Origin of the sequence: Paenibacillus sp. PSB04 (genome assembly GCF_025809195.1) — a bacterium.
GTDB classification, from domain to species: Bacteria; Bacillota; Bacilli; order Paenibacillales; family Paenibacillaceae; genus Paenibacillus_AQ; species Paenibacillus_AQ favisporus.
This window is the reverse complement of the sequence record NZ_CP081301.1, coordinates 5,668,311-6,129,683: the sequence shown is the minus strand read 5'-3', so window position 1 is coordinate 6,129,683 and position 461,373 is coordinate 5,668,311. Positions and strand designations below refer to the sequence as shown.

The 461,373-nt window shown below is 53.6% G+C and carries 415 protein-coding genes, 4 pseudogenes and 4 riboswitches (1 of these 423 cut by a window edge); of the genes and pseudogenes, 315 read left to right on the top strand and 104 right to left on the bottom strand.

Annotated features, from left to right (window positions below):
• The first annotated feature begins 84 nt into the window (after window positions 1-84).
• From K2F33_RS28170 to K2F33_RS28145, 5 genes are all read left to right on the top strand, one after another.
• Window positions 85-486, top strand: a complete 402-nt coding sequence (locus K2F33_RS28170; RefSeq protein ID WP_212983265.1) for an RDD family protein — start codon at window positions 85-87, stop codon at window positions 484-486.
• A gap of 276 nt (window positions 487-762) precedes the next feature.
• Window positions 763-3,942, top strand: coding sequence for a bifunctional cytochrome P450/NADPH--P450 reductase (locus tag K2F33_RS28165; protein WP_263880210.1), 3,180 nt, complete (start codon window positions 763-765; stop codon window positions 3,940-3,942).
• A gap of 111 nt (window positions 3,943-4,053) precedes the next feature.
• The gene (locus tag K2F33_RS33670) at window positions 4,054-4,872 is read left to right on the top strand and encodes a GNAT family N-acetyltransferase (protein ID WP_306433649.1); all 819 of its coding nucleotides are present in this window, start codon (window positions 4,054-4,056) and stop codon (window positions 4,870-4,872) included.
• A gap of 57 nt (window positions 4,873-4,929) precedes the next feature.
• Entirely contained in the window at window positions 4,930-5,400 is a 471-nt protein-coding gene (locus tag K2F33_RS28150; RefSeq protein ID WP_373309541.1) for a GNAT family N-acetyltransferase, read from the top strand.
• Window positions 5,401-5,433: 33 nt separating this feature from the next.
• Window positions 5,434-6,207, top strand: coding sequence for a class I SAM-dependent methyltransferase (locus tag K2F33_RS28145; protein WP_212983267.1), 774 nt, complete (start codon window positions 5,434-5,436; stop codon window positions 6,205-6,207).
• 16 nt (window positions 6,208-6,223) lie between these two features.
• Here K2F33_RS28145 and K2F33_RS28140 read toward each other — a convergent pair whose 3' ends face one another.
• The 3 genes from K2F33_RS28140 to K2F33_RS28130 are packed head-to-tail and all read right to left on the bottom strand — an operon-like array spanning window position 6,224 to window position 9,983.
• Window positions 6,224-7,309: a GerAB/ArcD/ProY family transporter gene (locus K2F33_RS28140; protein ID WP_212983268.1), complete on the bottom strand. Its 1,086-nt coding sequence runs from the start codon at window positions 7,307-7,309 to the stop codon at window positions 6,224-6,226.
• 44 nt (window positions 7,310-7,353) lie between these two features.
• On the bottom strand, window positions 7,354-8,490 hold the full coding sequence (locus tag K2F33_RS28135) for a Ger(x)C family spore germination protein (RefSeq protein WP_212983269.1): 1,137 nt from the start codon (window positions 8,488-8,490) through the stop codon (window positions 7,354-7,356).
• Between the two features lie 26 nt (window positions 8,491-8,516).
• Window positions 8,517-9,983 (bottom strand): spore germination protein, encoded by a 1,467-nt coding sequence (locus K2F33_RS28130; protein WP_263880209.1) that lies wholly within the window; start codon window positions 9,981-9,983, stop codon window positions 8,517-8,519.
• Between the two features lie 153 nt (window positions 9,984-10,136).
• Here K2F33_RS28130 and K2F33_RS28125 point away from each other — a divergent pair, with 153 nt between their 5' ends.
• From K2F33_RS28125 to K2F33_RS28115, 3 genes are all read left to right on the top strand, one after another.
• Window positions 10,137-11,009 (top strand): CAP domain-containing protein, encoded by an 873-nt coding sequence (locus K2F33_RS28125; RefSeq protein ID WP_263880208.1) that lies wholly within the window; start codon window positions 10,137-10,139, stop codon window positions 11,007-11,009.
• Window positions 11,010-11,183: 174 nt separating this feature from the next.
• On the top strand, window positions 11,184-11,780 hold the full coding sequence (locus K2F33_RS28120; protein WP_263880207.1) for an AAA family ATPase: 597 nt from the start codon (window positions 11,184-11,186) through the stop codon (window positions 11,778-11,780).
• Window positions 11,781-11,794: 14 nt separating this feature from the next.
• Window positions 11,795-12,481 (top strand): HAD family hydrolase, encoded by a 687-nt coding sequence (locus tag K2F33_RS28115; protein WP_263880206.1) that lies wholly within the window; start codon window positions 11,795-11,797, stop codon window positions 12,479-12,481.
• A 52-nt stretch (window positions 12,482-12,533) separates the two neighbouring features.
• On the opposite strand, the gene K2F33_RS28110 is transcribed toward K2F33_RS28115, so the two are convergent.
• The gene (locus tag K2F33_RS28110; RefSeq protein ID WP_263882474.1) at window positions 12,534-13,940 is read right to left on the bottom strand and encodes an MFS transporter; all 1,407 of its coding nucleotides are present in this window, start codon (window positions 13,938-13,940) and stop codon (window positions 12,534-12,536) included.
• Window positions 13,941-13,965: 25 nt separating this feature from the next.
• Between K2F33_RS28110 and K2F33_RS28105 the strand changes: the two genes are divergently transcribed.
• From K2F33_RS28105 to K2F33_RS28080, 6 genes and pseudogenes are all read left to right on the top strand, one after another.
• On the top strand, window positions 13,966-14,427 hold the full coding sequence (locus tag K2F33_RS28105; RefSeq protein ID WP_263880205.1) for a GNAT family N-acetyltransferase: 462 nt from the start codon (window positions 13,966-13,968) through the stop codon (window positions 14,425-14,427).
• 147 nt (window positions 14,428-14,574) lie between these two features.
• Window positions 14,575-14,862, top strand: coding sequence for a hypothetical protein (locus K2F33_RS28100; protein WP_076167812.1), 288 nt, complete (start codon window positions 14,575-14,577; stop codon window positions 14,860-14,862).
• 204 nt (window positions 14,863-15,066) lie between these two features.
• Window positions 15,067-15,828, top strand: a complete 762-nt coding sequence (locus tag K2F33_RS28095) for a DUF3891 family protein (RefSeq protein WP_263880204.1) — start codon at window positions 15,067-15,069, stop codon at window positions 15,826-15,828.
• An 11-nt stretch (window positions 15,829-15,839) separates the two neighbouring features.
• A pseudogene (locus K2F33_RS28090) lies at window positions 15,840-16,070 on the top strand (hypothetical protein); the annotation flags it as partial.
• Complete coding sequence (locus K2F33_RS28085; RefSeq protein ID WP_263880203.1) at window positions 16,052-16,498, top strand: GNAT family N-acetyltransferase; 447 nt, start codon at window positions 16,052-16,054, stop codon at window positions 16,496-16,498. The pseudogene K2F33_RS28090 and the gene K2F33_RS28085, both read left to right, overlap by 19 nt.
• 51 nt (window positions 16,499-16,549) lie before the next feature.
• Complete coding sequence (locus K2F33_RS28080) at window positions 16,550-16,855, top strand: antibiotic biosynthesis monooxygenase family protein (RefSeq protein ID WP_263880202.1); 306 nt, start codon at window positions 16,550-16,552, stop codon at window positions 16,853-16,855.
• Between the two features lie 69 nt (window positions 16,856-16,924).
• Here the strand turns inward: K2F33_RS28080 and K2F33_RS28075 are convergent, their stop codons facing one another.
• On the bottom strand, window positions 16,925-17,395 hold the full coding sequence (locus tag K2F33_RS28075; protein ID WP_263880201.1) for a DinB family protein: 471 nt from the start codon (window positions 17,393-17,395) through the stop codon (window positions 16,925-16,927).
• A 193-nt stretch (window positions 17,396-17,588) separates the two neighbouring features.
• Here K2F33_RS28075 and K2F33_RS28070 point away from each other — a divergent pair, with 193 nt between their 5' ends.
• From K2F33_RS28070 to K2F33_RS28035, 8 genes are all read left to right on the top strand, one after another.
• Window positions 17,589-18,095: a GNAT family N-acetyltransferase gene (locus tag K2F33_RS28070; protein ID WP_263880200.1), complete on the top strand. Its 507-nt coding sequence runs from the start codon at window positions 17,589-17,591 to the stop codon at window positions 18,093-18,095.
• Window positions 18,096-18,138: 43 nt separating this feature from the next.
• A complete protein-coding gene (locus K2F33_RS28065) occupies window positions 18,139-18,954 on the top strand; it encodes a class I SAM-dependent methyltransferase (protein ID WP_263880199.1) in 816 nt (271 codons plus the stop codon).
• Window positions 18,955-19,083: 129 nt separating this feature from the next.
• Complete coding sequence (locus K2F33_RS28060) at window positions 19,084-19,842, top strand: threonine/serine exporter family protein (protein ID WP_263880198.1); 759 nt, start codon at window positions 19,084-19,086, stop codon at window positions 19,840-19,842.
• A gap of 12 nt (window positions 19,843-19,854) precedes the next feature.
• Complete coding sequence (locus K2F33_RS28055; protein ID WP_076167793.1) at window positions 19,855-20,283, top strand: threonine/serine exporter family protein; 429 nt, start codon at window positions 19,855-19,857, stop codon at window positions 20,281-20,283.
• A 49-nt stretch (window positions 20,284-20,332) separates the two neighbouring features.
• Window positions 20,333-21,028: a response regulator transcription factor gene (locus tag K2F33_RS28050; protein WP_280518751.1), complete on the top strand. Its 696-nt coding sequence runs from the start codon at window positions 20,333-20,335 to the stop codon at window positions 21,026-21,028.
• Between the two features lie 2 nt (window positions 21,029-21,030).
• The gene (locus K2F33_RS28045; protein WP_263880197.1) at window positions 21,031-21,966 is read left to right on the top strand and encodes a sensor histidine kinase; all 936 of its coding nucleotides are present in this window, start codon (window positions 21,031-21,033) and stop codon (window positions 21,964-21,966) included.
• Between the two features lie 146 nt (window positions 21,967-22,112).
• Window positions 22,113-23,036, top strand: a complete 924-nt coding sequence (locus K2F33_RS28040) for an ABC transporter ATP-binding protein (RefSeq protein ID WP_212983280.1) — start codon at window positions 22,113-22,115, stop codon at window positions 23,034-23,036.
• Window positions 23,029-23,727: an ABC transporter permease gene (locus tag K2F33_RS28035; protein WP_263880196.1), complete on the top strand. Its 699-nt coding sequence runs from the start codon at window positions 23,029-23,031 to the stop codon at window positions 23,725-23,727. The genes K2F33_RS28040 and K2F33_RS28035 overlap by 8 nt, the downstream gene beginning before the upstream one ends.
• Before the next feature lie 135 nt (window positions 23,728-23,862).
• Here the strand turns inward: K2F33_RS28035 and K2F33_RS28030 are convergent, their stop codons facing one another.
• Both K2F33_RS28030 and pepT read right to left on the bottom strand, forming a co-directional pair.
• Window positions 23,863-24,690 (bottom strand): class I SAM-dependent methyltransferase, encoded by an 828-nt coding sequence (locus K2F33_RS28030; RefSeq protein ID WP_263882473.1) that lies wholly within the window; start codon window positions 24,688-24,690, stop codon window positions 23,863-23,865.
• A 2-nt stretch (window positions 24,691-24,692) separates the two neighbouring features.
• On the bottom strand, window positions 24,693-25,931 hold the full coding sequence (pepT, locus tag K2F33_RS28025) for a peptidase T (protein ID WP_076169509.1): 1,239 nt from the start codon (window positions 25,929-25,931) through the stop codon (window positions 24,693-24,695).
• Between the two features lie 163 nt (window positions 25,932-26,094).
• Between pepT and K2F33_RS28020 the strand changes: the two genes are divergently transcribed.
• The 6 genes from K2F33_RS28020 to murI all read left to right on the top strand — a co-directional run bounded on the left by K2F33_RS28020 (window position 26,095) and on the right by murI (window position 29,378).
• Window positions 26,095-26,292 (top strand): hypothetical protein, encoded by a 198-nt coding sequence (locus K2F33_RS28020; protein WP_076167781.1) that lies wholly within the window; start codon window positions 26,095-26,097, stop codon window positions 26,290-26,292.
• On the top strand, window positions 26,289-26,924 hold the full coding sequence (locus K2F33_RS28015; protein WP_263880195.1) for a pyridoxamine 5'-phosphate oxidase family protein: 636 nt from the start codon (window positions 26,289-26,291) through the stop codon (window positions 26,922-26,924). The genes K2F33_RS28020 and K2F33_RS28015 overlap by 4 nt, the downstream gene beginning before the upstream one ends.
• 36 nt (window positions 26,925-26,960) lie before the next feature.
• Entirely contained in the window at window positions 26,961-27,371 is a 411-nt protein-coding gene (locus K2F33_RS28010; RefSeq protein ID WP_084203757.1) for a VOC family protein, read from the top strand.
• A gap of 99 nt (window positions 27,372-27,470) precedes the next feature.
• Window positions 27,471-27,938, top strand: a complete 468-nt coding sequence (locus K2F33_RS28005) for a DinB family protein (protein ID WP_076167774.1) — start codon at window positions 27,471-27,473, stop codon at window positions 27,936-27,938.
• Between the two features lie 26 nt (window positions 27,939-27,964).
• On the top strand, window positions 27,965-28,474 hold the full coding sequence (locus K2F33_RS28000) for a GNAT family N-acetyltransferase (RefSeq protein WP_212983282.1): 510 nt from the start codon (window positions 27,965-27,967) through the stop codon (window positions 28,472-28,474).
• Window positions 28,475-28,571: 97 nt separating this feature from the next.
• Window positions 28,572-29,378 (top strand): glutamate racemase, encoded by an 807-nt coding sequence (gene murI / locus K2F33_RS27995; RefSeq protein WP_263880194.1) that lies wholly within the window; start codon window positions 28,572-28,574, stop codon window positions 29,376-29,378.
• On the opposite strand, the gene K2F33_RS27990 is transcribed toward murI, so the two are convergent.
• On the bottom strand, window positions 29,375-30,145 hold the full coding sequence (locus tag K2F33_RS27990; RefSeq protein WP_263880193.1) for an MBL fold metallo-hydrolase: 771 nt from the start codon (window positions 30,143-30,145) through the stop codon (window positions 29,375-29,377). The two genes, murI and K2F33_RS27990, sit on opposite strands and share 4 nt — an antisense overlap.
• A 195-nt stretch (window positions 30,146-30,340) precedes the next feature.
• On the opposite strand from K2F33_RS27990, the gene K2F33_RS33665 reads away from it, so the two are divergent.
• Genes K2F33_RS33665 through K2F33_RS27970 form a run of 3 tightly spaced genes read left to right on the top strand, consistent with a single transcriptional unit; the run spans window position 30,341 to window position 32,408 of the window.
• Window positions 30,341-31,330, top strand: coding sequence for a tetratricopeptide repeat protein (locus tag K2F33_RS33665; RefSeq protein ID WP_318671421.1), 990 nt, complete (start codon window positions 30,341-30,343; stop codon window positions 31,328-31,330).
• A gap of 59 nt (window positions 31,331-31,389) precedes the next feature.
• A complete protein-coding gene (fosB, locus tag K2F33_RS27975; protein ID WP_089546629.1) occupies window positions 31,390-31,827 on the top strand; it encodes a metallothiol transferase FosB in 438 nt (145 codons plus the stop codon).
• Window positions 31,824-32,408 (top strand): histidine phosphatase family protein, encoded by a 585-nt coding sequence (locus tag K2F33_RS27970; protein WP_076167761.1) that lies wholly within the window; start codon window positions 31,824-31,826, stop codon window positions 32,406-32,408. Before fosB ends, K2F33_RS27970 begins: the two co-directional genes overlap by 4 nt.
• A 26-nt stretch (window positions 32,409-32,434) precedes the next feature.
• On the opposite strand, the gene K2F33_RS27965 is transcribed toward K2F33_RS27970, so the two are convergent.
• Complete coding sequence (locus tag K2F33_RS27965; protein WP_076167758.1) at window positions 32,435-32,767, bottom strand: DUF3889 domain-containing protein; 333 nt, start codon at window positions 32,765-32,767, stop codon at window positions 32,435-32,437.
• 313 nt (window positions 32,768-33,080) lie between these two features.
• On the opposite strand from K2F33_RS27965, the gene pfkB reads away from it, so the two are divergent.
• The 10 genes from pfkB (at window position 33,081) to K2F33_RS27915 (ending at window position 45,374) form a co-directional block, all read left to right on the top strand.
• Window positions 33,081-34,013, top strand: coding sequence for a 1-phosphofructokinase (gene pfkB, locus K2F33_RS27960; protein WP_076167753.1), 933 nt, complete (start codon window positions 33,081-33,083; stop codon window positions 34,011-34,013).
• A 160-nt stretch (window positions 34,014-34,173) separates the two neighbouring features.
• The gene (locus tag K2F33_RS27955; protein WP_263880192.1) at window positions 34,174-34,833 is read left to right on the top strand and encodes an HAD family hydrolase; all 660 of its coding nucleotides are present in this window, start codon (window positions 34,174-34,176) and stop codon (window positions 34,831-34,833) included.
• Between the two features lie 235 nt (window positions 34,834-35,068).
• A complete protein-coding gene (locus K2F33_RS27950; protein ID WP_263880191.1) occupies window positions 35,069-36,127 on the top strand; it encodes an ABC transporter substrate-binding protein in 1,059 nt (352 codons plus the stop codon).
• Between the two features lie 63 nt (window positions 36,128-36,190).
• Window positions 36,191-37,114, top strand: coding sequence for an ABC transporter permease (locus tag K2F33_RS27945; protein WP_076167748.1), 924 nt, complete (start codon window positions 36,191-36,193; stop codon window positions 37,112-37,114).
• Window positions 37,114-37,908, top strand: coding sequence for an ABC transporter ATP-binding protein (locus K2F33_RS27940; protein ID WP_263880190.1), 795 nt, complete (start codon window positions 37,114-37,116; stop codon window positions 37,906-37,908). Before K2F33_RS27945 ends, K2F33_RS27940 begins: the two co-directional genes overlap by 1 nt.
• 359 nt (window positions 37,909-38,267) lie before the next feature.
• Window positions 38,268-41,042: a CHASE3 domain-containing protein gene (locus K2F33_RS27935; protein ID WP_263880189.1), complete on the top strand. Its 2,775-nt coding sequence runs from the start codon at window positions 38,268-38,270 to the stop codon at window positions 41,040-41,042.
• Between the two features lie 134 nt (window positions 41,043-41,176).
• A complete protein-coding gene (locus K2F33_RS27930; protein ID WP_089546633.1) occupies window positions 41,177-42,250 on the top strand; it encodes a LacI family DNA-binding transcriptional regulator in 1,074 nt (357 codons plus the stop codon).
• A 49-nt stretch (window positions 42,251-42,299) separates the two neighbouring features.
• On the top strand, window positions 42,300-43,463 hold the full coding sequence (locus K2F33_RS27925) for a Gfo/Idh/MocA family protein (RefSeq protein ID WP_263882471.1): 1,164 nt from the start codon (window positions 42,300-42,302) through the stop codon (window positions 43,461-43,463).
• A gap of 67 nt (window positions 43,464-43,530) precedes the next feature.
• The gene (locus tag K2F33_RS27920) at window positions 43,531-44,253 is read left to right on the top strand and encodes a ThuA domain-containing protein (protein ID WP_076167741.1); all 723 of its coding nucleotides are present in this window, start codon (window positions 43,531-43,533) and stop codon (window positions 44,251-44,253) included.
• 14 nt (window positions 44,254-44,267) lie between these two features.
• Window positions 44,268-45,374, top strand: a complete 1,107-nt coding sequence (locus K2F33_RS27915) for a Gfo/Idh/MocA family protein (protein ID WP_263880188.1) — start codon at window positions 44,268-44,270, stop codon at window positions 45,372-45,374.
• Window positions 45,375-45,457: 83 nt separating this feature from the next.
• Here K2F33_RS27915 and K2F33_RS27910 read toward each other — a convergent pair whose 3' ends face one another.
• From K2F33_RS27910 to K2F33_RS27900, 3 genes are all read right to left on the bottom strand, one after another.
• On the bottom strand, window positions 45,458-47,611 hold the full coding sequence (locus K2F33_RS27910) for a YhgE/Pip domain-containing protein (protein WP_263880187.1): 2,154 nt from the start codon (window positions 47,609-47,611) through the stop codon (window positions 45,458-45,460).
• 82 nt (window positions 47,612-47,693) lie between these two features.
• On the bottom strand, window positions 47,694-48,221 hold the full coding sequence (locus K2F33_RS27905; RefSeq protein WP_263880186.1) for a YfiT family bacillithiol transferase: 528 nt from the start codon (window positions 48,219-48,221) through the stop codon (window positions 47,694-47,696).
• A 122-nt stretch (window positions 48,222-48,343) separates the two neighbouring features.
• Window positions 48,344-48,607 (bottom strand): YolD-like family protein, encoded by a 264-nt coding sequence (locus K2F33_RS27900; RefSeq protein WP_084203754.1) that lies wholly within the window; start codon window positions 48,605-48,607, stop codon window positions 48,344-48,346.
• 104 nt (window positions 48,608-48,711) lie between these two features.
• Here K2F33_RS27900 and K2F33_RS27895 point away from each other — a divergent pair, with 104 nt between their 5' ends.
• The gene (locus K2F33_RS27895) at window positions 48,712-49,380 is read left to right on the top strand and encodes an HD domain-containing protein (protein ID WP_263880185.1); all 669 of its coding nucleotides are present in this window, start codon (window positions 48,712-48,714) and stop codon (window positions 49,378-49,380) included.
• Window positions 49,381-49,387: 7 nt separating this feature from the next.
• Here K2F33_RS27895 and K2F33_RS27890 read toward each other — a convergent pair whose 3' ends face one another.
• Entirely contained in the window at window positions 49,388-50,125 is a 738-nt protein-coding gene (locus tag K2F33_RS27890; RefSeq protein WP_089546638.1) for a polysaccharide deacetylase family protein, read from the bottom strand.
• Between the two features lie 172 nt (window positions 50,126-50,297).
• Between K2F33_RS27890 and K2F33_RS27885 the strand changes: the two genes are divergently transcribed.
• The 8 genes from K2F33_RS27885 to nagE all read left to right on the top strand — a co-directional run bounded on the left by K2F33_RS27885 (window position 50,298) and on the right by nagE (window position 58,880).
• Window positions 50,298-51,134: a sensor histidine kinase gene (locus tag K2F33_RS27885; RefSeq protein ID WP_076169499.1), complete on the top strand. Its 837-nt coding sequence runs from the start codon at window positions 50,298-50,300 to the stop codon at window positions 51,132-51,134.
• The gene (locus K2F33_RS27880) at window positions 51,131-51,808 is read left to right on the top strand and encodes a response regulator (protein ID WP_263880184.1); all 678 of its coding nucleotides are present in this window, start codon (window positions 51,131-51,133) and stop codon (window positions 51,806-51,808) included. Before K2F33_RS27885 ends, K2F33_RS27880 begins: the two co-directional genes overlap by 4 nt.
• A gap of 127 nt (window positions 51,809-51,935) precedes the next feature.
• Entirely contained in the window at window positions 51,936-53,729 is a 1,794-nt protein-coding gene (locus K2F33_RS27875) for a spore germination protein (RefSeq protein WP_263880183.1), read from the top strand.
• 64 nt (window positions 53,730-53,793) lie between these two features.
• Complete coding sequence (locus tag K2F33_RS27870; RefSeq protein ID WP_263880182.1) at window positions 53,794-55,011, top strand: Ger(x)C family spore germination protein; 1,218 nt, start codon at window positions 53,794-53,796, stop codon at window positions 55,009-55,011.
• A 10-nt stretch (window positions 55,012-55,021) separates the two neighbouring features.
• Complete coding sequence (locus tag K2F33_RS27865) at window positions 55,022-55,276, top strand: hypothetical protein (RefSeq protein WP_076167713.1); 255 nt, start codon at window positions 55,022-55,024, stop codon at window positions 55,274-55,276.
• Window positions 55,269-56,480 carry a GerAB/ArcD/ProY family transporter gene (locus K2F33_RS27860; RefSeq protein WP_263880181.1) on the top strand — a complete coding sequence of 404 codons (1,212 nt, stop codon included), beginning with the start codon at window positions 55,269-55,271 and terminating at the stop codon, window positions 56,478-56,480. Before K2F33_RS27865 ends, K2F33_RS27860 begins: the two co-directional genes overlap by 8 nt.
• A 406-nt stretch (window positions 56,481-56,886) precedes the next feature.
• Window positions 56,887-57,381 carry a PTS sugar transporter subunit IIA gene (locus K2F33_RS27855; protein WP_263880180.1) on the top strand — a complete coding sequence of 165 codons (495 nt, stop codon included), beginning with the start codon at window positions 56,887-56,889 and terminating at the stop codon, window positions 57,379-57,381.
• A 32-nt stretch (window positions 57,382-57,413) separates the two neighbouring features.
• Entirely contained in the window at window positions 57,414-58,880 is a 1,467-nt protein-coding gene (gene nagE / locus K2F33_RS27850) for an N-acetylglucosamine-specific PTS transporter subunit IIBC (RefSeq protein WP_089546643.1), read from the top strand.
• A gap of 66 nt (window positions 58,881-58,946) precedes the next feature.
• Here the strand turns inward: nagE and K2F33_RS27845 are convergent, their stop codons facing one another.
• Genes K2F33_RS27845 through K2F33_RS27835 form a run of 3 tightly spaced genes read right to left on the bottom strand, consistent with a single transcriptional unit; the run spans window position 58,947 to window position 61,835 of the window.
• A complete protein-coding gene (locus K2F33_RS27845; protein ID WP_212983292.1) occupies window positions 58,947-59,372 on the bottom strand; it encodes a cytidine deaminase in 426 nt (141 codons plus the stop codon).
• Between the two features lie 59 nt (window positions 59,373-59,431).
• Window positions 59,432-60,793: a TrkH family potassium uptake protein gene (locus K2F33_RS27840; RefSeq protein WP_263882470.1), complete on the bottom strand. Its 1,362-nt coding sequence runs from the start codon at window positions 60,791-60,793 to the stop codon at window positions 59,432-59,434.
• Between the two features lie 37 nt (window positions 60,794-60,830).
• Window positions 60,831-61,835: a LacI family DNA-binding transcriptional regulator gene (locus K2F33_RS27835; RefSeq protein WP_076167698.1), complete on the bottom strand. Its 1,005-nt coding sequence runs from the start codon at window positions 61,833-61,835 to the stop codon at window positions 60,831-60,833.
• Window positions 61,836-62,336: 501 nt separating this feature from the next.
• On the opposite strand from K2F33_RS27835, the gene K2F33_RS27830 reads away from it, so the two are divergent.
• The 5 genes from K2F33_RS27830 (at window position 62,337) to K2F33_RS27810 (ending at window position 69,295) form a co-directional block, all read left to right on the top strand.
• Window positions 62,337-64,127: an L-fucose isomerase gene (locus K2F33_RS27830; RefSeq protein ID WP_263880179.1), complete on the top strand. Its 1,791-nt coding sequence runs from the start codon at window positions 62,337-62,339 to the stop codon at window positions 64,125-64,127.
• A 27-nt stretch (window positions 64,128-64,154) separates the two neighbouring features.
• Window positions 64,155-65,651 (top strand): rhamnulokinase, encoded by a 1,497-nt coding sequence (locus K2F33_RS27825; RefSeq protein WP_263880178.1) that lies wholly within the window; start codon window positions 64,155-64,157, stop codon window positions 65,649-65,651.
• A 200-nt stretch (window positions 65,652-65,851) separates the two neighbouring features.
• On the top strand, window positions 65,852-66,520 hold the full coding sequence (locus tag K2F33_RS27820; protein WP_076167690.1) for a class II aldolase/adducin family protein: 669 nt from the start codon (window positions 65,852-65,854) through the stop codon (window positions 66,518-66,520).
• Between the two features lie 407 nt (window positions 66,521-66,927).
• Window positions 66,928-68,652, top strand: coding sequence for a proline--tRNA ligase (locus K2F33_RS27815; protein WP_263882468.1), 1,725 nt, complete (start codon window positions 66,928-66,930; stop codon window positions 68,650-68,652).
• Window positions 68,653-68,731: 79 nt separating this feature from the next.
• A complete protein-coding gene (locus tag K2F33_RS27810) occupies window positions 68,732-69,295 on the top strand; it encodes a GNAT family N-acetyltransferase (RefSeq protein WP_263880177.1) in 564 nt (187 codons plus the stop codon).
• Window positions 69,296-69,385: 90 nt separating this feature from the next.
• On the opposite strand, the gene K2F33_RS27805 is transcribed toward K2F33_RS27810, so the two are convergent.
• Window positions 69,386-70,132 carry a hypothetical protein gene (locus K2F33_RS27805; RefSeq protein ID WP_263880176.1) on the bottom strand — a complete coding sequence of 249 codons (747 nt, stop codon included), beginning with the start codon at window positions 70,130-70,132 and terminating at the stop codon, window positions 69,386-69,388.
• Window positions 70,133-70,329: 197 nt separating this feature from the next.
• Window positions 70,330-70,899 carry a GNAT family N-acetyltransferase gene (locus K2F33_RS27800; RefSeq protein WP_163872903.1) on the bottom strand — a complete coding sequence of 190 codons (570 nt, stop codon included), beginning with the start codon at window positions 70,897-70,899 and terminating at the stop codon, window positions 70,330-70,332.
• A 287-nt stretch (window positions 70,900-71,186) separates the two neighbouring features.
• Here K2F33_RS27800 and K2F33_RS27795 point away from each other — a divergent pair, with 287 nt between their 5' ends.
• The 16 genes from K2F33_RS27795 to K2F33_RS27720 all read left to right on the top strand — a co-directional run bounded on the left by K2F33_RS27795 (window position 71,187) and on the right by K2F33_RS27720 (window position 88,183).
• Complete coding sequence (locus K2F33_RS27795) at window positions 71,187-72,788, top strand: S-layer homology domain-containing protein (protein ID WP_263880175.1); 1,602 nt, start codon at window positions 71,187-71,189, stop codon at window positions 72,786-72,788.
• A 198-nt stretch (window positions 72,789-72,986) separates the two neighbouring features.
• Window positions 72,987-74,039, top strand: coding sequence for an ArsR/SmtB family transcription factor (locus tag K2F33_RS27790; protein WP_263880174.1), 1,053 nt, complete (start codon window positions 72,987-72,989; stop codon window positions 74,037-74,039).
• The gene (locus tag K2F33_RS27785) at window positions 74,029-75,315 is read left to right on the top strand and encodes an MFS transporter (RefSeq protein ID WP_263880173.1); all 1,287 of its coding nucleotides are present in this window, start codon (window positions 74,029-74,031) and stop codon (window positions 75,313-75,315) included. Before K2F33_RS27790 ends, K2F33_RS27785 begins: the two co-directional genes overlap by 11 nt.
• Before the next feature lie 45 nt (window positions 75,316-75,360).
• A complete protein-coding gene (locus K2F33_RS27780) occupies window positions 75,361-76,230 on the top strand; it encodes an MBL fold metallo-hydrolase (protein ID WP_263880172.1) in 870 nt (289 codons plus the stop codon).
• A 102-nt stretch (window positions 76,231-76,332) separates the two neighbouring features.
• Entirely contained in the window at window positions 76,333-76,815 is a 483-nt protein-coding gene (locus tag K2F33_RS27775; protein ID WP_263880171.1) for a hypothetical protein, read from the top strand.
• A gap of 80 nt (window positions 76,816-76,895) precedes the next feature.
• On the top strand, window positions 76,896-77,822 hold the full coding sequence (locus K2F33_RS27770) for a DMT family transporter (RefSeq protein WP_263880170.1): 927 nt from the start codon (window positions 76,896-76,898) through the stop codon (window positions 77,820-77,822).
• A gap of 386 nt (window positions 77,823-78,208) precedes the next feature.
• Complete coding sequence (locus K2F33_RS27765; RefSeq protein WP_076169492.1) at window positions 78,209-78,916, top strand: metal ABC transporter ATP-binding protein; 708 nt, start codon at window positions 78,209-78,211, stop codon at window positions 78,914-78,916.
• Window positions 78,853-79,755: a metal ABC transporter permease gene (locus K2F33_RS27760; RefSeq protein ID WP_076167668.1), complete on the top strand. Its 903-nt coding sequence runs from the start codon at window positions 78,853-78,855 to the stop codon at window positions 79,753-79,755. The genes K2F33_RS27765 and K2F33_RS27760 overlap by 64 nt, the downstream gene beginning before the upstream one ends.
• The gene (locus tag K2F33_RS27755) at window positions 79,752-80,807 is read left to right on the top strand and encodes a metal ABC transporter solute-binding protein, Zn/Mn family (protein ID WP_263880169.1); all 1,056 of its coding nucleotides are present in this window, start codon (window positions 79,752-79,754) and stop codon (window positions 80,805-80,807) included. Before K2F33_RS27760 ends, K2F33_RS27755 begins: the two co-directional genes overlap by 4 nt.
• Window positions 80,808-80,832: 25 nt before the next feature.
• On the top strand, window positions 80,833-82,029 hold the full coding sequence (locus K2F33_RS27750) for a GTP-binding protein (protein ID WP_263880168.1): 1,197 nt from the start codon (window positions 80,833-80,835) through the stop codon (window positions 82,027-82,029).
• 234 nt (window positions 82,030-82,263) lie between these two features.
• Window positions 82,264-83,400, top strand: coding sequence for a zinc-dependent alcohol dehydrogenase (locus K2F33_RS27745; protein ID WP_263880167.1), 1,137 nt, complete (start codon window positions 82,264-82,266; stop codon window positions 83,398-83,400).
• 240 nt (window positions 83,401-83,640) lie between these two features.
• Window positions 83,641-84,378, top strand: a complete 738-nt coding sequence (locus K2F33_RS27740; protein ID WP_263882467.1) for an ABC transporter ATP-binding protein — start codon at window positions 83,641-83,643, stop codon at window positions 84,376-84,378.
• A complete protein-coding gene (locus tag K2F33_RS27735; RefSeq protein ID WP_263880166.1) occupies window positions 84,375-85,220 on the top strand; it encodes an ABC transporter permease in 846 nt (281 codons plus the stop codon). Before K2F33_RS27740 ends, K2F33_RS27735 begins: the two co-directional genes overlap by 4 nt.
• 9 nt (window positions 85,221-85,229) lie before the next feature.
• Window positions 85,230-86,003, top strand: a complete 774-nt coding sequence (locus K2F33_RS27730) for an ABC transporter permease (protein WP_263880165.1) — start codon at window positions 85,230-85,232, stop codon at window positions 86,001-86,003.
• A gap of 24 nt (window positions 86,004-86,027) precedes the next feature.
• On the top strand, window positions 86,028-86,723 hold the full coding sequence (locus tag K2F33_RS27725) for a response regulator transcription factor (RefSeq protein ID WP_076167651.1): 696 nt from the start codon (window positions 86,028-86,030) through the stop codon (window positions 86,721-86,723).
• On the top strand, window positions 86,702-88,183 hold the full coding sequence (locus K2F33_RS27720) for a sensor histidine kinase (protein ID WP_263880163.1): 1,482 nt from the start codon (window positions 86,702-86,704) through the stop codon (window positions 88,181-88,183). Before K2F33_RS27725 ends, K2F33_RS27720 begins: the two co-directional genes overlap by 22 nt.
• A 114-nt stretch (window positions 88,184-88,297) precedes the next feature.
• Here K2F33_RS27720 and K2F33_RS27715 read toward each other — a convergent pair whose 3' ends face one another.
• Window positions 88,298-88,498, bottom strand: a complete 201-nt coding sequence (locus tag K2F33_RS27715) for a hypothetical protein (RefSeq protein WP_105443499.1) — start codon at window positions 88,496-88,498, stop codon at window positions 88,298-88,300.
• A 155-nt stretch (window positions 88,499-88,653) separates the two neighbouring features.
• On the opposite strand from K2F33_RS27715, the gene K2F33_RS27710 reads away from it, so the two are divergent.
• Entirely contained in the window at window positions 88,654-90,423 is a 1,770-nt protein-coding gene (locus tag K2F33_RS27710) for an SgrR family transcriptional regulator (RefSeq protein ID WP_263880158.1), read from the top strand.
• 138 nt (window positions 90,424-90,561) lie between these two features.
• Here the strand turns inward: K2F33_RS27710 and K2F33_RS27705 are convergent, their stop codons facing one another.
• Entirely contained in the window at window positions 90,562-91,812 is a 1,251-nt protein-coding gene (locus K2F33_RS27705) for a methyl-accepting chemotaxis protein (protein WP_263880156.1), read from the bottom strand.
• A 160-nt stretch (window positions 91,813-91,972) separates the two neighbouring features.
• On the opposite strand from K2F33_RS27705, the gene K2F33_RS27700 reads away from it, so the two are divergent.
• Window positions 91,973-92,461, top strand: coding sequence for a DUF1259 domain-containing protein (locus tag K2F33_RS27700; protein WP_263880153.1), 489 nt, complete (start codon window positions 91,973-91,975; stop codon window positions 92,459-92,461).
• A 10-nt stretch (window positions 92,462-92,471) separates the two neighbouring features.
• Here K2F33_RS27700 and K2F33_RS27695 read toward each other — a convergent pair whose 3' ends face one another.
• The 5 genes from K2F33_RS27695 to K2F33_RS27675 all read right to left on the bottom strand — a co-directional run bounded on the left by K2F33_RS27695 (window position 92,472) and on the right by K2F33_RS27675 (window position 98,165).
• Window positions 92,472-93,371, bottom strand: a complete 900-nt coding sequence (locus K2F33_RS27695) for a hypothetical protein (RefSeq protein WP_263880151.1) — start codon at window positions 93,369-93,371, stop codon at window positions 92,472-92,474.
• Window positions 93,372-93,540: 169 nt separating this feature from the next.
• Window positions 93,541-94,053: a TetR/AcrR family transcriptional regulator gene (locus K2F33_RS27690; protein WP_076167639.1), complete on the bottom strand. Its 513-nt coding sequence runs from the start codon at window positions 94,051-94,053 to the stop codon at window positions 93,541-93,543.
• 247 nt (window positions 94,054-94,300) lie between these two features.
• On the bottom strand, window positions 94,301-95,635 hold the full coding sequence (locus K2F33_RS27685) for a uracil-xanthine permease family protein (RefSeq protein ID WP_263882466.1): 1,335 nt from the start codon (window positions 95,633-95,635) through the stop codon (window positions 94,301-94,303).
• A gap of 126 nt (window positions 95,636-95,761) precedes the next feature.
• The gene (gene guaD / locus K2F33_RS27680; protein ID WP_263880148.1) at window positions 95,762-97,126 is read right to left on the bottom strand and encodes a guanine deaminase; all 1,365 of its coding nucleotides are present in this window, start codon (window positions 97,124-97,126) and stop codon (window positions 95,762-95,764) included.
• A gap of 208 nt (window positions 97,127-97,334) precedes the next feature.
• On the bottom strand, window positions 97,335-98,165 hold the full coding sequence (locus tag K2F33_RS27675; RefSeq protein WP_244169191.1) for a protein-glutamine gamma-glutamyltransferase: 831 nt from the start codon (window positions 98,163-98,165) through the stop codon (window positions 97,335-97,337).
• A 216-nt stretch (window positions 98,166-98,381) separates the two neighbouring features.
• On the opposite strand from K2F33_RS27675, the gene K2F33_RS27670 reads away from it, so the two are divergent.
• From K2F33_RS27670 to K2F33_RS27655, 4 genes are all read left to right on the top strand, one after another.
• Window positions 98,382-99,329 carry a radical SAM/SPASM domain-containing protein gene (locus K2F33_RS27670; RefSeq protein ID WP_263880145.1) on the top strand — a complete coding sequence of 316 codons (948 nt, stop codon included), beginning with the start codon at window positions 98,382-98,384 and terminating at the stop codon, window positions 99,327-99,329.
• Window positions 99,326-99,775 (top strand): OsmC family protein, encoded by a 450-nt coding sequence (locus K2F33_RS27665; protein WP_263880143.1) that lies wholly within the window; start codon window positions 99,326-99,328, stop codon window positions 99,773-99,775. Before K2F33_RS27670 ends, K2F33_RS27665 begins: the two co-directional genes overlap by 4 nt.
• A 316-nt stretch (window positions 99,776-100,091) precedes the next feature.
• Window positions 100,092-101,549: a MocR-like pyridoxine biosynthesis transcription factor PdxR gene (locus K2F33_RS27660; protein WP_263880142.1), complete on the top strand. Its 1,458-nt coding sequence runs from the start codon at window positions 100,092-100,094 to the stop codon at window positions 101,547-101,549.
• The gene (locus tag K2F33_RS27655; RefSeq protein ID WP_263880141.1) at window positions 101,543-102,469 is read left to right on the top strand and encodes a D-alanine--D-alanine ligase; all 927 of its coding nucleotides are present in this window, start codon (window positions 101,543-101,545) and stop codon (window positions 102,467-102,469) included. The genes K2F33_RS27660 and K2F33_RS27655 overlap by 7 nt, the downstream gene beginning before the upstream one ends.
• A gap of 151 nt (window positions 102,470-102,620) precedes the next feature.
• On the opposite strand, the gene K2F33_RS27650 is transcribed toward K2F33_RS27655, so the two are convergent.
• Window positions 102,621-103,547, bottom strand: coding sequence for an aldo/keto reductase (locus K2F33_RS27650; protein ID WP_263880139.1), 927 nt, complete (start codon window positions 103,545-103,547; stop codon window positions 102,621-102,623).
• Between the two features lie 268 nt (window positions 103,548-103,815).
• Window positions 103,816-105,924: an acyltransferase family protein gene (locus tag K2F33_RS27645; RefSeq protein WP_263880137.1), complete on the bottom strand. Its 2,109-nt coding sequence runs from the start codon at window positions 105,922-105,924 to the stop codon at window positions 103,816-103,818.
• Window positions 105,925-106,242: 318 nt separating this feature from the next.
• Between K2F33_RS27645 and K2F33_RS27640 the strand changes: the two genes are divergently transcribed.
• The 7 genes from K2F33_RS27640 (at window position 106,243) to K2F33_RS27610 (ending at window position 116,225) form a co-directional block, all read left to right on the top strand.
• Window positions 106,243-107,133 carry a GNAT family N-acetyltransferase gene (locus K2F33_RS27640; RefSeq protein ID WP_263880136.1) on the top strand — a complete coding sequence of 297 codons (891 nt, stop codon included), beginning with the start codon at window positions 106,243-106,245 and terminating at the stop codon, window positions 107,131-107,133.
• A gap of 290 nt (window positions 107,134-107,423) precedes the next feature.
• Window positions 107,424-108,827, top strand: coding sequence for an NAD-dependent malic enzyme (locus K2F33_RS27635; RefSeq protein ID WP_076167619.1), 1,404 nt, complete (start codon window positions 107,424-107,426; stop codon window positions 108,825-108,827).
• A gap of 211 nt (window positions 108,828-109,038) precedes the next feature.
• Window positions 109,039-111,276: a helix-turn-helix domain-containing protein gene (locus K2F33_RS27630; protein ID WP_263880133.1), complete on the top strand. Its 2,238-nt coding sequence runs from the start codon at window positions 109,039-109,041 to the stop codon at window positions 111,274-111,276.
• A gap of 141 nt (window positions 111,277-111,417) precedes the next feature.
• Window positions 111,418-112,359, top strand: a complete 942-nt coding sequence (locus tag K2F33_RS27625; protein ID WP_263880131.1) for an ABC transporter permease — start codon at window positions 111,418-111,420, stop codon at window positions 112,357-112,359.
• A gap of 12 nt (window positions 112,360-112,371) precedes the next feature.
• Window positions 112,372-113,235 carry a carbohydrate ABC transporter permease gene (locus tag K2F33_RS27620; RefSeq protein ID WP_263880128.1) on the top strand — a complete coding sequence of 288 codons (864 nt, stop codon included), beginning with the start codon at window positions 112,372-112,374 and terminating at the stop codon, window positions 113,233-113,235.
• Between the two features lie 40 nt (window positions 113,236-113,275).
• Entirely contained in the window at window positions 113,276-114,823 is a 1,548-nt protein-coding gene (locus K2F33_RS27615; protein WP_263880125.1) for an extracellular solute-binding protein, read from the top strand.
• 52 nt (window positions 114,824-114,875) lie between these two features.
• Window positions 114,876-116,225, top strand: coding sequence for a sulfatase family protein (locus K2F33_RS27610; RefSeq protein WP_263880122.1), 1,350 nt, complete (start codon window positions 114,876-114,878; stop codon window positions 116,223-116,225).
• Between the two features lie 176 nt (window positions 116,226-116,401).
• Here K2F33_RS27610 and K2F33_RS27605 read toward each other — a convergent pair whose 3' ends face one another.
• From K2F33_RS27605 to K2F33_RS27585, 5 genes are all read right to left on the bottom strand, one after another.
• Window positions 116,402-117,238, bottom strand: coding sequence for a 1,4-dihydroxy-6-naphtoate synthase (locus K2F33_RS27605; RefSeq protein ID WP_089546679.1), 837 nt, complete (start codon window positions 117,236-117,238; stop codon window positions 116,402-116,404).
• Entirely contained in the window at window positions 117,235-117,903 is a 669-nt protein-coding gene (locus K2F33_RS27600) for a futalosine hydrolase (RefSeq protein ID WP_076167599.1), read from the bottom strand. The genes K2F33_RS27605 and K2F33_RS27600 overlap by 4 nt, the downstream gene beginning before the upstream one ends.
• Window positions 117,904-118,080: 177 nt before the next feature.
• On the bottom strand, window positions 118,081-119,223 hold the full coding sequence (locus tag K2F33_RS27595) for a Ger(x)C family spore germination protein (RefSeq protein ID WP_263880115.1): 1,143 nt from the start codon (window positions 119,221-119,223) through the stop codon (window positions 118,081-118,083).
• 3 nt (window positions 119,224-119,226) lie between these two features.
• Window positions 119,227-120,711 (bottom strand): spore germination protein, encoded by a 1,485-nt coding sequence (locus tag K2F33_RS27590; protein WP_076167591.1) that lies wholly within the window; start codon window positions 120,709-120,711, stop codon window positions 119,227-119,229.
• The gene (locus K2F33_RS27585) at window positions 120,701-121,798 is read right to left on the bottom strand and encodes a GerAB/ArcD/ProY family transporter (protein ID WP_263880110.1); all 1,098 of its coding nucleotides are present in this window, start codon (window positions 121,796-121,798) and stop codon (window positions 120,701-120,703) included. The genes K2F33_RS27590 and K2F33_RS27585 overlap by 11 nt, the downstream gene beginning before the upstream one ends.
• A 211-nt stretch (window positions 121,799-122,009) precedes the next feature.
• Between K2F33_RS27585 and K2F33_RS27580 the strand changes: the two genes are divergently transcribed.
• Window positions 122,010-123,032, top strand: a complete 1,023-nt coding sequence (locus K2F33_RS27580) for a UDP-N-acetylmuramate dehydrogenase (protein WP_263880107.1) — start codon at window positions 122,010-122,012, stop codon at window positions 123,030-123,032.
• A 196-nt stretch (window positions 123,033-123,228) separates the two neighbouring features.
• Window positions 123,229-123,828: a nitroreductase family protein gene (locus K2F33_RS27575; RefSeq protein WP_076167585.1), complete on the top strand. Its 600-nt coding sequence runs from the start codon at window positions 123,229-123,231 to the stop codon at window positions 123,826-123,828.
• A gap of 77 nt (window positions 123,829-123,905) precedes the next feature.
• Here the strand turns inward: K2F33_RS27575 and K2F33_RS27570 are convergent, their stop codons facing one another.
• Entirely contained in the window at window positions 123,906-124,343 is a 438-nt protein-coding gene (locus K2F33_RS27570; RefSeq protein WP_412974023.1) for a MarR family winged helix-turn-helix transcriptional regulator, read from the bottom strand.
• A gap of 173 nt (window positions 124,344-124,516) precedes the next feature.
• Here K2F33_RS27570 and K2F33_RS27565 point away from each other — a divergent pair, with 173 nt between their 5' ends.
• Entirely contained in the window at window positions 124,517-126,061 is a 1,545-nt protein-coding gene (locus K2F33_RS27565) for an MDR family MFS transporter (protein WP_263880101.1), read from the top strand.
• Between the two features lie 124 nt (window positions 126,062-126,185).
• Here K2F33_RS27565 and K2F33_RS27560 read toward each other — a convergent pair whose 3' ends face one another.
• A complete protein-coding gene (locus K2F33_RS27560; RefSeq protein ID WP_263880099.1) occupies window positions 126,186-127,304 on the bottom strand; it encodes a sensor histidine kinase in 1,119 nt (372 codons plus the stop codon).
• The gene (locus K2F33_RS27555) at window positions 127,301-127,987 is read right to left on the bottom strand and encodes a response regulator transcription factor (RefSeq protein WP_076167574.1); all 687 of its coding nucleotides are present in this window, start codon (window positions 127,985-127,987) and stop codon (window positions 127,301-127,303) included. The genes K2F33_RS27560 and K2F33_RS27555 overlap by 4 nt, the downstream gene beginning before the upstream one ends.
• 366 nt (window positions 127,988-128,353) lie before the next feature.
• On the opposite strand from K2F33_RS27555, the gene K2F33_RS27550 reads away from it, so the two are divergent.
• From K2F33_RS27550 to K2F33_RS27535, 4 genes are all read left to right on the top strand, one after another.
• Window positions 128,354-128,761, top strand: coding sequence for a DUF6223 family protein (locus K2F33_RS27550; RefSeq protein ID WP_263880096.1), 408 nt, complete (start codon window positions 128,354-128,356; stop codon window positions 128,759-128,761).
• Between the two features lie 417 nt (window positions 128,762-129,178).
• Window positions 129,179-129,928 carry an SDR family NAD(P)-dependent oxidoreductase gene (locus K2F33_RS27545; protein WP_263880095.1) on the top strand — a complete coding sequence of 250 codons (750 nt, stop codon included), beginning with the start codon at window positions 129,179-129,181 and terminating at the stop codon, window positions 129,926-129,928.
• A 96-nt stretch (window positions 129,929-130,024) separates the two neighbouring features.
• Entirely contained in the window at window positions 130,025-132,118 is a 2,094-nt protein-coding gene (locus K2F33_RS27540; RefSeq protein WP_263880093.1) for a multicopper oxidase domain-containing protein, read from the top strand.
• A gap of 24 nt (window positions 132,119-132,142) precedes the next feature.
• Window positions 132,143-132,568, top strand: a complete 426-nt coding sequence (locus tag K2F33_RS27535; protein ID WP_263880090.1) for an SgcJ/EcaC family oxidoreductase — start codon at window positions 132,143-132,145, stop codon at window positions 132,566-132,568.
• Between the two features lie 116 nt (window positions 132,569-132,684).
• Here K2F33_RS27535 and K2F33_RS27530 read toward each other — a convergent pair whose 3' ends face one another.
• Window positions 132,685-133,470 (bottom strand): alpha/beta hydrolase, encoded by a 786-nt coding sequence (locus K2F33_RS27530; RefSeq protein WP_263880088.1) that lies wholly within the window; start codon window positions 133,468-133,470, stop codon window positions 132,685-132,687.
• A gap of 237 nt (window positions 133,471-133,707) precedes the next feature.
• Between K2F33_RS27530 and K2F33_RS27525 the strand changes: the two genes are divergently transcribed.
• From K2F33_RS27525 to map, 6 genes are all read left to right on the top strand, one after another.
• On the top strand, window positions 133,708-134,685 hold the full coding sequence (locus K2F33_RS27525) for a helix-turn-helix transcriptional regulator (protein ID WP_318671401.1): 978 nt from the start codon (window positions 133,708-133,710) through the stop codon (window positions 134,683-134,685).
• A 278-nt stretch (window positions 134,686-134,963) separates the two neighbouring features.
• The gene (locus tag K2F33_RS27520; protein ID WP_263880086.1) at window positions 134,964-140,429 is read left to right on the top strand and encodes a HAMP domain-containing protein; all 5,466 of its coding nucleotides are present in this window, start codon (window positions 134,964-134,966) and stop codon (window positions 140,427-140,429) included.
• A gap of 256 nt (window positions 140,430-140,685) precedes the next feature.
• A complete protein-coding gene (locus K2F33_RS27515) occupies window positions 140,686-141,024 on the top strand; it encodes a protein YmzB (RefSeq protein ID WP_145134607.1) in 339 nt (112 codons plus the stop codon).
• Window positions 141,025-141,146: 122 nt separating this feature from the next.
• Window positions 141,147-141,728: a TetR/AcrR family transcriptional regulator gene (locus tag K2F33_RS27510; RefSeq protein ID WP_263882464.1), complete on the top strand. Its 582-nt coding sequence runs from the start codon at window positions 141,147-141,149 to the stop codon at window positions 141,726-141,728.
• A 226-nt stretch (window positions 141,729-141,954) separates the two neighbouring features.
• The gene (locus K2F33_RS27505) at window positions 141,955-144,219 is read left to right on the top strand and encodes a YhgE/Pip family protein (protein ID WP_263880082.1); all 2,265 of its coding nucleotides are present in this window, start codon (window positions 141,955-141,957) and stop codon (window positions 144,217-144,219) included.
• Between the two features lie 166 nt (window positions 144,220-144,385).
• Window positions 144,386-145,132 (top strand): type I methionyl aminopeptidase, encoded by a 747-nt coding sequence (map, locus tag K2F33_RS27500; protein ID WP_263880080.1) that lies wholly within the window; start codon window positions 144,386-144,388, stop codon window positions 145,130-145,132.
• Window positions 145,133-145,213: 81 nt separating this feature from the next.
• On the opposite strand, the gene K2F33_RS27495 is transcribed toward map, so the two are convergent.
• From K2F33_RS27495 to fabV, 6 genes are all read right to left on the bottom strand, one after another.
• Window positions 145,214-145,414, bottom strand: coding sequence for a hypothetical protein (locus tag K2F33_RS27495; protein WP_089546697.1), 201 nt, complete (start codon window positions 145,412-145,414; stop codon window positions 145,214-145,216).
• A 78-nt stretch (window positions 145,415-145,492) separates the two neighbouring features.
• On the bottom strand, window positions 145,493-146,638 hold the full coding sequence (locus tag K2F33_RS27490; protein WP_263880077.1) for a Ger(x)C family spore germination protein: 1,146 nt from the start codon (window positions 146,636-146,638) through the stop codon (window positions 145,493-145,495).
• Entirely contained in the window at window positions 146,635-148,485 is a 1,851-nt protein-coding gene (locus tag K2F33_RS27485; protein ID WP_263880075.1) for a spore germination protein, read from the bottom strand. Before K2F33_RS27485 ends, K2F33_RS27490 begins: the two co-directional genes overlap by 4 nt.
• Window positions 148,482-149,555: an endospore germination permease gene (locus tag K2F33_RS27480; RefSeq protein WP_263880073.1), complete on the bottom strand. Its 1,074-nt coding sequence runs from the start codon at window positions 149,553-149,555 to the stop codon at window positions 148,482-148,484. Before K2F33_RS27480 ends, K2F33_RS27485 begins: the two co-directional genes overlap by 4 nt.
• Before the next feature lie 284 nt (window positions 149,556-149,839).
• The gene (aspA, locus tag K2F33_RS27475) at window positions 149,840-151,249 is read right to left on the bottom strand and encodes an aspartate ammonia-lyase (RefSeq protein WP_076167538.1); all 1,410 of its coding nucleotides are present in this window, start codon (window positions 151,247-151,249) and stop codon (window positions 149,840-149,842) included.
• A 541-nt stretch (window positions 151,250-151,790) separates the two neighbouring features.
• On the bottom strand, window positions 151,791-152,981 hold the full coding sequence (gene fabV / locus K2F33_RS27470) for an enoyl-ACP reductase FabV (RefSeq protein ID WP_263880071.1): 1,191 nt from the start codon (window positions 152,979-152,981) through the stop codon (window positions 151,791-151,793).
• 294 nt (window positions 152,982-153,275) lie between these two features.
• On the opposite strand from fabV, the gene K2F33_RS27465 reads away from it, so the two are divergent.
• Window positions 153,276-153,611 carry an antibiotic biosynthesis monooxygenase gene (locus K2F33_RS27465; protein WP_076167530.1) on the top strand — a complete coding sequence of 112 codons (336 nt, stop codon included), beginning with the start codon at window positions 153,276-153,278 and terminating at the stop codon, window positions 153,609-153,611.
• 55 nt (window positions 153,612-153,666) lie between these two features.
• On the opposite strand, the gene K2F33_RS27460 is transcribed toward K2F33_RS27465, so the two are convergent.
• On the bottom strand, window positions 153,667-154,851 hold the full coding sequence (locus K2F33_RS27460; RefSeq protein ID WP_263880068.1) for an MFS transporter: 1,185 nt from the start codon (window positions 154,849-154,851) through the stop codon (window positions 153,667-153,669).
• Window positions 154,852-155,013: 162 nt separating this feature from the next.
• On the opposite strand from K2F33_RS27460, the gene K2F33_RS27455 reads away from it, so the two are divergent.
• The 3 genes from K2F33_RS27455 to K2F33_RS27445 all read left to right on the top strand — a co-directional run bounded on the left by K2F33_RS27455 (window position 155,014) and on the right by K2F33_RS27445 (window position 157,499).
• Window positions 155,014-155,778, top strand: coding sequence for an exodeoxyribonuclease III (locus tag K2F33_RS27455; protein ID WP_263882463.1), 765 nt, complete (start codon window positions 155,014-155,016; stop codon window positions 155,776-155,778).
• A gap of 202 nt (window positions 155,779-155,980) precedes the next feature.
• Window positions 155,981-156,259, top strand: coding sequence for an ArsR/SmtB family transcription factor (locus tag K2F33_RS27450; protein WP_076167525.1), 279 nt, complete (start codon window positions 155,981-155,983; stop codon window positions 156,257-156,259).
• A 70-nt stretch (window positions 156,260-156,329) separates the two neighbouring features.
• The gene (locus K2F33_RS27445) at window positions 156,330-157,499 is read left to right on the top strand and encodes an MFS transporter (protein WP_263880065.1); all 1,170 of its coding nucleotides are present in this window, start codon (window positions 156,330-156,332) and stop codon (window positions 157,497-157,499) included.
• Between the two features lie 98 nt (window positions 157,500-157,597).
• On the opposite strand, the gene K2F33_RS27440 is transcribed toward K2F33_RS27445, so the two are convergent.
• Window positions 157,598-158,827, bottom strand: a complete 1,230-nt coding sequence (locus tag K2F33_RS27440) for an aminopeptidase (protein WP_263880064.1) — start codon at window positions 158,825-158,827, stop codon at window positions 157,598-157,600.
• Between the two features lie 209 nt (window positions 158,828-159,036).
• Between K2F33_RS27440 and K2F33_RS27435 the strand changes: the two genes are divergently transcribed.
• The 3 genes from K2F33_RS27435 to K2F33_RS27425 are packed head-to-tail and all read left to right on the top strand — an operon-like array spanning window position 159,037 to window position 162,538.
• Window positions 159,037-160,620 (top strand): efflux RND transporter periplasmic adaptor subunit, encoded by a 1,584-nt coding sequence (locus tag K2F33_RS27435; protein WP_263880062.1) that lies wholly within the window; start codon window positions 159,037-159,039, stop codon window positions 160,618-160,620.
• On the top strand, window positions 160,617-161,309 hold the full coding sequence (locus K2F33_RS27430; protein WP_318671394.1) for an ABC transporter ATP-binding protein: 693 nt from the start codon (window positions 160,617-160,619) through the stop codon (window positions 161,307-161,309). Before K2F33_RS27435 ends, K2F33_RS27430 begins: the two co-directional genes overlap by 4 nt.
• Window positions 161,306-162,538, top strand: a complete 1,233-nt coding sequence (locus K2F33_RS27425; protein WP_076167513.1) for an ABC transporter permease — start codon at window positions 161,306-161,308, stop codon at window positions 162,536-162,538. Before K2F33_RS27430 ends, K2F33_RS27425 begins: the two co-directional genes overlap by 4 nt.
• Window positions 162,539-162,748: 210 nt before the next feature.
• Here the strand turns inward: K2F33_RS27425 and K2F33_RS27420 are convergent, their stop codons facing one another.
• Both K2F33_RS27420 and K2F33_RS27415 read right to left on the bottom strand, forming a co-directional pair.
• A complete protein-coding gene (locus K2F33_RS27420) occupies window positions 162,749-163,594 on the bottom strand; it encodes a bifunctional 5,10-methylenetetrahydrofolate dehydrogenase/5,10-methenyltetrahydrofolate cyclohydrolase (protein ID WP_089546707.1) in 846 nt (281 codons plus the stop codon).
• Between the two features lie 67 nt (window positions 163,595-163,661).
• Window positions 163,662-163,745: riboswitch (ZMP/ZTP riboswitch) on the bottom strand.
• Between the two features lie 61 nt (window positions 163,746-163,806).
• Window positions 163,807-164,415: a TetR/AcrR family transcriptional regulator gene (locus K2F33_RS27415; RefSeq protein ID WP_076167508.1), complete on the bottom strand. Its 609-nt coding sequence runs from the start codon at window positions 164,413-164,415 to the stop codon at window positions 163,807-163,809.
• 273 nt (window positions 164,416-164,688) lie between these two features.
• Here K2F33_RS27415 and K2F33_RS27410 point away from each other — a divergent pair, with 273 nt between their 5' ends.
• Both K2F33_RS27410 and K2F33_RS27405 read left to right on the top strand, forming a co-directional pair.
• On the top strand, window positions 164,689-165,456 hold the full coding sequence (locus K2F33_RS27410; RefSeq protein ID WP_076167506.1) for an SDR family NAD(P)-dependent oxidoreductase: 768 nt from the start codon (window positions 164,689-164,691) through the stop codon (window positions 165,454-165,456).
• Between the two features lie 204 nt (window positions 165,457-165,660).
• Window positions 165,661-166,452: a hypothetical protein gene (locus K2F33_RS27405; protein ID WP_116231042.1), complete on the top strand. Its 792-nt coding sequence runs from the start codon at window positions 165,661-165,663 to the stop codon at window positions 166,450-166,452.
• Between the two features lie 47 nt (window positions 166,453-166,499).
• Here the strand turns inward: K2F33_RS27405 and K2F33_RS27400 are convergent, their stop codons facing one another.
• Window positions 166,500-167,615, bottom strand: a complete 1,116-nt coding sequence (locus tag K2F33_RS27400) for a VanZ family protein (RefSeq protein ID WP_163873040.1) — start codon at window positions 167,613-167,615, stop codon at window positions 166,500-166,502.
• Between the two features lie 238 nt (window positions 167,616-167,853).
• On the opposite strand from K2F33_RS27400, the gene K2F33_RS27395 reads away from it, so the two are divergent.
• Complete coding sequence (locus tag K2F33_RS27395; protein ID WP_116231040.1) at window positions 167,854-169,209, top strand: amino acid permease; 1,356 nt, start codon at window positions 167,854-167,856, stop codon at window positions 169,207-169,209.
• A gap of 154 nt (window positions 169,210-169,363) precedes the next feature.
• Window positions 169,364-170,341 carry a hypothetical protein gene (locus K2F33_RS27390; RefSeq protein ID WP_116231039.1) on the top strand — a complete coding sequence of 326 codons (978 nt, stop codon included), beginning with the start codon at window positions 169,364-169,366 and terminating at the stop codon, window positions 170,339-170,341.
• Between the two features lie 83 nt (window positions 170,342-170,424).
• On the opposite strand, the gene K2F33_RS27385 is transcribed toward K2F33_RS27390, so the two are convergent.
• The gene (locus K2F33_RS27385) at window positions 170,425-171,090 is read right to left on the bottom strand and encodes a DUF2306 domain-containing protein (RefSeq protein ID WP_163873046.1); all 666 of its coding nucleotides are present in this window, start codon (window positions 171,088-171,090) and stop codon (window positions 170,425-170,427) included.
• Window positions 171,091-171,323: 233 nt separating this feature from the next.
• Between K2F33_RS27385 and K2F33_RS27380 the strand changes: the two genes are divergently transcribed.
• The 4 genes from K2F33_RS27380 (at window position 171,324) to K2F33_RS27365 (ending at window position 174,689) form a co-directional block, all read left to right on the top strand.
• The gene (locus tag K2F33_RS27380) at window positions 171,324-171,911 is read left to right on the top strand and encodes a TetR/AcrR family transcriptional regulator (RefSeq protein ID WP_116231037.1); all 588 of its coding nucleotides are present in this window, start codon (window positions 171,324-171,326) and stop codon (window positions 171,909-171,911) included.
• Between the two features lie 440 nt (window positions 171,912-172,351).
• Entirely contained in the window at window positions 172,352-173,536 is a 1,185-nt protein-coding gene (locus tag K2F33_RS27375) for an MFS transporter (RefSeq protein WP_163873049.1), read from the top strand.
• Window positions 173,537-173,702: 166 nt separating this feature from the next.
• On the top strand, window positions 173,703-173,915 hold the full coding sequence (locus tag K2F33_RS27370; RefSeq protein WP_076167490.1) for a hypothetical protein: 213 nt from the start codon (window positions 173,703-173,705) through the stop codon (window positions 173,913-173,915).
• A 225-nt stretch (window positions 173,916-174,140) separates the two neighbouring features.
• Window positions 174,141-174,689: an NADPH-dependent FMN reductase gene (locus K2F33_RS27365; protein WP_163873052.1), complete on the top strand. Its 549-nt coding sequence runs from the start codon at window positions 174,141-174,143 to the stop codon at window positions 174,687-174,689.
• 201 nt (window positions 174,690-174,890) lie between these two features.
• Here the strand turns inward: K2F33_RS27365 and K2F33_RS27360 are convergent, their stop codons facing one another.
• A complete protein-coding gene (locus tag K2F33_RS27360) occupies window positions 174,891-175,766 on the bottom strand; it encodes a LysR family transcriptional regulator (protein ID WP_263880049.1) in 876 nt (291 codons plus the stop codon).
• A gap of 117 nt (window positions 175,767-175,883) precedes the next feature.
• On the opposite strand from K2F33_RS27360, the gene dapA reads away from it, so the two are divergent.
• Window positions 175,884-176,783, top strand: a complete 900-nt coding sequence (gene dapA / locus K2F33_RS27355; RefSeq protein ID WP_263880047.1) for a 4-hydroxy-tetrahydrodipicolinate synthase — start codon at window positions 175,884-175,886, stop codon at window positions 176,781-176,783.
• A 74-nt stretch (window positions 176,784-176,857) separates the two neighbouring features.
• Here dapA and K2F33_RS27350 read toward each other — a convergent pair whose 3' ends face one another.
• Window positions 176,858-177,391: a GNAT family N-acetyltransferase gene (locus K2F33_RS27350; RefSeq protein WP_163873061.1), complete on the bottom strand. Its 534-nt coding sequence runs from the start codon at window positions 177,389-177,391 to the stop codon at window positions 176,858-176,860.
• Between the two features lie 459 nt (window positions 177,392-177,850).
• Here K2F33_RS27350 and K2F33_RS27345 point away from each other — a divergent pair, with 459 nt between their 5' ends.
• The 4 genes from K2F33_RS27345 to K2F33_RS27330 all read left to right on the top strand — a co-directional run bounded on the left by K2F33_RS27345 (window position 177,851) and on the right by K2F33_RS27330 (window position 181,856).
• On the top strand, window positions 177,851-178,810 hold the full coding sequence (locus tag K2F33_RS27345) for an AAA family ATPase (RefSeq protein WP_263880044.1): 960 nt from the start codon (window positions 177,851-177,853) through the stop codon (window positions 178,808-178,810).
• Window positions 178,811-178,822: 12 nt separating this feature from the next.
• Window positions 178,823-179,455 (top strand): RNA ligase family protein, encoded by a 633-nt coding sequence (locus tag K2F33_RS27340; protein ID WP_089546717.1) that lies wholly within the window; start codon window positions 178,823-178,825, stop codon window positions 179,453-179,455.
• A 295-nt stretch (window positions 179,456-179,750) separates the two neighbouring features.
• A complete protein-coding gene (locus tag K2F33_RS27335; RefSeq protein WP_263880041.1) occupies window positions 179,751-180,557 on the top strand; it encodes a hypothetical protein in 807 nt (268 codons plus the stop codon).
• 48 nt (window positions 180,558-180,605) lie between these two features.
• Window positions 180,606-181,856: an MFS transporter gene (locus K2F33_RS27330; RefSeq protein ID WP_263880039.1), complete on the top strand. Its 1,251-nt coding sequence runs from the start codon at window positions 180,606-180,608 to the stop codon at window positions 181,854-181,856.
• Between the two features lie 209 nt (window positions 181,857-182,065).
• On the opposite strand, the gene K2F33_RS27325 is transcribed toward K2F33_RS27330, so the two are convergent.
• Window positions 182,066-183,124 carry a 2,3-butanediol dehydrogenase gene (locus K2F33_RS27325; RefSeq protein ID WP_263880037.1) on the bottom strand — a complete coding sequence of 353 codons (1,059 nt, stop codon included), beginning with the start codon at window positions 183,122-183,124 and terminating at the stop codon, window positions 182,066-182,068.
• Window positions 183,125-183,448: 324 nt separating this feature from the next.
• Between K2F33_RS27325 and K2F33_RS27320 the strand changes: the two genes are divergently transcribed.
• The 6 genes and pseudogenes from K2F33_RS27320 to K2F33_RS27295 all read left to right on the top strand — a co-directional run bounded on the left by K2F33_RS27320 (window position 183,449) and on the right by K2F33_RS27295 (window position 189,217).
• Window positions 183,449-184,474 carry a LacI family DNA-binding transcriptional regulator gene (locus K2F33_RS27320; RefSeq protein WP_076167468.1) on the top strand — a complete coding sequence of 342 codons (1,026 nt, stop codon included), beginning with the start codon at window positions 183,449-183,451 and terminating at the stop codon, window positions 184,472-184,474.
• 44 nt (window positions 184,475-184,518) lie between these two features.
• Window positions 184,519-185,580 (top strand): suppressor of fused domain protein, encoded by a 1,062-nt coding sequence (locus K2F33_RS27315; protein ID WP_263882461.1) that lies wholly within the window; start codon window positions 184,519-184,521, stop codon window positions 185,578-185,580.
• Window positions 185,581-185,644: 64 nt separating this feature from the next.
• Window positions 185,645-187,315 (top strand): DUF6138 family protein, encoded by a 1,671-nt coding sequence (locus tag K2F33_RS27310; protein ID WP_263880035.1) that lies wholly within the window; start codon window positions 185,645-185,647, stop codon window positions 187,313-187,315.
• 34 nt (window positions 187,316-187,349) lie between these two features.
• Complete coding sequence (locus tag K2F33_RS27305) at window positions 187,350-188,054, top strand: DUF4274 domain-containing protein (RefSeq protein WP_263880034.1); 705 nt, start codon at window positions 187,350-187,352, stop codon at window positions 188,052-188,054.
• A 111-nt stretch (window positions 188,055-188,165) separates the two neighbouring features.
• Window positions 188,166-188,384 (top strand): annotated as a pseudogene (locus K2F33_RS27300) (DUF2625 family protein); the annotation flags it as partial.
• Window positions 188,385-188,416: 32 nt separating this feature from the next.
• A complete protein-coding gene (locus K2F33_RS27295) occupies window positions 188,417-189,217 on the top strand; it encodes a hypothetical protein (RefSeq protein WP_263880031.1) in 801 nt (266 codons plus the stop codon).
• A 51-nt stretch (window positions 189,218-189,268) separates the two neighbouring features.
• Here the strand turns inward: K2F33_RS27295 and K2F33_RS27290 are convergent, their stop codons facing one another.
• The 7 genes from K2F33_RS27290 to K2F33_RS27260 all read right to left on the bottom strand — a co-directional run bounded on the left by K2F33_RS27290 (window position 189,269) and on the right by K2F33_RS27260 (window position 193,867).
• Window positions 189,269-189,808: a hypothetical protein gene (locus tag K2F33_RS27290; protein WP_263880029.1), complete on the bottom strand. Its 540-nt coding sequence runs from the start codon at window positions 189,806-189,808 to the stop codon at window positions 189,269-189,271.
• A 70-nt stretch (window positions 189,809-189,878) separates the two neighbouring features.
• Complete coding sequence (locus K2F33_RS27285; RefSeq protein ID WP_263880027.1) at window positions 189,879-190,610, bottom strand: MORN repeat-containing protein; 732 nt, start codon at window positions 190,608-190,610, stop codon at window positions 189,879-189,881.
• Window positions 190,611-190,729: 119 nt separating this feature from the next.
• Complete coding sequence (locus K2F33_RS27280) at window positions 190,730-190,930, bottom strand: hypothetical protein (RefSeq protein WP_234489624.1); 201 nt, start codon at window positions 190,928-190,930, stop codon at window positions 190,730-190,732.
• A gap of 182 nt (window positions 190,931-191,112) precedes the next feature.
• The gene (locus tag K2F33_RS27275; protein ID WP_263880025.1) at window positions 191,113-191,613 is read right to left on the bottom strand and encodes a DinB family protein; all 501 of its coding nucleotides are present in this window, start codon (window positions 191,611-191,613) and stop codon (window positions 191,113-191,115) included.
• A gap of 11 nt (window positions 191,614-191,624) precedes the next feature.
• Window positions 191,625-192,401, bottom strand: coding sequence for an RNA polymerase sigma factor (locus K2F33_RS27270; protein WP_263880023.1), 777 nt, complete (start codon window positions 192,399-192,401; stop codon window positions 191,625-191,627).
• A complete protein-coding gene (locus tag K2F33_RS27265; RefSeq protein WP_116231020.1) occupies window positions 192,401-192,823 on the bottom strand; it encodes a VOC family protein in 423 nt (140 codons plus the stop codon). Before K2F33_RS27265 ends, K2F33_RS27270 begins: the two co-directional genes overlap by 1 nt.
• A 207-nt stretch (window positions 192,824-193,030) precedes the next feature.
• Window positions 193,031-193,867, bottom strand: a complete 837-nt coding sequence (locus K2F33_RS27260; RefSeq protein ID WP_145946384.1) for a sulfurtransferase — start codon at window positions 193,865-193,867, stop codon at window positions 193,031-193,033.
• A 514-nt stretch (window positions 193,868-194,381) separates the two neighbouring features.
• On the opposite strand from K2F33_RS27260, the gene K2F33_RS27255 reads away from it, so the two are divergent.
• The 3 genes from K2F33_RS27255 (at window position 194,382) to K2F33_RS27245 (ending at window position 197,226) form a co-directional block, all read left to right on the top strand.
• Window positions 194,382-195,188 carry a sulfite exporter TauE/SafE family protein gene (locus K2F33_RS27255; protein ID WP_263880018.1) on the top strand — a complete coding sequence of 269 codons (807 nt, stop codon included), beginning with the start codon at window positions 194,382-194,384 and terminating at the stop codon, window positions 195,186-195,188.
• A 42-nt stretch (window positions 195,189-195,230) separates the two neighbouring features.
• Window positions 195,231-196,673 carry a beta-N-acetylhexosaminidase gene (nagZ, locus tag K2F33_RS27250; protein ID WP_263880016.1) on the top strand — a complete coding sequence of 481 codons (1,443 nt, stop codon included), beginning with the start codon at window positions 195,231-195,233 and terminating at the stop codon, window positions 196,671-196,673.
• A 136-nt stretch (window positions 196,674-196,809) separates the two neighbouring features.
• On the top strand, window positions 196,810-197,226 hold the full coding sequence (locus tag K2F33_RS27245; protein ID WP_145134539.1) for a hypothetical protein: 417 nt from the start codon (window positions 196,810-196,812) through the stop codon (window positions 197,224-197,226).
• 214 nt (window positions 197,227-197,440) lie between these two features.
• Here K2F33_RS27245 and K2F33_RS27240 read toward each other — a convergent pair whose 3' ends face one another.
• Window positions 197,441-198,340, bottom strand: coding sequence for a DMT family transporter (locus tag K2F33_RS27240; protein ID WP_212968912.1), 900 nt, complete (start codon window positions 198,338-198,340; stop codon window positions 197,441-197,443).
• Between the two features lie 142 nt (window positions 198,341-198,482).
• Here K2F33_RS27240 and K2F33_RS27235 point away from each other — a divergent pair, with 142 nt between their 5' ends.
• The 8 genes and pseudogenes from K2F33_RS27235 (at window position 198,483) to K2F33_RS27200 (ending at window position 206,832) form a co-directional block, all read left to right on the top strand.
• Window positions 198,483-199,391, top strand: a complete 909-nt coding sequence (locus K2F33_RS27235) for a LysR family transcriptional regulator (protein WP_263882460.1) — start codon at window positions 198,483-198,485, stop codon at window positions 199,389-199,391.
• A 103-nt stretch (window positions 199,392-199,494) separates the two neighbouring features.
• Complete coding sequence (locus K2F33_RS27230; RefSeq protein ID WP_318671364.1) at window positions 199,495-201,351, top strand: ABC transporter ATP-binding protein; 1,857 nt, start codon at window positions 199,495-199,497, stop codon at window positions 201,349-201,351.
• A gap of 9 nt (window positions 201,352-201,360) precedes the next feature.
• Window positions 201,361-202,065 carry a response regulator transcription factor gene (locus K2F33_RS27225; protein ID WP_263880012.1) on the top strand — a complete coding sequence of 235 codons (705 nt, stop codon included), beginning with the start codon at window positions 201,361-201,363 and terminating at the stop codon, window positions 202,063-202,065.
• Window positions 202,062-203,069, top strand: a complete 1,008-nt coding sequence (locus K2F33_RS27220) for a sensor histidine kinase (protein WP_263880010.1) — start codon at window positions 202,062-202,064, stop codon at window positions 203,067-203,069. Before K2F33_RS27225 ends, K2F33_RS27220 begins: the two co-directional genes overlap by 4 nt.
• A 182-nt stretch (window positions 203,070-203,251) precedes the next feature.
• Window positions 203,252-204,025 (top strand): ABC transporter ATP-binding protein, encoded by a 774-nt coding sequence (locus K2F33_RS27215; protein ID WP_412973949.1) that lies wholly within the window; start codon window positions 203,252-203,254, stop codon window positions 204,023-204,025.
• Window positions 204,000-205,931, top strand: coding sequence for an FtsX-like permease family protein (locus K2F33_RS27210; RefSeq protein ID WP_263880006.1), 1,932 nt, complete (start codon window positions 204,000-204,002; stop codon window positions 205,929-205,931). Before K2F33_RS27215 ends, K2F33_RS27210 begins: the two co-directional genes overlap by 26 nt.
• Before the next feature lie 87 nt (window positions 205,932-206,018).
• Window positions 206,019-206,237, top strand: a pseudogene (locus K2F33_RS27205) (helix-turn-helix domain-containing protein); the annotation flags it as partial.
• Window positions 206,238-206,418: 181 nt separating this feature from the next.
• Complete coding sequence (locus tag K2F33_RS27200; protein ID WP_145134527.1) at window positions 206,419-206,832, top strand: rhodanese-like domain-containing protein; 414 nt, start codon at window positions 206,419-206,421, stop codon at window positions 206,830-206,832.
• A gap of 127 nt (window positions 206,833-206,959) precedes the next feature.
• Here the strand turns inward: K2F33_RS27200 and K2F33_RS27195 are convergent, their stop codons facing one another.
• Window positions 206,960-207,574 (bottom strand): flavin reductase family protein, encoded by a 615-nt coding sequence (locus K2F33_RS27195; protein WP_212968907.1) that lies wholly within the window; start codon window positions 207,572-207,574, stop codon window positions 206,960-206,962.
• A 96-nt stretch (window positions 207,575-207,670) separates the two neighbouring features.
• On the opposite strand from K2F33_RS27195, the gene K2F33_RS27190 reads away from it, so the two are divergent.
• The 8 genes from K2F33_RS27190 (at window position 207,671) to K2F33_RS27155 (ending at window position 220,293) form a co-directional block, all read left to right on the top strand.
• Window positions 207,671-208,360 carry an ArsR/SmtB family transcription factor gene (locus K2F33_RS27190; RefSeq protein WP_263880003.1) on the top strand — a complete coding sequence of 230 codons (690 nt, stop codon included), beginning with the start codon at window positions 207,671-207,673 and terminating at the stop codon, window positions 208,358-208,360.
• 302 nt (window positions 208,361-208,662) lie between these two features.
• Window positions 208,663-209,850, top strand: a complete 1,188-nt coding sequence (locus tag K2F33_RS27185) for a glycoside hydrolase family 88 protein (protein ID WP_263880001.1) — start codon at window positions 208,663-208,665, stop codon at window positions 209,848-209,850.
• A gap of 15 nt (window positions 209,851-209,865) precedes the next feature.
• Window positions 209,866-211,599: an alpha-L-fucosidase gene (locus K2F33_RS27180; RefSeq protein ID WP_263879999.1), complete on the top strand. Its 1,734-nt coding sequence runs from the start codon at window positions 209,866-209,868 to the stop codon at window positions 211,597-211,599.
• A 186-nt stretch (window positions 211,600-211,785) separates the two neighbouring features.
• Window positions 211,786-213,411 (top strand): type 2 periplasmic-binding domain-containing protein, encoded by a 1,626-nt coding sequence (locus tag K2F33_RS27175; protein ID WP_076167410.1) that lies wholly within the window; start codon window positions 211,786-211,788, stop codon window positions 213,409-213,411.
• A 128-nt stretch (window positions 213,412-213,539) separates the two neighbouring features.
• Window positions 213,540-214,484 (top strand): ABC transporter permease, encoded by a 945-nt coding sequence (locus tag K2F33_RS27170; RefSeq protein ID WP_089550160.1) that lies wholly within the window; start codon window positions 213,540-213,542, stop codon window positions 214,482-214,484.
• 13 nt (window positions 214,485-214,497) lie between these two features.
• Entirely contained in the window at window positions 214,498-215,376 is an 879-nt protein-coding gene (locus tag K2F33_RS27165) for a carbohydrate ABC transporter permease (protein ID WP_105443428.1), read from the top strand.
• A gap of 99 nt (window positions 215,377-215,475) precedes the next feature.
• On the top strand, window positions 215,476-217,866 hold the full coding sequence (locus K2F33_RS27160) for a helix-turn-helix domain-containing protein (RefSeq protein ID WP_263879995.1): 2,391 nt from the start codon (window positions 215,476-215,478) through the stop codon (window positions 217,864-217,866).
• 177 nt (window positions 217,867-218,043) lie between these two features.
• Window positions 218,044-220,293 carry a heavy metal translocating P-type ATPase gene (locus K2F33_RS27155; protein ID WP_263879993.1) on the top strand — a complete coding sequence of 750 codons (2,250 nt, stop codon included), beginning with the start codon at window positions 218,044-218,046 and terminating at the stop codon, window positions 220,291-220,293.
• 84 nt (window positions 220,294-220,377) lie between these two features.
• Here the strand turns inward: K2F33_RS27155 and K2F33_RS27150 are convergent, their stop codons facing one another.
• Together K2F33_RS27150 and K2F33_RS27145 are read right to left on the bottom strand one after the other, a co-directional pair.
• Window positions 220,378-221,253, bottom strand: a complete 876-nt coding sequence (locus K2F33_RS27150) for a hypothetical protein (protein ID WP_263879990.1) — start codon at window positions 221,251-221,253, stop codon at window positions 220,378-220,380.
• Between the two features lie 181 nt (window positions 221,254-221,434).
• Window positions 221,435-221,806, bottom strand: a complete 372-nt coding sequence (locus tag K2F33_RS27145; protein ID WP_076167400.1) for an ArsR/SmtB family transcription factor — start codon at window positions 221,804-221,806, stop codon at window positions 221,435-221,437.
• A gap of 227 nt (window positions 221,807-222,033) precedes the next feature.
• Between K2F33_RS27145 and K2F33_RS27140 the strand changes: the two genes are divergently transcribed.
• On the top strand, window positions 222,034-222,558 hold the full coding sequence (locus K2F33_RS27140) for a PCYCGC domain-containing protein (RefSeq protein WP_263879987.1): 525 nt from the start codon (window positions 222,034-222,036) through the stop codon (window positions 222,556-222,558).
• 189 nt (window positions 222,559-222,747) lie between these two features.
• Here K2F33_RS27140 and K2F33_RS27135 read toward each other — a convergent pair whose 3' ends face one another.
• On the bottom strand, window positions 222,748-223,737 hold the full coding sequence (locus K2F33_RS27135) for an aldo/keto reductase (RefSeq protein WP_263879985.1): 990 nt from the start codon (window positions 223,735-223,737) through the stop codon (window positions 222,748-222,750).
• A 161-nt stretch (window positions 223,738-223,898) separates the two neighbouring features.
• On the opposite strand from K2F33_RS27135, the gene K2F33_RS27130 reads away from it, so the two are divergent.
• Window positions 223,899-225,341: a serine hydrolase domain-containing protein gene (locus tag K2F33_RS27130; RefSeq protein WP_263879983.1), complete on the top strand. Its 1,443-nt coding sequence runs from the start codon at window positions 223,899-223,901 to the stop codon at window positions 225,339-225,341.
• Between the two features lie 50 nt (window positions 225,342-225,391).
• Here the strand turns inward: K2F33_RS27130 and K2F33_RS27125 are convergent, their stop codons facing one another.
• Complete coding sequence (locus K2F33_RS27125) at window positions 225,392-226,291, bottom strand: AraC family transcriptional regulator (RefSeq protein WP_263879981.1); 900 nt, start codon at window positions 226,289-226,291, stop codon at window positions 225,392-225,394.
• Between the two features lie 140 nt (window positions 226,292-226,431).
• Here K2F33_RS27125 and K2F33_RS27120 point away from each other — a divergent pair, with 140 nt between their 5' ends.
• From K2F33_RS27120 to K2F33_RS27005, 24 genes are all read left to right on the top strand, one after another.
• Window positions 226,432-227,208 carry a phytanoyl-CoA dioxygenase family protein gene (locus tag K2F33_RS27120; protein WP_263879979.1) on the top strand — a complete coding sequence of 259 codons (777 nt, stop codon included), beginning with the start codon at window positions 226,432-226,434 and terminating at the stop codon, window positions 227,206-227,208.
• Between the two features lie 240 nt (window positions 227,209-227,448).
• A complete protein-coding gene (locus K2F33_RS27115) occupies window positions 227,449-228,612 on the top strand; it encodes a GntR family transcriptional regulator (RefSeq protein WP_256992782.1) in 1,164 nt (387 codons plus the stop codon).
• Between the two features lie 287 nt (window positions 228,613-228,899).
• On the top strand, window positions 228,900-229,811 hold the full coding sequence (locus tag K2F33_RS27110) for an ABC transporter permease (protein ID WP_089546755.1): 912 nt from the start codon (window positions 228,900-228,902) through the stop codon (window positions 229,809-229,811).
• A 13-nt stretch (window positions 229,812-229,824) separates the two neighbouring features.
• Entirely contained in the window at window positions 229,825-230,721 is an 897-nt protein-coding gene (locus tag K2F33_RS27105; protein ID WP_076167385.1) for a carbohydrate ABC transporter permease, read from the top strand.
• A 61-nt stretch (window positions 230,722-230,782) separates the two neighbouring features.
• Window positions 230,783-232,441: an extracellular solute-binding protein gene (locus K2F33_RS27100; RefSeq protein WP_263879976.1), complete on the top strand. Its 1,659-nt coding sequence runs from the start codon at window positions 230,783-230,785 to the stop codon at window positions 232,439-232,441.
• A 14-nt stretch (window positions 232,442-232,455) separates the two neighbouring features.
• Complete coding sequence (locus K2F33_RS27095; protein ID WP_263879973.1) at window positions 232,456-234,654, top strand: hypothetical protein; 2,199 nt, start codon at window positions 232,456-232,458, stop codon at window positions 234,652-234,654.
• 283 nt (window positions 234,655-234,937) lie between these two features.
• Window positions 234,938-235,285, top strand: coding sequence for a hypothetical protein (locus K2F33_RS27090; RefSeq protein ID WP_143811838.1), 348 nt, complete (start codon window positions 234,938-234,940; stop codon window positions 235,283-235,285).
• Between the two features lie 539 nt (window positions 235,286-235,824).
• A complete protein-coding gene (locus K2F33_RS27085) occupies window positions 235,825-236,319 on the top strand; it encodes a cation:proton antiporter regulatory subunit (RefSeq protein WP_076167379.1) in 495 nt (164 codons plus the stop codon).
• A gap of 4 nt (window positions 236,320-236,323) precedes the next feature.
• Window positions 236,324-237,550, top strand: a complete 1,227-nt coding sequence (locus K2F33_RS27080; RefSeq protein ID WP_263879968.1) for a cation:proton antiporter — start codon at window positions 236,324-236,326, stop codon at window positions 237,548-237,550.
• Between the two features lie 163 nt (window positions 237,551-237,713).
• On the top strand, window positions 237,714-238,613 hold the full coding sequence (locus K2F33_RS27075) for a YitT family protein (protein ID WP_263879965.1): 900 nt from the start codon (window positions 237,714-237,716) through the stop codon (window positions 238,611-238,613).
• A 598-nt stretch (window positions 238,614-239,211) separates the two neighbouring features.
• Window positions 239,212-240,192 carry a LacI family DNA-binding transcriptional regulator gene (locus K2F33_RS27070; protein WP_116230997.1) on the top strand — a complete coding sequence of 327 codons (981 nt, stop codon included), beginning with the start codon at window positions 239,212-239,214 and terminating at the stop codon, window positions 240,190-240,192.
• A 1-nt stretch (window position 240,193) separates the two neighbouring features.
• Window positions 240,194-241,072 (top strand): ribokinase, encoded by an 879-nt coding sequence (gene rbsK / locus K2F33_RS27065; RefSeq protein WP_145134485.1) that lies wholly within the window; start codon window positions 240,194-240,196, stop codon window positions 241,070-241,072.
• On the top strand, window positions 241,072-241,470 hold the full coding sequence (gene rbsD / locus K2F33_RS27060; protein WP_263879958.1) for a D-ribose pyranase: 399 nt from the start codon (window positions 241,072-241,074) through the stop codon (window positions 241,468-241,470). The genes rbsK and rbsD overlap by 1 nt, the downstream gene beginning before the upstream one ends.
• Before the next feature lie 15 nt (window positions 241,471-241,485).
• Complete coding sequence (locus tag K2F33_RS27055; RefSeq protein ID WP_145134483.1) at window positions 241,486-242,967, top strand: sugar ABC transporter ATP-binding protein; 1,482 nt, start codon at window positions 241,486-241,488, stop codon at window positions 242,965-242,967.
• A gap of 1 nt (window position 242,968) precedes the next feature.
• On the top strand, window positions 242,969-243,937 hold the full coding sequence (gene rbsC / locus K2F33_RS27050; protein WP_076167363.1) for a ribose ABC transporter permease RbsC: 969 nt from the start codon (window positions 242,969-242,971) through the stop codon (window positions 243,935-243,937).
• Between the two features lie 16 nt (window positions 243,938-243,953).
• On the top strand, window positions 243,954-244,877 hold the full coding sequence (rbsB, locus tag K2F33_RS27045) for a ribose ABC transporter substrate-binding protein RbsB (RefSeq protein WP_089546759.1): 924 nt from the start codon (window positions 243,954-243,956) through the stop codon (window positions 244,875-244,877).
• 408 nt (window positions 244,878-245,285) lie between these two features.
• Window positions 245,286-246,554: a S8 family peptidase gene (locus tag K2F33_RS27040; protein ID WP_212968891.1), complete on the top strand. Its 1,269-nt coding sequence runs from the start codon at window positions 245,286-245,288 to the stop codon at window positions 246,552-246,554.
• Window positions 246,555-246,814: 260 nt separating this feature from the next.
• A complete protein-coding gene (locus tag K2F33_RS27035) occupies window positions 246,815-247,096 on the top strand; it encodes a hypothetical protein (protein WP_263879949.1) in 282 nt (93 codons plus the stop codon).
• 77 nt (window positions 247,097-247,173) lie between these two features.
• Complete coding sequence (locus K2F33_RS27030) at window positions 247,174-247,683, top strand: DUF4871 domain-containing protein (RefSeq protein ID WP_263879946.1); 510 nt, start codon at window positions 247,174-247,176, stop codon at window positions 247,681-247,683.
• A gap of 183 nt (window positions 247,684-247,866) precedes the next feature.
• On the top strand, window positions 247,867-248,349 hold the full coding sequence (locus K2F33_RS27025) for a DinB family protein (protein ID WP_263882458.1): 483 nt from the start codon (window positions 247,867-247,869) through the stop codon (window positions 248,347-248,349).
• Between the two features lie 80 nt (window positions 248,350-248,429).
• Window positions 248,430-248,735 (top strand): YciI family protein, encoded by a 306-nt coding sequence (locus K2F33_RS27020; protein ID WP_263879943.1) that lies wholly within the window; start codon window positions 248,430-248,432, stop codon window positions 248,733-248,735.
• Window positions 248,736-248,986: 251 nt separating this feature from the next.
• Complete coding sequence (locus K2F33_RS27015) at window positions 248,987-249,955, top strand: acetylxylan esterase (protein ID WP_263879941.1); 969 nt, start codon at window positions 248,987-248,989, stop codon at window positions 249,953-249,955.
• 108 nt (window positions 249,956-250,063) lie between these two features.
• Window positions 250,064-250,588 (top strand): cysteine hydrolase family protein, encoded by a 525-nt coding sequence (locus tag K2F33_RS27010; RefSeq protein WP_263879939.1) that lies wholly within the window; start codon window positions 250,064-250,066, stop codon window positions 250,586-250,588.
• Window positions 250,589-250,879: 291 nt separating this feature from the next.
• Window positions 250,880-251,698 carry a methyltransferase domain-containing protein gene (locus K2F33_RS27005; RefSeq protein ID WP_263879937.1) on the top strand — a complete coding sequence of 273 codons (819 nt, stop codon included), beginning with the start codon at window positions 250,880-250,882 and terminating at the stop codon, window positions 251,696-251,698.
• Here the strand turns inward: K2F33_RS27005 and K2F33_RS27000 are convergent.
• Window positions 251,688-252,308 carry a TetR/AcrR family transcriptional regulator gene (locus K2F33_RS27000; protein ID WP_076167339.1) on the bottom strand — a complete coding sequence of 207 codons (621 nt, stop codon included), beginning with the start codon at window positions 252,306-252,308 and terminating at the stop codon, window positions 251,688-251,690. The genes K2F33_RS27005 and K2F33_RS27000 overlap by 11 nt on opposite strands.
• Before the next feature lie 186 nt (window positions 252,309-252,494).
• Here K2F33_RS27000 and K2F33_RS26995 point away from each other — a divergent pair, with 186 nt between their 5' ends.
• From K2F33_RS26995 to K2F33_RS26975, 5 genes are all read left to right on the top strand, one after another.
• A complete protein-coding gene (locus K2F33_RS26995) occupies window positions 252,495-253,700 on the top strand; it encodes a YhgE/Pip domain-containing protein (RefSeq protein WP_116231729.1) in 1,206 nt (401 codons plus the stop codon).
• 138 nt (window positions 253,701-253,838) lie between these two features.
• Window positions 253,839-254,759, top strand: a complete 921-nt coding sequence (locus K2F33_RS26990) for a helix-turn-helix transcriptional regulator (RefSeq protein WP_116231728.1) — start codon at window positions 253,839-253,841, stop codon at window positions 254,757-254,759.
• A 142-nt stretch (window positions 254,760-254,901) separates the two neighbouring features.
• Entirely contained in the window at window positions 254,902-256,419 is a 1,518-nt protein-coding gene (locus tag K2F33_RS26985; RefSeq protein ID WP_244169231.1) for an MDR family MFS transporter, read from the top strand.
• Between the two features lie 175 nt (window positions 256,420-256,594).
• The gene (locus K2F33_RS26980; protein ID WP_263879932.1) at window positions 256,595-257,434 is read left to right on the top strand and encodes a MerR family transcriptional regulator; all 840 of its coding nucleotides are present in this window, start codon (window positions 256,595-256,597) and stop codon (window positions 257,432-257,434) included.
• Between the two features lie 112 nt (window positions 257,435-257,546).
• Complete coding sequence (locus K2F33_RS26975) at window positions 257,547-258,311, top strand: glucose 1-dehydrogenase (protein WP_076167334.1); 765 nt, start codon at window positions 257,547-257,549, stop codon at window positions 258,309-258,311.
• Between the two features lie 80 nt (window positions 258,312-258,391).
• Here the strand turns inward: K2F33_RS26975 and K2F33_RS26970 are convergent, their stop codons facing one another.
• From K2F33_RS26970 to K2F33_RS26960, 3 genes are all read right to left on the bottom strand, one after another.
• Entirely contained in the window at window positions 258,392-258,742 is a 351-nt protein-coding gene (locus K2F33_RS26970) for a luciferase domain-containing protein (RefSeq protein WP_412973948.1), read from the bottom strand.
• A 42-nt stretch (window positions 258,743-258,784) separates the two neighbouring features.
• The gene (locus K2F33_RS26965) at window positions 258,785-259,666 is read right to left on the bottom strand and encodes a haloalkane dehalogenase (RefSeq protein ID WP_145134462.1); all 882 of its coding nucleotides are present in this window, start codon (window positions 259,664-259,666) and stop codon (window positions 258,785-258,787) included.
• Between the two features lie 244 nt (window positions 259,667-259,910).
• Window positions 259,911-260,960: a permease gene (locus tag K2F33_RS26960; RefSeq protein ID WP_152403551.1), complete on the bottom strand. Its 1,050-nt coding sequence runs from the start codon at window positions 260,958-260,960 to the stop codon at window positions 259,911-259,913.
• A gap of 294 nt (window positions 260,961-261,254) precedes the next feature.
• Between K2F33_RS26960 and K2F33_RS26955 the strand changes: the two genes are divergently transcribed.
• From K2F33_RS26955 to K2F33_RS26910, 10 genes are all read left to right on the top strand, one after another.
• Window positions 261,255-262,988, top strand: a complete 1,734-nt coding sequence (locus tag K2F33_RS26955; protein WP_263879926.1) for a histidine kinase — start codon at window positions 261,255-261,257, stop codon at window positions 262,986-262,988.
• Between the two features lie 14 nt (window positions 262,989-263,002).
• The gene (locus K2F33_RS26950; protein ID WP_263879924.1) at window positions 263,003-264,337 is read left to right on the top strand and encodes a response regulator transcription factor; all 1,335 of its coding nucleotides are present in this window, start codon (window positions 263,003-263,005) and stop codon (window positions 264,335-264,337) included.
• A 119-nt stretch (window positions 264,338-264,456) separates the two neighbouring features.
• Window positions 264,457-266,187: an extracellular solute-binding protein gene (locus tag K2F33_RS26945; protein WP_263879922.1), complete on the top strand. Its 1,731-nt coding sequence runs from the start codon at window positions 264,457-264,459 to the stop codon at window positions 266,185-266,187.
• 110 nt (window positions 266,188-266,297) lie between these two features.
• Window positions 266,298-267,188, top strand: a complete 891-nt coding sequence (locus K2F33_RS26940; protein WP_084203737.1) for an ABC transporter permease — start codon at window positions 266,298-266,300, stop codon at window positions 267,186-267,188.
• A 15-nt stretch (window positions 267,189-267,203) separates the two neighbouring features.
• On the top strand, window positions 267,204-268,091 hold the full coding sequence (locus tag K2F33_RS26935) for a carbohydrate ABC transporter permease (RefSeq protein ID WP_263879919.1): 888 nt from the start codon (window positions 267,204-267,206) through the stop codon (window positions 268,089-268,091).
• Window positions 268,092-268,109: 18 nt separating this feature from the next.
• Window positions 268,110-269,387 carry a Gfo/Idh/MocA family protein gene (locus K2F33_RS26930; protein WP_263879917.1) on the top strand — a complete coding sequence of 426 codons (1,278 nt, stop codon included), beginning with the start codon at window positions 268,110-268,112 and terminating at the stop codon, window positions 269,385-269,387.
• Between the two features lie 35 nt (window positions 269,388-269,422).
• A complete protein-coding gene (locus K2F33_RS26925) occupies window positions 269,423-271,171 on the top strand; it encodes a glycoside hydrolase family 35 protein (RefSeq protein WP_263879916.1) in 1,749 nt (582 codons plus the stop codon).
• Between the two features lie 284 nt (window positions 271,172-271,455).
• Complete coding sequence (locus tag K2F33_RS26920; RefSeq protein ID WP_263879915.1) at window positions 271,456-272,205, top strand: hypothetical protein; 750 nt, start codon at window positions 271,456-271,458, stop codon at window positions 272,203-272,205.
• A gap of 84 nt (window positions 272,206-272,289) precedes the next feature.
• On the top strand, window positions 272,290-275,493 hold the full coding sequence (locus K2F33_RS26915; protein ID WP_263879913.1) for an Ig-like domain-containing protein: 3,204 nt from the start codon (window positions 272,290-272,292) through the stop codon (window positions 275,491-275,493).
• A gap of 14 nt (window positions 275,494-275,507) precedes the next feature.
• Complete coding sequence (locus tag K2F33_RS26910) at window positions 275,508-276,326, top strand: endonuclease/exonuclease/phosphatase family protein (RefSeq protein ID WP_263879911.1); 819 nt, start codon at window positions 275,508-275,510, stop codon at window positions 276,324-276,326.
• Between the two features lie 162 nt (window positions 276,327-276,488).
• Here the strand turns inward: K2F33_RS26910 and K2F33_RS26905 are convergent, their stop codons facing one another.
• Genes K2F33_RS26905 through K2F33_RS26895 form a run of 3 tightly spaced genes read right to left on the bottom strand, consistent with a single transcriptional unit; the run spans window position 276,489 to window position 279,586 of the window.
• Entirely contained in the window at window positions 276,489-277,313 is an 825-nt protein-coding gene (locus tag K2F33_RS26905) for a carbohydrate ABC transporter permease (protein WP_076167304.1), read from the bottom strand.
• A 14-nt stretch (window positions 277,314-277,327) separates the two neighbouring features.
• On the bottom strand, window positions 277,328-278,290 hold the full coding sequence (locus tag K2F33_RS26900) for a carbohydrate ABC transporter permease (RefSeq protein ID WP_373309549.1): 963 nt from the start codon (window positions 278,288-278,290) through the stop codon (window positions 277,328-277,330).
• A gap of 36 nt (window positions 278,291-278,326) precedes the next feature.
• The gene (locus K2F33_RS26895) at window positions 278,327-279,586 is read right to left on the bottom strand and encodes an ABC transporter substrate-binding protein (protein ID WP_089546841.1); all 1,260 of its coding nucleotides are present in this window, start codon (window positions 279,584-279,586) and stop codon (window positions 278,327-278,329) included.
• 370 nt (window positions 279,587-279,956) lie between these two features.
• Between K2F33_RS26895 and K2F33_RS26890 the strand changes: the two genes are divergently transcribed.
• Together K2F33_RS26890 and K2F33_RS26885 are read left to right on the top strand one after the other, a co-directional pair.
• Entirely contained in the window at window positions 279,957-280,688 is a 732-nt protein-coding gene (locus K2F33_RS26890) for a L,D-transpeptidase family protein (protein ID WP_412973947.1), read from the top strand.
• Between the two features lie 215 nt (window positions 280,689-280,903).
• Entirely contained in the window at window positions 280,904-281,443 is a 540-nt protein-coding gene (locus K2F33_RS26885; protein WP_212968879.1) for a GrpB family protein, read from the top strand.
• Window positions 281,444-281,452: 9 nt separating this feature from the next.
• Here K2F33_RS26885 and K2F33_RS26880 read toward each other — a convergent pair whose 3' ends face one another.
• The gene (locus K2F33_RS26880) at window positions 281,453-281,881 is read right to left on the bottom strand and encodes a TetR/AcrR family transcriptional regulator (protein ID WP_263879904.1); all 429 of its coding nucleotides are present in this window, start codon (window positions 281,879-281,881) and stop codon (window positions 281,453-281,455) included.
• A 145-nt stretch (window positions 281,882-282,026) separates the two neighbouring features.
• Window positions 282,027-283,439 (bottom strand): MFS transporter, encoded by a 1,413-nt coding sequence (locus tag K2F33_RS26875; RefSeq protein ID WP_263879902.1) that lies wholly within the window; start codon window positions 283,437-283,439, stop codon window positions 282,027-282,029.
• A gap of 158 nt (window positions 283,440-283,597) precedes the next feature.
• Here K2F33_RS26875 and K2F33_RS26870 point away from each other — a divergent pair, with 158 nt between their 5' ends.
• The 6 genes from K2F33_RS26870 (at window position 283,598) to K2F33_RS26845 (ending at window position 288,894) form a co-directional block, all read left to right on the top strand.
• Window positions 283,598-284,428 carry a helix-turn-helix transcriptional regulator gene (locus K2F33_RS26870; RefSeq protein ID WP_263879900.1) on the top strand — a complete coding sequence of 277 codons (831 nt, stop codon included), beginning with the start codon at window positions 283,598-283,600 and terminating at the stop codon, window positions 284,426-284,428.
• Between the two features lie 269 nt (window positions 284,429-284,697).
• Window positions 284,698-285,561 carry a glycosyltransferase family 4 protein gene (locus K2F33_RS26865; protein WP_263879898.1) on the top strand — a complete coding sequence of 288 codons (864 nt, stop codon included), beginning with the start codon at window positions 284,698-284,700 and terminating at the stop codon, window positions 285,559-285,561.
• 15 nt (window positions 285,562-285,576) lie between these two features.
• The gene (locus K2F33_RS26860; protein ID WP_263879896.1) at window positions 285,577-286,149 is read left to right on the top strand and encodes a class I SAM-dependent methyltransferase; all 573 of its coding nucleotides are present in this window, start codon (window positions 285,577-285,579) and stop codon (window positions 286,147-286,149) included.
• 48 nt (window positions 286,150-286,197) lie between these two features.
• Window positions 286,198-287,313: a class I SAM-dependent methyltransferase gene (locus K2F33_RS26855; RefSeq protein WP_263879894.1), complete on the top strand. Its 1,116-nt coding sequence runs from the start codon at window positions 286,198-286,200 to the stop codon at window positions 287,311-287,313.
• Window positions 287,314-287,357: 44 nt separating this feature from the next.
• Window positions 287,358-288,056, top strand: coding sequence for a galactosyltransferase-related protein (locus K2F33_RS26850; RefSeq protein ID WP_212968875.1), 699 nt, complete (start codon window positions 287,358-287,360; stop codon window positions 288,054-288,056).
• Between the two features lie 64 nt (window positions 288,057-288,120).
• Window positions 288,121-288,894: a glycosyltransferase gene (locus K2F33_RS26845; RefSeq protein ID WP_263879890.1), complete on the top strand. Its 774-nt coding sequence runs from the start codon at window positions 288,121-288,123 to the stop codon at window positions 288,892-288,894.
• Window positions 288,895-289,015: 121 nt separating this feature from the next.
• Here the strand turns inward: K2F33_RS26845 and K2F33_RS26840 are convergent, their stop codons facing one another.
• Window positions 289,016-291,409 carry a glycosyltransferase gene (locus K2F33_RS26840; RefSeq protein WP_263879888.1) on the bottom strand — a complete coding sequence of 798 codons (2,394 nt, stop codon included), beginning with the start codon at window positions 291,407-291,409 and terminating at the stop codon, window positions 289,016-289,018.
• Between the two features lie 444 nt (window positions 291,410-291,853).
• On the opposite strand from K2F33_RS26840, the gene K2F33_RS26835 reads away from it, so the two are divergent.
• Window positions 291,854-292,390, top strand: a complete 537-nt coding sequence (locus K2F33_RS26835) for a hypothetical protein (RefSeq protein WP_263879886.1) — start codon at window positions 291,854-291,856, stop codon at window positions 292,388-292,390.
• A gap of 27 nt (window positions 292,391-292,417) precedes the next feature.
• The gene (locus K2F33_RS26830; RefSeq protein ID WP_076167275.1) at window positions 292,418-292,621 is read left to right on the top strand and encodes a hypothetical protein; all 204 of its coding nucleotides are present in this window, start codon (window positions 292,418-292,420) and stop codon (window positions 292,619-292,621) included.
• 10 nt (window positions 292,622-292,631) lie between these two features.
• Here the strand turns inward: K2F33_RS26830 and K2F33_RS26825 are convergent, their stop codons facing one another.
• The 6 genes from K2F33_RS26825 to K2F33_RS26800 form a co-directional block, all read right to left on the bottom strand.
• A complete protein-coding gene (locus K2F33_RS26825) occupies window positions 292,632-293,930 on the bottom strand; it encodes a glycosyltransferase family 2 protein (RefSeq protein WP_263879883.1) in 1,299 nt (432 codons plus the stop codon).
• Between the two features lie 214 nt (window positions 293,931-294,144).
• Entirely contained in the window at window positions 294,145-294,642 is a 498-nt protein-coding gene (gene queF / locus K2F33_RS26820; protein ID WP_076167270.1) for a preQ(1) synthase, read from the bottom strand.
• Between the two features lie 100 nt (window positions 294,643-294,742).
• Entirely contained in the window at window positions 294,743-295,468 is a 726-nt protein-coding gene (queE, locus tag K2F33_RS26815; RefSeq protein WP_263879880.1) for a 7-carboxy-7-deazaguanine synthase QueE, read from the bottom strand.
• Window positions 295,465-295,950, bottom strand: a complete 486-nt coding sequence (gene queD / locus K2F33_RS26810; protein WP_076167265.1) for a 6-carboxytetrahydropterin synthase QueD — start codon at window positions 295,948-295,950, stop codon at window positions 295,465-295,467. The genes queE and queD overlap by 4 nt, the downstream gene beginning before the upstream one ends.
• A complete protein-coding gene (gene queC, locus K2F33_RS26805; protein ID WP_076167263.1) occupies window positions 295,947-296,615 on the bottom strand; it encodes a 7-cyano-7-deazaguanine synthase QueC in 669 nt (222 codons plus the stop codon). The genes queD and queC overlap by 4 nt, the downstream gene beginning before the upstream one ends.
• 126 nt (window positions 296,616-296,741) lie before the next feature.
• Window positions 296,742-296,785, bottom strand: a riboswitch (PreQ1 riboswitch).
• Between the two features lie 52 nt (window positions 296,786-296,837).
• Window positions 296,838-297,773, bottom strand: coding sequence for an AraC family transcriptional regulator (locus tag K2F33_RS26800; RefSeq protein ID WP_145946308.1), 936 nt, complete (start codon window positions 297,771-297,773; stop codon window positions 296,838-296,840).
• 126 nt (window positions 297,774-297,899) lie between these two features.
• Here K2F33_RS26800 and K2F33_RS26795 point away from each other — a divergent pair, with 126 nt between their 5' ends.
• The 10 genes from K2F33_RS26795 to K2F33_RS26750 all read left to right on the top strand — a co-directional run bounded on the left by K2F33_RS26795 (window position 297,900) and on the right by K2F33_RS26750 (window position 311,301).
• A complete protein-coding gene (locus tag K2F33_RS26795) occupies window positions 297,900-298,637 on the top strand; it encodes a sugar phosphate isomerase/epimerase family protein (RefSeq protein WP_163873271.1) in 738 nt (245 codons plus the stop codon).
• 43 nt (window positions 298,638-298,680) lie between these two features.
• Complete coding sequence (locus tag K2F33_RS26790) at window positions 298,681-299,802, top strand: Gfo/Idh/MocA family protein (protein WP_089546859.1); 1,122 nt, start codon at window positions 298,681-298,683, stop codon at window positions 299,800-299,802.
• Between the two features lie 460 nt (window positions 299,803-300,262).
• Window positions 300,263-300,958 (top strand): 4'-phosphopantetheinyl transferase family protein, encoded by a 696-nt coding sequence (locus tag K2F33_RS26785; protein ID WP_263879873.1) that lies wholly within the window; start codon window positions 300,263-300,265, stop codon window positions 300,956-300,958.
• Window positions 300,959-301,066: 108 nt separating this feature from the next.
• A riboswitch (cyclic di-GMP riboswitch) is annotated at window positions 301,067-301,153 on the top strand.
• A gap of 179 nt (window positions 301,154-301,332) precedes the next feature.
• Entirely contained in the window at window positions 301,333-303,105 is a 1,773-nt protein-coding gene (locus tag K2F33_RS26780; RefSeq protein ID WP_263879871.1) for a methyl-accepting chemotaxis protein, read from the top strand.
• A gap of 20 nt (window positions 303,106-303,125) precedes the next feature.
• Entirely contained in the window at window positions 303,126-306,833 is a 3,708-nt protein-coding gene (locus K2F33_RS26775; protein WP_263879869.1) for a non-ribosomal peptide synthetase family protein, read from the top strand.
• Between the two features lie 818 nt (window positions 306,834-307,651).
• On the top strand, window positions 307,652-308,173 hold the full coding sequence (locus K2F33_RS26770; RefSeq protein ID WP_263879868.1) for a MerR family transcriptional regulator: 522 nt from the start codon (window positions 307,652-307,654) through the stop codon (window positions 308,171-308,173).
• Window positions 308,166-308,606 carry an SRPBCC family protein gene (locus K2F33_RS26765; protein WP_145134404.1) on the top strand — a complete coding sequence of 147 codons (441 nt, stop codon included), beginning with the start codon at window positions 308,166-308,168 and terminating at the stop codon, window positions 308,604-308,606. The genes K2F33_RS26770 and K2F33_RS26765 overlap by 8 nt, the downstream gene beginning before the upstream one ends.
• Before the next feature lie 211 nt (window positions 308,607-308,817).
• Complete coding sequence (gene pxpB / locus K2F33_RS26760) at window positions 308,818-309,537, top strand: 5-oxoprolinase subunit PxpB (RefSeq protein WP_263879867.1); 720 nt, start codon at window positions 308,818-308,820, stop codon at window positions 309,535-309,537.
• The gene (locus tag K2F33_RS26755) at window positions 309,537-310,553 is read left to right on the top strand and encodes a 5-oxoprolinase subunit C family protein (RefSeq protein WP_263879866.1); all 1,017 of its coding nucleotides are present in this window, start codon (window positions 309,537-309,539) and stop codon (window positions 310,551-310,553) included. The genes pxpB and K2F33_RS26755 overlap by 1 nt, the downstream gene beginning before the upstream one ends.
• Complete coding sequence (locus tag K2F33_RS26750) at window positions 310,540-311,301, top strand: LamB/YcsF family protein (RefSeq protein ID WP_263882456.1); 762 nt, start codon at window positions 310,540-310,542, stop codon at window positions 311,299-311,301. Before K2F33_RS26755 ends, K2F33_RS26750 begins: the two co-directional genes overlap by 14 nt.
• A gap of 42 nt (window positions 311,302-311,343) precedes the next feature.
• Here the strand turns inward: K2F33_RS26750 and K2F33_RS26745 are convergent, their stop codons facing one another.
• Complete coding sequence (locus K2F33_RS26745; RefSeq protein WP_263879865.1) at window positions 311,344-312,267, bottom strand: TetR/AcrR family transcriptional regulator; 924 nt, start codon at window positions 312,265-312,267, stop codon at window positions 311,344-311,346.
• A gap of 156 nt (window positions 312,268-312,423) precedes the next feature.
• Between K2F33_RS26745 and K2F33_RS26740 the strand changes: the two genes are divergently transcribed.
• The 5 genes from K2F33_RS26740 (at window position 312,424) to K2F33_RS26720 (ending at window position 316,324) form a co-directional block, all read left to right on the top strand.
• Entirely contained in the window at window positions 312,424-313,152 is a 729-nt protein-coding gene (locus tag K2F33_RS26740) for an MBL fold metallo-hydrolase (protein ID WP_263879864.1), read from the top strand.
• Window positions 313,152-314,285, top strand: coding sequence for an AbrB family transcriptional regulator (locus K2F33_RS26735; protein WP_263879863.1), 1,134 nt, complete (start codon window positions 313,152-313,154; stop codon window positions 314,283-314,285). The genes K2F33_RS26740 and K2F33_RS26735 overlap by 1 nt, the downstream gene beginning before the upstream one ends.
• Window positions 314,286-314,491: 206 nt before the next feature.
• A complete protein-coding gene (locus K2F33_RS26730) occupies window positions 314,492-315,196 on the top strand; it encodes a Crp/Fnr family transcriptional regulator (protein WP_263879862.1) in 705 nt (234 codons plus the stop codon).
• A gap of 50 nt (window positions 315,197-315,246) precedes the next feature.
• Window positions 315,247-315,840: a peroxiredoxin family protein gene (locus K2F33_RS26725; protein ID WP_263879861.1), complete on the top strand. Its 594-nt coding sequence runs from the start codon at window positions 315,247-315,249 to the stop codon at window positions 315,838-315,840.
• A gap of 154 nt (window positions 315,841-315,994) precedes the next feature.
• Entirely contained in the window at window positions 315,995-316,324 is a 330-nt protein-coding gene (locus tag K2F33_RS26720) for an ArsR/SmtB family transcription factor (protein WP_076167219.1), read from the top strand.
• 82 nt (window positions 316,325-316,406) lie between these two features.
• On the opposite strand, the gene K2F33_RS26715 is transcribed toward K2F33_RS26720, so the two are convergent.
• Window positions 316,407-317,327: a LysR family transcriptional regulator gene (locus tag K2F33_RS26715; RefSeq protein WP_263879860.1), complete on the bottom strand. Its 921-nt coding sequence runs from the start codon at window positions 317,325-317,327 to the stop codon at window positions 316,407-316,409.
• A gap of 117 nt (window positions 317,328-317,444) precedes the next feature.
• On the opposite strand from K2F33_RS26715, the gene K2F33_RS26710 reads away from it, so the two are divergent.
• From K2F33_RS26710 to K2F33_RS26700, 3 genes are all read left to right on the top strand, one after another.
• On the top strand, window positions 317,445-318,200 hold the full coding sequence (locus K2F33_RS26710; RefSeq protein WP_263882455.1) for an SDR family NAD(P)-dependent oxidoreductase: 756 nt from the start codon (window positions 317,445-317,447) through the stop codon (window positions 318,198-318,200).
• Window positions 318,201-318,242: 42 nt separating this feature from the next.
• The gene (locus K2F33_RS26705; protein WP_089546875.1) at window positions 318,243-318,986 is read left to right on the top strand and encodes an SDR family NAD(P)-dependent oxidoreductase; all 744 of its coding nucleotides are present in this window, start codon (window positions 318,243-318,245) and stop codon (window positions 318,984-318,986) included.
• A gap of 238 nt (window positions 318,987-319,224) precedes the next feature.
• Window positions 319,225-320,010, top strand: a complete 786-nt coding sequence (locus K2F33_RS26700; RefSeq protein ID WP_263879859.1) for an arylamine N-acetyltransferase family protein — start codon at window positions 319,225-319,227, stop codon at window positions 320,008-320,010.
• A 109-nt stretch (window positions 320,011-320,119) separates the two neighbouring features.
• On the opposite strand, the gene K2F33_RS26695 is transcribed toward K2F33_RS26700, so the two are convergent.
• Window positions 320,120-320,914, bottom strand: coding sequence for an SDR family NAD(P)-dependent oxidoreductase (locus tag K2F33_RS26695; RefSeq protein WP_263879858.1), 795 nt, complete (start codon window positions 320,912-320,914; stop codon window positions 320,120-320,122).
• 338 nt (window positions 320,915-321,252) lie between these two features.
• Here K2F33_RS26695 and K2F33_RS26690 point away from each other — a divergent pair, with 338 nt between their 5' ends.
• From K2F33_RS26690 to K2F33_RS26680, 3 genes are all read left to right on the top strand, one after another.
• Window positions 321,253-322,167 (top strand): CPBP family intramembrane glutamic endopeptidase, encoded by a 915-nt coding sequence (locus K2F33_RS26690; protein WP_263879856.1) that lies wholly within the window; start codon window positions 321,253-321,255, stop codon window positions 322,165-322,167.
• A gap of 239 nt (window positions 322,168-322,406) precedes the next feature.
• Window positions 322,407-323,801 (top strand): MATE family efflux transporter, encoded by a 1,395-nt coding sequence (locus tag K2F33_RS26685; protein ID WP_145020909.1) that lies wholly within the window; start codon window positions 322,407-322,409, stop codon window positions 323,799-323,801.
• Between the two features lie 56 nt (window positions 323,802-323,857).
• Window positions 323,858-324,757, top strand: coding sequence for an NAD(P)/FAD-dependent oxidoreductase (locus K2F33_RS26680; RefSeq protein ID WP_263879853.1), 900 nt, complete (start codon window positions 323,858-323,860; stop codon window positions 324,755-324,757).
• 106 nt (window positions 324,758-324,863) lie between these two features.
• Here K2F33_RS26680 and K2F33_RS26675 read toward each other — a convergent pair whose 3' ends face one another.
• Entirely contained in the window at window positions 324,864-325,562 is a 699-nt protein-coding gene (locus K2F33_RS26675) for a hypothetical protein (protein WP_263879851.1), read from the bottom strand.
• Window positions 325,563-325,809: 247 nt separating this feature from the next.
• Between K2F33_RS26675 and K2F33_RS26670 the strand changes: the two genes are divergently transcribed.
• The 7 genes from K2F33_RS26670 (at window position 325,810) to cysI (ending at window position 339,885) form a co-directional block, all read left to right on the top strand.
• The gene (locus K2F33_RS26670; RefSeq protein WP_263879848.1) at window positions 325,810-328,341 is read left to right on the top strand and encodes a GH39 family glycosyl hydrolase; all 2,532 of its coding nucleotides are present in this window, start codon (window positions 325,810-325,812) and stop codon (window positions 328,339-328,341) included.
• 171 nt (window positions 328,342-328,512) lie between these two features.
• Window positions 328,513-329,811 carry an MFS transporter gene (locus K2F33_RS26665; RefSeq protein ID WP_263879847.1) on the top strand — a complete coding sequence of 433 codons (1,299 nt, stop codon included), beginning with the start codon at window positions 328,513-328,515 and terminating at the stop codon, window positions 329,809-329,811.
• A complete protein-coding gene (locus tag K2F33_RS26660; protein ID WP_263879845.1) occupies window positions 329,808-332,108 on the top strand; it encodes a beta-glucosidase in 2,301 nt (766 codons plus the stop codon). Before K2F33_RS26665 ends, K2F33_RS26660 begins: the two co-directional genes overlap by 4 nt.
• 29 nt (window positions 332,109-332,137) lie before the next feature.
• Complete coding sequence (locus tag K2F33_RS26655; protein ID WP_263879843.1) at window positions 332,138-334,408, top strand: glycoside hydrolase family 3 protein; 2,271 nt, start codon at window positions 332,138-332,140, stop codon at window positions 334,406-334,408.
• Between the two features lie 463 nt (window positions 334,409-334,871).
• On the top strand, window positions 334,872-336,026 hold the full coding sequence (locus tag K2F33_RS26650) for a serine hydrolase domain-containing protein (RefSeq protein ID WP_256992792.1): 1,155 nt from the start codon (window positions 334,872-334,874) through the stop codon (window positions 336,024-336,026).
• A gap of 240 nt (window positions 336,027-336,266) precedes the next feature.
• Complete coding sequence (locus K2F33_RS26645; RefSeq protein WP_263879840.1) at window positions 336,267-338,123, top strand: assimilatory sulfite reductase (NADPH) flavoprotein subunit; 1,857 nt, start codon at window positions 336,267-336,269, stop codon at window positions 338,121-338,123.
• Window positions 338,124-338,160: 37 nt separating this feature from the next.
• Window positions 338,161-339,885, top strand: coding sequence for an assimilatory sulfite reductase (NADPH) hemoprotein subunit (gene cysI, locus K2F33_RS26640; protein WP_076167181.1), 1,725 nt, complete (start codon window positions 338,161-338,163; stop codon window positions 339,883-339,885).
• A 110-nt stretch (window positions 339,886-339,995) separates the two neighbouring features.
• On the opposite strand, the gene K2F33_RS26635 is transcribed toward cysI, so the two are convergent.
• Together K2F33_RS26635 and K2F33_RS26630 are read right to left on the bottom strand one after the other, a co-directional pair.
• Entirely contained in the window at window positions 339,996-340,532 is a 537-nt protein-coding gene (locus K2F33_RS26635) for a phosphatase PAP2 family protein (protein ID WP_244169176.1), read from the bottom strand.
• A gap of 72 nt (window positions 340,533-340,604) precedes the next feature.
• The gene (locus K2F33_RS26630; protein ID WP_089546886.1) at window positions 340,605-341,222 is read right to left on the bottom strand and encodes a DedA family protein; all 618 of its coding nucleotides are present in this window, start codon (window positions 341,220-341,222) and stop codon (window positions 340,605-340,607) included.
• A gap of 323 nt (window positions 341,223-341,545) precedes the next feature.
• Here K2F33_RS26630 and K2F33_RS26625 point away from each other — a divergent pair, with 323 nt between their 5' ends.
• The 5 genes from K2F33_RS26625 to K2F33_RS26605 all read left to right on the top strand — a co-directional run bounded on the left by K2F33_RS26625 (window position 341,546) and on the right by K2F33_RS26605 (window position 346,900).
• Window positions 341,546-342,547, top strand: a complete 1,002-nt coding sequence (locus K2F33_RS26625) for a Gfo/Idh/MocA family protein (protein WP_263879837.1) — start codon at window positions 341,546-341,548, stop codon at window positions 342,545-342,547.
• 38 nt (window positions 342,548-342,585) lie between these two features.
• Window positions 342,586-343,533, top strand: coding sequence for a helix-turn-helix transcriptional regulator (locus K2F33_RS26620; protein ID WP_152403641.1), 948 nt, complete (start codon window positions 342,586-342,588; stop codon window positions 343,531-343,533).
• 15 nt (window positions 343,534-343,548) lie between these two features.
• On the top strand, window positions 343,549-344,637 hold the full coding sequence (locus tag K2F33_RS26615; RefSeq protein ID WP_076167171.1) for a Gfo/Idh/MocA family protein: 1,089 nt from the start codon (window positions 343,549-343,551) through the stop codon (window positions 344,635-344,637).
• Between the two features lie 186 nt (window positions 344,638-344,823).
• Complete coding sequence (locus K2F33_RS26610) at window positions 344,824-345,363, top strand: superoxide dismutase family protein (protein WP_076167168.1); 540 nt, start codon at window positions 344,824-344,826, stop codon at window positions 345,361-345,363.
• 271 nt (window positions 345,364-345,634) lie between these two features.
• Window positions 345,635-346,900: an MFS transporter gene (locus K2F33_RS26605; RefSeq protein WP_263879830.1), complete on the top strand. Its 1,266-nt coding sequence runs from the start codon at window positions 345,635-345,637 to the stop codon at window positions 346,898-346,900.
• 63 nt (window positions 346,901-346,963) lie between these two features.
• On the opposite strand, the gene K2F33_RS26600 is transcribed toward K2F33_RS26605, so the two are convergent.
• Both K2F33_RS26600 and K2F33_RS26595 read right to left on the bottom strand, forming a co-directional pair.
• The gene (locus K2F33_RS26600; RefSeq protein WP_263879827.1) at window positions 346,964-347,941 is read right to left on the bottom strand and encodes a metallophosphoesterase family protein; all 978 of its coding nucleotides are present in this window, start codon (window positions 347,939-347,941) and stop codon (window positions 346,964-346,966) included.
• 15 nt (window positions 347,942-347,956) lie between these two features.
• Window positions 347,957-348,808: an alkaline phosphatase family protein gene (locus K2F33_RS26595; protein WP_263879824.1), complete on the bottom strand. Its 852-nt coding sequence runs from the start codon at window positions 348,806-348,808 to the stop codon at window positions 347,957-347,959.
• A 327-nt stretch (window positions 348,809-349,135) separates the two neighbouring features.
• Between K2F33_RS26595 and K2F33_RS26590 the strand changes: the two genes are divergently transcribed.
• The 5 genes from K2F33_RS26590 (at window position 349,136) to K2F33_RS26570 (ending at window position 355,815) form a co-directional block, all read left to right on the top strand.
• The gene (locus tag K2F33_RS26590) at window positions 349,136-350,005 is read left to right on the top strand and encodes an ABC transporter permease (RefSeq protein ID WP_244867372.1); all 870 of its coding nucleotides are present in this window, start codon (window positions 349,136-349,138) and stop codon (window positions 350,003-350,005) included.
• 72 nt (window positions 350,006-350,077) lie between these two features.
• Window positions 350,078-350,977 (top strand): carbohydrate ABC transporter permease, encoded by a 900-nt coding sequence (locus K2F33_RS26585; RefSeq protein WP_076167155.1) that lies wholly within the window; start codon window positions 350,078-350,080, stop codon window positions 350,975-350,977.
• 39 nt (window positions 350,978-351,016) lie between these two features.
• Window positions 351,017-352,537: an ABC transporter substrate-binding protein gene (locus K2F33_RS26580; protein WP_089546894.1), complete on the top strand. Its 1,521-nt coding sequence runs from the start codon at window positions 351,017-351,019 to the stop codon at window positions 352,535-352,537.
• 111 nt (window positions 352,538-352,648) lie between these two features.
• A complete protein-coding gene (locus K2F33_RS26575; RefSeq protein WP_263879816.1) occupies window positions 352,649-354,391 on the top strand; it encodes a sensor histidine kinase in 1,743 nt (580 codons plus the stop codon).
• A gap of 26 nt (window positions 354,392-354,417) precedes the next feature.
• Complete coding sequence (locus K2F33_RS26570; protein WP_263879814.1) at window positions 354,418-355,815, top strand: response regulator; 1,398 nt, start codon at window positions 354,418-354,420, stop codon at window positions 355,813-355,815.
• A 30-nt stretch (window positions 355,816-355,845) separates the two neighbouring features.
• Here the strand turns inward: K2F33_RS26570 and K2F33_RS26565 are convergent, their stop codons facing one another.
• Window positions 355,846-356,742 (bottom strand): LysR family transcriptional regulator, encoded by an 897-nt coding sequence (locus K2F33_RS26565; RefSeq protein WP_263879811.1) that lies wholly within the window; start codon window positions 356,740-356,742, stop codon window positions 355,846-355,848.
• Between the two features lie 104 nt (window positions 356,743-356,846).
• Here K2F33_RS26565 and K2F33_RS26560 point away from each other — a divergent pair, with 104 nt between their 5' ends.
• From K2F33_RS26560 to K2F33_RS26540, 5 genes are all read left to right on the top strand, one after another.
• Window positions 356,847-357,767, top strand: a complete 921-nt coding sequence (locus K2F33_RS26560) for a DMT family transporter (RefSeq protein WP_263882454.1) — start codon at window positions 356,847-356,849, stop codon at window positions 357,765-357,767.
• Window positions 357,768-358,025: 258 nt separating this feature from the next.
• Window positions 358,026-358,442, top strand: coding sequence for a VOC family protein (locus K2F33_RS26555; protein WP_089546898.1), 417 nt, complete (start codon window positions 358,026-358,028; stop codon window positions 358,440-358,442).
• 240 nt (window positions 358,443-358,682) lie between these two features.
• The gene (locus K2F33_RS26550) at window positions 358,683-359,633 is read left to right on the top strand and encodes a glycoside hydrolase family 43 protein (protein ID WP_263879806.1); all 951 of its coding nucleotides are present in this window, start codon (window positions 358,683-358,685) and stop codon (window positions 359,631-359,633) included.
• 98 nt (window positions 359,634-359,731) lie between these two features.
• The gene (locus K2F33_RS26545) at window positions 359,732-360,451 is read left to right on the top strand and encodes a YebC/PmpR family DNA-binding transcriptional regulator (RefSeq protein ID WP_076167139.1); all 720 of its coding nucleotides are present in this window, start codon (window positions 359,732-359,734) and stop codon (window positions 360,449-360,451) included.
• An 83-nt stretch (window positions 360,452-360,534) separates the two neighbouring features.
• Window positions 360,535-361,278, top strand: coding sequence for a spermidine synthase (locus K2F33_RS26540; protein WP_263879802.1), 744 nt, complete (start codon window positions 360,535-360,537; stop codon window positions 361,276-361,278).
• 107 nt (window positions 361,279-361,385) lie between these two features.
• Here K2F33_RS26540 and K2F33_RS26535 read toward each other — a convergent pair whose 3' ends face one another.
• Both K2F33_RS26535 and K2F33_RS26530 read right to left on the bottom strand, forming a co-directional pair.
• Entirely contained in the window at window positions 361,386-362,228 is an 843-nt protein-coding gene (locus K2F33_RS26535) for an aldo/keto reductase (protein WP_212968846.1), read from the bottom strand.
• A 132-nt stretch (window positions 362,229-362,360) separates the two neighbouring features.
• Window positions 362,361-363,584, bottom strand: coding sequence for an MFS transporter (locus K2F33_RS26530; protein WP_145134346.1), 1,224 nt, complete (start codon window positions 363,582-363,584; stop codon window positions 362,361-362,363).
• Window positions 363,585-363,760: 176 nt separating this feature from the next.
• On the opposite strand from K2F33_RS26530, the pseudogene K2F33_RS26525 reads away from it, so the two are divergent.
• From K2F33_RS26525 to K2F33_RS26430, 20 genes and pseudogenes are all read left to right on the top strand, one after another.
• Window positions 363,761-364,191 (top strand): annotated as a pseudogene (locus tag K2F33_RS26525) (winged helix-turn-helix transcriptional regulator).
• Between the two features lie 123 nt (window positions 364,192-364,314).
• Entirely contained in the window at window positions 364,315-365,112 is a 798-nt protein-coding gene (locus K2F33_RS26520) for a helix-turn-helix transcriptional regulator (protein ID WP_145134342.1), read from the top strand.
• A gap of 235 nt (window positions 365,113-365,347) precedes the next feature.
• Entirely contained in the window at window positions 365,348-365,743 is a 396-nt protein-coding gene (locus K2F33_RS26515; RefSeq protein ID WP_076167127.1) for a VOC family protein, read from the top strand.
• A 320-nt stretch (window positions 365,744-366,063) separates the two neighbouring features.
• Entirely contained in the window at window positions 366,064-367,119 is a 1,056-nt protein-coding gene (locus K2F33_RS26510) for a LacI family DNA-binding transcriptional regulator (RefSeq protein ID WP_145020834.1), read from the top strand.
• A 112-nt stretch (window positions 367,120-367,231) separates the two neighbouring features.
• Window positions 367,232-368,455 (top strand): sugar ABC transporter substrate-binding protein, encoded by a 1,224-nt coding sequence (locus K2F33_RS26505; RefSeq protein ID WP_263879793.1) that lies wholly within the window; start codon window positions 367,232-367,234, stop codon window positions 368,453-368,455.
• A 24-nt stretch (window positions 368,456-368,479) separates the two neighbouring features.
• Entirely contained in the window at window positions 368,480-369,406 is a 927-nt protein-coding gene (locus K2F33_RS26500; RefSeq protein ID WP_145134338.1) for a carbohydrate ABC transporter permease, read from the top strand.
• Complete coding sequence (locus K2F33_RS26495) at window positions 369,403-370,242, top strand: carbohydrate ABC transporter permease (protein WP_244169174.1); 840 nt, start codon at window positions 369,403-369,405, stop codon at window positions 370,240-370,242. Before K2F33_RS26500 ends, K2F33_RS26495 begins: the two co-directional genes overlap by 4 nt.
• Window positions 370,243-370,282: 40 nt before the next feature.
• On the top strand, window positions 370,283-372,604 hold the full coding sequence (gene yicI, locus K2F33_RS26490) for an alpha-xylosidase (RefSeq protein ID WP_263879790.1): 2,322 nt from the start codon (window positions 370,283-370,285) through the stop codon (window positions 372,602-372,604).
• Window positions 372,605-373,297: 693 nt separating this feature from the next.
• Complete coding sequence (gene pyrH / locus K2F33_RS26485) at window positions 373,298-374,035, top strand: UMP kinase (protein WP_263879787.1); 738 nt, start codon at window positions 373,298-373,300, stop codon at window positions 374,033-374,035.
• Window positions 374,036-374,186: 151 nt separating this feature from the next.
• The gene (locus K2F33_RS26480; RefSeq protein WP_263879785.1) at window positions 374,187-375,647 is read left to right on the top strand and encodes an MDR family MFS transporter; all 1,461 of its coding nucleotides are present in this window, start codon (window positions 374,187-374,189) and stop codon (window positions 375,645-375,647) included.
• A 240-nt stretch (window positions 375,648-375,887) separates the two neighbouring features.
• On the top strand, window positions 375,888-376,964 hold the full coding sequence (locus tag K2F33_RS26475; protein ID WP_145134334.1) for an NAD(P)-dependent alcohol dehydrogenase: 1,077 nt from the start codon (window positions 375,888-375,890) through the stop codon (window positions 376,962-376,964).
• 152 nt (window positions 376,965-377,116) lie between these two features.
• The gene (locus K2F33_RS26470) at window positions 377,117-377,704 is read left to right on the top strand and encodes a TetR/AcrR family transcriptional regulator (RefSeq protein ID WP_263879783.1); all 588 of its coding nucleotides are present in this window, start codon (window positions 377,117-377,119) and stop codon (window positions 377,702-377,704) included.
• 75 nt (window positions 377,705-377,779) lie between these two features.
• Complete coding sequence (locus K2F33_RS26465) at window positions 377,780-378,610, top strand: SDR family NAD(P)-dependent oxidoreductase (RefSeq protein ID WP_263879781.1); 831 nt, start codon at window positions 377,780-377,782, stop codon at window positions 378,608-378,610.
• A 59-nt stretch (window positions 378,611-378,669) separates the two neighbouring features.
• On the top strand, window positions 378,670-379,044 hold the full coding sequence (locus K2F33_RS26460) for a DUF4180 domain-containing protein (RefSeq protein ID WP_163873403.1): 375 nt from the start codon (window positions 378,670-378,672) through the stop codon (window positions 379,042-379,044).
• Between the two features lie 188 nt (window positions 379,045-379,232).
• Window positions 379,233-379,763, top strand: a complete 531-nt coding sequence (locus tag K2F33_RS26455) for a GNAT family N-acetyltransferase (RefSeq protein ID WP_263879778.1) — start codon at window positions 379,233-379,235, stop codon at window positions 379,761-379,763.
• Window positions 379,760-380,506, top strand: a complete 747-nt coding sequence (locus K2F33_RS26450; RefSeq protein WP_263879776.1) for a WecB/TagA/CpsF family glycosyltransferase — start codon at window positions 379,760-379,762, stop codon at window positions 380,504-380,506. Before K2F33_RS26455 ends, K2F33_RS26450 begins: the two co-directional genes overlap by 4 nt.
• Before the next feature lie 118 nt (window positions 380,507-380,624).
• Window positions 380,625-381,476, top strand: a complete 852-nt coding sequence (locus tag K2F33_RS26445; protein ID WP_263879774.1) for an MBL fold metallo-hydrolase — start codon at window positions 380,625-380,627, stop codon at window positions 381,474-381,476.
• Between the two features lie 220 nt (window positions 381,477-381,696).
• Window positions 381,697-382,404, top strand: a complete 708-nt coding sequence (locus K2F33_RS26440) for a Crp/Fnr family transcriptional regulator (protein ID WP_263879772.1) — start codon at window positions 381,697-381,699, stop codon at window positions 382,402-382,404.
• A gap of 112 nt (window positions 382,405-382,516) precedes the next feature.
• The gene (locus K2F33_RS26435) at window positions 382,517-382,846 is read left to right on the top strand and encodes an antibiotic biosynthesis monooxygenase family protein (RefSeq protein WP_263879770.1); all 330 of its coding nucleotides are present in this window, start codon (window positions 382,517-382,519) and stop codon (window positions 382,844-382,846) included.
• 25 nt (window positions 382,847-382,871) lie between these two features.
• Window positions 382,872-383,618, top strand: coding sequence for an SDR family oxidoreductase (locus K2F33_RS26430; RefSeq protein WP_076167091.1), 747 nt, complete (start codon window positions 382,872-382,874; stop codon window positions 383,616-383,618).
• Between the two features lie 178 nt (window positions 383,619-383,796).
• Here the strand turns inward: K2F33_RS26430 and K2F33_RS26425 are convergent, their stop codons facing one another.
• Complete coding sequence (locus K2F33_RS26425) at window positions 383,797-384,408, bottom strand: hypothetical protein (RefSeq protein ID WP_263879766.1); 612 nt, start codon at window positions 384,406-384,408, stop codon at window positions 383,797-383,799.
• A gap of 62 nt (window positions 384,409-384,470) precedes the next feature.
• The gene (locus K2F33_RS26420) at window positions 384,471-385,325 is read right to left on the bottom strand and encodes an AraC family transcriptional regulator (protein ID WP_212968832.1); all 855 of its coding nucleotides are present in this window, start codon (window positions 385,323-385,325) and stop codon (window positions 384,471-384,473) included.
• A 201-nt stretch (window positions 385,326-385,526) separates the two neighbouring features.
• Between K2F33_RS26420 and K2F33_RS26415 the strand changes: the two genes are divergently transcribed.
• From K2F33_RS26415 to K2F33_RS26405, 3 genes are all read left to right on the top strand, one after another.
• A complete protein-coding gene (locus tag K2F33_RS26415) occupies window positions 385,527-387,140 on the top strand; it encodes an extracellular solute-binding protein (RefSeq protein WP_263879763.1) in 1,614 nt (537 codons plus the stop codon).
• Between the two features lie 195 nt (window positions 387,141-387,335).
• Window positions 387,336-388,193 carry an ABC transporter permease gene (locus K2F33_RS26410; RefSeq protein ID WP_412974022.1) on the top strand — a complete coding sequence of 286 codons (858 nt, stop codon included), beginning with the start codon at window positions 387,336-387,338 and terminating at the stop codon, window positions 388,191-388,193.
• A gap of 84 nt (window positions 388,194-388,277) precedes the next feature.
• Window positions 388,278-389,126: a carbohydrate ABC transporter permease gene (locus K2F33_RS26405; RefSeq protein WP_163873421.1), complete on the top strand. Its 849-nt coding sequence runs from the start codon at window positions 388,278-388,280 to the stop codon at window positions 389,124-389,126.
• Window positions 389,127-389,251: 125 nt separating this feature from the next.
• Here K2F33_RS26405 and K2F33_RS26400 read toward each other — a convergent pair whose 3' ends face one another.
• Complete coding sequence (locus tag K2F33_RS26400) at window positions 389,252-390,838, bottom strand: ATP-binding protein (protein WP_263879758.1); 1,587 nt, start codon at window positions 390,836-390,838, stop codon at window positions 389,252-389,254.
• A 238-nt stretch (window positions 390,839-391,076) separates the two neighbouring features.
• Between K2F33_RS26400 and K2F33_RS26395 the strand changes: the two genes are divergently transcribed.
• From K2F33_RS26395 to K2F33_RS26335, 13 genes are all read left to right on the top strand, one after another.
• A complete protein-coding gene (locus K2F33_RS26395) occupies window positions 391,077-391,361 on the top strand; it encodes a hypothetical protein (protein ID WP_089546919.1) in 285 nt (94 codons plus the stop codon).
• Window positions 391,362-391,604: 243 nt separating this feature from the next.
• Complete coding sequence (locus K2F33_RS26390; RefSeq protein WP_263879756.1) at window positions 391,605-392,471, top strand: class I SAM-dependent methyltransferase; 867 nt, start codon at window positions 391,605-391,607, stop codon at window positions 392,469-392,471.
• Window positions 392,472-392,670: 199 nt separating this feature from the next.
• A complete protein-coding gene (locus tag K2F33_RS26385) occupies window positions 392,671-393,657 on the top strand; it encodes an aminoglycoside phosphotransferase family protein (protein ID WP_263879754.1) in 987 nt (328 codons plus the stop codon).
• 93 nt (window positions 393,658-393,750) lie between these two features.
• Complete coding sequence (locus tag K2F33_RS26380) at window positions 393,751-393,996, top strand: spore gernimation protein GerQ (protein ID WP_163873428.1); 246 nt, start codon at window positions 393,751-393,753, stop codon at window positions 393,994-393,996.
• Between the two features lie 13 nt (window positions 393,997-394,009).
• Window positions 394,010-394,396 carry a spore coat protein gene (locus K2F33_RS26375; RefSeq protein ID WP_263879751.1) on the top strand — a complete coding sequence of 129 codons (387 nt, stop codon included), beginning with the start codon at window positions 394,010-394,012 and terminating at the stop codon, window positions 394,394-394,396.
• Window positions 394,396-395,532: a zinc-dependent alcohol dehydrogenase gene (locus tag K2F33_RS26370; protein WP_263882453.1), complete on the top strand. Its 1,137-nt coding sequence runs from the start codon at window positions 394,396-394,398 to the stop codon at window positions 395,530-395,532. The genes K2F33_RS26375 and K2F33_RS26370 overlap by 1 nt, the downstream gene beginning before the upstream one ends.
• Before the next feature lie 51 nt (window positions 395,533-395,583).
• Window positions 395,584-395,775 carry a hypothetical protein gene (locus tag K2F33_RS26365; protein WP_076169411.1) on the top strand — a complete coding sequence of 64 codons (192 nt, stop codon included), beginning with the start codon at window positions 395,584-395,586 and terminating at the stop codon, window positions 395,773-395,775.
• Entirely contained in the window at window positions 395,772-396,077 is a 306-nt protein-coding gene (locus tag K2F33_RS26360; protein ID WP_263879749.1) for a spore coat protein, read from the top strand. Before K2F33_RS26365 ends, K2F33_RS26360 begins: the two co-directional genes overlap by 4 nt.
• Before the next feature lie 191 nt (window positions 396,078-396,268).
• Window positions 396,269-398,275 carry a Na+/H+ antiporter gene (locus K2F33_RS26355; protein ID WP_263879747.1) on the top strand — a complete coding sequence of 669 codons (2,007 nt, stop codon included), beginning with the start codon at window positions 396,269-396,271 and terminating at the stop codon, window positions 398,273-398,275.
• 66 nt (window positions 398,276-398,341) lie between these two features.
• Window positions 398,342-399,130, top strand: a complete 789-nt coding sequence (locus K2F33_RS26350; RefSeq protein WP_263879744.1) for an alpha/beta fold hydrolase — start codon at window positions 398,342-398,344, stop codon at window positions 399,128-399,130.
• Between the two features lie 43 nt (window positions 399,131-399,173).
• Entirely contained in the window at window positions 399,174-399,932 is a 759-nt protein-coding gene (locus K2F33_RS26345) for a TrmB family transcriptional regulator (protein WP_263879742.1), read from the top strand.
• A 157-nt stretch (window positions 399,933-400,089) separates the two neighbouring features.
• Window positions 400,090-401,274, top strand: coding sequence for an MFS transporter (locus tag K2F33_RS26340; protein ID WP_263879740.1), 1,185 nt, complete (start codon window positions 400,090-400,092; stop codon window positions 401,272-401,274).
• Between the two features lie 33 nt (window positions 401,275-401,307).
• Complete coding sequence (locus K2F33_RS26335; protein WP_263879738.1) at window positions 401,308-401,712, top strand: hypothetical protein; 405 nt, start codon at window positions 401,308-401,310, stop codon at window positions 401,710-401,712.
• Window positions 401,713-401,788: 76 nt separating this feature from the next.
• Here the strand turns inward: K2F33_RS26335 and K2F33_RS26330 are convergent, their stop codons facing one another.
• Complete coding sequence (locus K2F33_RS26330) at window positions 401,789-402,166, bottom strand: winged helix-turn-helix transcriptional regulator (RefSeq protein WP_234489216.1); 378 nt, start codon at window positions 402,164-402,166, stop codon at window positions 401,789-401,791.
• A gap of 128 nt (window positions 402,167-402,294) precedes the next feature.
• Between K2F33_RS26330 and K2F33_RS26325 the strand changes: the two genes are divergently transcribed.
• The 7 genes from K2F33_RS26325 to K2F33_RS26295 all read left to right on the top strand — a co-directional run bounded on the left by K2F33_RS26325 (window position 402,295) and on the right by K2F33_RS26295 (window position 412,761).
• Window positions 402,295-403,722 (top strand): MFS transporter, encoded by a 1,428-nt coding sequence (locus K2F33_RS26325; RefSeq protein WP_263879735.1) that lies wholly within the window; start codon window positions 402,295-402,297, stop codon window positions 403,720-403,722.
• A gap of 623 nt (window positions 403,723-404,345) precedes the next feature.
• Entirely contained in the window at window positions 404,346-405,332 is a 987-nt protein-coding gene (locus tag K2F33_RS26320) for an iron-hydroxamate ABC transporter substrate-binding protein (protein ID WP_263879733.1), read from the top strand.
• Window positions 405,333-405,562: 230 nt separating this feature from the next.
• The gene (locus tag K2F33_RS26315) at window positions 405,563-406,528 is read left to right on the top strand and encodes an ABC transporter permease (protein ID WP_263879731.1); all 966 of its coding nucleotides are present in this window, start codon (window positions 405,563-405,565) and stop codon (window positions 406,526-406,528) included.
• A gap of 83 nt (window positions 406,529-406,611) precedes the next feature.
• Window positions 406,612-407,436: a carbohydrate ABC transporter permease gene (locus K2F33_RS26310; protein WP_234489283.1), complete on the top strand. Its 825-nt coding sequence runs from the start codon at window positions 406,612-406,614 to the stop codon at window positions 407,434-407,436.
• Between the two features lie 85 nt (window positions 407,437-407,521).
• Window positions 407,522-409,228, top strand: coding sequence for a type 2 periplasmic-binding domain-containing protein (locus tag K2F33_RS26305; RefSeq protein WP_263879728.1), 1,707 nt, complete (start codon window positions 407,522-407,524; stop codon window positions 409,226-409,228).
• Between the two features lie 91 nt (window positions 409,229-409,319).
• On the top strand, window positions 409,320-411,224 hold the full coding sequence (locus K2F33_RS26300; protein ID WP_263879727.1) for a cache domain-containing sensor histidine kinase: 1,905 nt from the start codon (window positions 409,320-409,322) through the stop codon (window positions 411,222-411,224).
• The gene (locus K2F33_RS26295) at window positions 411,202-412,761 is read left to right on the top strand and encodes a response regulator transcription factor (RefSeq protein ID WP_263879725.1); all 1,560 of its coding nucleotides are present in this window, start codon (window positions 411,202-411,204) and stop codon (window positions 412,759-412,761) included. Before K2F33_RS26300 ends, K2F33_RS26295 begins: the two co-directional genes overlap by 23 nt.
• Window positions 412,762-412,939: 178 nt before the next feature.
• On the opposite strand, the gene K2F33_RS26290 is transcribed toward K2F33_RS26295, so the two are convergent.
• Window positions 412,940-413,266, bottom strand: a complete 327-nt coding sequence (locus K2F33_RS26290) for a hypothetical protein (protein ID WP_263879723.1) — start codon at window positions 413,264-413,266, stop codon at window positions 412,940-412,942.
• Between the two features lie 149 nt (window positions 413,267-413,415).
• Here K2F33_RS26290 and K2F33_RS26285 point away from each other — a divergent pair, with 149 nt between their 5' ends.
• The 9 genes from K2F33_RS26285 to K2F33_RS26245 all read left to right on the top strand — a co-directional run bounded on the left by K2F33_RS26285 (window position 413,416) and on the right by K2F33_RS26245 (window position 421,984).
• Window positions 413,416-414,138, top strand: coding sequence for a class I SAM-dependent methyltransferase (locus K2F33_RS26285; protein WP_263879721.1), 723 nt, complete (start codon window positions 413,416-413,418; stop codon window positions 414,136-414,138).
• 105 nt (window positions 414,139-414,243) lie between these two features.
• Window positions 414,244-414,570 (top strand): YrdB family protein, encoded by a 327-nt coding sequence (locus K2F33_RS26280; protein ID WP_145134280.1) that lies wholly within the window; start codon window positions 414,244-414,246, stop codon window positions 414,568-414,570.
• 134 nt (window positions 414,571-414,704) lie between these two features.
• Window positions 414,705-414,809: riboswitch (TPP riboswitch) on the top strand.
• Window positions 414,810-414,948: 139 nt separating this feature from the next.
• On the top strand, window positions 414,949-415,647 hold the full coding sequence (tenA, locus tag K2F33_RS26275) for a thiaminase II (RefSeq protein WP_263879717.1): 699 nt from the start codon (window positions 414,949-414,951) through the stop codon (window positions 415,645-415,647).
• Window positions 415,644-416,492 carry a hydroxyethylthiazole kinase gene (gene thiM / locus K2F33_RS26270; protein WP_412973946.1) on the top strand — a complete coding sequence of 283 codons (849 nt, stop codon included), beginning with the start codon at window positions 415,644-415,646 and terminating at the stop codon, window positions 416,490-416,492. Before tenA ends, thiM begins: the two co-directional genes overlap by 4 nt.
• A complete protein-coding gene (gene thiD / locus K2F33_RS26265) occupies window positions 416,489-417,304 on the top strand; it encodes a bifunctional hydroxymethylpyrimidine kinase/phosphomethylpyrimidine kinase (protein WP_089546933.1) in 816 nt (271 codons plus the stop codon). The genes thiM and thiD overlap by 4 nt, the downstream gene beginning before the upstream one ends.
• Before the next feature lie 191 nt (window positions 417,305-417,495).
• Window positions 417,496-418,998, top strand: coding sequence for a carboxylesterase/lipase family protein (locus K2F33_RS26260; protein ID WP_263879715.1), 1,503 nt, complete (start codon window positions 417,496-417,498; stop codon window positions 418,996-418,998).
• A gap of 235 nt (window positions 418,999-419,233) precedes the next feature.
• Complete coding sequence (locus K2F33_RS26255; protein WP_263879714.1) at window positions 419,234-420,517, top strand: alpha-L-fucosidase; 1,284 nt, start codon at window positions 419,234-419,236, stop codon at window positions 420,515-420,517.
• Window positions 420,518-420,541: 24 nt separating this feature from the next.
• On the top strand, window positions 420,542-421,414 hold the full coding sequence (locus tag K2F33_RS26250) for a sugar phosphate isomerase/epimerase family protein (RefSeq protein WP_263879712.1): 873 nt from the start codon (window positions 420,542-420,544) through the stop codon (window positions 421,412-421,414).
• A gap of 87 nt (window positions 421,415-421,501) precedes the next feature.
• Complete coding sequence (locus K2F33_RS26245; protein WP_263879710.1) at window positions 421,502-421,984, top strand: NUDIX hydrolase; 483 nt, start codon at window positions 421,502-421,504, stop codon at window positions 421,982-421,984.
• Here K2F33_RS26245 and K2F33_RS26240 read toward each other — a convergent pair.
• Together K2F33_RS26240 and K2F33_RS26235 are read right to left on the bottom strand one after the other, a co-directional pair.
• Complete coding sequence (locus K2F33_RS26240) at window positions 421,981-422,352, bottom strand: hypothetical protein (RefSeq protein ID WP_263879708.1); 372 nt, start codon at window positions 422,350-422,352, stop codon at window positions 421,981-421,983. The genes K2F33_RS26245 and K2F33_RS26240 overlap by 4 nt on opposite strands.
• 69 nt (window positions 422,353-422,421) lie before the next feature.
• Window positions 422,422-422,856, bottom strand: a complete 435-nt coding sequence (locus K2F33_RS26235; protein ID WP_076166974.1) for an Lrp/AsnC family transcriptional regulator — start codon at window positions 422,854-422,856, stop codon at window positions 422,422-422,424.
• A 221-nt stretch (window positions 422,857-423,077) separates the two neighbouring features.
• Here K2F33_RS26235 and K2F33_RS26230 point away from each other — a divergent pair, with 221 nt between their 5' ends.
• From K2F33_RS26230 to K2F33_RS26210, 5 genes are all read left to right on the top strand, one after another.
• Window positions 423,078-424,088 carry an oxidoreductase gene (locus K2F33_RS26230; RefSeq protein WP_263879704.1) on the top strand — a complete coding sequence of 337 codons (1,011 nt, stop codon included), beginning with the start codon at window positions 423,078-423,080 and terminating at the stop codon, window positions 424,086-424,088.
• Window positions 424,089-424,169: 81 nt separating this feature from the next.
• A complete protein-coding gene (locus tag K2F33_RS26225; protein ID WP_263882451.1) occupies window positions 424,170-425,120 on the top strand; it encodes an AraC family transcriptional regulator in 951 nt (316 codons plus the stop codon).
• A 212-nt stretch (window positions 425,121-425,332) separates the two neighbouring features.
• Window positions 425,333-426,247, top strand: a complete 915-nt coding sequence (locus tag K2F33_RS26220) for an SDR family oxidoreductase (RefSeq protein ID WP_263879701.1) — start codon at window positions 425,333-425,335, stop codon at window positions 426,245-426,247.
• A 150-nt stretch (window positions 426,248-426,397) separates the two neighbouring features.
• Window positions 426,398-427,378 (top strand): aldo/keto reductase, encoded by a 981-nt coding sequence (locus tag K2F33_RS26215; protein WP_263879699.1) that lies wholly within the window; start codon window positions 426,398-426,400, stop codon window positions 427,376-427,378.
• A 178-nt stretch (window positions 427,379-427,556) separates the two neighbouring features.
• Window positions 427,557-429,365, top strand: coding sequence for an LTA synthase family protein (locus K2F33_RS26210; RefSeq protein ID WP_263879697.1), 1,809 nt, complete (start codon window positions 427,557-427,559; stop codon window positions 429,363-429,365).
• 76 nt (window positions 429,366-429,441) lie between these two features.
• Here K2F33_RS26210 and K2F33_RS26205 read toward each other — a convergent pair whose 3' ends face one another.
• Genes K2F33_RS26205 through K2F33_RS26195 form a run of 3 tightly spaced genes read right to left on the bottom strand, consistent with a single transcriptional unit; the run spans window position 429,442 to window position 432,912 of the window.
• Complete coding sequence (locus K2F33_RS26205) at window positions 429,442-431,373, bottom strand: ABC transporter permease (protein ID WP_263879695.1); 1,932 nt, start codon at window positions 431,371-431,373, stop codon at window positions 429,442-429,444.
• Window positions 431,360-432,127: an ABC transporter ATP-binding protein gene (locus K2F33_RS26200; protein WP_263879693.1), complete on the bottom strand. Its 768-nt coding sequence runs from the start codon at window positions 432,125-432,127 to the stop codon at window positions 431,360-431,362. The genes K2F33_RS26205 and K2F33_RS26200 overlap by 14 nt, the downstream gene beginning before the upstream one ends.
• 41 nt (window positions 432,128-432,168) lie before the next feature.
• Window positions 432,169-432,912: a hypothetical protein gene (locus K2F33_RS26195; protein WP_263879690.1), complete on the bottom strand. Its 744-nt coding sequence runs from the start codon at window positions 432,910-432,912 to the stop codon at window positions 432,169-432,171.
• A 198-nt stretch (window positions 432,913-433,110) separates the two neighbouring features.
• Between K2F33_RS26195 and K2F33_RS26190 the strand changes: the two genes are divergently transcribed.
• The 12 genes from K2F33_RS26190 to K2F33_RS26135 all read left to right on the top strand — a co-directional run bounded on the left by K2F33_RS26190 (window position 433,111) and on the right by K2F33_RS26135 (window position 444,684).
• A complete protein-coding gene (locus tag K2F33_RS26190; RefSeq protein WP_263879688.1) occupies window positions 433,111-433,782 on the top strand; it encodes a response regulator transcription factor in 672 nt (223 codons plus the stop codon).
• Window positions 433,779-434,795, top strand: a complete 1,017-nt coding sequence (locus K2F33_RS26185; protein WP_263879686.1) for a sensor histidine kinase — start codon at window positions 433,779-433,781, stop codon at window positions 434,793-434,795. The genes K2F33_RS26190 and K2F33_RS26185 overlap by 4 nt, the downstream gene beginning before the upstream one ends.
• Before the next feature lie 76 nt (window positions 434,796-434,871).
• Window positions 434,872-435,291 carry a MarR family winged helix-turn-helix transcriptional regulator gene (locus tag K2F33_RS26180; RefSeq protein WP_145946226.1) on the top strand — a complete coding sequence of 140 codons (420 nt, stop codon included), beginning with the start codon at window positions 434,872-434,874 and terminating at the stop codon, window positions 435,289-435,291.
• A 91-nt stretch (window positions 435,292-435,382) separates the two neighbouring features.
• A complete protein-coding gene (locus tag K2F33_RS26175) occupies window positions 435,383-436,216 on the top strand; it encodes an alpha/beta fold hydrolase (protein ID WP_263879682.1) in 834 nt (277 codons plus the stop codon).
• A gap of 245 nt (window positions 436,217-436,461) precedes the next feature.
• A complete protein-coding gene (locus K2F33_RS26170; RefSeq protein WP_076169394.1) occupies window positions 436,462-437,067 on the top strand; it encodes a DUF2087 domain-containing protein in 606 nt (201 codons plus the stop codon).
• 12 nt (window positions 437,068-437,079) lie between these two features.
• Window positions 437,080-437,739 (top strand): spermidine synthase, encoded by a 660-nt coding sequence (locus tag K2F33_RS26165; protein ID WP_263879680.1) that lies wholly within the window; start codon window positions 437,080-437,082, stop codon window positions 437,737-437,739.
• A 369-nt stretch (window positions 437,740-438,108) separates the two neighbouring features.
• Complete coding sequence (vat(I), locus tag K2F33_RS26160) at window positions 438,109-438,774, top strand: streptogramin A O-acetyltransferase Vat(I) (RefSeq protein WP_263879678.1); 666 nt, start codon at window positions 438,109-438,111, stop codon at window positions 438,772-438,774.
• Window positions 438,764-439,651 (top strand): Vgb family protein, encoded by an 888-nt coding sequence (locus tag K2F33_RS26155; RefSeq protein ID WP_263879676.1) that lies wholly within the window; start codon window positions 438,764-438,766, stop codon window positions 439,649-439,651. The genes vat(I) and K2F33_RS26155 overlap by 11 nt, the downstream gene beginning before the upstream one ends.
• A gap of 312 nt (window positions 439,652-439,963) precedes the next feature.
• Window positions 439,964-442,033, top strand: a complete 2,070-nt coding sequence (locus tag K2F33_RS26150) for a GxGYxYP domain-containing protein (protein ID WP_263879673.1) — start codon at window positions 439,964-439,966, stop codon at window positions 442,031-442,033.
• 172 nt (window positions 442,034-442,205) lie between these two features.
• Window positions 442,206-443,249, top strand: coding sequence for an alpha/beta fold hydrolase (locus tag K2F33_RS26145; RefSeq protein WP_263879671.1), 1,044 nt, complete (start codon window positions 442,206-442,208; stop codon window positions 443,247-443,249).
• A gap of 65 nt (window positions 443,250-443,314) precedes the next feature.
• Complete coding sequence (locus K2F33_RS26140) at window positions 443,315-443,905, top strand: TetR/AcrR family transcriptional regulator (protein ID WP_263879669.1); 591 nt, start codon at window positions 443,315-443,317, stop codon at window positions 443,903-443,905.
• 101 nt (window positions 443,906-444,006) lie between these two features.
• The gene (locus tag K2F33_RS26135) at window positions 444,007-444,684 is read left to right on the top strand and encodes a M14 family metallopeptidase (protein WP_263879667.1); all 678 of its coding nucleotides are present in this window, start codon (window positions 444,007-444,009) and stop codon (window positions 444,682-444,684) included.
• A 108-nt stretch (window positions 444,685-444,792) separates the two neighbouring features.
• On the opposite strand, the gene K2F33_RS26130 is transcribed toward K2F33_RS26135, so the two are convergent.
• Both K2F33_RS26130 and K2F33_RS26125 read right to left on the bottom strand, forming a co-directional pair.
• Window positions 444,793-446,040, bottom strand: coding sequence for a stalk domain-containing protein (locus K2F33_RS26130; protein ID WP_263879665.1), 1,248 nt, complete (start codon window positions 446,038-446,040; stop codon window positions 444,793-444,795).
• Window positions 446,041-446,298: 258 nt separating this feature from the next.
• A complete protein-coding gene (locus K2F33_RS26125) occupies window positions 446,299-447,231 on the bottom strand; it encodes a DMT family transporter (protein WP_263879662.1) in 933 nt (310 codons plus the stop codon).
• 129 nt (window positions 447,232-447,360) lie between these two features.
• Here K2F33_RS26125 and K2F33_RS26120 point away from each other — a divergent pair, with 129 nt between their 5' ends.
• From K2F33_RS26120 to K2F33_RS26080, 9 genes are all read left to right on the top strand, one after another.
• Window positions 447,361-448,785, top strand: coding sequence for an aminotransferase-like domain-containing protein (locus tag K2F33_RS26120; protein WP_263879660.1), 1,425 nt, complete (start codon window positions 447,361-447,363; stop codon window positions 448,783-448,785).
• Between the two features lie 172 nt (window positions 448,786-448,957).
• On the top strand, window positions 448,958-449,737 hold the full coding sequence (locus K2F33_RS26115) for an alpha/beta hydrolase (protein ID WP_076166906.1): 780 nt from the start codon (window positions 448,958-448,960) through the stop codon (window positions 449,735-449,737).
• Window positions 449,738-449,949: 212 nt separating this feature from the next.
• A complete protein-coding gene (locus tag K2F33_RS26110; protein ID WP_263879657.1) occupies window positions 449,950-451,665 on the top strand; it encodes an alpha-keto acid decarboxylase family protein in 1,716 nt (571 codons plus the stop codon).
• Window positions 451,666-451,853: 188 nt separating this feature from the next.
• Window positions 451,854-452,036: a hypothetical protein gene (locus K2F33_RS26105; protein WP_076166900.1), complete on the top strand. Its 183-nt coding sequence runs from the start codon at window positions 451,854-451,856 to the stop codon at window positions 452,034-452,036.
• A 101-nt stretch (window positions 452,037-452,137) separates the two neighbouring features.
• Entirely contained in the window at window positions 452,138-453,616 is a 1,479-nt protein-coding gene (locus K2F33_RS26100) for a polysaccharide deacetylase family protein (RefSeq protein ID WP_263879653.1), read from the top strand.
• 13 nt (window positions 453,617-453,629) lie between these two features.
• A complete protein-coding gene (locus tag K2F33_RS26095; RefSeq protein ID WP_263879649.1) occupies window positions 453,630-454,952 on the top strand; it encodes a nucleotide sugar dehydrogenase in 1,323 nt (440 codons plus the stop codon).
• A gap of 9 nt (window positions 454,953-454,961) precedes the next feature.
• Window positions 454,962-456,839, top strand: coding sequence for a glycosyltransferase family 2 protein (locus tag K2F33_RS26090; protein ID WP_263879646.1), 1,878 nt, complete (start codon window positions 454,962-454,964; stop codon window positions 456,837-456,839).
• Between the two features lie 36 nt (window positions 456,840-456,875).
• Entirely contained in the window at window positions 456,876-458,645 is a 1,770-nt protein-coding gene (locus K2F33_RS26085) for a polysaccharide deacetylase family protein (RefSeq protein WP_263879643.1), read from the top strand.
• Between the two features lie 48 nt (window positions 458,646-458,693).
• Window positions 458,694-459,767, top strand: coding sequence for a glycosyl hydrolase family 18 protein (locus K2F33_RS26080; RefSeq protein WP_263879639.1), 1,074 nt, complete (start codon window positions 458,694-458,696; stop codon window positions 459,765-459,767).
• A gap of 33 nt (window positions 459,768-459,800) precedes the next feature.
• On the opposite strand, the gene K2F33_RS26075 is transcribed toward K2F33_RS26080, so the two are convergent.
• Window positions 459,801-460,703 carry a helix-turn-helix transcriptional regulator gene (locus tag K2F33_RS26075; RefSeq protein WP_263879636.1) on the bottom strand — a complete coding sequence of 301 codons (903 nt, stop codon included), beginning with the start codon at window positions 460,701-460,703 and terminating at the stop codon, window positions 459,801-459,803.
• Window positions 460,704-460,905: 202 nt separating this feature from the next.
• Here K2F33_RS26075 and K2F33_RS26070 point away from each other — a divergent pair, with 202 nt between their 5' ends.
• Window positions 460,906-461,373: the 5' end (the start) of a glycoside hydrolase family 172 protein gene (locus tag K2F33_RS26070; protein ID WP_263879633.1), read on the top strand. It continues 615 nt past the right edge of the window; 468 of the gene's 1,083 nt are visible here — the first part of the coding sequence; the start codon lies at window positions 460,906-460,908; its stop codon lies off the right edge, out of view.

Sequence of the window (461,373 nt, the reverse complement as noted above, 5' to 3'; positions counted from 1 at the left end):
ATGCCGTCGCATAAGTAAAGAATGTACCGCCAAAGCGCCGAAGTACTATGAATAAAACTTGGGGTACGAGAAGGAGGAGGCGGAATGAATCGGAATGCGGGTTTTTGGATCAGGCTTGGGGCATCGCTGGTGGATGGGCTGCTCGTTGGCTTGCCGATCATGATTGTGGTGTGGATGATTACGGGAAAATGGGGAAACGAGGATTGGATTTCCGATACGATCAGCGGTTTGTATTCACTGCTCGTGCCTGTATTCTGGAACGGTTATACGGTGGGCAAAAGGATATGCAACATCCGGATCCGCAAGGTGAGCGATCACCAGCCCCCCGGAATCGGGACCATGCTGCTGCGGAACGTCGTCGCCGGCCTCGTGTATGGTCTAAGCTTAGGCATTTGCGCGATCGTCAGTGCTTTTATGGTGGGGCTGCGTGAAGATAAACGGTCGATTCATGACTTTATTGCCGGGACGGAAGTCGTATATGACTGAACAATGTCCTGGCTGAAAAGTAACAGGAAGCACGCCGCCTTGCCGGTGAATTCCGGACCTCTGGCTGATGTGCGGGACAATCATATCATGATAGGGTAAAAGGTAGGATAGGACAGCGTTGTCAGGCGTAAGCAGCCAGCAGCCGTCAAATCCTCCTTTTTTCTTATAAAATGACCGGATTACTATTTTGGTCAGTTGGTATTTTTTAGAGCGGTTACCGGTCCGCCGATCGGGCTGGATTAAAGAGAAAAAACAAGGATGATGGAGGGAATAACCATGACGCAAACCATTCAGGTGCCTCAACCTAAAACCTACGGACCTTTAGGCAATCTGCCTTTGCTGGATTCCGCCGCACCGGTGCAATCGTTGGTGAAGGTCGCCGCGGAGCTCGGGCCGATCTTTCAGTTCCAATATCCCGGGGGCCGCAGGGAGCTGTACGTGTCCGGCCATGAATATGTGAAGGACGCCTGCGACGAAAAGCGTTTTGACAAAAGGATCTGGGCTCCGCTGCAGAACGTGCGCGCATTTGCCGGTGACGGCCTCTTTACGAGCGCAACCCAGGAACCCAATTGGAAAAAAGCCCATAACATTCTGCTGTCCAGCTTCAGCCAGCGGGCCATGCAGGGTTATCATACGAAAATGCTGGATATCGCCATGCAGTTGATTCAAAAATGGGGAAGGCTGAACCCGGACGAAACGGTGGACGTTCCTGCCGATATGACCCGTCTGACGCTCGACACGATCGGGCTGTGCGGGTTTAGTTACCGTTTTAACAGCTTTTACCGGGAAAACAATCACCCCTTTATCGATGCCATGGTACGTGCGCTTGACGAAGGGATGAACCAGCTTCACCGGCTGGGCATCCAGGATATGTTTATGATCCGGAAGAAGCGGCAGTTTCAAGAGGATATTCAGACGATGTTTTCACTCGTCGATGAATTGATCCGGGAGCGTAAGGCGCATGGCGGGGATGAGGATGACCTGCTTGCACATATGCTGGACGGTGTTGATGCAAATACGGGGGAGCGGCTGGATCATGAAAATATCCGCTATCAGATGATCACGTTCCTGATCGCGGGGCATGAAACGACCAGCGGTTTGCTCTCCTTTGCGATCTATTTTCTGATGAAAAACCCCGATAAGCTGCGCAAGGCTGTGGAAGAAGTGGACCGGGTTTTGAAAGATCCCGTGCCGACGTATCAACAGGTAAGGGATCTGAAATATGTCCGGATGGTACTTAGCGAGTCCCTGCGTTTATGGCCGACAGCACCGGCTTTCTCGCTGTACGCTAAAGAAGATACGATGATTGGGGGAACCTATCCGATCCAGCAGGGCAACAGCGTGACGGTGCTCATTCCGGGACTTCACCGGGACGTGCGCGTCTGGGGCGATGACGTGGAGGTATTCAAACCCGAGCGGTTCGAGGATCCTAGCAAGGTTCCGCATGATGCGTATAAGCCGTTCGGCAACGGCCAGCGGGCGTGCATCGGCCAGCAGTTCGCCCTGCAGGAAGCCACGCTGGTGCTGGGGTTGGTGCTGAAGTATTTTGACCTGGCGGACGCCGGCCACTACGAACTCAAGGTTAAAGAGACGCTTACGCTAAAACCGGATGGATTCCGGATCCGTGTCCGCAGCCGCAAAGGCGCATTGATTCCAGTGGGTTACGGGAGCGCCGAGACCGTGGAAGCCGCTGTCAGCGAATCCACCAAGCCGGCATCCCTGGCTGCAAATGAACATCATACGCCGCTGCTTGTCCTGTACGGCTCTAATCTGGGCACCGCGGAAGGCATCGCCAGGGAGGTGGCTGACCGCGCGAGGTACCAGGGATTCGACAGCCAGGTCGGTCCCCTGGATGACTATGCCGGCGCGCTTCCGAAGGAGGGGGCGGTAATTATCGTAACGGCGTCCTATAACGGCCAGCCCCCTTCCAACGCCAAGTCGTTTATGGAATGGCTGGAAACCGCCGATCCTTCCGCCATCCGGGACGTCCGCTACGCCGTATTCGGCTGCGGGGATCACAATTGGGCCAGCACGTACCAGCGGATCCCGCGCCTGATTGATGAACAGCTGGCCGCCAAAGGGGGAAAGCGGCTCCTTCCGCGCGGGGAGAGCGATGCCAGCGGCGATTTTGAACGGGAAGTGGACGACTGGACGGAGCGCTTATGGCCGGATTTGATGCCAGCGCTGGGACTCCCGGTCTCGGACGTCCGCGACACCAAGCGGAGCACGCTGTCGCTGCGCTTTGTCCAGGGGGTGGCTGCCGTGCCTCTTGCGGAGACCTACCATGCCGTATCCGGTCGGATCGTGCGCAGCTGCAATCTTCAGCAAGCAGACAGCGGAAGAGTCACGCAGCACATTGAAATTGCGCTGCCGGAGGGTACGGCTTATCGCGAAGGGGATCATCTGGGCGTGCTCCCGGTCAATCCTGAGCCATTGGTGCGGCGGGTGCTCCGCCGATTCCAGCTGGACGGCTCGGCGCACCTGATTCTGACGGCAGACGGAAAACACAGCGCTCACCTGAAGACAGGAGTGCCGATCCGGCTGGACGAACTGCTGGCACGCAGCGTCGAGCTGCAGGAGCCGGCCACCCGTGCCCAAATTCGGGAGCTGGCATCGAACACGGTATGTCCGCCGCATGCCCGGGAACTGGAGGCCATGCTTGAGGAAGGCGCGTTCCAAACTAACATTCGGGCGAAACGGGTTACGATGCTTGACCTGCTTGAGCAGTACGAAGCTTGCGAGCTGCCGTTTGCGCGTTTTCTGGAGCTGCTGCCGGCGCTTAAGCCGAGATACTACTCCATCTCCAGCTCGCCCAAAGTCAGCCCAGGCACTGAGAGCATTACAGTCGGTGTCGTTCGGGGTGAGGCATGGAGCGGTAAGGGAGAGTACCTCGGTATCGCCTCCAACTACCTGGCCGAACAGGATCCTGGGGCCGAAGTGCTGATGTTCGTCCGATCTCCTGAATCCGGCTTTGTGCTGCCGGAGGATCCCGCCACACCGATGATCATGGTAGGGCCGGGCACAGGCGTGGCTCCATTCAGAGGCTTTATCCAGGCGAGACGGGCCCTGCAAACGGAAGGAAAGGTACTGGGCGAAGCTCATCTGTACTTTGGCTGCAGACATCCGGAGCATGATTACTTATACCGTGAGGAGTTTGAGCAGGCGGAAAAGGACGGCGTGGTGACGCTTCATACGGCTTTCTCCAGAGTGGAGGGCACGGATAAATGCTATGTCCAGCATCTGATGAAGCAGGACGGCGAGCTGCTGCTGAAGCTGCTCGAGGCCGGGGCTAAGCTGTACATTTGCGGCGACGGCTCCCGGATGGCACCCCAAGTAGAAGAGACGCTGATGGGCTCCTATCGGGACAAACACGGAGCGAGCCCTGAAGAAGCAGCCGGGTGGCTTGCCGGGCTCGAATCGGCAGGAAACTATGTGAAGGACGTATGGGCAGGTTGAACTCCCGGCGGTCGGATTTCGGGGCAAGCTTCATTTTACTGATTGCTTCCTTACCATGGGCAAATATATGATGGAAGCGAGGAACAGGACACTCAGGAAGGAGCAAACCAGGTGAATTATGAAATCAGAACCGCGAGCACGGATGAAATAGAGCTCGTTCACCAGACGATGATGCTGGCTTTTGATGAATATCGGGGCCGGCTCCATCCGCCCTCAGGCGCTCTGTCGGAAAATACCGAAACGATCCTGAGCAAAATCAGCGAACATGGGGGCGGAGCCCTCCTGGTTTGGTCCGGTAACAAGGCTGTAGGATCGGCGCAGTATTTCTTCCGTGAATCCTTTTTGTACGTCGGGAGGATATCCGTCATTCCTGAAGCCCGCGGCCGGGGATTGGGCAAGGCCATCATGAAGCATTTCGAGAAACTCGCTGCTCAGCTTCGTTATTCCGAGATTCGGCTGGGAGTCAGGTTGTCGCTTCCAGAAAACCTCCGGTTCTACCGGAAGCTGGGCTATGAAATCGCTGAGGAGCATGAATATCCTGAACGAACGGATGGCTGGTATATCATGAGCAAACAAATGCGGAGTCAACACGGTATGATCAGCAAAGACAACGCGGAGCATTATGTATGGGGGAACGATTGTGACGGATGGCGGCTGGTTGATGAAGAGACGGTAAGCATCATTCACGAGAGGATGCCGCCGGGGACAAGTGAGCAAAGGCATTATCACGCCAGAGCGGGGCAGTTTTTCTTCGTGTTGTTTGGCACACTCGATATTGAAGTCGAAGGTTCGGTGCATACGTTATCTGCCCATCAGGGAATGAGGATACAGCCGGGAGCGGTGCACCAGGTCATGAACCGGTCTGCGGAGCCGGTCGAATTTATGGTCTACTCCCAGCCTAATTCGCGGGGGGACCGGACGCTTGCTTAAGATTACGAATGGAATGGCCATACCACGTACAAGTAATACACGATGAGGAGGAAGCAGATGATGTTCCAAAGAAGCATTACGATCCGGGAGGCGGGACTCGAGGATCTGCACGAGCTTGCCGCCATTTTTGACTTATACCGGATATTTTATGGTCAGGAGACGGACGTTGAAGGGGCGGCCGCCTTCTTGTTCGAACGAATAGAACACCGGGAATCGGTCATCCTGATCGCCGAGGACGTGAAGCAGGGCCGGATCGCTGGGTTTACCCAGCTGTATCCGGTGTTTTCCTCCATCTCTATGAAACGGTCCTATATTTTGAACGATTTGTACATACGGGAGCAATACCGCAAGCAGGGAATCGCCCGTCTGCTGCTTGAAGCGGCCAAGCGGTACGCCAAGCTGGCCAGGGCGAAGGGGCTGTCCTTGTCCACGGCGGTAACAAATGTACGTGCCCAGCAGCTCTACGAACAAAGCGGATACGTTCGGGACGAACAGTTTATCCATTATGATTTAACAACGCTGGATTAGGATGAATCACGGGACAATAAGGAGGGATCATGAATGGGGCCGTCTACGCAGCATTTCTATGACGGTATGTCTGAATCATACCATTTGATTTACGAAGATTGGAAACATACGGTGTCCAGTCAGGGACAATTTTGGGACCGGTGGATCCGCTCCCGGTTGAATCGTCCAGGAAGCAGCAAGATTCGGCTGCTGGACGCCTCATGCGGCATCGGAACCCAAAGCTTAGGGTTAGCACGGCACGGATTCGATGTGACGGCAACCGACCTTAGTCCGGACTCCGTGGCGCGAGCGAAAAGGGAAGCGGAGACTATGGGAGTGTCGATCCAATTCGGAACAGCGGACTTCAGGACGCTCGATCAGGATGTCGCCGGTACCTTTGACGTCGTCTTCTCCGCCGACAATGCGGTGCCGCATTTGCTTACGGACGAAGACCTGCTGAACGCCTGCCGGCAATTTTACAATAAATGCGTGCCAGGCGGCATGGTCATTATTACGATCCGCGACTATGACAGCCTGATCCGCGAGCGGCCCCGTGCGACCCAGCCCAGAATTTTGGATCAAGGCAAGAGAATCGTGTTCCAGGTGTGGGATTGGTCGAAAGACGGATCGACATATACGACCCGGCAGTTTATACTGCAGGATCAATTAGAGTCTTGGAAGACGGAGAGCTATGCAGCCGTGTACCGGGCAGTTCAGCGAAGCGAGCTGAACAGCTTTTTGCAGCAGGCTGGATTCCAGCGTGTGGAGTGGGTCATGCCCGAGGAGTCCGGGTTTTACCAGCCGATCGTGACGGCAGCCAAGTCCTAGATGGAGCGAGCAGATTTCATTGTTTCGCGATTTTACGCTTCATGACTGTTATCATCCACAGAAAGAGCGGAATGGCGATCGCGCAGACCGGAATGATTATCCGCTCCCACAGCTTCTGAATCATGATAATGGTCTCTTCATTCGGAATCAGCAGCGCGATGATGAAGATGGCTGGTGCACAAAACCATATGAGTTTTTTCCAATTTTTCACTTGAAGCCACTGGGCCATCTCATAGCTCGTGATAAACAAGTAAAGGGAGATCTTGGCGAAGACGCCAAAAATCCAAATGAAAATCACGAGCACATCGACATTTTGAATAAAGTTCAGGATGTTGATGCTGCGTACCAGCATAAAGTAAGAGAACCTCAGCTCCATTCCAACGTAGGGGCCGAACACGAGCAGCACCATCACCGTGGCCAACGTGACCATGATGGCGGTGAACGCGATGCTCGACAGTGCTTTGATGATTATTTTTTTGTTGCTGGATATAAACGCGAGAAGGACCAGCAGCATAAACGATTCCCCCAAAAAAGAAGCGGGCGACAGCGATGCTTTGAACACCTCTTGCCAGCTTGTATCGCCGGCGACCGGCAGAATATGAAGAAGCTTCGTGTTCGTGATGTTCAGCAAAAAGGTGAGTACCAGCGCAATGAACGTCACGGGTCCGGCCAGTTCGCAAAACCGGCCGATGCCGGTAATCCCGCTGATGCCGGTCAGATAAACGGCCAAAGCCATAATCATGACCATGAGAATCCAGATGGGAGTCCGGTCCAGAATCGTCAGATGGATAAAATCCGTGAAGGATCGGAGCACATCCCCGGATAACAGGAGCCAAGCCACGAAATAGGGAAGGATCACGATTCTTCCGATCCAGCCGCCAAGCAGCTTACGGCTGAACTGCGTTAAGGTTTCTCCGGGATGGAGCAGGCTGACATGCATGACCAGATACGTGGTGGCAAGCCCGATCGCTCCCGCAATAATCATGGACATCCACGCGTCCTGCTTGGCTGTTTCGATAGCAGGCGACACTCTCAGCCAGACGGCCATGACGACTTCCACTGTGCTTAAGGTCCAAAAAATTTGCGATCCGGTCAGCTTCATCGCTTCTCCCCCTTTCCGATGTGATTCCCCTGATTATTGATGATCTACAGCGAAGAATTGGTTTGCCCCGGATCCCTGTACCGGAGATGAACCGATACAGTGATCGGCAGTTCGGGGAACGTTTCGTGCCAATGAGGCTTGAGCGTTTTCCATACCTCTGGATGCTGCCTGTGCACTTGTTCCCCGATTCCAAATATATCGATCTTATATTGGTGCTGCGCTTTATCCACCAGTTTGCGAACCTTCTCCTCCGCTTCCTGGCTCAGCCTGGTCTGAATTGTTTTGAAATCATCGTCCTTGGAAGGATCGAGTGGCGAATTGTTTTCAACTATGCTGCCGGTGCCGTGCAGCGATATGTAAATCTGCGGCTTGTTTTTAACCATTTTTATGTGTGTGCGGTGCTTTAGGGATTGAACTGCTAAGCTGATCGTCTTGTTCTCCTTTCCGATGAGAGTGGTGAACGTGAGGTTTTTTTGCTTACCCATCATCCAGTTATCGTACATCGACTCCTCCGGATCGAGGAAACCGACGAGCTTCAGACCATGATCTTTATTCAGGATGGCCGAACCAGTGTATACGTAACCTCTGGCAGGATCCGCTGTGATGGCAGGCACAATCGGCTGGGTTCCTTCGCTGTAGGCATCGCATAATAACATCCGGAAGTAGTAGGGCTTCATGCCAAGGGCATTTTGCTGACTGCCCAGTGTCGTACTGATGAATGGATCAAATGTAGGCTCGGCTTTGATCACTTCCTTCGCGGTTCCATCTTTAACAACGAGTACGACGGAACGGATTTCCGATTTTGGGTTGCGGACGACCATGTCGAGATACTTATCCACCCCCTCTTCGGCCATATGCTGACCGATCAGGATTGTTTGACGGTGAGCATAAAACAAGGAGCGCGACAGCTCAGCCTGCATATGCTGCCCGGCATCCATAAAATCCTTTCCCTTCGCACTCACGACCGTAAATGTGTTTTTCTTACCCGCACCCGTCACCTGGCTGCTGCCCAAACCCGCGGGTACGGCGATTTCGGAACTGATCTCCAACTCCTTGTCCTCAGTCATGTCCATTCCGACGCCGATAATAAAAGCACGTTGATTGGGCTCTTTCAGGTTCCAGCAGCCGGTCAACGAAGCTGACAGAAACAGTAAGCAGAAAAAAAGCAAATTTTTTTTCATTGTACCTTCCGCCTTATCCATCAAGTTCAAGATTTATCTGCACGTTGTCTCGGCCAACGTAAAAATACATTTTTCACCCTGCTCTTCCTGGTTGGGGCAACGGGCTGAAGATACGGCGTCCCTAACGGACTGAGGTGAATCAGATGGGACAAGATGGCGATCATGCCGATCGCCGTACCGAAAAGCCCGAAAATTCCGGATAGTACGAGCAGCGGGAAGCGCAGCATCCTCATCGGGTAGCCGAACCGGTAACGGGGGATCACAAACGACGATATGCCGGCAGCGGATACGACGATGACGATCGGCGCCGAGATGATCCCGGCCTGTACCGCAGCCTGTCCAATAACCAGGGCACCGACGATGCTGACGAGCGGGCCGATTTGCTGGGGTAACCGAATCCCGGCCTCCCGCAGCCCTTCAAACATAAATTCCATAATAAATACTTCGATGACGGTTGGAAATGGAGCCTGTTCCCTGAGTCCCGTAATGCTTAGCATCAGCTTGGGAGGGACCATTTCCGGATGAAAGGTGGTCAGTGCAATATAAACCGACGGAAACAGGATGGCGAACAGGGCAAACAAATATCGGATCCACCGATTCATAGTGACATACATAAACCGTTCGTAATAATCGTCAGGGGCTTGCAGGCCGTCCCAGAACGTCATCGGCACGATCAGAGCGATTGGCGACCCGCTCACCAGGATCCCCACCCGTCCTTCCAGCAGTCCGGAGGATACGACATCCGGCCGCTCGCTGCTCAGCATTTGCGGAAAAGGGGAGAAGTTGGTGTCCTCAATGGATTCTTCGATGTAGCCTGATTCCAGCACGCCTTGAAGATCGATCAGCTGAACCCTTGAGCGAATTTCATCCAGCATCGAAGCAGACACAATTCCTTCAATATAGGCAAGTACAACCTCGGTTTGGGTCAGTTTACCGATGTGAAAGGATTCCATCTTCAGGTTTGGCGTGACGATGATTCTGCGCAGCATCGTCGTGTTCGTCCGCAGCGTTTCGGTGAAGCTCTCCCGCGTTCCGCGCAGGGATGCTTCCGTAGACGGTTCCTCGATCGATCTTGCTTCAAATTGTGAGACATTTGTTAGAAGGACAGAAGCTTCCCCGTCCGCCAGAATGGCCAAGTTACCTTTTAAAATATCATCTGCCGCATCGTGGAACGTGTTGACCTTCTTCGTTTGCAGTACCGCGAACAGCTGCTGATCACACATTTGCGCAATGCTGTCAATGGGGCCGATCCCCTGAGGGATGCCTTCGTACATTAAAGGCTTAAGGATGACGGATTGGATGAAATCCTTGTCAATCAGGCCGTCCACGTAAATGAGCAGCAGCTTGGTATCTCCTTGCAGGGTAACATCACGGAATATGACGTCCGAGCAGCGCTCGAACATTGTTTTTAGCGTGTGTTCATTGTTGACCAAATGGGGGCTGAGCCGCAGATTCGGATCGATGCTGGTTGATCTCTGGCTGGTTGAATTCATGGCATGTTCTTCTCCGCTGGGATAATCACTAATTTTTAGATACTATACCCAAACACCCGATAAGCATACTTTGGCGGTATAAATCCCCCTTGTTGCGGAAAAATTAAGTCGGTATCTTACATTCCACCGTATTAGGGAGGCAGCACTCGTCATATGAAAAAAATCGTTATGATCGCCGTTCTGATATTGATTACAGGCTGCGCGGATCACGGCGCTTCAACGGCGCGCCAGCAGGTGACTACCAAGCAGACGAACCGTGCAAGCCATATCCATCAAGCGGCTCCGACCCGAAAAATCGTCACTTCAGCCTCATCAACGTCTACGGACAGAGCGGGTAAATCCCATTTGACGGTCAAACAAGTCAATCAAAATGACCTGACCTCGGATTTGCTTAATTTGATTCAGCAGCCAGGGGCGGTACCCGGAACTTCACCGCAGCAGCCTGCGGGAACGCCAGCCGGGACGCGGAGCGGAGCTCCAACCACCCCAGGGGGAACTCCAACGGGAACGCCAACCGGTACGCCAGCGGGAACACCAACGGGAACGCCGGCCAATCAGGCCCCTGCGGGTACCCCCAAAAACCAGGCTCCTTCCGCAGGAACCGGGAACCAGGCTCCTTCGGGTACAAACAATCAGCAGACCTCTGCGAGTGGCAATGCCTCAGCATATGCTCAACAAGTGCTCGATCTGGTGAATCAGGAACGCTCCAAAGCAGGTTTGGGTGCACTCAGCATGGATTCCAAACTGTCCAACATGGCAATGGCCAAAGCCAAAGACATGTATGACAACAAGTATTTTGACCATAACTCCCCGACTCACGGATCTCCCTTCGACATGATGAAGGAATACGGGATTACGTACAACTCGGCTGGAGAGAATATCGCCAACGGGCAGACCTCCCCTCAGCAGGTGATGCAGGACTGGATGAACAGCCCGGGACACAAAGCCAACATCCTGAACAAAAGCTACACCCATATCGGGATCGCCTTTTACAATAACGAGTGGGTGCAGGAATTTACAGGATGAACAGCGGAAGTGAAGCATAGTGCAGTGAACCACAGCTCTTCAGGATGATCCAGGGATGCTGTGGCATAGGGTTGGGGAAAAACCGGCGGGGCGCTCCGCCGGTTTTTTTGGTGTATAATGGAACGGATGCGAGAAGCAAATCTCCAAAATATCGTCAAAGTTGAGGGATGATGGATGATCCTATGGATAAACGGCGCGTTTGGTGCAGGAAAAACGCAGACCGCCTTCGAGCTTCACCGCCGGATACCGCATTCTTTCGTGTACGATCCAGAGAATGCAGGGTATTTTATCCGCAAAAATATTCCGCCCAGCATCAAGAAGCCCGATTTTCAGGAATATCCGTTATGGCGGGAATTCAACTATGCCATGCTGAAGCACATCGCATGTGACTACGACGGAGTCATCATCGCTCCAATGACCGTGGTCGATCCGGTATATTTTGAAGAAATCGTTGGCCGGCTGCGCACGGACGGCATGACCGTGAAGCATTTTGCGTTATGCGCTCCGCGCGAAGTCATCCTGCAGCGCTTGAAAAGCCGGGGGGAACGATCAAACTCATGGGGTGCTCAGCAGGCCGAACGCTGTATTGAAGGTCTTTCCCAAGACATATTCCGGGAGCATATCGATACCGTTGACCTGTCGGTAAGCCAGGTAGCGGAGCGGATTGCGGACATGGCCCATATTCCCCTGCTGCCCGATCACAGGGGTGCGGTGCGGAAGAAATTCGACCAAATCAAAACCCAGTTGGATCATTTCCGATTTTTTAACTAGGGGGAGAAGAGGGTATGGAAGCCGTGCTGTTCGACTTGGATAATACGCTGGTGGACCGTAAACAGGCGTTTGAGCAGTTTTCGCGAAAATTTATCGACAGGTTTGCCGCCGCGCACAATCCTGAGCATCGCCTGAGGCTGGTGGAACAGCTGCGTGCCGCAGACCGGAATGGCTATCGGGAAAAAAGGGAGCTGTATGAGGAAATGAGGCGGACACTGCCAATGAGGGAGGAGGCGACGACCGCCGAAGACCTGCTCGCTTATTGGTTCGCTGAGTTTCCCTCCTGCACCGTAGCGATGGATGGAGCGGAATTGGTGCTGCGGGAGCTGAAAAGCAGGGGAGTCCGTATCGGGTGCGTCACGAACGGCTCGGCCAGAACCCAGTATGCCAAGCTTGACCAGGTGCAGCTCAGAGGCTATTTCGATGCGGTTATCGTTTCGGAAGAGGCGGGGGTCAAGAAGCCGGACCGGCGAATATACGAAATGGCGCTGAGCAGGCTGCAGGCCCGTCCGGAGAACTGCTGGTTTGTGGGTGACCATCCCGAAAAGGACGCGCAGGGCGCCGCTGCAGCAGGTCTGCGTCCCGTACTGCTGCTCACTGCGCCTGCTGAATCGGGTCCGCTCCTGCCGGAAGGGACGCTGACGATAAACAAACTGCAGGAGCTCCTTCCGCTATGTACCGGCCCATTCTTGCGGTTTTGAGGGGGCGGTGATGGTAGCTGGAAGGCTCCTGCAGGCATCGTTGGATTGGCATTCAGGCCGGAGCGTTCTGGTTAGCCGCCTGCGGAGAAGCGGATTTCTGCTTACGCTCGTTAAACATAAAGTAATAGATGGCCGATGCGCTGATGTATAGGATTCCGGTCATGCTGAAAGTCAGCGCATAGCCCCAGTACGTCCCATATGCGGTAAGCAAATAGGATTGGACAGGTCCCATCGTAGCCCAGCCAAGCATAAACGCGGTCTGCGTCATCGAGTTGGCGATTCCTCTGCGGGCATCGGACACCCGGTCAACCGTGATCGAGGACTGGATGGGATTGGCCGCATTCATCAGTGCCTGCCTGAAGAGGAAACTGAAGCAAGCGACTGCGAACAGATTGGTGAAACCGGTCAGCAGCAAAAAAGGCAGGGACATCATCTGAAACAGCACCACGGCCTTGACCGGTCCGACGCGGCTTGCCAGCGACGGGCCGATCAGCATCGATACGATCGTCATGATCTGGCCGAGTGAAATCAGGATGCCGACGGCCGTAAGGGATACGGCAAAGCGGTTTGTAAAGTACAGATTGAGATAAGGCACGACCAGTCCCGAGCCAAGGCCGACAATCAGCTGGGCCAGCGTAAATTTGGCGATGGCGCTCCAGTCCTCCCGCGCTGAAGATGGGAGCGGTTGGGACAGGGCAGGCCCGGGCGGAGCGGCCGAAGCGTCTTTTTGGACAGCCGGCTTCTGCCGGACTAGCAGCAAGGGCACAAAGGCAAGCACGCTCGCCGCTCCTCCGGTGAACAGCACAGCCTGCAGGCTCTGGATTTTGCTCCAGCCGGCGGACTGGAGCATATCGGCCAGGTAACCGCCGCCGCTGCTGCCGATGACCTGGGCGGCCAGCACGAGGGAGAAGTGGTAGCTGAACAGCTTCAGCCGCTGCTTCTTGTCCGAATTCCCGGCCAGAAACGGGACGGCGATCACCTGGAAGAAGGCCGCAAAAAGGCCAGCTGCAGCGGACAGGACGATCAGGGCGGATTCACCGCTGGCCAGCGACCTGCCCATGAAGCTCAGACCTGTAAACAATGCGCCGGTCATTAAGAGCAGCTTATGGCTGGTACGGTCCCCCAGCAGTCCGATCGGTATGAAAATAAGCGCCGTTGCAAACGACTGAACGCTCACCAAGGTGCCGTTCATCGTATCGGGGTAACCCAGCGTTTGCACGTAAAGATTGTAAAGCACCGAGAACATGCCTGTCCCGATCTGATACAGCAAATTGGCAAGAAAAAAGAGCCGGATATTCCGGTTGAGGCGATTCCATTCTGACGAGACCTGATGCAGTAACCGCATGGTTTGATTAATCCTCCGTCCTGATGCATTAGCTTCTCTATTGTAGCAAGCGGCCCCCAGGGTGGAAAGGAAAACTTTACATATGGCATATGCCAAATCAGAAGCTTGGCTCATGAGAACGAAAGAGGTGATTTGCAAGATGGAAATAACCATTCAACCGTGGGGAATCGGCGAGGATATCCCCTATGACCTGCTGTTGCTTGCTGATCCATCCAAAGAGATGGTTGAGGATTACGTCGCCAGGGGCAGGGGGTATGGAGCTTACCTCAACGGCGAATTAGCGGGAGAGTATGTACTGATCGATACGCATCCGAAAACGGTTGAGATCGTCAATATTGCGGTACGGGAAGATCTGCAGGGCAAAGGGATCGGCAAAATGCTGATCGAAAACGCCGTCGAAGAAGCCAGGAGGCAGGGAGCGCATGCGGTGGAAATCGGCACAGCCAACTCCAGCTTTTCTCAATTGAAACTCTATCAACGCTGCGGTTTCCGGATCGTGGGCGTGGACCCGGGCTTTTTTATCCGACACTATGAGGAAGTATTCTATGAAGACGGAATCCAAGTGCAGGATATGGTCCGGCTCCGTCTGGATTTGATATAAAGAATAGATCTGCAGAAAGCGGTCAGAATCGTCACTGCAGGGCTGGGGCGTCTATTAAAATGTGTTTCAATCTAGCGGCAAGTAACGTTGCATTGATAGATTTCAGGCATAGGATAATCTATCAAATGGTAAAGGAGGTCATGTCACATGGCTATTTTGTTACCAGAGCAGTTCTACTCGCTAGCCGCTGGTGTCGGCAAGTCGTTCTATGAGAATCTTGCCGGCGGAATCAATGCTGCGGTCACGGTGAACAACACGTCGGCTTTTCCGGTTGACCTTGTCATCACCCGCGTCAACGCCCCTGTTGTCACTTATACGATCCCGGCGGCAAACAGCTTGACGCTCTCAGTGGAACGTCTGCTTGTCGCCGCACTGCTGGCTTCAGCTGCCGGTCCGGTGTTCGGTACGATTCAAATCGCTACCTCTGATTTCTAATTGGCAATACCAACATCAGCACCAGCTCTTCCCCTTCCCCATGTGATATTGAGCCTCCAGCCGGAATGTTCCGGTTGGAGGTTTTTTTCTGCTGGTGGTGCAAGGCCGGGGAAGGTTGTCGATCCACACGTGAATTTTTGCTGGGAAAATGGGTTGGAAAAAGTTAATATTAGGTAAAACATCAACCGATGGAGGGTGAATGTGATGATTGTCAGAGAACAACCGGAAGGCTTCGTTCTGATTCGCCAGCATGATCATGCCAAGTTATCGGGACAGATTGCAGAGCATTTATTGCCGGAGTGGATGCCGACAGGATCGGATCGTGAAGCTGCGGTGCTGGCCATTACCCAGCATGATCGCGGCTGGAGATATTTGGACGAGAATCCGCTATGGGATTCAGAAAGCAGCAGCCCGTTTTCCTTTATCAACTATCCGCTTAAGCCCAAGCTGTCTTCGTACCGAGCCGGCCTGGATGAGACGGAAGCGATGGATCCGTATGCAGGTCTGCTCTGCAGCAAGCATTATGCGTCGTTCCAGCAGATCCGTTATGCCGAAGACCCGGAAGCCGCCCGGTTTTACAAGGAAGAGCTCCTTCGGCAGGAACGGATTCAAAGTCAGCTCAGCGGATTGGACGCCAGCCGGGTGGAGCGCCATTTTAACCTGCTTAAGCTGTGCGACAGCCTGTCGCTGTACGTATGTCTCAATGAGCCAGGGGTGTCCGAAGATGAGGAGCATCCATGGTACCGTGAAGGGATCGACACGGAGATCGCCGGGCTCAAGCATTTGCAGGCCCGATGGGTGGACGAAGGCTGCGTGGCGGTCAGCCTGCCCTTGTTCCGATCGGAGTTTACCGGGTCGATTACGCTAAAGCGGGTATCGAGACAAGCTATTGAGGAAAAGGGATTGGGTGCAGCCTACGACATGGCCCCGGAAATCACGCAGGATGTTATATTTCGGAATAAATGAGGAAGAGAAGATACGAGGGAGAACTCCTCGCCGATCCGCCGGAAGGCGAGCTCCGTTGGGTAACGATCGAAGAAGCGCTGGAGCTGCCAATGCAGCCATGGTTCCGCAAGAGATTTCCGCTCTTCTTCGAGGAGGGAACCTTTGAAATCCATGATGTGTGGGATCAGGAAAAAAGATTACGATCGCGGAATCCGTCAAGAAGCTGTAGACAGGAGGTGGCTGTATGGATCCTGTATATTTAAAACCCGTTACCGACGATATCCGCCAGCAGTGCATCGAGCTTCGTCCCAGGGATGACCAGTTGAGATTTGTGGCTTCAAATCTAAATTCATTGCAAAAGGCGGCCGAGGAGAAAACCTGCTATCCCTACGCGATTTATGCAGATGATTTCATGGTAGGATTTGCGCTGTTCGATGAGGAGCCGTATCCGGAAGACGGCTGCTTCTGGATCGTCAGGTTCATGATCGACCGTAATTATCAAGGCAGAGGTTACGGCAAAGCGGGATTATCCGCCGTCCTTCGCAAGCAAAAAGAGCATCCGGCCTGTACTGTTATCAGAATCTCGCATGTTCCCGACAATACAGCCGCAAATCGGCTGTACAAAGGGTTGGGTTTTAAAGAGACCGGTCAATTCATAAATGGGGAGCTTGTGCTTGACCTCGAAGTATAGGCGCGGCTCAGGACGCGTGATAAAGTTGGCAAAGAGTCAGGAGGAAATGATATGATTTTGGAAGCCGCGATGCTGCAGGTGAAGCCGGGGCAGGGCGAACCATTTGAGCAAGCCTTCCGAGAGGCTTCGGGCATTATATCTTCCATGAAAGGGTACATCGGACATGAGCTTCAGCGCTGTATGGAGGTTCCAAACAAATACCTCCTCCTCGTGAAGTGGGAAACCCTTGAGGACCATACGGAAGGATTCAGGCAGTCCGAATCTTATGCTCGGTGGAAAGGGCTGCTGCATCACTATTACGACCCTTTCCCGGTCGTTGAACATTTTGAGAAAGTAAGCTTACCGGGCACATCTTGAAGGGATACTCCTAGAACGCAACGGGAGTGCCCCATGTTCCAACGCGGCAGCTGAACGAAAAGTTATGTATTACTCAAATAAAGAAACGCGCGGGTCATGTCCCAAATCATGCACGAGCATGGAATGAAGCTGACCCCGGTGATGGTATAAATGCGCCAAAATTTCCAGCAGCCAGCCGAACCGAGTATAGGATGCTCCCCAGTAGGAGGAAACCTCTTCCTGAAGCTGGGCTTCCGTCAGCGAGCCGTATTTTTGAACAAGGGATTCATAGTTATCTTGGAAGGCTTGGCGGATGCGCGCGCTCGTCGAATACGATGTCCTGCTGTAAAATGCAGCCATCTCTTCCTGTGAAGCACCGTCCGAGATGATCGAATCGGCGAGCGGCAGCATGGCGAGATGCTCCAGCAGCTCGCCTACGGAAAATTTGCCGGGGGTCGGCCGCTTTGGCAGATCGCATTCATCCAGACCGTCCATGATCTCGAGAACGGAACGGATTGCCACATTTATATGATGCAGCACGCTTTGGCAGCAGGGATTCATGGTTTTATCTCCTCCATTATTACAGGTAAGTAGTTACATAGCGATGATCGAAGAATTCCGAACAAGAACATTTGTTCTTGTTTTTTTTTATTATAATGGCAAGTCAGACGGTGATCAAGTTTTTTCGAGGCTGATCAACGCTAGTGCGAATGGATGCATTGGAATATGCACTATGCGAAAGGAGATTTTCCGTATGAGCATCAGACAGGCTGCTTATGATGATTACCCGGTGCTGGCCAGGGTCCACGTGGAAAGCTGGAAAACGACCTACAGAGGCATGATTGCAGACGCCTATCTGGATCAGTTGACGGTGGAGAGCCGGATGGAGCGGTGGAAGCAGCTACTAAGCCGGGAAGATAAGGACTTGTGGACATTCGTTTCCGAGGATGAAGCCGGACGGGTGTCCGGGTTTATACAAGGGGGAAAATGCCGGGAGGAAGAGGCCGGGTATGATGCGGAAATCTACGCCTTGTATTTACTTCAGGAACATCAGGGAAAGGGACATGGAAAATTGCTGGTGAACACGCTGATCCAAGCCTTCCGGGTGAACGGCTTCGGTTCCATGTACGTGTGGGTGCTCAAGGATAACCCGGCGCGTCAATTTTATATAAAAATGGGTGGAAGTCCTGTCTCTGAAAAAACGCTGGATATCGCCGGCCAGGCCGTTCTGGAAACCGGTTTGGCTTGGGATAAGCTCTGAAATATGAAGGACGGGAATCCGTCTATGGAAAGGAAGCGGAAAGATGGGCAGCATAATCGATTACTATAATCAGTTTGATGAATGGGGGAGACTGGAACGGGAGCCGGTCGAATTTATGGTCAACTTCCATTTCATCAAACAGTATTTGAAACCGGGAACACATGTCCTCGACAACGGGGCGGGGCCGGGCAAATATGCGGTTGCGCTGGCGCAGGAAGGCTATGACGTGACCTTGACCGATTTGTCTCCACGCCTCGTCGGCCTCGCGGCCGGCAAAGTGAAGGAATGCAAGCTGGAGGAACGGTTCCGGGGGATACACGTGGCCGATGCAAGAGATCTTGGAAGATTTGAAGACGGGCGGTTTGACGCCGTTATGATGCTTGGGCCGCTGTACCATCTCCAGCAGGAGGAAGACCGGAAGCAGGCGGCCCGGGAGCTCTTCCGGGTGGTCAAACCCGGCGGACATGTATTTGTCGCCTTTATGTCCCGGACGAGGCATTTAATAAATTCGCTGCTGCATCCGCAGTCCTGGAAGCCGAATGATACAATGGACGGCATTGATGAGTTTATGAGAACGGGTGTATTCAACCACAGCGATGATGGCCGGTTTACGGAAGCTTATTATTTTCCGATTGATGAGATCCGTCCCTTCATGGAGCAGCACGGCTTCGACAGCGTGAAGTTGATCGCATCCGGCAGCGTGGTGCAGTCTATGAACGAGGAACAGTGGGCATACTGGCGGGGCCGCGGTCCAGAGGAATATCAGCGGTTTCTGAACCGTATCATGGAGGCTGCAGAAGACCCATATATCCTAGGTGCTTCCTCTCATCTGCTGTATATCGGAGTCAAGCCACAATAACCGAAGGGTATTTCTTACTCCGGAGGATTCCGCTCTATTACGAGGAAGTGACGCTTGTAAGTGTTTTTGTCCGGCAAACCGATTATACTGTAACTAACATAGGGTTATGCGCATACGGGAGGAAGAGCTTTGGAAGACTTGGTGCAGAGGGAGCACGAAATCATGAAGGTATGCCTGCTGGCCGGGCAAATCATGCTGCAGAGCGGAGCGGAGACGTACCGGGTGGAAGATACCATGGTACGGATTGCCGCTTCTTTTGGCGTGGATAAAACGCATAGCTACATGACCCCTACGGGACTCATTTTTTCTATGGAGGATCCGCAGCCGATCACGAGGCTGAACCGGATTTCGGACCGGACGACGAATTTGCATAAAATCGACCGCGTGAACAGCGTATCCCGCCGCATCAGCAAAGGGGAGCTGACCATCACTGAAGCGCGCCGGGAACTGGAAAACATCCAGCGGACAGGCGATATTTACCCGCTGTGGCTGCGGTTGCTGATGGCGGCGCTGGCCAGCGGCTGTTTCCTGATCATGTTCCGCGGCATCTGGCCCGATTTCCTGCCCGCGGCTGTGGCCGGAGGTCTCGGATATTACTGCACGCTGATGCTGCAGCGGATGATTCCGGTCAAGTTCTTCGCCGAGTTTTCGGGAGCGCTGGCCATCGGCCTCTGCTCGATCCTGTTCGTCAAATTCGGCTTCGGGCAGGACCTGGACATTATCGTCATCAGCTCGGTCATGCCGCTCGTACCGGGGCTGCTGATTACTAATGCGATCCGCGATTTGATGGCAGGCCACCTGGTTTCCGGCTTGTCGAAGGGGGCCGAGGCGTTCATCACCTCTTTTGCGATCGGGGCGGGCATCGCATTTATGCTGTCATTTCAATGAGGAGGATGCCGTATGTACATTGAACAACTCGTCACGAGCTTCGTCGCATCGGCTGCGTTTGGCATGCTCTTCAACACCCCGAAAAAGGCGCTGCTGCAGTGCGGATTTGCCGGGATGGTCGGCTGGCTGCTGTATATATGGCTTCAGGATATGCACGTGCTGCGGATTACAGCCACCGTGGTCGCCAGTTACTGCGTCACGATGATCAGCCATTTGTTCGCCAAAAGGTACCGCACGCCGATCATCGTGTTCAGCGTATCGGGCATCATTCCGCTGGTCCCCGGCGGAACGGCTTATGACGCGATGCGCAACGCAGTTGAGAACCAGTATGACCAGGCCGTCCAGCTGGGAGCCGAAGCCTTTATGATTTCGGGGGCGATCGCCCTTGGCCTGCTGTTGTCGGAAGTGACCAATCAGCTCATCCGGAAGTGGAGAGTGTAGGTGTTGGAAATTTCACCGGTCAAAATATGAGGAGCTCGGGGGGATCTGCGTGCCAAAGCGCATTCTGCTAATCGAAGACGATAAGGAAATCAGCCAGCTGATTGAGAGTCATTTAAAACAGGAAAACTATGAAGTGTTTGTCGCGCTGGATGGGGAAGAAGCGGAATCATTTATTGATAAGGAGGAGTTTGATCTGGTTTTGCTGGATTTAATGCTTCCTAAAGTAAATGGCATGGATGTGCTCAAGCAGATCAGGGAAAGAAGCGTCGTTCCCGTCGTTATTATTTCCGCAAAAGGCAGCGACCTTGACAAGGCTCTAGGACTTGGTTTTGGAGCAGATGATTATCTAAGCAAGCCGTTCTCCATGATTGAGCTAACCGCCAGAGTGCAAGCTGCCATACGCAGGGCAACGCAATATATCCGGACGGATCATCAGCCGACGGAGGATCGGATTCATTATAAGGACCTCACTCTTGATTTAAGCACGTTTTCTGTGCAGGTCCGAGGTCAGAGTGTTACGCTCACCTCCAAGGAGTTTCATATTCTGAAATTATTCTTAACTTATCAGAGCAGGGTGTTCACCAAGGAGCAAATCTATCAATTCGTCTGGCAAGACGATTATTATGGGAATGAAAACGTGATTAACGTTCATATCCGCAGGCTTCGAGAAAAAATTGAGGAAGATCCTTCCAATCCCCAGTTTATTCGTACCGTTTGGGGCATCGGATATAAATTGGGAGGGTAGCCATGGTTATTTTTCTAAGCGCGGCCATTGCTGTTTTGCTCCTCATGAATATTTGGCAGTTTGTTTCACGCAGAACATGGAATCGGAATGTACAGGAAATATCGAATAAAATCATGGAGATCATCGAACATCAAACCGCCGAGAAGGTGCTTTTCCAAACCGACCAGCAAGCCGTGCAGCAGTTGCTGATCCAAATCAACCGTCTGCTGGATTACAACCAAAGAGTGATTGCGGATTATGCCAGAACCAAGGATAGTCTGAAGAAAATGATATCCAACATGTCCCACGATTTGAAAACGCCCCTGACGGTCATTCTGGGTTATGCCGAAAAGCTGAACCAGGAAGAATCGATTACCGAAGAAGAGAGGAAGCAGGTAATTCTGCGGCTAAACGATAAAGTGAACAGTCTGGTCGCATTGCTTAACCAGTTTTTTGATCTCGTTAAAATCGAGTCGGAAGACTACGAAATCCCGCTCAGCAAAATTTCCCTCAATGAGATTTGCCGCCAAAGCGTGCTTGAATTTTATGAGCTTCTGACATCCCGAGGTCTTCGGGTGGAGCTTGAAATTCCGGAGCGTCCCCTTTACATACTCGGTAATGAGCATGTGCTGCAACGAATATTAAACAATTTAATATCAAATTCAATCCGGTATGGAAGCGACGGAGGCGTGTTTGGTTTAACGCTTCGGGAAGAAGGCGAATCGGTTGCTGTCGACGTCTGGGATCGCGGAAAAGGCATTACGGAAGTCCACCAGGACCGCGTGTTTGAAAGACTTTACACATTAGATGACGCCCGAAACCCGCAATTTCAGGGTAGCGGACTAGGCCTTAGCATTTCGAAACGTTTAACGGAGGCGATGAAAGGATCGATTCGGCTTACGAGCACACCGTTTGAGAAAACGACGTTTACATGTATTTTTAAACAGGTGCCATATTAGATCTCCCGTAAGAGGTGTTCTGTCTGAACGCCTCTTTTTACGAACTTAAGAAACTTGTAAGGATTGAGTAAGAAAAATGATCCATTCCTTGCTTTACGATAGAAGTAATTCAAAGGATGAATATAGACGGGAGGATCATAACTCAAATGAGCGACGTCATTCGAACCTATGAGCTTACCAAAACGGTAAAAGGAAAAACGATTACTTCGAATGTTAATCTCACGGTAAAAAAAGGAGAAACTTACGGCTTGCTTGGACCGAACGGTGCCGGTAAAACGACGATCATGAAAATGCTCACGGGAATCATCATCCCCACATCGGGAGAAATCATGCTATTTGGCAAGAAGTTTACGGAATCTGCAAAAGACGGGTTAAAGCGAGTCGGGAGCATCATTGAATATCCGATATTTTTCGAACATCTAACAGCCATGGAGAACTTGCGGATTCACTGTGAATATCTGGGCTTTTATGACGGAAAGGCCATCACCCAAGCGCTGGATATGGTCAATTTGCATGGGATTGATGACAAGAAAGTGAAGGACTTCTCGCTTGGCATGAAACAGCGTCTGGGAATCGTCCGTGCCATGATTACGAAGCCTGAGCTGATTGTCCTGGATGAACCCACCAATGGGCTGGATCCCATCGGGATTAAAGATATGCGGGAATTAATCCGGATGTTAAACAAGGAATATGGCATAACGTTTCTCCTGTCTAGTCACATCCTGGGTGAAATCGAGCAGATGGCTGACCGAATCGGGATGATTCAGCACGGGAAACTGGTGAATGAAGTCGCACTGGCCGACATTCAGAAGTTGCGGACCGATTATATCGAACTGGTCACTTCGAATGTGCAGAAAACGGTCTATTTGCTTGAACATAAGCTCCAAATTTCCAACATCAAAATTGTGAAGGATACAAGGATTCGTGTATACGACACGGCCCGATCCACAAGTGATATTTCGAAAACATTGATATCGAACGATATTGAAATTGAGGAAATTCAGAAGCATACGAGTACGCTGGAAGACTATTTTTACCACCAAATCCAGGGGGGCGATAAGTTTGACTAAACTGATTGAGCTCGAGTGGAGAAAATTAGAGCAGAAAAAGGTTATCGGTGAAGTGATGATCTATTGGGTGATCCTTATGTTTCTTCCCGTTTTCTTTTTAAAAGTGGTCATGGCTGATTTAGCGTTCACGGATTTTGAGGAGAGTTATTCAAGCGCGATGGAGCTGATGTCGGCGATCCAAATGGGGTTTGTTCTGTTCGGCGCCTCCATGATTAATCACGTATTTATCGAGGAATATAAGAATAAAACGATGTCCCTTTCATTCGGATATCCCATTAGCCGCAAGAAACTGGTTATGGCCAAAGTTTGGTTTATCTTCCTGGCGGTTTTCCTGTGTACGCTTATATCTTTTGTACTATCCGGAATTACCACCTATGTGTTCGATTTGTTCATCGACGTCATTCACGGACTGCCAACCCTCGCGGACATCATTTCGTTTACGGTCAAGTCGATCGTTCATTCCGCGGTTGTCTCGGTGATCAGCTTTGTTCCGCTGTTTTTGTTCGGGATCTGGAAGAGGGCGGTCATTCCGACCGTGATTTGCTCTGTTTTTCTCATGCAGTTCCCGAATTTCGCAGGACTGCTTCATATTCCGTTGAACACGAACATGTTATACGTAGTGCTGGGCCTGATTGGCTTGGTCAGTGTCTACTTGTCAATTGCCAAAGTGAATCAAGTGGGGGATATTTAGCGATAAAGATTTATTTTTAAGGGGATCAGGGCTGAAAAAGCAGGCAAAAAAATCAGGCGTCAGCGATTCGATTTGCTTCTCCTTCACTGAGGAGGAATGTTGAATCGGCTGCTTGGCCTGATTTTTTTGTCATCTTCAGGTATTTCGTACGCCGAGCCTCATCCGGTAGCTGAACAAAACCTGCAGCGTCCTTTCCTGGAAAAAGTCATCGACGATCTGTTTGAAACGCTTAATGTCTTCATCCAGCTCTTCCGGGTTTAGCCTGAGGACCGTTTGAACTCCGCCCTGGCTCATTGCGATGCCGAAATACCTGTCAGCATCGCAATCCTCCGCATGATGGAACACAATTTCCTTGGCGAACCTGAAATGGCCGCTGTCCTTAATGGCCGCGAGATGCTTTTCCTTATCCCTTTTGACAGCCTGCTTCTCTTGGCTGAGCTGTTCGCGGATGATGCCGTCGGCCCGGTTGATCACTTCTTCGTAGGCTTGCTCCACCTGCCAATACAGCGTCGGCGGCCAGTCGCAATCGTAGACGGCGAAGATGCCGCCGGGCTTCAGCACCCGGGCAGCCTCCAGCAGCGTGCTTGCCGGCTCCATCCAGTGAAAAGACTGCGAGCACGTAATAATGTCGGCGGTTTCGCTGCCGACGGCAAGCTGGTTGGAGTAGCCTGCCATAAAGCGGATGTGGGCTGCATCCGTCATCTGCTCCAGCTTGGACTCCGCGACGCTGCGCATGTCGTCATTCGGCTCGATGCCGATAACCTGGTCCGCGTGCTTTTTCCAGACCAGCGTGGACAGCCCGGTGCCGCAGCCCAGATCGAGCACCAGTTCCGGCTTGCGCTGAAGGTACCCAGTCAGGAGGGACGTCACCAGGGGAGGCGCTGCGGGCCGGTAGCGGTCGTAGGTATCCCCGTATCCGGAGAAACGTTCGATATTGCGCTGATTGTTTCCCTCTGGAATGATGCTCATACGCCTCTTGCTTCAAAGCGCTTCAGAATTTCGATGATGACCTGTACCGACTTCAGCATATTGTCGACGGAAATGTATTCGAACTTGCCGTGGAAGTTTTCACCACCCGTAAAAATATTCGGCGTCGGCAGCCCCATATAGGAGAGCTGGGAACCGTCCGTTCCGCCGCGGATCGGCTTGACAATCGGCTTGATGCCCAGGCTTTCCATCGCTTCGTAGGCTACGTCGACGATCTCTTTTACCGGCTCGATTTTTTCCCTCATGTTGTAGTACTGATCGCGCATTTCCAGGATGACGCGCTCCTCGCCGTATTTTGCCTGAAGCTGCTTCACGACCTGGGTCAGATGCTCCTTCTTAGCGGCAAATTCCGTCCGGTCAAAATCGCGGATGATGTACTCCATTTTTGTGCGTTCGGTATCTCCGTTCTGCGAGAGCAGATGATAGAATCCTTCATAGCCTTCCGTATGCTCGGGCGCCTGCTCCGGTGGAAGCATGGAATTCAGCTCCATGGCGATTTTGATCGAGTTTACCATCTTGTTCTTCGCCGTGCCCGGATGAACGTTGGTGCCTTGGATCGTGATGCTTGCCTTGGCTGCGTTAAAGCTCTCGTATTCCAGCTCGCCAAGAGGTCCGCCGTCCACGGTGTAGGCAAAATCGGCGTTGAAAGCCGCAACATCGAATTTCTCGGGGCCGCGGCCGATTTCCTCGTCGGGGGTAAACGCGACTCTGACCGTCCCGTGCTTGATTTCCGGATGGCCGATCAGGTAAGCCATCGCCGTCATGATTTCGGCTATGCCGGCTTTGTTATCTGCGCCAAGCAGGGTCGTTCCGTCCGTCGTGATCAGCGTGTGCCCTTTGTACTGAGGCAGCTCAGGAAACAGCTTTGGGGAAAGGACGACGCCTAGTCCCGCGTTCAGAACGATATCGCCTCCGTCATAGTTGTCGACGATTTGCGGATTAACGCCTTTGCCGGTAAAATCCGTTGCGGTATCCACATGGGCGAGGAAGCCGATCGTCGGCACGCCATCCTTGTCCGTATTGGAAGGAAGCGTGGCCATGACATAGCCGTTCTCATCCATCGTGACGTCCTTCATGCCGATGGAATTCAGCTCTTCCACCAGCATGCGCGCAAGGGTGAGCTGTCCCGGAGTCGAAGGCGTGGTGCTGCTTTCTTCATTCGATTGGGTCTCCACCCTGGCGTAAGAGATTAACCGTTCCGTGAGTTCCTGTTTCAACATCCTTCATCTCCCTTTATGTAAATGGTGTACTACTTGATATGATATCATGGGCAAGGGGCAAAATCACAAGCTTGGTCCGAAAAGCCGAAGTGATTAGCGCCCGTCCGGCTGTCTTCCCTGTCCAAAACGATTATAATAGGTTCATGGAGGTGCGTTGGAAGTGTCGGTTAACGTGTTCAGCCTTGTATTTTCGCTTGTCGTGATCGGCTTGATCCTTTTGTTTTTCTTCGGCCTGTTCAAATACGTATCCAACGGCAGCAGGCATGTCAGAAATTCCGATGCCGCCTTGAGGAGAGTTGAGGAGAAGCTGGATTACATTATATACAAAATGAATGAGAAACAGGGGGATGAGCGATGACGGCAATTCCTTTTAAGGCAATCATTCAATCGGAGGAGGAGCTTCGATTACTGAGCAGTCCTCCCAGCGAACTGGTCAGGAACAAGGTTATCACGCGTTTGGATTCCCACTGCCGCGAATTTATTTCCAAGTCTCAGCTGCTGTTCCTGTCCACGAGTGACGCGGAGGGCAGCTGCGACGTATCACCCCGCGGCGATGCACCGGGCTTTGTATACATATTGGATGATACGCGGCTGGTCATTCCGGAAAGACCAGGTAACCGGAGGTATGATTCGCTGCTAAATATTTTGCAGAATCCGAGTGCCGGGCTGATCTTTATCATTCCAGGGCTGGAGGAGACGCTCCGGATTAACGGAAAGGCCTGCATTACTGCGGATCCTGAGCTGATGGAGAAACTGTCCGCCCAGGGGAAAATCCCGCAAATAGGCATCGGCGTGGAAGTCGAAGAGTGCTATATTCACTGCGCCAAAGCCTTCAAGCGCTCCAAGCTGTGGGATCCGGAACAATGGCCGAAGCGGGAGAATCTGCCAAATCCTGCCGCCATCATCGCGGATCATGTGCGCGGATTAAAGGTTACGGAGGAGCAGGTCGCACGGTCGCTGGCGGAAAGCTACGAAAAGCGATTATATTAATAGAACGGATATGATCATTAATAGGGGGGGCTGGCTTTGAGTATCATTCCGATGTTGGCCGTTCATGATGCTGCCGCTGCCATTTCTTTTTACCAATCGGTGTTTGGCGCGACGGAAGCGAACCGGATGGTTACGGAAGACGGGAAAACATCGCATGCTGAAATCCGGGTCGGTGATGCGCGGTTCATGGTCGCGGACGAATTTCCCGAGCATAATACCGCAGCGGAAACACTCGGTGGAACGCCGGTGATTTTGTATATCACCGTTGAGGATGCATTGGAAACAGTGAACAACGCCCTTGCGGCTGGAGCGGCCATGCTTAGGGAGGTTGCCGCACAGCCTCACGGGGACTTGGTTGGGAAGATCAAGGATCCGTTCGGCCATGTTTGGATGATTGCCGAGCCCTTGAAGACCGTACCGCAGAAAAAAATAATTCAAGGAAATTGAAACTGCCGAACAATTTTCCCGGGAGCCCGCCCGGTCGGGGCAAGCGTCGGGTTCATAACATGAACAATGAGCGCAGGAACACTGCGCCAGGAGGAAATGATGAAATCCCTTTTTCTATATAATTGGCAGGTACGCGATGAATGGTTTGATGTCTGCGCACAGTTGAGTCATGAAGAATTACTGAAGGAGCGAACGGGCGGAGTTGGCTCCATCCTGAAAACCTTGTTCCACATCGCTGACGTCGAGTACAGTTGGATGCTGGCTGCCGAAGGCAAGGAGGCTGCAGAACCAAAATTCGAGGATTTCGCGACCCTGAGTAAAGTCAGAGCCTTGTCCGACAGCTACGTGACAGAGCTTCGTCCGCTGATTCTGAGCCGGAGTCCTGAGCGGGACGGGGAAATCGTCAAGGCCGCCTGGCATGCCGAACCCTTGCGTTACGGAGAGGTCGCAAAGCACGTCATCGCCCATGAAATTCATCATATGGGCCAATTGTCCGTTTGGGCCAAAGAGCTTCATGTGCCAAGGGTTTCGGCCAATTTTATCGGCCGTGGACTTGGTGAGCAGTAAAACTTGAAGGAAGGTAACCATTAGGCATGGAAATACAGATTCAACCGATGACCCGGGAAGCTGCCGCCCGGATATCGACATGGCACTATCCGGCTCCGTATGACTTCTATAGTATGGCAGCAGATGAAGAAGATATATTGGAGCTGATGAACGGGGATTATGCAGCAGCGTCGGACTCCGCCGGAAATTTGGTCGGTTTTTACTGCACGGGCAATTCAGCCCGTGTTGCCGGAGGTTATGGGGCCGGTCTATACGAAGATGATACCTGCGTTGATTACGGATTGGGCATGAATCCCGAGCTGACGGGGCAGGGTGCAGGCCTGGATTTTGTAAAAGCAGGCATGGCTTATGTTTCCGATAAGTTTCCCGGGAAGGGAATCCGCCTAGCGGTGGCCAAATTCAATCAGCGTGCTGCAAAGGTATACAGCAGGGCAGGATTCAGGGAGACCTGCGAGTTCTCCTCGATGGTGGGGGGGCGGAACGTGCTCTTTATCGGCATGGTTTACAGATTTCCCGATGATGCCCGGACAACATGATATAATAACTCCGGGGCTGACGGCCCCGGATGGAACATCGCCGGGCAGCCATGGATATGCGCCCGGAGCAATTATTAAGAAAAATCAGGTGAACAACATGCGAATTGCGCTTTTTGATTCAGGCCTCGGCGGACTGACCGTGCTGTCTGAAGCCGTAAAGCAGCTGCCCAACGAAGACTTTTTATTTTTTGCAGACACGCTTCACGTTCCTTACGGAACCAAGACAAAGGATCAGGTTCTGGATTATGTCCGCCAGTCCGTGGACATGATTCTGCAGGACGAGATCAAAGCGCTTGTCATTGCCTGCAATACGGCGACGAGCGCCGCAGCGGAGGAGCTTCGCCGGGAATACGACATTCCGATCATCGGGATGGAGCCTGCGGTTAAGCCCGCAGTTGAAATGAACCGGCTGACCGGGAAAAGGGTGCTGGTGGCGGCAACCCCGCTGACCCTGCACCAGTCTAAATACACCCAGCTCGTTTCCAGGGTGGATGACCACAGCATCGTAGACTCCCTGCCGCTCCCCGAGCTGGTCGGATACTGCGAAGCGCTGGAGTTCGACCCGGACCGGATGACACGGTATTTTCTGGATAAATTTGCCGATTACCGGCTGGAGGAATACGGAACCCTGGTGCTCGGATGCACGCATTATCCCTTCTATACCCGGATCTTGAGGCAGATTCTGCCGCCGCATATTGAGATCATTGACGGGAGCGCCGGGACGGTGCGGAGGCTGGACTATATTCTTAAGAAAACGGGAACGTCCGGAATGCAGCGCGGAGGAGATATCCGTTTTGCCTGTTCCAGCGGGGATCCGGAATATATGGCAAAAATGCATAGAGCTTACGACTATTACAGCACTCAGGTCGCCGGCTTCGAACGGGCCGCTGATCCTTCTTTCTAAAGGGAACGCTGCGTTCCGCTTAGCTCCAGTAGCCGATGTACAACGGGTCCTTCAACTTTTCCGCCGTGGTAGCAAATAACGGATGATATGTCGTAGGCGGCCAGTTGGGCGATGGACTGCGTCGCAAGCGGCATATCGACGGTCGTGTCGGCATCCGGCCCATGCAGCTCTCCGTCAACGACACGGAGGGCGTCGGCCGCGATCAGCGTCCGGGTCGGCCGATGGTATAAACTGATATGCCCGGGAGTGTGCCCCGGTGTGCCAATCACGGCGATGCCGCCACAGATGGGGAGCTCTTCCCCTTCATGGATGATTGTGTCGACAGGTGACCGGGGTGGATTCTCCAGCGTAGAAATAAAGGCATTACGCCACTCAGCAGGTACTTCCGGAGGCAGAGACGCTTTGGCCCGTTCGATCGCCTCCGGGGTTACCTTGATCAAACGCTTTTCACCCTGAATATAGGGCCTTTCTTCTTGACTGGACATGACTTCGACCGGACGAGGGGCGTGCTGGCGTATGGCCGGCAGGCTGCCGATATGATCCAGATCCTGATGCGTAATGATGACATGGGTAATCGAATCGATCGATAGGCCATGGGACTTCATCGCTTCCCGCAAGAGGGGATACTGACCGGGGTAGCCGGTGTCAATCAGGAGCGTATCGTTTCCATCCGTAATGACCGCAGGGTGAACGGTGTTAACGCTGCCCATCATGACGGCGGATACGTCCAGCATTAACACGCTTGTGGCAGCTTGGTTCGTACTCATCCTTCGATTCCTCCCTAATTCCAACTCATGGATTTCAAGACAGAGTCTATATTACGGACAGGGAACTAAGTTGTCAAAATAAATATTTTATTATAACACAAAAACGTTGTTTTGTCAATATATATTTTTGGTGCTATATGCAATATGGTAATCCGGCGTTTTTTGCAAAAATTTCAACATGAAGGGGGCCCAGCGATGCGTGATGTACAGTACCCTATCCTGCATACGGAAAGGCTGAGGTTGAGGCCGCTTGAGCCGGAGGACCGGGAAGACGTCTTTCGGTTGTTCTCCAACCCGGAAGTCACCCGGTTCATGGATATTGAGCCTTTGGTGAGCCTGGAGGAAGCGGACGAAATTATTGCGCTCACCCGCAGTTCCGGCTGCAGGTATGCCATATTTGACCGTGAGAACGATACGTTTATGGGCACCTGCGGATTCCATTGTTGGGTCCAGGACGGCGAGAGAGAAAGGGCGGAAATGGGCTATGATCTGTCTCCGGAGTATTGGGGCAGCGGTTATATGCCTGAGGCGCTCGAAGAATTGATGAAGGCCGGCTTTGAAGTGATGAAGTTGGATGAGATCGAAGCCCATGTGGAGCAGGATCATCCTCGATCGCAAAAGGTTCTGAGAAGGCTCGGTTTTCGGGAGAACCACCTGCGGGACGGCCACTTGATCGTTTTCAGGGCCGGAAGAGAGGATTTTGCCGGGCGCCGCACCTTCAGGAACGCCGTAACGCTCCGGCAGTCAGGGAATGCCGAGCAGTCCAGGGAAATTTGGCTTTCCCTGCTGGCGGAACAGCCTGAGCATCCGGAGATCTTGTATCAGACCGCATGGACCCACGACGTGCTTGGCTTGGAGAAGGAAGCCGTGCCTTATTATGAAAAGGCGATTTCGCTCGGACTGCAGGACGAAGAGCTGGCGGGGGCGATGCTTGGGCTCGGCAGTACATACCGTACGCTGGGACGATATGAGGACGCAAAGTCGCTGTTGAAGCAGGCGATGGAGAAGTTTCCCGAACGCAGGGAGTTTTCTGTTTTTTACGCCATGGCTCTGTACAATTTAGGGGAGCATGCCGCTGCAATGGAGGTGCTCCTCGGGCAGCTTGCGGAAACCAGCGCGGACAACGGGATCCAAGCGTACCGGAAGGCGATTGCCTTTTATGCCGATAAGCTGGATCAGGTGTAGGATTAGCCTTGTTAACGGCCAGCTGTGTGGGTACGAAAAGGCTGAATGCAGGAGGAATCATGAACATACAGGGTGTGAATCATTTTTGTTTTTCCGTTTCGGATCTGGATCGGTCCATCGCTTTTTACAGGGACGTTCTGGGCGCCCAGCTGCTCGTGCAGGGCCGGAAGCTGGCTTACTTTGATCTAGCAGGACTCTGGATTGCGCTGAATCAGGAGGATGCGGAGCGGGGGGATACACCATCGACGTATACTCATATCGCCTTTACGGTGAAAGATCAGGATTTCGAAGCCTGGCTGTCCCGACTACAGAGTTACGGCGTTCGCGTACTTGAGGGCAGGCAGCGGGATGAACGGGACAAGCTCTCGGTATATTTCCTGGACCCGGACGGGCACCGGTTTGAGCTTCATACCGGCACGCTTGCGGATCGGCTCGCCTATTATCGGGAGACGAAGGGCCATATGAAGTTTTACGACAAGGAGGATGTTGGCAAATGACGACGATCGGATTTGTAAGGCACGGCATCACGGATTGGAACATCGAGCGCAGGGCGCAAGGCCAGACGGATATCCCTTTGAACGAAACCGGGCGGGCCCAGGCAAGAGCCTTGGCTGCACGGCTGAAGAAAGAGCGGTGGGACGCTGTCTATGCCAGCGATTTGTCGCGGGCGCGGGAAACCGCCGAAACGATTGCGGCCGCGCTGGGGCTCACCGTCCAGGTCGATCCGCGGCTGCGGGAAATCCACTGCGGTCAGATCGAAGGGACGGTCGAGGAAGACCGGGTGCTTCGATGGGGTTATGATTGGGCTTCGCTGGATCTCGGGATCGAGACCGACGACTCGATGATTGCCAGAGGAATGGAAGCGGTCATGGACATTTGCGCCAGCCATCCTGAAGATCGCGTCCTCGTGGTAAGTCATGGGGCGCTGATCGGCACGCTGCTTCCTGTTCTGATTCCGCACACGGACACGTCCGAGCATCTGCACAACACATCCATCACCGTCATCCGAAAGATCGAAGAGAGCTGGGAATGCGGGCTATTCAACTGCGTCAAGCATTTGGAGCAGCTGACGATCTGAACGAGCCTGCCTGTTAAGGATCGGTTTTAAGGCTGTGTATCTCTGAACTTAATGGATATCAGTCTTTCGGTCACCGTGTTAAACCGGACGGTAGCCAGCACAGCTGCCGGCATGCCCTGCCGGCTAAGGAGCAGCTTGAACGTTTCTTCCGCTTCCGTCGGCGACAGATTGATGCGTCCGATATGCAGGTAATCCGTAATTTCCGAGTTGTATTTTTTCTGGGCTTCCTTCACGGCGATCAGGCCCCACTTGGCGTAGGGAGGATCAACGGAAGGGTCCGGCTCGGCAACGAGCAGCGAGAGAGACAGCGCGAGGGACAAGGCGACGGATTTGACGAATACGGCGGACATCCACTTCATAGCTCTATTGCCTCCTGAGTATAAATCTGACCGTTCACCTGCAGCGTGAGGTGCCGGCATACATAGAATTCCCATGTTTTGCAGGTCTATGAGGAATGCAGCCATGGTTTATCCGCAATGAAATCGGCAGGGTCGTGCTATATAGAGGAATCGTGCTCGTGGTTTCGGGCTCGTCCGGAAGCCTGCATTCGTCACCCCAAGCTGGAACAAAACTTTCCAAACATTGCAACATGAAGGCAGATGGCACCACACGGCGGAGATACAGGCATCGGAGCTGCCTTGCGAAATCAAGCCATAGATGGGATGGGATCTTATGATAACGACCGTAACGATGAACGCAGCCATTGACAAAACATACTACTTGCCGGCATTTCCCCACGGGAAGGTATCCCGGGTCAGACAATATCTGGCAGCCCCCGGGGGGAAAGGCATTAATGTGGCGAAAGTCGCCGCACAGCTCGGGGCAGAGGTTACCGCTTCGGGCATCGTCGGCGGCATGAACGGGGAAATCATCAAGAAGCAGCTGGATGATATGAGCATTGCGCATCAATTTGTCGCCGTGGAAGGGGAGTCGAGACTATGCCTCAACATCATCGATGAAGAGACCGGGTCGTCGACAGAGCTTCTGGAGCCCGGTCCGGTGGTGGATAACCGGGCACTTGACGCGATGGTGCAGACGATGTCCGCACTGGCACGCACATCGAAAGTCGTCTGCATCAGCGGCAGCCTGCCGGCCGGGGCCCCGGCCGATTATTACATCCGTCTTGTCGGCGCGGCCAAGAAGGAAGGGGCATATGTGATTCTTGACGCCAGCGGTGACGCGCTCCGATTCGGACTGCAGGCAAATCCGGATATGATCAAGCCCAACGAAGAAGAGGTTGCTGCTCTGCTTGGCACGGGCATCCGGGATGAGCAGGAGCTGCTCCGGGCGATGGAAGACTTGCTCCGCGAGTACCGGATGGAGCGCGTCTGCGTGTCGCTCGGGGGTGCCGGATCGCTGACGGTCACTTCGCAGGGACGTTATCGTGCCGTGACCCCTCCGATTCAGGTGGTCAATACGGTAGGCTGCGGTGATTCTTTTGTGGCGGGCATGGCCGTGTCGCTGCTGAAGCAGCTCCCCGCCGAGGAGGGCATCGCTATGGCCGCTGCCGCGGGGACGGCGAACGCCTTATCGGCCATGGCCGGCAGCGTCGATCCGGACACCTTCCGCCGGCTGCTTGGCCAAGTGGAGATCAGCAGAATGTAAGCTCCGAATGACAGCTTTATATTTGTGCACAGGCTGCGGTTCCTGAATCGCGGCCTGTTTGACTACATGGTGATATCAGGGAGGAATAGCCCTGCCGCAAGGCGAATCTATTAATGCGGCTTTACAGCCCATCGACTAAGATAAAGAAGGGGTGAACGGCTTGATTCAAGCATTGATTTTTGATTTTGACGGTCTCATCGTCGATACCGAAACGCCGGCCTATCACGCTTTCTGTGAGATTTACCGGGAACATGGCACAGAGCTGCCGCTGGAGACGTACGCGAAGTGCGTCGGCACCAATTTCGACGTATTTAATCCGTATACGTATTTGTCCGAGTGTCTGGGCAGGGAAGTGGACCCGGCCCTCGTCAAGGAACAGGTCAATGTCATCTACCGGGAGCTGCTCAAGGATGTTGAAGTCAGACCGGGGGTTGAGGACTATTTGATGGAGGCCAAGCGGCTCGGGCTGAAGATCGCGCTGGCATCAAGCTCTTATTACAACTGGATTGAGCCATATTTCAACAAATTCGAACTGGAATCTTACTTCGACGTTATTTGTACTGCGGACCTCGTGTCCAAGGTCAAACCGGATCCAGAGCTGTACCTGCTGGCATTGCAGAAGCTGGAAGTAAACCCGGATCAGGCGGTGTCTTTTGAGGATTCGCTTAACGGCTTTATTGCAGCCAAAGGAGCAGGCGTACATACGGTGATCGTGCCTAATTCGATGACCCAGACCTTCCCTTTTGAAGGCTATGATGTGATGATTTCCAGCATGTCGGAGATGAAGCTGCAGGATCTTGTCCGGGAGCTGGAAGCGTAAGGCTGCAAAAGCCCGGAAAAACCTGTACTTTTTTGCAACTTATTGATTGACGTATATTGGCAGTGCCCCTTATGATAATGAATAATCCAGTGGTTATTTAATTCTATGAAAAATATCCGGGCAGGCAGTTCATGCACCCGTGTGCTCCGCTTGATACGGTATTTTTCGCACTTATTTACTTTAATGCTTTCGTATATGACAGCGTTAAAGAAGAGAATCGGAAGGGGTTATGAACATGAAAAAGAGAAATTTGCTATTATCCATCGTGATGTCCTCACTCCTCGTAACCATGGCGGCCGGCTGCGGAAACTCGGGCACCAAGTCCAGTGAAGCCGGGTCAGGTAGCGGGACCGGGACCGATGCAGGTAGCACAGACAAAAAGACCTACACCGTAGCCATTTCGCAAATCGTCGAGCATCCTTCCCTGGATGCCACGCGCGAGGGCTTCATCGCCGCATTGAAGGATGCGGGGATTACGGAAGGCGATAACCTGAAGATCGATTTCAACAACGCGCAGGGAGATCCGGCTAACAACCTTTCCATTGCCCAAAAGATCGCCTCCGGTAAAAATGATCTCGTTCTTGGCATTTCTACCGGTTCGGCGCAAGCCCTGGTACAGCAGGTCAAAGATACGCCGGTGCTGTTCGCGGCAGTTACCGACCCGCTGGATGCCAAGATCGTCTCGAATCTGGATCAGCCAGGGGGCAACGTAACCGGAGGCTCGGACACGAATCCGGAAGCGGTTCAACGGCTGATGGACTTCATCGCTGAGAGCTTCCCGAACGTGAAGAACGTCGGGATCGTCATTAACGAAGGCGAGCCTAACGCGATCGTGATGGCCAAAAATGCCGAGGAAACGCTGAAAAAGCATAACATCAAGCTGGTGCGCGCGGCAGTAACGAACACATCGGAAGTGAAGCAGGCTGCCGAGTCCTTGGTGGGACGGGTAGATGCGCTGTTCATTACGCTGGACAACACCGTCGTTGACGGCGTGGATTCCATTATCCAGCTGGCGAACGAGAAGCACATTCCGTTCTTCTCCAGCGACCGGGATACGGTCGAGAAGGGAGCCTTTGCTACGGTCGGTTTTAAATACTATGACCATGGCTACCAGGTAGGCCAGATGGCGGTCGATATTTTGAAGAACGGCAAGAAGCCGGGCGACATGAAGGTGACGATGCAGGAGAAGCTGGACCTGATTCTGAACCTGAAGGCGGCTGAAGCGCAAGGAATCACAGTAACCGACGCCATGAAAGACAAAGTAACGGACAAAGAAAACGATATTATTCAGTAATCGAGCGATGGGGAGTGGCCGGAATCTTCGTCCACTCCCTTCGTCATAAGGGAGGCTGACACCATGCTGGATTCACTACTGGGAGCACTTGAGCTCGGGCTGCTGTACTCGCTGATGGCGCTCGGCGTATATATCACTTATCGCATTCTTGATTTTCCGGATCTGACGGTGGATGGCAGCTTCACCACCGGCGGCGGAATCGCCGCCGTGATGATTACCCACGGCTACAATCCGTGGCTGGCAAGCCTGGCGGCGTTCGGCGGCGGGCTTCTCGCGGGAATTTGTACGGGACTTCTCCATACCAAGGGGAAAATCAATGCACTGTTATCCGGTATTATCATGATGATTGCGCTGTATTCGATCAACATGCGGATTATGGGAAAACCGAACACGTCCCTGCTTGGGGAAAGCACCGTTTTTTCATCAGTGAACGCTTTCATTACGATGCCGATCGCGGTGATCCTGATTTTGCTTCTGCTGAATCTGTTCCTGCGGACCGATTTGGGGCTTGCATTACGCGCAACGGGAGATAACGCACGGATGATCCGCAGTTTCGGCGCCAACACGGATACGACGACGGTTCTCGGCGTCAGTCTGGCCAATGGACTGGTCGCCCTCTCCGGCGCACTGGTTGCCCAGCAGTCAGGATTCGCGGATATTTCCATGGGGATCGGCATGATCGTCATCGGGCTGGCTTCCGTCATTATCGGTGAGGCGATATTCGGAGCGACGAATGTGATCCATACGACCATTTCCGTCGTGCTCGGGGCGATCGTGTACCGGATCGTCGTGGCGCTCGCGCTCCGGGTGGAATGGCTCGATACGTCCGACCTGAAGCTCATCACAGCCATCATCGTGATCATCGCTTTGGTGCTTCCAACCGCAAGGCGCGCTCTTCGTCAGAAGCAGCTGGCCAAGCGCCGAACCGAAGAGCTGTCCAGCCAGCTGGGCAGCAGAACAGGCCGGACGGTTGGAGGTGATTTCTGATGCTGGAGCTGAGCAGAGTATCGAAGCTGTTTAATCCGGGCACGCCGGATGAAAAAATTGCGCTGCACGACATTTCATTGAAGCTGAATCCCGGCGACTTCGTCACGGTGATCGGAAGTAACGGGGCGGGCAAGTCCACGCTCATGAACATCATTTCCGGCGTCATGAAGCCCGACGCAGGGGATGTGCGGATCGAGGGAGCGGTGATCAGCCAGCTTCCGGAATTCCGCCGGAGCCGCTGGATCGGCCGCGTATTCCAGGATCCGATGGCGGGCACCGCTCCCCACATGACGATCGAGGAAAACCTGGCAATGGCTTATACGAGAGGCAAGCAGAGAGGACTGGGGCTGAGCATCAAGTCCGGCCGGCGGGGGATGTTCAAGGAAGAGCTGTCCAAGCTCGGCATCGGCCTGGAAGGGCGGCTGCGGGCGAAGGTCGGTTTGCTGTCCGGAGGAGAGCGTCAGGCGCTCAGCTTGTTGATGGCCACGTTCACCAAGCCGCAAATTTTGCTGCTGGATGAGCATACCGCGGCGCTGGACCCTGCAAGGGCGGAGCTGATCACGCGGCTCACCGACCGGATTGTCCGGGAGCTGAACCTGACGACCCTGATGGTCACGCACAATATGGAGCAGGCGATCCGGCTCGGCAACCGTTTGATCATGATGGACAAAGGCAGAATCATTCTGGACATCAACGAACAGCGAAAAAAGACGCTGACCGTCGAAGAGCTGCTGGCTGAATTCGAGCAAATCAGCGGACATAAGCTGTCCGACGACAGGGTTGTCCTGGGATAATATCTTGAAGATGAAGGGAAGAGGGCCTTCGCGGTTAAAGCCGCGGAGGCCTCTTTTTTTGCTGAAGCAACGTGGGGAATCTATTGAATCCGAGCAGGAGAATCATCGATTAGATAATGGACACAGTTGTTATCCATACGTTTTCTATACAAATATACAAAGGACTGCCTTGGCGGATCCACTGAAAACCACCTGCAGCGGGCTTCAGCGATGCGGCCCGTCAACGGTTCATCCTGCCTCGAAGATAACTCTAGTTATTGATATTCGTTCCAACAAGTTCTAAAATACTATATTGAATGAACTGGTCACTCTATAGTTATTAGAAGAAAGAGAACACCCGTTGGATGGAGGTTTCGATTTTGTTAGGAAAGATGAGGCTCAGCATTCGGTCCAAGATTATTCTTGGATATATTTTTGTGCTCGTGTGCGTTGTGGTGTTCCTAGGAGTGATTTCGAGCCGGGTTGCTTCGCTGCAGCGGGAAACCGATTTTATCAGCCAGCATGACATCGAGGTCCATGACCTGGCCCACAACATTGAAAAGTCCTTGCTGGACATGGAGACAGGCCAGCGCGGATATATGATCACGGGAGACACGAGCTATCTGGAGCCGTACACGGCGGCCAGCTCGAAATGGGAGAGCGAGTACAACCAGCTGTATCGTTTGCTGGCGGACAACCCTGAGCAGCAGAAAAATCTGGAGGACATCAAGGCCAATATCGACCGATGGATTGAGATCGCAGGCAAGCCGTCCATTGAGATGAAGCGCAGCGGTCAGGATGCTGAAGTTCGGACATTTTTCCAACGTGACCCGGGCAAACCGGAAATGGATGCCATGCGGGAAAAATTAACGGCGTTTTTGGACACGGAGAAAGGGCTGACGAGCGAGCGGGTGCAGACGCTTGAGGACAATAACCGCAGACTGATCACGATCATCTATCTTCTTTGGATTGTGCTCGCGGCCATATCCATCTCAGCAGCCGTGCTGATCTCCAGAAATATCGTTACGACGATCAAGGAAGTTACGGGTACGATTCGTGACATCGCCTCAGGCGGCAATTTGAACAAGCGCATCCATACCCGCACGCGCGATGAAATCGCAGAACTCGGCAGTGCAACGAACGACCTGCTTCGGGAAGTGCAGCAGCAGAATGAAATGAAGGAGCAGATTGCCGCCACCGCTACACTGCTTCAGAACGAAGCGGGCCTGGCCAGTCTAAGCCGCGTGTTTGTCAATCGGCTCGCTTCGATTTTCCAGGTGCCTTATATCGTATTGTACGAAGCCAAGGAGGAGGAGCTGGTGCGGCTCGCTTCCTATGCAGGAGAACACGAGGGTGAGGCAGGCAAATCGGTCATCGCCTGGGGTCAGGGACTTGTCGGCCAGTGTGCCGCCGATCAGAGCATGATCACACTGGACCGGGTACCGAACAACTACATACACATCTCCTCGGGATTGGGGAGCGCCGTTCCGACCTATATTGCTGTTGCTCCGATCGTGTTCGAGGGCAGGACGCTGGCTGTGATCGAAATTGCCGCGCTGGTGACGTTCAGCAAGCACCAATTGGACATGCTACGGCAGCTCTTGGATACGGTTGGCGTCACGATGCACAGCGTGATCAACCGAGCGCAAATCCAGCGCTTGTATATGGAAGCCCAGACGATGAATGAAGAGCTCCAGGCCCAGTCTGAGGAGATGCAGGTGCAGACGGAAGAACTGCAGGTTCAGTCCGAAGAGCTGCAGATGCAAACCGACGAGCTCCAAAGCTTGAATGATAAACTGGAGTATCAGAAAGCTCAGGCGGAGGAAGCGGCGGCCGAGATGGAAAAATACGCGGAACAGGCGAAGCTCAGTTCCAATTATAAATCCGAGTTTTTGGCCAACATGTCGCACGAGTTGCGCACTCCGCTGAACAGCATGCTTATTCTGTCCCAGATTTTGTCGGAGAACAAGAACGGAACGCTGCAGGAGGAAGAGGTCAATTACGCCAACGTCATCCATTCCTCCGGTACGGACCTGTTGCGGCTGATCAACGATATTTTGGATTTGTCCAAGGTAGAATCGGGACAGATCCAGCTGGATATCAGCTCGATCAACGCGGGTGAACTGCCGGAGATCATGTACCGCTACTTTGCCAAAACGGCCGAGGCCAAGTCGCTGGACTTCAAAGTCGAAATCGCGCCGAACGTAGGCGACGTCTTTTTCAGCGACGAGTTAAGACTCCATCAAATATTGCGGAACCTGTTGTCCAATGCGTTCAAATTTACCGAACGCGGGGAAGTGTCTTTAAGCATATACAAGCTCGACTCGGTTTCGACCCCGCAGTTTTCCATGCCTTATGAGACATTGGCCTTCGCGGTTCGCGATACCGGAATCGGAATTACCGAGGAGCAGCAGCAGGTGATCTTCGAGGCCTTTAAACAGGCGGATGGAGCAACGGCGCGGAAATATGGGGGCACAGGACTCGGACTGTCCATCTCGCTTCAATTCGCCAAACTGCTGGGAGGAGAGCTGGTCGTGGAGAGCGAACCCGGCAAAGGAAGCACGTTCACCCTTTACCTCCCTTACCAGACCGAGTATGTCGATGAGTCGCCGATGCTGGTGATGCAAGCCGAGGCAGCGGCAGCCATCTCCGGTCCGTTAAGTACGGCTTCGGCGCAGGCTGCGCGTCCTGTGGGAAGTCGGATTTATGCGGAGGAGCCTGCCACCGATCCGCCGGCCGCAGAGGATATGTTCCTGGAAGACTCGGCCTTGTTCGATGGGAAGAAAATCCTCGTTGTTGACGACGACATTCGAAACGTATATGCGCTGGCCAATGCCTTGGAGAGATATAATATGCAGGTGCTCACCGCACAGAACGGATACGAGTGCCTGGACTTGCTTCAGGCCGAACCGGATATCGATATGATTCTGATGGACATTATGATGCCGGAAATGGACGGTTACCAGACGATGCGGAATATCCGCCAGACGCTGGAGATGACCGATCTGCCGATCCTTGCGTTGACCGCCAAGGCGATGAAAGAGGATCGGGATAAGTGCTTGGCGGCCGGCGCTTCCGACTATTTGAGCAAACCGCTGAACATCAATGAAGTGATTGCCAGAATTAAAGTTTGGCTGACGAGATCGGAAATTTAATATAGTAATCGATTCAATAAAAAGCGACCCAGCGGGAAGTCTCCGGTTCGGTCGCTTTTTATTTGGTTAAACCGCCGAAATCGGAGCGTTTTTTTGAAAAACTTACCTTGACAATAGGATGGTTAGGTGAGAAAATGTACGCGCGTACATCATTCGGAAAAGGGGGAGTTGCCATCGCATCCCGCAAAGAGGTGGCCGAGCTAGCCGGGGTATCGGAAGCGACGGTGTCGCGGGTGCTCAACGGAGTTGGCCCCATGAAAGAAGAAACGAGACAACGCGTCATGGAAGCTGCCAAGAAGCTGAATTACGTTCCCAGTGCACTGGCCCGTAATTTTGCGACCAGCCGCAGCGGCAACATTGGTGTCGTTCTTCCATATGTGCCGAAGGTGCATATGTTTTCGAGCTTTTTCTTCTCGGAAATTTTAAGCGGAATCGGCAGCAAAGCGAGGGAGCTGGGTCATGATATCCTGCTGCTGTTTCAGACGCCCGGCGAGTCCATGGATTATGTCCGCTGGTTTCATGCGCATAAAATCGATACATGCATCATCCTGGGGGCGAAGGATGATCCGGAAGAACTGCTGGCCCTTCGCCGTCTCGCAGAGGAAGGACTGCCTTTCTGCCTGATCAATCAGCACTTTGAAGGCGAGCCCTTCAGTGAGGTCGATGCAGACCATGTACAGGGCAGCTATATGGCGGTCCGCCATCTGATCGAACAGGGATATCGCCGGATCGCGTTCATGAATGGGCCGCTGACCTACTCCAACAGCCGGGATCGCCTTCAAGGCTGCGAGAAAGCGCTGGCCGAGGCGGGTTTGGTGCTGGAGGAGGAACGGATCTTCCGCGGAAACTTCAGCCGCAGCAGCGGCATCACCGCTGCTTCCGAATTAATGAAGGTCATCGATCAGGTGGATGCCGTCTTTGCCGCAAACGACCGGATGGCCATCGGCTTGATGCAGGGTCTCCGGGATCTTGGGCTGTCTGAAGAGCGTTTTCCGGCCATGTTCGGCTACGACAATTCGGATGCTTCACAGGTAACGACGCCTGAACTGAGCAGCGTAAAGGTTCCTTTTTATGAAATGGGGGAAATTGCGGTCGCTGAAGTGCTGAAGCGGCTGGAGCAGGGAGCATCGGCTTCGGGTGAACCCTTTCGGATCATGCTTCCGACGGAGCTGGTCATCCGGGCATCGTCCCAGAATCTGCGGCTCTAATGAGCCAGAAAGTCCAATATACCAAAGAGATGGAGGAATTCGGATGGAAATGAAAGCGCTGCGAATTGGCATGGTAGGCTACAAATTTATGGGGAAGGCCCACAGCAATGCGTACCGGGCGCTGCCCATGTTTTTCCCGGAGGCGCCGATTCAGCCGCAGATGGCGGCGATTTGCGGCCGTGATGCCGATGCGGTTCAGCAGGCGGCCGGGCAGTACGGCTGGGACGAAACGGAGACGGATTGGCGAAACCTGGTGGCGCGGGATGACATCGACCTGATCGACATCAACGCGCCGAGTGATGCGCATAAGGACATCGCGCTGGCTGCCGCCAAGGCAGGGAAGCATATTTTCTGCGAGAAGCCGCTGGCCCTGACGCTTGCCGACTCGCGTGAAATGCTGAAGGCTGCAGAGGAGGCGGGAGTGAAGCACATGGTCGGCTTTAACTACCGGTTCTCGCCTGCGGTCCGGCTGGCCAAAAATCTGATCGAAAGCGGCCGGCTGGGACAAATCTATCATTTCCGCGCCTGGTTTCTGCAGGACTGGATTCTGGACCCTGCCTTCCCGTTAGTATGGCGGCTGCAGAAAGATATCGCGGGTTCGGGCTCTCACGGCGATCTTGGGGCCCATCTGATCGATTTGGCCCACTACCTCGTCGGCGATATCCAGGAAGTCATCGGCATGAGCGAAACGTTTATCAAGGAGAGACCGCTCGCAGAAAATATGACCGGACTCAGCGCCAAAGGCAGTCTGGGCGGACCGATGGGCAAAGTGACCGTCGATGATGCAACCCTGTTTATGGCCCGGTTCACAGGAGGCGCGCTCGGTAGCTTTGAGGCGACCCGGTTTGCGGCGGGACACCGCAGCACGAACTCGTTCGAGATCAACGGCAGCAAAGGCAGTGTCAAGTTTGATTTTGAGCGGATGAACGAGCTGGAAGTGTACTTTACCGACGACCAGGAGGATGTGCAGGGCTTCCGCCGGGTGCTTGCGACCGACGCCGCTCACGCGTATTCGCATGCTTGGTGGCCTGCTGGACACACCATCGGCTTCGAGCACACGTTTACACATGAAATGCTGGAGCTGATGGAAGCGATTCACGAGGACAGACAGCCTTCCCCGAACTTCCACGACGGTGTGAAATGTCAGGCGGTGCTTGAGGCGGTGGAGCGTTCCGTCGAGGAGCGGCGCTGGGTGGAAATTTCGGAAATGTAAGCCAATCAGGCGGAGGTATTGAGTAACGAGTAGCGAGCATATCAAGCATAGACAAGGAGCGAGCCGCATGAAAAAAGCACTGATCGTATGGGGCGGATGGGATGGCCATGAGCCCAAGCAGGTGGCAGAGATTTTCAAAAACGTGCTGGAAGCCGAGCAGTTTGAAGTAGAAGTATCGGATACGCTGGAAGCGTTTGCCGACAAGGAGAAGCTCCTCGGTCTTGATCTGATCGTCCCTTGCTGGACGATGGGAGAAATCCGGAATGAGCTGGTGAGCAACGTGTCGGAGGCCGTGCAGAGCGGTGTGGGCCTTGCCGGCTGCCACGGCGGCATGTGCGACTCCTTCCGGACGCAGGTCGATTGGCAGTTCATGACTGGCGGACAGTGGGTCGCCCACCCGGGGAATGACGGGGTTCGATACATGGTTAACGTGACAGACGAAGAGGAAGGCTCCCTGCTGCAGGGGATCGCGGACTTCGAGGTCGCGAGCGAGCAGTATTACCTGCATGTGGATCCGGCGGTGGAAGTTCACGCCACAACCCGCTTTCCGGTCGTTCATGGCCCGCATTCGGCCAACAAACCGGTTGACATGCCTGTAGTCTGGACGAAATACTGGGGCGGTGGACGCGTCTTCTACAATTCGCTCGGGCACCATGCGGATATCGTCGACATGCCGCAGGTGAAGGAAATGATGAGACGCGGCTTCGTATGGGCCGCCGAAGGCAAAGAAGCCGGCTCCGACTGGAAGCCGGAGACAGCATATAACGGCATGGCAGACAGCCAATATTAAGGGGAGGGTTATTCTTGGAGCAGATCAAAGTAGGCATTATCGGCTGCGGGAAAATCAGCAGCATTTATATGGAAAACTGCCAAAAATTCGATGTGCTGGATTTGGTAGCTTGCGCTGACATCGATAAGGAGCGTGCCGCAGAAAAAGCAGCCGAATTCGGCATACCCAGAGTGTATTCCCCAGAAGAGCTGCTCGCGGATCCCGAAATTCAAATCGTGATCAACCTGACGATCCCTGCTGCGCACGCGTCGGTCTGCCTGCAGGCTCTAGAGGCTGGCAAGCATGTATACGTCGAAAAACCGCTGGCGGTCACCCGTGAAGATGGGCAGAAGGTGCTCCAGCTCGCCAAGGAAAAAGGCCTGCGCGTGGGCTGCGCGCCCGAAACGTTCTACGGCGCCGGAATTCAGACCTGCCTCAAAGTGATCCAGGATGGGCTGATCGGACGTCCGGTCGCTGCCACGGCATTTATGCTCGGCGGAGGTCACGAGACCTGGCATCCGGATCCCGAATTTTATTATCAGGCCGGCGGAGGACCGATGTTCGACATGGGGCCGTACTACCTGACCGCACTCGTGCAGCTGCTCGGTCCGATCAAGACCATCACGGGTATGACCGGCAAGGCGCTGGAAGAAAGAACGATCACCAGTTCCAAAAAATACGGTCAAAAAATACCGGTGGAAATCCCTACCCACGTCGCCGGGCTGATCCAGTTCGCCGAAGGTGCGATTGGAACGATCATTACCAGCTTTGACGTATTCGGCGGCAGCAATCTGCCGAACATCGAAATTTACGGTACGAAAGGAACGCTGCGTGTACCTGATCCGAACAACTTCGGCGGCAAGGTGCAGTACCGGATTGCCGGCGAAGCCGAGTGGGAGGAACAGCCCCTGCTGTTCGGCTACGCGGAGAATACCCGAGGTATCGCCGCAGCCGACATGGCGTACGCGCTGCAGAGCGGTCGTCCTCACCGGGCTTCCGGTGAGCTGGCGTACCATGTGCTGGAAGCCATGTGGGCGTTCCATGATGCTTCGGATGAGAAAAAGCATTACGAGATGCAAAGCACCTGCACGCCTCCTGCACCGATGCCTACCGGCCTTGCACCTTATACATTGGATCAATAATGGAATAGGCATGAATCATAAAGCCTCCCGTCAGCAGCTTGACTGCTGGGGAGGCTTGTTTGGTTTATACCTTTATACCGTGTTCAATGAATCAGTTTGCTTTCCTTCGCTTTCTTGACGAGGCCAGCGGCAAGCTGATTGATGATCCCTTTCAGCGCAAGACCGATCACGAGCGTGATCACGACATACACGCACATGATGAGCAGATCGCTGCGGACGACGCTCCAGATCATGCCTCCCACCGCTTCGCGCATCATGCTGATGCCGTAGGTGAACGGAAGGAACGGATGGATCGCCCGGAAGAACGGCGGTGTCGTCTGAATAGGAAAGGTTCCGCCCGATCCGGCAAGCTGCAGCACCAGCAGAACGATGGCAAGCGCCTTGCCGACATTGCCGAACACGGAAACGAGGGTGTAGACGATCAGCATAAAGACAGCGCTGTTGACCAATCCGAATAAGATGAACCAGCCTTTGTCCACCACATAGGTTCCCAAGAGGAAGATATCGCCTGCCGTGACAAGGACCGATTGCAGCAGCGCCAGCGTCAGGAAGGTCAGAAACCGCCCGAAATAAATCTGGATGCTGTTATAATCCGTTCCGGCTGCAGGCGAATGCACTTCCGTCGTCACCAGGGATACGAGCAGCGTCGCTCCGACCCAGAGGGCCAGCGTTGAGAAGAAGGGCGACATGGCGGATCCGTAATTCGGTATCGGAAACAGCTGATTCTCCTTCAGCACGACAGGCTCGGCGAAGAACTGTCCTTCCTGCTGGAAGTTGTTTTTCAGCAGGTCGATGACTTCCTGCAGGTTGCCCTCCGATTCGAATTTGCGCATCCGGTCCGCCAGTTCCTTGACTTTGGCTTCCACGCCCGGAAGCTCCTTCTGGATGACGGAAATGCCCTGCGTGCCGATCGCCAATCCCTTGGAAGCGTCGGACAGCACCTTCTTGACGTCCGGCAGGCTCTGAACGGCAGAATCCATCATCTTCTTCGCTTCGGCGGCGGACTTGACCGCCTTCTGCAGCCCGCTTTCGATCGCCGGCTGAATTTCGCTGTCATACCGCCCGAGGATGTCCCCTAATAGATCGGATACTTCGCCGGAGATTGTGTTCAGCTTATTCACCAGATCCATGGCCGGTTTCTCGCCTTTCTTTACCCCGCTGCGGATTTGATTGACAAGCGTCAGCTGAGACTGCATTTTGTCCCGGACCTGCTTCAGCTTGGAGCTGACGAAATCCAGTCGGCCGCCTGCGGTCTGGTTCAGCCGGTCGAACCAGCTGATCAGCGCTTCCTGCACTTCCAGGCCGGTAGTTAACCTGGAGGATATCCGGTCCAGCGCATCAAGCGCAGTCTTCGGATCGACGTCGGGATCCTTCAGCAGCGCGGTCAGCTGCTCCGTAGCCATGGAAGTCTGCTGCAGAAGCAGCAGATCCTGCTTTACGTTCGGCGCGATATCCTTGGCAGCCGTGGAAGCCTTGCCCATAAAATCGTCCAGACCCGCCGCCAACTGCTGCCCGTTCTTGGCCAGGTCGGTCACCATGGGCAGCGCCCCTTGAGCTTTTGATACCAGCTCGTTGGTCGTATGGATGTCCTGCGCCGCCGTGTTTACGGCTCGGTTGATTTCCGGGAAATTTTTCTCTAGCTCAAACACCAGCGAACGGACCTTCTCAATGGTCGGCAGCTGATTTTGCAGCTCGATGCCAAGCTCGTTGAAAATTTTAAAAATCGTGCCGTTGGCGGTTTTGACGAAATTTTTGCTGACTTCCTGGATGATGCCGCTGGCTCCGGAAGATGTAATCTTCGGGGATACCGCATTGATCTTTTCGTTCACATAATACAAAATTTCGGCGTGGGTCGGGTTGTCCGACAGCACCGTGGCAATCGAGGCCGAAAAATTGTCCGGGATGATGATGCTCGCATAGTAATCCCCGTGCCGGACGCCTCTCATGGCGTCCGCCTCGGAGACGAACCTCCAGCCCAGCTTATGATTGTCCTTCAGCGAGGCGACGACCTCCTTGCCGAGATTCAGCGACTGTCCCTTCATCGTCGTCCCTTTGTCGTTGTTCGCGACGGCAATCGCAATATCGCCGGTATTGCCGTAGGGATCCCAGGATGCCTTGATGTTGAACCAGGCGTACAGGGAAGGAAGCATAACAAGACCGGCGATGATGACGAGCGCGGCCCAGTTCGTGACAATGTTTTTCACATCTCTGCCGTAGATGGACAAGATTTTACTCATGAGAACACCTGCCTCAATCATACCATTTTGGTTAGTATTTCATTTGAGGAAGGGCGTCATACCGAAGAACCTGAATCCCGCCTTACCAGCCCATCCGTTCTTTGAGGGTCGTGATGTGCGCAAGATGGTGGTTGCCATGCCAAGCATACGCGCATAGATGCTCGTTCAAATTGGTTTCTCCGTTTGCCGGATGGTTGTATGTTCTGAGCCACTGGTCGCTGTTCAAGCTTTCCAGAACAAGCACAAACCGTTCATGCAGCGCCTCCAGCAGATTCAGGGAAATCTCCGGATCAGGCAACGCGGAATCCGCAAGTTCAGCCCATAATTGCTCCTCATAAGGTTTTATCACCGGATTATCCTCGGTTAAAGCAAGTTTAAGCCGAATCAGGCTGTTCATGTGGCTGTCTCCGACATGGTGCACGACTTGACGGACGGTCCAGCCGCCCGGCCGATAAGGCGTGTCCAGCTGCTTCTTGGATAATCCGCTGACGGCTTGCCGCAGTTTCGAAGGCAGGCTGCGGATTTCGCCGATTAATGCTGTACGCTCATCTCCACTCAGTTCTTTATTCGTTACGCAAAGTCCGATAGGATATTTCAAATCATCGGTCATAGCTAACTCCTCCGTTTGCTCAGTAATATGTGTACGGGAAACCATTGCATTCCAATATGATATAAGCCGGTTTCCCTTGTAACCTTTTCGCTAAGGGTTCCTTACGTTCCTTCAAGCCGGCTTTATGTATGCGCGGAAATGATCTCGCTGAATTTGATCCACAGCCATTCGTCTTCAGCTCTAAACTTGATCTCTTCCAGATAGGTGTTAATCACGGTGACGAAGCCCCGGATTTCTTGTTCGGGTCCAGCACCGGTAAGGTGCAGGGTTACTTTCAGGTGACGGCGGAGGGATTCCTCCAGCAAGCGGCTGGTCTGTGTCCAAGCAGCCTCTTTCATGGTAGAATTGAAACTCGCCGACGGTTCACAGGTTCGGTTAATCATCATTTCACCTCATTTATTAAAAGAGCTATGCATTGTATTATAGGCGAATATATGTTCGGATTCAACCGCGATTGTTCAGAAAAATAAAGCTGTTTGGAGGAAAGCATATGGAGACCGACCAAATGATTATGGAAGCAAGGGAATACGTGAAGGATCATTTAAAGTCTGAGCCGTCCGGCCACGACTGGTGGCATATTCACCGGGTGGCGGAGTGGTCGAAGAGGCTGGCTGAGCAGGAAGGGGCCGATCCGGTCGTCTGCGAGCTGGCGGCCCTTTTTCATGACCTGGCCGACGAGAAAATCGTAGCTTCGAAAGAGGAGGGCATGGCAGCTATTTCCTATTGGCTCACGGAACATGGGGCGGATGCGGCGCTCGTGGATCATGTGCTGGAGATCATCGGGACAATGTCTTATGGCGGCGGAGGCGGCAGGCCCATGTCGACTTTGGAGGGGCGGGTCGTGCAGGACGCAGACCGTCTGGACGCCATCGGAGCGATTGGTATTGCCCGCACGTTTGCCTTTGGCGGGTCACGGGGAAGACTCATGTATGACCCCACCGAGCCGCCGCGGAACAGTATGACCCAGGAGGAGTATCGCAGCCGGCAGGGGACGACGGTGAACCATTTTTACGAGAAGCTGCTGAAGCTGAAAGATCTGATGAATACGCCGGCGGCCCAGCGGGAGGCTGCTGCCCGCCACGCATTTATGGAGCAGTTTCTTGCGCAGTTCCACCGTGAATGGCCCGGGGAGGAAGCGCCAAAAAAGGGGCGCGATTAAACGCCCCTTAAGGAATGTTGTACTCTACCAGCTCCGATACGGTAACGAAGCGATATCCGCGCTTCTGCAGTTCAGGCAGGATTTGTTTTAACGCGTCGACCGTTTGGGACTTGCCCTCCACGTGGTCGTGCATCAGGACGATGTCGCCGTTGCGCGCGTTGTTCAGCACCTTGTTCACGATCTTGGCGACGCCCGGCCGGTTCCAGTCCCAGGTGTCCTGATGCCAGGACCACATAACGACGAGATAACCCTCCTTCTTGCAAATTTGGATCATACGGTCGTTATAATATCCTCCGGGTGGGCGAAACAGGTAGGTTTTTTTACCGGTAACCTGGTATATGGCTTCCTGGGTTTCCCGCAGCTCCCGCACGATGACCTCCGGTGAGCTCCGGCGGTTAAAATACATATGGTCGAAGGTGTGGTTGGCAAGCTCATGGCCTTCGGCCACCTGCCGCTTGGCCAGCTCCGGGTGCTCCTGAACCTGCTTGCCGACGACAAAAAACGTTGCCTTTGCGTGATACTGCTTCAGCAGGTCGAGAATCTGCGGCGTATCCTCAGGATCCGGTCCGTCATCGAAGGTCAGTGCTATAATCTTTTCCCGGTTCGGAATCTCCCAGATGACGTCTCCCCTTTGTTCATAGTACTCTCTGCCTTGGTTTACGGGAGAAGCCCCCGCTGCCGGAGCAGCCGTCACCGAAATCGTCAAAAGCAGCATGGATAGCGTTGCATAAAGCCTTGTGCGCATAAGGTCCTCCCGGTTGTTCGTTGTCGATGCTTCCATTCAGACGTCCAAACAAAGACAAGTTCGCTTCGTAGTATGTGACACGAACCGTTCTAACATACGCCGGGCAGGCCGTGATACAATAGAGACAAGTCTGAATATGCCGGGAGTGCCCGGGGAAGGTGCGGATCAAGGCATGTCCTATAAACAAATCAAATGGATGATATTGATTATTCCTACATTGGCCGTAGGGATATGGGAATATGCGAGGCATGCGTTTCTGATGCCTTATATATCGATGAAGGTGGGTAATTTTCTTACGCCGGTGTTTCTGTTCTTTATCAGCATGACCCTGCTCAGCATGCTGTTCCGGAGGCTGGAACAGGTGCAGGAGGAGCTGAACCGGGAGCGGGCGGAAAAAGCAGCCCTGGAAGAACGGGATCTTCTTGCCAGGGAACTGCATGACGGCATCGCGCAGTCCCTGTTTCTGCTGTCGGTCAAGATGGACCGGGCGGAGTCGCGCGGCCGGGGAGCCCGGGAATCGGCGGACTTCCAGGAGCTGCGCAAATCGGTTCATGAGGTGAACCGGTACGTGCGGCAGGCGATCGCCAATCTTCGCTATCCGGAATCGCCGGAGGAGCGGGAATATCAGGCTTCGATGCGTTCAAGGATCGAACATACAGCCAAGGAAACGCTGATCCAGCCCTGGATCGAATGGTCCATTCCGGATGCGGCCCTGAGCGCCAAGGAAAAAGTGGAGCTTCTGGCCTGCATCCGGGAAGCGCTGCTGAACATTCACAAACATGCCCATGCCACCAAGGTGACGATCAAAGGCACGCTGGACGGCCGGGGCTGGACGGTTTTCGTCGATGACAACGGCAGGGGGATCCATACGGATCCATTTCATTTGAAGGACCGGTACGGCCTTCGGATCATGAAGGAGCGCGCCGAGGAGCTTGGCTGGAAAATGCTGATTCTGCCGATGCAGCGGGGCAGCCGGGTGGAGATCAGAAAGGAGGCCCATAACCATTGAATACGTTCAGAGTGCTGGTTGCCGATGACTCCGCTCATGCGCGCGAAGCGGTGACCGAAATCCTGTCGGCTGACCCGGCGTTTGAAGTGATCGGCATGGCCCACACCGGCGAGGAAGCCGTAAGTATGACCGAGTTATTGATGCCCGACCTGATCCTGATGGACATCCAAATGCAGGGCATTGGCGGGTTGGAGGCGACAAGGCAGATCAAGCTGCAGTATCCTTACGTCAAAATCGTTATGATCACGGTGTCGGACGATGTGACGCATTTGTTCGAGGCGTTAAAGCAGGGAGCGCAGGGCTATCTGCTCAAAAATTTATCCCCGTCGACATGGCTTGAGTATTTACGGGGGATCATGAGCGACGAAGCGCCGCTCAGCCGGGAACTTGCCACGCAAATTTTAAGGGAATTTCCGCTTGCCCCCAAGAGTCCGGAGCATCATGAGACATTGACCGCGCGGGAGCGCGAAATTTTAAATTGGGTGGCTTCGGGGCTTACCAACAAGGAAATTGCCGCCGAGCTCAAAATTTCTGACCAGACGGTTAAAAACCACCTGAAAAACATATTGCAGAAGCTTCATTTGGAGAACCGGGTCCAGCTGACGCGTTATGCCTTGGAGAAAGGATTAGTAAGCCGGCGGCAAGGGTTATTCCAGAAATTGAAAAAAGAGTAGTTGCCGTTTTTAAGCAGCGCAGGGTGTAAACCCTGCGTTTTTTTGTGCTTGCATGGAAACCGACTTGGATGAAATTACCCTGAATTGGAAAGTATAAGCATCATAAATGGACAAGGTGGAGACCCGGATGGTTGGCAAAAAGAAATCCCGCAATGCTTCAACACAACAGCAGCCTTCAAACCGGGCTGGGAAGAACGGCGCACCGTATCAGGAATCCGTGGGGACGGATCCGGCAGAGCTGCACCCGGACAGGCTGTCCTCTGATATAAAAAGCAATCTGGATCGTTTGAAAAGGGACATGGGAGGAAGCGGTGATATAGTCATCCGTGAAATCCTTGCCCGGAACTTCGGCAGGAAAGTTGCTTTTGTATATGTTGACGGTCTGGTAGACCCGACATCGGTTTCGGAGTTTGCGATTGAAACTGTCTTGAACGAAATCAAGCAGTTCGCATCGGAAGCAGAGCTTGTAGAAGCATGGGAATTGGAGCGGGATGCGGAGGAAGGACGAAAAGAAGGCGAAGCCCGATTCGAGGCCGAAGACGAGCTCGGAGAAGATTCTCATGGAGGGTATAGAGGCATAACGTCAGAAGAAGACAGGAAATTTTTGCAGCAGTTCAAGGAAAAGGCGCTGGCCGCCGGTGAGATTTACCAGATCTCTGATTGGAGCAAGCTGTACCTGCATCTGCTGTCCGGAGATACGCTGCTTTTTATCGATCGGATTGGCAGTGCGGTTATCGCCAGCACCAAAGGCGGAGAACGGCGGAGCGTCACCGAGCCGGAGTCGCAGACGGTCATCCGAGGCCCGCGCGAAGGCTTTACGGAATCGCTTCGAACGAACACGGCGCTGCTCAGAAGGAAAATCAAAAGTCCCAATCTGTGGCTGGAAGAAATGCAGCTGGGGAGAGTGACGCAAACCGACGTAGGCATCATGTATATTCACGGCATCGTGGACGAAAAAAATGTGGACGAGGTCCGGAAACGTCTCTCGGTCATTGATATCGACGGCGTCCTGGAGTCGGGGTATATTGAGGAGCTTCTCGAAAATACGAATAAGACGATTTTTCCAACCATCTATCACAGCGAACGTCCTGACGTGATCGCCGCCAGCCTGCTGGAAGGCCGGATAGCGATCCTGGTTGACGGAACCCCGTTTGTTCTGCTGCTTCCTTCCACCTTTAATATGTTCTTTCAGGCGGCGGAAGACTATTACAACCGGTTTGATGTGGGGAGTTTAATTCGGTTTCTGCGATACTTCTCGTTTCTCATCGGCCTGCTGCTGCCTTCCTTTTATGTGGCCATCATCGGATTTCACCAAGAGATGATTCCGACTTCCTGGCTGCTGAAGCTGGCAGTGCAGCGGGAGGGGGTTCCTTTTCCCGCCTTTGTCGAGGCCTTTATCATGGAAACGGTTTTTGAAATTTTGCGGGAGGCCGGCGTGCGGATGCCCCGGTCCGTCGGGAACACCATTTCGATCGTGGGGGGCCTGGTACTGGGGCAGGCCGCAGTCGAAGCCGGGATCGTCTCCCCGGTCGTCGTTATCGTCGTATCGCTGACGGCCATTGCGAGTTTCGTGTCCCCGGCCTATAACATCGGGATTGCCGCACGGATGCTCCGTTTTGTCATGCTGATTGCGGCATCGATGTTTGGTATCTACGGGATTGCCTGTATGCTGCTGATCCTTGTTCTGCATCTATGCAGCCTTAAGTCTCTGAATGTTCCTTATATGGCTCCGTATGCGCCGATGATCTATCCGGATATGAAAGATTCAATGCTGCGCATGCCTCAGGATTATATGAAGAAGAGACCTAAGCTGATCAGCAGGAATAACCCGGTCCGGTTCCGGGAAGGCGCGATGGGCAATCAACAGGCGGACCGGGATGAGAATGAGCCGCATCAAACACAGGATCCGAGCGAAGTGTAACCGGATATGATGTGAATCGTCAAAATGTATTCGAGATTTAGCCATGAAGGGAGAGAGCGCTGATATGTTTCAACGGATCTGCCATATCACTATATGTCTGGTGCTCTTGCTGTCCCTGTCAGGCTGCTGGGATATTAAGTTTCTGGACCAGCTCTCCATCGTTTTGGGCATTGGACTGGACGAAGATCCCGACAATCCGGATAACATACTCGTGACTCTGCAGGTGGTGGTGCCCAGCCAGGCTTCGGAGAGCAGTCCGGGCGGAGGCGGTGGAACCAGCGGCATCCCGGTGACGAAATATATCGGAAGGGGAAAAACTATGCTGGACGCATTGCAGAATATGGACAACGTCGCACCGCGCCGCTTTTATTTCGCCCACAACCAAATGATGATTATCGGTGAAGATTTGGCCAAAAAAGGGGTTTTTGATTTATTCGATTTGATTGACCGGGACCCGGAAATCCGGATCGATTTTTCTATGCTTGTCGCGAAACACGGGACAGCGGCCCAAGTATTGGAAACTTTGACGAACATGGAGAAATTGCCGGTGAAGCAAATGTACAAAACGCTAGAAAGCTACAATAAGCGGGCCAGCGCAGCCTATCCCGTCAGTATGAAGGATTTTATTCTCACATTGGACAATCCCATGGCAATGGCCGTCACCGGCAGCGTTGAGTTTGTCGGTGATCCTGAAAAGGCGGGAACGAAGGAAAATGTAGAGAAGATTTCACCTGACGGCTATTTGAGAATCGGAAATATGGCTGTGTTCAAAAACGGAAAGCTGGTGGGTTATTTAAACCAAAGCGAATCCAAGGGGCTTGCCATCATCAAAAATAAAGTGCAGCGGCTTGTCGTGCCGATTCCCGTTGAGGACGGAAAGGTACATGTCGCGATCCTTCACAGCAAGGCCTCGGTGAAAGCCCGGTTCAGCCGGGGCAGGCCTGAAGTCGTCATCCATATCAAGCAGAAGGCGAATGTGTTTGATGTGAACAGCCACAAAGTCAAGGTGGATAAAAAGGAAACGATCAGCTGGCTGGAAAAAGAAGCCGAACAGCAGGTTATCAAGATGGTGAACGGCACCATTTCGACCCTTCAGCATGAACTGGACAGTGATGCTCTGGGATATGGGAACCTGGTATATAAGGCCAGCCCGTCATACTGGAAAGCCAATAAGAAAAAATGGGACACGCTGTTCCCCGAAATCCGGACGGTCGTAAGTGCCGATGTGGAGATCTATTCGACGGGAGTTCGCAATCAATCCTATCTGCAAAATATGAAGTGAGGTGTTTCTTGTGGGTCCCGATTATATCATTACCGCAGCAACCTTTGCAGCTGTGATCTTGAATTTTATTGCGCTCAGACGGAAGGCGTCAAAAAAGGAACTATGGATTTCAACGACGATCATGCTGTTCGGTGGGTTTTTGTATATCATGCTGATCATGGACATCCCGCTGCCGTCTTTTGTGATCGTGATGGGCCATGTTTTCGGACCTATCGCCAAGCCGGTCATGCAATGGGTGTCGGAGGGCAAGGTGATCCATGGATAAGGGCAAAATTTCGGCTCTGCAGTTTGCTTTGCTGATGTATTTGTATATTATCGGCACGGCCGCGCTCGTTCAGCCGCATACGCTTGTGTCCATTGCTGGACAAGACGCCTGGTTCAGCGTCATCATTGTTGGAATCATTCAGCTCGGTCTCATTACGCTCTATATAAAACTCGGTTTTCGGTATCCGAAACAGACGATTATCGAGTACGGCCGCGTACTGACTGGTAAATGGTTCGGTTCGGCCATAGCAGTCGTATATATGTTTTATTTTTTGATTTTGACTGCCTATGTGGCACGGAATATCGGCAATTTTATCGGTTCGGTCGTACTCCCTCAGACGCCGCTGGTTGTTAATATGGTGGTTATCTTGATCCCGGTGCTCTACGGCTGCTATTTGGGGATTGAAGTCATTGGAAGGACGGGGGAAATTTTGTATCCGTGGGCGATGGGCGTTTTTGTCATTACAGCGCTGCTCTTGATCCCTAAAATGCATCCGGGCGAGCTGTTTCCGATGTTTCCCGAAGGGGTAATGCCGGCGATTAAGGCGGGTTATCCACTGCTAGGTTTCCCTTCGCTGGAAATTTCCATCTGCCTCCTGCTCATCCCGTTTGTACAAAACCAGCAAAAAATAAAAAAATATTTTTATGTCACCAGCGTGGGGACCCTGATCTCCGGCGCACTGCTCAGCGTAATCACGATCATGGTGCTTGGCGTGGACATGACGGCCCGATCCCCTTATGCTGTCTATGACGTGGCACGCGAGATCCGGATTGAGCGGGTGTTGGAACGGGCAGAGGTCATTGTGGGCATTATCTGGCTGATTACATCGTTCATGAAGCTTCTGATTTGCTTCTATGGTACCGTGATTACAACCGTGCAGTGCTTTGACGTAATTAATTACAAGAGCTTGGTGATTCCCTTTTTCTTTTTGCTGCTGCCGTTGTCCCTTTGGGTTCTTCGGAATACGGCGGAGCTGGAATGGTCTGGAATTGTTTACCCGATGATGGCGGTGTTCCCCGGATTCGTTATACCGGCAGCGCTGCTGATCGTTGGGAATTTTCGCAGTCGGAATAAGCAAGGTTCGGAAGCGCAGACACCGCCGCAGTCACAGTCACAACCGCAATCACAACCGCAATCACAGTCGCAGTCGCAGCCTCAGCCACAGATGCAGGCGCAGTCGCAGCCGTATCCACAGCCTGAGTAACAATCCAGAATAAGGGCTTATCGACCAGGATACAAAATTGAATAGATTGGCTATTGACGTATCGCTGTATCTTGTTTTAATATAGGCACATAAGTGAATACTTGAAATTGGCGTGTTACCTTAACATTGGGCATGAGCCAAGAATCGATTCCTGCGTGGAGTCTATTCTTGGCTTTTTTTGTTGGTCTTTTGGGGAGGAGTGTGTGGCATTGAAGGGAGCTCCCAACGTTTTGAAATCGCTTCCGTTTCAAAGGTTATGTTCTCAGGCAGCTTCCAACCGCAAGCATATACCAGGTTCCACATAGTTCATCCGTTCCTGGACATAATGGAAAAGATCCTTTTTTCATAGCCCGGATGATGACAACCGATCGGAGATTCACGCAGATTTCGTCAAGGAGGAATATTCATGTTTTCAAAATGGAAATCCAAAAAGCAGCAAACGTTAGAGATTACGTCCCCGCTTACGGGTACGGCAGTACCGCTTGATCAGGTCCCGGATGAAGCTTTTGCAGGCGGACATATGGGCAAAGGGCTCGCCATTGAGCCTGCCGACGGCAAGCTGATCGCTCCGTTTGACGGCGTCGTGGCTCACGTGATCAAGTCCAAGCATGCGGTCATTGTAGAGCATGAGAACGGCCTGCAGTTTCTGTTTCATATCGGCATTAACACAGTAGGGCTGAAAGGCAGCGGATTTACAAGCCATGTCAACACGGGAGACAAGGTGAAGGCGGGGCAAGCGCTGATCGAATTCGACATCGAGGCAATTCGCACAGCCGGTCTGCCTACCGTAACGCCGATCATTATCACGAACAGCGAAGACAAAGTGGAGCAGATGGAAACGAAGCTGGGGGCGGTAACCGCCGGACAGACCGAAATCCTGAGTGTTACGCTTAAATCCTAAAGCTACTTTCGACGAGAAAGGGATGACAGAACATGCTAGCATTTCTGCAAAAAATCGGGAAATCGCTGATGCTTCCGGTGGCGACGCTGCCGGCGGCGGCGATTCTGATGCGTTTTGGCAACATCGACTATATTAAGGACTTCCACCTGGGCAACCAGGTGGGATGGTTCCTGAACCACTACATTGCACCATTTCTGGATGCCGGCGGATCGACGATTTTCGATAACCTGCCGCTCATCTTTGCCGTCGGGGTGGCTATCGGATTGACGGGTGACGCTGTCGCTGCGCTCTCTGCCGTCATCGGCCACATTATTCTCTTAAAGGTGCTGGTTAAGGTACCGCTTGCGTTTACGACAGTTATGGATAAAGGCGCGGAGCTTAACACAGGGGTTCTCGGAGGCATCATCGTCGGTCTGATTTCCGCCTTTTTATACAACCGTTTTCATAAAATCAAGCTGCCGGACTGGCTCGGATTTTTCGGCGGCAAACGCTTTGTGCCGATTATTACGTCTGTCACGATGGTATTCGTCGGCATCGTTCTCGGCCTCATCTGGGGGCCTATCCAGGACGTGCTGGATACGTTCGGCCGCTGGATCGTCAGCCTCGGAGGAATCGGCAGCGCGGTATATTTGATCGCAAACCGCCTGCTCGTTCCGTTCGGCCTGCACCATATTATCAACTCGATCGTTTGGTTCCAGATCGGGGATTATACCGATGCGGCAGGAAAAGTCGTTCACGGCGACCTGTACCGGTTCTTTGCGGGAGACAAATCCGCGGGCATGTTCATGACCGGCTTCTTCCCGATTATGATGTTCGGCCTGCCGGCAGCGGCACTAGCTATTATCCATACCGCCAAGAAGGAGAAGCGCAAGGCGGTGGCCTCGATCTTTATCGGTGCCGCAGTCGCTTCATTCCTGACAGGGATCACGGAACCGCTTGAATTTGCATTCATGTTCGTCGCTCCTGTACTATATGGTATACATGCAGTGCTGGCGGGGGTGGCCGGTTACGTGATGTATGCGCTGGGCGTGAAGCTCGGCTTCGGATTCTCGGCCGGATTTATCGACTATGCGCTGAACTATCCGCTGTCCACCAAGCCGCTGCTGCTCATTCCGGTAGGTCTGGTCTTCGCGGTCGTGTACTACGTCCTGTTCCGGGTGATGATCGTGAAGCTCAACCTGAAAACGCCGGGTCGGGAGGATGATGTTCAGGTGGCGGACGAAGCAATAGAAGGCGGCGCAGCAGATGCGGGCGTTGCGGCATCGGACAGCAAGGCAGCCAGAGTGCTCGCAAATATCGGGGGCACGGACAACATCGAGAGTATCGATGCATGCATTACCCGTCTGCGTCTTGTCGTCAAAGACGAGTCGGTCGTCAACGATCAAGGACTGAAGCAGCTCGGCGCTTCCGGCGTCATGCGGCTTGGCAAAGGCGCCGTCCAGGTGGTGTTCGGACCGCAGTCCGAGGTGCTGAAGGATGAAATTCAGAAGCTGATGTAATGAAGTCGGCGGTATGACAAAGAGGCTCCCCATGAAGGGGAGCCTCTTTTGGCATTCGGCAGTGCATCAGGACGTCGTCCATTTTTCTTTCAGATCGTCATAAGCAGTGCTCCAGTGATACGGCTGAATTTCCGCCAACGTTTTGAAGACGAGCTCGCCGCCCGGGACCGTGACGGCGCATTTCACGTCTGGACCCCAATAAAATAAACGTTCCTGGCACACCCCGCAAGGAGAGAGCACCTTGTACGGCGACATCTCGTCATCCCGTGCCAAGCAGATGGAATGCGTTACCTTCTTGTTCAGCTTGTGGGCTTCCAATATAGCCCCCGTCTCCATACATAGATGAGTGGAGTCGTTGATGACTTCGGGAGCCACGCTGGTGAGGATCGTTCCGTCTATAAGCCGGACGGCTGCAGCACCGCCCCAGCCTGTCGGATACCTTTTTCTGATAAGTTCAATAACTTCATCATACATTTGTTGCTCAATACTCATATCGACAGCCTCATTTCAAAAAATTGCAATCCCCGCATAAGTTGAGACCCGCAACGGGTTTAACCGATAATGATTTTCCCTTCCGGATGATTGTACGGCTCCTTCTTGTTGTCCCGGGTCAGCGCGTACGCAAGGGTAAGCGGACCCAATCGGCCCAGGTACATCAGGCAGATCACCCATACCTTGCCGAAGGGGCTGAGCTCGGTGGTCAGTCCCATGGAGATGCCTGTCGTGCCGAAGGCCGAAGCCGATTCAAACAGGATTGACATAAAATCATGGTCTTCCGTCACCGACAGCAGCATGGCAAACAGGATGATCAGCAGAATGGAAAGGAGCGTCAGCGTGATGGCTTTGTACACCACATCCTTGGCGATCCGTTTGCGGAACAGGACGACATCCTCCCGGCCGCGGATCATCGCATGCACGGCACCGAGGAGCAGCACAAACGTCGTAATTTTGATGCCGCCCCCGGTCGAGCCGGGTGCTGCGCCGATGAACATCAACAGGATCATGAAGAACTGCGTTGACTGGTGAAGGCCGCCGATATCGACCGTATTGACACCGCCGGAGCGGGTCGTCACCGATTGGAACAGCGAAGCCCAAATTTTGCCGCCTGTATTAAGCGGACCCAACGTTCGCGGATTGTTGACCTCCATCAGGAAAATGATGAGGCCGCCGACGAAGACAAGCACCGCGGTCGCGCTGAGCACAACCTTGCTGTGCAGTGAAATTTTGCGGACCTTCGGGTATTCCAGCAGGTCTGACAGCACGATAAAGCCGATCCCACCCAGAAAAATAAGTGCCATCAGGACGATATTCATAAACGGGTCGCTCACGAAGGAGGCCATACCGCTGAACGGTCCCTGCACGCTTCCCATCAAATCGAATCCGGCGTTGTTAAACAGCGAGATGCTGTGATAGACACCGAAATAGACGGCCTTGCCCAGCGGCAGAGAAAGGGAGAAGACATAATGGACCGCAAGCAGCAGTGCCCCCGCTACTTCGATCAGCAGGGAATACAGAATAACCTTCTTGACCAGCCGGACAACGCCGTCGATGGTGCCGTGGTTCAGCGCTTCCTGCAAAACCAGCCGCTCTCTCAGCGAAATCCGCTTGTTCAGCACGAGCGCGATCAGCGTTGCCATCGTCATGAAGCCGATGCCGCCGACTTGGACCAATAGCAGAATGACGGTTTGTCCGAACACGGAAAAAGCCGTTCCCGTGTCGACGACTGTAAGGCCGGTCACGCAGGCGGCTGAAGTTGCCGTGAACAGCGCGTTCAGGGGCCCGATCGAGATGCCGGTAGCCGAGGCTGCCGGCAGCGTCAGAAGCAGGGCCCCGGCAGCGATCATGATCAGAAACCCGAACACCAGAATTTTAGGGGGCGTGAGCAGCCGTTTGGACCAATGCCCCCGGGTCATGCTTTTTTGTAAAATGAAACTCACCTCTTGCTGTGACTTAGATAGGTTTGGCAGACGAGCGGATCACCAGCTCCGACGGCAAAATTACCTTGCGGGACTCCGGAACCGAGCTGCCCCGAATCCGCTCAACCAGCAGCTGGATGCCCATGGCGCCAAACTGGTAAGCCGGCTGTGCCGCCACCGTCAGAAACGGGTCCAGCGCCGACGAGAGATCGAGGTCATCAAAGCAAACGACGGAGATGTCCTCTGGCACCCGGATGCCGCGCTCACGCAGATCCCGGATTACACCGACCGCCAATACGTTGTTGGCCGCAAAAATCGCGGTCGGAGGGGAAGGCTGCTCGAGCAGCTGCTCCAGATGATCATCCGCATGGTAATCGCGGTAGTTCTGGTGGATGATGAGCGTCTCATCCAACGGGATGCCCTGAAGGGCCAACGCCTCCGCGTATCCCTCATAACGGAGCCGGGCCGTAGAGACGTCGAGGGAGCCGTTGACAAGCGCGATGCGGCGATGGCCCAGCCCGATCAGGTAATCGACAAGCTTCCGGGCGCCTTCCTTGCTGTCTCCGCAGATCATATCCGACTCGATTCCGGGCACCGCCCGGTCCATAATGACGAACGGGATGTTGTGAGCCCGCAGCTTCTCGAGATTTTTCAGCGACAGGTCCCCTGCAGGAGCAAACAGCACGCCATCGACCCGCGTGGACAGGATCATGTCGACATAATCCTTTTCCTTCGCGTAATCCTCGTCACTGTTGCCGAACAGAAGGCGGTAGCCGTACTGTTTGGCACCGTCTTCGGCACCGCGGGCCAGGCTCGTATAGAACGGGTTGGTGATGTCCGTGATGAGCAGGGACAGAATTTGGGTCTGCTGCAGGACAAGGCTCCGGGCATTTGAATTCGGTATGTAATTAAGCTCTTCCATCACTTTTTTGACTTTGCGGCGTGTCTCCTCACTGATCCGCCCGGTGTTGTTGATGACCTTGGAGACCGTCATGGCCGAGACGTTGGCCTTTTGCGCTATATCGTAAATTGTTACCAATGTAAACCCCTCTTTGCTGTATATTCTATCAGAACCGCCCGGATAAAAGAAAATACGGATTGACAGTAATCGCTTTCATTGTTATTTTAAAGTTACCGATAACTCATTATACATTTTTTTGAGCATTTGACCCAGCATCAATGCAGCAGATCCAATTCAAGCAATCATGCAAGGCGTTTTGTACCTGGAGCTTAGGACGATCTAAAGAGCGGACGAGGCAGCGGGACCGGTATGTTATATAGAGCAGCAGCGTTGAAATTTCAGGAAAGCAGTCTTCTTTTTTTGAAGAGATCAGCACGTGTTTCGGTTTAGTGACGGTGCTCCGATCGATCCATGTCGCTTTCCTTCAGGCTTGTTCTGTATTCCCAAAATGCATGCCGTTTGACGTTTTTCATAGGAACGACGGATTGGAAGGCTGTATATTTTTTTATTTTAGGGTTACCGGTAACCCCAATCGTAAGCAATGAAAAATCATAAGAAAAGCTGAGGAGGAAACAAACGATGTCCAACCAGAACGAAAGATGGAAGCACGGCTTCCCCAAGATCGGCATCCGGCCGACGATCGACGGCAGACGGAAGGGGGTTCGGGAGTCCCTGGAGGATATGACGATGAATCTGGCGAAGTCGGTCGCTGCTTTTCTGGGCGAACAGCTTCGCTACCCTGACGGTTCTCCGGTGGAATGCGTCATTGCGGACACCTGCATCGGAGGCGTGGCGGAAGCGGCGGCTTGCGCCGACAAATTCGCCAAAGCCGGCGTAGGCGTATCCATCACCGTGACGCCGTGCTGGTGCTACGGTACGGAAACGATGGACATGGATCCTTCGATTCCGAAGGCGGTATGGGGATTCAACGGTACGGAAAGACCGGGAGCGGTCTATTTGGCCGCCGTATTGTCTGCCCATGCGCAGAAGGGACTTCCGGCGTTCGGCATCTACGGGCGTGACGTGCAGGATCTGAACGATCCTTCGATTCCTGCCGACGTGCAGGAGAAGCTGCTGCGTTTTGCCAGAGCCGGTCTGGCTGCTGCAACGATGAAGGGCAAATCCTACCTGGCCATCGGCTCGGTATCGATGGGCATCGCCGGCTCGATGATCGATCCGGACTTCTTCCAGGAATATTTGGGCATGCGCAACGAGTACGTGGACATGTCGGAGATTACGCGGCGGATCGAAGAGGAGATTTACGATCCGGAAGAGTTCAAGCTGGCCATGGCTTGGGTGAAGGAGAACTGCAATGAGGGGCCTGACAACAATCCTGAAGCGATCCGGACTTCGCGCGAGAAGAAGGATAAGGACTGGGAGACGGTTGTCAAAATGACGCAGATCGTACGCGACCTGATGGTGGGCAATCCGCGTCTGGCTGAGCTTGGCTTTGAAGAAGAGGCCATGGGCCATCACGCGATCGTGTCCGGCTTCCAGGGACAGCGGCAGTGGACGGACCACTTCCCGAACGGTGACTTCCATGAAGCGATTCTGAATTCCTCGTTCGACTGGAACGGCATCCGGGCGCCTTATTTGGTGGCTACCGAAAATGACAGCTTGAACGGCGTATCTATGCTCTTCGGATACCTGCTGACGAATACCGCCCAAATCTTTGCCGACGTCCGTACATACTGGAGTCCCGACGCGGTGAAACGGGTGACCGGTCATGAGCTCGGCGGAGCCGCGGCGAACGGCCTCTTGCATTTGATTAACTCCGGACCGGCGGCGCTGGATGGTACCGGGGAGCAGATGAAGGACGGCAAGCCTGCCTTGAAGCCGTTCTGGGAAATTACGCAGGAGGACGCGGACAACTGCCTCAAGGCCACGTCCTGGCGCCCGGCGGCAGTGGAATATTTCCGCGGGGGCGGCTTCTCGTCCGACTTCCTGACGCGCGGCGGCATGCCGGTAACGATGTCCAGGCTGAACCTGGTCAAAGGGCTTGGTCCTGTCCTGCAAATTGCCGAAGGATATACGGTCGACCTTCCTGAGGAAGTGCATGACAAGCTGGATCAGCGGACCGACCCGACGTGGCCGACCACCTGGTTTGCCCCGAACCTGACGGGCGAGGGAGCGTTCAAAGACGTGTATTCCGTGATGGATCACTGGGGAGCCAACCACGGTGCGATCAGCTACGGACATATCGGCGCGGACCTGATCACACTGGCTTCGATCCTGCGCATTCCGGTGAGCATGCACAACGTTGCAGAGGAGCAGGTTTTCCGTCCGAGAGCCTGGGGGCTGTTCGGAACAAGCGATCCGGAGGGAGCGGACTTCCGGGCCTGCCAAAACTTCGGACCGCTGTACAAGTAAGCATTTTCTACGGGCGAGGTGAGGCTAATGGGTTCGCAATCCTTACACATGCTGGCGGTGGATTTCGGGGCAAGCAGCGGACGCGCCGTGACGGGTGCATTCAATGGCCGAACGCTGACCGTTAACGAGGTGCATCGTTTCAGTAACGAACCGGTTCGTCTCGGGGACCATTTCCACTGGGATTTTCTGCGGCTGTTCCATGAGCTGAAGCAGGGCATTCACGCTTCCCGGCGGATGGCGGGCGGTGCCCCGGTATCGGTGGCGGTGGACACCTGGGGCGTTGATTACGGCTTGGTGGATGCCAAGGGGAGACTGGCCGGCAACCCTTATCATTATCGGGACCTGCGGACAGAGCAGGTCATGCCGGAAGTGTTCTCGGCGATTTCGGAAAAAGAATTGTTCCGGATGACCGGCATCCGCTCCTCCTCGATCAATACGATTTATCAGCTGTATGCCGAGGAGAAGGTCCGCTCCGGCTATGGGGCGGACGGGTTAAAAATGCTGATGATGCCGGATCTGTTCCATTACTATTTGTCTGGCGTCATGGCCAATGAATATACGATTGCCAGCACGAGCGGACTGCTCGATCCGCGCAGCCGTACATGGCATAGCGGCATTCTGAACACGCTCTCCATTCCGGAATCGCTGTTCTCGGTGATCGTGATGCCGGGAACGATGCTGGGACAGCTGCGGCAGGACATCCGCGAGGAGCTGCAGGTGCCGGACATGGCGGTAATCGCCGCGGCGGGCCACGACACGGCGGCCGCGGTGGCGTCCGTTCCGGCGGGGGCTGCCCCGTATGCCTTCATCAGCTCCGGAACCTGGTCGCTGATGGGCATCGAGCTCGATCAGCCGGCGCTCAGCGATTACAGCCGGGACAGCCTCTTCAGCAATGAAGGGGGAGCGGGCGGCAAAATCCGGCTGCTCAAGAACATCATGGGGCTGTGGCTGCTGCAGGAGTGCCGTCGCACGTGGGCGCTGGAAGGCACGCCGCTCACGTACGACGAGCTGACCGAGCTGGCGCTGTCGGCGCCGGAGAACGGCAGCTATATCGACGCTGCCGACGCCGTCTTCCTGCCGCCGGGCGGCATGCCGCAGCGGATCCGCGAATACTGCCGGGACAGCGGGCAGAAGGTGCCGGAATCCCGCGCGGCCATCGTCCGCTGCATTGTCGAAAGTCTGGCGCTTCAATACCGCCAGACGCTGGACGAAATCGAGAAGCTCGCCGGAGAGCGGATGGAGCATATTCATATCGTCGGCGGCGGCATCCAGAACCGGCTGCTGTGCCAGCTGACGGCCAACGTTACCGGCCGTCCGGTGATTGCCGGGCCGGTGGAAGCCACGGCCATCGGCAATCTGATGATGCAGGCACTGGCGCACGGCGAAGTGAAGGACCTTGCCGAGATCCGGCAGGTCGTTCTTGAATCCTTTCCGCCGGAAACCTACCTGCCGGAGGATGCGGCGATGTGGGAGGAACGCTATCAGCAGTACGTGAAGCTTTTTAAACGTCAAGAGACGGTATAAGTGTGTGTTCAAAAAGGTCGGTTTTCAGCACCGAGAAGATTGGATGAAGCTAGGGACTGAGGAGCAGAGCGTACGTGTGGGTACGTGAGCACCGGAAGGCCCGGCTGAATTCAAGATTCGATGCCGAATCAGCTTCCCGATTTACTTCGTGATCAAAAGCGGACTTTTTGAACAACCTCTATAAAGGAGAGTGGAGAGAAATGACTGTGCAACTTGAACAGCAAGTCAGGGAAGAGTTGACCAAGTATGCCCGGAAAACCGTAGCCAAAGGGCTGGTAGTGGGGCCGGGCGGGAACATTAGCGCGAAAGCGGGTAACATCATGCTGCTGTCTCCGAGCGGGTTTGCACTCGAAGACATTGAGCCGGAGCAATGGATCCGGGTGGAGATCGACTCCGGCAACGTGCTGGATCAAGAGGTGCGGCCGTCATCAGAGGTTCTGATGCATCTGTTTGCCTACCGGGTCAATCCGGATATCCAGGCGATCGTGCATACCCATCCGGCCCACTGCATCGCGTTGACGCTGGTCTCGAAGGAGCTGCCGATGCTGTTCCCGGACCAGGCCGCACTTGTTGGCGACATCGCCTTTGTGCCCTACGTGCTGCCGACGACCGATCTGCTGGCCAATGCGGTCGCCGAGAAAGTCGGGGATCACAACTCGATTTTGCTCGAAAATCACGGACTCGTGACGACCGGGAAAAATCTGCGCGAAGCGTACTACCGGACCGAGGTGGTGGAGGAAAGCGCGAAGGTGTACCTCGCCGCCAAGGCGGTGGGCGAGCCGAAAGTGCTGACCGACGCCGAGTACAAAGAGATTCAGTCGCTCGAAAGCGAAGCCTACCGGGTGCAGCTCCTGCAGAAAATGAAGTGATAACCAGCTCTTGACATCGGTCTTGATCATCCTGTAAAGTATGGAAAAAACAAACCATGGTTTGTCAAATTTCCAAAGCGATAATCAAGAGTAACAGTTCATGAGGACCGGCGTGTTCCAGAGAAGAAACCCCTGGCTGAAAGGTTTCCGCACACGGACATGAGCTTCCCGTCTTGTAGCTGCCGTGATGAAAGAATCTGCAGGTTCGAGTACTCATGGCCGGGTGATCCCGTTATGTTGCCAATTAAGGACTGCCGTACTTGCGGCGGTTGAATACAGGGTGGTACCACGAACACATTCGTCCCTTCAGGACGGATGTGTTTTTTGTTGTTTGAGTTTGTGTTTGTCGCGAATATGTGCTGCATAAAAAGATACGAGGAGGCTGATCGGCGATGAGCCGTTATATTATCAAGCAAACGTCCCTGCTGATTCCAACGCTGCGCGAAGCTCCTGCCGAAGCGGAAGCGCGAAGCCACCAGCTGCTGCTCCGGGCGGGCTTTATCCGGCAGCTGGCTGCGGGAATTTACAGCTACCTGCCGCTTGGCTGGCGCGTGCTGCGCCGGATTCAGACAATCGTCCGCGAAGAAATGGACCAGGCCGGGTTCCAGGAGCTGCACCTGCCGGCGATGCAGCCGGCCGAGCTGTGGGAGCGCTCCGGACGGTACGGGGCCTACGGGGCGGAGCTGATCCGCCTGCAGGACAGGCATGAGCGCGAGTTTGTGCTCGGACCGACGCATGAGGAGGTCATCACGGCGCTTGCCGCGAGCGAGGTGAATACGTACCGCAAGCTCCCGCTTCGCCTGTACCAAATCCAGACGAAGTTCCGGGATGAGCGGCGTCCGCGCTTCGGATTGCTCCGGGGGCGCGAGTTCCTGATGAAGGATGCGTATTCGTTTGACCGCAGCTGGGAGGAGCTGGACCGGACCTATCAGGCGGTCCGGGATGCTTACCGCCGCATCTTCACCCGCTGCGGCCTGAATTTCAGCATGGTGGAAGCGGAGGCGGGAGCCATCGGCGGTGAAGGGGAAACGCACGAGTTCATGGCACCCGCGGAAATCGGTGAGGATACGATCGTCAGCTGCCTGGCCTGCGGGTATGCGGCCAATCTGGAGATGGCCGCTGCGGCTGCCGGAGAACGTGCGGCGGATGAAGCGGAACGCCAAGCTCCCGCCATCGAAAAAGTCGCCACGCCGAACACAAGGACGATCGAAGAAGTGAGCGCCTTCCTTGGGGTGCCTTCATCACATATTTTGAAGACGATGATTTATATGGCTGACGATAAGCCAGTCGCTGCCGTCGTACGGGGAGATCATGAAGTCAACGAGAATAAGCTTGCCGCAGCGATTGGGTGTGTGACGCTTGAACTCGCCGACCCGCAGGAGGTGCTGAAGGTGACGGGAGCGCCTCACGGTTATGCTGGACCTGTCGGCCTTGATATTCCTGTATATTTGGACTGCGATGCCGTGCTGCACGGCGGCGCGGTAGCCGGAGCGGGAGAGGAACATGCGCACGTGCGGAACGTCGTGCCGTTCCGGGATTTTCAGCCGGCGCATATCGGCGATTACCGCAGCGTGCAGGAGGGGGACCGCTGTCCGAACTGCGGGGAGACGCTGCATTTTGCCAAAGGCATCGAAGTAGGCCACGTCTTCAAGCTGGGCACCAAATACAGCAGCGTTCTCGATGCCGGATATACGGACGAAGCCGGCAGGGAGCAGACGATGATCATGGGCTGTTATGGCATCGGCGTTTCCCGCCTCCTTTCGGCAGTGGCCGAGCAATCGCCCGCGGAACAAGGGATGTGCTGGCCGCTCGGCATTGCCCCGTATTCTGTGCATCTGATTCCCGTCTCCGCCCAGGATCCGGATCAGGCGGCGGTTGTGGACCAGATTGCCAAGGAGTTTGCGCGGCAGGGCGTGGAATGCCTCGTCGATGACCGGGAGGAGCGGCCGGGTGTGAAGTTCAAGGATGCCGACTTGATCGGCCTGCCGCTTCGCATTGTCGTAGGCAAACGGGCCGGGGAAGGCGTCGTCGAGTGGACAGACCGCAGGGCCGGTGGACGGACTGAGGTAGCGTGGCAGGAGGCTGCGCGGCTGGCTGCTGAAATTTGTTCCGCGTCGTGGGAAACTCTATAATAGAAGGGATTGTGCCTGCACACGGGAATGAGATTCCCTGGGCAGACCAACGCAATGTAATGCTATGATGGAGGAAGCTATGACGATCAGACCCGCAAAACGAGAAGACGCGCATCATGCCGCCCGGCTGCTATACGATGCGCTGCACGATGTTGCGTATCAATTAACCGGAGAGGACAGCGAGGAGTCCGTGCTGGCCACGCTTGAAGCCTATTTTGCCGCCGAGGAAGGCCGCCTTGGCTACAAGCAGACGCTGGTAAAGGAACTGGATGAACGGCCAGTCGGCCTTGTGGTGGCATATGGAGGCGACCAGGCAGCGGAGCTGGACCGGCCCATCCTTGCGAGGCTGCGTACCATGAAGCAGAACCCGGATTTGCAGCTGGATAAGGAAGCGGACCTCGACGAATATTACATCGACACGCTTTCGGTCTCGCCGGAGTATGGCGGACGGGGGATCGGGACGTCCCTGATTCGGGCAGCCGAGGAACGGGCAAGTGCATACGGATACGCTAAAATCGCCATGGCGGTTGTCACGGATAACACGAAGGCCCATTCGCTGTACCTGAAGCTCGGATATCAGACCGATAAAAACATTATGATTAACGGCCATGTGTATTATCATATGGTTAAGCATTTGGGCTGAAGTCAGCCCGCGAAAAATGATCAGAAAAAGGACAGCCGGCGGGCTGTCCTTTGCTGCATTTATATACTGGCGGCGGTCATTTCTGGCGCATCAAGCCTTCGTTTCCCGGATCGGTTCAAAGATCGCCACCTGCCGCTTGCCGATTTTGAAATGCTGAAGCCGCTTATAACGGGCGTGCCCCAGCTTTTGGCTTTTGTCCGCGATCATCGCGACGACCGCACCTTCGCTGCTGAGCAGCGGATAGATATGCTCAAATAAAGCGGACACCGGGTCGGCGTCGCCGCTTTCCCAGCTAACGAGATCCCCGTAGGGAAGGTCGGTCAGCACGAGATGGATCGGCTGATCGACGTGATCCAGGTGATGCGGCTCCGTAATATTGTCCTGAAAAACGACGCTTGCGTCCAAAGTCAGGCCCGAGACTGCAGACTCAAGGCGGGCCAAGCTCTCCAGCGCTTCCTTATGCGAAGGTTTGCCGTAGTTTCCGTACAGCTCCCGCAGTTGGAGCTCCCGTTCGGTGAGCCCCTGCTTCGTCAGGAGCGCCAAATTTTTGCCCGCGACGGACAGGGCGTTCGGATCGACATCCGAGGCATACATCCGCCGGACCTTAGTTCCGTGAAGAAGACCGGTTATGGTCAGCAGGTAGGCTCCGCCGCAGCAGGGATCGTATAGGGTATAAGGGCCGGAAATTTCCCGATCCTCCAGGATGCCGAAGCAGCGCTGGACGATTTCGCTTCCGAGCCGCACCGGGAAGGAGGTCACGCCGGGGGCATTATAGAGTACCCTGCCGCTGGCGTAGTCCTCGTAGCTGTCCGCTTTTGTTTCATACAAGTATTCCATATCGTTTACCTTTCAGCCGTTGGTGTGTTTGCGTTTTTTAAGAAAGAAAGTATAGTAGTTTTTCATTCTATGTAACTGGTAACATTGTAGCACGGGAAGGGTCTCCGCCCAAATGCCGCACAAAAGAAACGCGAAAAAGCCTCACGAAGGACTCAAGATCGTCCGGCAAATCGCAAGCCTTCCTTCTAAGTTCTTCGCTATTCCGCCGCCTGCTCGAGGCCCGGCCATTCTTCCGCCGTCACGGCAAGCAGGACATGATCCTCCCACACGCCGTTGATTTGCAAATACCGCTCCGCAAGGCCTTCCCGGCGGAAGCCTGCTTTTTCCAGAACGCGCAGCGACCGCAGGTTCCGCGGCATGACGCCGGCCTGCACCCGGTGCAGCCCGAGGCTTCGAAACGCATGATCCACGCTCATGCGGACGGCCGCGGTCATATAACCTTTTCCGTTCTGATCTTGGGCCATAAAGTAGCCGATGTTGGCGTTTTGAAATACGCCCCGCGCAAATGCCGTCAAGGCAACCCGGCCGATCAGCCGATCCGATTCCTTTAAAAAGATGCCCAATACACAAGCCTGATCCAGCTCAGCGCCCGTGATGCCATTCCACACGTCCTTGACCTGTCCTTCCAGCGTCCAGAACGACTCGGGACGAATCGGTTCGAAGGGCTGAAGAAAGTCGCGGTTATTTCGGCGCAGCGTAAAAAGCGCCTCTGCATCCTCTTCCACCAGCTCTCTTAAATAAATGGCCTCATGCTGATCCAGCAGCATTATAATCCCTCCTTAAATATAATATCGGTCGATGGCATTCCAACTATATTTCCGGCCGCTTCATATCGGCAATCTGGATGCCTGCTTACAGTAATATAAGTCTAATTTCCAGGCCTGTCCATGGCAAATGCTGTCGTATCTTCCCGTTTTCATTCCACTTTACTGTGACAGTTTTTATACCATATCTACCAATATTTAGCGATCAAATCGTCCGCATCTTTTTGATAGGATAAGAGTAAGCATTCTATGAAAGAAAATCTATTCTATGAAAAGTGAGGCACCCTCCCTTGATTAAACCGCAAAAGTTAGTAACCTTATTTGCAGCATTCATGCTGGCCGCAAGTACTGGACCGGTATATGCCGCATCCGGCAGCTCGAGTCTGCCTTTTCATGACATTTCGGGGAGCTTCGCCCGGGATGAAATCGTCGACCTCGTTCACGAGGGCGTTGTTGAAGGGACGGGAGGGGGAGCGTTTGAACCGCGCAAAACGGTGACGCGTGCCGAGTTTACCGCCATGACGGACCGATTGCTTAAATTGAAGGAAGTGGACGGGGACATCCCGGCTTTTCGTGATGTTCCGCGCACATCCTGGTATTACGGCTGGGTACAGGCCGGACTGAACCTTGGCATTGTTCAGGGGAAAAGCGACAGCACCTTTGAGCCGAAGGCGAATATTACCCGGGAGGAAGCCGCAGTCCTGGTCGTTCGCGCGCTGAAAAAGGAACCGGCAGCGGTCAGCGCAGGGCAGCTGCCGTATCAGGATGCCGCGAGCATTTCCGCATGGGCGCGCCCTTATGTCAAAGCCGCGGCTTCACTAGACCTGATGGAAGGAGCGGACGGAAAATTCCGCCCCAAAGCTAACATGACCCGCGAAGAAACGGCGGCCGTGCTTGACCGCGTGCTGCAAATTTCGTCATGGGATCAGGCGATCCATTCCACGCCGGCGTCCTCTCTGCAGGTCGGATGGCAGAACGGATTGACCATCTCCCAGTTTATCGCCAAGGTGAAGGCATCCAACGTCAACACGATCGTACCCCGCTGGTTTTTCTTGGAGGAGGGGACCGGCTCCTTGTCCAACCACGTAGACGCCAGCCTGCTGAACTGGGCGAAGCAGAATCATAAAAAAGTGTGGGCGCTCCTCGGGAATCATTCGGATCCCGAGCTGACGGACGATATTTTGACCGATCCTGCGAAAAAAAGCAGCGTGATCAAACAGCTGACCGCTTATGTCAAATCGTACGGTCTGAACGGCATCAACGTCGATTTTGAAAATGTCAGCCCTCAGGACCGTGAAGCACTGACGGCGTTCGTGACGGAGCTGGACCAAAGTCTGCGTACCGTGGGCGGCGTCGTATCGATCGACGTGTCGCCGGACCTCGGAACCGACTGGACGGAAGCCTTCGATTACAAGGCGCTGGGACAGGCCGCGGATTATATCATTCTGATGGGTTACGATGAGCATTGGGGCGGCGACCCGATCGCCGGGTCCGTTTCTTCTTACCCTTGGGTAGAAAGCGCGCTGGATAAGCTTCTTCGCTCCGTACCATCGTCCAAGACGATCCTGGCCCTGCCATTCTATACCCGGGACTGGACGCTGAAAGAAGGAGGAGCCACTTCGGAAGAATTGAACCTGGCACAGCAGGGCGTCCGAACACGTTCTGTGGCCTATAACCGCACCTGGGACGACAACCTGGGGCAGTACGTTTTCAAATATCAAAAACAGGGATATACCCATAAAATATGGATTGAGGACAGCCGGTCCATCACGAAAAAATATGTTATGGCAGCCGACCGGGGAGTAGCCGGTTACGCTTTCTGGTATATGGGAGCGGAGACGCCTGACGTATGGACGGCGATGTCCAATGCGGAAAGGTATGCTTCCTACTAATCATGACCAGTAAGATTAGTGGAGTCTGATCTTTAAATAGATCAGGCTCTATTTTTATATTAAAGTTCAATAAAATTAGAATGTAATGTTCTATAGTTATTGAATATCTTAAACTGATCGATTAGAATAAAAACATATTAGTCCAGATTTTGGAATTCACCGGTATCGATACTATGGAATTTGGGAAGGAGAATGGGGATGAACTTGCTGGATCTTTCCTTTAAAAGAACGAGCTATGAGGCCAAAGTGTTGTCCTCCATCTGGTATGAGTGCGCGCTGGGAGCAGCCGTGCTGACCTATCCGAAGCTTCACGGGTCGCTAGACAAGCCCGGCGAATATTATGCCCAGCTGCGCCAAAGAGCCAGCAGCCGGCTCGAAGCCGAGCTTCAGTTCTGCCAGGAGCATAACACCTGGAAAATGCTGCTCCAGCTGCTGCATTCCTTGAACTGCGAGACGATTGAAAGCTTTGCAATGGAGGCTCATGCTCTAAGCAGGGAGGAGTTCCGCTTTCTTGTGCTCCCTTACCTGGAGACAGCTTTGGAGCCAGCCCGCAGACGGGCGGCGGAAGGAGACGCGGCTGGTGCGGAAGAGATGATGGATGCCTGCCGTGGACACCGTTTTTTTCCACAATTGATTCATGATGTGATGACGACGGATGCCGATACGCTAAGGGACCATCTGATTGCTCTGCTGCAGCTGTGGGACGCGGAGTTTATGGAACGCGAGCGGGAGATAACGGCGGCCGTGCTGAAGCGGGATGCGGAGGAGAAGGAGGCCTGGCTTCGGACGCTTTCACCTGAGGAGGCTGTCCTGAGGGCAACCGGTGTGGAGTATGCCCCCGAGCCGGGGGTTCAGCAGGTGCTGCTCATTCCTCATATCATTTATAGGCCGTTTACGGTGGAGGCTTCGCTGCCGCAAACGAAGGTATTCTATTATCCTGTCAGCGAGACCAGCCTGCCGGGGCTCCGGGATCCTTACGAGCCGCCGTCCAGGCTGGTGCAGATCTACAAGGCGCTGGGAGATGACAAAAGGCTCCGCGCCTTGAAGCTGATCGCCGGGAAGGACCGGACGCTGAAGGAGCTGACCGACGCCCTGGGGCTGGGGAAAACGACGGTGCATCATCATCTGGCCGTTCTGCGCGCAGCCGGGCTCATCCGGGTGAAGGGCGGCAGCTATGCCTGGAATCCGCAGTCACTTCACCATCATGAACGGGAGCTGAACGAATTTTTGACTGGCAGCCATGATCAATAGGCAGAACCCGGAACAAGCGGAGGGTGATTACGCACAGCTGAGGCGGTGGCCGCAAAATTTCGCATGGCTGTATGCGGACCAGCTGCTGTCCATGTTCGCCGGCACCTGCGGTACGTTTATCCTCTCCTGGCTGCTGTATGAGGTGACAGGCTCCACAGTGGCGATGGGAGGGCTGTGGCTGATCAGCTTCGCTTCCCAATGGGGCGTTCAGCTGCTTGCCGGTCCCCTGATCGACCGGTGGAAAAGAACGGTGGTCATGAAGCTGTCGGAAGCCGTCCGGGCTGCGGTTTATCTTGCCGCGGGCCTGATGTGGATAGCCGGGGAAAGACAGTCATATATATTGTATACGGCGTCTTGGATCAGCTCGTTTGTCATGTACGACCTTGCTTCCGGTGCCCTGCTTCCGAAGCTGGTAAGGCATGAGGAAGAATTGACCCGCAAAAATGCATGGATGTCGGGAAGCGTGCAGCTGATGCGGACCTTAGCCTTCCCGCTGGCGGGTCTTGGCGTACAGGTCCTTGAACCGGGAACGCTCCTTCTGATCCTGTCTTTGCTGTTTGCCGGCTCTTTCCTGTGCATCTGCTGCATTCGGGAGGGGCCACCTGCCTACGCTGCTTTTCCTGAACAAGGCCGGTCAGGCGCGGGAGCGGCTTGGTTCGGTCAGGTCCGGGCCGGATGGAAGGTATTTTCGGGCAACCGCCTGCTGGTTGCGCTCGCTTTGTTCGTCTCCGTTACCAGCTTTGGCGTAGCGGCTACGCAGGCGATGTATATCCCGTACGTCTCGGAGGTGCTTGGCGGTGGCGCGGCGGAATATGGCTGGTTTACGGCCGCATTTCCCTGCGGGTATGTGCTGGGCAGCTGGGCAGCCGGCAGAATAAGGGGAACCTCTCCGATGCTTGGCACCATGCTCACCGCTCTCCTGACCGGCGGGGCGACTTACGTCGGGCTGTCGCTCGTTCGCAGCCTGCCTGCTGCCTTGGTGATCGAGCTGGCTGCGGGGATCGCGATGCCGTTCTGGAATGTCTTCAGCAGTAATGCTTTCTACAGGCTGGTCCCTGAGCAGGTCCTTGGGCAGGTTTTATCGATGCGGCTGCTGCTCGTCAAATCTGCCGGACCGCTTGGTATCCTCTACGGCACTTTTTGCGCTGCGGCGTACGGAATTCCCCGGCTGTTCCTGACGGTCGGACTGCTCATTATGGCTGTGACGGGAATCGGTGTGGTCTGGACGATGATTTTCAGACATAATCCGGCAGGTGAATTGAGAAAATATCCATAGGAAAACAACCGTTTTACATACCACATGAAGGAAAAGAGGTTGACTATGGAGAAAGGTACCGATCAAGAGCTGTCTTACGGATCAGACTATCATTATATTCCCGCCACCTCGGCGGCCAGCGGTGAGGGCGTGGAGGTTCGCCCGGACGTATACAGCTACACGGTGCAAATCGTAAATATTGTGCTGGCCGGTGCCCCGCAGGCTGGATCGTTCGTATTGATCGATGCAGGTATGCCGGGTTCGGCGGATGACATCATCCGGACAGTGGAAGAGCGCTTCGGGTCTGGCCGCCGTCCGGAAGCGATTATATTGACCCATGCCCATTTTGACCACGTGGGCGCACTGATCGATTTAGTGAAGCACTGGGAAGTCCCGGTATATGCCCATAAGCTGGAGATGCCATACCTGACGGGACAGGAAAGCTATCCGAAGCCCGACCCGACCGTGGAAGGCGGAGTGCTCGCGAAGCTGTCCTTTGCGTTTCCGAATGAGCCGGTCAACGTGGGCACATGGGTCAAGCCGCTGCCGGATAACGGAAGCGTACCGGGCATGCCGGAATACAGGTGGATTCCTACGCCGGGACATTCGCCCGGGCATGTATCCCTGTTCCGGGAAAAGGACCGGACTTTGATTGCGGGGGACGCCTTTACGACCGTCCGCCAGGATGAGCTCTACAAAGTGCTGACCCAGAAGGTGGAAATTAGCGGACCGCCGCGGTATTTTACGCCGGATTGGTTTGCGGCCTGGCAGTCGGTCAAACGGTTGGAGGCTCTGCACCCGGATGCAGCTGTGACCGGGCACGGAGAGCCCGTAACCGGCGAGGAGCTGGCGGCGGGATTGAAGAGACTGGCGGAACAATTCGACAGCCTGGCCATTCCGGATCACGGGACCTACGTGAAACGGTACGAACATTAATCGCAGCTTAGAACGATCAGCCGTACAACGGGGGCCATACTCCTGGAATACGGCTTTTTTTATCAAAATACAACGTTTGTAGAAAGGAAGTGAACCGCACTCTTGTCCGTAAAATCGGTGAAATGGTATGCCGTGCTTGTGCTGCTGTGCGTACTCCTCGTGTATCTCGTCGACCTCACGACCTTCCGGTACCATGGAAGGGGGATATCCGGCAACGGCAATCCCGGACTGCTGTTTTTGTTTCCGGCCTGGACGGCCGCGCTGATGTTGATGATCGCGACCTTTATTATGGCTGTCAAATATTTTGACGACCTCAGCGACCATATCGTAAAGAAGGCTTACCGGATCTGGTTACCCCTTTTTTCCCTGCTCGCTCTTCTCCTGTCCGTTTATTTCCAATACCGCAAAATCATGCAGTGGGTGGATACTTACCGCCATATGACGGAGAAGGCCGGCTCGCCGCTTTTCCTAGGAGCACTAAATCCGTATAATAATTCACTCTATTACAATGCCCATATTTTGTTATTCTGTGTATCAGCGGCCATGCTATGCGGATGGTGGGTCGTATCCAGACGTCCGTACTAAACTTTCGGCATGACGGGGCGGATGAGGCGTGCTACAATAACATGTTGTAGCGCACCCTATGTCAGTTGAAAGGAACATTCATGAGAAAAACATCCGCACCCCTACCTACATTTATTCCATTACTGATCGGCATTACGGCGATATCGTTCTCTTCCATCTTCGTAAAATGGTCGTCCGCGCCTGCGTCGGTGCAGGGCATGTACCGTCTGTTGTTTACCGCGATTTTGATGCTTCCCTTCCTCAAGCCCCATTGGAAGGAATTACGGGCACTATCCATAAAAAATTGGCTGCTCCTCGGGACGTCCGGCTTTTTCCTCGCGCTTCACTTCCTGCTCTGGATGGGATCGCTCAAGCTGACAAGCGTCTCCAGCTCAACGATTATATTAGCGCTGGAGCCGGTTTTTATCGTCATCGGGGCGTTCTTCTTTTATAAGGAAAAAACGTCGGCTGCAGCCATTTCGGGCATGGTGGTCGCCATTGCCGGAGCCGTTCTGATCGGACTCGGCGATATCGGCGTATCCCGTGACAATCTGCTTGGCGATCTGCTGTCCGTCCTTGGCACGCTCGCGGTGTCCGTGCACATGCTGATCGGGCAAAAAATGGTCGCCCGCGTGCCATCCTTTGTGTACAGCTTTGTCGTGTTTCTTTCGGCCGCGGTCGTGTTTGCCGTATATAACGCGGCGGTCGGGGTGTCTTTTACGGCATACCCGGGACGGGACTGGGGAATATTTCTGCTGCTGGCCGTCGTCCCGACGGTATTTGGCCATCTGCTGTTTAACTGGCTGCTGCAGTACGTGCCCGCATCGACGATTTCGATGAGCATCCTGGGAGAACCGGTTGGCGCGAGCCTGCTCGCGTTCCTGATCCTTGGTGAAGCGATCACGCTGTTTCAGCTGGCGGGGGGACTGCTGGCGATTGCCGGCCTGATCGTATTTCTGAACGCCGGGAAGTTCAAAAGCCGGCCGAAAAGTGATATTCCCGTCGAGCCGGCCCATCCGGCGCCATGATTTGACCAACTACGAAGCGGCTCCGACCTATGGTCGGAGCCGCTTTTTTTTGCGATGAAACCCTTTATACAGAAAATTTAATAGTAATTATTACGATTTACTTGCCAGCTTGGATGTTTTATGGTTTAATCGTTAAAGCGTAATAATTACGATTAATAATCCATATAATGTACCGATTTGAATATTTGCCATCCTATTCCCCGAAAAAATCGGACTGAATGGATGATACGCGAGATTATAAGCAAGCCACAGGAACGGCAGTCGCTTTGAAACTCCATAAGCTGCAGAAAGGGCAAAAATTTTTTGTCTGGAATTAATCGTAATATTTACGAATAAATCCGAGAGGGAATGATTCATCCCTTGACGATGAGGAGGGTGAAAACGGGATGAATATCGCAGCAATGAACAACGTTGTATACGGTTATGATGGGGTCCCCGTCATACATAACGTCTCGCTTCGGATTGAATCCGGCGAGTTTATCGCGGTCAGCGGGCCGAATGGTGCAGCCAAGTCGACGCTGCTGAGACTGCTGCTCGGCTTGGTAAAGCCGTGGAGCGGCGAGGTCAGCTACGCCCCGGATTTTAACCGGAAGGCCATCGGGTATTTGCCGCAGCAGGCAGCCTCGTTCAACAGCGGATTTCCGAGCAAGGTGATCGAGCTGGTCCGTTCCGGCTGCTACCCGAAGCTTGGATTGTTCCGCCGCTTCGGCGCCGAGCAGCATGCGCTCGTGGAATGGAGCCTCCGGCGGGCGGGAATGTGGGAATACCGCACCAGAAAAATCGGCGGGTTATCCGGCGGCCAGAAGCAGAAGGCATGCATCGCCCGCGTCATGGCCCAGCAGCCCGATCTGGTTGTCCTGGACGAGCCGGTAACTGGCATGGATGCAGGCAGCAGGCTGCAATTTTACCAATGGATGAGGGACTATGTATCCGCGGATGCCAGACGCACGGTGCTCATGGTGACGCATGGACTGGATGAAGCCCGTCCCTATTTAGACCGGGTCATCCGGTTGGAAGGAAAGGAGGAGGACTGCCAATGCTTCACTTCGAATTCATGCAGCGCGCCTTTTGGGCAGGAGGTCTTATTGCATTAATCGCCCCGATCCTCGGCGTGTTTCTCGTCCTGCGGCGGCAGTCGCTGATGGCGGACACCCTGTCGCATGTATCTATGGCGGGCGTGGCGCTTGGGAGCGTCCTGCATATGAGCCCTGTACTGGCGGGATTCCTGTTCGCGGTGATCGGCGGGATTGCGATTGAACAGCTCAGGAGGTCCTACCGCGCATACAGCGAGGTTCCTGTTGCGATCATTATGACGTCCGGGCTGGCGCTGGCGATGGTGCTGATGAGCATGAAGAGCAGCCTGAGCAAAAGCTTCAGCAGCTACCTGTTCGGCTCCATCGTGGCCGTGAATCCGCTGCAGCTGATGATCATCGCCGCGGTGACAGCGGGTGGACTGATCTTCTTCGCCGTCCTTCGGCGCCACCTCTATACGCTGACATTCGATGAGGAGACGGCTGCCGTGGGCGGCGTACAGGTCAAGCTGCTGACGTTCGCATTCGCGGTCATGTCGGGACTGATCGTGGCTGCGGCGATGCCGATTGTCGGCGTCCTGCTGGTTTCGGCACTGATCGTGCTGCCTTCCGCATTTGCGCTGCGCTTTGCCGGCGGCTTTCTGCAGGCGTGCATCCTGGCGGTTTGTGCCGGTCTGACCGGCGTGTTCGGCGGCCTGACGGCTTCCTATTACACGGATACTCCGCCAGGCGGCACGATTGCGCTGACGCTGCTGCTGATCCTTCTTGCGGGCATTGCCGTCCAGAAGGTCGGCCAGCGCCGCAGACAGCGCCACTTGGGAGAAGCGGTCAGGGCCGTCCCGTCCGCATCCAGGCAGGTAATGAGCACATCATATCAAGAAGAGGAGACAAACGTATCATGAATAAAAGAACACCCTTTCTATCTGCACTTATCGTAAGTTCGATGATCCTGGTCCTGGCCGGATGCGGATCGGCAGCGAAGAATGATAGCGCTGAGCCGGCTGCGGCGACCGTGGCCGGCAAGGACAAACTCAAAATCGAAACGAGCTTCTACCCGATGTATGAATTTACCCGCCAGGTTGCCGGCGATTTGGCGGATGTGCATCTGCTCGTTCCTGCAGGCACCGAGCCCCACGACTGGGAACCGACGCCGAAGGATATGGCCGCGATCGAGCAGGCGGACATATTGGTCTATAACGGAGCCGGGTTGGAAAGCTGGGTGGATCAGGTGGTCTCCGGCTCGGACAGCAAGGGGATGACGGCGGTAGAAGCGAGCAAGGGCTTGGAGCTGATCCCGGGAACGGAAGAAGAAGACCACGATCATGACCATGACCATGACGCTGCAGATGGAGACGCGCATGCGGCTGAAGCGGAAACCGGACACGAAGAGGAGCATGCCCATGAGCATGAACACGAGCACGATCACGGCGCTTTCGATCCCCATGTTTGGCTGTCGCCGAAGCTTGCCATCGGAGAAGTCCGCACAATCGAAGCAGCGCTGTCCGCGAAGGCGCCGGAGCACAAGGCACAGTTTGAAAAAAATGCCGCTGCCTACATAGCCAAGCTGCAGCAGCTGGACGAGCAGTACACGAAAGAGCTGTCGGGCACAAAGCGAAAAGATTTTGTTACGCAGCATGCAGCTTTCGAATACCTGGCCCACACGTATGGACTGACGCAGGTACCGATTGCCGGTCTCTCTCCCGAACAGGAACCGTCGGCGCAGGCGATGGCGGAGGTCGTGAAGTTCGCCAAGGCTCATCAGGTGAAGACGATTTTCTTCGAGACGCTGGTATCCTCCAGTGTAGCGGATACGATCGCCAAAGAGGTCGGGGCGAAGTCGGCCGTGCTGAATCCGATCGAGGGGCTGACCGCAGAAGACGAAGCCAATAACCTCGACTATCTCCAGATTATGCAGGCAAACTTAACGGCGCTGGTGAAGGCGCTGAATGAATAATCCCATGACAGGAGGACTTGCTCTTATGAACCAATCATCCGTCATTCCGGTCACCGTCTTGAGCGGTTATCTCGGATCTGGCAAAACGACGGTTTTAAACCATGTGCTGAACAACCGCGAAGGCGTCAAGGTCGCCGTCATCGTGAACGATATGAGCGAAATTAACGTAGACGCGCGGCTCGTCCAATCTGAGACTTCCTTGTCGCGCACGGACGAGAAGCTGGTCGAAATGTCCAACGGCTGCATCTGCTGCACGCTGCGGGACGACCTGCTGCAGGAAGTCCGCAAGCTGGCGGAGGAGCGGAGATTTGACTACATTCTGATCGAATCGACAGGCATCTCCGAGCCGATCCCCGTTGCGCAAACGTTTCATTACCAGGACGAGGCCTCAGGGATCGATTTGACGAAATACGCCCGGCTGGACTGCATGGTTACCGTAGTCGATGCGTACCGTTTCTGGCATGATTTCGCCTCAGGGGAAACGCTGCTCGACCGGAAGGAAGGCGCCGGGGAGGAGGATGACCGCGATGTGGCCGATCTGCTCATCGATCAGATCGAAACCTGCGACGTGCTGCTCCTCAACAAATGCGATCTGGTGGAAGAAGAGGCGTTAAACCAGCTGGAGGGATTGATCCGGAAGCTGCAGCCCTCAGCCAAAATCGTCCGGACCGTGAACGGGGAGGTCGCACCGGGTGAAATCATGTATACAGGCCTGTTCGATTTTGATGCGGCGAGCCAGTCTTCCGGCTGGATTCAGGAGCTGCAGCGCGAACATCATACGCCCGAAACGGAGGAATACGGCATCGGCTCCTTCGTGTACCGCCGGCGGGTCCCGTTTCATCCGGAGCGGCTTGCCGCGCTGCTGTCGGACTGGCCGGAGGAGATCGTCCGCGCCAAGGGATTGGTCTGGCTGGCTGTCCGCGGCGATATGGCGGCGAGCATCAGCCAGGCGGGACCGTCGATCCAATTTGGCCCGGCAGGCTATTGGGTCGCTTCGCTTCCGGAGGCGGAGCAGCGGGAATGGCTGGCACAGGAGCCGGATCTCCGGCGCAGATGGGACGAAACCTGGGGTGACCGGATGAACGAGATTGTGCTGATCGGGATCGACATGGACCGGGAAGGCATCACCCGCCGCCTCGATGAGTGCCTGCTGACCAGCGGAGAGATGGAAATGAACTGGGCTGAGTTTCGAAATCCGCTGCCTTGGATCGAAATCCAGTAACATAGGTACTTACGTACAGAGCTTGGCCGTCCGAAAAAGGGTTCATTCGGGCGGCTTTTTTTCGTAAATCGCCAAGTTACGCCTTCCGAGGCTCTATGGAGCATCACAAGCCCGTCTCGCGTTTGAATTTGCCGGATTGCGTGTAAAGGATAAGGGACTTCACCCGCCGCCCATGCGTGAAAACGCAGGTTCGGGGAGACACTACGGTCAAATCCAAGGAGGGACGATGCTGGCATGAAAGCTGTAACCTATCAGGGCAAAAAGAAGGTGGAAGTGAAGGAGGTCGGCGACGCGAAACTTGTCAAGCGGGATGACATACTCGTCCGGGTGACAAGCACCGCGATCTGCGGTTCGGATCTTCACATTTACCACGGGCTGATTCCGGGGATGTACGACGATTATGTCATCGGTCATGAGCCAATGGGGATCGTCGAAGAGACCGGACCGGACGTTACCCGTGTCAAAAAAGGCGACAGGGTCATCATTCCGTTCAATGTTGCGTGCGGAGAGTGCTTTTTCTGCCAAAACCAGATGGAAAGCCAATGCGACAACGCCAATGACGCCAAGGATACGGGCGGTTATTTCGGCTACTCGGAGACGTACGGCGGTTACATGGGAGGGCAGGCGGAGCTTCTCCGGGTGCCCTTCGGCAATTTCGTGCCTTTCAAGGTACCGGAGGATGCCGAGGTGGAGGACGAGAAAATTCTGTTCCTCTCCGATATTCTTCCGACCGCCTATTGGGGCGTGGACAATGCCGGCGTGAAGCCCGGCGATACGGTCATTATCCTCGGCTGCGGCCCGGTCGGTTTGCTGGCGCAGAAATTCGCCTGGAAAAAAGGGGCCAAGCGCGTCATCGCGGTCGACCATGTGGACTATCGGCTGGAGCATGCCAAACGGACAAACAACGTGGAGACGTACAACTTCGAGAAGACTCATGACATCGACCAAACGCTGCTGGAGGCGACAAAGGGCGGCGCGGACGTTGTCATCGACTGTGTGGGACTGGATGCCAAACGGACCGCTATGGAGAAGGTCGAGACAGCCCTGATGCTGCAGGGAGGATCGCTTGGTGCCTTTAATACGGCCGCCAATGTCGTCCGCAAGTTCGGAACGATTCAGGTGATCGGGGTGTATGGACTGAAATACAACATGTTCCCGTTCGGCCATCTGTTTGAGCGCAACGTGCAGGTGAAAATGGGGCAGGCCCCCGTCATTCATTACATGCCCGAGCTGTTCCGGCAGATCCAAACCGGGAAAATCGACCCGACCGACATCATTACGCATCGGCTGCATATTAGCGATGCGCCGCGGGCTTACGAAATTTTCGATAACAAGGATGAGAGCTGCATCAAGGTCGTGCTGAAGCCCTAGAACGGTATTATGCGGGTTCAGAAGCTCATGCAGCGATATAAGCGAATCACTGAATCACAAACCCAAAAAGGAGTGGTGTGCAGGAATGATCCTGCCGCCCTCCTTTTTTTCGTATACCTGAACAGCTTCTGACTCTCGCAGTGAGGAAGCCCCCCTGCTTTCAAGGTTTTTTTGCCGACGTTATAAATTCTTTAGAATTGCCTCCTATACTTCTTGGCAGGAGGAGATCATATGAACGAAATGAACGAGACTAACGTACTGGAAGTATTGAACGTATCGAAAAAAGCGGGGGCGCGTACCTTGGTGGACCACGTGTCCTTTTCCATACAGGCGGGGGATGTATGCGGTTTTGTCGGTCCGAACGGTGCCGGGAAAACGACGCTGATCCGGATGATGACAGGACTGATCAAGCCGGGGGGCGGGAGCATCCGAATTGACGGAACCGATGTGGGGCACGAGCGGGTCAAGGCGCTGTCCCGGGTCGGGGCGATTGTGGAATCGCCGATCTTTTTTCCTTATATGTCAGGCAGGGACAACCTGCTGAACCTGGCAAGGCTGCATCCGAATGTGCCGGGGACAGAGCGGAAAGCACGTGTGGAGGAGGCTCTGTCGATTGTTGGGCTGAGCGAACGGGGCTCGGACAAAGTAAAAACCTACTCGCTCGGCATGAAGCAGCGGCTCGGCATCGCCCAGGCTTTGCTTGGGGATCCGCGGCTGATCATTCTGGACGAACCGGCGAACGGCCTTGACCCGATGGGCATCCGCGAGCTGCGCCAGCTGATCCAGCGGCTGAACCAGGAGCGCGGGATTACGTTTCTGGTTTCGAGCCACCTGCTGGACGAGCTGCAGCGGATTTGCAGCCGCTTTGTCATCATCAAGGAAGGCAAGCTGGTCTGGGAAGGCACAAGCCGCGAGTGGCAGGAGGCGGCCGGGGCGAAGGGGATCGAAGAGCACTTTGTGGAGATGATGACCTCATGAACAGCGCCTTGTTTCTAAGCGAGTGGGAACGGATGTGGAAGCGCAAAATCACCTGGCTGTTCCTGATCGCCATGCCTGCTGTCGTCGCGGCTACCGCCAAATATTATGCCGGCCACAATCGGGGAATTTCACCCGCGAGTGCGGAGTATACCTGGGCGGGCAATTTTCCGGTGATGGCCTTGATCGAGCAGCTGATCGTTGTGTTCAATGTGATGTCTCTGATCCTGCTCACGCTTTCCGTCACGGAGGAATACCGCAGCGGGCAGATCCGGATGGTCATGCTCCGTTCGTTCACGGCAGGGCAGCTGCTGCGCGCTAAATGGCTGGCCTATATGGCGGTGATGGCGCTGTATTTTACCGTATACCTGCTGTTGTCGATGGCCGCCGGCCTGCTGTTCTTCGAGCCTCACGAACACATTCAGCTGTTTTACCATGACCATACCGTCCCCTTAAAAGGGATGATCGGCTACACCTTGTTGTATTACGGACTTGCGTTTCTGAGCGTGCTGGCGATCGGGAGTGTCTTCATGGCGGCGGCCGTCATTTCGCGAACGACGACGGGCGCCGTCGGTTTGGGGCTCGGATTTCTGCTGTGCTCACTCGGATTTCCGCTGATTTATGAGCTGGCCAACCGGGTTGGCGGCCTGGGCCTGCCGGGGATGCTCAAGTATTTGTCGTTGACTGAAATCCAGTACAGCGGAATCGCGGTTATACTGGGTCAGGCCCAGGCGGTGAGTTCGGAAGCCGCAGCCCTGACCGCGCTGCTTGTGGGCTTAGGATATGCCGTGGTTTTCGGCGTGGGATCGCTGCTTGTATTTTCAAAATCGGACCGGTGGATGTAAGGGGGATAAATGATGCTTGCGATGATGTTAAGCGACTGGGAACGGATGTGGAGACGGAAAAAGACGCTCGTCAGTCTGCTGATTTTTGCCTTGATTATAGGATTGGATTGTCTTTTTTTAAGCATGCAGAATTTGGGGGCGTTCGATAATGTATCGACCGTTCCGCTTGTGTCGGAAAATTTCGCTTTGTTTTTGTTGAAAGAGGTGTCGTTCTTCCTCGTGCTCATTATCGGACCGATGCTGATCATCGACAGCATGAACGGGGAGTACACATCAGGACAGCTGCGGATGGTGCTGATTCGCCCGGTATCCTTCGCCAAGCTGTTCCTGGCTAAATGGATGAACTTGGCGGGAATGCTGCTGCTGTTCACGGCTGTAACGTTTGCCGTCGGCGAAGCCTTCGGCTATGTTTTTCTGCCCGGCGCGGATACCGTGGTGTTTTTGAATCCGGAACAGCAATACGGCCCGACTGGGGCGTTCTTCTACTGCTTGAAGTCTTACGGCCTTTTTTATCTGATCCTGCTGGCGCAGCTGAGTCTGACCAGCCTGATCTGCACGCTGCTGCCGGGCGTTGTGCTCAGTTATTTGGGGTGGATTGCGGTCGCAGCCGGGTCTTTGTATGTCTCTGATTCATTCGGGTTTCTTCTGATGGGAATGAGTACGATCTTTAAATTGACGGCGGGATTATACCATCATCCTTTTTATTTGCCGCTTCTGATGTGTCTTGGATTCGGTTTTGCCGTTACAATGGGATTATGGCAGCGGAGAGGCTGGACCAAATAGAGAGAGAAGAAAGAGGTACCTGGAATGAGCGACAAAATACTGATCGTGGATGACGAAGCCGAAATTGCCGCCCTGCTGGAGCAGGCGCTGACGATGGAGGGTTACGAGGTGATGACCGCCGCAGACGGGCGTGAGGCGCTGGAACGGATCCACGACCGGCCGGATTTGATTATTCTGGACGTCATGATGCCGCATGTCAACGGCTTTGAGCTGTGCCAAATGATCCGCGAGGAAGTAGGCTGCCCGATATTGTTCGTAAGCGCGAGGCAGGCCGAAGCAGACCGGATCCAGGGGTTGTCCATCGGCGGCGATGACTATATTACGAAGCCGTTCAGCATCCGGGAGCTGAAGGCCCGCGTCGCGGCCCATCTCCGGGGGAGCCGGCGGGCTGCCGGCCAGCAGGCGGAACGGTCCACCTTGCGGTACGGGCTGCTGCATATCGATCTGAAAGGGCGGAGCGTCGCCTACAAGCAGACCGAGATTCCGCTGACTGCGAAGGAATTCGACATTATCGAGCTGCTTGCGCTGCATCCCGGCCAGGTTTTTTCCAAGGAGCAGATCTATGACAAAGTGTGGGGGCTTGAGGCGATGGGCGATGCCAGCACGGTAACGGAGCATGTGAAGAAAATCCGGGCGAAGCTGACCGGTACAGATCCGGATACCCCATACATCACGACGGTTTGGGGGGTCGGGTATAAATGGGAAAAATCGGCTTTATAGAGCGGCTTTCCATAAAAAAGCAGCTGATCTCTACGTTCATCCTGATCATGCTGCTCAGTCTGGTGCTGACGGCGGTAACCTATATTGTTGGCTTCTGGTGGCTCACGAGCAGCAGCTGGTTCAATCCGGCCAATCACTACGAACAGAAGATTCCGGCGATTGCCGCGTACTCGCGCACTTTGGGAGAAGCGGTGCTGGATCCGGCCAGCCGGCCGAAACTGGAGGAGAAGATTCCCGGAGAAGGGATCAAGTATCAAGTGATGGACGCCGGGGGCAAGGCGTTATACGGAACACTGACCGGACCGGTTTTTAAACAAAAAGGGGATTTGGTCCAACGCTTAAATACCTCTTTTTCGCGGCAGCCCAGCATCGGGTTCGGCGGCGTCATTACGAAGATCGTCCCGGTGACGTCTTCCTCTGGAGAGCTGCGCGGCGCCATCGCGCTGGAGTACAAGCTTGAGGTGACTTACAACGGTGGCCCAGGGTCAGCGGATATTCTCAAGTTTGCCCTGAATATTTGTTTTCTTGCGGCGCCTTTTATTTACATTGCGCTCTTTACTTATATATTTGCAGCCCGGTTCGGAAGGCGGATCAGCCGTCCCGTTCATGAACTTATCGATGCATCCGAGCGGATCCGCAGGCAGGATCTTGATTTTACGATCACTTACAAGGCGGCCAATGAGCTGGGGCTGCTCACCGATTCTTTTGAAAAGATGCGGGCTGCTCTAAAAGACTCCCTGCTCCGGGAATGGAAGCTCGAGCAGGAGCGCCGGGATATGATGGATGCCATCGCCCACGACCTCCGGACACCGATGACGATTATTCAGGGCAATGTAGAAATGTTGACGGATACCGCGGGAGTGATTCCGCGTGACAAGCTCGAAGATCGTCTGCGCGTCGTGGAGGGCAACATTCAACGGGTCAACCGGCTGATTCAGGATATTCAGGTGGCTTCCGAGAAGGATATGGAATATTTCCCGCTGTATGTGAAGGAAACGGATGTCGCGGAGTTTGCAGGCGCCAAAGAACGGGAGATCCGCTATCTGTGCGCGGGCAAGCAGATCCGGCTGGAATATACGGTGACCGATGAGCGGCCGGAGCCGTATCCCGTCTATATGGACGTCCAGCGCGTCGGGCAGGTTCTGGATAACGTCATTACGAACAGCCTCCGGTATGTTCCGGAGAAGGGGAGCCTCAGCGTATCCCTCACCATTCGCGAGAAGGACATCCGGTACGAAATCTGTGATACGGGGCCTGGTTTCAACGAAGCGGACATTCCGAATCTGTTCCGAAAATTTTACAAAGGCGACAAGGGACAAACCGGGCTTGGCCTGTATACAGCCCGCGTCATTTGCGATAAGCATGGGGGAGGCATTCAGGCTTCCAACCGGCCGGAGGGCGGGGCCTGCATTACGTTTACGGTTCGGACGGACATGCATAACCGTGAAACGGGGCAATGAACGGAAAGCGTCTATAAAGGCACCGGCAAAGACAGGATGCGTTCATCCTGTCTTTTGTTTTGTCGGCGGCTGGATCTCACAACGAAACGGTGAAAGAGATCCCTTAACCGATGTTTATGCGAAAGGATGCTTCCCTTTTTTTCGTCTTAACAGGCTAGAAGTAATGGCGAGCATCCAACGCGTGTTTTTTTGGGATTTGACGGATTTATAACGATCAGCTGATTCCGTAGTTTCTGATACGCCGGCATGCTTGCGGTGATGCTCAGCTTGGCGGTATTCCATCAACTTTTCTTGCACATAATGATGTTCCAGCATGTGTTCTCCTCCTCGAATAAATGTTCCGGTATTGGATGAATCTGTCTTTTCTCTGTCTAATGCCATTATGATCTATTCAAAAGGGGATAAAAAGTGTATACTTGCGCAAAAGGATTTCCTCTTTTATTTGGGACGTCAGGCAAGGAGGGCTGAGTATGCTGTTGGATGAAAGGTATTTGCTGCTGCATGAGCGCTTTGGCGGCGGCACGGAGCTGGGGATACCTATCGAAGTGACGCTGGATGAGCTGGCCGATGCGCTGTATTGTACCAGCCGTAACGCCAAGCTGATTTTAAGAAAACTTGAAAGCGAGCATTTGATCGAGTGGCTGCCCGGGCTTGGCCGGGGGAACCGGTCGAGGATCGTGTTCAAAGCCGACAAGGAAGCCTATTTGATCGAGTATTCCCAGCATCTTGTGGAGAACGGCGATTACAAACGCGCCTTCGACCTGATCGGGGGATTTGGAAACGGAACGTACGCCAAGCCGAAATTTCTCGAATGGCTGGATAACCACTTCGGCTACAAAAAAGGGGAAGAAGGCGGCCCCGATGATACGCTGATCTTTCCCGTGCTGAAATCTCCGCATACGCTGGATCCTGCCGATTTGCTGTACGCGTTCGATTCGCATTTGATCCGGCAAATTTTTGACCGGCTGCTGAAGTTTGATGAACAGACCGGCACGATTGCGCCGATGATCGCTCATACCTGGTCATCGAACGACAGCGCCACGGAATGGACGTTTTATTTGCGCAAGGGGGTTCGCTTCCATAACGGGCAGGAGCTGACCTCACGCGATGTGCAGTTCACGCTTGAACGCCTTAAGGACGGGACGGCCAACGGATGGCTGATGCGAGGCGTGGAGCGTGTTGAGACGATCGGACCCCGGGTTCTGCGGGTCAAGCTGAACCGGCCTAACTGGATGTTTGACCGGTTCATGTGCTCGGCGGCGGCTTCGATTCTGCCCTTCGGCTTCGCAGGCATGGAAGAAGACAGCTATTGGAGCCATCCGCTCGGAACAGGCCCGTTCCGTCTGGTCACTTGGACCAGCGGCCGGATCGGGATGGCGGCGTTTGACGCCTATTTTCAGGGGAGGCCGTATCTGGACGGTGTCGACATCGTGATCATGCCGGAAGAATGCAGCACGGAAATGGACGGAATCGCCAAGGTTCACCACAGCCTGGATACGATGCGTATGGACCGGAGTACGCCGGAGGATACCTGGCAGGAGATCGAGAAACTGTGCCAGGGCTGTACGCTGCTTACCTGGAACGTGTCACGTGAAGGTGTGCAGCAGTCGGAGGCGTTCCGGCGGGCCGTGCGGATGATCCTGCATCCCGGTGATATGGTGGCGGAGCTGGGCGGCGAACGGGCGCTGCCGGCTTTTGGGTTCCGCCCTGACGCGAGCCGTTCCCACGCGGTGGAACCGTCGCGTCCCGATCGCGTCCGGAGGGCGCTGGAAGAATCGGGTTATAACGGAGAGGTCCTCCGCTTTGCATGCCACCAAAAATATGGGGAAGACGGCATGTGGGTCGTAAACCGGCTGGCTGCCTGGGGAATCCGAATCGAGACCCTGGATTATGACCAGTGGCCGGAATCGGATTTCGTCATCTCCGGCCTGGTATTTCCCGAAGACGAGGTATGCGAAATTGAAGCTTATCAACACCGGGATTGCGTCATGCAGGCTTATTTTGACCGTGAACGGAAGGAATGGATTACCGGCCGGATCGATGCGGCCGTGGCGGCCGAATCTACGGACCAGCGGCGGATGTTCTTGAAGGAGATCGAGGAACATCTCCGCGATGAGGCGACGGTCATTTTTCTGCACCACCGGAGGCTGAGCACCTTTTTGCATCCCTCGGTACGCGGTGTCAGCCTGAATCCCCTCGGGTGGATTGACTTTAAGGATGTATGGCTCGAACAGGCATGACGAAAGACTGCAAAAGCGAAGCTCGTGCTCAAGTATGAAACGTTTGTGAAGCGTAGGACTAATTTGTTGCTTAATCATAAAAGCAGGCATACCGCGGGATGAACCCCACTGTATGCCTGCTTTATTCATATATACCGATTAGAATTTAAAAATCTGGATCGTCTTCTGCAGCTGGAACACGGCCTGTCTCATCGCTTCGGTCTCATCGACGACCGCCTCGATCGACATCATCTGCTCGTTCATGGCGGCGGACACCTGCTCCGTACCGGCGGAGGACTGCTCGGTGATGGCCGAAATATTCTGGATGGCCGCCGATATTTTACGGGCACTGTCCAGCATCAGGTCACTTTCATTTGAGAATGAAGTGATTTGCTCGGTTATGTATTGTACGCTTTCGACGATGTGGGCAAAAATCTGCTCGGCCTCGCGGATCCGTTCATTTTGCTGCTGCACCACATCCTCGTTGATCTTGATGTTGTCAATCGCCTGGTGAATGCTCTGCTCAATGCTTTTAACGAGGCTGAACACTTCCTGTGTAGACGCAGTTGATTCCTCCGCAAGCTTGCGGACTTCCTGGGCAACCACGGCAAAGCCAAGCCCATGCTCGCCTGCCCGCGCCGCCTCGATCGAAGCGTTTAAGGACAAGAGATTGGTCTGTTCGGCAAGTTCGGAAATCGTCTTGGTGATCTTCGTGATGCCTTGGGCATTTTTGGACAGCGTGTCAATGGTCTTGGCCACATTCTCCGTTGCCTCGACGTTCTGTCGCATCCCTTCCGCCTGCTTCTCCACAGACTGCCGTCCTTTCTCTACGAGGCTGAAGGTAATTTCGGACTGCTCCTTCATTTCCTTGGTAGAGGCTGCATAGTTGCCGACTTTGAGCTCGATGGCCTGGATGGATTCGGTCATGCCGGCGACGTCCGAGGAAATTTCGTTTGCGCCGACGGCCAGCTCGTTGGCCGAAGTGGCGACTGTCGCCATGACGGTTTTAAGCTCCTGATTTTTATCTGCGATACCGCGGCTCGAATCCATCACCTGGCGGGTGATGCTTGACGCGTCGTTCAAAATTTTCTTCAGCTTGTCCACCATGCTGTTAAACGATCGGCTGACGTCGCCCATGGAACCCGATTCATCGACACGGTTTGTAAAATCGCCTTTGGCAATGCTGGCGGTGGCGTTAGCGATGCTGTCAAACGAAGATGTAAGCGTTTTCTCGATGTAGCGGGCTAAAGGGTAAGTTAGTGCGGCAAAGATGATGACGAACGCCGCGCCGATCAGGATTTCCCCGATCAGAATGAAAATAATCAGGGCTGGGAGTGCGAACAATGCGGCCACCAAGTAACATCCGGCCAGGACCCGCTGGGACAGAGGAAGATTCTTCAGCCAAGACATAGGAAAATAGACCTCCTTCAATTGAGCAAATTTTACCATATTATAACATCGATATGAGCAAAAGGTCTATATATGAATATTTTTGTCGATTCACTACATGAAAGTGATTCCATGAAGCCATAATAAACCAAAAAAGTGAGTTGTCAGGAGGTTATTACCGATGCGTATAGTGTTGATGATTTGGATGATGGTTCTGGCGGCAGCGGCTGCTCCGGCAGGAGCTGCATCAGCAAAGCCAGCCGATGTTTGCAAAATCGAGAAGAGTCTTTTTAAATCAAACGTCCAGCAGGAAGGAAACGTCTGCGACGTGCATATCAAACGCAGCGACCTGAACGTATCCCTTATGGGCCGTCACCTGTCGCCGGAGCTGATGGATCTTGCCCTGGGTGCCACTTTCGAGCACACGGACCCCCAAGGGGCAAAGGGAGTGGTGACCGGTGAATTCGCGCTGCTGGAGGACGAAGTCAATCCGGTCATTGATGCACTCCGCAAAGGCAAGATCAACATCTCAGCTGTGCATAATCATTGGATGCAGCAGGAGCCGGAGGTGCTGTACCTTCATTTTCAGGCGGAAGGAGACCTCGCCTCCCTCAGTCATACGGTATACCATGCCATGGAAGCGGTGAAACACCAAGGCGCGGTCCATTAAAACTGTTTGTTTACCGCTCCAGATCAGTGAAGGACGGAACAGCAGGGGCGAAGCGCGGCTTTAACAACTCGGTGCCCGCCGCGGCTGCAATGGATGCCAGGCAAAGAAGCAATCCGGCGGTCGCCACGACGGGCAGCGCTGACCACTCGAAAATGGTGCGGCCCGCGGCGGTCTGAATAGCGACCGCGGCAACGGATGCGATCCAAGCGGCGCTGCCTGTATGCAACAGCAGCTGTGCTCGCCGGGCTTCGGCCCGTGAGCGCTCCAACAACCAGCCGAGCAGCGGCAGAACCTGCAGCGCATGAAAACCAAGGCCGTGCAGGACGATGATATTGCCGCCTGCTCCTGTAAAGCGCCCGTTCAGGGCGATCATCCACAAGCCGGCCGCAAAGCTAAGCGTCACCGACACAAATGAATAGCGGATGCCTAGGATCAGAAGCGGCCTTGCGGCTAAGAGCTTGCGGCGGAAAAAGGCGACGGCTACAACGGTCGTCACGATAATAAGGATGAAGGACGCAAGGCCAAACGCAGTTCCGGCGATCGTATCGATGATTGAACCGGATTGCGAGAAACGCGGGTTCACGCCCCGAAAATGCTGGATTGTCTCCACGGCGTATGCATAGACGACGATCGGAACAAACACCCGGCGGATGGCCGTCCGTGCCCTTGCCTTAAAGCCGGACAGCGGCAGCAGCATGGCAATCGACAGCATAAATACGCCGATCGCCGCATTGAACGAAAAGGCACTGGCGACATTGCCCTCCGGCGGTACAACCGGGCCGAACATGCCGATATATGCAGCGATGCCCGCGGCAAGGACAAACCCCGCAACACCGAGCCAAGCAAGCAGCTTCTCCTCCGCAAAAAGGCGTCCGGCGCCCCGCAAAGCCAAACGAATATAGTTTTCCATCAATCCTCAAACCTCCTGTTTTTTATTTATTGATAAATAAATATATAGGCTACAAAAAAGGCAGTCTGTAACTGCCTTTTTGTATTCTCTGTTTTGCTCCAGACCGGCTGGAATTTGAACCATCTAGAAGCGTCTAGCGCTTAGTCCCCATGCTCAAATAAGTACCACTCTAACAATCCTTGAAGCAAAGCATTTGCGGTAAATCCAGCACTTCAGCCACCGTAATCAGGTACCCCATGCCCATAAACTGGCTTGCCGCGGCTTCAGGCTCCGGCAAACCGGCGGCGGTAAATTTCTCCAGCACCGAACTGAATATATTGGAAAAAAGCCCGCGCACATGCTCACGAATCGCCGGTTCCGGGATCGTATGCGCCTGCATGACGAGCAGCGTCTCTGCCCGGTAGCTGCTCATTACGTCATCAAATACTTGCCCCATCGTTTCCATAAGCTGATCGGCGGGCGCTTCTACCCGTGAAAAGGCATCGGCGATCCGCCCGATAGCCTGATCGATGACGGCGATAAACAACTCTTCCTTGTTGCTGAAAAAATGAAACACATACGGCTGCGTAACGCCAGCTTCCTTGGCTACCCGCGCCGTTGTTGCTTTGTAATACCCGAGTTCGGCAAATACGTCGACTGCTTTGGCTAAAATTTGTTCTTTGCGATCCTGCCGGATGACCATCTTCGTTACTCCCTTATTTATTGATAAATAAATAATAGCTTCACCATCGTCCGCTGTCAACATTTTCTATATTCGGCTTGTCTTTGACGAGTCCGGCCGGTTTTACATTCGCAGGTCAGGGCGCAGCCTATTCAGCAGCTTCCGGTAAAGGAACAGGGCTGACTGGAAGGCACGCTATTTGCGTCCTTCCGGGTCAGCCCTGTCCCGGATTCCTTGCATTATTTATTGCAACCCGCATCTAATTCCTTTATTTTCTGCCGGGTAGCACCTTATTTAATACGATCGCCGCAATCGATGCAGCCAAAATCGGCGACCCCAGTAAATATTGCACGAACGTAGGCAGCGAGTGCAGGAAATCCTGCGGAATCATGACTAATGCCAAAGTCAGGATCATCGGGATTGCGATGATGTACATTTCTTTTTCGGCGATGCTGACGTTTTTCATCACCTGCACGCCGTTAATGGCGATGATGCCGCAGACGATGGTGAAAACGCCGCCGATGACAGCGGTGGGGATGGATGAGATCAACGCGGCCAGTTTACCCGAGCAGCCGAAGATGACAAACCATACACCTACGGCCAGGAAGACGCGGCGGCTCGCGATGCCCGTGATGGAAATGATGCCTGCATTGGTGGAATAACCCGTAACCGGCGTCGAACCGAGCAAAGAAGCGATAAGACAGCTGATGCCTTCCCCGATGACACCCCGGTTTAAGTTTTTATCGGTTAACGGTTTATCGATGACGTTGCTGACGGCAAACCATGTGCCTGTCGTTTCGGCCAACAGGACGAAATAAATAATGACCATGGTAATGATCGCCGAAATGTTGAACGAAAAGCCGAAATCGGCAAATGGGAGCTGCGGCATACTGAACCATTTGGCATCGTTCACCGCAGAGAAATGAAGCACACCCATAAAATTCGCCGAAATACACCCGACGACCAACGCGACCATGACCGAAATGATACGGAAGATGGAGCCTTTACCGCGGAACAAGGAACCCAGGATGACAAAAATGATGAGTACAGCGCCCGATATGAGGGCCAGCAGCACGTTTTGGTTGATGGTCGCATCTGTCGCACCGTAGATATTATCCCGGATGGCCACAGGCAGTAAAGAAAGACCGACGATGAAAATGATCGTGCCGCCAACGATCGGCGGAATAAACATTTTTACGATTTTATTGAAAATGCCGGTAAAGCCCAAAACAATGACCAAAACCGCGCCGATCAAGCCCGCCCCTAAAACGGAGTTCCAGCCTAGCTGCCCGCCGCCGCTGGCGGCATAAATGCTGACGATGGCGCCAAGCGGAACGTAGGAAGGGCCTTGGGCGACAGGAAGCTTCATGCAAAAATACGTTTGTACGATCGTAGCCAGACCAGCCGCAATAAAGGTCGCTTGAATCAAAGCGCTGGACTGGCCGGAGGATAAGCCGATCAGCATCGCGATCAGAAATGGCACGACATAGACGTCCATGGCGACTACGTGCTGTAAGCCCAGAATGATCGATTTGTAGACCGGAATTTTATCGTCGGGTGAAACAGTCAATTGTGGAGCTTGTTCTTGAATCTCGGAATGCATAGCTGTTTGTGCCGCGGTTTGTGTGTTCACTCAGGAGTACACCTCGAATTTATTGGATTTTTTCTACGAATAGCGGATGGTTTAAAGTAGAAAAAGAATGCCGATCATTGCACTCGGCGTCTACTTTTAACGCGAATGGACTTTTTCGCCCTGTACCCAAACTTCACGGATGTTTTCGGGCCGGGTCAGGTACAGCATTTTTTGGAACACGTCGTTCAAATCTTCATTTGGATCAAAGATCGGCAGTTTGGCGGATGGCAGCTTCGTATCGATGATCTGCACATCCCAGGCATAGTTTTCCTGGATGCGGCCGACCGGCAAGCTTAAGCTTTCGCCTCCCCCGGCTGTAGCGAGGTAAAACGCCTCGTTGACCGTAATGCGTGATCCCGGCACACCGCGGTCTTCGGCAGGTAGGGCGGGGTTCACGCCATCCTCCAGCATTCTGGAGGACATGACGGCTTGTCTGATATTATCGAACAAGCTTGGAGAAAAGCCTCCCGAAATGTCGGTCCCAAGTCCGATCTCTACCCCTTTTTCGTGAAGATGGGCGACAGGGATAACGCTGTTGGCAAAATAGGCGTTAGATATCGGGCAGTGGGCGACAGCCGTTCCGGTTTCGGCAAATAAGTCCGCGTCATCGTCGCTCAGGAAATTGCAGTGGGCCATGACGGACTTGTCGCGCAGCAGCCCAAAATCATGCAATGCATAGGTATCGTTTTTCCGGAACCGGTCCCGAACATAACCATGAGCCCAGTCGCTTTCGCTGCAGTGCGATTGCACGTACGCGTCGTATTTTTCGGCCAGCTCTCCCAAGCCTTGCAGCGCCTCATCCGTGCAGCTTGGAATGAACCTTGGCGTCACGACGGGAAATACCCCTTGTTTTACTGTTTTGGACAATGCTTTGACGGCGAGAATAAACTCTTCCGTGTCTGCAAGTGCCGCCTTGGTGTCCGCGTCGCGGTAATTTTCCGGATTTTGCTCCGGGTCATCCATGACCACTTTTCCGACGAGTCCGCGTTGGCCCCTTTCGGCGCAAATCCGGGCTAACAATAAACTGGATTCTTTATGTATGGTGGCAAAATAAAGGGCTGTCGTCGTGCCGTTGGCGAGCAGGGTGCGGACCAAATCGTCGTAGACCTCCTGGGCAAAATCGAGATCCGAGAACTTGGATTCCAGCGGGAAAGTATAGGTGTTGAGCCAATCATAGAGCGGGATGTCCAGTGCCGTTCCGGATTGGGCCCATTGCGGCGCGTGAACATGCAGATCGATGAATCCAGGCAGAATGTACTGGCCTTCGGCTAACGAATAAAAGTTGTCTTTGCCTTGATAAGCGTCCAGCAGAACCTGATAATCAGCATCCTCAGGAGCCACGATTTTTTCGATTTTCCCGTCTTCATGGATACAAAAGAGATGGTCTTTCAGGATCTCAATTTCTTTGGATGATTTACTGGAAAATGCCGTTCCTCGGAATAATTGCTTATATTTACTCATGGTTACCGCCTTAATGTTCGTTATTTGATGACACTTTTGTTATTATATGCGTTGAAAAATGTTTAGTCTATACTAAGAAGCGAATGATTGTGAAAGTGAAAAACCGCCTTCTACAGAAGGCGGTTACCTATACTAACCTTAAATCATCATGTACATGTCTAGACTTAATTCCGCCCCAGTATAGTCCAAGTGCCGTTGCGCTGCAGACTTAATAGCGAAGATAGACCCGGCTGCCGATCCGGGAAGCGGTGATGCCGTTCTCCCTGTAGGGCTGCTGCTGCCAGTTGGTGGGGGCCGGTGGCCCGCCGGCGGCGAATCCCGACAAATACAGAAAATCCGGATGGATGATCTGGTCGGTCAAATAGGCGGAACGGCTGCTGCCTGGAATCCGGTACCGGTTGAGCGTACTGATGATTTCGCCTGAAGTGACAATACCGACTCCGTGACCGTAGTACAGGTCGTCGTCCATTTGGATCGTATTTTCACCCTGCCACTCGATCCGATGGGGGTTGACATCCGGATTTTTAAAATACCGGACGTCGCCCGGATAGGAATCCCGGGAACCCGTTTTTTCAATCAATCCCAGGTCGCTGTCGTAATGCCAGTCGTACAGGAGCAGATTCGCGAACAGACGGTTGAAGTCGTCTTCCCGAATACAATCGAGCACACCCTTGTACAACACGATCACGATCCCCGTCGCGCATTCGAAGCCATACGCCCAGCCGTTCACGAAGATGTCCTGGATTCCTTGGGCAGGCGTAACATGGGGCTTGAGCTCGAAGCCGCCGCGCCGGTTCAAGTACCAGTACGCTTCGTTGCAGTGAGAATTTTTGAAGGTTTCAAACTGCACCCCGCTCCGGTTTAAGTCGGCTGCCGCTCTGACGATCGCTTCACGGAGCCTAAGCTCAAAGACCAAGTGGGCCGGCGATTCGTAATGATATGCGGTCGTGCTCCTCATCTTCCTGTCGTAAATTTCCCTCCACAAATCCGGCCATCCTGACGGGTTCACCGTTTCCCCGCCGCTTCCAATCGTAATCACCCCGTTCATCCCTCCTTACCGTTTATTGATGATCGAAAAAGCCCGCGGCATATATCAGCATATGAGCAGGCCGGGCCCGGAAATAACCCCGATTGTCAGATCCAAGCGATTAAGGCTGTCCTTTGTCAAAAATACGGTTTACGTTTGCTTCGGAAGGATGTTCTAATATAATAGGTTGAGAAGGTAACTTTTAAGGATCAGACTGGAGCTTCCATCATGAAAAAATTCAAAAAGTTTTACGTCGAACTGACGAGCAAATGCAATCTGGCCTGTACGTTTTGTCCACCGACGCACCGGGCGACCAATTATATTACGATTGAGCAATTTACGCATACTCTGGATGAGATTAAACCCCACACGGAATATATTTATTTTCACGTCAAAGGCGAACCGCTGCTTCATCCGCACATTGACCAGCTGCTGGATATCGCCCATGAGAAAGGGTTTAAAGTGAACATCACGTCCAACGGCACGCTGCTGCATAAGGCAGGTCGGAAGCTGCTGAACAAGCCGGCGCTGCGGCAGATGAATTTCTCCCTGCACAGCTTTGACGGGCATGTCGGTTCCCAGGACAAGAACGGCTATATCTCCAAAGTGCTCTCCTTTGTCAAAGAGGCGGTGTCCCAATCGGGCATGATCGTATCGCTGCGGCTGTGGAATCTCGACCCGGACAACGCAACGAACTTGGAGCGGAGCCGCAATCGGGAAATGCTGGAGTATATTGAGAAGGAGTTTAACCTGGATTACAAAATCGAGGAAAAAATCGTTCCCGGCAAAGGCATCAAAATTGCGGACCGGATCTACATCAATATGGACCACGAATTTAAATGGCCGGACCTGACGGAGGAGGAGGACCTCAGCCGGGGCTTCTGCCATGGACTCCGCAATCAGGCCGGCGTCCTGGTGGATGGAACAGTGATCCCCTGCTGCCTTGACGGGGAAGGCGTCATTAATCTCGGCAACATCCACAAGACCCCATTTTCCGAAATTATCGAAAGCGAGCGGGCAAACCGGATCGTCGACGGTTTTTCCCGGCGCGAGGTCGTGGAGGAGCTGTGCAGAAAATGCGGCTACCGCCAGCGCTTTAACTATAAAGCGAACGGCATCGCTTCTGACGAACCGCAGCCAGCCCGCTCTGAATTACAGGAGGCGACTCGACTGTGAAACATTCATTTGTGTTAAAGGCCGGCTGGAACGGCGGACGCAACAGTGATGGACAGATCGAAGCAGGCAATCTCCGTACGCAAATTTCCATCCCGAAAGAGATGGGAGGCCCGGGCGTCGGGACGAACCCCGACGAAATGCTGCTCGGCGCCGCCGCTACCTGCTACTTAATCACACTGGCGGCCATGATGGAGCGTTCGCATCTTCCGGTTCATGAGCTTTCGCTGGAGTCCGAAGGCATCGTGGACGTGACGGACAACATTTTTACGTACGTCAGCATTACGCACAAGCCGCATATCGTGCTGGCCCGTGAAGCAACGGCCAAAGATGTGGAGACGGCGGACAAGCTGGCGCATAAAGCGGAAGGCTCCTGCATGATTTCCCGGGCGGTATCCGGGAATGTGGCTCTCGCGACCGAGCCGAAGATCGAAACCGTTAAGGAATAGCGGCGTTTAAGCCTTGGTGAGAGGCGAGCGCCAAACCGCTGAATGTATGAACAGACCGCTTGGGCAGGCTGCCCGGCGGTCTTTCTGTTTGCTTGGACAAACTCAGGAAAGTACCCAGATCACAAATGAATGAAAACGGGTGAGTCGGCCTCCGGCTTTCGGGCATCCTGAGAAGGAGGACAGCCGAAGCGGTTCGGCGAGAGCCGGTATCTTGGCCTGCGGACAAACTAAACCACGCCGGGCCGGAAAACGCCGTCCGGTGGATCTTTTATCAGGCAGCGGTTTGTGTGAAGATAGGTACGGGGGGAATAACGTTATGTTTACGGATTTTAAAATTACAGAAGGCCGGCCGCTGACGGTGCAGGTCAAAGAATACTTGAAGCAGTGGATCACCAAGGGCAAGGGAAGGGTGGACCAGAAGCTGCCGTCGACGCGGGAGCTCAGCACGATGCTGAATATCAGCCGCAACACACTGGTGGCGGTGTACACCGAGCTCGAGGAGGAAGGGTACATTTATACCGTCCGCTCCAAAGGAACCTTCGTCTCCAAAGTGGGCATCGCTTCGGTACCTTCCTGGCATGTGGATTGGCAGCAGCATTTGAGCCCGGTGGCACAAGCGGCCACGGATCTGGATCTGATGAAGCGCGACCTGCGCGGGGAGAAGGGGATGATTAACTTCGCGAGCATCGCCCCCGACGAGAAGCTCTTCGACCTGGCCAACGTGAAGCGCGCTTTTCTGGACCGGATGGCGATCGAAGGGGAAATTTTGCTCAACTACGGCTATGCCAAAGGATACAAACCGTTGATCGAGTATTTGACGGGTTATATGGAAACGAAAGGCGTCGACATGGACGGTAAAGATATTCTGATCACGAACGGGTTCACGGAAGCTTATGATATTATTCTGTCCTCGCTGAACGTGAATGAAAAGCATATTTTGTGTGAAAACCCGACTCATCACACAGCCATCAAAATTTCCCGGCTTCAAGGATATGACATTACCGGGATCGGCATGGAGCAGGACGGGATCGATATCGGCGAAATGGAGCGGGCGCTGACCGAGAACTCCTTCGGTCTGGCGTTCCTCACCCCGTCGTATCACAACCCGACCGGGATCGTGATGTCAGCCGAAAAGCGGGTCGAAGTGCTGCGCCTGCTGGCAAAGCACCATATTCCATTGATCGAGGACGGCTTTAATGAGGAGCTGCGCTATTCGGGTTCGCATATGGCCCCGCTGGCGGCCTTCGGCGGGGATGGAAACAGCGTCATTTACCTCGGGAGCTTTTCCAAAATATTGTTCCCGGGCATCCGCATCGGCTGGATCGCGGCGGACAGGGAGCTGATCGATGCGCTGGTCAGCGTCAAGCGGGCGAGAAACATTCACACCTCCACGCTGGATCAGGCGGTGCTGTATCAATATTTTCATAACGGCAATTTTGAAAAGTATTTGAAGCGGGCGAAATCTGAATACAAGCATAAGCACGAGCTGGCGGTAGAGTGCTGCCGCAAGTATATACCTCACAAAAGGTTAACCGGAACCGGCGGGCTCCATCTGTTCCTTGAGCTGCAGGACGGCATCCGCTCAAGGGATATTCTGAGGGATTGTTATGAACAAGGCGTGGTGTTTACCGCAGGAGATGTGTTCTATACGGACGGTCAGGGTGAGGGAACGCTGCGGATCGGTTTTTCACGGGTGAGCGATGAAGAACTTGTCCACGGCATTCAGGTGATCGGAAAGGCGGTCCAAAGACGAATGGAGGAGAACGGATGTTAAGAGTAGGCGTAATTATGGGCGGAGATTCCTCGGAACGGGAGGTGTCGCTGATGACGGGACGGGAGATCATCTCGCATTTGGATCCCGCCAAATACGAAGTCCGGCCGATCGAAATTACGAGGAAACGGGATTTGCCGCAGCAGCTGGCCGGTATCGACATGGCCGTGATCGCCCTGCATGGCAAATACGGGGAAGACGGAACGATTCAGGGTACGCTCGAGACGCTCGGTGTTCCATACACCGGCAGCGGCGTTTTGGCGAGCAGTCTGTGCATGGACAAAAATACGGCAAAGAAGCTGCTCCGTTACGAGGGTGTAGAGACACCCGACTGGATGCTGCTGACGAGTCCGGATGAGCTGGAGAACGTGCTCGCCTCGGAACCGCTCTATCCGCTTGTCGTCAAACCGAACAGCGGCGGTTCCAGCGTCGGCGTGACGCTGGCGCGGGATGAGCAGAGCTTGCGGGAAGCGGTGGAGCGCGCTTTCCACTGGGACGATGAAGTGATCCTCGAGCAGTACATCGAGGGTGAGGAAATCACGTGCAGCCTGCTGAACGGTGAGTACCTTCCGGTTCTGGCGATCAAGCCGAACGGAGAGTTTTTCGATTACACTTCCAAATACGAAGAAGGGGAGTGCGAAGAAGTCGTCGCGAGCCTGGATCCGGATACCGCCGAACGGGTCCGCCGGGCCGCCGAGCTCAGCTGCCGCGTGCTCAAATGCAGCGTGTACGCGAGGGTGGATGTCATGCTCCACCAGGGCATTCCTTACGTGATGGAGGTCAACACGCTGCCTGGTATGACCCGGACCAGTCTGCTGCCCAAGAGCGCGCTGGCCGCTGGGCTGTCCTTCTCCGCCCTGCTGGACCGGATCATCGAGGGGTCATTGGCTGAACGTCGGAGGGAATACGGACTCGTTGTGTAATTGGTGGATAACAGCAAAGGAGCTGCTTTTAGGGCGGATCGCCCTGAAAGCAGCTCCTTTTGTTGAAGAGATCAAAAAATATATACATCCGAAGCCAGATAAGCCGCGTCTTACCCGCAGCACCGGCTCATCCGTCGATGGTCCCCGCGGATTATTTAAAGATACTGCTGATCTCTTCGACTTCAGCATCCGTTAATTGAACGTCCAGCGTCTTCAGGTTTTCCTTCACCTGCTCCGGTTTTTTCGCTCCCGGAATCAGGGCGTCAATGGCCGGCTGCTTCAGGTACCAGGCCAGCACCACATGAGCCACTTCGACGTTCTTTTGCGAAGCGATCGGCCGCAGTCGATCCACCTTGTCCAGGTTCCGGGCGAAAGTTTCGCCTTGAAAGCGCGGATTGTTCGCACGGAAATCGCCGAACGTGGTGTCCTTCGTATATTTGCCGCCTAGCAGGCCGGAAGCCAGCGGGAAATAAGGGACAAACGAGATGCCATTGGCTTCGCAGTATGGAAGCAGCTCCTTTTCCGCGTCCCGGGCAAAAAGGTTGTATTCCGATTGGAGCACATCCACATAGCCGTTCACGTTTGCCTCTTTCAGCTGGTCGATGCTGAAATTCGATACGCCGATGGCCCGGATTTTTCCCTGTTCCTTCAGCTTCTGCAGCGCTCCGACGGCTTCAGCCTTCGGCGTCTGCTCATCAGGGAAATGGATGTAGAACAGGTCGATGTAATCCGTCTGCAGGCGTCTTAGACTGTCTTCGACCGACTGCTGCAAAAAGGCGGGCGTATTGTCCATTACGACTTTGCCATCCACAAACTTGTGCGCGCCTTTGGTCGCGAGGACGGCATTCGCTCTGCCTTTCTCCTTCAGCACCTCGCCGATCAGCTCTTCGGAGCGGCCGGGACCGTAGATGAACGCGGTATCCAGGAAATTCACCCCGAGGTCGAGGGCGGTCCGGACCACGTCCCTGCCTGTCTCTTCATTCAGATTCGGATACAGATTATGCCCGCCGACAGCGTTGGCTCCGAGCCCAATCGGATTAATATGCAGATCGCTTTTGCCTAAACGAATCGTAGCCATGGTGATCTCTCCTTCTCTACATTCATTGATGGTAATCCTTCATTATCATATCAAATTGTGAACTGTTTATTCAATATGTACAGTTAGGCGGGGGGACGTGAGGGAGACGGCTCCATTGAAAATGAACCGAAAAAACCGGGCACGGATCATTTCCGTGCCCGGCTGTTGCGGCAGTGCCTGACGAACCACTAAAAGGTAACAGTCATGTATGAGTTCCAATACGTGTATTTCTCAAAGGCTCTTAACACAAATGTCTTTATGAGCCCGGTCATTTGGTTCCGACGGCATTTGTGATCAGCGATGCCAGCAGTTTGGCTCCATCCGCCTTAAGATGGACCCCGTCGGGTGTAAAGAAGGACTGTCCGCTGCTCGCTTCGTACCAATCGAGCAGCGTCGCATTGTCATGGGCATCGGCTGCCTTTCGGAGCGCCGTATTGACCGTGCTTTCCCAGTTTCTCGGCACCCGGGTGTTCACGAGCACGACCTGCCGGACGTCCTTCAGCGAGTCGAGAAGCCGGGAAAGCTGCTTGGAGCTGAAGGCGCCGTTGGTTCCGAGCTCGATCACCACGTAGTCGCCGAGCTTGCCTTCCGACCGGAGCCGCTCCACGATGTCCGGCGCTTCGGACATTTGCCGGCCGATCTCGGCATCGACGACGATGCCGGGAAGGTACTGCTGCAAATATGGGGCGGCGTCCAGCAGGATGGAATCGCCGATGGCGCTCACCGCCAGATTCCGCTTGACCGGAGGAGGGGCGTTCGTTCCCGCTGCGCCGGCCCCTTGCCCGGACGCCTTGCCCGAACTCCCTCCCGGCTCGCCGGCTTTGGCGGGAGTCGTGCCGGCCACGCCTACGGGATTCGCGGACGATGTTGCTTTGCCGCCGGCGGAAGGCGGATCTTCGGCCTGGCCTGTAGTGCCCGAAGCTGCATCATCCGCAGGCTGCTGGCCCTGGGCTGCAGGAGGCGTTTGCACGTCGGCGGGACTGCCGGCAGAGGTTTCCGCCGGGCCGGCGTCGTGATGATCGCCGCCTTTTGCGGTTTGCTGGCCGGAAGCAGGGGCATCCGCATTTCCTGTGCCGTCCCCGGCAGCGGAAACCTCCTGTGACACCGGGCTGGAGCCGTCAGCTCCGGAAGCGGCCGGGCCGAGCGCCTGGACGGTGGATGCCACCGCAGGTGTCCGGGCGATGCCTGTGCAGGAGATAATGACCAGCAGCAGTAAGGTAGCCCCGGTGATCCAGCCCTTCAGCGGAATCTGATCTACGCCCAGTTTGCCGGAGCGCAGCTTCTTCCACCCTTTTCCCAATAACCCTTTGCGGATCGGTTCTTCGATCAATGTATACGACAGCGCAGCCAGCGCAATGCTGGCAGCCACCTGAAATACGGCTTTCAGGACGCTCACGTCTCCGGCTCCGTTTGTTGTGGATAAAATGATTACTGGATAATGCCATATGTATATGCCGTAGGAACGAACGCCGAGCCATCGCAGCGGCTTGCAGCCAATCAGACGGCCGACCCGGCTTGCCGGGTGGGCGAGCACGGCCACGGCTGCTGCCGCGGCCAGCGACAGGAGGACCAAGCCGCCAGGGTATAGGAATGCGTCGTATTCGTTGGTGGTCCAGATCATGACCAGAATCGCTGCTAAGCTGACGATGCCTATGCCGTCCAGCAAGCGCCTGGAGAACCGGTCGATGCGGGGAGACAGCTTGCGGCTGGGCCAAATAATGCTGAGCGCGGCACCGATCAGGAGCGAAAACGCCCGGGTATCCGTCCCGTAATATACCCGGCTGGGATCCGTCCCCGGATCGTAGATGACCAGCATCGCCAGGGCGGATACCGCCGCGGCCGAGAGCATGAACAGAAACATTTTTCCCCGCCGCGGGGCGAGCTTCAGACCGATCAGCATAAGCAGCGGCCACAGTACGTAAAACTGCTCCTCAACCGATAACGACCACAGATGACCGAGCGGCGAGACGGGCCCGAATTTTTCAAAGTACGAAACCTGGTGGTAGATCAAATACCAATTGTTTACATAAAAGAGTGACGAGATCGCGTCGCCCTTTAAAACCGGCATTGTCGACGGCCGCGCCAATGTCACCCAGGCGGTCACGGCGGCGAGCATGACGATCATGGCGGGAAGCAGCCTCCGGCACCGTCTGATCCAAAACTGCTTCAGGTCCAGTGTTCCGCTCCTTCGCCACTCGGCGGTAAGAAGATCGGTGATCAAATATCCGGACAGGACGAAAAATATGCTGACGCCAAGCAGTCCCCCCGGCGCCCAGCCGACGTTCAGATGGTATAAAATGACAGCGAAAACAGCCAGGGTCCGGAGTCCGTCCAGTCCCGGCATATATCTTTTTTCATTCGGCGAGAGGTGAATCATAGCGGCTTACCCGGCTTTTCAGGCAGGTGAGCGGCGCTGTTGTTAACGGCTATGTATGAACTTCCTGAGATGTATGTGCGCATTCTTTAGCTGCCTCCAGACATTGTTGATCGGTGAAACATAAGTTTACCATGTCATACTTTATCATAGGGCACCGAAGGGAAAGTTACAAAATGATTGCGTTCATTTCACATTTTATTCATTATGTATATAGATTGAACTAAAGCTGTGTATTGAACTTCCTGTTGCTTATACGGCCAATAACATTCATTCTTTAGTTCATTCTATGTAGTTAGATCTGCAGAAAGTGGGGAATGAATGAAAATGAATGTAATCATGAGAAGGATGAGTGAATTTTCGCCTGCCGAGCTTACGGATCTTTGGAACGAAGGGTTTAAGGGGTATTCGGTCCCCATCACGATGAGCATGGAAATGCTCCTCAAGAGAAGTGCAGATCAAGGATTGTCGCTGGCCCAGTCGATCGTCGGCTGTGTGGACGGTATTCCCGTCGGTTTTGTCATGAACGGTCTGCGGAATACCGGCGGTGTGAAGACAGCATGGAACGGGGGAACGGGGATCATCCCGGCGTACCGGGGCAAAGGCATCGGCAAGCTGCTGATCAAAGCCAGCCTTGAGCTGTACGAAGCGGAGGGTGCGGATGTCGCCCTGCTCGAAGCGCTGAGCGATAACAAGCCGGCCATATCGCTGTACGAGCGGATGGGATATGAGGTCATTGACGATCTCTTCTTCTATGAATGCAAAAGCCTGAAAGATGAAGCGCTGACCAGCGGCGGTTCCGGGGAGTACGAATTCCGCAGGGGCATTCCGCAGGATATCCAAAGGCTGCAAGTGCCGGTCAGTAACCAGCCTTGGCAGACGCAATGGGAGAGCATCGTGAACGGCGAATCGCTGATCGCGTTCGATCCGGAAGGTCAGCCTGCCGGTTACGCACTGTATAAAAGGGGCTTCGATGATCAGGGGACGCATACCTCCACGTCGCTCTTTCAATGCAAGGTTCTGGGCGGGCAAAGCGAAGACGCTTTGGCTCTGATGAAGGGCCTCCTAAGCGAAGTGTTTGGGCCGTCCAGCCTTGGACTGACCCTGCGTACCGTCAATATTCCCGGGTCCGAAACGATGCTGACGGGTTTGCTGAAGGAAGCCGGTTTTGGCATATCGGTCAGCCAGGTACATATGAAACGCAGCGTGTAACGGCTCAAGCGTATATAAACTATACACGGGCCGAAGCTGCGGTGGGAGCGCTGAGTTACTCCCGTTCCTTATGGATACGTCTGACGCTTGTGCAGTTTCGCGGTTATTGTTAAGATATGTTGCGGGCGGTTTCGATCCGAAAAGTCAAAACCGGACGAGCTTTTGGCCTGAATATGGATCAGCTTATGATAGAATTGCAATCGGTTACAAAGCCGGGTCGTCAGACTTCGGACAAATGGCTTTAACAGCACAGGTGACTATTTTTAAACCTTGAATCAGGAGGATGCATCATGGCGAATACGAGTATTATTCTTAGGGTTGAGCTGGATCACGGGAAGGTAACTTTTGGAGATGTCGCAGCCGCGATCAGTAAATCGGGAGGGGACATCACCTCCATCGACGTCATCCGCCCCGGGAAGGATTCTTCTGTGCGGGATATTACGGTTGAGGTGGCCGACACGCAGGAGGACCGCGTCGTTGAATCGCTGAAGCGGCATGACGGTATCAAGCTGATCAACGTGTCCGACCGGACCTTTCTCGTTCACTTGGGCGGCAAAATCAAGGTTCAGCCAACGCTGCCGATCAAAAACCGGGACGACTTGTCGCGTGTGTATACGCCGGGTGTGGCCAAGGTGTGCACTGCGATCCACGAAGACCAGGATAAGGCTTATTCGCTCACGATTAAACGCAATACGGTAGCGGTCATCACCGACGGTACAGCTGTTCTCGGACTTGGGGATATCGGTCCGCATGCGGCGGCTCCCGTGATGGAAGGCAAGGCGATGCTGTTCAAGCAGCTTGCCGGTGTCGATGCGTTTCCGATCTGCCTGGATACGACGGACACGGAGGAAATTATCCGGACGATCAAGGCGATCAGCCCGATTTTCGGCGGCATCAACCTGGAGGACATCAGCTCTCCGCGCTGCTTCGAAATCGAGACGCGGCTGGCCCAGGAGCTGGATATGCCGATATTCCATGATGACCAGCATGGTACGGCCGTGGTCGTCATCGCCGGTCTCTTGAACGCCTTGAAGGTGGTCAACAAACGGATGGAGAATATCCGGGTCGTCGTGAACGGCATCGGTGCGGCGGGCGTGTCCATTTGCAAAATGCTCCTCAGCGCCGGCGTAACGAAGCTGGTTCCGGTTGACCGGGAAGGCGCTATCGTCAGGGGAGGTACATACAGCCATCCGATGTGGCAGTGGCTGGCAGACCAGCCGCAGGTCGAAGCGAACGAAGGCTCGCTTAAAGAGGTGATCAAAGGGGCCGACGTATTCATCGGCGTATCGCGCGGTAATCTGCTGAACGGGGAGGATATCCGCAGCATGGGGCCGGATCCGATCGTCTTTGCGATGGCGAATCCAGAGCCGGAGGTGTCGCCGGAAGAGGCGATTCCGCATTCCCGGGTCTACGCGACCGGGCGCAGCGATTATCCGAACCAGATCAACAACGTGCTCGTCTTTCCGGGCCTGTTCCGCGGAGCGCTTGACTGCCGGGCCCGCTGCATCAACGAACCGATGAAGCTGGCGGCGGCGCGGGCGATCGCTTCGGTCGTCTCGGGCGGGGAGCTGAATGAGCTGTACATCATCCCGAGTATTTTTAACGAGCAGGTTGTGATCGAAATCCGCAAAGCAGTGGTTCAGGCGGCGATCCTGACCGGGGTAGCGCGCAGAATTCCGAAGGACTTCAGATAAAACGCGGAGTTTGCAGACAGGAGCCGTCCAGAAAAGTCGTGGGCTGATCTGGGCGGTTTCTGTATGTTATAAACTAAATAATCAAGTTAAGAAGCCGTCCTTTGGTTAAGCAGGGTTACGATGACACAAGAGGGACGGTTTCTTGTATATATCGTGCCATTTTGATTGGCTATTAACCTATGTATGTTCAGGTCATGGGGGATTGATTCGCATGTTCCGTAAACGTAAAGAAGTGAAATTCGTTTTTCATAAACACCTGCTCCTGTTTCTTATTACGATCCTCATACCGACGCTCCTGCTGCTCTCATTTCAGGTATACCGCATACAACATGACGCGCGCGAACAGTTGGAGAACGCTTCCCACATTTATTTGGATCGCTCCTCGCGAAACTTGGATATTCTTCTGGATCAAATGAATCAAATGGTATTGCAAATTTCCCTCTCACCCAGCGTGCTGGATCTGCTGAAGCATCCTTTCGATCAAACCGCTTATGATTATGCTCAAACGAAAGAGCAATTGCGGAGTTGGACCGTGATTAATCCGCTGTTCCACTCGCTGTACCTCGACATTTTGCAAAACAGGAAGGTATTGACGACAAATGAAGGCATCTATGATGAGGCTGATTTTTACGACAAAGCTTTCCTTCAGGGTTTGAATACTGTCAGTACAAGCAAATCGTCTTCATGGATAGGACTGCGTTCCTTACCAAATGAGGACGGCCGAGGCATTTTGACATTCGCGCGTTCGGTTCCACCGGTCCAGTCGACTCCGCTGGGGGTCCTGGTGCTTAACGTCCAGAAAGACGTCTTTTATAATACGTGGATGAATCTCCAAAAAGAGCAGGCAGGGCCGATGATTCTGCTCGATCCGGAAGGGCGCATGATATCCGGGCCCATCCAGGGACTGGATGCGGAGAAAATAGCGGATTCACTGCAGGCCGGAACAGTGAAGTCGGATCGGAGAACGATAGGTGATGAGGATTTTTTGGTATCGGCATATAAACTGCCGGCCAGCGGCTTTGTTATCATTCAGCTGTCTCCTTTCGCGGCATATGACAAGCAGGTAGCCGCAGCCTTTAAACAGGCGGGAGTGATCCTTCTCGTCGTCGCGGCAGCAGGGATTGGGGTATCCTATTACCTTGCATCCATGATGTACACGCCCTGGAAACGTTTGGCCGATAGGCTTAAAGGGTTTGTATTCACGGGTGAGAGCCGGGATCCCTACACGTTTGTGAACTACGCAATCCATGATCTGTTGGCGGTCATCCGTAAAAATGAACCGATCGTACGCTATCAATTGGTGCATGAATTGCTCCATGATCATCGCGTGGAATCCTCCGATATCACCATAAGGTTTCGCGAAGCGGGGGTCCAATTTGTGTATCCTAACTTTGTCGTGCTTGTTATGATCGACGAATCGCTGGATCACCAAGGAAAAATCGCGAACCAGCTTTTGTATTTGTACAGCCTGGCCGAGGATACGTTTGGATTGGGCATTCCGTCTGCCGGTACCATATTGGATCGTCAAAAGATCGGGTTTATCGTCAATGTGGAATATGAGGAAATGGACGTGTTTCAGATGGCAAGGCTTGAGGATGTTTGCCGCAGCATACAACATCTCGCCCGGGACCGCATTGACGCGACCGTTTCCTTCTGTATCAGTTCCGTTTATCCCCTGGACCAGCTTCATGAGGGCTTCGAGCAGGTGAAACGGATGATCGCTTATAAAGCCTTTATGGAAACGGATATCTATTTTTCCAAACCGATGGACGAGAATGTTCACTACCAGTATCCGGCTGTATATCAAAAGCTGATTATGAATGCGATATTGTCCACGGACCGCGATGCGGCTGAAAGTTATATCACTGAAATGTTCGACCGATATTTAGAAAACAGCGTCTATCCCTATCCCAAACTGCTGCAAACGATCCTTGTGTTAATGAGTCATGTCATCAGCTCCCTCGTTCAGGAAGGGTTTGATATCGGACCATTAATGAACGAAATTGACCTGCTTCAGCTGCAGCATTGCCAGAACAGGGACGAGCTCCGCCAATTACTGGTGAGTCAAACCGATCACGTCATCTTGTACTTGGAAACCTTGCGCAGGAGGGATGATGATTATGGTGCGATCGTCCATCAGGCGATAGCATTTATTGAAAATCATTATGCCGAAAACATTTCCATTTCCGACGTCGCTTCCTCGCTTGGGATCAGTGCATCCTATTTGAGCCGCCTGTTCAAAGCCGAGGTCGGCAAACGGCCGCAGGAGTATTTGACGGAATACCGTTTGAATATCAGCAAAACGCTGCTCAAAGATCACCGGAAAACATTGCAGCAAATTATTGAACAAATCGGTTACAACGATGTTCATACCTATATCCGCTCATTCAAGAAGTTCGAAGGCACCACGCCAGGGGAATACCGTAAAAGATCAATGGATCATTCTTGAGCGTGATGTGCATTTTTTGAACAAAACTTAATAGAGGCGGGTTTTCGGCCATCAATATCAAATAATGATGATGTTCCTCCAGTCCCTGCGACGGTTATGATGTAAGCGCAACCAAGCATCTGTTGAAAGGAGGAACTGCAATTGGGCTTATCCGTCAATCCGGCCGCAAAGGCCGCGCGCAAACCGTCTGCTTTGCCAAATTGGATCAAGCGTGTCCGGAAGCATAAGCATTATTTGATCTTATTGGCACCAGGTATCATCTACTTGCTTTTATTCAACTACTGGCCCATGTTCGGCATCACGATCGCATTCAAAGATTTCAAATTGTCGGAAGGTATCTTTGGCAGCGATTGGGCAGGTTTGAAGTGGTTTCGTATTCTGTTTGACTCCCCTGACTTCTGGGTGGCGTTAAGGAACACGCTGATCATCAGCTTGTACAAATTGGTTTTCAATTTTCCTGCACCCATTATGTTGGCTCTGTTGTTGAACGAAGTGTTCCACTCCGGCTTTAAGCGGATTATACAAACGATCGTGTATTTTCCGCACTTTGTATCCTGGGTGATTTTGGGGGGGATTTTATTTTCTTTGTTTTCCACGGACAGCGGATTGCTTGAATTTTTAGGCATTTCCACATCTCCGCTCATGGATCCTGGAAGCTTCCGCAGTTTACTCGTAGCATCGGACGTGTGGAAAGAAGTTGGGTGGGGGACGATTATCTATTTAGCCGCAATCACGGGAATCAGCCCTGATTTGTACGATGCCGGACGAATGGACGGGGCAAGCCGTTTTCGGCTGATATGGCACATCACGCTTCCGTCGATCGCGGGTACGATCGTGGTTTTACTTATTTTGCGCACCGGCCATATTCTGAATGTCGGCTTCGACCAAATTTTCGTTCTGTATAATCCGCTGGTTTACAGCGTGGCAGACGTACTGGAAACGTATGTATACCGTGTTGGCATCTCGATGGGGCGGTTTTCGATTGCTACGGCAGCCGGAATGTTCCAATCCGTGATTGGACTGGTCATGCTGCTGATTACAAACCAGATTTCCAAACGGCTGACCGGTCACGGGATTTGGTGAGGTGAATCGACCATGAAGAACAAATCCTTGTTGTCCCGCCTATTCGATGCGGCCAATATGCTCTTCCTTACCCTGTTGGCCGCCATCATGCTGTATCCGCTCTGGAGAGAGATCTCTCTGTCGCTGAGTTCCAAGGAGGAGGCGATTCGCGGAGGGCTTTTTTTGTGGCCGCGCGAGTTTACGTTCAGCGCTTATAAAACGATTCTCCATACCGATTATATCTGGAACGCATATGGCAACTCGATCTTTATTACCGTTCTCGGTGTTTTCCTGAGCCTCCTGTTCACGTCTACTACTGCATATCCACTCACAAAGCGGACGCTCCCTTGGAAAAATGCGTTTATGTCGTTCGTTCTGTTCACGATGATATTCAGCGGCGGCTTGATTCCGACCTATTTGGTCATGCGCGAATTGCACCTGGTCAATACGATTTGGGTCGTCATAGCGCTCAATTTGATATCGGCCTTTAACGTGATCATCATGATCAGTTTTATGCGTTCATTGCCCGAGGAATTGGAGGAATCGGCGATGATCGATGGGGCGAATCCGTACCGCATCTTTTTTACGATCATTCTGCCGCTGTGCAAGCCTGTGTTGGCGACGCTCGCCCTTTGGATGGCGGTAGGGCTGTGGAACAACTTTTTCCAATCGTTTATTTACATGAGTGATAAGGAACTAACTACACTGCCCGTACTGCTTCGGCAAATCATCATGGGGCAAAATGAAGCGCAGCAGCTAGGCCAATTGACAGAAACCTCCAGCGAATCGGTCATTGCCGCTACCATTTTCGTCTCATTGGTTCCAATCTTGGCCGTATATCCGTTTTTACAGCGTTATTTCATCAAAGGTGCTCTTCTCGGTTCTGTAAAAGCTTAATAACCGGCGGATACGATTAATTAAAGGGGGCTATGATGCTATGAGCAAAAAAAATTGGCTGTCCATTTTGATTTGCGTGATCACGATGACTTCCGTCATAACTGCTTGCAGCAAAGGGGAGAACGCCGCGCCGCCGGATTCCCCTAACGAGAAAGCCGGCGAAGGGAAGAACGTGACCTATCAATTTTTGCGGAATTCTTCCACTCCCGAGTACCCGGCCGATGGAGGAGAAGGCAGACAGGAGATTCTTAAAGGTCTTGAAAAAGCCGGCATCACAGGTTTTGATTATAAACTGTCCTTGGCCAGCGGCGATGACTACAATACCAAGCTGAATCTGCTGGCCACATCAGGCGAGCTACCCGATTACTTCGATATCGATTCCAAAACGCTTTCGCGGTTTGTCGAACAAGGCTTGGTTCAGCCGATCGACGAGTATTTAAAAAAGGCCCCTCATCTGCTGAAGGCAATTCCGGAGCAATATTGGAAGCAGGTCACATTTGACGGGAAGATTTACGCCATTCCGAACGGAACCCGGCCCGAACCTTTTAATTTTCCAACGGTAGGCGGTCTTGATGTCCGCCAGGATTGGCTCGACGCTCTCGGCCTGCAGCAGCCGACCACGCTGGATGAGCTTCATGATGTGCTGAAGGCGTTCGTTACGCAGGATCCCGACAAAGACGGCAAGAAGGATACCGCCGGATTAGGCGCTTCCAAAACGACTGATTTCGGCGCCATATTCGGTGCATTCGGCATTATTCCGGCATACTGGACTGAAGTTGACGGCCAGATCAAGAAGGGACTGGTCCTGCCCGAAATGAAGGAGGCGTTAGCTGTTCTGCAGCAGTGGTACACAGAAGGACTTATCGATAAGGATTTTCCGATCATGGAGAGCAAGCAGATGGACGAGAAGATCACCAACTCGGAAATCGGATTATGGTTTGGTGATGGATATTACGTGGATAAAAGCGGCAGCTCGGTCGCAGAATCGATATTCAAAGCCAACCCGAATGCGAAAATCGAAATGCTGTCAGCCCCGAAAGGGCCGTCTGGCAATCAAGGTTACCCTGAGGTCAACGGCTTAAACTCTGCGCCATTGCGCGCTCTATCCGCCAAAGCCCAAGACCCTGCGAAGCTGTTTCAGTTCCTTGATTGGATTGCGAACGACGAAGCGGGCGGCGGATTTAACCTGCTATTGTACGGCGTGGAAGGGAAGGACTTTACCTACGATCAGGGGACCAACTCCATCAAGCAGATTACGCCTTATTCCGAGCTGTACAAAAGGGGGTATTCCAATCCGATCCGCATGGTATTTATCATAGACCGCCGCTGGGCTGCGGAGCCGGTCAGACACGCTATTGAGATTGTAAACCAGAAACTGATTAAAAATGCCATGTGGAATACCGTTCAAGCCGAGATCGATTACCCGGATCTGGAACAAAAGCTGTACCAGGAATATTTAATTAAAATCATCACAGGCATCTGGCCCGTCGAAAAATACGATGAGTTTATTCAAAAATACTACGATCAAGGCGGGCGTGAAATCGAAAAGCAGGCCAATGAGCTGTACAAGCAATTGCAATCGGAATAAAAAATGTCCGAAAACTGAAAATCTGCGTCATAAGGAATGGAGGGATTCATGAATGACGGCTGTACAGCCGAACGTGATCGTATTTTTTACGGATCAGCAGCGCTTTGATACGACGGGAGCCCATGGAAACCCGCTAAGGCTGACACCGAATTTTGACCGGATGGCTTCCAGAGGGACTCATATCTATCATTCGTTTACGTGCCAGCCGGTCTGCGGACCTGCGAGGTCCTGCCTGCAGACCGGTGAATATGCAACCTCCACCGGCTGCTTCACGAACGGAATTCCTCTGCCGGAGCAGAAAAAAACGTTAGCCCATTATTTCCGGGAGGCAGGTTACCAAACCGGATATATTGGGAAATGGCATTTGGCCTCGCAGGAACCGGTTCCGCAGAAAGAACGGGGAGGATATGAATACTGGCTCGGAGCCAACATTCTGGAGTACGCTTCGGATGCATACGACACGGTCCTGTATGATACGGATGACCGGCAAGTAAAGCTTCCTGGTTACAGGGTTGATGCCCAGACGGATGCAGCCATCCGTTACATCGACAGACATCAGCAGCAACCGTTCTTTTTGTTTCTATCGTTTCTAGAGCCCCACCATCAAAACCATGCGGACAATTACCCGGCTCCGGACGGATATGAGGAAAGATACACCGGTCGCTGGACGCCGCCTGATTTAGCGGCACTCGGGGGCTCATCGGCCCAGCATCTGGGCGGTTATTACGGCATGGTCAAGCGCCTGGACGAGGCGCTCGGCCGGTTGATGGATGCGCTGAAGAGCCTGGATCTTCTCGAAAATACGATCGTTCTGTTCACTTCGGATCACGGCTGCCACTTTAAGACGCGTAATGGCGAATACAAGCGATCATGCCACGAGAGCTCCATCCGGGTACCTACCGCACTGGCGGGGCATTGCTTTGATTCCGGGGGACAGATTCGCGAGCTGGTAAGTTTAATCGATCTGCCCCCCACGCTGCTTGATGCCGCAGGCATTCCGGTTCCGGAACATATGCAGGGACGTTCCATCCTTCCCCTGCTTAAGGGAGAAAAGAAGGAGTGGCCGCAGGAAGTGTTTGTGCAAATCAGCGAATCGCATACGGGCCGTGCGATCCGCACCAAACGATGGAAATACAGCGTTCGGGCGGTGGAACCGCATGGGGATCGAGGCGCCGCAGATTGCTACACGGAAGACTTTTTGTATGATTTGCAGGCAGACCCACATGAATTAACGAATTTAGCTGGGCTGGCTTCCTATCGTGAGATCAGTGATGAACTGCGGGGGCGACTCCTGAGCCGCATGGCGGAAGCAGGAGAGGCAATGCCGCGGATAGAGAACGCTCCAGTGAAATCTGCCGGCCAACGGCGCATGTCGGTCAGCGAGCTGCGTACCCAAGTGTGATCTGTTTCATCGTAATCATCCGCAAACTTTAGTCCTTCGTTAAAAACAGAGTCGGGACAAAACGGCAAATGAATACCAAAAACTGGGCTGTTAGAGCAAACAACCCCCGCCTTCACCAAAGGCGGGGGTTTAATTGACATTAGGATCGTTTCTATATAGACTCGATCCAGATCCGCTTATTTGCGCAGCGCCTCCGGATCAATCGGAGGAACCAGGCCTTCGCCGGCCGCCCGGGTCAGCAGCGAAGTGATCGCGGCGTATCCGTCGTCCCCGAGGTTGCGCGTAAAGTCGTTGACATACAGGTCAATATGCTGCTGGGCAACGTCAGGATCCAGCTCCTGGGCATGGCTCAGCACGTATTCCCGGGAAGCTTCGGGATGGGCCCAGGCGTATTCGACGGACTGACGGATCCAGTCTTCGATCGCGTCCAGGTCGAGGGACCGCTTGGCAATGATCGCGCCGAGCGGAATCGGCAGGCCGGTATCGCTTTCCCACCAGCTGCCAAGATCCGTCATCAAGGACAAGCCGTAGGACGGATACGTGAATCTGGCTTCGTGAATGACCAGCCCCGCGTCAATCAAGCCGTCCCGGACGGCAGGCATGATTTGGTCGAACGGCATGACCACGATTTCGCCAATCCCGCCGGGAACGTTCTGGGCGGCCCACAGGCGGAAGAGCAGGTAGGCCGTCGATTTTTCGCTCGGAACGGCAACCCGGCGTCCGCTAAGTTCCGAAGGGTCGGCTTGGCCGCCTTTGGTCAGTACAAGCGGCCCGCAGCCGCGGCCCAAGGCGCCGCCGCATGGAATGAGGGCGTATTCGTCCAGAACCCATGGCAGGGCGGCATAAGAAATTTTAAGCACGTCAAGGTCGCTGCCCGGGTTCGATGCCAGGTTATTCGTAATATCAATATCCGCATAGGTGACTTCCAGCTCCGGGGCGGCGGGAATGAGGCCGTGCGCCGCAGCATGGAAGACAAAAGTGTCGTTGGGACAAGGGGAAAATGCAATTTTCATCGTTTCAATACCTCCACTAAGATTGAGCTTGCTGCTTCAAGTGCTTCGAAAGCTTCTTTCATCCGCCAGGCGGAACGGTCCCGGGGACCGATGGCATTCGATATCGTACGAATTTCCAGGCAGGGGAGTCCGAACAGCCGGGCGGCTTCAGCCACGCCGAAGCCTTCCATCGCTTCCGCGGCAGCGTCCTCATACCGCTGCCTTAACGCGGCGGCGGTTTGCGCCGAGCCGGTCCCGGTCGTGACCGTCAGGACGGCACCGCTTCGAACCGCCAGTCCGGCGGAAGCCATGGCTTGCTCGAGGCGGCGGACGAGCGGAAGATCCGGCTCGAGGCGGGAAGAGCCGAACCCAAGCTCGTCCACGCTGAGAAAGCCGTCCGGCGTCTCCGCGCCAAGATCAGCTGCGATCAGCTGATCGGCAATGACGATCGAGCCGATGCCGGCCCGATCCGTAAATCCGCCGCCGATGCCGGCGCTGATGACCAGGCCGTATTCGTTACCGGCCAGAACGCGAGCCGTACGGGCGGCGGCGGAGGCCGGTCCGACGCCGGCCAGCTCGACGTCGATAAAATCCGGGCTGCCGAGTCCGCGAAGAACCGCCTCCCGTTCGGCCTCGACGGCGGTCATGATCAGCACCCGGGAGTGATTGGTTGTTGGTGAATTCATGTGCGTACCTTCTTATCGTATAATTTACAGGCCGTATATGCAGCTTCAATATATAACCTTATCCTGATCGGAGCCGTGTGTAAAGTGGGGGGAAGCCGAGAGGCAGAACGTAATCCGATAAAAACACCGATCCCCCTACGGCTCTTGATGCGCAGGGGGATCGGTGTACCATGTATTTCATCCGGTGATATAGGTGTTGGAATGCTTAATGATGACTTTTACGTTCACATCCTTAATATTTATTTTGGGAAGGATCGGCCCCCGGGAGTCGTATCGTTTCCAGCTATCATTGTGATGGCGGTATAACCACTCCTCAAGACCAAACAAGTCGATATTTTTATCTTTCGCATCGTTAAACTCCTTCATGATGTCCTTTTTCAGGATCGACTGGGCCTGCTGCTCCATCTGATGTTCTGACATCCCAGCCTCGGTACGCGTTTCTAATACAGTGGCATTGACCGTAAGGTTGATATTTATGTTTAAGCGTTCAGACGTATCTGGGTCCAACGAGATTTTCGTATGCGGCCCAGTCAAATTCAACGTGTTGTTCAGGCCGTATCTTTCGGGAATGCTGAACGGATATCTTAACATATGGCTGTACCGGATCAATCTGGCGCCCATCATGTCCTCCTCGGCGACCCATCCCTCATTCGCTCCTTTGTTGATGACATACACGCCTGTGAGCTCCATCATGGAGGGGGTTTTATCCTTTTGGTTGGCCATCCATTTCCGGTCCGTTACGGACAGAACGGGAAGCAGCACGCTGGTTGCAGGCTCCCGGATGCTGTTGACTAATTTTTGCAGCTGAATCGGCATGATCGCGGATCGCTGCTTATAGGTCTCCTTAGGCTCAAACATTTCCAGCATTAGAGGAGACTGGTTCAGCGTCGTATCTGCCATGAATATCGACTCGATCGGTTTATCGGTTCCGTACACCCAGGATGTATACCGCAGCTCTCTGGAACGCAGGAGGCTGTCGAAAATATCCTCCAGCTTTCCCAGCGCGGATTTCGTCATGACGATCGCTTTAACATGCGTCCACAGCGTATGGTGCTGGGCGGATCTGTAAATATCGTTGATAGCCAATAACACAGTGGGGCCTTCGCCGACCCCCACCCAGGTTGATGCAGGTTTGGAATCCCCGCTGCCTTCCTTTGTCCCGACAGCGGAGAAATCGGTCAGCTTGACGTATACGACATAATGGTCCTTTTTGTAATCGATGCCGAGCGCCGTCACGATATTCATATCTTGTACCGCCTTCAAGTCCCAGCAGCCGGTCAGCAGCAGGGAACAGAACAGAACAACGATGATGGCTTTCATTCGTTACTCTCCCTTGCGCGTATCGTCCTGCGTCCGCAGCACCCGCGGACGGTACTTGAACAGCTTGACCGGCTTTCGGAACAGTCCTTCCCAGAAATCCTTGGCGATAAAGGGGGAAGCGGGAGCCAGATAAGGAACACCGAAGTTTTCCAGCGTGGCCAAGTGAAGCAGGACGGAGAACATCGCGATAAAAAATCCGAACATGCCCAAGCAAGAAGAAAGCAGGAGAACATACAGCCTAATGATAGCCGTCGTCCCCGAAAGAATTTGATTGACCAGTGTAAAGGTGGCGATGATCGTCACGGCCACCGCCACAACCATCGTCGGAGACGTAACTCCTGCCCTGATGGCCGCATCGCCGACAATGAGACCCCCGACCACCGTTACGGTCTGGCCGACCGATTTGGGTAGGCGGGTGCCCGCTTCATGGAACACCTGGAACAGGAACAGCATCAAAAAGCATTCCAGGGGAATCGAGAACGGAAGCCCGATTCTGGAATTCATAATGGTTGCCAGCAGCGGAGTCGGAATCTGCTCGAGGTTGAAGGTGGTCAGCGCCACGTAGAATCCAGGCAGGAACATAGCAATAAAGAGGCCCGATACCCGCAAAAACCTTTGCACCGAGACGATGTGAAAGGGCATATTGGAGTCTTCCGGCGATTTGATCAGGCTGAAGAGCGTGATGGGCGCGATAATTCCCATGGGAGAACCGTCGAACATAATCACGAACCGGCCTGCCAAAAGGCTGGATGCCACATAATCCGGCCTGCCGACATAATCGGTGAGCGGAAACACGCTTTTAAGCTGCCCCTGAACGAGGTCTTCGATTTGTGTGGTGCCGATGATTGCGTCCCCGTTGAAACTTTGAATCTTCTTCCTGATTTCATCAACGATATCCGGGTTAATGATATCCCGGATGTACATCAACGCGATTTGTGTGTGGCCCCGCTCGGAAAGGACGAATTTTTCCACGCATAACGACTGGGTCCGAAGCCGCTTGCGGACAAGTGCGAGGTTCACGCTTAAATTTTCGGTAAATCCATCCTGGGGCCCCTTAATGGAAGATTCCGTGGATGACTCCTCCGGAGACCGGGAAGGGGTGCTGCTGACATTCAATTGGTAGAAGGCATTCATATGCTGGAAGTACAGGATCATCATTCCCTGAAACACCTGGGTATCGAGTTCGTACAGTACATTTTGGGTCTTCATTTCCTTCAGCGGCAGCGATTGATAGTCCCGGATGCTGTCTTTGCTGAAGAATCCTGTTTCCATGTACATCTGTTCCAGCCTAGGGAGCACGAACTGGTTGATTTGGACCTCGTCCGTCATGCCTTCACAATAAATCAGAAGGATGGACTGCTTCAGGTCTCCTTCCCCTACATAAAAGGGATGAAGGACCACATCGCCGCATGGCTCATAATACTTTTGGAGGAACGGGATATCGATATCTGCCAGGCTGACTTGAGGCTGCTCTGTACTAGTTGTCATGGTGTTCTTTTCCTTTCTTTCCGGATGAAATGAGAGCCAAAGCAAACAAGATGAGGATTAAAGCCCCCAGGAAGGCGGCAGAAAACGGGAAATAGAAACGTTTTAAAATTTTCAGGAAATTCGTATCGTTCAGTCCGGTCAGGCTTATAAGGAGAATCAAGCCAGCGACGGTAACGTATGCGCCAATTCGCGGCATCTTTTCTTTAATGTTCCAAACATCAACGATAAAATACAGGGCTAGTGAAATCCGGATGAAGGCTCCCGACAGCCATTGATAGATGGAGAAAAAGTCGGTCTGAGCGACATATCTTCCAATGGTAGCCACACGCCATTCCTCATACGCCGGATACATTTGCCTGGACGCCTCATACGGATCAAAGATCGTGATGGCGCCGATCAGCGGCCCCATGGTCAGCCCGGTCAGGGCCAAGGCAAGAACGTATAACTGCCAGGCTTTCGCGGTCTTCGCCAATTTTGGCTGGAGAAACAGGTACATGATTATTTCAAAGGAACCTGCACATGAATTGGCCAGTCCGGAAAATACAGGTCCCCAGCCTTTGGACAGAACCGGCAGCAGCTGGCTGTAATCCTTGGTTTGAAAATTGACCGTCATGATAAAAAATCCGAGTAGGACGACGAACGGCAGGAGAATCCCCGCGGAGATGGCAATGGGTTTAAATCCCATGATCGCGGCATATAGGCATAAAAGCAGCATAACTATGGTTGTTACAGATACCGGCGTTTCGGTCAAAAAGGTGATTTTGGCCCAAGTGGTCGTATCAAACAACGTATAGAAGCAAATCATGTATAAAAAAACGCTCATGATGATGCGCAGAAGAACGGCCGCTGCTAGGCCGTATTCTTGACTCAGCCATTCGTGGATGGAGCGGTTTCCCAATCGTTTGGATACGTAATACGTCATAGCGGTCACGGCCATCAGCGGCAGAATGGACAAGGTGACCGAGATCCACGCGTCTCTGCCTGAGCTCTGCAGCAGAAACGGAATGATAAACACATGGTTCATCATCCCGATGGACAGCAGGATCATCATGAAGCCTTGCGACAAGCGGGCTTTAAGTACTTTCATTCAGTTACCTCCAAGTAAGGCGTGGATCTAGATCCATTATTAACCGGGAGGTTCCCCGCAATACTTCCTATATTTAAAATGACACATGGCGCGAAGACCGACGATATATTAGAATAGATAGGTCTGTATATTTAGTTAGGCTTCTTATGAGGCGCGGATTCCCGATCCAGGGACCGTGCAAAGACAAGAAAGTTGAAAGTGAGAATTTGCCATGATGATTAATAACCGGATGACATTTGAAAATCTGTGCTTGCGGAATGAACCGCTTGCGAACCACTCGTCCTATCAGATCGGCGGAGAAGCGAATTTCTTCGCGATGCCTGAAACGGCCGAAGAGCTGATCACGCTGCTGCAGGGATGCAGAACCCATGGGCTGGACTATTTTTTCTGCGGGATGGGCTCTAATCTTTTGTTTCCCGACAATCCGCGCAAGGATACGCTGTACATTTCTTTGAAAAGGCTGGTCTATTGGGACATTACCCCGGACAAATGGTTTATTTCCTCGGGGACACCGATGTCCATGCTGTCGATCGCAGGCCTGATGTATAACATCCCGGGTTACGAGTTTACCTACTTGCTGCCGGGCGGCCTGGGGGCCGGCATTTACATGAACGCCAAGTACAACCACCGGCAGATCAGCGACATTATCAAAACGGTGTATTATGTGGACCTGGAGGATCCTTCCTTGTCCGTTCAATCGATTGACGTCAGCCAGTGCAAATATGGCTATAAGCAGTCCATATTCCAGATGAATCCGTGGCTCATTTTGGGTGCGGATATGCTGGCCGTACCGGAGCAATTGGATCCGCAGCAGGCAAACCGCCTGCTGAGCCGCTGGAAGGACAAAGAGGGGATGTCGTCCCTGTCTTCGTTCTATTCGTATATGGCTGAAGAGGCGAAGGCGCTCCAAAGCCGGGGAATCCATCTGCCTGCCCCGATGACCCAGATTGAGGAATACCGGAACGGCAAGCGCCATTTCGAGTATCCTTCCTGCGGATCCGTCTTTAAAAACAATTACGATTATGGCGTTCCTGTCGGTGCTTTGGTCGACCGGCTTGAATTGAAAGGGAAGGCATACGGCGGCGCCATGATTTCCCCTTTCCACGGGAACATGATCATCAACACGGATCATGCGACCGCCGAGGACATTAAATATTTGATGAATGTGATCATGGAAGGTGTCGACAAGGCGTTCGGCTTCGTTCCTGAGCCTGAGGTCGTCGTCGTCGAGTAGTCTGTTTCAAATCCGAATATGTGAACATTATGTGACCGTAACCCGCCTTCACCCGCGATTGGCGGGTTATTTGTGTCACGGTCGTGACCGAGGTGACAATCCATTTAAAAATCTTTAAATTAAGGTATTGTAATTGGACGAGGGTGTATGTATACTAAAAAAGTAAGTAAGTAACAAAAAGGAGGAAGATATAAAAATGTCTAAACAGTTTATTGATGCACTCAAGAACAGACGTTCCATATATGGAATCAGCAAGGAGCAGGTGATCTCCGACGAGAAAATTCAGGAGATCGTCAACGATGCGGTGAAATACACGCCGTCTTCTTTCAACTCGCAAAGCACACGCGTTGTCGTTCTGCTTGGCGAGCAGCATGACAAGCTGTGGAATGTAACGGAAAACGTGCTGAAAGCCGTTGTTCCGGCTGACAGCTTTGCACCGACTGCTGAGAAAATGGCTGCTTTCCGCGCCGGATACGGCACAATCCTGTTCTTCGAAGATTATGAAGTCATTGAAGGACTGCAAGCAAGCTTCCCTTCTTATGCAGACAACTTCCCGGTATGGTCCCACCATACTTCGGCGATGCACCAATTGGTCATCTGGACCGCGCTTGAAGCCGAAGGTCTTGGCGCCAGCCTGCAGCACTACAACCCGCTGATCGACCAGAAGGTTGCCGCAGAGTGGAACATTCCTGCGAGCTGGAAACTGATCGCCCAAATGCCTTTCGGCAAACCGACAGTTCAGCCGGGCGAGAAAGAATTCAAGCCGCTTGAAGACCGCGTTAAAGTATTCAAATAAGCAGTACGGAATTTTTATACTTAATCCAAGAGAAGCACCTCACGTCTTATGCGCGGGGTGCTTTTTTGCGTGTCATGCTATTCTTCAGCCGATTTGGAGCGTCCGCCGCCAAGCGTGCGAATCTGCTCCTCCATGATGCCGCTGACCTTGGCAGCAAAGTCAATGAGCAGCTCGATCTGCTCCGCCGTATACGAAGAGCCGAGCCGGACCACGGAATCGTGCAGCGGCTTGAAGGTCTCGCGAACTTCGTCCCTGGCAAAATAGTCGGGGACGATGATGACCCGGCGTCTGTCGGACGGGTCCTGTTCTCTCCGCACGTAACCCGCTTTCTCCAGACGGTCGATCAGGGCGGTGACGGTGCCGGTGGAGAGACCGGTAATTTTGGAGAGCTCTCCGGCCGTAATCGGACCGGTTTCCCACAATATATCTACGGATTTCAAATCGGTGTTGGATAAACCGAGGGAACTGGCGACATGCTGTTGGTACAGGACGGTCCTGGTTCCCAGTTTTCTCATTTGCGAAGCCAACCGTTCTTCAGGTGATGTGTTGCCCTCAGCATTTTGACTTGACAAAGGCAAGACCTCCTCTTAGAATCTGAATATCTTGATGATCGAGATACTTGAATTCCGAGATAATGACTTGGTTTCATTTTATCGGAAGGGACAATACATTGTAAAGGAGATAACCAATGGAAGCGACGAAAAGCAACATTAAAATGGTCGTAGCAGGGCTGCTGCTGGCCATTTTTATGTCTGCCATTGACAATACCATTGTCGCCACGGCCATGGGTACGATCGTATCCGATCTTGGGGGACTGGACAAATTCGTCTGGGTCACCTCGGCCTATATGGTGACGACGATGGCCGGCATGCCGATCTTCGGCAAGCTGTCGGACATGTACGGGAGGAAGCGTTTTTTCATTTTCGGCTTAACTGTGTTCTTGCTGGGATCCGCACTATGCGGGCTGGCTCAGACGATTGAACAGCTGAGCTTGTACCGGGCGATTCAGGGGATCGGGGGAGGCGCGCTCCTGCCGATCGCGTTTACGATTATTTTCGACATTTTTCCGCCGGAGAACCGGGGCAAAATGACCGGTCTGCTTGGAGCGGTGTTCGGCTCGGCCAGCGTGGTAGGACCGCTGCTCGGCGCGTATATCACCGAATACGCCGGGTGGGAGTGGGTATTCTACATCAACGTGCCGATCGGCATCGTGTCCCTGATTTTCATTTTGCGCAGTTACAAAGAGTCTCCATCCCATAACAAGCAAAAAATCGACTGGTGGGGCGCATCGACGCTCGTGATCGCCGTCATCAGCCTGATGTTCGCACTGGAGCTGGGCGGCAAGGAGTTCGCGTGGGACTCCGCACCGATTATTGCCCTGTTTGCCAGCTTTGCGGTATTCTTCATCATCTTCTTCTTCGTGGAGCTGAAAGCGAAGGAGCCGATATTGCCGTTCTTCCTGTTTAAACGCAGGCTGTTTGCGACATCGCAGCTGCTCGCGTTTTTGTACGGCGGAACCTTTATCATCATGACGGTATATATCCCGATCTTCGTGCAGGCGGTGTATGGCGGTTCGGCTACGAACGCCGGGTTGATCCTGACGCCGATGATGCTGGGATCGGTGGCCGGGAGCGCCATCGGCGGGATTTTCTCCACCAAGACAAGCTACCGGAACCTTATGATCATATCGGTCATTTTCTATTTGGGCGGCATGTATCTGCTCAGCACGCTGACCCCCGATACCGCCCGGATTTATCTGACGATCTTCATGATCATCGTCGGCTTCGGCATGGGCTTCTCGTTCTCGCTGCTGCCGACGGCATCCCAGCATAACCTGGAGCCTCGCTTCCGCGGTACCGCAAACTCGACCAACCAGTTTTTGCGGTCGCTCGGCATGACGATGGGGATCACGATTTTCGGCACCATTCAGAACAATTTGTTCACGAACCGGCTTGCCGAAAACTTCAAAGGCATGGGCGGCGGGGCCAATTCGGCCATGGCCAACGTCGGCAGTCCGCAGGAAATTTTCCAATCGGCCAACCGCGCCAAAATTCCGGCTGAAGTGCTCAACAACATCGTGGACGCCATGTCCCATTCCATTTCCCGCGTATTTCTGTTTGCGCTGATTCCGATCGCCATCGCCGCGGTCGTCGTGGCCAGCATGGGAAATGCCAGAGTCACCGTCGGCAAGGAACAAAAGGCCGCTTCGGCAAAACAGCAGAAAACGGTGTAAATCGGTTTGAAAAATGCAAGGGCTGTCCGTTTCCACGGGCAGCCCTTGCTGATTGAAGGCAAACTTTTAATTACAACACGAATGTGGACACTATTTTGATATAGGACAAGAGCGATATATTTTTTCAAGTATGCACAGGCAAAAAAACGCTAAATGTCGTACCTTGACCGGGTTCACTCACAACGCGGATGAACCCGCCGTGGGCCCGGACTAAATGATGAGCAATCGATAATCCGAGGCCCGTTCCGCCTGTGTGCCGCGAACGGGCCTTTTCCACACGATAAAAACGATCGAACAGATGAGCCAATTCATCGGCTGGAATACCGATACCGGAGTCTATCACCGAGACACATACATAAAGTGCATTCTGATCCCAAACTTGATTTTCAATGACAACCGAAACCTTTCCGCCTTCCGATGTGTAACGAACTGCATTCGTCAACAAATTGATGAACACCTGCGTCATTCGTCTCGCGTCTGCCATCACCGTTACCGGCCTTGTGTTTGAAGAGAAGCGCATTTCCAGCCCGTTCTCCTCAGCCTCCACGTTCATATCGTCCACGATTTGTTCAAGTCTTGCTGAGAGATCGAGCGGTTTGCAATCCAGCGCCAATCGACCCGCCTCAGCCAGCGACAAGACATGAAGATCTTCCACAAGCAGGCCTAAGCGGATCACTTCGTCATGGAGTCTAAGCAGCATTTCCGGGGGGACAGATTGACCGGCCTGCTGAGCATTTTCTAGCTTGAGCTGCATGATCGACAGCGGGGTCCGCAGCTCATGAGCGACATCCGCTACCAACCGCCTGCGGGCGTCCTCGGCTTCCCGGAGACGAAGCGTCATGTCATTGAATGTCCGGATGACTTTGCCGTATTCGTCCTTTGATTTTACAGGAACGTTCACGTGCAGATCTCCCTGCGCAACGCGTTCGATCGCGGCAACAAGCTTTCGAAGCGGGATCGTGAGCACCCCTGAAATCCATAAACTGGCGAACAGCCCGGTTGCGATGAAAAAGAACCAATTCCCAAGCTCGAACTTCCGCATTTTTCCTGAAACGTAAGTCTTCAAATGCTCAATTTGTTCCCCGGGCGGTGCGTTCAAATAAGCTGTACGGATTTCTTCCTTGCGATATTGATCGAACAAAGACTCCATATAAGCCTGCTTGGTAACGGCATGAACACCTCCGATAATAAAAACGAGCAGTCCCATGCAGACAAATATTTTTTGGCGAACCGTGAGCGTCATGGTTGTTCACCGAATCGGTAACCGAAACCGTAGACCGTTTGAATATAACGGGGATTGGCCGAATCGTCTCCCAGCTTGCGGCGAAGATTCCGGATGTGGGAATCCATCGTTCGCTCGTATCCCATATATTCATCCGCGAGGGCGGCTTTTAACAATTGCAGGCGGCTGAAAACCATTCCGGGACGCGCAGCCAATGTGAGCAAAATTTTGAATTCGGTCGGTGTCAGTTGGATCTCCTGGCCATCCTTGAACACCTGACATTTGGTCTCGGAAATGGTCAAGTTGTCTCTTTCAAGCAGTATTGGCTTGTCTTCAGGTCCACGCAAGCGGCGAAGCAATGCCCGGATACGCGAAGACAGCTCGCGCAAGCTGAACGGTTTCGTCAAATAATCGTCCGCACCGATTTCCAGACCGACGATTTTATCCGTTTCATCCGAACGGGCTGTGACCATAATAATGCCGCAATTCGAGGTTTGTCTGATTTCAAGGCACACGTCGATACCGCTTTTCTCCGGAAGCATCCAATCAAGCACAACGAGATCTGGTCGTTCAGACCGGGCGATCATGAGCGCTTCTTTCCCGGTACGGGCGGTCAATACTCGAAACCCTTCACGATGCAAATACGTCTGCATCTCCTCAAGCATGCCCGGTTCGTCCTCCACAAGCAACAACTTCGGTTCCATTCGAATCCCATCTTTCCAGTTTAGTCTGCTTCGAGTAGGTGAGCTCCATCACTTACCCCAAATTATACTGTGTTTTCACACGATCATGAATAAATCCATACAAAAGGAGGCGGATCTGCATAAGTTCTCGACATTTATTGTTTACACTGACTGTGCAATGCGAGCGATAAGCGCATAAGAACAAAAATCTTAAATTAACGAAGGCGAGGATTCAAAGATGAGTAATTTACCCGTAAACCGCAGTGAACCTGAAGCCCTGGATCGTATGGTGGAAGCAGCCGATCTTTCACCGCTCGCAGTTAGAACGCGTGTCGTGTACAAGGAAGTGGCGAAGAACGAATCAAAAACAAAAAGGAGCTATGGCCAATGAAAATAAAGATGGTGATGTTCGCTATATTTTGTGTTTTTCTACTTGTTCCATCAGTTGCTTCCGCTGCAGCGGCCAATGATAATGTCGGATACGGAGAAGCTACCCCTGGGCGAATCTGGGCTTCGTTAGATGCGATGTTAGGCTTGATCGGCGCGATCATCGGCGGGCTTTCTTTGGCTCGCTCCGCAGGTCGATTCGGCAAGGGCAGTGGGAGGCGCGGGGCCATCGTGTCCGGGGTGGTGGGGCTGATTGTTATAGTCTACGCCCTGCTGCATTTGACCATTTTTACCGGAGATTTCGGAACCGGCAGCGGGCGGGCCGGAGCCATCATTGCCATTGTAATGGGGTTGGTCGGCATCGTCCTTGCCGGGTTGACTTTGGCTCGATCTCGCCATTCGGGCTGATGCGTAATCGTTAAATACCTGATTTTGGCCGACCTGGACCGCTGCAAGCGGTCTATTTTTTATTTCTGATAGGAGCAAGAGGTTTTGCTGGATCCTGTTAAAGATCATCTGACTTGGGACGCTTGTTATCTGTTCGGATAAGGAAAAATTCGGATGAATTACCTCTTGACACAAGGGAACCTCGAGGATAATATAAAATTATCTTAATTGTTTAAGATAAATAATAAAATAAGATAATTAATCGATTGAGATTAATGTGGCAGCCCTCCACGATCTAAAGGAAGCGAGCCAGGATTTGTCTCGAAAGGGGAGAGAGCCTATCGTGATGAGCCGAATGGAATCGCGGGACCGTTTCGTTAAAATACAAGCAGATCGGGATTGGGTTGCAAAAAAGTCGAATGATGGAGGATGTTGAGGATGGATTATGGTTTACAGGGGAAAGTGGCTGTGATAACGGGAGGTTCGCGCGGAATTGGCAGAGCGGCTGCAAAGAAGTTCGCTGCGGAAGGAGCTCATGTCTACATCACCTATTTAAGCAACCGAAGCGAGGCGGACCGAACCATCAGCGATATTCAGTCGTCAGGAGGTTCTGGTCAGGCCGTCCAAATGTCCTTAAATGACGAGCAGAGCATTTACCGGGCCTTCAACCAAGTGAAGAAGGAGAGGGGGCGGTTGGATGTGCTCGTGAATAACGCCGTCTTTTGGGGAGAGGAAGCCGCGGTAGAGGCGAGCGCGAATGAAGCGTGGTTTTCCGTTATCGATCAGACCGTCAAGGGAACGTATATGACAACGAAAGCGGCCGTTCCGCTTATGAAGCAGGAGGGATGGGGACGATTGATTCATGTCTCTTCGAGTCTGGTATACACCGGGAAACCGAACGAAACCGCAAATCTGACGGCCAAAGCGGCTTTGCACGGATTCAGCCGTACCTTGGCGGCGGAGCTGGCTTCGGATGGTATTTACTCCAATGTTGTCATTCCTGAGCTCACGCTGTCGGAATGGGTCCCGCACGCATTCCCGCAGCCGATGCTTGAAGATTATGCCGAATCGTTTCCGACGCGAAGGCTGGGCACCCCAGATGACGTTGCGAATTTGATCATTTATTTGGGATCAACGGCGAACAGCTTTGTCAATGGAGAAGAAATCCGCGTTACAGGCGGTAAATAACATGGGCAGAGTGCAGATCCATAAGAAGGCTGCCTCCCATCCAAATGTTGTGTGGCCAGACGTCAGGATATTTACCGGTGGAAAGGAAAAAACGTAATGTTCGAAACGATTACAAGTATGATGTTAACCTACGCGGTGACGGCACTATGGTTGATCGTCGGAACGGCGGCCGCGGGGCTTCCTTACGTAAAAGGCATTTTTCAACGGAAGGTCTGGAGAACGTTATTGCTTTGGATCAGTTATATTGGCCTTGCATTAGCCTTGTTATGGTTCATTCTGATGATCAGCCAATGGGTTAGAAACGGCTGGTGGTTCGTTGAAGGCATCGTCAAGACGATTTTGCCCATCATGTTGATTGGCTACGTTCCCTTGGTCCTGTATACACTTCCCGTTTTAAGGAGACTGCGGGTTTCCACTGCGGACGTATCGTCTTCAGATTCGATGGTCACAACAACCGATCCGAGGCTGCTGATCCCGATCTATGCGGCCGCCCTTGCATCCGGCATTGCTGCCTTTCATACGATTTTCTCGCAGCCGACCCTTCCCGGCCTGCTGGAGACGGTGCTGATGATCACGCTATATCTCTTCGTTCTGGTTGTGCCATCCTATATCGTCATCAGAAGATATCAGGCGATCATGAAAGGTACATTTACCGTGGCTCCTTTATGGAAAAGGCTGTTGAAATTCGCCTTAGCGGGATTAACGACGGCCATTGTAGCGATCGGGGTGGTGGCCTTTCAGGCTTGGTCGGACTTTCACGCCTCGAAGCTTCCGGAAGCATCGGATATGATGAATCACCGCTGGCTGGACGAAGGAGGCGGCACGCCGACGATGATGACGGGTCATCAGAATCATGCTGACCATGCCAATATGGTGGAAGTAGCGAAACTGACGGGGGATATCTCCTCTCCTGCGGATATCCATTATGAGCTCGTTGCGCAGAAACGGGAAATGACGCTTGCGTCCGGTGCCAAGATCGAAGCTTGGACGTATAACGGCGAGGTCGCCCCCGAGCTGCGCGCAAGGCAAGGAGAGATGGTGGAAGTGAAGCTGATGAACCGGGATATCGACAAAGGAGTGACGATTCATTGGCATGGATACAACGTGCCGAACGCCATGGACGGCGTACCGGGCATGACCCAAAATGTCGTCAACCCGGGGGAATCGTTCACCTATAAGTTTCGAGCCGAGCAAGCAGGGACGTATTGGTTCCACTCTCACCAGCAGGCTGCAGAGCAAGTACGCAACGGCCTGTTCGGATCCTTTATCGTCGAACCATCAGAGGAGACGGCCAGCTACGATGAAGAGGTGACGCTCATTAATCATAATTGGAACACCGATCAGGGGGAGAAGACGGCTTTCAAGGACCAGGACCGTGTGCAAAAAATGCAGGTAAAGCCCGGAAAGACCGTATTATTAAGGCTCATTAACGCCAACAATCAATCCCAAAAGTACTTCCTCCAGGGGAGTGAATATAAGATCACGAGCATTGATGGCACTCCCATCCGGCAGCCGGATCGGTTATCGGATCAAACCGCATTCAGGCTTGCGGCGGGCGGGAGATACGATGTCACATTTACGATGCCGAATCATCCCGTACTGCTCAAATTAGGCGATTCCAGGGATATGGAGGGACCGAGCGTCGTTTTTTATGGGAATTTACCGCCGGACCCAATAAGCTTTAAAGCGGAATCGAGCTTGTTTGACCCGTCTCAATACGGGAAACCGGCAGATTCAGAACTGACATCCGTGACCAGGTTCGATCGGGAATTTAGGATGGTATTGGGAAACAGGCTTGGATTCTATAACGGGAAGATGAATTATCTTTGGACCATTAATGGAGAAGTGTATCCCCATACGCCTACTTTGGTTGTCAAAGAAGGAGAGAAAATCAAAACGACGTTCATCAACAAAAGTCTCTCGGAGCATCCGATGCACCTCCACGGACATCAGATGACGGTTTTGAAGAAAAACGGCAAAAGAGTTCAAACGCCGTGGGTGACCGATACATTGAACGTTAATCCGGACGAAATGTATGAAGTGGCCTTTATAGCCGACAACCCGGGCATGTGGATGGATCACTGCCATATTTTAGACCACGCGGCTGTCGGGATGACCCTGCATCTGATGTATGACCATGTCATGCCCTCCTTTGAAGCGGGAGTGAGATCGGGAAATATGCCGGAATAAACCAATCGAAGGGAAAGATGATGAATGGAAAACCAAGCGAAAGATATTCAATTGATGAAGGAACTGTTTATGTCGTTGAGCGAGGCATGGAACAAGGGGGATGGAGCGGCTTACGGCGATTGCTTTACGGATGACGCAGATTACGTGACATTTATGGGCCAGCACTTGAAAGGGAAAAAGGAGATTGCGGAGGTTCATCACATGCTGTTCCAGGGCCCGCTCAAAGGCACAACATTGGATTCCACGCTTACGGATGAAGTGCGGCCGCGTTTTTTAACGCCGGACGTAGCGATTGTTCACGGGATCGGCGAGGTCAAATTGCCTAATCCAGCGCAGGACCCTAACGATAGAGGCTCAATAAATACGAATGTGGTGATCAGACAAGATGGGGGATGGAAAATAGCGGCATTCCAAAACAGCCGGATCCAATCGATGCCAGGCATTAATTAAGCAGGCTTACCATACCGCCTGTGATGGGGCCAACCAAAGAAATGCAATAACGAAAAAAATGCTCTCCTTATCATATAGGGGAGCATTTTAATTAGCGAATCTTTAAACTATTGTATTCAACATTTGAGATGCTGTGTGATGAATAGTGCAGCACGGTCCAGGGCTTGATCGGCTTCTTCAAGCATACCTGTGAACGCCTGGAACACATGCGGGACGTCGGCGGTAACGTCAAGGATGACATCAACGCCTGCTGCACGTGCACGATCGGCTAACTGCGTGGAATCGTCAAGAAGCAGCTCGTTGGTTCCGGCCTGCAGCAGGATCGGTGGGAATCCGGTAAGATCGGCGAACCTGGCGGGGCTTACGAGTTCATGATTCGGATCCTGTCCTGCGAGGTACATCTCGTCCGTCAATGCAAAGCCCTCACGGGTGAAGAACGGATCGAACCCCATTTTGCTATCCATACTTGCTCCGGAATGCGTCTTATCGAGCCCCGGCGAGAACGTAACGACCGCTGCTGGCATCGGCAGGCCTGCGTCCCGTGCCATCAGGCAAGTCGAGACAGCAATACCGCCGCCGGCGGAGTCGCCGGCAAACGCAATAGACGACGCCTGGGCTCCATTGTCCAGAAGCTCACGATAGGCTGCGAGAGCATCCTCAAGAGCCGCAGGGAACGGATGCTCCGGGGCGAGGCGATAATCGAGTGAGACGGACCGGATACCGGTCTTGTCGACCAGGCTCGCGGTAAGGGACATAGCCGTGTAGGGGGAGCCCACAATATACGAGCCGCCATGGAAATAAAGAATGATTCCTGGCCGGGTATCCTGTGCAGGGTCAACGATTACACCGGGTCGATTACCAATGGTTGTCGGCGTGGTCCGCACGCCCGCAGGTACTAACATCGTTGCCATCATGGCAGCGAAGTTCGCGCGCATCTCCTCGACGGTTTGCGGCTTGGCGGGGTTAGGACGCCGCAGCATTTCATCCAATTTGTTACGTTGTTCTCTAGACATATGAATAATCTCCTTCTCTTTTTTTATATCGCTTTCTACCGTCAATCTCTCCCAACGATCCGGCGTATTCATAGTGTATAATATGAATGTGACAGAACTTGTCACTATAATCTTTTGGGGGTAAATATGATGGGGAAGTCAAGGCGCCTGATTGAATTGATGATGGCGGTAAATCGAAAGCGGAAATTCACCGTCAAAGAGCTTGCCGAAGAATTTGGTGTGTCTACCCGAACCATGCTGCGCGATTTGCAGGAGCTGAGTGGAATGGGAGTGCCTTTATACTCTCAAGTTGGAGCGGGAGGCGGATACCATGTTCTGACTGAGCGAAGCCTCCCACCGATCTCATTTACGGAAAATGAGGCATTCTCCATATTTTTTGCTTCCCATGCCCTTCGACACTTCAGCTCGCTGCCTTTCGAGGCATCTGCAAAATCCGCACTTCGAAAATTTTACAGGTACTTACCGGAAGATGTGAAAAGTCAGATCGACGAGATGCGAAACCGAATTGACTTCTTTACGCATACACGCCCGGAACAAGCTGGCTGCCTTGAGTTATTGCTCCAAGCGTCCATTAGAAGGTTGCCCGTAACAATCAATTATGGAATTCGAAAGAATGGTACCCATGAAAGAACGATTCAACCCATCGGTATATATGCCCATGAAGGATATTGGTTTTGCCCAGCTTACTGCTATTTGCGACAAGCTTTCCGATTATTCCGGGTAGACCGGATAGGGTCAGCTGTTTTGGCAGATGCCGAAGCGTCAACGCCTACAGTGGATGTTTCAGAGGTGGATTTAACGAACTGGGGGCCTCATTTCTACAGCACATTGGAAAGCATAGATGTTCAAGTGAAACTAACGGCAAAAGGGATTGAGTTATTCCGAGAAAAGAGCTGGATTTTCCCTTGGGGAGAAGTACATCGTTCCAATGACGGCACAGGCATACTGGAAATGGGGATATTCCCGTCGGAAATACCATTCTTTGCTGATTATTTTTTTTCGTTTGGTGCTGAAGCGGTCGTGATCCAACCGGAAGAACTAAGAGAAGCTGTCAGAACGAAGCTGGTCCGTGCTCTCGAAGAATACAACGTTCCACAATCCTAGTCTTCCGATTTCAATTTTATTGGGGTGGATGTAGATTTCTCTCTCGAGTTAGCTGCTGAGAACAAGTGTCCTATGCAAAAGTAACTTGATACCTTCACGGCCGTCCAGCGATTTGGGCGGCTTTTTGTGTGTTCGCTAATGTGCTTTCGTTAAAGTGTAATTTTTAACTTTTAACTGGCAGAAAAATGACAGATTTTAATCGGCATAGTAGAATAATAGAGAAATCATGTTTACCAGCAATGAACGGTGTAAAATTATGTCGAGAGAGGGATTTGACCATGTCGGATCAGCATTTGAAACCGGATTCGCAAGAGAGCCAGGTTCAGTCCAAGGAACTGCTCGATGCGCTGATGGCTTTTAAAAAGGGAGATTTTACATACCGCATGCCATACGATCAGACGGGCATCGCCGGAAAAATCGCAGACACCTTTAATGAGATCATGGAAATGCAGGAGAGCCTTGTGTCCGAAATCGATACCGTTGCCAGGGTTGTCGGTAAAGAAGGCAAGCTGTCGCGCAGGTTTTCCCATAAAAATACCGGCGGGTCTTGGGAGGCGGCCGTAGAGTCGTTAAACGGTCTTGTCAGTGACCTGATCCAGCCGACCAGCGAGATGGTGCGCGTGATCAACGCGGTTGCCCAGGGTGATTTGCGGCAAAAGGTGGATCTGGAGTTTGAAGGGCGGCCGCTGACAGGCGAGTTCAAAAAATCGGCCAACAACATCAACAAGATGGTCAACCAGCTGAGCAAGTTTGCTTCCGAAGTGACCCGCGTAGCCAAAGAGGTGGGGACCGAAGGCATTTTGGGCGGTCAAGCCGATGTTGAAGGCGTCTCGGGGACATGGAAGGATCTGACCGACAGCGTGAATGGCATGGCGGCCAATCTGACGAGCCAGGTCCGCAGCATCGCCGAAGTGACTACGGCAGTGGCCAAGGGCGATCTCACCAAGCAGATCACGGTCAATGCCAGCGGCGAAATTTTGGAATTGAAAAATACGATTAATACGATGGTGGAGCAGCTGTCGACCTTTGCGTCCGAGGTCACCCGTATGGCCCGCGAGGTCGGCACGGAAGGAAAGCTCGGCGGGCAGGCGAACGTCAAGGGCGTGTCCGGCACGTGGAGAGATTTGACGGAGAGCGTCAACGACATGGCAACGAATTTGACGGATCAGGTCCGCAATATTGCGGTTGTTACGACGGCTGTTGCCAACGGGGATTTATCGAAAAAAATTACGGCCAACGTTCAGGGTGAAATCCTGGAACTTAAAAATACGATCAATACGATGGTGGACCAGCTGTCCATGTTCGCTTCCGAAGTGACGAAAATCGCCCGCGAAGTCGGCACGGAGGGCATATTGGGCGGACAGGCGGAGGTCAGCGGCGTAGCGGGAACATGGCGTGACTTGACCGAAAGCGTCAACTCCATGGCCAGCAATCTGACCAATCAGGTCCGCAACATCGCCGAAGTGACGACAGCGGTGGCGAAGGGTGACCTGTCCAAGCACATTACGGTTAACGCCAAGGGCGAAATTCTTGAGCTGAAAAATACGATCAACACGATGGTGGATCAGCTCAGCACGTTTGCGTCCGAAGTTACCCGCGTGGCCCGCGAGGTCGGAACGCTCGGCATGCTCGGCGGTCAGGCGCAGGTGAAGGGCGTGGCCGGCACGTGGCGCGATTTGACCGAGAACGTCAACTACATGGCCTCGAACTTGACGAATCAGGTGCGCAATATCGCCGTCGTGACGACGGCGGTGGCGAACGGGGACCTGTCGAAGAAGATTACCGCGGACGTGCAGGGCGAAATCCTTGAGCTGAAAAACACGATCAACACGATGGTGGATCAGCTCAGCACGTTTGCGTCCGAGGTCACCCGCGTCGCCCGCGAGGTCGGCACGGAAGGGAAGCTCGGCGGACAAGCCGAGGTCCGGGGCGTCGGCGGCACGTGGAAGGATTTGACCGAAGGCGTCAACAACATGGCCCGCAACCTGACGAACCAGGTGCGGAACATCGCCGAAGTGACGACGGCGGTAGCGAAGGGCGATTTGTCCAAGAAGATTACAGTCGACGTCAAGGGCGAACTGCTTGAGCTGAAAAACACGATGAACACGATGGTGGACCAGCTCAGCAATTTCGCGTCGGAAGTAACGCGGGTGGCCAGCGAGGTCGGAACAGAAGGCAAGCTCGGCGCCCAGGCGAACGTCAAGGATGTGTCGGGTACCTGGAAGGACTTGACCGATACGGTGAATAACATGACGCGCAACCTGACGATCCAGATGCGGAACATTGCCGGTGTGACCACAGCAGTCGCCAACGGGGATCTGTCCAAAAAAATTACGGTCGACGTCAGCGGCGAGCTGCTGGAGCTGAAAAATACAGTCAATACGATGGTGGACCAGCTGAACTCGTTTGCCTCCGAGGTCACGCGCGTCGCCCGCGAAGTCGGAACGGACGGCAAGCTGGGCGGACAGGCACAGGTGAGCGGGGTCGGCGGCATCTGGAAGGATTTGACCGACAACGTTAACATTATGGCGAACAATCTGACGGATCAGGTCCGCGGCATCGCCAAGGTCGTGACCGCCGTGGCGAACGGTAACTTGAAGCAGAAGCTGAACGTGGATGCGAAGGGCGAAATTGCCGAATTGGCCGATACGATCAACAATATGACCGAGACGCTGGATACGTTCGCCGATCAGGTCATTACCGTCGCCCGTGAGGTCGGCGCAGAAGGAAAGCTGGGCGGTCAGGCCAGCGTTCCGGGAGCCGCCGGCACCTGGCGGGATTTGACCGACAATGTCAACTATATGGCGAGCACATTGACCACGCAGGTCCGTGCAATCACCAATGTGGCCACGGCGGTTGCCAAAGGGGATCTGTCACGGACGATCGATGTCGCAGCGGCCGGCGAGGTTGCCGCGCTGAAGGACAATGTGAACGAAATGATCCGGAACTTGAAAGAGACGACCCGCATCAATACCGAGCAGGACTGGCTGAAGACCAATCTCGCCAAGTTTTCGAGATTGCTGCAGGGACAGCGCGACCTGTATGCCATCAGCCGCATGATTCTGTCGGAGCTGGCGCCGCTCGTGTCGATTCAGCATGGCGTCTTCTATATCAACGAGCCGGAGAACGACGAACCGGTGCTGACGCTGTTTGCCAGCTACGCCTACCAGAACCGGAAGCATCTGTCGAACCGCTTCCGTGCCGGCGAAGGGCTGGTCGGCCAGTGCCTCGTGGAGAAGCAGCGTATCCTGCTGACGAATGTGCCGCATGATTATGTCATGATATCTTCGGGACTCGGCGAAGCCGTGCCGCTTAATATCGTGCTGCTGCCGATTATATTCGAGGAGCATGTGCTTGGCGTGCTGGAGCTGGCGTCCTTCCGGGCGTTTACCGAGATCGATCTGGCTTTCCTGGATCAGCTGACCGAATCGATCGGCATCGTCGTGAACACGATGCAGGCCAACCGCCGGACAGAGGAGCTGCTCATGCAGTCGCAGTCCCTGACGGAAGAGCTGCAGAAGCAGCAGATGGAGCTTCAGCATACGAATGAGGAGCTGGAGGACAAGGCGAAGCTGCTCGTCCTGCAAAAGGCCGAGGTCGAGAGCAAAAACCAGGAGGTCGAGGTTGCGAAGCAGTTCCTCGAGGAGAAGGCGGAGCAGCTTGCGTTGACCTCACGCTACAAATCGGAGTTTTTGGCCAATATGTCGCATGAATTAAGAACGCCGCTCAATTCCCTCCTCCTTCTTGCAGAACAGCTTGCGGATAACCCGGATCAGAACTTGACCGAACATCAGGTCAAATTCGCCAAAACGATCCAGGATTCAGGGCTGGAGCTGCTGAACTTGATCAATGAAATTTTGGATCTGTCCAAAATTGAATCGGGCACCGTAACGCCGGACTTCAGCGAAGTGTCCCTCAAAGCATTGACGGACAGCCTCGACCGGTCGTTCCGCCCGATGGTGGATAACAGCCTGCTCGAGTTCAGCATCAAGGTGGATCCGAACGTGCCGGATACGGTGGTTACCGATCAGAAGCGGCTGCAGCAGGTGCTCAAAAACCTCCTGTCGAACGCCTTTAAGTTCACGGAGAAGGGCCAGGTTACTTTGGCCCTGCGGCGGGCCAGCGAAGGCTGGAGCAGGGATAACGAATCGCTGAACCAAGCGCCGAACGTGCTGTGCTTCTCGGTCAGCGACACCGGAATCGGCATTCCGGAGGACAAGCAGCAGATCATTTTCGAAGCGTTCCAGCAGGCGGACGGCAGCACGAACCGGGTGTACGGCGGCACGGGGCTCGGATTGGCCATTTCCCGTGAGATCGCCCAATTGCTTGGCGGGGAACTGACGCTGTACAGCGTCGTCGGCAAAGGCAGCATTTTCAATCTCTACCTGCCGGTCGACACGGAAATGGGGCCGCAGGAGGAAACGCCGAAATACGTGCCGGAAATCATCGACGTCACGCCGCCGGAGCAGAAGCTGACCTTCAGCCGCAAGGCGGATGACGTGAACGACGACCGGGAGCGGATCGAGCCGGGAGATCGCGTCTTTCTCATCATTGAAGACGACGTGAAGTTTAACGAAATCCTGCTGGAACTGCTGCACCGGAAGAATATCAAGGCGGTCATCACGACAAAAGGATCCGGCGCACTCGAGCTGGCGAGAAAATACCAGCCGGAGGCGATTACGCTCGATCTGCGCCTCGGCGATATGGACGGTTGGATGGTCATTGAGCACTTGAAGAACGACTTGGCAACCCGGCATATTCCGGTCTGCGTCATCACCGTCGAAGAGGATGAAGTTGAACTGCTCCGCAAGGGAGTCTATGAGTATGTCTGCAAGCCGGTCACCAACGAAGACCTCGAGAAGGCGCTGGATCAGCTGAGCCGGTTTGCCGCTGAACATAGCCGCAGCCTGCTGCTGGCCGCAACGGAAGATGAGCGCTGCCAGGAATGGGCGGCTCTTCTGGGCAGCGAGGACGTGCGGATCGTCATGGCGCAGACCGCCCGGGAAGCGCTCGAGACCTTGAAGAATGAGCATTTTGATTGCGTGCTCGCGGATAACGATTTGGAGGATATGAACGTCCTGCAGTTCGTCCGGGAAATGCAGAAAAATCCAAAAAACAAGCACATGCCATTGGTCTTGAACCGGAGCGTCAAATGGAACCATGAGCAGGAAGAGGAACTGGAAGAGCTGACCAAATCCGCGGTCATCAAAGAGGTCAAGACGACCGCCCAGATGATCGACGAGACGAGCCTGTTCCTGCACCGCAAGCTGGATGACCTGCCAGAACAGGCGGGAGAGCTCGTGCGCAAGCTGTATCAATCCGACGAGATGATTCAGTATAAAAAGGTTCTGGTAGTGGACGACGACATCCGCAACATTTTTGCCTTGACTACCATCCTGGAGCGTCATCAGATGATGGTCGTTCCTGCTGAAAACGGACACGAGGCCATTCAAATTCTGGAGCAGACGCCGGATATCGAGATCGTGCTGATGGACATCATGATGCCGGTTATGGACGGCTACGAAACGACGCGGGCGATCCGCAGCAAGCCGCAGTTCAAGGATCTCCCGATCATTGCTCTGACCGCCAAGGCGATGAAAGGCGACCGGGAGGAATGCCTGGAAGCCGGAGCATCCGACTACATTACCAAGCCGGTGAACAGCGCGCAGCTGTTGTCGATGATCCGCAGCTGGCTCGGAACGACGGCACCTGAGGAGGATGCCGGGCCGGACCAGGAGGAGTAGAAGGAACGGACATTTTAGAGATGTTTCCCGCTATTTGTGGTGGGAGGCATCTCTTTTTCTATTCTCGGCAATGTCCCTATCACAATAAGCCCCTGTTCTTTGATCCAGTTTGGCGGAGAGATCGTGATTTCCAGGGATGTTTTGCCTTTCGGCGGAATGGTTAGACTCTTTATAGACGGGCCGCGGCCGCTTCATCGGCACCAACCGTACCCGGAGATGAAGGCAATGACTACTACGCAGAAAGAAGGGCTTTTTAATGAACGAATCTCTCAAATCCGTAACCGACTGGCTGAACGCGCATAAACAGCAGACCGTTATGATCCGCAAACAGGAGCTTGAGGACATCGACCAGACACGAATCACGCTGGAGGATGTGGAATACAAGCCGAGCACACCGACGATTGACGAATATACCGAAGGGGATTCGCTGATCCTCCACGGCAGCGGAGCTGTGGTGAACGAGCAGGGAGATATCCCGCTTCCGCAGAGCACATACCAAATTTACGTTGACGGATTGAAGCACGCGAATGTGCAGGACCAGCAGCTTTCCATGGAAACGGAACGGGCAAAATATGAAATTTTCATTCAATCGTGAAAAATTTCAATAAGTATCTTTGCATATTCCAATAAATGTGGTAAAGTAAAAACTGACCTTATGACTGGAATTGAAAATTGGTCAGTTTTTGCTGATACGCGTTTAGATGGGAGGAGAACATCATAGGATCGGTCGACCGGAAGAAACAGGTGCTGGGCGCGGCTGCCCGGTCCTTTTCCTTGTTCGGGTACAAGGCGACGACGATGGAGCAGGTAGCGAAGATCGCTAATGTGGGAAAAGGAACGATTTATACGTTTTTTGATACGAAAGAACAGCTGTTTGACGAAATTCTGCACGGCGTCATCTCCGAAATGAAAACGATCATTGAGCGGGAAGTGGATCACCGGAAGCCGTTTTTCGACAACCTGTTCCGGGTTCTGGACTCTCTTCTGGAATTCCGGGGGGAGCATGAGCTGCTGATCAAGCTCTCACAGGAGGTCAGAGACTTCGGGACGCCACAGTCCCAAGAGGCGATGAGCCGGGTGGAGGGTGTCATCCTCGGCTATATGGAGAAGGAAGTCCGGTTCGCGGTGGAGCAACACGAAATCCGCGAATGCGATCCGTCCGTCGTCGCTTTCCTCATGCTGAAAATGTATGTCGCCTTGACGTCCGAATGGAACAAACAGCATCAAGCAACGTTAACCAAGGCGGAAATCAGACAGCACTTCCGGTTGTTTCTGGAAGAAGGGCTGTCTGTGAAATAACCGGGCATGCGTTATATCCCTTTATAAGAGCAGGGAACGCTGCGGCCTTTATCAGGTGCCACGGCGAAGTACCCGAGTACGTCTCGGAGCAATGGCCCCACGTTGTGGGGTCCTTTTGTCCGGAGTATTTCCGTATGCGCAAAACTGACCAATTGAAGAAATCAGTCAATGATACTCGGGAGTGTCTGAGTCATACTAAATCACGTAAAGGGGGAAGCCCGGGAACATGAAATCAATAGCCGTGTTTTTTAAAGATTTGGCGGCGGCCGTAAAAAATCCGAAAGTGCTCATTCCGGTCATTGCCGTCATGTTTATTCCGATTTTGTACAGCGGCGTATATTTGGCGGCCTTTTGGGACCCCTACGGTCATCTGGACCAACTGCCGGTAGCGGTGGTCAACAAGGATAAGGGCGCCGAATTCAAAGGCAAGCAGCTCCACATCGGAGACGATTTGGTGGACGAACTGAAGAAAGGCAAGGACTTTGACTGGGAATTCGTCAGTGAAAAAGAAGCTGAGCAGGGAATCAAGGATAACCGCTATTATATGAAAATTACGATCCCCGAGGATTTTTCCAGCAAAGCGACGACGCTGATGGATGAAAATCCGCAGCCGGCCAGCATCTTATACGAGCCGAACGGAGACTACAACTTTGTAGCCTCCCAGATCGGCAATACGGCCGTAAAAGATATCAAGTCCAAAGTATCCGCGAAGGTAACGGAATCGTATACCGACAGCCTGCTGGACAATTTTACGGAGGTATCGGACGGTTTGGCCGAAGCCGGTGAAGGCGCGGGCAAGCTGCACAACGGCACCAATGATCTGGATGAAGGAGCCGTCAAGCTGAAGGAAAACCTCGGCAAGCTGGCCGCAGGCACACTTGAAGCGAAGGACGGCATGGGTCCGCTGGCCAAAGGGGCAAGCGACCTGACCAAAGGTGTAGGCGACCTGGAAGGGGGCGCCAAGAAGCTTGCCGGCGGGCTCAGCCAGCTGAGCAGCGCGCAGGGTCAGCTGACCGCAGGGGCCGTGTCGGCCCAGAAGGGCGGCGAGCAGCTGTATCAAGGGCTGCAGTCCTCGCTCAAGGGAGCCCAAGACCTGAATGCCGGTCTGAAGAGCGCCGATGAGGGCGCAGCCGGACTGGAATCCGGCCTGAAGGCGTCGGAGAAGGGAAGCTCCGATCTGGCGAGCGGCCTTGAATCTTCCGCAGGCAGCGCTCAGAAGGTCGCCGACGGCGCCAAAGGCGTGGCCGACGGCCTGCAGCAGCTGGCCAAAGCGAGCCCTGAGCTCGCGGCAAACCCTGAGCTGCAGAAGCTGATCGCAGCAAGCCAGGCGGTAGCCGACGGCAGCGCCCAGCTCGCACAGGGGCAGCAGCAGTTGCTCAGCGGGGCGAACTCGCTGAATGCCGGCCAGAAGAAGCTGGCTAGCGGCGCGGCCCAGCTGCATGCGGGCACGCAGCAGCTCACCGCAGGCAGCGGACAGCTCGTACAAGGCCAGCAGCAGCTCGTGGCCGGCGCATCCAAGCTGAATGCCGGCCAGCAGCAGCTTACGGCCGGCCTGCAAACGTTCGGCCAGAAGCTGTCCGAAGCGGCCGGCGGCAGCCAGAGCCTGGTGGGCGGCGCCCAGCAGCTCCTGGCAGGATCCAGCCAGCTGCAGGGCGGCGTGAACAAGCTGGCCAGCGGGCTCGGAACACTTGCCGACGGTTCGCAGCAGCTGAACAACGGCGCAGGTGACCTGAAGAGCGGCATCAGCAAGCTGGAGGACGGTTCGAAGGAGCTGCAGACGAAGCTGACGGATGCGGCGGATAAAACCTCCGAGCTCAAGAAGACTGATGCGCTTGTGGAAATGTTCGCTTCCCCGGTTGATACGAAGGAAATCGATGACCGCAAGGTGCCGAACTACGGCACAGGCCTGACGCCGTACTTCATGTCGCTCGGCCTGTTCGTCGGAGCGCTCATTTCGACGCTGGTCATCTCGCTCAAAGGAACGACGGTTCCTGGCGCTTCCGGCTTCAGCCGGTTTGTCAGCCGTTCGTTGTCCTTCGCGGGCATGAGCTTGTTCCAGTCCGTGGTCGCGGCAGCGATCATTTTGTACGGACTGGGGCTGGAGGTTCGAAGCGTACCGCTCTTCTTCCTCTTCTCCTTTATTACGAGCTTGACGTTTATGTTTATCGTGCAGGCGTTCGTCACCTGGCTGGATATGCCGGGACGCTTCCTGATCATCATCCTGCTAATTCTGCAGCTGGCAACCAGCGCCGGAACGTTCCCGCTGGAGCTGATTCCGGATTGGCTGAAGCCGCTGAATCCTTGGCTTCCGATGTCCCACAGCGTGCTCGGATACAAGGCGATTATCGCCAGCGGAGATTTCGATCTGGTGTGGAAGCAGGCAGGCATACTGGGTATCGACGCCGTGATTTTCCTTGCTTTGACCCTTGTCTACTTCCTGATCAAGGGCCGTAAGGCGAAGGAAGTTTCTGCGGAGCCGCAAACGGCTTAATTGCACTCGCGATAACCATCCATTCACAGGAGTTCCGGTTCTTCCAATCGAAGGGCCGGAGCTCCTTTTCGCCTTATCACGCATAAGATGATACGGGTAGATTTCGGACATTGACGATATTGGGTATAATAAGAAGATACAGACAGGAATGAGGGTAGATAAAAAGATGATAATTCTGAAGACGAAAGACCAGATCAAGTACATGAAAGAAGCGGGCGAAATTTTGGCTGCCTGCCACCGTGAGATCCGCAAGATGATCGCTCCCGGCATCACCACTATAGAGATTGACCGTTTCGCGGAACAATTCATCCGCATGCATGGGGCTACACCCGAGCAGAAAGGATACAACGGTTTTCCTTATGCGACCTGCACTTCGGTAAACGACGTGATCTGCCATGGCTTTCCGGGCAAAACGGTGCTAAAGGACGGGGATATCATTACCGTGGATATGGTGGTCAACCTGAAAGGCTGGCTGGCCGACTCCGCATGGTCCTATCCGGTCGGGAACATTTCCGAGCAGGCGCAGCGCCTGCTGGACGTGACGCATGAATCCCTGTACAAAGGAATCGAGAAGGCGGTCATCGGCAACCGGATCGGCGACATTTCGCATGCGATCCAGGTTTATGCCGAAGGTGAAGGCTTCTCGGTCGTACGCGATTTCATCGGCCACGGCATCGGGGAGGAAATGCACGAAGCGCCGCAGGTTCCCCACTACGGGCCGGCGAATGTGGGTCCGCGGCTGAAGGAAGGCATGGTGATTACGATTGAGCCGATGCTGAATACCGGCACTTACCGAAGCAAGATGGACAGCGACGGCTGGACCGCCAGAACGCTGGACGGCGGACTGTCGGCGCAGTACGAGCACACCCTCGCGATTACGGCGAACGGACCGGAAATTTTGACGGCACAGTAATCGAACTCTCTAGACGGCCTTCAGAAATACAAAAAGAGAAGCACCCTTATGGTGCTTCTCTTTTGTTATGTGGAGCGCAAGCTATCTCAAATACACCGCAACGCAGATGATGATCGCGAGGACCACGGTCACCACGTACATGGAAGTCAGCTTGGACAGATTCTTCTTCGTACGATGCTCGTATTCCGGGTTACGCTTCTTGTTTTCTGCGGAAAATCCGACCCAGAACGTCCCGACAGCAGCCAGCAGGGCGATGCCGATCACGACGATGTAAATCCACATATACAATCACCTTCCTTGATCCCTGGCTGTGCATGACAGGAACGCATTCTTTGCTTCATCATACCATGCACCGGTGGATCAGTGAACCCTTTGCTTGTACTTTCCGGAGTTCACCATCGTAATGGTGACGTCCACGTTTTTCAGCATATCCTCGGTCAAAATAAAATCGGACTGCTTGCTGAGCTCCCTCCATTTGTCAGGGTATTTCCGGTACAGCTTGTCCTCCAGCATGAGCACGTCGGATTTCAGGGCAACGCCTTTTTTATAGCTCTCGATGACTTCCTTCTTGACCAGTTCGGCGGCCATTTTCTCCAGTGTCGACTCGGGTGTATCCTTGATGAGCAGATCTACGTAGGATTTTAGACCGATCCGGATATTGAAGTGTATTTTATCGTTCTCCAATTTGGGTTCGACGACAAAATGCGGCTTCATCAGAATCAGGGTGGCTACGGGAGTCTTACCGATAGGGATGTTGACAGGTGACCGTTCAAGCTGCCGCTGAATCCAGCGGGTTCCCCTCAGGTCATCCTCCGAGAGCCATCCGCGAAGCTCCCGGTTGTCAAAGAAATATGCGCCGGATACCCGGTGCATCGGGTGATCCTTTTTATCCTCATACCAGTCCTTATAGTCGATCGTCAACGAAGGAAGAATTGCTGTCCCGCTTGGTTCTCTCAGCTGGGCCAAAATTTTGAACTCGTAAATGGGCAGGATGAACGAACGCTGTGTATAAATCTGCTGCGGTGATTCCAATACGCTTTCCAGCGGAGAAAAATTCAGGATGGACTTCTCCGTCAAAATGTCTTGAACCGGATCTCTCGTCCCGTATAGCAGCACGTTATAGCGGATCTCCCGGAACCGGTTCAGCATGTCAAACACTTGGTCCATGCCATGCTTGAGCAGCCGCTCGGAACAAACGACCGCTTTCATATGGCCCCAATATACACGGCGCTGGGCCGTCGAGTAGATGGACGTCAGCGATTCGGTCACGGTCTTCCCTTCTCCCGTACCGATCCAGATCGGCACGACTTTACCGACCTGGGCATTTTGGGATTGAGCAACATTCGAGAAGTTCAGCACCTGAATGTAGCTTTTATATTTTCCATCCACATAATCAAGTCCGATCGCCGTCACATAGGCCATATTCTGGATATCCTTGGAGTTCCAGCATCCCGGCAGGAGAAGCAGCAGCGCACAGCACACGATGGATAGCACCGTTCTTTTCATGTCGGAGATTCCCCTTGATGATCCGGATCCTGCGGATTCAGGAAGGAGGTGCGGCTTTTGACTTTATCCCACGGCAGACGGATGACCGAGTTGATAAAATCCTTGAACCGGAAAGGCGAAACCGGCGCAAGATAGGACTCTCCGAACGTCCGGAGGCGGGATACGTAGATCAGCAGCAGAATCAAGCCGAGAATGAGACCGTACATGCCCAGAAACGAGGCGATCAGGAACAAGGTGAACCGGATAACACTGATGACCGACGTTAAGCTTTGGTTGACCAGGGTCGCGCCAGTGACGGTCGTAATGGCGCCTACGACGACCGATGACGGAGAGACCAGCCCGGCACGGATGGCGGCGTCGCCGATGATAAGACCGCCAATGACGGTCAAGGTCTGGCCGATCGTGGTGGGCAGCCGGATGCCGGCCTCGCGGAAGATTTCAAACAGCAGGAGCAGCAGAAACAGCTCCATCTGAGCGGAAAAGGGCAGGCCCAGACGGGTCACTGAAATGGTCGCCAACATCCGGTATGGGAGCTGGTCCTGGTGAAATGCGGTCAAGGCCACCCAGAATCCCGGAAGAGCCACGGACAAGACGAGACTGAGCACGCGAATCAGGCGCACGAAGGAGACATAAATGTAGTTAAAGTGGATGTCTTCCGGCGACTTCATGAGCAGGGACAGCGAGCCAGGACCCGTAAGCGCCATCGGATTGCCGTCTACGATGATGACAAATCTCCCGTTGATCAACGAGCTGACCGCGTAATCCGGCCGGCCCGTAAAATCGATTAACGGCAGCAGGGAGTACTTCGAGTCGGACAGCAGTTCCTCCAGCTGGCTCGCCGTATACAGTCCGTCCATGTCGATTTTGGACATTCGCTTTTTGACTTCCTCCAGAAGCTTCGGTGAGATGATGTCATCAATGTAAAGAAGCGATACGCGCGTCCGTGTTCGTCTGCCCATAATAAACGTCTCATTGCAGAGTGTTGTGCTGCGGAGCCGCTTGCGGATCAGCGCGACGTTTGTGCTGATATCTTCGGTGAAACCGTCTTTCGGGCCTTTGACGGAAATTTCAGTGGTCGACTCTTCCGGGGTCCGCTTGGGCATGCTGCTGATGTCCATCGTATACAGCTCGTTGGTATGCGGGAGGAACAGGACGACACTCCCCTGAAAGACCGCTTCTTCCACCTCGCTGCTGGGCGCGTTGTGCTTTAGCGCGCTCAGCGGAAGTTTGCCTGCAAGCAGTTCGCCTTTTTTGGATGGAAGGCCGTCCTTCTCATACATGTCGTAGAGCTCCGGCAGAATGACTTTGCCGATCTGCGACGACTCGCACAGACCATCAGCAAAGACCAATACGATTTCCGAATAAGGATTGGATTTGCTGAGCCGATGCATTTGGACTTTAATATCTGCACTTTTCGCAAACAAATCGTTTAGCTTACTGAAATTCCAAAGCGTCGGATCCTCCGAGGGGTTGTCTTCCTTTTGGTCTTTTTGGGACTTGTTATCATCCGACTGGCCGTCTTCTGAAGTTTCGTTATCGGTATTTTCATTTTTACTTTTACCTTTGCCATGCTCTGCATCTTCATCGTTTCTTTTATCCTTGTTATGTTCAGGGCCGCTGTTGTCCCCGTTGTCATCTTCGGTGTCGTCCAGCGGTGCGCGATTTTCCTGGCCCGACTCTTCTGAAGACGGATCTTCCGATGAATGGTCGCGCCGTTTACCTTGATCCCCGCTTTTTTCGTGATCCTGGTCACGTTTATCACCATGCGGATGACCTTCTGATTTCTGGTCCTCTGCTGGTTCATTGCTCCCTTGGGGCATGTTATGTTTATTTTCAGTATCCGTCATGTCGTACGTTCCCTCCTTTTCTCCGGAATGAAGGACATGCCAACGCACAGCAGGGAATACGCGATTCCCAAGATCAGCGATGCCGGAAAATAATTCCGGTACATCATGTTATAAAAGTCCTGCTGGCTGTACGGAAACATGCACAGCACGATGTAACTGAACGTAAGGGCGAGGATAAATCGGTTCCGCATCGTTTGACTGGAGAAAGGCATAATATCCGCAAGCAAAAACAAGGATAGGCTGACCCGTACGGTTGACCCGGCAAGCCACTGATACACCGACAAAAAGTCCACATGTTCCACATAATCGCCGATTTTGACAAGCCGCCACTGCTCATAAGGGGACGTGGCCTGCTTGGCCGCTTCATACGGCCCGAATTCGGTGATGGCTCCTATAACGGGTCCCAGCGTAATCCAAACCATCAACAGCGCAAACACGACCATATGCCAGGGTTTCACATTCGACCGGATCCGGTGCTGCATCGTGACGATGACGATGAGTTCGATGAACGCACCTCCGGCATACAGCATGCCATGAACAGGCGGCACCCAGCCGTGCTCCATCAAGGGGAACAGCAATTTGTAATTTTTGTGCGCCGTATTGGCAACCGAGACGAAAATCCCCAGGAAGACGACAAGAGGCAGCAGGACGCCAGCTCCAATGGCCATGGAGCGCAGCCCGGTTTTTGCCATGTACAGGCAAACAAGAGCCAGTACGGTAACGAGCACCAGCTTCGGCGTGGCCGGTAGGTAATTGGTGATCGTCCAGGTGGAGGTATGAAGAAGCGTAAGGCCACCTATTAAATACAAATACAGGCATATCGGGGCCATGAGGACCCAGGAAATCCATGGTTTGGTCCGATCGGCAAGCCATGGCTGCAGCTTCCGGTTTCCGGATCTCTTCATGAACAAGACGAGCAGCAGCGACCAGGGCACGTAAAAGACCGCCGCCATGATGACGGAAACCCAGGCATCTCTGCCGGACGAGTCCAGAATCATGGGATTCACAATGACATGACTGGTCAGCCCGTTCATTAACATGAGGATCATACAGATTTGGGAGAAACTCATTCGATTGACAGAACCCATCGCGCTTATCACTCTATTCCGGTTAGGCTTTGGTTAAGATTATGGGTAGTATGGTAAAGAACGGTGAATTTTATGTATTTACATAAATTGAACAAAAGTTTTGCATGGAACTTCCTGCTATCTCGCCCAGTAATGGCCTATAACATTATTTAGTTCATTCTATGTACGTAGATATTTTCAAAATATCTAGAAGGAATAGGAGGAACAACACTGCTTTTATATAAAAAAAGACCGTGCCAATACCGGCACGGCCTGTTCCTATTATTTTATTCCTTCCGCAGCAGCGCTTCGCCTGCAATGCCCGGATTGGTCATTTGGTAAGGATCGAGGATGATGTTCAGCTCTTCTTCCGTCAGCACGTTGTACAGCAGGCACAGCTCCCGAACCGACTTGCCGGTCGTGATCGCTTCGCGCGCAATGCGGGAGACGACTTCGTAGCCGAGGTGCGGATTCAGTGCTGTAATGATGCCGACGCTGTTCTCGACATATTCCCTGCACCGCTCCACATTAGCCTGAATGCCCTCGACGCAGTGCTCGCGGAACACCCGGAAGCCCTGATTCATAATTTCCAGCGATTGCAGCAGGTTGTAGACGAGAACCGGCTCCATGACGTTCAGCTCCAGCTGGCCGGCTTCGGATGCCAGGCAGATCGTATGGTCGTTACCGATCACCTGGAACGCGATTTGGTTGATAACCTCGCACATGACCGGATTGACCTTCCCCGGCATAATGGAGGAACCCGGCTGGCGTGAAGGGAGAGAAAGTTCCCCAAGTCCTGCCCGTGGGCCGGAAGCCATCAGCCGGATATCGTTGGCGACTTTGGACATGTTCATCATGCAAATTTTTAAGGCGGCGGACACCTCGGTGTAGGCGTCGGTATTCTGGGTGGCATCGACAAGATGATCTGCTGCCTGCACCGGAAAACCGCTGAGCTCTGCCAGAATTTCAGCCACGCGCTTGATGTAGGTCAAATCGGCATTGAGGCCTGTGCCGACCGCTGTGGCGCCCATGTTGATATGCAGCAGGTTGTTCTTGGTGGCTTTGACCCGCTCAATGTCACGGCCCAGCACGCGGGCGTATGCCTGGAATTCCTGCCCGAGACGGATCGGAACGGCGTCCTGCAGATGGGTTCGGCCCATCTTGATCACCGCGTCAAACTCGTTGGCTTTATCGACGAAGGCCTGATGCAGATCGGTCATGGTGGCCACGAGCTTGTCAATCATGGTCAGTGTCGCCAGATGGACGGCGGTCGGAAACGAATCGTTGGTCGATTGGGCCATGTTGACATGGTTGTTCGGGCTGATGTCGGCGTAGCTGCCTTTTTCCTTGCCCATCAATTCCAATGCTCGGTTCGCAATCACTTCGTTCGTATTCATATTTATCGATGTACCGGCGCCGCCTTGGATCGGATCCACGATAAATTGGTCGAGCCACTCACCGCCAATGATCTCATCTGCGGCTTGTACAATGGCCTCACCTTTGGCTGGAAGCAGCCGTTTAATTTCCATATTAGCCAATGCTGCAGCCTTTTTGACCATGGCCATCGACCGGATCAGTTCAGGATGCAGACGCTGTCCGGTAATCGGAAAGTTCTCCTTTGCGCGCAGGGTTTGAATGCCGTAGTATGCATGGTTAGGAACTTCTTTGGTGCCTAGAAAATCTTTTTCCAATCTCATGAAAATCAATCCTCCGGGTATCTGTACTGGATAAGTCAAAGAGCCGCATGTAAACGCTGTGATTTGTCGGACTCGCTACCATTATACGCTGGTTGTCTTGAAATTTGCTAGTTTATTGTCAACGAGGGGTGTAAAGATCATTCATTTGTCCACTGAAAACGGACGATACGGACCTGGGGGACGGTGAATGACTTACTTTTACATACATACGTTTGACCCTTGTATTGGTGGCAAGGCTTACATAGAAGGAGCTTTTACACTTCGCACAGCTTGGCATAAAAAAGAGGAGGCGTATCATGTTCATAGTCTGGCCGTCGGTGGTTGTAGCGCTGGCAGGCCCGAGTCTCCGGAGGAGAGGAACATGTTCAGAGAAGTCATTGACAATGCCGACCAACCGATGACAAAGGATCGTCTTCATTAACATACCCGGAGGATGAGTGTTTATGATTCGTCACATCGAAGAATTGGTGAACAAGCCAAAAAGCCCGGGTAGGCGAACAAGCATACCCGGGCTTCTCTATAATATAAGCATATAAATCGGTTAAACGGAATGCGGAACCTTCACGTCTGGATTTACGTCGGCTTCATAATCGACGCCATCCGTCTCAAAGCCGAACAGCTGGAAGAATTCGCGGCGGTACCCATGAAGATCGGTCAGATCATAGATGTTGTCCGATGTGATGCTGTTCCAGATGTCGGCGACTTCAGCCTGCACATCTTCGCGGAGCTCCCAGTCGTCGATGCGGATTCTGCCGACTTCATCCACAGGCGTTTCGCCGCCGGTATACAGACGGTCGGTAAACAGGCGGTAGGTCTGCTCGATGCATCCTTCGTGGATGCCTTTTTCTTTCATGACCTTGTACAGTGCGGAGATGTACAGCGGCACGACCGGGATCGCCGAACTGGATTGGGTCACCAGCCCTTTGCTGACAACGACATAAGCGCGTCCGTTTTTGGCCGCCAGCTGGTCGTTTAGCTTCAGCGCAGTGGCTTCCAGGTGATCCTTGGCTTTGCCGATGGAGCCTTCCCGGTACACGGCCTGGGTGATGTCCGATCCGATGTAGGAGAAGGAAATGGTGGCGGCTCCGTCGGCCAGCACGCCGCCATGCTCCAGCGCATCGATCCACAGCTGCCAGTCGTCCCCGCCCATAACAGCAACCGTACCGCGGACTTCTTCTTCCGTAGCGGGTTCAATGGTCACTTCGCTGATTTCGCCGGTGTGGAAGTTGACGGTTTTATTCGTATAGGGCTTGCCCAGCGGTTTAAGGGTGGAATTGTACACTTCGCCGGTGACCGGATCGGTTCTCCGGGCGGATGCCACACTGTACACCACCAGGTCGACCTGACCGAGTTCGGAACGGATCAATTCCACCGTTTTCTCCTTCGTTTCAGTCGAGAAGGCGTCCCCTGTCACGCTGAAAGATTTTAGCCCGGCCGCTTCAGCTGCTTGTTCAAACGCGGCGGAATTGTACCATCCGGCGGAGGCTGTCCGTTTCTCGGAACCGCTGCTTGGGCGGTATACTCCTACGGTATTCGCTCCGGCTCCGAATGCAGCTGTGATGCGTGCCGCCAAGCCATAGCCGGTCGACGCGCCGATCACGAGCACGTTTTTCGGCCCTTGGACGGCCGGCTTGGATTTGACGTAATCGATTTGGGCCTGGACCTGCGCAGCGCAACCTACAGGATGTGCCGTCGTGCAGATAAAGCCCCGGGTTCTTGGTTTGATGATCATGTGAATGATTATCCTCTCTTTGTTAAAGTAAAGTATCGTTTGTTTGGAGTCAGGTTTATGTATACCATACTACAGCCATGAGGAAACTCCTTTAATGATATTATATCTAAAAACCGAAATACAAGGGTTTAAGCGGTGAATGGTAGAAGCGGAGAGATTTCGGGATGTCCACTCATTTGACAATGAGAATCATTATCAAGTAAGATGAATACAGTCCGGAAATCACGGAGCCGACATGAGGCGATGATTCCGCAGGAATACAGCAATCATATCGATTGACGGGAGGAACCACCTATGTTTATTCAATTGAGAACAATGGCTGTGCAAAAAGGGTACAGCGAACAGGTTGCGGCCAGATTCACCAAGGACGGCCCAATGGACGAGATGAACGGTTTGATCGACAGAACGGTCATGGTCAATACCCGTGGAAGAGAGCAGGACGAAGTCGTCGTCATGATCCGCTGGGAATCCCAGGAAGATTGGAAAAATTGGGAGAAAAGCGACGCGCATCTTCAAGGTCATCGCGACAAGAAGGGCCAGGAGCCGCCAGCCTATATGATCAGCACAACCGTCAAAATGTATGAAGTGCAGGCTGTGAAGCCGGGCAAGGCTTCTTCCAGCACCAATTAATATCGGGAACCAAGAAAAAACCGCCACTAATGGCGGTTTTTTGTAGTCTTCATGATTATTCCGGGGCGTTCTCTCCGGCCGTCTCTGCAGTTGCTGCACGGTTTCTGCGCCCGTAAATCCGGTACAGTACAATCCCGAACACCGTTCCCGCCAGCGACATGCCGGAAATCGTCAGAAACAGCGTCCTCCCGCCGAATGCCTCATACAGCGCACCACCTGCAAAGGAAGCGATAATGCCGGAAACCCCGAAGAACAGCAGCGCCAGCACCGTCTGCCCGGTTGCCCGCCATTCGACCGGAACGATGCGGTACAGGTACTGAATGGCGGCGGAATAAAACACCGGAAAGGTGAGCAGCTGCAGTAACTGCAAATAGGCGAGGAGATGCGGGTCCTCAATCCAGGCCGATGCGAAAAAGCGTATAAAGTAAAAGAATCCTGAAAAGGCGATCAGCATCAGCTCGCTGCCTTTGCGAAGCCACCAGAAGCTCAAGGCGAACACGACGATCTCGCTTCCGGCTGCCAGAAACCAGGCTTGTCCCACCAGGCTGGCCTTCCCGCCCAGCTCCTTGATGTAAACTCCTAAATAAGTATCGTTCATCCGCGCGGGGATCGAGCTAATAAAGACCAGGATGAGAAAGAGCAGAGTTTCTCTGCTGCTGAGAAAATGCTTCAGGCTGGAAAGGGTGACCGGTTTGCCCGACACCGGAGCGTCCGGCATGAACAGCGTAATGACAAAGCTGATCAGACCAATGGCCGCAAACAAATACGCCAAGCTGTGCGCGCCGAACGAAGTCATGATATAGCCTGCGAATAATGACATCACTGCATAGCCAAGCGCCCCATAGGTGCGAAGCGAGCCGTAGCTGATCCCCGCCGATTCCGCGACGCGGAAATTCAGGCTTTCCGTCAGCGGATCGACCGGCATTAGAAAAAAGTAGGTGAGCATGGCAAACAGGATGATCAGGCTGTACGTGCCGGTATGGTACAGGATAAAGCCGGTCATGATCGCGCAAACGAGAAGGAGCAGCAGCACTTTCCGGATCGTTTTGGTCCGGTCGCTGATCATCCCCCACAGCGGCTGGGCCACAATCGTGATAAATCCTCCCGTACCGACGATGAAGCCGATCTGGGAAGGCGACAGTCCCTGCTCATCAAAATATACGGGGAGAAACGGGATGAAAATGGCCAGCAGGGCGAAAAACAGAAAGTTAAACGCTTTAACAGGAGCGGAAGTTCTCATGGGTACAATAGATCCCTCACGTCATTTGGAAATAAGTTGAATTGCGTTAGGACATTGTATCATGAATCTATCATTTTCTAAATCACCGATTTGTCACGGAAGGGGCGGACGTAGTATGGTAGACTAGAGTTACAGACTTCAACAATAGCGGGGGAAATGATGATTAAATTGGTATCTTGGAACGTGAACGGGCTCAGGGCCTGTGTCAATAAAGGTTTTATAGAATATGTAAAGCAAGTGGACGCGGACATCTTCTGCGTGCAGGAGACGAAGCTCCAGGAAGGGCAGATCTGCCTGGACGGGATGGACGAGTATTACCAATACTGGAACTACGCCGAGAAGAAAGGCTATTCCGGTACCGCCGTCTTTACTAAGCAGAAGCCGTTGTCCGTGTACTCCGGGCTGGAAGAGGACGTGGAGCCGGAAGGGAGAATCCTTACGCTCGAGTACGAAGGCTTTTACTTGGTCAACGTGTATACGCCCAACGCGCGCCGCGATCTGTCGAGACTGGATCTCCGGCTGGAATGGGAGGACCGGTTCAGAAGCTACATTCAGCAGCTGGATGCGCGAAAGCCTGTCATCATTTGCGGGGATCTAAACGTCGCCCATCAGGAAATCGACCTGAAGAATCCGAAGTCGAACCGTGAAAACTCGGGTTTTACTCCTCAGGAACGCGGCAAAATGACTGACCTGCTGAATACGGGGCTGATCGATACGTTCAGACATTTTTACCCGGAGCAGGAAGGCGCGTATACCTGGTGGTCCTACATGCCCAAAATCCGTGAGCGGAACGTGGGCTGGCGGATCGACTATTTTCTCGTATCGGAACGGCTTGCCCCGTCCCTGATTGACGCCCAGATCGATCATCTGATCCTGGGGAGCGATCATTGTCCGGTGAAGCTGCTGATGGACGAAACGAAGCTGTAAACGGTGGGTCTTGTCCTTGTAATCCGTCATCCCTTGGCTCACTGCGGCAATCAACATGATCAGACAATGCAGCGGTGAGTGAGGGGCATGATCCCACTTTTTAATACCACCCACAAAGATAGGGTGTTGACAATCCGGTAAACCGTATGCTAATTTATTTCTATAAATTTAGAAATACGAAATCAGGAAGGAGGAGGGGAATATGAACGAAGATGTGGAGTCCAAGCAAGCCGTAAAAATATACAAGGCACTGGGCGAACCGACTCGTTTGAAAGTGGCGATGATCCTTTCCCGGGAAGGTGAAGCCTGCTGTTCCACGCTTGGGACCAAGCTGGAAACTGTAGCGGACTCCACGCTGTCCCATCATCTGAAGCAGCTGGCAGAGAGCGGTCTGCTGGATTCGCGTAAGGAAGGCACCTTCATTTTCTACTGCCTGAACCGTGAGGTAGCGCAGAAATATGCGCCATTTCTGTTGAACTAATTTTTTTTGTCCTTTATTTCTATGATTGTAGAAATACGAAAATATTATTCAAAGGAGTTTGATTGCATTTATGACCAGCACCTGGAAGATTTACATTTTGGCCATCATCAGCTTTTTGGTAGGTACCTCGGAATACATCGTTTCCGGTATTTTGGATAAAATTGCGGATTCGATGGGCATTACAGTCGTTGCCGCGGGTCAGCTGATTACCGTGTTCTCGCTGACATACGCGATCGCTACGCCTGTTCTCATGGCCCTGACGGCAAGGTGGGACCGTCGCAGGCTGATGATCACGGCCCTCGGCATTTTCGTTGTCGCCAACATCTTGTCGTTCGTGCTGCCCGGATATGAACTGCTGCTGGCGTCACGTATACTGATGGCGCTTGGTGCGGGGATGGTCGTCGTCACGGCGCTTAGCATCGCCGCCAAAATTGCGCCTGAAGGTAAACAGGCTGGCTCTTTGGCCACCGTCATCATGGGCTTTACAGCTTCGCTCATCATCGGTGTGCCGCTCGGAAGAATGGTCGCGGCTGCTTTTGGCTGGAAAGCGGTATTTATCGGGATTGCTCTGCTCGGCATTGTCGCGATGCTCATCATTTCGGTGACCATCCCGCGGATTCAGGGAGACGCGCATGTGCCCCTTCGCCAACAGTTTTCCCTTCTGAAAAACCCGAAAGTTGCGCTGGGCCTGTCTATCAGTTTCTTTTGGCTGGGCGGCTACTCGGTGGCTTACACGTATTTGTCCCCTTATTTGCTTCAAATATCCGGATTGCAGGAAAGCCTGCTGAGCACGGCCTTGTTAGCTTTTGGCATCGCCAGCCTGGTCGGATCAAAAGTGGGAGGCTTCAGTGCCGATAAGAAAGGGGTGACCTTCACCCTGTTGAGCGGAATGACTCTTCACGTGATCGCTCTTATTCTGCTCAGTCTGGCCGGCCACTCGGCGTTCGCCGTGTTCGCCATCCTGATCTTGTGGTCATTCGCCGCATGGTCGACAGGACCGGCACAGCAGTACAATCTGGTGACGATTAAGCCGGAATCCTCCGGTGTCATGCTGGGGCTCAACCAATCGATGATGCAGCTGTCCATGGCGGCCGGCGCCGGTATCGGCGGCTTAGTCGTCTCGGGCGTCTCGCTGTCGGCGGTTACATGGATCGGGGCTGTGGGGGTACTGGTTGCAATGCTGGCGCTGCTCGGCTTGAATCAGCTGTCCGCACGGCGAAAGGTTGCGGCGACGGAATAAAGGAACGGGGCTTCCTCTCGCATGGAGCAGAGAAACTACGTTTATATCTAAAAAGAAAGCGGCCAGTCCTCTTTAGGGACTGACCGCTTTTGTTATTTTTAAACCCATTTGCCCGCGCGGAACACCGGCTCGACGGTGCCGTCCGGCAGCTCACCGTCAATGTCCAATTGGTCCGAACCGATCATGAAATCGACGTGCGTCAGGCTGACGTTGCCGCCTTTGGCGAGCAGCTCCTCTTTGCTCAGCTTGGTTCCGCCCTCGATATTGACCGGATAGCAGCTACCAAGCGCGAAATGGCAGGAAGCATTTTCGTCCACGCCCGTATTGTAGAAGACACGGTTCATGAGCGAAATCGGGGAGTCATGCGGCACAAGCGCCATCTCGCCGAGATAGGACGCGCCTTCATCCGTTTCCAGCAGCGACGTCAGGTCCTCGCGGCCCGATACGGCATCGTACTCCGTCACTTTTCCGTCTTTGAAGGTTAGCTTGATGCCTTCCACCAGCCGGCCGTTCAGGTTGAGCGGAAGCGTGCTGGACACCGTTCCGTTGACTCCGGTCCGCAGCGGCATCGTGTAGATTTCCTCCGTCGGCATGTTCGCCACAAAATACACGCCGTCCTCCTTCAAATCCCCGCCGCCGAGCCACAAATGCCCTTCCGGCATCTCGACCCGCAGGTCGGTGCCTGGCGCACGGTAGTGCAGGCTCTTATACCGCTTGTCGTTCATGTACTGCTGCCGTTTTTTCAGCTCGGCGATATGATCCCGCCAAGCCGCGACGGGATCCCCGCTGTCGACACGGTTCATGCGGAATACGGCTTCCCACATAGCCGGGACGCGCTCTTCCTCCGGCAAATCGGCGTAAACCTTGTTCGCCCAGGCGCGGGTCGGCGCCTTGATCAGCGACCAGCTGACCTTGTTGCTGCGTACGTAGGCCTGATACTTCTCGCGGGCCACCGCCGCCGCTTTTACGGCCGTCGATACTTTGGCGGAATCGATGCCGCGGAACAGCTCAGGGTCGGGCACCTTGATGTGCAGTACCGCGCCGCCGCCTTCGGCGAGCTGCTCCATCATGTCGGCCTGCCACTTCGGATAATAAGCGAAAGAATCGTCAGGCGCTTGTTCATACCGGATGCGGGTCACCTTCTCGTCGTCCCAATCGACCTGAACATATTTGGCGCCAGCCTCATAGGCTTTGGACACGATCTGCCGCGTGAAATCTACGGTTTCCAGCGGGGATTGCACAAGCAGCACCTGGCCGGGCTGGATGTTCACCCCGACCTTGATGACCAGTTCGGCGTATTTCTCCAGCATTTGTTCAAAATGATCCATGATTCAAGTTCCTCCATCGTATGTGAAATGGCATTCCTGCCGAGAAAAGAATGTCTGTCTACCAGTGTATCTCTATCCATTTCCTTGATGCAAGCTTATCGGGGCCTCCCGTCTTTTTCGAAAAACTTTTTTGCATGCCTACCGGAGTTTAGGTTTTTTTAAGTTTCGGCTGATATCGTGTTTGTCATATGAAGGAAGGGAGAATGGACATGAATAAAGCGGTAAAAAATGTGCTGATCATTTGCGGATGCGTCATTGTGATCGGCGCAGGGGGGACCTATTTTTATCAAAAAAACGCCAGTGCGACGAAAACGGAAACGGCGACCATTACATATGCCGTCGAGAGGGGCGACTTGTCCAAAACGGTAACGTCCTCCGGCAATGTGGAAGCACCCGAATCGGTGAACTTGAGCTTCAGCGGAAACTCCAAAGTGACCAAGGTCAACGTAAGCGTCGGGGAAGCAGTGAAAAAGGGGCAGCTGCTTGCAGCGATGGATGCAACGGCGCTGCAAAACGACCTGCTGTCAGCCCAGGCGAAGTATGACAGTGCCGTGGCGAAGCTGGACAGCATCCAGGCTGGAACGGACTCGGCTACCTTAAGCGAACAACAAGCCCAGGTGGCCAAGGCGCAGTCCGACCTGGAGAATGCCAAGACGGCGCTTACGAACGCAAAAAAGGCGGCCAATGCATCGTACCTGCAGGCACAGGTGGACAAGGCCAAAGCTGCCGTCATCAGCACGCAGGCCAAACTGGACGAAGCGAAGAAGGGGACGGACCCGTCCCAGATTTTATTCGCTCAAGTCGCGGCGGATAATGCCCAGAATGCTTATAAACAAGCGGTATCGCAGCAGAGCAATCTGGATCAGCTGAAAGAAGCGGTTACCAATGCCGAATCACAGGTGGATAGCGCGTCCCGCGCCTATGATCAGGCGGTTTCGCAGCTGGCCAAGCTGCAGGAAGGGTCGGCTGAAAGCGACGTGGCCAGTGCCAAAGCCGACGTGGCCATGGCACTCGCTGCCTTGAACGACGCCAAGGCCAACGCAGCCGGGGCCAAAATTTATGCGCCGTATGACGGGATCATTTCCGCCGTGAACGCCAAGGTCGGGGAGACGGTCGCCGGCGACGCTGCTGCGGCCATTTCCATGTTCTCAACCGGCGGAAGCTTCCGGATTTCGGCCTCCATTGACGATACCGATATCACCGATGTGAAGGTCGGCCAGGACGTCAATATAACATTTGACGCTCTCACGGGCGTAACGCTGAAAGGGAAAGTCGTGTCCAAGGCGGTGCTCGGGGAAGCGCAGACCAGCGGCGTCGTGACGTTCCCGGTCGGCATTGAAATCACAGCGGGCCAAGATAACGCAGACAAGCTGATTCCGGGTATCAGCGCGACGATTGCCATTATTACCGACGGTAAGAAGAATGTATTGAAAGTTCCTGATGCGGCGATCAAGTCGTTTGGCGGACGGAAAATCGTCATGGTCGACAAAGGCGGCAAAGAGGAGCAGGTGGAAATTACAACCGGCCTTGATGACGGGGCTAATTCCGAAGTGCTGACCGGATTGTCCGAGGGCGACAAGGTGACCATTACGATGACGACGACAAAGACGAGCACCGGAACGAGCCAGGGAACCATGGGCGGCTTTGGCGGCATGGGCGGTATGGGCGGCTTCGGAGGCATGAGCGGAGGCGGCGAGATGCGGCAGTTCAACCGCGGCGGCGGAACGGGTGGAACCGGAGGAACTGGCGGAGGCGGAGCACGCAGCGGCGGCATGGGAGGTGGCGGACAGTGATCACCTTTGATCAAGTGAAGAAAATCTATGCATCGGGCGAGAACGAGGTCCAGGCGCTGAAGGGCGTCACCCTTCAAATCGATGAGCGCGAGTTTGTCTCCATTATGGGACCGTCTGGTTCAGGAAAATCGACCATGATGAATGTGATCGGCTGTCTGGATAAACCGACTTCCGGTAAGTACATGCTGGACGGCATCGACATCGGCTCGGCATCGGCCAAGCAGCTGTCGGAGGTGCGCAACCGCAAGATCGGCTTCGTCTTTCAAAACTTTAATCTTCTCAAGCGAACTTCGGCCATTGAAAACGTCGAGCTTCCGATGCTGTATGCGGGCAAAAACAAAAAGGAGCGGCGGGAGAAGGCCGAGTACTGCCTTGAGCTGGTCGGCCTGAAAACCCGGATGCATCACAAGCCGAATGAGCTCTCCGGGGGACAGCAGCAGCGGGTAGCTATTGCCCGCGCCTTGAGCAACGACCCCGCCATTATTTTGGCGGACGAGCCGACGGGCAACCTGGATACAGCATCATCCGAGGAAATCATGGGCATATTCCGGAGACTGAACGAAAAGGGGCATACGATCGTCATCGTCACCCATGAACCTGACATCGCCGCCCATACGAAACGGGTCATTTGGTTTCGCGATGGCCTGATCGAGACGGATCGGCCGAATACGGAGCGTGAGCGGGTATGAATGTGGGGGAACTGCTGCGCATTTCAATCCGAAGCTTACGGTCCAACATGCTGCGCTCCTTCCTGACGATGCTTGGAATCATCATCGGCGTGGCGACCGTCATTGCCATGATTTCCATCGGTCAGGGAACGAGCAAGCAGGTGACGAGCCAAATCCAGAGCCTGGGTTCCAATCTGATCACGGTTACCGCAGGCTCGGGGTCGTCAACCGGCACAGCGGCAGGGGGCAGCCAAGGCGGAAGCACGGGCACGCTGAACATTTCCGACGCTGACCCGATCTCCAAAATCGATACCGTGAAGTACGTCGCGCCGGTCTCGCAGGTAAGCGCGCAGCTGCTGAACGGATCGAACACGGCCTCCGCCACGATCATCGGCTCGACGCCGGGCTATGCCGACATCAAATCGTGGGAGACGGACATCGGACGTTTCTTTACGGAGGATGAAGTCAATGACCGGGCAAAGGTCGTGGTCCTTGGCGCAACGACGGCGGAAACGCTATTTGGTGAAGCGGGCTTCGATGCGGTCGGCAGCATGATCAAAATCAACAACATCCCGTTTCGGGTCATCGGTGTGCTCAAAGCCAAGGGTTCTTCGGGAACGGTTGACCAGGACGACACCGTCATCGCGCCGATCACGACGATTCAGTCCCGGTTTCAGACCGGGAGCTCCCGGAGCAGTGTCCGGCAAATTTTGGTCGAAGCCAAATCTACCGACGTGATCAACAGCACCATGGCGCTGATCCAGTATACGATGCGCCAAAGCCATAAACTTGGCGGGGCCGACGATGATTTCAGGGTTCAAAGCCAGGAGGATGTCATGTCCTCCGCCGAAAGTGTCACCAAAACGCTGACTCTCTTTCTAGGCGGCGTGGCGGCGATATCCCTGCTCGTCGGCGGAATCGGCATCATGAACATCATGCTGGTGTCCGTTACCGAACGGACGCGGGAGATCGGTATCCGGAAGGCGATCGGGGCCAAGGAAGGGACGATTCTATCGCAGTTTCTGTTTGAATCGGTCACCTTGGCTATTCTGGGCGGTGTGATCGGCGTCATCCTTGGCTTCGGCGGCTCCAAGTTCGTCGGCAAGCTGATGGACGTGACCACCGCGGTGTCCATGAACTCCGTGCTGCTTGCCGTCGGGTTCTCGGCCTGCATCGGTATCGTATTCGGTGTATTCCCGGCAAGACAGGCCGCGAAGCTGGATCCGATCGAGGCGCTGCGGTATGAATAGGCCGCCGTTTGTGACGAACGGATTGATGTGAATCGGATACCAACCGACTCAAGAACATTACATCTTGGGTAGAAAAAAGGGCATTTCACCGAATGATGTTCGGCGGAATGCCCTCTTGCATTTTATGAAGCCGTTGCCCGGCGTATTTGTGCTGCCGATACACGGCTCTTTAAGTGTCCCTTGGAAAACCGGGCCATACCGATGGCTGGTTTATCCCAGCTGTTTTTCCGCCGCATCCACCGTGTGCTTCAGCAGCATGGCGATGGTTACCGGTCCGACGCCCGCAGGGACGGGTGTAATGGCGCTCGCTTTTTCCAGACATGCCTCATAATCAACGTCCCCGACATTGCCTTCATTGTAGCCTGCGTCCAGAATGACGGCCCCGTCCTGAATCCAGTCTCCCTGAATGAATTTCGGTTTGCCTACTGCGGCAACAACGATCTCTGCCTGGGACACGATATCACCAAGGCCTTTCGTTCTCGAATGGCAGATCGTGACCGTGGCATTGCGGTTCAGCAGCATCAGCGAGACGGGCTTGCCGAGAATCGGGCTGCGGCCGACAACAACAGCGTGCTTGCCTTCTACAGGAATCCGGTAGTAATCCAGGATGGTGATGATGGCCGCCGGGGTGCAGGAAGGATAGGCGGCAAAGCCGAAAGCATTCTGCGCAAATCCCAGCGTGGTGACGCCGTCGACGTCTTTTTCAATGGCGATCGCGTCAAATGCGGCCCTTTCATCAATCTGATGGGGAACCGGATGCTGCAGCAGAATTCCGTGAACGTTCGGGTCGGCGTTAAGCTTCTGAATTTCACGGATAAGCTCCTCGGTCGTCGTCCCCGCATCCAGTGTGATTTTTAACGATTCCATCCCGAGCCGTCTGCAGGCATTGCCTTTCATGCGCACGTATGTGGCCGATGCCGGGTCGTCGCCTACCAAAATGGTCGCCAGGCAGGGGGTAATCCCTTGCTCGGACAGCCGTTTCACCCTGCTAACCAAGCCGTCCTTAATGTCCTGCGCCACGCGCGCTCCGTCCAAAATCAGCGTTTGTTCTGTCATTGTCTGCATCTCCTTTAAATCATGGTAAGGTCCAGAAAAACATAAAGAGGCAAGGGGAAATTCCCCTTACCTCTGCCCAGGCGTACGGCTGTTTATATCCATGTGCTCCCTCATGGTTCATCCCATGTTTCCGCCAGTCGCACACAGTCCATCTATGTAGAATGATACCTTATTGTGCTTACGGGCACAATGGGGAGTTTTGAGAATGATGCTTATGTGCCGCCGTTTCTTTTAAACACGATGTAATCCATTTTTGTCTCAACCAGCACCATCAGCTGCTGCGCCATATAAGACGCCGTGTATTTAAAATCAACCTCTGCCCAGTGCATAATGACCCCCACCGTGGCCGACATCCGGTAGCTCAGCATGATTTCGTAGTCGATCGGCGGCTCGGTCGGTTCCATTTCGATATGCATGTCCTTTCGCATCGACTCCCTGAGCCTGTCGTACATGTCCATCGCCAGCTTTCCGCGTTCGACTCGCGATAAGGCCAGGAACACATCTTTATGCTGCTCGATATGTTCAAACAAGCGCAGCCCCGAGGGGTAGGTCATCGAGGCTTCAATTCGCTCCAGGCCCTCATACGGCTTGACGAGCAGTTCGGCGATGCCCTGCAGAAACTCGTCGTGGATTTCCTTGAGCAGGTCTTCCTTGCTGACGAAATGCTTATAAAAGGTGCCCCGGTTATAGTCTGCACGGGCTGCGATGTCCATAATAGTCACCGAATCGAAGCCTTTATCGAGAATTAAGGAAACGAGAGCGGATTTGAGCGCCTGCCGGGTTCTTCTGGCTCTGCGGTCAAGAACGTGTTCATCTGTCAAATGCATCTGCCTCCAGCTTGTCGTTTCTCCTATTATAACGTAAGTTGGGATGCCGCCAAAACGCAGAAAATCATCAACAAAAAGAAGGTAAATGTTCAAGATTGTCATGGTTCGGTGACATACGGCGGCAATCTGTTGGATAGATGACATTATTTCGAAATATGATTATTGTGTAAACAATTAATAAGGGTGTAACCTATACATGTAGCAGACATGAGCTATAAAGCCTATAAATCATTTTATAAACTTTGTTGAAAAGGAAGCGATTCAGTCATGAGTCAAACACAAACGAAAACTGCAGTCATTACCGGCGCGGCCGGAGGAATCGGGAAAGAGCTGGCACGGCGTTTGGCCGAGCGCAAGCTGAACCTCGTCCTGGTCGATCTGAAGGAAGATGCGGTCAAGAGCGTCGTCGAGGAGCTTGGCCTGAACGATACCAATTCACTGGCGATCGCTGCCGACGTATCCAAAGAGCAGGACGTGCAGAACTATGTGAACCGTGCTGTTGAAAAATTCGGCACCATCGATTACTTTGCGAACAATGCAGGGATTGAGGGCCCTACTGGGCTAATCGAAGAGCAATCCGTGGAAGCGCTTGATCTGGTATATAACGTCAACGTCCGCGGGGTGTTCCTGGGGCTGCATTACGTTATTCCAGTTATGAAAAAGCAGAATTCCGGCGCAATATTGAATACGTCTTCGCTTGCAGGCCTGATGGGCGCGCCAGGAGTGGCCCCATACATTATGTCCAAGCATGCCGTGATCGGCTTGACGCGCGTTGCTGCCAACGAGCTGGCTTCGCTGGGCATCCGGGTTAATGCGGTTCTGCCTGGAACGATCAACACCCGGATGATGCGGCAGATTGAGGCGAACTCCGGCAATGCAGAAGCGTACAAAGCCGCCAATGAAGCGGCCACACCGATGGGCCGTTACGGCGAGCCGCAGGAAGTAGCGGCGGTAATGAACTTCCTCCTCTCCGATGAAGCTTCTTTCGTTACAGGTTCCCTGTACACGGTTGACGGCGGGATGGTCGGTCAGTAATCACGACAACCGGATTCGGCCAAAAAAAGAGGAACAAATGTTCCAGGAATTTATTGACAACCGAGAGAAATAGCGCTATAGTGGGTTCAACATAGTGATTGGAAGCGGGAGAAGCACCCTGCAGGAAAGGCGTCATGCCTTACTTGCGGGGTGCTTTTTTTGTCCATTTATTATGAATTTTGATGATTTGGGGGAGAGATGAAGATGTCGTATGTAAAAGTTTTATGGAAAAACAGCTTGTTGACGGTTTTATGCTGTACGGTCGCGTTGTTCATGCTGGGTCCGGCCAAGGCGGACGCCGCATCGGACAGTGCTTGGGACGCCGCTTTGCAGAGTATAGGCGTGCTTCATGACAGCTATAAGGCGCTGGAAGAGGCCAATAAGCTGAAGAAGCAGCAGATTCAAGTGCTCCGGAAACAGAATGATGACCGGTTAAAGTCTGTCAATGCGAAGGTGCAGGGGATCGACAAAGCCAAGATCGACAAGCTGAAATCCGAAGCCGATCAGGCTCAGAAGAAATATCAGCCGCTGCTCAATGAATATACAGACCTTGGGAAGAAGGCGGCGGATGCGAGAAAACGCAAAGACCAGAAGGCCGCGCTTCAGTACGATCTGAAGCGCAACCAGATCAAGGCCTCGGCCAGTGCGGCCCGTGCGGAAATCAAGAGCCGTAAGGATGCGCTCGCTGCCGCCAAGAAGGAAGCCTCGGCCAAAGCCAAGGCGGTGAAGGATACGTTGGCGCAAGTCCAAACGTTAAAGAAGCAGGTAACTGCCGAGAATAAGAAGATTACGGCAGCGAACAGCACCCGAAGCGCGTCGGACAAACGGTATAAAGCGGCAGTCAAGCTCGGGAACGCGATCACAGCCACAGCTGAGCTGACCGTGATGTATAAGGAGCTTGGTAAAATCAGTGCTTCCCTCAATCAAATTTACCAATGGGAGAAGCAGATCGATTCCGTCATCCGGACAGCGGAAACGAAACTCCCTAAGTCTTGAAGGACAAGCGTGATATTTCCTAGTAAAGTACGTTTTGCCAAGGGGGATTACTCCTTTTTCTCCGGTTCGGTTGCTGCGGCCGGCTGCCATAGGATAACATGCCGGGTTTTGCTCCATTTTTCATAGAACAGTTGCGGCTCCTTCTTGAATACGCAGATGACGACATGAATAAAAAAGACGGTATTCATGGCGAACACAATGAGTCCCAGGATCATGCGAAGGATCGGCGGAACGGTGTCAAGGGAGCCGGCCAGAACCCGATTGGCTCCAAAAAACAGCCAGTAGAGCATTCCATATCGAACCACAAGCGATTTAAGGGAGATTCGCTCCCCTTCATCGGCCAAACGGATGCGGACAAGCCATTTGCCGGGAGTCAGACCTCCAGTCAGCCAAGGTATCAGCATGAAATACAGTCCGGTCGCAACCCAGAAGGAAGCCGGTATATGCAGGATATGCAGAATACCAAGCAGGATTGCCCAGACGATACCGTCCGCCATAAAGGCAATTCCCCGCCGCGTATAGGTCACCCGTTTGGCTGCCCGGTCGATATTGGCATCCAAATGCTCAATGCGGGGAAGAAGGCCGGATAACCATTCGGCTGCCAAGAATCCAAGCAAACCGCCGAGCGTGTTAGTGATCAGGTCATCGACGTCAAATACCCGGTACGGGTGATCGTAGAACCCGAATATTCCGGTGAGCTGGGTCGTCTCAAACAGCAGCGACAGCAAAAACGACAGCAGAATGGAAAGTTTCCATCCCGTCCGGAAATAATAACGGAGGATCATACCGAACGGAACGGTAAGAAACACGTTGAACACCACTTGAAGGAAGGCGCGTTCCGTAAGCAGCCGCAGGTACGTCGAGGGCTGCGATGACACGACGGACGTTTCTTTCAGGATGTCGTGAATGAAATTCAGCGGCACCAGCTGAAGCGCCCCTCCGGCCATGGCCGGATTGTGCCGGGAAGACGGCAGCGGAAGGATGACCAGAAACAGTGCATTGAGCAGGTACAGCAGGAACAGGTACAGCACAAACGCCCTGATTTTATGGATATAACCGTGTCTGCGGTATTGGACGACCATGAAGGGAATGGTAAAAAATAGTGCCGCAAAGGGAAAAGACAGAAATGCATATGAGATTGGAAATACATACGAATGAAACACGACTAAACTGCACCGCCTTAATTTCTTTATGGTTTCTTTCGGCCTTGCCATCGGCTGAATGTACATCATAGCATAAGTATGATCGGTTTCTGGTTAAATTTTGTTTAAAAATCATAAAGAATCGTGAAGCAAATGCAGAAAATTCGGCTAAATTTCTATCAGGATGCTTAAGCAAAATGTTATACTTGAACTTATGGTTTTTGTTCTAATACAACAAGATTCAGCAGGAGGATATTTGATGTCACAACCAGATGGGGTTTCATTGCAGAAAAAATTAAAACCAAGGCATATCAGTTTGATGGCCATGGGCGGAGTCATCGGCACCGGCATCTTCAAAGGCAGTGCCGAAACGATCGGTCTCGCCGGACCGGGCGTCATTATCTCTTACGTCTTCGCCGGGATGCTGCTGCTCGTCGTCATGGGAGCCATGGCGGAAATGGCTACGGTTTACCCGGGTAAAAACATGAAGGACTTCGTCCGTGAGGCCTTTGGCGAGAGAGTGTCCTTTATTATGGGGTGGATGTACTGCTTCCTATGGCTTTCCGTGTGCGTCATTGAGATTATAGCGGCCGGCAGCTTTTTGCAGTATTGGTTTCCCGGGGTACCGTTATGGTTGCTTAGTCTAGCCAGCGCGGCCTTCATTATTCTGATTAATCTGATGAGCGTGGGAAGCTTCGGCGAGTTCGAATTTTGGCTGGCGGGGATCAAAATCGCCATGATTATTGTCTTTATCGTTTTAGGGACATGCTTGATCTTCGGGATCATTCCGAGCGGCAACACGCCGTATCTGCATAACTACTCGGCGGCCGGAGGATTTCTGCCCAACGGATGGACGTCCATCTTTTCCGCTTTGCTGGTGGTCATGTTTTCCTACGGGGGCTCGGAACTAATCGGTTTGACATTGACGGAAACGGAAAACAGCGAAAAGGTGCTGCCCAAAGTGGTACGCAATTTTATTTTGCGGATCATATTATTTTTCACGCTGCCGATCCTCGTGATATGCGGGCTGATTCCCTGGAACCAGCTCGGCCCCGAGTCGAGTCCGTTTGTCCAGGTACTGACCGCGACCGGCTTGTCCGGGGCGGCGGATCTCATGAATTTTATTCTGGTTACAGCAGTGCTGTCCGCAGCCAACTCGGGAATTTACGGAGCTTCACGCATGCTCCACTCCATGGCTGCAGCCGGCGAAGCATCGCCGGCTCTTGCCCGCACGAACCGGAGGGGTATCCCGGTAAATACGCTGTTATTGTGTGCTGTGATTCTGATATTGGGATCCATGCTGGGCATGTTTGCGCAGGATCAGTTGTTCCGCGTGTTAATGGCTGTTCCGGGATTTTGCGTCCTGCTGGTCTGGATCTGCATCTCCCTGGCACAAATCAAGCTGCGGAAGTCGTATCCGGTGGAGCCATCCTTTAAGGTTTGGGGGTACCCGTATGTTACTTCTGCCGTCGTGGCCTGCTTGGCGGTAATCGCGGCCATGTTTTTATTCGATGCGCAGAACCGGCTTAGTATCGGCGTATGCATTGCCGTACTTATCGTGCTGGTTATCTGGTCCATGATCCGGTTTTCCAGGACTGGAGGACGAAGCAAGTAAGCGAAACAAAGCGAAAGAAAGCGAATGATGTGCTTATGAAGCGGTTTGGATTGTCTTGTATGACCCATCCCATTTGATATTTTTATCAAGACTATCGAATTTATTGAAACCTGAAGCTGCCTCCGTCCGTCTAAGATGGTAATGGAGGTGCAGCATGAAGAATACGATTAAAATCAGTTCGATTCTGCTGGCGCTGGCTATAGCTGTTGCGGTAACCGCATGCAGTGACAAACAGGAAACGGCGCCGGGTACGCCAGACCGCGTGGATGAGCAGAACAATCCGTCAACCCAGCCCGGGAATGCTGAACAGGTACCGTCCGTGAAGGAAGGAACCGGAACGTATACCGGCCAGGCTGATCCGCATACGGTGGAAATTGTGGTTGACGGCAAGCCTACTGCTTTTCAGCTGGGTGACGGGCTGGATCAAGCGGTAGCCGATTTACAGGAGCAGGACCAAGTGCAATTCAAATACGAAGAAAAGGCTATTGAAGGCGAGGATACATTAAAGCAGCTCGTACTGACCGAAATTAAAAAATCGGACAGCGTGCAAGGAGCAGGCGAAAGCGGCGAAGACGGCACATCCGGCAAGGATTCATCTTCCAGTGCTTCGGCCGGCGGTCAATCTGATTCAGGAGACTCTAAATCATCCGCAAGCAGCGACAGTGTCAGTAAGCGCCCTGCCGAGGGCAAGCTGGAAGTCACCTTGGAAGGCAACGACGAAGTGCGGCCCGCCAAGCTTGTTCAGGCTGAAGGGTACTCGCTGTATATTCCCGAACAGTTTTCATTTGATGCGGGCAAGCATCTGCTGTATATGAATGTTGATCACGAGTACTCGGTCCGTATTGAGAAGCTGCCTGCAGATTTCAATTTGGACCAGCTGGAGTCGCAGGGTAAGGAAGAGCTCAAGCCGCATGGCGAAATCAAGAAGCTTGGGGCGGCAGACCTTACCGGTCCGATGAAGGATGCGCTTATTTTTTTGACGGCATTCGATTCCTCGGGAACCCATGAATATATCGTGAAGGAGCTTGACGGCAGTGGATTTGTTTTTCATGTCACACAGCCGCAGAGGGAAGCTTCCGAAGGTTTTGGACCGCTCGCGTTTGCAGCGCTGAATTCGATCGAAAACGAATAGCTTCAAGCTGAAATTACCGTTATCTGCACAGGGAATTTGCATGAATAAGAAGAGAAAAACCGCCATCTGGCGGTTTTTTTCGCTTACGGTTTATTGTTGCCGGCAGAACGCCGGGAACCGGCTGACCCAGGCCACGCAGTGCGAATAACAAGCTCTGCGATGAGAAGCAGCAAAGGAATCGTAATAAACACGCTGATCCGGTAGCTGACCGAGTAAGGACTTCCGGCAAGCGTGCGGATCGTCCACGTGAGGACGTGGACAACCAGGTTTGTAAAGCAGAATGCATAGCTGCGAGCCATCCACTTCCGGTGGCTGGCCATTTGCTTTTTCCGGATCTGAATTACAGCGATCACCGTGAATGCCGGCCATAGCATCGTTAACAGGTTAAACGCAATGCTGACCGACCTTCCTCCCGTGGCGACCGGTGCCATATAACCTGAGGTGAGGCCAACCAGCATGACACAGATGACATATAAATATCCGTTGAACCGGTGGAATTTTACGTGTCTGACCCGGATCCGTGCTGCGAAGTTGACGGCTCCGCAGATCATGGCCAAGCAGGCCAATATGGCATGAATCCTCATGGCGATCAGCCACAGTTTAGGGTTCAGGGGGTGGTTCAGGTCCGTTTTGAAGCCGAGAAATGCCGAGGCCTGGGGATCCTGAATGATCTGTACATAGGCGACGTATAAAATAAAGGTGATCACAACGATTAGCATCAGGGCATAATAGCGCTTGCTTTTTGACATGGCAAAATACTCCGCTCCATTTGGAGATAATGTTCGAACCGCGGCAGCACCGTGGTGGCCGAACTTCGTTCGGAAATTTATGCTATAGGAAAACGGCTTTGCTTGCAACGCATGTTTGGTGTCGTTTTTGTGACGAAATGGATTTTATTAGAAAAATAATATTTGACAGATGAGTACAGAATTAAGTAAGCTAAGAATCAATCCAATCAAACCTACGAAAGGGATGCCTAAACATGAGTAAAAGCGGTAGACCCCGTGAGTTCAAAGACACAGCCGTCATCGATGCCGCTGTGGAGGTGTTTTGGTCACAGGGATACGGGTCCTGCTCAACAGACGATTTATGCAAGGAAACCGGTCTCGGCAGAGGAAGCTTGTACAATGCCTTTGGCAGCAAGCATGAGCTGTACGAACAGGCGCTGATCCGGTACCATCAGGTGGGGATCGAGACCCAATTGGACATTCTGCGCAAAGACGCTCCGGTGAAGGAGCGGCTGCGGGAGCTGCTGGAATGGGAAATCCGGGAGGGCTCGACAGCCAAGGACCGTGGATGTTTGCTTATTAACGCGTCGGTAGAGCGGGGAAAGTCTGACCCGACTGTTGAGCGGATCTTCAAACAGCATGTGGCGCTGCTGGAGCAGGCTCTCGAGGAAACGATTCGCGAAGGGCAGTCCGTCGGCGAAATTTCTCGTGAACGGGATACATCGGAGCTGACGGCTCTGTTCCTCAGCTGCTGTTATGGCCTGCGTGTGATTTATCCGGGGACCATGAACCGTGCATTGGCCCAGCAGATTATTGACGGCACGCTTGCGGCCATTTTTTAGCAGAATCCCTGGGAGTCAGAGATATATTTAATCTATCATCTAGTCTATCTAAATCATTGTTTGCTGTTGTGTTCGTATTCGAGCTGCCGCTTTGCGCTGTACGATGTTCACGCGATGGACGCGGCTGTGCTTTTTGAATAATTTTGTACTAGTGGTTACAAAAGTGAGGCGTAAAATGAGCCGCAAAGTTATAACCATTGAAAAATGGAGGTGAGGCACAAGTAAAGACGGGAGCAAGGTGGAGATATAGAGAACACACAGAGGAAATACAGTGAGGATAAAGATGAGATTCCGAGGAGCTTTCGAGTAGATTCCTAAGAGTTGTAGAGGAGATGCAGAGATAAATATAAAGAAAATACAGAGGAGGATTCCCAGGTGAAATGCCTGTGTCTAATTTTGTACTGAATGTTACAAAATAATAAATAAAGGAGCTGTTTACATTGCCGCTTGCGATTTATGTACTGGGATTGATGATTTTTTCCATGACGACTTCCGAATTTATGGTGGCGGGGATCATGCCGTCCCTATCAGAGGAGTTTGGCGTATCTGTCGCCGCCATCGGATATCTGATATCCGCTTATGCTGCGGGGATGATTATCGGCGGGCCTCTGTTGACAGTCGGATTGTTAAAAGTGCCGCGCAAAAAAGCCTTTCTGGCATTGTCCGCCGTGTTTCTGATTGGGCAGACGCTGGGAGCGCTCGCGCCGAACTATGAACTTATGATGGCTGCCCGGATTATTACCGGGGTTGCCTCGTCGGCCTGCTTCGGCGTGTCCATCGCAATTGCACTCACCTTGGTTCGTCCGGAAGCAAGCGGCCGTGCCGCCTCGATCGTCCTTGGCGGATTGATGGTCGCAACCGCCGTCGGGCTGCCCGCCGCCATGCTGTTCGACCAGTATCTCGGCTGGCGGGCGAGCTTCTGGGCCGTCGTTGTCCTTGTGCTGGTCTCGGGAACGATGGGGCTCCTGCTGATTCCGAAATCGCCTAAAGAGGAATCGCAATCGATCAGCCTCCGCGGGGAACTTGCGGCATTCAACAATCGGCATTTATGGGCAGCCTTCGCAACCAGCATGCTGATCATTGGGGCGACGTTTGCGGCATTCAGTTACTTTTCACCGATACTTACTGATGTAGCGGGCTTCAGCGCATCCATGGTGCCGCTTCTGCTCGGGGTTTACGGGGTGGCAACGGTCATCGGCAACACCATCACCGGCAGACTGGCCGACCGGTACATGATGCCGATTATGACCATCGGCCTAGTCGTACTTACGGGCGCGCTGATCATGTTCGGCCTATTTGCCGCACACCAGGTCGTTGCGGTTATCGCCGTCATTGTGATCGGCCTGGTCGGGGTCTCCATGAATCCTCCCATGGTGACCCGAGTGGCCAGAGCTTCGAACGGTGGCTCGCTCGTCAATACGTTCCACGTCTCGGTCGTCAATTTCGGCATTGTCGTCGGTTCCACCATTGGCGGGCTCACGATCGATCATGGCTACGGCCTGGCATCACCGTTGTGGGTTGGTGCGGTTCTGGCCGTGCTTGGCCTGCTGTCGCTGGTTCCATATTTGAAAAAGACCCCGGCTCCAGCTGATTCCGCAGCGGTTCCGGAAAAAACCTGTGCGTAAGCGTGAAGAACTGGTCCGGTTACGTTGTCTGAGCCTGCAGGTTCCTGCTTCCATCGTTCCTAACGGCTTCAGCCATTTCCATTTATGTCATGAACGGATACAATAAAGGAAGAGCGAGCACCCGTGATCGTATCTAATTTCATATCCAAAGGAGAACCCGTAATTCATGGCAACGATTCGAGAGCTTCTGACGGAAGCGGATCTGCAGGAGGCCGAGCGCAGGAAGCTTCCCATACGCGTGTTTAAAGATGACCATTTGATCGATTCAGATACGCGGATCATCCGGTTTACCGACTCCACGGTGATTACCCAGTCCGGTGTGAGTGATGTTACTTACCACTCGCGTAAAGAATGCCAATTTTATGAGATCCGCAAATAGATCCGATTACACTGCCCGATAAACGCTTAGGCAGAGCCACCGGTGCTCTGCTCAGGCGTTTGTTTTTTTTGGCATCAACAACCCATAGACCGAAATATATATAGCCATGCCGGAATTGATATTATCTTTCGTCTTCAAGCCGCTATAAGATAAAAGTACCGGTCCGGGTTTACAGGCAGGTTGCAGGATCTGCGGAAATTTATGAATATAGGGAGAGATCTAGAAATGGAACAATCACACTTGAATATTGGAATCATCCTCGGCAGCACTAGGGAAGGGCGGGTCAGCCCGCAGGTCGGAGCATGGCTCAAGGAGCTGGCCGACGGGCGTGGAGATGCGGAGTACCACCTGATCGATTTGGCGGATTATCCGCTGCCGTTCCTCGGACATCCTGGCGGAGAGGACGTCATCCAAAACTGGACCGCGGTCATCGGCAGCATGGACGGATTCGTGTTCGTCACCGGGGAGTATAATCACAGCATTTCCGGTGTACTGAAAAATGCGATCGACCTGGTCCGGGATGAGTGGGGGAATAAAGCGGCAGGCATCGTGAGCTATGGGTCCACTGGAGGCGCCCGGGCGGCCGAGCATCTGCGCGGCATTCTTGGGGAGCTGAACGTGGCGGACGTCCGCATTCACCCTACGCTGTCGCTCTTTACCGATTTCGAAAGCTTTAGAACATTCAAGCCGGCCGAGCTGCATCATAAAAATGTCAACGGCATGCTGGATCAAGTGATTGCCTGGTCCACGGCTTTAAAGACGATTCGGGCATAAATCGATTGGATATGTTGAAAAACGCACGGAGGAAGCGATTGGACGCTGCCTGAGTGCGTTTTTTTGCTGTATACCCGAGGGTTAAAGGAATTCGCCGCGATCAGGTGGTCATGGAGTATGGGGTGCCGGGAACACAAAGATCTACTTGTATGCGAACGGTTTACAGCTGATTCTGGGGAATAGTGGACAACTAAGATGGGCTCACGGCGACTTCCTGACCAATTCGATAAAATCGCCGAGTGCCCGGGAGATCCACTTCTTCGGATGGGTCATCAGCTGCAGGCTGAGCCGCAGATCAGGATGGTTGAAGGGAAGCGGGGCGAGCAGCCCTCTGCGGATTTCATCGTCTGCCGCCATGCGGGGCAAGAGGGAGATTCCTGATCCCGCCATGACGCAGCGTTTGATCGCTTCGGGGTTTCCCAGCTCCAAGCCAAGCCGGCATGGGATTCCATGCTGCTTCAGAAGCTTCTCCAGCATCACCCGGTAATTACAGGTTTCTTCCGGCAGAATCCACTCGGCATCGTACAGATCCTGAAGACGGATGATCTCTCGATCTGCTAGTGGATGTCCCGGCCCTGCAATGAGAACGAGCGGTTCCTCGCGGACCGTCTGCCAGTGAAGCGCCGGATCCTCCGGTTCGTTATCGAGAATGAGGCCGATGTCCAAATCTCCCTCTTTGACCCTCTGGACGAGAAGGTCCTCCCGGTCCGTCCATAATCGGATGGACAATCCTTCGTACTGCTTGCGCAGCTGCTGGATCAGCGGGGGGAGAAAGTAAGCGGCGAGGGAATCCATCGTTCCGACGGAGATCGTGCCGCCTCCCTCGGTCCGAAGCTTCTCCTTCGATTCATCGAACAAATCAAGCATTTGTACCGTAAGCTTAAGCAGCTCTTCCCCGGTGGAGGTCAGCCGAACCCCCTTGCCGTAACGTTCAAACAGCTGCGTATCGTATGCTTTCTCCAGCTTCTGAATCTGCGCCGTTACACTCGACTGCGCATATCCCAGCTCTTCGGCCGCCCGGGTAAAGCTTTTGCGGTGCGCGACCTCGCGAAAGGTATGAAAGTACGTTAGGTCCATACTATTCATCTCCATGGTATCAATATTATCGATGATGCTCATCAACTATTATAGATAACACTGATAATAATTCCTATGCTAAATTAGAGGCACAACCTATAGAGGAGGTCATCAAAAATGATCGGAAGAGATGAACTGCATGGCGTTTTGGTTCCTGTGGTCACGCCATTTTTGCCAAGCGGAGAGCTTGATTTGGCATCGTACACCCGTTACGTGGAAAAGCTGGCTGAGCATCATATCAACGGCTTGATCATAAACGGGACGACTGGAGAGGCCCCGACGGTACGCTGGGACGAAGTCGTACAGCTCACCCGGGCCACGCAGCAGATTTTGAAAGAAAAGCAGCGAAGCATCCCGGTGATCATCGGAACGGGAACCAACGACACGTTGACGACCGTGCAGCGGACGGAGCAGGCCGCCGCCTTGGGGGCGGATGCCGTCCTCGTTGTGGTTCCCTATTACAGTAAACCGTCGCAGGAAGGGATCATCGAGCATTTTCGCCGGGAGACGGAAGTCGGGGTACCGGTTATAGCTTATGAGATCCCTGCCCGTACTGGGGTCCGCTTAACAATGCATACAGCCAAAACCATTATGGAGATGGAAGATGTGATTGGTATGAAAGACAGCTCCGACGGCCTGGAACTGGTTACCGAGTTGACTCGTCAAGATGCGGGGGCGGTGTTATGCGGTGACGATCTGTACTACCATGCCAAGCTCAGCCAAGGGGCGAGCGGGGGGATTCTGGCTTCGGCCAACTTGTACACAGATATCTTTATTGAGGTCCATAACCTGGTGCAAAAGGGGAGGGTCATGGAAGGCAAACGATCTTTTGACCGTGTCGTCCCGCTTATCCGCAAACTGTTCCAGGAACCGAATCCCGCTCCGATAAAATGGGTGCTGGCTAATCAGGGTGTGATTGCTTCCGATCACCTTCGGCTGCCGATGACACGGATATCCCAGCCGCTCCAGAATGAATTGGCCCAACTGCTGACAGGCATCGAAGCAGCGCATAACTAATTCCACGGACGTTAGCGAGAAGGCGGCCTCCATCCTTCAAAGGAAGGGCGATGGCCGCTCTCATGCTTCCCGTATCAGACGCCCGATTCCAGATCCAAACGCCAGTCATTGCAGTGCATAAAGCTGCCTTTCGGGTATTCAAAATCACATTCACCCATGAAAGCGAAGCCGAGCTTCCGGCAAATCGCATTGGAACCCGGGTTATCCACGGACGGAAAAGCGTGCATAAATCGGTGCTTCTTCTGCTGTTTCGCCTGCTCGATCACGGCTGCTGTCGCGGCCGATGCAATGCCCCGCTGTTGAAAGGAAGGCAGGACGCCCCAGCCGATCTCATAAATGGTAGATCCCTGCCAACCACTCTCCCAAAATCCCGCATTGCCTATTGGCACCGGATGATCTGCCAGCCATATGCTATACATGCAGCCGCTCCCGAGGGACTGAACCTCAACATATCGCTTATGGCGCTTCTCAACCTGCTCGTCACTTTCCGGGCCGCCCAGATGTTCCAGCATCTCTGGAACATTCAAACGATAGAGCAGCTCCAAATGTAAATGGTCTTCCGACCAGGGCCTGATCTGTACTTGCAAACCCGCCGTATGATTTCCCATGGATGGTTATCCTCCTCAAATATAATAATGGATGAACCTCGGAATAAGAACTTGTGTTCCTACTATATATCAAATAAATGGAAGTGTCATGTTTTTTTTATGCAAGCTTTACGTTTCGGCCTCTTGTTGGCTCTGAGCGATCAAATCTCAGCCGGCATCCCTGTGAGATCGAATACCCAGTGACGGGCAGAAAGACCTGTTTTGCGGATGCGTCCAAGGTCCCGTGTGCTTTGAAGGCAGGATCCCATATAATTGAAGGGAGCGCCTCCTTCATCAGGAACCCGGCTGGTTTTCGGGGAAGGGCTTTTTTTGTTGCATTCATGATCCACCGCCCATCATCGGGTAAAAGTCAACAAGAATGCTTTATACGGGATCAATGGGTGTCCAGCGATGAATGTATGGTGACTATCAAGAGGATGGTGAAGGAAATGAACCATCTATGGAAGGGAGGTGATAACGATGAGTACGATTCACATGCTGGTCGGCATTCCAGGCAGCGGTAAAAGCTTCTATGCCAAAAATTTGTGCAAGCGTGAGCGGGCCGTGGCGGTTTCGACCGACTCCATCCGGGAGCGGCTGTTCGGCAGCGAGTCCAGGCAAAAGAACACGTATCTGGTGTTTGACGAGGCTTTTGCCGAAATAGACCGTCTGCTTGGGGAGGGCCGCAGTGTCGTATTTGACGCAACCAACGTGAGCCGCGACCGCCGTGTAAAGTTTCTGAAGAAATTCAAGGATGTGCCCGTCGAAGGCCATGTGTGCGATACGCCTTATGCGACGGCCAGGCAGAGGGCGGGAACGCGCAAACGCCGGATCGACGACGCAGTGCTGACGAAATTTGCCAAAAACTTCGAGTTTCCGGTCATGGCCGAAGGGTTCCAAGCGCTGCATATCGTGCACAGCTCAGAGGATGTGAAGCTGGACAGAATCCAATTGGAAAAACTGCTCGCAGAACGTCCAGGTCACGATGAGCTTTTTGCCTATTTAAGCGCCTGCCCGCATTTTTCCGTCATGCTTGGGTACGACCAGGAGAATCCCTATCACTCCAAAACCTTGTCTGAGCACACCTACGCCGTGCTTGCTTATATCAATGCGCAGTACGAAGGGGATGACCTGCTGGCGATGCAGTATGCGGCGCTGTTTCACGATGCGGGCAAACCGTTCTGTAAGGTATGGAAGGAAACCCGCGGCTATTACTCCTATTTCGGCCACGAGCATGTCTCTGCGGCCATTGCCTGTCATGTACTGAAGGAGCTCGGATATGATGAGGCATTTGTGTTGAAGGTTGTGCATATGGTCAGCTTTCATATGGAAATTCTTCACGGGGGAGACGCAGGAGCGTCAAACATTTATCATTTGCTTGGCGGGGATCTGCTGGCCCGGTTGTATTTTTTCGCGGAAGCGGACACGAACGGCAAATAAAGAGGTGGTTTCATGAAAATCAAATATCCGAAAACGATGCATCTTCCCTGGTCACGAGGATACACCGATGATGACAAAATTTTGCGCAGCACGGACCATTTCGTGGGGAAAGAAGTGGTGATCACCGAGAAAATGGACGGCGAGAACACCACGATGTACCCGGATTTCATTCACGCGAGATCGCTGGACAGCAAGGATCATCCTTCCCGGCATTACGTCAAGACGCTGCACGGCGGCATCAGGTACTTGATTCCGGAAGGGTATCGTCTCTGTGGGGAAAATGTGTACGCCAAGCATTCGCTCGCTTACGATGCGCTGCCTGGATACTTTATGCTGTTCTCGGTGTGGAATGAGCAGAACCTGTGCCTATCCTGGGATGAGACGGTAGTTTGGGCGGATCGGCTTGGAATACCTACGGTGCCGCTGCTGTACAGGGGCATTTGGGACGAAGAAGCAGCCAAACGGTGCTACACGAAAAAGTCCTGCTGCGGCGGGGAACAGGAAGGGTATGTGGTGAGGCTGGCATCGTCTTTTCCTTACGAGCAGTTCAGGCAAAGCCTGGCCAAATTCGTGCGGAACAATCATGTCCAAACGGATGAGCACTGGCTTAGCAGACCGGTCGAGCCGAACGGACTCCAACCGTGAAGTTGCTGAAGCAGGGGGCAGACAATGTGAGCTGGTGAGCTTTAAGTACAGAGTCTAAGCATGATCTAGATTACTTTAGCAGATTGCAGTTATAAGCTATATTTGTTGTTCATAGAAAGATGAAATGGATATGGAAGGTGGAGTTGGTCATGTAATTCTCAAGCAGCAGTACCCACATCGGAGTAAATTGACGGGTCTTGAAATTATATTTTTTTGAGCTTTAGCTTTGAATACATAATAGTTTTACAGATGAGTAAAAAATGCGATAACGAACATTAATCTTGGAGGGAACGGTATGCCGGGACGTGCAGGAGTTGCGCTGTATCATACGGAACGGATTGGGGCGATGCAGGCTTTTGCCGCCGGGGAGGCTTTTTTTGAGAAGATCGAAACGGCTGTAACAGGGACGAGTTACTATGAGCTTTTGGAGCACGGAGATCATGAAGGCGATCACGATCTGGTGGAAACTTCCCCGGAGCAATTACGGGCGAAAATCGGCACTGGAGAGGCTGCAGCCTTCTGGATGTATAGCCAGCAGCGCGGAGCTTTGCCATGGGACACTGCTTTTACTTATCATACGAGCGGATACGGCAGTTTCCCGCATATCGCCTCTTTTTGCGACAGCCCTCTGGAAGACACATATTCCGTTCTTAAAGAATGGCTGCGCCATATGGCAGAACAGTTTACCTTTCCTTATGCAATCATATACGAGGCGAGAAAAATGACGGATGCGATGAGCTACGCCACAGGGGACAACGGAAAAACCGCATTCCCTTATGAGAAAGCGTTTGCCTTCAACAAGGAGACCCCCGGCTTATATGGTGGACAAGCCCGCTATACCGGCAGCAAGCTGAGAATGGTGTACCCTGCCAATGTACTGAACGGCGAGCATCTCAGCATCGGAATCGCGGGTACGAATCTGGAAAACTGGATACAGAGCTGCCATGATCATGGTATACTTTACCGGGTGGGCGAAGAACGATGGATGTGGGAAGTCGACCCAGCGAAACTTGAACAGGTGAATCAAATCTGTGGAGAGGCGGGTGCCTTGATCGCCTGGCAGCCCCGGCAGACGAAGAAACCGCGGCGCAAGCTGCCTTAATCGCATCGGCCGCACTCATTTACATTTCATCAGGATCCGGAGGATGGTATGTCACGACCTTTATTCCCGCGCTTAAAAGGAAACAGCAGGGGTTGTCTCGCCTTTGAGCCTTTTTTTCTCATTCCGTACAGCATGGTCAGCACTTACGCGACGCTGTATATGTACGAGCTTGGCATCGCCGAGACCAGCATCGGCTGGATCACTACGATCGGCCTGATCGTTCAGGTGTTTTCATCGTTTATCAGCGGGTATTTGACCGACCGGATGGGCCGCAAATCGGCCATCCTATATTTTGACCTGTTCAGCTGGAGCTTGGCCACCATCCTGTGGGCGGTTTCGCACAATGTGTGGTTCTTCCTCACGGCGGCGCTCGTCAACGGGTTTCAGCGTGTGCCGCATACCGCGTTTTACTGCTTGATCGTCGAGGATACGAAGCCCGCCGACCGGACTTACGTCTTTACGCTGCTGCAGATTATTAGCGTGATCGGGGGTCTGTTCGCTCCGCTCGGCGGACTGCTGGTCGATCATTACGGCCTTGTGTCCGGCACGCGCATCATGTATGTACTTGCGTTCCTGATGATGACGTTTCAGTTCGTGGGGCGGCATCTAACGACGCGCGAAACCGAAATCGGCCAGAGAAAGATGCGGGAGACCCGCGATCTCGGGCTGAAGGAAAGCCTGATCGATTATGGCGGGGCGATTCGCGACATTATAACGAGCAAGTCGCTCATGCTGATCTTTAGCGTATACATTTTGTTCAACTTCCAGGCCACGATGAAAACGACGTATCTGTCGCTGTACATGGCGGATTACCTGCATGTGGGCAGCGGACTGATTTCCCTGTTCCCGGCGGTGTCCTCCATCATTATGCTGCTGACGCTGTGGCTGCTGATGCCAAAAATTCCGGAGCACGCGGCGAACCGCTCAATGATGGCCGGTTTCATTCTGTCGGTCGCTTCAAACGTCATGCTGGTGCTGTGGCCGACGTCGAACCTGATCTGGATCGGGCTCAGCACGATTTTGGCCGCCGTAGGGCTGATGATCAGCTCGCCCTATTTGGAGGCAGCCGTGCAGAACGCGATCGACGATGACAAACGGGCAAAAGTGTTCTCCATGCTGTCCGTGCTGATCTTACTGCTTACGTCTCCGGCAGGCATTATCGGCGGTTGGGCGTACAAGCTCGATCCGCGGATTCCCGTCTGGCTTGTGGCGACTGCGTTCGCCGGCGCCGTTTTTCTGATGATGCTGCATCAGCGGCGGGAGAAGAGCCAAGATACGCAGGCCGCTCTCCGGCAATAAGACTAACATAACAAAGATCCCCTGCCGTATGTTCGGCAAAGGGATCTTTTTTGAAGAGATCAGAAAGTATAAGTTTCGGAGGCTCCGCTTCCTGATCTCGCAAGAAAAACTTCCTTTAGACGCGGTCTGTCTTCTATGAAGGTACGTCGATAGACGTTTTTCTTATTCGTTATGAAAAGCACCTAAGGTGCAGTAATATTCGCAGTCGGTTATTTGGACGGTTGTGGCGATACCAAAATTTTGACTTGGCTTTTCTCTTTCAGCAGCGCCTCAAAACCCTGTTCGACGATCTCGCTTAAAGCAATGCGCTTCGTAACGAGCTTATCGGCCGCGAAATAGCCCTGCTGCATCAGGCTGATTACAGCCGGGAACACGTCCCGGTAACCGATGATGCCGGCGATATTGCGTTCCTGCATGACGATCTGGTTCGGATGGATCGGGGCTTCCCGTTCGAAAATGCTGACAATCATAATTTGACCGCTGATTTTCGTCGATTGAATCGCTTGGTTCAGGACAGCCGGGACGCCTGTAACTTCATAGGCAACATCCGCTCCGCCTTCGGTAAGGCGATGGATTTCTTGGACGACGTCCACGTCGGCAGGGTTGAGCGCGATGGCCCCCAGCTCCTGCGCCTTGCTCCGCCGCTCAGGCGATAGTTCCACGGCGTAGATTTCCGCAGCACCCGACGCTTTCAGCGCTTCGATGACAAGCAGGCCGATCGGCCCCGCCCCGAATACGACCGCGCGGTCGCCTACCTTGAAGCGGCTGGAACGGACGGCGTACAGGGCAACTGCCGACGGCTCGACCAAAGCGCCCTGCTCGTAGGAGACACTGTCCGGAATATGATGAACCATATGCTCATCGGCCGCCACGTATTCGGAGAAACCGCCCCCGCCGCCGGCGAGTCCCAGGAAGCCCATTTTTTCGCAAAGGTTATATTTTCCCTGCTTGCAGGCAGTACAGTGTCCGCAGGCGAACACAGGCTCCACGACGACCCGGTCGCCGGCTTTGAAGCGGGTCACGCCTTCGCCGACTTCCACAACCTGGCCGGAAAATTCATGTCCCATCACGACCGGGGCTTTCTCACCGGTTAATGGATGAGGCGCACCTTCCGGAATGAATATCGGCCCGGCGGCGTATTCATGCAGGTCGCTTCCGCAGATGCCGCACCATTCCACCTTGATTTTGACCTTACCTTGGAGGGCCGAAGGCTCCTCAATCGTTTCCACGCGCAAATCTTTCACGCCATGCCATCTCAATGCTTGCATGAATCCGTCATCTCCCTATCAGGCAGTAAATAATATGGTGAGCGATATATCGAAAAATAGGAAACGTTTCCGATCCATATGATGTCACATTCTATTCTGCGTGTCAAATCATTTTTTAGGGCTATAGCGGGCGTTTTTAACCTAGGTGCGAATGGGAGATTTACATGTCTATGTATAGAAATAAGCTGAATTTATGCGTTGATTTCAGCGTCTGACGGCTAAGCTGAGGCATCGGTAAGGCGGGGTATGCTATAATATATACTGAAAAAGAAAAAAATGTCTTCCGGATAGGAAACGATTCCGAAGTGAGAGGGATTAATTCGCATGTCCAACAAGAAAAAGGTGACCATTGAGGACGTCGCCAAGCAGGCGGGCGTCGGCATCGCCACCGTCTCCAGGGCGCTCAACAACAGCGGGGGAATCAGCGAAAAGACGAAGGCGAGGATCATGCAGGTAATCGATGAAATGGGCTTTGTCCCCAACACGTCGGCCCAAAGCCTCAAAATCCGCCAAACCCACCAGATCGCGCTTGCGGTGCCGGACATCCGCAACGCGATCATTCCGGATATCGCCTGGTCGGTAGAGCAAGCCGCCAAGCAGCATGGATACCGGGTGGTGCAGATTAATACGCTTGGCAACGCCCGTCTGGAGCTGGAGACGCTGCGGGAGATCAAGAAGCTTCATGTGGACGGCCTCGTACTGATGCCGCTGGCGTATCCCAAGCAGCTGGAAAGCCTGATCAACCAGGCCAGCATCCCGGTATCCGTCATCAATTACGGCAAGAAGCTCAGCCCGGATCTAAAGGCGGATATCGTGGGGCTCGCCCGCCAGGAAGGAAGGCTGGTCATGGAGCATCTGCTTCAGATCGGACGGGCACGGATTGCTTACGCAGGCGCGCCCAAGGACAAAATTGAAGAACGTTACCTGGCATACGAACAGTCGCTTAGGCATGTCGATGCTTCGCTGGTTTATTTCGGGGAAGATTTTTCGTTTGAGACCGGACGCCAGGCGGCCGATTATTTTTACAGCCTGAAACATATGCCGGACGCGATCTACGCTGTCAACGACATGGTGGCGATCGGGATCGTCAACCGCTTCAAGGAGCTTGGTATCCGGGTACCGCAGGATGTGGCGGTGGTCGGCATCGACAACAACTTGTGGGCGACCGTAACCACTCCGCAAATCAGCTCGGTGTCCATCATGGGCAGCGAAGTCGGCCGGCTGGCGGCAGAGCTGCTGCTGAAGCGGATCCAGTCGCACAATCCGCCGGATTATGAGCGGGTGGAGTTTGAGCCGCGTCTCATCGTAAGGGAATCCAGCGTTTCAATGACGCAGTATTCGAATAAATAACATAAGGAAATAAGCTTCGGCACACATGGGAAGGGGACAGGATGATGAACGAAGAAATCGGCGCACCAGGCTGGGACGCCATTGACCAGGAGCTTGAAAGATTATACGGCAGTCAGGAGCCAAAGCATTACGGGACGCTCATTTCGTATGCGCTCGGCGGCCAGGACCCGCTCGACGGAATCAGTGCCTACAAAGCGGAATCGCCGATCCCGCATTGGCATTTTGTCACGTACGGCTTCTCGGAATTGTATGAAAAAGAGTCGGAGGACCAAGAGGTCAGCGGATTCGGCTTTGAGCTGACATTCCGGCTGCAGCGGGATGCCGATGAGGAGGAGCCGCCGGCGTGGGCTTTGAACCTGCTGCAAAATATGGGCAGGTACGTGTTTGGCAGCGGAAACGTGTTCCGTTCGGGCGATTATCTGGATGCCAACGGGCCGATCTGCCTCGGAGCCGACACGCAGCTGACGGCCTTGGCTTTTGCTGAAGATCCGGAGCTGCCCGCGATCCAGACGCCGAATGGCCAGGTCGAGTTTTTGGAGATGACCGGCATTACGGGAGATGAGCTCGAAGCGATGCAGACCTGGAATACGCTCGGCGTTCTCGGGGCTGCCGAGGAGCATATACCCTATTACATAACGGATTTAACCCGCAGCTCCCTGCTGCGCATTCCACCCGTCGCGGAGAAAATCCGGCAGGGCGCGGAAGCGGAAGGATCCAGCACCGGATTCTTATTCGTGGATCAGCTGGCCTGGGAACCGGGAAAGAGCGGTTGGTTCAGCAAGTCGCCTTCCGTTGTAAAAATGGGAGCCAAGCAGGCCGGAATTATTGCCAAGCTGCTGCTAGGCCGGATTTTAAAGGGCCGTTCGCTCACGCTCGTCGGACCGGACACCCGCGTCGTCTTTGAGCCCGGGCAGAAGCCGGAACTGAAAGCCGAAGGAGACGAGGTGCGAATTGCCCTGGACGATCAAGCCGCATCTGAGCTGAGCCGTTCGCTGGCACCGAAGGAAAGCGTCGTTCTGCTGCCTTCTGTGAAGGGGGCCGCTATCCAGATCGTGAAGACGCAGATCAAGGACAGCGAAGGCAATGTAGTCAAAGTCATCGGTTAAGCAGGACCCCGCTCGCGCGGGGCTTGTTTTTGGCATGGCTTAAGAAATTTGGGAGGGGAAACGATTGAACGCGAGCGTACAGCTGTTTTTGGATGAGGTGTGGTCTCTGATTAGCGGGATTTATGAGAAAGAAAGCAAGCGTATCCGTGAGATCAAGGAAGTCAGCAGGCTCCAGGCGGGCATCAAGGATTATCTTGGCGTGGCCTGGAGTACCCGCAAAGCCGGCGACGGATACGGCGTAATCAGCATCGACCTGGACCGGCCCTTTGATTGGACCGACTCCTCGTATCGGCTGAATGCCGGGCCTTACATATGCGATATCACCGACGACCTCATCACCGGCGAGTGGCTTCCCGCATTGCGGACACGGCTTGCGGAAGAGATGAGGGCCGGGACTTACGGCCCCAGGTTTTTCGATTACCGCTTCGAGATCGTGCTCGAAATGGAGAGGGAAGAGGGATTAAGAACGTTCACCGAGGTTTTGATCGATGAGGACAAGCTCGCGGGTCAGAGGCGGGAGCTCGATGCCTTTATCCAGTCCAAAGTTTTGCGGGATCTGCCGGTACGTCCCAAGGAGTTGGATGAGTTCTTCTTTGCCCGTCATCTGCTCAATTCCGATCTGTTTGAACAGCGAGAGGCACAATTAGAGCCGCTGATTGGGCGGCTGGAGGAAAAGCACCGTTCGAACCCGGACCGGCTGCTCGGGTGGGTCTCTCAATATACTTCAGCCTTTCGAGAATGGGCGGAGGAGCATTTTTTGGTCCGTTATTTTGAGCGCACCGGTAGCTTCGGCCAAGACTGGAAGCGCAAAGATGCAGCGGACGGGGTGATTGTGAAAGCGGACGAGCTCGACTTTTTCGTCTATGCCGCGCTGAAGGTCGGCCGCCGGGAGCCCGAGCTCCGGGCACGCTATCTGGAATTAGCCGTCCAGCTGGGCTCGGAGAAGGCGGCTGGCTACATAAAGAACGGCAGCGGGCGCTTCCTGCACCGGTTCGAAGGCACAAAGATCCAGGCAGTGGCCAACGACGTTACGGAAACGATCGACATTCGCCTGCATACGGAGGAAGAGGCCACATACCGGGAAGCGCTGACGTATATAACGGGCCTGCTCTCGGAGGGGTTTCCCAAAGAGTACAAACTAAACTTGAAGAGCCCATCAAAGGACAAGCACTATCTGCCGCTGAATAAGCTGGCTAAATCACAGCTGCACCGTTTTTTTGCCGGCGCGCTCCGGTATCCTGGCCTGCATTCGCTGATTGCCGGGTATGCCGAAACAGCCATGGAGGAATTTGCTTGGTATAAGGATGTGGAACCCGGGGAGAAGTCGGTCATGCCGGGAACCTATGCCGTTCTGGGATTAGGCCTCGTGAGCACGGAATATTTTCCGCTGCTGCGCCGGTACATGGAAATAGTTGATACGGAGCACCAATCCGCTCAGGACGGGTACGCCGAAGCTTTTATCGAAGCCCATGGGCTGACCCCCGACCGGATGCCGGTGCTTGTGGCGATTCTGCTTGGAGGAAGCGATTCAGCCAAGCCGGTGAAATCCTTCGTTATTAATACACCGGATCTGGCGGACGCTCTGCTGAGTGAGCTGGAGTCCAAAGAGGATTATGAGCGGGAAACGGTGCTGTACCGGATTTTCGGAACACGCGCCAAGCTGGCGCAGTCCGCGAGAAAAGAGACTTCTCCGATGAAAGAAAAGCTGGAGCGGTTGCTGGCATGGCATCCGTGAGTCCAGTCAATACATGAGAAAGGGGGACGATCATTTGGAATGGACGGAGGCCAGCAAGAGCAAGGAGCTGGAGAGGGTCCGGGCGGCGGTGGATCAGCTGGACCCGAACGAGCGGGACGCCCGCGGAAGAACGCCGCTGATGCTTTTTATCACCAACCGGATGCCTATGGACGGCATGAAGCTGCTGCTCGAGAAAAACGTCGACCTGGAAGCGGAAGACAAGCTGGGCGATACGGCGCTCAAAAAAGCGGTGAAGTTCAAGCAGCCGGAGACGGTCAAGCTTCTGATCGCGAATGGCGCTCAGCTGAATTCCCCGCACGACATCCTGGGGACGGCCTGGCAGGCGGCAAGAATGGACAAGGCCATGGCCGATTTGCTTGCTGATACGGACGGGGCGGTCCGCCTCACGTTGAACGATGAGGAGCAGAGGATCGTCGACGGTATTTTGTATGAGGAGTCGCTGGATGAGGTCACCTGCCGGATCCGTGGGTTGTCCTCGCCGGTGCTCCTTCATGCCGTGGTGGATGGCTACAACTGGGACGATGGCCCCGATCCGATGATCGCTGTCCTGGAAAATCCGGAGTGCGCCGAGATCACAATGCTGGATATGTATGAGCTGCTGGATGCCGATTACTGGCTTGGTATGGATGAAGCCGAAGCGGCAGCCTCGGAAGAAGGCCGGAAATGGCGCTGGCTTGCCGAAAGCCTGAAAGAGAAAGTAGGCGCGAGGCTCGTTTGATTCTTGGGGTGGGACCCAGGCTTGAAGAGATTTCACTGGCGCTTCGGGCAAACCGGACATGTATATTATTTTGCGCCCGATACACTGGAGTGGTAATCTACTGAGCTTGCCTATTCCGGTTTTTTGAACTGGCTGGCCGAAGGCGATTTGGGGCTGTTCTATCAGTCGTTCCGCTGGGAAGGCTGCCAAGAAGAAATGAGCCGGCTGGGAGATGGCAAGGTTTTCGCTTACTACCCGCCGCTCTGGGTGCAAGAAGGCAGCGGCGAATCGAGCAGCAAGGCACCAGTGCCTGTAACGGAGGCCCGGCAGGCTGCGAGGAGTTCGGGCTGAGTTTGTTACTGAACAGGAGGGGGATCCGCCACATGGATGCGAAAGCCAAAAAAATATTAACGAATACGTACTGGCAATCGGGAGGCTGGAGACGCGGAAGTTTTATGTTATCGGCTGAAGATTTTGAGTACGCCAAAAGCAAGGGGCTGATGTTCGATCCGCTCACCGTGTCGCATGATGAGCTGATCCGGCGGATCATTCATCTGCATGAGCATAACGTGACGAAGGAGCGGGTGGCCGCTGCGTTTTTGCACAGCCTTTCCACCCGGAAAGTTCATCTGCGCAGCGCTTTATCAAGCTGGACGTTGACCCGCCATTTACCCTCTCATACTTTCCGTATGCGTGCCGCCGATGTCCCCCGGTACAGTGAGTGCTTGTTCTGCGATGACGGCATGCTGATGTCCCAAGAGGAATATGCCGGCGAGGACCTGAACGTGCTTAATTTCGAACGGATCAAATGGGGAGGCGTCCGCCACAATTGGCTCGTTTACTGCTGGCTGGATCTGTTATGCCTGAGCCGTGAGGAGAATCCGTTCCCGGTGCGGGAAGAAGACGTGGATATGCTGAAGGGGATGATCCACGGGATTGAGGCGTGTGGTGACAAGGATGCCGCCCGGCAGCTCGAGAAAAGGTGGAAGGACGTGTTCCCCTCCAATTCGCATGAACGGGATCAGGTCATGGAGATCTGGGGTTACGCAGGCATTTTGGAAACCAAAGATTTTTACCGCAAAGAACGGGGACGGGGCACCGATTTCAATGCCGTTGCCTGCTGGCGCGGGGAAGACGGGTATTCGCGGGAGAAACTGGAGTACTTCTTCGGTCCTTATTTATAGCTGTTTTACAGTGTTTATACCAAACTAAAAGGAGAGCCGCGGGCTCTCCTTTTAGTTTGGTGATTTTTCTGGATTTCGATCGGTTCTCCGTTCCAATACGGCTGCTTGATCAAGCACAATCCACTGGTTAACTTCGTCATATCCCTTTACAACGGCTTGAACGACGTGCCGCGGGTACATCCATTGCGGCTTTCCGGACAACTCCAGCTCCCCGGTGTCAGCTAATCCTACTGCTTCGGTATTCGCAAGCGTAATGAGCGTTCCTTGCGGAAAAAAGGCTTCGATGGCGCCCTCGACCCTTTGTCCTACAGGGTGCAGCAACTTCTGGCGTTGCCACAGCTCGCCCGTGGAATTAAGGGAAGCGGACCAAACTTCCTCGAATTCTTCCTGGGTGATCAAGATCAACCCAGCTTCAGATGCATCGATCGGCTGCTCGGCCAGCATAAAATGATAGTCTCCGTCTTTCCGGTTCGAAGCGATGCACTTGCCGTCATCCTCGATGACGAGCTGGCGGTAAGCAACCCCCTGCTGGTCAATCTCGAAATACCAGGTGCCCATGCCGGGTTCGGGACAATCTTTAATATATTTCATAAACCTCTCCTTATCGGATCTATGCCTGGTCATGCAGATTTGAACCGCGATGCGTTTATTTGGGTGATCCTTATTTCAGGGGGACCTGCCCGGCCAACCGCTCGAATTGCTCCAGATGCGGGTTCAACTTTGGCTGAATGCTTTGCAAATATTTGAGGCTAGCCTCGTTTATGCGCTGTTCTGCTGCCGTATCGGCAGGGAAGATCGAGTAGCTCTTGTGGATCTTGCCGCTGCGGTACTCCGCGCTGAACAGGCTGCCGCTTTTCAACGACGCTTTGAGATGGTCAGCGCTTCCCATAATGACGAGCTGTTCCTGCGGCGATTTGTACGCGAAGTAGAAGTCCGGATCGGCCAGGGCATGAATGACATCATATCCGCTCGTCTGCACGCCGCCGCCGAAAGCACCCGTTTGGATTTCATTCGAGCGGACCGCACCATCTTCCTGGATGACTTTGTGGGTCAGCGTGCCGGTGCCGTTCATCCGGTCCAGCTTCCACTCCCCGTTATGTACGACTTTGTGGCTTTCGCCGTCGGCGGCGTACTCGTTGATGTACTTCCCTTTGCCTTCGCGCTGGCCGTTGACGAACTCGCCGGAATATTGTTTGCTGTCGCCCCATTTCATCGTTCCCCTGCCGTTAGGCTTGCCACCGCTGACTTCACCGTAATAGGTGGTTGTATCCGAAATTTGCAGCCATTCTTTGGCCGGCGCTGCTTGTACCGAAGGAGAGATGGGCCAGATCGCCGCAGCCGACAGTGAAGCGCTCAGGACAAGAGATACGGAAAGATTTTTAAGTTTGATCAAATCAATACATCCTTTCAACAAGTCATTCTATGATTGCTCACGGTTTATTGGCAATGCTTGGACAACGTTACGTGAGAAACGTTTTATTAGATGTTAGCCCTCAAGGCTCTTCGCATGGATTAGACCGCATATTTAAACGTGCAGGCATCGCGCACATAAAATTCGTTACCGATTTTCACGATATAATCGGTGATTTGAACGATCTTTCCGCTGCCGATCATCTCCTGGCCCAAAAAAACGGCAACAGGCGTCTGCTCAATCATCGCGGTATGGAAGTGAATCGGGGAAGTCAGGGGCTGCATAAATCTTCTGCTTTTCATTGCATTTCACCTCTTCCTGTCATTTTACCAAATTTCAGCAAGGAATGGTGTATACAAAACAGTTTCAAACCGCCTGAAACGGATGATGATCTGGTTGCGAACAAACCAAAACGAAGAAACTAAACGACCGTTCCCCGGTGAATACCGAAAAACGGTCGCAGCTTTGTATCCGATTTGTCGAATCAGGTGAAAAGTCCGCCTAAGCGGTCATCGGCGGGAGGCGGGCAGCCCAGTTGTCTTGCCATGGATACGATTTGGCCTTTGTGATGAAATTCGTGAGTCTCCGTATGAGTTAACAGCAGCAAAGGAGTAGGAGCCTTCGGGTAACCCCGCCAGCTCTCGTCCTGCTCGATCGGTTCATTCCAGCGATCGCGATATTCACTTATGAACCGCTGCACGAGTTCATCCGCTTCCGTAAATCGTTCACGGACGTACTTCACATCGGCGCGTTCAATTTCTTCTATGGAAATATCCCTATGCTCGTTTCTCTTCATTAACGCGAAAGATCCCAACCACCACCGATAGCAGTCAACGACATGAAGATGGGTTCGAATGATCGTTCCACGCCCAAATTCGGGAACGGGTTGATGCAAAATTTGAGGAGGCAGCTCTTCCAAGAACGCAAACATGTTTTGTCTAACGGATCGGATCCAATCGTATTGTTGCTGCAGCATTTCGAGCAACGCAATCACCTCTAGGATTTCGGATGATACTTATCGTCTTGCCATTTCAATTTCTCAGTGATCGTCAATACGTTGCCGTCGGGATCGATGATCGTAAAATAGATCGTATTGCCGCGCAGCTCGATCCGGTCCACCACCGCGCCATCGTCAATCAAAGTCTGGTACGAGCGGAATATCGCATAGGGGTCCGCACGGCGAAAACCTTCGACCAGCGCTTCGAACACCTCGATACTAAGTCCGCCACGCGGAGCTGCGAGTACGGAATCATCCCAATATTCGGGATGGCTTTCAACGGTCTTTTTCAGCCTCGTCCTCGCCCGTCTTAGAGCCGCCTTCACCGAACCCTCGGATTGTCCGAACAGCCTTCCCGTTTCCTTCGCGGTAAAGTGAAATACGTCGATCAGCAAAATCAGAACGACCTGTTTAGGTTCGAGCCGATCGGACAGCAGTTCGAGCGCCTCACGGACATCCCACTTACTCCATTCATCATAGGAACCGATTAAATGCTCTTCGAGTGGTCCGACCTGTGGCTCCCATTTGCGGCTGCGGCATATATCCACCCAAGCGTTGGCAGCAATTCGAAACAAAAATGGCTTCGTTATTTCTCTATTCGGGAACCGAGTATGCCAACGATAAGCTTTAAAAAGCGACTCTTGGAGCAAATCGTCCGCATCCCACGCCGAACCGGCCTTAGCCAGACAATATCGTTTCAGATCGCTTTGCAGCGGAAGTGTCATCTTCGCAAATGTCTCATATCCTGCGTCTATTAAGTGATCTTCCTGCGTCACTATTGCTGCTTCCTTATATTATTCTTGTGAGTAAAATACGGCGTTTGCCCCGTTTCTTCCACAATATCCACGGGATTTCCGTCCAGATCGAATGCTTTGAAAAACCTGTACCCATCCTCTTCGTGGATTTCGCTTAATTCCGCTCCTTTCGCCTTAAGCTGGCTATACGAATGGTTGATATCATACGAAGTGAAATTGAAGTATGGCATCATTTCTTTACCGGTATCAAATTGGACAGGCTGCGGTTTCTCCACTTTCCATAACAAAACCAAGGTTTGGCCGTTAGGGAAGGCGAGCCCGACCCGATCATCTGTCTTTTCAATCGTCTCCAGATCGAACATTCGAACGTACCATTCCTCTGAACGTGTAATGTCGGTCACCGGAATAAAAATGGCGGATACATAAGCGATGATTTTTTCCATAGATGAGCACTCTCCTTTAAGCTGATTTTCAATCTAATAACGATAAAAATCCATAATAAGATACGGGGTAGCAAAGAGTCTTTTTAAATTTTAGCCCGGTTTATGGATCAGGCCTGCTGCCGGAGAACGTCAAAGAGGGCTGCAACAGGTCGCTCGCCAGCAACTTGTCACAGCCCACAATTCAGTGCTAGATGCGTCTCCCGCAGATTACTCTTCCCCTGTCGCAATCGGATTTTCGCTGTACGAAATCCAGTCGCTCCAGCTGCCGGCGTACAGCCGGACATCCGGGTATCCGAGCTCGGTCAAGGCAAGGACATTCGGGCAGGCCGACACGCCTGAACCGCAGTAGACGATAATTTCATGGTCCTTCGGCACGTCCTTATAGTACTCTTTGAGCTCATCGAGGGATTTCCATTCCCCGTTGTCCTGCAGGACGCCCTTCCAAAACTTGTTCTTGGCGCCGGGAATATGGCCGGCGGTATGGTCGATCGTCTCGTTCAGACCCAGGTAGCGGGAGGATTCACGCGAATCCAGGATGACGATCGATGGATCCTTCATCGCCTGGCGGACGTCTTCCAGGTTGACGAGCATTTCAGGATGCACATCAGCCGTGAAGGTGGTAGGTACCCGAACCGGCTGGTCCTTGCTGACGGGGTAGCCTGCATCCTTCCATGCGCTGAAGCCTTCGTTCATGACGAACACCGTCTCATGACCCATGTAGCTCAGCAGCCACCACAGACGCGAAGCGTACAGTCCGCCTTGATCGTCATAAGCGATGACACGGGTTTCCCGGTTGATGCCGACTTTCCCCAGCTTTGCGGCAAGCTGGCCGGTATCGGGCAGGGGATGCCGCCCGCCATGCTCACTGACAGAGGAAGACAAATCCTTTTCCAGGTCAAGGAAAACCGCTCCCGGGATATGGCTCTCCTCATAGGAAATCCTTCCGGCATCGGGCTGTCCCAACATGAACCGGCAGTCGACGATCGTCACGTCGGGCTCGTACATCCGGGCAAGCACCCAAGCTTTGTTCACTAGTACGCTCAATTAAAAACACCGCCTTAATTCAATGATAATATCTTGAATGGAATATTGTTCTATTATACCAGCGGGGCGGGGGGTTGTCTCTCCAATCGGTTTCTTCGGCAAGGTCAAGTGTGTTATGATAAACGCGCTGCGGACAAGCCGCCGCAAAATAAAAAAACGGCCGGGTCGCCCCACAAGGGGAGATATCCAGCCGTCATCATAGAGCCTGAAATGTAGGCAATCCTCATTTATGGTAAACGATTCTCACATGGAGATGGGTGTAAATCTCTTCCGTATAATGGTCATTCGGACAGCTCTTGATGACGCGGAGGTGATCTTTGCTCGAAACCAAAGGCTCAGAGCATGAAGGGCAGCGGTCTACAAACAAGCTCTTTAATTTCGCAAACAAGCTTATTCACCATCCTATTCCCATTGATTTACTTGGGTTTATTATAAACGCTAATGTTCCATTCGTATAGTGTTAATTTTGAGTTTTTCGCTGCGAACTATTCAGTCATCCAGAGGTGTGTAGTAGATGGATTTAGCAGGACATATCGTTATGTTTTTTATCGGGCTGGCAGGTTCCTTTTTTTCAGGTCTGCTGGGCATCGGCGGAGCCATTATCAATTACCCGCTGCTGCTCTATGTGCCGGGACTCTTTGGCGTGGAGACGTTCAGCCCGCGGCAGGTTTCCTCGATCAGCATGATCCAGGTATTTTTCTCTTCCCTGGCAGGCATGCTGGCTTTTCTCAGACAGAGCAAAAAAGAAAAGCCGCTGATGCACAAAGGGCTGATCATGAATATGGGGGCGAGTATTCTGATCGGCAGCTTGGCAGGCAGCCTGGGCTCGGCTTCTTTGCCCAGCGCAAGCATCAATATTATTTACGGGGTGCTGGCCGTGATTGCAGCTGTCTTGATGATGATTCCCGGCCGTGGCACCCAGGAGGAAGTGCAGCTGGCATCGGTGCAGTATAACCCTTGGATTTCCGCGGTTTCCGCCTTGATGGTGGGCGTTGTCTCTGGGATTGTCGGTGCCGGAGGTTCCTTTATTCTGATTCCGATCATGCTGACCCTGCTGCGGATTCCGGTGCGGGTGACGGTGGCTTCCTCACTGGCGATCGTGTTTATCTCGGCTATCGGCGGCGTATCCGGGAAAATAGCCGGCGGGCATATCCCGCTGTGGCCCACCTTGTTTACCGTGGTAGGGAGCATCCTTGGCGCACCGGTGGGAACGATGGTCAGCCGCCACCTCAACGTCAAATCGTTGAGAATCGCCCTTGCCATCCTGATCGCAGCCACCGCCGTAAAAATTTGGTGGGGCATTATTACAGCAGGCATATAAGGTGAATCCTAAGCATGTATATTTCTGTGCCCGAGGTCGAAGATGAACAAACAGGAAGAACATACCGAGAACAAGAAGGGTGTGAAGGCTTTGCATAGACTGCTTCGAATCAGCTTGGCATGCGTGATGTCAATCATGCTCGTAACCGGCTGTTCCTTAAATCACGGAGGAAATAACGCATCTGGACAAACGGGTGCAAATGGTCAACATGATGCAACGGGGCAAGAGGGTACTGCCGGAGGGAACGGTGAGCCGAATTCTTCTGCGAATCAAGGCGGAAATTCGTCCAATCCTCCAGAGGGCACGTCAAATGGAGACGGAGGCAGCGGCCAGGATACGGGTCAAGACGGATCGCATCCGGGTGGCACAATTACAACAGCGGACGATCCGGTCCTTAAGCAGCTGAACCAGCTGACGACCGAAGAGAAGATCGGCCAGCTCGTACTCGTGGGTATGGACGGGACCGCCACAAGTGCAGAGACTCGCGAGCTCGTGCAGAAGTATTATGTCGGCGGATTTATTTTCTACAAAAATAATATCGACAGCACGAAGCAGGCACTGAGCCTGTTCAACGGCCTCAAAAAAGACAACCGGGACAATCCCGTGCCGCTGTGGATGAGCGTGGACGAGGAAGGGGGACGGGTGTCCCGGATGCCGGATGAATTCGTCGACATGCCGACGAACCTCGCCATTGGAAGGAAGAACAGCACGGAGTTATCCCACGGCATCGGGCAGATCCTCGGCCGGGAGCTGGCCGGATTCGGGCTGAACATGGATTTTGCGCCGGTGCTGGACGTCAACAGCAATCCGGACAATCCCGTGATCGGGGACCGTTCCTTCGGCAATGACGCGGAACGGGTTGCCCGGCTAGGCAAAGCTACGATGGAGGGAATCCGTGAGGAGCATGTGGTGCCGGTCGTGAAGCATTTCCCGGGGCATGGCGATACATCCGTGGACTCCCACATCGGTCTGCCTGTCGTGAACCATGACCTGGCGAGATTGCGGAAGCTCGAGCTCGTGCCGTTCCAGGCTGCGGTGAAAGACCAGGCGGATGTCGTCATGATCGCGCATCTGCTGATGCCGAAGCTGGATCCGGACCACCCGGCCTCCTTCTCCAAAGCCGTCATTACGGACCTGCTCCGCAATGAGCTTGGGTTCAAAGGGGTCGTCATCTCGGACGACATGACGATGGGGGCAATCGATAAAAATTACAGCATTGGCAAGGCATCAGTCGGGGCCATCCTTGCGGGCGGGAACATCATTCTCATCGGGCATGATTACGCCAAGGAGAAGGAGGCCATCCAGGCACTGACGGACGCTGTAAAGGACGGCACGATCTCTGAAGAGGTGCTCAATGACCGGGTATACGCCGTTCTTAAGCTGAAGGCTGCTTATGGAATTACCGACGAACCGGCAAAAGGGCCGGATGTGGACTGGATCAACAAGGATGCCCGCAGTTTGTTGACCCAATATGGATTGAAATAGAGTCTATCACGAGATGCTAGTAAGAGATGATGGATAATCCGCTATCACGGGTCGAAGAATTGTTAAGACAATAGCACGGGGCTGGATGACAAGCTTGGCATATACTATTCTATCTTCAAGGAAAGGAATGAGAGATATGCCAACATTTGATAGCATCCAGGTGACAGGGAACGCTACCATAGGCCAGGACCTTCAGGTCAACGGCAATGAGACGATCATGCAAAATTTCAACGTGGTGGGGAACCAGACGATAACTGGGTCCTCCCAGATCAACGGCAACCAAACCATTGCCGGGTCTCAGCAGGTCAACGGCAGCCAGACGGTATCCGTTAATATCGGCGCCGGCAGTACGGTGAGCGCGGCATTCCGAGTGGTCGCGCAAGCCCAACCGACCGTGCCGATGGGTAGTCCCACCCTGCAGCAGATCCATCTCTATGCGGGAGTCATGGCCAGCCAGCCCGGCCTTGTGCTCAAGGGCACGGACGGTAACAACTACGTGCTCTTCGTTGACGTTTCGAGCGGAACGCCTACGCTTGCGCTGATGCGTACGTAAAACTGACATATAAGCTGACCGGAGTGGATTTGGACCGGGTCCAAGACGAAATGAAAAGGCGCTGCCTCTGATGGAGAGGAGCGCCTTTTTTCATAATATCAGAAAGTATAAACTCCAAAGCCATGGCTTCCTGATATTGCAAGAAAAATCACCTTTAAACGCGGTCTGTCTTCTTTGAAGGTACATCGATCGACGTGAAGTATGTATGGACATTTCATCCGGCAGCCTCGCGCGGCGGCTGCTTCTTCCGGCCCAGCAGCCTGCTGACGTTGAGCTCGGACAGGGCTACGCCGAGCAGAACGAGTCCGGCGCCTGCATATCCTTGGACGGACAGCGTTTCGTTCATGAACAGCAGGCCGAAGACGGCAGCCACGACCGGCTCCAAGGCAAAGATGAGGCCTGCTTGGGTTGCGGTCGTATACTGCTGGGCCATGGTCTGCAGGATAAAGCCAAGCGCGCTGCACACGAGGCTGAGCGCCAGCACCGCCACCCAGCCGGAGATGCTGCCGGGCAGGCGCGGGGTCTCCCACAGCACCGTGAAGACGAGCCCGAATGCGCCGGCAAAGCCGAGCTGCCAAATGCCGATGCAGAGCGGATCCGGCGATGTTTTGGCTGCACGGCCCGTCAGCATCATGTGGACGGCGAACAGCAAGGCCCCAAGGATGCACCACAGGTCTCCGAAGCCGATGCCGGACTGGGGCCGCAGCGTGAGCAGACCGATTCCGGTCATGGCCAGCAGGACGCCCAGGACGAGCCGCTTACTTGGCATGCTTTTGCCGAATACGGCCGAGAGAACCGGCACGAAGATGACCGTCAGGCTCATTAAAAAGCCCGCATTGGATGTGGACGTTCCTTGAAGCCCAAGCATAATGGAGGCAAACACGCCGAACAGGATGAAGCCTAAAAGCGCGGCATGCTTCAATACAGAGACGTCTGTATTGCGGCGAAGCCGGCCTGCGAAGAGGCCGCCGGCGGCGATGAACGCCAGCCCGAACCGGAGGGCGATCAGGTTGAAGGGCTGAACCGAATCCAGCCCCATTTTCATAAACAGATAGGAAGAGCCCCAGAAAAGGGTGACGATCATAATCATGACATTTGCTTTGAAAGGTTTCATGGAATAGGAGACCCTGCCTTTACACGATCAAACTTGAACAACAGCTTTCGCCTGATCCAGTATACGTGGTATTTTTAAATAAGAAAATTGAATGTTTTGAATGCGAAGTATGAATGAAATTAATAAAAAAAGGGTGGCGAAGGTGAGCCTGTTTAAGTATGAAGTGTTTCATAAAGTGGTAGAGCTTGGCAGCCTGACAAGAGCTTCCGAGGCGCTGGGTTTGACCCAGTCCGGCGTGAGCCATGCCGTTCACAGTCTGGAAACGGAGTTCGGCTTCACGATCCTTACGCGAAACCGTTCCGGCGTCCGTCTGACCGATAACGGGGAACGCGTGCTTGCATTCGTACGGGAGATGCTGCAGGTGCAGGAGCGGCTGAAGCAGGAAGTGGCGGCCATCAACGGGCTGGAAACCGGCACGATCCGGATCGGAACCTTTACCAGCATTTCGGTGCAGTGGCTCCCGGGGATTATCCGCGATTTCCTGGCCAGCCATCCCCGGATCGAAGTAAACTTGTATGAAGGGGACTACCATGAGATCGAGGAATGGCTGCTCAGCGGCGAAATTGACTTCGGGTTTGTGTCGATGCCCACCCTCGATTCGTTCGAGGTCATCCCGTTAAAACTGGACCGGATGCTGTGCATCCTTCCCCCGGGCCATCGCCTGGAAAAAGAGTCCTGCATACGGTACGTCGACATTGCCAACGAGCCCTTCATTATGCCGAAGGAAGGCAGCGATTACGATGTTCGGCGGGTACTGCGCAAAGGAAGGGTCAAACCGCCGGTCAAATTCCGGGCGGCCGACGATTATGCGATCGTGGCCATGGTGGAGAACGGACTTGGCATCAGCATTTTACCGGAAATGATCCTGCGGGGCAGGCGGAACGAGGTGGTAGCACTGGAGCTGGAGGACGGAAGCTGCCGGTCACTGGGGATCGCCCTGAACGCTACGAGGAACGTCTCTCCGGCGACGCGGAAAATGATCGATTGCGCCCGAAGCTGGCTCGCCGATGAAGCGCGGGCGGGAGGAGCGAAACCAGCAAGGGGGGAGTAACGTATACACGGGTGGACGAGCCTGAATTTGACAAGAACGATCCGGGCGGTATAACTATAGAAAATGGATCTGGACCCTATCATGTAAAGGAAGCGGTGTTACGATGACGGAACATCAATCTGCAATCGGCGGGGCTTCGAAAGAAGCGGCCGCCCCCAAAGGAGACTGGAAGGCGTTCATCCGCCTCGTCATGCAGACGAGGCCGTCGAAATGGCTGCTCGCCGTGGCTTCGGTCTTGAGCGTCATTTCCACGCTGGTCAGCCTGATCGTCCCGTATTTTACGAAAAATCTGGTGGACAGCTTCTCTGTGGAGTCGATCCGTCCGGAGCAGATCGTACTGCTGGTCGTGACGTTCGTCCTGCAGGCGATTGCCGGCGGCGTCTCGATCTACCTGCTGAACCGGCTGGGGCAGGAGGTGGTGGCCAAGCTCCGCGACAGGCTGTGGAAGAAGCTGCTGACGCTCACCATCCCCTACTATGACAATAACCGGACCGGAGATACCGTGAGCCGGATGACCAATGATACCGCGGTGCTGAAATCGCTCGTATCCGAGCATGTGACCGGTTTTTTTAACGGCATCATCTCTATGATCGGTTCGATCATCATCCTGCTGCTGATGGACTGGCAGATGACGCTGATCATGCTCGCCGCCATCCCGGTGGCTTCGGCGGTGCTGGTGCCGCTCGGCCGGACCATGCTGAACATTTCACGTAAAATGCAGGATGAAACTGCCTCGTTCACAGCAGTGCTGAACCAGGTGCTGTCCGAGATCCGGCTGGTTAAAGCCTCGAACGCCGAAGACCGCGAAGAGCGGGTCGGGCGGAGTTCTATTGAGAGCCTGCTGTCGCTCGGCATCCGCGAGGGCAAAGTTCAGGCGTTCATCGGCCCGGTCATTTCGCTGGTCATGATGGGCCTGCTGGTCGTCATTATCGGATACGGCGGCATGCGCGTATCCAGCGGGGCGCTGACCGCCGGGGAGCTCGTGGCATTCATTCTGTACTTGTTCCAGATTGTCATGCCAGTGAACCAGATTACGGCTTTTTTTACGCAGCTGCAAAAATCCGTGGGGGCAACCGAACGCATCGTCTCCATTTTGGAGGACGAGCAGGAGGACGTGCTGCAGGGCCGCACGCTGACCGATGCGGCTCAGGCCATCGAAGCGGAAAATTTGACGTTTGCCTACAACGGCGATGGCGAGGGCGTGCTGCACGGACTTAACTTCACGCTGGAGCCCGGCAAGGTGACGGCCGTGGTCGGACCGAGCGGGGGCGGGAAAACGACGCTGTTCTCCCTGATCGAACGCTTCTACAAGCCGACCGGAGGCACCATCCGTATCGGCGGGGAAGATATCGAATCCTTTTCGCTGCATTCTTGGCGCAGCCGGATCGGATATGTACCGCAGGAGAGCCCGATCATTTCCGGCACGATCCGCGACAATATTTGTTACGGGCTGGACCGGAAAGTGACGGACGAGGAAGTGGAACGGGCGGCGCATATGGCGTATGCCGATATTTTTATTCATGAGCTGCCGGACGGATATGACACGGAAGTCGGTGAACGCGGAGTGAAGCTGTCCGGCGGCCAGCGCCAGCGGATTTCGATCGCCCGGGCGCTGCTGCGGAACCCGCAAATTTTGATGATGGACGAGGCGACTTCGAGTCTCGACAGCAAGTCGGAGGTGTTCGTCCAAAAGGCGCTCGACAACTTGATGAAGGGCCGGACGACGCTGGTTATCGCCCACCGGCTGTCGACCGTCGTTGATGCGGATCAGATCCTGTTCATCGAGAAGGGCCGCATTACAGGAAGCGGGACGCACCAGGAGCTGTTCGAATCGCATGCCATGTACCGTGAGTTTGCCATGCAGCAGCTGCGCATCGGCGAAGACGCGCCGGCAGGGGAACTGCCTGAGCCGGCATCCGAGCCCGCCCTGAATCTTCCGCCGTCGGCGGAAAGGAAATGAGGTATTGTTTTGTTTCGTATATTCATTATCGAAGATGACGCCAAAATCTCCTCCATGCTGAAGGCGCATGTGGAGAAATACGGGTATGAGGCGGCGGTGCTGGAGGATTTCGACCGGGTGATGGAACGGTTTGAATCTTTCCAGCCGCATCTCGTTCTGCTGGACGTCAATCTTCCGAAGTTTGACGGCTTTTATTGGTGCCGGCAGATCCGGCATGTGTCCACATGCCCGGTGCTGTTCATTTCGGCGCGCGACAGTGAAATGGACCAGGTGATGGCGCTGGAGAACGGGGCGGACGATTATATAACGAAGCCTTTTGCTTATGAAGTGGTGATGGCCAAAATCCGCAGCAGCCTTCGCCGTGCCTACGGCTCTTATTCCGGCAGGCAGGAGGAGCGCAAAGTAGAGGAACCGGGCGGACTGACGCTGTATCCGGAACGGTTTATTCTGTCATCAGCCAGCGCCAGTGTAGAGCTGACACAGAAGGAATCGATGCTGATTGAAGCGCTGATGAACCGGGCCGGCCGAGTCGTCAGCCGCAACCGTCTGCTGGATCTGCTGTGGGAAGATCATCATTTTGTCGATGACAACACGCTGAACGTCTATATGACCCGGCTGCGCAAGAAGCTGAAGGAGCTGGACATGGAGGAGCGGATCGAAACGGTACGCGGAGCCGGGTATGTGCTCCGTACCATGGGAGAGGAGACGCCGTGAGGCTGTTTTTGAAAGAGCACATCCCGCTTCTGATCGTATACCTTGTGCAGATCATCCTGGTCGGAACGCTGTTTTGGCTGGGATCGGATACGCATTCCGTCTCCATCTCCCTTTACAGCGCCGTCCTGATAACGGTTCTATTATTCGTTTATTTAACCTACAGGTATTTGAGCCACCGCCGCTTATACCAGCGGTTGTCGGAGCCGGCGGGGACGCTGGACCAGTCCCAGAACGAAATCGGGGAGACCCCGCTCGCCGATGCGCTGCATGAGCTGCTTGAGAATCAATTTCAGCTGTACCAGAATGAGCTCTATGATACGAGGCAGCGCCTTGCGCTTCATACCGCTTTTATCAACCGGTGGGTGCACCAAATGAAAACGCCGCTCTCGGTCATCCAGCTTACACTGCAGGATATGGACTTGGACGACGAGGTGGAGGGCAGCCTTCAGGAGGAGCTGGACAAGCTGCGCAAGGGATTGGAGATGGCACTGTATACATCCCGGCTGGACCGGTTTGAGCATGACTTTCGGGTCGATGCCATTCCGCTCCGGTCCGCCGTCCAGGAGGCTGTGGCCGACAACCGGCGCTGGTTCATCCGCAATCGTCTTGTACCGGACATCCGGATCGATGAGGAGCTGGCCGTCTACTCGGACGCCAAGTGGCTCCATTTCATGCTGGGTCAAGTGATCACGAATGCTGTCATGTATTCGGCCGGCCGCGGTGAGCGAGTAGTGTTTGCGACCAGCCGCCGCGAAGCCGAAACGGTGCTGGAAATCACGGATCAAGGCGTGGGCATCCGGCCCGAGGATTTGGGGCGGGTATTTGAGCCTTATTACACGGGAAGTGCGGGGCGGAACTACCACGAATCGACGGGAATGGGTCTGTACCTGGTCCGCGAGGTGTGCAGCCGGCTCGGTCACCGCGTAGAAATCGATTCGGCTCCCGAACAGGGAACGACGGTAAGGTTCGTTTTTGATGCGCGGCCGATACGGCTGCCTGTCTAACAATCGCAGAGGGAGAGAGGGCGCTTTGATGAAATGTCATGGCGTCCTTTTTTGCGGTGAGGGGCACCGAACATATCCTTACGAAGGTTTAAGATTGGCGTAAGACGAATCCATAGTTTTGGCTGCGGGTTATGCTTTACAGTAAAGGTATCACAGAAGACAGACAAGAAAGGAGCATTCCTGTGACGGATATTTTGAAAGTGACCGGCTTGAGCAAAGTCTATCCGGGCAAAGTAACCACCCGCGCATTAACCAATATTCAGCTGACGATCAAGCAAGGCGAATTTGTCGGCATTATGGGGCCCTCGGGAAGCGGCAAAACGACGCTGCTGAACATGGTCTCCACGATCGATGCGCCAAGCTCCGGGGAGGTGCTGATCAACGGGCAGAATCCCCACAAGCTGAAGAAGAAGGAACTGGCGGGATTCCGTCGGCGCCAGCTGGGCTTTGTTTTTCAGGACTTCAACCTGCTGGATACCCTTACCGTGGCCGAAAACATCGTGCTTCCGCTGACGCTGGACCGGGTGAAGCTGCCGGATATAGAAGCGCGGCTAACGCGGATTGCAGACAAGCTTGGCATTACCGATATTTTAAACAAACGCACCTATGAGATTTCCGGAGGACAACGGCAGCGTGCCGCCATCGCGCGGGCAATCATCCCTTCGCCGTCCCTGCTGCTCGCCGATGAGCCGACCGGGGCGCTGGATTCCGCATCCTCCCGCAACGTGATGGAGACGATGGCGAAGCTGAACGTCGCCGACCGCGTGACGATGATGCTGGTAACGCATGACCCCCAGGCCGCAAGCTACTGCCACCGGGTGGTTTTCATCAAGGACGGCGAGCTGTCGGGAGAAATTCACCGGGGAGAGAGCCGGCAGGCCTTTTTCCAAAAAATCATCGAGATGCTGTCTTTCCTGGGAGGTAACGCACATGAGCTTTCCTCAATTCGCGTTTAACAACGTCAAGCGCAACGCCAGGGCTTATTTCGCTTACTACCTCAGCAGCAGCTTTATGGTGATGGTGTTTTTTACGTATGCTTTGTTTATTTTCCATCCGGACATCAACAAAACCGAGCTTGGACACACGACGATGCTGGTCATGCTGATTATGGAGTACATCATTTACATTTTTTCATTTCTGTTTGTGCTCTACTCGATCGGGGCTTTTCTGAAGGCAAGAAACAAGGAATTCGGCATCCTGACGATTCTGGGGGCGGAGCAGGGCCAGATCAGCCGCCTGGTCTTCATCGAAAATATGATCATCGGCGCATCGTCCATCGTGACCGGGATCGGCAGCGGCCTTATTCTGTCCAAGCTGTTTCTGCTGCTGAGCGCAAAGGTAGTGGGCATGGAGAAGCTGGGGCTGTACCTTCCGGTCAAAGCGGTGCTGCTGACGGTGGCCGCGTTCGCCCTGCTGTTCATCGCTATTTCGGCATTTACGCTGATCCTGATCCGCCGCAATCACGTCCTGCATCTGCTGCAGGGGTCGAATCGGCCGAAAACCGAGCCGAAGGCGTCCATCCTGATTTCCTTATTCGGGATCGCCCTTCTGGCCGCCGGCTATATGTCACTCCGGGTGAATCTCGTTCTCGCCGCCGTGACCGGGATTGCGGGGACGTATTTCTTTTTCACGCAAATTACCGTGCTCGTCATGCGTCTCTTGAAGCGCAGCCGCAGGTGGGTGTGGAAGGGGACGAACCTGATCTGGATTTCCGAAATGGCCTATAAAATGAAAGATAATGCGAGAGTGCTGTTCATGGTGACGGTCGTCACAGCTATTTCCTGTATGAGTGTCGCGTTCGTGATGTCCATCAACGAGACGAATAAAGATAATTACAGGGCGAATCCGTATGCCATCCGGCTTTCGGTGTATGACGACACAGGCTTGAAGGGTGATATGGCGCTGATCGAGCAATCGCTGAGCCGTCAAGGCATTACCTATCAGACGATTCGTACGGAGCAATATTTTAGCGTGGTGGAAGATAGAACCTCTTCAGTCTCGGTTATGCCTCAGTCCATGTACAATCAACTGGCAAAAGCCGTCGGTGCACCGAAGGTTGGCAAGCTGGATTACCATCAGGCGGTGCATGTCATCCCTGCAACGGAGGTATCAAGGGAGCGTCCGGATTGGTACGACCTCAGGAAAATTACGCTGCGGGATACGAAAGCCGAGCTGGACATCGCCGATACGATTAAGCCTGACGTGAACGTGTCGCCTACCGTATCGGATATGCTGGTTATTTCGGATGATGAATATCAGGTGCACAAGAAGCTTCTGTCCTCTGAGCCGAAATCTAACCGAATCCAGGACAGCGTCGTCTATTTGGTTCCCGAATGGTCATCAGGCACCGTTCCTGCGGAGGGGGATCCAGAAATCAGCATTGGCATGAAGCTGAAGCAGGAGGGGATCGACAGGGAATTGAGCGGCCAATCCGAAAACATCATCAGCGCTCGGGGCGGGGATTACTACTCGCTGAGGCAGTCCTTCGCGATGATGAGCTTTGCCGGAATTTTCATTACGGCGGTTCTGTCCATTTCCTCCGCGAGCTTCCTGTATTTCAAGCTGCACCATGAGCTGACGCAGGATCAGCGGATGTACCAGTCGATGTCCAAAATCGGCCTGAAAATCCAGGAAATGAGCCGCGCCGCAACGCTGCAGATCGCCGCCCTGTTCTTCGTTCCGATCGTGGTGTCGGTCATACAGACGCTCGTCGTGCTGAATGCCGTCCGTAAGGACTTCGGTGTCGGGGAAGTGAATTCATCCGTTTTGATCGCTTCGATCGCTTTTGTTATCGTCCAGATGGTATACTTCCTGATCGTACGCTCGCGTTACGTTCATAAGCTCAAGCGTGTGATGGTGTAAAATTAGGAAAACCGTCTCCGTTCCGGTACATCCGGTGTGGAGACGTTTTTTTTCATAAACTCGAAGTCCGGAAAATCATAGCTGAGCTATTATTTGAGCAGGTTTTTTAAGGTTGCTACAGGTTTTACCTTTGTAGAGTATGTGAACAGCGTCAGAATCAAGGAAGCCAAACATCTGCTCGAGCAGACGACTTTGAAGGTAAATCTTATTGCCAGGAAGGTGGGTTTCGGGAGCGTTACGCATTTTGGCCGGGTGTTCAAAGCGGCTACGGGACATGCGCCTCTATATTATAGAAAGGGAAAATAGAGTGTGATTCTGCATTGACAATTTCCTCCCCAGGGTTATAATCAAATTTGTTAATGACTTATAGAAAATGTTAATGGATGCTTGTCCGATTAGCGCCCTTTTGCTGTATGGCAGCACTATGCTGCTGTGAAGCGGCTAAGGACATGATCCCTCGCTACAATATAACCAGGGAGGAAAGCGGATGATTTGGTTGTTGCTGGCAGCCGTTATCGTCATTGGAGTATGGCTGCTCCGGAATATCCTGCCTGTCCATGGTCTTACGCCCATCCATCCCGACGATTTGAAGGTCATCGCCAGGGATCAGGAAGACATCAAAATGCTGGACGTTAGAGATCCGGTGGATTATTTGCGGGAGCATGAGAACGGCACGGTCAATATTTCGCTCGGCCGGCTGCCGTATCTTTGGAAAAAGGAGCTTTCCACCTCCGAGCCGGTTGTGATTTTGGGCGGCAGCAGTCGGCAGAGCAAACAGGCAGCCCGATTTTTGAAACGGGTCGGCTTCCGTCAGCTGTATATCATCAAGGATGATCCGGGACGGAAGAACCGCCAGGGCCAGACGGGGACGGCGGTATGCTGCTCCGATTGCTGCCGCTGATAGGAAATAAGCAATATACGCAGGCATACGTTTGAATTTCAGCCGGCAAGCCCTCAAAGACAGTGCGTCTTTGAGGGCTTTTTTGTTTAGAGATATCCGGTTGAATAAACATGGTGGCAAAAAGGGCTTACGTTTCCGACCGGAAGGTCGCTCCCAGCTGGTCTCCCAGACCGAAGTAGTGACGGAAATTGTAAATGAGCGGATTCCAGCGCCGCGGGTCGATATGATGATCTCCAATAAGGATGTCACCATGGGCATGGACCCGGACGGCACGGGTTTCCACGATCGCGAAGAACGGATCGTATTCCGGCACCGTCATCCGCTGAACCTGTGCTTCAATTTGGATCGGGCATTCGGATATGCGCGATGGCTGCACGGCCTCGGAATCGACGGGGGTGAAGCCGCCTGCGGCGAACTTATCCTTTTCGTGCGTAAACCCCATGGCTTCCTTGAACTCAGGGACAACAGTCCTCCCGGTATAAGGGGCGATTCGCTCCACGTTCTCCCACAGCGGGGCGGAAGGAAGATTGATGACGCATTCCGGGTGAAGGTTCAAATTATCATAAGCTTTGCTGCTCGTTGAAATGCCCAGGACGATGTTGTCCCCCAGCGCAAAGGAAGAAGAGATCGGGCTGATATTGGTTGTGTGGTCTTCGTTACGCGTGGTGATCAGGATGACAGGCATGCCGTAATATAAAATTTTCGGGGTGATGGCAAGGGTTTGCGGGTCTGCTGAAGTCATATGGCAAAACGCCTCCTTGTTGATATGTACTTGAACATTGTAACCGGTTCATATTACAATGTTCATCGAAATGTGGAATGCAAAGGAGGGGGCAGGATGAAGGCAGGACCGGTTGCGGCTCATCCCGCGGCCATGATCAGCGATCCATCGCGTGCGGCGATGCTGACCGCCATGATGGACGGACGGTTTCATCCGGCGAGCGAGCTGGCCTATATGGCGGGAATCACCCCGCAGACGGCGAGTTACCATTTGGCCAAGCTGGAAGAAGCGGGGATGATCACCATGCACAAGCAGGGAAGGCACCGGTATTACGGCTTGAAGAGCCATGATGTGGCTGCCGTGGTGGAGACGCTGCTATTGCTTGCGCCGCCGGTTGAAATCAAGTCGCTGAGGCAATCCGAGGAAAACCGCCACCTGCGGCGGGCGAGAACGTGTTACGATCATGTCGCCGGAGACCTTGGCATCCGCCTGAGGGACGCGATGATCGAAGCCGGCGTCATCCGCGAGGAAGCGGACGCCTTTGCTGTTACCGGGGAAGGGAGCGCCTTCTTCGAACATATGGGCATCGATGTGGAAGCGGTCCGGAAAAAGCGTCGAAGCTTCTGCAGCAAATGCCTCGATTGGAGCGAGCGCACGCCGCATTTGGCCGGCTCGTTGGGCAGCGCGATGCTTGAGCGGCTGCTCGAGCTGCGATGGTTGCGGCGCATGGAAGGAACGCGGGCGCTGCACATTACCGACGAAGGGTCCCGCGGATTGCGGGAAACTTTTCATATCGAGATCCCCTGACCCTGAACTTCAAACGATCCGTGTATTTGCGGAGCTTTCACGAGCCGCCGCAGCCGGGTCGTTTTTTTCGTGCCCGTCTCGATGCCGCTGCAAGCTTGTAGACCTTGAAGACATCAAGTTTCGATCCCGGCTTGAAGACCTTCCTGACGTTTTTTTCGGAGACCAACGAATTTTCAGATCCTGCTGCAACCAGAAAAAACGGCAGTGCTACCAAGAATAACGGCGATTGTGAAGCGTGCATGGCCTGGTTACAATTCAGTTCATGACGAACGCCAATATCACAATCATGGAGGGTGGCAGCGATGAAGCAGGTGAAGGACGAGGACATCAAGAATTCAGGGAGGTATAAGGAGGACTCCGGGCTTACGCGGGAAAGGTGCCTGGAGGCTATGGAATTTATTCGGCGCCAGGTGGACCGGAATCTCCAGACATTTCAGGACACGTTTCCGTCGGAGGCCAGCACGAATCTGGTATACCGGCAGACCGGAAACACGGAGTGGACGCCGGCCTTCTGGACCGGGATGCTGTGGCTCGCTTACGAAACGACCGGCGATGCCAAGTACCGCGCCGCCGCGGAAGGCCAGCTGGACAGCTACCGCAGGAGAGTGGAGGAACGGCGCTATACGGACACGCATGATTTAGGATTCCTCTATACGCTGTCCTGCGTGGCAGCCTACAAGCTGACCGGCAGCGAAGAGGCCAAGACGCTCGCCGTTCAGGCAGCGGATCTTCTGATGGAGCGATACTGGGACAAGGCGGGAATCATCCAGGCTTGGGGAAATCTCCAGGATCCCAGGCAGCAGGGGAGGATCATCATTGACTGCCTCATGAATCTGCCGCTGCTGTACTGGGCATCGGACGTCACCGGTAACCCCGTATATAAGGCTGCGGCCGAGTCGCACGCCCGGAAATCGGCGGAGCATCTCATTCGGGAGGATGCGTCCAGTTATCACACCTTTTATATGGATATCGCATCGGGACAGCCGAAGTACGGCTCCACCGCGCAGGGGCATGCGGACGATTCATGCTGGTCGCGCGGACAGGCGTGGGGGATTTACGGATTCCCGCTTTCCTACCGCTACACCGGCGATGACAGGTACCTGCAGTTGACGTCCAGGCTGGCGAATTACTTCCTGAACCGGCTTCCGCAGGACGAGGTATGCTACTGGGATCTCGTATTTACGGAAGGGGATGAGGAGCGGGACAGTTCCGCTGCGGCGATTGCGGTCTGCGGCCTGATCGAGACCGCGGAGCATCTGCCGCTGACCGATCCGCTGAAACGACTGTACGAAAATGCCGCGCTGCGGATTTTGAAATCCCTGATCGATCATTATATGACCTGGCACGCGCCGGAGTCGAACGGCATTCTGCTGCATGCAGTATACAGCAAGCCGGGCGGAAACGGCGTCGACGAGTGCAGCATCTGGGGCGACTATTACATGTACGAGGCACTGGTTCGCGTAACCCGGGACTGGAAGCCGTATTGGTAGAAGGGGGCAACACGTATGGGAGAGCAAGAAGTGCACAAGAGAAGCGATCCGGCGACAGCATGGTGGACGGATGCGAGGTTTGGCATGTTCATCCACTGGGGACTGTACGCAGCGCTGGCCAAGGGCGAATGGGTCATGTACGCCGACAAGATCACCGTCCGTGAGTACGAGAAGCTGGCCGGGGATTTTAATCCGCAGCAGTTTGACGCGGCAACCTGGGTACAGCTTGCTAAAGACGCAGGGATGAAATATATCGTCATTACGGCCAAGCATCATGACGGGTTTGCGATGTTCCACTCCAAGGCCGATCCCTTCAACATCGTGGACGCGACGCCGTTTGGGCGCGATCCATTGAAGGAGCTTGCCGAGGCTTGCCGCGAGGCGGAAATCGTACTCTGCTTTTACTATTCGCATGTCATTGACTGGCACCATCCCCATTCGCTGCACAAAGAGCATAACAACACCTGGGATTACAAGCTGGCGGAGAAGCACTTTCCCGAATACTGGGAAGGCAAGGCGAAGCCGCAGCTGAAGGAGCTGCTCACTTCCTATGGGCCGGTCGGCCTGCTCTGGTTTGATACGGCGGGCGGGTTATCGGAAGCGGACAGCCGCGATATCGTAGACTTTGTGAAAGGTCTGCAGCCGGACTGCCTCATCAATTCCAGAGTGTCGCACTTCATCGGCATGGGCGATTATGTCTCCAAGGGCGATAACGAGATCGGGATGAGCGGTGAAGATCAGCGGCCGTGGGAAACGCCGATGACCCTGAACCAGTCATGGGGCTACACGGACCGGGACCAGGTTTGGAAGACGGCGGAGGCGGTGATCAAGAAGCTGGTAAACGTCATTGGCAAGGGCGGCAACCTGCTCTTGAATGTCGGTCCAACGCCGGAAGGAACGATTCCGGAGCTGTCCGCGGAGCGACTGCGGGAGGTCGGAGAATGGACGCGGCGGAACAGCGACGCCATTTACGGCACCGAAGGCAGTCCGTTTCCGGCCGAGCTGGAATTTGGAGCGGTGACAACCCGCCCGGGACGAGTGTATGTGCACGTTCATAACGACAAATGGCCTGCGGGCGGCTTGGTGATGCACGGCATCCGCGGCGAGATATCGCGTATATACTGCCTGGCCGATCCGGAGAAAAAAGAACTGGCGTTCCGGCAATCGGTTGACGAGGGGCTCGATCTGCATGTGCTCAAGGTGGAGCTTCCAACCGAACCGGCTGACGAGCATGTGACGGTTATTGCCCTGGAAATGGCCGGAGAGCCTGATTTCGACCGGACGTTAACGCAGCTTGACGGCGGCCGGCTGCAGCTGGATGTCCCCCAAGCGAGCGTAACCCTTGTCAGGGAAGAAGACGAGACAGCGGGGATTCCGGCGCTGCGGCAGGCGGAGTGGATCTTCAAGCTCGTTCAGCCGGGCACCTATGAACTGATGCTGATCAGCTTCAAGCGGCACGATCAGGATTGGCCCGGGCTGTATCCGGAACCGGTCGTCTTGGAGACGGATGGAAGCTGCCTGGTTACCGATCCGGCGGAAGACGGGGAGGATCCGGATTCTCCATCATGCCAGCATCCCTACATCCCGATACGGTCCCGATTGGGACAAGTGACGTGGCTGGAACCGGGAATCCATACGCTGACGCTCCGTTCTTCCAAGCTGAAGGACCCGTCTCCCAAATTCACGGAAATCTGGCATGCCGACGCGGTAAAGCTGCGTGCCGTAAGGCTTGTGCGGGTCCAGGATTAGCCGCCCGGATGAAGAAAAGTTAAGGCAGCATTAAAAAGATCAGTCCGTCATCTTACGAAAATACTGCGCTCCTTTCAAAGCGGCAGTATCGCGGGAACAGGCAGGTTCCCTATACTTTGGGTACCGGCAGCTTCACATAAACAAGAGTCCGGTCAACTGGATTGATTTCAAAAAGGAGGCGCTTACATGAGAAAAAAAGCAGCTAAAAAATGGGGCACTGCGGTGCTTGCAGCCGCCCTGGTTCTGTCGCTTGCGGCCTGCGGCGGCACCTCGGGGAACGATCAGGCGAAAGGGGAGGCGTCCACTAGCGGAAAAACAGCCGAACCGGAAAAATTAACCCACCTGACCTATTGGGTCAGCATGCACCCCGCTGCAGCCGCCCAAATGAAAACGTACGCGGAAATGGGCATGTATAAGGAACTGGAACGGATTACTGGCGTTAAAGTGGACTTCCAGCATCCGCCGACCGACTCCACCCAGGCTCAGGAGCAGTTTAACCTCATGATGGTCTCCGAGAAACTGCCGGACGTGATCGAAACTTCATGGATCGGGTATCCGGGGGGACCGGAGAAGGCGATCCAGGACAACAAAATTATTAAGCTGAACGATTTGATCGACCAATATGCACCGAATTTGAAAAAACTGCTGGATGAGCATCCTGACTGGAAAAAACAGGTGACCACTGACGACGGAAGCCTCTATATGTTCCCGTTCTTCCGCGGCGGCGATAAGGTCCGTGTCTTCTATGGCCCGTCGATCCGCAAGGATTGGCTCGATAAGCTCGGCCTTCAGATGCCGACGACGATCGACGAATGGCATGAAGTGCTCAAGGCTTTTAAGGAGAAGGATCCGAACGGCAACGGGAAAGCCGATGAAATTCCGCTGTATTTTACGAAGGACGATATCGGCACGGATGCGCCTTTCCTTGGCGCATGGGGCATCAACTACGGTTTCTACCAGATCGACAACAGCGTCAAATACGGACCGATCCAGCCCGAGTACAAGGAATTCCTGGCTACGATGAACCAATGGTATAAGGAAGGGCTGCTCGACAAGGATTTCGCCGCTCCGAACGACAAGCTGTTCGATGCCAAAATGACCGGCAACCAGCTGGGCGCCGCTCCAACGTATAACGGCGGCGGCATCGGCAAATACGCCAACCTGATGAAGGATAAGGATCCGAAATTCAACCTGGTGGCCGCTCCGTATCCGGTACTGAACAAAGGCGATAAGCCGATTTGGGGGCAAAAGGATTTCGCCACGAACGGCATCGGCGCCGCCATCTCGACCAGCAATACGAACCCGACCGAAACGGTCAAGTGGCTGGACTATGCCTACGGAGAACAGGGCGATCTCCTGTTCAACTACGGCAAAGAAGGAGAAGCGTACACGCTGAAGGATGGCAAGCCGGTCTTCCTGCCGGAGGTGCTGAACCCGCCTAGCGGCGTCAGTCTCCAGCAATCCTTTGCAAAGCATAACCGTTCGACGTGGAGCGCTCCGTTCGTGCTCAGCGATGAATTCCAGATGCAGTATTTGGCCCTCCCGAACCAGAAGGATGCCTTGACCGTATGGTCCCAGCCGACCGGGGAACGCAAAATGCCGCTCGTGACGCCGACCAAGGACGAGAGCTCCCAATTCGCTTCGATCATGACGGACATCAATACTTATAAGGACGAGATGTTCCTCAAATTCATCATGGGCGCGGAGCCGATCGACAACTTCGATAAGTACGTGAAGAAAATCGAGGCGATGGGCATTAACGACGCGATCAAAATCCAGCAGTCCGCCCTTGACCGGTTCAATAAGCGTTAATCAAAAAGCATAAGGCGGCGAAGATGCCGGGCAGGGGATGTCCGCTTCCCGGCTCGCCCCTTGTTCCAACACCACATTCCGCAGGAAAGGCAGGGGGTTACATGTGGCAGGTAACCGATAAGAAACTGATGAAGAAGCGCCCGCTGCGCAGCCGGACCGATCTAACCACGGGGCAAACCATCCGTAAGGATCTCCGCCGCAACTGGATCATTTATGTCATGGCGCTCCCCGTCATTGCGTATTACTTGATCTTTCATTACGGACCGATGTACGGTCTCCTGATCGCCTTTAAGGACTACTCGCCGGCACAAGGGATCTGGGGAAGCCCATGGGTCGGCTTCAAGCATTTTGACAGCTTTTTCAACGGCATTTATTTCTGGAGGCTCATCCGCAATACGGTCCTCATCAATGTCTATGATCTGCTGTTTGGTTTTCCTGCGGCGATCCTGCTGGCACTGCTGCTGAACGAGATCCGCAAAATGGCGTTCAAACGATTCGTGCAGACGATCTCCTATTTACCGCATTTCATTTCGATTGTCGTCGTCGCGGGGATGATGTTTGACTTCCTAAGCCGTGACGGATTGATCAATCAGCTGCTGGGGTTCATCGGCGTCGATCCGATCGATTTTCTGAAGGAGGCCGGCTGGTTCCGTTTTATTTTCGTATCGTCCGGCATCTGGCAGGGCATCGGCTGGGGCTCCATCATCTATTTGGCATCGATCGCCAATATCGACCCAACGCTGTATGAGGCGGCCAAAATCGACGGCGCAAGCCGCTGGAGACAAACGTTCCATATCACCATACCGGGCATCATGCCCACGATTGTCATCATGCTCATTCTGAATATGGGGCACATGCTGTCGGTAGGCAGCGAGAAGGTGCTTCTGCTGTACAATCCGCTGACTTACGAAACGGCCGATGTCATTTCCACTTATGTATACCGAAAAGGGATTTTGGAGGCGAGCTACAGCTTTACCGCGGCGGTCGGCCTGTTCAATTCCGTCATCAGCCTGATTCTGATCGTGTCGGCAAATGCCATCAGCAAGCGCGTGTCCGAAAACAAACTGTGGTAGGAGGGATCGTCCGATGATTGCACAAACGAACGGCGAAAAAGTATTCGGCGTGATCAATACGCTGCTGATGCTGCTGCTCTGCTTCGTTACACTGTACCCGTTCCTGTATGTATTATTCGCTTCATTGAGCGATGCGGCGAGCTTTATCCAGCACCGGGGCATCCTCCTGCGCCCGCTCGGATTTAATTTCGAGGCTTACAAGGCCGTCTTCAAGAACCCGATGATCACAAGCGGGTACCGGAATACGCTGTTTTACGTAGCCGCAGGAACCGCCATTAACCTGTTTATGACGGCTCTCGGGGCTTATGTACTGTCGCGCCGGAACCTGTATTTTAAAAACCTGATGATGTTTGCGATCGTCCTGACGATGGTGTTCAGCGGCGGACTGATCCCGACGTACATCCTCGTCGGCAAGCTCGGCATGATGAATACGCCATGGGCGCTGCTGATCCCGGGAGCGATCTCCACGTTTAACCTGATCATTATGCGGACGGCGTTCCAGGGCGTACCCGTGTCGCTCGAAGAATCGGCCAAAATCGACGGAGCCGGCGAGATGACCATTTTGTTCCGAATCGTCATTCCGCTGTCGATGCCGGTCATCGCGGTCATGATTCTTTGGTATGCGGTTGGGCACTGGAACTCGTATTTTCCGGCGCTGGTGTATTTGCGTGACCGGACGATGTACCCGCTGCAGCTCGTTTTGCGCGAAATCCTCATCGCCAATTCCACCGATTCCATGTCCACCGGCGTAGCTGCGGACGACAAGTATGCGATCGGCGAAACGATCAAATACGCCACCATCATCGTGTCGACCCTGCCGATTATCTGCCTGTATCCATTCCTGCAGAAGTATTTTGTCAAAGGGGTGCTGATCGGCGCCATCAAGGAATAAAAAACTGCCCGGAGCCCTGTCCCTTGCATTATAATGAACATACAAGTTTCATTGATGCGCATGTCGGTCGATACATGAACAAGGTAGGGGGAATGCTTGGTGAAACGGCTGCTTCGTCCGCTTGGAATCGGTCATCTGCGGAGCGTGTGGATGACGATGCTGATTTCCAATCTGGTTCTGCTGCTCATCCCGGTCTCGATGGGAGCCTTCTTGTACACCAAAGTCGAAGCAAGTTTGGAAAGCGGTGCCAACCGTTCCAATCAAGCGATGCTGGAGCAGCTCAAGCTGTCCCTGGACAGCAAATTAAGCGAAGTTCAAAAGCTGGCCCAGCAGATCATTTTCGATCCGAAGCTGGAGTATCTGCTCAAACTGGACCAGGATGCAGGCGGTCCCGACCGGTACCAGTTCATCGAATTTATGCGGAACACGATGTCAAGACAGGGGAGCCTGACGAACTTTATCCTGGATTACTATGTCTATTTCCGCAACAGCGATCTGGTGCTGAGGCCCGGGCTTCTCACCGATTCGCACAAATTTTACGATATGTATTACAGCTATCAGGGCATGAGTTACGACCGCTGGCGGGAAAGCATGCTTACAAGCTTCCATACGATGGATTATCTTCCATCGGCCACGCTGCTGCGGACCGCCGAGTATGATCCGATGCAGAGCATCGAGAAAACGCCGCTGAACGTCATCACCTTCGCCCAGTCGCTTCCGGGGCGGGACCGGCGCGATATTACGGGAACCTTCGTCATTCTGATCGACGAGAGTCAGATTAAGGAAATGTTTGCCCAGATTGAGTCCGCGAGCGACAGCTCGATCTACATCGTGAATTCGGACGGACGCACGATCATGGCGACGGACCGCCAGCCGCTGCCGGGCGAATTGTTGTCCCGGATCACGGGGACGGGCGGGTTGTTCAACCAAACGATTAATGGCGATCAGAAAATGGTATCGTATACCTCATCGGAAAAAGAAGGATGGAAATACGTTCTCGTTACGCCCAAAAGCGTCTTCATGCAGCAGATCATTCTGATCAAGCAGTGGGCGCTGATCCTGTTTGCCCTTTGTCTGGCCGTGGGACTGACCGCAGCCTTCATCTTCGCTTACCGAAATTACAGTCCGCTGCGTAAAACGGTCAATGCCATTCTCAGGGGCAGTGAATGGAGCGGAAGGCCGCAGGTCAACGAATACGAGCTGATCCTGCAGTCTATTGAAGGCTCCCTGCATACCGAAAAAAATTTACGCAGCCTGCTCGCCCAGCAGACGCCCGTCATTCGCTCCAACTTCCTGCTGCGCCTGCTCCGTGGGCAGATGGATGTCGACGCGTCCCGGGAAGGCGGGCAGTCGCTGCGGTTTATGGATATTACGTTCGTCAGTGACGACTTCTCGGTCATGGTCGTCCAATTGGACAGCATCGCAAGGTTCAACGCGGAGCCGAGCGAGGAGCAGTGGGCGCTTGCCCGCTTTATCGTATCCAATATCGGCACGGATCTGATCGAGTATCCGCACAAGGCGTTTGCCGTTGAGCTGGACCGGGACCGGATAGCGATCGTGTGCAACTTTGCCGCGGAACAGGCCGAGGGCGGCGAGAGGGTGACCCGTGAGCTGGCCACAGGGCTCAAAGGCATGATCGAGGAACGCTTCAAGATCGATGTTACCGTAGCGGTGGGCCTGCCTCACAGCGGTGCGAAGAGCATCAGCGAGAGCTATGCGGAAGCGGCGTCTGCCCTGGAATTCCGGATTGTTAAGGGCGGCGGGACGATCATTTATTTTCAGGACATTACAGATGTGCACTCCCATTATTACTACCCGGTCGATATTGAGGTACAGCTGATTAATTTCGTAAGGAGCGGTGACGCCGACCATGCCCTGCAGCTGCTGGACACGATTTACGCGATGAATTTCGAATCGGGCAGCATTACGCCGGAATACGGGAAATGCCTGTTCTTTAACATCACCAGTACATATTTAAAAATTATGAACGCCACGGGCGTGGACCAGAATGACATTCTCGGACCTGATATCGATCTGGTGAAGGACATCTTCTCCTATGAAACGGCCGAAGGAATGCACAAACGGATGAAGCGGCTGTATGAAATTTTGGCGGAGAGCATGGTTGCAGACAAGAGCGGCCACAGCGCCCAGCTTCTGCAGGACATGGATCAGTTCGTGGATGAGCATTTCACCGATTCGAACATGGGGCTTGGCATGGTGGCGGATCACTTCGACATGACGCCGCAGTACGTCTCGACCTTTTACAAGAAACAGAGCGGGATCAATCTCAGCGACCATATCGCCAAGAAACGGATTGAGCTTGCCAAACGCCATATGGCAGACAAGGAATTCACAAATGCCCAAATCGCACAATTGGTCGGATATACGAGCGACGTTGTCTTTATCCGGGCTTTTAAAAAGATCGAGGGCGTCACGCCGGGGAAATACCGGGAGCTGATGATGTCGTACGTCTCGGATGAGACCGGTTGAGCTGCAAGAAAAGGCAGGGGAACAGCCTCTGCCTTTTTTTCGTTTTTTCCATCATTGGTGGAAAAGCCCGGAAAAGCTGATTGACATTCTTCTCCATCCCTGAATATAATGTGCTTAACAAGTTTATATATGAATATATGCTCATATTATATTCGTGATTGGATCGGAGGCATTTTGATGACTGAAGCCGTCTCTAAGGTAAAGCGCGAGCTGCTGCTCGAGGGCTTGGATTGTGCAAACTGTGCCATGAAGATCGAGGATGGGGTCCGGAAGATGGACGGGGTTTCTTCCTGCTCCGTAAATTTCGTTAAGCAGACGCTGACTTTTGAATCCTCAGAAGATCAAGGCCAATTGATATCGGAGATTACGAAGAAAGTCAAAAAATTAGAGCCGCATGTCAGCGTGCGCGAGCTGGTCCCGAAAGCGGCAGGAAATCATCCGCAAAGGTCGCACGGCCATCATCATGATGGGCACGCGCATGATCACGGTCATTCCCACGAAGGTCATGACCACGGAGCGGGCGGTCATTCACATGATCATGCCCACGGCCATGATCACGGTCATTCGCATGATCACGGCAGTTCCGGCATCCGGGTCATGTCGATCCGCCTGGCTGCAGGGGCGGTGATCACGGCGGCCGCGATGCTGCTGCCGGTCACGGGGTGGGCCGAGCTTGCCATGTTTCTGGTGGCCTATCTCATTACCGGAGGAGACATCGTCCTGCAGGCGCTCCGCAACATCCTTAGGGGCCAGGTGTTTGACGAGTACTTCCTGATGTCGGTTGCGACGATTGGGGCGTTCTGCGTAGGACAGTACCCAGAAGGGGTTGCCGTCATGCTCTTCTACCAGATCGGTGAAATGTTCCAGGGCATCGCGGTTAACCGCTCGCGCAAATCCATCAGCGCCATGATGGATCTCCGGCCGGATTATGCGAACCTGAAGACAGGGGACGGAACGAAACAGGTGACGCCCGAAGAAGTCCAGGTCGGCGATTTGATTATCGTCAAACCGGGAGAGAAGATCCCGCTCGACGGCAAAGTGACCGAGGGCCGGTCGATGGCGGACACTTCGGCGCTGACCGGCGAGTCCGTACCGCGTGAGCTGGAAGCGGGCGATGAGGTGCTGAGCGGATTCATTAACAAAAATGGCGTCCTTACGATCGAGGTGACCAAGATTTACGGGGAATCCACCGCGGCCAAAATTTTGGACCTCGTCCAAAACGCCAGCAGCAGCAAGGCCCCTACCGAGAACTTCATCACGAAATTCGCCCGTTTGTATACGCCGGTCGTCGTCATCGTCGCCCTGCTACTTGCGCTCGTACCCCCGCTCGTGGTGAGCGGCGCGACATTCTCCGACTGGATCTACCGGGCGCTGATCTTTCTCGTCATTTCGTGTCCCTGCGCGCTGGTCGTATCGATTCCGCTCGGATTTTTCGGAGGGATCGGCGCCGCTTCCAAAGCGGGCATCCTGATCAAGGGGAGCAATTACCTGGAAGCCTTGAATGATGTGAAATACGTTGTGTTCGACAAGACCGGCACGCTGACCAAGGGGACGTTCCGGGTGACCGAAACCCGTCCGGCCCACGACGGAATCAGCCCTGAACAGCTGCTGGAATATGCAGCCTTCGCCGAACTTCATTCGAGCCATCCCATTGCCGAATCGATCAGGGAAGCCTACGGGAAAGAATTAGATGCGTCACGCATACAGGACTACAATGAAGCTGCGGGACACGGCGTTCACGTGAAATTGGACGGTGTGGAAGTATTGGCCGGCAACGCAAAGCTGCTCAAGGAGGAGGGCATTGCGGCTCAGCAGCCGGATGCGCCGGGCACCGTCGTGTATGTGGCCGTGAACGGAGAATACGCCGGTTATCTGCTCATCTCGGACGAGGTGAAGGAAGATGCTGCTCAGGCGGTCGGCGCGCTTCAACAGCGGGGCAAACAGACGGTTATGCTGACAGGCGATGCGCGCCCGGTGGCGGAGAAGGTCGGGAAGCTGCTTGGCGTGAGCGAGGTGCATGCCGAGCTTCTTCCACAGGATAAGGTAGAGCATATGGAACGGCTGAGCCGGCTGAAGCAGCCCAAGGAAAAAATCGCTTTTGTCGGGGACGGCATGAACGATACGCCGGTGCTGGCGAGAGCCGACGTGGGGATCGCGATGGGCGGCCTGGGATCGGACGCTGCCATCGAGGCGGCGGATATCGTCATTATGACCGATGAGCCCTCCAAGATCGTCACCGCGCTTGGCATTTCGGGGCGTACGCGCCAAATCGTATGGCAGAACATCGTTTTTGCGCTGGCAGTCAAAGGGATCTTCCTGCTGCTTGGAGCCTTTGGCATCGCAACGATGTGGGAAGCCGTCTTCTCCGATGTCGGCGTTACCCTGCTGGCCGTCCTAAATGCGATGCGGGTGCTGAAGCTGAAATAATGAACGATTCCAATATTGTGGTGTACAAAATAACGGGCGGTCCGCTGTATGCGGTGCCGCCCGCTGCCGTTTGGGGAGCTCCTGCTAGTCCCCCGATATTCTTGTCACTTCTCCATAACGCTGCAGCCTACGCTCCACCTGTTTGGAGACCGCTTCCAGCGAATCTGGAATGTAGATATTTGAACCGCCGTCTCGCTGTTCTAACGCCTGAAGGGTTTCCCTTGGAATGAAAAACCGCTTGACGAAAAGGAGGGAGCCCTCCTTTTCCTGCAAAAGGTGGAGCATAGAGGAGGAGAATGGCTTTTGATCCAAGGGGAGCATGATCACGGCTCGGTTATGTTTGCCGGACAGCTGTGCCGTATAAGCATCCACCGCTCCCGCCAGAGCTTCGGGCGCCGCAGCCTGAATTCGCTCGGTGCGAAGGCCCAGCCTGCGGAGCTGATCGATAACCCGCTGATGTATGTCGCCCGCTGCAATCACCTGCACTCCGCTTTGCGAAGCAAGACCGGAAGGACGAAGCCGGACAAGCTCGATTAGGGTGGCCTCCGGTGTTACATATTTGCCTGTAAACAGCATCGTTCCATTCTTTGAAAAAAGCAGAAGACGGCTTGCCGCAAGTGCGCCTGGTTTATCCTGGGGATCAACCAGAATGACGACGTCCGGGCTGTTATTCATGCTTCCGTCCAGCCATTGGGTTCTGGAAAACTGCACCGCGGCTTGTACGGGATCCTTTGCCAGCAGCATTGCTGATAAAAGGGACGGATCCAGGGCAGGGTCCCGCCCGGTTTGGCCGTCACTGCCGTTAACAACCTTAGGTTGTTGAATAGAATCATGGCCGAAGAACGTATCGGCACGTTCTGCATCAGCCACTCCTGCAGGCCATACAAAGCTCCATCCGGCATATAAGGATACCGAGAGAAAGAGAAAAGCGGATAGCAGGCTTCTGTTCATTCTGTTCATATGGAGCTGCCTCCTGATCAAAGAATTACTTGTTATCAGCATTGACCTTTATTGGAGCCGGCAACCCTTGGTTTCTTCTCAGGAAAAAATGAAGAGGGACGTCGGATGGTTCGGTTGGCCGCGAAAGCAAAAAAAGAAAAGACCCTTCCGCCAAAAGCAGAGGGTCTTGGGTTAGAAATATTTATCCATGCTGGGTATGCTGCAGCGTCTGCAGGAAAATCTGTTCGATGTGCGTATCGTCAAGCGAGTAATAGGCCGTTTTGCCTTCCTTGCGGCGTTTGACGATCCGCAAATTGCGCAGATACCTCAGCTGGTGGGACACCGCGGATTGGCCCATGCCGAGCAGGGTGGTCAGGTCATGCACGCACAGTTCTCTTTGCAGCAGCGCGTCGATCAGCTTGACCCGCGTGGGATCACTAAAGGCTTTAAACCAATCGGCGACCTGCGAGGCAGCTTGATCATCGATCAGCGCTTCTTTGATTTTGCCCAATTCATTGTCTGAGCCCGTGCAGGTTGCGTCGCATTCCTGGGACGGATGGATGGACTGTTCCATGGCAATCACCTTTCTGTGAAAATCCGAAATAAAGGCTAGATACCTGTATTATATCAAAACGGCATCTTAAACGGAATAATTACTGTTAAGAAAATGTCCATGCCCCGCCGGCACTCGGGTCTGACATGATCAGGAACCGTGACCGGCTGCGAAGTCATCCGAATTTATATATCCGGCAAGCGGCATGGTATACTATGTAAAATGGACAACAATTAAAGGGGAGATACATGATGATGGGCAGTAAGGCAAGGCTGTCTGTGCTCGGAATCGTTCTGGGCGGGCTGCTGGTATCCGGCTGCTCGGATAAGGGCGGCCCGGATTCGGCGGAGCAGACGATGCAGCACGATCACGGCGCACACCAGCAGATGGCCGCAAACGGCGATCTGCAGGAGACGACCGGCGGGAAGGAGCAGCTTCCTTCGTTTTTGCAGCCGGCGAACGATACCGTCAGAACGGCCTATATGGCGGCAGCCGGGGTAAAGGAAGTGCTCAGCCAAATTCCATGTTACTGCGGATGCGGGGAAAGTGCAGGCCACAAAAGCAATTTGAACTGCTTTATTAAAGAAGTCAACGCGGACGGAAGCGTGGTGTGGGATGATCACGGCACCCGCTGCGGCGTGTGCGTCGAGACGGCGCTTACGGCAGCTTCGCTGGTTAAAGAGGGCAAAAGCGTGAAAGAGATCCGCGGCATCATCGACCAGACTTACTCCAACGGGAAATACGCGGCGCCGACGCCAACGCCGGAAGTATAGCGGGGGACCGGGGGACTGGATTCCGGGCAGCCCCGGATCTGAACCATCATACAGAAATACGGGAAACATATGTGCTGTATGCCGAATGAGAGCCCGAACGTGCCTAGGTATAATCGCCATCCGTTGACAGGCGCGCGAGTGAGCATGACAAAAAACAGTCCCGGCCAAGATATCGGCCGGGACTGTTTTTTAATGAGACTGCGATGCATCCGTAGAATTGCGGACATCACTTGCTTCCCGCAGCATTTCCGGCGTCCAGGACCAGTCGCTGATCTGCGCGGCATCCGTCACGTGATGCACTTTGCTGGCGCCGATGATAGCCGCCGTGACCGCAGGCTGATTAAGCACCCACGACAGTGCGTATTGGGAAAGGCTGACTTCATATTGACCGGCAAGCACCGCGTATTTATTGACAAGCTCATAATTCCGCTCGGTAAAATACTGCTGCAGCGGCTTCTCCCCGCTGGCGGCGCGGCTCTCCGGCGGGGCATCCCCTGGCGCTTTGTACTTGCCGGAGAGCATCCCGCGGGCCATCGGACTGTATACCATTACGCCGACGTCCTCCGAGGCGCAGAACGGCAGAAGCTCCTGTTCGATTTCCCGGGAGAGCAGGTTGTACTGCGGCTGCACGGAAATGAACTTTTCGAGGTTCATCCGCTCGCTGATCGCATGCGCTTTGGCAATCTGCCAGGCGGCATAGTTGGAGCAGCCGATATACCTTACTTTTCCCTGGCGAACAAGGTCGTCCAGAGCCCGAAGCGTTTCTTCCAGCGGCGTGTGCGGGTCGAAAATATGTACCTGGTACAGGTCGATATAATCCGTCTGAAGGCGCTGCAGCGACTTATCGACTTCGCGCAAAATATGGGTCCGCGACAGGCCGCTGTCATTTTTCCCGAACCCCGACCGGATGCCCACTTTCGTCGCCAGAACGACCTGATCCCGTCTGCCTTTCAGGGCACGGCCGATAATTTCCTCGCTTTCGCCTGTTCCGTGCGGAACGTCGGCATCCTGCCCTTTGCCGTAATAGTTGGCGGTGTCGATAAAATTGATTCCCTGGTCGATCGCGTGATCCAGGATCCGCACCGACGCTTCCTCATCGATCCATCTTCCAAAAGCCATCGTGCCCAGGCAAAGATTAGATACTTCCAAGCCTGTGCCGCCCAATTTGCGGTACTTCATGACATGTCAGCCTCCCATCTAGATTTGGTATCAGGGATTATAATAGCACAGCAGGACAGGGTCAACGCAAGGCGATAAAGGAATCCGATTGCAAGCGGAAACAAAATGCTTGAAATTGCTATGTGGCTGCGGTACGTTTGTAACGAAAGGGGTGTGAAACCATGGAAAATACAAGCCTGCAATTACCAAGAAGCAGACCGGAAGCGCTGGGCATTCCCGGGGCGGCCATTCTTGATTTTCTGGACGAGGTACAGGCCAAGGGCATTGAGCTGCACAGCTTTATGCTGCTTCGCCGCGGACAGGTGGCTGCGGAAGGCTGGTGGGGGCCTTATGCCCCGGAGCTGCCGCACATGCTGTTTTCGCTGAGCAAGAGCTTTACTTCCACAGCCATCGGTCTCGCGGTGCACGAGGGTCTGCTGTCTTTGGAAGACAAGGTCGTTACGTTCTTCCCGGACGACCTGCCGGAGGAAGTCAGCCCGAATTTGGCTGCCATGAACATCCGGCATCTGCTGATGATGGGCACGGGGAATGACCAGGATACGATGGGGGCCATAGACCGCTGCACGGACGGGAATTGGGCCAAGGCCTTTCTGGCGGCTCCGGTGGAGCATACACCCGGCACCCACTTTGTGTACAACACGGGTGCAACCTATATGCTGTCGGCCATTCTGCAATCCGTGACCGGGCAGACGCTGCTTCAATTTTTGCAGAAGCGGCTGTTTGAGCCGCTGGGTATTCACAACCCCACATGGGAGTCCTGTCCGCGGGGAATCAACACTGGAGGTTTCGGACTGAGCATCACGACGGAAGACATCGCCAAGTTCGGCCAGCTGTTTTTGCAGCGAGGAGCATGGAACGGCAGTCAGCTGATTCCGGAAGCGTGGGTAGAGGAGGCGACCTCGAAACAGATCTCCAACGGAGACGGAGGGGAAAGCGACTGGGCGCAGGGATACGGCTACCAATTCTGGAGATGCCGGCACGGCGCCTACCGCGGAGACGGAGCCTTCGGCCAGTTCTGCATCGTCATGCCGGAGCAGGAGGCGGTGCTTGCCGTCACGAGCGGAACGAACCAGATGCAGGAAGTGATGAACGCCGTCTGGGAGCGTCTGCTGCCAGCGATGGCCGGAGAGAAGCTCCCGCTGGACGAAGAAACGCAGGACCGATTGCAGGAACGGATCCGCAGCCTGCAGCTTGCTCCGCTCGCGTACAGCATTCAACCGGAAATGGAATCCGCCGTCAGCGGCAAAAACTATGTGCTGGACGACAACGACATGAACTGGAGCCGGATTTCGGTCCGTTTCGAGGCCGATCAGGCGGTGGTTGACCTGCATGAGACCGGCGGGAAGCACTTTGCATTGCCTTTGGGTCGCGGGAAATGGCTGGAAGGCACGTCCGATCTGATCATGCCCCGCGAGACCGCAACGGTGTCAAGCTTTACGTGGAAGTCCCCGGAGACGCTGGAGCTGAGCATCCGCTTCATTGAGACGCCGTTTCATATTACGACGGACATCCGGTTTGAAACGGAAGACGCCGTCGTGCTGGATCACCGGATCAATGTATCCTTTGGTCCCAGTGAGGCTCCGCCCATTACCGGGAGAGCGTGAAGCCCGCGTAGTAATCGTACAAATGTTACGCTTATGAACACATTTTGAAATCAGGCATGCTCTTCTTCGAAGGGCATGCCTTTTTGCTGTGGCGCGATCCGGTAAGCGGCCGGGGGAATGCCGGCCGCAGCCGAGAACATCCTGGTAAAATAGTGAACGGAGCCAAAACCCGTTAGGTCGGCGATTTCCTTGACGGAGCGGTCCGTCTCGCGCAGAAGGTACGCCGCAAGCCGGATCCTTTCCTGGCGGACGTATGCCGTGAAGGTCATTTTGAGCTCCTTCTGGAACAAACGGGCCAGATGTCTTCCCGATATATGAAAATACCGCGCCACATCTTCCAGCTTCAGCGGCGACTCCAGGTTATCACGGATGAATTGGAGCGCCTGTCTCAGAGAAGCGGAGCGGGGCGGAGGCAGCGTCGGCTTGTGCTGCTGGCGGTCCGGCGTAAAGGTTTGCGGCAGCGCAGCCACAAGCGCAAGTACCAGCCGGTCCAGCAGAAACCGGGCGGTATCCAGTTCGGCGGCCGCTTGCATAATCGCTTTCCAGAGCAGGACGGCCGGGCTGTTTTCAGCGCCGTGAAGAATATAGCAGTCCGACTGCGCCAGCCGCGCAAACTGATCGTTCCAGGGCGCTGAGGTGCGCCTGGCATCCACATCGAAGGCGAGCCATATGAGCTGCATCCCTGTGCTTTCAATACGGTGCATGCGATAGGGATTGGAAATGAACAGCGTTCCTTTTGCTAACGGATGGATCCGGCCTTCATCCACATACGTTCCTTCACCGCCCGCGACATAACACATTTCAAAAAAAGAATGCTTATGCTCTAAGTTGCTCCGGTGCTCCGCAAGGGCTCCCCAATAATGTATGCGAATGCATAAATCCTCTTCGGTCAGTTCTCCGACGGTTGAATGCAGTTTAGACAGGGCGGCTCCCCAGACAAGATGATCCATTTCAAGTCCTCCTCATCCATTCGTGTCCGAATCCGACAAAAACAGGTTCCAATCCGGCAAAGACGTCAGGTGCCTGTTATCCCTATAATGAAGGCGTATTCATGATTTGTCATTCAAATGTTACGGGAGGGAACGGGAAGATGATTAGCAGAGAAGACGTCGAATTTTATAACGAAAACGGTTATTTGCTCGTCCGCGGCGTATTCAGCACAGAGGAAGTCAAGGAAATGCAGTATGCGGTGGAGCGTACGATTGCCAAGGCGGCTGCGGCCAAGCAGGACGCCAACCATACTTGGCAGGGGGATTACATTCCCCAGGACGAATTGAAGAAGCTGGTGCTCAAAGGCTTTCACGATCTGCAGTTTCACGACGCATGCTTCACCCGTGCCGTAGCGCATCCGCGTATGACGGGCGTTCTGACGCAGCTGATCGGTCCCAACGTCCAGCTCCATCATACCAAAATGCTGGTCAAGCCGGCGGAGCAGGGCGCCGCTTTTCCGATGCACCAGGACTATCCGTATTTCCCTCATGATCGCCATACGATGCTTGCCGCCAGCGTTCATCTCGACGATGCGGATATGGAAAACGGCTGCCTGTGCGTCGTTCCCGCATCCCATAAGCAGGGACCGCTTCCCCATGTAGGCAGGTACTACCTCGACCACCGCGATTACCCGGTGAGCATGGGCACACCATGCCCCGCAAGCGCAGGCGATGTGCTGTTCTTCAACTACCTGACGATTCACGGGTCCGACCGGAACAAGAGCAGCCGGCCGCGCAGAAACGTCCTGTTCCAATACCGCGATCCTGCCGATCCGCCTAGCCGGGAGACTCATATCGATTGGGGCATGGGCATGATGGTCGCGGGGGAGGACCCGCAGTACCGTCAATATCATGCCAAGCTGGAGCTGAATGTGTAAGCTCACTCCGTTTTCGAAAAGGCATGGATGTAAAAAAAGGCTGCCGCATTGCGGCCGTCTTTTTTTGCGTTAATGCGACATTTTTGCAAAACCCCGCTATACAAAATCCGCTATTCAATATAACATATATAATATATCAAATTAAGGAATCAGACGAATAGACCATTTTTTTAGTCAGGATGAATGTTGCGAACCCATGTTCCAGCCGATAATATATATAACAAAATCTCAAATTAAAGTATGGTGATCCTGTTGAATGTTACCGCACGGACCCCGCTGTATCAAAAAATACAGCAGTACATCCGGGAACTGATCGAGTCGGAAGGCCTGAAGTCCGGTGATCGCATCCCGACGGAGAAGGAACTCATGGAACGCTTTGATGTAAGCAAAATTACGGTTGTGAAAGCGCTGACCGGCCTCGCGAACGAAAACGTCATCAGTCGGGTCCCCGGAAAAGGCAGCTTTGTCAGCGAGCCGGCGGCCGCGGAAGAGGCTGAGGTACCGCGTCCGGTCTTTGGCCGGGCTCCGGAAGAGGTGAAGCCGAAAACGGGGCTCATCGGGCTCGTGATGCCTTCGATTTACGATTATTTTGCCGTCCGGCTGATCGACGGTGTCCGCAGAGGCCTCAGCAGCAAAGGATACCGGACCATGATTCTGCTGTCCGAGGGGGATTTGGAGCACGAAAAGGAAGCGATCAAAACCTTGAAACAGATCGGTGCGGAAGGAATTCTGGTGTTCCCGGTGGACGAGGAGCATTACAACGACGAAATTTTGAACCTGAAGTTCTCCGGCTTTCCTTTCGTCTTGATCGACCGGTTTCTGCCGGGTGTCGAAACCAATTACATCGCGGCTGACGGGCGGCTGGGGACGCGGCTTGCCGTAGAGCATTTGTGGGAGCTGGGCCACCGTGAAATCGCCATTTGCTCCGATTCTCCGCTGCAGACCGTCACCGTCCAGGAGCGCATCGAAGGCTATATGGACGCCTTGAAGGACAAGGGCGCGCTGATTAACCCGGCCCATATCATTACCGGCTTTCGGATTCATGCTTCAGATGAGCCGGAGAAGCACCCGCTGTACCGGTATATCCGCAGCGGTCTGGCGACCGCCTATATCACGCTGAACGGCAAGCTTGGCGTGCAGATCCAGCAGATGGCGAAGAGAAACGGGCTGTCCATCCCAGGCGACCTCTCGATCGTCAGCTTCGACGACCCGACCTCCGTCGTGGAAGAGCTCAGCGTTTTTACGCATATCAAGCAGTTTGAATATGAAATGGGCTTACGCGCGGCGGAAACGCTGGTAGACATCATTGGGAAGGGGGCGGACCGGAGCGGCGGCTACACGAAGACGCTGCTCGTTCCCGAGCTGGTCGTCGGACAGACGACCGGCCCCGTAAAACCGCGTTAATTTTCCATCGGAATAAGCGATGCCGTATAGAAAAAAGACCTTTTCACTACGAAAAGGTCTTTTTTATTTTTATTAACATATTGAATATGTTAAATATTTATATTATATTATGGTTAATCCAAGAGCTTCCATGAATCGACATCGTTTCAAGGGAGGTCAAGTAGATAAGAGAACAGCTGAATACATTGTGTAATCGCTTACATTTAGTTGAGGGGAGGATGACTGAGAAATAAGCGCTTTGCCGAAACCTGGAACGTTCAAACTATCCGAAAACAGAGGTGGAGCTTATGAGTTCGTCAACACTGTGGAAGCGGATCTGGAAGCATAAGTTGTTTTACTTGTTCATGCTTCCGGGGATCATCTGGTTTTTTCTGTTCTCCTACGTTCCGCTTTACGGGATTCAGGTCGCCTTCCGCGACTATACGTTCGTGGGCGGTTTTACAGGCAGCCCATGGGCGGGATTGAAATACTTCAAGCAGTTTTTCGATTATTACCAGTCGACAGACATTATCCGCAACACCATCATCATCAGCCTGATGAAACTGATCATCGGATTTCCGATGCCCATCATCCTTGCGATCCTCCTCAATGAAATCCGAAATCTGAAATTCAAGAAGACCGTTCAAACTTTATCCTATTTGCCTTATTTCATTTCCTGGATCGTTGTCGTCACCTTGATGCAGCGCCTCTTCGCTACCTATGGCGGGCCGGTCAACGACCTGCTGTCGTCGATGGGCGTAGAGCCGATCCAATTTCTGTACAACACTTCGTGGTTCTATGAAGTCATTATCGGCTCGGATGTTTGGAAGAACATCGGCTGGAACTCGATCATCTACATGGCGGCCATTGCGGGCATTGACCAGCAGCTGTATGAGGCAGCGAAAATCGACGGCGCCGGCCGTTTCCGCCTGATTTGGCACGTTACCCTGCCGGGCATCCGCAACGTTGCGGTCATTCTGTTCATTTTGGCAACGGGAAGCCTGATGAGCGCGGGCTTCGAACAGCTTCTGCTTCTGAACGGTCCTTCCACCGCAGCCATTGGCAGTGTGCTCGACGTCCATGTCATCACTCAGGGCATCCAGCAGGGCCGGCTAAGCTATGCGGCGGCTGTCGGCTTGTTCCAGAGCCTGATTGCGCTGGTCCTGATCGTCACTGTCAACAGGATTGCGCGGAAGGTCAGCGACGTATCACTGTTCTAAGGAGGAGACCTACGTGGAGAAACGATCGTTTTCCTGGTTTACCGTATTGAATTATTTCCTGCTTACGCTGTTCGCCTTTTCCATGATTTATCCGTTCATTTACGTGCTTGTGTACTCGCTTAATGACGGTAAAGATTCCATGATGGGGGCTCTGTATTTCTTTCCGCGGAAATTCACGCTGGACAATTACGCCCAGGTGTTCGATAATCCGCAGATTTGGCAGGCTTACAAAATCACGATTTTACGGACGCTGCTCGGCACGGTTCTTAGCGTGCTGCTCAGTACGCTGATGGCCTATGCCCTGGCCAAAAAAACGCTGCCCGGGCGCACGTTTTTCACCTTTTACATTTTTCTGCCCACGATTTTCAGCGCAGGCTTTATCCCGTATTTCATTACGCTGCAGAAGCTTCACCTGATCAACAACTTCTGGGTGTATGTCATTCCGTTCCTGTTCAATTTTATGCATATCGTCATCATTCGGACGTTTATACAAGGCATCCCGGAAGAGCTCGAAGAAGCCGCCCGGATTGACGGCTTGGGCGATTTCCAAATCTTCATGCGCATCATTCTGCCGCTGTCCGGTCCGGTACTGGCGACCATTTCGCTGTTCGTCGGCGTGATGCACTGGAACGACTGGTTCACCGGCACCTATTACGTGTCCAACAAAAGCCTCATCCCGGTGCAGACGCTGCTTCAGCAAATGCTGACCGAAGCGGAGGCGCTGTCGTCCTCGATGCAGCGGGCTGCGCAGCAGGGTGGACAAACCGTCAATGTCAGCGCGGCGGGGGCTACGCCGGAATCGCTCCGGATGGCACTGCTCGTCATTACCGTGTTTCCGATCCTGTGTATCTATCCGTTCCTGCAGCGCTATTTTGTCAAGGGAACGATGATCGGATCCGTCAAAGGGTAAGGATAGACGTCCTGCATGCGGGACTATATCATATACATTCATTCAAATTGGGAGGGTTCATATGAGAAAAAAGCGGTTTAAATTGGCAGCTTCTCTGATGGCGTTTACCCTGATATCCGGCATGCTGTACGGCTGCAGCAGCAGCGGCAGCGGCGACAGTGCGGACGGGGGAGACAAAGGCGCGGACTCCAAGACGGTTACGCTCACGGTGCTGAATAACTGGAACGGTTCCTCAGGCTCCGATTCGGAAACGAACCCTGTACTCAAAGCGATCGAGGAGAAAACCGGAATCAAGGTAAAAATCGACTACACGAAAGGCAGCGAGGCCGAGAAAGTGAACACGATTTTTGCGACGCAGGACCTGCCGGACATTTATACCGGACCTGCCTGGGGCGGCGAGCTGGACGGTATCATCAAGGCAGCTAAAGAAGGCCAGCTTGTGGATTTGACGGATAAAATCGACCAGTATCCGAACCTGGCCAAGGCGATCGCCAAGGAAAACGTGCCGCCGGCGCTGTACGAAAAAGCGATCGGCGGGATTGACGGTAAGAAGTACATGCTGTACCAGAACCAGCCCGCCTCCGACAAGGACGTCAACGACTGGCTGTACGGATTTTACGTGCGGAAGGACATTGCCGATAAGATCGGAGTCGATCCGCAGTCCGTGAAGACCAAGGACGATTTCTACAATTTCCTGAAAAAGATCAAGGACGCCAATCTGAGCGAAAACGGCGCACCGGTCATTCCGCTCGGCGGCTTCCATGACGGATGGGCGGTAGGTATCGGGAATACAATGTTCTACGGGGCCGATTACCAGGATAAAGGCGACGGCACGCTGGAGCATGTGTTCTTCACGAAGGCTTACGAGGATTACACGCTGTATTACCGCAAGCTGATATCCGAAGGACTGCTGGATCCGGATGCTTTTACGCAGACCGACCCGATTGCGAACGAAAAAATCAAGCAGGGGCGCATCGCGGTGCTGTCGGCGCACTACCCAGCCATTCTGGACGCTTCCAAGGAATACGTGAAAGCGCATCCGGGCAGCGATTACGTCCCTGTCGGACCTCTCGAGCGGGCCGGGGCAGAACCGAACCGTCCGGTCGACCTGAACATTCAAGGAAATAACGTTACCGTCATCACGAAAAAAGCCAAAAACGTCGACGCTGCGCTGAAGCTGCTCGATTTCCTCGCTTCCGACGAAGGCTTCATGCTGGTGCATTACGGCATTCAAGGGACGCATTGGGATATGGTTGACGGCAAACCGGCCGCCAAGCAGGAATGGTTCGATAAGTTTACGGCGGACACGACGGGCAAGGCGAAGAAGAACGAAGGCATCAGCATCGGTCTGGAAAATATGACCGGCATGGACCGTATTAATTCGGTCGGCGGCGGAGACATTTGGGCAGACCAGGAACGCCTGAAAGCGATGGACAACGCGCGTAAAATTTTGCGTCCGAACGGTATCAGCGTCATTTCCGCCTTCAATCCGGGGGATGTGATCACCAAATCGCCGCAATGGGAGACGCTGAAGCCGTCCATGGACCAAATCGGCGACGTATGGAAGCAGGCGATCTTCGCCAAGTCGGACGATGCGGCCCTGAAGGTGATCAACGACCTTCGCGAGCAAATCAAGAACACCGGTTACGATGACGCCATGAAGTATGTCAACGAAGAACTGAAAGGGAAAGAAGTCGTCAAATTGTCGATGCCTAACTAAAGGAGGGTTCACCCTTGAGCAGCCGATTGGGAAGCAAAGGACCGGAGTGGACAGGATTTCAGGAATCCCGTCCTTACGGGCCGAAGTATGATCTCCGCACGGATTTCGTTATGGTCTACGGCATATCGGATGATTTACCGGAGCGCATTCAGGGCTGGAAGCAGGCAGGATACACGATTCATCTGATGACCGGCGTATCATGGGGGGAGTACCAGGATTATTTGTATGGCCGCTTCGACGGGCGCAATCACTGGGATGAAGCCCAGGTCAACCGGGCGGGGGATCAAGTAAGCCACGGCAAGGACGTCCCGTACATGGTGCCGACCGTCTCGTTCGCCGAGTATTTGGCGACTCACATCAAGCGGGCGATCGACAGCGGCGTCGAGGCCATCCATATGGAGGAGCCGGAATTCTGGGCGGCTTCGGGTTACTCCGAAGCCTTCAAGCGGGAGTGGCGGAACTACTACGGTGAAGATTGGATTCCTCCGCACTCGTCGCCTGACGCCCAATACCGCGCTTCCAAGCTGAAAGCGTATGTGTACTACCGGGCGCTGGACCGGATCTGCAGCCAGATGAAAGAGTATGCGCTTGTTCACTACGGGCGCACGGTCCGCTTCTATGTCCCGACGCACAGCCTGATCAACTACACGCAGTGGCGGATTATCAGCCCGGAAGCGCTGCTCGTGAACATGCCGGCCTGCGACGGCTTCATCGCCCAAATCTGGACGGGAACCGCCCGGACCGCAAACGTCTATAAGGGTATCCGCAAGGAGCGCACCTTTGAAACGGCATTTCTGGAGTATGGCGTCATGCAGGAGCTGACCCGCGGCACGGGCCGCGAAATGTGGTTCCTTCACGACCCGATCGAGGACAATCCGCGCTATACGTGGAAGGATTACGCGTACAATTACCGCTCGACGGTCGTGGCCTCGCTGCTGCATCCGGGTGTTTCCCAATACGAGGTATGCCCTTGGCCTTGGCGGGTGTTCGAACTGGGGTATCCGAAAGAGGGCGGCAGCGGCAAGGAAGTTATACCGGCAGGCTATAAAACGTCCCTGCTTACCGTCATGAACGTGCTGCGTGACATTCACCGGTATGACGGGGATGTGCAGGAAGGCGAGGCGACGACCGGCGTTGGCGTTCTGCTGGCGAACTCCGCGATGTATCAGCGGGGCGACGTCGATCCGGACGAAGACGGACGCAAACAGGGGTTTAAGTACGACGGCACCTCCGGTACGGAAGAGCTGAGCGAAGCGCAGCAGGAGCTGCTGGATTGGTCCGCCTTTTACGGGATGGCGCTGCCACTTGTCAAAGCAGGCATTCCGCTGCGGCCGGTCCAGCTGGACAATATCCTGACCTTTCCCGGATATTTGGCGGATTACCGCGTGCTGCTGCTGAGCTACGAGCTGATGAAGCCGGAGCATCCCGGCATTCACCAGGTTCTCGGGCAGTGGGTCCGCGAAGGAGGCGTATTGATCTATTACGGCGACGGGAGCGATCCTTTCCACAACGTGCAGGAATGGTGGAACCGCGACGCAGGCCGCGCCTATGACCGGCCGGAAGAGCATCTGTTCGAGTCGATGGGGCTGGGGCGTAACCCGGGCGAAGGAGAGCACCGCGTCGGCGATGGGGCCGTGCTGTACTACCGGCAGCATCCTGCGGAATTGTCCCGCTCGGAGGAAGGCGCCGAGCAGGTGCGGAGCAGCGTGCGTCAGGCGCTTCAGTTCCGCGGGGAGCAGGACGCGTACCTTGAGAGCGGCCTGCTTCACATCCGGCGCGGTCCGTATGTGATCGCGCATGCGCTCGACGAGCGCGATGCCGCGGAGCCGGCGGCACAGCTCGAAGGGGCGTTCGTCGATCTCTTTGATCCGGAGCTGCCGGTGCTGAGCCGCGTGGAACTTCAGCCCGGTGATGACCGCCTTCTGTATGATCTGGACCATCCGGCGGCACAGTTGCAGGACCAGCCGGTCATTCTTGTCAGCGCATCCCGGATTCGCGAGGAGCAGTACCTCGAAGGCAAGCTGACATTCGTCTCCGAGTCCCCTTCCGAAATGACGGTCAGCACGCGTATTCGCGTTCCGGCTGAACCGTCGGCCGTGACGGCAGGGGGACAGCCGGCAGCCTGTGCCTATGATCCCGGTTCAAAAACGGTCTTGATCCGATACCCCGGCGTACCGGAAGGGATTGAGATCGCGGTGAATTGGGCGGAATAAGCTTATCAGCAAGTTTTCTGGTGAGATTGTGAAGAAAACCGGTGGAACCCCTTGGTTCCGCCGGTTTTTTGGTCCTACTGCTATTGCTGCCTCGGTCATCACCCCTGGAGTTCTGGTATCGAGGCAACCGCTTGCGTCAGCCCTTCAAAATCGATCGAAAATTTTTATCAGGGTGTTCACAGCTTGTCCCGGCTTGTCTATCGGTTTGAAGACATCCTCTAATTTGTGTTAGAATAATCATATATGAATTTTTCACAAGAGGGGGGATAGGATGGCAGCATGGATGAATAGACTTCGGATGATGTTCATTGTCGTTCTGGGTGTCATTCAGATGGCAACCTTTCCCGTTTCCCTGGAAGAAGAAGTGTTTACCTCCCCTGCAAGTTCGACGGAAACCGAGACGGTGTACAGCCGGATCGATCCTCCAAGCAAACCGCTCGTACGGAAAACGCCAACCCTCATGCAGAGACTGATCATGCTGGCGTCAGCCCTTCCTCTCTGTTTTGTGCTGCCGCTGCTGCTTGTGCTGCGTATTCCGAAACCGCGGCTACCCTTTGTTCCGTGTGTTTTTCTCCGTAAAAAATATTTACTGCTGCTTCCGATAAAATTTACCTCGAGTTATGTGGCTTAATCTCCTTCCTGAATAGACGGTTCCTTATTGGCATGCGCCGGGGCATTCTCGCACCTGGACTGTAAAAAAGCCGATAGCGGGACGGTTCGTTTCGTGTACCCAAAAATGGATGAAAGACCGCAGGATGGCTTGGCTCTGTGACAGCTGCTGTTCGCTGCGTGTGGCAATGCCGTTGTGTTGGCTGACGTGTGAAGAATTTCGTTATTGATATTTTTGTCACGATTTATCGTTGATCGTTTGTTTTTTCTGCCATGGCTGGATTTAGTTTGAAAGTAAATCGGTTAGGCATATTTCGTTGTTTTTTATAGTGGATCAGCCAGGCTTTTTGGGCTTTGATGCAGTGCTGGATTGGCTGCGGATTGCAATGGCTTTGATAGCAAATGGTATACCTTTGATACGGCAGCATTCAGTCTGAGTGTGTTTTGTTGCGGTTGCCTTGCGCTTTTTCGAAAAAACGTGGCATTCTGCCATTTGCAGCAACCCAATAATATGTGAAATGTTTCTCAAATATAAACATGTAATTACAGGAGGCTATTCTCATGGATATTCGTGAGTCTGTATTGCCCGGAATCGGGATGAAATATGTAATGGATACCGCCAGCGGCGACCGGATGGTCGTGGTCATTCATGATGACGGCCGGCGTGAACTGTACCATTTTTCGTACGAGGATTTGGACCAAAGCATCTCGATGGTGACCCTGGAAGATCCGGAGGCGCGGCAGCTGGCCGCTCTTGTCGGCGGTATGACGTACAAACCGAAGCAGCTCGAACGGGTGGAAATGGCGTTTGACGAGCTGACGATCGAGTGGTACCGGATCGAGCCGCATTATGGATGCACGGGAAAAACGATCGGTGAGCTGAACATCCGGCAAAATGCCGGAGTCTCGGTGATCGCGCTGCTGGATAAACGTAACGGCAAACAAGTGAATCCCGGCCCGGAAGCCGTGCTGAACGCGGAGGCGACGGTTGTCGCCATCGGAGAGCGGGAGCAGCAAAAGCGGTTCAAACAAATTCTGATGAACGGAAGCGGGTGAAAGGATGGAGCATTTGGTATTTGAAATTGGTTTAGCGCTAGTCCTCATTGCACTGGGGGGATTGATCTCGGCAAAGCTGCGGTTTTCGGTGATCCCGTTCTATATCCTGATCGGCATGGCGGTAGGTCCGCATGCGACGGAGCTGTGGCATTTCGATTTCCGGTTTATCGACAGCGCGCCGTTTATCGATTTTATGGGACGGATCGGCGTTTTGTTCCTGCTGTTCTACCTCGGGCTCGAATTCTCCGTCGGCCGGCTGATCAAGTCGGGTCGGTCGATCGCCGTAGGCGGTTCAATATATATCGGCATTAATTTTACGCTTGGGCTGATGCTCGGATTTTTCAGCGGGTTTCCGCTCGCCGAGACGCTGATTATCGCGGGAATTACGACGATTTCGTCCAGCGCGATCGTAGCGAAGGTGCTGGTGGACCTGAAACGGACCGCCAATGCAGAAACCGAAATGATTCTCGGCATCATCATGTTCGAGGACGTCTTCCTCGCTGTGTATATCTCGATACTGTCCGGGTTTGTGCTCAGCGACTCCAGCTCGATCGGCGGCGTGCTGCTGTCGGCACTTGTGTCACTCGGGTTTATGCTCGCCGTCATCATTCTCGGACGTAAAGCGGTGCCTTATCTGAACAAATGGCTGCGGATCCGTTCCAACGAGCTGTTTGCCCTGGTTATTTTCGGCGCGCTGTTTCTGGTCGCCGGCTTTTCCGAAACGATCCACGTGGCCGAGGCGATCGGGGCGCTGCTGGTCGGACTGGTGCTGGCCGAAACGGAACACGCCAAGCGGATCGAGCATTTGATCATGCCGTTCCGGGATTTTTTCGGGGCGATCTTTTTCTTCAGCTTCGGCCTGTCCATTGATCCGATGTCCTTGGGCGGAAGTGCCATATGGCTTGCGCTGGCAGCGGTCATTGTGACGCTGATCGGGAACTTTAGTGCAGGCATGCTGGCCGGGCGAACGGCTTCGCTGTCTCCCAAAGCATCGGCCAACATCGGGCTGACGATCGTTTCGCGGGGCGAATTTTCGATCATTATGGCCAACCTGGGCAAAGACGGCGGCCTGATGGAAATCCTCCAGCCGTTCTCGGCGATCTACGTGCTGATCCTGGCCATCCTGGGTCCGCTGCTGACGAAGCAGTCGAAATCGATTTTTACCTTCTTGAACCGCTGGATCAAATTTAAGGACCGAAAACCGGGGATTCAGAAGGAAGAGGCGCTGTAAAAAGCCGAAAGAATGCTGCAAGGCTAGTTCCGTTGTTCGCAATGGTGAAGTGGCTGGATAAGACTAACGAATGTTTGGGTAAATGCGATCCCATCCAATGGACTTCCATTTCAGTTTAGGGAGGGAAGGTTATGCATGATCCGATCAAGCAGGCCGTATGGTCATGAGAAAAACATTTGGAGCTACCGGCAGAAACAGCAAGCATGCCATTCTCAAATCGGTGATCGGCGGCATCGCCGCTTCAATCGGCGTTGAGCTGTTTCTGCATCCGCACGAGCTGATCGCAGGCGGCGTCACCGGGATTTCCGGCCTGGTGTCGTTTCACACCGATAATCATTTCGGGATGCTGCTGGTGCTGTTTAATTTGCCTCTGCTGTTCTTTTATTCACTTCTGGGCCGAAAAAAAATATTGCTCCAGGTGCTCCCGGGGCTGCTTGCATTTGCCGGGTCGGCGTTCCTGCTGGCGCCGCTTCCAGCCGTCAGCGGTGAGCCGGTCATTGCCGCGCTGGCAGGCGGCCTGTGCCTTGGCTTCGGCGGCGGGCTGGCCGTCAAATCAGGCGGCCTGCTGGACGCGCTTGGCCTCGAAAAAACCGACCGCATCCGATCAGCCGGGATTCAGGCGGGCACCCGCCCGGCCATCTCCGTGGAACGGCTGCTATTGCTCTGCCACGCCCTGGTGCTGGTCACCGCCGGCGCGGCTTTGGGGTGGGAGCGGACGCTGTACTCCGCGTTCGCCTGCCTGGCGGCATATGAAACCGCCGGGATCGTCATATTCGGGTTTCGCCGATTGGCCGGCGTGACGACGACGAATCCCCGGCAGGTGGAAGCCGAAATGAAAAGCCGGCTGCGGCTTGAAGGACTCGCGTGGAATGATGCCGGGATCGGCCATGACCGTGCTCGTGAGATTGATCGTGACAGCGATTACGCGCGGGTTTCTGCTCAGACTCGATTGATGTACAGTGTGCATCTGCTGGATGTGCCGCGCTTCAAGGCGGTAGTTCGCAAAGCCGATCCGCAGGCGGAGATCGTATGGGTGGAGCGGTCCGGAATGAAGCAGGAATAAGACAGGAACGAAGCAGGGATAAGGCAGGAACGAAGCGGGCATGAAGCAGGCATGAAGCAGGCATGAAGCAGGCATGAAGCAGGCATGAAGCAGGCATGAAGCACGAATGAAGCAGAAATAAAGCAGAAATAAAGCAGGAATGAAGCAAAAATACAGCAGTGATGAGGCAGGATGTGTCTCGAAGTATCTGAAATTTACTCTTGTTTTGCAGCACATAGCATTACAAGCTAAATAGGAGCGTAAGTGCAGTTCATTTCCGGTGAAACGGCCGCAAGCCAGTAAATCGGAAATGAACTGCACTTTTTCCGTTGTTCGCCAAAGCAGATTTTTTGACTGCAAATAATTGCTCTTTGCTGTTTTTTGCATCTATTGATGACCGGGCGGAAGTAGCGGTCACAAAATAGCTGTTACTTTTACGTTCTATACGGCACTGAGGACACCAAGCAGACTGTGCTTATTTTTCCGCACCGCGCCTGCATTTTATGCCATCTTCAAAAATTATCCAATCAAAAATTTTTGAAAGCGCTATTGTCAAAAGAAAAGTGATGTGTTATTTTATGTGTGTAACCGGTTCCACATTTCGAGGTGATCATAACAGATGGTAACGATAAAAGATGTAGCACGCCATGCAGGGGTTTCGGTCGCGACCGTATCCCGGTGCATTAATGAAACAGGATACGTACACGCTGATACCCGCAAGAAAGTGGAAGACGCGGTTCGAGCGTTGAATTATGCGCCAAACGAGGTTGCAAGATCATTATACAAACGCAAGTCGAGGCTGATCGGACTTTTGCTGCCTGACATTACGAACCCCTATTTCCCGCAATTGGCGCGGGGTGTGGAGGACGGCATGCAGGCTAATGAATTCCGCATCATTTTCGGCAATAGTGACGAGAACGAGCAGAAGGAACAGGAATACATCCAGACCTTCATTCAAAATAATGTGGTCGGCGTCATCTCTTCAACCAACCGTCCGGATTCGGATATATACGCCAAGCTGAACATCCCGGTCGTGTTTCTGGACCGTACGTCCAGCGACAGCCCGTCGGTTTACTCGGACGGACGCAAGGGCGGACGGCTGGCCGCCCAGGAAATGATCGCCCGCGGCAGCAAGCGGATCACGGTCCTGCGCGGACCTGTACATATCCGTCCCGCCCAGGACCGGTTCCAAGGCGCCGTGGAGGTACTTGAGGAAGCGGGGATCGACTACAACATCATTCAGACTTCGTCCTTTTCCTTTGCGGAAGCGGAAAGCTGGGCCAAAGAGCTGTTCGCCAAGCATCTCGACACCGACGGGGTCATCGCCAGCAACGATATCGTGGCGACTGCCGTTTTGCATGAGGCTCAGCGCCTCGGCAAGCGTGTGCCGGAAGATGTGCAGGTGATCGGCTTTGACGATATCCCGCTCAGCAGCCTGCTTTCCCCGTCGCTGTCAACGATCCGGCAGCCGGCCTACGATATGGGCAAGGAAGCGGCGCTGCTGCTGATCCGCCTGATCGAGCAGGGAAAAGTGGACAATCGAAATATACAACTGCCCGTATCTTTTGTAGAGCGGGATACGACCAGAAAGGTGGATTAAGATGGCTAACATTTGCGTAATCGGAAGCAGCTCGATGGACCTGGTAGTGACATCGTCCAAACGTCCGGGAGCGGGGGAGACCGTTCTCGGCGAGAGCTTTAAAACCGTGCCTGGAGGCAAGGGAGCCAACCAGGCGGTGGCAGCCGCCCGACTCGGGGCGAGCGTCAGCATGATCGGCCGGGTGGGAGACGACCACTTTGGCGAAGCCATTTTGAACAATTTCCGAGCTAATCATGTTTCTGTAGATTATGTGGAACCGGTTACAGATATGGAAAGCGGAACGGCTCACATCGTGCTTGCCGAAGGGGACAACAGTATCGTTGTTGTTAAAGCAGCTAATGATGAGGTCACGCCGGCCTATATCGACCAGGCTGTACAAGCGATCACCGCCGCCGATATGGTGCTGATCCAGCAGGAAATTCCTGAAGAAACGGTGGAGCACGTAAGCCGGATCTGTGCCGAGCACGGCGTTCCGCTGCTGCTGAATCCGGCGCCGGCGCGTCCAATCAAGGACGAAGTGATCGAAAACGCGGCGTACATCACGCCGAATCAGCACGAAGCTGCGATCATGTTCGGCGAAGGCCGGGTATCCGAAGCGCTGCGCCGGTATCCGAACAAGCTGTTCATTACCGAAGGCAGCAGCGGTGTACGTTATTTTGACGGACAGGAAGAGGTTGTGATTCCTTCCTACAAAGTCGAAGCCGTCGATACGACCGGCGCCGGTGACACCTTTAACGCGGCCTTTGCCGTGGCGCTGGCTGAAGGCAAGCCGATTGCGGACAGTGTCCGGTTCGCCAACCGTGCCGCTTCGCTGTCGGTCATGAAGTTTGGCGCGCAGGGCGGCATGCCGACACGTCAAGAAGTGGAGGAGAACCTGTAATGAAAAAACATGGGATGCTGAACAGTCACATTGCCAAAGTCCTCGCCGACCTCGGCCATACCGACACGATCGTCGTGGCCGATGTGGGCCTTCCCATCCCCGAAGGGGTCACCAAAATCGACCTCGCCCTGAGGCTTGGGAATCCGAGCTTTGAGGAGGTCGTGAGTTCCATCGCGGAGGACATGGAAATCGAAAAGGTCATCGTCGCCGCGGAAATGAAAACGGATAACCCAGAAGCGCAAGCTTACATTGACAATACATTTGCGGATTGCCCGATTGAGGACGTGCCTCACGAACAGTTTAAAGCTTTGACCCGCACAGCCAAGGCGGTCATCCGGACCGGAGAAGCCAAGCCGTTCGCCAACTGCATTCTGCAATCCGGCGTCCATTTTGGATAAAGAGGAGGAACCCTTATGCACATACAAATGCAAGGCATTTATAAATCCTTTGGCACCAACCACGTGCTGAGCGGTGTGGATTTTGAGCTTCGGGAAGGCGAAGTTCACGCCTTGATGGGGGAGAACGGCGCCGGCAAGTCCACCCTGATGAACATTCTCATCGGTCTGCATCAGCGGGATGAGGGCGTCATCCGGATCGACGGCAAGGAGACGTATTTTCCAAACCCGAAGGAAGCGGAAAAAGCGGGCATCGCTTTTATCCACCAGGAATTGAACATTTGGCCTGACATGACCGTCCTTGAAAACCTGTTTATCGGCAAGGAAATGACCACGAAGTGGGGACTGCTCAGCACCAAACAAATGAAAACGCTGGCAAAGGCCCAATTCGACAAGCTGTCGGTAGACATCCCCTTCCAGCGTGAAGCCGGGGAGTGCTCGGTAGGCCAGCAGCAGATGATCGAGATCGCCAAGGCGCTCATGACCGACGCCAAAGTCATCGTCATGGACGAGCCGACGGCCGCGCTGACCGAGCGGGAGATCCGCAAGCTGTTCGACGTCATTGCCGCCTTGAAAAAGGAAGGCGTTTCCATCGTCTATATTTCGCACCGGATGGAAGAAATATTTGAAATCTGCGACCGGATCACCGTCATGCGCGACGGTAAAACGGTGGATACGAAGGACATACCGCATACCAACTTTGACGAAGTCGTGAAAAAAATGGTCGGCCGCGAGCTGACCGAGCGTTACCCGCACCGGAACCCGTCGCCCGGCGATGTGGTGCTCGAAGTGAAGAACGCCACCCGCAAGGGATTGTTTGAGAACGTCAGCTTTCAAGTGCGTTCCGGCGAGATCGTCGGCTTCTCCGGCCTGATGGGTTCGGGGCGAACCGAGATCATGCGCGCCCTGTTCGGGCTCGATCACTTGGACAGCGGCGAAATATGGATTAAGGGCAAAAAAGCCCATATCCGCAAGCCTGACGATGCGGTCAAACGCGGCATCGGCTTTATTACCGAGGACCGGAAGGATGAAGGGCTGCTGCTCGATTTTTCGATCCGGGAAAATATGGTGCTGCCAAGCTTGTCCGGCTTTACGTCCAAAGGCTTTATCAACGGGAAACGGGAAAAAGACTTCGTCGACCTGCTGGTCAAACGGCTGCAGATCAAAACGCAGTCTGCTGAAACCGCGGCAGGCGACCTGTCCGGCGGTAACCAGCAAAAGGTGGTCATCGCCAAATGGGTTGGCATCGGTCCGAAAGTGCTTATCCTAGACGAGCCGACACGCGGGGTCGACGTCGGGGCGAAGCGGGAAATTTACCAACTGATGAACGAATTAACCGAACGCGGCGTTGCAATTATTATGGTTTCCTCCGAGCTGCCCGAGGTGCTGGGCATGAGCGACCGGATCCTGGTCGTCCATGAAGGCGAAATCAGCGGGGAACTGAGCAGCGAAGAAGCCACGCAGGAAAAAATAATGACGTTAGCAACAGGGGGACAGTAACATGACAACCATTCAAGACGCTAAAAAGCCAAAAGGCTTCCAACTATCGCAAGTGACGCAAAAGCTGGGCCCGCTGCTGGGGCTGATCATCCTGATCATTATCGTATCGGTGCTGAATCCGAGCTTTTTGGAACCGCTTAACATTTTGAACCTGCTCCGCCAGGTGTCGATCAACGCGCTTATCGCGTTTGGTATGACCTTCGTCATCTTGACAGGCGGCATCGATTTGTCCGTCGGTTCGATTCTCGCATTGTCCAGTGCGTTTGTCGCCAATATGCTGGTGTCGGGCTTTGATCCGATCCTGGCGATCATCATCGGCTGTCTTCTCGGCGGCGTGATGGGTATGGTGAACGGCCTGCTCATTACAAAAGGTAAAATGGCGCCGTTTATTGCTACATTGGCGACCATGACGGTATTCAGAGGCTTGACGATGGTGTACACGGACGGTAACCCGATTACAGGACTTGGCGACAGCCGGCTGTTCCAGTTGTTCGGGCGCGGATACGAGCTCGGTATCCCGGTACCGGCGATCACCATGATCATTACGTTTGTCATTCTGTGGGTCATTCTTAATAAAACGCCATTTGGCCGTAAAACCTATGCCATCGGCGGTAACGAAAAAGCATCGATCGTATCCGGTATCAAGGTACCGCGTGTAAAAATCATGATCTATTCCCTGGCAGGACTGCTGTCGGCTCTGGCCGGCGCCATCCTGACCTCCCGCCTGAACTCGGCGCAGCCGACGGCAGGCACATCCTATGAGCTTGACGCCATCGCGGCGGTCGTCCTTGGCGGCACGAGCTTGTCCGGCGGACGCGGACGCATCGTCGGCACCCTGATCGGCGCGCTTATCATCGGTACACTGAACAACGGTCTGAATTTGCTCGGCGTTTCTTCCTTTTACCAAATGGTCGTCAAAGGGATCGTCATTCTGATCGCCGTCCTGATCGACCGGAAGAAATCCGCATAAGAAGGAGTAGATCATCATGAAAAAATTAACGCTAATCGCAGCTGCACTCTTGTTGATTCTGACCACAGGCTGTTCGCTGGAACCGCCGGAATGGGCCAAACCCAAAACGGGCGGCGATATTAAGGAAATGAAAATCGGCTTGTCCGTCTCCACGCTCAACAATCCGTTCTTCGTCTCGCTGAAGGACGGCGTGGTGGCCGAAGCCAAGAAGCAGGGCATGGAAACGATCGTCGTCGACGCCCAGAACGACTCGGCCAAGCAGAGCAATGACGTGGACGACCTGATCCAAAAAGGGGTCAACGTGCTCCTGATCAACCCGACGGATTCCGCCGCGATTTCCACGGTCGTGCAGAACGCCAACGATTTGGGGATTCCGGTCATTACGCTGGACCGTTCTTCAGACAAAGGAGACGTCAAAGCGCTGGTTGCATCGGATAACGTCAAGGGTGGCAAAATGGCGGCCGAATACATCGTGAAGATGCTTGGCAAAGGTGCCAAAGTCATCGAGCTGGAAGGCGTGCCGGGGGCATCCGCAACCCGCGAACGCGGCAAAGGCTTCCACGAAGTGGCCGACACCGAATTGAACGTCATTGCCAAGCAGGCGGCCGATTTTGACCGGACCAAAGGTCTGAACGTCATGGAAAACCTGCTGCAGGGCAACCCGGACGTGCAAGCCGTCTTTGCCCACAACGACGAGATGGCGCTCGGCGCGATCGAAGCGATCCAAAGCTCCGGCAAAAATATCCCGGTCATCGGGTTCGACGGCAACGAAGACGCGCTGAACTCGATCAAAGCCGGCAAGCTGACCGCCACCGTGGCACAGCAGCCTGAGCTGATCGGCCAGATGGCCGTGCAGGCGGCGAAGGACGTGCTGCAGGGCAAAACGGTCGACAAGTCGATCCCGGCGCCGCTGAAGCTGGTGACGAAGGATCAGCAGTAAGATCGCAGCGAAGAGGTAACGAATTAACAGGTCAGCAAAGAGATGGATTTTTATATTATAATGATAGAAGGAACAATATTTGAGAACGGTGACGCCCCTCAGTCTATCTTACGCCAATGCTGCGTAGGAAGGACGGGGGCTTTTTTTATGCTTAACGATTGCTGGAGAGATGGGCTGACAAGGTGGATAATACATCGCTTAGCCCGCCGACATATACCAACATGGCACAGAGTGCACCCCGCGAACCGGAACGGAGATATCAGCGTATCTGCACCATTTGGTATAATGACTCTCCCTGCGGTTTGGGTTGTCCCTGGGCTAACGCTGAGGTAACACGGCAAAAGCACACCAATGCGGGCGATGTCACATATTCTATCAGGAATACATCCTCCAAATGAGGTGCATACAGTGAAGCAGCTGGAGAAGTTATTGAAAAAAACGGCCGTCAGCCGTCCGAGCAAAACAACAAGTCGTCAGATCGTCGTGTTCAAAACGCAGCAGGATTACCGGCAGTGCCTTGATATACTCAACGCAAATGGAATCAAACCGGTGAAGGCCGTGGACAGCCACCGGCTGATCTGCTGCCATTTTCACCGCTCCACGGATATGGACAAAATAAAACAGCATCCCTGCGTCGCCTATGTCCAGCGGGACGCGAAAGTGAAGGCGCACGCGATCAAGCCAGCGGCCGCCGCCAAACGCGGCGGTGTGAACAAGGCCACCAAGAAAAGCGCATTGGTGGACACGGCCAAAATTCCCTGGAATGTCAGCAGGGTGAAGTCGCCCGAGCTGTGGAACCGGACGATGGGTCGAGGAGTAAAGGTGGCCATCATCGACACGGGCATCGCCAAACATCCGGATCTGTGTATCGCGGGCGGTGTAAATACGATTACCGGTGGATCGTTTCAGGATGATAACGGCCACGGCACGCATGTGGCCGGCATCGCGGCAGCCACCGGACGGCAAAAAATTTTCGGCAATGCGCCCAAAGTCAAGCTGTTCGCCGTGAAGGTGCTGGACCAAAACGGAAACGGCTTTGTTTCCGACATTGTGGAAGGGATCGACTGGTGCCTCAAACGGGGAATCAAAGTGATGAACATGAGCTTCGGGCTGACCGGATCCGGCAATAACAAGGCGCTGCAGGACGCCATTAAACGGGCAGCCAAGCAGGGGGCCGTCATTTCGGCGTCCGCGGGAAACGAGAAGACGATGTTCAGCCCGCTGATCGACGCCCCGGCCCGTTATCCCGAGACCATCGCCGTTGCTGCGACGGATCGAGCGAACCGGGTTGCCGATTTTTCGAGCCGGGGGAACGGCATTTCTGTCGCGGCGCCGGGCGTCAATATTTTATCAACATTGCCCGGAGGCACGTACGGCAAGATGTCGGGAACTTCGATGTCGGCTCCTCATGTGACGGGGGGAGCCGCATTGCTGAGGGCGCTGTTCCCAAGGATGAGGCCGGCCGAAATTAAACGACGTTTCGAAGCCAGTGCGCTTCAGATTCCGGGAGGCAAGCAGGCGGTAGGCGCCGGACTGCTGCAGGTCGCACCCGCGGCGGTTATACCCGCGGCAATTGCTTCAGGGAGCCGGGTCCCAAGCAAGACGCGACGCTTGAAGAAGGCAAAGTCTGCGTCCCGGCCGGTGCTGTTAATCCCTTCCGGACGGAGCAAACGGTGAGAAGGAGCAGGCGAGATGCCTGCTCCTTTTTTCATGGATAGCCGGGGGTTGGAAGAATGGTTCATCCACCATTGGAGCGCCGCAGCGGCACTGTGGACCGAAGGGTAGTCACAGAATGGATAGGCTCTCGGGTTTATTTATGGCTAAGCCTGTGGATGGCTGGGGCGGACTATGTGCTTTTTGGATCATGGGTAGAAGGCAGACTTTATTTGAAAAATATGGTATATAGTAAGGGATGGAGCTGTGAAAGGAGCAGTGGAATGGAAACTAGTAAATACCGGATCCTCTATGCCTGTTCCATGACCGCGGGGCTGATCCTTCTTCTCTCGGGACTGGCACTTTGGATACCCAGAACGACGAGATCGGATACGCCCGATGCGTATTATATTGTATGGTACTGCCTGAAATTCCTCCTTCCCACCGCAGGCTTACTGCTGATGGTTATCGGATCCTTCGTTTATTCCACTTACAAGGACTTATACCGGGAGATCCGGGAACTAAAAGACCATGTCCGATCGCTGGAGAAAAAAATATCCGGTTAATATGGAGCGGCGGGCAGAAGGTTTACGAGAAAATCCCTTTATCCAGCCCCTGACTCAAAAACAAGGAGGAGTGCATTTTGCGATTGATATGGACAACGTTCCTGTTTGTCTTCCTGCTGTCCGGCTGCAGCGAAGTTAAGAAAGAAACAGCAGGGGGATACGAAGATTGGCAGCAGAGCCCCTCGTTTACGATTACCAAATCCGGACCTGATGGGAATCCGGTGCCGTACGGGCTCAAGGGAAGCAAAGACAGATTTGCCATCGTAGACGGCTTAGTACAGGCGAATTCGAGCAACAAGCAGCTCCTCCACTTTTGGGGTGACACGCCGGAAGAAACCGGGCGGCTGCTGGATAAAGAAGTGAAAGTCATCGGAACAAGCCGGGAGACGGGAGAGCAGGTGACGGCTTTTGAAGGGAAGACGCAAATCCAGAATGACGATCCTGTGAAGGAGCCGCGGGAGTACGTCGAATCTGTTGGCTATCTGAATCTGCCGGCCAAAGGATTATGGAAGCTGGACGCCTACATCGACGGGAAAGCAAGTGGAAGCATCGTTATCGAGGTACATGACAAGCCTGGGCAGCAGTGACCCGTGGTTCCACACCTCTTCAACAAACCAAGATATAATCTTTCGTTCTACTTGAAAGGCAGCGGTATAAAACAGGTATATTTTAATTTTCCATTGTGCTCCCGCGCGCTATATGAGTAAATGAAATAGCCGTTTAGGCATGAATGACAAAGACAGATTCCGATACGAAAGAGGAGATTGCTCATTAAAACGTTATTCCAATATAATTGGCAGGTTCGTGAAGATTGGTTCCGCTGGTGTGAGAGCGTGCCGGAGGAGGAGCTGCTTCGCACCCGCACAGGCGGAGTAGGCGGAATTCTGCACACCCTGTTTCATATCGTCGATGTGGAATGGAGCTGGGTTCGCTACCTGCAGGGGAAGCCTGATTTTCAGGAGAGCTTTGACGGATACCGCAGCCTGGAAAAGGTGTTGAAACTGCAGGAAGCGTTCAAGCCGGAAGTGGAGGAATTTGTTTATTCCTGGAATGACGATTGGGAATATAAAGTATTCCGCGATGTCCATCCGGACGGCCACCCCGTTGAGGACAAATGGGGCGAAGTGATCCGGCATATGATCGCTCACGAGATTCACCATGTGGGGCAGCTGTCCGTCTGGTCCAGGGAACTCGGGATCAAGCCCGTCTCCGCCAATTTGATCGGCCGGGGCTTGATGAATCATCAAGCATAATTGACGTTTGCTACCTAATATTGATCCCTCGCCGTTATCCGTTATAATTATATGGGAACGTATATTCGGATGGAGGGCTCATGATGGGAAACTTTTTGGTGCTATTAGGGAACAAACAAACCGGGAGTCTCCGCGAGGATTTATTAGAGCAGCATGTCCAACACCTGGAGGCGATGAGCCGGTTAGGCTGTCTGCGGTTATGCGGACCTTTTACAGACGGGGCCGGTGCGGTGATGGTCTTCAGCGGACGCAGTGCCGAAGAGGTTGAGGACTGGGTCATACAGGATCCTTTTATTAAGGAGCGTTACTATGGCTCTTACGACATTAAGGAGTTTACGGAAGCGAATGAGTCAAACCGCTGGCTGATGGGAGAGCCAGAGGCGTGACACGCAAGTTTGAGAGCGTGCGGGCAAACCGTGTTTCTATCCGCGTAGGACGGTAGAATTCACGGTTTTTTCGTGTTGCAGGGAATTTGACGTGCCTAAACAACGTCTCCAGGGTATGTGGGGCAGAAGCTGATTCTGTCCTTTGGGATAGCCCGGAGTTGCTAATATTCTTATCGGAGGACCGAGGCAAATACCGGTGCAAATACGGGGCATATCCGGTATACTGCTTGTTATGAAGGAGGATGAAACCGATGGGCTACACAGATGAGGTGTCGAAGGAACTGTACAGTTACCTTCCCCCTCTCACCAAGAAAGACGACTTCGACGAGTTTTGGGAGACGACCATCAGACAGGCCAAGGAGGTTCCACTGGACCCGGAGCGTACGCTGATCGAATACCCGGCGCGGCATGTGAAGGTATACGACATTTCGTATTGCGGAATGGATGAGACGAGAATTTACGGCTGGCTGATCGTTCCCGCTTTTGAGAACAAAGAGAAATATCCCTGCCTGATCCATTACCATGGTTTTACCGGCAGCAGGGGCAAGCCTTCCGAGCTGATGCACTGGGTGATGATGGGGATGGCCGTATTGTCGGTAGACTGCCGTGACCAAGGCGGACGGACCGGCAACAACGCTTCATACTCGCACGGGTATGTGGCGAACGTGGCCAGCAAAGGCGTACATAACAAATGGGAATATTATTACCGGTATGCATACATGGATGCGCTGAAGGCGATCGATTTTGCCTGCACTCAAGCGGATATCGACGCTTCAAAAATCGTGATCGAGGGCGGCAGCCAAGGCGGTGCGCTCGGGACGGCGGTATCCGCCCTGGACGACCGTCCTGTGCTGGCGATGGTTGATGTGCCGAGCAACAGCAATCTCGTCTGCCGGATCGAAGGCAACCACGGGGCTTTCGCTGCGGTAGCCGAGTACTTAAACCGCCATCCGGAGCAGACGGATCATGTAATGGACAACCTGAGCTATTTTGACACGATGAATATGGCCGATCGTATCTCGTGCCGGGTACTGGCCAGCGTCGGACTCAAGGACGAAACCTGTCCGCCCCAGATGTATTTCGCGACCTATAACCGGATCCAAAGCGACAAGGACATCGTCATCTATCCTTTCAACGGACATGAAGGCGGCGGGGCAGGCCAGACCGAGGTTAAGCTGCGGTATTTGCGGGAGCATTACCCGGAGTGGTTCACGGCATAGCATAATTTCGGATTGACCAGGAACGTATGTTCCGGTATGATGATTTCAAGACAGCATGCGGAATGAACACAGAGCCAATGAATTCCATTCTGGAAGGGGAAAGCAAAAATGAGCAGCGGTACCGCATTATTGGTCATTGACGTGCAGGAAGGCATGTTCGTACCGGAATATCCCGTTTTCGACGGCGAAGCTTTGTTGGACAAGATCCAGGGTCTTGTCACGGACGCGCGCTCAAGCGGTGTACCTGTCGTGTACATTCAGCATAACGAAGAACCGGGCGAGCAGCTGGAGCCGAACAGCTTTGCATGGCAGATCCAGTCCCGGATCGCACCTGCCGAAGGGGAGATCGTCGTACAGAAATTTACGCCCGACGGGTTTCACGAGACGGACCTGCAGGAGAAGCTGAATTCGCTTGGCGTGCAGAGGCTGATCGTGTCCGGAATTCAAACCGACTTGTGCGTTGAAGCTACCAGCAAGCGCGCTGGACAGCTGGGCTACGAAGTAGTAGTCGTTGAAGACGCCCACACGACGTATGACCAAGGCGGCATGACCGCACGGGAGATTATCGAGGAATACAACGGGATGTTCCGTGATTTTGCGAAGGTTCAGCCAGCGGCTGCCATTGCGTTCTAAGGAAGTCCGGATCCCGGTTGCCCGGTTGGAATGAAACAGTCAGCACTCATGAAATTTAGGGAATGGTTGGGAATAGAGTCCATGTTGATGGTAACGGGGCTCTTTTTTCTGTTGCGGCGCATGAATAATGGGGAAGGGAAGCCTCCCAGCTTTCCTGATCGGATGCCGTGGATCACGGCTTTTATAGTTAAAAACTATTATATCTATACGATTTATATATTAGAACTATAACAGTTCTTTGTGTAAGCTTAATCAGAACCTAATCATCCGGTTAAAAGGAGGCTGCAGCAAATGAATAATGAGCCGATGACCCGGCGTACCGAATTATCCGGCAAACTGACGGATGTTCTTCAGGCCAGAACGCTGGCATTATCGCATCCCACCCTGCAAGGAATGTTAACGAAGGGCATGTCGGTCCTGGATGTTGGATGCGGCACGGGAGCCATTACCCGCGGCATCGCGGAAGCCGTAGGTCCGGAAGGCAGCGTAGTCGGGGTGGATCAAAACCCCCGTTTGATTAAGCAGGCGCAGCAAACGCATGGAAAAGTTCCCGGGCTATCGTTTACGGAAGGCGATATCTATTCGCTTGAGGAAGCAATGGAGGGTTGTCCTAGGTTTGATATCGTAACCTGCTCAAGACTCATGGTCTGGCTCCCCGATCCATTGACGGCGCTCAAGGCTATGGTAAAAGCGATAAAGCCTGGCGGGAAGATCGTCATTGCCGACTATAATCACGAAAAAATCGCTTGGTCGCCGCAGCCGCCTGCCAGCATGCTCGTGTTCTATTCCGCGTATCTGAACTGGCGGGAGGATGCCGGCCTGAACAACCGGATTGCGGACGATCTCCCGGATTTATTGCGGCAGGCAGGACTTGCACAGATCAAGGCCACGCCCTGCCATGAAGAGGTGCGGCGGGATGATCCCGATTATGCTGCGCGGTCAGGCCTGTGGGCGGATACCGCTTCCAGCCGGGGGCCGCAAATGGAGCGGGATGGATTCATAACACGCGGGGAATATGAACGGGCGGAGCGGGAGTACCGCCAATGGATTCAGTCCGAGGCTGAATCCATAACGATGTACATGCTTACCGTCGTTGGCGTCAAGCCTTAGGATCCGATACGGCTATGCCTGCGGCAAAGAAAGGACCCCGGAACGTGAGCAGGGACAGAATGCGTGCCATCTCTGCCGGCGTTTCCTGTCTTCCGCTCATCAGCCACTGCTGGATAATGCCGAGATGGGCGGAAGATACATATGACAGGAAGTATTCGGCGGGGACCTGCAGGTTCTCTTTGCGGATCAGCGGCGATAAATTTTTTTCCAGCAGATTTTTCCGGAACATCGCTTTCAACTGCGATTGGAAAGACACGTCTCCCTTTGGCCCCAATATGGCTTTAAGAAAAGCCGCATGCTCCTCGATATATTCGAACACGGTAACGATCAGGGAGACCGAAATGCCGGTTTCCCGATACGTTTCCAGATCCTCTGACGTCGCCTTCGTAATGATCGCGATGATCCCCTCAATCACTTCGGCTTCGCTCTGCTCGAGCAGGTCGAATTTGTCACGGTAATGCAAATAAAACGTTCCCCGGTTAATATTCGCCCGAGTCGTAATATCTTTGACAGATACGGCTTCAAAGCCCTTCTCCTCAATCAGCTCCGTCAGCGCATCGCGGATGACCAGCCGCGTTCGCACGATCCGGCGGTCTGTGTTTCCGTCCATGTGATCACTCCTTGAATCCGAGGTAGACACTTTTAAAGAATGTGTCGAGTAATGCGCACATTCCGGATTATTGTTTATTGAACCGTCTATGCGCTCTTATTATAATGAGTTTGCCCGAGATAATCAACGCGATGTTCATTATCTTGAACAAACTATAAAGGCATAGGAGTGATGAGTGAAATGACTTTGATGAAGCAAAAGCTGGTGTGGGTGCTGCCGCTGATCGTAGCCGCCGTTATATTTGTGTTTAGTTTGGCGATGATTCCGACCATAAATCCGACCCCGGTCCGCCTGCCGATCGCATTGGTCAGCGAGGATCAAGGCGTGACGCTGCCGAACGGAACCGCGACGAATATGGGAGAAACGCTGACCGGTATGATTAAACAGCAGACTTCATCCACGGCTTCAGCAGATGGACCGGCGATTGAATGGGTTCATGTAAACACGGAAAAGGAAGCGATGTCCGGTTTGGATGAACAGAAATATTATGCCGCGCTGGTAGTTCCGGCCGATTTCAGCCAGAATCAAGCGACGCTGCTCACGGATAAACCGGTTCAGCCTCAGCTGCGCATTTACGTGAACCAAGGCATGAGCGCTTCAGCTTCCACCATGGCCGGTCAGGTGCTCAACCAAATCGTCGACACGATGAATGCGAAGATCCGCGCTGACCTGCTGGCTGCAGCCGGTAAGCTGAGCGGCAAGGTTACGGTGCAGCAGGCATCTGTGCTGGCGGCGCCTATTGCGAAGGACGTAAAAAATGTCCATGAGACAGGCACCCATACGGCGAACGGCAACGCGCCGGTGTCGTTATTCCAGCCGATCTGGATGGGCAGCATCTTGGGCGGGGTTATGTTCTATCTCGTCATCAGCAAGCTGAACTTCGCCTACCGCCGATCTCTGCTCGCTGCCCGAGTAGTCCAGACCGTCGCGGGAGCTGTTCTGGCACTTATTGCCGGGTTCGGCCTGACCTGGTTTGCCGGGAGCTGGGGACTCCATATTCCGGACGGAACGGCTACTGCGATATTTTTGTCACTATGCTACTTTGCCTTTTTCCTGATGATCTCCGCCGTGCTGTCCTGGGCAGGGCTCAAGTCGATGGTGCTGTTTGTCCTGCTGCTCTTCTTCGGGGCTCCCCTGCTGAGCCTTCCTTCCGAGATGATGGGATCGTTCTACCGCGACTACGTGTTCCCTTGGCTGCCGATGCGGTTTATGGTGGAAGGGCTGCGTGAGATGTTCTTCTTCGGCCGGGGCCTGGATTGGAATCATTCGACTGCCGTGTTAACCGGCATTGCCGCGGTTAGTCTGGTTGTTCTGCTTGGCTCGGCTCTGAAGGCTCGGCAAAACCAGCAAACAGCAAGAGGTACCGTCGAGACGCAGACTGTGGAGGCGTAAAGAAGGCGGCCCATGCCAAAATCGCGCTCATCCTGGTAAATAGTTTTGCGCTGAAGAAGTACCGTAAATTATAATGAGGCGTAGAGAACTGCTAACCGTTTGAAGAACGGCGGCGAACAGGTGCAGGAGGAAAACGCATTGAAGCTCGAACGCATCATATCGATGATTTACATGTTGCTGAATCACGAAATTATTACCGCGTCGGCGCTGGCCGAGAAGTACAACGTTTCGCAGCGGACCATATACCGGGATATCGATGTCATCTGCGCGGCTGGCATTCCAGTGGTGTCCTACCAAGGGGTCAAAGGCGGTTTCGGCATTATCAAGGATTATAAAATGGAAAAAAGCCTGCTCGGTTCGTATGACGTCGGGTCGCTCGTGACGCTGCTCTCCAGCATGTCGACCGTGTTCGAGGACGAAAAGGCGGCCGAAACGATTCAAAAGCTGAAGACCATCCAGCACGAAAAGGATTCGCCGGTGTTGTCGATGAATCTAGCGAGCCGGCAGCTGTATAATGACGCTCTGCGGCTGCTGCGGGCGGCGATCACGGAATGCTGTGTCGTGCGCTTCAAATATATCAACGCCAGAAACGAGAAGACCGAGCGAATCGTGGAGCCGGTGCGGCTGATTTACGAATACGACGTCTGGTACCTGTTCGCCTACTGCCGGGACCGCCAGGATTACCGGAAATTCCGGCTGTCCCGGATGGCCGACCTGCAGGCGATGGGCGAGCATTTTACGAAGCATAAGCATGCGGCTCCCGAAGAAGTGACGTTTAAGCAGCTGCACAACCAAGGAAACCCGGTGCATGCGGTGATTCATTTTTCCGCCGACTGCCTGGCGAGAGCGATGGACTATTTCTATGGAGCGGAGAAAACATATCTCGACGACGGCTCGTTCCTGCTTAGCATTACCCTGGAGCATATGGAGCGAACGCAGTGGCTCATCCCGATGCTGCTCAGCTTCGGCGACGGTGCCGAGGTGAAGGAGCCCCCGGAGCTTCGGGAGGCTGTCCACGCCAAATTAAAAAAAATGATTCGGAAATACTCAGAAGTATGACATACAGTTGTCATACTTTTTTGTTTACACTCAGAATCAGTTACAGAGAAATCAGAAATTTAAAGGAGTGTTTGAGAACGTGAAACCTGCACAAAAAAGCAGTCTTCCGGTCGTCATCGCCGGCCTGCTGCTGGGCATCCTGATGGCCTCGATGGATAACACCATCGTCGCCACGGCCATGGGAAATATCGTGGGTGAGCTCGGCGGCATGGATAAGTTTGTATGGGTCACCTCGGCCTACATGGTGGCGGAAATGGCCGGGATGCCGATCTTCGGAAAGCTGTCGGATATGTACGGCCGTAAAAAGTTTTTTGTCTTCGGGATTATTCTGTTCATGCTGGGGTCTGCGCTGTGCGGCACGGCGACCACGATCACGGAACTGGCCTTGTACCGGGCGGTTCAGGGTATTGGCGGCGGAGCGCTGGTCCCGATCGCGTTTACGATCATGTTCGATGCCGTCCCGCTGGAGAAGCGCGGCAGCCTCGGCGGTTTGTTCGGCGCCGTGTTCGGCATGTCCAGCATTTTCGGACCGCTTCTCGGGGCGTACATAACGGATCATATCGCCTGGGAGTGGATTTTCTACATCAACCTGCCGCTGGGCGTCATCGCCTTCATCATGGTGGCGTTTTTCTACAAGGAGTCGCATGAGCATTCCAAGCAGCCGATCGACTGGTTCGGCGCCTTTACGCTGCTGGGAGCGGTCATCTGCCTCATGTTCGCCCTGGAGCTGGGCGGCAAGGAAATCGCCTGGGATTCCTGGGAGATCCTCTCCTTGTTCGGAGGATTTGCGGTGCTGCTGATCGCCTTCCTGTATGCCGAGACCAAAGCGAAAGAACCGGTTATTTCGTTCGGATTGTTTAAAAACCGGCTGTACGCCACCAGCGTCCTGGTCGGCCTGTTCAGCGGCGCGGCGTTTATCGCGGCTTCGGTGTACATTCCGATCTTTATCCAGGGTGTGCTGGGCGGTTCGGCTACCAATTCAGGGCTGGTGCTGCTGCCGATGATGGTCGGCTCGGTCGTCACGGCGACGCTGGGCGGCAGTCTGATGAACAAAATGCCGTACCGGAACATTTTGATTCCGACACTGCTGTTATTCCTGGTCGGCACGGCCTTGGTCGCCACCTTATCGGTGAACTCGACCCGGCTGATCGTGACGATCTATATGATTCTGATCGGGCTTGGAATCGGCGCGTCGTTTTCGGTGCTCGGAAACGCAGCCATTCATGGCCTGGACTATCGCCAAAGGGGAACGGCCAGCTCGACGCTGAACTTCCTGCGCTCGCTCGGCATGACGATCGGGATCACAACCTTCGGATTGATTCAGAGCCATTCGTTTACACATGAAATGACGAAAAGGTTCGGCTCTGCGGGGGCTGGCGCAGCAAACGCGGGAGGAGCAGCGGCAATGCCGGCGGGGCTCGATATCAAGGATCCGCATGCGCTGCTGGCTCCGGAGACACGCTCGCTGATTCCGCCTGAAGTGCTGCATAACATTTCCGAGATGCTCGCCTCTTCGATCGTCCAGACGTTCGCATGGGCCTGCGTACCAGCGATTCTGGCCCTGCTTGCGGCACTGTTTATGGGCAGCAAGAAGCTGGATCATACGGCGGAGGTTGCTCCTGCAGGCGGCGAAGGGAAGGAATATTCTCCGGTTCACTAAGCAATTTTGAGCTAAGCTCACCGCGGCTGCAATCTGGAGGCATCATGGATGCCCTGGACTGCAGCCTTTTTTGGCAGTGCAGAATGGTTAGGTGTTTACCAATCCCTAATTGACGCAGCTGCTGTACCTCCATACAATGAAGCTGAGATCTTACCTCGGAAGGGAAACGAAGAGCATGTTTAAAATCAGCGCTTTTGCCAAAATGAGCGGGATATCGATCAAAACGCTGCGTTATTACGATGAGCTGGGGATTCTGAAACCGTCTGCTGTGGATGAGAGTTCCGGCTATCGGTATTATTCCGCCGATCATCTGCTGACGGTGGAACGCATCCGCGCTTATAAAGAGCTTGGGCTGACACTGGAGCAGATCGCTCCGTTGCTTCAAGAGGAGGGAACGCCCGGTACGGCTGCGGATACGCTCGCCATGAAGCGGGCTGATCTGGAGACCGCCATCGAGGAAGCACAGCGTCAGCTAAAAGAAATCGACCGGAGAATGCAGCGGCTGGAACAAGTCGGGGCGGCTGCGGTGGATGGACCCGAAGCCGTAACGCTCCGTGAGCTGCAGCCGCAATGGGCCGCCTCGGTCAGGGATACGATCCGGCGGCAGGATCTCTGCCTGCTGGTCAATGAGGTCAGGGACTACGTCATGACTGGCGGCTGTGGAACACCGGACGGGCCGCTGATTCTTCTCTGGCATGACGCGGGCGGGGAAGGCGAAAGGGAAGTCATTGACATCGAGGTGGCATTTCCGCTGGAGGAACCAACCCCGGAGCGCGGGCGCGTCCGCATCGTAGAACTGCCCGGCTTTGAAACCGCCGCATCCCTGATTCATGACTGCAACCCCTATGCCGCCCACTGTCCTGCAGCAGTGCACGTCATGGCATGGGCCGCATCGCAGGGATATGAACCGTTACCCGGTGAGCCGGTCCGTGAAGTCTATATTGCCGCCGAACGAGACATGTACGGAAAATTCCGCAGGTCCGAAGTCTTCCTCCCGCTGCGCGGTACTCTTTAGCTCTTGATTCATTATTTTTAGAAAAAGCTCACTCCAGGTGTTGACTCTCCCCTTAAGGGGAGGGTGTACAGTGGGTTTACAAACCACAGAAGAGAAGAAGGAGTGAGCAGGGATGAAAAGATTGGAAGGAAAAACAGCTCTCGTGACCGGAGGCAGCCGGGGAATAGGAAGGGGCATTGCACTGCGTCTTGCCTCTGAAGGTGCGCTTGTTGCGGTCCACTACGGCAGCCGCAGGGATGCAGCGGACGAGGTCGTACAGATGATTGAGGAACAGGGAGGCCGGGCGTTTGCCATCGGTGCCGATCTTCAGGATATCCAAGGTGTCCATCGTCTGCTTGAATCACTGGATGCCGAACTGACCCGGCGGACAGGCAGCCGCCAGTATGACATTCTAGTGAACAATGCCGGTATCGGAACATCGAAAACGATGGAAGAAACAACGGAGGCAGACTTTGACGAGGTGTTTGCCGTGAATGTGAAAGCGCCGTTCTTTCTCGTGCAGCAGTCGATGGATCGGCTGCGGGACGGAGGACGGATTATCAATATTTCTTCAGGTGTGACCCGAATCGCATTTCCGCATATCATGTCCTACAACATGACCAAGGGGGCGGTGAATACCTTTACGCTGCACCTTGCGAAGCTGCTGGGTCCGCGCAGCATTACTGTCAATGCCGTGCTTCCCGGCATTATCGACACCGATGTGAACGCGTCTTGGCTGAACACGCCGGAAGCCCGTCAGGGAGCGGCGGAAATGTCCGCTCTTGGACGAATCGGGGAGGCCGCGGACGTCGCGGATGCCGTCGCTTTCCTGGCTTCGCCGGACGGCCGCTGGGTGACGGGGCAAATGCTCGATGCGACCGGAGGTTCGCATTTATAAGTGAACTGCGGTCATCGTTTCCGTTCGGACCATGGTTGCCATAAACAACCCAGAACATCAAAAAAACAAGCGGCTGGATTTTAGCCGCTTGTTTCTTTTTCCAAACGAATACCATCTTTCTTGTTCACCAGATATTCATACTTGAAGCGCAAAAGTTCAACTGCGTTGGTCATGTCCCTTTCAGACTTCAAATGAATAGATACCCAACCCGAATGAGGGAACATATGATGCGGGTTGGCAAGACCGGTGGCTACCACGTCATCCCGTTTCGATTTGGGCAAGAGCAGATCAACCAGATGGTCCCCATGTAAATGACCAATTTCTTTTCCCCCATAAAGAAACTCAATTCCGCCGAATCGGTGGGGGCTAACCGTTACACCTGTCCATGACAGCAATACATCCGATAGGACTTCCCTTCGAGAAATGGTCATCTGATCAAGTTCTCCTCTCCACAAGCAGATTTGGTCCAAGCTCTATTTCAGCCTTTTCAACCAAGAGGCAAGGGCCTCCCCAACCATATCGGGGGCATCTTCCATCGGGTAATGAAGCCCTGGCACCGTCACTTCGGTCTGCTCGGGCCAACTGCGGCAAAAATCCAATTGGGATTGCGAAGTCCTTCCTGGTTCGGCATGGATGAATAATTTGGGGACGGGGCTGTGTGCCAGCCAGTGGCCATAAGCCGCGACAATTTCATTCACCTCCGTCGTTGACCCGTCGTCAAAAGGTAGCTGCCTGGCCCAGGAGAGCATCGGACGACGACCTTCCCCTGGTTCGACAAAGGGGCGGTGATACTGCTCCAGCTCTTCCTTCGTTAACTGACGAATGACATTAACGGGAAGATTGACATTCAGGAATGAGTTTTGTTCCAGTATCATCTGTTCACCTTCTTCAGACCGCAGCGCTTGAAATATTTTGCGCCCTTGTTCCGGCATTTCGCTCCAGCTGCTGGATTTGATAATCGCTTCCATATACACGATACCGTCCACAGCGCCAGGATGCCGCCGCGCCCAATCAAATCCCAAAGCGGAGCCCCAGTCGTGTACGACGAAGGTGATCTTCTCATGAATCCCAAGTTTGTTAAGAAGCTCGTCGAGGTATTCCCGGTGCTGAGCGAAGGTGTAGGCGCCCGGACCGCTAACCGGCAGTTTATCGGAATCTCCCATCCCGACTAAATCGGGGGCAATGCAGCGCCCGGCGTTTTGTGCGTAAGGAATAATGTTGCGCCATAGATAAGAGGAGGAGGGGTTCCCATGCAGGAAAACGATCGGATCACCACTGCCGACCTCTACATAAGCCATCTCTAAATCATAAACCCGTTGACGCTTTTTTTCGTAAGGAAATGTTCCGCTAACCATACGTATCTCACCCTTCTGCTCACACCGCTGCTGTTGGGCATCGAGTGTGTATTTTGATTTTGTTTAGTTGACTTGTAAACTTAGTCTACGAAAATGATAACGCAATTAAGTTGAGTAGTCAACTAAAAATCGCCTACATTTTTCTTTGCCTCCCATTCATTTATCCAGCCCAAGGAAAAAAAGCAATCCACCCACGAAATTCCTGTGGATGGATTGCTTTGATTACATATGCGTTTCACCGCAATTACAGCAGCCACGCGCCCAACAGGCCGCTGATCAGTCCGGTCACGATGACCGCGCCGAACACGAACAGCAGCACTTTCCGCGGGAACGACTTGGCTACGATCAGCATGGACGGCAGGCTGACTGCCGGGAGCGTCACGAGGAGAGCAGCGGCTGGGCCCGAACCGACGCCCAGGGACAGAAAGGACTGGATGATCGGAATTTCGGCAGCCGTCGGAATGACGAACAGCGTTCCGACGACGGCGAACAGGATAATAGCAGCGATCCCGCCACCTACCCATACCGGGAACAGGGTGGACTGGAAAGCACCCAGCAGCAGGACGGCAATCAGGTATGCCGGAACGACGCTGAGAATCATCAAGCCGAGGCTCTTGGCCCAGCGGACCAGGAAAGGTCCGCGGTCCGTTTCCTTGATGGCCGCTGCTTCTTCCAGCGGTTCTGGCACTTCGGAGGAACCGGCAAAGCGGTTCGCGAAGTAGCTCACGCCGAACGTCAGGGCCAGTCCCAGAACAATGCGCAGCAATGTGAATTTCCAGGACAGCACGAAAGCCATGAAGATAAGCGTTGCCGGATTCAGCAGCGGGTTGCCGAGCCAGAAAGCGAGCGCCGCCCCGACGGACACGTTGCGCTTGCGCAGGCCGCTCGCAATCGGGGCGGCACAGCAGGTGCACATCATGCCGGGCAGGGAGGCGACCCCGCCGATCAGGGTGCTCTTAAACGTCGTTTTGCCAAGCAGTTTATACAGCCACTGGACGGGCAGCAGCACCTGGACCAGCGAACCAAGCAGAATGCCGAGAACGGCCGCTTTCCACACCGACTTGAAGTACGTCTCCGCATAGGAAACCGCCGAGTGCCAGGAAGGCGCCGATCCGCCCGCTCCTAGAATGGACGATCCGATGCTGTGCTCGGCTGCGGCTTTAAATGCTTTTTGATAGTACGGCCACCATTTGACATAAGACAAGCCGATGGCGGCAATGAGAATAAACAGAACCACGAGCCAAATCGTTTTTCTGTGATTCTGACGATGAATATTTGGACTAGCGGGTGACATGGCGATCTATCCTCCAAGCGTATTTAAAATGTGAGATGAAGCAATTCCTGCATATCAACCTAAGTTGCAAGCAATCCATTATATCATAAAACAGGACAAAACGGGGTAAAGGTCCGTGGTTTGGCAGGCCGGAGGACACATTTATCATCCCGAAGGGGAGCCAAGGAGGATGTGGACTGTTTTTGCTGAATTATTGTTCCAGGAGAAAAAACGAGAATTTTATCGAAAAAAGTAAGTTTTTTGAGTATGCTGATGGCATGTTTATCGGCGACATTGGACTAACGGGGGTAGAGCATGAAGCTGCAATCTGCGGGAAAAGCATCGCGATGGTACGTGTATCAGAAAATCGTCATCGTTTTTATTTTATTTTTGCTTCCACTCATTTCGATGAATATCTGGCTTAACTATAAGGGGATGTCCATCACCAAGGATGCGATTTTGAACTCATCTTTGGCAGGTGCGTCCTTCTACAGCAAGCAGCTCGATAAAGAAATGTACTTTATCCGAAACCTGCAGCTTCAGCTGTTAAATGACAAAGATCTGCAGAAGCTCAGCTTCCGGGGCAGCATGCTGGAAAATTATGAAGAGGTGGAGCTGATCGATCAGGTCCGGGACCGGCTTGCGACACTGACCGTTTCCAGCGAATATGTAGTGAATGCGGGCGTGTACGTCGAAGCCATCGGCAAAACGATTTCCACGGACTCGGGTGTGACCAATACGCCCAATGAGGAGCTGAAGCTGATCTCGTCGCTCATGGCCGTTACGCCCAAACCATCGTTCTATAGGAGCGGAAGCCGGATTTTTTTCATCGAAACGGAAAATAACGGCGCGGTCTGGTCTTATATCGAGATTTCCAGACCCAAGCTGCTGGAGGCTTTGAAGGAAATCGCCAATTTGTATCCGCAATCCGAAGTGCTGCTCGGGGATAAAGAGGCGGGAACCGTTCTGACGACAGCGCAGGAGCAGGGGGAGTCTGCTGCGGTTTTGGGGCTTTTTGATGATGAAAGCCTGCATAATTCGAGTATGCCTGAGATGCGGAAGATGCACGGCGTGAACTATTTTATTACACCAAATGACGTCAGTTCGCTGCATTTATCGCTTATCATGTATGTGAATCAAAATGAGATCACGCGCCCGTTGAGCCAATTTATTACATGGTTCTACACCCTGTTTATCATCGCGATCATCGTGATGATCCTGTACTCTTTTTCCGTCAATCTAATGATCCACAGGCCCTTATCCAAACTGGTCAAGGCGTTTCATATGATCGAGACCGACAATTTGAACATTATGATCGAATCCAAAACGAAGGATGAGTTCCATTACGTCTTCAACAGCTTTAACAATATGGCACGCAAGCTCAAAAATTCGATCCAGGATAACTATGAGCAAAAAATAGCGCTGCAGCGCTCCCAGCTGAAGCAGCTTCAATCCCAGATCAATCCGCATTTTCTGTACAACAGCTTTTTTAATATTTACATGATGTGTAAAGTAGGCGATTCGGACAGCGCTGCTGAGCTCTCCCAGCGTCTCGGCAGCTATTACCAGTACATTACGAGAAGCGGTGCGGACGAGGTGCCTTTTGATAAAGAGTACCGTCATGCGCTCGATTATTGCGATATTCAGTGCATCCGTTTTTCCAATCGGGTACATTTCGAATACGAGGAGCAGACGGAAGTCCCCGCTACAATCACAGTGCCGCGGCTGATCATTCAGCCGATCGTGGAAAATGTGTTTGAGCACGCCTTTGAAGACGGCATGATGGAGGGAAAGGTCTACATCCGGACGGAATACCGGGAAGGGAAACTGTGCGTGACGGTCGAAGATAACGGGAATTTGGCTACCGATGCCATGATCGAACAGTTGAACACCAAGCTCGCCAGGGATTCAAAATCGATCGAGAACACGGGTTTGATCAACGTCAATAATCGCCTCAAGCTCAAGTACGGGCCGGAGAGCGGCTTAACGGCGTCCAGAAGCATGCATGGCGGCTTAAAAATCAACCTGACCATTATACCAGAGACATAAAAGGAGGCAGCATCATGTACCGATTGTTGATCGTGGATGACGAGCCGGTTATCGTAAACGGGCTAATTCAGCTTTTTCAGGAAAATACGGAATTCGAACTCGATGTATGTAAAGCCTATTCAGCCGCGCAGGCGCTGAGCATCGCCAAGAAGATGAAGCTCGACATTTTGGTCAGCGATATCCGGATGCCCCAAAAAACCGGACTGCAGCTGGTCGACGAAATTGCCTATTATTGGCCGCACTGCAGAATCATTTTTCTGACCGGTTACAGCGAATTCGATTACGTGCAGGCTGCGCTGCGGAAGAGTGCGGACAATTACATATTAAAAACCGAGGGTATCGACCCGATTTTTCGGGCCGTTGGGGAAGCCTGCCATAAGCTTGACGAGGAGAACAGCCGCAGAATCCGGGAAGAAAAGGCCAGCATGCATTTTCAAATCGCCGCTCCCGTCTTGAAAAATGAACGCATCAGAAGGATGCTGAAGGGGGAACCTGCAGCTTCGCTTCTGGCCGATCCCCGGTACGAGGAGCTGGATTTCCGGCTGAATGCGGAAGAACCGGCATTTGTAGTCATCGGCAGGATCGACAACCCGGAGGATTTGAAACCGCAGGAAGCGCTGGAATCCGTGCAAAGGGCGTTTCATAATAACCTGCCTGACTCGATCACCTGTGAGTCCTCCATATCGGATGAACATATCGTTGTGTGGCTGCTTCAGCCGCAGGCGGAACTGCTCGGCCGTTTCCTTCACCCTGATCCGGAGGCACCGGCTTGGAAAGGATTCATGGCGTATATGAAGGGGATCCTGGAACTGGTGCAAAATGAATGCGAAAGCCTGCTTGGCGTATCCGTGTCATTCGGCGTTTCCGGCGATTTGAGCAAGGGCTGGGAGACGATCCGCGACCAATACAGCGCGCTGCTCGGTGCACTGGAGTCCCGAGTCTCTTTTGGCCACAAGATGATCGTGATTGATATTGAGCAGGCCCATCAAGAATTTTCGCCGGAATCCGGGCAAATGAAGCAGGAAGACATGAAATCCTGGGTGATCAACCAGATTCAGAGCTTCATCCAGCACCATCTGTCCGGTGATGTGTCCCTGACCGCGATTGCGGAGCATGTCCATTTCAATCCGTCTTACTTGTCGCGTTACTACAAACAGATGACCGGACAAAATTTGCAGGATTATATCCAGTCGAAAAAGCTGGAATGCGCGCTTCACCTGATGCAGCACACCAATCTTAAGTTGATCGAAATCGCCGCCCGGGTCGGCTTCGATTCGCATTCCTATTTCACGACCTTTTTCAAGAAAAAGATGGGGGTTTCTCCCCAGGAATACCGGAACTCCAAATAAGTAAAAAAAGTGAAAGCAAAGTAAAAAACTCAAAATTGATAGCGCTTTCCTTCGGAATCTATAATGATGACGTGAAGCGATAACAAGATGACAGCATACAAAGGGGGAAGGCCATCAATATGAAATTACACAAGCCATGGAAATTGCTTTTGCTCGCCACAATTTCTCTTTCGTTATTCACGGCATGCTCGAGCCAGGGGAACGATTCGTCGGCAACCTCAGCCGCAGATCCTGCATCCAAGGAAGAAACCAAGAGCACAGACGCACCGCCCGAGCCGCTTGGCAAATACCCTGAAACGGTAACCGTAACGGAGGTGCTCGGTTATAACCCGCCAGAGGACCCGCGGACGCCGAAAGGCATTACGCCTGACCAAAATGCTTACCTCAAAGACCTGAAAGACATGTTAAACATCGAGGTCAAGTACAAATGGACCGTTCCATCCAGCCAATTCGAGCAAAAATTCTCGCTCGCGATGGCATCGGCCGACCTGCCGGACATTATGGAGCTGGACCAGAAAAACTTCGAAAAGCTGAAGAAGCAGGGCATGCTCGCTGATTTGACCGCAGCTTACAACGATTACGCTTCACCGGAATTGAAGAAATACATGGAGTCCGACGGCGGCTTTGCGATGAAGACGTTCTCCGAAGACGGTAAGCTGCTCGGTATCCCTGCATTCGAGGACCCGTTCCTGTCGACGCAGCTGCTATGGCTTCGTAAAGACTGGCTCGACAACCTGAAACTGCAGCCGCCTGCGACGATGGATGATCTGGATAAGGTCGCGAAGGCATTTGTTGAGAACGACCCGGACCAAAACGGACAAAACGATACGTACGGCGTATCGCTGCAAAAAAATCTGTTCTTCTGGGCTTATGATCTGCGAGGCTTCTTTAACGGCTTCGGGGCGTATCCGTCGATTGGCGACAATCAATCCGCCTGGATCAAGGACAGCAGCGGCAAGCTGATTCCCGGCTTGATTCAACCGGAAGTGAAGAATGCGCTTGGCAAGCTGCAATCCTGGTACAAAGAAGGCATTTTGGACAAAGAGTTCGCTTTGAAGGACGAAAACAAGGCTGTCGAAGACATTACGGCAGGCAAAGTCGGCATCGTCTACGGGGAATGGTGGTATCCGAACTATCCGCTGAACCTGAACGTGGACAAGGATCCGAAGGCAGAGTGGATCGCCATTCAAATTCCGGGTCTGGACGGTCCGGGCAAATCGCTGGTGCCTAAAATCCGGAGCGGAAAAGTGTATGCCGTCAACAAGAAAATGAAAAATCCGGAAGCTGCCATCAAAATGATCAACTTCTACATCGAAAAAGGCAAAAAGAAATACATGGAACAAAACAAAGCGGAAAACGGATACGTCTATAACTGGTTTAATCCGCGGATTTATAACCCGGCCCAGATCGATACGATCTACACGGAAGTCAACAAGGCACTCGATGCGAAGCAGACCGAAATTACGCTGGATGACGAGAACTACAAAAATGTGGCCGATGTGTTCAAAGCAGCTCAGGATTACCTTGCAGGCAACACGGCTAACGCTTCCAAAGGCGTAAACTGGGGCCAATACTTCAGCCGCGCGGCGAAAGACGGCGGTTGGGGGATGACACGGAAGATCAAGGAAAGCGGAGCTTTCGTGAACAACGAGTTCTTCGGATTGCCGACAGAAACGCAGGTCGAAAAGGGCGCCCAGCTCGATAAGCTGATGCAGGAAGCGTTTACGAAGATCATTTTGGGCGGATCCCTGGACGATTTCGACAAGTTCGTTCAGAGCTGGAAATCCCTTGGCGGCGATCAAATTACCAAAGAGGTTAACGACTGGTACAGTCAGCAGGCTGCGAAATAATTCGATTCGCGATTGCCGCTAGCAATCCTGAAATGAAGTGAAACGGGAGGAGGAGCCTGCTTTAGTCCTGGCGATTCCTCCTGTTTACGATTGAACGGGGAGGTCCATCTGTGAGAACGCTGAAAAAGGAATATATCCTTCATCTCATGCTGCTGCCCGGCGTTATCGTGACGCTGATTTATGCCTACGGCCCCATGGCCGGTCTCGTCATGGCTTTCCAGCAGTTTGAGCCACTGTCCGGCTTTTTTCATTCGAAGTTCGTTGGTTTTGACAATTTCAAATATGTATTTGCGATGCCTGATTTCAAGCAAGTGCTGTGGAATACGATCGTGATCGCGGTTATTAAAATGGTGTTGTTCCTGTTAGTTCCGCTAATTCTGGCATTGCTGCTGAATGAAGTCACCAAGCGGTGGTTTTCCCGCTTTATCCAATCGGCCGTATTTCTGCCCTTTTTTCTATCATGGACCGTTCTAGGCGGTGTCATTATCGAGCTGTTTTCCCTGAGTGGACCCGTTAACGGACTGCTGACGGGAATGGGGCTGAAGCCGATCATGTTCATGCTGGATAACGAGTGGTTCCGCGGCATCGTGATCGGGTCCGACGTCTGGAAAGGGATGGGCTATAACATGATCGTTATGCTCGCCGCCATCACCGGAATCAATGCCACGCTGTACGAAGCGGCCGAGGTTGACGGCGCGGGAAGATGGAAGCAGATGATTCACATTACGCTGCCGGGCATGGCACCGATATTGATATTACTCGGAGTGCTCAGCCTTGGCGGGATTTTGAATGCCGGATTTGAACAAATCCTGATCATGTATAACCCGACCGTGTATGAGGGAGCGGATATCATCGATACGTTCGTATACCGGCTTGGTATGTTCAGTCAGCAATTCGGACCTGCCGCCGCCGTCGGACTGTTTAAATCCGCGATATCTTTGGTTTTGGTGTCGCTAACCTATTACGCGGCTTACAAATACAACAATTATCGCATTTTTTAAGCTGGAGGCAGAGAGATGCACAAACCAACTTTGAGCAGAAAAATGTTCGTCATTTTCAATTCGGCGCTGCTGACGGCGATTACGCTTCTTGGCATTATTCCGTTTGTCCACCTTCTGTCCGTGTCCCTCAGTTCGAATACGGCGGCAATGGCCGGCGAGGTCAAACTGTGGCCGGTCGGCTTCAACTTTGACGCATACCGGTACCTTGGGCAAAAGGTAGAGTTTTTCCGTTCGTTTGGGGTTTCGATTGAACGGGTAGCACTTGGCACGGCGGTTAACATGTTCCTTTGCTTTATTTCGGCTTATCCGCTATCCAAGTCGGTCGACCAGTTTAAGTATCGGACGGTCTATGTCTGGTTCTTTGCGATTACGATGTTTTTCGGCGGAGGTCTCATTCCTACGTATATCATCGTGAAAAATACAGGTTTGATCGATTCCATCTGGGCGTTGATTTTGCCGGGCGCGCTGAATGTATGGAACATGGTGCTGATGCTGAATTTCTTCCGCACCATTCCGCGGGAGCTGGACGAGGCCGCCACGATCGACGGCGCGGGACACTGGAGAATTTTATGGCGGATCTATTTGCCGGTCTCTTTACCTTCGATCGCGACCATCGGCCTGTTTACGATCGTAGGGCACTGGAACTCCTGGTTCGACGGCATCTTATACTTGAATTCACCGGAGAAATATCCGCTGCAGACCTATTTGTCCACACTCATTATGTCGATCAACTCCCAAATGACGTCCGTTTCCATTGAACAAATCAAAGCGATGGAAAATTTGAGCGAGAAAACGCTGCAGACGGCACAGATATTTATGGGGGCGCTGCCGATCATGGTCGTATATCCGTTCCTGCAAAAATACTTCGTCAAAGGGATGACGGTCGGAAGCGTCAAGGAATAACGAAAGGGGAAAGAAGACGTGAAAAAAGTAAAAGTTGCCTTGATCGGAGCGGGCCTGCGCGGCATCAATTACCTGGAATATGCGCTGTCGCATCCGCATGAGCTTGAGGTAGTTGCCGTGGCGGAGCCGGTCAAGGAACGGAGGGAAAGCTTTCAGGCGAGGCACGGGCTGGAGGATTCGATGTGCTTTGAGCATTGGGACGATCTGTTCCAAGCTCCGAAGTTGGCCGACGCCGTGCTGATCTGTACCCAGGATCAACAGCATTTCGAGCCGACCATGCAGGCGCTGCAGGCAGGCTATCACGTGCTGCTGGAAAAACCGATGTCACCCGATCCCGGGGAGTGCATCCGGATGGGGGAGATGGCTTCGCAAGCCGGACTTGTGTTTTCCATCTGTCATGTCCTTCGGTATACTCCGTTTTTCCAGACGCTGAAAAGCTTGCTGGCAGATGGTGCGATCGGGCGGTTGATGTCGATCCAGCATAATGAGAATGTGGGGTACTGGCATCAAGCGCACAGCTTTGTCAGAGGGAATTGGCGCCGCAAGGAGGACTCCAGCCCGATGATTCTGGCCAAGTCCTGCCATGACCTGGATATTCTGCTGTGGCTTGCCGGTGCGGACTGCGTCAAAGTATCTTCCTTCGGCACGCTCAGCCATTTTACGGCAGCCGAAGCGCCTGAAGGAGCTCCGCTCCGCTGCCTGGACGGCTGTCCGGTCGCGGATGAATGCCTTTATTATGCGCCCGATCAATATTTAACCGAAGATACGAACTGGCCGACTTCGGCCATCAGTGACGACATGAGCTACGAAGCCCGTTACAAAGCGCTGCAGGAAGGGTCATACGGCAGATGCGTATATCACTGCGATAACGACGTCGTCGACCATCAGGTCGTGAATCTCGAGTTTGAGGGCGGTATCACGGCTGCGTTTACGATGAGCGCATTTACAAGAGACGTAAGCCGCACGATCAAGCTGATGGGCACGACAGGGGAAATCCGCGGAGCGATGGAGAAAAACGAAATCGAAATCATTCACTTCGGCAGCGGCAAAGTCGAACGGATTACGTTCGGGGACATGGGCGGCCATGTGGGCCATGGCGGCGGCGATATGAAGCTGATGAGCGATTTCCTCAAGCTGGTACGGGTGGACGCCAAGGCTCAAGGCCTTACATCTGCAGACCATTCCGTCCAGAGCCATCTGATGGCGTTCGCCGCTGAAGAGTCCAGAATTGCGGGCGAGATCATCCGTTTGAAGGAGTTCGAACAGCGTTACGCCGTCCGCGAGCCATCAGTTTAATACGATACCTTCAACCTAATCCACAGGAGGAACTTATGTCTACGTTTCGATATTCGGGATCTGCTTTTTATATGAATGATGAGCCGGTTCAAATTTTGTCGGGAGCGATTCACTACTTCCGTGTCGTACCGGAGTATTGGGAGGACCGGCTCATCAAACTGAAAGCCTGCGGTTTGAACACCGTGGAAACGTATGTGCCGTGGAATTTGCATGAACCGCAGAAAGGGGAATTCCAGTTTGAGGGCATCGCTGATTTGGTGAAGTTTATCGAACTGGCTGGCAGCCTCGGACTTTATGTTATCGTTCGGCCATCACCGTACATCTGCGCGGAATGGGAATTCGGGGGGCTGCCTTCCTGGCTGCTGGCGGATTCGGATATGCGCCTGCGCTGTTACCATCAGCCGTTCCTCGACCATGTCGATGATTACTATGATGTGCTCCTTCCTAAGCTGAAGCCTCTGCTCTGTACCCAGGGAGGCCCGGTGATCGCGCTGCAAATCGAAAACGAATACGGGAGTTACGGCAACGACAAGCAGTACCTGAACTATTTGAAAAATGCGATGATCAGCCGGGGGATGGACGTGCTTCTGTTTACTTCGGATGGTCCGGAAGACGCCATGCTCCAGGGCGGGATGGTGGAAGACGTCCTGGCAACGGTCAATTTCGGCTCCCGCGCCCGGGAATCCTTCGAGAAGCTGCGGGAGTATCAGCCGGATGCGCCGGTCATGTGCATGGAATTCTGGGACGGCTGGTTTGACCACTGGCGTGAGGAGCATCATACCCGTCCGGCGGAGGATGCCGCTTTTGTTCTGGATGAAATGCTCAGCCTGGGAGCCTCCGTTAACTTTTATATGTTCCATGGGGGCACAAACTTCGGCTTCTGGAGCGGAGCCAACGGCCATACGGAAGACAGCTATGAGCCAACGGTCACCAGCTACGATTATGATGCGCTGTTAAACGAAAACGGTGAGCCGACGGACAAATATTTTGCCGTTCGTGACATCATCGCAAAGTATAAGCCGCTTGCAGCGGACGGGCTGCCGGCCCCCATCGCCAAGAAAGCATACGGTAAAGTGGCAATGACGGAGCTTGCTCCCTTGGCCGGCAATCTGGACCGGATTTCGGCGGCGGTACGCTCTCCCTATCCCGAACCGATGGAGAAGCTCGGCCAGAATTACGGTTTTATTCAGTACAGTACGTTGATCCCGGGCCCCCGACCTAAGGAGGAGCTGTTCGTTCAGGATCTGCGCGACCGCGCTCTGGTCTATCTGAACGGGGAACTTGCCGGGACATTGGACCGCAGCGAGCCCGATACGAAAATCGAGTTCGCGGTTCCGCCGGGCGGCGTCCAGTTTACGCTGCTCGTGGAGAATATGGGCCGGATCAATTATGGCCCGTACATGAAAGACAGGAAGGGAATCACCGAGGGCGTGCGGCACGGAAGGCAGTTTTTATCGGAATGGACGACGTACCCGCTGCCGTTAAACGACTTGTCCGGTCTCGATTTTCACGAGCTGCAGCCGCAGCAAGGCCCTGCCTTTTATCGTGGGCAGCTGCAGGTTCACGAACGGGCAGACACCTTTCTGAGCTTGAACGGCTGGACCAAGGGCGTCGTGTTTATCAATGGCTTCAACCTTGGCCGGTATTGGAACATCGGGCCGCAAAAAACGCTGTATGTGCCGGGGCCGCTGCTGCGGGAGGGTGCCAACGAAATCGTCGTTTTCGAATTGTTCGGTACGGAGCTGCCGGAAATTGAATTTGGTGAGCAGCCTGATTTAGGATAGCCGCTTTATGGATCTGGAACCAGCTCCTTGCAACTCTAAGCTTGATCATTGATCAGGCTTAGAGTTTTTTTGCGTTGAGCCGGCCTTAGTGTTGAATCCAAAGTTTAAGAGATCCCCTGATGATGTATCCACCACCGGATCCATGAGGTAAAGAAAGTGAAAGGTTTGTAAAGATCGAGAAATGGATGCGCTTTCTTTCGGGCTTTATAATGATATAACACGTCAAAGATTAAAGGCGATATTGATTACTGCATGATCAAAAAATAGGCTGGCGAGGGATGCATATGGTTAAAATCATTCATCATTTTGGCAGTCCTAAATGGCTGATGATTGCCGGATTGTTGGTCTTAGGTTCTGTGATCGTTATATTTACTGCAGGGTCCGGGTTTTCAAAGACGAAGCATCACGCTGAGGTGATCGCGACGGTTAACGGTGTACCCGTTCATATCAACGAATTCCGCAGATCCATCACTGCAAATAAAGCTGGAGTCATCAGCTATTTTTATGAGAAATATGGCGCAGAGCCGTCGCCGGCGTTTTGGACCACGTCTTACGGAGGGCAAATTCCGCTGGAGATGATCAAACAAAGAGCGCTGGAAACGAGTGTGAACATCAAAATTCAGCAAATCATTGCGCAGGAGCAGGGAGTGCTGCGGGATATCGATGAGGACAGTTTTGTACAGTCCCTCGAGCGTGAAAACAAGAGAAGGCAAAAAGCGATCCGCGATCATCAGGTTGTTTTCGGACCCGCCTCCTACAGTGAGGATGCTTATTTTGAATACGTCATAACAAACGCAATCGTATCCGTCAAAAACCATCTGATGGAACACGATTGGAAGCCCGATGAACAGCAGCTGAAGCTGTATTACCAGTCTCGAGAAAGCGCGGAAACGAAGGATCAGTCATTTGACGCTGTCAAAGACCAAGTAGTCAAAGACTACATCGACTATAAATACGCGGGCTATGTCCGCGAACGCATCTCCGAAGCAAAGGTCGTCGTGAACCAGGGACCATACGATTCGTTTCAAATGTAACGATGTAACGCCTATGGGCTTTACATACATGATAAAACGAAAGGATGATGCTTTTTGAGGAAATGGGGAGGTAAAGTGTTCTGCATGACTTTGATTGTCTCCATGGTTTGTTCTTTCTTCACCGCTTTGCCGCAGGCCGCGATGGCATCCGGCACGACTTATTACGTAGACAGTACAGGAGGGGACGACGGGAATAACGGAACAAGCGAAGGTTCTGCCTGGAAGACATTGGACAAAGTCAATGCGACTACGTTTTCCCCGGGGGACAAGATTCTGTTTAAAGCCGGAGAAAGCTGGAATGGCAGGCTGTGGCCCAAAGGCTCGGGCGCACAGGGAAGTCCCATCATCATTGATAAGTATGGGGAAGGCAGCAAGCCGTTAATCGCCGGCGTGACGTCAGAACTGGAAGCTGTTTTTTTGAAAAATCAGCAGTATTGGGAGATCAGCAACCTGGAAGTGACGAACAGCTCCCCACTGCCATTTGACAGAGACTGGGAAAACCCGCGCGGACAACGGCGGGGCGTCTACATCTTAAACGAAGAAGCGGGACTGCTGCACCATATTCATATCAAAAATTTAAACATTCATGATGTAGACGGTTCTTATACGACTCGATCCGGCGGAATTATTGTCGACTCGGTCGGGTCTACGACGCCCAGCGCTTTTGACGACGTCCTGATTGACGGTAATATGCTGACGGACGTGGATGCCTATGGCATTTACATCGGTTCCAACTGCATCCTGCGTAACGGAATGGGCGATTTATGGCCGTGGGTGCCGAAGCCTTACGGGCCTTGGACGCCTTCGACTCGTGTGAAAATATCCAACAACACCGTCCTCAGAGCCGCAACGGGAGGAATTGCCTGGAACGTAACCGATGGAGCGGTTGTCGAGCGCAATACGGTAGGGCAGGCTACATATCTGGCGACGAATGCTTCCATTTGGTGGGCATATTCGGACAACAATCTTGTCCAATTCAACGAATCTTTTGCCAGCGTCAACGGGGCTGAAGACGGTCACGGCTTTGACGTGGACGCAGGAAACATCGGTTCGCTCGTCCAGTACAACTACAGTCATGATAACGCTGGCGGGTTTATGCTGTTCGTAAACGATACGTATGACACGATCAATACGGTCGTAAGGTATAACATCAGCCAGAATGACCGAAAAAGCATTTTCCGGTACAGCGGATCGATCGATAACGTGTATAACTACAATAACACGGTTTACGTCGGCAAATCATCCGGGAACCCGGTTATGAGTGATTATTTCACCAAGGCTTCCGGCGCTCCGCGCAACATTAAAAATTACAACAATGTCTATTACAGTCTCGGGGATAAAGGCTGGGATTTGAGGGGGCAAACGTTCGATTATAACGCGTATTACGGCGGGAACACGCTCGTTCAGGCCGATGCCCATGGGGTAACCGGCGATCCGAAATTTGCGAATCCCGGCAGCGGAGCGGATGGGATGAATACCGTCGACGGTTATAAGCTGCTGGCCGATTCTCCTTTGATCGGTGCAGGCATTCGCATCAATGAAAACGGAGGAAGGGACTACTTCGGCAATCCGTTATACAATGAGGCTCCGGATATCGGCGCACATGAATACGAAGGCAGCGTGCCTCCAGCCGGTTCTATGCCTGATCCCATCGACGTCGTTCAGATACGGCCGGTCAACACGCCTGTCGATGACTTGGCTCCACAGGCTGCCGCAAGCACGACATTTCGTTCGTCGTCTTCACAGCCGATTGAGAATATCAACGATAAGTTTTATGATACCGCATGGTCTACCGAGGCTTCGCCTTCTTTTCCGGGATATATCACGCTTGACTTTGGCGGTCAAACCATTTCTGCCAATCAATTGAAGCTCAATACGAGATTCGGGCAGGAATCGGGGATCACGGATTTCGATCTGGAATACGACAACGGTTCAGGATGGGTGCCTATCCGGACGAATATTCATCTGTCATGGGATTCGAATAACGGCGCCAATGAAATCAAATCCGTAGAGTTTCCGCTCACCCGGTTTTCCAAGATCCGATTGAAGGTGCATGGAGGAAATGCACTGTCCGGCAGGATCACGCTGAACGAACTAGAACTATATAACAATCCGGATTTATCCAAAGACATGGTCACCACGTCCTTCCCAACGGGAGCGGGCACGATCACAAACATTATCGACAACAATTTGAACTCGGCATGGGGAAGCGACGTTAACGTATCTTTTCCGGGCTATATCACGCTCGATTACGGACATGATCCGGTACCTGTCAACAAGGTCACGTTGGTTACCTTTTTCGGCATAGGTCAAGGGATTACCAAGTTTGACGTGGAGTATTACGACGGAAGCGGCTGGCTAACCGCATTGCCCGGTGCCTCGGTCGAATGGAAGCTTAACGACAGCACCAAAGAAAGCCAAACCGTCACCTTTCCGACCGTTCATGCTTATAAACTGCGGCTGAAAGTGAATGATGCGAACCGGGTATGGGGCAATATCGCGCTGAATGAGCTTATCGTTGAGCATACCCCTGAGCATGTACCCGTCACCGGTATTTCGATCGACCGACCGGAGATCGTTATTAATGCTTCTTCCGATCGCAGTGCAGCACTGCAGGCTGCCGTGAGTCCCAGCAACGCGACCAATAAAAAAGTCAAATGGAGTACCGATGATGATCAGGTGGTTGAGGTAGACGCTCAAGGGCGGGTGAAGGCAGTAGGAGAGGGGAAAGCTGTTATTACGGCAACGACGGAAGACGGGAACTTTCAGGCTGCGAGCCAAATAACGGTCGATTGGACAGCCCCCGAGATCAGGCTGGGCCCTGTGACTACTTCTGAATTAACGTCTGGTACGTTCCAACCGCGATTTGAAATATCGGATGCCTGGACTGGTGTCGATAACGCGAAAACGGAAATCCTGCTGGATGGAAAAGTTCTGACGGATGTAAAAGACACGCCAATGTACGAGCTGGCTCTGGGAGCGCATACGTTCACCGTGAAAGCCAGCGATTTGGCGGGGAATACCAGCGTAAAGTCCGTTGACTTTGATGTGAAAACAAGCAACGCGGCTCTTGAGGAGTTGGTTCAGCGTTTCACAGAAGCCGGCTGGATTGACAACAAAGGGATTGCGAATAGCTTGCTGAAAAAGCTGCAGAATCATAATGTAAGCAGCTTTATCCATGAAGTCAACGCTCAAAAGGGAAAACATGTATCTGCCGACGCTGCGGAGTACCTGCTTCGCGATGCGGAATCGCTTCTTCATGAATCGAAGTTGTTATCTAACCTTTGAAGGGAGAGTTAATCATGAAAAAACACTTCATCACATCGATCGTCAGTCTGCTGATCGTATCCTTGTTTTCAACGAGCGCCATGGCGGCTGGACACGGGAATGGCAAGGAAATTCGCACAACCGTGATGTCGTACAACATACATCATGGCGTCGGTTTGGATGAACAGCTTAGCCTGAAACGAATTGCGGATGTGATCCGGGATTCCGGCTCGGAGATCGTTGGCCTTCAGGAAGTGGACCGGTTTTTCGGGGAGCGGAGCGACTTTCAGGACCAAACCAAGGAATTAGCAGGCTTGCTCGGCTATCACTACGCGTATGGTGCCAATCTGGATTTGGAACCGGCGGACGGCCAGGCGAAGAACCGCCAATATGGGACTGCCATCCTGAGCAAGTATCCGATCCTCCGCTCTGACAATGTGCTGCTCAGCAGCTTCGGCGATGAGCAGCGGGGCGTTCTGCATGCGGTGGTCAATTTACGGGGAGTTCATGTGGATGTGTATAATACGCATCTGGGACTCGATGCCGCAAGCCGGAAGGCGCAGGTGCAGGAAATCGTTAACCTGGCTTCCACGGCTAAGGGACCCAAGCTTCTCATGGGCGATTTTAATGCGGAACCTGATAGTCCCGAGTTTCAAGCTCTGTTAGACAGCGGTTTATTCGTCAACAGCTTTCAAGGCGTTGAAGATGCCTTTACGTTTCCGGCAGACCAACCGTCCGAAACGATCGATTACATCGTAACATCGCCTGAAGTTCGGCATTCGAATCCACGAGTGATCGCTACGGAAGCTTCAGATCACCGGCCGATCGCCGTCGACGTCGTGTTCAAGCGATAATGACCCCGTGATATGCCTGCTTATAAAAAGCGTGAAAACCCGCCCGGATGGGCGGGTTTTCCTTTTTCCATTTGCTAAGGGTTCTTTTGTTCTTTAGACAGTGTTCCTCAGTTTATCGGGACCGGCATATGACTTCCTTTTCCACATGTACTGGCAAGCCTGTCAACTTTTGATCGCCCCGGCGGCGATGTCGGAAATAAACTGCTTGCTGACGAACAGGAACAATATGATGAGCGGAATGACGGCGAGCAGCGTTCCCGCGATGACCATCGCATAATCGGTCACATAAATTCCGTTCAGGGAGGAAAGCGCCACCTGCAGCGTAAATTTGCGCTCGTCATTCAGAATGATCAGCGGCCAAAGGTAATCGTTCCAGGAACCGATGAAGGTGAACGCTCCCAGAAATGACAGCGCCGGGCGAAGGATTGGAATCGCGACGTTCCAATAGAGCCGGAAGAAGCCGCAGCCGTCGATCCGGCCGGCATCCAGCAGTTCGGATGGAACGGATTCCTCCGCGTACTGGCGGATCCAGAAAATGCCGAAGGCGTTGGCCATGCCGGGAATGATCAGCGCCTTGAAGGAGCCTACCCACCCGAACTTCGCCATGATGACGAAGGAAGGAACGAGCGAGAGCTGTGACGGCGCCATCATCGTGGCGAGCAGCAGGACGAACAGCCACTTTTTGCCGGGAAATTTGAATTTCGCAAACGTAAAGCCTGCAAGGGAATCAAAGAACAGGACCAGCAAAGTACTGCAGCCGGCCACAAACAGCGTGTTGAGAAACGCGCCGAAGAAATCGATGTTCTGAAACACCCGTGTCACATTGCTGATAAACTGCGTCCCGAACCAGAACTTGGGCGGGAAGCTGTAGATTTCCGCAGTCGTACGCGTGGCCATAACGGCCAGCCAGTAAAAAGGAAAGATGGAAACGATGAGTCCGACGATCAATCCGAAATACAGCAGGATAGAAGACTTCCTTTTAACCATGCGTATCACCCCGTTTATTCATCTTTGGCACCGCCGCCCTGAACTACCCGCCAGTTGAAGATCGAGATGAGGGCAATCAATATGAACATGCCCCAGCCGACGGCCGAGCCGTAGCCGAAGTAATTGTTCACGAATGCCTCGCGGTACAGGTAGAGAACGATCGTCAGACCTCCGCCGCTGACGCCGCCGTCGTTGCCGACGAGCACCTGCGATTCGGTGAAGATCTGCATGCCACCGATGGTTGAAGTAATGACGGTAAAAAGAATGATCGGCCGTAAATTCGGGATCGTGATGCGAAAGAAGGACTGGATGCCGGTGGCTCCGTCAATTTTGGCGGCCTCATAGAGGACCGTAGGTATGCTCTGGAGTCCCGCCAAATAAATGATCGCATTGTAACCGACCCAGCGCCAGATGACCATGATGGAAACGGCCAGCTGGATGCCCCAGGTTTTGTTCAGCCATTCCACGGGGGAAATCCCGAACAGGGACAGGAGATAATTCAAAAGTCCATAGTTGTTGGAGAACACGGTACTGAACACAATCGCCACCGCAACGAGTGAAGTGACGTTCGGCAGAAAGTAACCGATCCGGAAGAAGGTACGGAACCGCACGAACGACGCATTCAGCAAAAACGCAATGATGAGCGCGAAGAACAGCATCGGAATGGTCGAATAAATCCAGATCAAAAGTGTGTTGCCGACCGCCTTCCAAAATTCCGGATCGGTGACCATGAACTGATAATTGTTCAGACCGTTAAAGGTCATCACGCCGATGCCGTCCCACTTTTGGAAAGAAAGATACATTGAGAACAGGATCGGGAACAAGCCGAAGACGGCAAACAAAATATAGAAAGGGGAGATGGCCAGGTATTCTTTCCGGTGCTTCCATATTTCAGACCCCAATCCCCGCTTCCGCTCCGGCACCTGCATGGAGCTGCCGGGATCGAATTGAGTTCGCTTCTGTAATGGTTGACCCATAAGACTCTACCTCCATTGTCGGGATGGTATGACCGTTTAACGCAGCAGCTCCTTTTTCACTCGGGATAGTGCATCTTCCCATGCTTTATCCGGGTTTTTGCCTTGAAGGGCGACCGATGACAGCTCGCGGCTCACGATCCCGTTCAGGTTGGCGTATTTCGTGCCGAAATAGGAGGGCTTCACGTTGCGCGCGGACTCCGTAAAAATTTCACCGGTAGCCTGCCCGCCGAAAAAGTCCTCTTTCTGCTTCATGACGTCCGAATCGAGCGCCTTGGAGGCGGAAGGAAACAAGTTGAGTTCCTTGAAGCTGGTCACCTGGTTTTCGGGATTCAGGAGCCAGCTCATCACCTCGAAGGATTCTTTCGGGTATTTGCTCGTTTTCATAATGGCGAGGAAGGAACCGCCGTTGTTGCCGTCTCCGCCCGGTGCTCTTGCGACGCGCCACTTGCCCTTCGTATCCGGGGCCGCGTCCATCAGGATTTGCTTCGCCCATACCGCGCTCACGAAGGAAGCGATCTTGCCATTGTTCATCGCGGCGTTCCACTCGGAGGAGAACGTGCTGGCATTGGCGAGCAGGCCCATTTGAGAGGCTTTGACCGCCAGGTCCCATGCCTTCTTCATGGAGGAGGAAGGATCCTCACCGATGAAATTTTCATTTTTATCAAAATAAATTTTATCCGACTGCGCGTTGACCTGGGTGTAGACCTGGCCGATGTTGTCGAGCAGCTTCACCTTGCCGCCGAGCGCCTTCTGCAGCTTCTCGCCTGCGGCGAAATAGTCCTCCCAAGTACCCATCATCTGATGAACCTCTTCCGGATCGGTCGGGAGACCCGCTTGCTCGAACAGGTCCGCACGGTAAAACAATGCGGTCGGGCCCGTGTCGATCGGCATGGCGATCATTTCGCCCTTCGGCGTGACCCCAAGCTGCCATTTCCAGTCCAGGTAGTCCCCTTCGATGTCCTTCGCTCCGAGATCATACAGGTTGTAGAAGCGGTCAGCGCTTGGGAACAGCTCGGTGACCCAGTCGTTAAAGGCCACGATATCCGGACCGCCGCTGCCAGCAGCGAGCGTCGTTTTCAGCTTGGATTTGAAGTCGCCCCCGATTTTTTGGGCGTTGATGCGAATTCCCGGAAACTGCTTCTGAACCGCGTTGATTAAATTATCGTCCAGACTCCGGTTCCAGTACCAAAGAGTAAGCGTTTTCACTTTGCTATTAGATGAAGACCCGCTAGAACATCCGCTAACCATGAAAGCAACAAGCAATAAACACGTTAATAAGATTCGGTATTTTGCCATCGTTTTCGGCCTCCCATCGCGGCTATATGGTACTGCAGCAGTATCATCACTCCTTTAAATCCCTAAAATGTGTCCGTTCTACGAACATTATAAACGCTTACAAAACATTTTGGAACCGCTTGCTTGAAATAAGACGGTCGTAGGACATCGCCCCCGCGCCATATATTGAATATGGGTTTACCATCTGAAGGGAGGGAGTTCGCCACTGTCAGTCCGCAGCCTTTATCGCCGTTATGCCGCGGCAGCACTCGTTCTAGTTCTATCCTTTTGCTGGATGTTTCCGGCCGGGGCCGAGGCCAAAATTGCTTCGCAAGACCTCATTATCGTCAATAAAAAGACGAATAAACTGGCATATTTTAGCAGCGGAAAGTTGGTTAAGGAGTTCAGGGTAGCGACGGGAAAGTCGCCTGAACTGACGCCGGAAGGAACGTTTGAAATCGTCAACAAGATCAAAAACCGTCCGTATTACAAAGAAAAGATCCCGGGAGGCGATCCCCGCAATCCGCTCGGTGACCGTTGGATCGGCCTCAATGTCAACGGGACGATGGGGACGACGTACGCCATCCACGGCAACAGCAACAAAAACTCGATCGGAAAGTACGTCAGCGCGGGATGCATCCGCATGTACAATGACGAGATCCACTGGCTGTTCGAGCAGGTGCCCCTGCATACGATGGCTATTATAACAACCTCCAGCCAAAGTTTTGAAACGATCGCCCAAAATTACGGCTATGCAGTGGGCGTGCAGTCGTTTGATGGTAAGCTGGTGGTGAATGGAAAGGAAGCTCAGCTGAAGCAGGATTTGATCATGGTCGATTCCCGCATCTACATTCCGCTTCGCGCCTGCTTCGAGGTGCTGGGCGGGACAGTTGAATGGAACGCCAGCACCCAAACGGTGACGGTCTACACGGGAAATCGGAAGATTACCCATAAGGCGCTCTCCGGCAAGGCTGTCGTGAACGGCAAAACGGTAAATATCACCGCCTCCCGGTTCCAGGGGAATTCGCTGATGCTTCCGCTTCGCAACATGTCGGAAATATCCGGTTACTCAGTCGTGTGGGATGGAGCCTCCAATACGGTGAACCTAACAACGGGCAAATAAGCCCGAGCCGCGCGCATGCGCGGCCTTTTTTTGCGCTGTTATATAGATTGAACTAATTGGGGGCAGTAGCATTCATTTCTTTAGTTCATTCTATATTGCCTGGGAAAAACAGGGTTGGAACTGCCGGTTAGGGTGTGTATGATAATAAAGCGCGGAAGCTGCCGCGGCGTAGGTCCGGCCGTTGGGGGGCAAAACATACGAAAGAGGTGTACGTGATGGATAGCGGAATCGAAATTGTGGATTATTTGCCGGAATGGGCGGACGTGTTCGCTCTGGAGAAAGAACGGCTGTGCGGATTAGCGGGCTTGGATGCGGTCGTGTTTGAGCATGTCGGCAGCACGGCCATTCCCGGGCAGCGGGCCAAGCCAGTGGTCGATATGTTCGTCGGCGTGAATCCGTTCCGTCCGGCTGCTTATTACAAAGACCTGCTGGATCCGGCCAGCTATTCTTACGTGGAGACCGGGATGCGCGGAAGGCATTTATTTGCCAAATCGACAGAAGGAATCTGGACGCACAATGTTCATCTGATGCCTTATGACGAACAGTTCCATACCCGCAATGAAATGCTGCTCCGCGATTATTTGCGCCGCCATCCGGAGCTCGTAGAGGAATACGGAGCCATTAAAATGCAGGCGGCCCGAAGCGCTGAATCGATGAATGCTTACACGCGGGCCAAAACGGCATTTATTCAATCGGTCGTCGATGCGGCCAGAGAGGAGAGAGGTCTTCCCCTGGAAGACGTATGGGAGGAATAAGCTGCCTGCTTATGCCCGGACGGCCCGATGAATGATACGGACAAGTTCGCTGCTGTAGGTCTCCAGGTCGACCCTGCCGATGACCGCCGGGTTCAGCATATATTCCCCGATCGCGCCTTGAATCATGTTGGACATGACGGAAAGGTGAAAGTCCCCGAAAACGCCCTTTTCCTGACCCTCACGCAGGATGTTCCCCAATGTCTGCAGCAGAGGATCCTCCTCCTCCTCATCAAGCTTGTAATACGGGACGTTATCAGGCGTCCTTGCATTAAACACGATTTCGACCAAAGCCGTGTTGTGGGCGGGATGCGTTCCCTGATACGCCAAACTGGCAGTGATGAACGCGCTGAGCTTCTCCTGCGGCGTGCCTGCCTGCTCGATCCGTTCCAAAATATAAGACGTTGACTGCTCCACCAGCTTCATCAGCAGATGGTTCATCAAATCCTGTTTGTCGGAAAAATGATACGAGATCAAGGCCGTGCTGATGCCCTATCATATCGAAATGGAGGAAGTCAATCCGCGTCGGCCTGCATGCAAAAAAAGCATGCCAACGGAATAAAATTCCTGGCACGCTTTTTGACGATTAGCGGTTTCGAGACATATTGGTAGATGTGCCCCCGATATATCGGAAAACGAGCACGCTTCCAGCCAGGCACAGAATGCCTGTCAGCAGCAAGGAACTCATGACGCCATGGGACAAATCGGGGGCCGCGGCCATGAGGACGCCGGGCAGCGCCACTCCCAGCGTAGCACCGAGCTGACGGAAGGCATTCAGTGCGCCGGAAGCCGTTCCTGTCTTGCCCTGCGGCGCTGCACTCATCACGACGGAGACGAGCGGCGGCAGGATGAATGAGACGCCGCAGCCGATCAGCAGCAGTGAAATCCCGGTGGGAATATACCCTGGATCTGCAGGAAGGAGAGCCTGGATCAGCATTCCGGTGCATGCCAGGAGAAATCCTGTACCGATGGTGCGCGCTGCTCCATACCTGCTGATCAGCCTGCTCATCAGCATGGGATTCACCGCCATGGGGAGCGTCAGCGCAAGAAATGCCAGGCCTGTCCCCATAGCTGAATAACGATGAAGCTGCTGGAAATACAGCGTCATGACAAACAGCACGCCGGAAAGGCCGAAATTAATAAGCAATCCGGCCGCTAATCCGGTCACGAGCACCCGGCTTTTGAACAAGGACAGCGGCAGCATCGGCGAATGGCTTCGCTTTTCGATCCAGACGAACAGGCCGATCAGCAGAACGGCGGCGGCAAACAGAACAAGAATGACGGGTGATCCCCACCCGAGCTCTTCGCTTTCCATAAAAGCGCTCGTCAGAGCCGCCACACCCAGCAGGCCGGCAAGCTGACCGGCCGGATCCATGCCGGACGGTGCGGGTTTCCGGGCCGAAAAGTCCACGTTCGCCCGCGTCCACAGCCAGCTGAGGATGCCCACGGGGATATTCAGCAGAAAAATGCTCTGCCACCCCAGGGTGTCGACCAGAATGCCGCCGATGATCGGACCGGCGGCAAGCGCCAAGCCCGACACCGCCGCCCAGATGCCGAGCGCCTTGGCCCGGCGGGCGGGGTCCGTAAAGGTCTCCGCAATGATCGTCAGGGAAGACGGCAGCAGTGCCGCTCCGCCGACGCCGAGCAGCGCCCGGAAGCCGATCAGCCAGCCGATAGCAGGCGAAACGGCGCAGAGGACCGAAGCCAACATAAACAGGACAATCCCGCCCAAGAAAACACGGGCTGCCCCCAATCGATCGGCCAGCGCACCCATGCCAAGCAGCATGCTGGCAAATACCATCGTATACGCACCCGTTATCCAGCTCATTCCGGTGAGTCCGCCGCCCAGCGCATCCCGGATGGCAGGGAGCGCGACCGTGACGACCGTCGTGTCCAGCAGCACGATGAAGTAGCCGAGTGACAGCCCTGCAAGCAGCCAGGAAGACCGGTTTCTTTGGTTGGCCGGCTTGGTCCCGGCCGTGACGGATGTTCCATTCATTCCTTAAACCCCTCCAATGATCTTTTTCAAACCCATCGATGTGTTGTATAGTGTATATTCAGAAGAAACGGGGATGAAGAGAGCGGTTTATCCTAGGAGTGGTACTCCTAGGTATCGGTCATCTTGCCCACTTCGGATAGAAAATGGAGGGTCTTTACATGGAGACAACGCATCAGCGTACGAGCCAGCTTGCCGAATTTTTGCAGACCCGGCGGGCCCGTCTGACTCCGGCACAGGCGGGTCTCCCCGGCGGAGGGAGACGAAGAACGCCCGGCCTTCGGCGGGCGGAAGTGGCGCTGCTTGCTGGCGTGAGTGTCGATTGGTACACGTGGCTTGAACAGGGAAGGGACATCTCTGTGTCCACTCAGGTGCTCGAGAGCATCGCCAGGGCACTGCAGCTGGATGAGAATGAAACGAAGCATCTGTTTCTGCTGGCTTCGAGACTTTTGCCGTTTCACTATCAGCAGCCGGAAATGGCGATCAGTCCGCTCCTGCAGACGTTCCTGGACGAACAGGGGGAACACCCGGCGTTTGTGGCCAATTCCCGCTGGGATATCGTCGGCTGGAACAGGGCGGCACGGCTCGTGTTCGGCGATTATGAGCAGATGACGGTCAGGGAGCGGAACTCGGTTTGGAGAATGTTCGTTTCTCCCTATACGAAGGAGCTTCTGGGCGAGGGCTGGGAGAAAAACGCCCGGCTTCGGCTCGCCCAGTTTCGTGCGGGATACGGACTCAATGTCGAGGATCCATGGTGGAGCGGGATGATTGAAGATTTGAACAAGGAAAGCGAGGAATTCAGGGCATGGTGGCCCCAGCATGATGTGCTGAACGTCAAGGAAGGCCGGAAGAAAATCTACCATCCGCGCGTGGGGCTGCTTGAATTCAGCCATATTACGTTCCAGGTGGAGGATTCTTATGATCTTCGTGCCACGGTGAACCTGCCTTACAATGACGAGACCATACAGAGAATGAAACAGCTGCTTCATTAAAGAGCAAAAGGCAGAAACCCATGCGGTTTCTGCCTTTTTTTGCTGAGTCGGTCCAATATGTTGCCCCCTTCCGTAACTCGCGGCTCTGTGCTGGAATATGATCGTATAGGACGTAATTCAATTGCGGCGGCTGGCGGGCTGGATTCCAGCCAGTAGCCTGACAGGAGGCGAGGACGGTCGAAAAGCATCTGCTTATTTACGATGTCGACTGGTGGATCCTGGGCAAGACGGCCAAGATCATTCAACAGCATCATCCCTGCCTGGATATCATGTCCGCCAAACAGTTGGAAGAGAGCATCGGGAGCAGGGGCAGCGAGGCGCTGAACCGGGAGTATTCCCGAATTTCCGCCATGTGCCTGGGCTTGGCGGCATTTGCCATCTTTAAGCATATCCGGATCGATTCATCCGCGGCGGTCTCCTATTATTATTTCAGCAAAAATTACGATACGTTTCGTGAATGGGCTGAAAAGCCGGAACCCGATCCCGACTTTTTGCGCCTGGTCATTCCCCGCATCGGCTCGATCGGGGCGATGAATCTGAAGCTGACCGAATGCCTCGCAGCGATGGCACCGACTGCTTCCGTTCGTCATATCGGACACTTTGTCGACCATGCGCTGTTCCATCCCGTTCCTGCGGACGGGGAGCCCTTGGAGCAGGAAGGCCGTCCGCTCGTCATCGGGTGGGCGGGAGATCCGGGAAAGGCATCCAAACGTTATGCGGCTCTGTACGAGCCGATCAAAAGCCATTTTGCCGGCCGGCCGGAAGTGCGCTTCGTTGAAACGGCAGGAGCATATGCGCACGAAGAGATGCCGCGCTTCTATCGGGATATTGACCTGCTTCTGATCACGTCGGCGAATGAAGGGGGCGGAGCGACAGCGCTTGAGGCTTTTGCCAGCGGCATACCGGTGCTGTCCACCAACGTCGGATACGTAAAAGAAGCGGCCCATCCCAGCGGGCATCATTTAATTTTGGACCGTGACGATCCCGGGGCATTTATCCAGGCCATTGACGGCTGCCTGCAGGAAAGATCGCGTTTAAGGGAAATCGGGCGTCTGTGCAGAACGGAAATCGAAGCGCGCTGGACCATCGAGGCAGGCGTGAAACGCTGGCTCGCCGTCTTGTTTGGAATATAGGAGGTAACGACTCATATGGGCACATCAAACTGGCAGAACCTGTCTTATTGCGTGGAACTCATCCGGCAGGCGGCTCCGTCCAGCGTTCTTGACATTGGGGTCGGGTTCGGCCGGTGGGGCATGCTCTGCAGGGAATTTCTCGATGTCTGGCAGGGGCGAGTCTTTCGAGAGCAGTGGCAGACGAGGATCGAGGGGGTCGAGGTTTTTCCGAAAAATGTGGACGACTATCATCCATACTTTTACAACCATATATATATTGGGGATGCCTACGAACTGATGATGAAACGGCAGCTTGGAGCCTATGATCTGATCATTCTGGGCGATGTCCTTGAGCATTTTGAGAAGGAGCGCGGGATTTGGCTGCTTGAAGCCTGCCTGAAGCAATGCCGCAGCCTGCTCTTGAACGTTCCGATTGGGCCTGATTGGCCGCAGGGCGCCGAATACGGCAACGAATACGAAACCCATCGCAGCGTTTGGACGGAGGAGGAGCTGGACCGGTATCCGACCGCCTCCAAGCGCATGTTCAAGGATTATATTCAGCGTGACTTTGCCACTTATTTGTTCCAGGGCGCACAGCCGCACAGTTAAAGGTCAGAGGCTTTGGTCAACATCAACACCGAATGGGGGAAGCGCCATATGACAGGGCATGGTGCAAGCAGAGATTACGTAGTTACTGAAATCCCTGTTGAGCTGCTGTTCACTGAATTGGACGTTCGATCGGCCCGTACCGACCATCTGATCAAATCGTTTACTGACCGTTGGTACGAACACCATCTTCAGTATGCCGACATTTCTATCATGCGGCTCGTTCCGCACCGGGAGCTGTACCGTTACTTTGCCGGGGAGCCGGGGGCTGCGCCGGATGCTTACGTGGATTGGTATGAGCAGATTCATGCAACTCGGGGAATAACCCCTCCAATGTCCCGCAAAGGGCTGTTGATTCAACGGCGGATGGAATACGAAAATATGCAGTCTGAGCTCCGCAGCGGATCGGACTTTTTTTTCGATCATCCGGTCAAAGCGAAATGGAATCCGGCCGGATATTTCAACGTTTTGGACGGACATCACAGGGCTTGTTTTTTGTACTGCCTCGGCTTTCGGAGGATTCCGGTCCGAATCCCGCTGCAGGATTATACGGTCTGGCTTCACTCCGCGGCAGCGGCTGACGTCGAGCAAACGATAAAGGACCAGCAGCGAACGCTGATTTACACGCCGATCCTGCATCCACAGTTTTATGGTATGCACAGTGAGCGGGACGAGACGTATCCAACGAGGCTGGACCACATTGCCCGGTTTTTGGGGCCGGGGAAGCTGAAAGGGCGGAGCGTCCTGGACATCGGCTGCAACATCGGTTACTATTCCAGGCATTTTGTCAGGGAAGGGGCGGAAGTCATCGGGGTGGAACCGGATCCGTTCCACTATGCCCTCCTTCACAAGCTGAACGCGATGGAACGGACGGCATTTTCCGTCATGACGGAGCGTTTTGAGGAATCCGAAGCCGTGCAGCAATACGATATCGGACTATTGCTGACCGTTTTTTATCACATCATGAAAGATCCGGAAGCTTGCAGGCGGTTTCTTGCCCAGCTGGACCGGAGCGTCTGCAGTTTGCTCTTCTGGGAATCCGGGGATGCCATTGAATCGGAGAAGAAGATGCTGATGGAGAATACCGGCTTTAAGCATTATGAAAAGCTGGCGGATACGTTCGGCACGGGGAAATACCGGGAACTCGGTGTTTTTCGAAAAGCATAGACCGGCAAGCCAGTTAATCTATCGGAAGCGGAGGTGAGATGTGGATGCATGACGAATTGTCCGTTCTGATCCCATACCAGCCGGACGGCGGGCCGAGGGATGAGGCGCTGTCCTTTGTCCTTCGGTTTTACAAGCATATTCTGCCTTCGGCGGACATTTGCATCGGGGAGATCGGCGCGGACGAACCTTTCAGCAGATCCAGGGCGATTAACCGGGCGGCGTCCCGAGCAAGCGGCAGCATCTTCATCATTGCCGATGGCGATATCGTTTACGACCCGCAACTGGTGGCCGATTCGGTCCGCTGGATCGAGCAGGGGCGGTGGGTCATTCCGTTCAGCCGGATCAACCGGCTGACGCAGCGCATCTCCCGGTTGGTCATAGAGGGAGAAGCCATCTGGCCCCTGGATACCGAACCGGATACCAGGGAAGAACATGCCGCCTCTTTCGTCGGGGGCTTAAATATTGTCGGCCGGGGCGCATTTGAGCAGATTGGCGGTTATGATGAGCGTTTCATCGGCTGGGGCGGCGAGGACGAGGCTTTTGCTTATACGATGGATACACTGGTGGGCGAGCATATCCGTCTCGACGGACTGATGTACCATTTCTGGCATCCTTTCGTAGGCCCGCAGGGCAACCCCCATTATGAGCATAATTACAGGCTTTTTGAACGATACAGAGCTGCCCGGGGAGACAGGGAGTCGATGAACGATCTGATTCGGGAAAAGCAGGCGGGTAAGCCCTGATTGTAAGACGTTCCGCCGCAATACGGCCAGCATGCGATGAACAGGAAAGGAAGGAGCAGAATCTATGACATTATCGGTCATTGTCCCGATCCTGAACGAAGAGACCTTTGTCCCTTTGTATTTGGAGAGCGTGGCAGCCTTTGCCGATGAAATCATTATCGTGGATGGGGGAAGCACGGATGGAAGCTTGGAGCATATCGCCCGGCTCGTAACGAAGTATCCGATCCGGCTGTTTACGATGCCGCAGACAGGTCTTCCTTATACCGAGGACTGGAACGAATCGGAAGTGCGGAACTTTTTGATCGGCCAGGCCACCGGGGATTGGATTATGAACCTCGATATCGATGAAATCATGGACGACGGGTTCCGGGACGTACTGCCTGAGCTGATGGCGAACACCGCCGTTGATGTCTATCAATTTCCGTTTGTGAATTTTTGGAGGGATCCGAACACGATTCGGGTCAACAGTCCGGGAGATGAGCGCTGGTCCAATGACATCACCCGGATGTGGCGGGCCGGCAAAGGCATCCGTTACCGTGACGAGAAGCATCACTGCACTTTGGAAGCGGCCGGCGGAGCCAGCATTTGGAGCCTTCCGCGCGGGCGGGCCGACGTTAATGTATACCATTACCACTATGCGATTGGCAAGCGGATCAAATATAACGACAACCGCAGAGGAGATGTCAATCTGCTGAATAATGTAGGGGAACCGGATTGGAATTACAGCCATAAAGAGTACCAAATTGCCACGGTCCCTTTTCATGGAGAGCATCCGGCCGTTATTCGGCGCTATTTGGAGCAGCTGAATGGCAATGGTAAGAGCACTCCAAACCTTTGAAGCATGAAAAGAACTGAAGCCCTCACTGCCGAACCGGAATAATCCGGGATCCGGGTGAGGGCTTTATCGTTACATCCCTTTGCCTCAAAACGAATGATTCAGCCATCGACGTAAAGGCCTATCATCCAAGTGACTGCTGAACGATCCGGGACGCTTCAGGCTCATCGTACAGCTGAACTTCCGGTAATTTGGCGGCCAGCGGCTCGAATTGACTAGCCTGGTAGCATGTTCTATCCACCGCATAACGATCGGCATGAATCTCTTCGAACACCTGCTGCGACCCGCAATAAACGGCTAAATCGAAGCTGACCTGGCTGAACAAATCGATCCGGTTGGTCAAATACATCCGGGGGCCGGCCTTGCGGATGCCGACGACAGGATGCTGAAGATATGTCAGCGTGTAGACAATGACGGTGCAGTCGTCCCTTTGGGCGAACTCCTTCACCAGCTGCTGCCATCTTGCAGGCTCGTCATTCCAGGACAATTCACCAAGCAGCAGCACCCGCTTTTTTCCAGGAGGGAGAGCATCGGCCTGTTCCCGGACTTCCTCAGGCGTTACGGACAAGTTAAAAGGGTTCAACGGACCCATGGGCAGCTGCCACGACTTGGTCCACTTTGCTTCATAGTAATGCTTGTTTCGTTCCCACAGCGATTGATATACCTGGCTTTTCAGCTTCTTGATCGTTGCGCTGCCGTGATGGTACACAAAGGCGTCTTCAACGATCACCATCCGGTAGCCCGCTTGCTTGACCCGTTCACAGTAATCGTCGTCTTCAAACATACCGATGCCGTAATGACGGTCCAGCGGCCCGATCTCTTCAAATGCGCTGCGCCGGATGGCCACACAGAAAAATCCGAGCAGTCCGGTTTCGCGGGTGCGTCCGCGGTAATTTTCATAAAACTCCTGCAGCCAGCCGGGATCCGCTCCCTGTACGGGGTCACCGATAAAAAAGTCGAGCGCCTGATCATTCCCTACGTGGTTGGACATCGGTCCGGTCATGGCGATATCGCTGTGTTCCTGCATCGGCCGGATCAGCTTGAGAACCCAGGTCGAGTCGGGGACAATCGTATCGTTATTAAGAAGGATCAGATATTCGCCGGTGGCACAGCTTGCTCCCAATGAGTTCCCCTCGGCAAACCCCAGATTGATGGGTGAAAAGACGGTCTGCACCGGTTTCTGCGCCAACGTCGCAAGCTGAACACGGGTCTGATCGGTGGAGCCGTTATCGACCACGATGATCTCCATGTTCGGATAGGCGTCTTTCCGAAGCAGGCTGTTCAGACACTGGCGGGTGAACGACCAGTTGTTATGGGTCACGATGACGATGCTGACCTTCGGAAAAATATGCTGCACAATGGCCCGATGCATCATTTCGTATCGATGCCCCCACGTATTACACATGGCAAATTTACGCCGAATTCTCGCGGCTTCCGGCTGCGCTGCCTCGATGCTGAGCGCCCGCTCCACCGCCGCCTCGAACGCTGCGGGGGAATCCGCGATCTCCACCATATCTGAGGCGATTTCGGTCAGCTCGGGCAAAGGGGTGGAAACGACCGGCTTGCCCGCAGCCAAATATTCATAGAGCTTGACGGGGTTTGTCGCATGGGTCAAGTTGTTCTGGACGAACGGAATGATCGCGCAGTCAAATCGGTGAAGATAGCCGGGTAGTTCCTCATAGGGCTTCTCCCCGAGCAGCAGGACGTTCGGCAGCTGTTCCACCCCGGAGGTGTCGCAGCCGAACGTATGGCCGATTAAGGCAAAGGTCCATTCCGGCCTGTTCCGGGCCATCGTTTCAATCAAACCGACATCAAACCAATCCGAGATCGCGCCGTAATAACCGATCACCGGGCCGGTAATGCTGCTGAGTTCTGCGGGGGCGCTGCCCGCCCAGCCGGCGAAATGGCTGACATCGGCAGCGTTGCGCACCAGAATCGATGACGGATTCAGCTCACGGACGCGCTGATGAAGCACTTGCGAGGAAGTGATCACCACATTTGCTTTTTGGATCAGCAGGTCTTCCTGATGAATAACGTCGGCATGATTGGTCGAAAACCCGGCATGATCGTCCATGCAGTCATACATGATGTTGTGCCGGTTCATCGCCGTGACAAGCGGAGTCCAAAACGGAAGGTCGACGATGGATACATACGAGGTGACCGCAAATTTGGCAAGGACATGCTCCAGTGACCATTTCAAATATTGGATATCCAAATCGTCCATTTGGTCCTGATACAAGTTTAGACGTCTATGGGCACAGAGGGTCACCAGCCATACGTTCCGGTCTACCTTTTTGAATTTGACATATCGGCAGACTTCATCCCTGGCGGCATGCTCCTTTGAGATGCAGACGACGTCCGTCGTTATATAAAAAACGCGGTGACCTCGTGCGGCGAACTGCCGGGACAACTGCTGCGGGCGCTGCCAGCGGAAGTCCCAGTCGATAACGGGAAACCGGATGATGTCATAGGGTACCGCCGAAACCGGGCTAGGTTTTGCTGTTCGAAGATCCTGCATGGGCTCCATTGCAGGAGGAGCCGAGTTTGGGAAGCGAGGGGGCGAATACACCCCGAGGCGCTGCCCTGGAAAAGGCTCCATCGGCAGAGAATTGCGCGGTGAAGCAAGTGCGGTTATACGCGGGTCTAGGGTATGTTTTGGCTTGGCAGAATGATTGCTTTTTGATTTATGGGCCGCGGAGGCAGACAATGGACGGGATCCCTTCCTGGATTGGTTCCTCGGTTTGTTCAAGCGTTATTCTCCTCCCTAAACAATTGTCTATGTACAAAATATGTACCAGGTCTGCTTTACGTCTGGGTATAACACCATACGAGAGGATCATTTTTAGGGAAATTGCCCGGGTAAAGGCTTACCGCTGGGCATTTTGATCAACTTCCACTTGGCCTGGTCCCTATCGTTATCTACCTACATATTGTACCAATGACTATAAAGGAGGTAGGTCAAGTGAAATTGGTATTCATGAATAAACACACGAAGGATTACGGAACACATGTCCATCACAAAAAGAAGCGGCATCATCATAAGAAAAAAACGGGTACTCTTCTGAAAGTGATCCATGATATCAAGCACCGGCTGTTAAAACTGAAGCAGCAATTTGAGAGCGTGGCAGGTACTGTGGCGGAGCTTTCAGCCCGGGTGAGCAAACTGGAACAGCAGGTCGCCACGCTGAACAGCCGCTTGGGCATCGGTCCAGGACCGGCACCAGGCCCGACACCAGGACCAGCGCCAGGCCCAGCACCAGGACCAGCACCAGGGCCCGGACCTGCACCAGCCCCAGGACCAGAACCAGCGCCGGGTAATGGGCCATCAGGCATCGTGGCCTTGCTCACACCGCGGATCAATACGCGAGTCACGCTGGAAACGCCAGTAGGAACCATTTTCGGCACCTTGATTCTGATAGGCGAAGACTATGTCCAGGTTCTTGAACCGGATGGAAGCAACGTATTGATACCGTTCCGCAGCTTGTTGGCCGTTTCATAACCTTTGTGACTTCAGGAGGGAAAGCATATGAATTTTGAGGAAGCACTTGCCGTTTTTGTTGGCAGACATGTCGAAGTGCAGCAGACCAACCAGTTTATCCAGGGCACCCTGGCATCTTCTTCTGGGGGGATCCTGGCCGTGGATACAGTCAGTACCAATTACATCCCGACGGCGCAGCGCGTAAATATATCCACGAACAGCGTGGCGCTGGTCCGCATCCTGCCTCTGTAATCATTCATATTTACGGTGCCGTCCCATTGTCTCCGGCGTTCATCCAGCTCAGCCATTCCGAGTAATGATCTGCATGGCGGTGCGTAATGCTGTGCAGCCGGATACGCCGGTGGTACAGCGCCCTATCGACATACAAAAATTCGGCGGACCCCGACATTCTGGCGAGGATTTCGATATCTTCGTACAGACGGCCGCCGAACGGTGAATCCGTGTTCCAGCCGGACAACGATCCAAGCTTGGCTGTATTGAACATCCGCGGGGCAATGGGAATGCCGGCTTTGATTACACGGGCAGTAGAGAAAGGATGAATCGCGGTACGTACGCCCTGATAGATCAGCTGCTTGTTTTTCCGTTCCTCCCATTGAACGTGATTGGCATATATAACGCCTGCCTGCCTGTGCAGGCTAGCTTTGCTGTATAACTGTTCCAGGCAGTCGGGGGACAGCCAGTCGTCGGCATCGAGCTCTAGCAGCCAGCTGCCTTTTGCCATGGACAATCCCGAATTCAGAGCATGAGACTTGCCCGAATTGCGCTCCAGCCGGCAGGTTCGGATGCGGTGGTCCGGATACAGTGAATCCAAGATATGCTCCGTATGATCGGTCGACCCGTCATCGATGATTAAGAGTTCCCAATCGGGCAGCGTTTGCGCCATGACCGAACGGACAGCCCAAGGAATATAATCGGCATCATTATAAGTACATAACAGGACGGTTACCAGCGGCACTTTATGTGACGCGTCCGTCCCTGGCTCAACCTGGATCGGTGCAGCGAGCAGCGGACGCAGCAGCTCCCACTCCTCACGCTTTTTTTGCCAGGGTAACGGGGAGGAGACAGCCGGAACCACCGGACAATTGCGGGGAGAAGTCCAGGTAAAAGCGGCGTTGAGCTGGTATTGTTTGTCTAACAGGATGTAGGATTCGAAAGGCAGCAGCGCTGTTTCCGTGAAACCTGGTGAAGGCGGTGCCATGACAGCGTCCGTTCGCCAGATCAGCGGGCCTCTGGGCTGCTGGAATCGTTCGCGTCCGCCCTCATCTGGGGTTGTAGGGCTGAAGAGGCAGCCGGCCGACGCTTCGGGAAGATAGCAAAGCTCTGTGCGCAGGAAGGTATCCATACCCGGGAGCAGCCGCTCCCCCGCGTGCAGCGTCAGAAAGTAGGGCTCCTGGTACGAGGCAAGCTCCTGGTTCATCCGGGAACCGAGGCTGCCATGTTCCAGCACGACGACATTCGAATCAGGGAGCTCCTGCTGTACGGAACAGGCGGTTGATTGTGCGTGGCGCAGGTGGAGGGAAGGCAGAATGAAGACGAGCATGGCGGGCTCCTTTCCCAAATCCGTCGTTAACATAGCGTATGTAACAATGGCCCAAGTGACACTGGGAAATTGACAAATCGGCCTGGCCGAAGGAAGAGCCGTAACGAAGAAGGGTTAAGAAGATGCGCAAGAGGAAGCGTTAAGAAGACGACAGCTAGGTACGCAAAGCAGCCGCGGGAAATCCCGCGGCTGCTGCGTATGTCGGTTTATCGCCTTAACGGTTGTCGATTTTCTCCGGATACAGATCGTGGTTGATCATGCGCTGCTCCGCCCACTGCTCATACTTGGTGCCCGGGCGTCCGTAATTGCAGTACGGATCGATGGAAATGCCGCCCCGCGGCGTGAATTTCCCCCATACCTCAATATAGCGCGGATCCATTAGCTTGATCAGATCGTTCATAATAATATTCATGCAGTCTTCATGGAAGTCTCCATGGTTCCGGAAGCTGAACAGGTACAGCTTCAGCGACTTGCTCTCGACCATTTTCTGGTCGGGAATGTAGCTGATATGAAGCGTGGCGAAATCGGGTTGTCCCGTGATCGGGCACAGGCTGGTAAACTCGGGAAAATTAAATTTAACGAAATAATCGCGGTAGGCATGCTTGTTATCGAAGCTTTCGAGCAGCTCAGGGTCATATTGGAACACATACTTAGTCCCCTGGTTGCCCAGAAGCGTCAAATCCTTCATTTCGTGCGGCTGTCTTCCAGACATATCGTAATTCCTCCTGGATCGTTTCTAATTTGTTCAATAGGAAAATGTTTTCTGCCGGCATCCGCCCGAATCTGCGGGCTTAAGGCTGCTGCAGATTTGGTCAAACGCCGCGCTTATTTCCCCACACCAGCGCGTGAAGCTGGGGCAGCACGCGGACCGCGTTCAGCTCGGGGGAAGCGACCACCGCGTCGATGAGCCGCTCATAGCGGGCGAGCAGGTCGGCGGCATGGCCCGCGATATCCATCCGTTTCAGGTCGGGGTTGCCGACCTGTAGATACATCGGCGCCTGCGGATACCGGGCATGGACTTTGGTCGCATAGGCCAGATCGGCATCGTCAAAGACGACGACTTTCAAGCTGTACGCGTAAGCGGCCGGTCTGGCCGCAAGCCGGGTCACGATGCTGTCCAGCATCTCCCAGTCAGTCTCCATGCCGGAACTCGGCGGCTTCGGCGACAGTGTGACTTCGTGAATGTCGTCAAGCCAGTCCTGCCAGCGGGAGCCCTGGGTTTCGACGGCTATCCGGATCCCGTGGCTTTCCAGCAGGCTCACAAGAGAGCCAAGCTGGGGCAGCAGAGCCGGATTACCGCCGGACAGGGTGACGTGGGAGAAGCGCTCGCCGCCGATCCGCTGAAGCTCCTCCCAGATGTCGCCGGCGCTCATTTGGCGGATGTCCGCCTTGGCACTGCCGTCCCATGTAAATGCGGAGTCGCACCAGGAGCAGCGGTAATCGCAGCCCGCCGTGCGCACGAACATCGTCTTCTGGCCGATGACCATGCCTTCGCCCTGAACCGTCGGGCCGAAAATTTCAAGCACGGGAATGTTCATTCGTACATCCACTCCCGTCTCGCCTCGGCATAACTCGTCGGCGTTTCGTACAGACGGACGAATTCGGTCCGGCCGCCTTCGATTCGGTAATCCCCGCAGTTAAGCGCCTCTTCCATCCGCTCAAACAGCCAAACGACTATATTCTCGGCAGTCGTATTCATCGGAGGCAGCGTTTCGTTCAAATAGCGGTGGTCCAAGGAAGGTTCGATCCGCTCCTTCCAGATTTGCTTGATCAGACCGAAATCGGCGGTAATGCCGACTTCGTCCAGAAAGGCGCTGATACCAAAAACGGCTTTATACGTATGGCCGTGCAAGTTTTTGCATTTGCCCTCATAGGCATGCAGGTGATGCGCGGCGTCGAAGGTAAACTCTTTGCTGACAAGCACCCTCTTATGATGATAGCGCAGGTCGGATGGCTGGATGTCTTCCCCCAGCTTTTGCAGCCGGTCCACGATGCGGAATTCGCCGGGAGTCTTGGTCATGGCTGCAGCGCCTCCGCTTTGGATTGAAGGTACTTGTCAAGACCAGCCTTGCGCAGCCGGCAGGCAGGGCATTCGCCGCACCCGTCGCCGATGATGCCGTTATAGCAGGTCAGCGTGCGTTCGCGTACAAACGGGAAGGCGCCCAGATCGTCGGCAAGCTTCCAGGTTTCCGCTTTGTCGAGCCACATCAGCGGCGTATGGATGACAAAGTCGTAGTCCATGGCGAGGTTCAGCGTCACGTTCAGGGACTTGACGAAAGCATCCCGGCAGTCGGGGTAACCGCTGAAGTCCGTTTCGCATACGCCGGTGACCAGATGTCTGGCGCCGGATTGCTTGCCCAGCACGGCGGCGAAGCTCAGGAACAGATGGTTCCGGCCATCCACGAACGTGCTGGGAAGCTCGCCTTCCTCCTGCGTGATTTCAATGTCGCTTCGCGTCAGTGCGTTCGGGGCGAGCTGATTGAGCAGGCTCATGTCCAGCACGGTGTTCTTCACGCCGAGCTCCGCGGCGATCGACTGCGCGCATTCGATTTCAAGCCGGTGGCGCTGACCGTAGTCGAACGTAACCGTTTCGACTTCCTTGAACTGCCGGAGCGCCCAGAACAGGCAGGTCGTACTGTCTTGGCCGCCGCTGAACACGACGACCGCTTTTTCGTTTTTGAGCATAAAAAAACCTCTCCTTCATGATTTGGTCCGGTAGGCAGGGCTGGAAAACACCTGACTCCGGCAGAAGAGAGAGGATTCTTGAACTGATCCGTAAAAAAACAAGCCCGGTCTTTATGGCCAAAGAGGGCAGTCTTAGTTTTTTATAGAGGGAGTTCGCGAACCTCTCCCGCGCGGGAACGCGCGGATTTTCTTCAATTAAGCGCAGGGTGCTGCGCCGGACTATTATATCATATCTTTGCGGATGAGGGAGTTTTGGATTTCAACATTTTCACTGCTGACCTTTTTACGGAACTGGCTCGGCGAAATGTTCTTGTACTGCTTGAACTGCTGGATAAAGTAGCTTGAGCTCGAAAATCCCGTCTCCTGGGCGATTTCCGTCATGGTCATCTCGGTGGTCAGGAGCAGCTTCTCCGCCTCGGTAATCCGAATATAGTTCAAATAATTGGTAAACGTTTTGCCCATGATCGCTTTGAAGCGGCGCGAAAAATAGCTGTAGCTCAGGTTGCAGATCCGCGCGGCGGCCTGGGCATTGATGTCAAAGCGGTAGTTGTCGTCGATGTACTCGAACACTTTCTGCAGCATCTGGATGTCCATCTCCTTTAGGGAGTGGGCAACATCCCAATGGAGGCCGAGGTTTTTCGATTCGCGCAAAAACCACAGGAATAGCCTGCAGATCAGTGTCCGGACCGCGAGCTCGAAGCCGTAAGACCGGCTCGTGAATTCGTCATAAATTTCGCGAACCAGGCCCGGGACGACCGTATCCTTGATTTCGGATTCGGCGAACATCCGCTGATTGTTCGATTCCGCCATCGTAAACGGCAGCACGTACTTCGATTCGAATACGGTTCTGGATGTTGAGTACAAAATTTCAGGATCGAATTTAATGACAATATAAGAGACCTGCTCCCCATCCAGCGCATAGATGGAGTGGGTTTCATGCGAGTGGATCACGATCAGATCGCCTTTGCTCAGGGTATGGGATTCTCCTCCCAGGAACACCTTGGCTTTTCCCGTGAGAAAATAAAGAATCTCGATATACATGTGCCAGTGGGCGTGAACGATCCAGCGGCTGCCGGCGCTTTGATGGATCATGCATTCGTACGGATAGTGGATCGTCCCGATGGATGGGCGGTTCGACTCAAAATAAGGCTCGGTCATTTTCGCACGCTCCCGTTATACAATGACAAATATTTAATATATTAGAATAGGTTCATTGTATAACTTATCGAGGGATTTTGGTATCGTTACTTTGTATCAACGGAAGGGGTGCAAAGGATGGAAAAGGTGGCATTGCAGTTATATTCAATCAAGGAACTGACAGGAACTGATTTTCTCGGGACGCTCCGGAAGGTTGCGGAGACCGGCTACGATGGCGTCGAATTCGCTGGTTATTTCAATACTTCCGCCTCGGATCTGAAGAAAGCGCTGGACGAGTATGGCCTGCAGGCAGCCGGCAGCCATATCGGCGTATCCGAGCTGACGGATCACCTGGATCGGACAATCGAGTATTCGCAGGAAATTAATAGCGCTTACATCATTTGTCCCGGTCTTCCGGAGGAAATGAGAAACAGCGCTGACAGCTACAAGCGTACTGCAGAGCTGTTCAACCGCATCGGCGAACGCTGCAAGCAGAGCGGTATCCGCTTCGGTTACCACAATCACGGCATTGAATTTGAGAAATTCGATGGCGAATACGGGCTGGACCTGCTGGTGAACAATACGGACCCTGATCATCTGTTCATCGAGCTGGATACATATTGGGCGGAGCACGCAGGACTGCGCTCGGTGGACTTTATCAACAAATATAAAGAGCGCTGCGCCATTCTGCACATCAAGGATATGAAGAGCCTGGAGGACAAGCGGAATACGGAAATCGGTTCCGGCATCATGGATTTCCGTGCTATTACAGCGGCAGGCAAGCAGTACGGCGTCAACTGGTTTACGGTCGAGCAGGAGGAATATGAAATTCCGCAGCTGGACAGCATCGGCCAGAGCCTGAAGTATTTGCGGGAAATTTTGTAATTCTGGTACAATCCCATTTTATATATGAAAAGGAGAATGAGTCATGGCGCAAAATACCGATAGAGTATTGAAGGTAGCAATCGTTGGTTGTGGAGGCATCGCCAACGGCAAGCACATCCCGAACCTGGTTAACCAGAAAAACGTAGAGCTGGTGGCTTTTTGCGACATCATCGAAGAGCGTGCCATCGAGTCCGCCCGCAAAATCGGCAAAGAGGATACGATCAAAATTTACACCGACTACAAAGAACTACTGAAGGATGAGAGCATTGACGTCGTGCATGTGTGCACACCGAACAAATCGCACTCCTTTATTACGATCGACGCCCTTGAAGCAGGCAAACACGTGATGTGTGAGAAGCCGATGGCGAAGACAGCCAAAGAGGCAAGAGCGATGGTCGAAACCGCCAAGCGGACCGGCAAGAAGCTCACGATCGGCTATGACAACCGCTATCGTCCGGATTCCCTGACCCTCAAGCAAATTTGTGAAAGAGGCGACCTGGGCGACATTTACTTTGCGAAAGCGCATGCGATCCGCAGACGCGCCGTGCCAACATGGGGCGTGTTCCTGAACGAGGAGGAGCAGGGAGGCGGACCACTGATCGATATCGGTACGCACGCGCTGGACCTGACGCTCTGGCTTCTGGACAACTACAAGGTAAAGAGCGTCAAAGGTAACGTGTACTACAAACTCGGCGACAAGGAAAGCCCTGCCAACGCTTTTGGCCCATGGAAGGCGGAAGAATTTAAGGTGGAAGACTCTGCGTTCGGCTTTATTACGATGGAGAACGGCGCAACCGTCATTCTGGAAGCGAGCTGGGCGCTCAACACGCTAGACGTGGGCGAAGCTCAGGCATCCCTGTCCGGTACGGAAGGCGGCGCGGACATGAAGGACGGTCTGCGCATCAACGGTGAGGACCTTGGCGTGCTGTATACGAAGAAGCCGGAACTGAAGACAGGCGGGGTTGCCTACTTCGCAGGCAATTCCGAGAGCCAAGCCGGCAGAGAATGCCGTCTCTGGATCGAGAGCATTCTGAACGATACCGAGCCGATGGTCAAACCGGAACAGGCGCTGGTCGTAACGGAAGTTCTGGAGGCCATTTACGAGTCGGCCCGTACCGGCAAAACGGTATATTTCGACGACCAGCTTGTCACAGCCGAAGGATAAGTTCAGCTCTGCCAAAATCAATACGCTTCAATCAAGTACAACCGTCCGGCTGCTGCCGGGCGGTTTTTTTGCGTTGAAAGGCTCGTTCGACTGAGAGCTATTCCCACGCAGCTGCCCCGGATTAGCGGTGATGTACGGGAAAAGGCTGGATTCTTGGTTTCCGAGGATCCGGCTTTTTTTGCCTGAAGGGGATGCGAAGCTTGTCCCCAGAGGCGTCGTGTGTAGACGTTTGTACCTAATTTGTTGATCAATTTGTGTACAAATGCTAGAAGCTATTAAAAAATAGGAAAAATTGGCCGAATATTAATAAAGAACGGTTGGTTTTGGTAGGAGGTTCATCCTAAATAAATCGATGAATTGGGGAAAATGTACTAGATTTCGCACCTTTCATTTTAGTAGCAAAAGCTGCTGTAAGCGGACCTGGTGATTACGAATGGAGCTACGTGCTCAGGAGGGCTTGATGATCAGACTGTATACGCTTGGGATCAAGAACGTTTCTGCGGCGCATTTCGATCATTTTATGAAACGGGTCTCTCCCGAACGAACCAAACAAGTACAACGAATCAGAAACAGGAGGGATGCTGTAAGAAGCCTGTTCGGCGAAGTCATGGTGCGCTGGGCGGTGAACCAAGTAAAGCCTGCAGCCGCCTTTTCCAAGCCATGGACACGCAGCGAATTTGGCAAACCGGCCTTTGCAGACGAACCGGATATTCACTTTAATCTTTCCCATTCCGGAGATTGGGTGGTAGCCGCCCTCGGCCCGTCTGAACTTGGAGTGGATGTCGAGCAGGTGCTCCCTGTGAACCCGGGAATGGCTGAATTATTTTTTTCACCCGCTGAACTCGGACTGCTTCAACACTTGACCGAAGAAGAGCGGCTGAACCGGTTTTATGACATCTGGACGCTCAAAGAAAGCTATATCAAGTGCATCGGCAGAGGATTAAGTCAGCCGCTGGACTCATTTACGATCACGGTTCGTCCGGACGGAAACATTGAGTACAGCGGTCCCGACATTGAAGCACGCAATTATCAATTTATGCTGATCCCTATGGAAGGGCCATATAAGCTCGCGGTCTGTACGAAAGCAAAGGGGCCGATCGAAATTTATACGCCGGAAATGGATCAACTGTTGGATATGAAAATGTTTGTAGATTAATTTCTGAAATGAATGGAAATATCCATGAAAATTATGATAGACTAGGTTTGCGAAATGAACAATTTATAGTTACTAATTATTCATTAGTATCTATAAAAATGTACTTGTGAAATCCATAGGCAAAACTGCTGAAAAGCAGTGACGCAAAGCTATAGGGACTACTTCCGAAACGGGATATGTCAGCCAGTTGCAAATGAATTGGTGAGCTGTGGTTTGCATTCCCATAGGTTGCTATTTTTTTGCCCTGAATATGCTGTTTTCGCCACAGGGAGGTGTGATTCGTACAAAAACCAAGATCGTTTCTAGCATGGCCAGGTGGATAGGCGCCTGTAAGATTACATAACAGAGAGTCAGACAAAAGGAGAGAAACGAGAATGAGCAAGTTTCAGCAGTCTTTCAAGAAGTGGCGGTTTAAAAATTTAAGTATTGTAAGCAGAAGTATGCTGCTGACCAGTCTTTATATTTTCATCACCGGGGCTGTCGTCATTGGCGCAAGCTTTTATATTCAGGGCACCGTTCTGACCGAGCAGCTGCAGTCGGATTCCGGTAAAACGATGGATGCCCTGGTGAAGAGCGTATCGGTACAAGATGTCGAGCAGGCCAAGGATGTTAAGGATCCCAACGCCGCTGTCCAGCAAAAGCTAACGGGTATCTTTGACGAGCTGTCCCGTACACATCCGAATATTGCCCAAGGGTATATTTTCGGGCCGGAGCTCGAAGGAGGCAATCAAACCTCGATTATTTCGATGCCGTCGGCTGTGCTGGAAATGTTCGCCAAAGATAATTTGCATCTGGGCGACCTGTACGAGCAGCCTAAAATTCATGCCGATGCCGTCCGCGAAATGCTGAAAACGAAAAAACTGGTGTTTACCAAAGCATATACAGATAACTATGGTACATGGATCACGGTCCTGTATCCGTTCCAGGATGCAGGCGGTAACATCTTCGCCTACATGGGCATTGACGTGGATGCCAGCCTGGTCTCTACCGGTCAGAATGATCTGCTGCGCAACACGCTGTTCGCCCTGCTGATTACGCTGGTGATCGTACTGGCGCTGCAGTACTACACGAACAGACGGACGTTTGCCCCGATCAAAACGCTAATGACGGCGCTGGACAAGCTCAGCAAAGGCGATTTTACCGTACAGCTGAAGGCTGGCGACGATGAGCTTGGGCAGGTTAACGCCAAATTCAACACGATGGTGAACCAAATCAACGAGCTGGTAGGGACGATTAAAAAAGTATCGGAGCAGTCGGCAGAGCAGTCGAAGTTCCTGTTCTCGGCTGTGGAGAACAATAACAAAAATTCGTTGGCCATTACGAAAAATATTGAACAAATGTCCGAGCGGGTTGCACTGCAGAGCACATCCATCACGGAGAGCGTCGTTTCGCTGGAGGAAATTTCGTCAGGCGTCAACACGATTGCCGGCAATACGTCCGAGCTGTCGGACATTTCGATGCAGATGAAGGATCAGTCGGAAAAAGGAAACGAGAACGTCGAGCAGGTTATCGAGCAGATGAATTCGATCAACCACTCGGTTAAAAATTCGGTGGACATTATTGAGAAGCTGCAGGTCCGTTCCCAGGAAATCGGCCAAATTGTCCAGGTGATTACGGAGATTGCTTCCCAGACTAATCTGCTGTCCCTGAACGCAAGCATCGAAGCGGCGCGGGCCGGCGAGGAAGGCCGGGGATTTGCCGTGGTTGCCGATGAGGTCAAGAAATTGTCCGAAGAGTCCAGAAGATCCGCCACGCAAATTATCGAGCTGATCCGCTTCATTCAGGATGAGACCGCACTGGCTGTCGAGGCCATCAGCGAAGGCGAGCAGAACGTCGCCAAAGGGATTGAGGTCGTTAAGGAAACCGGCTCCCTGTTTAAAGGCATGATGATCGCGACCGATTCGGTTACGAGCCAAATTCAGGAGGTTTCTGCAGCGACGCAGCAGATGGTTGCCGAAACCGAGCAAATAACGGCTTCCATCAAACAGCTTGCGGAGCTGGCGGAGAAAAACTCGGCCGTATCCAGCGAGATCAAGACGAGCGCCCAGGAGCAGCAGGCCTCTTTTGACAGAATTTATGATTCCGCCAATCAGATGAACCAGGTGGCTGACCAATTGGAAACCTTAGTCGACAAATTGCGGGTGTAATCATGAAGGAGCTGAACATTTTGAACACAACATCGATAAGCGAGCGCAGCAAGGCATACTGGTCCCAGGAACTCGAGCTTCCTCTGCCCGGACTCAATCTCTACACGGATGAGCCGGTGCGGGAAATTCAGCCCGATTTGCTGCGGATCACGGAAACGCTGGACTTGGGACCGGAAGAGGCTGCTGAACTGAGCCGGCTGGGCAACCCTCGTGCCTGGTGGCTGGCTGGTTACGCGGTGTTCCTGTACAGGATGAGCGCCGATCAGGATTTGCTGCTTGGCGTGGTGAGCCGGCAAGGAGAACTGCTGCCGCTTCGCGCAGCGATCAGCGGACAGGATACGTTCCGGCAGGTCTATGCGCGGATCGAAGCCAAGCTGGGAGAGCTGGACGCTGCGGATTTGAGTCTGCAGGAGCTTGAAGAAATGATAGGGCAGCCCCTCGGCTATCAAGCGGTATACGGCGAGGCTCATGGAAGCCGCCCTGCCTGGCTGGGCTGGAACGTTCAAGCGAAATCCGGCCGTTGGACGATGAGCATCGCCTATGCACGCCAGCTGTTCCGGGAACAGACCGTGCGCAAGTTCAGCAGGCATTACGCTCAAATCGTTCGCGGTGCGCTGCGGAACGCGAATCTGGAAATCAGCCGCCTGCCTTTTCTGCTGGAGGAGGATCGGGCCGCTTATACTGTTTTAAATGATACGCAAATGGAACTTCCGGAACAGCCGACGATCGTCCGGATGATGGCTTCCACTGTAGCGAAGTATCCGGACCGGATCGCCGTCACTCAAGATGGGCAGCAGTTAACCTACAAGCAGCTTGACCGGCAGTCCAACCGGATTGCGAACATGCTGCTGTCCAAAGGGCTGCAAAAAGGGCAGTTCGTGCCTATTTTCATGAAACGGAGCCTCGAAACGATTGTTTGCATGCTTGGCGTTATTAAGGCAGGCGGGGCTTACATTCCGCTGGATCCTTCCCATCCGGATGAAAGAAACGCCTACATTATTGCTGACACGCAAACCGGGATGATCCTGACACATGCTGAATATGTGGACCGTCTGGAAACGCTGCTTGCCGGTTTTGACAGGAAGCCGGAAATTCTCCCATTGGGAGAACAAGCGGACTCCTACCCGGAAGCAGCATCCCCGGTTGCCATTGAGCCGGATGATCTGGCCTATATCATTTATACGTCCGGTTCCACAGGCAAGCCGAAAGGAGCCCTGATCGCTCATCAAGGCGTCGTCAACTTGGCGGAGTCCACGCGCAGGGAAATGGATCTGACCGAGGAGGACGTGATTCTTCAGTACTCCACGTTCAGCTTTGACGCGTCGGTCTATGACATTTTCGGATCGCTGGCCTGCGGCAGCCGGCTGCATCTGCTTACCGATGAGGAGCGTTTCTCCATCGACGCCTTTACCGCGGCAGTGGTGAAGCAGCAGGCGACGCGCGTCGCTATTCTGCCGACCGTTTTCTTCAACCAGCTTGCCGCCCATTTGCCTGAAGAGGATGCGCCCAAATACGCGAACATCAAGAGCATCATCGTCGGCGGCGAGGCGTTGTCGGGAGAGGCCGTACGCATGCTGCAGAAAAAGCTGCAGGTTCCGATCGTCAATCTTTACGGTCCTACCGAGATTACGGCGGTGGCAACCTCTCATATCGTCGATTATCCGGTTCCGGACGATCTGACGACAGTATGTATCGGAACGCCGCTGAGCAATTATGAATTGTACATTGTCAGCGAGCACGACGAGCTGTGCCCGATCGGAGTTACCGGCGAGCTCCTGATCAGCTCCGTCGGCGTGGGCAAGGGGTATTTGAACCAGCCCGAAAAAACGAAGGAAGCCTTCATCACCGATCCGATTACGCCGGAGTCGGGCAAGAAATTTTACCGTTCGGGCGATATGGTCCGTCTTCTTCCGAGCGGACTGGTGGAGTATCGGGGTAGAAAGGATGCCCAGGTAAAAATCCGGGGCTTCCGGATCGAGATCGGAGAGATCGAGGACAATCTGGCAAAGCATGAGTCCGTCAAGGATATCGCTGTCATTCCAAGAATCGAAGCGGACGGAACCAAAGTGCTCGCTGCCTTTTATACGTCAAATGACGGGCAGCCGGTTGCTTCCAAGGACCTCGCCCAATTTTTAGGCCAAAAGGTGCCCGGCTATATGGTTCCCAAATATATGTGCTTCGTGGATCAAATGCCGCTGTCACCGACAGGGAAAATCGACCGCAAAAAGCTGGCGGCTTTCGAGATCGTGCCGGAAGAGGACGATTCGCCGTATGAAGCCCCGGTCACGGCCATTCAAAAGGAAGTGGCCGCTGCCTGGGAGAAAGCGCTTGGCCAGACGAGAATCGGCATCCACGACGATTTCTTTGAAATCGGCGGTTACTCTTTGAAAATATTGGAGATCCTGGTGCTGCTCAAGCCGAATTATCCGCAGTTGAAGATCAACGATTTCTTCGTCTACCCGACGATTGCCGCATTGGCCGGCCGGATCGAAGTGCTGGCCCATGAAGCGTCCACAGCCGAGGAGGCATTCGGTGAGGACGTTCCGCTGCAGGATTTAGCGGAGTTTCCGCTGAGCTTTTACCCTCAAGATTCTGCCGAAGGGCGGGTATACACGCAGGAGAATATTTTGCTGACCGGCGCGACCGGCTACCTTGGCTCTCACCTGCTGTACGAGCTGCTTCGCCAATCGAAAGCTTCGATTTATTGTCTCGTTCGGCCATCCGGCGTGCAGGAGCCTTACGCCCGGCTGGAACAGACGATGGTCGGATACTTCGGGAATGAAGTCAAACGTCTGATGGACAATCGGGTCATCGCCGTGCAGGGCGATCTCGAACAGGAGCATTTAGGATTGAGCGGGGAAGTTCGAGACATGCTGGCAGATCGCCTGGACTCCATCCTCCATTGCGGTGCGGAAGTCAAGCATTTCGGGGAAGCGGACTATTTTGCCAGGGTCAACGTGGACAGCACGAACCATCTGCTGGCATTGGCTAAGTCCAAACCGGGCGTTCGGTTCCATTTTATTTCGACGCTCGGCATTCCGGAAGATTTGGCGCTGAACGGCCAATGGGCTTCGATCATGGCCGGCTCCGGTTATGACGAAGCTTACGTCGAGAACGTCTACACCAACAGCAAGCTGGCTGCCGAGAAACTCGTCGTGCAAGCCGGCCGGGAAGGCCTTGCTGCTTCCGTGTATCGCGTAGGCAATTTGTCCTGCCGGTCGGATAACGGCTTATTCCAGAATAACATCGACAACAATGCGTTTTACCGCATGCTTAAGGCGATGCTGCTGCTTAAAAAAGCGCCGGATGTTCGCTGGGAAGTCGATATGACGCCGATCAATTACGCGGGAGAAGCCATTACCGCCTTGGCGCTTCAGGACGCGACCGTCGGAAGGATGTTTCATATCTGCAACCCGGTCACGGTATCTTATCGAGACATGGTGCGGTTCTTCCAGGCATACGGTTATACGATCGACTTGACCGATTGGAAGGAATACGAGCAGTGGCTTCTCGATCCGAAGCAGGCCAAGGACCAGGCGGGCCTGGAGCTGGCCATGGCGCAGCTGGAGGGGGACGGCGCGAAAAACTCCAATTACCGCTACGCATGCCCGCAGACGCTCGAGTACCTCGAGGGGACCGGGGTCCAGTGTGCTCAGCCGGATGAGGCTTATTTCCGCAAGCTGATCGCTCATGCCGTTAATGTGGAGTATTTTGAGCAGCCCGAATAGTCGGGAGAATTGTTACCACTCAGACAAACCCTTGGGCCGCACTGCGGCAAGCGGATGGTCATGAACGGGCAAGGAAAGAAAAAGGTTAGAACGTGTTAGAAATAAAGACAGAAACGGACGAAAGCGAATAAAATAGCCGGAGCCGTATGAGGAGCTCGAGTTTTGCAAGGCAGGGTGGGCATGGTATTGTGCATCTGCGACCGCAGGACATAGCAGACAAAAGAGAGAACTCGTTATCATATAGCGATACAATCGATACAGCAGCAATTCTAACAGCAAGACACGAGCAATACACCGAGCAATACACCGAGCAATACATGAGTAATTCACCAGCAAGAGCCAGCTTTAGAATGAGCAAAGGGTAGAGGCAGAACCGGACCAGCAATCGCATGGATAAAAGCAAAAGCATTGTCAAGAAGCATAAGCATGACCAAGCTCCGCCGAATGATCATAAGTAACAATAGTAGAAAAACAATAGCACCTAATAGCGGCAGGACGTTAGCTATACGACTGTGAAATTGAAATGAATGAATGGTACAAGAATAATACAGAAAGACAGATAAGGAACAACAAACTGCGGGAAATAGGCAATACTAAGGGGATTTGCGGAACTTTGCGGGCTCTTTCGGCAAATGATATTTCCAGCCATATTAGCATTCCTAGTCATACCACTCATCCTTTTCCACGTTTGCTGAATATTGAAATCGAACGACATGATACCGTTCGATTTTTTTTTTTGCAATCCCTTGAACCTTACGCTGCGTAATGTTTTATATTAGAGCTACCGGTACAAGTCTTCGCGAAGCAAGGGGATGATTATGAACACGCAGTGGAAGGTCGGGGAGCTGGCGGCCATGACGGGACTGACGATCCGAACGTTAAGGTACTACGATCAAATCGGTTTGTTTTCTCCGTCCGGACATACCGAATCCGGTCACCGGATCTATAACGGGCATGATTTGGCCAAATTGCAGCAAATATTGTCTCTGAAAGAGCTGGGATTGTCGCTGGATGAGGTCAAGGAAATCGTGGAGGGGAACGAATTCAGCCCGCTCGACATTGTCCGGATCCAGATGGACCGCCTGAGAAGTACCATCCGGTTGCAGCAGCGGCTCCTGCAGGAGCTGGAAAACGTATCGGCTCTTCTGCAGCATGACCAAACGTTAACGGTTAACGAGTTTACCGCGCTGCTTGAGGTGATGAAGAAGAGCAAGGAAAAGTTCTTTTTGGAAAAACGGACAAGCATGGAGCGCAGCCTCGACCGGCTCGGGGAGGCGCTTGGGGAAAATAAGCCGGATCCCAAGAATGAAACCATCCAAGGAGGCCATAACCATGAATAACGAACGTTCTGTCATTCACGAAACATTTGTCATTGAGCGCAATTATCAAGCAGCACCGGCGAAGGTGTTTTCGGCCTGGTCTGATCCGGAGCTGAAGTCAGCTTGGTTTTCGAAAGCCGACAGCTTCGAATTTAAGGTGGGGGGGCGCGAAGTCAATGCCGGCGGTCCTCCGGACGGCCCGGTTTTCACCTATGATGCAATCTACCAAGAGATCGCCGAAAACGAGCGGATCGTCTATACGTATACGTTAGACCAGGGGAGCAACCGGATGTCCATATCGGTTGTGTCGGTGCAGTTCCAGGCGTCTGGGCAAGGCACGCGGCTGATTTATACGGAGCACGGGGCGTTTCTGGACGGGCTTGATACAGCCTCGATCCGTGAGCACGGGACCAAGATTATGCTGGATAAGCTGGGCGAAGTCGTAGCTGAGTAGCCCGGTCAAGGTGGTCATTGCAAGATGCAGTACTGCATTCAGATACAAGGAGGTCGCCTCAGGATCCTGAGGCGCCTTTTTTTGCTTTGAAGGGTCGGTCTTCAGTCTTCAGTTAGAAGTGCCGCCGTGTAGAAAAAAACGAATGCATACCGCATGGACTCTGCTATCATATAGATGATGAGGATTTATACATACAGAAGGAGGGGATTCCTTGAACCGAAACGAAGCATACAGGGTCGTACCCTTAGGGGAATCGGCGGTTGTGGTGCATCTTGGCGACATGGTCAGCGAAGATTTGCACCGTGAGGTTCAGGCGCTGGCCCGCCGCATTGAGGCAAATCCCTTTCCAGGGTTTGTCGAATGTGTTCCGGCGTTTACGAGCGTGACCGTGTTTTATGATCCGTTCGGGCTAGATTTACCGTTGCACGAGACCGGCCGGATGGATTATGTGCAGTCCCTTCTGGAAACTTATATGGCGGACATCCAGGAAACGCCCGAAGCGGTGCCGGTGGTGATCGACATTCCGGTATGCTATGGAGGCGGGTTTGGCCCGGACTTAGAAGAAGTCGCCTCCATCAATAACCTGACCACTCAGGATGTGGTCCGCATCCATACAGCTCAGACCTATTTGGTCTATGCGGTGGGGTTTGCTCCCGGGTTCCCTTATTTGGGCGGGCTCGACGAACGGATCGCCGCGCCGCGTAAACCGTCGCCGCGGCTTGCCATTCCGGCCGGGTCGGTCGGAATCGCGGGTACACAGACGGGAGTATACCCGGTGGAAACCCCGGGCGGCTGGCAGATCATCGGACGTACGCCGCTTCCCCTGTTCAGGCCGGATCAGGATCCGCCCGCGCTGCTGCGGGGAGGGGAATATATCCGGTTCCGTCAGATTGACGCGGCGGAATACGAGCGGATCAAGGGGGCGCAGTGATGAGCATAACGGTCATAAAACCCGGTCTGATGGCGACGATCCAGGACTTGGGAAGATCAGGCTACGGCAAGTATGGGGTCATCGTCTCCGGCTCTATGGACCGATTTGCGCACCGGACGGCCAATTGGCTGGTGGGCAACGATGAGAGCGACGCCCTCATCGAGGTGACCTGGTCGGGGATGTCCGTCCGCATGGAGCGGGAGATGTGGGTAGCCCTGACCGGAGGGGATTTTTCGCCGCAGATTGACGGTGTACCGGTTCCGATATGGAGACCCGTCTTTGTCCGAAAGGGCAGTACACTCACGTTCACTGGGCCGAGGGCAGGCTGCCGGACATATTTGGCTGTTGCAGGAGGCATCGATGTGCCTGAGGTGCTTGGCAGCCGCAGCACGTATATCCGTGCCGGGATCGGCGGCATGAAGGGAAGGGTGCTGAAGGCAGGGGACATCATCCCAATTGGGACTGGCAATGGCCGGTTACGGCATCCATCCACAAAGGGAACGCAGCCTTTTGATGCGGTGAGGTGGGCGGTTCCGGCCTCGGAAAGGCCCGCTTACAGCGAGCACCCTTACGTCCGGATCGTCCGCGGACCGCAATTCGGCGATTTCGACGATGTGAGCCGGCGCGCGCTGCTTGATCATGATTTTCGGGTTACGCCCCAATCGGACCGGATGGGGTACCGGTTGGAAGGTCCGCGGCTGCAGCTTCACCGCCCGCAGGAATACATATCGGAGGGTGTGACGATGGGGACCGTGCAGGTACCGTCCGATGGGCAGCCGATCATTCTGATGGCCGACCGCCAGACGCTCGGCGGCTATCCGAAGATCGCCCAGGTTGCCGGTGCGGACCTGCCGGTGGTTGCGCAGACACCGCCCGGCTCAACCCTCCGCTTTAGGGAAATCAGTCAGACGGAAGCGGAACAATTATGGATGGATCAGGGCATACGATTAAGGCGGCTTGCCCGGATGATTGCCCTTAAATTAAAGGAGGACGGATGGCTTGATGGGTTGGATTGACTTGAACTGCGATATGGGGGAAGGATTCGGCGTATACCGGATCGGGGCCGACGAAGAGCTGATGGGGGAAATTACGTCCGCCAACATCGCCTGCGGGTACCACGCCGGCGATCCCTCCGTCATGCGGAAGACGGTGAAGCTGGCTTTAAGCCGCGGGGTCGCCATCGGCGCGCATCCCGGTTTGCCGGATCTGGCCGGCTTCGGGAGAAGAAACATGGATATTTCGCCGGAGGAGGCCATGGATTTGGTGACGTACCAAATCGGCGCACTGCAGGCGATTGCCAAACAGGAGGGCGGGCGCCTTCATCATGTCAAACCGCACGGCGCCCTGTACAACATGGCTGCGGTCTCCGCTCCCCTGGCGGATGCAATCGCCGAAGCTGTCTGCCGCACGGACGAGTCCCTGATTCTCTACGGCCTGGCAGGCAGCGAGCTGCTGGCTGCGGGGGCAAGGTACGGGCTCACAACGGCCAGCGAAGTATTCGCCGACCGTACGTATCAGCCCGACGGCACGCTGACGCCCCGCAGGCTGCCCCACGCGCTCATCACGGACACCGATCAGGCGGTTCGGCAGGTGATCCGCATGGTGAAGGAAGGCACGGTAACTTCCGCGGACGGAGCGGAGGTGACCATTCAGGCCGACACGGTCTGCCTTCATGGTGACGGCGAGCATGCCATCACCTTTGCCAGGGAGCTTCGGACACGCCTGGATGCGGAAGGCATTGGAGTCAAGCCTGCAGGAGTATGACCCTGTCATCAATACAACCAAAAAAGACAGTCCGTCAGGCCTTTATGCCTGATGCGGACTGTCTTTTTGCGGTTCCGCCGCATGATTCAGCATGAGGCCCAGCTGCCTCACGTAAGGTCTCAGCTCGTCGACGGAATCCAGAAAGTTCGTATATACCCGGACCAAAGTCGCGTTCGGTTTATCCTGTTGCAGCTCCCGCCGAAGCAGGTCGATCACTTCCAGCAGCTCTTTCTGAATCCGCTCCGGCTGGGGCAGCTCTTGGACCTTTTGGGCAAAATACTGCAGAAACTCACCCAGGTTCGCCCGCCGGGTCGGAAGGTCCACCGGATTGATGTCGTTAAAATAGGCGCTCGACACCTTAAGAATCGGGACCGGCTCCTTATCGATCATGTCGCGGATGACCGCGTCCATCCGGTCTACGCAAAACCGGGCCAGTTCCGCCATCGGGCAGGCGATGGCCGTTTGGACGGCATGGGATAAATATTCCCGCGACATGCCGCGGTAGATGGCCACAATATCCCCAAGATAAGGGGAGATGGAATCTCCGTATGCTTCGTAGAAGCAGTCGCGGTGCCACGTCAGAAACGCGGCGCGCTTTTTTTTCCATTCCACCTGGAAGTTTTCGTTAGCGGTGATCGGCAGATCTTTGAACTCGCTCGTAAAAAAGTGGTTTTCCAGCATGTATTGAAGCTGAAACTCGATCTTGCGCCGCAAAATTTCCTTCGGCGGGTCCCCCGCCAGCCGCAGCGAGCGATCCAGCTCCCGGGCTTGCTCGAACATCGTCCGGTGCACGAAGGTGAAAACGCCGGTAAACAGGTCCTCTTTCGAGGGAAACACTTTATAAATGCTGCCCTTGGCCATGCCGCATGCTTCCGCAATGTCCTGCATGGAGGCGGCGAAATATCCTTTTTCTTTAAAAATATGCATTGCCGTATTGATGATCTGCTGCTTTTTGATTTGCTCCATCCTTACCACCCCTACACATTTTGACATGATGTCCGCCAAGGGTCAACAAAGGAATTGACACAAAAAACTCAGGAGTCATATAATGAACTAGTGAGTTTTATGCGGATATTGAAGTTGACAGGAGGTGAGCCAAAGCGAGATGCTTTGGCGTGAAGTATGAAAATTTCGGATCAGATCGAAATGCTGGAACTGTCCCTTTCCATGGGCGATCGGGAGATGGTGATTCATCCTGTAGTCATCCGTGATCAGGATTCCTATGTATTGGTAGACACGGGGATGCCGGGCTGCTACGAAAAAATCGTAGAGCTCATGTCTCAGGCTGGGATTGACCCTGCCGCCCCTCACTCCATTATTCTTACCCACCAGGATATCGACCATGTGGGCAGCCTGCCTCAATTTAAGGGAGAGGGCGTAGAGGTATATGCACATGCGGAAGACCAACCCTACATCGACGGACTCAAGCCAATGATTAAATTTAGTGCTGACCGTAAAAAGGGGCTGCTGGAGTCGCTGCCGACCCAATTAGCTGAAGCCTTTGAGGCGACCTTTTCCGGAAAGGTGACCAATGTGACCCGCCTTCTTGCCGACGGAGAGAAGCTGCCTTTCGGCGGGGGACTGACCGTCATTTATACACCGGGCCATACTCCAGGGCATATCAGCTTGTATCACGAGCCGAGCAAAACATTGATTACCGGTGACGCTATGGTCGTTAACAACGGCGAGCTGCAGGGACCGAATCCGCCGGTGACGCCGAATATGGACGAAGCGATGCAGTCGATCACCAAATTCAAAGCCTATCCGATCGAAAACGTCATCTGCTATCATGGCGGTCTGTACCAAGGGGATGCCGGGGCGCGAATCGCTGAACTGACTGAGAGCCTGTAATGACAGACACCGCAAGCTTGAACAACAGCCGTTTGAGGAACAACAAATGGCTGCGGTTTTTGGTGACCTGCGTGTTTGCCGTCATCGGCGGATTCATCTTCCAATGGATCCATATGCCGATACCATGGCTGCTGGGCTCCATGGTTTTTGTCATGATCGGCTCCAAGCTGTTTAAAGGCGTTTCTTTCTTTTGGCCGGGGCAGGTGCGCAATACGGGGATGATCATCATCGGTTATACGATGGGATTGTCTTTCACCTTGTCCACGCTGAATCAGATCGGGCATCAGCTGCCGACGATGGTCCTATTTACGGCGCTGCTGCTGGTCGTTGCTGCGGCGATCGCCTTTATGATCGCTTTTCTGTCGGGAATCCCATTTCCTACGGTGCTGATGGGCAGCATTCCCGGGGGGCTGAGCCAAATGATCACGCTGGCGGAGGAAGTGGAGGGAATCGATTTGACGGTCGTGACCTTCCTTCAGGTGTCACGGCTGATCATGATTATTTTCTGTGTGCCTCTTTTGATTTTCAGCCCGCTGTTCCATACCTCGGGATCGCATGCATCAGGAGCCGCATCTGCGGCGCTGTCTGCCGATTGGTCCGCCTTGTTTCCGCATATCTGGCTTTTCGCGGTGGTATGCGTCGCATTTGCTTTGGTTGGCAAGCGGATCAAATTTCCGACAGCCTTTCTGCTCGGGCCGATGATCGGCACCATCCTTCTCAATTTATCAGGATATGAGGGACATTCGCTCCCGCCGGTGGTTCTGAGCCTGTCGCAGCTGATGATGGGCGGGTATATCGGACTGCTGCTCAAACCGGAAAATTTGAAGCACAAAGTGAAAATCATTTTGCTCGCCATATTGAGCGGTGTCGTGCTGATCGCATGCTCCCTCGGGCTCAGCGTGCTGCTGACCCAGTTTCATGCGATTACGGAAGTAACATCATTTCTCAGCCTTTCGCCAGGCGGCATGGATCAGATGGCGCTGATCGCCAAGGAAGTGAACGGGGACCTGTCGGTTGTCACCTGCTACCAGCTGTTCCGGACCCTGTTTATCTTTTTCGCCGTACCACCGCTGCTCAGGCTGATCTTCAGATCGATGCTTAAAGGAAAAAAATTGGCCAACAGGCCGATGTGATTGATCAACAGTGCAACCTACATGTTTTATCTATTCAACCAGCCATCGCATTTCAGCTTTGGCTGATTTTTTTATCTTTAATTCCGCCAGCCGTCGCTTGAACCAGCTAACCCTGTGAATGCGGCTGCGTCATGCTTTTGCTGCTGCCGAATATCTTCTATACTATAGTCATTATCGGGTTGACCTATTTGGGAGGAACATAGCGCATGAGCATATCACATCAATCGAGTGACAAGCCGGTCCAGGTATTTCCGTGCCTGACGGCGGTTTCGCCTGAGGAGTGGCGGGAGTCCGGGCCGTTCATCCGGCGTTTTAGCGCCAAATCGCGAATATTCCATCGGGATGATGCGGCGGCATATGGTATGTTCCTTCTCAGTGGAACTGCGAGGATTACGGTGATCGGCGAAAATGGCTCCGAATCCGTCATCAACCTGCTGACGGCGGGAGAAATTTGCTCACTTCTGGTGCTGAGCGGTCTGAGCGGGCGCGAGTATCCCGGTGAGCTGACTGCCGAGACCGAAGTGGAAGTGCTGTTTGTGCGGAAAAGCAGCTTTATGCGTTGGGTACAGGAGTACGAGTCTATTCGCGCCACCGTGTTCGGCGGGCTGCTTGACGGCATGCTTCGCATGGTGGAACGGACGCAGCAGCGCCAGACCCTCCCGCTTGACAACCGCCTTGCCGGAGCGCTGCTGCGAATGACGGCCGGGGAAGCGCCGACGGTGCGGATCACCCATCAGGAGCTGGCCGAAGAGGTCGGTTCGGTTCGTGAAGTCGTGACAAGGGCACTTGCCCGGTTTCAGCGGAAAGGGTGGATCGAGACCAGCCGGGGAACAGTCCGTATTTTGCAGCGCAAGCTGCTGGAAGAGGAGTTTGGTGACCTGGTCACAGAGGAATCCGGAGCTTCCTGCTAAAGTGGGTTCATGCATCTCATGCATAGAAGATCCATGAGGAGGAATATCTTATGACTAACCTGCTGATGACCGGGGATAAAGCCCCGCTCTTCCAATCGATCGACCAGCACGGCGATCCGGTTTCGCTGGACCAATTCCGCGGCAGTAAGGTGCTGCTGTCGTTCTTCCGTAATGCGGCATGCGCTATGTGCAATTTACGCGTTCATCAAATGATCGAGAGGTACCCCGACTGGCGTCGCCAGGGGCTTCAAGTTATCGCGTTTTTTGAATCGCCGGAAGCGAACCTGCACAAGTATGTAGGCGCGCAGCAGGCGCCTTTTTCGCTCATTGCCGATCCGAATGCCGCCATCTATAACCTGTATGGAGTCGAATCGTCGAAATCCAAGACGGAAGCTACATTAGCGCTGCCGAATGTTCATGAACTGGCAGATGAAGCGGCGGCGGCCGGTTTTCCGCTTACGCCTGAAGAGGGGGCCAATTTCCACCGCATTCCGGCCGAGTTTCTGATCGATGAAGAGGGGATCATAAGGACCGCATATTACGGAAAGCTGATTACCGATCACCTTCCTTATGAACGGGTGGACCGGTTCGCAGCGTCCTCCCCGGAGGAGGCACCTATGAAGCCGGAGAATCGGTCACGCTAAAAGCCTTTGAAATAAGTCGAGACAATCCCTTACCATTGTTATTGATTGTTTGGAACGCAAACAGTCACAGCAGGAATTTCCTTGCTTTGGCTGTTTTTATTTTCGTTTTCTCTCCATATTCCTTTGTGGTAGTATTTGGTCAGGAGGCATGAAGATGAACACGACAACTTTGACTGCGCTTGCTGAGCCTAACCGGCTGCATATTATCGAGCTCATTCGCGACCGCGGCCCCCTGACCATTGGAGATATCGCGAATCGGCTTGAACTCAATCAGCCCCAGACATCCAAGCATGTCCGGGTTCTTCACGAGGCTGGCCTCGTTGAAGTGCAGCCTGCCGCCAACCGGCGAATCATTAAGCTGCGTACCGAACCATTTCAAGAGCTGGACCACTGGCTCGAGTCTTTCCGATCGATGTGGGATGACCGTTTGGACCGCCTGGATGAATATCTGCGGGATATTCAGGGGCGAGACTCATCGGAATGAACGATATGAATCCCCCATATGAACCGTAAAAAAACATCGCGATGTCGTGATGTTTTTTCTTTTGCTTCAAGTTGAACCCCTTTTAGGACTGCATGGATGCCCCTAATGCTTCCAAGTCATGTTTTAACCACTCCATAAAACGGCGGGAGACCTGCGAATGGGTCTTTTCCTTGCGCTGGATGACGCCGAGGTAGACAGGGCCGTGATCCGGCAGATCGAAGTCCAGAATCGCGATATTGTCCTTGCGGAAGGCCGGCTCGTTCATGAACGAAAAGTTGAGCCCGATGGTCACGGCGCCATGATTCATGCACGCCCTGAAGATCAGATCCCGGTTATTGGTAGTGAAGAGCACGTCTACCGGGCCATAAAGTGACTGAAAGTCGTCCATATACCACTTCACATAATCGTCGTTATAGAGGACGACGGTCTGCTGCCTTAATTCTTCAGGACCGACCGTGGGCTTCAGGGCGAGCGGCGACGCGCTGCTGATGCCGGCGACCATGTGCACGGGGAGCAGCCGTTCGAAGGCCAGGCCGGTGCGTTCGATCAACCGGTTTTTGAACAAAATGATGAGTCCGAGATCGCTTTTGTCCTGGATCACATCGTCAATGATGTCCTGCGAGCCTTTTTCCACGATCTCCAGCTTCACGTCCGGAAACTTCTTTTTGAACTCGATCACGACACGCTCAAGAAGAGACATAGGGCTTGGTATGGTTGCCACCCGCAGCCGGCCCTTGACCGTACCCGAAAATCCGCGGGCAGCCTCCAGCAGATCCTCATATTTCTCCAGCGTTTCATACGCTTTTTTGATAATGATTTTGCCTTCGGGAGTCAGGGTGACTCCGGACTTGGACCTGGTAAAAATGCTGATCCCCCACTCCGATTCCAGACTGGTGATGGCTTGGCTGACCGCTGAAATCGTCACGTGAAGCTGCTCAGCCGCTTTGGAAATCGAACCTGCCCGCGCCACCTCCACCAAGTACTCCAGCTTTTCCGTATTCATGAAGCATCGTCCTTTGATCTTTAAGTTTTTCTTAAACAAAATTCAATAGGTTTAAATTTTGCTGAATCTCAAGACATGTTAACATAATGATGTGAGTTACGAAAGGAAGGGTTCATGATGAGACTCGAAGGAAAAGTTGCACTGATTACAGGCGCCGGCGCCGGGATCGGCAAAACGACGGCTCTCCGCTTTGCGGAAGAGGGTGCCAAAGTCGTGGTTACCGATATAAATCAAGACAGCGCCAAGCAGACGGCTGCGGAAATCAAGCAGGCTGGCGGCGAAGCTGCGGCATTCCGTCATGATGTCAGCAATGAGGACGAATGGAAAGAAATAGCGGATGCCGCGGTTCAGCAGTTTGGCCGCATCGATATTTTGTTCAACAATGCCGGCATTTATTTCATTAAGCCGCTGGCCGACATCGAACTGGCGGAATGGAACCGGATGATGGCGATCAACGTGACCGGCGTTTTCCTTGGGATGAAGCACGTGATGCCGCTTATGGCCAAACAAAACAGCGGTTCCGTCATTAACGCATCCTCCATTGCGGGGCTGACGGGCGCATCCGGCCATATCGCTTACGGAGCTTCTAAAGGCGCGGTCCGGACGATGACCAAGGACGCCGCGATCGAATACGCAGCCGCAGGCGTTCGGGTGAACTCGATCCATCCGGCCTACATCAACACGGCCATGGGCGCTTATGCGTCGGAGGTGAGCCAAATGTCCGAAGCCGAACTTGGTAAAAAGGTTGCGCCGATGGGCCGTTTCGGTACGGTGGAGGAAGTAGCGAATCTGGTGGTATTCCTGGCATCGGACGAGTCGTCGTATTCCACGGGATCCGAATTTGTCATCGATGGCGGGGCAACGGCTATCTAAGAGTCTGTACATTAAAGTGAATTCATAGGAGCGTGTTCAATCATGAAATTTGATTCCAAAGTAGCGATCGTTACCGGCGGCGCCAGCGGCATCGGGGAAGCGACGGTACGGATGTTTGCCTCCGAAGGGGCGAAGGTCGTTATCGCCGATTTTTCGGACAGGGGCCAGACCCTCTCAGAGGAGCTGAACGCTCAGGGTTACGATACGCTGTTTGTGAGAACTGACGTGACGCAAGAAGCCGAGGTACAGCGAATGGTCGAGCAGACGGTCGCCAAGTTCGGCAAGCTGGACATCCTGTTCGCCAACGCGGGTATCGCCAAGGACGGACCGGCGGACCGGTTATCGTCGGACAGCTGGCAGCGGACGATCGACATTAACCTGACGGGTGTATTTTTAAGCGACAAATATGCGGTCCAGCAGATGCTGGCCCAAGGCACGGGCGGGGCGATCGTGAACTGCGGATCCATTCACAGCCATGTGGGCAAGGCGGGTGTCACGGCCTATGCGTCCGCCAAGGGAGGGGTAAAGCTGTTGACCCAGTCAATGGCAGCCGATTATGCCGCCAAGGGCATCCGCATCAATGCGGTGTGCCCGGGATATATCGACACGCCGCTCATTCAGGGCAGGGACGAAGCGATTACCGCACATTTGACCGCCCTTCATCCGATGGGACGGCTCGGCAAGCCGGAGGAAGTCGCCAAAGCCGTGCTGTTTCTGGCGAGTGAAGATGCTTCCTTCATCACCGGCGCCAGCTTGCTGGTCGACGGGGGATACACGGCGGTATAAGAGGAGTGCCTGCTGGGCATGATAGAGTACTAAACCGATACAGCGCAGAATATGGAGTGGGGGCAACCCCGTAATGCTCCTGTTCTGCGCTTTTTTGTATTAAACAGAGTAAATATCGTAAGCAGCAGAAGGTGAACCAAGCTCTGCTATAGAAATTAGCTGTATGGCTGATATTCCGACGCTTGCACAAAGCGGCATGGATATGCGCAGCACTATAACAGCAGGGAGGTAGCTCGTTGTGACTAACCATCCATCGCCGACGCCGGAAATTCAGGCTTATCTGGACCGGATCGGATTCCAAGGCAAGCTGGACAATGGGGCGGACACGCTGGCAGAACTGCAGCACTGCCATATTTACAGCGTTCCCTATGAAAATTTGGATATTTTAAACGGTGTGCCCCTATCGCTTGACATTCCGGACCTATACGACAAAATCGTCGTGCGCCGGCGCGGCGGATACTGCTTTGAGCTCAATGCGCTGTTTGGCTGGCTGCTGGGCGAACTGGGTTTTCCCGTGACCCACTATTTCGCCAGATTTTGGCGCGATGAGGATAACCTGCCTCCGAAGCGAAGGCATCATGTGCTTCAGGTCGAAGCCGAAGGCGCCCGGTATTTATGCGATGTCGGAGTAGGCGGAAATGTCCCCGGCAGGCCTGTGCTGATCAAGGAGCATCTGGAACAGCCGCAGGGAACCGAATGCTACCGCCTTGACCGGGATCCGTTCTTCGGCTGGCAGCTGATGGAGCGGAAAGGGGAGGATTGGCGGCTCATTTATTCTTTTGCCGAAGAGCCCCAACTGCCGCGGGATTATGTGATGGCCTCGTTCTGGTGCGAGCATGCTCCGGAATCGATTTTCAGGCAGGGTCCGATGGTGTTTATCCGCACACCGGAAGGGCGAAACACGGTCGCTGGCGACGAGTTCCGGATCTTTGCCGGCAAGGAAGTGCGCATTCTCACTCCCCGGACACCGGAAGAGAAGCGGGATGCGTTCAGGCAGTATTTTGGCATTGTCCTCCCTGAATAAAATGACTGCTGCCCCTATCAAGATTGGGCGTGAGCAGCCGCATCATAATGAAAAGTGCCGTCTCCCTTTGGAAGGGACAACGGCACTTTTTTGAGGTTGAAGGTTCACACTAAAATACGCTCCGGACTAACCCGCCGTCGATCCGCAGCGCGGCCCCGTTGATCGCAGAGGAGAGGGGGCTGCTGATAAACGTGACGAGGTGAGCAATTTCCTCCGGCTGGATCAACCGCTGAATGATCGAGGTCGGCCGGTTTTCCCGCATGAAGCGCTGCTCCGCCTCCCGGATCGTTAACGACTCGCCAGGATACAGGGTATCGAGCATTGTCTCAACCCCCTCCGTCAGGGTGGAGCCGGGCATCACGGTATTAACCGTCACGTTTGTGCCCTTGGTCAGCTCGGCAAGGCTGCGGGAGATCGACAGCTGCATCGTCTTGGTGGCGCTGTAATGCGCCATCTCCTGCGACGGCATGACGGCGGCTTCGCTGGCAATGAAAATAATTCTTCCACGGTCCTGCTGCATCATCCGTTTCAGATAATGCCGGCTCAAGCGGACACCGCTCATAATGTTGACCTCAAAGAAGCGGAACCATTCCTCATCCGGGATATCGAAAAATTCGGCCGGCTCAAAAATGCCCAGATTGTTCACCACGATATCGACATTCGGATGCTGCTCCATCAAGGTGCGGCATCCTTGTTCCGTCCCCAGATCGGCGACTGCGGGAACAAGTTCTGCCCCGGCATGCCGCCCCCGGATTTCTTCGATCGTTTCGTGGACCTTGTCTTCACGGCGGCCGTTAATCAGAACTTTGGCCCCTTCTGCAGCCAGTGAAGACGCGATCGCCTTGCCGATGCCGGAAGTGGAGCCGGTGACAAGCGCGGTTTGTCCAGATAGCTGAAGCTCCATAATGATACCCTCCTCCATAAGAATCCCTAAATAGGATCCCTACAATTTAATCTTTTATACCACTAGTTTCCAGTTCTTCATTCTAACTGTCAAGTCTGCCTCGCATCAAAAGTTCAAAACTTCAGACATCCGTCACTTGCCGGCCGGAACAGAGGAGGTGTTTGCCTTTGAGCGGAGCAACGTTTCTAGCAGAATGGCATTGATCTATGAAAAAATGGGTCTCTTACGAGGAACACATCGTTCCTGAGCTTACTATATATATCAATGTCAGATAGAAGCATTCTGACAGACAACGGTTTACTCAGAAAGGAGGATCCGCCATTTTCAGATCAACCGGCATGTCTCGCAAAGAGACCATTTTGCGGTTTTTTCGCGATCAAGAGGGCAGAATCCAGCTGATCTGGCGCATTCTGCTCGGCTGGCTGGCGTTTGTCGCCGGGCTCGGGCTGGCCGTGGCCGCTGCAACGGTTGCAGGCTCTTATGGTTTTCCCACTTTGGGCTTGCAGGTGATTCTGGCCGTCGTAACCACAGGCATAAGTGTGCCCCTGATCTATTTGCTGAGGCGGTATGCCGACAGACGGCCATGGAGCGGGCTCGGGCTAAGTTCTCCGCCGACCGGCCTGCCGTACTTTCTCCTTGGAGCAGCTTTCCTGGCGCTCCTTACCGCAGCCTCCCTGCTGATCGGCAGCGCCTTAGGCTGGCTCGAAGTCGTCGCTTTGCATCTTCCCGTGCCTACGCTGTTTGCGATTTTGATTAATACGGCCATCGCTTTTTTCTATGAGGCTTTTCCCGAAGAGATTTCCTTCCGCGGCTATTTGTTCCGCAATTTGAACACGCGGTTCCCGCGCTGGATCGCCCTGCTGCTGCAGGTCTCCCTGTTCGTGCTTGCGCCGGTCGCTCTCACCGCAATCATGGTAGCTGCTGGGATTGCCACATGGGATCAAATTACGGCAGACTATATCATCAACTTGATTGCCTTCGGCACGCTGCTGCAAATGTGCCGTATTCTATCAGGCAATCTGTGGATGAACATCGGCTTCCACGTGGCATGGCTCGAAATGGTCCGGTACGTCGTCGTTCCGTCTTCTTCGGCGCTCATCGAGGTGCAGTACAACTCTCCACTCGGCGCGTACCTGGTCAATATCGGCTCGGTCGTCATCGGCATCATCGTGCTGCTTACCTGGTCGCTACGCAAGAAAAACAGGGTGAACTGGAACCGCGTTGAGCCGGAAGACGCTAAACAGGTAAGTTAAGTACAAGCATAATCCGGAAAGAAAAACCGATGGAAGGCGGGCTCTGTGGGAGCCCGCTTTTGTCATTCGTGCAGAACGGTGTAGACGTGCGGTATTGTGAGCAATTCGGGGGAATGGCGGGCTGGGAGGATTCCGGGCATGGTTTTCCTGTACATTTCCACCGTTTTCCTGCCTTGTGCGCTTCTTTTGGCTGAGAATATAATCAGCTTATTACACGACATATCGAAGAAGGAGAAGTCATGGGAATATGGGTGCGTGAACGGTCGTTTTACAGCATGTTTATCCGGTTAACCGTGCTGATCGGACTGCAAAATATCATTACGCTTGGCGTCAATTTGTCGGATAATCTGCTGCTTGGAGGATACAGCGAATCCGCGCTGTCCGGAGTTGCGCTGGCCAACCAGATCCAGTTTATTTTGCATATGCTGGTCATGGGCGCGGCTGAAGGGCTGGTCATCCTGTCCTCCCGAAATTGGGGCGCCAAAAATATAGACGCCATCAAACGGGCCTCCAGCATCGGGATGCGGATCGCCCTGGCTGTAAGCGTAATCATGTGGGCGGTCGTTTTTTTCTTCCCGCACGGCTGCCTGTCCCTGTTTACGAACGAGCAGAACGTGATCGCGGAAGGGGCGAAGTATTTAAAGATCATCTGTTTTTCGTACATATTTTTTGCGGTGACCAACATTTTGCTGGCGGCGCTCCGCAGCGTCGAGGTCGTGCGGATCGGCTTTCTCGTTTCACTGTCCACTTTGATCATTAATGTGTGCCTGAATTACCTGCTGATTTATGGCCACCTGGGCTTCCCGCGCCTTGGGGTGAGCGGTTCGGCCATCGCCACACTGACCGCAAGGGTGATCGAATGCGTAATCGTGCTCACCTTCGTGAAGAAGTTCGATCAGCGGATCCGCTTTAGGCTGAAAGATTTTTACAGCATCGACAAGTCTCTGTTTAAGCAGTATCTGCGGATCGGATCACCTGTGCTGATGGCCAATCTGCTGTGGGCCGTATCGATGGGTGCCCAGACCGCCATCCTGGGGCATATGGGCGAGGCGGCGATCGCCGCCAACAGCGTGGCGAACACGATTTTTCAGCTGGTCACGGTCGTTACTTACGCATCGGCCAGCGCGACGGCGGTCATCATCGGCAAGACGATCGGGGAAGGGAATACGGGAAAGGTCATTTCCTACAGCAAGACGCTGCAACTGCTGTACTTGATCATCGGCGTACTGACCGCGGTCCTGCTGTTTGCCGTGAAGGACGTCGTCCTCGATTTGTATGCAATATCGGAGAGCTCCAAAACGCTTGCCCTGCAGTTCATGACCATTCTGTCGGTGACGGTCGTCGGTACGGCATACCAGATGCCTGCCTTGACCGGCATTGTCCGCAGCGGAGGAGACACCAAGTTCGTCCTGTACAACGACTTCATTTTCATGTGGCTCATTGTGCTGCCAGCTTCGGCGCTGTGTGCGTTTGTGTTTGATCTGTCGCCGGTTATTACGTTTATGTGCCTCAAATGCGATCAAATCCTGAAATGCTTTGTTGCGATCGTAAAAGTGAACAGGTACCGCTGGATCCGGGTGTTCGACGAGCGTGGCGGGAAGCCGAAGGACGCCGGCGGCAATGTCGCGACCTGATGCAGGATGATCACCATCCGGCAGGCGGCCTAAAGGGAAGGAGCGATTCGCTTAAGATGATATGGGACTGCGTGATCATCGGCGGAGGACCCGCCGGATTGAATGCCGCATTGGTGCTGGGGCGCTCCCGCAGGACGGCGGCGCTGATCGATAATGACCAGCCGCGAAACCGGGTCACACGGGTATCGCATGGCTATCTGACGCGGGACGGCGTCCGCCCCGAACAATTCCGAAACTTGGCATATGAGGAGATCGGGAGGTATCCTACCGTTCGCCGGTTCATGGCAACGGCTCTGGAGGTGAATTCGGCCCGCGGTGCTTTCCGCGTTATCACTTCGATGCGGGAAGAAGTGTGGGCCAGAACGTTGATTCTGGCTACCGGGCTGCACGAAACGCTGCCCCGCATTCCCGGCCTAGAGCCGCTGTATGGTAAAAGCATCTTTAATTGCGTTTATTGCGACGGCTATGAGCTGCAGGACCGGCCATTGTTTGTGCTGTCGGAGCAGCCGGGACTGTATCACTTCGTCAAGACGGTTCACCATTGGAGCCGGGATTTAATCGTCCTGACGAACGGCAAGCCTGTTCTGACGTCCGGGGAAAAGGAAAAGCTCCAGGTCAAGAGGGTGCCTGTTGTGGAGGAGCCGATTCATTCGTTTAGAGGAGACGGGGGGCAGTTAACGGAAGTTGTATTTCACAGTGGTGCTTTCATTCCGCGAGCCGGAGGCTTCATCGTACCTCATTGGTCACAGAAGGCTCCCTTCGCGGCGCAGCTGGGCTGCCGGCCCGATGGGGCGGGCGGCATTGCCGTGGATGAACTGGGCAGAACGAGCGTAAAGGGTGTGTACGCTGCTGGCGATACCGCCCGTTTCGGGCCTTCGCAGCTGATCATTGCTGCAGGACAGGGGAGCAAAGCCGCCATGGCAGTGAATGCGGATCTGATCGATGAGGAGTTTTGATGGGGACGATGCTCACTGTAGAACCAAGCTCAGCATGTATATAATCGTACATCGTATCCGTTCCACGGGCCATATTCCCGGTTTCTACTTGGGAATACGGCCTTTTTTAGTAGGGATGATCCAACCGATCAAGCAATTGATCCGCCACCTTTCGCTCGCCCTCGGACAGGCTGCCGGTTAGTTTCAACTGCTCCAATTTCGCCTTGACCTGGGCGATATCCTGATAACTTAGTCCATAAGCCAGATGGGATACTACGGACTCGATTTGAGATGGAGTTTCCAATCCTGCGACTGCTTCAATGAATTTAACCGGTTCCCGTGTGTACAGCTCGGCCAGGATAGCGTCATAACTCTCGGTAAGCGCGCCATCCGTGCCGTTTTCCCCCCTGATGATGTTAGGATAATCTCCAGTTTCGATCTTATCCAATTGTTTATAGAGATACTCAACGGTCTCAAGCGACTTTTGGCCGCTGATCCGGTTATACGTCGTCCAATTGATCCCCGCAATTTGCCGCATCATTTGAGCCACTTTTTCCTCATCGCCAATGTCTGTCCGGGAATAGATTTCGTACAGTGCTTTTTCCGCGGAGATCTTCCTGCCTCCTTTCGGAATGACGGCCGCTTGCGGGGAATCGTCCGTCCCGGATTGACCGGCCGAATCGGCGGTAGGCTGCTGCCCGGACGTGCTGGAGCTGCTTGGCGAAGACCCTGTAGCAACGTGATTCGAATCCGAAGAATCGGCACAGGCGCTGAGCGATCCGCACAGTATCGCACACACGGCAAACAACGCAAATTTGTGGTTCATCCGAAATCTCAACCCTTTCTTGTATATCTGGATACATATTCCAGACGTTACATAGAGATAAAAGTTGCTGTTGACCGGGGGAATTAACAAATTTATACAGCAGAGGATGAGAAAATTATCGTATCGGCATCCGTCAGCAAGGCCTTTTGACAACCCATCTGCCATAGTCAGAAACCAAGCGTTACTTATGAACTATCTTCATCTGCTATAATTAGGTCTAATGATGCGTTGAGGAGGCCGCCCAAGTATGGCGAATTCAGTTTTTGAGCTGCTCGAGATCGATGACAGCCTTCCGTTTGACGTATCCCTGCACAGTGTGAATTACGTGCCCAGCCATTGGCATAACAGCGTTGAGATCATTTTTGTGCTGCGGGGAACGCTTGAGGTTTCGATTGACACGGTCAGCCATACGCTCAAAGAAGGGGATGTGCTGCTGATTAACCAGCAGCATGTCCATGAGGTCATTGGCCTGGACATGAACATTATCGCCACCTACCAAATTCCAACCGCTTATTTGAAAGAACATATTGCAGGTTTTGAGGGCTTTTCTTTTGCATTTCAGGCCAGTAAGTCCGGGCCGGAATCCCGCGATGCCGTTTCCCGGCTGCGCCGGCTGCTTGCCGAGATGGTCCAGCTCAAATACAAGCAGACAGAGACGTACGAACTGGAGATGCAGGCTGCGATGCTTGGCGTTCTTTCCATCCTGGTCAAGCAGTTCAAGGTCCCGCTGTCCGAAGGCGGTATCAGTGAGCGTTACATGGACCGGATGCTGCGGATTATTACGTATATCGATAACCATTACCGTGAGCCCATCACCCTTCAGTCCATAGCGGACCGGGAGTTTCTGTCCGTGCCTTATTTATCGAAATTTTTCAGCGAAAATATCGGACTGAATTTTCAGGCTTATCTGACCAGCATTCGGTTAAAAAATGCCGTCGAGGATCTGCTGCGCCAAGAGGAAATCCCTATTGCCGACTTGGCCATGTTTCACGGTTTTCCGAACGCCAAGTCGTTCTATTCCGCGTTCAAGAACAGATATCATGTGACGCCGAACGAGTATCGGAAACAGTACCGGCCGGAGCCGGGAAAGAAGAAGGAAAAATCGACTTCGAATTATATGGAGTTCAATCAATCCAGCGCTCTCGGGATTATCAATCAATACCTGGAGCGGGGCGCATCGCCGGGCGACAGGGAGGTGCATTCGCTGGAAACGCTCACCCGCCAGGTGGATGCGGCCGTGAGGACCCAGGCGATATCGCATACGTGGAAAAACTTGATCACGATCGGCAAAGCCAAGGAAGGGCTTCATGCCGACGTTCAGCGGCAGCTCCGTTACGTTCAGGAGCGGTGCCCGTTTCGCTTTTTGCGTTTTCACGGCATTTTTGATGACGGCATGATGGTTTACCATGATAGGGAGGACGGGCAGCCCGCCTACAATTTCCGGCTCGTCGACCAATTATTTGATTTTCTGCTCTCCATTCATCTGAAGCCGTTTGTGGAGCTCGGGTTTATGCCCTCCGCGCTCGCGGCGGATCCGGAGAAAGGGCTCTATTTTCGCAGAAGCTATACAAGCCCGCCAAAGTCCCTCGACACCTGGTGCGAACTCATTGACCGCTTTATCCGGCACTGCATGAACCGGTACGGTCCGGCGGAGGTCGAGAGCTGGATGTTCGAATTTTGGAACGAGCCGGAGCTCGAGGTGTATTGGCCGGGAACGGATGAAGAGTACTTCGAGTTGTATTCCCGGACTTTCCATACGATGAAGAACATTTCGCGGAATCTGCGGATCGGGGCGCCAGGGCGGATTATAACGCTTCGCTCCAACTTGTTCAGCGAGCGGTTTTTTGCCTTTTGCCGGGAGCGGGAATGCCTGCCTGACTTTATCCCGTGCCATTTTTATCCGCATGAAAATCTGGAGGGATTCTTCGAGCCGGATGAGGAACAAAGCGAGCTGCGCAAACTGGAGCCGTACCGCATCCTGCTGGAGGAGTTTCGGGGCATTTCGCCGAACCCGGATTATTTACGGGACATGCTGACCCGGGAGAAGCAGCTTCTTGAAAAGGAAGGCCTGTCGGACCGCGAGATATACCTGACGGAATTTAACTCCACGGCATTTCACAGGGAGCTGACCAACGATACGCTGTACAAGGCGGCATATATCGCGAAAAATTTGATCGATAATCTTGACCGGATTCAGGGTTTCGGCTACTGGGTGCTCAGCGACAATATCGAAGAAACGTCGGCATCCCCTGCGTTGTTCCACGGCGGGCTGGGTCTGATCGCCCAATACGGGATTCCTAAGCCGGCTATGTATGCCTACGAGCTGCTGGCCAAGCTGGGGGATCAGCTGATTGAACGCGGCGAAGGCTATATTGTGACGAAGAGCGCGAATGCCTATCAGATTCTGTGCTACAATTACTGCCACTTTGATGACCTGTATGCCCTGGGGGATACTTCGTTCGTAACACCGACGAGCCGGTACAGCGGGTTCAAAAACGAGAGAACCGTCAAGCTGGAATTCCAGCTGGATGGAATAGACAGCGGCAGGTATAAAATCGTCCGCCGTTCCTTGAACCGGTCGAGCGGGAGCAGCTTTGACGTGTGGGTGGAAATGGGTGCACCGTCTATCATGACCGGGGAGGATCTGCATTACATCAAGCAGAGATCAGAGCCCGGTCGCCATATCACCCACATCGATGTGGAGAACCGCCATATGACCTGTACATTTACGCTGGAACCGCACGCTGTCGAGCTCGTCGAGCTGATTCCGGTCATTTGACGCGGGGGTTGTGTCAATTTTTAACCTGAATTTTCGCGGTGTGGAGTGAAACGCTTACAAATGAATTAAAAATGGCCATAAAAGACTGCAAACCGCCGCCTCTCCTGAGCTGGGCGGTTTGTTTTATAATTGGTTTGTAAACGTTTTCAGATAATGAGGAGGTCAACCCATATGGCTAAAGCAAAAATTATCGGTCAAACGATCACGCCATTCAAACGGCTCACTTTCGGTATCATGTTCGGATATGCCTGCATGATGCTGGCTCTCATGACACCTGCAACGCTTCTATTAACTTTTAAAATGGTCGAAATCGATCCAAACGGCTATACCTCCTCCTACGGCTTGGTATCCGGGATTGGCGCCTTCTTTGCCCTGATCGGCAACCCGCTCGGCGGAGCGATCAGCGACCGGACCAACATCTCCTTCGGCCGCCGGCGCACATGGATTCTGCTCGGCCCGCTGTTTGGCTGTGCCGCACTGCTGTGGGTCGGAATGTCCACGCAGATCTGGCAGATCATCATCGGCTGGGCGATCGCCCAATTGTTCTTCAACTTCGGCATGGCCGCGTACACAGCGCTGATTCCCGATCAGGTGAAGGAAGAGAAGCAGGGAACGATTTCCGGGCTGCTGGGTACCGTGTTACCGGTAGCTATGGCGCTGGGCATGGTGCTGATGACGGCCATGACGGACGCCTCCTCAACAACGAAATGGAGCCTGCTTGCGGCGATCGGGATCGTGGGGCCCATCATCAGCCTGTTTATCATCCAGGACGGAAAAGTGCAGATCGAACACATGGCACAGGAAAAGATGACGCTTAGCGAAAAACTGAGCAGAGTCTACCCAAACCCGCGAAAATTTCCGGCGTTCAGCTGGGCAGTCGTATCCAAGTTTTTGTTAATGATGGGGTACTGCAGCAGCTTGTATCTGACCGTTATGCTGGTTAACCGCATGGGCTATAGTGAAAGCGCTGCAACCGCAGCCGTGGCTACCATTAACATCGTGTCCATGGTGGCGATGGCGGTCACGAGTATTTTTGGCGGCGTCTTATCCGATAAGTTCCGTAAGCAAAAGCCGTTCCTGTATATTTCGGCTCTCATTATTATCGCAGCCATACTCATCTATGCTTTTATCGCGCATAACACGGCATTTATCGTAGCGTCCGCCGTGATGGGACTCGGGTTCGGCTGTTTCACGGCGGTCGATATGGCACTGGTTTCGCGAATCCTTCCGAACAAGGAAGACGCGGCCAAAGACTTTGGCATTATGAACGTAGCCAACGCGCTGCCGCAGTCGATCGTGCCGGCCATCGCACCGCTGCTGCTGAACATTGGCGGCTGGTCCTTCTTCTATATTGTGCTTGCGGTCTGCGTCGTGGCCGGGGTGGCCGCGCTCAAGCCGCTGCCTGAAGTCGGGGAACACGCCGCTGAAAGTAATCCAACCAATCTGGAAATGGGGAGAAGCGTATCATGAAACGAAATCTGACAGAGATCATCTCTCAAATGACCTTAGAAGAAAAAGCCAGCCTATGCTCGGGGCTGAATATGTGGCAGACCAAACCGGTTGAGCGCCTCGGCATTCCGTCCATTGTGATGACGGACGGTCCGCACGGCCTGCGCAAGCAGGCCAATCCGGGGGACATGTCGAGCAAGACGGTGCCGGCCACCTGCTTCCCGAGCGGAGCGGGTCTGGCCTCTTCCTGGGACCGTGAGCTGATCCGGGAGGTCGGCGCCGCGATCGGCGAGGAGTGCCAGCAGGAGGATGTGCAGATTATCCTCGGGCCTGCGGTCAATATTAAGCGGTCACCGCTATGCGGCAGAAACTTTGAATATTTCTCGGAAGATCCGTACCTGTCCTCGGAAATGGGTGCGAGCCATGTGAAAGGCGTCCAAAGCCAAGGCGTCGGAACGTCGGTGAAGCATTTTGCAGCCAACAATCAGGAGACGCTGCGCAACTCGATTAACGCCGTGGTCGACGAGCGGACATTGAACGAAATTTATCTGCGCAGCTTTGAGGGTCCGGTTATCGAAGGTGATGCCTGGACCGTGATGTGCGCCTATAACCAGGTGAACGGCGATTACTGTTCGGAGAACGATTACCTTCTGAACCAGGTGCTGAAGCAAAGATGGGGCCACGGCGGACTGGTCATGACCGATTGGGGCGCCATTAACGAACGGGTGAAAGGACTAAAGGCCGGACTGGAGCTGGAAATGCCTTATGTCGGTCCGGAGCATGACCGGATGATCGTGAAGGCTGTCCAGTCCGGAGAACTGGACGAGGCCGTGCTGGATGAGGCGGTTCGCCGTCTGCTCACAGTCATATTTAAAGGATACGATGGTAAAAAGGAAGCCTTCGCCTACGACGCAGAGGCTCATCACCAACTGGCCCGGCGCGCGGCCGCGGACTGTATGGTTCTCTTAAAGAATGAAGGCGGCCTGCTACCACTGAAGCCGGAACAATCGGTCGCCGTCATCGGCGCGTTCGCCAAGCATCCGCGATACCAGGGCGGCGGCAGCTCGCACATTACTCCGACACGAATGGATGCTCCATTTGATGCGATTGCAGGAATGTCTGCTGACTGTGCGTTTGCCTTGGGCTATCTTCTCAAAGGCGGCGAGGCCGACGACAGCTTGATCGAAGAAGCCGTGAAGCTGGCGCAAAGCAAAGACGTGGCCGTCATCTTCGCCGGCCTGCCGGATTCGTTCGAATCGGAAGGAGTAGACCGCACACGGCTGGATATGCCTTCCTCGCACATCCGCCTGATCGAGGCGGTCGCGGCGGCGCAGCCCAGCACGGTTGTCGTGTTGTCCAACGGATCGCCGGTGACGATGCCTTGGCTTCCGCAAGTCCAAGCGGTGCTGGAAGGCTATCTGGGCGGGCAGGCGACGGGAAGCGCAGCGGCCGACGTGCTGTACGGGAAGGTGAACCCAAGCGGCAAGCTGGCGGAGACGTTTCCCGTTCGGCTGGAACAGACGCCGGCGTTCCTGAATTTCCCGGGAGGCAAAAGCGAAGTGACGTACGGGGAAGGCTTGTTCGTAGGCTACCGGTATTATGAAGCGAAAAAAGAGGAGCCTCTTTTCCCGTTCGGTTACGGACTTAGTTACACAACCTTCGCTTATGAAGATATCCGGGCTGACCGAACGTCTATGAAGGATACCGACACCGTCAACGTGTCCGTTACCATTCGCAACACTGGTGCGGTTGCGGGCAAGGAAATCGTGCAGCTGTACGTCAAGCCGCTGGAGAGCCATGTCGTCAGACCGGTCAAGGAACTGAAGGGGTTTGCCAAGGTTCATCTGCAGCCGGGTGAAGCGAAGACGGTCCATTTTGCGCTGGATCAACGGGCTTTTGCCTACTTCAATACCGATATTCATGACTGGTTCGCTGAATCCGGGGCTTACGACATCGTTGCAGGTCCATCATCGGCGGATACGCCCCTGTCAGTCACCCTTAGCCTGGAATCGACCGGGATTCCGTTCCGCAAAGTGGGGCGCAACACCAAGTTCTACGAGCTGATGGCCATTCCCGAAACGGCTGCGTTTGCCGAGGAAGCAATGGAGGGCAGCCTGGAGCGCCTGAAACAGATGGGAGCTATGTTTGCGGAGAGCATGGGCGACGACGGAATCGCCGAGCTGTTCGAGGCCGTGGTGAAGTGGCGGAAGTATGACGCCCTGCGCTCGCTGTCCGGCATGATGGGCGGGGGAACGTCGGAAGCGGATTTATCGAAAATCATCGACGATCTGAACACCAAGCTGAAACTAAATTCGTAATCCGGATGATGGAGTGGGGGAAAGGGAATATGTCGAATACAAAAGCTGCACTAAATATAGAAGAAATTCGTTATGTGAACAATACCGAGGGGCCGACACTGGGCTATTCGGCCGCCTCGGGCGTAAAGATCCTGGAACAGGACGGCCTTTATTTCAAGGACCTGAGCAGGGACGGTCAACTGGATCCTTATGAGGATTGGAGGCTGTCGCCTGTAGAGCGGGCCAAAGATCTGGCGTCCAAGATGACGACCGAGCAAATTGCCGGTCTGATGCTGTACAGCCGCCATCAGGCGGTGCCTGCGGCGAGCGGAGGCTGGTTCTCCGCAACCTACGGAGGCAAATCCTTTGAAGAGAGCGGCGTCAAGCCGTGGGAGCTGACCGATGAACAGCTCCATTTTCTGGCTCAGGATCACGTGCGGCATATCCTGGTCACCACTGTGGAGAGCCCGGAGACCGCTGCCAAGTGGAACAATCGGGTGCAGGCGTTTGCCGAAGGGCATGGCCTCGGCATCCCGGCCAACAACAGCTCCGATCCGCGGCATGGATCCGACTCCAGTTCGGAGTTTAATGCAGGCTCCGGCGGCGCCATCTCCATGTGGCCGGAAACCTTGGGCCTGGCGGCGACCTTTGACCCGGAGGTGACGCGGAAATTCGGGGAGATCGCCTCGAAGGAATACCGCGCATTGGGTTTGTCGACGGCGTTGTCCCCGCAGATCGATATCGCCACCGACCCGCGCTGGTTCCGCTTCAACGGAACGTTTGGGGAAGATTCGGCGCTGGCTGCCGATATGGCCCGGGCGTACGTCGACGGCTTCCAGACTTCGGAAGGAGAACGCGAAATTCAGGAAGGCTGGGGCTATGACAGCGTCAACGCCATGGTGAAGCATTGGCCGGGGGGCGGATCCGGTGAAGGCGGCAGAGACGCTCATTTCGGCTGCGGCAAGTATGCGGTCTATCCCGGGAATAATTTCGGCGAGCATCTGATCCCGTTTACGGAAGGCGCCTTCAAGCTGTTCGGGAAGACGGGCAAAGCCTCGGCCGTCATGCCGTATTACACCATTTCGGCGAACCAGGATACGGTGAACGGTGAAAATGTAGGCAATTCCTATAACGCCTGGTTGATCGGAGATCTTCTTCGCGATCAGTACGGATACGATGGCGTTGTGTGCACCGATTGGATGATTACAGCCGACGAGTCCCCTGCCAAGGATTCTTTCCTCAGTGGCAAGCCGTGGGGCGTGGAGGAACTGACCGTCGGTGAACGGCATTACAAGCTGCTGATGGCCGGGGTGGACCAGTTCGGCGGCAACAACGAAATCGGACCGGTGCTGGAAGCCTATGAAATCGGGGTGCGCGAGCACGGAGAAGACTGGATGCGGCAGCGGTTCGAGCAGTCCGCCGTCCGGCTTCTGGTCAATATGTTCCGGCTCGGATTGTTCGAGAATCCGTATCTTGACCCGGATACGAGCGCCCGAGTTGTCGGAAACGCCGAATTTATGCGCGAGGGGTATGAGGCTCAGCTGAAGTCGGTGGTGCTGCTGAAAAATAAAAATGCGGTGCTGCCGCTGAAGGCCGGAAAAAAGGTATATATTCCGAAACGCTATACGCCGGCAGGAACCGACTGGTTTGGGAACCAAACCCCGGAGAAGCTGGAGTATCCGGTCAGTCTGGAGCTGGTATCCAAATATTTTACGGTGACGGATCAACCGGATGAGGCGGACTTTGGCCTGGTCTTCATCACCTCCCCGAAATCGGGCTTCGGTTACAGCCAGGAGGACGCGGAGCAAGGGGGAAGCGGCTATATACCGATCAGCCTGCAGTACCGGAGTTACACCGCCGAGGATGCACGGGAAGTGAGCCTTGCCGGCGATCCGCGTCCGGAAGATGTGCTGAACCGTTCTTATAAGGGGAAAAGCGTTACACCTCAAAATACGACAGATCTGGACGCGGTGCTGGACACCCGGAAGGCGATGAAAGGCAAACCGGTTATCGTGTCGATGATGCTCTCGAATCCAGCGGTGGTGAACGAATTCGAGTCCGAAGCGGATGCGATTGTAGCCGATTTTGGCGTTCAGGCGCAGGTGATCATGGAGATCCTGACTGGCAGTGCGGAGCCTTCGGGTCTGCTGCCGATGCAGATGCCGGCCCATATGAAGACGGTTGAGGAGCAGCTGGAGGACGTGGCTCATGATATGGAATGCCATGTGGACTCTGAAGGCAACACGTACGATTTTGGCTTTGGCTTGAATTGGGGCGGCGTTATCGAAGACGAGCGCACGCGGAAATACCGGAAGCGTTGAAGCAATGAAGCGTTGAGGGATCCTCGACAAGTATAAATAGTAGAATCCCTCCAGCGAAAAGAATAGATATCACGAAAAGCACACAATAGCTAAGGATCGCCCGCTGATGAAGCGGGCTTTTTTTCGGACCTTCAACGCCGATCGTCCGTTGGCGCAGAGGCACCCCGCAATAGCTGCTTGATTAGACTCTGGTTTATGCTTTCCGTGTCTTTATAAAGTTTGGCTATATTTATTTTTGGCGTTGAGGCGGCCGGAGTTCTCTGCTACAATTCCAAGCAGAAAGGCGGTCGATCTCGATGGCAAATCAATTTGCCAGTATGCCAAGCGGCTCATGCAAAGCCTATTCATAGGGCGAACCTTTGCATGGGCGGACGATCAGTTTAACAGTTCGCCCTCAGGATGTTTTATTGGATGGGCTTTGCACCTTATTTTCTCAATTTAAATAATAAGGGAGTTGAATGCATTGACCAATCCATGGATAAACAAACGTCAGCATCTCATCAATCTTCAAACACAGGTCCAGCGGCTGCTGGATGAACTTGCGCAAGACGATATCGGTGCAGGATTCCAAGCCACAGCCTACTGGCACGGTGAACTGGTGGTGAATGCCTTTTCAGGCAGCGCCGATGTCTTAGGACAAAATCCCGTCCATCCGGATACGCTCTTCGTGATGCAGTCCTGCTCCAAAGGTTTGATTTCCACGGCGATTCATATTCTCGCCGAGCAGGGCAAGCTGGCGTATGATGAGCGGATTTCTCATTATTGGCCCGAGTTCGGGGCGAATGGGAAGGAACAGATTACGCTCCGCCAGGTCCTGACTCATACGGCAGGAGTTCCTTTGATGCCTGCGCACGCGGATATGGAGCTGGTTACCAACTGGCAAGCGATGGTGCACGAGATGGAACAGTTACAACCTATCTGGGAGCCTGGCACCAAGGCAGGTTATCACGGCTTGACCTTTGGATGGATTCTAGGGGAAACGGCCGCCAGAGCGGATGGCCGAGCGATTGGCCAGATCATTCAGGACGAGATCTGCAAGCCATTAGGAATGGAGGGGGATCTGTATTTAGGAGCCCCAGCGGAAGCGGAAACCCGGATCGCCGAAATTAGCGGCGAAGCCGTACCTATTGCTTCCATGCCCGATGACATGCTGTTCAAGCGGGTGCTGCCTCCGGCACTGGTTCCGGTTGCCAATCCGGAATGGAACTCGGCTTGCTTCCATTCAGCAGCCGTACCAGCCGTCAATGCCGTCGCAAATGCTCAGGCGTTAGCGCGCATGTATGCTTCACTGATTGGCGAGGGCGTGGACGGCAGACGCCTGCTCAAGCCGGCCACCATGACCGAGGCAGCACAGCTGCAATTTGAAGGGATCGACGAAGTTGCGCTCGCTCCCGTTCGGTTGGGGCTGGGCTACTCGCTTAGCCAAGACGGCGATGCCATGGGCGGCAGCCGGGCGGCTTTCGGTTATGCCGGATTGGGCGGCATGATCGGATACGCCGATCCGTCGAACGGCCTTGCCGTGGCGGTGCTGTGCAACCGGATGAAGGTTGGGCGGGGAGACCGGTCTCCGGATCGGCTGGTAACGGATCTGATCCGCGAGAAACTTTGTCATACGTAAATTGAATTCTATTCCTTCGTTTGAAGGGCCCGGCTTGTTTTACGGTCGGGCTTTTTTTGTCATCGAACGGCGGTTTCAAGAGGAATAATCGTCACGAAGCCACTTTATCAGTAAAGCTGATAAAACCTATAAGATCATTCTAATTGACCGTTCCCCCCTGCTGTGATAGGTTCAAGAGAGAAAATATGAGTAATCTACTAGGAATTATCACTAATGCATGCTACGCGAGGTGGATATTTGTTGGAACTTCAAGTAACGAACAGCCCTTTTAACCAAGAGCAGGTCGAGCTGCTCAACCGTCTGCTGCCCACATTAACCGATGCCCAGCGCATCTGGTTGAGCGGATATATCGCAGCGGCCGCCGTAACGGGTAGCGCTGTGCTGGGAACCGCCCCCATGGCGGCTGCCGCAAATGCGCCGGCTGCGTCTCCGGTAAGCACGGCACCGGCTGCGCCGAAAGAGGTTACCGTCCTGTACGGGTCGCAGACCGGCAATTGCGGGTCGCTGGCCAAGAAAGTGACCAAGAGACTGCAGGATCAGGGCTTTGAGGTCAAGCTATCTTCGATGAGCGATTTTAAACCGAACGGATTGAAAAAGGTGGAAAACCTGCTGATTCTGGTCAGCACGCATGGCGAAGGGGATCCGCCGGACAACGCTATATCCTTTTATGAGTTTCTGCACAGCAAGCGGGCGCCGCAGCTTGAAGGCATGCCGTTCTCTGTACTGGCGCTGGGAGACACCTCCTATGAGTTCTTCTGCCAGACAGGCAAGGATTTTGACAAGCGGCTGGAAGAACTGGGCGGCAAGCGGCTCGTTCCGCGCGTCGATTGCGACGTGGACTTCGACGAGCCGGCGGCGGAATGGATCAACAGCGTGGCCAGTGCGTTTGCCGAGCTTGCCGGAGCAGGAGCCGGAGCTGCACCGCAGGCCGTGCCTGTCACGGCTGATTCGCTGCTCGCATCCGCGGAATCGGAATATTCCAGAACCAATCCGTTCCAGGCCGAGGTTCTGGAGAATATCAACCTGAACGGCCGCGGTTCCGACCGCGAAACCCGGCACTTGGAAATTTCGCTGGAGGGATCGAACCTGGAGTATGAACCCGGAGACAGTCTGGGCATCTACCCGGAAAACCATCCGCGGCTTGTCGATGAATTGATCGAGGCGATGGGCTGGTCCGGCGAAGAATCCGTACCGGTTAACAAAAACGGCGACGAGGCTGCGCTGCGCGAGGCGCTGCTCCGCCATTATGAAATCACGGTGCTCACCAAGCCTTTGCTGGAAAAGACAGCCACGCTCACTTCTAACGGTGCTTTGAACGAACTGCTCGCATCGGGTCATGATGAGCTGAGAGCCTACATCGAGGAACGCGATTTGCTCGATCTGGTGCAGGATTATTCTCTGAAGGGTATCCCGGCCAGGGAATTTGTAGCCATTTTGCGCAAAATTCCGGCCCGTCTGTATTCGATCGCCAGCAGCCTGAAGGCGTCTCCGGACGAGGTACATGTAACGGTTCGGACCGTCCGCTACGAGAACCGCGGAAGAGAGCGGTACGGCGTCTGCTCCGTACAGTTGGCTGAACGAAGCGAACCCGGATCGGCTTTGCCGGTCTATATCCAGCATAATCCGAACTTTAAGCTTCCGCAAAATCCGGATACCCCGATCATCATGATCGGCCCGGGCACAGGCGTCGCCCCGTTCCGCGCATTTTTGAGCGAGCGGGAAGAGACCGGAGCCGAAGGCAAGAGCTGGCTGTTCTACGGCGACCAGCACTTCGCGACCGACTTCCTGTACCAGATCGAATGGCAGCGCTGGCTCAAGGACGGCGTCCTGACGCGCATGGACGTGGCATTCTCGCGGGATTCGGATCAGAAGGTTTACGTCCAGCACCGCATGCTGGAGAAGAGCAGGGAACTGTATCAGTGGCTGCAGGAAGGCGCTGTGGTATATGTGTGCGGCGACGAGAAACGAATGGCCCATGACGTCCATTCCACGCTGATTACCATCCTTGAACAGGAAGGCGGTCTCAGTCCTGAGGAAGCTGCCGAATATATGATTCGCATGCAGCAGGAGAAACGTTACCAGCGGGATGTCTATTAAGCGCATCCGATAGGCAAGCGAGAAGGAGAGAGCAAACATGTCTGAAAACAATTTGATGTCATCAAACAGCGCGCCCCACAGCGATGTGGAGGATATCAAACGCAGAAGCAACTATTTGCGTGGAAGCCTGGTGGATACGCTAAAGGATCCGATCACCGGGTCCATCCCCGAGGACGATAACCGGCTGATGAAGCATCACGGCAGCTACATGCAGGATGACCGGGACCTGCGCAACGAACGGCAGAAGCAGAAGCTTGAGCCGGCTTACCAGTTTATGCTCCGGGTACGCGCGTCGGGCGGCGTGGTTACCCCGCAGCAGTGGCTGATGATGGACCGAATTTCCCAGAAGTACGGGAACGGGACGATCCGCCTGACGACACGCCAGTCGTTTCAGCTGCACGGGGTGCTGAAGTGGAACCTCAAGAACACGATCCGCGAGGTGAACGAATCGCTGCTCAGCACACTGGCCGCCTGCGGCGACGTGAACCGGAACGTCATGTGTAATCCGAATCCGTACGAGTCGGAGATTCATTCGGAGGTGTACGACTGGGCCCGCAAGCTGAGTGCCCATTTGGATCCGCGGAGCCGGGCCTATTATGAGATCTGGCTTGACGAAGAAAAGGTGGTGGACAGCCACGATCATGACGTGGAACAGGAGCCGATCTACGGTCCGGTATACCTGCCGCGTAAGTTCAAGATCGGCATGGCGATCCCGCCTTCCAACGATGTCGACGTATTTTCGCAGGACCTCGGGTTGATCGCCATTGTAGAGGACGGACGTCTGGCCGGATTCAACGTTTCGGTCGGCGGGGGCATGGGGATGACCCACGGCGATCCGGCCACGTACCCGCAGGTAGGGCAGGTCATCGGATTCTGCACGCCGGAGCAGGTGATCGATTTGGCAGAGAAAACCGTGACGATCCAACGCGACTACGGCGACCGTTCCGTGCGGAAACACGCGCGCTTCAAGTATACGATTGACGACCGCGGCATCGACTGGTTTATCCAGGAGCTGACCGCGCGTCTCGGGTGGGAGCTGGAGCCGGCAAGACCGTTCCATTTCGAAAGCAACGGCGACCGGTACGGCTGGGTCAAAGGCAGCAACGGCAAGTGGCATTTGACCCTCTTTATCCAGAACGGACGGATTAAGGATGAAGAAGGGTATGAGCTGATGACCGGCTTGCGCGAAATCGCCAAGGTTCATACCGGGGATTTCCGGCTCACGCCAAACCAGAATCTGATCATCGGCAGCGTGAGCAGCCAGAAAAAGAAGAAGATCACCGAATTGGTGCAGCAGTACGGTCTGACCGACGGCATCCATTATTCGGCGCTGCGCCGTAATTCGATGGCATGCGTGGCCCTGCCGACCTGCGGTCTGGCGATGGCTGAATCCGAACGCTACCTGCCAACGCTGCTCGGCAAAATCGAGCCGATCCTGGAGGAAGCGGGGCTCCGTGAAGAAGAAATCGTCATCCGGATGACAGGCTGCCCGAACGGCTGCGCAAGACCGGCCCTGGCGGAAATTGCCTTTATCGGCAAGGCGCCGGGCAAATACAACATGTACCTCGGCGGCGGATTTGCCGGAGAACGGCTCAACAAGCTTTACAAGGAAAATATCGGCGAGGCCGAAATTTTGGATTCCCTGAAGCAGATTATTTTCCATTATGCCAAGGAACGCCGGGACGGCGAGCATTTCGGCGATTTTACCATCCGCGCCGGTTATGTGAAGGAAGTCCGCTCGGGACAATTTTTCCACGCCTGATGGCATAAGCAGCCGAATCGGCAGTGGCTCGGTACGCCGCTGGCGGTCATAACGGCAGCTCAAAAAAGTGCAGTCCCCAGCGGACTGCACTTTTTATGCTGTATATAAACTCATAGATTGATCACGGCGACTGTGAGCACCGCCGTCACGCCGCCGACGAAGCTGCCGACCAGACAGTCCGAAGGGTAGTGCAGTCCGAGATAGATCCGGGAAATACAGACGATGAGTGCCATAACAAGCAGCAGGACGGCGACCCAAGAGCCCATAAACAGAAACGGCGTAATGATGGAAAAGATGGCCGTCGAATGCCCGGACGGGAACGAGGGGTCCTTCAGCGGGTTTTTGCCAACCCTAACGCCTTCGAGAGCGAGGTAGGGGCGAATCCGCTGGACCTTGCGTTTAATCAGGGTCGTAATCAAAAAGCTGATGGCCAGCGCGGCAAAGCTCTGCAAACTCGTTGTCCGCCACGGCTCGGGAGCAAACAGCGCCACGGACAGCGTCAGGGTGATCGTAAACAGCGCGCCGCCCAGGTGGGTCAGCATGCGCAATGCAGCATGGAGCATGGTCGGATTCTGAGTGCGGTTAATCCAGTGGAATATGCGCCGGTCCCAGCCGTGCGCCTGCTCCATATAACGGGTGATGATCATGCAACGGTCCTCCTCAAAAATATGTTTTTTGCTTCGAATGGTCGTCAGCGTCCGAAGCTTAACCCTATTGCCTCATTGCCTCGAATGAACCTTGGTACGCTTGCGCCATTTCAGGTAAACGTATACGGCCAGAATGGCGAACACGGCGGCCACGACATATTTCAAAAAATGCTCCGTCCAGGTCAAGACCAGCTGCCATTGATTGCCGAAAATGTAGCCGATCCCGACAAAGACGGTAACCCAGAGCGCGGATCCCGTGTAGGCGTACAAGGCGAAGGTGCGGTAAGGGACGCGGATGATCCCTGTAAAGTAGCCGATAAACTGCCTGACTCCCGGAATGAAATAACTGAACAGCAGCAGCTTGTTGCCGTATTTGTGATATACTCTGGCGGTCTTTTCCACATGCTCCGGTTTGAGAAACAGCCATTTCCCGTAGCGCTCAATCAGCGGCTGACCCAGCTTGTACCCTAGCACATAAGTAACCGTCAGCCCGACGATGGAGCCGAGGTAGGCGGCACCTAAAGCCGGCAGCAGGTCCAGTACGCCTTTATAGGACAAATACCCGGTGTAGGTAAGCGTCGTATTGCCTGGCGGGATCGGCAAAGCGATGGCATCTAGCGGAAGTCCGAGAAGCAGGACCCAATATCCGTACTGTCCGAACAGCCGCTCGATATATCCCAGCACATCCATAAAAATCTCCTTATCGTTGATTGTACTTGTGCTTTCCATTTTAATTAGCAAAGATTAAGAACGGATGAATAGAAAGCTTAAGAAAGTATTAAGCCGTCTGCCCGATTTCTTAACAGTCCGGAAGAACTTGTATTCCCATGATACGCAAATTTTTGCCGGAACAAAACCGTCTCCGGTTGGGGCGGAAACCCGTCTTAAGACCAGGTTTTTCTTGCGGCGCGATTTTATATAAAATTGTCGTAATATTATACTGTATTAACGGTTTTTCATGTGTTAGATTAAGGGCATGATGTCTTAATATTAAATACTGAGGAGCGCTGGATATGATCAGAATCGGTAAAATAAGCTATTGGCATGTGCATGCATGGGACTATACGAAACAGGCTGAGGCTCATCCGGGTGCGGAAATCGTGGCTGTGTGGGACGAAAATCCGGAGCGTGGGCAAGAAGCCGCCGATAAGCAGGGCGTGACTTTTTACGCATCATTGGATGAAATGCTCAGCCGTGACGATATCGATGGGGTCATCGTGGATGCGCCAACGAACATGCACCGCGAAGTCATGATCAAAGCGGCAGAAGCCGGCAAGCATATCTTTACGGAAAAGGTTATTGCCGCAACACTTAGCGAGGTCAACGACATTATTGCGGCTGTGGAGAAAAATAACGTGAAGCTGACCGTATCCCTTCCCCGACTGAACGACGGCTATACGCTGGCGATTCGGGAACTTCTGGACCAGGAGCTCCTGGGCAAAGTAACTTATGTACGTGTGCGGCTGTCCCACAACGGGGCAACGGCCAATTGGCTGCCTGCGCATTTTTATAAGAAGGAAGAGACGCTCGGCGGCGCCCTGATCGATCTTGGCTGCCATCCCATGTATTTGACGCGACTTTTCTTGAGAGAAGAGCCTGTGGACGTGAGCGCGCAATTTGGATACATAACCGGAAAAGAAGTGGAAGACAATGCGGTTGCGACATTGTCTACGAAATCAGGCGCAGTAGGCGTCGTAGAAGCCGGATTCGTGAACAACTTTTCGCCGTTTACCGTGGAGGTGCACGGCACCGAAGGAACGATCCTGTTCGGAACGCCGGACAGCAAGCTGCTGCTTCGTACGACCCGCAATGAGGAATACAAGGATGCCTGGGTCGAGATTCCGGTTCCGGCCAACCGCGAAAGCGCGTTTGAGCAGTGGATCAGCCATATAGAACAAGGCACAACTGCCGACGAAAACATTGCGATGGCGATCGAGTTGACGAAGCTCATGGAAGCGGCCAATCTGTCGAACGCCGAGCGCCGCACCGTTAAACTGAACGAACTGCAAGGCTAACCATCACAGAACTTATCAGACATAAGGATGTTGCTGCAATGATGAATAATTTTCCATACGAAACTATGCAGGGACGCCAGGATGCTTTGGAGCGTCTGGATTTACGCATCTATTGGGGAAATTATGAGATTCGGGTGATACGTTTTCATTTGACTTCTTTTCCTCCGGGGAAAATCGTGTCCTTTCACAAGCATGCCGAGTTTGAGTTTCACTTTATACCGCGCGGCAAGGGAACGGTGATCCTGGTGGATGAACCCTATGCTCTTCAGGAGGGCATGTTCTACCTGACGGGGCCGGAGGTGCTCCATTACCAGGAAGCGGATCCCGAGGAATCGATGGATGAGCTGTGTCTGCATGTGGATATCCGGGACCTGTCGCAGGTCCAGGATTCCGGGCAGTCGCCGCGTCCATACGCCGATCCGTGGGAGGCGGCCGAGGCGCATGACTGCATCGAGAAGCTGCGGACGCTGCCGCTGAAGCCCGTGATGGATACGTACCGGGCGATGCCGTTTTTCCTGGAGGCCTTCAACGCCTCACAGCAAAAATATTTAGGACTGTATACAACGATCAAAAACTGCATCATTCAAATTCTGCTCCGTGCCGTGCGCGCTTACGAGCCGGAACCACGGGAGGCGGAGCTTCCGTCCCGGGACATGAAGGCCTACCGGTACCAGCTGGCTCTGGAGTACATTCATGCCAACTCTTCCGGCGAAGTGGTGCTGGAGGATGTGGCCGACAAGCTGCATATCAGCTCGAGGCAGCTGCAGCGGATCATTAAGGATCAGGGGGGCGGGCGGTCCTTCAGCGAAATTTTGGAGGATTTCCGCCTGCAGGAAGTGTGCCGCCAGCTGGTGGAGACGCGCTGGTCCATCGAGAAAATCGCCGTTCAGGGCGGATTTTCCAGCGGAAGCTATCTGCATACCGTTTTTCGGAAGAGGTACGGCTACACGCCGTCGGAATACCGGAGAAAGAACGCGAAAGTATAGGAGGATTACGATCTCGTGGGAAAAACAATTCGGATTGGCATTATCGGAAGCGGGGGCATCGCCGGAGCGCATGCCCGGGCTTACAAAGGAATCGAGGATGTTCAAATCGTCGGGGTGGCGGATATTCTGCCAGACAAGGCGCAGCAATTCATTGAGCGCTGGGACCTGCCGGATGCGACCGGCTTTGACGACCACCGTAAGCTGCTCGAGCTGGATCTGGATGGCGTAAGCATCTGTACGCCGAACGTGGCGCATTACCGCACAACGGTGGACGCCCTGTCAGCCGGCAAAAACGTCATGCTGGAGAAACCGATGTCGGTCACGCTGGACGAAGCGGTCGAAATGGTGCAGGTATCCAAGAAAACTGGAAAAATGCTGAACGTCGGTTTCCAGCCGCGCTACGACCCGAACATGGCCATCATTAAAAACATGGTCCAGAACGGACAACTGGGTAAAGTGTACTACGTGGAAACCGGGGGCGGACGCCGCCGCGGCATGCCGGGCGGAACGTTTATCCGCCAAGATATCGCCGGAGCAGGCGCGATGGCCGATATCGGCTGCTATTCGCTGGACCTGGCGCTCAACACGCTTGGCTATCCGAAGCCGCTGACCGTCTCTGCCTATACCTCGAACTATTTTGGCACCAATCCGAAATACCACGCGGAAGCCGGACAATTTGACGTTGAGGATTTCGGCGTGGCCATGGTCCGGTTCGAAGGAGACCTGGTCCTGAACTTCAAGACGTCCTGGGCGATGCATATGGATACGCTTGGTGCGACGATGTTCCTCGGCACGGATGCGGGCATGAAGGTGCTTCCGGCAGGCAGCGGCCCTTGGAGCGGGGTATGGGATGGGCATGTCGGCTCCATCTCGCTGTTCCATGACATCCAGGGACATCATACCGAGAGCAATATTCCGCTCATCAAGCATGAAATCAATGTGTTTGAGGAGAAAATCAAGGATTTTGTCCGCGCGCTGCGTGAAGGCACGCCGGCTCCGATTCCGGGCGAGGAAATTTTGCGGAATCAGGCCATTATTGACGGCATTATCCGCTCCGCGCAGACGAAGAAGGAAGTCGAGATTCATATTCCTGATCTCGTGTAACTGCGCTAACCAAGTCCATTGCTTTAACCCGCATGGTTACAGCAGTCCGAATTTCCCGCTCTGGGATCTTCGGGCTGCTTTTATTTTTTCGGATTTCCGTCCGGCACAGGTGTTATCTTTTTCGGGAAATAGGCAAACCTGATTTTGGGAGACCTAAAACCAGAATACAGGAGGACGATTGCAAGTATGAAAAAAATGGTGATGTCCGTCTGCCTCAGCGCCGGATTTCTGCTCGGATCCGCCGCCGTAACACCGGCTGCTTATGCCAATTCGGAAGAGCCGCAGCTGAAGGTGAAAATCGTAGATTCCAAAGGCGGAGAAGTAGGGACGGCGCTTCTGACTCAAAAAGGAGCCGCAGTTCAGATCCATATCGAAGCCGCGAATCTGCCGCCAGGTGAGCACGGCATTCATTTCCACGAAAACGGCAAGTGTGATCCGCCTGACTTTAAAACAGCTGGAGCCCATTTCAACCCGACCGGCAAGCAGCACGGCTTCCATAATCCGAAGGGCTATCATGCCGGAGACCTGCTGAACATTCAGGTGAAGCAGGACGGGACGGTAACCGCCGATTTGGAAACCCAGTCCGTAACGCTTAACAAGGGAGCCGCCAATTCGCTCCTGAAGCCGGGCGGAACCGCGATCATCATCCATGAGAAAGCGGACGATTACGTGACCGACCCGTCGGGGAACTCCGGCAACCGGATCGCCTGTGCGCGGATTGAATAGCTGCGGACAGCCGTCAGCATTCCTGGCTGCCGATAGCGATGATATACACTCCTGAAGGAAAGATGCCTTCAGGAGTTTTTTGTGTTCTCGACGTGTCACAAGCTCATATCGGAACGGGATTGTTATCGCTTGCAAAAAAACGTTGCCCGGCTCCATATTCCTGTGATATATTAAAACTCCTTCCATTTTTTCCACATGACCGGCTATTTTACCGCCAATGATTCTCCAGGAAGAAAAACGACCCCATCATAAAACAGGAGGAACCTCTGTTGTGAACTGGCTTAAATGGGATTTGAACCTGCAAATCCGGCTGATCGGCGACACACTCTTCAATTTGCTGTTTTGGATGTACTTTCCTTACATCACCCTGTTTTTCAGCGACGCATTCGGCAAGACCGCGGCCAGTATGCTGATGGCTGTTCCCCCCTTGGTCAGCCTGCTCGGGAGCTTGTTCGGCGGGTATTTGGCGGACCGCTTCGGCCGGAGGCCTGCCATGCTGCTCGGGGCTTGCATGCAGTCCTGCATGTTTGCGGTTTTTGCGCTATCCCCGTCCCATTGGCTCGACTATGCCGCATATATCGGACTCGGGCTGGGAGGAGCGATCTATTCGCCGGGAAGCTCGGCCATGGTAGCCGACGTGACTCCGGAAAAGGACCGGCGGATGGTATTCGCAACCTTCGTGACGGGCAGAAATATCGGGGCGGTCTTTGGCCCGGCGCTGGGTTCCGTATTCTTCTTCCAGTACCGGCACGAGCTATTGTGGACCTGCACGTCGGTAACGCTTCTGTACTTTTTGACCATTTTATTGTTCAGCAGGGAGACGCTTCCGGGATCGGCAAGGATGAATCGTACCCGCAGCAAGCTGACCGCTATCTTGAAGGAGCAGGTGGTGAGTTACGGCGTCATTTTTAAGGACAAGGTGTTTGCGCTCTATATTGCCGCGGGCATCCTGGTGACGATTGCTTTTATGCAGCTGGATATGTATCTTGCGATGTATGTCAAAGAATACGTGCCGGGACAGGCGCTGCTGTCCTTCAGCGGCTGGACGTTCAACCTGAGCAGCGCGCAGGTATTCGGGTTGATGCTGGGCCTGAACGGTCTGCTGTTCGTGCTGTGCGTCCTTCCTATAACCAAGCTGTTCGAGGGCTGGTCCGAACGGAACATCCTGATCATGTCGGCCTTGCTGTTTGGCGGGGGAATGTTCTTGATCGGTTTGACGACGCAGGTGTGGCTGCTGCTGGTGTTTACGTTTGTGTTTACGATCGGCGAGCTGTCGCGGAGCCCCGTCACCGACAGCTTTATCAGCAAATATGCGCCTGAACACGCGAGAGGGCAATACATGGGGGCGGCGAATCTGCAGTTCTCGGTCGGCCGGTTTATCGCTCCGGTCACGATTATGCTGTCGTCGTGGTTTCCGCCGGTGGTCGTGTTCGGCTTCATCCTCCTGGCAACGATCCTCAGCTCGCTTTTGTATGTTCAGGTTTTTAAAATCATTCCGGCAAGCTACTACGAGAAGAAAGCCGAAATCACAGGTTGAACCCAAACAAAGCCGTTCAAGAGCGGATGCAATCCGCATCGCTTGAACGGCTTTTTTAGACTGTTATTCGGCTGCTGCCGGCATTCCCGCCTGGACGGGTCTGCCTGTCGGTGCATGAACTGGCTGGTCGCGTATGACGGAACCGTCCTGCAGATGCAGCCAGGTGTCAAAACTTCGCTCCCCTTGCGTGAGCCGGATGACCCGGGCTCCGGGCATGAATGGCTGATCCAGATAAGCGTTGCGGGTAGTCCGGCCGTAACACAGGCGGATACCGTGCAGCGTTCCCCAAAAATCGTTGCCGTGATCATGGCCGACAAAGGTACCGAGAATGTCGCCCATCTCAACCATGCTCGCAAAAAAACCGGTGTTGATCCAGGGCGCGCAGCAGTGGCGGTCTAGCTTGTTCCCATAACAGACCGAGAAATCCCAAATATCGTTATATTCGGGCAGCGGGATATGGAAGAAGGCAAGCGAGGGCAGCGGGACTCCGCCGTTGCCTGCCGTAAGACGGTAGGACTGCTGTGTATACCATTCAATCTGGCTGCGGCGGATCCAGTCGTAAAATCCGACGCGCAGGTGCTCCAGTGGCGAGTAGCTGCCCGAATCCAAAAAGTAAAGGACGGCCTCCGTGTTGTCCCGGTGTGAATCCCGGATTTCCAGACAATAGTTGCCGGTGCCCTTGACGTGGGGCGGATCGGGAATCGCATAGCAGTATCGGTGGGACAGCTGCAGGGCATGAAGCTGTTCCCGCGTCATATCGGGAGCCTCGGAGTCGTGGTTACCAAAGACGGCTGCCCAGGGGATGCCCATCTGCTCCGGAACCGACACCGCATCCCGAAACGCTGCGGCCGGATTCGGGCTTTTATTGCTGGCGATCACGTCACCAGTGTAGACGACCAGATCGGGCTGTTCCGCCTCAATAATCCTTCGCATCATATCCTTCATTTGAAGCTCTTCATCATCAGGCTCGCAAAACTCCGTATCCGTAAATTGGACAATGGTGAACGTGCCGTCCTCGCGAAACCGCAATGTTTTCCTCATCTGCCTATCCTCCCGCTATGCGTTTTCCGGCATGGACCGGGTCTGGAGCAAGCCGGCAGGGACAACGGCATCCCAGGCATCCGGAATATCCAGGCCTAGAGCGGCTGCGGCGACAGCCGCGGTGTCCACAATCGAGATTTCTCCGATGGTTGTTCCCGGCTCGATTCCCGGCCCCACGCAGCCCCAGAACACATTTTTATCCATTGGATGATCGCTTCCGTGGCTGAATTTGTCGTCGCCTCCGCCGCCATGGTCGGTCAATACAATCACCAGGCTGTCTTCAAGAAGTCCCAGCCGCTCAAGGGTACCTAGGACCTGACCGAACAGGACGTCATTTTGTGTAATCGCATTCAAATATTCCGGCGAGTCCGGTCCATAGCCATGCTTATGTCCGGCTGCATCGGGTTCATCCAGCTGCATGAACAGCAGTTTGACGTCCGGATTTTGTTCCAGATAGTTCTGGATGGCCTGAACCAGATCGGCATCCGGCAGAGATTCCTTATGTATTCCGATGCCATCCTCAACGATCCCGTCATTGATCGGGCTCCAGCTGGTGAAGGAGGCGAGCTTGGCCTCGGGCCATGCCTTCCTTGCAAGCCGGAATACGGAATGGTAAGGCGATTCGGCAGGATAAGGCTCGCTCGCAGCGACCTCGTTCGTTAGTCCGTGCTTCTCCGGCACGACGCCGTGGAGCACGGAGCCCCAGCATTCCGCGCTGATTGTCGGCGACTGTGCTTGGGCGTCATAGGTGACGGCCCCTTTTGCCAGAAAAGCATCGATGACCGGTGTAGCCGTGTGCTGAATAAAGCTGCCTGCGCCGTCCATTCCCAGAATGAACACGCGCGAAACGGCATTTGCATTGCTCATGGGTCAACCTCCCCAAAGATGATTTCGCTTTCATAGGATCGATCACGCCCCTAGCATAAAGATTCCTGTACGGGGTGTCAACCACCGATTGGGAAATAAGCAAACAAGTCATCAGAGCGTTAGCAGGAAGTCATCATCGTGGTAGCCGGTCTTTGCTTGCACCATATAGAATCGGAATTGTAAGGGGTTACTGGTCACGAAACGACAAAAAGGAGTGAGATCATGCAAGAGGCGGTGCAGCTTGACCGGAATGCGGTGAGCCCGGCAAAGATCCGGCGGGTTTCCACGTTCCGGAGACAACTGAAGAAATACAAATGGCTGCTGCTGATGACACTGCCGGGAGTCATTTATTTATTCATCAACAACTATATCCCCATGTACGGCGTCATCCTGGCTTTCAAAAATTACAATTATGTTGACGGCATTTGGGGAAGCGAATGGGCGGGACTGGACAACTTTAAATTTTTGTTCAACTCCCAGGACGCCTATGTCATTACGAGAAACACCTTTCTATACAACTTCGTGTTTATCGTCCTGAATCTGGTGCTGGCCGTCCTCGCAGCGCTGCTGATTAACGAAATCAGGGACAAGGTCATCACCCGGTTCTACCAGAGCACCTTTCTGCTGCCGCACATCATTTCCATGGTCGTTGTGGCGTACCTGGTCTACAGCTTTCTGAATGTTGAAAGCGGTCTGGTGAACCGGCTTATCGCCAAATGGTTCGGCGCTGAAGCCGTTTCCTGGTACGGCGAGCCCCGCTACTGGCCGTATATCCTCGTGATCGTTAATGCGTGGAAGAACGTAGGGTACTTGTCGGTCATCTATTTCGCCGCAATTATCGGGATTGACAAGGAGTATTACGAGGCGGCAACCATCGACGGCGCCAGCAAGTGGAAACAGATGACGCGGATTACGATCCCGCTGATCACGCCCGTCATTACTACGATGACACTGCTTGCGGTCAGCGGAATCCTCAGAAGCGACTTCGGCTTGTTCTACCAAGTGCCGATGAACACGGGCGCGCTTATCCCGACCACGAATACGATCGATACATTCGTGTACCGGGCGATGACGCAGTCGGGCGACATCGGGATGTCCTCGGCGGCGGGCTTCTATCAATCGGTCGTCTGCTTTGTCCTGATTCTGGCAGCTAACGCAGCCGTCCGGCGGATCAACAAGCGTGACGCTTTGTTTTAGGGAGCCGCGTTTTTCGTCGCAAGGGATGTGTGCAAGCGTCATTGATTTTTCCAAGAAAGGTAGAGGAACGTCATGAGGACAGCAAGCGTGAAAAAAATCATCGGCCCTTCTTTGATCCACCTGTTTTTCTGGGCTTTTACACTGGCATCATTGATTCCCTTTATACTGATTTTTATGGTGTCGATCTCGAGTGAGGATTCAATCCTGCAAAAGGGGTATTCCTTGTTCCCCAAGGAAATCAGCTTTGCTGCGTACCAGTTTTTGTTTAACGATTTCTCGGAAATCGCTAAGGCCTACGGCGTCACCATCCTGACGACACTGATCGGAACAGTGGTCAGTTTGCTCATGACCGCGTTGTTCGCCTATCCGTTGTCCCGTCCGGATTTGCCCCTGCGGCGTACGTTATCCTTTTATATTTTCTTTACGATGCTGTTCGGCGGGGGGATGGTGCCCTGGTATATGACGTATGTCAACATGTTTGACCTGAAAAATACGATTTTCGCCATGATCATTCCCAATCTGCTGCTGAGCGCCTTCAACGTGCTCTTGATGCGAAGCTTCTTCTCATCGACTATTCCGGAGTCGGTCGTGGAGTCGGCGACCATTGACGGAGCCAGCGAAATCCGGATATTTTTCAGCATCGTCCTGCCCCTGTCGCTGCCGATCATGGCGACCATCGGGCTGTTCAACACGCTGTCTTATTGGAACGACTGGTATAACTGCATGCTGTTTATTGATAAGCCTGAGCTGTACAACATTCAGTACTTGATGACCAAAACGTTAACCAATATCCAATACCTGCTGATGAAATCGGGAAGCTCCGCCCAGGTGGGCGAGCTGCTGGCCAAGATGCCCCGGGAAACGGTCCGGATGGCGCTGGCCATCGTCGGGATTGCCCCGCTGCTGTTCGCTTACCCGTTCTTCCAGAAATATTACATCAGCGGGATAACGAGCGGCGCCGTCAAGGGCTGACTCTACATCATTTAATCATTGAGAGGAGAAGCGTCGACAATGAAAAAAGCCTACCATTTGGTGCTGATCATGATGCTGTGCGGAATGCTTGCCCTGACGGGCTGCGGCAAAGGAGGTGCAGGTGACTCCGGCGAAGCTTCAGGCACGGCCGCCGGCGGCTCCGGTTCGGACAGCGGCACCGGTCTGAAGCCTTATAAAATTACGCTGGTATATCCGGCGTCCGCACCCAAGGATCTGCAGCTGGTCCAGGATGAGATGAGCAAATACCTGACGGAAAAAATCAACGCGACGATCGAGCTTAGGCCGATTGAATGGGCGTCATGGGATGACAAGACCAACCTGATGAAGATTTCCAACGAGCCGTTCGACCTGCTGTTTACGGCAAGCTGGTTCTCGTATGCCAAGGATGTGGCCAAAGGCCAGTTCGTGGAACTGGATGAGCTGATGGCGCAGTACGGCAAGGACATTCCGGGAATTCTCGGAGATGACTTCATTAAGGGCTCGAAGATCGGCGGCAAATTGTACGCGCTGCCGACGAAGAAGGAATTCGGACAGGGCTTCGGTTTCCTGCTCGACAAGAAGCTGGTGGACAAATACAAATTCGATATCAATGGCGTCAAGTCGCTGGAAGATATGGAAGCGATGTTCAAAACGATTAAAGACAACGAGCCTGGCGTGACCCCGGTCGTCTCCAGCAAGTTCACGAATGTTTGGAGTGCGGCCAATTACGACGGGATCGTGGCGAATCTGGCCGTTCCGCGGGGAAGCAAGGAACCTAAAGCGATCGATACGCTTGAGGATCCCAAGTTCATCGACTTCTTCAAACGGATGCATCAGTGGTATCAGAACGGCTGGTTCGACAAGGACATTCTGACCTCTGACGCCGACCAGGGAATGAATATGATTAAAGCCGGCAAGGCGTTCGCCGTGGCCCAATCCCTGAAACCGGGCAAAGACAAGGAGATGAGCGTCACGACGGGCGTGGACCTGGTACAGGTCGAGACGGCGGAGCCGTTCACGACGACGGGAGATGCGCAGGGGGCGATGCTCGGCATTTCCCGGACATCCAAGGATCCGGCGCGGGCCATGATGTTCCTGGATCTGCTGTACAACGATCCGAAACTGCTCAATATGCTGGATTGGGGCATTGAGGGCAAGCATTACGTGAAAAAATCCGACCAGGTCATCGATTATCCGGAAGGCGTCAATGCGGACACGCAAACCTACCCGAATCCGGGAGGCTGGATGTTCGGCAACCAGTTCAATTCTTATCTGTGGGCGAACGAGGATCCGAACAAGTGGAAGGAATTCGAGAAGTTCAACGAGCGGGCGGAACGGTCGATCGCCCTCGGATTTGCTTTTGACCAGGAGCCGGTCAAATCGGAGCTGGCCTCCATCGCCAACGTGGAAAAAGAGTTTGACGCCACACTCCGCTCCGGTGCCGCGGATCCGGAGAAAATCATTGCCAAGTGGAAGGAAAAACGCAAGGCGGCCGGCTTTGACAAAGTCAAGGCGGAAGTAGACAAACAGCTCGCCGAATGGGCGAAGGCGAATCCATAACATCGGCAGTTACGAGGGAATCTCCAACCGGTATAGCTTAAAACCGGGGATGGGGATTCCCTATTCCCCTTCCTGAAACACTTTATTTTGACAAAAAGGACCGACAGAGCTATGAATATCAAACGTTCGCTGCGCAGCAAATTAGTGATCGGCTTCATTGCCATTACGCTTCCGCTCTTCCTGCTTTTGCTCTATAACAATTACTACGCGATGAACACGGTCCGGGAACAGGTGGCCGATTCGAACAAAAACTCGATCATCCTCTATTCAAGCCAGATCGAGGCGGCGCTCAACAAGGAGATCAAGTTTTTGTACAACTTTGCCGTCGAGGATCCCAACATTGCCGCGCTGTCCCAGCTGCTGAACGATGGAGACGAATATGTTCTGGCCAAGGCCCGGATCCTGAACAGCCTTACGCGCTATCACCGGTTCGATAACAGCGTGGACCTTCAGTTCATCTATTCGGTGCAGAACCATGATTTGTTCAATACGCCGATCAAGACGCAGTCTTATGACGAACTGCAGTCGATCCAAATGGCTATTCAGCAAGTGGTGAAAAATGCCCGTCCGGACAGCCCTGTGTTCATGCAGTGGAAGGCGATTCCATACAGCAAGGGCAAATACGCCCTGATCCGGCTTGTGGATGCGGGTGATGGTTTCTATTTAGGGGCGTTCGTTCAGCTGAAAAACTTGATGATCCCGCTCGATCTGGTTCATCTCGGGAAGGACGGCTACGCCGGCTTTTTGAACGAAGCGGGCGAATTGATCACCAGTTCGGCGTCTCCCGATTCGCCCAAGCTGGACATCCCGCCGCTCGAAGAAACAACCGATACCTACCAGGCCGTAAAGGCGGATGGAAGACGGTATATCGTGGTCCAGCACCCGATCCAGAGTACGGAACTCAGCCTGGGCGCCTTTATTCCGGAAGCCCGGATGCTGCAGAATCTATACCATTTCAGACGGGGGATCCTGATGATTTCCGTCTTGGCGGTCATCGTCCTGATCATTTATTTGATCTACTTGAACGATATCATCTTGAAGCCGATGAACAGCTTGATCCGTGGTATGCGGAGCATCAAGAACGGCAATCTGGCTTACCGGCTGAAGCCTTCCAAATCGAAGGAATTTATGATCATCAATGAAACCTTTAACAATATGGCTTCTGAAATTCAAGAACTGAAAATCAGCGTGTACGAGGAGCAGATCAAGGCGCACAAAGCGGAGCTGAAGCATCTGCAGCTTCAGATCAATCCCCATTTTCTGCTGAACTCCATCAATATCGTATACAATTTGGCCCAAATTCAAAATTACGGCGTCATTCAGCTGATGTGCCTGAATCTCGTTCAATATTTCCGCTTTGCGACCCGTACGAACCAGGTGGCGGTGACAATGGCGGAGGAAATGGAACATTTGGAGAGCTATATCCGGATTCAACAGGTCCGCTTTCCGGACCAGGTGACATATGCCTGCCATTTGCCGGAGGAGCTTGCCCAGGCAGCGGTTCCGCCGCTGCTCATTCAACCGTTTGTCGAAAATGCGATAAAACACGGCTTTGATTTTATGGACCATCCGTTTCATATCGATATCCGTATCGATCACGCAGGGACGGGAGAGCTGACGGTCGTTATTGCCGACAACGGCGCCGGGTTTGACGAAGAGACGCTGCAGTTGCTGCAGACAGGAGCATATATGGAGAGCCGGAGCGGCGAGCATCTGGGCATGACGAACGTCCTGTACCGCTTGAAGCATTTTTTTGGCAGCGAAGCAGGACTGTCTTTTGGGAATGCTCCTGAGGGCGGCGCCGTCGTCACGCTGACGATTCCCCACCGGAGGGTGGAGGAGTTCGCTTCCTAATCTTGAACAGAACTGGAGGGAACCTGATGTATAAAGTGCTGATCGTGGATGATGAAATGTATGCCGTTATGGGAATCAAGAGCGGTGTCGATTGGGAGGCGCTGCAGGTTTCAGAGATTTACGAGGCTTATAATCTCAGGGACGCGCTGAAAGTGTTCGAGCGTGCGGCGATCGACGTGATGATCTGTGATATTGAAATGCCGAAAGGTACCGGAATTGAGCTGCTGGAGCGCGTTAATGACATTTCGCCGGAAACCGAAACGATATTTTTGACGGCTCATGCCCATTTTGATTTTATGCAGCGGGCGATTCAGCTCGACGGATTTGACTATCTGCTGAAGCCGATAGAGTACGACGTGCTGAAGTCGTCGATCGCCAGGGCGCTGGAGTCTGTCAAGCAGGAACGGGAGATGACGGAGCTGAGGGAACGGTACAATGAAACCTGGCAGAAGAGAAAAGGGCTGATCACCGAGAAATTCTGGAACGACGTCCTTACCCGGCGCATCCATTGCACACCGGATAACGTGCTTAAAATTTTGCAGGAGCATGAGCTGCTTTCTTTATCGGGGACGACCTTCATGCCTGTTCTGGTCAGCGTGGAATCGTGGATGCGGGAGTACAGCACCCGTGATGAAGAAATGATGGAATACAACATCCGCAAAGCAGCGGAGGAGATGCTGCTCGATCCCGGCCGCGGTGAGGTGATCCAAACCAAGCAGGGGGTCAACGTTGTTATTTTGTACGGTCCGGAGGATGGGGAGATACGCGAAGATACATTGTATGACCGCTGCATGGCCTACCTGGAGTCCTGCCGGCGTTATTTTCACTGCACCTTATCCTGCTACATCGGGGAGCCGTCGACATTATTCGAAATTGGCGAAACCTATCAAAAGCTGCTTGAGATGGAGTACGTCAATCTGAACAAATCGAATGAGGTGTACCGGCTGGCCGGGTTCGTACCGGAGAGCGGCCAGGTGCCTGCTGCCAAGCTCCGGAATTGGATACAGCTGCTGGAGCTGGGAAAGCTTGAGGATGTAGAGCGGGATCTGAAGACCTGCCTCGCCGCCCAGCGTCTTATTCCGGCGTTGTCCGAGAAAGAAAGCCATCCATCGGTCATTCAGCGTGTCCAGTGTTACATTGCCGAGCATCTCCATGAACCGATCACAAGGGAGCAGCTGGCCTGTTGTGTGCATTTGAATCCGGCATACTTGTCCCGTCTGTTCAAGCGGGAAACGGGAGAGTCCATTACGGATTACATCCTGCGTGAGCGGATGGAGGCCGCCAAAGAGATGATCAGGGAGTCCAGCATGCCGATTTCTGATGTGGCCAAGTCTCTCGGATACTACAATTTTTCGCATTTTTCCAAAATGTTCAAAAAGGTGCATCACGCCTCACCCCAGCAGATTAGACGAAAGTCGGTTTGAAGGCGTGGATGCCGTGCGGCATCCCGCCGCCTAAGTTTGCTCGTCGGGATGCGCTGCTGCAGGCGGGAACAGCCGGAATGCTGTATCCACAAACAATCTGACGGCAATGGATGCCTGCTTGAAGGACGGAACGGCAAGATGCAGCTTGCGGTACGCTCTGGGAGTCAACTCCCGGCTCATGACATGTTCAGGCACGCTCTGCAGGGACAGCTCCGACATGATGCAGATGCCCAGTCCTTCGTTGATCATGTTCAGGGCGGTCGGATAGTTGGTCGTAATATGCTTCACGTTCAGATTCGCTCCCCCGGCGCGGAACAGCTCCATAACCGGCAGCTCATAGCCGCCCTTGCAGACCAGCATCGGCTCATCGGAAAGATCCTGAATCCGGATTTCCTTGAAATTGCGGAAGGGGTGATCGTCACGGAAAACGACGTGAAGCGCTTCGTTCCGCAGCAGCCTTGAGTCCAGATCGTTCAGCGGCGGAATGAGGAAGCCGACATCCACGACCAGCTCATCGAGCCAATGCCGGACTTCCTCCACGGTGCCTTCATACATCTGAATATGAATGTTCGGATACTTGTCGTTGATGGCCCGGACGATTTTCGGATAATAAAAGGATGCGGCGGCCGGAAAGGCTCCGACACGGATGCTGCCGGTCTCGAGCCCTTTCTCGGCGGCAACCTCCTGCGAAATTTTTTCGTATTGCAGCAAAATTTCCCTGCCAGTGACCACGATCCGTTTGCCGATATCGGTCAGGACGACACCGTTTCGCGGATGGCGATTCAGGAGGGTAACTCCGAGCTCGGACTCCAGGCTGGATATGGCGCGGCTGACCGCCGGCTGGGTCATATTCATCATCTGGCCCGCTTTCGTAAAGCTTCCCGTTTCCGCGACAGCCACGAATAATCTGATCTGCGTCTCATTCATAACGGATATGTTATACCTCCTATGAGGAATATGCATTTTATTTATAGTTCAACGTATTGTATCATGGTGATTGACCATGATTCAAGGAGTGACCTTCCGTGCGAATGCAGAAGAATACATTGTTTCTATTAATCTTTTTAATATTGGTATGGGGAATCAACTGGCCATTATCCAAAATAGCTCTGGACTATGCGCCGCCAATCTTGTTCGCCGGCTTGCGGGCACTGATCGGCGGCGTGCTGCTCGTGCTGGTGGCTCTGCCGAAAGCGAAGCACTTGCGGCTGCGTCAGACCTGGCCGATCTATTTGACCTCCGCGCTTCTCAGCATCGTTATATACTATGGTGTCCAAACCATCGGACTGCAGTATACGCCGGCCGGATTGTTCTCGGCGATCGTGTTTCTCCAGCCCGTGCTGCTTGGGCTGTTCTCGTGGTTGTGGCTGGGAGAGGCCATGACGAAGCAGAAGATGGTTGGCCTGATCGTCGGCTTTGCCGGTGTCGCCACCATGAGCGCGGGCGGGTTTACCGGGGACGTTTCCGCCGTCGGTATTATTTTGGCGCTGGTCACGGCCCTCTCCTGGGCGCTTGGCACGGCTTATGTCAAGAAGATCGGACCCAAGGTCGACTCGACCTGGCTGACGGCGATGCAAATTACGATCGGCGGTGTCATTCTGCTGCTGGCCGGTTCGGGGATGGAAGACTGGTCGAAGATCCAGTGGAACGGGACGTTCATTTGGGATACGCTGTTTATCGCCGTTTTCGTCATCGCGGCAGGTTGGTTCGTCTATTTTAAACTGATCAGCGAAGGGGAAGCGAGCAAAATCGGTTCGTTTACGTTTCTGATTCCGATCGTTTCGATCTTTTCGAGCGTGCTATTTCTGAACGAGCAAGTGACGATAAATCTTGTAGCCGGCCTTATTCTGGTTCTTGCCAGCATTGTGCTCGTCAACGTACGGTTCCAGCGCAGAAGAGCGTCGGCGCTGCCTGCGGTGCCTGAGGGGCAGGCAGGGCCGGGAGCCCGATGAACCGGGAGACCGGGGCTGGTATTAAAGCAAAATCCGCGTTTATCGCGGATTTTTTCATTTTTTTTGCGAGAAATCAGAGATGATAGCAATTTATAAGAAATGCAGGCGTCATTTCCATGATAGAATGCAATTAAGTCAAACGGTATCACGATCTGTGAAGGCAGACTAGACTCAGGAATCTCCGCTTAACGGAGCAAATGTTGAGCCTGATCATGCTCAGGTTACCGTGAATATTCCGAGAAAAGGTGGTAATTTTAAATGGCACTGCAATTGGACAAAATTTTCGTGAATCTCCCGGTTAAAAACCTGAAAAACTCGATCGAATTCTTCTCCAAAATCGGATTTGCCTTTAATCCTCAATTTACGGATGACAATGCAACCTGCATGGTCATCAGTGATCATATCTATGTCATGCTTCTGGTTGAGCCGTATTATCAAACGTTCACCAATAAAGAAATCGCCGACGCCTCCAAGACGAACGAGGTTATCGTGTGCGTGTCCGCCGACAGCCGCGAGCAGGTGGACGAAATCGTAAACAAGGCGCTGGAAGCGGGCGGCAAGCCGTCCAATGACAAGCAGGATCACGGATTTATGTACGGCTGGAGCTTCCAGGATCTCGACAACCATTTGTGGGAAGTCATGTATATGGATCCAAGTGCCGTGCAGCAGCAGTAAGCGATTCAACAGATACCATAGAAAAGAAGGTGCAGGCTGCCGAGCCTGTGCCTTTTTTTGAAGAGATCAGAAAGTATAAGTTTCGAAAGCCGCTGGTTCCTGATTTCGCAAAAAAACTTCTTTTAAACGCGGTCTGTCTTCTTTGAAGGTACGTCGTTAGACGTTTTTCCTAGGAAAACGGTTCCATAGTCTGGTAAAATGATGTACAGGACAAGTCACTTGTGGAGAGGAGCAGCAATCGTGGATCTTAAAGGTAACGACCGCCGTTCAGGCAACCCGATTTTTTCCGGATGGTATGCCGATCCCGAACCCCGAATTTTTGAGGGCCGGTACTGGGTATATCCTACATACTCGGCAGCTTACGATGACCAGACGTTTTTCGATGCGTTCTACTCCGATGACCTGGTTCGCTGGACCAAGGTTGAACGGATTCTGGAGATGAAGGACATTTCATGGGCAAGACGGGCGATGTGGGCCCCTTCCCCGATCGAGCGAAATGGACGCTACTATTATTATTTTGCGGCGAACGACATCCAGAGCAATAATGAGCTGGGCGGCATCGGTGTTGCCGTGGCTGACCGGCCCGAAGGACCTTTCCGGGATGCCCTGGGGAAGCCGCTGATCGACCAGTTTTACCATGGCGCCCAGCCGATCGACCCTCATGTGTTTATCGATGACGACGGTCAGGCTTATTTGTATTACGGGGGATGGAAGCACTGCAACGTCGTAAAGCTGAACGAAGACATGGTCAGCATCGCCCCCTTTTCAGACGGGGAGGTATACAAGGAGATTACGCCTGAGAACTTCGTGGAAGGTCCCTGTATGATCAAGCGCAAAGGCAAGTATTACTTTATGTGGGCCGAAGGCGGTTGGGGAGGACCGGATTATTCGGTGGGGTACGCCGTCTCGGATTCGCCGCTGGGACCGTTTGTGCGGGAGGCCAAAATACTGCAGCAGGATCCCGAGGTGGCGACAGGAGCTGGACATCACGGCGTCATTCAGATTCCGGGTGAAGACGAGTGGTACATCGTTTACCACCGCCGTCCGCTGACCGAAACCGCAGCGAATCACCGTGAAGTCTGCATCGACCGGATGGAGTTTGATCCCGAAGGCCGGATTAGGCCTGTGAAGCTGACCTTTGAAGGGGTGCCGCCAAGAACATTGCCGACACGGGAGAAGAGCGATTCGTAAGCCAGAAGCTTGTTCAATCGACCGTTTTTGCGATATAATAGAACACGTCTTCTACAAGGAACGATAGAATCTGATATTAGTGAAAGAGAGCGGATCGTATGGGTCGTAAGTGGAATAACATTAAAGAGAAGAAAGCATCGAAAGACGCAAACACTAGTCGTATATATGCCCGCTTCGGGCGTGAAATTTATGTCGTCGCCAAGCAGGGCGAGCCGGATCCGGAATCCAACCGGGCGTTGAAGGTCGTTCTGGAACGCGCCAAGACGTACAATGTGCCGAAGGCCATCATTGACCGCGCGCTGGAGAAGGCGAGAGGCAACTCTGATGAGACCTATGACGAGCTGCGGTACGAAGGCTTCGGGCCGAACGGATCCATGGTGATCGTGGATGCCTTGACGAATAACGTGAACCGCACCGCTTCAGAGGTCCGGGCTGCATTCAGCAAGAACGGAGGCAACCTTGGCGTCAGCGGATCGGTCGCCTACATGTTCGATTCCACCGCAGTCATCGGCGTTGAAGATAAGACGGAAGAAGAAGTTCTGGAGCTGCTGATGGAAGCGGATGTCGACGTTCGCGACATCATCCAGGAAGACGATTCCGTCATCGTATATGCCGATCCGGAACAGTTTCATGCCGTGCAGGAAGCCTTCCAGAACGCTGGCGTAACCGAATTTTCGGTTGCCGAGGTTTCCATGATCGCGCAGAACTATGTGGAGCTTCCGGCCGAGTCCCAGCCGGCATTCGAGAAAATGATCGATGCCCTTGAAAACCTGGAGGACGTCCAGAATGTGTACCACAACGTGGAGCTTGAAGATTAATCAGCGTGACGCGATTTGCCGGAAGAAGGCCATTGTCTGAGAAGACGATGGCCTTTTTTTCGGTAGGAAAGGGGAAGACGGAATTGTATGAATTAGCGAGAAAATCGAACGGAAGTCAGGAAGTCGTCGTCTACGAAGCGCATGAGCTGTTTGGTCAAACGGGCCGCTTCCGTGTGCTGCAATTTGAAGACAACGCAGTTCAAGGTGCCATCGATCTTCGGGATCCGGACCGCATCGTACTGGAGTATCCGCGCGAAATTGTCCGGCTGATTCGCAAGCGGACGCCCGAAAACGGCATAATATTTATGATCGGACACGGAATTGGAACGATTGCCGGCCAATTTCGCGAAGATCAATGCCTTGTGGCCGAGGTCAACGCGGATATCGTGGAGCTGAGCCGAAGCTATTTTCAATACGGCTGGAACAATGTCGTGATCGGAGACGGAAGGGCCCTGTTGGAGCAGCAGGCCGACGGCTCCTTCGATTATGTGATCTTAGACGCGTTTACACGCGAAGGGACGCCTCATCATCTGACGACCGAGGAATTTTTTGCGCTGGCCCGGCAAAAGCTGAAGGCAGGCGGCATGCTGATCATGAACGCAGCTGGCAGGCTGCAGCGGGACCCCGTGCTAAATGCCATTCATACCACAATGGAGCAGGTGTTTGCTTCAGTTCGAGCATTCGCCATGACGGAAGGGGAACGGGATGCAGAACGGAACGTGTTGTTCTTGGGCTCGGAAATGCCGGCCGCAGAGGAAGTCAAAAATCCGGAAGGTTTTAAGCGGGTACAGCTGGAGCGAGGATACATACTTAGAGACCGCGTTTAATGCTAGAGCATGGTTTTAACTGTGTGCAAAAACGATGGAATAAAAAAAACACCATCCTTCCGAATCCGGAGGGATGGTGTTTTCGTATTGCGAATGATGAAGCAGAATTAGAAATCGAAGTTGTCCGGATCAGGACCCACGCGGCGGTTCTCGTTCAGCCCGTCGATCCGGTCCATGTCTTCCTGGGACAGTTCAAAGTCGAACAGCGATGCATTTTCAACGATACGGTGCTCTTTGGTCGATTTAGGGATGGTCACCACGCCATGCTGCAGATCCCAACGGAGGATCACCTGAGCGATGGATTTACCGTATTTCTCAGCCAGTTCTTTCAGCAGCGGATGGTTCAGCAGCTCGCCCTGCATCAGCGGAGACCACGCCTCCAGCTGAATGTTGTGCTGCTTCGTGAAGTCGCGAAGCTCTTTCTGGGTCAGCATCGGATGGAATTCCACCTGGTTGATGACCGGTACGATTTCCGCATCTTTCATTAAGTCTTCCAGGTGGTGTACTTGGAAGTTGCTGACGCCGATGGATTTGACGCGGCCGTCCTTGTACAGCTGCTCCATCGCTCTCCATGCCTCTTTATATTTGCCGGCAACCGGCCAGTGGATCAAGTACAGATCCAGATAGTCGAGACCCAGTTTCTTCAGGCTTGTCTCGTAGGCGGCGATGGTCGAATCGTAACCGAGGTCTGCGTTCCACACTTTTGAAGTAACAAAAAGGTCTTCCCGCTTCAGTCCGCTATCGGCCAGCGCCTCGCGAATTCCCTGACCGACGCTCGTTTCGTTGGCATAAACCGCAGCGGTGTCGATACTCCGGTAGCCATGCTTCACGGCGGCTTTTACCGCTTCGACGAGCTCGCTGCCTTCTTCCACTTTGAAGACGCCCAGGCCCAGCCAAGGCATTTCGATGCCGTTATTCAATCGGGTTTTGCTTTGTACATGTTGAGTCATTATAAATTGCCTCCTAGATGTTGTTTGTCATGATATAAATTTGTGTTGCCTCCGCAATTCGAAACCCATTCGCTTATCATTACCGGAATTGTATAGAACTTATCCGCATTAGATACGATAGCTAAAAAAGGATCAGGATGACGCACTGAGCATGTTGTTGTCACTATCGGATGACGCCGTATCCTTGCGTTCGAGGGCACGGCTCCACCAGGTGAGCAGAACGGCTGCCGCAACCATGATCGAGCCGATCCATGCGGTATGAATCAAGCCGAGATGATCGGTCACGATTCCGCCCAAATACGCGCCGAGCGCTATGCCGGCGTTAAATGCAGCAATGTTCACAGATGAAGCGACGTCGACGGCCTTCGGCGCAAACCGTTCCGCAAGCATGACGACGTACACCTGAAGTCCAGGCACGTTCATGAAAGCAAGGAGCCCCATGCCGAAGATCGTAATCAGCCCGGCGACCTTAAACGGAGCCGTGAATGTGAGAAGAAGCAAAATGACCGCCTGGATCAGGAACATATACAATAAGGCGGATAAAGGCCTGCGGTTGGCCGCTTTGCCTCCGATCACATTACCAATGGCAATGGCGATGCCGTAGAGCAGCAGTATCAGGGCGACGGTTGATTCTTTAAAGCCGGTAACGTCATGCAGCAGTGGCGACAGGTAGGTAAATACGACAAAGGTTCCTCCATAGCCAAGCGCAGTAATCAGAAAAGCAAGCAGCAGACGGCCGTTGGCCACGATTTTGACCTGATCACGGACCGGCGTCCGGACGCCTTTGCGCAGGTTGCCCGGGACAAGGATCAGGTTGGCAATCAACGCGATAACGCCGACGATCACGATCGCCACAAACGCGGCTCTCCAGCCGAGCTGCTGACCAATGAATGTTCCCAGCGGCACCCCGGTGACCGTCGCCACCGTCAGACCGGAGAACATGATGGAAATGGCGCTGGCTCTGCGGTTTTCCGCAACTAGATCGGCTGCAATCGTTGACCCGATCGACATAAACACGCCGTGGGATAAGGCCGAAATGATGCGCGCCGTAAGCAGCAGGCCGATGCCGGTGGACGCGGCTGCCAGGCTGTTGCCGGCAATGAATACGATCATGATGCCGATAAGCAGAATTTTGCGCGGCACACCTGACGTTAAAGAGGTTAGAATCGGCGCTCCAAAGGTGACACCGAGCGCATATAACGTAACGGTCAACCCGGCAAGGGTTACCGAAATGTGCAGGTCATTGGCGATCAGGGGAAGCAGCCCCACACTGATAAATTCAGTGGTACCAATCGCGAACGCGCTGATGGCTAAAGCTAATAAGGCAAAGGTTGCGCGTTTTTTATCCAAAGACATGGTATCATCTCACTCCTATATGTTGTTCTATCTATTTGATGCTGTGATCTAGCTACAGGGTAGTCATTACCGGCCGGTGAATGTTATTATGTACCCGTGAAGTAAATTTGAACAGTACGTACTTTTTAGTACGATAGGCACCAAAAAGTGCCCATAGATTTCGAGGAGGGTCTTGGATGGAAAAAAAGAAATACAACATTTCAGTTGAAGCAACGCTGGAAGTCATCGGCGGCAAATGGAAGTGCGTGATCCTTTGCCACTTGACGCATGGAAAGAAACGGACAAGCGATCTGCGGCGGCTGATGCCGTCTATCACGCAGAAAATGCTGACCCAGCAGCTCCGTGAGCTGGAGGACGACGGAATCGTAAACCGTATCATCTATCACCAGGTTCCGCCGAAGGTGGAGTACGAACTGAGCGAATACGGGTGGAGCCTGAAACCGATCCTGGACTCCTTATGCTCTTGGGGGAGAATCACATTATAAAAGAGTATGGTGACAAGTTTGCCGTATTGGAGGATAACATTCTGAACAATAAGGACATCGGCCTCGCCACCGAAATGGATCAACCTGCGTTAGAAGAGGAAACTTCCTTGTCCAAAAACTGAAATTTGTCTTTTATTTGAAGGGGAAAATATGGTAATATGAACGGGAACAGTTGTTCCTGGTTTGGCAGGGGTTGGCCCAGACTCATTGCGCCTCATCCATCCGGGACTTAAGGGAGGTAAGGTATGACCAACAAGTTTCCTGAACTGGATGGAGTCATTACTTATATTCAGAACCGGCTGGATGAACCGCTGGAGCTGAACATGCTGGCGAAGTACGCAGGGTACAGCCCGTACCATTTTGCCCGGATATTCAAAGCGCGGATGGGGCTTCCGCCGCTCTATTACGTATCATCGCTCCGCCTGCACCGGGCCAAAGAGCTGCTGCTGCACACGAATCTCAGCATTCGCGACATCAGCCTGGAGATCGGACAGCAGAGCCTGGGCACTTTTACTTCCCGATTTACCGAGAAGGTAGGGGTTACGCCTTCCCTTTTCCGGAATTCCAGGGAGATCGCGGACAACCATTTAAACTCGCTTAAAGCGCTCGAAAGCTGGTATGATCTGCCGATTTTGACGTCGCCTGTGGGAACCGTGGAAGGGTCTATATCCTTCGAGGTACCGTTCGAAGGGGTCATCCTCATTGGATTGTTCGCCAAACCGATCCCTGAAGGGCTGCCACCATACGGTACGCTTATCTCTTCGGCGGCACGTCGATTCCGGTTTACCGGCGTGAAGCCTGGAACCTACTATTTATTAGCGACTTCTGTCTCATGGGGAATGAGGGCGGCCGATTTTCTGGTGCCGCAGACGACACTTCGCGCCAAGCATAAGGTACCGATTGTCGTCGGTCCCGATAAATCGGTTCCGTTTCAACGGGTAAACATGCGGGTTCCGCATCCGGACGATCCGCCCATCCTGATATCGCTGCCGCTGTTGATGAACAATTTTCTTCATATCAACAATCAACTCAGCAATCGGTAAGAAATCCATTCCTGATCGCGGTGTTATAGTAGAGACAGCGGGGCAGGAAGTCATCCATGTACATAACGATTCATACAATGTTGCGCCTTTTCGGACTCCGTCATCCCGAACTTTTTCGGCTGCGGCTTGTTTTCTTGGAAGGGACAAGCATAAGTTCATCGTCCGCTGCCATGTCACATGTCAAGGGTACCAATCCTGCTTCTAAATGAACCATTTCAGGAAAGGATGAATGACGATGGCAAAGCACATGACTTACATATTTTCTGAGGATGCCAGAGCGCAGGCTGAGTTTTATGTTCAGGCGCTCGGAGGAGAAATTGTATCGGTACAGACCCATGGGGAATTGCCTCACGCTACGGAAGAATACAAAGATAAGGTGTTGCACTTGAGCCTGGTTGCCGCCGGCGTGAATATTCTAATGTCTGACGCGGTATTCGAACCGGTGCAGCAAGGAACAGCGATCAACCTGGTACTGGAATTTGAACAGGAGCCGGAAGCGTATGCTGCATTTGAGAAACTGTCTGAAGGCGGAACGGTTCGCGACCCGATCAAACCGGCTTTTTGGGGTTCTTTATTCGGCCAATTGGAAGATAAGTTTGGCATCCGCTGGATGATTACGACCGGATCTTAACGTCGTTCTCCATAGCAGAGCCCGGCTAACTAACTGTATCAGTTGAATTTGTAAGCAAACTGGGGACTTCCGGGCTTCATGCGGAGATCCCTTTTTGCAATGGAACAACTGGAGCTTGTAAGTTAAATAACCATGATCCCGGCTGGCGCAAAGAGGAAGGCGATGAGAAAGACCAGAAGAGATAAAATGATTATCGAACATCATTTTTTGTCCTAAACCATCATGAAAGCGTTGACACGCGGGAAGCCGCGGAGTTACAATAAATCTGCCTGAAAGATCAAACGTCTTTCATTCTGCAGAATAAGACAAGAGGTATACTTATGAAGGATCATAAAAGACTGACGTTAAAAGGAATCGCCCAGCAATTGGGCATCTCGGTCGCCACGCTGGACCGGGTCCTCAACAATCGCGGCAATGTGAAGCCGGAGACGTACCGGAAGGTTATGGAGAAGCTGGAGGAACTGGAATACACGCCGAATAAATCGGCGAGATTCCTGTCACGGGGGACTGAAATTTCCTTTGCGATTGTGTTTCCGGAGCATCCGGATTATTTCTGGACACAGATTGAGCGCGGCATTCGCCTTGCGTACGAGGAGCTGCGGGATTACGGCCTGCGGATTGAAATTTTCAAATCGGAGAGCTACGACACGGAGAAGCAGAGACAGATCGTGCAGGAGATCGTGGACAGCGGTGCCTACGACGCGCTGGCCTTGTCTCCCAACGACTCCCAGCAGATGGAGGATCCCATAGACCAGGCGATCGATAAAGGAATGGCGGTATGCACATTCAATAACGACGCGCCGCTCAGCAAGCGTCTGTTTTACGTTGGCTGCGACTATCGGATCGCCGGAAGACTCGCTGCGGACATGCTGTGCAAGCTGATCGGAAGCGGCGGACGGGCCGGACTGATTACATCGGATGCCAGCAGCCTGCCGTCGGCGACTACGTTTCAGATGCAGCAGAAAATTACCGGCTTCCGGGAAGTCATTGCCGAGCAGGGGAACATCGAAATGGCTCTGCCGCTGAAGCTGAAGCATGAGGAATACGATCATCCGGACCGCTTTGGCGAGTACTTCCGGCAGGTCGACGGCATTTATGTCACGAGTGCCAAGCTGCATGTCATTGCGCGCCATCTGGAAGAAGCGGGTCTTGGCGGCACCGTGGCTCTGATCGGCCATGACATGACGGAGGATATTTATCAGGATCTGGACCGCGGCACGGTCACGGCGACGATCTGCCAGGACCCGGTAAACCAGGGCTATTTGGCGGTCAAGACGCTGTTTAACCATACGGCCAGCGGCGAGAAGGTGAATTTGCGGGAGAACATCTCCAAGCTGGAGCTGGTTACGAGGGAGAACGCACGGTACTATATCTAAGGGTATAGGATGCCGGGCTTCTCACGAACAAAATGATGTACGTACATCATTTTATGATTTTTATAATCATTAAAACCCAAATACTAGATCATTTCGTAAGGAGGACATGCTTATGCGCGGCAAAATGAAAGCGCTCTTTCTTGCCTTTTCGCTGTTTGCCCTGACGCTGACCGCCTGTTCGGCAGGTTCCGGTACCGATTCGGGAAAAGTCACCCTGACCTGGTGGGATACGATGACGACGGACGGCAGCGTAACCGCGATCAACAACATCATCAGCGAATATGAGAAGGCCCATCCAAATGTGAAAATCAAACGCACATACGTATCTTCTTCCGATATCAAAAACAAGCTTTTGCTTGGTTCGATCGGCAATCAGGGGCCGGATATCGTATGGATCGACAGCGCAGACCATCAGACGTTCGCCGCTGCCGGCATTTTGGCCGACATCACCTCCGAGGTCAAAGCGTGGGGGCAGGCGGATCAATATTATGACGGACCATGGTCCTCCACGGTGTACGACGGCAAAAATTACGGCGTTCCGGTCGGAAGCAACAACCTTGCTCTGTTTTATAACAAAGAGTTGTTTGATGAAGCGGGCATCAAGCCGCCCACCAACTGGGATGAGCTGAAGGAAGACGCTAAGCTGCTCACCAAGAAAAATGTATACGGTTTCGCGGTCAGTGCGGTGAAGACGGAAGAAGGGACGTTTCAGTTTTTGCCCTTCCTGCTGCAGGCCGGCTCGGACGTTCCCGACTTTGATAGTCAGGGCACGCTCGATGCGGTAAACCTGTATGACTACATGGCCAAAAACAACTACATGTCCAAGGAAGTGATCACGCAGAAGCAATCCGACACCGCGACGCAGTTCGCCGCAGGCAAAGTGGCGATGATGGTGAACGGAACGTGGCAGATCCCGTTCCTGCAGAAGGAAGGCAAAGTCAATTGGGGCGTCGTGCCGCTGCCGAAGGGCAAAACAGGAGCGACCGTGCTCGGAGGAGAAAACTGGGCGATCTCTGCAGCCTCCAAGCATATGGATGCTGCCTTTGACGTCATTCGTTTCGCCAACGAGCCGGACCGGCTGAAGAAGCTTCTTCAGACCAACGGCCGTCTGCCGAGCCGCAAAGATTTGCTGCAGGACCCGTTCTGGCAGAAAGATCCGCAGATGAAGGTGTTTGCGGATGCGATGGAAGTGGCCAAGGCACGTGCCTACGGCCCGGATTATGCGGGAATTTCCGAAGCGATCCAGACGATGCTTCAGCAGGTGCTGACCGGGCAGGTTTCTCCCGAGCAGGCCGTTCAAACGGCCGCCGGCAAGATCAAGCCGCTTGCACCCTAAATATTGAGAAGGAGGAGGAACCACATGTCTGACCAATCCTATTCCGCGGCAGCGCCGAGAACGTCCAAGCGCTTAAGAAGTACAGCATGGACCCGGTATCTGTTCGTTCTGCCCGTCATCCTGTTCCTGCTGGTGTTCATTATTTTCCCGATCGTGTACAACCTGATTCTCAGCTTTCAAAATGTGACGGTATACAACTTTAAGGGGCATCATGCTTTTGCGGGTCTGGCGAGCTATATCAAGACATTCAAAGATCCGGTTTTTTATACCGCGCTGGGAAACTCGGTATTGTTCACCGTTCTCAGCCTCGTGTTTCAGTTTTCGATCGGCTTTGCGCTGGCCCTGTTCTTCAACCGGAGTTTCCCGGGCCGGGGCCTGATGCGTTCGCTCATGCTGCTCGCCTGGATGCTTCCGGTCGTCATCACGGCTTCGGTATTCCAATGGATGCTGAACGGCGACTACGGGGTCGTTAACTACATCCTGCAAAGCCTCGGGTTCATTCACGAGCCGCACAGCTGGCTCAGCGAAAACAGTACGGCGCTGCTTTCCACGATCGTCGCCAACATCTGGGTCGGCATTCCGTTCAACATGATCATCCTGCTGTCCGGACTTCAAGGGCTGCCGGAGCAGCTGTACGAGGCGGCCAAGCTGGACGGCGCGGGAAAAATGCTGCAGTTCCGCCACATTACGCTGCCGCTTATGCGACCGACGATTCTGATTTTGCTCATGCTGGGGATCATCAACACGTTCAAGGTGTTTGACATGATCTTCATCATGACGGCGGGCGGACCGGTGAACTCGTCGAACGTCCTGCCGATTTACGCCTACCAGCTGTCCTTCACCAAATTCCAGTTCAGCCAGGGCGCATCGGTATCCATGATCATGTTCGCGATTCTTACCGTGCTGGCCGTGATCTATCTCCGGATGTCCAGTAAGGAGGAGGCTGCATGATGAACCAGCGAGCACAATGGAAGGGCGCCGGCATGACTGTGATCGGTGCCGTCATCACCCTGTTGTTTTTGTTTCCGGTCTATTGGATGGTCAAAACGTCGATAACTCCAATTACGGACCTGTTCTCGTCACCGCCCCATTTTGGCGTGCTGAACGCAACCTTTACGGCTTACTATGACAACTTCATTCACAACACGGATATGCTCCGGTATATCGGCAACAGCTTTATTATCGCCATCGGGACGATGATCATGTCGCTGCTGTTCGCCACGCCCGCGGCGTATGCACTGGCAAGACTGGATCTGAAAGGCAAATCACTGATCATGATTCTGCTGCTCGCGATCCAGATGCTGCCCGGTATTATGATGGCGATGCCGCTGTTCATCATGTTCTCGAAGGTTCATCTCGTGAACAGCTACTTCGGGCTCATCCTGGCGGACATGATCCATGCGCTGCCGTTTGCGGTCCTCGTCCTCCGGCCGTCGTTCATGGCACTGCCCAAAGGGCTGGAGGAAGCGGCGAAGATCGACGGCTGCAACCAATTTACGGCGTTTACACGAATCATTCTGCCGCTCGTTGTGCCCGGTATGATGACAGTCGCGGTGTTCTGCTTCCTTTTTGGCTGGGGTGACTTTATCTTTGGCCTGACATTGACGACCGAGGACAGCGTACGGCCACTGACACTTGGACTGTACCGCTTTATCGGGCAATACGGCACGGAGTGGAACAACCTGATGGCGGTCGCCACGCTGGCTGCACTTCCGATCATTATCATTTTCATCGGCCTGCAGCGCTACGTCGTAGGCGGCATTACCGCCGGTTCCATGAAAGACTGACGAATTTTAATAGAAGATATAGATAGGAGAGAGACCCACTATGAAATTTACAGACGGCTATTGGCATGTGCGGCAGGGGCTGCAGGTATTGTATCCGGTTGAGGTAAGGGATATCGAGACCCGCGAAGACGAAATGACGGTGTATGCTTCCACCAAAAAAATCGTCCACAAAGGCGATACGCTGAATACGACGCTGCTTACGGTCCGCTATTCTTCCCCGATGGAGAACGTCATCTGCGTGGAATACATCCATCATGACGGCATGGACGACAAGGGCCCAGCCTTCCAAATTTATAAGCAGCCGGACTTGAAAGTCCAGGTCGAGAAGCGCGGCGGCGCCGTGACCCTCACCAGCGGCAAGCTGACCGCCACCGTTCGTCCGGACGAGGGGTGGAACGTCACGTATGCTTATGACGGACGCCGCCTCACTGGCACCGGCTATAAAGGTCCGGCTTACATCAAATCCTCCGAATCGGCGGATGTATATATGAGGGAACAGCTGGACCTGGAGGTCGGCGAATATGTGTATGGGCTTGGGGAACGGTTTACACCTTTTGTGAAGAACGGTCAGGTTGTGGATCTATGGAACGAAGACGGGGGGACCAGCAGCGAGCAGGCCTACAAGAACATCCCGTTCTACGTGTCCAGCGAAGGATACGGTGTGTTCGTGGATCATCCGGAGCGCGTTTCATATGAAGTCGGGTCCGAAAACGTCTCGAAGGTGCAGTTCAGCGTTCCCGGCGAAAAGCTGAAGTATTACATCATCGGCGGATCCAATTTGAAAGAGGTTCTGCAAAACTATACAGCATTGACTGGGAAACCGGCGCTTCCGCCTGCCTGGTCTTTCGGCCTGTGGCTGACGACCTCGTTTACGACCAGCTATGACGAGGACACGGTCAACAGTTTTGTGGACGGCATGCTGGAGCGGGACATTCCGCTGCATGTGTTCCATTTTGACTGCTTCTGGATGAAGGAGTTCCAGTGGTGCGATTTCAAATGGGATCCCGAAGTGTTCCCGGACCCACAGGGGATGCTGCGGCGGCTGAAAGACAAAGGGCTTCATATCTGCGTCTGGATCAACCCGTACATCGGGCAGAAGTCGTACCTGTTCAAGGAAGGCAAGGAGAACGGCTATCTGGTGAAAAATCCGGACGGCAGCGTCTGGCAGTGGGACCGGTGGCAGTCCGGCATGGGGCTTGTGGATTTTACTAATCCGGATGCGGCCCGCTGGTACCAGGGCAAGCTGAAGGAGCTGCTCGACATGGGCGTTGACAGCTTCAAAACCGACTTCGGCGAGCGGATTCCGACGAACGTCGTTTATTACGACGGCTCCGATCCGGTGAAGATGCACAACTATTACACGTTCCTGTACAACCAAACGGTATTTGAGGTGCTGGAGGAGACGCTCGGTAAAAATGAAGCGGCGGTGTTCGCCCGTTCCGCCACGGCCGGCGGTCAGCAGTTCCCGGTGCATTGGGGCGGCGACTGCTCCGCCTCATACGTATCGATGGCCGAATCGCTTCGCGGCGGCTTGTCCTTGTCGCTCAGCGGCTTCGGGTTCTGGAGCCACGATATCAGCGGCTTTGAAAATACGGCCACACCCGACCTATATAAGCGCTGGACCGCTTTCGGGATGTTGTCCACGCACAGCCGGCTGCACGGGAACCAGTCGTACCGGGTGCCTTGGCTCTTCGACGAGGAAGCGGTTGACGTATTGCGCTATTTTACCAAGCTGAAATGCACGCTGATGCCATACTTGTTCCGTTCCGCCGTGCAGACTGCGGCAACAGGGGTGCCCGTCATGCGGGCCATGGTGCTGGAATTCCCCGAAGATCCGAACTGCCATGTGCTGGACCGCCAGTATATGCTAGGGGATTCGCTTCTCGTCGCACCGGTCATGAACGACCAGGGACTGGCACGGTACTATGTACCGGAGGGACGCTGGACCGATTTTGTAACCGGAGAGAGTGTAGAGGGAGGCCGGTGGATCAGCCGGCAGGTCGACTACTTTACGGTTCCGCTATTGGCGCGGGCCGGAAGCATCATTCCGGTCGGAGACAATGACCAGCGTCCGGATTACGACTACGCGGACGGCGTGACCCTTCACGCCTTTGAACTTGCGGATGGGACGGAAATGACAAGCGTCGTGAACGGGATGGACGGCAAGGAAGATCTGAAGGTAACAGTAACCCGGAACGGGGAGCGCATCGATGTCCAGGCGGAAGGAACCAAGCCGTGGAAGCTGCTTCTGCGCGGCATAAGCCAGATCGCTCAAATCGAAGGCGCTGAATCCGCCGTGACCGAGCAGGGGGTACTTTTGACGCCACAAGCGGGCGTTAAGCAGATATCGATTCAATTGTAATGGGCATTGTCTTAAGCAAACAGGAACTATAGCGATACTGACGTCAGGCTCCCGAAATACCGCCTTGGGCCGGTTTTTCGGGAGTTTTGGCGTTTACTTTTTTTACATTGAACTTTCTTCTATAATGGCGCGTGCGTCACTTTAACGTTAATTTTTTAAGTTCATTCTATTTACTTATAACGTTAACGCTTACGTCAACGATGACGCCAACCTTTGGAAAAAGAGCGAATCAACAACCGCTGATATCCATATTGCAACATGTGAATAATTCACAATAGAAAAGCGAAAAAATCCGCACCTATCTCCGACCTGCAAACCCATTTTATCGTACAACCTATACACTGCTCACTGGTCACAAGGTAGGTCTGTCCACTTCGCCAGCCCCCCTCTCTGCAGCCATAGTTGCTTCAGACGAACCTTTCAGGATATAATCTGCTTGGTAAAAAACGGATTTCAAAGGAGGAGCCCTGGTGTTCAAGCGGTGCATACATTCCATGATTGAGAAAACGGCATATGAAGGAAGCGTTGAACACTAAGGCATTAGCGGCTTTAGTGTTTTCTTTTTGTACTTCTGATTAGCGGTGTTGGCTGAAGGAATTTGGATGTTTCGAAATCAATACTGAGGAAGCTTATTTATCTAGGTGAGCGTATCACGATAGTCATTTTTTCGGAACCGAAAGGAGTGTTTGGCCCATGGCGGCGTACCAAAGAGTGTTAATTAAGCTAAGCGGCGGAGCGGTGGCAGGAACGAGCCAGTTCGGCTTTGATCCGGGCCGGCTGGAGCATATTGCGGACGAAATTTTATCCGTTGTGTCTATGGGAGTGGAGGTTTCCCTGGTCATCGGCGGCGGCAACATATTCCGGGGAAACATGGCGGAAACCTGGGGCATCGAAAGGGCGGAGGCCGATAATATCGGCACGCTGGCCACCGTCGTCAACAGCCTGATGCTGCGCGGTGTTCTCAAAGCGAAGACGGACAAGGAGGTCCGGGTCATGACCTCGCTCCCCATCGCTTCGGTGGCCGAGCCGTATATTCGATTGCGTTCCATACACCATCTGGAGAAAGGGTACATCGTCATTTTCGCCGGCGGGAACGGCCAGCCTTACGTCACGACCGATTACCCTTCGGTGCAGCGGGCGATCGAGGTGAACTGCGACGCGCTCCTCGTTGCCAAGCAGGGAGTGGATGGCGTGCTGAGCGCCGATCCGAAGACGGATCCCTCCGCCAGAAAATTCAAGTCGCTGCATTATGACGACGTCATCCGGCACGATCTGAAAATTATGGATCAATCGGCCTTTATTCTGGCCCGGGACTACCATCTGCCTATTCATGTATTCAACTTTGACAAGCCGGGTTCAATGAGAGAATTGTGTGAAGGGAAGCATCAAGGTACGATCATCAGCCGCGATTCTGTACTGGCTTATGAGTAACTTCTAAACGGTGGAATAATACTTAAATGACTAAAATAATAAATCATTTAAAAAAAGCAATTTATAAGAAACATTTTCACGGAGTTATGTGGTAAAATAGGCTCGCTGATGCCAAATATAGACATATTGCAAGAAACAGGAGGGAGAATATATGAATCCATCAGGTGCCGCAGCTGCATCTGCAGCGGCTGATATCAGCCATATCAAGAAGCTGCCTATATTAGTCTCATTAATTGTGGGGGCGTTCTTTTCCATCTTAAATGAGACGCTGCTCAATATCGCTTTTCCGGAATTGATGGTTGAGCTCAAAGTCTCGGCCTCTACGCTGCAATGGCTGGCCACAGGCTACATGCTGGTCGTCGGCGTTTTGGTTCCCGCATCAGCGCTGCTGGTCCAGTGGTTTACGACGAGGCAAATGTTCCTTGGAGCCATGATCATCTTTACGGTGGGAACGTTTGTCTGTGCCTTCGCCCCGGGCTTTGAATTCCTGCTGATCGGCCGTTTGCTTCAGGCCGCAGGAAGCGGTTTGATGCTTCCGGTCATGATGAATACGATCCTGATTCTGTATCCGCCGGAAAAACGCGGAGCCGCCATGGGAAGTATCGGTCTCGTTATTATGTTCGCTCCAGCGATCGGACCGACGTTGTCGGGATTGATTCTCGATTCGTTTGAATGGAGATGGCTGTTCTACTTGGTTCTGCCATTTGCCATCATTTCGATCATCATCGCGTTTGTGTATTTGAAAAATGTCTCGCAGCCTACCAAACCCAAAGTGGACGTTCTGTCGATCATTCTGTCTACGATCGGATTCGGCGGAATCGTCTATGGCTTCAGCAGTCTGGGTGAAGGTGGAGCGGGCTGGTCGCATCCCAAAGTGTATTGGACCATTATTGTCGGAGCGGTCGCCCTGCTGCTGTTCGTTATTCGTCAGCTCCGGCTGAAGGATCCTTTGATGGATATCCGGTCCTTCAAATTCCCGGCGTTTACCCTGACGGCGATCATGCTGATCATTATGATGATGACGCTGTTCTCCTCCATGTCGCTGCTGCCGTTCCTGTTTCAGGGGGCACTCGGGATGACGGTGTTCGCTTCCGGTCTGCTGATGCTTCCGGGGAGCTTGCTCAACGGCTTGATCTCGCCGATTACCGGTAAACTGTTTGATAAGTTTGGTCCACGGGCGCTGATCATTCCGGGCACGGCTGCTCTGGTGGTCATTATGTGGTTCTTTACGCAGGTATCGGTCGAAACGAGCAAAGTCACGCTGCTCATTCTGCATATCTGCATGATGATTTCCATCTCTATGATCATGATGCCGGCGCAGACGAACGGCATGAACCAGCTTCCGGCCCGGTATTATCCGCACGGTACGGCGATCTTGAATACGCTCCAGCAGGTGGCGGGTGCGATTGGTGTGGCCTTCTTTATCAGCGTCATGTCCAACGGCCAAGCCAGCTTCCTGAAGGGCTCATCGGATCCAACCGCGCCTGGGCAAATGGCTGAAGCGATGGTAGCCGGTGTGCATAACGCGTTTGTCATCGGGTTTGGCTTCTCCATCGTGGCGTTGATTCTTGCATTGTTCTTCAAACGGACCAAAGGTCCTGCTGAATCCTAAGCGGTTGATGCCCTTGCCTGCCATGTTTCCGTCCGGTTATCCAATTACATAGCCGTGAGTGAAGGGACTTATGTTCCTTCTGCATGGTGGTGCATCTCACTGCACAGAAAGAATCCGCACCCGAAGAGGGAGCGGATTCTTTCTGTTGATCAGCCTTTGTTTTCATAGATATTAGCGGGTTTCTATAATACAATGATAAGAAAATAATAGATTTCAGGAAGGGAAGGAAATACACAGATGATGAACTCCAGCATTCCCCAAACGATGCAAGCCGCTGTGATGCACAGCCCGCGCCAAATCCGGATTGAAACGGTGCCGGTGCCGGACATCGCACCAGACGAAGTGTTGATCAAAGTGATGGCCGTCGGCATCTGCGGATCCGACCTCCATTATTATACGCATGGGCGAATCGGCAAGTACGTTGTGGAGAAGCCGATTATCCTAGGCCATGAATGCTCGGGCGATGTCGCCGCCGTGGGCGCAGATGTAACCGGATTCAAAGTGGGAGACCGCGTAGCCGTAGAGCCCGGGGTGACCTGCGGCCGCTGTGAAGCCTGCAAGGAGGGGCGGTATAACCTCTGTCCCGACGTGCAGTTTCTGGCAACGCCGCCGGTAGACGGTGCTTTTGTCCAGTACATCAAAATCCGGCAGGATTTTGTGTTCCGGATCCCGGACTCGCTGAGCTATGAGGAAGCGGCGCTGATCGAGCCGTTTTCCGTCGGCATTCATGCGGCGGCGAGAAGCAAGCTTACGCCGGGATCCACCATTGCGATCATGGGGATGGGGCCGGTAGGACTGATGGCCGTCGTCGCGGCTAAAGCGTATGGTGCTGCCGAAATCATCGTAACGGATTTGGAGCCGCTGCGTCTGGATGCCGCCAAGAAGCTCGGAGCGGATCACGTGATTAACGTCGCAGAGCAGGACGCGCTGGAGGAAATTCAGCGGTTGACGGACGGGAAGGGCGTCGATGTCGCTTGGGAAACGGCAGGCAATCCCAAAGCGCTGCAAACGGCGCTGGGCTCGCTGCGCCGGGGCGGGAAGCTGGCCGTTGTCGGACTGCCGGCACAGGATGAAATTCCGCTGAATGTTCCTTTTATCGCGGATAACGAGGTCGATATTTACGGAATATTCCGGTATGCCAATACATATCCGAAAGGCATCCGCTTCCTTGAGTCCGGCATTGCCGATGTGATGACGCTGGTCACGGACCGTTATTCGCTCCAGGATACCCAGGAAGCGATGGAGCGGGCCTTAAATCACAAAAGCGAGTGCTTGAAAGTTGTCGTCTACCCGAACGGCGTGCCAGAGGCGGAGTGAGGCGGTTCTTGTTTCTAAGGATAAAAGCACGGCTTAGACCGTGCTTTTTGTCTTCTTTTTGAACATTCCAAATATTTCTTGTCAGCGACAGGCCTCATCGCTTATGATGACTTTAGAACGATCGTTCTGTAAATAAGGAAAGGTAGATCGCTTTGAAACGACATTATGACAGTGAAGAAACGCGGCGGATTATTGCGGAGAAGGCTGCGCAGCTCTTTTCGCAAAAGGGGTTCGCCGGAACCTCGATCTCGGATATATCCAAAGCCTCCGGGTTCAGCAAGGGCCATGTGTACTACCATTTTGAGAATAAGGAAAAGCTGTTCGTTTATCTCGCGCTGGACGGCATGCGGGCCTGGGGCGAGAAGTGGGCGGGTGTATCTCCGAACTATAAGACAGCCAGAGATAAATTGTATGCGATGTCTACGTTCGTGATGAACAATTATCAAACCCCTCTGCTCAAGGTAGGGCAGGAGCTGGCGGCGAATCCGGCGACCAGTCCGGAGACGGTCCAGCAGCTGTACGGACTTGCGGTTACGCCGATGCAGGCATATTCGGACATTTTCCAATACGGGATCGATACCGGAGAATTTGAGATCGACGATCTTCAAGGAACGACATTTTTATTCGGGACGCTGCTGGGGGCGCTGTGCCAGCATATTTACACGATGGAACATGAACAACTGCATGGTCTTTTTCGAAAAAGCGTCGATATTTTTCTAAGCGGAATCCTCAAACGATGAGGTTTTACGCTTAAGCAAATTAGAACGATCGTACTAATTGTTCTAATGTTAAAATGATGAGGAGGAGTCAAGGATATGGCAGAATGGGGTAAAGTGGCTATTGTCACAGGAGGGGCTTCGGGAATTGGCCGGGCCATTTGCGAAGCGTTGGCAGGCGAGCGTATTTTCGTTGTGGCAGCCGATGTGGACCGAGCAGGCGGCGAGGAGACGGTCCGAAGAATTACCGCTGCGGGTGGGGGAGGGCGTTACGTCCACCTAGACGTGACGGACGCCTATCAGGTGGAAGGGCTGATCGAGAGTGTGTATGAGGAGTTCGGGCGGCTCGACTATATGTTCAACAATGCGGGCATCAGCATTTACGGGGAGCTGTACCATATGACACTTGATCATTGGAACCGGATCATTCAGGTCAACTTGTGGGGCGTCATCCATGGAACTCAGGCAGCCTATCGGGTTATGAAGCAGCAGGGCTTCGGCTGTATTGCGAATACTGCGTCCGCGACCGGGCTGGGGCCATCGCCAACCTCTGCCGCGTATGCTGCGACCAAACATGCCGTGGTCGGACTAACCACATCCCTTCACTATGAAGCGGAAGCGTTTGGCGTTCATGTCAGCGCTCTATGCCCTGCTTTCGTGGATACTCCGATCCATCGGACGGGCGAAGCGCTTCATTTGGATCAGGAACTCGTTCTGAAGCAGATGCAGAAACAGAAAATGATGAGCCCCGAGCAGTTCGCCCGAATTGCGATAAAGGGCGTTCATAAGAACGAGCCTGTGGTTTGCCCGATGCCGCTGCGCCGCACCTTGGATGTCGTATTCACTTTGTTTCCGCAGCTCCACCGCAAACTGATGCGACTCGTGTGCCGCGTCGCCCGCCAAGCAGCGGTTCAGCCGGACCAGACGTAGGAAAAGACTGGAACAGTCTTCTCAGACAAGGTAATATAGCGGAAAGGGGGCAAAAAAGTATGAACTATACGATACATGAACAGGACGGCTCGAAGGTAGCGATTCTTGACGACCCTCATGCCGTTATTGCCGACGTCCAGACGGCTCTGGATCTGATGGCTGGCATTGGGTGGGATCCATCGGGGCCGTGCCATAAGCTGCTGCTGAATCAGTCGAATTTGCCGGATGCGTTTTTTGAGCTGAAAACCGGGCTGGCAGGGGAAATCCTGCAAAAATATCGGACCTATCAATTTAAAATTGCCATAGTTGGTGATTTTGAAGCTTACTCCAGCAAAAGCCTGCGGGATTTCATCTACGAATGCAATCAGGGGGAAGATGTGTTCTTTATGAAGGACCGGGAAGAGGCGCTGGCCGCCCTTCATCGGGTACCTTAAAAGCCTAGAAATTAGCAAACGCAAGAGACAGGGAGCTGACGAATCCGATGATGATTGATAGCGCTGCCTTTGCTGATCCGGGCGGATTCATCCCCGGCCCGCATTATTGCACGCAGCATAGAGTAAGCGGAATGTGTTGTTATAACCGTTTTATATAACGCGTTGTAAAAAGATAAGGGGGATCCTGGATGAAGGATGTCGTGCTGAGTACGGACCGGTTGATCCTGAGGCAAATGGGACGGGAGGATGTCCCGTTGCTGCAGCAAATTTTTGCCGACCCCGTCGCCATGAAGTACTATCCCTCCACCAAAGACAACCAAGAAACGCTGGAATGGATAGAATGGACGCTGCGAAATTATGAGGAATGCGGTGTCGGCTTATGGATCGTAGAGAACCGGATCAACGGTGATTTTCTGGGACAGTGTGGCATCGTTCCACAGATTGTGGAAGGGGTTCGCGAAATGGAGATCGGCTACCTGTTCGCAAGACGCGTATGGGGGAACGGTTATGCCACTGAGGCAGCAACGGCTTGCAAGCACTACGGGTTTGAGCAGATGAAGCTTCGCAAAATCGTTTCGCTTCCCGATGCTAACAATCAACCATCCGCTCGGGTGGCCGAACGGATCGGAATGACGCTGGAAAAACAAATCGTCAAATGGAACAAAGATGTGCTTGTATATTCCGTTTACGCCGATACAGAAGAGGTGATCGAAAGATGAATCAACATGTGCCCATTATGGGGATCCCTTTCCCGAAATTGACGATGGAGCAGAGCGTAGAGCTTCTTCAAGAGGTGATTGATCGAAAAGAGCAGCGGCTGTTTCACGTCGTTACCGGCAATCCGGAGATCGTGATGTCCTGCCAAAAGGATGCGCAGCTGCGCCAAATCGTCGATGAGGCGGGTTTGGTCACGGCGGATGGCATCGGCATCGTCATGGTCTCCCGGGTGCGGGGCGGCAGCCTGCCGGAGCGGGTAACCGGCTGCGATCTGCTGTTTAAGCTGCTTGAGGAAGGCGACCGGAAGGGATGGTCGTTTTACTTTCTGGGCGCGGATGAGGAAACGAGCAGGCAGGCCATCATTAACATTAGCCAGCAGTATCCCGGGGTCGCCATACGCGGCAGACATCACGGTTTTTTTACGCCGGAAGATGAGCCGCGCATCGTACAGGAGATTGCTGATGCCGCGCCGGACTTTCTGATCGTGGCTCTGGGCGCACCACGGGCAGAGAAGTGGATACATAGCCATAAGGACAAGCTGCAGGCGAAAATTGCCATCGGTGTCGGCGGCAGCCTGGATATCATCGGCGGTAAAGTGAAGCGGGCGCCGGCAGCCTGGCAGCGTCTCAATCTCGAGTGGCTGTACCGGCTGATATCCCAGCCGTCGAGATGGCGCAGACAACTGATTTTACCCCGGTTTGCGGTGAAAGCGGTATTTTTTAGAGAGAGATCCAGAAGCGTTTAGCCCTTGTGAGCGGGTGGTTAAAAGATACCTGGATAAGGTGAGCGAGATCTGCTGCTTACTTGGGATCTCCATGTAATGATAAGTATGACCGGAAAAGTAACGGAAGGGAGAGGAATGCATGAGCCAGTCACAGCCACAGAAGCAAGGCCAGCTCCTGATTCAGGAAATCGAGGAAACCTTCGTGCCGTACGGCATGGTCGCGGTATGGCCGCTTGGACAAGCCAGTTTTATCATTAAGGGAGGGGAGACGGTTATTTACATCGATCCGTATGTCAGCCATAACCCGGATCGTACCTACCCGGCGCCGATCGGACCGGAGCATATTACGAATGCTGATTACTGCCTGATCACCCATGAGCATTCGGACCATATGGACCTGGAGGCGATTGCGGCCATGTCCAAGGCTAACCCGCAGACCGTCTATATGGCACCGGCATTCTGCCGTGAGGACATATTGAATCAGGGCGTAGCCCCCGAGCGCTTCGTGATCGCCGATACGGAAAAGGATTATGGCGATGAAGTGATCGTACGCCCCATCGCGGCCGCACATGAAGAGCTGGAAACGGATGATCAGGGCTATCATCGTTACGTCGGGTATCTGATCAAACTGAACGGCGTTACGGTGTACCATTCCGGAGATACGGTCATTTATGAAGGATTGACGGAACGGCTTCAGGATGAGTCGATCGACCTCGGGCTTCTCCCGATTAATGGCCGCGACGCATTCCGGAACAGCCGCGGCATTATCGGCAATATGGACTACCGGGAAGCTGCCGAGCTGGCGAAGACTGTCGGGATCGGGATGACGATCCCGATGCATTATGACATTTTTTCGGGGAACGCTGAGCATCCGGGATATTTCGTGGACTATGTATATGACCACTTTCCTGAAATGCGTATTCATGTGATCGCACGTGGCGAAAGATTTATCCACGTGACGGATGCGGCACTGAGCGCTTTGAAGTCATAGACTGAAGGTGACCATTCGATAACGTCAAAAGGTATGGATTAGAGCAGCCGCAAACCGCCTTCATTTGAAGGTGGTTTGTTTTTTTGTAATCTGCATTACAGAAGGGGATACTATGGTGGTTTATGATGAGTGTAACACTCCGTTATCGGTGTTACATGAGGAACGATTATCGCGGTGAGTGGAGCGGTAGTCGCTTGCAGCAATGACAGGAGGGGTCACAATGTTACATGATGAGGCGATGGAAAACATAACTTCATTTTTGCCACAAATCAAAATATTTGAATCGCTACCGGCAGAAATTATGCGTGAAATCGAACAATTGGTAACCAGATCAAATACGTATAAGCTTCCAAAAAACTATATTCTTCAGACGCCCGATGATGAAAGGAATGGCTTATTTTTCGTAATCGCCGGTAAACTGCGCTTATACAAAACCAATTCGGCCGGCAAACAACATACAGTCTGCATCCTCAGCGAAGGCGGCATGTTTGGCGAGGTTGAAACGTTCTCATTGGGCAATAGAGGAACTTATGTGGAGACGATGGAAGACTCGATTGTTTTTTCGATTCCGACTGAACAATTCGAACCGCTTTTACGCAAGTTTTCTGAATTGTCTTTGCGATTTTTATCGGAAATAAGCAAACGCCTGCGAGATCAGGATGAATTGGTGGAAAAATTGGTTTTTAGGGATCTACGTGGTAAAGTGCTTTACTTTCTCAACCGATTGTCTAAAAAGTTCGGCATAGAAGAAAATGGATACCGAAAAATCGATATTCCCCTGACTCATCAAGAATTGGCCAATATGATCGGTGCCACAAGAGAAGCGGTATCGCTTACCTTACAGGAACTATCCAATGAAGGTATTATCGTGACCAGCCGCAGAATGGTCATGATTCATATCGAAAAAGCGATGAAAGAACTGGCTTGATTCCATGACCCGAAAAACTTCGTAATCTAAATTACTGTCGAATTTTTTATCTAGCGTTATGATAAATGCCGTAACGGAACTGCAAAATATGAAGCTTATAGGAGGAGCCAACATGTCCAATCAACGAGTCCAATTGAATATTCGATTCAAAGTTAAACCAGGGAAAAAAGAAGAATTCCGCAGGGAGCTGTATTCCCTTATTGAGGAGATGTCACCCGAGAAGGCATTCATTAGCGCCATTGTTTCGGACGATCTGGATCAGCCGGATGACTTGATTATTTATGAAACATGGCAAGGCACGAGAGATAGCTGGCTTGCGGAAGAGTTTATTAAACCATACCGCAAGGATTACGAACGAACACTGGGCGATTTCATTGTGGATAGAAGCGTCAGCTGGTTGCAGCCGAAGGGCGAATGGGGAAGTCATATAACGAATGCGTGATGACGTTGATGGGAGGCATATAGATATGGGGAAATTTGAAGGAAAGGTAGTCGTTGTTACCGGAGGAACAAGCGGTATCGGACTTACAACGGCACAACGATTCGTTTCGGAAGGGGCCTACGTATTCATTACCGGCCGTAGGCAAAGCGAGCTGGATGCGGCAGTAAAATTGATCGGTGACCGGGTTACCGGCGTTCAAGGTGATATTTCTAATTTGAAGGACCTAGACAAACTGTACGATACGGTAAAGCAGGAGAAAGGACATCTGGATATTCTATTCGCAAACGCTGGACTTGGCAGCTTTCTGCCCTTGGGTCAGATTACGGAAGAGCAGTACGACACAACCTTCAACGTGAACGTAAAGGGTACTTTGTTCACCATCCAAAAGGCTTTGCCGCTGTTTCCAAATATGACAGGAAACATCATCTTAACCGGCTCGACGGCGGGTACGATCGGCGAAGCAGCGTTTAGTGTCTACGGAGGCACCAAGGCGGCTCTCCGTCAGATGGCTAGGAGCTGGATAATGGATTTGAAAGGCACAGGGATACGACTTAATGTAGTGAGCCCTGGCACGGTCCACACGCCAGCGTATAATGATCTTTTTGGCGAAGCGCTAAATCAAGTTCTTGATTCGGCGAAGAATGTCGTTCCGCTAAGCCGCTTGGGCAAGACGGAGGAGATTGCCAGCGCGGTGATGTTTCTGGCGTCGGAGGAAAGCAGTTATGTGAACGGCATCGAATTGTTCGTAGATGGCGGTATGGCTCAAGTTTGACCTTGAATCAGAAGGGATGGGTTGTCATTTAAGCAATTCCTAATAAGCCCATGTATCAAATCAGGCAGAGGAGTCTATATAGGCTCTCTGCCTGATTTTCATACTGCGACGGATTGGGCGAAGCATTCGTGGACGAGCTGTCGCACTTAATTTGACAACCTGTCATTTACCAGACTGATTATTCCTCTATGCGGAATCGAACTTCCTTCCCGGTCGGCTCGCCGCCGAAGGGGGATCCGATTTCCTCCCTGAACACGAATTCGAGACCGGAGAGCTTGTCCGGCAGTGACGGGGATACCACGTAATTATAAGTTGCGTTGCCGGAGCAGCTTCCTCCCGTGTCCATCCGGCATTCATAGGGCTCTCCCATATCCAACACGAAGTTGGATATTTCGGTCGAATTTCGTTCCGGGATCGTCACATCCCAGTCCACATACAGCGTCACGACGCTCGCATTGGCGTATTGCCGAACCGAAGTGAGCGTAAAGAAGTACCCCTTATGCTCTTGTGAAATTAGCACCGGAACATGCTTGATGAAACCGGCGGGTTCGACGATCGGTTTGAAAAACTCGTCGGATCGGATGGCACCAAAGATATATTTTAGAAAGTCCTCATAAAGCCCCGTTTCGGCCGCCCATTGGTCAATGTACGCGAAAGGCGGGTAGCCCGGATTTCCTTCCGAAATCTCTTTGCGCTGCTGCAGCAGCTGGCAGATTTGTCTGTCGATGGAGTGCAGGCGTTCATCGTAATGCTCGGTGGGTCGTGTGAAAGGCATCCGTTTCATCATCATTCCTCCTCATATATTCTATTGTACCCTACAGTGCTAAATGTTGGAAAACGATCGGCGAAAAATCATTCATAAAATAGCAGCCGCTTCGAGTATGCGTTGCGGAATTCCGTCGGGGTCAACCCCACGATTTTTTTGAAGGATTTCATGAAGTGATGCGGGTCGCTGTAGCCGAGCTGACTTGAAATCTCACTTACGTTCTGGTTCGTGTCGGTCAGCAGATATTTGGCCAGCTCCATTTTTTGCTGCAAAATGTACTGTTTCAGCGAAATACCTGAGACGGTTGTAAACAGATGGGACAGGTACTTCTCGTTGTAGCCGAAGTGCGAGGCGATTTGGGAGACCTTGATGTTCTCGTGGCGGCTCCATTTGATGTAGTCGAGAATATCGTTGTACAGCTGGGTCTGCTTAAACGATTTGCCGGGGTTGTTCTTTTCGAAGAACAGCTGGTTGTAGAGCTCGCAAAGGATGACGGTAGACATGTAATCATTTAAGGTCTGTTCGTTGTAGCCGCGCACCGAATCCTGGAGCTGCTTCATCATGACGACGATTTTCTCGGGATTGCGCAGAGTGCCGCATTGGGGAATGACGATCCGCCCATTCTCGTGAACATGGGTATAGCGGGAGAGTTCCAGCTTGGGAAGGTTCTGCGAAGTCGAAAAGTGCAGCCAATAAAAGCTGCAATCCGATGGCTTAGCTCCTTTCTGGCGCGTGAACGGGGGAAGCAGCAGATACTCTCCCTGGGAGACCTCGTAGGTTTCATCGTCTCCGGAAATGTACAGCGTTCCATGTGTCATGACAATGAGCTCGTAATCCATCAAGTAACGGCTTAAATGAATCCAATCCGCAGAGGGAGCAACGAACTTGCCGGTAAGCTCCATATGGACCGGACGCTCGATGCGGAGCTGATGGGCATTCATCTAAAGTTTCACCACCATTGCTAACCTTTTTCCACCCATTGAAGGGTCGGTAGATCCTAAAATTATCACACCGCATCAAATGGCACCATCAGCAAGTGCAAACCTTTTGACACAAATTCGATCGTTGAACTATTTTGCCCCCTCCGGATTGAGTATAAGCTTGTGTAAACGGATTCATAAAACCCAAGGGGAGGATGAAGGATGAAAAAAATACTCGCATCCGTGCTCGCGCTTACACTCGGAACGTCACTGCTGGCGGGCTGCAGCAGCGGCGGCAACGAGCCGGAGGAACCAACCGTGCAAGGGGGCAAAGTAAAGCTGAAGGCGATCATGACAAAGCATCCGCTCACGCAAAAGTTCGAAAATATGAAATGGCTTCAGGATGCGGAGGAGAGGGCAGGGGTTGATATCGAATGGCAGGAAGTGTCCGCCGATTGGGATCAGAAGAAGGGAGCCATGCTGGCCAGCGGGGATATTCCCGATTTGATCGTTGGCGTGAACTCCATTACCGATTCGGATTTCGCCCAGTTTCCGGGGTTGTTCCAGGACCTATCCGGAATGATCGACCCATATGCTCCGAATGTCAAGGCGATGTTCGACGCCAAACCCGAAACGAAAATCATTGCCACGCAGCAGGACGGTAAAATATACGGACTGCCCAAGTATCAGCGGTTCTGGCCCGATACGGCGACCCGGCAGTTTATCAACAAGGAATGGCTGAACCAGCTGGGGCTCCAGATGCCCACGACATGGGATGAGCTGTTCGACGTGCTGAAGGCGTTCAAGGACAAGGATGCCAACGGAAACGGAGATCCGAACGATGAGATCCCGATGGACTTTGCCCCGACGGGAACCGTCGCATTCGGTTATTTTATGCCGACCGTACTGCTGGGCAGCGAAGGGATTACGTTGTCCGACGGCAGCGGCAGCGGATATTTTGTAGAGGATGGCCAAGTTAAAAACTTCTTCATCGACGACCGTTACAAAGAGTTGGTCAAATTTTTGAACAAATGCTTCAGCGCCGGTCTGATAAATCCCGAAGTATTCACCCAGGACTACACCAAGTACCAATCCGTGGCAAGAGGCAAAGGAAATACGGCTACCGTTGGCTTTACGTGGGGCTGGGAGGTCACCGACCGTTTCGGCAACGCGGTAAGTCCGCAGTATACGACTATGGCGCCGCTGAAATTTACAGCCGATTCCACCGTTCAGCAGTCGTGGTCGTACGATTACAACACGCTGAATTACGGTACAAATACCGTTCAAATGTCTGCCGCTTCCAAGCATAAGGAAGCCGCAATGAAGTTCATCAACGAATTGTACAACCCCGAGGTCAGCATGCAGGTGCTTTTCGGTTCGCTTGGCACAAACATCAAGGACAATGGGGACGGATCGTTTGCCGTACTGCCGCCGCAGGATGAGGCCATGGATCCGGGAACCTGGAAATGGACCTCCACCTGGGCCGATAACGGACCGATGTATATCGCCGACTCGCTGAAGCTGACATTAGGCACAGACATGCAGTCGGTCGGCAAGCAAACGGAGCCGCTGCAGAAGGTGCTGGACTCAATCGATAAGGACAACGATGTTTTCCCGAACCTGTTTATTAAATACAGCGCGGTGGACAACAGCACGATGGCTCTCGCCAATACGGCGCTTGTGTCGATGGCCTTGGCCAAATGGTCGCAGTGGATCACCAAAGGCGGCGTGGATAAGGAGTGGGACGCCTATGTGGAAAATTGCAAAAAGACAGGGCTCCTGAAAAATATTGAAATTATGCAGAAATACTATGACGACTATAAAAGCAAGCTGTAAAACGCGATCCCCGGTCCGGTGCAGGCTCCCTGCATACGGGCCGGATAATCCAGCATGCAAGCACTGCTGTTACAAGGAGGTAATCTGGTCATGATATCGCGATCCGGCCCCAAATTAAAGCAGGCCGCTGCTTTGCCCAAAGCACGCAAACAAACCGTTCTGAATACATTCAGGCGGGACTATCAGCTGTGGATCATGATTTTGCCCGCCGTTGTCGTTATTTTTATTTTCAACTACATCCCGATGTACGGCATCCAGCTGGCTTTCCGCGACTATAACTTCACTAAGGGGCTGACCGGCGGAGAGTGGAGGGGATTGTTCTACTTCCGGCAGTTCTTTGAAAATTACATGTTCGTGGATCTGATGAAAAATACGGTGGTCATCAGCGTGGCGACGATTGTGCTCAGCTTTCCCGCGCCGATTATTCTGGCCCTGCTCATCAATCAGGTCAGGATGAAGCGGGCGAAGAAAACGCTCCAGACGACCGTGTATTTGCCGCATTTCATCTCGACCGTCGTCATGGTCGGACTGCTGAGCGTGCTGCTCTCGCCGAACTCGGGAATCATCGGGCACCTGCTTCAGTGGCTTGGCCTTGGGGATATCAACCTGCTGGGGTCGACCAAGACGTTCGTTCCCGTATATGTACTATCGGAAATTTGGCAGCATGGCGGATGGAACAGCATTATTTATTTGGCCGCTTTGTCCACCGTGGATCCGCAGCTGTACGACTCCGCAAAGATGGACGGAGCAAGCCGCTGGCAGACAATCCTGTATGTCGACATTCCCGCCCTGGTGCCGACGATCATTATTTTATTTGTGCTCAGCATGGGCAGCGTCCTGGGAACGGGCTTCGAGAAAGTATTTCTGATGCAAAACCCGCTCAACTTGCCGGTTTCCGAAGTCATTGCCACCTACGTGTACAAAATCGGTATTATCAGCAGCCAGTTCAGCTATTCAGCCGCCATCGGCTTGTTTAATACCGTCATCAACTTTATCTTCCTGTTTGTCATGAACATGATCGCCAAGCGGTGCTCGGACATCAGTCTGTGGTAGAGACGGCGATCCCGAAAGGAGCATGGAGTATTGATACTTACACATCGTAATCGCAGGAGCGCGGGGAATGTTCTGTTTCAAGTCATGGTTACCACCCTGTGCGTGCTGATTTTTCTCATCGTGGCCTATCCGCTGTACTTCGTTGTGATTGCATCCGTCAGCGATCAATCGCTGGTGTCGACAGGACAGGTGACGCTGTATCCCAAACATATCAGCTTTTTTGGCTATCAGGAAATTTTCAAGGATGCCCGCATTTGGACGGGATACAAAAACACGATCATTTACACGGTGCTGGGTACGGCGGTAAACTTGCTGTTTACGCTGCCGGCCGCCTATGTCTTGTCTCGGAAAGAGTTCCGCGCCCGCCGGTTTATCATGTTTGCCTTCGTGGTGACCTTGTTCTTTAACGGCGGCCTGATTCCAACCTACCTGCTGATGAAGCAGCTGCATTTGACCAATTCGATGTGGGTGTTTATCATCCCGTTTTCGGTCAATGTGTACAATTTAATTATCGCACGGTCGTTCTTTGAGCACTCCATTCCGAAAGAGCTTCATGAAGCAGCTTCAATGGACGGCTGCAGTCACTTCACTTTTTTCGTAAAAATCGCGCTTCCGCTCTCCAAGGCGGTTGTGTCCGTCATCGCCCTGTATTATTTAGTCGCCCATTGGAACGATTTTTTTACCGGACTCATCTATATCCAGAGCAATTCGCTCCAGCCGCTGCAAATCGTGCTGCGGGACATCCTGCTGTCCAACCAGGTGTTTTCATCCGGAGCAGGCTCCGGCGGAGCTGCCGGAGGGTATGCGCAGCAGTATGCGGATCAGGTCAAATATGCGGTGATCATCGTATCCACACTGCCGATTCTTATCGTGTATCCGTTTATACAGAAGTACTTCGAAAAAGGCGTCATGATCGGCTCGGTCAAAGGTTAGCGGAGCGGGTTCACGCCAGCGCGAATGAATAAAGCCGCCGGGCAGCTGTGCCCGGCGGCTTTTGTATCATCGAATCATCATAATGATCGGACCTTTAGAATCGTTTCGATGGCAGGGATCGACGATTAAGCTCCTTCGGTCAATACCGGCAACGTAATCGTGAAGACGGATCCTTCGGATTCCATGCTTTTGACGGTGAGCGTACCGTTGTGGTCCTGGATGATTTTATGGCAGATGGATAGGCCGAGGCCGGTTCCTTCTTCCTTGGTCGTATAGAACGGATCGAAGATTTTCGGGAGCAGGTCTTCGGGGATCCCTTTTCCCGTATCGGACACGTCAATGGTTACCACCGAATCCGTTTGCTGCACCTGAATATGGATATGACCCGGCTGTTCCATCGCCTCGATGGCATTGCGCACCAGATTAATCAGCACTTGCACGATTTTATCCCGCTCCATTTCAACCATGACGGAATCGCTGACATTCTCCATGCTGATGCTGTGCCCTCTGGAAGTCACCTGCGATTCGGTTAAATTTCTCGCTCTTTCCACACAATGCGAGATGGGCTCGGGCCGGATGTTGCCAAGATGCGGCTTGGAAAACTGCAGAAACTCCGCCGTCAGCTCGTTCATGCGCGTGATCTCGTTGGTAATGATATCGACCCATGGCCCGATATTGTACGACTGCGATTTGGACAGATGGATGAAGCCCTTCAGCGTTGTGAGCGGATTCCGGATTTCATGAGCCATGCCCGCAGCAAGCTCGCCGACGATTTTCAGCTTTTCGCTTCGGAACATTTCTTCCTCACGCTTCAGCCACAGCATCCTCTTTTTCTGAAACAGCCGGTCTTCGGCCAGCATGATAATATCATGCGAGGTTGTGCTTTCCCGGGGAAACCGGGCCGTGCTGTAAGTTACCTCGTAGCCGAGCTTGCCCGATTCAAGAATATCCTGGGCTTGTGCAAGCGACCCATCGGTATCCGGGATCACCATGGCGAACCGGTCCCCGGCATAACGGGAAATGGCGAAGGCGCTCGGGAAGTAAGTCCGGATGATGAGCGATATTCTCGTCAAAATTTCGTTGCCGCCGCGGATGCTTTCCTTATTTAGGCTTTTAAAGTCCTGAAAATCGAGCAGGATCAGCACAAACGGCGATTTTTTCTTTTCAACCAGTTCGTTGACGGCACTGACATAACCGTCGTAGTTCAAAAAACCGGTCAGCGGATCATGCGATGCGAGAAACTGGTTTCGCCTCAAAAGGCGCTTTCTTTCAATCTCGGTTGTGACAAGATAACGCATTCCAAGGACGATTAATACGAGACTAACCAGATCGTAGACCGAGACCAATAAATTGTAACGGTCCCAGGGGAGATAGCTTAGCCGGATGACGGTATACAACATGGAATAAGCAAATGCCAGCGACAGCGTATACTTCAAGTTTCTCGTATTTCGGGTTTCCATAATAATTAATATAAAGTAAATGATTTGCGTCCAATTGAGCTGGGAACTCCAATGGAAGAAGGCGAGGCTTACGGATTGAAGAAACAAGGAACGGCTGCTGGACTCGGCGAAAAAAATCATGACCCCCGTCAGCATCGCTCCGGAGAGAAATAGCAGAAAGATGCTGTCGGCTTTGCCCAACAGAATGGAAGATAACATGATAAATGTAGTTAAGGAAGGAATCAAGACGTGTCTTGTCTGTTTTACGATCATGTTTATGCTCCTAGGGAAAAAAGTAAAATTTCAGTAAGCCCTTATCTACTGCCATTATATCGGATAGGCTATGAAAACAATGTCGAATTTCCGTGTCGCCTTGGAAATGATCATGATTTTTTTTCTCCTATGGAGAAAACAGATTTTATGGTATAAATGACCTCATAGCCCGCCGGATGAATTCGGTGTGGAGGGATGCCGGAAGGATCCGGCACGAACGCAAACCAGGGGGAGTGTCATGCGGACGTATTTTGTCATCAGCCAGATCATCTATGTGTTATGTTTTGTTCCGTGGCTGCTGATTTGGGGAATTTCGTTCATGGGGTTTGACAGTGGAATCAGCGGAGCGGCCATCGCCTTGGTGTCCGTGATCGGCGTTTACCCGCTCGTCACCATTGCCTGTGCCATTATGGCCTGGGCGTTCTACAAGAAGAGGAAGAGAGCGGCGGTCATCGTGAATTCGATTCCGCTCTTGTGGGTACTGGGCGTCGGCGTGCCGGTGCTCGCATTAAATCTTTCGTGAACGATTCAAAGAGCATAAACAAGTGCAAAGCCCGGCAGCTTCAGGATAAGTCCTGGAATGCCGGGCTTTGCGTATATACAGCACTCGCTATAGCTACCGACCGCCTGACGATGCCTCATTCGGACAAAGCCTTATAAAAATATCCCGCAGGCTCCACTTTAAAGCTATACTTTTCCGGGGATATCCACTATTGTTGACTGTGTATCAGTATGGATGACCAGAACAATCGGGGAGTGTGAAACAGTGGAGTCTTATGATTGGGATGAGAAGATGGGGTATTTGCGCCGGAGAATGAGTCTTTATTATAATGACGACTACATCGCGTTTTTGGTCAAATCGGTTTGGAAATGGGAAACTCCGGTTCGGGTCGTCGATTTCGGCTGCGGTTACGGGCAGCTGGGTTTGATGATGCTTCCGCACCTGCCGGAAGGCTCAACCTATACGGGGATCGATCCGGGAGCAAGACAGATTGGGGCGGCCAAAGAGCTGTACGCTCACCTGCCCTGGAAGGCCGAGTTCATTCGGGCGGAGCTGACGGATGCTGACCTGGGCAGCGCCTTTGATGTCGCCGTATCGCACGCAGTGCTTATGCATAGATCCGATCCCCTGCAGCTGCTGGCCAAGATGGCCGAAAGTGTGAAGGACGGCGGAACGGTTATTTGTTACGAACCCCACGGCTGTGCTTCCATGTCGAGCTATTATTTTGATGATGTTTTATCTACGGAAGTCATGCCGCTTGGCCCCCTGCAGAAGCTGCATGAACAGGATGCTTTACGGACCGGGAAGGACGCCAACATCGGCATGAAGCTTCCGGTTTACTTTTCGCAGCTGGGGCTGCGCCGGATCGAGAGCAGAATCAGCGATAAGGTGAACTATTACGACCCAGTCCAGGATTCCGAGGAGACGAGGGCTTTGTTCAGCAACCTGCAGTTTGAATGTCCGGGTCAGGAGGAAGACTTTATTCAAGCGCTGATTGAGCGGGGGCTAACCCAGGAGGAAGCAGAACGGCTCTATATCGCCGAGGACCTGTTATCCCAAGTCAATACGCCGTCGGTTGCGTTCGCCCATGCGCCGAGCATGAAAATTACGTTCGGTACGGTAGTCCGATAAGTCCGTGTAACATATAAAAAAGGAGCTGTTCCCAAGGGTCATTGACTTTCCGGGACAGCTCCTTTTGCTTACGACCATTTTTAACCAGACCTTATTCAACATCATAACAGAACCGAAAGAAACAGTCTATATTTTCAGCGGGGACCTGGGATATAGTTGGTGATGCCGGCAATCCAATCATAGAAACGGGGAAAACAGTATGGAAAATGCATGTCATCTTTCCGAGGCGGATTTAACGAATTATACCAAGCAGGTATTCGGATCGGATTACGCGATCTCACAGATTACGCGGCTGAACGGAGGGGCCCAGAAGGTCGTCTATCAGCTCGATTTCCTGAACGGTTTTTCCTGTATGCTGTACGTTTGGGATTTATCCATGAATTACTTTCGGGAAGAAATCGAACATTCAGATCATGATATGCGTTCCTATGGAGCCGACTTGTTTGGCGAGAACAACCGGGTATTAACCCAATTGGGCATTCCTACACCCGAGCTGTATAACCTTAATCTGGAGCGCCGGGAGTATGCGTTTGATTATGCGCTTGTCGAACGTATTGGGGGCGGCAAAGCGGAAGACTATTTTGCACACCCGGATACAGCGGAGCAGCAGCGATTGTTTCGGCGGATCGGGGAGATGATAGCCAATATGCACGATTGCGCGAGAGATGTTCACGGGCGGCCCGGCCAAATCAAGCCTCCGCAGAAGTCCTGCCAGCAGGAGCTGGTGGACAATGCCCTCAGGCAGATCACGTATGCCGCCTCTTATTTGCCTGAGATTGCGGCTGCTCAAGAGGGGCTTATGTCCGTCCTTCAGGAATGTTCATCGCGAATTCGTCCAAGGACATCTTACGGACTGATTCATGGCGAGCTTGGACCGGACCACATTTTGGTGAATGCGAATCTGGAGCCGTATCTGATCGATATTGAGGGTGTTACCTATTTCGACATTGAGCATGAGCACAGCTTTCTCGAGTTTCGGTTCGGGGAGCATTACCGGTATTTCCGTCAGGACCATCTGGATCCCGACCGGATGGCCTTCTACCGCCTGCACCACCATCTCTCCTTAATCGGAGGCGGCTTAAAGCTGCTTCACCGCGGCTTTCCCGACCGGCAGCTTGCCCAGGGTATCGTGGATCATCATCTGAAGTGCGCCTTGAAATATGTTCATAATAGGCAAATTTTATGATCCCGGGAGTGCCGCGGAAACTGAATCAAGCTATACACAGGAGGATAACCTATCCTTGCAGACATCGTTAAATAAAGGAGGTACAGGTCAGACATGAAGGATTTTCCGCTTGCACCCCATGAATCGATCGATCTTCATGAAGTGCTGAATTTTAAAACGCTCTGCGTCGCCAAATCGAAGCTGATGCAGGGGATGGTTTTTGACAAAGAACTGAAGGCGCTGATGCAAAAGGACGTTGAACAGTCCACACAGGCCATCAACGAACTGAAGGCGATTTATGAACGAGCTCCGTTTCAGGCTCCGGTCCCGGAAAGCAAGCCTGCCCCCATCCTAAATTGAAGGTGATACTCTGATGAACAACGATGATTTAGATCCGATCAATTCGCTCAACATGCCGGAGATGGCCGATATGACTTTTGCTATGGACTTTTTGATCCGGGCGAAGGAAGGGGTTCGTAATACCGCGGTTGCCCTGACCGAAACTGTATCCACAGAAGCGAGGGAACTGCTGAAAAAGCAGCTGAAGCAGGGGATTGCCCTCCATCAGGAAATCACCGAGCTGATGATCCGTAAGAAATGGTTTCACCCGTATGAGCTGCACGAGCAGTACCAGCTGGACCAGCTGTCGGCCAAAAACACAGCCATGATTGCCGGGATGAACCTGTTCCCCGCAGATACTTCGCGCAAAGGGATGTTCGACCGGACGCCCGATGAGCATATGGAGGAAGGCCGAGCATGATGAAAGCCGTTACGTACCAAGGGGTTAAAAACGTCGTCGTCAAGGACGTCCCCGATCCGAAAATCCAAAAGCCGGATGACATGATCGTCAAGCTGACCAGCACCGCTATTTGCGGCTCCGACCTGCATCTGATCCACGGCATGATTCCCAATCTGCAGGAGGATTACGTCATCGGTCATGAACCGATGGGGATTGTGGAGGAAGTCGGGCCCGAAGTCACCAAGCTGAAGAAAGGCGACCGGGTCATTATCCCGTTTAATATTGCCTGCGGCGAATGCTTTTACTGTAAAAATCATCTGGAGAGCCAGTGCGACAATTCGAACGACAACGGGGACATGGGTGCGTATTTCGGCTATTCGGGAACGACCGGCGGTTATCCGGGCGGGCAAGCCGAGTATTTGCGGGTTCCATTCGCCAATTTCACGCACTTCAAAATTCCGGAAAACAGCGAGCGGCCGGATGAGAGCCTTGCACTAATCGCCGATGTGATGCCCACCGCCTTTTGGAGCGTAGACAACGCCGGTGTCAAACAGGGGGATACCGCAGTCGTGCTAGGCTGCGGACCGGTTGGACTGCTGGCGCAAAAGTTCTGCTGGCTCAAAGGGGCGAAGCGGGTCATCGCCGTCGACTATGTGGATTACCGGCTGCAGCATGCCAAAAAGAACAATCATGTTGAGACCGTCAATTTCGAGCATCACGACAATGTTGGTGCATACCTGAAGGAAATCACCAAGGGCGGAGCCGACGTGGTCATTGACGCGGTGGGCATGGACGGGAAAATGAGCGACCTCGAGTTTCTGGCGAGCGGCTTAAAGCTGCAAGGAGGCACCATGAGCGCCTTGGTCATCGCCTCCCAGGCCGTTCGCAAGGGCGGAACGATTCAAATTACAGGCGTGTACGGCGGCCGTTACAACGGATTCCCGCTAGGGGACATCATGCAGCGCAATGTGAACATCCGCGCCGGACAAGCTCCGGTCATACACTATATGCCTTATATGTATGAATTGGTGGCGACCGGCAAAGTCGACGTGGCCGACATCATTACGCATGTCATCCCGCTCAGCGAAGCCAAACGCGGTTACGAAATGTTCGATACGAAGACGGACAACTGCATCAAAGTGATTTTAAAGCCGTAAAGTACCTGACAACACAAGGGAGTGAAGTTCTTGATAAATCCAACGTATGCCATGCATGAATTGTTGGAGGCGCATGAAATCGCCGCCTTCAAGACGGTCTGCATGACGAAGTCCAAAACGATGCAGGCGCTGGTCACAGATCCTGAGCTCAAGCTCATTCTCCAGCAGGATGCCGCGATGTCATCCGATCAGCTGGCCGAGCTTGCGGCCGTTCTGAACAAAGGAAAGGAGACGCTGCAATGAATCCCGTACTGGAATACATGACCGGCATGAACAAATTAACCGACGATGTGATTGCCATGGACTTTCTGGTCACCGCCAAGAGCGGCGTCCGGAATTTGGCGATGGCCGTAACGGAATGCGTCACTCCGGAAATCAAAGGCATCCTGGAGCGGCAATTGGAACAGGCGATCGATACGCATGAGAAGATTACCAAATATGCGATCGCCAAGGGGCTGTACCACCCTTTCAGCCTGCAGGAGCAATTGCGTGTCGATCTGCAGCAGATTCGGACCGCGCAGAGCATTCCTTTTCCCACACCGTAACAGCATGATTTGTATCAGTCATCTTATCGATAACTGCATACGCATTTGACATACAGCCGGCTGTGTCGTACAGCCGGTTTTGCTATCATGATTTATCCCTGCCGGATCGGCTGACTTCAACTCATGAATGATCCCCCTTCCGGGAATGTTAGCCATATCGACATTTGGCGGAAAGAAGGCAGGAAATCACTATGGAACTGTTACTGATGGTCATCGTTCTTCTAATTCTGATCGGCATATCGAACGTTATCAATCATTTTATCCCGGCGGTCCCGGTGCCTCTGATCCAGATTGCGCTGGGCGTCGCGGTCACGTACATTCCCGGCGTACATCATGTACCGCTGAATCCGGAACTGTTCTTGCTGCTCTTCATCGCGCCTCTGCTCTTTAATGATGGAAAAATGACACCCCGCGACGAGCTGTGGCAGCTGCGGTCGTTCATTCTGCTGCTGGCGCTCGGCCTCGTGTTTGCCACCGTGCTGATTGCAGGGCCGTTCATTCACTGGCTCATTCCGGCCATCCCGCTGTCGGCGGCTTTTGCGCTGGCGGCCATTCTGTCGCCGACCGATGCGGTGGCCGTCGGCTCGCTGTCCGGCCGGGTGAAGCTCCCGGGCCGCATCATGCGCCTGCTCGAAGGTGAGGCATTGATGAACGACGCTTCGGGCCTCGTTGCTTTTAATTTTGCCATTGCCGCAACCGTCACCGGCCAGTTCTCCCTGCCGCGGGCGATTGGCAGCTTTATCGTGATCGCGGTCGGGGGGATTGTGGTCGGAGCGCTGCTCGGCTTCCTGGCGATTTGGCTCCGCATGCTGCTGCGGAGGCTTGGGATGGAAGATGTCACATTACATGTGCTAATTATTATTTTGACACCGTTTCTGATCTATTGGATTGCTGAAGAATTTCACGTTTCCGGTATTTTGGCCGTCGTTGCTGCCGGTGTAACCCATGCGATCGAACGGGACCGGATGAGGACGGGATCAGCGCGCCTGCGCATCGTTTCCGACAGCACGTGGTCGGTCATCCTATTCTCCTTGAACGGTCTCGTGTTTCTGCTGCTTGGACTTGAAATTCCCGGCGTTATCCGGACTGTATGGCAGGACAAGGCATACAATAACGGCCAATCCATTGCCTATATCGTTCTGATTACGCTGGTATTAATGGTCCTTCGCTTTGTATGGGTATGGGCATCGAACCGCCAATTCCGTTCCGCCGTGCTGACAGCGTTGTCCGGTGTCCGGGGAGCCCTGACGCTGTCGGCGGCCTTCTCCATTCCGTTGACGCTGGCCGACAACAGTCCTTTCCCCGAACGGGATTTGATCCTCTTTATCTGTTCGGGCGTCATTCTGCTGACCCTGATCAGTGCCAGCGTGTTACTGCCCATCCTGACCCGCGGTCCCCAGGTGGATCCCGCTCTCGCCGAGGATGCCGAGAGACAAGCGCGCATCCGTGTCATTGAGGCGGGTCTACGAACGGTCAAAGAGGAGAAAAACGATGAAAATCGGCAGCAGGCTATCGAGCTGATCGCTGCGTATTCCCACAGGCTGCAGATGTGCAGATTCAGAGATCGTGCGGAAATGAATAGATTATGGAAAGAGGCTGTGGAAATCCGGTTGGAGGCGCTTGAGGCGGAGAAGGAAACCGCAGACCGATGGCTGCAGGAAGAGCGGATATCGCCAAAACTTGCGGATCGGTTCAAGGCCACGATATCGCAGATCGAGCTGCTGCTATCCACCCGTTTCAAGGTGAAGAAGCTGATGATCGTCGGATGGTCGGCCATCACCCGGCTGTTCCAAGGCAGCAAACACAAAAAAGCCCGCATGACACCAGACCACCCGAAGTGGAATGCTTATAAGGCGCTGAAGCTGGAAGCGATCCGTGCTGCGATAGAGCGGGTTAAGGGGCTCGAGACATCGGGCAACCGGGATACCATCGCCATGATTATTGCCGATTACCGCGGGCTGGAGCTGCATCTGACACAGGAACCTGCACACGAGGAGCGGGCTGAAGAGATGGATGCGGTCCGCCGGGAGCTTGAGCTCAAGGCCATCCAGTCGGAGCGGAACGAAATTCAAAGGTTGTTCGAAGCGGGTGAGATCAGCCGGGCGCTGGCCAACAATTTAAGGCTGGACGTCAATTATCATGAGGCGCATCTGTTTGAATCGCAAACCGTGCATGAGGAGGAAGGGGAGCATGCTTAGAAAGCTGCTTTGCCTTCCCTGCTGAGAATGGTAAAATAAGCTCATTCCGGTTGGGGAGGGAACAGTATGGAAGCTTTCGTTAACGGGATCAAGCTCCATTATGTCGATGAAGGAACCGGCTTCCCGATGATTGTATTGCATGGGCTTGGCCTGGACGTTCACTCGATGGAACCCGTCATTCACTCGTTCAGCACTGATTTTCGCGTCATTGCCATCGATGCCAGAGGGCATGGCCTGTCGGATAAGCCGGCAGAATACCGTCTCTCGGATCATGTCCGGGATGTCATTGCGGTGATGGATTTCCTGAAGCTGGACAAGGTATACCTGGTGGGTGGATCGATGGGAAGCTATATCGCACAAGGAGTCGCCATTGCCGCTCCGGAGCGGGTGGAGAAGCTGGTTCTTGTCACGCCCAAGTCCAACGGCAGGACCTCGTCGATGGCCCGTTTATTCAGTGAGCATGCCGAGGAACTGGAAGGTATGGATACCCCGGCTAAGGTGCAGCATTTAAGCCGGTACATGTTTCACAATCTCTCATTGGTCGGAGCGTGGATGCAGCATGTTCAAGAGGGTGGAACAAGCTTGACGGAGGAGCAGAACGCTGCTTCCAACCGGGCGCTTGAAGGGTTTGATTTTCGTCCCGATTATGGCCGGATTACGGCGGAGACGCTGATCATTAGCGGGAAATACGACGGTTTGAATCCGCCGGAGTGGGGCAGGGAAATCGCGGATGCCATTAAGGGAGCACGGTTCGTGGAGTTCCTTCACTCCGGGCATGCGCCGCATGTGGAGGAGCCGGAGCGGTTTGACGAAACGGTAAGAAGCTTCCTGCTTGCGCCTCCGGAACAAAGGTGAAGATTGCACCGACCAAGCAGCAAGGGGAGCGGGGATAAAAGTCATGTTACATAAATTCGGATTTTCACAATATGAGAGCAAGGTGTACGAGGCGTTGGCGTCGGCGGAGCAGCCGATGGACGCCACGATGATCGTGAAGCATTCCGGCGTGCCCAAGGCGAAGATATATGAAGTGATCTCCCGGATGGTGGAGAAGGGCATGGTGCTGGAATCCGTTTCGGAAAAAAAGAAGCTGTATACCGCTTTGCCTCTTCCGCTCGTGATCGAAAAGTTAACGTCAGAGTTTCAGTCGGACATTCAGGAGCTGGAGCAGCATAAGGTTCAGAAGGCGGTCATCGACGACCATGTCTGGAGCTTGAAGGCAGACTCATCGATCACATCCCAGTTAAAGCAGATGATGGAGAATGCAGAGCGCTCGATCCGGTTTTCGGCATGGGAGGACGATTTCCACAAGTATCTGCCTATCCTGCTGGACAAGCAGCAAAATGGCATCAAAGTGGAAGGTGTCGTGATTGGCGATACGCCTGATGGCCTGCCCCAGATCGTCCCGATGAAGCCTAGCGAGCAGCATGTCATGCTGGAGCGGTTCAGGCTGCTGATCGTAGACGACCGCGAGGTCGTATTCGCCGGCGTGGAGAATGATTCGTGGCAGGCGATCAAGACCCAGTCACAGCCGTTTGTGCGCGTGTTTACGGACTATTTCCATCATGATTTGCTCTTGGCGAAAATAACAGGCAAATACAACGATATTCTGCTAAACGACGAGGAGATTATGACGGAATTGCTTCAGTTGAAATATTAAGCGCGTCACATGAAAAACGGGTGGACCCGGATCCACCCGTTTTTTGTATGCAAAAAATAGGGGTTGATCCTCATTTTGAATTAGGTTACCATTGCAGTAGTAACCAAACAAAAACATGGAACAGAGAGATTTTTTACAGAGGGGAGTTACATGCTGCATGAATTTTAAAATTTACATTTTAGCGATCGCCTGCTTCGTGACCGGAATGGTGGAGCTGATCGTCGGGGGGATGCTGGATCTCGTTTCATCGGACCTTCATATTTCGGTGAGCACAGCCGGGCAGTTGATCACTTTGTATTCCGTGGTATTTGCCGTATCGGGGCCTGTGCTGCTGGCGGCAGCTTCGAGGGTCGAACGTAAACTGCTGTACCAATGCGCCCTGCTGGTCTTCATTGCCGGCAATGTGCTTTCGGTCGTCAGCCCGAATTTTACGATGATGGTGATCGCGAGAATTATGTCGGCGGCGAGCGCCGCGCTCATCACCGTGCTGTCTATCACGATGGCTTCCCAGATGGCGGAACCGGCGTACAGAGCCCGGGCAATCGGCGTTATCTTTATGGGAGTCAGCGGCTCCCTCGTATTGGGCGTACCCGTGGGCATGATGCTGGGCAACGCTTTTGGATGGCGTGCTCCGTTTGTCATGATCTCGATTTTGGCCGTTATATCGTTCATCGCGGTGCAAATTTTTATTACGAAAACGCCTCCCAGCGAGACCGTGCCGCTGCGCAAGCAGCTGGCATCCTTGAAAAACGGCAAAATCATTTTTGGCCAGCTGATTACGATTTTGATGCTGACCGGTCACCTGACCTTATATGCTTATCTGACGCCGTTTTTGCAGGAAACGCTGCATTTGAGTCCTTCCATGCTCAGCCTGTTTTATTTTATTTTTGGCATCGCGGCTGTTCTTGGCGGCGGGGCAGGTGGCTGGGTCACCGACCGGTTTGGGCCTGAGAAAAGCATTCTGACTATTGTCAGCGTGTTTGCCGTGGCCATGCTGCTGATGCCGGTATCTACGGTTTCGGTGTATGTCTGCCTGATCGTGATGATCGTCTGGAGCATGCTCAGCTGGTCGATCTCTCCTTCGATGCAGAGCTACCTGATCAAAGCGGCACCGGAATCGCCGGACATCCAGCAGAGCTTGAACAGTTCGGCTTCCCATATCGGTATTGCGCTGGGGTCGGCGATTGGAGGCATGGTAATCGAAGGATCGTCGGTGTATTACAATGCCTGGGTTGGCGTTATTTTCGTCCTGCTTGCATTGGGATCCGCGGTGTTGTCGATTACTTGGAAAAAGCGCCGGGTCGTGTCCCGTGCGGCTGAGGGCGTCCGTGAAACATCATGATGGAGGTGAATTCCGCAGTGGCGGCACAGCGGAATGTCAATGGAACAACAGTGGAATATGGAGCCCGCCAAATGCATGGCGTTGACCGTTCAGTTGATGCAGGGTCGAATCTGCCCTGTGACCGGCGGTGATGAAGAAGCAGACGGCTTTTACCAAGAGTTGGGGCGGTTTGCCCAAGACCCTGTCATTCACGAGCTGCTTGAGAGCGGAAGCTTTGAATTGGTTGACGTGGGGGATGCCGATATATTTGCTTATAAACGAAGCATGAATCAGCATCGGCTGCTGATCGTAGCGAATATGAACAAGGAGGAGGCGGCATTCCGGGGTGACGGAATAACAGGCGGACAGAAAATGGTATCCGTCTATCCGGATACCGTTCCATCCGAAGCGATGCGGCTGCGGCCGTATGAGGCGTTTGCGGTATTGATCAACGGATGAAGGAGGGGAGTAATCCCTCCTTTTTTTGTGCACTGCTGTAGTGTTTTAGTATATAAGGGGGTATCTCAATCGGTGCCTAGTTGGAGTTGGATTGTTTAAGGTGGCCGCCCATCGCTTTTTTATAAGAACTGCCCCATTCCCTGATCTGCAGAATGACCGGTTTGATCGTCTGGCCGAACTCGGTCAGCGAATATTCCACCCTCGGGGGGACCTCAGGATAAACCACTCTTTGGACGATTCCGCAGTCCTCCAGCTCCCTAAGCTGAAGTGTGAGCATGCGCTGCGTAATACCTGGAATGATCTGACGCAGTTCGTTAAAGCGTTTGGTGCCGTCCAGAAGGGTGTACAGGATCATTCCCTTCCACTTGCCCCCAATGATATTCAAGGCGACTTCAACGGAGCAGCCCTGGAGATATTCGGCGCGGAGTACGCCATATTCCGGATTTTTCTTCAACCCGATCCCTCCTCATAAGTTACAAGAAGTATACTGTACCACAAAAATGTGCGTACTTACTTCTCTCCATTTTAGCACATATAATCAGATCAGCAGCTGCATACACGGACTAAAGGAGAGAAAAGGATATGGAAAATCAAGCTTTAACAGGCCGACAAGCTTCACCTTCTGTAGCGGGATACCGCTGGTGGTCTTTGACCGTCATCCTGCTTGCGACCTTTATGGCAATTCTTGACGTATTTGTTGTGAATGTTTCGATACCCGATATTAAAAAAGGCCTTTCGTCAACCGACGGGCAGGTAGAATGGGTGGTGACTTCCTATACGATCGCTTATGCTGTTTTATTGGTGACCGGCGGGCGGTTGGGCGATTATTGGGGGAGAAAACGGATGTTTCTCTGGGGAATGACAGGTTTCACCATTGCGTCCGCTCTTTGCGGCATGGCCCCAAGTGCTGAGCTGCTGATTGCCGCGCGGGTACTCCAGGGCATGTCGGCAGCTATGATGATTCCGCAGGTTCTATCGACTATTCAGGTGCATTTCACCGGAAGAGAGCGGGGGATTGCGCTGGGCATATACGGCGGGGTGATCGGTCTGGCATCCGTTGCCGGGCAAATTATAGGCGGTTTTGTGCTGGAATGGAACATCGCAGGACTGGGATGGCGGAACGTATTTTTTATTAATATTCCATTCGGAATCATCTCCATCGTCGGATCCATGATCGTACTAAAAGAATCACGCTCGGCTTCGCCCGTCGTCAAATTGGACATCATCGGTCTTTCGTCCATCACAGCGGGGCTGCTGCTCCTGATATACCCGCTGATCAGCGGAAGAGAGTCGGGATGGCCCTGGTGGACCTATGCATCCTTGGCATTGTCGGCACTTGTCATCTCGCTCGGTCTGGCCTATGAACGCCATGTGAAAAAGAAAGGAAGAGTACCTTTCATTCAGCTGTCTCTTTTTCAATACCCTGCTTTTACAAGAGGTCTGCTTGTGACATTAGCCTATTATTCCGGCAACGCCGGCTTATACTTTGTTCTCGTTCTGTTTCTTCAGCAGGGGCTGGGACTATCGCCGCTGGCATCAGGCTTAACTTTTCTGCCGCTCGGAATCGGGTTCGCCGCATCATCCATGCTTGCCCAAAAGCTGGTCAAGGCTTTTTCCGAAAAAGTCGTATATTGGGGCGCGATCCTAATGCTCGTCAGCGATCTTGCGCTGATCGGTCTATTATATGAATCGGGAGAACATGTAAGCAAAACGCTGCTGTATCTGCTTATGCTCCTTGTGGGAGCTGGCCAGGGAGTCATTGCTCCCCCGCTGCTTCAGACGATACTTTTCAGGATCCGCCAGCAAGATTCAGGGGCTGCCTCGGGGATCCTGACAACGATGACCCAAATCTCTCAGGCATTAGGGATAGCGATATTAGGCGGTGTGTTCTATACTCTGGCGGATCACCACGGGTACGTTACTGCGTTCAGAGACGCGCTGTGGGTCCTGCTTGCCTTAGGCACAGCTGTGCTGATTGGTTTAATGAATTTGATTCGACTCAATAAATGAGAGCAAGGGCTGACTTAGAAGCACCAAAGGAAAGCTTAAGGGCTTCATCGGAAGGATATACAGAATTCTACACCTCAGAGATAAGCCTTCCGATGAAGACGATATACAATAGGCAAAAGATCAGTTTCATATTTAACAGTATAGTGCCCAATGAGAGAATGATTTGCTTTCGGTTCCCGCCAGGGTAAAATCCGGCTATGCCCCAAAGAAAAGACAGGGTGGCGGCTATGAGCAGAAGAACGAAAGGGTCGAACCGAATCAGACGCCCAAATCCGAACGTGGGGTTTGGGGTTGTCATGAGGAGGCTAAACGCAATCCAGCAAATAAGGGCAACGCCTAATGATATGGGACCGCTTCTTCTCATATTTCTCGCTCCTGTGGGTGACTTTATACCAAGTATACCCAAAGACGGGTCACTGTCACGAAAAAAACACTTGATAATGAGATTCATTATCACATATGATACTTAAAGAGAAATCTTTCACGTAAAACCGGATGGATCATGGATGTACATATAGGTTTTCGTAAAAATAATGAGACTCTAGCCTAGATAGAATGAACTAAAGTTTTTCATTTCTTTAGTTCATTCTATCTAGATGAACCAGTGGAGGGGACATACTATCATGAAACTCAAACTTAAAGGATCACTGCTGCTCGCGCTGCTGATGAGCTTTACCGTATTGGCCAGCGCCTGCGGCGATAAAGCCGGCAATTCAAACACAACGGATTCGGGGGCGGCAGCAGGAGGTAACAGCACTGCGGATACCCATCAGGAACGCGTACTGACGGACGCGCTCGGCCACGAAGTGAAAGTGCCAGCGAATCCGCAGCGGATCATCGCATCCTATTTGGAAGATCATCTGCTGACGCTTGGCGTCAAACCGGTTGCCCAGTGGTCGACTGGCAAGGGTTCCGTGCAGTATTACCTGCAGGATCAGCTGAACGGCATTCCGGAAATCTCTTACGACCTTCCCTATGAAGCCGTCATGAGCTTTACGCCGGATCTGATCATTCTGAGCAGTGCGGACATGGCGACGGATGACAAATACGAGCAGTACTCCAAGATCGCTCCGACCTACGTGGTAGGTAAAGAGAAGAGCAACAATTGGCGCGAAGAATTGAAGGCGGTCGGGGAAGTGCTTGGTAAGAGCAAGAAGGCTGAGGAGGCTGTTCAAGCTTATGACAAAAAAGCTGCGGAAGCCAAGGAGCAGCTTCAGAAAACGATCGGCACGCATACGGCAGCGGCACTTTGGGTGACGGGCAAAGACATTTACGTGTCAAGCGACCACTTGTCCAGCGGCTCGGTGCTGTATGATGATTTGGGACTCGCGAAGCCTAAATTGGTAGAAGAACTGTCCAAAACCGGCACGGCGAGCTGGAACCAGGTTTCGCTGGAAAAATTCGCGCAAATGGACGCCGATTATCTGTTTATCGTCAACAGCCGCGGCGTATCAAAGGATGAGCTGCTGAAGGATCCGGTATGGGCCAACATCCCGGCCGTCAAGGAAGGCCATGTGTATGAGTTTGACGATCATTCCAGCTGGCTGTACTCGGGAACGATCGCCAATACGCAAATCATCGATGACGTGTTGTCCAACGTCGTCAAATAAATCAATGAAAACTTGTAACGCTCTACATTAGAAACTAAGGTTTAGAAGCCTCGGTTCCGGCACCTTCTGTCGGATTCGGGGCTTTTTTCTGTCTTCTCCACCGGATGCCACCTGAAATTTAGAAACCTTAACTAAAATTTGAAGACTATTTTTCATAGGAATCGCCGCCTATAATTAGTACCTGAAAGGGCTTACATAAGAGATTTCAGAAACGGGGTGCTTTCCAGAACATGAACGCAAGGGCCGGTATCGAAGCCGAGTGGGAACCTGCCGCCGAGAAGGCGAAAGAGAGGAAGCTGTGGCGAAAAATTGTGGGCCAGCGCTATCTGCAGATGATGGCTCTGCTGGGCGTCGCCTGGATGATTGTTTTCAATTATATCCCGATGTACGGGGTCATCATTGCTTTTAAAGAGTTCGACATTATTCACTCGATCTCTTCGGCTCCGTGGGTCGGATTGGATCATTTCAAGGAATTCCTGGAGGACGACAGTCTCGGATACGTGATCAAAAATACGCTCGGGATGAGCCTCCTGAAGCTGGTGATCGGGTTTCCGCTGCCCATCCTGTTCGCACTCCTGCTGAACGAAATCCGTTCGATCGTGTTCAAAAAGTGGATTCAGACGATTTCCTACCTGCCTCACTTTTTGTCCTGGGTCATTCTGGGCGGCATCCTCGCCACTTGGCTGGCGGATGTGGGCATCGTCAACAAGGTGCTGATGGCGCTTCATCTGATTGATCAGCCTATTACATACCTGGCCGAGCCCAAATACTTCTGGTCCATCGTCGTCACTTCCGACATCTGGAAGGAGATCGGCTGGTCGGCGATCATTTACCTGGCGGCGATTTCGAGCGTGTCTCCGGAGCTGTACGAGGCGGCTACGATCGACGGGGCGGGCCGGATGCAAAAAATGTGGAACATTACGCTTCCTTCGATCAAAGGCACGATTTCCATTTTGTTCATTCTGGCCGTCAGCGGCATCCTGAACTCCAACTTCGACCAGATTCTCGTGCTGCGCAACTCGCTGAACGAAACGTCAAGCAACGTCATAGACGTCTACGTATACAACGTTGGTCTGGCAGAGAGCCGGTACTCCTACGCGGCTGCGGTCGGACTGATCAAAAACGTGATCGCTCTCGCGCTGCTGCTTGGAGCCAACAGCATTACGAAACGGCTTAACAATACTTCCTTATTCTGATGGGACGGCGGTGACTCTTCGTGTATTCATTCAAACGCCAAAGCGCTTCGAGCGCGATCTTTGAAATTTTCAACTCCGTGCTGATGCTGATCGTCTGCTTCGTCACGCTGTATCCGATCTGGTACGTCATCGTGAATGCATTTAATGACGGGGCGGACGCGATGCGGGGCGGCATTTACTGGTGGCCGCGGCAGTTCAGCCTGGACAGCTTCCAGGCGGTGTTCCGCAGCGAGGGCATCATGACGGCCATGGGGGTCACGGTGGCCAAGACGCTGATCGGTACCCCGGTTCACGTGTTTTTTACCGCGATGGTGGCGTATGCCTTTTCCAGAAGGGAGCTTGTCGGACGCAAGCTTTATATGTTCATCGGCACGGTGACGATGTTCTTCGGCGGGGGCCTTATTCCGTATTACCTGCTGATCCGGGATTTGCATCTGCTGGACAATTTTCTGGTATACATCATACCTGCTGCATTCAGCTTCTTCGACCTGATCATCTTCCTGTCGTTTTTCCGGGAGATTCCTCCGGGATTGGAAGAAGCGGCGAAGATCGACGGGGCGAACGATTTTAAAATTTTCTACAAAGTCATTATTCCGGTATCCATGCCGGTGGTGGCGACAATCGCCCTCTTTCACGGGGTGTACCAATGGAACGATTACTTTACCGGGATGATCTTCATTAATGATACGAACCTGCAGCCGATCCAGACGTATTTGTACCGCGTCGTTGCGCAGTCAAGCTCCAACCAGATGCTGGCATCCATGCCAAGCGGCATGGCGGTGTCGGTGACGAGCCAATCGCTGAAGCTGGCTACCATGGTCGTTACCACCGCGCCGATCGTCTTCGTGTACCCGTTCCTGCAAAAGTATTTTGTAAAAGGCTTCATGATCGGATCGATCAAGGAGTAACCGGGAATCCGGGTTTATCCATGGTTATCATTCCCGCCTTGGCGGGAGTGTTAATAGATTAACGAAAGAAAAGGGGTTAGAATCCATGAGCAAATCGCGCAGACTCATGACTTCCATGATCGCTCTGACCGTCGTGTTCACGATGGCGCTGTCCCTTGCGGGCTGCTCCGGCGGCAAGAGCGAGACAAACGGCGGCAGCACCGCCGCGACAAGCGGAAGCACGGATGCGAAGAACACGTCGTCCACGGGCGGCGGGGAAGCCAAACCGAATCCGGATGAGCCGGGCTGGAAGTCGGACAACGCACCAATCACGTTCGACTGGTACATGAACTTTTCGTGGTTCAATAAAAAATGGGGCGGCGACGCGACTGCCGAATATGTCACCAAGAAGACGGGCGTCAGCATCAACTTTATCGTTCCGGCGGGTAATGAGAACGAGAAGTTGAACACCATGATCGCCTCAGGCAAGCTGCCGGATTTCATCACGCTCGGCTGGAGCGAGGAAGCCGTCAAGAAGATGATCGAGGGCAAGCTCGTGCTTCCGCTGAACGAGTTAGCCGATCAATACGATCCTTACTTCTTCAAAGTAGCCGACCCTGCTAAACTGGGATGGTACACGCAGCCGGACGGCAACATCTACGGTTATCCGAACGCATCGTCCTCTCCTGAAGATTACAAAAAGTACGGCTCGAACTTCACGTCAAACCAAACGTTCGAGGTTCGCAAGGACATGTATGAAGCGATCGGCAGCCCGGATATGAGCACGCCGGAAGGGTTCCTGAACGCGCTCAAGCTGGCGAAGGAGAAGTTCCCGGAAGTGAACGGCCAGCCGCTCATTCCGCTCGGACTGCATGAGTTTAGCGAGACCGGCAACTATTCGCTCGAAGGGTATCTCCAGAACTTCCTGGCAATCCCGCAGCAGAAGGACGGCAAGCTGTATGACCGCCGCCTGGATCCCGAATACATCTCATGGCTGAAGACGTTCCGCAAAGCCAACGAAATGGGACTGCTCTCGAAGGACATCTTCATCGACAAGCGTCCGCAAATGGAAGAAAAAATCGCACAGGGCCGCTACTTCGCGATGCTGTACCAGCGCTCCGACTTTGATGCGCAGAACATGTCGCTGTACCAGAAGGACCCGAATTCTGCGTACATCGCGATCAACGGTCCGGCCAACTCCAAGAAGGACGCGCCGACCCTCTCCGGTCCTGGCATCTCCGGATGGACGCTGACCTTGATCTCCAAGGACGTGAAGGACAAGAAGCGGGCGATCGAGTTCCTGACCTACCTGATCAGCGAGGAAGGCAACAAGGACCTGTTCCTCGGCGAGAAGGGCGTTACCTACGACAACATCGATGGCAAAGACCAGTTCCTGCCGGATGTCGTGAAGCTCCTGAATACGGACCGTACCGCGTTTGACCAGAAATACGGTGCGTCCTACACCTACTGGATGCTGATGGATACGAACATGAACCTGCAGTGGGCACCGCCGGGCGTCGATCCGCAGAAACAGATGGCGGACTGGACGAAGGGCAAATCGATCAGCATGTCCGAATTCGACAATCTGGATCCGCCGAGCACATCCGAAGAGGGGATTGCCAGCAGCAAAAATGGACGGAATTGGGGCAAGCTGCTGCCGAAGCTGCTGCTGGCCAAATCGGATGCCGAATTCGATGAGATGTGGAACAACTACGTCGAAGACCGCAACAAGAACAAACAGGACAAAATTGACGCGTATCGCCAAAAGGCATACGAAGAGAACGTTAAAAAACTGGAAGCGCTCAACAAATAAGCGCCTTCTGACACAGGCCTGGAATCCGCGATTTTTTGCTCGCGGATTTTCAGGCTTATTACCATAATAGGGCTGGGTGGTGCTTGCGGCTATGATCAAACTTGCCCGGAATCGAATGGCCAGGCTGTCGACCGCCATCGGCCGGATGCCGATTCAATTGAAGCTGATCCTATCGTTTATCTGCATTATTTTGATCCCGATCACCCTGGTTTCCTGGTATTTATTCAACGGGGTATACCTGAATACGATCAAAGATTTGACCAAGAAAAACCAATATATTCTGGAGATCGAGAAAACGAACGTGGCCAACAACATGCAGGTGATGGAACGGACGGCCCAGCTGGCCATCTCCAACAGCGAGATCAATGAGTATCTGCAGAGCCGGGAGGAGCTGGACACGGCCGATTTGATCGATTTTAAGATGAAGACGTTCTCCAGCTTTCAGTACTATCTGTTTAACAATCCGAACATTGCCAACATCCGGCTGTATTCGGAAAACCCGAACGTGAGAGAGTTTTGGCCGGTTATTTTCAAAGAATCCCGAATCAAGAACAAGCCCTGGTACCAGACGGTTCTTCGGCGCAATGGACTGGTCTGGTGGGAGATCGGCGCGACGAATAAGGACGTGATCAAGAACAGCACGGTGGCCAGCGACCAGGTCGGCGATTTTGTCACGCTGCTGCGCGAGATCAAATATCCGAACGATAAGCATAACGGGATCCTGGAGGTGACGATGGAGCTGAACAACTTTTTTATGAAAACCTTCAGCAGCGTACAGGATACAAGCTCGCAAATGATCGTGGTGAACCGGGAGGGCAAGGCGTTCACCAACCCGTCCTTGAGCCTGATGCAAACGCTCCCCGTCGAAACGATCATGGCCGAGTTCGCCAAGCACGGCAAGAAGACGGACCACGAGTTTACCTTTACCTATAACGGGACGCCATATTTGTGCATTCCGAGCGATATGGAGCCGCTGGACAGCTATCTGTTCAACGTCGTTTCGCTAAAAAGCGCTTTATCGGACGTCAGCAAACGGCGGAATACGATTATCATTGCCACGATTATTCTGATCGCTCTGCTGTCGGCCACGTCCTATATGCTGCATTCATTGATTTTGAAAAAGCTGAACATTTTGCGCGATTCGATGAAAAAAGTACGCAAAGGCGACTTTAATTTCGAAATTGACATTACGAGCATGGATGAGATCGGAGAATTGGCTCATCATTTCCGCCAGATGCTCAAGCGGATGAATGAGCTGATCGTCGAGGCGGTGAACCGCCAGGCGGCAACCAAGGAAGCGGAGCTGAAGTCGCTCAAAAACCAGATCGACTCCCATTTTTTGTACAATACCCTCGAAAACTTAAAGATGCTGGCCGAAATCGAGGGCCAGTACACGATATCCGATTCGCTCACCTCACTCGGGCGTATGATGCGCTACAACCTGCAGTGGACCAGCAACCATGTGCGGCTGAGGGATGAACTGGAGCATATCCAAAACTACATCGCCATCATGAACATACGCTACGACAACAATCTGGTGCTGAACATCAACGTTCCGCCGGTCCATATGGAACAGGAAGTGCTGAAGATGTCGCTCCAGCCCATCGTCGAAAACGCCGTTAAGCATGGGATGGGTTCCCGTTCCGAGGGCGAAAAGCTGGAAATCGCTATACATGCTTATGTATCGGGGGACAGCATCATTATCGAGGTCTGTGACAATGGCGACGGGATTCCCGAATCCAAGCTGAAGAAGATCAACCTGATGATCCGGCTGGAAGACGCGGATTATCAGCAAATGCGGAAGGAGCTCAACGACGGGGAAAGCAGCGGCATCGGATTGCGGAATGTCGATCAGCGGATCGTCATGTTTTACGGGAAGTCGCACGGGATCCGGGTGGAGAGCGCCGAAGGAAGTTTTACGCGAGTCACGATGACGCTGCCTTATCTAATTCTAGCGGGAGGAGTGCCTGCCCATGTGCAATCTGCTAATCGTTGATGATGAGAAAAATATCCGGGATGGCCTGAAAGCGATGATTCGCCGCGAGTTCGGCGACGACTACGCACTGTACTTCGCCGCGAATGGGGAGCAGGCGCTTCAAGTCATGGACGAGACGGAAATGGACTTGGTCATTACCGACATCCGCATGCCGGTGATGGACGGAATTGAGCTCATTAATCGTATACAGGATCAGGAGGCGCGGCCGGATCTGGTTATTCTAAGCGGTCATGACGACTTCCAGTATGCCAAAGCGGCGATCCGCTGCAATGTGAAGGAATACTTGCTGAAGCCGATCGTGCGTGACGAGCTGTTCCGGACGCTGCGGCGCCTTGACGAAGAGCGCATCCGCAAGGGGGAAATCGCCGATCAGCTGCGCGGAACGAAGGCGCTGAAGGAAAATTACGCGGTGAGCCGGCTGCAGTATTTGTTTTTGCAGGAAGGCATGGACGAGCACGCCATTCGGGATGTGGTCCTTCAGGCGGGACTGGATTGGCTGGATGCGGGCGGATACGCCGCGCTGGTCCTCGTCCCGGAACGCTACCGGGAAGCCGGCTGGGATGAATTCACCGCTTATGTGGACCAGATGATCGGCTGGCTGCCGGGTGAACGTTATATCCGTTTTTATGACAAAGACGGCAAACTCGTATTGTTTACCGACACCTCTGCTCCGTTCAACCGTCTGGGAGAGGAGATCATCCGCCAGTCGTCCAGCGCCATCCAGGCCGGCATCAGCGAAGAGATGGCGGGAGCAGGGGAGGTGAAGAAAGCTTACCAGCAGGCCGGCCGGGCGTTGAAGTACTTTCTGTTCCAAAACATGCCGGGACTCATTCGAAGCACTGAACTGTCCGGCAAACGGACGGATTACCGCATCCCGCTGGAAGACATCCGGAAGACGGCCAACCTGCTCGGATTGGATCGGGATGCCGAGCTGAGCCGGCTGCTGCAGCATATTTTCGATATCCGGACGATTCTTCAGTATGATATCAGGTATCTGGAAGGGATCAGCCATGCTTTTAACGAGCATGTATTCGACCAGGTGTTTCAAACCTATGGCGAGGAATCCGTCGACATTTTAAAACTCCACAAGCAGGTGGGGAATCTGTACAACTTCAACCATTTTCATGATTATTTTCATAGTCTCGAGAGCCTGCTCTTCCTGCTGAGCGATTATGTGAAACGGATGCGGTCGATGCATTTTGACCAGAGCGAGATTCAGCGGGCCATCGTATATATCGAGGAGCATTTTCATGAAAACTTGAATATGGCCGTCGTTTCCAATCATGTCTCATTGAATTATTCGTATTTCAGCCAAGCTTTCAAGGAGTATACGGGGGAGACGTTTGTCAGCTACTTGCGGAAGCTGCGGATCCGTAAAGCCAAGGAGCTGCTCGGCAGCACGGACCTGAAAGTGTACGAAATCAGCGAGCGGGCCGGGTTCGAGAACGTGAAGCATTTTACCAAGGTCTTTAAGGAAATGGAGGGCGTTGCGCCGCTCGAATACCGCTCACAGCAGGAGGCGTTAGGGCGGAGGTGAACAAAAAATGCCGGGACGATGGGCATCTTGTAGTAGAAGGCCATTGCCCTTCAGAGGCGTGAAATCCGCTGAAAGCAAATAAATCAAGCTTTAAAAGGCTGCCGCGAGGCAGCCTTTTACCGTTACTGGACAAGCAATGAGGATTAGTGATGCTAAGCATCCAACCAGAATTTAGGGATCATGATGTCGACCTCGGATGGCCACGGCGAGCCATTCCACGCTTCATCCCGTAAATGAGGAGATCAACCGCCGCACCGATGATGGCTGCCATGACGATGGAGAGAAGATATGCCGGGAACCGTAAGGGGATAAAGTAACTGTTCGTTACGAAAGCGTGTTTATCGGACAGCCAGCCCGAATACACCGGGTCATGCAGCAAGGCTTCAAGCAAGGGATTCAGCCGGATCAGTATGATGTTGGCCAAGCCCTGTCCGGAGGCATCCAGTATGCAGGTGAGGATCATACATAACGTGAGCCAAATAGAAACGCTTTTTAACAAAGACATCCCCGCCTTCAACTTGTTCTTGTCATTTATAACGCATCCTGCCGTAACTAAGTTCTATACAGCATACATAAAGCTGGTTTATTTATATCCAACTATTCTGTTGGTTGGTATAATATGGTGGAGAAGAGCGAGTCTACGGAGGTGGTTGCATGAAAGAGAGGGTGCTCGAGGCTTATACCAAGCTCGCCAAGGACTATGAACTGCATACCGATTCGGACAGCGGCGCCAACGCATACTACGAGCGTCCGGCCATGCTGGAACTGCTGCCAACGGATATGTCCGGACTTCATGTCCTTGATGCAGGCTGCGCCGCAGGATGGTATGCCGAGCAGTTCGTTTCCCGCGGGGCATCGGTATCGGCGATCGATCTCAGCCCTGATATGGTGGAGGCGGCCAAACGGAGAGTCGGCAGTCAAGCGGAGATTCGGGTTCACGATCTAAGCGAACCGCTGCCGTACAGTGCGAATAAGTTCGACTTGATTCTTAGTTCGCTAACGCTGCATTACATCGAAGACTGGGATCCCCTGTTCCGTGAGTTTCAGCGGGTTTTGAAGCCCGGAGGAACGTTATTGTTTTCGGTGCATCATCCGTTTATGGACTTTACTGTTTTTAAGAGACCGGATTATTTTGTACGGGAGCTGCTTGTAGACCGGTGGACGAAGAAGGAGGCAGGCAGCGTTGAAGTGACGTTCTTCCGCAGACCCCTGCAGGAAATCGTCAATACGACGTCAAGCTGGTTTGTACTGGACCGGCTTGTCGAACCAAGGCCGGTTCCCGAGTTTCTGGAGCGGCTGCCGGAGTCGGCCGACTTCTACCAGCGGATTCTGCATCACCCGCATTTTTTAATTGTGAAAGCCCACAAGCCGGAGTGAGAGAGGAAGAGTCGCTGCGGTAGGCAAGAAACAATCGGCATAATTTTACTCTGAGAATGGCTTCATTCCAAAGGCCCTGACCGGCCCAAAACGGAGGGTTTGGCAATGATTGTGATCGACCTTATCTTTTTTCTAATGGAGCTGTGTGCACTGGCAGCCTTTTGCCTGTGGGGATTTAAGCTGGATACCGCCTTGTGGATCCGTATCGTGGCAGGAATAGGTTCGCCGATTGTCGTTGCTGTTTTTTGGGGCATGTATGTCGCACCGAAAGCGACCTTTCCGGTGACGCTTCCCGTCCGGGCTGTGCTGCAGCTGATTGTATTCGGTCTGGCCGCGGCTGCGCTGTACGGATCGGGTTATCGAAAGGCCGCTGTCATTTATGCCGCTGTCGTCATCGTCGAGATGATCCTTTCTTACGCGTTGAAAAGATAAACACTTGAAGGTGAAAGAAGATCCGCATAAACGATTGACAAGCTTTTTCCCGGTATCCCGCCAGCAGCTTTTTTTGTTTGACAACACCGGCAAACGGAGCTACAGTTATTCATGAACTTGTAAAATATCATACGAAAATCCACTAGGGGAGCTGCGGAGGCAGCTGAGACAAGTAATCGCTTGGACCCTTTGAACCTGATCCGGTTAATACCGGCGGAGGGAAGTGGAGCAGGCCTTTACATACGCAACTTTCTTGATGTGATCCATTCAGGATGACACTGCAAATAGCGGCCGCTCCATTTCGGGGCGGCTTTTTTGTGTTGGCTCCCCCGCGCCCCGACATGCGATTTTCGTCAAAATTTACGGAGGTGCATTATTATGACCCGGTTTACCGAAGAATTGAGACACGCGGCAGATCCCATTTACCAAGCGATCTTCCAGCATCCGTTTGTACGGGGGATTGCGGAAGGTACCTTGTCCAAGGAGCAGCTGATTCACTATGTGAAGCAGGATTTTGAATATCTAAATGCCTACATCCGGATCTACGGCATTGCCATATCCCGATGCGATTGTCGGCAGACGACCGCGCTTTTCAACGAACAGATTTCGTTTATTTTGAACAGCGAAACGCATCCCCACCAAAACTTTTGTGATGTCGCCGGTGTTGCATATGAGGAACTGCAAGGCTATCCGCTGGCCCCATCGGCCAATCATTACATCCGGCATATGCTGAACGTCGCCCACGAGGGGGGACTAGAAGATATTGTAGCTGCGCTGTTACCTTGCCCGTGGACCTATACGGAAATCGGCCAACGTCTGCTGGAGGAAGTCCAGCCGGAGAAATCCCATCCGTTTTATGAATGGATGCACTTTTACGGTGACCGGGAAAGCGGCGTGACGGTACAGCTGCGGCAGCTGATCGACGAATGGGCGGAGGGCCTTCCTCCCGCAAGAAAAAAACGGCTGATGGAGCATTTTCTGACCAGCTGTCAGCTGGAGTACATGTTCTGGGATATGGCGTTTACGCTTGAGGATTGGCCGGTTTCCCTGGCTGCAGCGGAAGGGGTGGGACGATGACCGCCGATATGTTTCCGTCCGGACTCATCCAGCTTCCTTTACGGATAAAAGAGCAGCGTCCGCTCATTCACAACATAACGAATGTGGTCGTGACCAACTTTACGGCCAACGGCCTGCTTGCCCTTGGCGCCTCCCCGGTTATGGCCTATGCCAAAGAGGAGGTGGCCGATATGGCTCGGGTCGCCCAAGCCGTCGTCCTGAATCTCGGAACCCTGAGCAGCGAATTGGTGGAAGCGGCGATCATCGCCGGCCGATCGGCTAATGATCATGGCGTTCCGGTGTTCCTGGATCCCGTCGGCGCGGGAGCGACCGCATTTCGCACGGAGGCTGCGCTGCGGATTTTGCGCGAGGTCCGCGTATCACTGGTTCGGGGCAACGCAGCGGAGGTTGCCCATCTCATTGGTGAATCCGGCCCGATAAAAGGCGTCGACGCAGGGGAGGCCGGGGAATCCGCTCCCGCCGACTTGGCGGCACGGGCGGCACACCGTCTGGGGACGCTCGTCGCCATTACCGGGCAAGAAGATGTGATCACCGACGGAACGAGAGGATACTTGATCCGGGGCGGACATCCGATGCTGACCCAAGTCACCGGAACCGGCTGCTTGCTGACATCGGTGATCGCCGCCTTTGGAGCAGTCGAATCCGATCTGCTGTCCGCCGGCGCGGCCGCCTTGGCGTACTACGGTGAAGCGGCCGTTCGGGCATTTGAGCGGGCAGGCTTTGAGGGGCCGGGAAGCTTCCAAATCGCTTTCCTCGACGCGTTGTCTGTAATGGACCGGCATCCGCTGGAGGAAGGAACCATTACCGCTCTTCTGGAGTCGGCAGGAAGGGGATTTGTGCAATGAGCATCTCGAAAGCATTGACGGTAGCCGGTTCTGACAGCGGCGGCGGGGCAGGCATCCAGGCGGATATCAAAACGTTCCAGGAGCTCGGCGTATTCGGTATGTCGGCCATTACAGCCATTACCGTTCAAAACACACTCGGGGTACAAGGCGTTTATCCGCTTCCTGCGGCTGCGGCAGCTGAACAAATGGATGCCGTGGGCACCGACCTCGGCGTGGATGCGGTCAAAACCGGTATGCTGTTCAGCGCGGATATTATTGAGGCCGTCGCAGGACGTATAGCCGCTTTTGGCTGGAGGAATGTGGTCGTCGACCCGGTTATGGTCGCCAAAGGCGGCGCGCGGCTGCTGCAGCAGGACGCGGTAGACGCGCTGAAGAACAAGCTGCTGCCGCTGGCTGCTGTCGTCACGCCGAACATTCCGGAGGCGGAAGTGCTCGCGGGGATGGCGATCCGGTCGATGGAGGAACGCTGCGAGGCGGCCTACCGCATCGCGGCTTACGGTCCGGCGATGGTTGTGATCAAGGGCGGACATGACGAATCGTCTGACAAGGCGGTTGATCTTACTTTCGACGGAAAATCCTTCTCGACCCTGGAAGGGAGTCGGATTGACACGCGTCATACGCATGGAACGGGATGCACCTTCTCGGCTGCGATCGCCGCTGAGCTGGCTAAAGGGAACCCGGTCAACGAGGCCGTACGGACGGCCCGTGAATTCATTCAGGCGGCCATCGAGAACGCGCTCGGCATTGGCGGCGGGAGCGGTCCGACGAATCATTGGGCCTACCGCAGCCAAAAGGAAGGGGCGGCAAGATAGAGGCAGCCGATACCTGCCTGCTTCACAAGCGATTAGCACCTGTCTATATAGACAGGTTTTTTTCTTGGCGCTGGCTTCCTTAAGTGGTCGTCGATAGATGGTTTTTTGCACCGGGCTTCGGTTAGGCTTTGTCCAATTTTTAGTGTTACAATGGTAGAACGATTCCAACGCTAGAAAGGATGTTAACGAAATTGGACCAACTCCTCATCCGTACTCATGATGGCCTGATTCAAGGATATGTTCAGAACGGCGTCCGGACTTGGAAGGCGATTCCTTACGCCGAGCCCCCCGTCGGCGAGCGGCGTTTCCGGAAACCGCTTCCTGCACGGCCATGGGCAGGCGTCAGATCCGGGGACATGACGGTACCGCTTGCGCCGCAGCCCGTCAACCCTACGGGTGGCGCTTTTAGACTGAAACGGGATCAGATCCCGCAGTCCGAGGACTGCCTGTACGTCAATGTGTGGGCCCCTGACGAGCCGGCATCGCAGCCGCTTCCGGTCATGGTGTGGATCCATGGCGGCGCCTTCGTGACGGGCGGCGGCGGACTTCCCATTTACGACGGCTCCGAGCTGGCGCGCCGGGGAGGCTTGATTGTCGTCAGCCTCAGCTACCGCCTGGGTCCTCTCGGTTTTACGCATTTTTCCCCATTTTCCGGAGAGTCCGAAGACGGTTATGTAAGCAACGCCGGTCTGCTGGATCAAATCGAAGCGCTGCGCTGGGTAAAGCACAACATCGCCGCTTTCGGCGGAGATCCTCAGCAGGTAACCGTATTTGGTGAGTCGGCGGGAAGCATGAGCATTGCGGCGCTGCTCGCAATGCCTGCGGCACAAGGCTTGTTCACCCGGGCGATTATGCAGAGCGGGGCTTCCCAGGCGATCTCGGACTCCCATGGCAGGCTGCTTACGAAGGGACTGCTGGATATCCTTGGCATTCCGGAAGATCAGCTGGATCGGCTGCAAGAAGTACCGGCAGAGGATATCCTAAGAGCGGCAGACGAGTTAAAACAGGCGGCGGGAGCAAGTGCCGTCATGCTGTTCCAGCCGGTCGTCGACGGGGAGCTGCTGCCTGTGACGCCCTTGGAAGCGGTGGCCGCCGGTTCCGCGGCCGGCATCGAGATCATCATTGGTACGAACCGGGATGAGGGGGCGCTTTTTATACCGGAAGGCATGCCGATGCTGACCAAGGAACAAAACGCCCGGGCGTATACAGCGGTGACCGGATCGAAGGAAGCGGCGAGCTGGATCGAAGCGTATCCGGCCACGGTGGAGGGACAGCGACAGGCGATGACCGAGCTGTTCTTCTGGAGGTCGGCCCTTCAGTTCGCAGAAGCCCAGCTACCGCATGCGGCGGTATGGATGTACCGTTACGATTATGCGATGGTGCCGGGCGATCCGCTGCTGGGAACGGCCTTTCATTCCGCCGAAATTCCGTTTGTGTTTAACAATCTCGACTTGCTTGCAGGCGCAGGTATGCCGGTGAACGAAGAGATGAGGAGCGTGGCGGATCGCATGCAGGAGGCCTGGACGTCTTTTGCCAAGCGCGGACAGCCCTCAACGCCTTCTCTGCCGTGGCCTGCGTACGATGCGGAGGAACGCTGGACGATGGTGTTCGGTGCAGACAGCGCGGTTACCCGTGATCCGGACGCGGACAAACGGCGGATGCTGACCGGCGGGTCTGACAGGAGAACAACTTAATCTCACTATGCCAATAGGTCACGCCTGGGAATCCAGGTGTGACCTATTTTTCATTAACCACGACGGTATTCATTGATGACTAGTTTTCGTGCGAAAAAAGTGAATTTGAATAAAAGGGTATCCCGGATGCCGGAACGAAGAATAAGGGAGTGCCGTCCGGCAGTGCAGTAAGCAACGCTGTCGAATTTTGCTGCGGCACAAGTCAAGAAAACAGCTATTGGAGGGCGAATAGGGCATGAATCCGCGTTTTGAAAGAACGGCAACATTAATGAACGACCGCTTTGGCCTGTTTATTCATTGGGGATTGTATGCGATTCCGGCCAGAGGCGAATGGGTACGGAGCCAGGAGCGCATCACGAATGAACAGTACCAAGCCTATTTTGAGGAGTTTAATCCGACTCTGTATGATCCGCGTGCATGGGCCAAGGCTGCCAAAGCGGCCGGACAACGCTACGCCGTGCTGACGACCAAACATCACGACGGCTTCTGCTTGTTTGACAGCGAGCTGACGGATTACAAAGCAACGAATACGCCGGCTGGAAGAGACCTGATCCGCGAGTATGTCGATGCGTTTCGCGAAGAAGGGCTGCAGGTCGGTTTCTATTATTCCTTGATCGATTGGTACCATTCGGATTATCCTGCCTTTGGCGACCGCCAGCACCCGATGCGTGCGGAAGAATCGTACAAGAACCGGGAAGAGCAATTCGACCGGTATTTGGAGTACATGCACGGACAGGTCCGGGAACTGCTGACCAACTACGGAAAAATCGATATTATGTGGTTTGATTTCTCATATGATGATATGACCGGCGAAAAGTGGCGCGCCACCGAGTTGATCCGGATGATCCGCTCCCTGCAGCCGGACATCGTCATCGACAACCGCTTGGGCGGCAATATTATGGCGGCGGAGCCGGAGGAATACGCGGGCGACTTCTTCTCGCCTGAACAGATTATTCCGCCGCGCGGCATCGTGAATGACCTGGGCGAGCCGATTCCGTGGGAGGCATGTATCACTCTAAACGACCATTGGGGCTACCATGCAACGGACAAAAACTATAAGTCTCCGAGACAGGTCATCCGTGCGCTGGTGGAATGCGTTAGCAAAAACGGCAATTTGCTCCTGAACGTCGGACCGGACGCCAAAGGGGAAATTCCGAAGGAGTCCCTGGTCATTTTGTCCGTTGTCGGTGAATGGCTGCGCCGGAACGGGGACAGCATTTACGGCTGCGGGATTGCGGCACTTCCCAAGCCGGAGTGGGGGCGGTATACGCAAAAGGGCAATAAGCTGTACGCCCACATTTTTGACCGCGGCATCGGCCCGATCTACTTCCAGGGACTGAAGGGGAAGATCAAGAAGGCCCGCCTGCTGTCGGACGGCAGCGAGCTGCACGTGGAAACGCCTTGGATGGCCGATCAATATTCGGATACGGACAGCGGCGCGTTTATTCACCTGGCCGGCGGCGATCTGCCGGATGAACTGGATACGGTCATCGAACTGGAACTGACAGAAGAAATTTAACAACAGACCGGAGGGATTACGCGAATGAAGCCTGGAGTAAGTACATACAGCCTTTTGCAAGCGATTAAGGCGGAAGAGATGACCGTACTGGACGTCATCGACTGGATTGCGGAGCAGGGCGGGGAACATATGGAGATCGTACCGTACGGATTTACGCTGGAGGATCAGCCGGAGCTGGCCGATGCGGTTCGTGAGCGGGCCGCTGCCAAAGGAATCGAGTTGTCCAATTATTCGATGCCGGCCAACTTCGTGCAGGATACGCCGGAAGCCTTTGAAGAGGAAATTGAACGCATCAAGCGGCATGTGGACACCGTTCACCGATTGGGCATGAAGCATATGCGTCATGACGTGACAGCATTTACGCTGCCGCCGGAGAAGCGGGGCATCGATTATCTCGAAGCCAACCTGGACCAGATCGTCGAAGGCTGCCGGCAAATCGCCGATTATGCGGCGGGGTTCGGCATCACGACCACCGTCGAGAATCACGGCATGAGCGTTCAGGCCAGCGACCGTGTTCAGCGCGTGCTGCAGGCCGTGGACCGTCCCAATTTCAAAACGACGCTCGATATCGGCAACTTCCTCTGTGTCGATGAGCAGCCGCTAGTCGGCGTCAAACGGAATCTCCCCTACGCATCGCTTGTGCACGTGAAGGATTTCTATATCCGTCCGGCGGACCAAAATCCGGGAGGCGGCGCCTGGTTTCTTACCTCACACGGCAACTATTTGCGGGGAGCTATCTTCGGGCAGGGCGATATTGACGTTCGGCGGGTGCTCCGTTTGATCAAGGAATCCGGCTACGACGGTTACATTACGCTGGAGTTCGAGGGCATGGAGGAGTGCCGCGAGGGCACGAAGCTTGGCCTTGAAAACCTGAAGCGGATCTGGGACGAAGTCTAAAGCACTTCGATAGGGAAGCGGCTGCCGGGCCTACCCGGCAGCCTTGTTTTTTGCAGAAACATAATCATTTACTTGGAGGTTGATTGTATGACGATGCCTACGCATATCGGAGCCGTCGGAGGTTTTGTTGAGAACGGCCGCGGGGATATCTTGCTGGTCAAGACGCGGCACGGCGGATGGGTTTTTCCCGGCGGCCAGGTGGAGAATGGTGAGAACCTGATGGATGCCCTGACCAGAGAAATCAAGGAAGAGAGCGGAATTGATACCGAAGTGTCGCATCTGATCGGGATTTATTCCAATACGGGCAGCTACCTGTGGCATGACGGACAAACCCCGGTTCCGACCAAGCTGATGCTGGACTTTGTATGTACACCGACGGGAGGGGAGCTGTGCACATCCGAAGAGACTTCAGACAGCCGCTGGGTGCCAAAAAGTCAGGTGCTCAACCTCGTAACCGCGCCGGCCATCCGGCTCCGCTATCAGGCTTACCTGGACTTTAACGGTAAAATCCATTATATGGAGTACATCACGAGACCGGAATTTGAGGTTAAGCTGCAAAGAACGCTTTAATCCGAATGTAACGCCCCGGGCTCGGGGCGGGTCCATTTGACCCATACCCGATAGATCGTTGTTTTATCGACGTGCTGCTCGTCGGCAAACACCTCACGCCTGCGGTAACCCGCGGTCTTCGCTTTCATCAGCTCCCATACCAGGGCGCCGGCGATCTTCGGATCGGCCGTCCGGTACCCGTCATACTCCCAGCCGAGTTTGTTATAGGGTTCGTCCAATGCCCATACTTGGGCTTCATACATCGAATCAAACATCATTTCTTCATCGTGCCAGATCAAACCGGACAAGTCGTGCTGCTTCAATCCATTGCCCGTACCTTGGGTTACAAGCTCGAAAAATGGCACAGGCTTGTTTCCATCATCCTTCATGTTCTGTCATCCCCCAATTATCCATTCAACGAAACGCTGTACTAGCGGTACATAAGTTCATGCGGATGCTTATGGTTCGTCCAGCGCAAAAGCTTTGGAATCAAACGTCGTTGACAGCACGGTGATCGTCTGCGTGAAGCCGTACTTGCTGCAGGCCATCCGGAACTCCTCCAGCGATTGCATCGAAGCCGCAACCACCTTCAGGATAAAATTATATTGACCGCTGATTTGATGCAGCTCAAGCACGTCGGGAGACTGGGAGCAGAATTCGGTCAATGCGTTGCAATGATCGGCCTGCACGAGAATAAACGCGGTGATCGGTTTGCCTATTTTATCAGGAGACAGCACCGCCCGGTAGGATGCTATGACGCCTTTATCCTCCAGCTTGCGGATCCGCTCGGTCACGGCCGGACCGGACATGTTGATCATGCGGCCCAGCTCGGAAATGGAAATCCGGGCATCCTTTTGCAGAATATCTAAAATACGCAGGTCAATTTGGTCCATAAAGTGAACTCCTTTCGTCATTTGAAAATATCCAGGCAGAGCAAGCCTCTTGATTCAGATTCCGGACAGAACCTTCAAATTATAAATTCCGGATCGGTGAATAACTTCAAATTCAAAGTATATGGGTAGGAATAACTTGGTTTTTGTATGTAACGCTGCCCCTGTGATTCTTACAATGGAGTTAAGAAATCCATATACAAGAGTCTTAGGAGGAGTTTACCATGAAAACCATCATATATAGCCAAAAACATATTGGTCGTCTGAAGCTGAGCAACCGATTGATCGTTTCCCCCATGCAGCAGAACCAGGGAACGCCCGAGGCGTTCGCCACTGATTATCACGTAAACCACTACGGCCGGCTTGCCGGCGGAGCCGCGATGGTCATGCTGGAATCAACCGGGGTGTCACCGAACGGAAGGCTCTTCAGCAACGACATCGGCATCTTTACAGATGAGCATGTCGCCCCTTTGAAAAAAGTGGTCGAAGCCGTTCACGCCATAAACACGCCGGTTTTCATTCAGCTTACGCATGGCGGCAGAAAGTCGTGGAGAAACGGGGGGTCTCGTCTGCTAGCACCGAGTCCGATTGCCTACGACGACGAATACGGGATTCCGGAAGAAATGAGCTTGTCGGATATCCAGAGCGAAATCGACAATTTCCGGCAAGCTGCCAGAAGAAGCCTGGAAGCCGGCTTTGACGGCATCGAAGTGCACGCAGCACACGGCCATTTGGTGCATCAGTTCCTCTCCCCGCTGTCCAACCACCGGACAGATGCATATGGCGGCTCGCCGGAAAAACGAACCCGGTTTCTCCGTGACATTTTGGAAGCCGTCCGCTCGGAGGTGGGACGCGACTATCCGGTATTGATCCGCGTATCCGCGTCCGATTTTACCGAAGGGGGTCTTACGCCCGTAGATGTGGCGAAAATTTCCGCTTCCCTGGAGCCGCTGATCGATGCCGTTGACGTGTCTTCCGGAGGCCTGCTCCCGGTCAATCCCGCCGCGACGCCCGACGGGTATCAGGTACCCTATGCCTCCATTATAAAGCAATACGTGAGTATTCCCATCATTGCCGTGGGTAAAATTTACTCCAAAGAGCTTGCCGAGTTCATCCTGACGGATCGACTGGCGGACTTTATCGCCATTGGTCGGCCGCTGCTGGGCAATCCGGAGTATATACGCAGCACTTTTTTTACTTCTGAGACAGAAGCCGTCGGTGTTCATTCTAATTGAGCCTTGAGATGAAAGAGTATCGAAGCTATCTTTAAGGGAGGAAGTATATGATATGAGGAGTTGTTAAAAACGGTGCAGCTAATGAATGAACATGCGGTTTCATCGGCATATCCTGACGCCAGGGGGACACTTGAAGCCGAAACAGCCCGGCTGATACAGCTGATCTACCTGTATGCTCCGCATGACGGTGCCTTTGATCAGCGCATCCCTGGTTTGTTCATCGGCCGCTATTCACGAGTAGATATGGACAACGTTAAAACCTTTTATTCGCCTTCTTTGGGAATCGTTGTGCAAGGAGCCAAGGACATCACGGTCGGGAAGGAAGTTCATCGAATCGGCCAATCCGATATGTTTGTGACACCCGCAGCCCTGCCGGTTGCTGTTCAGACTACACAAGCCAGTCATTCCGAGCCGCTGCTCGGTGTCAGACTGGATCTGGATCCGCAAAGAATCGCCGAGTTGGTCCTGAAAGTGTATCCCCAGGGACTGCCTCCAATTCATGAACGGAGCGCATGCTACGTCACTAACGCAGACTTAGGCATAGTAAGGACGATGTCGAGACTGATAGAGTATCTATTTCACCCCGGCGATGCCGAATTGCTGGCTCCACTCGCAGTGGAGGAGATTTTAATACGGCTTCTGCGCAGTCCCGTCGGCGTTCATGTTGCCGAAATGGGGTTTGCTGACTCGGAAATGCAGCCTGTGGTGAAGGCCATTGCTTGGCTCCGCGACCATTTTTCTCAGCAAATAAAGGTTGAAAACTTAGCGGATTTGGAGCATATGAGTGTGTCCACTTTTTACAAGCATTTTAAGTCAGTCACGTCGATGAGCCCGCTGCAATACCAAAAGGCGCTGCGCCTTCAAGAAGCCCGGCATCTGATGTTATCTCGCCAAATGGACGCGACCACTGCATGCCGGCTTGTAGGGTATGTAAGCGACTCCCAGTTCAGCCGGGATTACAGCGCTTATTTCGGACACCCGCCAAGAAGGGACGTTTCCAGATTGCGTCAAAGAGAACGAATCATGGACTGACCGAACGGTACGGTGTAGGTGAGGCCAGGGTTCGATCAGATTCGGGAAGCATACCAGAATATCAGGCAAAGAGTGGCGAGAATCAGGCAAAGATCGGGGTGAGCTGTGGAGTATGCTAAGTTTAGCGCTGGATCAGCGGCAAGGGGATAGAGATCACCGCCGCAAGAGATGCAAGCAGCTAAACTACTCTACAGCTTTAGGAGGTCTTTACTATGCGTGTTTTTGTTACAGGAGCAACAGGCTTTATCGGTTCCGCTGTCGTCCGCGAACTCTTGGGTGCCGGACATCATGTGGTGGGGCTTGCCCGCTCAGACAAATCGGCTGAAGCATTGGCTGCCGCCGGGGTTGAGGTGCATCGGGGCAACCTCCATGATCTCGACAGCCTTACAGCTGGCGCGGAGGCATCGGAAGGTGTCATTCACACGGCTTTTAACACGGATTTTAACAACTTCGACGAAACCACGAACTTTATAGACACCGCCGAAGCGGACCGGCGAGCGATCGAGACGTTGGGCGAAGCGCTCGCGGGAACGAATCGGCCCCTCGTTGTCACATCCGGTACGGCCCTTCTTAGACCGGGGCGTCTCGCGATGGAAGAGGACCCGCTGGATTCACAGTCGTTCGCAGCGCTTCGGATCCCATCCGAAGAGACGGCACTGTCATTCGCCCAACGAGGTATGCGCGTATCGGTGGTGCGGCCCCCGTTGTCCGTACACGGCCAAGGGGATCATGGATTCATCCCGGCACTTATCCATCTAGCCAAGACCAACGGTGTCTCGGCATACTTAGGCAATGGTTCTAATCGATGGTCGGCTGTGCACCTTCTTGACCTCTCGCATCTGTTCCGGTTGGCCTTGGAAAAGGCACCCGCCGGCGCACGGCTGCACGGCGTTGGCGAAGAAGGGATTCCGTTTAAAGATATCGCTAATGTTATCGGCCAACGCCTTGAAGTGCCGGTAAAAGCCATTTCCCCCGAGAAGGCTGATGAACATTTTGGTTTTCTTGCAGCCATGGCACAGATGGACAACCCGGTCTCAAGCACCCGGACTCAAGAGCAATTGGGATGGTGTCCTGTGCAGCCTGGATTGATTGCTGACATCGCTCAGAACTACTTTACAAACGAATGACCCGGACATTCCCGGCTCAGACTGTCGACAAACCTTGTCGGCAGTTTGCATGTGAATTGGTTCTTCCAAAATCGCCTGTATTGGCTCTGATCATAAGCCATTCTGCTTATTATAATGAAGCCATGCACAAGCGAAAGGGAGGAAATGTTGATGAACAGAACCTTGGGATCATCCGGTATTCCTGTAAGTCCACTGGGGCTCGGCTGTTGGGCGATTGGCGGAAACTTTACGCTCGGCGGCCTGCCCGACGGATGGGGCGAGGTGGACGATGCGGAATCGGAGGCGGCCATTCATACGGCGCTGGACATGGGAGTAACCTTCTTTGATACGGCCGACGCTTATGGAACCGGACATAGTGAAGAAGTGCTGGGGCGCGCGGTCAAGGGGCGCCGCCATCAAGTGGTCATCGCCACCAAATTCGGATTTTTGCAGGACGCCGCGAACAGGGAAGTACATTTGCGTTACGATGTCTCGCCTTCCTATGTCCGCTTTGCCTGCGAGCGTTCGCTCCGAAGGCTGGGGACCGATTACATCGATTTGCTGCAAGTTCATCCGGGTTCATTGACCCGCGAAGAGATGGAGGCCGTGATCGATCCGCTGGAACGTCTGCGCGGGGAGGGGCTAATCCGGGCATACGGGTGGAGCACGGGTGATGCGGAGAACGCCGAATTTTTCGCCAGCCGGTCGCATGCAGCCGCCATTCAGCATGAGCAAAATGTTTTCCATGACAACCGCGACATCGTGGCCGTATGCGAGCGGTTGGGTCTTGCAAGCATTAACAACACGCCGCTGGCGATGGGGCTTTTGAGCGGCAAATTCAAGCCGGAGACAAGCCTGCCGAATACGGATGTCAGAGGCAGCGGGCATGACTGGGTGAGGTACTTTAAAGACGGCAGCCCCCTTCCCGAGTTCATTGAGAAGCTTGACGCCATCAAAGAAATTTTGACGAGCGGCGAGCGGACACTGGTGCAGGGAGCCCTTGCCTGGTTGTGGGCGAGAAGCGATGCCGCGATCCCGATTCCGGGCTTTAAAACGAGACGGCAGGTGGAGGAACTGGCAGGTGCTGTATCCCTTGGCCCATTATCTGCTACACAAATGCAAGAAATCGATGCGATGGTGAACAGCTTCTAGCAAAGTTAGCAAGCAGATATATGTATGAATCAACCCTCACGGTTTTTCCGTGGGGGTTTGTCAATTCACAGAATTGTAATGTCAGTATGAAGAGAATGTTAAATTTTCGTATGATTTTAATGTTTTTTTAAGATAATTGGCGTATACTGTTCGCTTGAGAACAGATGGGAGTGATACCGTGCGCCAATTATTTGTGCCGTCCAGGCGGGTGGGGATAACCCTTTTCTCCTTGTTGCTCGGCGGTTTTATTTTAAACTTCTTCATGCAGGCGGCTTCGCTCGGAATGAATATCGGAAGCGTGCTGAACTGGATTTCCCAATATTACTGGCTGTATTTGTCCGGCAGTTTGTTTTTCTTTTTCGTACTGCTGGTCTGTGCCATGATCATTCCGAATGTCTATACGGGGGCGTTGATCGCTTTTATCGTATGCGTTGTCCTCGGGATCGCCAATTATGAGAAGCTGTCCACAACGGGCGAGCCTTTATTCCCATGGGATTTGATGCAGATCAAGAATGCCCAGGAAATGACGAAAATTACGAAGGGTATGATTTCGCCGACAGCGGTCGTCGTATCGGTGCTGCTCGTTGCGGCATTGATCTATCTGATGCTGAAGCTGCCGAAGGTCAAGGTCCGTCTTCCGCTGCGAATCACGCTTGGCATTGTCTCGTTGGTGGCGGTCGGCGGATTTATTCAAATGGTCGGAGGCCAGCACGCGCTGGCCACATCACTGAAGTATCAGAACATTCCGTGGAACCAGAAGGTCAACTATGCCCAGAACGGGTTCGTGTACGCCTTCGCCGGCAACCTGATGCAGAACCTGATCGAAAAACCGGAGGGTTACAGCAAAGAAGCGATCGAAGCCATCGCGCAAAAATACGGAACATCTACCGATACGCCGCCAACCAAAGCCGTAGAGCAGCCGAATATTATGTATATGATGGACGAGGCTTTTTTTGATCCGACCCGGATGCCGTCTTATACGTTCAGCGAGGATCCGCTGAAGTTTATTCACCAGAATGCCCAATCGACGCCGGATGGTTTTCTGCTGTCCCCTGAGTTTGGAGGCAACACGGCTAACGTGGAATTCGAGGCGCTGACCGGCCTGTCGATGTATTTTTTGAAGGACGGGTCGATTCCGTACCAGCAGCGAATTGTCAAAATGTCCTCACTGCCTTCCATCGTCAGCATTCTGAAGGACCGGGGGTACGAGGCGCTGGCACTGCATCCGTTTGATGACACGTTCTATAACCGCAATCGGGTGTATCCGATTCTCGGCTTCGACCAATTCACGAGCGAGAAGGACCTGCCGAACGCCAAGCGGTATACGCCGAATGGCTACATTTCCGACATGGCTGCCGTACAGGAAGCGGTCCGTGAACTGAAGTCGGCGAGCAAGCCGACGTTCCTGCACCTGGTGACGATGCAGAACCATTTTCCGTTTACCAAGGGACTGAACGGTTCGAACACGATTACGGTTTCAGGCGTCAAACCGGAATACAAAGACGAGCTGGAAACGTACACACATGATACCAAGCTGACGGATGAGGCGGTGGCTTACTTGAGCCAACAGTTGAAGACGATTCAGCGGCCGACGATCGTCGCTTTCTGGGGCGATCACCTGCCGGCATTGTCCTCGGGGGTGTATGCCCAGGCCGGATTTAACGACAATCCGCGCCTGAAGCATGAGACGAAGCTGATCTACTTGGCCAACTTTGATATCGGCAGCAAGTCTCCGGGCACGATGAGTCCCGCTTTTATCGGGCCGACCGTGTTCGAGCTGTCCGGCCAGAGTATGCCGGCGTATTACAAGCTGCTGGAGAAGGTGAAGTCCGAAATTCCCGGCTTGAACAAAAGCGTGTTAATCGGCAAGGATAACGCCGTGATTTCTGCCTTGACGCCGGAGCAGCAGTCGCTGCTGAACGATTACAAGCTTGTGGTTTACGATATGCTGGAGGGAGAGCAGTACGGCAAGGATTTGCTGTACTAGGATTGCCTGCTGCCCTCACCGATTGAAGAAGGGGATGTCCCATGGTTATACACCACGGGCATCCCCTTTGCTGTATTTATCGCTGTGCCGATACGGTCCGATAATAGGTTTTGACCGTAAACGCATAATAGGCGAGATAGATCAGAAGATAAGCCCCGCCGGAGAGTAGGATCGGAACGGCGAACAGGCCGTTGATCAGGTTAATGCCGGCAAGTGCCTTAAGCATCATGATGCTGTGGACTAGTCCGACAATCAGCGGGAGTCCAAACACGAACAGCACCTGCTTGGCGACAGACCGGCGGATATCTTTACGGCCTACGCCGATTTTTCGCAAAATGCCATAGCTTCCTTTGCTGGCTTCCGCTTCGGTCAACTGATTAAAGTAGATGATGCTCCCGGTAGCTGCCAGAAAGACCAGCCCGAGAAATCCGAGCGTAAAGACGTTGATGCCGGCGTTCTCCACATTCTGGCGGTACTGCTGATAGAATGTTGCCATTCCGCTTCCGTCTCCAGAAAGCTTGATGAGCGCCGTTGCCGTTTCCTTCGTCGTTTCCTGGCCCCTGACTTTAAAGGCCTTATAGGTGCTGGCTTCGAGGCTCTTGCTCAACTGGCTGAACAGGCTGTCGCTCATGACGATGCACAGATCCGGGTAGCCCCAAGGGAGGATGCGTCCTTCAGCAACCCCAGTCACCTCTAAGCTCACCTGTTCATTCCCCGTGGTGACGGATATTCGATTTCCTTGTACCTCATCAGCCGATAGGTTCGTGTACAATGGGCGAACGAGGACAACATCCCGACCTGCGGGCTGAAGGCGTTCTTTATAACTCAGTGTCGAAGCGGCCTGATTATAAGTTGATGCAGATATCAGCTTTACGGGAACCTCATTTGGCTCATAATTTCCCGGATGATAGGCAAACTGGGTCAGATCGGCATCGGTCGCAATCACAGAAAGGTCGATTTCGGCGATAACCGAATGCTTGGCGTCCGAGAGAATGAGTTGTCTGGCCGTTGCATCAAGCCCGTTTTCCGAAGCGGCGTAGGTGTAGCTGAACGGCATCTCCTCTTCGGCGCTCTGCTTTTGGGTATAAAAAAAGCTGTAGCCGACGCTTACCGCGCACAAGGTCAGGGAACTGAGCAGCGCGATCGTGGTCAGCATGACCGTATTGCTGCGGATGCGGTAGAGCAGCTGGGAAGTGCCGATCATGTTGATGCCGCGATAATACCTTTTTTTATGATGTGATGACAGCTGTAAGAGCGCAATGACAAGGGAGCGGAACAACAGATAGGTGCCTGCGCCTAGTCCTATAAAAATGATGGAGAAGTTGACAAGGATACCTTGGGTCGTACTTATAGGTTTAAAGGCGGTCCAGTAACCCAGAGTTATGAGGATAACGGACAGCCCTGCAGCGAGCCGAGAAATTCGGGGGGCATGCTCGCCTTTTCGCTCGGCTTGGAATAGCTCCACAAGCTTGAACTTATAGATCAGCCTGTAGCCCTGCATGGAAGTGATCAAAATCAGGGCCGCAAATACCAATGTAACTTGACCAATGGCCCCGATGTGAATTTCAAACCCGGCTCGGACCGGGTTATCCAGCAGCTTCAGCAAAATCATAGTGAACAGCTTCGATAAAAGGGTGCCGAGAAAGACGCCCAAGATCAAGGCAACCAGACTCATGATCAGGTTTTCATAGAACAGCATCCGGGCGATCGTTTGTCTTCGCATACCGAGCAGAGCATATAAACCAACCTCCTTCTTTCTTTTTCGGGTAAAGAAGGCATTCGAGCCCCATACGAATATGGCTGTGAATAAGATCAGGATGACGGATGCCTGGGACAGAACGGCCCGGAGGCTTTCGGAGGACTGAAGTCCTTCAGCGATGGCCTGGCTATATTGAAGCGACACGAAAATATAGTAAATCATGACACTGAAAATCATGGACAGCAGATAGATTAAATAGTTTTTGACGTTCCCCTGAATATTTTTCTTCGCTACGTCAAACAGCGTCAATGGCTCCGCCTCCCAGTACGGCCAGTACATCCAGCACTTTTTTGAACATGTCCCTTCGCGACTGGCTTCCTTTGACCAATTCGGTGAACAGGCTTCCATCCTTGATGAAAATCACCCGCTTGCAGTAGCTGGCGGCATAGGCGTCATGGGTAACCATCAGAACTGTAGTTCCTTCCTGTTCGTTTAGTTCCTTCAGGCTCTCCAGAAAGTCGGTCGCCGATTTGGAATCGAGCGCCCCGGTAGGCTCGTCGGCGAGCAGCAGCGCGGGTTTCGTCACGATCGCCCGGGAAGCGGCCGTGCGCTGCTTCTGCCCGCCCGATATCTGGTACGGATACTTGTCCAGAATAGACTGGATCCCGAACCGGACCGCAACCTCGCTTGCCCGCTGCTCCAGCTGCCCGACATTCATTTTGGCAATGGCCAGCGGAAGCACGATATTCTCCTTAACTGTCAGCGTATCGAGCAGGTTGTAATCCTGAAAAACGAAGCCCAGCCGGTCTCGGCGAAACGAAGACAGCTGCTCTTCGTTCATGTTCAGGATGTTGTGTCCGTCGATCACCACCTCGCCCGAGGTCGGGGAATCAATGGTGGCCAAAATATTGAGCAGCGTCGTCTTTCCTGAGCCTGACGGTCCCATAACAGCCACGCTGTCGCTTTCCTTGACGGTTAGGTCGATGTGCTGCAGGGCGGATATGACGCTGTCTCCCGAGCCGTATACTTTGGAGATTTGTTTGCCTTCGATGACGACATTCATTGATTGTGTCTCCTCCTTAATGGGGTCTGTATTAGACTTCATTAACCCATGCGGCCGAACAAAGTGAACAGGGAAATCCCGACACAAACGATCAGCGTCCAAGTTCCTATTTTCAACCATCCGGGAAAAGGGATGCTGCGCAGTATGGTCCACCCGAACGGAATAAAAGCGACGGCAAGCCCTCCGGCTGCCGCGATGGACCATGGCGTCGTTCCTTTCAAAACGCCGAGCGGGAGTGCGCTGGCCAGTGCCAGTGCTGCGGATTGGACCAAGCCGAGCGTTCCGGAACGGTAAGAGCCGATGGCCAGCACGATCCATCCTAAGATGATAGCCAGATTAAAAGTGCTGTAGATGTGGAAGGCACCGTACGCATCTCCAACCGTGTTCACCGCCTGACCAACGCCGCCCGTTTTCACCAGTTGAAAAGCCAGATGGTCGACTCCTGCATGGAAGGTGCGGGCAAACAGGCCTGAAATGACGAATAATCCGCCCCAAAGCGCGAAGCGCGGTTTCGAAACGCCGATCGACTGGACCAGCAGCAGGACGGCCGGCCAGAGCATGATAATCCCAGCCCCGAACAGGCTGTACGAAGCCGTCATCTGCAGCGGATGCTTGTCATAAGCTGCCAACTGGTCGGGAAAGAAAAAGTGATACGGTGAGCGGAGCAGGATGCCCGCCAGAAGCAGTATAGGCGAAACGATCAAGGCGATTCCCCCGGCCCACGTTCCGGGAAAACCCTGCTTCGCCATTGCTGAGGTCAGCGCTATTTTACCATGTCCTTGCATAAAATCTCTCCTTGTTCTTTGCTGTTACCAAGCCCGGTAGTGCTCATTATAAAGGAGTCAAATTGCATCAAAGCTTACGGTATTAGGAAGAACCTAACGATTTTGTCACATTGGGCTGAAAAGCTGGAGGCAGGGGAGGATGTCGTTTACAATAAGGATACGATATAAGTGCATGAGCAAAGGATGAACCGGATGAACATGAAAATTTTGGTAGTGGAGGACGAACCCGTAATCCGGGAGATGATCGGGGACTCGCTTGCGAAATGGGGATTCGAACCGATCCTGGTCAGCGATTTCGAACAAGTGATGTCTTTGTTCAGTGAACAGGCCCCTGGACTGGTCATTCTGGATATCAACCTTCCAAAGTTCGACGGTTACTATTGGTGCAGCCGGATCAGGGAGGTGTCCAAGGTACCGATCCTCTTTTTGTCCTCGCGGACGACGCCGATGGATATGGTGATGGCAATGAATATGGGAGGGGACGATTTTATCCAGAAGCCTTTTCATATGGATGTGCTGATGGCCAAGATTAACGCTATGCTGCGAAGAGTGTACTCCTACCTTGATGTACAAACCCATGTTATCGAGCATCAAGGCGTACTGCTGAACCTGAACGATGGGGATGTGTCCGTCGGAGAGCACCGGGCAGAGCTGACCAAAACCGAATTTATCATCCTGAACATGCTGATGCGGCATGCAGGCACGATCGTCGGACGAACGAAGTTGATGCGGAGCCTGTGGGCAGACGAAAGTTTTATTGACGATAATACGCTTACCGTGAATATTGTCCGAATCCGGAAGAAGCTGGCTGACCTCGGGAAGAAGGATTATATTGTGACTAAGAAGGGGCAAGGGTATCTGATACCATGAAATTTGTGGACTATGTAAAGGTCAAAAGCTGGTTTATCGCGTTCTACATCCTGCTGATGAGCCTTGTGACGCTGTTTATGTATATGGATTCGGACGGTTCTTCCGGAATAGAGAACATGGTGTACTTGAATATGATCTGTTTTGCCGGTGCCGCGCTGTACCTGGTGATCGGCTATTTTTACCGGAGACCTTACTATCAGATGCTTCAGCAAATGAAGATCAGCAAAATGGAGGAAGTAACAGCCCTCCTTCCCGAACCACAGCATCGGCAGCAGGCAATCATTAATGAATGGGCCGGGCGGCTTCAACGTCTGCACTCTGCCCAGCTCAAGCAGCAGCTTCATGAGAAGAAGGATCATCAGGACTTTATCATGTCATGGATTCATGAAGTAAAGCTGCCGATTACCGCGTCCAGGCTCCTGTTGGAGAACGGTATGACTCACAATGCGGAAGCTGTCATGGACAAGCTGGAGGACGAGATCGACAAAATCGATCATTATGTGGAGCAAGCACTCTATTATTCACGGATCGACTCGTTCAACCGGGATTACTTGATTACCGAAACCGCGCTGGAGCCTCTGATTAAAGCAAGCGTCAAGAAATACGCCAAGCTGTTCATAAACAAGCGAATCCAGTTTCAGATGGCCGGCAAGCCGCTTTTCGTTCATACCGACGGCAAATGGCTGGGTTATATGATCGACCAGATCGTGTCCAACGCGCTCAAATATACCGGCGAGAACGGCCGCATCCTGTTCCGTTGTGAGGAGGATGCCGCCGAGAAGCGGCTGGTTATTGAAGACACGGGGATTGGTATCAAGGCGGAGGATCTGCCGCGTGTTTTTGATAGAGGCTTTACGGGCGGAACGGGCAGAACCGAAGCCAAATCCACGGGTATGGGGCTCTATTTGGCCCGTCAGATGGCCCTGAAGCTCAGCCACCGCCTGACGGTTGATTCGGCCGAAGGCGAGTCGACTGCGTTTACGCTGCATTTTCATAAATTTAAGCAGGAATAGCGGACATATATAGCCGGTTATTCATAAGTTTTCTCGTAGAGCTTTAATATAATTTGAGAAACAGGATGGGATTAGGATGAAAAAAAACGCAGCCACGATGTTCAGCAAAATCCGCAACGCCATTAACGCCATGATCATATCGGAACTGGAACAGCGCGGCATCGAGGGCATTGTCTCCTCACACGGGGATATTTTGTGGGCGCTGTATATCCAAGACATGCAGCCCATAACCGTGTTGAGCGAAAAAATCGACCGGACGCAGCCGACGGTCACTGTGCTCGTAAACAAACTGGAGAAGCTGGGATACGTCCGTAAAGTAAAGAGCAAGGAAGACAGCCGCATGACGCTGGTTTCGCTGACGCCAAAAGGAAAAGAATTGGAGCCGGTGTTCCAGGAAGTATCCGCCCGTCTCAACGAGACCATATACGGCGGACTTTCCGACAAGGAGCAGGTTCAGCTTGAATCCCTGTTGGAGCAAATATTCAAGAGGTTCTAATGCTTCGTCCGCAAATATATAGACATCTATGTAATTATTCGGTACACTGTAATATATAGATATCTATGTAAATAGTGAGGAGGTATTCTTTATGAAATGCGAGCTGAAACATACGACGATTCACTACGAGATTCACGGCAACGGCAAGCCGGTTTTGCTGCTGCATGGGTTTTCCTGTGATCATCACCTCATGACGGGATGTATGGAACCGGTGTTCAAGAGCCAATCCGGCTGGAAAAGGGTATATCCGGATTTGCCGGGAATGGGGGACAGCACCGTTACAGACGGTATCCAGAGTACGGATGATATGCTGGAGGCGCTCGATGAGTTTGTTGGAGAAATTTTGGGGGATGAGCCTTTTATTTTGGCTGGAGAATCTTACGGCGGCTATTTGTCCAGAGGACTGCTCAAGAAGCGTCAGCATCAAATCGAGGGTCTGCTCCTGATCTGTCCAACAGCGGGACAGGCGAAGCACGACGCGCCGGCATTTCAGCTCATTGCCCAGGATGAAGAGTTTATGTCGCAGTTGAACCATCCGTACGCGGGTGAATTTAGCGGAATGCATACGGTACAGGACGAGTACAATTGGAGCCGGTTTGAACGGGAAATTGTGACCGGGCTCAAAAAAGCTAATCGGCCGTTTCTGGAGCGTTTACGCCAGCGTTATGATTTCTCGCCTGAAATGGAGAAGCTGGACACCCCTTATGTGAAGCCCGTGCTTATTCTGGCCGGCCGGCAGGATCATATCGTCGGTTACCGGAATCAGTGGGCGTTTGCGAACGAGTATCCGCGGGCAAGCTTCGTCATGCTTGATCGGGCTGGCCATAATCTGCAGATCGAACAAAGCAGGTTATTCCACGTCCTGGTGGAAGAATGGCTTGATCGGGTAACCGAAGAGCAGGAAGCCAAGCACAGAAGAGCGTAACCAGGATGCGTTCAAACTAGATTTTTTTCAACACAGCATATTTTCACAATGACCAAACTCCCGATAGGGGGTCTTTTTTTCTGGAAGGTACCTTTTCCAGCAATAGCCCGATCCTTATAAATAACCGTTGCAAGCTTTAGGGACAGAGGAGCTTCCCCAGCGCTTTTCTTGACGGAAGCGAAAATATTGATTATCCTTATATTTAATAAACATTAAATTTAATACGCATATAAAGGGTGGTTTTTCTGCAGCTCGATAAACTGGTCAATTATTATAAGGCTTTAGCCGACCGGAACCGGATTCGGATTCTGGTGCTCCTGTCTCAAGAAGAAATCAACGGAATGACCCTTGCGGAGAAGCTGGGTGTCACCCCTGCGACGATCACGCATCATATCGCCAAATTAAAGGAAGTCGGGGTTGTCATGGAGCGCCGGGAAAAGAACGTGTCGTACTACCGGATTTCGCAGGACATGATCGAGCGTACGGAAGGCCAGCTGCTGAAGCTGATCCGCAATTATGAGCCCCAGGAGGATCAGCCCGGGCCGCAGTTGTCCGCTAAGAACGAGAAGCTTCGGGACACCGTGCTCAAAAGCTTCATCATGGATGACGGCCGGCTGAAGAACATCCCGGCACAACTCAAGAAAAAGCTGATTGTGCTTGAGTTTATGGTGCGAAACCTGGATATGGGACGAAAATATACGGAGAAGGAAATCAACGAGTTCATTAAAACGTATCATCCCGATTTTGCCACGATCCGCAGGGAATTCATTATGCATCACTACCTGTATCGTGAAAAAGAAATCTATGAGTTGAATCCGGTGGAAATGTGGGAGAAATGGGAGTATCTCTAGGGAGGCGGTTACGTGCTAGTAGACCCATTGGAAGTTGTGGAACGCTGCGATACCCCGCGCGGCGAAATTCAGCTCCAGCGCCGGGGCTGCGAATACGAATTGATCAGTAACGGTACGTTTCTCATGGCCACCTATAACGGCGAGTCGGAAAAAAGGCTTGTCCGTTCGGCCATCGATGCCTGCGCCAAAGACGGGATGACTCTGCTGATCGGAGGCTTAGGTGTCGGCTATTCTTTGGGTGAGGCGGTGCATCATCCGCAAACCGGTCAAGTCACTGTCGTGGAAATCGAAGACCAGGTCATCACCTGGAACCGGACTTATTTAGCGCCATTTTCCGGAAACGCGCTGTCCCACCCAAAGACGAGGGTCGTATGCGCCGACCTGCTGAAATGGATATCCGAGACCGACGAGACGTTCGATGCGCTATGTTTTGACATCGATAACGGGCCGGATTGGACGGTGTTTCAGAACAACGAAAGCTTGTACTCTCCGGAGGGACTTAAGGCGCTTACCCGCCTGCTGAATCCCGGAGGCGTCATGTCTTTCTGGAGTGCTTCGACGTCTCCGGCATTTAAGGCGCTCCTCGAGTCCCGTTTTGCCGGCGTGGAAGAAATTCGCATCGAGCAGCCGCGGAACGTCGAGCCTGATGTGGTGTACATAGCCAAAACTTAAACTGCAATCGTGCAGCGCTTTATGGAAAAAGGGTTGAACATGTGACTGCGATATGGTAGATTAAGGGCATTCAAGTCATGAAAGGGTGACCTTAGGCCAATGATCTACTAATCCTATCCACACAAAACAATCGTTTGAAACGATGTTTAGGATAGGATTCGTGCGGGCTTTTTTAAGTAGTCATGCTGGTTGGGCATGTGCTTCTTAAATGCGGGATCATGGCGCACCCTCTTGACGAGAGGATTCAGCGGATTTCCATGCGTATACAGCCTCCTGTCCTGAACATCGGGACAGGGGGCTTTTTTGTGTGGCAATGAGGCGACCGAACACGCTATCCAATCTGCTGAACAATCGAAAGGAGTGACTTGCATGCCAGGTCCTAATCCGAACGCGAAGTATCCGATACCCGGGGATAACAATATGCAGTTTATCAAAAACGTGATCACGATGCCGAACCTGATCGCGGGAGATTATTCTTACTACTATGCGATCAATGGAGAGTCGTTTGAAGATCAGGTGCTATATCATTACGAATTTCTCGGAACCAAGCTAATGATCGGCAAGTTTTGCTCGATTGCCGGTGAGGCGCGTTTTATGATGGATGGAGGCAACCATCGGATGGACGGCTCTACGTTTCCTTTTAATATTTTCGGAAACGGCTGGGAAGCCCACACGCCAACACTGGATCAGCTCCCGATCAAGGGGGATACCATTGTGGGAAACGACGTCTGGATCGGACGAAGGGCAACGATCCTGCCAGGCGTGAAGATTGGCAACGGAGCGATCATCGCGGCCGAAGCCGTTGTGACAAGGGACGTCGAGCCTTACACCATCGTCGGCGGCAACCCGGCGAAGGAAATCCGCAAGCGCTACGCACCCGAGGTGATCGCCGAGCTGCTGGAGATCCGCTGGTGGGATCACGACATCGAAGAAATCGAGCGGTTCATGGGCGCCATTGCCAGCGGCGACATGGATCTGCTGCGGCAGATGGGCAAGCCAATGCTGCAGGAAGGAGGCATGTCAAATGAGAATTGAATTGGTGGAATTCGCCTTGCCTTTGCCGGACTCGGGGCCGTACGGTATTGCGGCCGGCAGAGATGGGACTGTGTGGTTTACGGAGCAGAAAAGGAACCGGATCGGAGCCCGGAATGAGCATGGCGAGTTTACCGCGTTTGACGTGCCGACACCCAATGCGGGGGTGATGTCGATCCTGTGCGACCGAAACGGGGATCTTTGGTTTAATGAATATCATGCCGGGCAAATCGGCCGGATGACGCCAGGCGGAGAGTTCAAGGAGTATAAGCTGCCCGACCCGGGCTGTGCGCCGTTTGGTCTCGCTGAAGGGCCTGACGGGGCGATCTGGTTCACCGAGATGATGACCGGCCGGATCGGCAGGCTCAGCCCTGGGGGTGAAGTGACCGAGTACAAGCTTCCCCATGAGGGTGCTTTTCCATCGTTCATCACCACAGGCAGTGACGGGAAGCTGTGGTTTACGGAAAACCAAGGGAATCGGATCGGCACCATCGACACAGACGGTTCAGTGACTCACTATGCGCTTCCAACGCCAGGTTCCGCACCGGTGGGGATTACGGCGGGCCCAGACGGCGCGCTGTGGTTTGTGGAGATCGCCGGGAATCGGGTCGGCAGAATCACGACGGACGGTGAGATAAGCGAGTATTCGCTGTCTACCGAAGGGGCGAAGCCTCACGCGATCACGTCCGGAATCGGCCAGGACCTTTGGTTCACGGAATGGGGTGCGAACCGGATCGGCCGCATCACCGTGGACGGTAAACTGACCGAATATGACATTCCGACACAGGGGTCGGAACCGCATGGCATCACTGTGGCCGCGGACGGCACGGTGTGGTTTGCCGAAGAATGCAATCGTCTTGGACGATTGACGATCAAGTAAAGAGTGCGAAGCAAAAGTCTCAGGATCATCCGTGACCTGAGACTTTTTGGTATGAAAATGACATATCTTTTTCTGTCCGTTTATTCGGAATAATGGACTAAGTGGATGCTCCACGAGTACTAATTTTTTAACTATTTTTGTCGAAAGCCTTGTAAAGCAATATTAGATATATTAAATATAGATTGTATAACAGCAATGGAGAACCTCGATTCCGTTCGGCGTTCAGCATGGCGAGGTTTCGAATACGGGCCGGGAGTAGGGTGTTTCTTTCAATTGCCAACCAAATCAGCGTAAAGTTGAGGTGTATTGTTCATGCTTCGAAAGTTCACCACGGTTTGTCTCGCTGCGGTCTGTGCACTGTCCATCTCCATGGGTGCGTCCGCCGAACCGGCGTCAAACCCCTCATCCTCATCCAGCGGCATCAAATGGCCGGAATCGCAAGCGCTTCCAAGCTTTGCTAAGGTGAAGCATCTGGACGTTGCGGACGTTTATGACGCCCCCGGAGACGTCAAGATCATGCTGGCGACCCTCCAGGGCATCGTCAACCGAAACCAGCCTCGAATTTATTTGCTGGAGAGCCAGGAAGAAGGCAAAATGACTTGGCTGAACGATCTCAAGGTGCCTTATACGGTGCATGACGATCCTTGGGAACTGGTAAGCGATTTTAAAAAAGAAGTGAAGGGAATCATCGTCTACGATCCGAAAGTGCCGGACAGCATTAACGTGGCGACAACGCTTGCCGGGCTGAAGGATGCGGTGGTCGCCAGCCCTGAGCTCAGCGCTAAGCTGACCGCAGCTCCTTACGGCTTGAAAGTGCTCGATGATTTGCAGGGCAAGTTTAAGGATAAATTGGATGCCTACACCTGGCAGTACGAAAATTTGTGGAAGCAGACGACGCACCGGATGCTGATCGGGCTGAGCCCGGATACGTCAGTGAAGCTGCCTCCGGGACTCCCGCAGTCGTTTAAAGTGGTGGCTGAGGAGAAGACGCAGGAGCGGGATGCGAAGAACCGCAAGATCTATGACCTGGATTTGACGTCTTTCCTGGGTACGGATGCGGTATACCTCCGCTTTGAGGATGCGTTCCAGCAAGACGGATGGGGATCGGCCGTTCATGAAGTGACCGTGAAGGCTGATGGTCAGACGATCGCTCAGTTCGTGCCCGGAACCGACGATGAGAAGCCGTTCCTGTACGATGCCCAAGGCTCGCAGCTTTCCGAGGGAAGCGGTGGACACCGGTTCGCAGACAACGGGCGGTACTTTGTCTACGAATTTAAAGTACCTGCTGGCACGAAGTCGTTGACCGCTTCGGTGGATATGTGGAACCAATTTAAGGTGCTTGCGGGCAACGAAGCTCCGCCTTCATCGGAACAGAAAGAGCCGTATGGCTATCTCCGCGATTATGCGGTCGCCAACAAGGCGATGGTATTCTGGCTGGGCACCAATACGCCTGAGCAAAAGGCATTGTTTGATAAGATCCTTGCCGATGTTCCTGCAGGAACACCCTACCTCGGCTGGTTTAGCAACGATACTGAAGGCGAGTTCAACGGGGTAGAGCTGTTGTCGAACCACAGCATCTACGTTCTTGCTGCCGACTGGTTCAGTAATCTGACCGTATTTTCCGGTACGGAGAACAAAGGCCAAGGGCCGCTTCCGTCCGACAAGGTCAAGACACCAAAGCTCGAAAATAAAATTTATGTGACGTACACCTTCAGCGAAGGCGACAACTTCCAGTATAACCAGCACCGGATGCGCAATTTGTGGGATGATCCGAACCGCGGCAAAGTGCCGATCAACTGGACGTCCAGTCCGATGCTGTACGACGGGGCGCCGGCTATGCTGAACTACTACAGAAGCACGGCAACGGCGAACGACCAGCTGATCGCTGGACCTTCCGGCGGCGGGTACTTCTACCCGAACGCTTGGCCGGAGAAGACGCTGCCTGCATTCCTGAAGAAGACGTCCTCCTACCTGAAAAAGACCGGAATGACCGTACCCTACGTACTGAACCGCGTTTCGAACCAAAACGTTCCGCTCAGCGACTCGGTCGTCAAAGCTTATGAGGACAATTATCGTCCAAACGGACTGCTCCTGAGCTGGGAAGATCATTTCGGCGTGGAGATCCTGAATGGAAACCTGCCGGTATCGACGATCCAGGGCATTAGTACCGTACAGGACGGACAAAAGATTCTGGCGGACGCCAAAGCAAAGTGGGACGGCAAATCTCCGTTGTTCGTATCCCTTGGGCTGCTGGCCTGGAATATGACGCCGACCGATGTGGTGAAGCTGACGGATTCGCTCGGACCGGAGTACCAGCCGGTGCTGGCGGATCAATACTTCTCCCTCATTCGGGAGGCGAATCATCTGCCGAAAAAGCCGTAAACCAATGACAATAATAAAAGCGGTCGACGCGAAATGGCGTTGGCCGCTTTTGGCATTTCATCAAGGATAATATTTCATATACCTATTGACAATGGATCCGGGAATCCATTATCTTTATGATTAAAGTTGAGTGAGTAATTCACTCATTATAAAACGAAAGCGGGGAATTCATATGAGCAATGCTTTGGTTCAAATCGTGATGCGGAAAAGAAATCAACAGAAAAATGCGCGGCTGCTTCGTATAACAGCTTCCGAAGGAATCGCTGAATCCGGCTTTGTGCGTATTGGCGGGATTGAACAATGGGTGACCATCCGGGGAGAAAACCGGCGCAATCCGATACTGCTGTTTATTCATGGAGGGCCGGGATCGGTGTACTCCATCTTCAGTCCACTGCTGCGTTCCTGGGAAAAGGATTTTACGATCGTGCAGTGGGATCAGCGGGGTGCGGGGAAGACCTTCCGGCGCAACGGCAAACAAGGCAGCGGATTGTTGACCTTCGACCGATTGGCGGAGGACGGGATCGAGTTATCCGAATATCTATGCGGCAAGCTCCAGCAGACAAAGCTAATTCTGGTTGGCAGTTCGGTCGGCAGCCTTACCGGCATCATGATGGCTGCGCACCGTCCGGATTTATACCACGCTTATGTAGGGACGGATCAGAACGCTCCCGATCCCGAACACGTCGGGCATCGATTGCTGCTGGAGGCATTCCGAACTACGGGCAACAAGAAGGGAGCCGAACTGCTCGAGCGTATGGGGACCGATCCTTCTACCTGGAACAGCAGGGATGTCGATACACGCAACCGGCTTATGGTGAAGGCAATACGTGGTGTGCCTAATATGATCACGGATTTGATCATGCCTTCGATGCTGTCATCTCCGGAACACACGATGAGGGACATGTCGGATATGTTTAAAGGTATGAAATTTTCCGCTGAAGCTCTTCATGAAGACATGGTCCATTTTGATTTTGACAAGATCGGATATCGCTTCGAGCTGCCTGTGTTTATTGTTCAAGGGGATTCGGACTTTATTACGCCGACGGCAACGGCCAAAGCGTATTGCGGCCGCATTGATGCCCCTTACAAAGAATTCGTGCTCATCCATCAGGCCGGCCATTTGGCGTGCTTTTCCCGGCCGCAACAGTTTTTCGCATTTCTGCAGAATAAAGTCCTCCCCTTGGCGGTGGCTGCGGAAATGAAGCAAGCACGGTGATCCAGAAGGAAGGTCATGGTACAATAGGGATACATTATTTTTGAGAGATTGGAGTTCGGAGTCTATTGTCGCCATTAAATAAGGAACAGCTGGCCCATATCCGGGATGAGAGGAAAAATCAAATCAAGCAGGCCGCGACAAAGCTTTTTGCCCGCAGCGGCTTTACAGGAACGAAGACCAGCATGATCGCGGCGGAAGCCGGCGTCAGCGAGGGGCTGATCTACCGTTATTTCACATCCAAGGATGAGCTGTTTACCAGTATCGTCCAGGAGTTGATGGAGGAAGGGCGGAGAGAGACGGGGAATGTGCCGAGCCTGCCTGGCACGCCATATGAGCAGATTCAAGCGCTGACGGAAAATATGCTCAGCGAGAACAAATTTGCTTTTATGCTCATTCTCCGCGCCGTCCGCAGCCTTGACGCCATTCCCAAGGACGCCGCAGAACTTCTGAAGGAGCACTCGGCGGATGCCATGATCGAGCCGCTGATTCCTTTGTTCGTGCAGGGGCAGGAGGCCGGGGAGTTTGCCGAAGGCGATCCTCGCGAGCTGCTTCACTGGTATTTTTACATCGTGAACGCCTTGATCGTCGAGGAAGCGGATGAGAAGCCGTATGGAACACCGTCGGCGGAAATGCTGATGAGGATGCTGAAAAGGTGATCGTAATGGAATAGGGATAAAATCATAACTTCCGGACAACACCTGCCTGTACACCTCCTATCAATCTAGCATAGGATACCGTATCGGAGGTGGTGAAGGCTATGTTGTACGAAAGTCGCAAACTCGCCCAAGGAACCTCGTTTGAAACAACGATGCACATTTTTGACGGTGATGCTCCTGGTACTGTTTTCATGATCGTGGCAGGCATTCATGGCAGGGAAGTGGGGAGCATTCGCGCCGCGCAGAAGCTGGTTAGACAGCTGAAAAACGGCGATTGGACGATTGAACGGGGCACGCTGATCGTAGTCCCTATTGCCAACCGGCCTGCTTTCAAAAAGCGAATCCGGGGCAAGCCGGATTTGAACCGGACGTTCCCGCGAGGTCGGTCAGGCCGCACCACGCATGAAATGTCGCGTGCTTTGTATAAAATCATGCGAACGTATAAACCTGCCTGGTACCTGGATCTTCACGAAGCCAACGGCCTGTCGTCCGCGAGCGCAGACGTTCTGGGACAGACGCTGATTACGGATTCAGGTAGCCCGGCTGTACCCGCTGTCCGGAGGGTGATCAAGCATATGAACGGGAGGGTGGTCCGCCGTTCTCATCGTTTTCATATCCGGATGCACAAGCTGAAAGGCTCTTCCCGGACAGCCGCGGCTGATCGGCTAAAGGCCAAAGCGGTAACCGTTGAAACGTGCTGGAGCCTCGACATGAACATACGGATCAACTACCAAACCGAGGTGGTACGATCATTTCTACGGGAGGCGGGCTTAATTTAAGAGATGATTCAACGCAAAATATCGTTAGACGGCAAACGGCCGGCCAGGATAAACCCTGATCGGCCGTTTTTGATTGTGTGATTTTATGCAAAAACAGCTGCATAGAGCTTATTCCGCATCAACGAAGAAATTCCGGCTGCCGATTTGAACATCCTGAACATTTGGTTTTCCATCTTTGCCGGAGTAGATAAAAAAGACGTAACGTTCAACTGTACCGCCAGTAAACTTGAGGGTAATCGTATTGCCCGAAATGCTGTACGTTCCCGTTCCGCTAGACCCCGCGGAGGTATTGGTTGTTCCGGAACCAGCCTCCTGTGTACCAAGGGTGAAGTTGTCGGCTTTGAACGTACCGTCGGTTTGGAAAGTCAATCGTTCCTCCCATGCCGAGGAGGCCGAATTTACTCCAGCCATTCCCGAATAACCCCTATACACGTAACTGCCGCTTAGTTTATGGTTGGACGCAACCGGCGTTACTCTCTCGAGAAGCACATCGTCAATGTACAGGTTTCCTAAGGACGATACCCGAATCGTGTGGGTTGTTCCGTTACCCAAAACCAGCTTACCATTGGTAATGGAATAATCTCTGCATGAAAGCTTCGAGCAATCGATGGTTTCCGGGCCGCCGGTGGCCGGCTCGCCGATGACAACCTTTTTGCCTGAAAGGAAGGTGTAATAATCCCAGCAAGCTCCTCCGCACTCATAACCGCCTGGGTCCAAGCGCATGCCAACATACATTCCTTGAAGCTTATCAAGCTGTACCGGTACGGCCGGTGCTGATTCATCGCCGTCGTTTTCCGTTGGTTCCGTGCCAGCCGGCGGATTTGCTGTCGTATCTCCTGCGTGCGCAAGAATCTCCGCCGCCTGTTCTTTGGTCAGTCCAAGCTGTTTCAGCATTTGTTCCGAAAATATTGTGATTTCGCGATTTTTGGCATCCCATACGACAAATCCGCCAGTCGCCTCGCCGACAAATCTTAGAGGTACAAGCGTGTTTCCACGGACGCTCCGCGCGGGTTTATCCAGGGATACTTTTTTTCCGTTCACAGTAGCTTCCTTGCTGTTCAGCTGCAGGGTAAAAGACAGCGAATCTTTCTGGCCTGTGATGGTTTGATTACGCGGGTCCCAGTTCAGTGAAATTCCCATCGACTCGAACAGCGGGCGCATTTGCACCAAGGTAGTTCCCCCATCCACCACTGGGTCCACTGAAAAGTTGACCCACTTTGTATCCACGGCGACTTTGATTGATGAGGCGGCTTCAGCATGAGCTGATGTGCCACTCCAAATCCCCGTCAAGAGCAAGCAAATGAACGCCATGATGAGCGCAGCTGCTCCGGTTTTTGATTTTACGGCTTGAATCATCTTTCTTCTCCTTTTCCCAAATATGTTACAGATACGACATTTCGGCGACGACAACCATTTGTATGTGTAAAATGGCCGATTATTCCCGGACGCTTCCGATTATAGTTCGATTTGGATGTGCAAGTGAGGTCCATAGTTCCTTTTTTTTACATATACGTTATAGGTCGAAAAGAAGAAAAAAATTTGCATATCTGCACACGGTTTGCCACGGTTGCAGATGTGCCGGATGTTGATTGGCAATGGTGAAAAGAAATGCTGCTAGTCCCGGACCGTCGTTCCGTCTGTCGTCAGTTGTACCGGCCTGCGGATCACCCGCAGAATGCTGTCCAGATTGGTGATCAGCGTTCCGGTAATAATCGTAATCATGCCGGCGACCGAGAGCCAGGTGATGCGTTCATGATACAGCACGGCCCCTGCCGCCATGGCGATCATGGGCGAGATGTACAGCCATGTCGACGGAAAAACGGGATTCGTCTTGGCAACCAGCCAATAATAGAGACTGTGGGCGACCATGGATCCCATAACGATCAGATAAATGAGTGAACCGAGTGCGGCACCGGCGGGCAGCCCGGCGGCATGTATGGGCTCAGTCAGCAGAGATAGCACAAGCAGAAGGAATCCGCCATGCATCATCTGCGCCGCATTCAGCGCAATGGGCGACGCTTCGGGAAAGCGTTGGATCACCTTTCGTGAATACAGCGTTCCTGCGGCGTAGCAGATTTCCCCGGCAAGGATGACTAGGCCGCCGCTGATCCAGGCGCCTCCGGTGGAGGGAGAGAGGTCCGAGAGCAGCAGCAGCAGGACGCCCGCGAAACCTAGAAGGCAGCCGGCGACGGTCCTCGTCGTGCTCTTTGCTTTGAAGACCAGCATTTGGATGAGTAAAATGATCAGCGGACCTGTAGCCGAGAAGACGGCGGCGGATCCGGAAGAAACGTGCTGCTCGGCCCAATAGAGCGGCGCAAACGTGCCGAAGGTCAGCAGGATGCCGCTCAGCAGCATTTCTTTGCGCAGCAGAAGACGGAAACGGGACTTTTTGCGCCAAACCATCCACAAAAACAGCGCCAAGCCGGCCGCAAAAAAGCGCAGTCCCGCCGAGAAAAAGGGCGGAGCGGACGCGTCCACCCCGATTTTAATGGCCAGAAACGTGGTGCCAAAAATAAGACACATCAGCAAGTAGTTGACAAGTATCATGCTAAATCCTCCTTTGGTTGTCTTCCCATCATACAAGGAGGCTTACAGAACAGATGCATGATCACAGAACAGATGGACGCGGGTTTATAGTACAATGAGTCTACAACCCATTTGATGTCCGGAGGGAAAATGAAATTGCAGACGACACAGAAGGATCATCCGCTGCTGTACCGGCAGGTCTACGATCATATTGTCGCCAGGATTCAGCGGGGAGAACTTGTTGCCCATGACAAGCTTCCTTCGATCCGGATGCTGGCCGGGGAGCTGCAGGTTCATCGGCTCACCGTTTTTCGCGCTTACCAGCTGCTGAAGGAAGAGGGGAAGGCTTACGTAAAGGAAAAATCGGGGTATTATGTTGCTCCGATGCATGAAATCACGGGAATGCCAACCTATGAAAAAAGCTCCGCTGCTACCCGGACCTATCGGAACGAGATGTCCGACATTCAGCGCGTGCCTTCCGTTTATCAATTTTCGCAGGCGCTGATTGATCCCAATCTGCTGCCCAATTTGTATCTGTCCCAATATGTCAAAGAGGTGTTTGACCGCTATCCGAAAATGATCGGCACTTATTCCGATTTGCAGGGGGATGCCGAGCTGAGGGATTTTCTTGGCGATTACATGACAGGAAGGCTCAAGGTGAGTATATCGGCGGACGAGTTGATCATTACATCCGGTGCGCAGCAGGCTATTGATCTGTTAGCCCGGCTCTATATTCGTCCGCTGGACGCCGTGATGGTGGAGCGTCCGACTTACAGCGCGGCACTGGATATTTTTCGCGCTCAGGGGGCCCGTTTTCTCTCCGTCGACATTTCGCCCGGCGGATACGACCTTGTCCAGGTCGAGGAGATGATGAAGCGGCACAAGCCCCGCTTTTTCTATATGAATCCGACCTTTCATAACCCAACGGGCTATTCGGTCCCTGCCGGTCAGCGGAAAGAGCTGGTCGCCTTGGCCGAGAAATATCAGTGCCTGCTCGTTGAGGACGACACGTTTCGGGACATTTATTTCGGAGAGCCTCCGTCATTACCGCTGTTTACCTATGACACGGAGGGATGGGTTATCTATTTGAGCAGCTTCAGCAAATACGTAGCTCCAGGTCTTCGAATCTGTGCTGTGGTGGGCCGAAGCTCGGTCATCCAGCCGCTGTTAACCTTGAAGTCGCTTGCGGATAACGGCTCGCCGCTCGTCAATCAGAAGCTGTTTCTGCACTATTTCGGATCAGAGCGGATGCAGAATCACTTGGAAAAGCTGCGGATTGCCCTTCAGATCCGGCGGGATCTGATGATCGAGTCACTCCGGGACACCGGCTGGCAGTGGACTGTGCCTGAAGGCGGTCTCAACCTGTGGGTGAAGCTCCCGGATCATCTCTCTGTGGACATGTTATGGCAGCGCGCCACCGCGGAGGCGGTTTCGTTCGTTCCAGGCGCGGTGTTTGACCCGAAGCGCGAAATGCGGTCCTGGTTCAGGCTCAGCTACAGCTTTGTCAATGAAGAGCAGATTCGAACCGGTATGCGGCTTCTGACAAACTTGGCGGGCAGCATGGACAATAGATAGCCTCGATCACACCTTCGTTACACCTAAAAATCATCATGAACTTTTTGCCATGACGCGTTACAATAATGATGGAGGCCGAACAACCGGTACCCGCTTGCAGCAGGCAATGGAGCAGGCGGGAAGAAACGGCAGCCGATCCAATTGATCGATTATAGAGAGGTGGACTTATATCATGGCTTTGATTCAATGTCACTTTTTTTCGGACGTGCTGCAGCTCAGTACTTCCATGACGGTCATTCTTCCGCAGCAGACCCGCCATCAGATCGGGATGCAGAATAACACATTTGCGGACAAGCATCCGACGCTGTATCTGCTCCACGGATTGTCGGATGACGATTCCATCTGGCTGCGCAGAACGTCGATCGAGCGTTATGTCGCATCGACGGGACTGGCGGTCGTTATGCCTCAGGTGCACCGCAGCTTCTACGCGGACATGGCTTACGGTAACAAGTACTGGACGTTTATCAGCGAGGAGCTGCCAAGCATTGCCCGATCTTTCTTCCCTCTATCGGCGGAAAGGGAGGACAATTTCGTTGCAGGGCTGTCCATGGGAGGTTACGGGGCGTTCAAATGGGCGCTAAGCAAACCGGAGAGCTTTGCGGCCGCCGCTTCATTGTCAGGTGCGATGAATGGTCTCCATGTTCCGGAAAATATGGACCTTTTCACGGACTACAAGCTGATCTATGGCGACAAGCCGGAAAAAAACCGCGAGGAAGACTTGTTCTGGCTGATGGAGCAGTGCGCGAAGTCGGAAGGACCGAAACCGATGCTGTATCAATGCTGCGGCACCGAGGACTTTTTGTACGAGGACAACGTGATGTTCCGTGAAGCGTGCAAGCAGTCGGGTCTGGATTATACATACGAAGAGGGCCCGGGAAGCCATGAATGGGGATATTGGGACGCCAAAATTCAAGACGTGCTCGCCTGGCTCCCGCTGAAGAACAACGCATAACCTGAGGATGTGCAACCTTGTAATGCAGACCGAGGCATACGACCTATGCCGAGGTCTTTTTTTGTAAATGAAAAAAACATCGGCTTCAAGACAGAACTTCCTTATATTCCACTCTTGGGGACGATTTGAATCCTCGTGTAGAATAACCTGTCCACGGAAAGGGTAATGTTATACAGAAACAGCCCAAGAAATGGATAAGGAGTGAGCGAAGAATGGGTAACATGACGGCGACGGGAAGTACCAATCAGAAATCTGGCACCCCAGGGAAAAGTCTCGGCCAGTATTTGTTTGACTGCTTAAAGCTTGAGGGAATTACCGAAATTTTCGGCGTGCCCGGAGACTATAATTTTACCCTGCTCGATACGCTGGAGAAGTATAACGGCATTGAATTTATCAATGGAAGAAATGAATTGAACTCGGGATACGCGGCGGACGCTTACGCCAGGATCAAAGGCATTTCGGCGCTGATTACGACGTTCGGCGTCGGTGAACTCAGTGCCTGCAACGCGATCGCCGGGGCGAACAGCGAGCATATTCCGCTGATTCATATCGTCGGATCTCCTCCGGACAAGGATCAGAAGGAGCATAAGCTGATGCACCACACCTTGATGGACGGCAATTTTGACGTCTTTCGCAAGGTGTATGAGCCGATTACGGCCTATTCGGCCGTCGTCACGCCGGAGAATGCCGAGATCGAAATTCCGACGGCTATCCGGATCGCCAAGGAGAAGAAAAAGCCGGTCTATCTGGTGATCGCCGACGACTTGGTCTCAAAGCCTGTTATGGGAAGGGGAGAACCGACACCGCCAAAACCGTCATCCAACCTGACGACTCTTCAAGCAGCGGCGGACCAGGTGCGCCAGCTGCTTGACCGGGCCCGCAAGCCGGTTTTGCTGGTTGACGTGAATGCGATGCGTTTTGGACTTCAAACGGCGGTGCGCCAGTTGGCAGATGTCATGAATATTCCGGTGGCGACGATGATGTTCGGTAAAGGTGCTTTCGATGAGTCACATCCCAACTATATCGGGGTGTACGGCGGCTCGTTTGGTTCGTCTGAAGTACAAACGGCGGTGGAACAAGCAGACTGCGTCATCGCGGTCGGGATGGTGTGGGCGGACAGCAATACGGGCACGTACACCGCCAAATTGAATCCGCTCGTTACCGTCGATATTCAGCCCAAGATGATCAAGGTGGGAGGAGCTGAATTCCCGAATGTGCTGGCTGCCGACATGCTGCTTGAGCTGCAAAAGATCGGTTATAAAGGCAGCGGCGCCGCCGGCAAGGGGGCGTTTCCGTATGATCAAGTTACGGGTGAACCCGAAGCACCGCTGCTCGCCTCGACTTATTATCCAAGGATTCAGCGCATGCTGAAGGAAGGCGACATCGTCGTCGCCGAGACGGGAACGTTCTATAACGGCATGGCTTATGTTCGGCTGCCCCGGAACGTCACGTATATTACGCAGGGAGGGTGGCAGTCGATCGGCTATGCCACGCCGTCAGCCTATGGTGCCTGCATTGCCGCTCCGGACCGCAGGGTGCTGCTGTTTACGGGGGACGGCTCGCTGCAGCTGACTGCGCAGGAGATCAGCTCGATGCTGTATTACGGCTGCAAGCCGATCATTTTCGTTCTGAATAATGACGGATACACCATCGAAAAATACTTGAACGTGAAAACAGAGAATCAGCGCTACAACCAGATTCCGCGCTGGTCGTACACGAAGCTGGTTGAAGCCTTCGGCGGAGAGGCGTTTACGGCGACGGTGCGGACAAACGGGGAGCTTGAGCAGGCGTTCGCTCAGGCGGATCAGGAGCGGGCCGGAAAGCTCTGCATCATTGAAATGATCGCCGCCGACCCGATGGATGCTCCGGAATATATGAAGCGGATGCGCAATTACATGGAGGAGCAGGCGAAAAAAGGGCAGAAATAAAGCATGGAATCCGTGCTGCCGGAAGGTTCTTGATGAACTTTCCAGCAGCACTTTTTTTGTGTTGATCGAATCCAGTATAACGATGAAAATCGACGATTTAGACTCGGTCTATGGGCATGTTCAGAATTTGTACAGTTGGATCTAGTAAATTAGTTCTATACACATAGATAAATGGAGTGGTTGTTAGGATGTTCGAACGTTATTTTACAGAAATGCGTAAGCTTAGTCATGAGGATGAATTACGTTACCGCTATTTGATCAGAGGGGTTAAACTGCTGCTGGAGCAGCGGAAGTCGGAGAGCTCTAAAGGATTTCACCGGTGGAGAAGATGCCGGCAGTCCGAATCGATCCAGCCCGGGACGTGGGATTAAAGTTTGAATGTCGAAAAATTGACATCTTTTTGTCATTTGTTGAATAGGCGTTACACGTTATTCTTTTGGTAGGACTTAAGAGTGTGTCAAAGGAGATATCTATGAAAGTGATGAAAGACTTCTTGCCCAGAAAACCGGCCGGATGGCTGGTACTCGCGGTTCTGGCAATAAGCATGCTGTCAGGATGTACTTGGATGGGGGGAGACGATACGGACGGCGGCACGAAAACGGCTGAGGCTGACAAGCCGGTCCAGCGTTATACCGGTGAGATGAGCCAGGCTGTTTCTCTGGCTTACACGACAAGCCGGAACCTTGCCTTAACGTTTAATGGGATGGCAGACGTCCAAACGATGGACAAGCTCCTTGATCAGCTGGATGCCTTAGGCATAAAAGCAACCTTCTTTTTGCCGGGGATGCGGGTTGCAGAGGAACCGGATATCGCCCGGCAGATTTTGTCCCGGGGACATGAGATTGAAAACAACACGCTGAATGCGGTGGACATGAGCCGGATGGACTACGGACAGATCTACAAGGAAATCCATTTGGCCAACGATGTCATCCGTAAACAAACGGGGGTCACTCCGAATTTCGTCCGAACGCAAACGGGGGCGATCAGCGACGATATCCGGCTGGCAGCGGCGCAGAGCGGACAGCAGGCGGTCATATCCTACAGTCTGTTTTTACATAATTGGAAGGCGGAGACCTCTCAGCAAAAAAAGAACTATATCCGGAAATACATTAACCGCGGTGGGATCGTGGCGATTGACCTGGCGGAGAACCGGACTTTGAATGAATCGGTGAACCTGATCGCTGCGGAAGCTTCGGCAGCCGGTTATCATTTCGTTACTTTAGACAAGCTGGTCGCCACAGGCGGCGTACGTAAACCGGCCAACACGGTTCAAGGCTACCAGGCTGCGAAGTATAACGCCGATTACGCCAAAGCGGATTACAATCTCGTGTACAGCCACAAGACCGCCAAGAAGGAAATCGCCCTTACCTTTGACGACTGGGGCACAGATGAAACGATCACGAAGCTGCTCGATATTTTGGACCAGTACCACGTGAAGGGTACGTTTTTTTTGCGTGCGGACGGGGTTGAGAAAAATCCGAACCTGGCGCGGGCGATCGCGCAAGCAGGGCATGATGTCGGAAATCATACTTACAGCCATCCGGTACTGACCAAGCTCAGCGTCAAGCAGCTGCAGGATGAAGTGGTCAAGGCACACCACATCATTACGGATGCGATCCAGCAGCAGCCGGCCATGCTGTTCCGGCCGCCGACCGGCGATATTGACGACCGCACAGCCCGGATTATCGCGGCGGCCGGTTACCGGAATATTGTCAATTTCGATATCGATCCGAATGATTGGAACCGGGAGCGCACCGCTTCACAGATCGTGAACTCGGTTATCCAGCAAAGCCACAGCGGCGGAATTATTTTGCTGCATTCGCTGGACGATACCCACACGGCGGAGGCACTGCCTGGCATTATTCAAAACTTACGGAAAAAAGGATACACGTTCGTGAAATTGTCCGACTGGATTTCTGATGATGGGAATCCGTCAGGTAAAGAAAGATAGATGGAGATGGAATATGTCAACACCAACTAAAGAAGTGCTGTATGCATACAGCCCGGTCGCAGTCATTGGACTCGGGTATGTAGGCCTTCCCCTGGCACAGGCGTTCTCGAAAAAGGTAAGGGTGATCGGCTTTGATGTCAACCCGGACAAGGTCAGCCGGCTGCAGGAGGAAGCTTCTTCTAATGCGCAGACGTCCGTGTATGACGCAGACCCAGCGTCTGCGGGATTGGAATATACATCTGACGCGGACCGGCTTGGCGAAGCCGTGTTTTATGTGATTGCCGTACCGACCCCGGTGCAGAGCGGTAACGTGCCGGATTTACGGTTTGTGGAAGAAGCGAGCCGCATGGTCGGCAGGAGATTGCGCCAAGGGGCGATCGTGGTTTATGAATCGACCGTGTACCCTGGCGTCACCGAAGAGATTTGCGTTCCGATCCTGGAGGCGGAGTCAGGCCTGCGCTGCGGGACGGATTTTAAAGTAGGATATTCGCCGGAGCGGATCAATCCAGGCGATGAGGTTCACCGGCTCGACAATATCGTCAAGATCGTGTCGGGAATGGATGAGGAATCGCTTGGGATCATTGCCGGCATGTACGAACAGATCATCGATGCGGGCGTATACCGGGCGGAAAGCATCAAGGTGGCCGAAGCGGCAAAGGTTATTGAAAATGCCCAGCGGGACATTAACATCGCCTTTATGAACGAACTGTCCATGCTGTTCCACCAGATGGGCGTCGATACCCGGGAAGTGCTGCGCGCCGCAGGGACAAAGTGGAATTTCCTGAACTTCGTTCCCGGTTTGGTTGGCGGGCACTGCATCGGAATCGATCCGTACTACTTGACGTACAAAGCGGAGGATACTGGCATCCGTTCACGGATCATTCTGGCGGCACGGCATATCAACGATGGGATGGGCAAATATGTCGCCGAGCAGCTGATCAAGCTGCTCGTCCGGCAGCGGCTGGACCTGCGCGACGTGAAGGTCGCCGTTCTCGGCCTGGCATACAAGGAGGACTGCGCCGATATCCGGAATTCCAAAGTGGTGGATATCATCAAAGAGCTTCAGGATTACGGTATTCAACCCCAAATCGTTGACCCGCTGGTAGACCCGAAAGCGGCATATGCCGAATACGGTCTGGAGCTGTCCCGGGTGGAGGAGCTGCTGGACCTGCATGTGCTGGTCACGGCCGTCCCGCATCAATGCTTTGCGGGCATGGGCTATGCGGATATGGATCGGATGTTCAGAAAGGACTCGGTAAAGATCTTGCTGGACGTTAAGGGAATATATGACAAAGCAGAGTTCGAGCGTCAGGGTTACATTTATTGGCGGCTGTAATGAGAGCAGATGGGAGAAATAAGAACCGTGTTCAGACGAAAGAAAAAACAAACCGATGAGGTTCTGACCTTACCCCGTTCGGATCGGCGGATCTTATCGAACGTTCCTGACCCGGAACAAATTCGCCGTTCAGTCGACCGGAGAGGCTCGCGGGATAACGATGCGGACCAGTTCAGTTCGGATTATTTGGAACGGATGCGGAAATTCAGCCTGCGTTACGAGGCGGATTTTCCCGTGCTTCTGACTTGGGGCAAAGGAAAGAACCGGAGAAAACTGAAAACGAAGGCTGTCGATGTATCATCAACAGGCCTTCTGCTCGAGCTGCCCTTCTCGACGGACCACATCCAGCCGGGAAGCAAAGTGTCCATGCACTTTGAAATTCCGGCAGGCACGATGCCGGAAGGCTTTGAATCCAAAGTGGATATCGAAGGAGTCGTCGTACGGACCTTTGAGCGCGGAACCGGCAGAGAGGCTGTTACGATGGCTGCTTTTGAGTTCACCAACCCGCTGCATGAATATTTTCAGCGCAGACGCTGGGGGTACTCCGTGTATACGGCCAGCGGCCTCCTGCTGCTGGCGGCCCTCTTTGTGCTGCTGCTTCGGGCGGAGAGCATCATTTATTTTAAGTACAATTTCCTGCTGTATTTATACAGCCTGATCGCCGCGGCATTTCTGTTGACGAGATACTTGTTCGGATCTCTATACCGTGACGTGCCGGTCAATCCGGATTATACGCCGGGCGTATCGATCATTATTCCGTGCTTTAATGAAGAGAAGTGGATCCATCGGACGATTATCAGCTGCATCAACCAGGATTACCCGGTGGACAAGCTGGAGGTCATCGTCGTTGATGACCGCTCTACCGACCGGTCCGCGGAGCAGATTCAGAAAACGATCGACCTGCTTCATCAGGAAGCCGACCGCTTTCAAACCAAAGAACGGCTTCGGATGCATATCCTCCCTGAGAACGGGGGGAAACGGGAAGCCTTGGTGCAGGGGGTACGGATGGCAAAGCATGATCTGGTCGTGTTCGTGGATTCGGACAGCTTCCTGGATCCGCTCGCCATTAAGCATTTGGTGCAGCCCTTCCAAGATCCGCGTATGGGCGGGGTTGCCGGGCGGACGGATGTGGAGAACAAGTACACCAACTCCATTACGAAGCTCCAGACCGTGCGCTATTATATCGCGTTCCGGATCATGAAAGCGGCCGAGTCCTGGTTTGACAGCGTCACCTGCCTGTCCGGGCCGTTATCCTGTTATAAAAAGAGGCTTGTGCTGAAGCATGCGGACGCCTGGCTCAACCAGAAGTTTCTGGGACAGCCCGCTACGTTCGGCGACGACCGCAGCATGACCAACTTTATCCTGAAGACACACCGGACGGCTTACCAGGATAAAGCGATTTGCTCCACGATCGTTCCTTCGGAGATGAATGTCTTCCTGAAGCAGCAGATGCGATGGAAGCGTTCCTGGCTGCGGGAATCCCTTAGAGCGGCCGGATTTATTTGGCGCAAGGAACCGTTTATGGCCCTCTTTTTCTACATCGGTGTCATCGTTCCGATCGCTGCGCCGCTGATTGTGCTCTACAACCTGCTGTATGTGCCCATTTTCCACCATGTGTTTCCGGGAACCTTCTTGATGGGGCTTCTGCTGATGTCCCTGCTGATGAGTCTGGCTCATCTATTATTCCGTAAAAGCAAGCTGTGGGTATTCGGCTTCGTCTTTTGCTTTTTTTACGAAATGGTGCTGCTCTGGCAAATGCCGGTCGCCTGGTTCACCTTCTGGAAATCAACCTGGGGGACAAGGGAAACGCCGCAGGACATCGAGGCGAGAAATAAAAAAGCCGCAAGAAAAAACCGAAAAAATACGAAGACGGAAGTGCCGCTGTAACCCGGCGGAACCGCGGAATTTAAATGAGGATGCAGGATGAAAAAAGGAAAACGCAGCGAAGCGCTTGATGTGAAGCGCAAAAACCGGCGGAAGTGGATCAAAACCTGGATCCAGCTCTTCCTGGTGATCATGGTCATCTTTCTGATCTACCAAGCCGTCGCAAGAACCGACCGCTACGCCGAACCGGACAAGTCGACGTGGCATAATCGAAGCGGGTTTGTCGCGCTGTCTTATTTTGGGGTCAGCCGAACCGGAACGCCGCTTCTGATCGATAAAGCCCAGCTCAAAGCCCAGCTACAAACCCTCCATGACCAAGGTTATGTCACGGTGTCACAGCAGGACATCCTCGATTTCTACCAAAAGGGGAAGGCGCTGCCGGACAAGGCGCTGTTTTTGTCCTTCGAGGACGGGCGCAATGACTCCAGTCTTTATGCCCAGCCTTTGCTGGAGAGGTACAATGATAAGGCGACCTTCCTCACCTATGCCAACAAGATGGGGAACGGGGATCATAAATTCGTGCAGCCCAAGGAACTCCGCAGCATGATGAAAAGCGGGTATTGGGAAATGGGGACCAACGGGTACCGTTTGACCTACATCAATATTTTCGATAAAAACGGCGGCTACATCGGCGTCAAGGACGAAAACAAGCTGGACAGCAAAGAGGACATCGAGCATTATAATCACTACCTTATGGATTTTATCCGCGATGAAAATATGATTCCGCTCGAGGACCGGGATACGATGCAGGTGCGGATCAGCAAGGATTATCAGCTGATGGACACGGTCTATACCGACAAACTCGGCTTCGTGCCCGGCGTCTATATGATCATGCATGCCAACGCGATGTACGGGAGCATGAACCCGCTTGTGACGGATGTAAATGACCGCAATATCCGTTCTCTGTTCCAGATGCATTTTAACCTGGAGGGCAATGCGTTCAACGGGCCGTCACAGGATTTGTACAACCTGACCCGCATCCAGCCTGAGCCCTACTGGTCAACCAACCATCTTTTGATGAAAATCGGCAAGGACAGCGGCCAGCAAATGACGTACGTGACCGGGGACCAGAAGCAGTCGGGGCAGTGGAAGCAGGCTGGAGGCGCCGCCGAATTCAAGGATAACCGGATCGTTCTGACGTCACCGCCTGCCGGTGAAGGCAAGCTTTTGCTGGATCAAGGAGAACAGGCGCCTGAAGATTTCACCTTAAATGCGAAGGTTTCCGGCAACGTGGTCGGCAAGCAGTCTTTTTACTTGAAGGACCGTGGAGATGGTCAGCAGTACGTTCGTATCACGCTGGACCGCAACGAAATCCAGGTGGAGCAGAAGCTGTCTGGATCCTCTGTGACTGTCTTGGGCACACAAAAGCTGGATCCGGTCAACTGGTCTTCGGAGGATCTCGCCTTTGACAAGGCAACGGTGTATTCCGCAGAAGAAGCGCAGGCCGGCGCCAATACAGATGACGAGGATGTATATCCCGTCAACATCAAAAATACCCGGCAGATTGAAATGAAGGTGTCGGGAAATCGGCTGGAGGTCATCGTGGACAGGAAGTCGGTCCTCCAAACCTCGATCGATCCATCGCTGAAGGGCGGTGCCGTGGGACTGGGATCAGCCTATAGTCCGCAAAACACCAAGGACGATATCTATGACGGAATCTTTGAGGATGTCACGGTGACTACGGAAAATGCGGCCGATGGAAAAACCTCGGTGTGGTATACGAATAAGCTGCTCGGCTGGAAAAAAGTCGCGGCGCAGGTTGAGCATGCCATGGACGCGACGATCGATTGGGCCATCGATACGTTCTGACGAAAGAGCAATTCAAAGGCGGAATGGCGGTGTAATGAGAAGATGGGTATGAAGCAAGTGGCTCAATCCGGATGGATGACTTTGGTGCTTGTCATCGTCGCCGTAGGGGTCGGTTTCAGCATTTGGATGAGGCAGCCGGCAATGCAAGCGGCGGCTCCGCCGGCCAGAACTCCTGTGAACCTCACCGCATGGGTGGTGGATTGGCAGTGGGAGTCGGGGCTTGCGGATGCAGGGGAGCTGGGCAAGGCTCTGAGCCGTGTTCAGGCGTTTGCCGCCTATTTTGACGAATCGGATCAGCCCTATTTTACGAAGGCGTTCAAAGCAGCGCTGCCGCAAATCCGGGAAACGGCGGAGGCTGCCGGCATCGGCGAGCTGAACTTGACCCTTGTTAACGATATCGTGCGGCAGGACGGCAGCGAGTCCCCCAAAGACTCGGAGCTGGTCTCGCGGCTGGTATCCACGAAGGTAGCGCGGGAGAAGCATATCGCCGAGATTGAGGCCCTGCTCGATCAATACTCATTTCAAGGGGTGGAGATCGATTATGAGCGCATCCCGGACAAGGACTGGGGCCATATGACCGCTTTTTATCGCGAATTGTATGAGCGGATGCATGCCAAGGGGAAATCGCTCCGCATCGTGCTGGAGTCAAGGGCTCCCGTCGAAACGCTGAAGCTGCCTGAAGGGCCTGAATATGTGATGATGGCCTACAATTTGTACGGTACGCACAGCGGTCCGGGACCCAAAGCGGACAAAGCTTTTCTGAAAAAGTTAGCCAAGCGGATGACAGCTGTTCCGGGCGATAAAGCGATCGCGATTGCGGCCGGGGGCTTTGACTGGCATGGGGATCAAGTGACTGCCATTACCGAACAGCAGGCCGTAAAGATACGGTACACGAACGGCTCGGAGCTCAAGCGGGACGAGGCCAGCGGAAGTCTGCACTATCAGTACACCGATGATAAGAACGTAAAACATACGGTGTGGTATGCGGACGGTTCAACGCTGACTTCCTGGATCGACACGCTGCGTCAAGCCGGGATTAGCCATGTGGCCGTCTGGAGGCTGGGGGAACTCGGAAGCGGCACATTGGACAAGCTGGATCAAGCTGCCACAACGGCAAAGTAAAAAATGGCCGCTGCGCGTTTATGCGTCAGCGGCTTAATGATGGATTTCCGGAGCACCCATGGAGGCATGGGTGCTCATGTATTTTTTCGGGGAGATGCCGCAGGCGGACTTAAACGCTTTACTGAAAGCGTAAATGCTGCTGTAGCCAACCTGCTCGGCGATCGCGGACAAGGATAACCGGCTGTACATCATCAGCTCCTTGGCCCGCTCCAACCGGTACCGGATCTGGAATTGGTGCGGGGACACATCATACGTCTGCTTGAATACGCGCGAGAAGTGATACAGGCTCAGGCAGGCCGTTTTGGATAAGTCCTCCAGCCGAATGATGCCATTGTAATGTTCCATGATGTGGGTCACCGCCCGCTCCATCGCGGCCTGATGCAGCGAGAGCCGGCCATGTCCGGCCGCCTTCAGGCCCTTAATGACCAAATACAGAATATCCAGCACGAGCGATTTCTGAAGCAGCGGAAATTCGGCATCCCGGCGCTCGTAGGCGTGGATGAGCCGCATCAGCTCCTGATGAATTTCCGCATGGTTCTGTACCCGGATCAGATGGGGGATTTCCAGCAAGGAACCCAGCCAATCCGGCCGGAGCCACGAAAGCTCTTGTTGGCTGCATTCCGCCCGCAGCTTAAAGTTGATCGGCACTTCCTCGTAGTCTTCATAATACAGGGCGTCGAAATGGATATGGGGCATCCAGCAGGGTCCCCTGGAACGGACAAATTCATGCTCAATACCGGGCTTGAACAGCAGCAGGTCGCCTGGATACACAGTCAGTGAATCCCCGCCAATCCGGATATCGAGCTCGCCCTGTTCAACATACAGCAGTTCGTAATCAAAAATGATCCGCTGCGCCAGTTTCATACGGTCAACTTTGTGATGCCACGCCCTTCGCACGTAGGGGGACAAGGCTTGCAGCAGCTGTTGCCGGTCCATACGCTTTGACAGCTCCCTTCTTCAATGGTCCCTTATCGGAGTTTTCGCTCTTTCAGCGGCTCGGCGGTTCTTTATTCTGACAATAGCAAGAATGGATAACAAATAACAAGTCCCAACATCGATAAAGAGGGGAAACGCCTGTAGAATGACTTGTAACCGCTTTAATGCATATCCGATTTGACCAATGACAGGAGAGATGAGTATGGAACCTTTTAACGGACTGAATATGAGCCTGGGTAATCTATTCCGGATGTCCTCCGCACGAACGAGATCGATCAGCGCGGAAAATGTGACGGGAGCTAAAGGAAAGGGCGGCATGGCCACCCAGGGAACCGGAGCGAATGCCGGCCGGGATTTGGGTCAGGGATGGAAAATATCGCCTTCGGTGGAGATCAGACCGGATGAGGTGTTTACCGCCGCAGAAATCGACGGACCCGGGGCCATTCAGCATATTTGGCTGACCTGCGTTCCGGACAGCTGGCGTCATATGATTCTGCGCTTTTATTGGGATGATGAGCAGGAGCCTTCCATAGAAGTGCCTGTCGGCGACTTCTTCTGCAACGGATGGTGCGAGCGGAGCAATGTCAACTCCCTGCCTGTGGCGGTCAATCCCGCCGGCGGGATGAACAGCTATTGGGTGATGCCGTTTCGCAAGAAAGCCCGGGTTACG

Excerpts from the sequence above, each read along its gene's own strand:
- K2F33_RS28015 (WP_263880195.1), top strand. The coding sequence starts at position 26,289 with ATGACGGCAATTCCTTTTAAGGCAATCATTCAATCGGAGGAGGAGCTT.
- K2F33_RS27210 (WP_263880006.1), top strand. The coding sequence starts at position 204,000 with ATGAGCTTTCCTCAATTCGCGTTTAACAACGTCAAGCGCAACGCCAGG.
- K2F33_RS27520 (WP_263880086.1), top strand. The coding sequence starts at position 134,964 with ATGTCGGATCAGCATTTGAAACCGGATTCGCAAGAGAGCCAGGTTCAG.
- K2F33_RS28040 (WP_212983280.1), top strand. The coding sequence starts at position 22,113 with ATGAGCGACGTCATTCGAACCTATGAGCTTACCAAAACGGTAAAAGGA.
- K2F33_RS27360 (WP_263880049.1), bottom strand. The coding sequence starts at position 175,766 with ATGGACCTAACGTACTTTCATACCTTTCGCGAGGTCGCGCACCGCAAA.
- K2F33_RS26375 (WP_263879751.1), top strand. The coding sequence starts at position 394,010 with ATGAACAACGATGATTTAGATCCGATCAATTCGCTCAACATGCCGGAG.
- K2F33_RS27840 (WP_263882470.1), bottom strand. The coding sequence starts at position 60,793 with ATGACCCGGGGGCATTGGTCCAAACGGCTGCTCACGCCCCCTAAAATT.
- K2F33_RS26660 (WP_263879845.1), top strand. The coding sequence starts at position 329,808 with ATGAAACGAAATCTGACAGAGATCATCTCTCAAATGACCTTAGAAGAA.
- K2F33_RS28110 (WP_263882474.1), bottom strand. The coding sequence starts at position 13,940 with ATGAGCCAAGCTTCTGATTTGGCATATGCCATATGTAAAGTTTTCCTT.
- K2F33_RS27100 (WP_263879976.1), top strand. The coding sequence starts at position 230,783 with ATGAGAAAAAAGCGGTTTAAATTGGCAGCTTCTCTGATGGCGTTTACC.
- K2F33_RS26145 (WP_263879671.1), top strand. The coding sequence starts at position 442,206 with ATGAGCAATGCTTTGGTTCAAATCGTGATGCGGAAAAGAAATCAACAG.
- K2F33_RS27610 (WP_263880122.1), top strand. The coding sequence starts at position 114,876 with ATGACGGCTGTACAGCCGAACGTGATCGTATTTTTTACGGATCAGCAG.
- K2F33_RS27875 (WP_263880183.1), top strand. The coding sequence starts at position 51,936 with ATGGTTGGCAAAAAGAAATCCCGCAATGCTTCAACACAACAGCAGCCT.
- K2F33_RS27200 (WP_145134527.1), top strand. The coding sequence starts at position 206,419 with ATGATTTGGTTGTTGCTGGCAGCCGTTATCGTCATTGGAGTATGGCTG.
- K2F33_RS28150 (WP_373309541.1), top strand. The coding sequence starts at position 4,930 with ATGATGTTCCAAAGAAGCATTACGATCCGGGAGGCGGGACTCGAGGAT.
- tenA (WP_263879717.1), top strand. The coding sequence starts at position 414,949 with ATGACCCGGTTTACCGAAGAATTGAGACACGCGGCAGATCCCATTTAC.
- K2F33_RS28005 (WP_076167774.1), top strand. The coding sequence starts at position 27,471 with ATGAAATCCCTTTTTCTATATAATTGGCAGGTACGCGATGAATGGTTT.
- K2F33_RS28165 (WP_263880210.1), top strand. The coding sequence starts at position 763 with ATGACGCAAACCATTCAGGTGCCTCAACCTAAAACCTACGGACCTTTA.
- K2F33_RS26450 (WP_263879776.1), top strand. The coding sequence starts at position 379,760 with ATGAATCAACATGTGCCCATTATGGGGATCCCTTTCCCGAAATTGACG.
- K2F33_RS27890 (WP_089546638.1), bottom strand. The coding sequence starts at position 50,125 with ATGCGCACAAGGCTTTATGCAACGCTATCCATGCTGCTTTTGACGATT.
- K2F33_RS27120 (WP_263879979.1), top strand. The coding sequence starts at position 226,432 with ATGATTAGCAGAGAAGACGTCGAATTTTATAACGAAAACGGTTATTTG.
- K2F33_RS26905 (WP_076167304.1), bottom strand. The coding sequence starts at position 277,313 with ATGGTTAAAAGGAAGTCTTCTATCCTGCTGTATTTCGGATTGATCGTC.
- K2F33_RS26095 (WP_263879649.1), top strand. The coding sequence starts at position 453,630 with ATGTCAACACCAACTAAAGAAGTGCTGTATGCATACAGCCCGGTCGCA.
- K2F33_RS27540 (WP_263880093.1), top strand. The coding sequence starts at position 130,025 with ATGTTCGAAACGATTACAAGTATGATGTTAACCTACGCGGTGACGGCA.
- K2F33_RS26855 (WP_263879894.1), top strand. The coding sequence starts at position 286,198 with ATGACAGGGCATGGTGCAAGCAGAGATTACGTAGTTACTGAAATCCCT.
- K2F33_RS26975 (WP_076167334.1), top strand. The coding sequence starts at position 257,547 with ATGAAAAGATTGGAAGGAAAAACAGCTCTCGTGACCGGAGGCAGCCGG.
- queC (WP_076167263.1), bottom strand. The coding sequence starts at position 296,615 with ATGCTCAAAAACGAAAAAGCGGTCGTCGTGTTCAGCGGCGGCCAAGAC.
- K2F33_RS26235 (WP_076166974.1), bottom strand. The coding sequence starts at position 422,856 with ATGGACCAAATTGACCTGCGTATTTTAGATATTCTGCAAAAGGATGCC.
- K2F33_RS27330 (WP_263880039.1), top strand. The coding sequence starts at position 180,606 with ATGTCACGACCTTTATTCCCGCGCTTAAAAGGAAACAGCAGGGGTTGT.
- K2F33_RS26465 (WP_263879781.1), top strand. The coding sequence starts at position 377,780 with ATGGCAGAATGGGGTAAAGTGGCTATTGTCACAGGAGGGGCTTCGGGA.
- K2F33_RS26105 (WP_076166900.1), top strand. The coding sequence starts at position 451,854 with ATGTTCGAACGTTATTTTACAGAAATGCGTAAGCTTAGTCATGAGGAT.
- K2F33_RS27965 (WP_076167758.1), bottom strand. The coding sequence starts at position 32,767 with ATGAAGTGGATGTCCGCCGTATTCGTCAAATCCGTCGCCTTGTCCCTC.
- K2F33_RS26240 (WP_263879708.1), bottom strand. The coding sequence starts at position 422,352 with ATGAAGGATGATGGAAACAAGCCTGTGCCATTTTTCGAGCTTGTAACC.
- K2F33_RS27405 (WP_116231042.1), top strand. The coding sequence starts at position 165,661 with ATGTCGTATGTAAAAGTTTTATGGAAAAACAGCTTGTTGACGGTTTTA.
- K2F33_RS27640 (WP_263880136.1), top strand. The coding sequence starts at position 106,243 with ATGAAAATGAATGTAATCATGAGAAGGATGAGTGAATTTTCGCCTGCC.
- K2F33_RS26150 (WP_263879673.1), top strand. The coding sequence starts at position 439,964 with ATGCTTCGAAAGTTCACCACGGTTTGTCTCGCTGCGGTCTGTGCACTG.
- K2F33_RS27595 (WP_263880115.1), bottom strand. The coding sequence starts at position 119,223 with ATGAAAGCCATCATCGTTGTTCTGTTCTGTTCCCTGCTGCTGACCGGC.
- K2F33_RS26565 (WP_263879811.1), bottom strand. The coding sequence starts at position 356,742 with ATGAATGAGACGCAGATCAGATTATTCGTGGCTGTCGCGGAAACGGGA.
- K2F33_RS27945 (WP_076167748.1), top strand. The coding sequence starts at position 36,191 with ATGCTGGATTCACTACTGGGAGCACTTGAGCTCGGGCTGCTGTACTCG.
- K2F33_RS27740 (WP_263882467.1), top strand. The coding sequence starts at position 83,641 with ATGAACGAGACTAACGTACTGGAAGTATTGAACGTATCGAAAAAAGCG.
- K2F33_RS26185 (WP_263879686.1), top strand. The coding sequence starts at position 433,779 with ATGAAATTTGTGGACTATGTAAAGGTCAAAAGCTGGTTTATCGCGTTC.
- K2F33_RS27690 (WP_076167639.1), bottom strand. The coding sequence starts at position 94,053 with ATGGTCATCCGGCAGGATCGCAAAGAACAAATTTTAGCCAAAGCAGTC.
- K2F33_RS27495 (WP_089546697.1), bottom strand. The coding sequence starts at position 145,414 with ATGTGGATTTACATCGTCGTGATCGGCATCGCCCTGCTGGCTGCTGTC.
- K2F33_RS26190 (WP_263879688.1), top strand. The coding sequence starts at position 433,111 with ATGAAAATTTTGGTAGTGGAGGACGAACCCGTAATCCGGGAGATGATC.
- K2F33_RS26635 (WP_244169176.1), bottom strand. The coding sequence starts at position 340,532 with ATGATCATCACCCGTTATATGGAGCAGGCGCACGGCTGGGACCGGCGC.
- K2F33_RS26715 (WP_263879860.1), bottom strand. The coding sequence starts at position 317,327 with ATGAATACGGAAAAGCTGGAGTACTTGGTGGAGGTGGCGCGGGCAGGT.
- K2F33_RS26860 (WP_263879896.1), top strand. The coding sequence starts at position 285,577 with ATGGGCACATCAAACTGGCAGAACCTGTCTTATTGCGTGGAACTCATC.
- K2F33_RS27350 (WP_163873061.1), bottom strand. The coding sequence starts at position 177,391 with ATGGGAAATCATACGGCGGGTTTGCAAGTACAGATCAGGCCCTGGTCG.
- K2F33_RS26740 (WP_263879864.1), top strand. The coding sequence starts at position 312,424 with ATGAAAATTTCGGATCAGATCGAAATGCTGGAACTGTCCCTTTCCATG.
- K2F33_RS27705 (WP_263880156.1), bottom strand. The coding sequence starts at position 91,812 with ATGTCTTGGCTGAAGAATCTTCCTCTGTCCCAGCGGGTCCTGGCCGGA.
- K2F33_RS26355 (WP_263879747.1), top strand. The coding sequence starts at position 396,269 with ATGGAACTGTTACTGATGGTCATCGTTCTTCTAATTCTGATCGGCATA.
- K2F33_RS26135 (WP_263879667.1), top strand. The coding sequence starts at position 444,007 with ATGTTGTACGAAAGTCGCAAACTCGCCCAAGGAACCTCGTTTGAAACA.
- K2F33_RS27630 (WP_263880133.1), top strand. The coding sequence starts at position 109,039 with ATGTTCCGTAAACGTAAAGAAGTGAAATTCGTTTTTCATAAACACCTG.
- K2F33_RS28045 (WP_263880197.1), top strand. The coding sequence starts at position 21,031 with ATGGTTATTTTTCTAAGCGCGGCCATTGCTGTTTTGCTCCTCATGAAT.
- K2F33_RS26790 (WP_089546859.1), top strand. The coding sequence starts at position 298,681 with ATGGCGCAAAATACCGATAGAGTATTGAAGGTAGCAATCGTTGGTTGT.
- K2F33_RS27125 (WP_263879981.1), bottom strand. The coding sequence starts at position 226,291 with ATGGATCATCTTGTCTGGGGAGCCGCCCTGTCTAAACTGCATTCAACC.
- K2F33_RS26910 (WP_263879911.1), top strand. The coding sequence starts at position 275,508 with ATGAAAAAACACTTCATCACATCGATCGTCAGTCTGCTGATCGTATCC.
- K2F33_RS26100 (WP_263879653.1), top strand. The coding sequence starts at position 452,138 with ATGAAAGTGATGAAAGACTTCTTGCCCAGAAAACCGGCCGGATGGCTG.
- K2F33_RS27395 (WP_116231040.1), top strand. The coding sequence starts at position 167,854 with ATGTCACAACCAGATGGGGTTTCATTGCAGAAAAAATTAAAACCAAGG.
- K2F33_RS27590 (WP_076167591.1), bottom strand. The coding sequence starts at position 120,711 with ATGACAACTAGTACAGAGCAGCCTCAAGTCAGCCTGGCAGATATCGAT.
- K2F33_RS26785 (WP_263879873.1), top strand. The coding sequence starts at position 300,263 with ATGATCAGACTGTATACGCTTGGGATCAAGAACGTTTCTGCGGCGCAT.
- K2F33_RS26365 (WP_076169411.1), top strand. The coding sequence starts at position 395,584 with ATGCATGAATTGTTGGAGGCGCATGAAATCGCCGCCTTCAAGACGGTC.
- rbsD (WP_263879958.1), top strand. The coding sequence starts at position 241,072 with ATGAAAAAACATGGGATGCTGAACAGTCACATTGCCAAAGTCCTCGCC.
- rbsB (WP_089546759.1), top strand. The coding sequence starts at position 243,954 with ATGAAAAAATTAACGCTAATCGCAGCTGCACTCTTGTTGATTCTGACC.
- K2F33_RS26090 (WP_263879646.1), top strand. The coding sequence starts at position 454,962 with ATGGGAGAAATAAGAACCGTGTTCAGACGAAAGAAAAAACAAACCGAT.
- K2F33_RS27315 (WP_263882461.1), top strand. The coding sequence starts at position 184,519 with ATGAACGAAGAAATCGGCGCACCAGGCTGGGACGCCATTGACCAGGAG.
- K2F33_RS27555 (WP_076167574.1), bottom strand. The coding sequence starts at position 127,987 with ATGGAACCGAAGTTGTTGCTTGTGGAGGACGAACCGGGCATGCTTGAG.
- K2F33_RS26335 (WP_263879738.1), top strand. The coding sequence starts at position 401,308 with ATGTCAATGGAACAACAGTGGAATATGGAGCCCGCCAAATGCATGGCG.
- rbsK (WP_145134485.1), top strand. The coding sequence starts at position 240,194 with ATGGCTAACATTTGCGTAATCGGAAGCAGCTCGATGGACCTGGTAGTG.
- K2F33_RS27715 (WP_105443499.1), bottom strand. The coding sequence starts at position 88,498 with ATGCTGGAACATCATTATGTGCAAGAAAAGTTGATGGAATACCGCCAA.
- K2F33_RS26200 (WP_263879693.1), bottom strand. The coding sequence starts at position 432,127 with ATGAATGTCGTCATCGAAGGCAAACAAATCTCCAAAGTATACGGCTCG.
- K2F33_RS26130 (WP_263879665.1), bottom strand. The coding sequence starts at position 446,040 with ATGATTCAAGCCGTAAAATCAAAAACCGGAGCAGCTGCGCTCATCATG.
- K2F33_RS27130 (WP_263879983.1), top strand. The coding sequence starts at position 223,899 with ATGGAAAATACAAGCCTGCAATTACCAAGAAGCAGACCGGAAGCGCTG.
- K2F33_RS26780 (WP_263879871.1), top strand. The coding sequence starts at position 301,333 with ATGAGCAAGTTTCAGCAGTCTTTCAAGAAGTGGCGGTTTAAAAATTTA.
- K2F33_RS27800 (WP_163872903.1), bottom strand. The coding sequence starts at position 70,899 with ATGCTGCTGGATCAGCATGAGGCCATTTATTTAAGAGAGCTGGTGGAA.
- K2F33_RS28080 (WP_263880202.1), top strand. The coding sequence starts at position 16,550 with ATGATTTTGGAAGCCGCGATGCTGCAGGTGAAGCCGGGGCAGGGCGAA.
- K2F33_RS28120 (WP_263880207.1), top strand. The coding sequence starts at position 11,184 with ATGATCCTATGGATAAACGGCGCGTTTGGTGCAGGAAAAACGCAGACC.
- K2F33_RS28095 (WP_263880204.1), top strand. The coding sequence starts at position 15,067 with ATGATTGTCAGAGAACAACCGGAAGGCTTCGTTCTGATTCGCCAGCAT.
- K2F33_RS26575 (WP_263879816.1), top strand. The coding sequence starts at position 352,649 with ATGAATATCAAACGTTCGCTGCGCAGCAAATTAGTGATCGGCTTCATT.
- K2F33_RS26395 (WP_089546919.1), top strand. The coding sequence starts at position 391,077 with ATGCGGACGTATTTTGTCATCAGCCAGATCATCTATGTGTTATGTTTT.
- K2F33_RS26900 (WP_373309549.1), bottom strand. The coding sequence starts at position 278,290 with ATGGGTCAACCATTACAGAAGCGAACTCAATTCGATCCCGGCAGCTCC.
- K2F33_RS26610 (WP_076167168.1), top strand. The coding sequence starts at position 344,824 with ATGAAAAAAATGGTGATGTCCGTCTGCCTCAGCGCCGGATTTCTGCTC.
- K2F33_RS27870 (WP_263880182.1), top strand. The coding sequence starts at position 53,794 with ATGTTTCAACGGATCTGCCATATCACTATATGTCTGGTGCTCTTGCTG.
- K2F33_RS28085 (WP_263880203.1), top strand. The coding sequence starts at position 16,052 with ATGGATCCTGTATATTTAAAACCCGTTACCGACGATATCCGCCAGCAG.
- K2F33_RS26500 (WP_145134338.1), top strand. The coding sequence starts at position 368,480 with ATGTCTGACCAATCCTATTCCGCGGCAGCGCCGAGAACGTCCAAGCGC.
- rbsC (WP_076167363.1), top strand. The coding sequence starts at position 242,969 with ATGACAACCATTCAAGACGCTAAAAAGCCAAAAGGCTTCCAACTATCG.
- guaD (WP_263880148.1), bottom strand. The coding sequence starts at position 97,126 with ATGAGTAAATATAAGCAATTATTCCGAGGAACGGCATTTTCCAGTAAA.
- K2F33_RS26690 (WP_263879856.1), top strand. The coding sequence starts at position 321,253 with ATGTCTCGCAAAGAGACCATTTTGCGGTTTTTTCGCGATCAAGAGGGC.
- K2F33_RS26600 (WP_263879827.1), bottom strand. The coding sequence starts at position 347,941 with ATGAGGAAAACATTGCGGTTTCGCGAGGACGGCACGTTCACCATTGTC.
- K2F33_RS26530 (WP_145134346.1), bottom strand. The coding sequence starts at position 363,584 with ATGTCTTTGGATAAAAAACGCGCAACCTTTGCCTTATTAGCTTTAGCC.
- K2F33_RS27770 (WP_263880170.1), top strand. The coding sequence starts at position 76,896 with ATGAGAAAAACATCCGCACCCCTACCTACATTTATTCCATTACTGATC.
- K2F33_RS28000 (WP_212983282.1), top strand. The coding sequence starts at position 27,965 with ATGGAAATACAGATTCAACCGATGACCCGGGAAGCTGCCGCCCGGATA.
- K2F33_RS27340 (WP_089546717.1), top strand. The coding sequence starts at position 178,823 with ATGAAAATCAAATATCCGAAAACGATGCATCTTCCCTGGTCACGAGGA.
- K2F33_RS26535 (WP_212968846.1), bottom strand. The coding sequence starts at position 362,228 with ATGACTCAACATGTACAAAGCAAAACCCGATTGAATAACGGCATCGAA.
- yicI (WP_263879790.1), top strand. The coding sequence starts at position 370,283 with ATGAAATTTACAGACGGCTATTGGCATGTGCGGCAGGGGCTGCAGGTA.
- K2F33_RS27345 (WP_263880044.1), top strand. The coding sequence starts at position 177,851 with ATGAGTACGATTCACATGCTGGTCGGCATTCCAGGCAGCGGTAAAAGC.
- K2F33_RS26385 (WP_263879754.1), top strand. The coding sequence starts at position 392,671 with ATGGAAAATGCATGTCATCTTTCCGAGGCGGATTTAACGAATTATACC.
- K2F33_RS27035 (WP_263879949.1), top strand. The coding sequence starts at position 246,815 with ATGGAAACTAGTAAATACCGGATCCTCTATGCCTGTTCCATGACCGCG.
- K2F33_RS26845 (WP_263879890.1), top strand. The coding sequence starts at position 288,121 with ATGACATTATCGGTCATTGTCCCGATCCTGAACGAAGAGACCTTTGTC.
- K2F33_RS27090 (WP_143811838.1), top strand. The coding sequence starts at position 234,938 with ATGAATAGACTTCGGATGATGTTCATTGTCGTTCTGGGTGTCATTCAG.
- K2F33_RS27435 (WP_263880062.1), top strand. The coding sequence starts at position 159,037 with ATGAATAAAGCGGTAAAAAATGTGCTGATCATTTGCGGATGCGTCATT.
- K2F33_RS27320 (WP_076167468.1), top strand. The coding sequence starts at position 183,449 with ATGTCCAACAAGAAAAAGGTGACCATTGAGGACGTCGCCAAGCAGGCG.
- K2F33_RS27325 (WP_263880037.1), bottom strand. The coding sequence starts at position 183,124 with ATGCAAGCATTGAGATGGCATGGCGTGAAAGATTTGCGCGTGGAAACG.
- K2F33_RS26435 (WP_263879770.1), top strand. The coding sequence starts at position 382,517 with ATGTCCAATCAACGAGTCCAATTGAATATTCGATTCAAAGTTAAACCA.
- K2F33_RS27425 (WP_076167513.1), top strand. The coding sequence starts at position 161,306 with ATGAATGTGGGGGAACTGCTGCGCATTTCAATCCGAAGCTTACGGTCC.
- K2F33_RS26680 (WP_263879853.1), top strand. The coding sequence starts at position 323,858 with ATGATATGGGACTGCGTGATCATCGGCGGAGGACCCGCCGGATTGAAT.
- K2F33_RS26850 (WP_212968875.1), top strand. The coding sequence starts at position 287,358 with ATGCATGACGAATTGTCCGTTCTGATCCCATACCAGCCGGACGGCGGG.
- K2F33_RS26735 (WP_263879863.1), top strand. The coding sequence starts at position 313,152 with ATGACAGACACCGCAAGCTTGAACAACAGCCGTTTGAGGAACAACAAA.
- thiM (WP_412973946.1), top strand. The coding sequence starts at position 415,644 with ATGACCGCCGATATGTTTCCGTCCGGACTCATCCAGCTTCCTTTACGG.
- K2F33_RS27080 (WP_263879968.1), top strand. The coding sequence starts at position 236,324 with ATGGAGCATTTGGTATTTGAAATTGGTTTAGCGCTAGTCCTCATTGCA.
- K2F33_RS26320 (WP_263879733.1), top strand. The coding sequence starts at position 404,346 with ATGAAACTCAAACTTAAAGGATCACTGCTGCTCGCGCTGCTGATGAGC.
- K2F33_RS27550 (WP_263880096.1), top strand. The coding sequence starts at position 128,354 with ATGAAAATAAAGATGGTGATGTTCGCTATATTTTGTGTTTTTCTACTT.
- K2F33_RS28115 (WP_263880206.1), top strand. The coding sequence starts at position 11,795 with ATGGAAGCCGTGCTGTTCGACTTGGATAATACGCTGGTGGACCGTAAA.
- K2F33_RS26120 (WP_263879660.1), top strand. The coding sequence starts at position 447,361 with ATGAAATTGCAGACGACACAGAAGGATCATCCGCTGCTGTACCGGCAG.
- K2F33_RS27480 (WP_263880073.1), bottom strand. The coding sequence starts at position 149,555 with ATGAGTTTCTCCCAAATCTGTATGATCCTCATGTTAATGAACGGGCTG.
- K2F33_RS28055 (WP_076167793.1), top strand. The coding sequence starts at position 19,855 with ATGTACATTGAACAACTCGTCACGAGCTTCGTCGCATCGGCTGCGTTT.
- K2F33_RS27195 (WP_212968907.1), bottom strand. The coding sequence starts at position 207,574 with ATGACTTCAGCAGACCCGCAAACCCTTGCCATCACCCCGAAAATTTTA.
- K2F33_RS27570 (WP_412974023.1), bottom strand. The coding sequence starts at position 124,343 with ATGAGAAAACTGGGAACCAGGACCGTCCTGTACCAACAGCATGTCGCC.
- K2F33_RS26515 (WP_076167127.1), top strand. The coding sequence starts at position 365,348 with ATGGCAAAGCACATGACTTACATATTTTCTGAGGATGCCAGAGCGCAG.
- K2F33_RS26400 (WP_263879758.1), bottom strand. The coding sequence starts at position 390,838 with ATGATCGTAAAACAGACAAGACACGTCTTGATTCCTTCCTTAACTACA.
- K2F33_RS27925 (WP_263882471.1), top strand. The coding sequence starts at position 42,300 with ATGAAAGCGCTGCGAATTGGCATGGTAGGCTACAAATTTATGGGGAAG.
- K2F33_RS27255 (WP_263880018.1), top strand. The coding sequence starts at position 194,382 with ATGGATTTAGCAGGACATATCGTTATGTTTTTTATCGGGCTGGCAGGT.
- murI (WP_263880194.1), top strand. The coding sequence starts at position 28,572 with ATGCGAATTGCGCTTTTTGATTCAGGCCTCGGCGGACTGACCGTGCTG.
- K2F33_RS27465 (WP_076167530.1), top strand. The coding sequence starts at position 153,276 with ATGTTTATTCAATTGAGAACAATGGCTGTGCAAAAAGGGTACAGCGAA.
- nagZ (WP_263880016.1), top strand. The coding sequence starts at position 195,231 with ATGAACAAACAGGAAGAACATACCGAGAACAAGAAGGGTGTGAAGGCT.
- K2F33_RS26595 (WP_263879824.1), bottom strand. The coding sequence starts at position 348,808 with ATGAGCAATGCAAATGCCGTTTCGCGCGTGTTCATTCTGGGAATGGAC.
- K2F33_RS27515 (WP_145134607.1), top strand. The coding sequence starts at position 140,686 with ATGAACGAATCTCTCAAATCCGTAACCGACTGGCTGAACGCGCATAAA.
- K2F33_RS27135 (WP_263879985.1), bottom strand. The coding sequence starts at position 223,737 with ATGAAGTACCGCAAATTGGGCGGCACAGGCTTGGAAGTATCTAATCTT.
- K2F33_RS26710 (WP_263882455.1), top strand. The coding sequence starts at position 317,445 with ATGAGACTCGAAGGAAAAGTTGCACTGATTACAGGCGCCGGCGCCGGG.
- K2F33_RS26915 (WP_263879913.1), top strand. The coding sequence starts at position 272,290 with ATGACTTTGATTGTCTCCATGGTTTGTTCTTTCTTCACCGCTTTGCCG.
- K2F33_RS26870 (WP_263879900.1), top strand. The coding sequence starts at position 283,598 with ATGGAGACAACGCATCAGCGTACGAGCCAGCTTGCCGAATTTTTGCAG.
- K2F33_RS26800 (WP_145946308.1), bottom strand. The coding sequence starts at position 297,773 with ATGACCGAGCCTTATTTTGAGTCGAACCGCCCATCCATCGGGACGATC.
- K2F33_RS27855 (WP_263880180.1), top strand. The coding sequence starts at position 56,887 with ATGTTTTCAAAATGGAAATCCAAAAAGCAGCAAACGTTAGAGATTACG.
- K2F33_RS26545 (WP_076167139.1), top strand. The coding sequence starts at position 359,732 with ATGGGTCGTAAGTGGAATAACATTAAAGAGAAGAAAGCATCGAAAGAC.
- K2F33_RS26830 (WP_076167275.1), top strand. The coding sequence starts at position 292,418 with ATGAATTTTGAGGAAGCACTTGCCGTTTTTGTTGGCAGACATGTCGAA.
- K2F33_RS26945 (WP_263879922.1), top strand. The coding sequence starts at position 264,457 with ATGAAATTACACAAGCCATGGAAATTGCTTTTGCTCGCCACAATTTCT.
- K2F33_RS26505 (WP_263879793.1), top strand. The coding sequence starts at position 367,232 with ATGCGCGGCAAAATGAAAGCGCTCTTTCTTGCCTTTTCGCTGTTTGCC.
- K2F33_RS26880 (WP_263879904.1), bottom strand. The coding sequence starts at position 281,881 with ATGAACCATCTGCTGATGAAGCTGGTGGAGCAGTCAACGTCTTATATT.
- K2F33_RS26285 (WP_263879721.1), top strand. The coding sequence starts at position 413,416 with ATGAAAGAGAGGGTGCTCGAGGCTTATACCAAGCTCGCCAAGGACTAT.
- K2F33_RS26295 (WP_263879725.1), top strand. The coding sequence starts at position 411,202 with ATGTGCAATCTGCTAATCGTTGATGATGAGAAAAATATCCGGGATGGC.
- K2F33_RS26310 (WP_234489283.1), top strand. The coding sequence starts at position 406,612 with ATGCTGATCGTCTGCTTCGTCACGCTGTATCCGATCTGGTACGTCATC.
- K2F33_RS27240 (WP_212968912.1), bottom strand. The coding sequence starts at position 198,340 with ATGAAACCTTTCAAAGCAAATGTCATGATTATGATCGTCACCCTTTTC.
- K2F33_RS26245 (WP_263879710.1), top strand. The coding sequence starts at position 421,502 with ATGACGATGCCTACGCATATCGGAGCCGTCGGAGGTTTTGTTGAGAAC.
- K2F33_RS27530 (WP_263880088.1), bottom strand. The coding sequence starts at position 133,470 with ATGTTAGTACCTGCGGGCGTGCGGACCACGCCGACAACCATTGGTAAT.
- K2F33_RS28135 (WP_212983269.1), bottom strand. The coding sequence starts at position 8,490 with ATGAAAAAAAATTTGCTTTTTTTCTGCTTACTGTTTCTGTCAGCTTCG.
- K2F33_RS27695 (WP_263880151.1), bottom strand. The coding sequence starts at position 93,371 with ATGGAAAACTATATTCGTTTGGCTTTGCGGGGCGCCGGACGCCTTTTT.
- K2F33_RS26955 (WP_263879926.1), top strand. The coding sequence starts at position 261,255 with ATGAAGCTGCAATCTGCGGGAAAAGCATCGCGATGGTACGTGTATCAG.
- K2F33_RS27115 (WP_256992782.1), top strand. The coding sequence starts at position 227,449 with ATGGTGATCCTGTTGAATGTTACCGCACGGACCCCGCTGTATCAAAAA.
- K2F33_RS27940 (WP_263880190.1), top strand. The coding sequence starts at position 37,114 with ATGCTGGAGCTGAGCAGAGTATCGAAGCTGTTTAATCCGGGCACGCCG.
- pfkB (WP_076167753.1), top strand. The coding sequence starts at position 33,081 with ATGATAACGACCGTAACGATGAACGCAGCCATTGACAAAACATACTAC.
- K2F33_RS26560 (WP_263882454.1), top strand. The coding sequence starts at position 356,847 with ATGCAGAAGAATACATTGTTTCTATTAATCTTTTTAATATTGGTATGG.
- K2F33_RS28070 (WP_263880200.1), top strand. The coding sequence starts at position 17,589 with ATGAGCATCAGACAGGCTGCTTATGATGATTACCCGGTGCTGGCCAGG.
- K2F33_RS26630 (WP_089546886.1), bottom strand. The coding sequence starts at position 341,222 with ATGGATGTGCTGGGATATATCGAGCGGCTGTTCGGACAGTACGGATAT.
- K2F33_RS26825 (WP_263879883.1), bottom strand. The coding sequence starts at position 293,930 with ATGCTCGTCTTCATTCTGCCTTCCCTCCACCTGCGCCACGCACAATCA.
- K2F33_RS27910 (WP_263880187.1), bottom strand. The coding sequence starts at position 47,611 with ATGAGTAAAATCTTGTCCATCTACGGCAGAGATGTGAAAAACATTGTC.
- K2F33_RS27950 (WP_263880191.1), top strand. The coding sequence starts at position 35,069 with ATGAAAAAGAGAAATTTGCTATTATCCATCGTGATGTCCTCACTCCTC.
- K2F33_RS26445 (WP_263879774.1), top strand. The coding sequence starts at position 380,625 with ATGAGCCAGTCACAGCCACAGAAGCAAGGCCAGCTCCTGATTCAGGAA.
- K2F33_RS27970 (WP_076167761.1), top strand. The coding sequence starts at position 31,824 with ATGACGACGATCGGATTTGTAAGGCACGGCATCACGGATTGGAACATC.
- thiD (WP_089546933.1), top strand. The coding sequence starts at position 416,489 with ATGAGCATCTCGAAAGCATTGACGGTAGCCGGTTCTGACAGCGGCGGC.
- K2F33_RS27845 (WP_212983292.1), bottom strand. The coding sequence starts at position 59,372 with ATGAGTATTGAGCAACAAATGTATGATGAAGTTATTGAACTTATCAGA.
- dapA (WP_263880047.1), top strand. The coding sequence starts at position 175,884 with ATGATCGGAAGAGATGAACTGCATGGCGTTTTGGTTCCTGTGGTCACG.
- K2F33_RS26840 (WP_263879888.1), bottom strand. The coding sequence starts at position 291,409 with ATGCAGGATCTTCGAACAGCAAAACCTAGCCCGGTTTCGGCGGTACCC.
- K2F33_RS26655 (WP_263879843.1), top strand. The coding sequence starts at position 332,138 with ATGTCGAATACAAAAGCTGCACTAAATATAGAAGAAATTCGTTATGTG.
- K2F33_RS26885 (WP_212968879.1), top strand. The coding sequence starts at position 280,904 with ATGGATAGCGGAATCGAAATTGTGGATTATTTGCCGGAATGGGCGGAC.
- K2F33_RS26225 (WP_263882451.1), top strand. The coding sequence starts at position 424,170 with ATGAATGAACATGCGGTTTCATCGGCATATCCTGACGCCAGGGGGACA.
- K2F33_RS26085 (WP_263879643.1), top strand. The coding sequence starts at position 456,876 with ATGAAAAAAGGAAAACGCAGCGAAGCGCTTGATGTGAAGCGCAAAAAC.
- K2F33_RS28130 (WP_263880209.1), bottom strand. The coding sequence starts at position 9,983 with ATGAATTCAACCAGCCAGAGATCAACCAGCATCGATCCGAATCTGCGG.
- queE (WP_263879880.1), bottom strand. The coding sequence starts at position 295,468 with ATGAACATTCCCGTGCTTGAAATTTTCGGCCCGACGGTTCAGGGCGAA.
- K2F33_RS26125 (WP_263879662.1), bottom strand. The coding sequence starts at position 447,231 with ATGATACTTGTCAACTACTTGCTGATGTGTCTTATTTTTGGCACCACG.
- nagE (WP_089546643.1), top strand. The coding sequence starts at position 57,414 with ATGCTAGCATTTCTGCAAAAAATCGGGAAATCGCTGATGCTTCCGGTG.
- K2F33_RS26755 (WP_263879866.1), top strand. The coding sequence starts at position 309,537 with ATGAGCATAACGGTCATAAAACCCGGTCTGATGGCGACGATCCAGGAC.
- K2F33_RS26440 (WP_263879772.1), top strand. The coding sequence starts at position 381,697 with ATGTTACATGATGAGGCGATGGAAAACATAACTTCATTTTTGCCACAA.
- K2F33_RS27820 (WP_076167690.1), top strand. The coding sequence starts at position 65,852 with ATGACTGTGCAACTTGAACAGCAAGTCAGGGAAGAGTTGACCAAGTAT.
- K2F33_RS26875 (WP_263879902.1), bottom strand. The coding sequence starts at position 283,439 with ATGAATGGAACATCCGTCACGGCCGGGACCAAGCCGGCCAACCAAAGA.
- K2F33_RS27055 (WP_145134483.1), top strand. The coding sequence starts at position 241,486 with ATGCACATACAAATGCAAGGCATTTATAAATCCTTTGGCACCAACCAC.
- K2F33_RS26280 (WP_145134280.1), top strand. The coding sequence starts at position 414,244 with ATGATTGTGATCGACCTTATCTTTTTTCTAATGGAGCTGTGTGCACTG.
- K2F33_RS27670 (WP_263880145.1), top strand. The coding sequence starts at position 98,382 with ATGAAAAAATTCAAAAAGTTTTACGTCGAACTGACGAGCAAATGCAAT.
- K2F33_RS27655 (WP_263880141.1), top strand. The coding sequence starts at position 101,543 with ATGTTAAGAGTAGGCGTAATTATGGGCGGAGATTCCTCGGAACGGGAG.
- K2F33_RS26965 (WP_145134462.1), bottom strand. The coding sequence starts at position 259,666 with ATGGTTAGCGGAACATTTCCTTACGAAAAAAAGCGTCAACGGGTTTAT.
- K2F33_RS27895 (WP_263880185.1), top strand. The coding sequence starts at position 48,712 with ATGGAGACCGACCAAATGATTATGGAAGCAAGGGAATACGTGAAGGAT.
- K2F33_RS27825 (WP_263880178.1), top strand. The coding sequence starts at position 64,155 with ATGGGTTCGCAATCCTTACACATGCTGGCGGTGGATTTCGGGGCAAGC.
- K2F33_RS26420 (WP_212968832.1), bottom strand. The coding sequence starts at position 385,325 with ATGAATGCCCATCAGCTCCGCATCGAGCGTCCGGTCCATATGGAGCTT.
- K2F33_RS27745 (WP_263880167.1), top strand. The coding sequence starts at position 82,264 with ATGAAAGCTGTAACCTATCAGGGCAAAAAGAAGGTGGAAGTGAAGGAG.
- K2F33_RS26985 (WP_244169231.1), top strand. The coding sequence starts at position 254,902 with ATGGCCTCGATGGATAACACCATCGTCGCCACGGCCATGGGAAATATC.
- K2F33_RS27600 (WP_076167599.1), bottom strand. The coding sequence starts at position 117,903 with ATGAATTCACCAACAACCAATCACTCCCGGGTGCTGATCATGACCGCC.
- K2F33_RS26895 (WP_089546841.1), bottom strand. The coding sequence starts at position 279,586 with ATGGCAAAATACCGAATCTTATTAACGTGTTTATTGCTTGTTGCTTTC.
- fosB (WP_089546629.1), top strand. The coding sequence starts at position 31,390 with ATGAACATACAGGGTGTGAATCATTTTTGTTTTTCCGTTTCGGATCTG.
- K2F33_RS27735 (WP_263880166.1), top strand. The coding sequence starts at position 84,375 with ATGAACAGCGCCTTGTTTCTAAGCGAGTGGGAACGGATGTGGAAGCGC.
- K2F33_RS26620 (WP_152403641.1), top strand. The coding sequence starts at position 342,586 with ATGATGAATAATTTTCCATACGAAACTATGCAGGGACGCCAGGATGCT.
- K2F33_RS26730 (WP_263879862.1), top strand. The coding sequence starts at position 314,492 with ATGAGCATATCACATCAATCGAGTGACAAGCCGGTCCAGGTATTTCCG.
- fabV (WP_263880071.1), bottom strand. The coding sequence starts at position 152,981 with ATGATCATCAAACCAAGAACCCGGGGCTTTATCTGCACGACGGCACAT.
- K2F33_RS26590 (WP_244867372.1), top strand. The coding sequence starts at position 349,136 with ATGACACTGCCGGGAGTCATTTATTTATTCATCAACAACTATATCCCC.
- K2F33_RS26580 (WP_089546894.1), top strand. The coding sequence starts at position 351,017 with ATGAAAAAAGCCTACCATTTGGTGCTGATCATGATGCTGTGCGGAATG.
- K2F33_RS27180 (WP_263879999.1), top strand. The coding sequence starts at position 209,866 with ATGGGAGAGCAAGAAGTGCACAAGAGAAGCGATCCGGCGACAGCATGG.
- K2F33_RS26970 (WP_412973948.1), bottom strand. The coding sequence starts at position 258,742 with ATGACCATTTCTCGAAGGGAAGTCCTATCGGATGTATTGCTGTCATGG.
- K2F33_RS27245 (WP_145134539.1), top strand. The coding sequence starts at position 196,810 with ATGCCAACATTTGATAGCATCCAGGTGACAGGGAACGCTACCATAGGC.
- K2F33_RS27020 (WP_263879943.1), top strand. The coding sequence starts at position 248,430 with ATGATGGGAAACTTTTTGGTGCTATTAGGGAACAAACAAACCGGGAGT.
- K2F33_RS27765 (WP_076169492.1), top strand. The coding sequence starts at position 78,209 with ATGAATATCGCAGCAATGAACAACGTTGTATACGGTTATGATGGGGTC.
- K2F33_RS27620 (WP_263880128.1), top strand. The coding sequence starts at position 112,372 with ATGAAGAACAAATCCTTGTTGTCCCGCCTATTCGATGCGGCCAATATG.
- K2F33_RS26960 (WP_152403551.1), bottom strand. The coding sequence starts at position 260,960 with ATGTCACCCGCTAGTCCAAATATTCATCGTCAGAATCACAGAAAAACG.
- K2F33_RS26520 (WP_145134342.1), top strand. The coding sequence starts at position 364,315 with ATGACCAACAAGTTTCCTGAACTGGATGGAGTCATTACTTATATTCAG.
- K2F33_RS26920 (WP_263879915.1), top strand. The coding sequence starts at position 271,456 with ATGGTTAAAATCATTCATCATTTTGGCAGTCCTAAATGGCTGATGATT.
- K2F33_RS26405 (WP_163873421.1), top strand. The coding sequence starts at position 388,278 with ATGGTTACCACCCTGTGCGTGCTGATTTTTCTCATCGTGGCCTATCCG.
- K2F33_RS27545 (WP_263880095.1), top strand. The coding sequence starts at position 129,179 with ATGGATTATGGTTTACAGGGGAAAGTGGCTGTGATAACGGGAGGTTCG.
- K2F33_RS27490 (WP_263880077.1), bottom strand. The coding sequence starts at position 146,638 with ATGAAAAGAACGGTGCTATCCATCGTGTGCTGTGCGCTGCTGCTTCTC.
- K2F33_RS27560 (WP_263880099.1), bottom strand. The coding sequence starts at position 127,304 with ATGACGCTCACGGTTCGCCAAAAAATATTTGTCTGCATGGGACTGCTC.
- K2F33_RS26430 (WP_076167091.1), top strand. The coding sequence starts at position 382,872 with ATGGGGAAATTTGAAGGAAAGGTAGTCGTTGTTACCGGAGGAACAAGC.
- K2F33_RS27410 (WP_076167506.1), top strand. The coding sequence starts at position 164,689 with ATGAGTCAAACACAAACGAAAACTGCAGTCATTACCGGCGCGGCCGGA.
- K2F33_RS27790 (WP_263880174.1), top strand. The coding sequence starts at position 72,987 with ATGAACTTGCTGGATCTTTCCTTTAAAAGAACGAGCTATGAGGCCAAA.
- K2F33_RS27700 (WP_263880153.1), top strand. The coding sequence starts at position 91,973 with ATGCGTATAGTGTTGATGATTTGGATGATGGTTCTGGCGGCAGCGGCT.
- K2F33_RS26370 (WP_263882453.1), top strand. The coding sequence starts at position 394,396 with ATGAAAGCCGTTACGTACCAAGGGGTTAAAAACGTCGTCGTCAAGGAC.
- K2F33_RS27335 (WP_263880041.1), top strand. The coding sequence starts at position 179,751 with ATGCCGGGACGTGCAGGAGTTGCGCTGTATCATACGGAACGGATTGGG.
- K2F33_RS26585 (WP_076167155.1), top strand. The coding sequence starts at position 350,078 with ATGAGGACAGCAAGCGTGAAAAAAATCATCGGCCCTTCTTTGATCCAC.
- K2F33_RS26345 (WP_263879742.1), top strand. The coding sequence starts at position 399,174 with ATGTTACATAAATTCGGATTTTCACAATATGAGAGCAAGGTGTACGAG.
- K2F33_RS27535 (WP_263880090.1), top strand. The coding sequence starts at position 132,143 with ATGGAAAACCAAGCGAAAGATATTCAATTGATGAAGGAACTGTTTATG.
- K2F33_RS27370 (WP_076167490.1), top strand. The coding sequence starts at position 173,703 with ATGGCAACGATTCGAGAGCTTCTGACGGAAGCGGATCTGCAGGAGGCC.
- K2F33_RS27145 (WP_076167400.1), bottom strand. The coding sequence starts at position 221,806 with ATGGAACAGTCCATCCATCCGTCCCAGGAATGCGACGCAACCTGCACG.
- K2F33_RS26080 (WP_263879639.1), top strand. The coding sequence starts at position 458,694 with ATGAAGCAAGTGGCTCAATCCGGATGGATGACTTTGGTGCTTGTCATC.
- K2F33_RS28125 (WP_263880208.1), top strand. The coding sequence starts at position 10,137 with ATGAAAAAAATCGTTATGATCGCCGTTCTGATATTGATTACAGGCTGC.
- K2F33_RS27000 (WP_076167339.1), bottom strand. The coding sequence starts at position 252,308 with ATGGACGGAAACACAGACCGCCGGATCGTGCGAACGCGGCTGGTCATC.
- K2F33_RS26670 (WP_263879848.1), top strand. The coding sequence starts at position 325,810 with ATGGCGAATTCAGTTTTTGAGCTGCTCGAGATCGATGACAGCCTTCCG.
- K2F33_RS27005 (WP_263879937.1), top strand. The coding sequence starts at position 250,880 with ATGAATAATGAGCCGATGACCCGGCGTACCGAATTATCCGGCAAACTG.
- K2F33_RS27785 (WP_263880173.1), top strand. The coding sequence starts at position 74,029 with ATGATCAATAGGCAGAACCCGGAACAAGCGGAGGGTGATTACGCACAG.
- K2F33_RS27905 (WP_263880186.1), bottom strand. The coding sequence starts at position 48,221 with ATGACCGATGATTTGAAATATCCTATCGGACTTTGCGTAACGAATAAA.
- K2F33_RS28170 (WP_212983265.1), top strand. The coding sequence starts at position 85 with ATGAATCGGAATGCGGGTTTTTGGATCAGGCTTGGGGCATCGCTGGTG.
- K2F33_RS26110 (WP_263879657.1), top strand. The coding sequence starts at position 449,950 with ATGGGTAACATGACGGCGACGGGAAGTACCAATCAGAAATCTGGCACC.
- K2F33_RS26460 (WP_163873403.1), top strand. The coding sequence starts at position 378,670 with ATGAACTATACGATACATGAACAGGACGGCTCGAAGGTAGCGATTCTT.
- K2F33_RS27155 (WP_263879993.1), top strand. The coding sequence starts at position 218,044 with ATGACTGAAGCCGTCTCTAAGGTAAAGCGCGAGCTGCTGCTCGAGGGC.
- K2F33_RS27075 (WP_263879965.1), top strand. The coding sequence starts at position 237,714 with ATGAGAAAAACATTTGGAGCTACCGGCAGAAACAGCAAGCATGCCATT.
- K2F33_RS26925 (WP_263879916.1), top strand. The coding sequence starts at position 269,423 with ATGTCTACGTTTCGATATTCGGGATCTGCTTTTTATATGAATGATGAG.
- K2F33_RS27265 (WP_116231020.1), bottom strand. The coding sequence starts at position 192,823 with ATGGAAAAAATCATCGCTTATGTATCCGCCATTTTTATTCCGGTGACC.
- K2F33_RS27720 (WP_263880163.1), top strand. The coding sequence starts at position 86,702 with ATGGGAAAAATCGGCTTTATAGAGCGGCTTTCCATAAAAAAGCAGCTG.
- K2F33_RS26935 (WP_263879919.1), top strand. The coding sequence starts at position 267,204 with ATGCACAAACCAACTTTGAGCAGAAAAATGTTCGTCATTTTCAATTCG.
- K2F33_RS27580 (WP_263880107.1), top strand. The coding sequence starts at position 122,010 with ATGATGATTAATAACCGGATGACATTTGAAAATCTGTGCTTGCGGAAT.
- K2F33_RS26625 (WP_263879837.1), top strand. The coding sequence starts at position 341,546 with ATGATCAGAATCGGTAAAATAAGCTATTGGCATGTGCATGCATGGGAC.
- K2F33_RS26980 (WP_263879932.1), top strand. The coding sequence starts at position 256,595 with ATGTTTAAAATCAGCGCTTTTGCCAAAATGAGCGGGATATCGATCAAA.
- K2F33_RS27280 (WP_234489624.1), bottom strand. The coding sequence starts at position 190,930 with ATGAAAAGCAGAAGATTTATGCAGCCCCTGACTTCCCCGATTCACTTC.
- K2F33_RS26250 (WP_263879712.1), top strand. The coding sequence starts at position 420,542 with ATGAAGCCTGGAGTAAGTACATACAGCCTTTTGCAAGCGATTAAGGCG.
- K2F33_RS27885 (WP_076169499.1), top strand. The coding sequence starts at position 50,298 with ATGTCCTATAAACAAATCAAATGGATGATATTGATTATTCCTACATTG.
- K2F33_RS28075 (WP_263880201.1), bottom strand. The coding sequence starts at position 17,395 with ATGAATCCCTGCTGCCAAAGCGTGCTGCATCATATAAATGTGGCAATC.
- K2F33_RS28065 (WP_263880199.1), top strand. The coding sequence starts at position 18,139 with ATGGGCAGCATAATCGATTACTATAATCAGTTTGATGAATGGGGGAGA.
- K2F33_RS26770 (WP_263879868.1), top strand. The coding sequence starts at position 307,652 with ATGAACACGCAGTGGAAGGTCGGGGAGCTGGCGGCCATGACGGGACTG.
- K2F33_RS26115 (WP_076166906.1), top strand. The coding sequence starts at position 448,958 with ATGGCTTTGATTCAATGTCACTTTTTTTCGGACGTGCTGCAGCTCAGT.
- K2F33_RS26475 (WP_145134334.1), top strand. The coding sequence starts at position 375,888 with ATGAACTCCAGCATTCCCCAAACGATGCAAGCCGCTGTGATGCACAGC.
- K2F33_RS26495 (WP_244169174.1), top strand. The coding sequence starts at position 369,403 with ATGATGAACCAGCGAGCACAATGGAAGGGCGCCGGCATGACTGTGATC.
- K2F33_RS27165 (WP_105443428.1), top strand. The coding sequence starts at position 214,498 with ATGATTGCACAAACGAACGGCGAAAAAGTATTCGGCGTGATCAATACG.
- K2F33_RS27605 (WP_089546679.1), bottom strand. The coding sequence starts at position 117,238 with ATGAAAATTGCATTTTCCCCTTGTCCCAACGACACTTTTGTCTTCCAT.
- K2F33_RS27805 (WP_263880176.1), bottom strand. The coding sequence starts at position 70,132 with ATGGAATACTTGTATGAAACAAAAGCGGACAGCTACGAGGACTACGCC.
- K2F33_RS27810 (WP_263880177.1), top strand. The coding sequence starts at position 68,732 with ATGACGATCAGACCCGCAAAACGAGAAGACGCGCATCATGCCGCCCGG.
- K2F33_RS27140 (WP_263879987.1), top strand. The coding sequence starts at position 222,034 with ATGATGATGGGCAGTAAGGCAAGGCTGTCTGTGCTCGGAATCGTTCTG.
- pyrH (WP_263879787.1), top strand. The coding sequence starts at position 373,298 with ATGGCGGCGTACCAAAGAGTGTTAATTAAGCTAAGCGGCGGAGCGGTG.
- K2F33_RS27110 (WP_089546755.1), top strand. The coding sequence starts at position 228,900 with ATGAGTTCGTCAACACTGTGGAAGCGGATCTGGAAGCATAAGTTGTTT.
- K2F33_RS26305 (WP_263879728.1), top strand. The coding sequence starts at position 407,522 with ATGAGCAAATCGCGCAGACTCATGACTTCCATGATCGCTCTGACCGTC.
- K2F33_RS27565 (WP_263880101.1), top strand. The coding sequence starts at position 124,517 with ATGGAAGCGACGAAAAGCAACATTAAAATGGTCGTAGCAGGGCTGCTG.
- K2F33_RS27185 (WP_263880001.1), top strand. The coding sequence starts at position 208,663 with ATGAAGCAGGTGAAGGACGAGGACATCAAGAATTCAGGGAGGTATAAG.
- K2F33_RS27460 (WP_263880068.1), bottom strand. The coding sequence starts at position 154,851 with ATGAGAACTTCCGCTCCTGTTAAAGCGTTTAACTTTCTGTTTTTCGCC.
- K2F33_RS26510 (WP_145020834.1), top strand. The coding sequence starts at position 366,064 with ATGAAGGATCATAAAAGACTGACGTTAAAAGGAATCGCCCAGCAATTG.
- K2F33_RS27385 (WP_163873046.1), bottom strand. The coding sequence starts at position 171,090 with ATGTCAAAAAGCAAGCGCTATTATGCCCTGATGCTAATCGTTGTGATC.
- K2F33_RS27660 (WP_263880142.1), top strand. The coding sequence starts at position 100,092 with ATGTTTACGGATTTTAAAATTACAGAAGGCCGGCCGCTGACGGTGCAG.
- K2F33_RS27015 (WP_263879941.1), top strand. The coding sequence starts at position 248,987 with ATGGGCTACACAGATGAGGTGTCGAAGGAACTGTACAGTTACCTTCCC.
- aspA (WP_076167538.1), bottom strand. The coding sequence starts at position 151,249 with ATGAGATTGGAAAAAGATTTTCTAGGCACCAAAGAAGTTCCTAACCAT.
- K2F33_RS27990 (WP_263880193.1), bottom strand. The coding sequence starts at position 30,145 with ATGAGTACGAACCAAGCTGCCACAAGCGTGTTAATGCTGGACGTATCC.
- K2F33_RS27585 (WP_263880110.1), bottom strand. The coding sequence starts at position 121,798 with ATGAAAGTACTTAAAGCCCGCTTGTCGCAAGGCTTCATGATGATCCTG.
- K2F33_RS26725 (WP_263879861.1), top strand. The coding sequence starts at position 315,247 with ATGACTAACCTGCTGATGACCGGGGATAAAGCCCCGCTCTTCCAATCG.
- K2F33_RS26220 (WP_263879701.1), top strand. The coding sequence starts at position 425,333 with ATGCGTGTTTTTGTTACAGGAGCAACAGGCTTTATCGGTTCCGCTGTC.
- K2F33_RS28105 (WP_263880205.1), top strand. The coding sequence starts at position 13,966 with ATGGAAATAACCATTCAACCGTGGGGAATCGGCGAGGATATCCCCTAT.
- K2F33_RS26195 (WP_263879690.1), bottom strand. The coding sequence starts at position 432,912 with ATGCAAGGACATGGTAAAATAGCGCTGACCTCAGCAATGGCGAAGCAG.
- K2F33_RS27725 (WP_076167651.1), top strand. The coding sequence starts at position 86,028 with ATGAGCGACAAAATACTGATCGTGGATGACGAAGCCGAAATTGCCGCC.
- K2F33_RS27230 (WP_318671364.1), top strand. The coding sequence starts at position 199,495 with ATGACGGAACATCAATCTGCAATCGGCGGGGCTTCGAAAGAAGCGGCC.
- K2F33_RS27085 (WP_076167379.1), top strand. The coding sequence starts at position 235,825 with ATGGATATTCGTGAGTCTGTATTGCCCGGAATCGGGATGAAATATGTA.
- K2F33_RS27390 (WP_116231039.1), top strand. The coding sequence starts at position 169,364 with ATGAAGAATACGATTAAAATCAGTTCGATTCTGCTGGCGCTGGCTATA.
- K2F33_RS28100 (WP_076167812.1), top strand. The coding sequence starts at position 14,575 with ATGGCTATTTTGTTACCAGAGCAGTTCTACTCGCTAGCCGCTGGTGTC.
- K2F33_RS26750 (WP_263882456.1), top strand. The coding sequence starts at position 310,540 with ATGGGTTGGATTGACTTGAACTGCGATATGGGGGAAGGATTCGGCGTA.
- K2F33_RS26865 (WP_263879898.1), top strand. The coding sequence starts at position 284,698 with ATGTCCGCCAAACAGTTGGAAGAGAGCATCGGGAGCAGGGGCAGCGAG.
- K2F33_RS26180 (WP_145946226.1), top strand. The coding sequence starts at position 434,872 with ATGAAAAAAAACGCAGCCACGATGTTCAGCAAAATCCGCAACGCCATT.
- K2F33_RS27445 (WP_263880065.1), top strand. The coding sequence starts at position 156,330 with ATGACCAGCACCTGGAAGATTTACATTTTGGCCATCATCAGCTTTTTG.
- K2F33_RS26350 (WP_263879744.1), top strand. The coding sequence starts at position 398,342 with ATGGAAGCTTTCGTTAACGGGATCAAGCTCCATTATGTCGATGAAGGA.
- K2F33_RS26175 (WP_263879682.1), top strand. The coding sequence starts at position 435,383 with ATGAAATGCGAGCTGAAACATACGACGATTCACTACGAGATTCACGGC.
- K2F33_RS27505 (WP_263880082.1), top strand. The coding sequence starts at position 141,955 with ATGAAATCAATAGCCGTGTTTTTTAAAGATTTGGCGGCGGCCGTAAAA.
- K2F33_RS26075 (WP_263879636.1), bottom strand. The coding sequence starts at position 460,703 with ATGGACCGGCAACAGCTGCTGCAAGCCTTGTCCCCCTACGTGCGAAGG.
- K2F33_RS26480 (WP_263879785.1), top strand. The coding sequence starts at position 374,187 with ATGAATCCATCAGGTGCCGCAGCTGCATCTGCAGCGGCTGATATCAGC.
- K2F33_RS26380 (WP_163873428.1), top strand. The coding sequence starts at position 393,751 with ATGAAGGATTTTCCGCTTGCACCCCATGAATCGATCGATCTTCATGAA.
- K2F33_RS27450 (WP_076167525.1), top strand. The coding sequence starts at position 155,981 with ATGAACGAAGATGTGGAGTCCAAGCAAGCCGTAAAAATATACAAGGCA.
- K2F33_RS27710 (WP_263880158.1), top strand. The coding sequence starts at position 88,654 with ATGCTGTTGGATGAAAGGTATTTGCTGCTGCATGAGCGCTTTGGCGGC.
- K2F33_RS27635 (WP_076167619.1), top strand. The coding sequence starts at position 107,424 with ATGGCGAATACGAGTATTATTCTTAGGGTTGAGCTGGATCACGGGAAG.
- K2F33_RS26325 (WP_263879735.1), top strand. The coding sequence starts at position 402,295 with ATGGAAAATCAAGCTTTAACAGGCCGACAAGCTTCACCTTCTGTAGCG.
- K2F33_RS26675 (WP_263879851.1), bottom strand. The coding sequence starts at position 325,562 with ATGAACCACAAATTTGCGTTGTTTGCCGTGTGTGCGATACTGTGCGGA.
- K2F33_RS27175 (WP_076167410.1), top strand. The coding sequence starts at position 211,786 with ATGAGAAAAAAAGCAGCTAAAAAATGGGGCACTGCGGTGCTTGCAGCC.
- K2F33_RS27190 (WP_263880003.1), top strand. The coding sequence starts at position 207,671 with ATGAAGGCAGGACCGGTTGCGGCTCATCCCGCGGCCATGATCAGCGAT.
- K2F33_RS27170 (WP_089550160.1), top strand. The coding sequence starts at position 213,540 with ATGAAGAAGCGCCCGCTGCGCAGCCGGACCGATCTAACCACGGGGCAA.
- K2F33_RS27755 (WP_263880169.1), top strand. The coding sequence starts at position 79,752 with ATGAATAAAAGAACACCCTTTCTATCTGCACTTATCGTAAGTTCGATG.
- K2F33_RS26950 (WP_263879924.1), top strand. The coding sequence starts at position 263,003 with ATGTACCGATTGTTGATCGTGGATGACGAGCCGGTTATCGTAAACGGG.
- K2F33_RS27525 (WP_318671401.1), top strand. The coding sequence starts at position 133,708 with ATGATGGGGAAGTCAAGGCGCCTGATTGAATTGATGATGGCGGTAAAT.
- K2F33_RS27070 (WP_116230997.1), top strand. The coding sequence starts at position 239,212 with ATGGTAACGATAAAAGATGTAGCACGCCATGCAGGGGTTTCGGTCGCG.
- K2F33_RS27860 (WP_263880181.1), top strand. The coding sequence starts at position 55,269 with ATGGATAAGGGCAAAATTTCGGCTCTGCAGTTTGCTTTGCTGATGTAT.
- K2F33_RS26745 (WP_263879865.1), bottom strand. The coding sequence starts at position 312,267 with ATGGAGCAAATCAAAAAGCAGCAGATCATCAATACGGCAATGCATATT.
- K2F33_RS26705 (WP_089546875.1), top strand. The coding sequence starts at position 318,243 with ATGAAATTTGATTCCAAAGTAGCGATCGTTACCGGCGGCGCCAGCGGC.
- queD (WP_076167265.1), bottom strand. The coding sequence starts at position 295,950 with ATGACCAAGACTCCCGGCGAATTCCGCATCGTGGACCGGCTGCAAAAG.
- K2F33_RS28140 (WP_212983268.1), bottom strand. The coding sequence starts at position 7,309 with ATGAAGCTGACCGGATCGCAAATTTTTTGGACCTTAAGCACAGTGGAA.
- K2F33_RS26230 (WP_263879704.1), top strand. The coding sequence starts at position 423,078 with ATGAAAACCATCATATATAGCCAAAAACATATTGGTCGTCTGAAGCTG.
- K2F33_RS27380 (WP_116231037.1), top strand. The coding sequence starts at position 171,324 with ATGAGTAAAAGCGGTAGACCCCGTGAGTTCAAAGACACAGCCGTCATC.
- K2F33_RS26410 (WP_412974022.1), top strand. The coding sequence starts at position 387,336 with ATGATTTTGCCCGCCGTTGTCGTTATTTTTATTTTCAACTACATCCCG.
- K2F33_RS27930 (WP_089546633.1), top strand. The coding sequence starts at position 41,177 with ATGTACGCGCGTACATCATTCGGAAAAGGGGGAGTTGCCATCGCATCC.
- K2F33_RS26415 (WP_263879763.1), top strand. The coding sequence starts at position 385,527 with ATGAAAAAAATACTCGCATCCGTGCTCGCGCTTACACTCGGAACGTCA.
- K2F33_RS26720 (WP_076167219.1), top strand. The coding sequence starts at position 315,995 with ATGAACACGACAACTTTGACTGCGCTTGCTGAGCCTAACCGGCTGCAT.
- K2F33_RS27645 (WP_263880137.1), bottom strand. The coding sequence starts at position 105,924 with ATGATTCACCTCTCGCCGAATGAAAAAAGATATATGCCGGGACTGGAC.
- K2F33_RS26765 (WP_145134404.1), top strand. The coding sequence starts at position 308,166 with ATGAATAACGAACGTTCTGTCATTCACGAAACATTTGTCATTGAGCGC.
- K2F33_RS27830 (WP_263880179.1), top strand. The coding sequence starts at position 62,337 with ATGTCCAACCAGAACGAAAGATGGAAGCACGGCTTCCCCAAGATCGGC.
- K2F33_RS26340 (WP_263879740.1), top strand. The coding sequence starts at position 400,090 with ATGAATTTTAAAATTTACATTTTAGCGATCGCCTGCTTCGTGACCGGA.
- K2F33_RS27420 (WP_089546707.1), bottom strand. The coding sequence starts at position 163,594 with ATGACAGAACAAACGCTGATTTTGGACGGAGCGCGCGTGGCGCAGGAC.
- K2F33_RS27685 (WP_263882466.1), bottom strand. The coding sequence starts at position 95,635 with ATGCATTCCGAGATTCAAGAACAAGCTCCACAATTGACTGTTTCACCC.
- K2F33_RS27780 (WP_263880172.1), top strand. The coding sequence starts at position 75,361 with ATGGAGAAAGGTACCGATCAAGAGCTGTCTTACGGATCAGACTATCAT.
- K2F33_RS28145 (WP_212983267.1), top strand. The coding sequence starts at position 5,434 with ATGGGGCCGTCTACGCAGCATTTCTATGACGGTATGTCTGAATCATAC.
- K2F33_RS26555 (WP_089546898.1), top strand. The coding sequence starts at position 358,026 with ATGGCACTGCAATTGGACAAAATTTTCGTGAATCTCCCGGTTAAAAAC.
- K2F33_RS27440 (WP_263880064.1), bottom strand. The coding sequence starts at position 158,827 with ATGGATCATTTTGAACAAATGCTGGAGAAATACGCCGAACTGGTCATC.
- K2F33_RS27290 (WP_263880029.1), bottom strand. The coding sequence starts at position 189,808 with ATGAAATATATTAAAGATTGTCCCGAACCCGGCATGGGCACCTGGTAT.
- K2F33_RS26425 (WP_263879766.1), bottom strand. The coding sequence starts at position 384,408 with ATGATGATGAAACGGATGCCTTTCACACGACCCACCGAGCATTACGAT.
- K2F33_RS27750 (WP_263880168.1), top strand. The coding sequence starts at position 80,833 with ATGAACCAATCATCCGTCATTCCGGTCACCGTCTTGAGCGGTTATCTC.
- K2F33_RS27575 (WP_076167585.1), top strand. The coding sequence starts at position 123,229 with ATGTCTAAACAGTTTATTGATGCACTCAAGAACAGACGTTCCATATAT.
- K2F33_RS33665 (WP_318671421.1), top strand. The coding sequence starts at position 30,341 with ATGCGTGATGTACAGTACCCTATCCTGCATACGGAAAGGCTGAGGTTG.
- K2F33_RS26290 (WP_263879723.1), bottom strand. The coding sequence starts at position 413,266 with ATGTCTTTGTTAAAAAGCGTTTCTATTTGGCTCACGTTATGTATGATC.
- K2F33_RS26155 (WP_263879676.1), top strand. The coding sequence starts at position 438,764 with ATGAGAATTGAATTGGTGGAATTCGCCTTGCCTTTGCCGGACTCGGGG.
- K2F33_RS27295 (WP_263880031.1), top strand. The coding sequence starts at position 188,417 with ATGGATGCGAAAGCCAAAAAAATATTAACGAATACGTACTGGCAATCG.
- K2F33_RS26300 (WP_263879727.1), top strand. The coding sequence starts at position 409,320 with ATGATCAAACTTGCCCGGAATCGAATGGCCAGGCTGTCGACCGCCATC.
- queF (WP_076167270.1), bottom strand. The coding sequence starts at position 294,642 with ATGTCTGGAAGACAGCCGCACGAAATGAAGGATTTGACGCTTCTGGGC.
- K2F33_RS26315 (WP_263879731.1), top strand. The coding sequence starts at position 405,563 with ATGAACGCAAGGGCCGGTATCGAAGCCGAGTGGGAACCTGCCGCCGAG.
- K2F33_RS27365 (WP_163873052.1), top strand. The coding sequence starts at position 174,141 with ATGGAACAATCACACTTGAATATTGGAATCATCCTCGGCAGCACTAGG.
- K2F33_RS26570 (WP_263879814.1), top strand. The coding sequence starts at position 354,418 with ATGTATAAAGTGCTGATCGTGGATGATGAAATGTATGCCGTTATGGGA.
- K2F33_RS26360 (WP_263879749.1), top strand. The coding sequence starts at position 395,772 with ATGAATCCCGTACTGGAATACATGACCGGCATGAACAAATTAACCGAC.
- K2F33_RS27730 (WP_263880165.1), top strand. The coding sequence starts at position 85,230 with ATGATGCTTGCGATGATGTTAAGCGACTGGGAACGGATGTGGAGACGG.
- cysI (WP_076167181.1), top strand. The coding sequence starts at position 338,161 with ATGTCTGAAAACAATTTGATGTCATCAAACAGCGCGCCCCACAGCGAT.
- K2F33_RS27150 (WP_263879990.1), bottom strand. The coding sequence starts at position 221,253 with ATGAACAGAATGAACAGAAGCCTGCTATCCGCTTTTCTCTTTCTCTCG.
- K2F33_RS27920 (WP_076167741.1), top strand. The coding sequence starts at position 43,531 with ATGAAAAAAGCACTGATCGTATGGGGCGGATGGGATGGCCATGAGCCC.
- K2F33_RS27485 (WP_263880075.1), bottom strand. The coding sequence starts at position 148,485 with ATGACGGATACTGAAAATAAACATAACATGCCCCAAGGGAGCAATGAA.
- K2F33_RS27650 (WP_263880139.1), bottom strand. The coding sequence starts at position 103,547 with ATGGCTACGATTCGTTTAGGCAAAAGCGATCTGCATATTAATCCGATT.
- map (WP_263880080.1), top strand. The coding sequence starts at position 144,386 with ATGATAATTCTGAAGACGAAAGACCAGATCAAGTACATGAAAGAAGCG.
- K2F33_RS27900 (WP_084203754.1), bottom strand. The coding sequence starts at position 48,607 with ATGATGATTAACCGAACCTGTGAACCGTCGGCGAGTTTCAATTCTACC.
- K2F33_RS26665 (WP_263879847.1), top strand. The coding sequence starts at position 328,513 with ATGGCTAAAGCAAAAATTATCGGTCAAACGATCACGCCATTCAAACGG.
- K2F33_RS27615 (WP_263880125.1), top strand. The coding sequence starts at position 113,276 with ATGAGCAAAAAAAATTGGCTGTCCATTTTGATTTGCGTGATCACGATG.
- K2F33_RS26695 (WP_263879858.1), bottom strand. The coding sequence starts at position 320,914 with ATGGAGCTTCAGCTATCTGGACAAACCGCGCTTGTCACCGGCTCCACT.
- K2F33_RS26685 (WP_145020909.1), top strand. The coding sequence starts at position 322,407 with ATGGGAATATGGGTGCGTGAACGGTCGTTTTACAGCATGTTTATCCGG.
- K2F33_RS26255 (WP_263879714.1), top strand. The coding sequence starts at position 419,234 with ATGAATCCGCGTTTTGAAAGAACGGCAACATTAATGAACGACCGCTTT.
- K2F33_RS27010 (WP_263879939.1), top strand. The coding sequence starts at position 250,064 with ATGAGCAGCGGTACCGCATTATTGGTCATTGACGTGCAGGAAGGCATG.
- K2F33_RS26455 (WP_263879778.1), top strand. The coding sequence starts at position 379,233 with ATGAAGGATGTCGTGCTGAGTACGGACCGGTTGATCCTGAGGCAAATG.
- K2F33_RS26215 (WP_263879699.1), top strand. The coding sequence starts at position 426,398 with ATGAACAGAACCTTGGGATCATCCGGTATTCCTGTAAGTCCACTGGGG.